Origin of the sequence: Flavobacterium sp. 103 (assembly GCF_003096795.1) — a bacterium.
In the GTDB taxonomy this organism is placed as follows: domain Bacteria; phylum Bacteroidota; class Bacteroidia; order Flavobacteriales; family Flavobacteriaceae; genus Flavobacterium.
The window spans coordinates 1,614,803-2,076,175 of record NZ_QENX01000001.1; the positions used below are offsets into that span (position 1 = coordinate 1,614,803).

348 protein-coding genes, 2 tRNA genes and 1 pseudogene are annotated in these 461,373 nt (G+C 35.4%); 192 read left to right on the top strand and 159 right to left on the bottom strand.

Annotation, left to right across the window (positions count from 1 at the left end; translation table 11 throughout):
• The first annotated feature begins 8 nt into the window (after positions 1 to 8).
• The 8 genes from C8C85_RS06650 to C8C85_RS06685 all read left to right on the top strand — a co-directional run bounded on the left by C8C85_RS06650 (position 9) and on the right by C8C85_RS06685 (position 9,806).
• On the top strand, positions 9 to 518 hold the full coding sequence (locus C8C85_RS06650) for a YceI family protein (RefSeq protein WP_116796366.1): 510 nt from the start codon (positions 9 to 11) through the stop codon (positions 516 to 518).
• Positions 519 to 603: 85 nt separating this feature from the next.
• Positions 604 to 1,200 (top strand): TetR/AcrR family transcriptional regulator, encoded by a 597-nt coding sequence (locus tag C8C85_RS06655; protein ID WP_116796367.1) that lies wholly within the window; start codon positions 604 to 606, stop codon positions 1,198 to 1,200.
• Complete coding sequence (locus C8C85_RS06660) at positions 1,200 to 2,537, top strand: TolC family protein (protein ID WP_116796368.1); 1,338 nt, start codon at positions 1,200 to 1,202, stop codon at positions 2,535 to 2,537. The genes C8C85_RS06655 and C8C85_RS06660 overlap by 1 nt, the downstream gene beginning before the upstream one ends.
• A 25-nt stretch (positions 2,538 to 2,562) precedes the next feature.
• Positions 2,563 to 3,705 (top strand): efflux RND transporter periplasmic adaptor subunit, encoded by a 1,143-nt coding sequence (locus C8C85_RS06665; protein WP_116796369.1) that lies wholly within the window; start codon positions 2,563 to 2,565, stop codon positions 3,703 to 3,705.
• Between the two features lie 77 nt (positions 3,706 to 3,782).
• Positions 3,783 to 7,247 (top strand): efflux RND transporter permease subunit, encoded by a 3,465-nt coding sequence (locus C8C85_RS06670; RefSeq protein WP_116796370.1) that lies wholly within the window; start codon positions 3,783 to 3,785, stop codon positions 7,245 to 7,247.
• 161 nt (positions 7,248 to 7,408) lie between these two features.
• Positions 7,409 to 7,654 carry a type II toxin-antitoxin system ParD family antitoxin gene (locus C8C85_RS06675; RefSeq protein WP_116796371.1) on the top strand — a complete coding sequence of 82 codons (246 nt, stop codon included), beginning with the start codon at positions 7,409 to 7,411 and terminating at the stop codon, positions 7,652 to 7,654.
• A complete protein-coding gene (locus C8C85_RS06680; RefSeq protein WP_116796372.1) occupies positions 7,655 to 7,960 on the top strand; it encodes a type II toxin-antitoxin system RelE/ParE family toxin in 306 nt (101 codons plus the stop codon).
• A 607-nt stretch (positions 7,961 to 8,567) separates the two neighbouring features.
• A complete protein-coding gene (locus C8C85_RS06685) occupies positions 8,568 to 9,806 on the top strand; it encodes a TMEM143 family protein (RefSeq protein ID WP_116796373.1) in 1,239 nt (412 codons plus the stop codon).
• 182 nt (positions 9,807 to 9,988) lie between these two features.
• Here C8C85_RS06685 and C8C85_RS06690 read toward each other — a convergent pair whose 3' ends face one another.
• From C8C85_RS06690 to C8C85_RS06700, 3 genes are all read right to left on the bottom strand, one after another.
• The gene (locus tag C8C85_RS06690) at positions 9,989 to 10,261 is read right to left on the bottom strand and encodes a DUF4242 domain-containing protein (protein ID WP_116796374.1); all 273 of its coding nucleotides are present in this window, start codon (positions 10,259 to 10,261) and stop codon (positions 9,989 to 9,991) included.
• Between the two features lie 421 nt (positions 10,262 to 10,682).
• Positions 10,683 to 11,045: a toxin-antitoxin system YwqK family antitoxin gene (locus C8C85_RS06695; protein ID WP_116796375.1), complete on the bottom strand. Its 363-nt coding sequence runs from the start codon at positions 11,043 to 11,045 to the stop codon at positions 10,683 to 10,685.
• A gap of 211 nt (positions 11,046 to 11,256) precedes the next feature.
• Positions 11,257 to 12,246: a TlpA family protein disulfide reductase gene (locus C8C85_RS06700; protein WP_116796376.1), complete on the bottom strand. Its 990-nt coding sequence runs from the start codon at positions 12,244 to 12,246 to the stop codon at positions 11,257 to 11,259.
• 156 nt (positions 12,247 to 12,402) lie between these two features.
• On the opposite strand from C8C85_RS06700, the gene aspS reads away from it, so the two are divergent.
• The 16 genes from aspS to C8C85_RS06780 all read left to right on the top strand — a co-directional run bounded on the left by aspS (position 12,403) and on the right by C8C85_RS06780 (position 27,965).
• On the top strand, positions 12,403 to 14,157 hold the full coding sequence (gene aspS / locus C8C85_RS06705; RefSeq protein ID WP_116796377.1) for an aspartate--tRNA ligase: 1,755 nt from the start codon (positions 12,403 to 12,405) through the stop codon (positions 14,155 to 14,157).
• Positions 14,158 to 14,266: 109 nt separating this feature from the next.
• Positions 14,267 to 14,461 (top strand): cold-shock protein, encoded by a 195-nt coding sequence (locus C8C85_RS06710; RefSeq protein WP_077378011.1) that lies wholly within the window; start codon positions 14,267 to 14,269, stop codon positions 14,459 to 14,461.
• 235 nt (positions 14,462 to 14,696) lie between these two features.
• The gene (locus C8C85_RS06715; protein WP_116796378.1) at positions 14,697 to 15,062 is read left to right on the top strand and encodes an NADH-quinone oxidoreductase subunit A; all 366 of its coding nucleotides are present in this window, start codon (positions 14,697 to 14,699) and stop codon (positions 15,060 to 15,062) included.
• A gap of 174 nt (positions 15,063 to 15,236) precedes the next feature.
• The gene (locus tag C8C85_RS06720) at positions 15,237 to 15,785 is read left to right on the top strand and encodes an NADH-quinone oxidoreductase subunit B (RefSeq protein ID WP_116796379.1); all 549 of its coding nucleotides are present in this window, start codon (positions 15,237 to 15,239) and stop codon (positions 15,783 to 15,785) included.
• 5 nt (positions 15,786 to 15,790) lie between these two features.
• On the top strand, positions 15,791 to 16,324 hold the full coding sequence (locus tag C8C85_RS06725) for an NADH-quinone oxidoreductase subunit C (protein WP_116796380.1): 534 nt from the start codon (positions 15,791 to 15,793) through the stop codon (positions 16,322 to 16,324).
• Positions 16,325 to 16,347: 23 nt separating this feature from the next.
• A complete protein-coding gene (locus C8C85_RS06730) occupies positions 16,348 to 17,586 on the top strand; it encodes an NADH-quinone oxidoreductase subunit D (protein ID WP_116796381.1) in 1,239 nt (412 codons plus the stop codon).
• 3 nt (positions 17,587 to 17,589) lie between these two features.
• Entirely contained in the window at positions 17,590 to 18,120 is a 531-nt protein-coding gene (locus C8C85_RS06735; protein WP_116796382.1) for a complex I 24 kDa subunit family protein, read from the top strand.
• Position 18,121: 1 nt separating this feature from the next.
• Positions 18,122 to 19,489, top strand: a complete 1,368-nt coding sequence (gene nuoF, locus C8C85_RS06740) for an NADH-quinone oxidoreductase subunit NuoF (protein WP_116796383.1) — start codon at positions 18,122 to 18,124, stop codon at positions 19,487 to 19,489.
• A gap of 75 nt (positions 19,490 to 19,564) precedes the next feature.
• The gene (locus C8C85_RS06745) at positions 19,565 to 20,596 is read left to right on the top strand and encodes a 2Fe-2S iron-sulfur cluster-binding protein (RefSeq protein ID WP_116796384.1); all 1,032 of its coding nucleotides are present in this window, start codon (positions 19,565 to 19,567) and stop codon (positions 20,594 to 20,596) included.
• Positions 20,597 to 20,599: 3 nt separating this feature from the next.
• Positions 20,600 to 21,652, top strand: coding sequence for an NADH-quinone oxidoreductase subunit NuoH (nuoH, locus tag C8C85_RS06750; RefSeq protein WP_116796385.1), 1,053 nt, complete (start codon positions 20,600 to 20,602; stop codon positions 21,650 to 21,652).
• A 124-nt stretch (positions 21,653 to 21,776) separates the two neighbouring features.
• Positions 21,777 to 22,322: a NuoI/complex I 23 kDa subunit family protein gene (locus C8C85_RS06755; RefSeq protein WP_116796386.1), complete on the top strand. Its 546-nt coding sequence runs from the start codon at positions 21,777 to 21,779 to the stop codon at positions 22,320 to 22,322.
• Complete coding sequence (locus C8C85_RS06760; RefSeq protein ID WP_116796387.1) at positions 22,322 to 22,831, top strand: NADH-quinone oxidoreductase subunit J; 510 nt, start codon at positions 22,322 to 22,324, stop codon at positions 22,829 to 22,831. Before C8C85_RS06755 ends, C8C85_RS06760 begins: the two co-directional genes overlap by 1 nt.
• Complete coding sequence (nuoK, locus tag C8C85_RS06765) at positions 22,831 to 23,151, top strand: NADH-quinone oxidoreductase subunit NuoK (protein ID WP_077377981.1); 321 nt, start codon at positions 22,831 to 22,833, stop codon at positions 23,149 to 23,151. Before C8C85_RS06760 ends, nuoK begins: the two co-directional genes overlap by 1 nt.
• A gap of 6 nt (positions 23,152 to 23,157) precedes the next feature.
• Positions 23,158 to 25,041 carry an NADH-quinone oxidoreductase subunit L gene (nuoL, locus tag C8C85_RS06770; RefSeq protein ID WP_116798413.1) on the top strand — a complete coding sequence of 628 codons (1,884 nt, stop codon included), beginning with the start codon at positions 23,158 to 23,160 and terminating at the stop codon, positions 25,039 to 25,041.
• Positions 25,042 to 25,132: 91 nt separating this feature from the next.
• A complete protein-coding gene (locus C8C85_RS06775) occupies positions 25,133 to 26,575 on the top strand; it encodes a NuoM family protein (protein ID WP_116796388.1) in 1,443 nt (480 codons plus the stop codon).
• Positions 26,576 to 26,594: 19 nt separating this feature from the next.
• Positions 26,595 to 27,965: an NADH-quinone oxidoreductase subunit N gene (locus C8C85_RS06780; protein ID WP_116796389.1), complete on the top strand. Its 1,371-nt coding sequence runs from the start codon at positions 26,595 to 26,597 to the stop codon at positions 27,963 to 27,965.
• Positions 27,966 to 28,181: 216 nt separating this feature from the next.
• Here C8C85_RS06780 and C8C85_RS06785 read toward each other — a convergent pair whose 3' ends face one another.
• Positions 28,182 to 29,450: a tetratricopeptide repeat protein gene (locus C8C85_RS06785; protein WP_116796390.1), complete on the bottom strand. Its 1,269-nt coding sequence runs from the start codon at positions 29,448 to 29,450 to the stop codon at positions 28,182 to 28,184.
• 331 nt (positions 29,451 to 29,781) lie between these two features.
• On the opposite strand from C8C85_RS06785, the gene C8C85_RS06790 reads away from it, so the two are divergent.
• The 3 genes from C8C85_RS06790 to C8C85_RS06800 all read left to right on the top strand — a co-directional run bounded on the left by C8C85_RS06790 (position 29,782) and on the right by C8C85_RS06800 (position 32,024).
• Positions 29,782 to 30,210 (top strand): ArsR/SmtB family transcription factor, encoded by a 429-nt coding sequence (locus tag C8C85_RS06790; RefSeq protein ID WP_165818102.1) that lies wholly within the window; start codon positions 29,782 to 29,784, stop codon positions 30,208 to 30,210.
• 106 nt (positions 30,211 to 30,316) lie between these two features.
• Positions 30,317 to 31,033 (top strand): DsbA family protein, encoded by a 717-nt coding sequence (locus C8C85_RS06795; RefSeq protein WP_116796392.1) that lies wholly within the window; start codon positions 30,317 to 30,319, stop codon positions 31,031 to 31,033.
• 10 nt (positions 31,034 to 31,043) lie between these two features.
• Positions 31,044 to 32,024 carry a Gfo/Idh/MocA family protein gene (locus tag C8C85_RS06800; RefSeq protein WP_116796393.1) on the top strand — a complete coding sequence of 327 codons (981 nt, stop codon included), beginning with the start codon at positions 31,044 to 31,046 and terminating at the stop codon, positions 32,022 to 32,024.
• A gap of 169 nt (positions 32,025 to 32,193) precedes the next feature.
• Here C8C85_RS06800 and C8C85_RS06805 read toward each other — a convergent pair whose 3' ends face one another.
• The 14 genes from C8C85_RS06805 to C8C85_RS06870 all read right to left on the bottom strand — a co-directional run bounded on the left by C8C85_RS06805 (position 32,194) and on the right by C8C85_RS06870 (position 60,379).
• The gene (locus C8C85_RS06805) at positions 32,194 to 34,602 is read right to left on the bottom strand and encodes a glycosyl hydrolase family 95 catalytic domain-containing protein (protein WP_116796394.1); all 2,409 of its coding nucleotides are present in this window, start codon (positions 34,600 to 34,602) and stop codon (positions 32,194 to 32,196) included.
• A gap of 162 nt (positions 34,603 to 34,764) precedes the next feature.
• On the bottom strand, positions 34,765 to 36,714 hold the full coding sequence (locus C8C85_RS06810) for a sialate O-acetylesterase (protein ID WP_116796395.1): 1,950 nt from the start codon (positions 36,712 to 36,714) through the stop codon (positions 34,765 to 34,767).
• A 110-nt stretch (positions 36,715 to 36,824) separates the two neighbouring features.
• On the bottom strand, positions 36,825 to 38,327 hold the full coding sequence (locus C8C85_RS06815) for a glycoside hydrolase family 5 protein (protein WP_116796396.1): 1,503 nt from the start codon (positions 38,325 to 38,327) through the stop codon (positions 36,825 to 36,827).
• Positions 38,328 to 38,423: 96 nt separating this feature from the next.
• On the bottom strand, positions 38,424 to 40,658 hold the full coding sequence (locus C8C85_RS06820; protein ID WP_116796397.1) for a glycoside hydrolase family 3 C-terminal domain-containing protein: 2,235 nt from the start codon (positions 40,656 to 40,658) through the stop codon (positions 38,424 to 38,426).
• Positions 40,659 to 40,690: 32 nt separating this feature from the next.
• Positions 40,691 to 42,283, bottom strand: coding sequence for a GH39 family glycosyl hydrolase (locus C8C85_RS06825; protein WP_116796398.1), 1,593 nt, complete (start codon positions 42,281 to 42,283; stop codon positions 40,691 to 40,693).
• Between the two features lie 6 nt (positions 42,284 to 42,289).
• Positions 42,290 to 44,455 (bottom strand): glycoside hydrolase family 3 C-terminal domain-containing protein, encoded by a 2,166-nt coding sequence (locus tag C8C85_RS06830; RefSeq protein WP_116796399.1) that lies wholly within the window; start codon positions 44,453 to 44,455, stop codon positions 42,290 to 42,292.
• Between the two features lie 192 nt (positions 44,456 to 44,647).
• Complete coding sequence (locus C8C85_RS06835; RefSeq protein ID WP_116796400.1) at positions 44,648 to 46,654, bottom strand: glycoside hydrolase family 97 protein; 2,007 nt, start codon at positions 46,652 to 46,654, stop codon at positions 44,648 to 44,650.
• A gap of 92 nt (positions 46,655 to 46,746) precedes the next feature.
• Positions 46,747 to 49,146, bottom strand: coding sequence for an alpha-xylosidase (locus tag C8C85_RS06840; RefSeq protein WP_116796401.1), 2,400 nt, complete (start codon positions 49,144 to 49,146; stop codon positions 46,747 to 46,749).
• A gap of 71 nt (positions 49,147 to 49,217) precedes the next feature.
• The gene (locus C8C85_RS06845; RefSeq protein WP_410501043.1) at positions 49,218 to 51,644 is read right to left on the bottom strand and encodes a glycoside hydrolase family 2 TIM barrel-domain containing protein; all 2,427 of its coding nucleotides are present in this window, start codon (positions 51,642 to 51,644) and stop codon (positions 49,218 to 49,220) included.
• Positions 51,645 to 51,950: 306 nt separating this feature from the next.
• The gene (locus C8C85_RS06850; RefSeq protein ID WP_116796403.1) at positions 51,951 to 52,811 is read right to left on the bottom strand and encodes a hypothetical protein; all 861 of its coding nucleotides are present in this window, start codon (positions 52,809 to 52,811) and stop codon (positions 51,951 to 51,953) included.
• 24 nt (positions 52,812 to 52,835) lie between these two features.
• Positions 52,836 to 54,413 (bottom strand): RagB/SusD family nutrient uptake outer membrane protein, encoded by a 1,578-nt coding sequence (locus tag C8C85_RS06855; protein WP_116798414.1) that lies wholly within the window; start codon positions 54,411 to 54,413, stop codon positions 52,836 to 52,838.
• Between the two features lie 12 nt (positions 54,414 to 54,425).
• Positions 54,426 to 57,512, bottom strand: a complete 3,087-nt coding sequence (locus C8C85_RS06860) for a SusC/RagA family TonB-linked outer membrane protein (RefSeq protein ID WP_116796404.1) — start codon at positions 57,510 to 57,512, stop codon at positions 54,426 to 54,428.
• A gap of 48 nt (positions 57,513 to 57,560) precedes the next feature.
• Positions 57,561 to 58,883, bottom strand: a complete 1,323-nt coding sequence (xylA, locus tag C8C85_RS06865; RefSeq protein WP_116796405.1) for a xylose isomerase — start codon at positions 58,881 to 58,883, stop codon at positions 57,561 to 57,563.
• A 2-nt stretch (positions 58,884 to 58,885) separates the two neighbouring features.
• Positions 58,886 to 60,379: a xylulokinase gene (locus C8C85_RS06870; RefSeq protein ID WP_116796406.1), complete on the bottom strand. Its 1,494-nt coding sequence runs from the start codon at positions 60,377 to 60,379 to the stop codon at positions 58,886 to 58,888.
• A gap of 392 nt (positions 60,380 to 60,771) precedes the next feature.
• On the opposite strand from C8C85_RS06870, the gene C8C85_RS06875 reads away from it, so the two are divergent.
• The 3 genes from C8C85_RS06875 to C8C85_RS06885 all read left to right on the top strand — a co-directional run bounded on the left by C8C85_RS06875 (position 60,772) and on the right by C8C85_RS06885 (position 63,098).
• Positions 60,772 to 61,491 carry an NUDIX hydrolase gene (locus C8C85_RS06875; protein ID WP_116796407.1) on the top strand — a complete coding sequence of 240 codons (720 nt, stop codon included), beginning with the start codon at positions 60,772 to 60,774 and terminating at the stop codon, positions 61,489 to 61,491.
• Positions 61,492 to 61,557: 66 nt separating this feature from the next.
• Positions 61,558 to 62,250, top strand: coding sequence for an NUDIX hydrolase (locus tag C8C85_RS06880; RefSeq protein ID WP_116796408.1), 693 nt, complete (start codon positions 61,558 to 61,560; stop codon positions 62,248 to 62,250).
• 362 nt (positions 62,251 to 62,612) lie between these two features.
• The gene (locus tag C8C85_RS06885) at positions 62,613 to 63,098 is read left to right on the top strand and encodes a DinB family protein (protein WP_116796409.1); all 486 of its coding nucleotides are present in this window, start codon (positions 62,613 to 62,615) and stop codon (positions 63,096 to 63,098) included.
• A gap of 76 nt (positions 63,099 to 63,174) precedes the next feature.
• Here C8C85_RS06885 and C8C85_RS06890 read toward each other — a convergent pair whose 3' ends face one another.
• The 8 genes from C8C85_RS06890 to C8C85_RS06925 form a co-directional block, all read right to left on the bottom strand.
• Positions 63,175 to 64,860 carry a sodium/sugar symporter gene (locus C8C85_RS06890; RefSeq protein ID WP_116796410.1) on the bottom strand — a complete coding sequence of 562 codons (1,686 nt, stop codon included), beginning with the start codon at positions 64,858 to 64,860 and terminating at the stop codon, positions 63,175 to 63,177.
• A 315-nt stretch (positions 64,861 to 65,175) separates the two neighbouring features.
• A complete protein-coding gene (galE, locus tag C8C85_RS06895; RefSeq protein WP_116796411.1) occupies positions 65,176 to 66,210 on the bottom strand; it encodes a UDP-glucose 4-epimerase GalE in 1,035 nt (344 codons plus the stop codon).
• A gap of 1 nt (position 66,211) precedes the next feature.
• A complete protein-coding gene (locus C8C85_RS06900) occupies positions 66,212 to 67,261 on the bottom strand; it encodes a UDP-glucose--hexose-1-phosphate uridylyltransferase (RefSeq protein ID WP_116796412.1) in 1,050 nt (349 codons plus the stop codon).
• A 184-nt stretch (positions 67,262 to 67,445) separates the two neighbouring features.
• A complete protein-coding gene (gene galK / locus C8C85_RS06905; protein WP_116796413.1) occupies positions 67,446 to 68,618 on the bottom strand; it encodes a galactokinase in 1,173 nt (390 codons plus the stop codon).
• 199 nt (positions 68,619 to 68,817) lie between these two features.
• Positions 68,818 to 71,241 carry a DUF4982 domain-containing protein gene (locus C8C85_RS06910; RefSeq protein WP_116796414.1) on the bottom strand — a complete coding sequence of 808 codons (2,424 nt, stop codon included), beginning with the start codon at positions 71,239 to 71,241 and terminating at the stop codon, positions 68,818 to 68,820.
• A 255-nt stretch (positions 71,242 to 71,496) separates the two neighbouring features.
• Complete coding sequence (locus tag C8C85_RS06915) at positions 71,497 to 72,531, bottom strand: arabinogalactan endo-beta-1,4-galactanase (protein WP_116796415.1); 1,035 nt, start codon at positions 72,529 to 72,531, stop codon at positions 71,497 to 71,499.
• Positions 72,532 to 72,537: 6 nt separating this feature from the next.
• Positions 72,538 to 73,632: an arabinogalactan endo-beta-1,4-galactanase gene (locus C8C85_RS06920; protein ID WP_116796416.1), complete on the bottom strand. Its 1,095-nt coding sequence runs from the start codon at positions 73,630 to 73,632 to the stop codon at positions 72,538 to 72,540.
• Between the two features lie 17 nt (positions 73,633 to 73,649).
• Complete coding sequence (locus C8C85_RS06925) at positions 73,650 to 74,705, bottom strand: aldose epimerase family protein (RefSeq protein ID WP_317046335.1); 1,056 nt, start codon at positions 74,703 to 74,705, stop codon at positions 73,650 to 73,652.
• Positions 74,706 to 74,803: 98 nt separating this feature from the next.
• Between C8C85_RS06925 and C8C85_RS06930 the strand changes: the two genes are divergently transcribed.
• The 3 genes from C8C85_RS06930 (at position 74,804) to fsa (ending at position 79,435) form a co-directional block, all read left to right on the top strand.
• Positions 74,804 to 75,802 (top strand): GntR family transcriptional regulator, encoded by a 999-nt coding sequence (locus tag C8C85_RS06930; RefSeq protein WP_116796417.1) that lies wholly within the window; start codon positions 74,804 to 74,806, stop codon positions 75,800 to 75,802.
• 774 nt (positions 75,803 to 76,576) lie between these two features.
• Entirely contained in the window at positions 76,577 to 78,631 is a 2,055-nt protein-coding gene (locus C8C85_RS06935) for a transketolase family protein (protein WP_116796418.1), read from the top strand.
• Between the two features lie 147 nt (positions 78,632 to 78,778).
• The gene (gene fsa, locus C8C85_RS06940; RefSeq protein WP_116796419.1) at positions 78,779 to 79,435 is read left to right on the top strand and encodes a fructose-6-phosphate aldolase; all 657 of its coding nucleotides are present in this window, start codon (positions 78,779 to 78,781) and stop codon (positions 79,433 to 79,435) included.
• Positions 79,436 to 79,616: 181 nt separating this feature from the next.
• On the opposite strand, the gene C8C85_RS06945 is transcribed toward fsa, so the two are convergent.
• A complete protein-coding gene (locus tag C8C85_RS06945) occupies positions 79,617 to 80,306 on the bottom strand; it encodes an NUDIX hydrolase (RefSeq protein ID WP_116796420.1) in 690 nt (229 codons plus the stop codon).
• Positions 80,307 to 80,938: 632 nt separating this feature from the next.
• Here C8C85_RS06945 and C8C85_RS06950 point away from each other — a divergent pair.
• The 13 genes from C8C85_RS06950 to C8C85_RS07010 all read left to right on the top strand — a co-directional run bounded on the left by C8C85_RS06950 (position 80,939) and on the right by C8C85_RS07010 (position 101,959).
• Positions 80,939 to 83,983 (top strand): SusC/RagA family TonB-linked outer membrane protein, encoded by a 3,045-nt coding sequence (locus tag C8C85_RS06950; RefSeq protein ID WP_165818103.1) that lies wholly within the window; start codon positions 80,939 to 80,941, stop codon positions 83,981 to 83,983.
• A gap of 29 nt (positions 83,984 to 84,012) precedes the next feature.
• Positions 84,013 to 85,572 (top strand): RagB/SusD family nutrient uptake outer membrane protein, encoded by a 1,560-nt coding sequence (locus C8C85_RS06955; RefSeq protein ID WP_116796422.1) that lies wholly within the window; start codon positions 84,013 to 84,015, stop codon positions 85,570 to 85,572.
• 90 nt (positions 85,573 to 85,662) lie between these two features.
• Positions 85,663 to 87,210: an alpha-N-arabinofuranosidase gene (locus C8C85_RS06960; RefSeq protein WP_116796423.1), complete on the top strand. Its 1,548-nt coding sequence runs from the start codon at positions 85,663 to 85,665 to the stop codon at positions 87,208 to 87,210.
• A gap of 12 nt (positions 87,211 to 87,222) precedes the next feature.
• On the top strand, positions 87,223 to 88,848 hold the full coding sequence (locus C8C85_RS06965) for an arabinan endo-1,5-alpha-L-arabinosidase (protein WP_116796424.1): 1,626 nt from the start codon (positions 87,223 to 87,225) through the stop codon (positions 88,846 to 88,848).
• Between the two features lie 190 nt (positions 88,849 to 89,038).
• Entirely contained in the window at positions 89,039 to 89,935 is an 897-nt protein-coding gene (locus C8C85_RS06970; RefSeq protein ID WP_410501044.1) for a glycoside hydrolase family 43 protein, read from the top strand.
• 326 nt (positions 89,936 to 90,261) lie between these two features.
• Positions 90,262 to 91,242, top strand: coding sequence for an arabinan endo-1,5-alpha-L-arabinosidase (locus tag C8C85_RS06975; RefSeq protein WP_116796426.1), 981 nt, complete (start codon positions 90,262 to 90,264; stop codon positions 91,240 to 91,242).
• A gap of 277 nt (positions 91,243 to 91,519) precedes the next feature.
• Entirely contained in the window at positions 91,520 to 93,484 is a 1,965-nt protein-coding gene (locus C8C85_RS06980) for a glycoside hydrolase family 127 protein (RefSeq protein ID WP_116796427.1), read from the top strand.
• Between the two features lie 255 nt (positions 93,485 to 93,739).
• Positions 93,740 to 95,725, top strand: coding sequence for an alpha-L-arabinofuranosidase C-terminal domain-containing protein (locus C8C85_RS06985; RefSeq protein ID WP_116796428.1), 1,986 nt, complete (start codon positions 93,740 to 93,742; stop codon positions 95,723 to 95,725).
• Positions 95,726 to 95,889: 164 nt separating this feature from the next.
• Positions 95,890 to 97,581 (top strand): ribulokinase, encoded by a 1,692-nt coding sequence (locus tag C8C85_RS06990; protein ID WP_116796429.1) that lies wholly within the window; start codon positions 95,890 to 95,892, stop codon positions 97,579 to 97,581.
• Positions 97,565 to 98,266, top strand: a complete 702-nt coding sequence (locus tag C8C85_RS06995) for an L-ribulose-5-phosphate 4-epimerase (protein ID WP_116798416.1) — start codon at positions 97,565 to 97,567, stop codon at positions 98,264 to 98,266. Before C8C85_RS06990 ends, C8C85_RS06995 begins: the two co-directional genes overlap by 17 nt.
• A 92-nt stretch (positions 98,267 to 98,358) precedes the next feature.
• Positions 98,359 to 99,867 (top strand): L-arabinose isomerase, encoded by a 1,509-nt coding sequence (gene araA / locus C8C85_RS07000; protein ID WP_116796430.1) that lies wholly within the window; start codon positions 98,359 to 98,361, stop codon positions 99,865 to 99,867.
• A 115-nt stretch (positions 99,868 to 99,982) separates the two neighbouring features.
• Positions 99,983 to 101,173 carry an aldose epimerase family protein gene (locus tag C8C85_RS07005; RefSeq protein WP_116796431.1) on the top strand — a complete coding sequence of 397 codons (1,191 nt, stop codon included), beginning with the start codon at positions 99,983 to 99,985 and terminating at the stop codon, positions 101,171 to 101,173.
• A 327-nt stretch (positions 101,174 to 101,500) separates the two neighbouring features.
• Positions 101,501 to 101,959, top strand: a complete 459-nt coding sequence (locus tag C8C85_RS07010; protein WP_116796432.1) for an OsmC family protein — start codon at positions 101,501 to 101,503, stop codon at positions 101,957 to 101,959.
• 56 nt (positions 101,960 to 102,015) lie between these two features.
• On the opposite strand, the gene C8C85_RS07015 is transcribed toward C8C85_RS07010, so the two are convergent.
• Complete coding sequence (locus tag C8C85_RS07015) at positions 102,016 to 103,935, bottom strand: glycoside hydrolase family 97 protein (protein WP_116796433.1); 1,920 nt, start codon at positions 103,933 to 103,935, stop codon at positions 102,016 to 102,018.
• 249 nt (positions 103,936 to 104,184) lie between these two features.
• Here C8C85_RS07015 and C8C85_RS07020 point away from each other — a divergent pair, with 249 nt between their 5' ends.
• From C8C85_RS07020 to C8C85_RS07045, 6 genes are all read left to right on the top strand, one after another.
• Entirely contained in the window at positions 104,185 to 104,529 is a 345-nt protein-coding gene (locus tag C8C85_RS07020) for a type II toxin-antitoxin system RelE/ParE family toxin (RefSeq protein WP_116796434.1), read from the top strand.
• Positions 104,505 to 104,819 (top strand): helix-turn-helix domain-containing protein, encoded by a 315-nt coding sequence (locus C8C85_RS07025; protein ID WP_116796435.1) that lies wholly within the window; start codon positions 104,505 to 104,507, stop codon positions 104,817 to 104,819. The genes C8C85_RS07020 and C8C85_RS07025 overlap by 25 nt, the downstream gene beginning before the upstream one ends.
• Positions 104,820 to 105,140: 321 nt before the next feature.
• Positions 105,141 to 105,863: a hypothetical protein gene (locus C8C85_RS07030; protein ID WP_116796436.1), complete on the top strand. Its 723-nt coding sequence runs from the start codon at positions 105,141 to 105,143 to the stop codon at positions 105,861 to 105,863.
• Between the two features lie 64 nt (positions 105,864 to 105,927).
• Positions 105,928 to 107,238 carry a tetratricopeptide repeat protein gene (locus C8C85_RS07035; RefSeq protein ID WP_116796437.1) on the top strand — a complete coding sequence of 437 codons (1,311 nt, stop codon included), beginning with the start codon at positions 105,928 to 105,930 and terminating at the stop codon, positions 107,236 to 107,238.
• A gap of 59 nt (positions 107,239 to 107,297) precedes the next feature.
• Positions 107,298 to 107,522, top strand: a complete 225-nt coding sequence (locus C8C85_RS07040; protein WP_243412085.1) for a hypothetical protein — start codon at positions 107,298 to 107,300, stop codon at positions 107,520 to 107,522.
• A gap of 105 nt (positions 107,523 to 107,627) precedes the next feature.
• Complete coding sequence (locus C8C85_RS07045; protein WP_116796438.1) at positions 107,628 to 108,905, top strand: hypothetical protein; 1,278 nt, start codon at positions 107,628 to 107,630, stop codon at positions 108,903 to 108,905.
• 54 nt (positions 108,906 to 108,959) lie between these two features.
• Here the strand turns inward: C8C85_RS07045 and C8C85_RS07050 are convergent.
• Positions 108,960 to 109,039, bottom strand: a tRNA-Leu gene (locus C8C85_RS07050).
• Positions 109,040 to 109,329: 290 nt separating this feature from the next.
• On the opposite strand from C8C85_RS07050, the gene C8C85_RS07055 reads away from it, so the two are divergent.
• Together C8C85_RS07055 and C8C85_RS07060 are read left to right on the top strand one after the other, a co-directional pair.
• A complete protein-coding gene (locus tag C8C85_RS07055; RefSeq protein ID WP_116796439.1) occupies positions 109,330 to 110,271 on the top strand; it encodes a ribose-phosphate pyrophosphokinase in 942 nt (313 codons plus the stop codon).
• A 94-nt stretch (positions 110,272 to 110,365) separates the two neighbouring features.
• On the top strand, positions 110,366 to 110,974 hold the full coding sequence (locus tag C8C85_RS07060) for a 50S ribosomal protein L25/general stress protein Ctc (RefSeq protein ID WP_116796440.1): 609 nt from the start codon (positions 110,366 to 110,368) through the stop codon (positions 110,972 to 110,974).
• A 12-nt stretch (positions 110,975 to 110,986) separates the two neighbouring features.
• On the opposite strand, the gene C8C85_RS18435 is transcribed toward C8C85_RS07060, so the two are convergent.
• A complete protein-coding gene (locus tag C8C85_RS18435; protein ID WP_165818104.1) occupies positions 110,987 to 111,151 on the bottom strand; it encodes a hypothetical protein in 165 nt (54 codons plus the stop codon).
• A 96-nt stretch (positions 111,152 to 111,247) separates the two neighbouring features.
• Between C8C85_RS18435 and pth the strand changes: the two genes are divergently transcribed.
• Complete coding sequence (gene pth / locus C8C85_RS07065; protein WP_116796441.1) at positions 111,248 to 111,919, top strand: aminoacyl-tRNA hydrolase; 672 nt, start codon at positions 111,248 to 111,250, stop codon at positions 111,917 to 111,919.
• Positions 111,920 to 111,977: 58 nt separating this feature from the next.
• Here pth and C8C85_RS07070 read toward each other — a convergent pair whose 3' ends face one another.
• Positions 111,978 to 114,710, bottom strand: coding sequence for a reprolysin-like metallopeptidase (locus tag C8C85_RS07070; RefSeq protein ID WP_116796442.1), 2,733 nt, complete (start codon positions 114,708 to 114,710; stop codon positions 111,978 to 111,980).
• 657 nt (positions 114,711 to 115,367) lie between these two features.
• On the opposite strand from C8C85_RS07070, the gene C8C85_RS07075 reads away from it, so the two are divergent.
• From C8C85_RS07075 to bioB, 3 genes are all read left to right on the top strand, one after another.
• Entirely contained in the window at positions 115,368 to 116,312 is a 945-nt protein-coding gene (locus C8C85_RS07075) for a bifunctional riboflavin kinase/FAD synthetase (protein ID WP_116796443.1), read from the top strand.
• A gap of 392 nt (positions 116,313 to 116,704) precedes the next feature.
• The gene (locus tag C8C85_RS07080; protein ID WP_116796444.1) at positions 116,705 to 117,142 is read left to right on the top strand and encodes a hypothetical protein; all 438 of its coding nucleotides are present in this window, start codon (positions 116,705 to 116,707) and stop codon (positions 117,140 to 117,142) included.
• A gap of 100 nt (positions 117,143 to 117,242) precedes the next feature.
• The gene (bioB, locus tag C8C85_RS07085) at positions 117,243 to 118,328 is read left to right on the top strand and encodes a biotin synthase BioB (protein ID WP_116796445.1); all 1,086 of its coding nucleotides are present in this window, start codon (positions 117,243 to 117,245) and stop codon (positions 118,326 to 118,328) included.
• Between the two features lie 70 nt (positions 118,329 to 118,398).
• Here the strand turns inward: bioB and C8C85_RS18360 are convergent, their stop codons facing one another.
• The 6 genes from C8C85_RS18360 to C8C85_RS07115 all read right to left on the bottom strand — a co-directional run bounded on the left by C8C85_RS18360 (position 118,399) and on the right by C8C85_RS07115 (position 150,427).
• On the bottom strand, positions 118,399 to 121,320 hold the full coding sequence (locus C8C85_RS18360; protein ID WP_133243375.1) for a T9SS sorting signal type C domain-containing protein: 2,922 nt from the start codon (positions 121,318 to 121,320) through the stop codon (positions 118,399 to 118,401).
• 248 nt (positions 121,321 to 121,568) lie between these two features.
• Complete coding sequence (locus C8C85_RS07095) at positions 121,569 to 127,613, bottom strand: fibronectin type III domain-containing protein (RefSeq protein WP_116796446.1); 6,045 nt, start codon at positions 127,611 to 127,613, stop codon at positions 121,569 to 121,571.
• Positions 127,614 to 127,900: 287 nt separating this feature from the next.
• Positions 127,901 to 133,045 carry a T9SS sorting signal type C domain-containing protein gene (locus C8C85_RS07100; RefSeq protein WP_116796447.1) on the bottom strand — a complete coding sequence of 1,715 codons (5,145 nt, stop codon included), beginning with the start codon at positions 133,043 to 133,045 and terminating at the stop codon, positions 127,901 to 127,903.
• A gap of 272 nt (positions 133,046 to 133,317) precedes the next feature.
• Positions 133,318 to 141,999 carry a T9SS sorting signal type C domain-containing protein gene (locus C8C85_RS07105; RefSeq protein WP_116796448.1) on the bottom strand — a complete coding sequence of 2,894 codons (8,682 nt, stop codon included), beginning with the start codon at positions 141,997 to 141,999 and terminating at the stop codon, positions 133,318 to 133,320.
• 378 nt (positions 142,000 to 142,377) lie between these two features.
• On the bottom strand, positions 142,378 to 144,222 hold the full coding sequence (locus C8C85_RS07110) for a T9SS sorting signal type C domain-containing protein (RefSeq protein WP_116796449.1): 1,845 nt from the start codon (positions 144,220 to 144,222) through the stop codon (positions 142,378 to 142,380).
• Positions 144,223 to 145,063: 841 nt separating this feature from the next.
• Complete coding sequence (locus tag C8C85_RS07115; protein WP_116796450.1) at positions 145,064 to 150,427, bottom strand: LamG-like jellyroll fold domain-containing protein; 5,364 nt, start codon at positions 150,425 to 150,427, stop codon at positions 145,064 to 145,066.
• A 731-nt stretch (positions 150,428 to 151,158) separates the two neighbouring features.
• Here C8C85_RS07115 and C8C85_RS07120 point away from each other — a divergent pair.
• Complete coding sequence (locus C8C85_RS07120) at positions 151,159 to 151,638, top strand: regulatory protein RecX (protein ID WP_116796451.1); 480 nt, start codon at positions 151,159 to 151,161, stop codon at positions 151,636 to 151,638.
• A gap of 163 nt (positions 151,639 to 151,801) precedes the next feature.
• Here the strand turns inward: C8C85_RS07120 and C8C85_RS07125 are convergent, their stop codons facing one another.
• The 6 genes from C8C85_RS07125 to C8C85_RS07150 form a co-directional block, all read right to left on the bottom strand.
• Positions 151,802 to 152,956 carry a beta-ketoacyl synthase N-terminal-like domain-containing protein gene (locus tag C8C85_RS07125; RefSeq protein ID WP_116796452.1) on the bottom strand — a complete coding sequence of 385 codons (1,155 nt, stop codon included), beginning with the start codon at positions 152,954 to 152,956 and terminating at the stop codon, positions 151,802 to 151,804.
• 189 nt (positions 152,957 to 153,145) lie between these two features.
• Positions 153,146 to 154,417, bottom strand: a complete 1,272-nt coding sequence (gene bioA, locus C8C85_RS07130; protein WP_116798418.1) for an adenosylmethionine--8-amino-7-oxononanoate transaminase — start codon at positions 154,415 to 154,417, stop codon at positions 153,146 to 153,148.
• A 53-nt stretch (positions 154,418 to 154,470) separates the two neighbouring features.
• A complete protein-coding gene (bioD, locus tag C8C85_RS07135; RefSeq protein WP_116798419.1) occupies positions 154,471 to 155,091 on the bottom strand; it encodes a dethiobiotin synthase in 621 nt (206 codons plus the stop codon).
• A gap of 122 nt (positions 155,092 to 155,213) precedes the next feature.
• On the bottom strand, positions 155,214 to 156,350 hold the full coding sequence (locus C8C85_RS07140) for an aminotransferase class I/II-fold pyridoxal phosphate-dependent enzyme (RefSeq protein WP_116796453.1): 1,137 nt from the start codon (positions 156,348 to 156,350) through the stop codon (positions 155,214 to 155,216).
• A gap of 26 nt (positions 156,351 to 156,376) precedes the next feature.
• A complete protein-coding gene (locus tag C8C85_RS07145; RefSeq protein WP_116796454.1) occupies positions 156,377 to 157,141 on the bottom strand; it encodes a porin family protein in 765 nt (254 codons plus the stop codon).
• A 57-nt stretch (positions 157,142 to 157,198) separates the two neighbouring features.
• A complete protein-coding gene (locus C8C85_RS07150; RefSeq protein ID WP_111408538.1) occupies positions 157,199 to 158,320 on the bottom strand; it encodes a hypothetical protein in 1,122 nt (373 codons plus the stop codon).
• Between the two features lie 838 nt (positions 158,321 to 159,158).
• On the opposite strand from C8C85_RS07150, the gene C8C85_RS07155 reads away from it, so the two are divergent.
• On the top strand, positions 159,159 to 159,740 hold the full coding sequence (locus tag C8C85_RS07155) for a DUF4136 domain-containing protein (protein WP_111408537.1): 582 nt from the start codon (positions 159,159 to 159,161) through the stop codon (positions 159,738 to 159,740).
• Between the two features lie 154 nt (positions 159,741 to 159,894).
• Here C8C85_RS07155 and C8C85_RS07160 read toward each other — a convergent pair whose 3' ends face one another.
• From C8C85_RS07160 to C8C85_RS07190, 7 genes are all read right to left on the bottom strand, one after another.
• Positions 159,895 to 160,176, bottom strand: a complete 282-nt coding sequence (locus C8C85_RS07160; protein WP_116796455.1) for a FoF1 ATP synthase subunit delta/epsilon — start codon at positions 160,174 to 160,176, stop codon at positions 159,895 to 159,897.
• Positions 160,177 to 160,254: 78 nt separating this feature from the next.
• On the bottom strand, positions 160,255 to 161,766 hold the full coding sequence (atpD, locus tag C8C85_RS07165; RefSeq protein ID WP_111408535.1) for a F0F1 ATP synthase subunit beta: 1,512 nt from the start codon (positions 161,764 to 161,766) through the stop codon (positions 160,255 to 160,257).
• A 259-nt stretch (positions 161,767 to 162,025) separates the two neighbouring features.
• Entirely contained in the window at positions 162,026 to 163,495 is a 1,470-nt protein-coding gene (locus C8C85_RS07170; protein ID WP_116796456.1) for an SGNH/GDSL hydrolase family protein, read from the bottom strand.
• Positions 163,496 to 163,531: 36 nt separating this feature from the next.
• A complete protein-coding gene (locus tag C8C85_RS07175) occupies positions 163,532 to 166,369 on the bottom strand; it encodes a TonB-dependent receptor domain-containing protein (RefSeq protein ID WP_116796457.1) in 2,838 nt (945 codons plus the stop codon).
• 301 nt (positions 166,370 to 166,670) lie between these two features.
• Positions 166,671 to 168,518 (bottom strand): glutamine--fructose-6-phosphate transaminase (isomerizing), encoded by a 1,848-nt coding sequence (gene glmS, locus C8C85_RS07180; RefSeq protein ID WP_116796458.1) that lies wholly within the window; start codon positions 168,516 to 168,518, stop codon positions 166,671 to 166,673.
• Positions 168,519 to 168,526: 8 nt separating this feature from the next.
• Positions 168,527 to 170,149: a DUF4270 domain-containing protein gene (locus C8C85_RS07185; protein WP_116796459.1), complete on the bottom strand. Its 1,623-nt coding sequence runs from the start codon at positions 170,147 to 170,149 to the stop codon at positions 168,527 to 168,529.
• A 21-nt stretch (positions 170,150 to 170,170) separates the two neighbouring features.
• Entirely contained in the window at positions 170,171 to 170,977 is an 807-nt protein-coding gene (locus C8C85_RS07190; protein ID WP_116796460.1) for a glycogen/starch synthase, read from the bottom strand.
• A 107-nt stretch (positions 170,978 to 171,084) separates the two neighbouring features.
• On the opposite strand from C8C85_RS07190, the gene panC reads away from it, so the two are divergent.
• The 5 genes from panC (at position 171,085) to C8C85_RS07215 (ending at position 177,004) form a co-directional block, all read left to right on the top strand.
• Positions 171,085 to 171,933 carry a pantoate--beta-alanine ligase gene (panC, locus tag C8C85_RS07195; protein WP_116796461.1) on the top strand — a complete coding sequence of 283 codons (849 nt, stop codon included), beginning with the start codon at positions 171,085 to 171,087 and terminating at the stop codon, positions 171,931 to 171,933.
• 8 nt (positions 171,934 to 171,941) lie between these two features.
• Entirely contained in the window at positions 171,942 to 172,292 is a 351-nt protein-coding gene (gene panD, locus C8C85_RS07200) for an aspartate 1-decarboxylase (protein WP_077378752.1), read from the top strand.
• Positions 172,293 to 172,382: 90 nt separating this feature from the next.
• Complete coding sequence (locus tag C8C85_RS07205; RefSeq protein ID WP_116796462.1) at positions 172,383 to 173,639, top strand: alpha/beta hydrolase; 1,257 nt, start codon at positions 172,383 to 172,385, stop codon at positions 173,637 to 173,639.
• Positions 173,640 to 173,641: 2 nt separating this feature from the next.
• Positions 173,642 to 175,003, top strand: coding sequence for a DNA repair protein RadA (gene radA / locus C8C85_RS07210; protein ID WP_116796463.1), 1,362 nt, complete (start codon positions 173,642 to 173,644; stop codon positions 175,001 to 175,003).
• A gap of 39 nt (positions 175,004 to 175,042) precedes the next feature.
• Positions 175,043 to 177,004 carry a transglycosylase domain-containing protein gene (locus tag C8C85_RS07215; RefSeq protein ID WP_116796464.1) on the top strand — a complete coding sequence of 654 codons (1,962 nt, stop codon included), beginning with the start codon at positions 175,043 to 175,045 and terminating at the stop codon, positions 177,002 to 177,004.
• A 176-nt stretch (positions 177,005 to 177,180) separates the two neighbouring features.
• Here the strand turns inward: C8C85_RS07215 and C8C85_RS07220 are convergent, their stop codons facing one another.
• Together C8C85_RS07220 and C8C85_RS07225 are read right to left on the bottom strand one after the other, a co-directional pair.
• Positions 177,181 to 177,927, bottom strand: a complete 747-nt coding sequence (locus tag C8C85_RS07220) for a LytR/AlgR family response regulator transcription factor (RefSeq protein WP_116796465.1) — start codon at positions 177,925 to 177,927, stop codon at positions 177,181 to 177,183.
• Entirely contained in the window at positions 177,924 to 179,741 is a 1,818-nt protein-coding gene (locus tag C8C85_RS07225) for a histidine kinase (protein WP_116796466.1), read from the bottom strand. Before C8C85_RS07225 ends, C8C85_RS07220 begins: the two co-directional genes overlap by 4 nt.
• 408 nt (positions 179,742 to 180,149) lie before the next feature.
• Here C8C85_RS07225 and C8C85_RS07230 point away from each other — a divergent pair, with 408 nt between their 5' ends.
• Both C8C85_RS07230 and C8C85_RS07235 read left to right on the top strand, forming a co-directional pair.
• Positions 180,150 to 181,304, top strand: coding sequence for a vWA domain-containing protein (locus C8C85_RS07230; RefSeq protein ID WP_116796467.1), 1,155 nt, complete (start codon positions 180,150 to 180,152; stop codon positions 181,302 to 181,304).
• Between the two features lie 123 nt (positions 181,305 to 181,427).
• Positions 181,428 to 183,083 (top strand): DUF4139 domain-containing protein, encoded by a 1,656-nt coding sequence (locus tag C8C85_RS07235; protein ID WP_116796468.1) that lies wholly within the window; start codon positions 181,428 to 181,430, stop codon positions 183,081 to 183,083.
• 61 nt (positions 183,084 to 183,144) lie between these two features.
• Here C8C85_RS07235 and C8C85_RS07240 read toward each other — a convergent pair whose 3' ends face one another.
• From C8C85_RS07240 to C8C85_RS07255, 3 genes are all read right to left on the bottom strand, one after another.
• The gene (locus C8C85_RS07240) at positions 183,145 to 184,182 is read right to left on the bottom strand and encodes an aldo/keto reductase (protein ID WP_116796469.1); all 1,038 of its coding nucleotides are present in this window, start codon (positions 184,180 to 184,182) and stop codon (positions 183,145 to 183,147) included.
• A gap of 181 nt (positions 184,183 to 184,363) precedes the next feature.
• The gene (locus C8C85_RS07245; protein ID WP_116796470.1) at positions 184,364 to 185,302 is read right to left on the bottom strand and encodes a flagellar motor protein MotB; all 939 of its coding nucleotides are present in this window, start codon (positions 185,300 to 185,302) and stop codon (positions 184,364 to 184,366) included.
• Positions 185,303 to 185,570: 268 nt separating this feature from the next.
• Positions 185,571 to 186,332 (bottom strand): exodeoxyribonuclease III, encoded by a 762-nt coding sequence (locus C8C85_RS07255; protein WP_116796472.1) that lies wholly within the window; start codon positions 186,330 to 186,332, stop codon positions 185,571 to 185,573.
• Between the two features lie 197 nt (positions 186,333 to 186,529).
• Here C8C85_RS07255 and C8C85_RS07260 point away from each other — a divergent pair, with 197 nt between their 5' ends.
• Entirely contained in the window at positions 186,530 to 188,347 is a 1,818-nt protein-coding gene (locus tag C8C85_RS07260) for a GNAT family N-acyltransferase (protein WP_116796473.1), read from the top strand.
• 85 nt (positions 188,348 to 188,432) lie between these two features.
• On the opposite strand, the gene C8C85_RS07265 is transcribed toward C8C85_RS07260, so the two are convergent.
• The 6 genes from C8C85_RS07265 to C8C85_RS07290 form a co-directional block, all read right to left on the bottom strand.
• Positions 188,433 to 189,233 carry a M48 family metallopeptidase gene (locus C8C85_RS07265; protein WP_116796474.1) on the bottom strand — a complete coding sequence of 267 codons (801 nt, stop codon included), beginning with the start codon at positions 189,231 to 189,233 and terminating at the stop codon, positions 188,433 to 188,435.
• Positions 189,217 to 189,666, bottom strand: a complete 450-nt coding sequence (locus C8C85_RS07270; RefSeq protein WP_116796475.1) for a DUF4870 domain-containing protein — start codon at positions 189,664 to 189,666, stop codon at positions 189,217 to 189,219. Before C8C85_RS07270 ends, C8C85_RS07265 begins: the two co-directional genes overlap by 17 nt.
• Positions 189,663 to 190,076, bottom strand: coding sequence for a DUF2752 domain-containing protein (locus tag C8C85_RS07275; protein ID WP_116796476.1), 414 nt, complete (start codon positions 190,074 to 190,076; stop codon positions 189,663 to 189,665). Before C8C85_RS07275 ends, C8C85_RS07270 begins: the two co-directional genes overlap by 4 nt.
• A gap of 3 nt (positions 190,077 to 190,079) precedes the next feature.
• Complete coding sequence (locus tag C8C85_RS07280; RefSeq protein WP_116796477.1) at positions 190,080 to 190,418, bottom strand: TM2 domain-containing protein; 339 nt, start codon at positions 190,416 to 190,418, stop codon at positions 190,080 to 190,082.
• A 180-nt stretch (positions 190,419 to 190,598) separates the two neighbouring features.
• Entirely contained in the window at positions 190,599 to 190,877 is a 279-nt protein-coding gene (locus C8C85_RS07285; protein ID WP_116796478.1) for a TM2 domain-containing protein, read from the bottom strand.
• A gap of 92 nt (positions 190,878 to 190,969) precedes the next feature.
• Entirely contained in the window at positions 190,970 to 191,920 is a 951-nt protein-coding gene (locus C8C85_RS07290) for a 2-hydroxyacid dehydrogenase (RefSeq protein ID WP_116796479.1), read from the bottom strand.
• A 123-nt stretch (positions 191,921 to 192,043) separates the two neighbouring features.
• Between C8C85_RS07290 and nhaA the strand changes: the two genes are divergently transcribed.
• The 7 genes from nhaA (at position 192,044) to C8C85_RS07325 (ending at position 202,002) form a co-directional block, all read left to right on the top strand.
• A complete protein-coding gene (nhaA, locus tag C8C85_RS07295; protein ID WP_116796480.1) occupies positions 192,044 to 193,210 on the top strand; it encodes a Na+/H+ antiporter NhaA in 1,167 nt (388 codons plus the stop codon).
• Positions 193,211 to 193,316: 106 nt separating this feature from the next.
• Entirely contained in the window at positions 193,317 to 193,976 is a 660-nt protein-coding gene (locus C8C85_RS07300; protein ID WP_116796481.1) for a hypothetical protein, read from the top strand.
• 8 nt (positions 193,977 to 193,984) lie between these two features.
• Complete coding sequence (locus C8C85_RS07305; protein WP_116796482.1) at positions 193,985 to 196,003, top strand: hypothetical protein; 2,019 nt, start codon at positions 193,985 to 193,987, stop codon at positions 196,001 to 196,003.
• Positions 196,004 to 196,006: 3 nt separating this feature from the next.
• On the top strand, positions 196,007 to 197,404 hold the full coding sequence (locus tag C8C85_RS07310; RefSeq protein WP_133243376.1) for a hypothetical protein: 1,398 nt from the start codon (positions 196,007 to 196,009) through the stop codon (positions 197,402 to 197,404).
• Between the two features lie 154 nt (positions 197,405 to 197,558).
• Entirely contained in the window at positions 197,559 to 199,400 is a 1,842-nt protein-coding gene (locus C8C85_RS07315; protein WP_116796484.1) for a DUF1800 family protein, read from the top strand.
• 236 nt (positions 199,401 to 199,636) lie between these two features.
• Positions 199,637 to 201,244 carry a DUF1501 domain-containing protein gene (locus C8C85_RS07320; RefSeq protein ID WP_116796485.1) on the top strand — a complete coding sequence of 536 codons (1,608 nt, stop codon included), beginning with the start codon at positions 199,637 to 199,639 and terminating at the stop codon, positions 201,242 to 201,244.
• 239 nt (positions 201,245 to 201,483) lie between these two features.
• Entirely contained in the window at positions 201,484 to 202,002 is a 519-nt protein-coding gene (locus C8C85_RS07325; protein WP_116798420.1) for an outer membrane beta-barrel protein, read from the top strand.
• Between the two features lie 72 nt (positions 202,003 to 202,074).
• Here the strand turns inward: C8C85_RS07325 and C8C85_RS07330 are convergent, their stop codons facing one another.
• Positions 202,075 to 202,530: a hypothetical protein gene (locus C8C85_RS07330; protein ID WP_116796486.1), complete on the bottom strand. Its 456-nt coding sequence runs from the start codon at positions 202,528 to 202,530 to the stop codon at positions 202,075 to 202,077.
• 277 nt (positions 202,531 to 202,807) lie between these two features.
• Between C8C85_RS07330 and C8C85_RS07335 the strand changes: the two genes are divergently transcribed.
• Entirely contained in the window at positions 202,808 to 204,724 is a 1,917-nt protein-coding gene (locus C8C85_RS07335; protein WP_116796487.1) for a M1 family aminopeptidase, read from the top strand.
• A gap of 120 nt (positions 204,725 to 204,844) precedes the next feature.
• On the opposite strand, the gene C8C85_RS07340 is transcribed toward C8C85_RS07335, so the two are convergent.
• Positions 204,845 to 205,384, bottom strand: coding sequence for a hypothetical protein (locus C8C85_RS07340; RefSeq protein WP_116796488.1), 540 nt, complete (start codon positions 205,382 to 205,384; stop codon positions 204,845 to 204,847).
• 69 nt (positions 205,385 to 205,453) lie between these two features.
• A complete protein-coding gene (locus C8C85_RS18440) occupies positions 205,454 to 205,624 on the bottom strand; it encodes a hypothetical protein (RefSeq protein ID WP_165818105.1) in 171 nt (56 codons plus the stop codon).
• A gap of 222 nt (positions 205,625 to 205,846) precedes the next feature.
• Between C8C85_RS18440 and C8C85_RS07345 the strand changes: the two genes are divergently transcribed.
• The gene (locus C8C85_RS07345) at positions 205,847 to 206,749 is read left to right on the top strand and encodes a PhzF family phenazine biosynthesis protein (protein WP_116798421.1); all 903 of its coding nucleotides are present in this window, start codon (positions 205,847 to 205,849) and stop codon (positions 206,747 to 206,749) included.
• Positions 206,750 to 206,807: 58 nt separating this feature from the next.
• On the opposite strand, the gene C8C85_RS07350 is transcribed toward C8C85_RS07345, so the two are convergent.
• Positions 206,808 to 207,035 carry a CDGSH iron-sulfur domain-containing protein gene (locus C8C85_RS07350; RefSeq protein WP_111408501.1) on the bottom strand — a complete coding sequence of 76 codons (228 nt, stop codon included), beginning with the start codon at positions 207,033 to 207,035 and terminating at the stop codon, positions 206,808 to 206,810.
• A gap of 249 nt (positions 207,036 to 207,284) precedes the next feature.
• On the opposite strand from C8C85_RS07350, the gene C8C85_RS07355 reads away from it, so the two are divergent.
• Positions 207,285 to 208,169 (top strand): DUF1080 domain-containing protein, encoded by an 885-nt coding sequence (locus C8C85_RS07355; RefSeq protein WP_116796489.1) that lies wholly within the window; start codon positions 207,285 to 207,287, stop codon positions 208,167 to 208,169.
• Between the two features lie 118 nt (positions 208,170 to 208,287).
• Here the strand turns inward: C8C85_RS07355 and C8C85_RS07360 are convergent, their stop codons facing one another.
• Complete coding sequence (locus tag C8C85_RS07360; protein ID WP_116796490.1) at positions 208,288 to 208,707, bottom strand: lipocalin family protein; 420 nt, start codon at positions 208,705 to 208,707, stop codon at positions 208,288 to 208,290.
• 378 nt (positions 208,708 to 209,085) lie between these two features.
• Between C8C85_RS07360 and metG the strand changes: the two genes are divergently transcribed.
• From metG to C8C85_RS07385, 5 genes are all read left to right on the top strand, one after another.
• A complete protein-coding gene (metG, locus tag C8C85_RS07365; RefSeq protein ID WP_116796491.1) occupies positions 209,086 to 211,146 on the top strand; it encodes a methionine--tRNA ligase in 2,061 nt (686 codons plus the stop codon).
• An 83-nt stretch (positions 211,147 to 211,229) separates the two neighbouring features.
• A complete protein-coding gene (locus tag C8C85_RS07370; protein WP_116796492.1) occupies positions 211,230 to 211,916 on the top strand; it encodes an HAD family hydrolase in 687 nt (228 codons plus the stop codon).
• 286 nt (positions 211,917 to 212,202) lie between these two features.
• Positions 212,203 to 213,459 carry an OmpA family protein gene (locus C8C85_RS07375; protein ID WP_116796493.1) on the top strand — a complete coding sequence of 419 codons (1,257 nt, stop codon included), beginning with the start codon at positions 212,203 to 212,205 and terminating at the stop codon, positions 213,457 to 213,459.
• A 166-nt stretch (positions 213,460 to 213,625) separates the two neighbouring features.
• Positions 213,626 to 214,255: a chloramphenicol acetyltransferase gene (locus tag C8C85_RS07380; protein ID WP_116796494.1), complete on the top strand. Its 630-nt coding sequence runs from the start codon at positions 213,626 to 213,628 to the stop codon at positions 214,253 to 214,255.
• Between the two features lie 64 nt (positions 214,256 to 214,319).
• Positions 214,320 to 215,693 carry a hypothetical protein gene (locus C8C85_RS07385; RefSeq protein ID WP_116796495.1) on the top strand — a complete coding sequence of 458 codons (1,374 nt, stop codon included), beginning with the start codon at positions 214,320 to 214,322 and terminating at the stop codon, positions 215,691 to 215,693.
• Between the two features lie 25 nt (positions 215,694 to 215,718).
• Here the strand turns inward: C8C85_RS07385 and C8C85_RS07390 are convergent, their stop codons facing one another.
• From C8C85_RS07390 to C8C85_RS07400, 3 genes are all read right to left on the bottom strand, one after another.
• Positions 215,719 to 217,263: a hypothetical protein gene (locus tag C8C85_RS07390; RefSeq protein WP_116796496.1), complete on the bottom strand. Its 1,545-nt coding sequence runs from the start codon at positions 217,261 to 217,263 to the stop codon at positions 215,719 to 215,721.
• Between the two features lie 505 nt (positions 217,264 to 217,768).
• Positions 217,769 to 218,506 carry a hypothetical protein gene (locus C8C85_RS07395; RefSeq protein ID WP_116796497.1) on the bottom strand — a complete coding sequence of 246 codons (738 nt, stop codon included), beginning with the start codon at positions 218,504 to 218,506 and terminating at the stop codon, positions 217,769 to 217,771.
• A gap of 216 nt (positions 218,507 to 218,722) precedes the next feature.
• Positions 218,723 to 219,304: a TIGR00730 family Rossman fold protein gene (locus tag C8C85_RS07400; RefSeq protein WP_116796498.1), complete on the bottom strand. Its 582-nt coding sequence runs from the start codon at positions 219,302 to 219,304 to the stop codon at positions 218,723 to 218,725.
• A 249-nt stretch (positions 219,305 to 219,553) separates the two neighbouring features.
• Here C8C85_RS07400 and C8C85_RS07405 point away from each other — a divergent pair, with 249 nt between their 5' ends.
• Positions 219,554 to 219,949, top strand: a complete 396-nt coding sequence (locus C8C85_RS07405; RefSeq protein ID WP_116796499.1) for a hypothetical protein — start codon at positions 219,554 to 219,556, stop codon at positions 219,947 to 219,949.
• Between the two features lie 95 nt (positions 219,950 to 220,044).
• Here the strand turns inward: C8C85_RS07405 and C8C85_RS07410 are convergent, their stop codons facing one another.
• The 3 genes from C8C85_RS07410 to C8C85_RS07420 form a co-directional block, all read right to left on the bottom strand.
• Positions 220,045 to 220,698, bottom strand: a complete 654-nt coding sequence (locus tag C8C85_RS07410; RefSeq protein ID WP_116796500.1) for an HD domain-containing protein — start codon at positions 220,696 to 220,698, stop codon at positions 220,045 to 220,047.
• Positions 220,699 to 220,850: 152 nt separating this feature from the next.
• Positions 220,851 to 221,837, bottom strand: coding sequence for an acyl-ACP desaturase (locus C8C85_RS07415; protein WP_116796501.1), 987 nt, complete (start codon positions 221,835 to 221,837; stop codon positions 220,851 to 220,853).
• Between the two features lie 13 nt (positions 221,838 to 221,850).
• Positions 221,851 to 222,585, bottom strand: coding sequence for a lysophospholipid acyltransferase family protein (locus tag C8C85_RS07420; protein ID WP_116796502.1), 735 nt, complete (start codon positions 222,583 to 222,585; stop codon positions 221,851 to 221,853).
• 244 nt (positions 222,586 to 222,829) lie between these two features.
• Here C8C85_RS07420 and C8C85_RS07425 point away from each other — a divergent pair, with 244 nt between their 5' ends.
• The 3 genes from C8C85_RS07425 to C8C85_RS07435 all read left to right on the top strand — a co-directional run bounded on the left by C8C85_RS07425 (position 222,830) and on the right by C8C85_RS07435 (position 225,767).
• The gene (locus C8C85_RS07425; RefSeq protein ID WP_116796503.1) at positions 222,830 to 223,210 is read left to right on the top strand and encodes a ribonuclease P protein component; all 381 of its coding nucleotides are present in this window, start codon (positions 222,830 to 222,832) and stop codon (positions 223,208 to 223,210) included.
• Positions 223,211 to 223,299: 89 nt separating this feature from the next.
• Positions 223,300 to 224,127 carry a DUF4349 domain-containing protein gene (locus C8C85_RS07430; protein ID WP_116796504.1) on the top strand — a complete coding sequence of 276 codons (828 nt, stop codon included), beginning with the start codon at positions 223,300 to 223,302 and terminating at the stop codon, positions 224,125 to 224,127.
• A gap of 2 nt (positions 224,128 to 224,129) precedes the next feature.
• A complete protein-coding gene (locus C8C85_RS07435) occupies positions 224,130 to 225,767 on the top strand; it encodes a S41 family peptidase (RefSeq protein ID WP_116798422.1) in 1,638 nt (545 codons plus the stop codon).
• 104 nt (positions 225,768 to 225,871) lie between these two features.
• On the opposite strand, the gene C8C85_RS07440 is transcribed toward C8C85_RS07435, so the two are convergent.
• From C8C85_RS07440 to C8C85_RS07485, 10 genes are all read right to left on the bottom strand, one after another.
• Positions 225,872 to 226,318: a GNAT family N-acetyltransferase gene (locus C8C85_RS07440; protein WP_116798423.1), complete on the bottom strand. Its 447-nt coding sequence runs from the start codon at positions 226,316 to 226,318 to the stop codon at positions 225,872 to 225,874.
• A 76-nt stretch (positions 226,319 to 226,394) separates the two neighbouring features.
• Complete coding sequence (locus tag C8C85_RS07445) at positions 226,395 to 227,366, bottom strand: DUF4837 family protein (protein WP_116796505.1); 972 nt, start codon at positions 227,364 to 227,366, stop codon at positions 226,395 to 226,397.
• 45 nt (positions 227,367 to 227,411) lie between these two features.
• Complete coding sequence (locus tag C8C85_RS07450) at positions 227,412 to 229,466, bottom strand: LysM peptidoglycan-binding domain-containing protein (protein ID WP_116796506.1); 2,055 nt, start codon at positions 229,464 to 229,466, stop codon at positions 227,412 to 227,414.
• Between the two features lie 472 nt (positions 229,467 to 229,938).
• Positions 229,939 to 231,126, bottom strand: coding sequence for a phosphoglycerate kinase (locus C8C85_RS07455; protein ID WP_116796507.1), 1,188 nt, complete (start codon positions 231,124 to 231,126; stop codon positions 229,939 to 229,941).
• Between the two features lie 288 nt (positions 231,127 to 231,414).
• Positions 231,415 to 232,377: a type IX secretion system membrane protein PorP/SprF gene (locus C8C85_RS07460; protein ID WP_116798424.1), complete on the bottom strand. Its 963-nt coding sequence runs from the start codon at positions 232,375 to 232,377 to the stop codon at positions 231,415 to 231,417.
• A 53-nt stretch (positions 232,378 to 232,430) separates the two neighbouring features.
• The gene (locus C8C85_RS07465) at positions 232,431 to 250,127 is read right to left on the bottom strand and encodes a T9SS type B sorting domain-containing protein (protein WP_116796508.1); all 17,697 of its coding nucleotides are present in this window, start codon (positions 250,125 to 250,127) and stop codon (positions 232,431 to 232,433) included.
• Positions 250,128 to 250,441: 314 nt separating this feature from the next.
• A complete protein-coding gene (locus C8C85_RS07470; protein WP_116796509.1) occupies positions 250,442 to 253,828 on the bottom strand; it encodes a PorP/SprF family type IX secretion system membrane protein in 3,387 nt (1,128 codons plus the stop codon).
• Between the two features lies 1 nt (position 253,829).
• Positions 253,830 to 255,353, bottom strand: coding sequence for a gliding motility-associated C-terminal domain-containing protein (locus C8C85_RS07475; RefSeq protein ID WP_243412087.1), 1,524 nt, complete (start codon positions 255,351 to 255,353; stop codon positions 253,830 to 253,832).
• A 195-nt stretch (positions 255,354 to 255,548) separates the two neighbouring features.
• Positions 255,549 to 256,835 (bottom strand): hypothetical protein, encoded by a 1,287-nt coding sequence (locus C8C85_RS07480; RefSeq protein ID WP_116796510.1) that lies wholly within the window; start codon positions 256,833 to 256,835, stop codon positions 255,549 to 255,551.
• Positions 256,836 to 256,956: 121 nt separating this feature from the next.
• Positions 256,957 to 257,325, bottom strand: a complete 369-nt coding sequence (locus C8C85_RS07485; RefSeq protein WP_410501036.1) for a hypothetical protein — start codon at positions 257,323 to 257,325, stop codon at positions 256,957 to 256,959.
• A gap of 479 nt (positions 257,326 to 257,804) precedes the next feature.
• Here C8C85_RS07485 and C8C85_RS07490 point away from each other — a divergent pair, with 479 nt between their 5' ends.
• The 3 genes from C8C85_RS07490 to C8C85_RS07500 are packed head-to-tail and all read left to right on the top strand — an operon-like array spanning position 257,805 to position 259,892.
• Positions 257,805 to 258,941, top strand: a complete 1,137-nt coding sequence (locus tag C8C85_RS07490) for an ATP-binding protein (protein WP_116796512.1) — start codon at positions 257,805 to 257,807, stop codon at positions 258,939 to 258,941.
• Between the two features lie 6 nt (positions 258,942 to 258,947).
• The gene (locus C8C85_RS07495; RefSeq protein ID WP_116796513.1) at positions 258,948 to 259,331 is read left to right on the top strand and encodes a DoxX family protein; all 384 of its coding nucleotides are present in this window, start codon (positions 258,948 to 258,950) and stop codon (positions 259,329 to 259,331) included.
• Between the two features lie 51 nt (positions 259,332 to 259,382).
• On the top strand, positions 259,383 to 259,892 hold the full coding sequence (locus C8C85_RS07500; RefSeq protein WP_116796514.1) for an acyl-CoA thioesterase: 510 nt from the start codon (positions 259,383 to 259,385) through the stop codon (positions 259,890 to 259,892).
• Between the two features lie 165 nt (positions 259,893 to 260,057).
• Here C8C85_RS07500 and proC read toward each other — a convergent pair whose 3' ends face one another.
• The 6 genes from proC to serS form a co-directional block, all read right to left on the bottom strand.
• On the bottom strand, positions 260,058 to 260,834 hold the full coding sequence (gene proC, locus C8C85_RS07505; RefSeq protein ID WP_116796515.1) for a pyrroline-5-carboxylate reductase: 777 nt from the start codon (positions 260,832 to 260,834) through the stop codon (positions 260,058 to 260,060).
• 254 nt (positions 260,835 to 261,088) lie between these two features.
• The gene (mgtE, locus tag C8C85_RS07510) at positions 261,089 to 262,483 is read right to left on the bottom strand and encodes a magnesium transporter (RefSeq protein WP_116796516.1); all 1,395 of its coding nucleotides are present in this window, start codon (positions 262,481 to 262,483) and stop codon (positions 261,089 to 261,091) included.
• Positions 262,473 to 263,252, bottom strand: a complete 780-nt coding sequence (gene rsmA / locus C8C85_RS07515) for a 16S rRNA (adenine(1518)-N(6)/adenine(1519)-N(6))-dimethyltransferase RsmA (RefSeq protein WP_116798426.1) — start codon at positions 263,250 to 263,252, stop codon at positions 262,473 to 262,475. The genes mgtE and rsmA overlap by 11 nt, the downstream gene beginning before the upstream one ends.
• A gap of 88 nt (positions 263,253 to 263,340) precedes the next feature.
• A complete protein-coding gene (locus C8C85_RS07520; protein WP_116796517.1) occupies positions 263,341 to 263,652 on the bottom strand; it encodes a DUF4286 family protein in 312 nt (103 codons plus the stop codon).
• A 147-nt stretch (positions 263,653 to 263,799) separates the two neighbouring features.
• Complete coding sequence (locus C8C85_RS07525; protein WP_116796518.1) at positions 263,800 to 265,578, bottom strand: tetratricopeptide repeat protein; 1,779 nt, start codon at positions 265,576 to 265,578, stop codon at positions 263,800 to 263,802.
• Between the two features lie 157 nt (positions 265,579 to 265,735).
• On the bottom strand, positions 265,736 to 267,007 hold the full coding sequence (serS, locus tag C8C85_RS07530) for a serine--tRNA ligase (RefSeq protein ID WP_116796519.1): 1,272 nt from the start codon (positions 267,005 to 267,007) through the stop codon (positions 265,736 to 265,738).
• A gap of 251 nt (positions 267,008 to 267,258) precedes the next feature.
• Here serS and C8C85_RS07535 point away from each other — a divergent pair, with 251 nt between their 5' ends.
• Positions 267,259 to 267,774, top strand: a complete 516-nt coding sequence (locus C8C85_RS07535; RefSeq protein ID WP_116796520.1) for a ferritin — start codon at positions 267,259 to 267,261, stop codon at positions 267,772 to 267,774.
• A gap of 606 nt (positions 267,775 to 268,380) precedes the next feature.
• Here the strand turns inward: C8C85_RS07535 and C8C85_RS07540 are convergent.
• Entirely contained in the window at positions 268,381 to 268,704 is a 324-nt protein-coding gene (locus C8C85_RS07540) for a single-stranded DNA-binding protein (RefSeq protein WP_111408463.1), read from the bottom strand.
• A gap of 267 nt (positions 268,705 to 268,971) precedes the next feature.
• Between C8C85_RS07540 and C8C85_RS07545 the strand changes: the two genes are divergently transcribed.
• From C8C85_RS07545 to C8C85_RS07565, 5 genes are all read left to right on the top strand, one after another.
• Positions 268,972 to 270,057 carry a DNA-binding protein gene (locus tag C8C85_RS07545; protein WP_116796521.1) on the top strand — a complete coding sequence of 362 codons (1,086 nt, stop codon included), beginning with the start codon at positions 268,972 to 268,974 and terminating at the stop codon, positions 270,055 to 270,057.
• Position 270,058: 1 nt separating this feature from the next.
• Entirely contained in the window at positions 270,059 to 270,547 is a 489-nt protein-coding gene (locus C8C85_RS07550; protein ID WP_116796522.1) for a type II toxin-antitoxin system death-on-curing family toxin, read from the top strand.
• Positions 270,548 to 270,917: 370 nt separating this feature from the next.
• Complete coding sequence (locus C8C85_RS07555) at positions 270,918 to 272,447, top strand: carbon-nitrogen hydrolase family protein (protein WP_116796523.1); 1,530 nt, start codon at positions 270,918 to 270,920, stop codon at positions 272,445 to 272,447.
• A gap of 169 nt (positions 272,448 to 272,616) precedes the next feature.
• Positions 272,617 to 272,964 (top strand): DUF2116 family Zn-ribbon domain-containing protein, encoded by a 348-nt coding sequence (locus C8C85_RS07560; RefSeq protein ID WP_111408461.1) that lies wholly within the window; start codon positions 272,617 to 272,619, stop codon positions 272,962 to 272,964.
• A gap of 11 nt (positions 272,965 to 272,975) precedes the next feature.
• Positions 272,976 to 275,369 carry a M28 family peptidase gene (locus C8C85_RS07565; protein ID WP_116796524.1) on the top strand — a complete coding sequence of 798 codons (2,394 nt, stop codon included), beginning with the start codon at positions 272,976 to 272,978 and terminating at the stop codon, positions 275,367 to 275,369.
• Between the two features lie 122 nt (positions 275,370 to 275,491).
• Here the strand turns inward: C8C85_RS07565 and C8C85_RS07570 are convergent, their stop codons facing one another.
• Positions 275,492 to 275,887, bottom strand: a complete 396-nt coding sequence (locus C8C85_RS07570) for a rhodanese-like domain-containing protein (RefSeq protein WP_116796525.1) — start codon at positions 275,885 to 275,887, stop codon at positions 275,492 to 275,494.
• A gap of 168 nt (positions 275,888 to 276,055) precedes the next feature.
• On the opposite strand from C8C85_RS07570, the gene C8C85_RS07575 reads away from it, so the two are divergent.
• From C8C85_RS07575 to C8C85_RS07605, 7 genes are all read left to right on the top strand, one after another.
• Positions 276,056 to 276,880: an SDR family NAD(P)-dependent oxidoreductase gene (locus tag C8C85_RS07575; protein WP_116796526.1), complete on the top strand. Its 825-nt coding sequence runs from the start codon at positions 276,056 to 276,058 to the stop codon at positions 276,878 to 276,880.
• Between the two features lies 1 nt (position 276,881).
• Entirely contained in the window at positions 276,882 to 277,823 is a 942-nt protein-coding gene (locus C8C85_RS07580) for a DMT family transporter (protein ID WP_116796527.1), read from the top strand.
• 121 nt (positions 277,824 to 277,944) lie between these two features.
• Entirely contained in the window at positions 277,945 to 278,622 is a 678-nt protein-coding gene (locus tag C8C85_RS07585; protein WP_116796528.1) for an SCO family protein, read from the top strand.
• 71 nt (positions 278,623 to 278,693) lie between these two features.
• Complete coding sequence (locus C8C85_RS07590; protein WP_116796529.1) at positions 278,694 to 278,936, top strand: ferrous iron transport protein A; 243 nt, start codon at positions 278,694 to 278,696, stop codon at positions 278,934 to 278,936.
• The gene (gene feoB, locus C8C85_RS07595) at positions 278,933 to 281,032 is read left to right on the top strand and encodes a ferrous iron transport protein B (RefSeq protein WP_116796530.1); all 2,100 of its coding nucleotides are present in this window, start codon (positions 278,933 to 278,935) and stop codon (positions 281,030 to 281,032) included. Before C8C85_RS07590 ends, feoB begins: the two co-directional genes overlap by 4 nt.
• A gap of 6 nt (positions 281,033 to 281,038) precedes the next feature.
• Entirely contained in the window at positions 281,039 to 281,161 is a 123-nt protein-coding gene (locus C8C85_RS07600) for a FeoB-associated Cys-rich membrane protein (RefSeq protein WP_173503217.1), read from the top strand.
• Between the two features lie 281 nt (positions 281,162 to 281,442).
• Positions 281,443 to 281,928, top strand: a complete 486-nt coding sequence (locus C8C85_RS07605; RefSeq protein WP_116796532.1) for a YybH family protein — start codon at positions 281,443 to 281,445, stop codon at positions 281,926 to 281,928.
• A gap of 340 nt (positions 281,929 to 282,268) precedes the next feature.
• Here C8C85_RS07605 and C8C85_RS07610 read toward each other — a convergent pair whose 3' ends face one another.
• The 3 genes from C8C85_RS07610 to C8C85_RS07620 form a co-directional block, all read right to left on the bottom strand.
• Complete coding sequence (locus C8C85_RS07610; RefSeq protein WP_116796533.1) at positions 282,269 to 283,360, bottom strand: hypothetical protein; 1,092 nt, start codon at positions 283,358 to 283,360, stop codon at positions 282,269 to 282,271.
• Between the two features lie 209 nt (positions 283,361 to 283,569).
• Positions 283,570 to 284,223: a metal-dependent transcriptional regulator gene (locus C8C85_RS07615; RefSeq protein WP_116796534.1), complete on the bottom strand. Its 654-nt coding sequence runs from the start codon at positions 284,221 to 284,223 to the stop codon at positions 283,570 to 283,572.
• Between the two features lie 104 nt (positions 284,224 to 284,327).
• The gene (locus C8C85_RS07620; protein ID WP_116796535.1) at positions 284,328 to 286,199 is read right to left on the bottom strand and encodes an Nramp family divalent metal transporter; all 1,872 of its coding nucleotides are present in this window, start codon (positions 286,197 to 286,199) and stop codon (positions 284,328 to 284,330) included.
• Between the two features lie 93 nt (positions 286,200 to 286,292).
• Here C8C85_RS07620 and C8C85_RS18550 point away from each other — a divergent pair, with 93 nt between their 5' ends.
• Positions 286,293 to 287,045, top strand: a complete 753-nt coding sequence (locus C8C85_RS18550; RefSeq protein WP_243412089.1) for a transporter — start codon at positions 286,293 to 286,295, stop codon at positions 287,043 to 287,045.
• A 96-nt stretch (positions 287,046 to 287,141) separates the two neighbouring features.
• The gene (locus C8C85_RS07630; RefSeq protein WP_077372634.1) at positions 287,142 to 287,552 is read left to right on the top strand and encodes a BrxA/BrxB family bacilliredoxin; all 411 of its coding nucleotides are present in this window, start codon (positions 287,142 to 287,144) and stop codon (positions 287,550 to 287,552) included.
• Positions 287,553 to 287,614: 62 nt separating this feature from the next.
• Here the strand turns inward: C8C85_RS07630 and C8C85_RS07635 are convergent, their stop codons facing one another.
• The 3 genes from C8C85_RS07635 to C8C85_RS07645 are packed head-to-tail and all read right to left on the bottom strand — an operon-like array spanning position 287,615 to position 293,326.
• Positions 287,615 to 288,982 (bottom strand): efflux transporter outer membrane subunit, encoded by a 1,368-nt coding sequence (locus C8C85_RS07635; RefSeq protein WP_116796536.1) that lies wholly within the window; start codon positions 288,980 to 288,982, stop codon positions 287,615 to 287,617.
• Positions 288,972 to 292,145 carry an efflux RND transporter permease subunit gene (locus tag C8C85_RS07640; RefSeq protein WP_116796537.1) on the bottom strand — a complete coding sequence of 1,058 codons (3,174 nt, stop codon included), beginning with the start codon at positions 292,143 to 292,145 and terminating at the stop codon, positions 288,972 to 288,974. Before C8C85_RS07640 ends, C8C85_RS07635 begins: the two co-directional genes overlap by 11 nt.
• A gap of 32 nt (positions 292,146 to 292,177) precedes the next feature.
• A complete protein-coding gene (locus C8C85_RS07645) occupies positions 292,178 to 293,326 on the bottom strand; it encodes an efflux RND transporter periplasmic adaptor subunit (protein ID WP_116796538.1) in 1,149 nt (382 codons plus the stop codon).
• Positions 293,327 to 293,613: 287 nt separating this feature from the next.
• On the opposite strand from C8C85_RS07645, the gene C8C85_RS07650 reads away from it, so the two are divergent.
• From C8C85_RS07650 to C8C85_RS07670, 5 genes are all read left to right on the top strand, one after another.
• Positions 293,614 to 294,585 (top strand): polyphosphate kinase 2 family protein, encoded by a 972-nt coding sequence (locus C8C85_RS07650; RefSeq protein ID WP_116796539.1) that lies wholly within the window; start codon positions 293,614 to 293,616, stop codon positions 294,583 to 294,585.
• Positions 294,586 to 294,705: 120 nt separating this feature from the next.
• On the top strand, positions 294,706 to 296,376 hold the full coding sequence (locus C8C85_RS07655) for a SulP family inorganic anion transporter (protein ID WP_116796540.1): 1,671 nt from the start codon (positions 294,706 to 294,708) through the stop codon (positions 296,374 to 296,376).
• A gap of 174 nt (positions 296,377 to 296,550) precedes the next feature.
• Positions 296,551 to 297,909 (top strand): rhodanese-related sulfurtransferase, encoded by a 1,359-nt coding sequence (locus C8C85_RS07660; protein ID WP_116796541.1) that lies wholly within the window; start codon positions 296,551 to 296,553, stop codon positions 297,907 to 297,909.
• A gap of 6 nt (positions 297,910 to 297,915) precedes the next feature.
• Positions 297,916 to 299,157: a peptidase U32 family protein gene (locus tag C8C85_RS07665; RefSeq protein ID WP_116796542.1), complete on the top strand. Its 1,242-nt coding sequence runs from the start codon at positions 297,916 to 297,918 to the stop codon at positions 299,155 to 299,157.
• Positions 299,157 to 299,387: a ferredoxin gene (locus tag C8C85_RS07670; protein WP_116796543.1), complete on the top strand. Its 231-nt coding sequence runs from the start codon at positions 299,157 to 299,159 to the stop codon at positions 299,385 to 299,387. Before C8C85_RS07665 ends, C8C85_RS07670 begins: the two co-directional genes overlap by 1 nt.
• Positions 299,388 to 299,474: 87 nt before the next feature.
• Here the strand turns inward: C8C85_RS07670 and C8C85_RS07675 are convergent, their stop codons facing one another.
• On the bottom strand, positions 299,475 to 301,862 hold the full coding sequence (locus C8C85_RS07675) for an arylsulfatase (RefSeq protein WP_116796544.1): 2,388 nt from the start codon (positions 301,860 to 301,862) through the stop codon (positions 299,475 to 299,477).
• Between the two features lie 408 nt (positions 301,863 to 302,270).
• Here C8C85_RS07675 and C8C85_RS07680 point away from each other — a divergent pair, with 408 nt between their 5' ends.
• From C8C85_RS07680 to C8C85_RS07730, 10 genes are all read left to right on the top strand, one after another.
• Positions 302,271 to 303,656 carry a stage 0 sporulation family protein gene (locus tag C8C85_RS07680; protein WP_116796545.1) on the top strand — a complete coding sequence of 462 codons (1,386 nt, stop codon included), beginning with the start codon at positions 302,271 to 302,273 and terminating at the stop codon, positions 303,654 to 303,656.
• On the top strand, positions 303,640 to 304,119 hold the full coding sequence (locus C8C85_RS07685) for a gliding motility lipoprotein GldH (RefSeq protein WP_116796546.1): 480 nt from the start codon (positions 303,640 to 303,642) through the stop codon (positions 304,117 to 304,119). The genes C8C85_RS07680 and C8C85_RS07685 overlap by 17 nt, the downstream gene beginning before the upstream one ends.
• A gap of 9 nt (positions 304,120 to 304,128) precedes the next feature.
• Positions 304,129 to 306,447 (top strand): penicillin-binding protein 1A, encoded by a 2,319-nt coding sequence (locus C8C85_RS07690; protein WP_116796547.1) that lies wholly within the window; start codon positions 304,129 to 304,131, stop codon positions 306,445 to 306,447.
• A gap of 395 nt (positions 306,448 to 306,842) precedes the next feature.
• A complete protein-coding gene (locus C8C85_RS07700; RefSeq protein ID WP_116796549.1) occupies positions 306,843 to 307,544 on the top strand; it encodes a CoA transferase subunit A in 702 nt (233 codons plus the stop codon).
• A gap of 133 nt (positions 307,545 to 307,677) precedes the next feature.
• A complete protein-coding gene (locus C8C85_RS07705; protein ID WP_116796550.1) occupies positions 307,678 to 308,337 on the top strand; it encodes a CoA transferase subunit B in 660 nt (219 codons plus the stop codon).
• Positions 308,338 to 308,527: 190 nt separating this feature from the next.
• Positions 308,528 to 309,151: a hypothetical protein gene (locus tag C8C85_RS07710; RefSeq protein WP_116796551.1), complete on the top strand. Its 624-nt coding sequence runs from the start codon at positions 308,528 to 308,530 to the stop codon at positions 309,149 to 309,151.
• Between the two features lie 214 nt (positions 309,152 to 309,365).
• Positions 309,366 to 312,668, top strand: a complete 3,303-nt coding sequence (locus C8C85_RS07715) for a M4 family metallopeptidase (RefSeq protein ID WP_116796552.1) — start codon at positions 309,366 to 309,368, stop codon at positions 312,666 to 312,668.
• Between the two features lie 680 nt (positions 312,669 to 313,348).
• Positions 313,349 to 313,723, top strand: a complete 375-nt coding sequence (locus tag C8C85_RS07720; RefSeq protein ID WP_116796553.1) for a hypothetical protein — start codon at positions 313,349 to 313,351, stop codon at positions 313,721 to 313,723.
• 334 nt (positions 313,724 to 314,057) lie between these two features.
• Positions 314,058 to 314,525, top strand: coding sequence for a GNAT family N-acetyltransferase (locus tag C8C85_RS07725; protein WP_116796554.1), 468 nt, complete (start codon positions 314,058 to 314,060; stop codon positions 314,523 to 314,525).
• A 66-nt stretch (positions 314,526 to 314,591) separates the two neighbouring features.
• On the top strand, positions 314,592 to 315,857 hold the full coding sequence (locus C8C85_RS07730) for an MFS transporter (RefSeq protein WP_165818106.1): 1,266 nt from the start codon (positions 314,592 to 314,594) through the stop codon (positions 315,855 to 315,857).
• A 263-nt stretch (positions 315,858 to 316,120) separates the two neighbouring features.
• On the opposite strand, the gene C8C85_RS07735 is transcribed toward C8C85_RS07730, so the two are convergent.
• The 16 genes from C8C85_RS07735 to hemA all read right to left on the bottom strand — a co-directional run bounded on the left by C8C85_RS07735 (position 316,121) and on the right by hemA (position 330,949).
• Positions 316,121 to 317,722, bottom strand: coding sequence for a fumarate hydratase (locus tag C8C85_RS07735; RefSeq protein WP_116796555.1), 1,602 nt, complete (start codon positions 317,720 to 317,722; stop codon positions 316,121 to 316,123).
• 556 nt (positions 317,723 to 318,278) lie between these two features.
• Positions 318,279 to 319,718, bottom strand: coding sequence for a nucleoside recognition domain-containing protein (locus C8C85_RS07740; RefSeq protein ID WP_116796556.1), 1,440 nt, complete (start codon positions 319,716 to 319,718; stop codon positions 318,279 to 318,281).
• 197 nt (positions 319,719 to 319,915) lie between these two features.
• A complete protein-coding gene (locus tag C8C85_RS07745) occupies positions 319,916 to 320,629 on the bottom strand; it encodes a 3'-5' exonuclease (RefSeq protein ID WP_116796557.1) in 714 nt (237 codons plus the stop codon).
• A 139-nt stretch (positions 320,630 to 320,768) separates the two neighbouring features.
• On the bottom strand, positions 320,769 to 321,239 hold the full coding sequence (locus C8C85_RS07750) for a methylated-DNA--[protein]-cysteine S-methyltransferase (protein ID WP_116796558.1): 471 nt from the start codon (positions 321,237 to 321,239) through the stop codon (positions 320,769 to 320,771).
• Positions 321,240 to 321,432: 193 nt separating this feature from the next.
• Positions 321,433 to 321,810 carry a c-type cytochrome gene (locus C8C85_RS07755; RefSeq protein ID WP_116796559.1) on the bottom strand — a complete coding sequence of 126 codons (378 nt, stop codon included), beginning with the start codon at positions 321,808 to 321,810 and terminating at the stop codon, positions 321,433 to 321,435.
• Between the two features lie 16 nt (positions 321,811 to 321,826).
• Positions 321,827 to 322,750 carry a hypothetical protein gene (locus C8C85_RS07760; protein WP_116796560.1) on the bottom strand — a complete coding sequence of 308 codons (924 nt, stop codon included), beginning with the start codon at positions 322,748 to 322,750 and terminating at the stop codon, positions 321,827 to 321,829.
• Between the two features lie 51 nt (positions 322,751 to 322,801).
• Positions 322,802 to 323,797, bottom strand: coding sequence for a porphobilinogen synthase (gene hemB, locus C8C85_RS07765; RefSeq protein WP_116796561.1), 996 nt, complete (start codon positions 323,795 to 323,797; stop codon positions 322,802 to 322,804).
• Between the two features lie 94 nt (positions 323,798 to 323,891).
• Positions 323,892 to 324,800, bottom strand: a complete 909-nt coding sequence (hemF, locus tag C8C85_RS07770; RefSeq protein WP_116796562.1) for an oxygen-dependent coproporphyrinogen oxidase — start codon at positions 324,798 to 324,800, stop codon at positions 323,892 to 323,894.
• Positions 324,790 to 325,326, bottom strand: coding sequence for a GNAT family N-acetyltransferase (locus C8C85_RS07775; protein ID WP_116796563.1), 537 nt, complete (start codon positions 325,324 to 325,326; stop codon positions 324,790 to 324,792). The genes hemF and C8C85_RS07775 overlap by 11 nt, the downstream gene beginning before the upstream one ends.
• A gap of 5 nt (positions 325,327 to 325,331) precedes the next feature.
• Positions 325,332 to 325,712 carry a hypothetical protein gene (locus tag C8C85_RS07780; protein ID WP_116796564.1) on the bottom strand — a complete coding sequence of 127 codons (381 nt, stop codon included), beginning with the start codon at positions 325,710 to 325,712 and terminating at the stop codon, positions 325,332 to 325,334.
• Positions 325,713 to 325,715: 3 nt separating this feature from the next.
• A complete protein-coding gene (locus C8C85_RS07785; protein WP_116796565.1) occupies positions 325,716 to 326,138 on the bottom strand; it encodes a hypothetical protein in 423 nt (140 codons plus the stop codon).
• Positions 326,139 to 327,164 (bottom strand): uroporphyrinogen decarboxylase, encoded by a 1,026-nt coding sequence (gene hemE, locus C8C85_RS07790; protein ID WP_116796566.1) that lies wholly within the window; start codon positions 327,162 to 327,164, stop codon positions 326,139 to 326,141.
• A gap of 114 nt (positions 327,165 to 327,278) precedes the next feature.
• Positions 327,279 to 327,941: a uroporphyrinogen-III synthase gene (locus C8C85_RS07795; RefSeq protein WP_116796567.1), complete on the bottom strand. Its 663-nt coding sequence runs from the start codon at positions 327,939 to 327,941 to the stop codon at positions 327,279 to 327,281.
• A 148-nt stretch (positions 327,942 to 328,089) separates the two neighbouring features.
• A complete protein-coding gene (gene hemC, locus C8C85_RS07800; protein ID WP_116798429.1) occupies positions 328,090 to 329,016 on the bottom strand; it encodes a hydroxymethylbilane synthase in 927 nt (308 codons plus the stop codon).
• Positions 329,017 to 329,151: 135 nt separating this feature from the next.
• A complete protein-coding gene (locus C8C85_RS07805) occupies positions 329,152 to 329,556 on the bottom strand; it encodes a GxxExxY protein (protein ID WP_116796568.1) in 405 nt (134 codons plus the stop codon).
• Positions 329,557 to 329,689: 133 nt separating this feature from the next.
• Positions 329,690 to 330,949 (bottom strand): glutamyl-tRNA reductase, encoded by a 1,260-nt coding sequence (gene hemA, locus C8C85_RS07810; RefSeq protein WP_116796569.1) that lies wholly within the window; start codon positions 330,947 to 330,949, stop codon positions 329,690 to 329,692.
• 228 nt (positions 330,950 to 331,177) lie between these two features.
• Between hemA and C8C85_RS07815 the strand changes: the two genes are divergently transcribed.
• The 8 genes from C8C85_RS07815 to recA all read left to right on the top strand — a co-directional run bounded on the left by C8C85_RS07815 (position 331,178) and on the right by recA (position 340,601).
• Positions 331,178 to 332,050: an AraC family transcriptional regulator gene (locus tag C8C85_RS07815; protein ID WP_116796570.1), complete on the top strand. Its 873-nt coding sequence runs from the start codon at positions 331,178 to 331,180 to the stop codon at positions 332,048 to 332,050.
• Between the two features lie 125 nt (positions 332,051 to 332,175).
• Complete coding sequence (gene hemH, locus C8C85_RS07820) at positions 332,176 to 333,210, top strand: ferrochelatase (protein WP_116796571.1); 1,035 nt, start codon at positions 332,176 to 332,178, stop codon at positions 333,208 to 333,210.
• A gap of 133 nt (positions 333,211 to 333,343) precedes the next feature.
• Complete coding sequence (locus C8C85_RS07825; protein WP_116796572.1) at positions 333,344 to 334,699, top strand: MATE family efflux transporter; 1,356 nt, start codon at positions 333,344 to 333,346, stop codon at positions 334,697 to 334,699.
• Entirely contained in the window at positions 334,686 to 335,240 is a 555-nt protein-coding gene (locus C8C85_RS07830) for a CopD family protein (RefSeq protein WP_116796573.1), read from the top strand. The genes C8C85_RS07825 and C8C85_RS07830 overlap by 14 nt, the downstream gene beginning before the upstream one ends.
• 59 nt (positions 335,241 to 335,299) lie before the next feature.
• Positions 335,300 to 336,715, top strand: a complete 1,416-nt coding sequence (locus C8C85_RS07835; protein ID WP_116798430.1) for a sensor histidine kinase — start codon at positions 335,300 to 335,302, stop codon at positions 336,713 to 336,715.
• A gap of 10 nt (positions 336,716 to 336,725) precedes the next feature.
• The gene (locus tag C8C85_RS07840; protein WP_116796574.1) at positions 336,726 to 337,508 is read left to right on the top strand and encodes an enoyl-CoA hydratase/isomerase family protein; all 783 of its coding nucleotides are present in this window, start codon (positions 336,726 to 336,728) and stop codon (positions 337,506 to 337,508) included.
• A 24-nt stretch (positions 337,509 to 337,532) separates the two neighbouring features.
• Complete coding sequence (locus C8C85_RS07845) at positions 337,533 to 339,197, top strand: hypothetical protein (RefSeq protein WP_116796575.1); 1,665 nt, start codon at positions 337,533 to 337,535, stop codon at positions 339,195 to 339,197.
• Between the two features lie 384 nt (positions 339,198 to 339,581).
• A complete protein-coding gene (gene recA, locus C8C85_RS07850; RefSeq protein ID WP_116796576.1) occupies positions 339,582 to 340,601 on the top strand; it encodes a recombinase RecA in 1,020 nt (339 codons plus the stop codon).
• A gap of 35 nt (positions 340,602 to 340,636) precedes the next feature.
• Here the strand turns inward: recA and C8C85_RS07855 are convergent, their stop codons facing one another.
• Complete coding sequence (locus C8C85_RS07855) at positions 340,637 to 341,404, bottom strand: lysophospholipid acyltransferase family protein (RefSeq protein ID WP_116798431.1); 768 nt, start codon at positions 341,402 to 341,404, stop codon at positions 340,637 to 340,639.
• Between the two features lie 103 nt (positions 341,405 to 341,507).
• On the opposite strand from C8C85_RS07855, the gene trpS reads away from it, so the two are divergent.
• Entirely contained in the window at positions 341,508 to 342,482 is a 975-nt protein-coding gene (trpS, locus tag C8C85_RS07860) for a tryptophan--tRNA ligase (protein WP_116796577.1), read from the top strand.
• Between the two features lie 58 nt (positions 342,483 to 342,540).
• Positions 342,541 to 343,002 carry a hypothetical protein gene (locus tag C8C85_RS07865; protein WP_116796578.1) on the top strand — a complete coding sequence of 154 codons (462 nt, stop codon included), beginning with the start codon at positions 342,541 to 342,543 and terminating at the stop codon, positions 343,000 to 343,002.
• A gap of 84 nt (positions 343,003 to 343,086) precedes the next feature.
• Here the strand turns inward: C8C85_RS07865 and C8C85_RS07870 are convergent, their stop codons facing one another.
• Positions 343,087 to 343,560 (bottom strand): Lrp/AsnC family transcriptional regulator, encoded by a 474-nt coding sequence (locus tag C8C85_RS07870; protein ID WP_116796579.1) that lies wholly within the window; start codon positions 343,558 to 343,560, stop codon positions 343,087 to 343,089.
• Between the two features lie 189 nt (positions 343,561 to 343,749).
• Between C8C85_RS07870 and C8C85_RS07875 the strand changes: the two genes are divergently transcribed.
• From C8C85_RS07875 to C8C85_RS07890, 4 genes are all read left to right on the top strand, one after another.
• Complete coding sequence (locus C8C85_RS07875; RefSeq protein WP_116796580.1) at positions 343,750 to 344,559, top strand: DUF1338 domain-containing protein; 810 nt, start codon at positions 343,750 to 343,752, stop codon at positions 344,557 to 344,559.
• Between the two features lie 328 nt (positions 344,560 to 344,887).
• Positions 344,888 to 346,783 (top strand): phosphoglycerate dehydrogenase, encoded by a 1,896-nt coding sequence (serA, locus tag C8C85_RS07880; RefSeq protein WP_116796581.1) that lies wholly within the window; start codon positions 344,888 to 344,890, stop codon positions 346,781 to 346,783.
• A gap of 328 nt (positions 346,784 to 347,111) precedes the next feature.
• Positions 347,112 to 350,030: an FAD-binding and (Fe-S)-binding domain-containing protein gene (locus C8C85_RS07885; protein ID WP_116796582.1), complete on the top strand. Its 2,919-nt coding sequence runs from the start codon at positions 347,112 to 347,114 to the stop codon at positions 350,028 to 350,030.
• 271 nt (positions 350,031 to 350,301) lie between these two features.
• Positions 350,302 to 351,147 (top strand): tetratricopeptide repeat protein, encoded by an 846-nt coding sequence (locus tag C8C85_RS07890; protein WP_116796583.1) that lies wholly within the window; start codon positions 350,302 to 350,304, stop codon positions 351,145 to 351,147.
• 39 nt (positions 351,148 to 351,186) lie between these two features.
• Here the strand turns inward: C8C85_RS07890 and dprA are convergent, their stop codons facing one another.
• Complete coding sequence (gene dprA, locus C8C85_RS07895; protein WP_116796584.1) at positions 351,187 to 352,287, bottom strand: DNA-processing protein DprA; 1,101 nt, start codon at positions 352,285 to 352,287, stop codon at positions 351,187 to 351,189.
• A gap of 204 nt (positions 352,288 to 352,491) precedes the next feature.
• Here dprA and C8C85_RS07900 point away from each other — a divergent pair, with 204 nt between their 5' ends.
• Together C8C85_RS07900 and C8C85_RS07905 are read left to right on the top strand one after the other, a co-directional pair.
• Entirely contained in the window at positions 352,492 to 353,490 is a 999-nt protein-coding gene (locus tag C8C85_RS07900) for an SPOR domain-containing protein (protein ID WP_116796585.1), read from the top strand.
• Positions 353,491 to 353,980: 490 nt separating this feature from the next.
• Positions 353,981 to 355,237, top strand: coding sequence for a DcaP family trimeric outer membrane transporter (locus C8C85_RS07905; RefSeq protein WP_116796586.1), 1,257 nt, complete (start codon positions 353,981 to 353,983; stop codon positions 355,235 to 355,237).
• A 45-nt stretch (positions 355,238 to 355,282) separates the two neighbouring features.
• On the opposite strand, the gene C8C85_RS07910 is transcribed toward C8C85_RS07905, so the two are convergent.
• The 4 genes from C8C85_RS07910 to C8C85_RS07925 form a co-directional block, all read right to left on the bottom strand.
• Positions 355,283 to 355,846 (bottom strand): TetR/AcrR family transcriptional regulator, encoded by a 564-nt coding sequence (locus C8C85_RS07910; protein ID WP_116796587.1) that lies wholly within the window; start codon positions 355,844 to 355,846, stop codon positions 355,283 to 355,285.
• An 87-nt stretch (positions 355,847 to 355,933) separates the two neighbouring features.
• On the bottom strand, positions 355,934 to 356,470 hold the full coding sequence (locus C8C85_RS07915; protein ID WP_116796588.1) for an NADPH-dependent FMN reductase: 537 nt from the start codon (positions 356,468 to 356,470) through the stop codon (positions 355,934 to 355,936).
• 60 nt (positions 356,471 to 356,530) lie between these two features.
• Complete coding sequence (locus C8C85_RS07920; RefSeq protein ID WP_116796589.1) at positions 356,531 to 357,325, bottom strand: TIGR00730 family Rossman fold protein; 795 nt, start codon at positions 357,323 to 357,325, stop codon at positions 356,531 to 356,533.
• A 117-nt stretch (positions 357,326 to 357,442) separates the two neighbouring features.
• Positions 357,443 to 360,880, bottom strand: coding sequence for a cache domain-containing protein (locus C8C85_RS07925; protein ID WP_116796590.1), 3,438 nt, complete (start codon positions 360,878 to 360,880; stop codon positions 357,443 to 357,445).
• A 520-nt stretch (positions 360,881 to 361,400) separates the two neighbouring features.
• Here C8C85_RS07925 and C8C85_RS18365 point away from each other — a divergent pair.
• Positions 361,401 to 361,631: a hypothetical protein gene (locus C8C85_RS18365; protein WP_133243377.1), complete on the top strand. Its 231-nt coding sequence runs from the start codon at positions 361,401 to 361,403 to the stop codon at positions 361,629 to 361,631.
• Positions 361,632 to 361,751: 120 nt separating this feature from the next.
• Here C8C85_RS18365 and C8C85_RS07930 read toward each other — a convergent pair whose 3' ends face one another.
• From C8C85_RS07930 to C8C85_RS07975, 9 genes are all read right to left on the bottom strand, one after another.
• Complete coding sequence (locus C8C85_RS07930) at positions 361,752 to 362,081, bottom strand: S41 family peptidase (RefSeq protein ID WP_116796591.1); 330 nt, start codon at positions 362,079 to 362,081, stop codon at positions 361,752 to 361,754.
• 791 nt (positions 362,082 to 362,872) lie between these two features.
• Entirely contained in the window at positions 362,873 to 364,567 is a 1,695-nt protein-coding gene (locus C8C85_RS07940; RefSeq protein WP_116796593.1) for a S41 family peptidase, read from the bottom strand.
• Positions 364,568 to 364,974: 407 nt separating this feature from the next.
• The gene (locus tag C8C85_RS07945) at positions 364,975 to 367,248 is read right to left on the bottom strand and encodes a helix-turn-helix domain-containing protein (RefSeq protein ID WP_116796594.1); all 2,274 of its coding nucleotides are present in this window, start codon (positions 367,246 to 367,248) and stop codon (positions 364,975 to 364,977) included.
• A 102-nt stretch (positions 367,249 to 367,350) separates the two neighbouring features.
• A complete protein-coding gene (locus C8C85_RS07950; protein ID WP_116796595.1) occupies positions 367,351 to 367,911 on the bottom strand; it encodes an OmpH family outer membrane protein in 561 nt (186 codons plus the stop codon).
• Between the two features lie 248 nt (positions 367,912 to 368,159).
• A complete protein-coding gene (locus tag C8C85_RS07955) occupies positions 368,160 to 369,008 on the bottom strand; it encodes a class I SAM-dependent methyltransferase (protein ID WP_116796596.1) in 849 nt (282 codons plus the stop codon).
• 96 nt (positions 369,009 to 369,104) lie between these two features.
• A complete protein-coding gene (locus C8C85_RS07960) occupies positions 369,105 to 369,572 on the bottom strand; it encodes a GNAT family N-acetyltransferase (protein WP_116798432.1) in 468 nt (155 codons plus the stop codon).
• A 291-nt stretch (positions 369,573 to 369,863) separates the two neighbouring features.
• On the bottom strand, positions 369,864 to 371,735 hold the full coding sequence (mnmG, locus tag C8C85_RS07965) for a tRNA uridine-5-carboxymethylaminomethyl(34) synthesis enzyme MnmG (protein ID WP_116796597.1): 1,872 nt from the start codon (positions 371,733 to 371,735) through the stop codon (positions 369,864 to 369,866).
• A gap of 243 nt (positions 371,736 to 371,978) precedes the next feature.
• Positions 371,979 to 372,398 (bottom strand): rRNA maturation RNase YbeY, encoded by a 420-nt coding sequence (gene ybeY / locus C8C85_RS07970; protein ID WP_116796598.1) that lies wholly within the window; start codon positions 372,396 to 372,398, stop codon positions 371,979 to 371,981.
• On the bottom strand, positions 372,395 to 375,715 hold the full coding sequence (locus C8C85_RS07975) for a hypothetical protein (RefSeq protein WP_116796599.1): 3,321 nt from the start codon (positions 375,713 to 375,715) through the stop codon (positions 372,395 to 372,397). The genes ybeY and C8C85_RS07975 overlap by 4 nt, the downstream gene beginning before the upstream one ends.
• Before the next feature lie 151 nt (positions 375,716 to 375,866).
• Between C8C85_RS07975 and gltX the strand changes: the two genes are divergently transcribed.
• Entirely contained in the window at positions 375,867 to 377,378 is a 1,512-nt protein-coding gene (gene gltX / locus C8C85_RS07980) for a glutamate--tRNA ligase (RefSeq protein WP_116796600.1), read from the top strand.
• Between the two features lie 33 nt (positions 377,379 to 377,411).
• Here gltX and C8C85_RS07985 read toward each other — a convergent pair whose 3' ends face one another.
• Complete coding sequence (locus C8C85_RS07985; protein WP_116796601.1) at positions 377,412 to 378,845, bottom strand: hypothetical protein; 1,434 nt, start codon at positions 378,843 to 378,845, stop codon at positions 377,412 to 377,414.
• A 92-nt stretch (positions 378,846 to 378,937) separates the two neighbouring features.
• On the opposite strand from C8C85_RS07985, the pseudogene C8C85_RS07990 reads away from it, so the two are divergent.
• Positions 378,938 to 379,138, top strand: a pseudogene (locus tag C8C85_RS07990) (glutamate--tRNA ligase); the annotation flags it as partial.
• A 28-nt stretch (positions 379,139 to 379,166) separates the two neighbouring features.
• Here C8C85_RS07990 and C8C85_RS07995 read toward each other — a convergent pair.
• The gene (locus C8C85_RS07995; RefSeq protein ID WP_116796602.1) at positions 379,167 to 379,712 is read right to left on the bottom strand and encodes a hypothetical protein; all 546 of its coding nucleotides are present in this window, start codon (positions 379,710 to 379,712) and stop codon (positions 379,167 to 379,169) included.
• A 213-nt stretch (positions 379,713 to 379,925) separates the two neighbouring features.
• Here C8C85_RS07995 and C8C85_RS08000 point away from each other — a divergent pair, with 213 nt between their 5' ends.
• Positions 379,926 to 380,909 carry an SPFH domain-containing protein gene (locus tag C8C85_RS08000; RefSeq protein ID WP_116796603.1) on the top strand — a complete coding sequence of 328 codons (984 nt, stop codon included), beginning with the start codon at positions 379,926 to 379,928 and terminating at the stop codon, positions 380,907 to 380,909.
• 29 nt (positions 380,910 to 380,938) lie between these two features.
• On the opposite strand, the gene C8C85_RS08005 is transcribed toward C8C85_RS08000, so the two are convergent.
• The 4 genes from C8C85_RS08005 to C8C85_RS08020 all read right to left on the bottom strand — a co-directional run bounded on the left by C8C85_RS08005 (position 380,939) and on the right by C8C85_RS08020 (position 384,562).
• Entirely contained in the window at positions 380,939 to 381,193 is a 255-nt protein-coding gene (locus tag C8C85_RS08005) for a DUF6327 family protein (RefSeq protein ID WP_116796604.1), read from the bottom strand.
• A gap of 2 nt (positions 381,194 to 381,195) precedes the next feature.
• Positions 381,196 to 381,546 (bottom strand): phage holin family protein, encoded by a 351-nt coding sequence (locus tag C8C85_RS08010; protein WP_116796605.1) that lies wholly within the window; start codon positions 381,544 to 381,546, stop codon positions 381,196 to 381,198.
• Between the two features lie 12 nt (positions 381,547 to 381,558).
• Positions 381,559 to 381,894 carry a YtxH domain-containing protein gene (locus C8C85_RS08015; protein ID WP_077377526.1) on the bottom strand — a complete coding sequence of 112 codons (336 nt, stop codon included), beginning with the start codon at positions 381,892 to 381,894 and terminating at the stop codon, positions 381,559 to 381,561.
• A gap of 571 nt (positions 381,895 to 382,465) precedes the next feature.
• Positions 382,466 to 384,562 (bottom strand): glutamine--tRNA ligase/YqeY domain fusion protein, encoded by a 2,097-nt coding sequence (locus tag C8C85_RS08020; RefSeq protein WP_116796606.1) that lies wholly within the window; start codon positions 384,560 to 384,562, stop codon positions 382,466 to 382,468.
• Positions 384,563 to 384,668: 106 nt separating this feature from the next.
• Between C8C85_RS08020 and folB the strand changes: the two genes are divergently transcribed.
• Together folB and C8C85_RS18445 are read left to right on the top strand one after the other, a co-directional pair.
• Entirely contained in the window at positions 384,669 to 385,037 is a 369-nt protein-coding gene (gene folB, locus C8C85_RS08025; protein ID WP_116796607.1) for a dihydroneopterin aldolase, read from the top strand.
• A gap of 84 nt (positions 385,038 to 385,121) precedes the next feature.
• Positions 385,122 to 385,192 (top strand) — tRNA-Cys (locus C8C85_RS18445).
• A 932-nt stretch (positions 385,193 to 386,124) separates the two neighbouring features.
• Here the strand turns inward: C8C85_RS18445 and C8C85_RS08030 are convergent.
• Genes C8C85_RS08030 through rnr form a run of 3 tightly spaced genes read right to left on the bottom strand, consistent with a single transcriptional unit; the run spans position 386,125 to position 389,718 of the window.
• Entirely contained in the window at positions 386,125 to 386,802 is a 678-nt protein-coding gene (locus C8C85_RS08030) for a LysE family translocator (protein WP_116796608.1), read from the bottom strand.
• A gap of 26 nt (positions 386,803 to 386,828) precedes the next feature.
• Positions 386,829 to 387,494, bottom strand: a complete 666-nt coding sequence (locus C8C85_RS08035) for a head GIN domain-containing protein (protein ID WP_116796609.1) — start codon at positions 387,492 to 387,494, stop codon at positions 386,829 to 386,831.
• Between the two features lie 43 nt (positions 387,495 to 387,537).
• A complete protein-coding gene (gene rnr / locus C8C85_RS08040) occupies positions 387,538 to 389,718 on the bottom strand; it encodes a ribonuclease R (RefSeq protein ID WP_116796610.1) in 2,181 nt (726 codons plus the stop codon).
• 107 nt (positions 389,719 to 389,825) lie between these two features.
• On the opposite strand from rnr, the gene C8C85_RS08045 reads away from it, so the two are divergent.
• Both C8C85_RS08045 and rpiB read left to right on the top strand, forming a co-directional pair.
• Positions 389,826 to 390,059, top strand: coding sequence for a DUF2007 domain-containing protein (locus C8C85_RS08045; protein WP_111408370.1), 234 nt, complete (start codon positions 389,826 to 389,828; stop codon positions 390,057 to 390,059).
• A 736-nt stretch (positions 390,060 to 390,795) separates the two neighbouring features.
• On the top strand, positions 390,796 to 391,227 hold the full coding sequence (gene rpiB / locus C8C85_RS08055; RefSeq protein ID WP_077374707.1) for a ribose 5-phosphate isomerase B: 432 nt from the start codon (positions 390,796 to 390,798) through the stop codon (positions 391,225 to 391,227).
• A gap of 68 nt (positions 391,228 to 391,295) precedes the next feature.
• Here rpiB and C8C85_RS08060 read toward each other — a convergent pair whose 3' ends face one another.
• Positions 391,296 to 391,574, bottom strand: a complete 279-nt coding sequence (locus tag C8C85_RS08060) for a DUF1294 domain-containing protein (protein WP_116796612.1) — start codon at positions 391,572 to 391,574, stop codon at positions 391,296 to 391,298.
• Between the two features lie 89 nt (positions 391,575 to 391,663).
• Between C8C85_RS08060 and C8C85_RS08065 the strand changes: the two genes are divergently transcribed.
• The 7 genes from C8C85_RS08065 (at position 391,664) to C8C85_RS08095 (ending at position 400,961) form a co-directional block, all read left to right on the top strand.
• On the top strand, positions 391,664 to 392,485 hold the full coding sequence (locus C8C85_RS08065) for a Bro-N domain-containing protein (protein WP_116796613.1): 822 nt from the start codon (positions 391,664 to 391,666) through the stop codon (positions 392,483 to 392,485).
• Positions 392,486 to 392,536: 51 nt separating this feature from the next.
• Positions 392,537 to 394,660, top strand: a complete 2,124-nt coding sequence (locus C8C85_RS08070) for a Tex family protein (protein ID WP_116796614.1) — start codon at positions 392,537 to 392,539, stop codon at positions 394,658 to 394,660.
• A 605-nt stretch (positions 394,661 to 395,265) separates the two neighbouring features.
• The gene (locus C8C85_RS08075) at positions 395,266 to 395,970 is read left to right on the top strand and encodes a Crp/Fnr family transcriptional regulator (RefSeq protein WP_077374719.1); all 705 of its coding nucleotides are present in this window, start codon (positions 395,266 to 395,268) and stop codon (positions 395,968 to 395,970) included.
• Positions 395,971 to 396,287: 317 nt separating this feature from the next.
• Complete coding sequence (locus tag C8C85_RS08080) at positions 396,288 to 397,733, top strand: alginate export family protein (RefSeq protein ID WP_207786925.1); 1,446 nt, start codon at positions 396,288 to 396,290, stop codon at positions 397,731 to 397,733.
• 28 nt (positions 397,734 to 397,761) lie between these two features.
• Positions 397,762 to 399,000 carry a CmpA/NrtA family ABC transporter substrate-binding protein gene (locus tag C8C85_RS08085; protein ID WP_116796615.1) on the top strand — a complete coding sequence of 413 codons (1,239 nt, stop codon included), beginning with the start codon at positions 397,762 to 397,764 and terminating at the stop codon, positions 398,998 to 399,000.
• A gap of 143 nt (positions 399,001 to 399,143) precedes the next feature.
• On the top strand, positions 399,144 to 400,028 hold the full coding sequence (gene ntrB / locus C8C85_RS08090) for a nitrate ABC transporter permease (protein ID WP_116796616.1): 885 nt from the start codon (positions 399,144 to 399,146) through the stop codon (positions 400,026 to 400,028).
• Positions 400,029 to 400,154: 126 nt separating this feature from the next.
• Complete coding sequence (locus C8C85_RS08095; RefSeq protein WP_116796617.1) at positions 400,155 to 400,961, top strand: ABC transporter ATP-binding protein; 807 nt, start codon at positions 400,155 to 400,157, stop codon at positions 400,959 to 400,961.
• Positions 400,962 to 401,092: 131 nt separating this feature from the next.
• Here the strand turns inward: C8C85_RS08095 and tatA are convergent, their stop codons facing one another.
• Entirely contained in the window at positions 401,093 to 401,266 is a 174-nt protein-coding gene (gene tatA / locus C8C85_RS08100; protein WP_111408361.1) for a twin-arginine translocase TatA/TatE family subunit, read from the bottom strand.
• Between the two features lie 328 nt (positions 401,267 to 401,594).
• Between tatA and C8C85_RS08105 the strand changes: the two genes are divergently transcribed.
• Genes C8C85_RS08105 through C8C85_RS08140 form a run of 8 tightly spaced genes read left to right on the top strand, consistent with a single transcriptional unit; the run spans position 401,595 to position 411,041 of the window.
• Entirely contained in the window at positions 401,595 to 401,990 is a 396-nt protein-coding gene (locus tag C8C85_RS08105) for a peptidase (RefSeq protein WP_371811630.1), read from the top strand.
• A gap of 58 nt (positions 401,991 to 402,048) precedes the next feature.
• A complete protein-coding gene (locus tag C8C85_RS08110; protein WP_116796619.1) occupies positions 402,049 to 403,533 on the top strand; it encodes a GH3 auxin-responsive promoter family protein in 1,485 nt (494 codons plus the stop codon).
• A 54-nt stretch (positions 403,534 to 403,587) separates the two neighbouring features.
• On the top strand, positions 403,588 to 405,267 hold the full coding sequence (locus tag C8C85_RS08115; RefSeq protein WP_116796620.1) for a DUF6909 family protein: 1,680 nt from the start codon (positions 403,588 to 403,590) through the stop codon (positions 405,265 to 405,267).
• Positions 405,268 to 405,276: 9 nt separating this feature from the next.
• Complete coding sequence (locus tag C8C85_RS08120) at positions 405,277 to 406,266, top strand: hypothetical protein (RefSeq protein ID WP_116796621.1); 990 nt, start codon at positions 405,277 to 405,279, stop codon at positions 406,264 to 406,266.
• A 23-nt stretch (positions 406,267 to 406,289) separates the two neighbouring features.
• Positions 406,290 to 407,600 (top strand): MATE family efflux transporter, encoded by a 1,311-nt coding sequence (locus C8C85_RS08125; RefSeq protein ID WP_116796622.1) that lies wholly within the window; start codon positions 406,290 to 406,292, stop codon positions 407,598 to 407,600.
• A 9-nt stretch (positions 407,601 to 407,609) separates the two neighbouring features.
• Positions 407,610 to 408,698 carry a glycosyltransferase gene (locus C8C85_RS08130; protein WP_116796623.1) on the top strand — a complete coding sequence of 363 codons (1,089 nt, stop codon included), beginning with the start codon at positions 407,610 to 407,612 and terminating at the stop codon, positions 408,696 to 408,698.
• A 2-nt stretch (positions 408,699 to 408,700) separates the two neighbouring features.
• Complete coding sequence (locus C8C85_RS08135; RefSeq protein WP_116796624.1) at positions 408,701 to 409,765, top strand: hypothetical protein; 1,065 nt, start codon at positions 408,701 to 408,703, stop codon at positions 409,763 to 409,765.
• A complete protein-coding gene (locus tag C8C85_RS08140) occupies positions 409,737 to 411,041 on the top strand; it encodes an O-antigen ligase family protein (protein ID WP_116796625.1) in 1,305 nt (434 codons plus the stop codon). Before C8C85_RS08135 ends, C8C85_RS08140 begins: the two co-directional genes overlap by 29 nt.
• On the opposite strand, the gene C8C85_RS08145 is transcribed toward C8C85_RS08140, so the two are convergent.
• On the bottom strand, positions 411,010 to 412,086 hold the full coding sequence (locus C8C85_RS08145; RefSeq protein ID WP_116796626.1) for a glycosyltransferase: 1,077 nt from the start codon (positions 412,084 to 412,086) through the stop codon (positions 411,010 to 411,012). The genes C8C85_RS08140 and C8C85_RS08145 overlap by 32 nt on opposite strands.
• 205 nt (positions 412,087 to 412,291) lie before the next feature.
• Here C8C85_RS08145 and C8C85_RS08150 point away from each other — a divergent pair, with 205 nt between their 5' ends.
• Positions 412,292 to 413,275, top strand: a complete 984-nt coding sequence (locus tag C8C85_RS08150; RefSeq protein WP_116796627.1) for a UDP-glucuronic acid decarboxylase family protein — start codon at positions 412,292 to 412,294, stop codon at positions 413,273 to 413,275.
• On the top strand, positions 413,275 to 414,627 hold the full coding sequence (locus C8C85_RS08155) for an exopolysaccharide biosynthesis polyprenyl glycosylphosphotransferase (RefSeq protein WP_116796628.1): 1,353 nt from the start codon (positions 413,275 to 413,277) through the stop codon (positions 414,625 to 414,627). The genes C8C85_RS08150 and C8C85_RS08155 overlap by 1 nt, the downstream gene beginning before the upstream one ends.
• On the opposite strand, the gene C8C85_RS08160 is transcribed toward C8C85_RS08155, so the two are convergent.
• The 3 genes from C8C85_RS08160 to C8C85_RS08170 are packed head-to-tail and all read right to left on the bottom strand — an operon-like array spanning position 414,624 to position 418,215.
• Positions 414,624 to 415,808 carry a glycosyltransferase family 4 protein gene (locus C8C85_RS08160; protein ID WP_116796629.1) on the bottom strand — a complete coding sequence of 395 codons (1,185 nt, stop codon included), beginning with the start codon at positions 415,806 to 415,808 and terminating at the stop codon, positions 414,624 to 414,626. The two genes, C8C85_RS08155 and C8C85_RS08160, sit on opposite strands and share 4 nt — an antisense overlap.
• Positions 415,808 to 416,893, bottom strand: coding sequence for a non-hydrolyzing UDP-N-acetylglucosamine 2-epimerase (wecB, locus tag C8C85_RS08165; protein WP_116796630.1), 1,086 nt, complete (start codon positions 416,891 to 416,893; stop codon positions 415,808 to 415,810). The genes C8C85_RS08160 and wecB overlap by 1 nt, the downstream gene beginning before the upstream one ends.
• A complete protein-coding gene (locus C8C85_RS08170) occupies positions 416,893 to 418,215 on the bottom strand; it encodes a phenylacetate--CoA ligase family protein (RefSeq protein ID WP_116796631.1) in 1,323 nt (440 codons plus the stop codon). Before C8C85_RS08170 ends, wecB begins: the two co-directional genes overlap by 1 nt.
• Positions 418,216 to 418,365: 150 nt before the next feature.
• On the opposite strand from C8C85_RS08170, the gene purD reads away from it, so the two are divergent.
• Positions 418,366 to 419,640: a phosphoribosylamine--glycine ligase gene (gene purD, locus C8C85_RS08175; protein WP_116798434.1), complete on the top strand. Its 1,275-nt coding sequence runs from the start codon at positions 418,366 to 418,368 to the stop codon at positions 419,638 to 419,640.
• A gap of 69 nt (positions 419,641 to 419,709) precedes the next feature.
• On the opposite strand, the gene C8C85_RS08180 is transcribed toward purD, so the two are convergent.
• A complete protein-coding gene (locus tag C8C85_RS08180; RefSeq protein WP_116796632.1) occupies positions 419,710 to 419,943 on the bottom strand; it encodes a DUF6341 family protein in 234 nt (77 codons plus the stop codon).
• Between the two features lie 144 nt (positions 419,944 to 420,087).
• Between C8C85_RS08180 and C8C85_RS08185 the strand changes: the two genes are divergently transcribed.
• The gene (locus C8C85_RS08185; RefSeq protein WP_116796633.1) at positions 420,088 to 421,017 is read left to right on the top strand and encodes a DUF6427 family protein; all 930 of its coding nucleotides are present in this window, start codon (positions 420,088 to 420,090) and stop codon (positions 421,015 to 421,017) included.
• On the opposite strand, the gene upp is transcribed toward C8C85_RS08185, so the two are convergent.
• Complete coding sequence (upp, locus tag C8C85_RS08190; RefSeq protein WP_116796634.1) at positions 421,012 to 421,665, bottom strand: uracil phosphoribosyltransferase; 654 nt, start codon at positions 421,663 to 421,665, stop codon at positions 421,012 to 421,014. The genes C8C85_RS08185 and upp overlap by 6 nt on opposite strands.
• 89 nt (positions 421,666 to 421,754) lie before the next feature.
• Between upp and C8C85_RS08195 the strand changes: the two genes are divergently transcribed.
• Positions 421,755 to 422,360 carry a DUF4254 domain-containing protein gene (locus C8C85_RS08195; protein WP_116796635.1) on the top strand — a complete coding sequence of 202 codons (606 nt, stop codon included), beginning with the start codon at positions 421,755 to 421,757 and terminating at the stop codon, positions 422,358 to 422,360.
• Between the two features lie 46 nt (positions 422,361 to 422,406).
• On the top strand, positions 422,407 to 423,417 hold the full coding sequence (locus tag C8C85_RS08200) for a glycosyltransferase family 9 protein (RefSeq protein ID WP_116798435.1): 1,011 nt from the start codon (positions 422,407 to 422,409) through the stop codon (positions 423,415 to 423,417).
• 94 nt (positions 423,418 to 423,511) lie between these two features.
• Here the strand turns inward: C8C85_RS08200 and C8C85_RS08205 are convergent, their stop codons facing one another.
• Together C8C85_RS08205 and C8C85_RS08210 are read right to left on the bottom strand one after the other, a co-directional pair.
• A complete protein-coding gene (locus C8C85_RS08205; protein ID WP_243412090.1) occupies positions 423,512 to 423,823 on the bottom strand; it encodes a hypothetical protein in 312 nt (103 codons plus the stop codon).
• 295 nt (positions 423,824 to 424,118) lie between these two features.
• Entirely contained in the window at positions 424,119 to 425,171 is a 1,053-nt protein-coding gene (locus C8C85_RS08210; RefSeq protein ID WP_116796637.1) for a ferredoxin--NADP reductase, read from the bottom strand.
• Positions 425,172 to 425,323: 152 nt separating this feature from the next.
• Here C8C85_RS08210 and C8C85_RS08215 point away from each other — a divergent pair, with 152 nt between their 5' ends.
• From C8C85_RS08215 to hflX, 26 genes are all read left to right on the top strand, one after another.
• A complete protein-coding gene (locus tag C8C85_RS08215) occupies positions 425,324 to 425,659 on the top strand; it encodes a PadR family transcriptional regulator (protein WP_116796638.1) in 336 nt (111 codons plus the stop codon).
• Positions 425,660 to 425,671: 12 nt separating this feature from the next.
• Positions 425,672 to 426,343, top strand: coding sequence for a hypothetical protein (locus C8C85_RS08220; RefSeq protein WP_116796639.1), 672 nt, complete (start codon positions 425,672 to 425,674; stop codon positions 426,341 to 426,343).
• 4 nt (positions 426,344 to 426,347) lie between these two features.
• Positions 426,348 to 427,049 (top strand): hypothetical protein, encoded by a 702-nt coding sequence (locus C8C85_RS08225; RefSeq protein ID WP_116796640.1) that lies wholly within the window; start codon positions 426,348 to 426,350, stop codon positions 427,047 to 427,049.
• A 47-nt stretch (positions 427,050 to 427,096) separates the two neighbouring features.
• Positions 427,097 to 428,557 carry a DUF5687 family protein gene (locus C8C85_RS08230; protein ID WP_116796641.1) on the top strand — a complete coding sequence of 487 codons (1,461 nt, stop codon included), beginning with the start codon at positions 427,097 to 427,099 and terminating at the stop codon, positions 428,555 to 428,557.
• A gap of 61 nt (positions 428,558 to 428,618) precedes the next feature.
• Positions 428,619 to 429,314 carry an ABC transporter ATP-binding protein gene (locus C8C85_RS08235; protein WP_116796642.1) on the top strand — a complete coding sequence of 232 codons (696 nt, stop codon included), beginning with the start codon at positions 428,619 to 428,621 and terminating at the stop codon, positions 429,312 to 429,314.
• An 87-nt stretch (positions 429,315 to 429,401) separates the two neighbouring features.
• Entirely contained in the window at positions 429,402 to 432,023 is a 2,622-nt protein-coding gene (locus C8C85_RS08240) for a tetratricopeptide repeat protein (protein WP_243412091.1), read from the top strand.
• Positions 432,024 to 432,025: 2 nt separating this feature from the next.
• The gene (locus tag C8C85_RS08245) at positions 432,026 to 432,412 is read left to right on the top strand and encodes a polymer-forming cytoskeletal protein (RefSeq protein WP_116796643.1); all 387 of its coding nucleotides are present in this window, start codon (positions 432,026 to 432,028) and stop codon (positions 432,410 to 432,412) included.
• Entirely contained in the window at positions 432,399 to 432,632 is a 234-nt protein-coding gene (locus tag C8C85_RS08250) for an AtpZ/AtpI family protein (protein WP_116796644.1), read from the top strand. Before C8C85_RS08245 ends, C8C85_RS08250 begins: the two co-directional genes overlap by 14 nt.
• Positions 432,633 to 432,644: 12 nt before the next feature.
• A complete protein-coding gene (locus C8C85_RS18555; protein ID WP_116796645.1) occupies positions 432,645 to 433,037 on the top strand; it encodes a DUF6168 family protein in 393 nt (130 codons plus the stop codon).
• Between the two features lie 119 nt (positions 433,038 to 433,156).
• Positions 433,157 to 434,308 (top strand): F0F1 ATP synthase subunit A, encoded by a 1,152-nt coding sequence (atpB, locus tag C8C85_RS08260; RefSeq protein ID WP_116796646.1) that lies wholly within the window; start codon positions 433,157 to 433,159, stop codon positions 434,306 to 434,308.
• A 115-nt stretch (positions 434,309 to 434,423) separates the two neighbouring features.
• Positions 434,424 to 434,618 (top strand): ATP synthase F0 subunit C, encoded by a 195-nt coding sequence (gene atpE, locus C8C85_RS08265; protein ID WP_007808444.1) that lies wholly within the window; start codon positions 434,424 to 434,426, stop codon positions 434,616 to 434,618.
• A 120-nt stretch (positions 434,619 to 434,738) separates the two neighbouring features.
• Positions 434,739 to 435,239 carry a F0F1 ATP synthase subunit B gene (locus C8C85_RS08270; protein WP_116796647.1) on the top strand — a complete coding sequence of 167 codons (501 nt, stop codon included), beginning with the start codon at positions 434,739 to 434,741 and terminating at the stop codon, positions 435,237 to 435,239.
• 2 nt (positions 435,240 to 435,241) lie between these two features.
• Entirely contained in the window at positions 435,242 to 435,775 is a 534-nt protein-coding gene (atpH, locus tag C8C85_RS08275) for an ATP synthase F1 subunit delta (protein WP_116796648.1), read from the top strand.
• 38 nt (positions 435,776 to 435,813) lie between these two features.
• Positions 435,814 to 437,391 carry a F0F1 ATP synthase subunit alpha gene (atpA, locus tag C8C85_RS08280; protein WP_077374826.1) on the top strand — a complete coding sequence of 526 codons (1,578 nt, stop codon included), beginning with the start codon at positions 435,814 to 435,816 and terminating at the stop codon, positions 437,389 to 437,391.
• Between the two features lie 71 nt (positions 437,392 to 437,462).
• On the top strand, positions 437,463 to 438,323 hold the full coding sequence (atpG, locus tag C8C85_RS08285; protein ID WP_116796649.1) for an ATP synthase F1 subunit gamma: 861 nt from the start codon (positions 437,463 to 437,465) through the stop codon (positions 438,321 to 438,323).
• A 459-nt stretch (positions 438,324 to 438,782) separates the two neighbouring features.
• Positions 438,783 to 439,187, top strand: a complete 405-nt coding sequence (locus C8C85_RS08290) for a GNAT family N-acetyltransferase (protein WP_116798437.1) — start codon at positions 438,783 to 438,785, stop codon at positions 439,185 to 439,187.
• Between the two features lie 99 nt (positions 439,188 to 439,286).
• Complete coding sequence (locus tag C8C85_RS08295) at positions 439,287 to 440,756, top strand: lipopolysaccharide biosynthesis protein (protein WP_116796650.1); 1,470 nt, start codon at positions 439,287 to 439,289, stop codon at positions 440,754 to 440,756.
• A 162-nt stretch (positions 440,757 to 440,918) separates the two neighbouring features.
• The gene (gene dut, locus C8C85_RS08300) at positions 440,919 to 441,353 is read left to right on the top strand and encodes a dUTP diphosphatase (protein WP_116796651.1); all 435 of its coding nucleotides are present in this window, start codon (positions 440,919 to 440,921) and stop codon (positions 441,351 to 441,353) included.
• Between the two features lie 69 nt (positions 441,354 to 441,422).
• Positions 441,423 to 442,367 (top strand): tetratricopeptide repeat protein, encoded by a 945-nt coding sequence (locus C8C85_RS08305; protein ID WP_116796652.1) that lies wholly within the window; start codon positions 441,423 to 441,425, stop codon positions 442,365 to 442,367.
• Between the two features lie 43 nt (positions 442,368 to 442,410).
• Complete coding sequence (locus C8C85_RS08310) at positions 442,411 to 443,421, top strand: sugar phosphate nucleotidyltransferase (protein ID WP_116796653.1); 1,011 nt, start codon at positions 442,411 to 442,413, stop codon at positions 443,419 to 443,421.
• A gap of 130 nt (positions 443,422 to 443,551) precedes the next feature.
• Entirely contained in the window at positions 443,552 to 444,904 is a 1,353-nt protein-coding gene (locus C8C85_RS08315; RefSeq protein WP_116796654.1) for a tetratricopeptide repeat protein, read from the top strand.
• On the top strand, positions 444,904 to 445,707 hold the full coding sequence (locus C8C85_RS08320; RefSeq protein WP_116796655.1) for a DUF4292 domain-containing protein: 804 nt from the start codon (positions 444,904 to 444,906) through the stop codon (positions 445,705 to 445,707). The genes C8C85_RS08315 and C8C85_RS08320 overlap by 1 nt, the downstream gene beginning before the upstream one ends.
• A gap of 23 nt (positions 445,708 to 445,730) precedes the next feature.
• Positions 445,731 to 446,963, top strand: coding sequence for a murein hydrolase activator EnvC family protein (locus tag C8C85_RS08325; protein ID WP_116796656.1), 1,233 nt, complete (start codon positions 445,731 to 445,733; stop codon positions 446,961 to 446,963).
• 101 nt (positions 446,964 to 447,064) lie between these two features.
• Positions 447,065 to 448,546: a murein hydrolase activator EnvC family protein gene (locus C8C85_RS08330; RefSeq protein ID WP_116796657.1), complete on the top strand. Its 1,482-nt coding sequence runs from the start codon at positions 447,065 to 447,067 to the stop codon at positions 448,544 to 448,546.
• A gap of 77 nt (positions 448,547 to 448,623) precedes the next feature.
• A complete protein-coding gene (locus C8C85_RS08335; RefSeq protein ID WP_116796658.1) occupies positions 448,624 to 449,385 on the top strand; it encodes a Bax inhibitor-1/YccA family protein in 762 nt (253 codons plus the stop codon).
• 350 nt (positions 449,386 to 449,735) lie between these two features.
• The gene (gene hflX, locus C8C85_RS08340) at positions 449,736 to 450,980 is read left to right on the top strand and encodes a GTPase HflX (RefSeq protein WP_116796659.1); all 1,245 of its coding nucleotides are present in this window, start codon (positions 449,736 to 449,738) and stop codon (positions 450,978 to 450,980) included.
• A 45-nt stretch (positions 450,981 to 451,025) separates the two neighbouring features.
• Here hflX and C8C85_RS08345 read toward each other — a convergent pair whose 3' ends face one another.
• The 6 genes from C8C85_RS08345 to C8C85_RS08370 form a co-directional block, all read right to left on the bottom strand.
• The gene (locus tag C8C85_RS08345; RefSeq protein WP_116796660.1) at positions 451,026 to 451,955 is read right to left on the bottom strand and encodes a DUF3078 domain-containing protein; all 930 of its coding nucleotides are present in this window, start codon (positions 451,953 to 451,955) and stop codon (positions 451,026 to 451,028) included.
• 75 nt (positions 451,956 to 452,030) lie between these two features.
• On the bottom strand, positions 452,031 to 452,540 hold the full coding sequence (locus C8C85_RS08350) for a DUF2480 family protein (RefSeq protein ID WP_116796661.1): 510 nt from the start codon (positions 452,538 to 452,540) through the stop codon (positions 452,031 to 452,033).
• Positions 452,541 to 452,611: 71 nt separating this feature from the next.
• Entirely contained in the window at positions 452,612 to 452,935 is a 324-nt protein-coding gene (locus C8C85_RS08355) for an SUF system Fe-S cluster assembly protein (protein ID WP_111408563.1), read from the bottom strand.
• A gap of 4 nt (positions 452,936 to 452,939) precedes the next feature.
• Entirely contained in the window at positions 452,940 to 453,365 is a 426-nt protein-coding gene (locus tag C8C85_RS08360) for a SufE family protein (RefSeq protein WP_116796662.1), read from the bottom strand.
• Positions 453,362 to 453,793 carry a hypothetical protein gene (locus C8C85_RS08365; RefSeq protein WP_116796663.1) on the bottom strand — a complete coding sequence of 144 codons (432 nt, stop codon included), beginning with the start codon at positions 453,791 to 453,793 and terminating at the stop codon, positions 453,362 to 453,364. Before C8C85_RS08365 ends, C8C85_RS08360 begins: the two co-directional genes overlap by 4 nt.
• Positions 453,794 to 453,804: 11 nt before the next feature.
• Entirely contained in the window at positions 453,805 to 455,019 is a 1,215-nt protein-coding gene (locus C8C85_RS08370) for an aminotransferase class V-fold PLP-dependent enzyme (RefSeq protein WP_116796664.1), read from the bottom strand.
• Positions 455,020 to 455,203: 184 nt separating this feature from the next.
• Between C8C85_RS08370 and C8C85_RS08375 the strand changes: the two genes are divergently transcribed.
• Complete coding sequence (locus C8C85_RS08375) at positions 455,204 to 456,550, top strand: serine hydrolase domain-containing protein (RefSeq protein ID WP_116796665.1); 1,347 nt, start codon at positions 455,204 to 455,206, stop codon at positions 456,548 to 456,550.
• Positions 456,551 to 456,821: 271 nt separating this feature from the next.
• Here the strand turns inward: C8C85_RS08375 and sufD are convergent, their stop codons facing one another.
• The 5 genes from sufD to C8C85_RS08400 form a co-directional block, all read right to left on the bottom strand.
• A complete protein-coding gene (gene sufD / locus C8C85_RS08380) occupies positions 456,822 to 458,138 on the bottom strand; it encodes a Fe-S cluster assembly protein SufD (protein WP_116796666.1) in 1,317 nt (438 codons plus the stop codon).
• Between the two features lie 83 nt (positions 458,139 to 458,221).
• Positions 458,222 to 458,974, bottom strand: coding sequence for a Fe-S cluster assembly ATPase SufC (gene sufC / locus C8C85_RS08385; protein WP_116796667.1), 753 nt, complete (start codon positions 458,972 to 458,974; stop codon positions 458,222 to 458,224).
• A gap of 40 nt (positions 458,975 to 459,014) precedes the next feature.
• Positions 459,015 to 459,404: a four helix bundle protein gene (locus tag C8C85_RS08390; RefSeq protein ID WP_116796668.1), complete on the bottom strand. Its 390-nt coding sequence runs from the start codon at positions 459,402 to 459,404 to the stop codon at positions 459,015 to 459,017.
• An 81-nt stretch (positions 459,405 to 459,485) separates the two neighbouring features.
• Positions 459,486 to 460,934, bottom strand: coding sequence for a Fe-S cluster assembly protein SufB (sufB, locus tag C8C85_RS08395; RefSeq protein ID WP_116798438.1), 1,449 nt, complete (start codon positions 460,932 to 460,934; stop codon positions 459,486 to 459,488).
• 88 nt (positions 460,935 to 461,022) lie between these two features.
• Positions 461,023 to 461,352, bottom strand: coding sequence for a HesB/IscA family protein (locus C8C85_RS08400; RefSeq protein WP_077374886.1), 330 nt, complete (start codon positions 461,350 to 461,352; stop codon positions 461,023 to 461,025).
• Between the last annotated feature and the right edge of the window lie 21 nt (positions 461,353 to 461,373).

Below are 461,373 nucleotides of genomic sequence, written 5' to 3' on the forward strand. Positions count from 1 at the left end.
CAGAAAACATGAAAAACGAATGGGAAATTGATTCTAACGAATCAGACGTATTGATAAAGACGAGACATTCTTTGATTGACTACATGTCTGGATCCAAAAATAATTTTAAAGGACACGTTGCCATACAAAACAACGAAGTCGAAGATGCCTCCATTGAATTTTCATTGAAAGCGAACGACAAAAGCAGAAACTCTGATTTGAAATTAATCGACTTTTTTGACTATGATGAAACTCCGGTTATTGAGTTCAAATCGACTTCTTTTCAAAAGATAAATAAAAACATCAATTTCCTAAAAGGACATTTGACCATCAAAAACATTACAAAAGAAGTGGAATTGGACACCGAATTCATTGGTTACAACAACTACAATGGAGTTCAAAAAGCATCATTTGAAATTACGGGAAACATCAACCGAAAGGATTTTGGACTGAATCATAATACCTATTTTAATAATGGAGGATACGCCGTTGGTTCTGACATTAAACTTATAGCCAATTTAGAATTCGTTCATCAATAAAATCGATAGAAATCCAATTTGACTGAATATATTTCTTTTATACTTTTACATTAACCAACTAACTTACAACCACATATAGAACAAAATGAAAGAAAAAATCATATCCAAAGCAAGTGATTTATTTTTAAAACTTGGTTTTAAAAGTGTCACTATGGATGATATCGCCGGTGAAATGTGCATTTCCAAAAAAACGATTTATAAATATTTTTGCAACAAAGAAATATTGATCGAAGAAAGCACGGAAATGGTTCACAAAACCGTTCATGAAGTCATAAATACCATTGTTGCCAAAGATTACAATGCGATTGAAGAGAATTTTGAGATTCGGAAAATGTTTAAGGAAATGTTTCAGGCCACAGATACTTCTCCATTATACCAATTGAAAAAACATTATCCCGAAATCTATCAAAAGGTAATGAACAGAGAATTGGACGAATGTAATATGTGTTTCAAACAAAACATAGAAAAAGGGATTCAACAAGATTTATATCGAAATGATTTGGACATTGATGTTTATGTGAAATTTTATTACTCGTTAATTTTTAGTATCAAGGAGAACACTATTTCCGAAAGAGAAGCTACAAAACTCGAACTACAGGCACTGGAATACCACACCAGAGCGATGGCAACACCAAAAGGAATAGCCGAACTTGAAAAACAATTACTTAAAACCAATATATAATGAAGAATATATTCATTCTAACCCTTACCCTTTTGGCTTTGAGCGTCAAGGCACAAGACTCGCCTAAGAGTTACAGCTTTACATTACAGCAAGCCATAGACCATGCTCTCGAAAATAATTACTCGGCTATCAATTCTGGTCGCGATATCGAAGCGGCCAGAGAAAAAAAATGGGAAACTACCGCAATGGGTTTGCCGCAAATTAATGCCGGTGTGGATTTTACCAATAATTTTGTGTTACAAAAATCGGTAATTCCTGCTGAATTCGCTGGAGGAAAACCTGGAGACTATATCGAAGTTGCCTTTGGAACCAAATACAATATGGTAGCTCATTCCACTTTAAGCCAACTTATTTTTGACGGTTCTTACATAGTGGCACTTCAGGCTTCAAAAACCTATTTGGCTTATTATGAAAACGCCAAAAGAAGATCGGATATTGACATCAAAGAAATGGTTATCAACTCTTATGGAAATGTGTTATTGGCCCAAGAAAACATAGCAATCCTAGAAAAAAACATTGCTTCCCTACAAAAAACGTTGAATGACACCAAAGCCATTTACAAAAATGGATTAATCGAAGAAGAAAGTGTTGAGCAACTGGAAATAACATTAGCCTCATTGGAAAGCACCTTAAATTATAACAAGCGCTTACTGGATATCACCTATAAAATGCTAAAAATTAATTTGGGTATTGACATTAATGACCAAATCACATTAACCGACAAATTAGATATTCTGACCATACAAAACATGGACCTTTCTTTTTCCAATACCGAATTTGACGTGAACAGTAATATCAATTATAGAATAGCCACCAATTTTGAAGAACAAAGAACATTAGAATACAAACTTCAAAGAAGCAAAGCTTTACCTTCACTGGAAGCAAAAGTTAATTTTGGTTACACCGCTTTTAAAGATGAGTTTGATTTTTTTAGCCAAAACCAAAACTGGTTTAACTATTCGAATATCGGACTTGGTCTGAATGTTCCTATTTTCAGCAGTTTGGCCAGAAGCTCCAGAACACAACAGGCCAAAATTGCTTTGGATCAAGCAAAAACGGTTTTAAGTGAAACTGAACAAAAATTAAAATTGCAATATGCTACCGCAAAAAGCGAATACGAATACAGCATCGCCGATTATGAAACCGCAAAAAGCAATTTGAATCTGGCAGAAAGAATTGAGAAAAAACAGCAAATTAAATTTACCGAAGGACTTTCAACCAGTTTTGATTTCAATGATGCTCAACGTCAATTGTATAGTGCTCAACAAAAGTACCTGCAAACGATGGTTAACATCATCAACAAAAAAGCCAGTTTAGAAAAAATTACCACTAAATAACGACACTACCATTAAATATAAACATATGAAAAAGATACTAATCTTAACCACCCTTTCAATTGTATTGATTGCCTGTAATTCATCCGAGAAAAACCAATCAGTCGAGAGTATCATTGCATCCAAAGACGCAAAAGCATTAACCGCAAAAAAAGCCGAACTGCAAACGCAACTTACCCAAATTGACGAAGCATTGGCTACTTTGGATGTAAACAAAGAAGTAGAAGCGTTGGTTACTGCCGTAAAATTGAAAGACACTTTATTCAACCATTATCTTGAAGTACAAGGAAATATTAATACCAATGAAAATGTATTGATTCAACCTGAATTTCCAGGAAACTTAGTAGAATTGAATGTAAAAGCAGGACAAAAAGTAAGCAAAGGACAAGTTTTAGGACGCACGGATGATGGAGGTATGAGTCAACAATTGGCCAGTGCCGAAAATCAATATGCTCTTGCCAAAACTACTTTTGAGCGTCAAAAAAATCTATGGAGTCAAAAGATTGGTTCTGAAATCCAATACCTTCAGGCTCAAACCCAAATGATTTCTGCTCAAAAATCAGTAGCCCAAATCAAAGCTCAAATAGCCAAAACAGTAATCAGAGCGCCGTTTTCAGGAACTATTGATGAACTTTTTGTTGAAAAAGGAGAAGTTGTTTCAGCCAGTCCAAAAGGATTAATGCGAATCGTAAATCTAGGCAATATGTATGTTTCCACTTCTATTCCGGAAACGTATATCGGAAAACTAAAAATCGGTACCGAAGTGGATGTATACTTATCTTCATTGGGCAAAACCTACAAAGGAAAAGTGCGTCAAATAGGTAATTTCATCAATCCAAACAACAGAAGTTTCGGAATCGAAGTTAGCGTTCCCAATCCAGAAAATTTATTGCGCCCTAACCAAGTGGCTAAACTGAAAGTGATTGATTATGTTAGCAAAAATGCTGTGGTTGTTCCAACAAATGTGATTCAACAGGATTCAAAGAAAAACAACTTTGTATATACCGTAGCCAACTCAACCGGAAAAACAGGTATTGCCAAAAAAGTGATTGTTACAATAGGACAGTCCTCAGACAATGTAACCGAAATCCTAAGCGGTTTGGATGCAGATGCCATAATAGTTACTGAGGGGATGAACACCATTTCGGATGGGATGAAACTTAACTTCTAAAAAAAGTTGATGGTTGATAGTTTATGGTAATCCAGGAACTATCAACTATCAACTATCAACAATAAACTTTAAAATATATGTCACATCAAAGTAAAGAATTCGGAATATCAAGTTGGGCTGTCGAAAATCGCGTTACAGTATATATCTTGACTTTATTGATTGTAATCACTGGAGTTATTGCCTATGTTACGATGCCTCGAGAGGATTTTCCGGAAATTATAGAAAATAAAGTTTACATCTCATCTGTTTTCCCAGGAAACTCAGCCGAGGATGTAGAGAAATTAATCATCAAACCTCTTGAAAAGGAAATCAAGAACATTAGTGGAGTAGATAAAATTACGTCTAGCTCTTTTCAAGATTATGGAATGATTATCGTTGAATTTGAAGATAAGGTTACCATCTTGGATGCCAAAACCAAAATTAAGGACAAAGTAGATATCGTAAAAGCAGATACGGACTGGCCAAATCTTGACAATGGAAGTAAAGTAGAACCAAGTGTATTTGAATTGAACATTTCGGAGGAAGTGCCAATTCTGAATATCAATTTACAAGGGAACTACACCACTCAACAACTTAAAAAATACGGAGAATTGCTTCAAGATGATATTGAAGAAATTCCTGAAGTAAAAAAAGTAGACATTCTGGGTGTTGATGATAAAGAAGTGGAAATTGCCGTTGACATTTTTAAAATGACAGCTGCACAAGTTTCTTTTGACGACATTCAAAATGCAGTGAAATACGAGAATATGACACTTTCGGGAGGGAATTTAATTTCTCAGGGATCTAGAAACAACATCAGAATTGTAGGTGAAATCAAAGACCCGAAAGAGCTGGAAAACATCATCGTAAAACACAATGGAGGAACGGTTTACCTGAAAGATATTGCAGTTGTTAAGTTCAAAGAAAAAGAAAAAACGACTTATGCCCGTGAGAAAGGATCCGAAGTGGTGATGTTGAACGTGAAGAAACGTTCGAATCAAAATATGATTTCGGCTATTGAACAGGTTAAAGAAAAAATTAAAGAAGCCCAAGCATCCTATTTGCCATCCAACTTAAAAATTGAATTGACAAACGATCAATCTTCACGTGTTGAGCACCAGGTTGACGAATTATCCAATCACATCATCTTCGGGATTGTGTTGGTAATGATCGTATTGATGTTTACAATGGGGCTTAGAAACTCTTTGTTTGTCGGAGCTGCCATTCCATTATCGATGTTAATGGCGTTTAGTATTCTTTCGGCATTTGGACTGACCTTGAATACTATGGTACTTTTCGGCTTGGTTATGGGACTGGGAATGTTGGTGGATGACGGTATCGTGGTGGTTGACAACGTATTTGCCAATATGAAAAAGGGAATGCCTCGTGTTCAGGCTTCCAAAATAGGTATTGGTGAAATCGCCTGGCCAGTTATCGCTTCAACCGCAACTACCTTAATGGCATTCTTGCCTTTCGCCTTGTGGCCAGGAACAATGGGCAAATTTATGAAGTATTTCCCAATGACATTAACCGTAACATTATCAGCTTCGCTGTTTGTTGCGATGGTTGTCAATGCAGCTATGACGGGTGGATCGATGGAAATTGAAGACAAAAATGTGACCAAAAAATCAGCAAAAATATACTCAATCATTTTTACGATTATAGCGGTTATTTTTGTTCTTCTTGGGAATATTTATGATTCTAAATTGGCTAGAGCTATTGGGCATTTAGCGATACTGTCTTTTGTATTTATGTGGTTGTACAAATTAAAATTGTACCAATGGACGCAAGATTTCCAACACAGCTTTTTCCCGAGAATGGAAGATAAGTACAAAACATTTTTGGCCAAAATTTTAACCAAAAAAAGAGCTTGGATTGCCCTACTGGGAATTATCGGAATGTTATTTTTCTCTTTCGTGCTTTTGGGGATATTCCCTAGAAAAGTATTGTTCTTCCCAGACAACATACCGAATCAGGTAATCGCCTATATCGAATACCCGCAAGGAACCGATATTACTAAAACCAATAAGGCTACGCTATTTGTTGAGAAACAGGTGATTTCTATTTTGAGCAAATATGTAGATCCAAAAACAAACAAAAACTACTTGGCCGAATCAATCGTGTCCCAAGTGGGTGTTGGTGCTGGAAATCCAAACGTGGATGCTGGATCGGCTTCTGAAACTCCTTTTAAAGGAAAAGTGACAGTGAATTTCTCCGAATTTAAATTCAGAAGAGGAATTAACACCGCCGATATTCTGGAAGAAATCAGAGGTAAAGTAAAAGGAATTGCAGGAGCTACCGTAACGGTCGAAAAAGATGCCAATGGACCACCGGCCGGTTATCCAATCAGTATTCAGTTGACAGGAATTGATTATGATGAAATGTTGAAAGAAGCTGACAAGATGATCACTTTTATCAATACTAAAAACATTCCCGGAATTGAGCGTTTGAGTATTGATGTTAATAAAGAGAGTCCGGAACTTGAAGTAAAAGTGGATCGTGTAAGTGCTGGAAGTTTGGGCGTTTCGACAGGACAATTGGGATTCAATTTGCGTCGTTCTGTATATGGCCAGGAAATCTCGACTTATAAAGAAGGTGATGACGACTACAACATCACTATGCGTATGCAGGATGATCAACGCAAGAACGAAAACATATTGTTCAATCAGTCCTTGACGTTCCGAAACCAAACCAACGGACAAATGATGCAAGTGCCTATTTCCGCTGTTTCGGAAACAGAGAAAACAACCACTTATAACCAAATCAAAAGAAAAAACCAAAAACGTATTATGACGGTTTATTCCAATGTTTTGACTGGTTACAATGCCGATGAAATTACCAAGCAAATTGCAGCTGATTTAAAAGGCTATCAATTACCAAAAACAATTACCTATTCCTTTTCGGGAGTACAGGAAGAGCAAGGCAAAAACCAAAGCTTCCTGTTCTATGCACTGTTTTTGGCTTTGTCCGGAATCACCATCATCATCGTGTTACAGTTTAATTCGGTTTCCAAAACTATGGTTATCCTCTTTACGGTATTGCTGAGTTTCAGTGGAGTATTTTACGGTTACGTGATTGCTAATATGGATTTCGTGATCCTGATGACGATGATGGGAATCATTTCTCTCGCGGGTATTGTGGTGAAGAACGGAATCGTATTAATGGACTTCTTTGTTTTATTATTGGACAAAAAAGTAGCCGACAATCATTTACAAAGCCACGACGATCTGACCATAGAAGAAATCAAGGAAGTGATCATCGAATCTGGTAAATCAAGGTTGCGTCCTGTATTGTTAACCGCCTTGACGGCAGTATTGGGATTAATTCCACTCGCCATTGGACTGAATTTTGACTTTTTCTCATTGATAACCGACTTGAATCCGCACATTTTTATGGGAGGAGACAACGTGATTTTCTGGGGACCTTTGGCCTGGACGATCATCTTTGGACTGACCTACGCCACGGTATTAACTTTGGTAATGGTACCCGTAATGTTCTATTTGGTTAAAAGAATGAAATATTGGTTGAGAGATCGAAGAAAAGCTGAACCTATCGAAATATAGACTTTGAAATCTTTATAAAAAACCACCTGAAATTTGATTTTGGGTGGTTTTTTGTTTTTTTGTAGGAATGGAATGAGTACGATTAAAAGATATGATGTAAAAAAAAATGTAAAAACACATTGCTAAAATACCAAGACTTGGTATCTTTGACAAAAAAGATTATGGCACGAAATACTTCTATATTATTAGGCGATCATTTTGAAAATTTTATAAATGAGCAAATTTCCTCTGGAAAATATAGTTCTGTAAGTGAGGTTGTAAGAACTGCTTTGAGAGTTTTTGAGCAAGAAGAAAACAAAACAAAATCTTTAATCAACGAACTTAAAATTGGTGAAAAAAGTGCTAAGATTAAAAATTTTGACCGCAAAAAAAATCTTGAGCAACTTAAAGCAAATTTCAGAAAATAGATGCCAAGATATATAATAAGTGAGAAAGCACTTGACGACATTAACAAAATTTGGATTTACACCGCTGAAAACTGGTCTATTGAGCAAGCAGACCGCTACTATAATTTGCTTTTTGACGAAATCGAATATATAGTTGACAATTTTGTAATGGCACGTGATTTTGGGAATGTCAGAAAAAATTATAGATGTTCAAAAGTAAAATCTCATTTAGTCTTTTTTAAGAAAATAGAATCTAATGAAATCGAGGTCATCAGGATTTTACATGAAAGAATGGATATTGATACCCAATTGAGTATTCAACTTTAAAGATTCATATATAAATAGCCCACGCCGCAAAGTCTCTTGACTTTGCGTTTTTTTAAGCTCTTAAAAAATCATAAACGTGATAAAAGTCTCCCTATGTCCCTTCACTGTGTTTTGAGAATCGAGCGCCATAATAATATTAGGGCATACCTCTCGATTTTGTAGGCGTCACCATCATTTTTGATAGGCACACCTGTCTTTTAAATAGGTGCGCCTATCGATTTTATAAGTGTCACCTTTGATTTTGATAGGTGTGCCTATTGGATTGTTTAGGCAAGCCATAGCTTTAGATAGGCTCACCTATGGTTTTGGTAGGCAAGCTACCAAAACCTCGATGGCGCAAATTTCTATCCTCCCAGTTTTTCCAAAAAATCACCTTTGCCAGCCCTTTAGCCCTGATGGAAGCGGCATCCCGTCCCGTCTTTTTTTGACGGGACGAGATATAGCGGACAGCAGGAACGATGCCTCCCGATAAAGCCTATTGTTTCGCTCCTCATTCAGATGATTATTGAAACAGTGGAAGAATTGATATTAAAAAATTAAAGATTTCGGCTTTTGTGTTTTACCTTTGCCGGACTTAAAAAAGTCCCATTAAAGCCTTGAATTCAATATGCAACTAGAGCACTATATCCCATTTGATAAGGAATTCTTACTCGAAGAACAACTGGCGGAATACGCAGGTGATGAAAAGCAGGCTGAGGATTTCAAAAAGCTGTTTGATATCATTGAGCATTATTTCCACTATGAAGCTTTTAACCTAATCCGTAATTTGAAACAAAATTATGCCTTGTTTGATCCGGACATAAATCCAAAAGAACGAGAGTCATTTGTTGGCAAAAGTGACATTTCGCTTTTCAAAGAGACGCTGCTTAAAGTTTTGGATCGAGGCAATTATAGCCGAGTGGATCAGGAAACTCTGGATAAGGCTTTTCAAGATTCGGATTTGATTGGTTTGAAATTGGACATTAACATTGCCGATTATAAAGAATACGGATTGTATGTTAGAGGTCAGCATAAAGCAAAAGAAAAGGTTTCCAAATACTTTTTTTGGAAGAAGGAAATAGAGATCGAATACTATGATCGCGTGATGATTTACCTTAATTACCACGATGCCGATTATTATAAGGAAAAGAAAAACCGTTCGAACAAAATGCCGATTGATCCTGGCACCATCGTCTTGAAAATATTCAAGCGTGTTCCCAAAAACGATATTGAAACAATATTCCCGAATGCAGTCCCGATGATGTCTACTACAGACAAGCTATTATTGTGGGTTCCGGGTCTTGTGGGTGGAATTTCGTTATTGAGTGCCAAAGTAATTCCGGCACTGATTAAAATGCAATCGGCCGTTGAATCTGGCGAAACAATCGATTTGCTAAACAGTAAAACGTCGCTAAATCAAGGTTTGATCGCACTTGGGATATTGGGTGCGTACTTGTTTCGTCAATACAACAACTTTGTGAACAAGAAGATAAAGTATTCGAAAATGCTTTCGGATAGTCTTTATTTCAAAAATATAGGAAATAATAGCGGTGCGTTTTATTCTTTATTAAACTCTTCGGAAGAAGAAGTGCTTAAGGAAACTATCTTGGCCTACTCCTTTTTGAACAGAAGCGAAACTCCGATAACAGAAGAAGAACTCGATCACCAAATTGAATCTTGGTTTAAAACAAAACACAATACAGACCTTGACTTTGATGTTAAAGATGCTTTATTTAAATTAAAAAACACCGGACTTGGTTCTGAAACCAATGGAAAATGGTCAGTTATTCCTTTAGACAAGGCACTCATCAGAATAGACGAAATATGGGATGGGGTTTTTGAGTATAATCAATTGGTTACAAACTAAGGGCAAACGGATGAGTTGGTTTTACCGCAGATTCGCAGATTATTTTCTTTAAAAGCAGAACTTCTAATTATAAAATCTGCGAATCTGCGGTTGATTTTTTACTTATGGATACCTTAGTTAAAAACACAAAAAAAGGAGAAAATCGAACGAATTTCTCCTTTTCCAAAATAAGCCATAACTTGCTACTCCGCAGTAACCGGGTCGATAATTTCCGAAACAAGACTTATTTTATTGGCAGGAAAGCCACCTTGACTCGCGTGTTCCTTAATCATTTCTGCATTTGGCGCAATATAAACACAATAAATTTTGTCATCAGTCACATAACTGTGTTTCCACTGTATTTCTGGCCCCATTTTTCTTAAGACATCACAAGACGTATTTGATATCTCTTTTAATTGTGCTGGTGTCAAATCCCCTGCGTTTGGAATTTCCCTTTCAATAACATACTTTGGCATACTAATCAGATTAAAAAATTAGAATAAAATAATTATATAAAATCTCTTTCAAGTTCCCTTTGAAATAAGCAAAAGGAATAAAGAGTTTTATGCAGAAAGGGGCGATACATACAATTGCTTTTTAGGCTCAATAAACTTTAAAAAGCACTAGAACAGTCAAAATCGGCTAATACAGTAACCCATAAAAGCCGATTTCTTGGCAAACGCAAACTTTATAACCTAGAGTACTGACAAATAGATATTTAAAACTAACTGATTCTCTATTTTACTCTAAACCATATGTTGAATTTCTACAATAAAGGTACAATAAATACAATAAAACGAGTTCGAACTTAACAAAGTTATAACACTGAAAAAGGCAATAAAAAAAGGAGAAAATCAATAGTGGCTTTCTCCTTTTCTTAAAATTAACTACGTATTGCTACTCGTTTGAAGTTGCAAAAGCATCTTGTCTCCAATTTTTAACTTTTTCAACTTTGTTGTTGGAGAAATCCACTTCGCTAAGACTATTTTTTCCATCTATTTGAGACCAGAAAAACCATTTGCCTGTTTTTACACCAGCAACATATTCTCCTGAGGAAGTTTTATCTCCGGATTCATTATAGGAAACCCAGATTCCTTCTAATTTACCATTTTCAAAGTAGCCTTCCTGTTGCACTTGACCATTTTCATAAAAATAGGTGGCTTTGATTTTTTTGCCGAATGGCTCCAAAACGGGTTTCGCATCTTGAGCAAAAATAACCCCTGAGAATAATACCGCTACTAAAATTACAAGCTTTTTCATATCGTTAGTTTTTAATTGTTTACATCTTATATACCAAAATTAGAAACAAAATTTACATTAAAAAAACATTTTGGTAACAATTTCGTAACACAGACAAAAGCTTAACATTGGAAAATTTCATAAAACAAAAAAACCAACGCTCAAGCATTGGTTTTTCTGGTATTTTAGAAGATATTTAAAATTAAACCCAACATTATACTTATGGGGGGAATTATTTCAATAAAGTATCTAATTGTGTCTGTAATTCTGCAGATGAAGGTCTATCAGCATCTGGATTTAAAATATTGCCGTTTGGATCAATTAATATAAATCTCGGGATTCCGTTTACACCATAACTTTTTACAAATTCAGATTCCCAATCATTATCTGCAAATAATTGAACTCCCCCTAATTTTTTATCGGTTACAAATTTTTTCCATTTGTCATTATCTTTTGCCTTGTCAATCGAAATACTCACAAACTCGATATTCTTTCCTTGGTATTTCTCTTCAGTTTTTTGAAGAAAAGGAATTTCAGCTCTACAAGGTCCGCACCATGTTGCCCAAAGATCTATATAAACATATTTACCTTTTAAATCAGAGAGTTTGGTTTTTCCTCCTTTATAATTCTCATATTCAAATTCAGGAGAAGGATTTCCAACCATTTTATTTGCTTTTGCCACTCTTTCATATTCTTGCGAAGCAAATTCATTAAAACGTACAAAATTATTTTTCATAGCAGTTATAAATTCCGGATCAAAAGAACCTTTCTCCAAACTTTCAACATCCGCCTTTTTCTTAGACTCAAATAATGCAGCAAATTCAGCTGGTTCTTTAGTAAAAGCCTCTTCAAGTTTTTCATTTCTTAAAGCTTGTTGTGCTAGAAAATTACTTTCGTTTACACCTTTACCTTCATAAACAATAGTTTCATCAAATTCCTTGGCATTCATTGTTAGCGTAATATCAGAATTTGGTTTTAAATATAATCTTGAAGATTCAGTCCCATCAGAAAACACATAAAATCCTTTTGGAGCATCAAAAGAAGCCACAAAGATTTCCTTTTTGTTAATCGGAATAACTTGTTTAAAATCTTTTCCCTTAATGACTAAAGTGTCACTATTTCTATTTGCAATTTTAGCCGTAAATTTAATTTGATCTTTGGCTTGACCGACAACATTCAAAGCGCCAAAAAGCAATAGGCTACTAACAAAAATTTTCTTCATATCCTTTAAAGTTTGGTTTTAGTTATCAAATCTAAAGAAATAAGAGCAGTGAAATTTAATAATTAACAAAAAGTTTAAAATTAAAACCCCTCAGATTATCACTTTACTATTTTAATTTGAATTTTGTGTTTACTTTTGCAGTCTAAAATTTATATCATGTACAGAAGTCATAATTGTGGCGAATTAAACGCCTCACATATCAATACAGAAGTTACACTTGCCGGTTGGGTTCAAAAATCTAGAGATAAAGGATTTATGAATTGGGTAGATTTACGCGACCGTTATGGAATTACACAATTGATTTTTGACGAAAGTCGTTCTATAAAAGAAGTTTTTGAAGCTGCCAAAACACTGGGTCGTGAATATGTGATTCAAGTAAAAGGAACCGTTATTGAGCGTGAAGCCAAAAACAAAAACATTCCTACTGGTGAAATTGAGATTTTGGTAACTGAACTGAATATTTTAAATGCCGCTTTAACTCCTCCGTTTACTATCGAAGATGAAACTGATGGTGGTGAAGACATCCGAATGAAATACCGTTACTTGGACATTCGTAGAAATCCAGTAAAAAACAGTTTGCTTTTCCGTCACAAAGTGGCAATGGAAGTGCGTAAATATCTTTCGGATTTAGACTTCTGCGAAGTGGAAACTCCTTACTTAATCAAATCAACTCCAGAAGGAGCTAGAGATTTTGTTGTTCCATCCCGTATGAATGAAGGACAATTCTATGCGTTGCCACAATCTCCACAAACTTTCAAACAATTATTGATGGTAGGTGGAATGGATAAATATTTCCAAATCGTGAAATGTTTCCGTGACGAAGATTTGCGTGCAGACAGACAACCAGAGTTTACACAAATTGACTGCGAAATGGCTTTTGTGGAGCAAGAAGACATTTTAAATGTATTTGAAGGTTTGACCCGTCATTTGCTAAAAGAAATAAAAGGTATCGAAGTAGACAAATTCCCAAGAATCACTTACGATTATGCCATGAAAACATACGGAAATGACAAACCGGACATTCGTTTCGGAATGGAATTTGGTGAATTGAACGAATTTGCACAACATAAAGATTTCCCAGTTTTCAATGCAGCCGAATTGGTTGTGGGAATAGCAGTTCCTGGAGCTGGAAATTATACCCGTAAAGAAATTGACGCCTTGATTGACTGGGTAAAACGTCCACAAGTAGGCGCCAGCGGAATGGTTTATGCAAAATGTAACGATGATGGAACTTTCAAATCATCTGTAGATAAATTCTACGATCAGGAAGACTTGACTAATTGGGCAAAAACAACAGGAGCAAAACCTGGTGATATGATTTTTGTGCTTTCTGGACCAGCAGACAAGACAAGAGCACAATTAAGTGCCTTACGTATGGAATTAGCAACTCGTTTGGGATTAAGAAATCCAGCCGAATTTGCACCTCTTTGGGTTGTAGATTTCCCATTATTGGAATTTGATGAAGAAAGCGGTCGCTACCACGCAATGCACCATCCATTTACTTCTCCGAAACCGGAAGATATGCACTTATTGGAAACAGATCCTGGAAAAGTTCGTGCCAATGCTTACGACATGGTTTTGAACGGAAATGAAATTGGAGGAGGTTCAATTCGTATTCATGACAAAGCGACACAACAATTAATGTTTAAATATTTAGGCTTTACAGAAGAAGAAGCAAAAGCACAATTTGGCTTCCTAATGGATGCTTTCCAATTTGGAGCACCTCCTCACGGTGGTTTAGCTTTTGGATTGGACCGTCTAGTCGCTATTTTAGGTGGACAAGAGACTATTCGTGATTTTATTGCATTCCCAAAAAACAACTCGGGAAGAGACGTAATGATTGACGCTCCGTCAGTTATTGATGAATCACAATTAAAGGAATTACATATTAAATTAAATTTAACAAATTAGGCGAAAAGGTTGAATATCAATAATTTTAGAAAAAAATTATTGCGAGAATGATTTTCGTATTAGATTAAAGATTACATTTGCCTCATTATAAATTATTATTACTATTACAATGCGTACAGGTACAGTTAAATTTTTCAATGAATCTAAAGGTTACGGATTCATTACAGACGAAGAAACAGGAAAAGACATTTTTGTTCATGCATCAGGAATCAACGCGGAAGAATTACGCGAAGGTGACAGAGTAAGCTATGAAGAGGAAGAAGGAAGAAAAGGTAAAGTTGCTGCTAAAGTTGCAGTTCTTTAAGCATAAAAATAGTTACATATTTTTTGCAAAAAGCGTCTAAAAAACGTTCCGATTAGTTTCGGAACGTTTTTTTTTTTCGCCTATCCCAAAAAACAGCAGGTATTGTCTTTATTTATAATCATTAAAAATTAGGATTATATTAAGTTAATGTCCTCACTAAATTCGTTGCAAAACTTGTGTTTTAAATACACTAAAGCTATCTTTGTGGCTTAATTTAAAGCAAAATTTGACAATTATGCAATCTGAACAATTAAACTATATCCCTGTCTTCATGCAGCTTGTTTTGGCTGTAGGATTTGTCATAGCTATCATCATAATTTCAGGCAAGCTTGGGCCAAAAAGATCATCGGAAAATAAAGACAAAAACTTCGAATGTGGTATCGAATCTGTAGGAAATGCTAGAATTCCCTTTTCGGTAAAATATTTCTTAGTTGCTATTTTATTTGTTCTTTTTGATGTCGAGGTGATATTTTTATATCCTTGGGCAGTGAACTTCAAAGAGTTAGGAATTGAAGGAATGCTAAAAATGATTATCTTTATGATGCTTCTTTTGGTTGGTTTTTTCTATATCATCAAGAAGAAAGCTTTAGAGTGGGAATAAATTAAGAATGCAGATTTTAGATTTTAGATTTTAGATTTTCAATAATTAAGGAAATTTAAGACTTGAAATTTAAGATTTAGTGTTTTAAAAGAATAAAATTGATTTTTTAAAATGTTGATTTTAATTTACGATTCAAAAGAATCTGAAATCTAAAATCTAAAATCTAAAATTAAAATGAGCGATTCAAAAATAAATATGGTAGCCCCTCCGGAAGGTGTTGTTGGTGAAGGATTCTTTGCTACAAAACTGAATGATGTCGTAGGATTAGCTCGTGCCAATTCGCTTTGGCCTTTACCTTTTGCAACCTCATGTTGCGGAATCGAATTTATGGCAACAATGGCCTCGCATTATGATTTGGCCCGTTTTGGTTCTGAAAGAGTGAGTTTCTCACCTCGTCAAGCCGACATGCTATTGGTAATGGGAACAATTTCAAAAAAAATGGCTCCGATTTTACGTCAAGTGTACGAACAAATGGCAGAACCTAGATGGGTTATTGCTGTTGGAGCTTGTGCTTGTTCAGGAGGAATTTTTGATACTTATTCTGTATTACAAGGAATTGACAAGGTAATTCCAGTAGACGTGTACGTTCCTGGTTGCCCTCCTCGTCCAGAACAAATTGTAGATGGGGTTATGAGGTTACAAGACTTAGTAAAAAGCGAATCTGTAAGAAGAAGAAGTTCACCAGAGTACCAAGAATTATTGGCATCTTATAACATTCAATAAGTAAAATGGCTTTAGAAACAACAGAAATTCAAGATAAATTAGTAGAAACTTTTGGTTCAAAGGTTTTAGGATTCAATCAAGATAGAGACATTTTTGCATTTGAAGCGGATTCAGACATTATAACTGCTGTAATTCTTTATTTAAAAAATGATCCTACTTTGCGTTTTCACTTTTTGACTGATTTATGTGCGGTACATTATCCTGACAATGAAGAAAACAAACAGTTCGCTGTAGTTTATCATTTGCATAATTGGTATGAAAACAAACGCATCCGAATTAAAGCATTCATAAATGGATCAAATCCGGAAATTAAAAGTATTTCAAATATCTTTTTGTGCGCCAATTGGATGGAAAGAGAAACTTATGATTTCTTCGGAATCAATTTTATTGGACATCCACAATTAAAACGCATTTTAAACATGGACGAGATGATTTCTTTCCCAATGCGTAAAGAATTCCCGATGGAAGACAGCGGAAGAACCGACAAAGACGATAGGTATTTTGGAAGAACAACAATCAACCAAGAGCTAAAAAAATAAATATAATTTTTCACATTAGATAAATGTCAGAACTATTATTACCACCAGAGCATCGCTATGCTAAAATAATCAAAGAGAGACACAATGAAGACGGAAGCGAGCTTTCTATTCTGAATTTAGGTCCTACACATCCTGCTACGCACGGTATTTTTCAAAATATCTTGTTGATGGATGGTGAAAAAATTCTTGATGCAGAACCAACCATTGGTTACATCCACAGAGCTTTTGAAAAAATTGCCGAAAATCGTCCTTTTTACCAAATCACTCCACTTACTGACAGAATGAACTATTGTTCATCACCTATCAACAATATGGGATGGTGGATGACCCTTGAAAAACTTCTGGACATCAAAGTTCCTAAAAGAGTTGATTATTTAAGAGTTATTGTAATGGAGTTGGCTCGTATTACAGACCACTTGATCTGTAATTCAATTCTGGGTGTGGACACTGGAGCTTATACAGGTTTCCTTTATGTATTCCAATTTAGAGAAAAAGTATACGAAATCTACGAAGAAATTTGTGGAGCGCGTCTTACTACCAACATGGGAAGAATCGGTGGATTCGAAAGAGATTGGTCACCAGAAGCCTTTAGAAAACTAGACGATTTCCTAAGAGATTTTCCAGTTGCATGGAAAGAATTCGAAAACTTGTTCGAAAGAAATAGAATATTTATTGACCGTACCGTAAATGTAGGTGCCATAACTGCAGAAAAAGCAATGGCTTATGGATTTACAGGTCCAAATTTACGTGCAGCCGGAATTGATTACGATGTACGTGTTGCACAACCATACAGTTCATACGAAGATTTTGATTTCATCGTTCCAGTAGGAAAATCGGGAGATACATATGATCGTTTTTGCGTTCGAAATGCTGAAGTTTGGGAAAGTTTAAGCATTATCCGTCAAGCATTGGATAAAATGCCGGAAGGAAATGAATACCACGCTGATGTTCCTGAATATTACCTTCCTCCAAAAGAAGATGTTTACACCAGTATGGAATCTTTGATATACCATTTCAAAATTGTGATGGGCGAAGTTCCTGTTCCAGTTGCCGAAATTTACCATCCTGTTGAAGGTGGAAATGGAGAAATAGGATTTTATTTGGTTACAGACGGAAGCAGAACTCCTTATAGATTACACTTCAGAAGACCTTGTTTTATTTATTATCAAGCCTATCCAGACATGATTAAAGGTTCAATGTTATCTGATGCCATTGTTATTTTATCAAGTTTAAATGTTATTGCTGGAGAATTAGACGCATAAATTATGGTACACACACATTACAAACAAGAAATAAACATGACAGAAGCATTGATGTCCCGCATCAATGAATTAATCAGTCATTATCCTGAAGACAAAAGAAAATCAGCTTTACTTCCCGTTTTACACGAAGTTCAAGATGCTCACGACAATTGGTTGAGCATTGAATTACAAGATAAAGTTGCCGAAATTCTACAAATCAAACCTATAGAAGTGTATGAAGTAGTTACTTTTTACACCATGTATAATCAAAGACCAATTGGCAAATACATGTTTGAGTTTTGCCAAACTTCGCCTTGTTGCTTAAACGGTGTTGAGGATTTAATGGATTATACTTGTGAAAAATTAGGCGTTCAAGTGGGAGAACCTACAGCTGACGGTCTTTTTGAAGTAAGAGGAGTTGAATGTTTAGGTGCTTGTGGCTATGCTCCGATGATGCAATTGGGAGATTTTTACAAAGAACATTTGACGGCAGCAAAAATCGACCAACTAATTGCCGATTGTAAAGAGGATAAAATAATATTACACGATAAATAAGATGTCACAAAAAATATTATTAGATAAAATCAATATTCCTGGGATTAAAACCTATGAAGTTTACCGTCAAAATGGTGGTTATGCTTCGGTAGAAAAAGCTTTAAAAACCTTAACTCCTGACGAAGTAGTAGAAGAAGTAAAAACTTCAGGATTACGCGGTCGTGGTGGTGCTGGTTTCCCTGCCGGAATGAAATGGAGTTTTATTGATAAAAAATCAGGAAAACCAAGACATTTGGTTTGCAACGCCGATGAGTCTGAGCCAGGGACATTCAAAGATCGTTATTTGATGGAATTTATTCCTCACTTATTGATTGAAGGAATGATTACTTCAAGTTATGCATTGGGTGCAAACCTTTCGTATATCTACATTCGTGGAGAATACATGTGGGTTTTCAAAATATTAGAAAGAGCCATTGCTGAGGCAAAAGCAGCTGGTTTTTTAGGAAAAAATATATTAGGTTCTGGATTTGATTTAGAATTACATGTTCATTGTGGTGCCGGAGCTTATATCTGTGGTGAAGAAACTGCTTTGATCGAATCATTGGAAGGAAAAAGAGGTAATCCTCGTATTAAGCCACCATTTCCAGCCGTATCTGGACTTTGGGCAAATCCAACCGTGGTAAATAACGTAGAAACTATCGCAGCTGTGCCGTGGATTGTAAATAATTCAGGTGCGGATTATGCCAAAATTGGTATTGGTAGATCTACTGGAACCAAATTAATCTCTGCTTCAGGGCATATCAAAAACCCTGGTGTTTATGAAATTGAATTGGGATTAAGTGTTTATGAATTCATGAACTCTGATGAATATCTTGGTGGAATGAGTTCTGACCGTCCATTGAAAGCTTTTGTGCCTGGAGGAAGTTCTGTTCCTGTTTTACCGGCACATTTAATTTATAAAACTGCAGCAGGCGAAGATCGTTTGATGTCTTACGAATCCTTAAGTGATGGTGGTTTTGCCACTGGATCAATGTTGGGTTCAGGAGGATTTATCGTTTACAACGACACCTCTTGTATTGTTCGTAATACTTGGAATTTCTCTCGTTTTTACCACCATGAAAGTTGTGGACAATGTACTCCATGTAGAGAAGGTACAGGTTGGATGGAAAAAGTATTGCATAGAATTGAAAACGGACACGGACGCGAAGAAGATATTGACTTGTTATTGAGTATTCAAAGCAAAATAGAAGGAAACACAATTTGTCCTCTTGGTGATGCAGCAGCTTGGCCAGTAGCAGCAGCGATTCGTCACTTTAGAGATGAGTTTGAATACCATATTCGTTTCCCAGAAAAAATAAAAAACAGAGACCATTTTGTTGCAGAACCTTTTGAAAAAGTGAAGCATTTAGTAAGCAAAGAAACAGTTTAAAAATGTTTAAAGTTTAAAGTTTAAAGTTCTAGCAACTTGAAACTTTAAACCTGAAACTTTCAAACAAAAATAATAATGAAAGTAACCATAGACGGTCAAGAAATTGAAGTAGAAGCAGGAACAACGATCTTGCAGGCTGCGCGTATGATTGGTGGAGATGTTGTTCCGCCAGCGATGTGCTATTATTCTAAACTAAAAGGGAGCGGTGGAAAATGCCGTTGTTGCTTAGTGGATGTAACCAAAGGTAGTGACGCTGACCCAAGACCTATGCCAAAATTGATGGCATCTTGTGTAACAGGCTGTCAAGACGGAATGGAAATCGCCAGTAAAGCATCTCCAAGAGTTCAGGAAGCCAGAAAATCAGTAACAGAATTTTTGTTAATCAATCACCCATTAGATTGCCCAATTTGTGATCAAGCAGGAGAATGTGATTTGCAAAATTTAAGCTTCGAACACGGAAAATCAGCATCCCGTTTTATTGAAGAAAAAAGAACTTTTGAACCAGAAGACATCGGTCCGAACATTCAATTGCACATGAATCGTTGTATTTTATGTCAAAGATGTGTTCAAGTAGCCGATCAATTGACAGACGATCGTGTTCATGGAGTAATGGATCGTGGTGATCATGCTAACATCTCCACTTGTATTTCAAAAGCCATAACTAATGAGTTTTCTGGAAATATGATTGATGTTTGTCCTGTTGGTGCTTTGACTGATAAAACTTTTAGATTCAAATCAAGAGTTTGGTTTAACAAGCCTTATAACGCGCACAGAGAATGTACGACACCAGGATGTTGTGGAAAAACAACTGTTTGGATGTTTGGAAACGAAATCCAACGTGTTACAGGTCGCAAAGATGAGTTTCATGAAGTAGAAGAATTCATTTGTAACACTTGTCGTTTTGACAAAAAAGAAGTTTCTGACTGGGTAATTGAAGGACCACGTGAATTTGAAAAAGATTCGGTTATCAATCAAAATAACTACACTCAAAAATTAGAAAAAGTAGAAATTGCTACTGAGAAAAATATTCTTTTGGGTAGAGATCAAGACAGAAAAAAAATAAGTATGGCCGCCAATCCTTTGGACACTAACACTCAAAAATCTTAAGAAATGGAAAGTACATTTATTATAGAAAAGAGTGTTGTTATTGTAGTGGTTTTTGCTCTTACCATGCTAATGGCCATGTATTCTACATGGGCAGAACGTAAAGTAGCTGCTTGGTTGCAAGACAGAATTGGGCCAAACAGAGCTGGACCATTGGGATTATTCCAACCACTTGCCGATGGTTTGAAATTGTTCTCGAAGGAAGAATTTGAACCAAACACACCTAATAAATTTTTATTTTTTGTAGGACCAGGTATCGCGATGGCTACAGCCTTGATGACAAGTGCCGTTATTCCATGGGGAGACAAATTACACTTATTCGGAAGAGATATTTTATTGCAGGCAACTGATGTAAACGTTGCCATATTGTATGTTTTTGGAGTTGTTTCTCTGGGAGTTTATGGAATTATGATTGGTGGATGGGCTTCTAACAACAAATTCTCTTTGATGAGTGCTATTAGAGCTGCTTCGCAAATGGTTTCTTATGAAGTAGCGATGGGATTGTCCATAATCGCTTTGATTATGATGACAGGAACTTTGAGCCTAAAAGAAATTTCATTACAGCAATCGGAATGGCATTGGAATGTATTGTATCAGCCACTTACTTTTTTAATTTTCTTGATTTGTTCTTTTGCGGAATTAAACAGAACTCCTTTTGATTTGGCGGAATGTGAATCGGAATTAATTGGTGGGTACCACACGGAATATTCCTCTATGAAAATGGGATTCTATTTATTTGCCGAATATGCAAATATGTTTGTTTCCTCTACAATTTTGGCCGTTTTGTTTTTTGGTGGTTACAATTATCCTGGAATGGGATGGGTGTTGGAAAACTGGGGCGTAAATATTGCCAATGTATTAGGAATGGCTGCGCTTTTCATTAAATTATGTGGTTTTATTTTCTTTATCATGTGGGTTCGTTGGACGATACCAAGATTTAGATATGACCAATTGATGCATTTGGGATGGAGAATTTTGATTCCGCTTGCAATTGTAAATATTATGATTACTGGAGTTGTGCTTTTGAGAAGTGAAATAGCTGTTTATTTCGGATTTTAATAGAACCAAAACACGATGTTAACGGGGACTAGCCCTGATAGAAGTGGAAATCCTTTTATGTTTTTCTTTAAAACATAAAAGATTGCAACGGATAGCAGGATTAGCTACAAATAAAAAATATAAAATGTCAATAGAAACTATATCCTTATCAGGAAGAAAAAAAATGGTCTCCAACAAGGAGATGACTTTTTTGGAACGCATGTATCTGGTTGCGATTGTAAAAGGTTTAATCATTACGCTGAAGCATTTATTCAGAAAAAAAGCAACGATTCAATATCCTGAACAAGTTCGTGAGATGAGTCCTGTATATCGTGGACAGCATATGTTGAAACGCGATGAGCAAGGCAGAGAAAACTGTACTGCGTGCGGATTATGCGCTTTGTCTTGCCCTGCTGAAGCCATTACAATGAAAGCAGGAGAGCGCAAGGCGAATGAAATGCATTTGTACAGAGAAGAAAAATATGCCGAGATATATGAAATCAATATGTTGAGATGTATTTTTTGTGGACTTTGTGAAGAAGCTTGTCCAAAAGATGCTATTTACTTGACTATCTCCAAAGAATTGGTTCCTGCTAGTTATGACAGGGAATCTTTCATTTTTGGAAAAGACAAACTGGTTATGCCACTAGAAATGGCTATGAAAAATACTCAACTTAAAAACGCTAACTAATGTCAACAGTACTTATTCTATTTTGCGTATTGTCTGCAATCACATTGCTAACAGCATTTTTAACTATTTTTAGTAGAAATCCAATACACAGTGCTATTTACTTAGTGATTTGTTTTTTCTCTATAGCAGGACATTATTTATTATTGAACGCTCAGTTTTTGGCCATTGTACACATTATTGTCTATTCTGGAGCGATTATGATTTTATTACTGTTTACCATAATGTTGATGAATCTTAATGAAGCAGATGAAGTACACAAACCGAGATTTACGAGGTTAGGTGCTATTGTTTCCTTTTGTTTGGTTTGTTTGGTTTTGATAAAAATCTTCATTAACTCCAAACCTATTGTAGAATATGACTATACGGGCGAGGATTACCAATCGATAAAAGTTCTTGGAAAAGCATTATTGAATGAATACATGGTGCCTTTTGAATTTGCTTCTATCTTGTTATTGGTAGCTATGATTGGATCTGTATTATTGTCTAAAAAAGAAAAATTAGAAAAATAATGAACAATATTTTAACTCAAATTGGTATAGAGAACTATATCTTCCTGTGTGTAACACTATTTTGTATTGGAATTTTTGGGGTTTTATACAGACGAAATGCAATCATTGTGTTTATGTCTATTGAAATCATGTTGAATGCCGTTAACTTATTGTTTGTGGCTTTCTCAACTTACCACCAAGACGCACAAGGACAAGTATTCGTATTTTTCTCCATGGCGGTAGCGGCGGCTGAAGTTGCAGTAGGACTGGCCATATTAGTTTCGATATTTAGAAATATTGGATCAATTAGCATCGATAATTTAAAAAACTTAAAAGGATAAATGGCAATGGATACCAATTTAGCTTTAGTCTTACTATTAACTCCTTTTTTAGGATTTTTAATTAATGTTTTCTTCGGGAAAAATTTAGGAAAATCTGTTTCAGGAATCATCGGAACACTTTCAGTAGTTGTTTCGTTTATTGTTACCATTTCCTTTTTTCTGCAAATCAATCAAACCAAACAAGCTATCACAATTCAATTATTTGATTGGATTCAAATTAGTAACTTCAATGTTAGTTTTGGATTTTTATTGGATCAATTATCTGTTTTATGGTTATTGTTTGTAACTGGAATTGGTTCGTTGATTCATTTATACTCCATCAGCTATATGCATGATGATGAAAAAATGCATTCGTTCTTTGCATATTTGAATCTCTTTATCTTTTTTATGATTACCCTTGTAGTTGGAAGCAACTTATTGGTGATGTTCATTGGTTGGGAAGGAGTTGGACTTTGTTCTTACTTATTAATTGGATTTTGGTATAAAAACCAAGATTACAACGATGCTGCGAAAAAAGCCTTTATCATGAACCGTATTGGGGATTTAGGATTGCTAATCGGTATATTTATCTTAGGTAGTTTATTCTCTACATTAGATTTTGCCACTTTGAAAACAGCTATCGCTGGAGCTTCAAATGTTGATACACTTTGGTTAAGCATTGCTGCTTTGGCATTGTTTATTGGAGCTTGTGGAAAATCAGCACAAATTCCTTTATATACTTGGTTACCTGATGCGATGGCAGGCCCTACACCTGTTTCGGCATTGATACATGCTGCAACAATGGTTACTGCAGGTATTTTTATGGTATCAAGAATGCATTTCTTATTTGACTTAACACCAGAAGTACAAACTATAATTGCCGTAATAGGAGGAGTAACTTCATTGGTTGCCGCAACTATTGGTCTGGTTCAAAATGACATTAAAAAAGTACTCGCCTACTCTACCGTTTCCCAATTGGGATTAATGTTTTTGGCATTAGGTTTCGGTGCTTATGAAGTAGCCATATTTCACGTAATCACTCACGCTTTCTTCAAAGCTTGCTTATTCCTTGGATCTGGATCTGTGATTCACGGATTGCATGGAGAACAGGATATGCGTAAGATGGGTGGTTTGAAAAGCGCCATGCCAATTACATTTTGGACAATGCTTATATCATCTTTAGCGATTTCGGGAGTTCCTTTGTTTTCAGGTTTCTTTTCTAAGGATGAAATCTTGATGACGGCATTCCATCATAACATCCCACTTTGGGTTATTGCTTCTGTTGCTTCTATAATGACTGCTTTCTATATGTTCCGTTTGATGTTCCTAACTTTCTTCAATGATTTTAGAGGAACTGAAGAACAAAAACACCATTTACATGAAAGTCCTGCTTTAATAACATTTCCTTTGATTGTATTGGCAATTTTGGCTACTATTGGAGGTGTGATTAGTTTACCTGGGAATAGTTGGTTGAATGAATATTTAGCTCCACTTTTTGCGAAAGCAACATCAGAAGAGCATGGATTGGGAACAACTGAATACATTCTAATGGCAATTGCCGTTGTTGGTGGATTAGTTGGAATTGGAATTGCTTATGCTAAATACATTAAACAAAATACAGTTCCGAGTGAGGATGCTGAAATTACTGGATTATCAAAAGTACTTTACAACAAATACTATGTTGATGAAATATATGATTCATTATTTGTAGCTCCAGTAAACAGTTTGTCAAAATTCTTTAGAGACTATGTGGAAACAGGAATTTCTTCCCTAGTTTTTGGACTAGGCAAAGTAACTAGTGAACTTAGTTACCAAGGTAAAAAATTGCAGAATGGAAGTGTTGGACTATACCTATTTGCTTTTGTTTTAGGCATGTGTGCCATTGTTTCATTTTTATTTCTAGCTCAATAATTATATACTATGAAATAGGCTTTTAAACTTAAAAACAATTAAAAAAAGTCTATTCCATTTGACATTTAAAAAATAAAATAAAAAATTACAAATGAATGTATCTCTGATATTAATCATCCTTTTAGTTGGCGCATTTGCAACTTATTTAGCTGGTGACAAGCTCGCTTCAAAAGTGGCATTGTTTTTCGGATTAGCGGCTGCAGGTTGCTCAATAGTTTTGTTAAATCATTTTAATTTAGGTGAAAACATTAGCTACATCAGCCAATGGATTACATTACCTAAAGTTTCATTTGCATTAAAAGCGGATGGTTTGTCATTGGCAATGATTTTATTGACAACTGCCTTGACCCCCATTATAATCTTGTCTTCATTTGGCAATAATTTCAAAAATGCAAAAGCGATTTATGCTCTAATTTTGTTTATGTCATTTGCCATGACAGGAACTTTCTTGGCAAGTGATGGCCTACTGTACTATATCTTTTGGGAATTATCTTTGATTCCAATCTACTTTATCGCTTTGATTTGGGGTAATGGTGATGCCGAAGAACGCAGAAAAGCAGTGGTTAAATTCTTTATCTATACTCTTGCGGGTTCTTTATTCATGCTTGTTGCATTTGTTTATATGTATCAAAAAGCGGGAAGCTTCCTGATTGAGGATTTGTATAAATTAGACTTAACGGTAAATGAACAAAAATGGATTTTTACGGCTTTCTTCTTGGCTTATGCTATTAAGATTCCATTGATTCCTTTTCATACTTGGCAAGCGAATGTATACCAAAAAGCTCCAACTCTTGGAACTATGCTTTTATCTGGTATTATGCTAAAAATGGGATTGTACAGCCTTATCCGTTGGCAATTGCCTTTGGCTCCGTTAGCAGCTAAAGAATATATGTTTATATTCATTGGTGTTGGTATTGCAGGAGTTATTTATGGTTCTATTGTTGCTCTAAGACAAAAAGACTTGAAAAAATTATTGGCTTATTCTTCCCTTGCTCACGTTGGATTAATTGCAGCCGGAACTTATACATTAACCCTTGATGGTTTTAGAGGAGCCGTTTTACAAATGATTGCACACGGCTTTGTGGTAGTAGGATTGTTTTTTGCCGCTGAAATCATTTTTAGAAGATACGAAACAAGAACAATTTCAGAAATGGGAGGTATTCGTTACCAATCACCAAAATTCACTTCTATGTTTTTAATTTTGGTATTGGCTTCTGTGGCTTTACCAACAACTTTTAACTTTATTGGAGAATTTACAGTATTGTACAGCCTTTCTCAAATAAATATTTGGTTTGCAATTTTGGGTGGAACAACCATTATTTTGGGAGCTTATTATATGTTGAAAATGTTCCAACACGTAATGCTTGGAGAAACTAACACTAAACTTTTTACCGATATCACTTTCTCTGAAGGTTTGACAATGGTATTAATTATTGCGGTTTTATTTTTCTTTGGAATGTATCCAAAACCAATCAACGATTTGATAACACCAAGTCTAGAGACTATTTTAAACACTATTAATAAATACAATTAAGTAAAAAAGCATAATATAAATGACAACATTAATAGCTATAGTAGGATTAGGTGTTTTATGCCTTATATTTGAAATCTTCGATTTTAGAAAAGCGATTATTCCAATAACAATTATTGGATTATTAGCAATTCTAGGACTTACTGTTTCTGAGTTTAACTCACCTGCGAGTTACTATAATAATATGATTACGGTAAGTAAATTTTCAGTTTCTTTTTCAAGTTTATTTATTGTGCTGACTATTTTTTTGGTAGCATTGAGCCATAATTTCTATGACAATCACCAAAGCAAACTTTCTGATTATATCGCCATTAAAATATTCTTATTGTCTGGGGCTGTTGCCATGGTTTCTTTTGGAAATTTGGCCATGTTCTTTTTAGGAATAGAAATATTATCAATCTCGCTGTATGTTCTTGCAGCAAGCAATAGAATTAATGTAAAAAGTAATGAAGCGGGTATGAAATACTTCTTGATGGGATCTTTTGCCTCAGGAATTATTTTATTTGGAATCTGTATGATTTATGGAGCAATGGGCTCATTCGACATCGTTGAAATTAGCGATATGTCCCAATCAGCTGAGCTTCCTATTTGGTTTCCAATCGGAATTGTTTTGGTTACAATAGGAATGCTATTTAAAATCGCTGCAGTTCCATTTCATTTTTGGGCTCCTGATGTTTATGAAGGTTCTCCAACTTTGACTACAGCATTAATGAGCACTTTGGCAAAAGTTGTGGCAATTGCGACACTTTATAAATTATTGTCAAGTATGCATGCCGATATCAATTACTCGTTCCAAATTGTGGTAGTTGTTGTTTCAATCCTTTCTATGACAGTTGGTAACATCATGGCGTTAAGACAAGTCAATGTGAAGCGTATGCTGGCCTTCTCTGGTGTTTCACACGCCGGATTTATGTTGATGACCTTACTGAGTTTATCTACTTCGGCAGGAAGCTTATTGTATTACACTTCTGCTTATGCATTATCTGGTATTGCTGCTTTCAGCGTTATATTATATGTATGTAAAAACAGAGAAAACGAAGATATTGTAAACTTTCATGGTTTAGGAAAAACAAATCCATTGTTGGCCGCTATTTTAACCGGATCATTGCTTTCTATGGCAGGTATTCCAATTTTTGCAGGTTTCTTTGCCAAATTGGTTTTGTTTAGCCAAACGATTCAAGCTGGATATTTAGTCGTGGTTATATTTGCAGTTATCAACTCAATTATAAGCGTTGGTTACTACTTTAAATTGATTTTAGCAATGTACACCAAAGAACCAAACGAAGCTCGTACAGGACAACCATTCTTGATTTATGCAGTTGCCGTTGTTGCTATTCTTCTAAATATCATTATAGGATTGTTTCCTTCACTAGTTTTAGATCTATTAGCTTAAGCTCTTTAAAAAAAATATATTTTAAGTCACTAATACTACTGTTAGTGACTTTTTTATTTGACATAAAAAAAACCACCAATTGTAATAATTGATGGTTTTTTACCCTAATCTAATTCAACTCAAAACTTAACATTATACTATTGCTAGCTATTTTTAGCTATTATTTTGATATAATCCAGTTGACTATTATACCCTTTTTTCAATATTATAAATCCTTTATTCACCAGATGCCAAAGCACCTCTTGATGAATTATTAATGTTTGTCGCATTCATACTATTCGTTAATTGTTTTACACTACTATTGAAAGGATCAATACTAACTACTTTTTGAAGATTTCTAAACACACTTTTTACAATTTGTTCCTTCTCAGTTTTCAATTCACCAAAAGTCTTTTTATCAGAGTCTGAAGATCCCAAATATTCATTCATTTGGTTTCCTACTTTAATACTTTTCTCCACCAATAACGCTGAAAGGTTTACATATGCCTCAGCGTATTGAGGATTCATTTCTATAGCCTTTTTATAATAGTATTCAGCACCATCATAATATTGTTCATTTTGGCAATTCACACCTAAATTAGTCATCAATTGTGCATTGTTGGGATTTGATTCTATAATAACTGAAACTAGATTGTCAAAATAATCATAATCTTTGGTTTCCAAGTACAAATTGGCTTCAACCAAGGCTAGTGACAAATCTTGACTGTCCAGATTTCGGGCCTGTGAGATTGCTTTCATCGCTTTTTCTTTATAGCCACTTTGGACATAAATCATAGCAATACTTTTATATATCTCGGCCCTTTTGGATTGAAATTCTTGTCTAGGTCTGAAATGGGTTCCATTTTGAATTTGAGTATTTCTCTCTTTTATAGTCCCAAAATACTCATCCTTCAATTTACTTTTGCTGTAAGCGATATAAACCTCAATATTTCCTGAATACTTAATCGCTTTTAATTCTTCGTAACATTTTAGCGCCAAATCATTTTCGTGGGCATTTTTGAAACTAACTGCTGCATTATACAATTGCAGCGTATCTTTTTTATCTATTAAATAAGCTTGATAAAATTTACTGGAAGATTCCGTAAAATTTTCGACTGTTAAATCCTCATTAGCACTATTTACAAGCCCTTCTTTTATCTTATGAAGTGATTCGATTGCCTCAGAAGTATACCTATTTTGGTTTGATTCTTTCTCGACTTCAATCAAATCATTAAATGCTATAACAGCTTGCGAAAGATTTTTGGAAGTATTAATGTTTTTGTTGGCCAAATCCATTAAAGCAGTTCCTTTTATATAGTAAAAATGAATTCTGTCTTCATCTGAAGCGTTGCTAATCAAATATTCCACCGGAGATAAAATTGCAATTACTTGTTCCGAATTACCAGCTTTTGATTCCTTTTGAGCAGCTTTAATTTGATTTTTTTGAGCATAAGTCAATGGAATAAACAACAACAAACTAAAAAGGGTTTTAAAAGTACTTTTCATAAATGGTAGTTTAAATTAATAAAAAAGGTAAATGTTGGGACATTATCTAAATCAAAAAAAAGATTAAAACCACCTAAAAAAACCTAATTGAGCTATTTTAAAATCTTAATACTTTTTTGATATTTTCAAAGCTATCAATTAAAAAATTTTCCTTTACACGTATTTATACCTGAATTTTCATACCAAAATATAATTTGGTTTTTATAAAGTAAGGCCAAACATTTTGAATAAAATTATTAAATAAACAGAAAAATTAAATCAAATAAAACATATACAACACACTGCATATCAAATATAATCGCTAAATTACGATATAAATTAATGGATGCTTATGGGAACAACTAAACACTTAGATTTCGATACAGAAACAAATGCGATAGCTGAAATCTGCAAAGCATTAGGTCATCCAACACGCATGCAGATTATGACTTTACTATGGAAAAAAAACAATAGAACTTGTGGTGAAATTGTAGCGTTAATTCCATTGGCACAATCAACGATATCCAAGCATTTATTAGAATTAAAAAAAGCCAACCTATTAAATGTAAAAAACGAAGGAAAGAAAACCATTTATTCTATTGAAGTAGACAAAATACAAATACTTAAAAAATATTTGACCAATTACCTATCCAACAGAGCAATCTCAAATAAAACAGAACCATTATATAGTACTGTTATCCCTAAAATGAAAAATGAAAAAAAATTGAATTTGAAACAATACAATTATCAATTTCCAAATAAAAAAAACAAAACTGATTAGCATGACACTTAATCAATTCACAATAAAATCCTAAATGCAAAAGCTTCAATATCCAATTTCATAATTTTGCATTTTAAAACCTTTGCCTACGCAGAAAAAAATAAATATGGAAAATCAATTAAAAATACAAATCTGGTCGGATGTAATGTGTCCGTTTTGCTATATAGGGAAAAGAAAAATAGAGGAAGCTCTAAACCAATTTGAAAATAAAAATTCCGTTGCAATTGAATGGAAAAGTTTTCAATTGGATCCGAGTTTTGTAGCAACACCAAATGAAAGCATTGTAGATCATTTGGCAGAAAAATACAGAAAAAATAGCGATTGGGCACAAACAATGATAGATAACATGACTGAAAATGCTAAAAAATCAGGATTGGATTTTCGTTTTGAAAAAGCCATTTTAGCTAATTCATTAAATGCACATCGTTTGTTGCATTTGGCCAAAAAACATAATTTATCCAATGAATTGGAAGAACTTTTATTCAAAGCCTACTTAACAGATGGTAAAGATGTAAATGATTTGAAAACTTTAGAATCTTTGGGTCTCGAAGTAGGATTAGAAAAGGAAGCAATTGAAAACGTATTAAACACTGACCTTTATGCCAATGAAGTGAGACAAGACCAAGAGGAGGCTCAATCGATTGGTGTAACGGGTGTTCCCTTCTTTGTATTTGATAATAAATATGCTATATCTGGAGCCCAAGCAACTGAGGTGTTTTTGAAAACATTGGAAAAATCTTGGGAAGAAGGAAATTTTGATACCAAATTAAAACTCCAAAATACCACTGACGAAAACAGTTGCGGAATTGACGGTTGTGAATAATACAATAAATATGAGTGAAATTACGAAAACAATCCGTTGGGGTATCATTGGCTGCGGAAATGTCACGGAAGTAAAAAGTGGGCCTGCCTATCAAAAAACAGCCGATTTTACTATATCAGCAGTGATGCGCAGAGATGCTGAAAAAGCCGCAGATTACGCCAAAAGACATGGAATAAACAAATATTACACAAACGCCGACGAACTGATTAATGATCCTGAAGTTGATGCTGTATATATTGCCACGCCTCCCGATACCCATAAATTTTATGGATTAAAAGTAGCTGAGGCCGGAAAACCTTGCTGTATCGAAAAACCTTTAGCGCCCAATTACCAAGATTGTTTGGACATTGCCGATGCTTTTGAAACTAAAAACGTTCCGTTGTTTGTTGCTTATTATAGACGAACACTACCAAGATTCGAGCAAATCAAAAAATGGATTGATTCGAAAACTATTGGCGAAGTAAGACACATTCGCTGGCATTTGAGCAAACCCACAAGCGACTTAGATCGTTCCGGCGAATACAATTGGCGAACCGATATAAAAATCGCAACTGGCGGCTATTTTGACGATTTGGCTAGCCACGGACTCGATTTGTTTATTCATTATTTTGGAACCATAAAAGAAGTTCATGGAATTAGTCTCAATCAACAAGGGTTGTACACTTCCAAAGATGCGGCCTCCGCCAACTGGCTTCACGAATCTGGAATTACCGGTAGCGGAAGTTGGAATTTTGGCACATTTGAACGGGAAGATGTAGTTGAAATTTACGGTAGTAAAGGTAAAATCACTTTCTCTGTTTTCGAAAATGAACCATTAATTCTTAAAACGGAAGAAGGAGAATCAACACACATCATTGAACATCCGGAAAACATTCAGTTATATCATGTAGAACAAATGCGGGAACAGCTGCTAGGAAATCAAAAACATCCATCCAACGGATTTACAGCTGCACATACCAGCTGGGTGATGGATCAAATCATTGGAAACTGATATTAAATAGTTAAACACAAATTTCACAAATTTTCACAAATTGTATAATGAAATTAGGCTAAATTTCAATCTGTGTTAATTTGTGACCAGAGTGATAGCGAACTGGCGAAGCAAATCTACGTTTTTATTTTTTTGAGCTGCATCACAAATAGATCCGTGTGACTCTTTTTTACCAAACTATTTCGAATTTCTGTCCTTCTTTCAAAGCAACATCTTTCTTTTTGTCTCCACTGATGAGCGTTGTTTTTCCGCCAACTTTAGAAAAAACTGAAACTGTCTTTAGCTTTTTGGCTTCCCATTTCATTGAGATTTCAAAACCTCCTCGGGCACAAATTCCTTTTACAGATCCGCTTTCCCAAGCATCGGGTAAGGCTGGTAGTAATCGAATTTCGTTTTCATTGGACTGGACCAGCATTTCGGCAACGGCTGCGGCTCCTCCAAAATTACCATCAATTTGAAATGGTGGATGGGCATCGAACAAATTAGGGTACGTACCTCCACCTCTTCTTGGTTTTTCCGTTTTCTTTCCGTCGGGATCTACATAACGAAGCAGTTCCCGGAACATTTTGTAAGCCCGATTACCGTCCCAAAGTCTTGCCCAAAGATTAATACGCCATCCTTTTGACCAACCTGTAGTCTCGTCTCCTTTTATTTCTAAAGTTTGTCTCGAAGCTTTGGCTAAATCAGGTGTTTTTTCTGGTGTGATGTGATCGCCCGGAAAAAGACCGAATAAATGCGACTGATGACGGTGTTTAGGGTCTTCATCACTCCAATCATAGTACCATTCCTGAAGGTTTCCATTCTTTCCTATTTTATAAGGATAGAATTTGGAAAGCGCCGTTTCAAGTTTTGCCCTGAATTCGGCATCAACATTTAAAACTTTAGAGGCTTTAATGGTTTTATCAAAACACTCGCGTATCATAGCCAAATCTGCCGTTCCTCCGTACAATGTTGCGCCTATAAAACCATCTGGGGTCTTGTATTTGTTTTCCGGAGAAGTTGATGGCGCAGTGATTAAGCTTCCGTTTTTGTCCGTAACCATCCATTGCAAAAAAAACTCAGAAGCTCCTTTCATAATCGGATACCCTTCATTTTTTAGATAGTTTTTATCTTGACTAAAAACATAATGCTCCCAAATGTGCGTACTAAGCCAAGCTCCTGCTGTATTCCAACAAGCCCACACAGGATCTTCGTTTCCAAAAACTCCAACTGGATTTGTCATAGCCCAAATATCTGAATTATGTGCAGCGGCCCAACCTTCATTTATTCCATAAAAAGTCTTGGCGGTCACTTTACCCGTCACTGAAAGATTTTTTATAAAACTCAAAAGAGGCATATGCATTTCGGAAAGATTGGTGCTTTCGGCAAGCCAATAATTCTCTTCCAAATTGATATTCATTGTGTAATTACAACTCCATGGAGGGTTTAGATGTGGGTTCCAAAGCCCTTGCAAATTAGCAGGAACACCTTTGGTTCTGGAACTGCTTATCAGCAAATAACGTCCGTACTGAAAATATAATGTTTCCAAATTTTTATCTTCCTTCCCATCGGCGTATCGCAATAAACGTTCGTCTGTTGGCAAATCTGGCGCAGTTGTTTTTCCTAAATTTAAACTAACCCGATTATAGAATTTTTGATAATCAGCAATATGTGATTGTTTTATATTTTCGAATGGCTTTGCAAATGCTTTGTTTAGATTTTCTAATGCAATTGCTTTGTCGTTTAGACCTTCGGTAGCAGGATTTTTGTCAAAACCATTAAAACTGGTTGCAATCGAAACATAAATTATGGCTTCTGTTCCATCTTTTAAACCCAAACTATTGGCTGAACTTACAATTGACCCATCGGTATTTTTTATTTTTATCAAATTTGTAAATCGTGTCCCTCTTTCTTTTCCTGTCAAAAAAGGGAGCGGAACTGTATATTTTGGGTTTTCATGAATTGGCGCAGTGCCATTCATTGCTAGAACTTTGTCCTTTACTTCTGAATTCGAATTCAATAAACTGTTCGAATGAATATCAAAATTCAAAGCTCCTTTTTTACTGCTGGTCAATTTGATAATCATAATTTGGTCCGGAGCCGAAACAAAGTATTCGCGGGTATATTTTACGCCATCTATTTCGTAACTGACTTTGGAAGTTGCATTGGAAATATCCAGTTCTCTGTAATAGTTAGAAACTTTTCCTTCGTGAAAATTATTAATTTCCATAGTTCCCAATGGCGCATACGATTCGGAATTCTTGCCTTGAATCTTTTTGTTTAATTCGTCGGCCAATTTATAATCCTCCTTTTTTAATGCTTCGCGAATGGCGGGAATATTTTTGTAAGCTTCAGGATTCATATTGGCATTTACGGGCTCTCCCGACCAAAGCGTGATGTCGTTCAAATAAATTTTTTCCGTATTGACACCTCCAAAAACCGTCGCTCCCATTTTTCCATTTCCCAAAACCAAGCTTTCTTCAAAATAATCGGCCGGTTGGTTGTACCATAGAATATGATTGGATTGTGCAACAACTTTTCCGCCGAAAGACAAACAGATGAAAACTAGAAACAGTTTTTTTAAAAGATTTGATTTCATGTATTACTTATTTATATGAAAGATCTTATTTGCACTTCACATGCGTGAGGGATAACAGCAAACTACCGAAGTAGTGCGGATAGCCCGACCGCATTTACGAAAGGCGCACAATAAGCGGTTTGCTGAATAGCGCCTTTTGTAAATGTGGTCACGCCCTTATAATTACTTACTAATACTATATTTTTCGTTTGCCGTAATCATTTCCCAATCATCGGTTCTGAAAGGTGATGCAGGGAATTTTTCTTTATTGAAAAGATTGATTTCAGTATCATCATCGGCCCAGCCGTAATGAACGGAAATTGGATTTGGAACCGCTTCGCTAGAAACAATTACTTTGTTGTCTTTAATAGTAGCTTTGGCAGGGTAAAAAACTTTATCGGCACCTGCAACTTCAAAACCTTTCACGTTTACTGAATTATCAGGAGTTGACAATCCACTTCCGATGGATGCAAAACTTAATGTAACCTGATTTCCTTTAATTTCCATTGCTTTGTACATTGGACCGCTGCAAACTTGTTTTTTACCATAAACATCGTTCAGCGCAATAGCTGCTAAACGTTTTGCAACATCTTGTTTGTTTGTTGGGTGAATGTCTTTTGCATTTCCAATATCAGTAGTTACTACCATTCCTGTGTTTGGCACTTTCAAGGTTTCAGTTTGTGCTTCGCGAAGTTCAGCCCAACGGCTTCCTTTTGTACTGTTTCCTCCAAATTCATCAAAGGTTGATAATTGCACAAAATAGAAAGGGAAATTTCCCTGATTCCATTTGGTTCTCCAATCAGTTATCATCAACGGAAATGCTTTTTTGTATTGATTAGCTCGCCAAACATTGGCCTCGCCCTGATACCATAAAACCCCTTGAAAGGCATACGGAATTAATGGATTCACCATTGCATTGTACAATAATGAAGGGTAACTATTGGGTGCCAAAGCTACTTTTACCTGCACTACATTAAACTTCCAAAGTCCTTGAAGCATTATATTAGAATCTTTAAAATCAATTTTCAAATCGGCTGGATCACCATAAATTCCGCCACCGCCTGTATAATCGGAAATGCGAACTGCAATTACATTCGCTCCTTCTTTCAAAACGCCACTAGGAATTTTGTACACTCTTTTGGTTTCCCAAATGTTGTTGGTTCCAACTTGAATACCGTTTACATAAGTTACATCTTCATCGTCCACTTTGGACAAATACAAAACAGCTTCTTTTTTGGCTTGCTCCGCCGATAAAACAATTGTTTTTCGCATCCAAACTATACCATCAATATTGCCGATTTGCTGGTTTTCCCAAAGAGAAGGCAGTTTTATTTCTGGCCAGTTGGCATCATTAAAACTCAATGCTGTAAACTGATTCTCATTGTCCAAAGTCACTTCAAACCCTTGAATTTTTTTGATATTATCCAAAAGCGATTTTTTGTAAGTTTCAAGAATTGCATCCATATTTACCGATGGCACACTGGCAATCATATCCTTGAAGTCATCACTTTTTTCAAATGCTTCTCGGCTAGTCCATGTTTCTACACAAGTTCCCCCCCAAGAAGTATTGATAATCCCGATTGGGATTTTTAATTCGGCATATAATTTTTTGGCGAAAAAGTAACCTACAGCTGTAAAATCTTTTACATTATCTTTATTGCAAACCGCCCATTTCCCAGCTTTTAAATCTTCTTTTGGAGCGCCATTCAAATCCTGGGCAACACCAAAGTGACGAATGATCGGGTAATTGGAATCGTTGATTTCCTTTTCGGAATTCATCGTTTTATACATTTGAAATTCCATATTCGATTGCCCGCTGCAAATCCAGACTTCGCCAACCAAAACATCTTTTATTACAATTTTGTTTTTTCCAGTGATGGTTAATTCAAAAGGTCCGCCTGCTTTTTCTGCATTTAAGCCAATCGTCCACTTCCCATCTTTATCAGCTTGAACAGTTTTGATTTGCTTATTAAAGCGAACTTCAACTTTTTCATTGGCGTCTGCCCAACCCCAAACAGGAATTATTTTATTGCGTTGCAACACCATTCCGTCAGAAAACAACAAAGGCATTCGAACATTGGCGTTTGCCAACATACCTGCCATTAAAAAAAGAAATACAATACTTTTTTTCATTTTTTTATTTTTTTATTTTTAAAAAAGGCTATAAACTACTAAGACTCTAAGATACTGAGTTTTAATAAAACTTAGCATCTTAGAATCCCAGCAACTTAGCAACTCCGAAGTTACTTCAATCCATCCTGTAAAGCAGTTAATGCTTGCTGATCATAAACCGTATTATTAGTTCTATTAAATAAAGACATAGTATTTACTCCCATATTGCCCGCATCCCAATAAAACGGAATTAGACCATTAGCCTTAGCTTGTTTTACAACATATTTTAAGTAATACGCTCTTGAATTGAGATGTAAAGTCAAGTCATCACCAGTTAAATCACGTCTAATCGCTCCAAACTCTCCTAAAATTACAGGAACACCTTTACTTACAAATTGGGTTTTCATAGATACGAAAAATTTATCCAAATCTGCTTCTTCACCCCAAGTGGCATTTCGAGCTGTATCAGTTGTTGAATGATAATTTGCTCCCCAATAGTAGAACATTTTGCCCCAATCAGCATCTTTATCCATAAGACAAAATTGATATGGTGTATAATAATGTACTTCAACCATCATACGATTGGCAACATTATCGGTAGGCAAAGTCAACATTAATTTATTTGTTTTTTCAATATCCGTAGATGGTCCCTGAACGATTAGTGTACGATTTGCATTTTTTCCTCCTGTAGAACGAACCGCATCAATAAATGTTTGGTGATAGGATGTTAAAACTGCCATTTGAGTTGCATTGTCAACGTTAGGTTCATTGGCACTTGCAAAAAGCAAATGTTCGTCAAAACCGCGCAACTGAGTCGCTATTTGTTCCCAAAAAGCTTTTTGTTTGGCGTTATTTTCTATTTTTTTGGCATCGGTACAATTATTTTCAAGCCATCCGCCATCCCAGTGAATATTAACGATGACGTACATATCATTGTCTATACAATACTGAACTACTTCTTTTACTCTAGCTAACCAAGTTGCATTGATCTGTGCTGTTGTAGCATTAGCATTCTGATTCCAAGAACATGGAATTCGAATCGCATTAAAACCATTTGCTTTAACCAAATCAATCAATGCTTTGGTAACTTTTGGATTACCCCAAGCGGTTTCACCACCGGTAGCTTCTAGTGTATTCCCAATATTCCAACCCAGTGTGATTTTGGCGGCAAGCTCCACAGCATTACTAGACATACCAGTAGCATCAGCAGCGATCGGATTAGTATTATAACTTGGATACAAAGTCGTAACTGGAGCAACCCCAACCTGAGAAACAGCAATTTGGACAGATGCAGCTTGATTGGAACTGATAGTAATTATCGCGGTTCTTGTTGCAGTAGTCGTATTCTCCGATGCTGTTATATTAAATGTTGTTGTACCTGTTCCCCCTGTAAGCTGACTCAACTGTATCCAAGAAGCATCTGAAGTAGTCACTGTCCAAGCGGTCGCATTAGTGGTTACTTTTACCGCAGCTGCATTCCCTTTAGTTTGAAAATCAATTTTACTGGTATCTGAGGTAAGCGTTATTGCTGCCGGTTTTTCTTTTGTACCTGAATCGGAGCTACAAGCCCAAATGCCTAGAAAAGCAATACATAAAAGGATGCTAAATAATCGATTGTTTATTGTTTTTTTCATTTTCGCTGTTTTTGGTTTTATGATTAGTTATTTAATCCAGAATCAACACTGAAATCCACCCCAGGTCCTGAATTCAAATTATAAGGAATGCGAATACTACTTAATGGTTACGGTTACTTCTTTTTTGATATCACGAGAAGAACTTCCTAATTTCAAAGTGTAATTACCTGGTTCTACAGTCCACTTCTTAGTTTCTACATTGTAATATGCCAATTCTTTTACAGGAACTTTAATTGTTATTGTTTCAGAATTTCCGGTTTTAACCAATACTTTTTGGAATCCTTTTAATTCTTGTGCAGCACGTTCAATTTTAGAATCCGATTTAGAAGCGTACAATTGAACAACTTCTTTACCATCTACTTTTCCAGTGTTTTTAACTGTTACTGAAACTGAAATTGTTTCATCAGCTGCGTATTCTTTTTTATCTGTTTTAGCATTATCAAAAGCAAAAGTGGTGTATGACAATCCGTACCCAAATGGATAAAGAGGTTCGATTTTTTTGGTATCAAACCAACGGTATCCAACCAAAATCCCTTCGGCATAGTCAACAGTTTTTCCACCAGGGAAGCTGTTTGTAGCGTGTGCTGGTGAATCCATAATATTTTTTGGCATTGTCCAAGGTAATTTACCAGACGGATTAATTTTTCCTAACAACACATCAACCAATGCATTTCCTCCTTCAGACCCATTGAACCAGCTCCAAACCAAAGCATTTGTTTTATTTTTTATTGCTTCAATATCAAAAGGCGCTCCAGCAACCATAACCACAATAGTTCTTGGGTTTACTGCCAATACTTTTTGAATCAATTCTTCTTGTCCAAATGGCAACTTTAGACTTCTACGGTCCGAAGCTTCTGTTTCATAATCACGGTTGGAACCTGCAAAAACAATGGCAACATCAGAATTTTTGGCAGCTTCGATAGCTTCCTCAAATTTAGCAGGGTCCAATTGATCGATGGTTACAGGGCCATTCATGGTAATATCTCCTAATTTACCAACCTTTTTTTCTTCATAACGCTCTAAATAGCCTTCAGCATAGTTGATTTTGATTGAGCTTGGTAATTTACTTTTCAATGCGCCCAAAGGTGTAACCTCCCTTTTGGTTTTTACACCTGCACCAAAACCGCCCAAGGCATTTTTCTTCGTTGCATTATTTCCAATTATTGCAATAGATTTCACACCATCTAGTTTCAAAGGCAATGCGTTGTTATCGTTTTTCAACAAAACCACTGATTCTGTTGCAATTTTATAGGCATCTTGGTAATGTGCTTCGGTAGCAATGCTGCCTTTAACACGGTCTTTACCGCCCATTGCTTTTACTTGGAATAAGACTCCTAATATTCTTTTTACGTGTTTGTTAATTTCGGCTTCTGAAATTTCTCCAGCCTTAACGGCAGTTATTAGTCTATCGGCTAAGAAAAATTCATTGAACTTTGTTGTAGGCGTTCCCATTTCAATATCCAATCCGCTGTTTAGGGATTTTACTGTCGAATGTACCGCAGCCCAATCAGAAACAACGACTCCTTTGAAACCCCATTCATCACGCAAAACTTTATTCAGCATATAATCATTTTCACATAAATATTCACCTCTAAACTTGTTATAGGCTCCCATTATACTATACGCCTTACCTTCTTTTACAGCAGCTTCAAATGCTGGCAAGTAAATTTCACGTAGGGTACGCTCGTCCATTTGAACATCAATAAAATCACGATTGGTTTCTTGGTTATTCGCCGCAAAGTGTTTTACACAAGCCATAACATCGTTATCCTGTAAACCAATAACCATTTGTACCGCCATTTTTTTGTTCAAAAATGGGTCTTCCGTCATATACTCATACGTTCTTCCTCCAAGTGGCGTACGTACGATATTGATTGCCGGCGAAAGCAACATGTCTTTATCTCTAGCACGCAATTCCTGTCCTACACTATTACCAAAAGTGTACCCTAACAAAGGATTCCAAGTAGCAGCCAATGCTCCAGCTGCCGGATAATAAGTCGCAAAATCATTGGTTAGTCCCGCCGGAGCCCAACTATCACGAGAAATTTCTTCACGAACCCCTAATGGTCCATCGGCCATTTTTAATTCTGGAATACCTAAACGTTTTACACCTCCATTAGCAAACATACTGTTACCGTGCAGCATCCCAATTTTTTCTTCCAATGTCATTTTTGAAATCAGTTTGTCGATTTCGGCATCGTATTTTGAAGTTATGGATTTTGCCACAGTAGATTCTTTGGTTTTTATGTTTTTAACCGTTTGTGAATTCGCATTGTATCCTGTAACCAATAACATTGAAAAAAAGGATAATTTTATTATTTGATTTTTCATAACTAGGTATTTTTTGGTCTTATTTTTCTAAACTATTGCTTTACAAAATTCAGCAACAGCACATCGTTTTCATTAATCTTGAAATCCTTTTTATATATTCCATTCGCATCAATTGTTACAGTTTCGGTTGAAATTGGATCTCCATTATTTTTTTCTTTAAGTGTATTTACTTGTTGTTTGGTCAACTGATTTGGTTTATTCATTCCCAAATAATCGGTAAAAACGTCATTCACTTTGTAACCCACTTTGTAAATTTCTAACTTATAGTTACCTTTTTGGAGCCCCGCAACTTCAATTTTCACAGACCCTTTTGGTTTTGATGGTAAATCTTTTATATAATATTGCTGATTATTTGTAGCATCCGGCAAAGTATAGGTAAAATCCCAAAACAAAACTTGTACATTACCTTTTGCATTTTTAGTCACCCAAGAAGATGTGTCCGTATTTTGAAGTTCTGTTTCTCCCAATTTGTTTAAAAAAGAATACGAAAAATAGGCTGGCTTTTTAATTCCTTGTGTATTCAACAATCCGAAACCGCCGTGAAAAGGAGTAAATCTTGGACCTGGCTCTTCAAAAATATCGGTAAAAACCCAATACGACATCGAGTTTGCAGCATTGCCCACTTGTTTCAGTTTTTGAAGAATATAGGCCGCAGAATGATAACTATCGTGAATTGGATCTGCAGGAGTATATGATGAACTCCATTCCGTATAATGCAATTCCAGATTAGGTTTAGCCGAACTAGAAATTTGCTTGCGAGAATTAATTACTTCTCCACTCACACTCGATGCATCTTTACTCAAAACCGTTCCAGAACCTCCAAATTCATCTAAAAAACCTTGACCAACTCCGTAAGCGTGTGTAGAGATAAAATCTAAAGGCACATTGTTTTTAGTAGCAAATTCAATTGTTTCCGGTACCCAAGCCGCTCCGGCAGTTGCAGGACCTCCCACTTTATAAGCTGGATTTACGCTTTTGATAGCTCTAGCCGTATACTCATATAATTTGAAATATTCCTCTTGAGTTCCTGTCCAAAAACCTGGCGACAGATTGGGTTCGTTCCAAACCTCAAAATACCAAGTCTTCACTTCATCGGCACCATAGCGTTCTGTAAAATGCTGCGTTAGATTACGGATTAAGTCTTCCCATTTTTTATAATCTTTTGGAGGAGTTACATTTCCTTTCCACCAAAAAATGGTTTGAGTACCGCTGGCTAAGGCCGAAGGCATAAATCCTAATTCTACAAAAGGTTTTATTTTTATACTCAAAAGAAAATCATACAAGGCATCAATATATTGGTAATTGTATTCAGGATTTCCTTTATTATCTTCTTTGTAAACAGCCATATCATCGGTCAATAAACCGTGCATCCTAATGTACTTGAAATCGCATTCTTTTTTGACCATTGCCAATTGCTGTTGCCAATCGGCGCGCAATCCTTCGTTGGCTCTTCCCGCTCCAATACATTCTTTGAACATGGCATTCATGTCTCCGGCTGATTTGTTATAATCAACTTTTATAGTTCGATCTGCAGCAACTGATTTTTTCCCATTTGTGTCTTGTCCAAACAATGCCACATTGCTTAGTGATAACAGAATAATTGGTATTAATAAATATTTCTTCATTGTAAATTATTTCACAGTTATTTTTTTGGTCAGCAGAATTGCATCCGAAGCGCTTCCAACCTGTATTTCAATTTGTCCTTTTTCGAGTTCAAATTGTTGTTTGTTGGCATTCCAATATTCTAAATTTTTAGCTTTTAAAGTCAGGGCAATTGTTTTGGTTTCTCCTGCTTTTAAGGCTACTCTTTGAAAAGCTTTCAATGCTTTTATCGGTTGTTGAATTGCTGAATCAATTGATTTAACATACAATTGCACAACTTCCTCTCCCTCTCTTTTTCCAGAATTGGTAACCGAAACAGAAACCGTTATCTCTTTATTTTTTTCTAAAGTTTCCTTGTTTGTGGCTATCGAATTGTATTTAAAAATCGTATAACTCAATCCGTGGCCAAAAGCATATAACGGCTTCCCTTGAAAATACATATAGGTTCTTCCGTTGCGGATGTTGTAATCCAATAAATCAGGTAAATCCGTGATGTCTTTTACCCAAGTCTGTGTCAATCTTCCCGCAGGATTGTAATCACCAAATAACACATCGGCCAAAGCTGTTCCCAATTCCTGACTGTTTTGTGTCATATGCACAATCGCCGGAATATGTTCCTGCGTCCAATTAATCGCATACGGAAAACTGCTGATTAAGGCAACCACCGTTTTAGGATTGGCCTGATACGCAATTTTGATTAAATCTTCTTGTTCCAATGTCAAAGACTGGCGGTCAACGGATTCTTTGCCTTCGCTTGGAACTGGACAATCGTTCCAACCGGCATTGCAAACCGGATGATTCCCGACGATTACAATAACTACATCTGCTTTTTTGGCGATAGTGGCTGCTTTTCCGTCCGCATTGTTTTTGGCATATACAACTTCAACATTCGCGCCCAATTTATTTTTGATTCCCTGTAAAGGTGTTACCACATAAGGAGGAGTTCCACTGTACCAATCCAAAAGCACCTCATCGGCGCGAAGACCAATTACGGCAATGGTTTTTAGTTTTTCTTTTTGCAAAGGCAACAACTGTTTGGCTGGATCATTCTTTAATAAAACAATTGATTTCAAGGTTGCTTCCAATGCTAACCTCTTGTGAGCATCAGATTTCCAAGGGTCGATTGTGTCTTTTCCAGTTCCAATTTTCGCATACGGATTAGCATCTGTCACATCCAACATTCCCAGTTTTATCATTACCCGAAAATCACCTCTGATGACTTGGTCTATATCTTTCTCGGTTAAATATCCTTTAGCAATTGCGCCGTCAACACCTTCTTTATAATCATCCAAAAACTGGTTGATCCCTGCTTTTACAGCTGCTGCAGCTCCGAGATATGAATCGGTATAATATTTATGATCCGAAAGCAACAACTTGAAAGCACCACCATCGGTACAAATAATTCCGTTTTGTCCCCACTCTTTTTGAGTGATATCTTTCAACATCGGGTGCACCATTGCCGGGATTCCATTTACTTTATTGTAAGCCGCCATATAGGCACGTGAACCACCTTCAACAACACCCATTCTAAAAGGAACGGAATAATATTCTCTCCAAAGACGTTCATCAAAATCAGATGAAGTGTAGGTTCTGCCATCTTCATTGCTGTTCGCCAAAAAGTGTTTCATCAACGAAGCCGATTGCCAATATTTTGGATTGTTTCCCTGAAGTCCTTTTACAAAAGCGACAGTCATCGTTCCGTTAAAAAAAGCGTCTTCTCCGTAACTTTCTTCGGTGCGTCCCCAACGTGGGTCTCTGGCGATATCGGCATTTGGAGCCCGAATTACCAAACCTCCTCGATGGTATTTCTGAAAAGCAAAACGTGCTTCATAACCTTCCACCTGAGCCACTTTCTGAATCAAATCGACATCCCAAGTTTCGCCCAAACCATAGGCCTGTGGAAAAGTGGTGGTGGTAATTGGTTCTTTGCCTTTTCCTCCCCATTTTGCCGGTCCTCCCAAAGCCAAACCGTGTAATCCCTCGACGTGGCCTGTTCCCACAACTCCTAATCTGGGAACAGAAGGATTCGTGCTTAACACCGCTACTTTTTCCTCCAAAGTCATTAATGACAATAGATTATCAATGCGCTTTTCAACATCCAAACTCGGATTCTGAAAAGGGTATTGCTGCTTTTTTTGCGCCAAAACTGGCACAGCAAACAAGAGAAGAAGAATAACTGGTAAATAATTTTTCATTAATTCTTTGGTCAAAAAAAATTTGATAACAAACGATTGGTTGCGTGAGGGATAGCAGTGGAAATCCTTTTTTTGTCCCGCCTTTTTGCGGGATAAAAAAAGATTGCAACGAATAGCCCGACCCTCGGGGCACGCCCAAATTATTTTATAAACCCTCTCATTCTACTGAGAAAATAAGAGGGTGTTTTTAATTTATAATTTTTTGAATCGGATGGCAGTTCCACCAGCTCCACCTAAATGCAATTTCAATACATCAGAAGCTTTAACGGTTTTTTTAGAAATCGCAACCGCTGATGGATTGTGTGTTTCATCTGTACCTTCGGCATCCGCATAAATCTGAGCTTCGTAAGTCGCTTTGGAATCTAAAAACGTCAATGGAATAGCTAAATCTCTTGCGTTTTCATTGGTGATACTTCCCAAATACCAATTTTCACTATTCCTGTCTTTACGAGCTGTGGTAATGTATTGTCCGATTTCTCCATTTAAGACTTTGGTAGTTTCCCAATCAGTTGGAACGTCTTTTAAAAATTGTAGCGCTGGTTTTCCTTCATAATTTTCAGGAAGATCGGCCATCATTTGAATTGGAGCATAAATGGTTACGTATAATGCCAATTGTTGCGCTGTTGTCCCGTGAACCCTTTTCCCTGGATAACCTTGTTTTACCTCCACATCAAAAATTCCCGGTGTGAAATCCATTGGTCCTGAAAGCAATCTGGTAAACGGAATAATTGTTAAGTGGTTTGGCGGATTTCCCTCGCTCCAAGCGTTGTATTCTTGTCCTCTTGCTGCTTCTCTTGAAACCATATTTGGATACGTACGGCGTTCTCCTGTGTCTTTTATGGACTCATGATACAAAACGGCTAAATCATATTGTGCCGCTTTTTCTAGAATATATCTGAAATAATTCACTCCAAATTGTCCGAAGTGATTTTCTTTCATGTTTAATTTAGAACCTACGTGACCGATCTTAACCGAATGCATTCCGAGTTTTTTGTATAAAGCAAAAGCATCGTCAATTTCTTTCAGATAATTAATCAAATTCGAACCGGTTTCATGGTACCCAATAAGTGCCACGTCGTTTTTCTTACCGTACTCCACTACTTGTTCCAAGTCGAAATTATCGGCACTTTTTGTAAAACTAAACATGTGCATTTTATTTTCGTACCAAGCCGGTGTCCAGCCTTTGTTCCAACCTTCGATTAGCAAATGATGAAATCCTTCTTTGGCGGTAAAATCAATATATTGTTTGGCATGCTCTGTTGTAGCTCCTTGTTTGTCGCTTTCCCAAAATGTGTATTTCCCAATATGCATTCCCCACCAGATTCCGAAATATTTATAAGGCTTAAAATAACTTATTTTACCTAATTTATTGGGTTCGTTCAGATTCAGAATCAAATAAGACGTAATCAAATCTGTAGGTTTTTCAGCAATTTGTAGCGTTCTCCAAGAAGAAGTAAACGTATCTTTTACACGAACTTTTACACCATCAGCCCAAGGCACCAAATCAGATTTAAGTTGTGTACCCGTTGTATTTACCAGAGTCATACTGGCAAAATCCACCAAATTGGCTTCGTGAAAACTCAATGCCAATCCGCTTTTGCTCTCGATAGTAAGCGGTGTCAAAACTGTGTCAAGAGTACTTACTGGTGCATCTTTAAACAAATATTCATCACGATTTTCTCTGTTAGCAGGAATCCACCATGCTTTTCCATCCTCTTTCAGATTGAAAGTCGTTTTTTCATCCATAATGAAAATACTATCCTTTGTTTCTTGTTTTGGATATACATATCTAAAAGCAATTCCGTCATCATAGGCACGGAATTGAATTTCAAGTTTGCGTTTGTTCTTGTCTTTTTGCTGCAATTGAACCACTAACTGATTGTAATGGTTTCTAATGTTTTTCTTTTCACCCCAAACCTGTTCCCAAGTTTCGTCGAAAGTTGAATTTTTTACGTCCGTAATTTCGAAATTAGAACTAAAATTTTCATTGTTTTTTAGCAAAAATCCCATATCCGATGGTGTAATCACTTCGGTTTTTCCGTGGGAAACTGCATATTTTGGTGTGCTGTCTACCAACTGAAATTGAATTTTGTTTTTCCCTTCGGGAGAAGCCAATTCATAGGACTTTGATTTTTTGCCTTGAGCATTACCTATACTTATGGATAGTAATAGAGCGGGAAGTATTAATTTCTTTATCATTGTAATTTATTTTATGGCTTGCTTCATTTTAATTAATCGGGGTTTAGACATTTCTAAAACCCCGATTAAAAAACTAACCTAACTCAACATATTTATTTTATCCACTCCGTTTTGAAAGTGGTTTTTCCAGTCAATGGATTTGAAGTCGGTTCAAAATTGGTTCCTTTTTTAGAAACCGTAATCGTTTGTACTGTGTCAGTTCCTGGCAAGAATACTTTGGCAGTTGCAGTTGTGGTTGCATCTGTAGCATATACTTTTAAAGTTAATTTACTCCAGTCCATATCTTTTGTAGATTGTGCTAATCCAATATGAGGAATCGCTGAACCGTCTCTAACCAAAACTATGATTGGAATATCGCCGGCTTTGATTTTATGCCATCCACCTTGGTATACTTTTTTGGTTTGATAGTCAATCCAAGTTCCTTCTGGAAGATAAACGTCTCTTTCTGTTACCTCTTCGAATAAAGGAGCCACTAACATACTTGATCCAAATAAGTATTCATTGTCTACCAACCAAGCTCCTGGATCGTTTGGATATTCTAGGAATAAAGCACGCATCATTGGTAATCCTTTTTGAGAACTTTCTTTGGCTTGCGCATAGATGTAAGGCATTAATTCGTAACGCATATTATCAGCGTTTCTAAATCCTTCCAAGAAGTCTTTGCTGTATAACCAAGGCTCGCGCGGAGGCTCTCCATGGCTTCTTACGTGTGAAGTAAACATTCCGAATGGTGCCCATCTTCTGTATAAATTCTCAGGAGATTTTGTTGCAAATCCTCCTACGTCATGACTCCAGAAACTGAATCCACTTAATCCTAATGAAAGTCCACCTCTTAATTCGGCTGACATTGCTCCATTACTTGTTTCGGCATCACCGCCCCAATGTAAAGGGTAACGTTGACTTCCTGCCCAAGTGCTTCTTGCCCAGATTAAAGTATATCCTTTTTCTTTTTGAGTAATTTCGGCAACCGCTTTGTTATAACGCAATGGGTATAAATTGTGCTCATAGAAACCAGTGCGTCCAGAATGGTAGATTCCATCTGGTGGCGCAGCTTCTCCAAAATCTACTTTGAAAACAGAAACTCCTTGGTCAAACAAATGTTTCAATTTGGCCTGATACCAAGTCACAGTTTCAGGATTCGAAAAATCCAATACTGCATCTTCGTAAGGAAGATTTCCTTTGCGATCTCTTACCGCTAAATTTTTGTCCATGATCTCATTGAACAGTGTGTTTTTTGGAGAGAAATAAGGTAATTGCCATAAACATACATGGAAACCGTCATCTTTCATATCCGACATCATTTTTACTGCATCCGGGAAACGATCTTTAGAAAATTCGTAATTGTTTCTCCAGTCTACATCAAACCAACCAGTATCAAAGTGAATTACATCGGTTGGGATTTTGTAGGCACGCAAATCTTTAGCAACTTGACGTCCTTCTTTTTCAGAGAAATAAGTGATACGGCTCATCCAGAAACCAAATGACCAAAGTGGTGGCATTGCAGCTTTTCCGGTAAGGTTTGTATATTCATCCAATATCTCTTTTGGTTCTCCAATGAAGAAAAACAAATCGGCTTCATCATCACCAATGTACATTTCATTGGCACTTCCAAAATACTTACCAAAATCACAAGTAATTGGCGTTGAATGGTGCATAAAAACCCCGTAACCACGGCTACTCATATAAAATGGAACTGGTTTGTACATAGTTTCGTTTTGAATACCATTGGCATCATCCGTCCATAAAACCACTTTTTGTCCGCGTTTGTTGAATTGGGTAAATGATTCTCCACACCCAAATATTTTTTCGTCTGGTTCTAAGCTGAAAGCCGCTCCCATACTTCTGGAATAATCGCTGTTTCTACGAACAAACGAGAATGGAAGTGTTGGTGTGTAGGTGTTTTTAAAATCAGAATCATGAAGCGTACTCGTTAGCAGCTTTCCTTTTTCGTCATAAATTTTTATGTGCCACGGTTTTGACAAAATCTCAACAGAACCGTGTTTGCTCGTGTATTTATAACCGCCTTCGATTTTAGAAGATTTCCATAATTCCGGGTGGTTTGGAGCGACTCCATCAACTAACATTAAAGACGTAGCTTCTGGATGAAATTGTGGTCCAGAAGTCGTTTTTATACGAATGGAACGATCCGATACAAACTGAATTTGGAAAGGCAATTCAGGTGAGGCTGCATACTCCGTCGTTGGAAATTCATTGGAAGGAACTACACCCGGTTTCATCATCATATTGTTGAAAGCCTGACGCGTTTGATAATTGTAACGCAAATATTTTATGGTTCCTTTTCCAGTTGCTGGATCGAAACTTGCAAGTTCATCAGCAAAATAAAAGGTGTTTAGATAATTCTGAAAATCCTTACTGATGTCTATCGGTGCATTCAAAACATCGGCATTTTGAATTTGAGCAAATCCTTTTGGAGTTACAAAAAGTCCAAATACCATAAATAAGGATAGTGGTATTAGTTGTCGTTTTTTCATTTTTTGTTAGTTTTCAAAACGTTAACCCTGACAGGGTTTAGAACCCTGTCAGGGTTAGTTTGGTTAAATATTTATTTAGTTGTAATTATTATTTTACTGCTTTTCAAACCATTTGCACTGGCTGTCAATTCCAGTTTTTCTGCTTTATCTCCTGCCTGAATTATAACTAGGCATTTTCCGTTAAGGGCTGTATGTGAAGTTCCTTTGTACGATTCGTGACTTACTGGATCTCCGCTACAAACACCTACAATTTTTCCGTTTCCTTTCAAAGAAAAGTGAATCTCATTATTGGCATTTGGCGAAAGCACACCATTTGCATCTGTAATACCAACCGTTACAAAAGACAAATCATTTCCATCGGCTTTTATGGTTGCTCTGTCTGCAGATAACTTTAAATTTGATGCTACCCCTGCTGTTTTGATTTCGGTTTCTAGAACTGTTTTTCCGTTCTTACGGGAAATTGCTTTCAAGGTTCCTGCCTGAAAAGGTACGCGCCACATAATGTGCAAATCGTCTCCTTCTTTCTTTTTGGTACCCAATGATTTTCCGTTAAGGAAAAGCTCCACCTCATCAGCATTATTATAGTATGCCCAAACGTCTACAGTTTGACCTTCCTTCCAGTTCCAATGTGGAAAAATGTGAAGAACCGTTTTACCAGTCCATTCGCTTTGGTACATATAATAAACGTCTTTTGGGAAACCAGCCAAATCCACAATTCCAAAATACGAACTGATAGATGGCCATTCATAAGGAGTTGGTTCACCAATATAATCGAAACCAGTCCAGATGTACATTCCTGCAAGGAAATCGTGTTTTTTCATCACTTTCCAAGTCGCTTCGTGCGTAGAACCCCAAGGTGCCTGAACTTGATCGTAAGCAGATACTGTATTGCCTGGGTTCCCATCCGTGAATTTAAGATCCCATCTTACCGGCCATTCTTTAACGACATCCGAAACATTATCATAATATCCTCGTGTTTCTAAAGCCGAAGTGGTTTCGGTCGCAATAAACGGGGTGTTTGGAAAGTTTTTTTGATGATGTTCAAAAGTTTGATGGGCATAATTGTAGCCTATAATGTCCAAAGCTCCCGAAGTAGCTAATTTATTGAAATCCGTTTTAGACTTTTCAAATTGTAACGTTACATCATCAATATTCATATTAACGGCAGGATTCATTGCAGCTGTAACCAAACGTGTGGTGTCCAGTTTTTTTACAATTGCTGACAATTCTTTGGCAATTACAACGCCTTCATCACTCCATTGTTCTGGAATTTCGTTTCCGATACTCCACATAAAAATGCTGGGATGATTGCGGTCTCTAAGGATCTGATCCTGTAAATCTTTGGCATGCCATTGCTCCCAATATTGACTGTAATCGTATTTGGTTTTGGCTTTTTTCCACATATCAAATGCTTCGTCCATAACGATGAAACCCATTTTGTCGCAAAGATCCAAAAGCTCTGGAGCAGGTGGATTGTGAGAAGTTCTAATACCATTTACGCCCATTCCCTTTAGAATTTCCAATTGGCGTTCGATGGCTCTGGTGTTGATAGCTGATCCCAACGGGCCTAAATCGTGGTGCATACAAACCCCTTTGATTTTGACCTGTTTTCCATTTAAAATAAATCCTTTATTAAGATCAAATTTGAAACTTCTGATTCCGAAATTGGTTTTGTATTCATCAATAATCTTGTTGCCAACACTAATTGTTGTAACCGAAGTGTATAGTTCCGGTTTTTCATCAGACCATAAAACGGGATTGTTAACAAGGATATCTTGACTTAGAACTTGATTTGCGTTTGCAGCAATTGTAATATTTTGGGTAACTGAAGTTACTTTAGTGTCGTTTTTGAAAATTGTAGTTAGAATGGTTGCGCTTTTAGAAGCTGCATATTGATTTTTGATTGTAGTTTCAAAATGTACCGAAGCACCTTTCGAAGTCACTTTTGGGGTAGTAATATAAGTTCCCCATTGTTCAACATATAATTTATCTGTTGTTTCCAACCATACGTTTCTAAATATCCCTGAACCGGAATACCAACGAGAGTTAGGTTGTTTTGAATTGTCAACTTTGACAATAATTTCATTGTTTTTATCTCCGTAGTTTAAATAAGGAGAAAGGTCATATTGAAAACCAATATACCCATTTGGGCGTTTGCCAAGATAATGTCCGTTGATCCAGACTTGGCTGTTTCTGTAAACACCATCAAAAACTATTGATGTAATTTTTTCTTTATTTTCAAGAGCAATCTTAAATGTTTTTTTGTACCATCCTAAGCCTCCGTTAAGAGCACCTCCGCCATAACCAGCAGGGCTTTTTTCATCAAATTTTCCTTCGATACTCCAATCATGTGGCAAGTTTAATGTTCTCCAAGTAGTAGAGCTGTTGATTGTATCTTTATCTTTTATACTGTCGTTCAAATGAAAATTCCAACCTGAATTGAATGCCACTTTCCTGGAATTGGAAATTGTTTCCTTTTCTTTTCCAGTATAGGACATCACTAGAATTGTAATTCCCAACAGTGCCAACGTTTGTATAAAATTGATTATTTTTTTCATTTTTTCTTAAAATTATAATGGTTTTAAAGTAGTATAAATGTATCGATAAGTGTTTAAATCACACCACTTATCGATACATAATATTATTACTTTCAGTTTTGTACGTTTTTTTAAATTTTAAAACAAATCCCTATTATTTTGGGATTGCGATCAAGAGTAGTTGTATGAATCTAACTCTTGATATTGCATACCCGTTTAAAACCCAAAAAACTGTACTAACCAAAGTCCTTTAACCTAACCAATAATCTAGTTTGCAGCAGGTTTTACTTTATAATTAAAAATAATTTGGCAATTCCCTTCACCGCTTCTACTTTGGTCTCTAACTACTGACAATCTCATCTGAGTATCATTAATCTCAATGACCTTGATAGTTTTCCAGTTACTAACATCTGGATAATAATCACCTCCATAAAGTAATTCAGGTCCACCGCTGAAAACCATTGCATCTTTGGCAATATCATAAGTAAAAACTCCAGTTTTAGTAGTTTGATCCATACTCTTAAGAGCAGTTTGAACCACTTTAACATTATAGCCACCATTAAGGTCAAAAGTCATTTCTCCCCAATTTTTGTTCTCCATAGACCAACTTTGGTATGATCCAGGAATCCACCACCAATCTCCTGAGTAAGGAGCTGGACCAGCAAAATTCAAGGCTCCCCAAGCAATTGGATCATTCATATCTAAAACCCAAGTTTTCCCTGCTGCTCCATTGGTTAATTTTGCCCATTTAGGATCGCTAAAATATGTTGGATCATTCTTGTCAACTTTTACAGTTACAGGATTCGCATAAACTGCCCCCCCTGGAGTGTATGCTGTAAAATTAATTGTATAAGTTCCAGCAAATGGGAAAAACACAGTTTGTACATTTGTATTAAAATGTCCAATTTCTCCTTTTGAGTCAGAATAAGACCAATACGGAATAACCGTAGGGTCTAAATTCGTCAATTTTACTTCGTTGTTTTTCTGCGGATTTTGTACTACCGAAAATTTTAGCGTTTCTGGAGTTAATGATATCTCAGGAAGGCTATTACGATCTTCTATAGGCTCACAGGAAAAAAGTGACCCTAGAGCTATTGCAGCTACAAGTATATATAGTTTACGTTTCATAGTTTCTTTTTTTATTAGTTAAAATTACCAACCAGGGTTTTGTGTCATCGCTCCGTTTGAAAGTACGACTTGAGATTGAGGCAGTGGGAACCAACCCAATGTTTCAGTTCTAAAAGTAATATTAAACTGAGGGTCAGCATCAACATTGTCAATAGCCGCTTTGGCCACTGATGTGCCTTGTCTGATCAAATCAAAATAACGTTGTCCTTCAAGAGCCAACTCTAAACGACGTTCCTCCATAATTGCTGTTTTGGAAACAGTCACACGGTGAGTCGCGTTTTGATAAGCACGGTCACGCACTCGATCAAGACAGGTTTGAGCAAATCCATCATTAGTACCCAAATTAAGTTCTGAAGCCATCAAGAGTACATCAGCAAAACGAATTACCGCTAAATCTTGGTAGTTGTCAATTTGGAAATTTCCTCCATTGGCTTCTACAATAGCTTTTCCTGCAGCATCAGTGATTGGGCAATATTTTTTCCAGGCATAACCTGTATACTGACGTTGTTCTCTTGCTTGAGCATCAAAATTTAAACCTTCCCCAGCGAAATTAATGATAGTCGCATCTCTACGAGTATCACCTACACCATAAGCAGCATACAATTTTGGGTTAACCGTGGCACCACCCCATCCTGTAGCATAACGTCCTATGCTACCTCCACGAGGAGCAATATCTACTTGAAAACGGTTACCTTCATGAAGATTCCAATCTCCTTTACCTGATCCGTTGAAACGAACAGCCCAAACTATTTCGGTATTTCCTTCACCTGCATAATTTTCAAGAGAAGCTGCAAGCCATAAGTGAGAGAAATCACCCAATAGAGCGTGTCCACTATTATTAACAGCATCATTTATATAAGTTACTGCTTGTGCTTTGGAAACTACTCCTGCCAAATCCGGTTTTTTATAATAATCGGTATAGAACAAAAATGCTCTACCTAAGTATGCTTCAGCAGCCCATTTAGTAATACGACCATAATTAGCGTTTCCAGGTTGAGAATAATTATCGCTACCTAAATTATCAGCAGCAAATTTCAAATCGTTAGCAATTAATGCATACGTTACTTCTGGAGTTGCTCTTGGAGAATAAAATTCGGCAGAAGTTATTGTTTTGTCTAATGGCACAATGTCTCCAAACATTTTGGCCAATTGAAAATGAAAGTGAGCTCTTAAGAAACGGGCTTCTGCTTCGTATTTTGTTTTCAGTGCAGTATCTGTTCCCCAATCTATTTTATCTAAATTTTCTAATAGAATATTGGCTCTGTAAATTCCTTGATAAGGTACTTTCCATGCATCTTTATTCATGTCTTTGTCAGACACATATAAAAAACGATCCCATTCCAAATCTCCTTGCGCATCAGCGATTCCATATCCTCCGAAACAATCGTCTGAAGCTTGTTCACTTATCAATAAAGGTCCACCGTAAGCTTCACGCTGTAATATGTCATAAATAGCAACAAGTCCCTCGTAGGCATCTGAAGGCGTTTTATAAAAATTCTCGGTTACTTTTTCGGTATAGGGTTCGTTTTCCAAAAAATCATTGGAACATGCCGCTAATACGAATAAGCTCGAAACTGCAAATAGTTTTATATATTTTTTCATCGGTTTCATTTTTTAAAAGTTAACATTAAGACCCAACATGTATGTTCTTGGCTGCGGATAGAATCCTACATCAATACCTTTGGCCCATGATTGGTTAGTGTTTCCAAATCCAATTTCTGGATCCATTCCTTGGTATTTCGTAAACGTGAATAAGTTATTCGCCGCTACATAAAGTCTAAACTTGCTGAAGAAATTAAGATTGTCTGTTAATTTTGTCAAATCACAACCCAAAGTAGCCGATTTAATTCTGAAGAAATCAGCATTTTGCACATACAAATCAGAGAATTTTGTATAATTCCCATTAGGATCTGTACCATAAGTAGCTCTTGGAATACTGTTTGAAGTACCTTCTGTAGTCCATCTGTCTAAGATGCTAGTAGTGTAATTATTATAAGCACGAGTATAATCATGAACTCCAAAAACATTTTGGCTTCCTGCAACACCATAAGTATAAATAGAAAGATCGAATGCTTTATAAGACACATCCATATTGAAACCATAAGTAAAATCAGGATTTGGATCTCCAATTTTAGTTTTGTCGTTGGCATCAATTTTTCCGTCACCGTTCAAGTCAACAAAACGAACATCTCCAGGCTGTGCATTCGGCTGAACAGAAGTAAGTTCAGATGCATTTTGAAAAATTCCGTCTGTTTTTAATCCGTAGAAATACCCAATTGGTTTTCCAACTTCAACTCTGTTGATTTCATCCATTCCTTGGAACAACAAATTTGAATCCCCGTGAATGATTCCTTCAGCATTAGCAATTCTAAGTACTTCATTTTGGTTGAAAGAAGCATTTGCATTTGCTGAGAATGACCAATCCTTTCCGAAGTTTGTTCTATAACCCAAACCAAATTCCAATCCTTTATTGTTGATATCACCACCATTGATAAAAGGCGCTGTAGCTCCCGCAATATCTGGAACCGAAGCCTGTACTAACCAATCTTTGGTTGTTTTGTCATAATAGTCAAAAGTAAAAGTCAATGAAGAGAATAAAGTAAGATCAAATCCTAAATCCAATTGCTCAGATGTTTCCCATTTCAAATCAGGATTAGAAATCGCATCTGGGCTAGATCCCACTTGCAATGTTTCATCAGTTGTACCAAAGTGATAGTTTTTGTCATAAGAACTTATTGTTGACATATAAGCAAATTGCTTAGCGAATTGATCATTCCCGTTTTGTCCCCAGCTACCTCTAATTTTAAGATTTGTTACCACATTGTTTTCTGGGAAGAAACTTTCTTTATCCACATTCCAACCTGCAGAAAATGCTGGGAATACTGCATATTTGTTATTTGGTCCAAAATTTGACGAACCGTCTCTACGTACAGTAGCCGAGAACAAATATTTGTTGTCATAATCATACAATATACGTCCAAAATAAGATTGCATATTGTAATCATAACGTCCTCCAGAAACTGTATTTGAAGTTTGGTCTGTTGCATTGCTCAAATAAGCATGTTTAAAATCATCAAAATTCAAATCTTTACCCGTAGCACTCATATATTCTGAAGTGTTTTCTTTGGCTGATGTTCCAACTAATACATCAAAATGATGAACATCATTTAAAGACGCTTTGTATTGCAATGTATTTTCGAATAACCACCCCAAACCTTTATTTGAACTCTGAGTAACACTAGATACAGTGGCATTATTGTTAGAAGAAAGTGAATACACTGGAGTAAATGAACGGTAAGCACTATCTGTAATATCTACACCAAAACTAGTTCTATATGTAAAGTTTTTCAAAAATTTCGCTTCCGCAAAAATGTTACCTACGAAACGGTCAATTTTATTTTCATTGAAGTTATTGTAATATAATGACCCAAGTGGATTACTGATATCAGATGCAATAATAGAATGTGCAAAATCTCCATTCGAATCATAAGCTGCATCAATTGGTGCTGCATTCAAGAATCCTCTGATACTGTTGCTATAAATTCCTTGATCAGAAACACCACTACTTTTGATATTTGCATAAGAGAAATTCTCTCCTATTTTCAAATGATTTTCAATAACATCTGAAGTAGAATTTACAGTAAAAGTAGTACGACCGTATTTAGATTGATTATTTTGACTACCAATAAGTCCATCCTGACCATAATAAGACAATCCAGTTGCAATAGTTGATTTTTTATCACCTCCTGTAATCAATAAAGAGTGATTTTGTTTCATCGCCCCTTCATTAAACATATCATCCTGCCAATCGTGATTTGGAAAAGAAGCGATTTGTGCCGGAGTGTACAAAGGAGAGAGTCCTGAGTTTACTCTTGCTTCATTCATGATAGTGGTATATTCTTGAGTATTCAACAAGTCCAGTTTTTTGGCCACATGTTGAAATCCTGTGTATGAACTTAATGCTACATTCATTTTACCGTCTTTTCCTTTTCTGGTTGTTACCAATACTACACCATTGGCCGCTCTAGCTCCATAAATAGAAGCAGCTGCTGCATCTTTTAGGATATCGACTCTTTCAATAGAAGATGGATCCAAATATCCAATACCATTATCTACAACCACTCCATCCACAACATATAGAGGAGAATTGTTTCCTGCTGTTCCTACCCCACGAATGTTGATTACCATACCCGCTCCCGGTTGTCCAGAAGAAGAGGTAACATTAACACCCGAACTTTGTCCTTGCAAAGCATTCACTACGTCCCCAACGGCAACAGCTTGAATATCCTTGGCTGAAACTACTGAAGTCGCAGCTGTAGAAACTTTCTTTTTCTGAGTTCCGTACCCAATAACAACTACCTCTTTAAGGTCTGAAGTTTCAGTTTGCAAAGCAACATTTATCGTCGATTGATTATTTACCGAAATTTTTTGGGATCTATACCCCAAAACAGTAATTTTTAATACGTCATCTGATTTTGCGGTAATTTTATAAGTACCATCGAAATCCGTCGATGTACTTGCGCCTCCTCCTTCTACAGTAATATTTGCGCCGGGAATGCCCACGCCGTCACTTGTAGAGGTTACCTTCCCTGTTACAGAAAGAGTTTTCTGTTGTGCAAAACCTGACTGCAGCATAAACACACTGAACAGGAGTGACATATAAAAGGGAAGCATTGTCGATGTACAATATTTTCTTTTCATAATAATTTAAGAATTGGTTAATTTAAGTTAGTAATGTTAATATTGGTTCTAAAAAGCATTGGCAATAATTTGTTCAAATAGTTCTTGTTTTCCACTTATTGATTGAGGTTCTCCTTTTGCACGGGCAATGGCACTAAGATCTTCCAGAGAGAGTTCCCCTCTTTCAAACTTAGCTCCGTTATCACCGTCAAATGATCCGTAACGCTTTTGGCGTAATTCTTTATAGTTGGTATTTTTTAAAATATGGTCTGCACAGATAAGCCCTCTGGCAAAAACATCCATTCCTGCAATATGGGCAATGAATTTATCTTCGATATCGATTGAATTTCTTCTCACTTTTGCGTCAAAGTTGATCCCTCCTCCTTGAATTCCTCCACCTTCTAAGATCACCAGCATAGATTGGGTAATTTCAAAAACATCGATAGGGAATTGATCAGTATCCCATCCGTTTTGATAATCTCCACGATTGGCATCAATACTTCCCAACATACCAGCATCTACAGCCACTTGTAGCTCATGTTCGAAAGAATGACCTGCAAGAGTTGCATGATTTACTTCTAAATTCAGTTTGAAATCGTTTTGAAGACCGTGTTTGTGAAGAAATCCTAAAGTTGTAGCCGCATCAAAATCATATTGATGTTTCATCGGTTCCATTGGTTTTGGCTCAATAAGGAAAGTTCCTTTGAAACCTTGTTTTCGCGCATAATCTCTACAAATAGTCAAGAATCTCGCCATGTGTTCCAATTCTCTTTTCATATCGGTGTTCAAAAGACTCATATATCCTTCTCTACCACCCCAGAACACATAATTTTCTCCACCTAAAGCAATCGTTGCATCGATCGCAATTTTGGCTTGGGCTGCAGCATAAGCCACTACATCAAAATTTGGATTGGTTGAGGCTCCATTCATATACCGCGGATTGCTAAATAAGTTTGAAGTTCCCCATAACAATTTGATTCCTGTTTCTTCTTGTTTGATTTTAGCGTAAGCGACCAAAGCCTGTACACGTTTTTCAAATTCTTCCAAAGTAGGCGCATCGTCGACCATATCAATGTCATGAAAACAGTAGTACGGTATGCCGAGTTTGTTCATGAATTCAAAAGCTGCGTCCATTTTATCTTTGGCACGTTGAATAACATCTTGGCTTTTATCCCAAGCAAAGGTTTCGGTTCCAGCACCAAAAGGATCACCTCCGGTGTTACATAAAGTATGCCAGTAAGCCATAGAAAAACGCAAATGTTCTTTTAACGTTTTGCCTGCCACCACGCGATTTTCATCATACCATTTGAAAGCTAGCGGATTAGTGCTTTCTCTACCTTCAAATTTTATGGTATCGATGTTTTTAAAATAAGATTGTTTTGTTGTAGCCATTATTATGATTCTAGTTTAATATGATTTTTCCATTCTTGGTATATTTCCTGATACTGTGAAGTCAATATTGTATTTGGTTCTATTCTCTCTATGCATTTTAAACCATCAAAAGCCTGATCCAAAGAAGCATAATAACCAAAACCATAAGCTGCTCCTCGCGCTGCACCTTCAGATCCGGAGGTATTGTATAATTCTAATGTAGTCTGTGTTGTATTGGTAAAGATTTCTCTAAAAACAGGGCTCAAAAAAAGATTGGCATTTCCGGCACGAACTATTTCTCCAGATGCACCCACTGATTTCATAACATCAAAACCATAATTCATGGCAAACACAATTCCTTCACAAGCCGAACGAATAAGGTGCCCGGACTGATGGATATTAAAATTCAAATTTTGAATTCCAGAATTGACCTTTTTATTATTGAAAATGCGTTCTACCCCATTTCCAAAAGGATAAAAACGCAAACCATTACTTCCTGCTGCAACTTTTGCTGCTTCGGCATTAAGAGCTTCATAAGCGATTAAACCAGTCCTGTCAGTCGACATGATTTTACGCAGCCATTGGTATAAAATTCCAGAACCGTTGATACACAACATTACCCCGTTATTTTTTTGAACTTTGGTATTATTGACATGTAAAAAAGTATTGATACGGTTTTCCTTGTCATAAACATCTTGATTACTTACGGCATAAATCACTGCCGAAGTACCTGCTGTTGTGGCAATTTCTCCTGGTTTTAAAACATTCAACGACATCGCATTATTTGGTTGGTCACCACCTCTGTAGGTGATTTTAACATCTGAACTCAATCCCAATTCTGACGCAACATCTGGGTCTACTGTTGCTTGATACCCAAAGTTGGGTACAATTTCAGGAATCATATCTACGGAAAGTCCCATAACCTGTAACACTTCATTTGCCAAAGTTCCTTTTGAGAAGTTCCATAAAGCGGCTTCCGATAAGCCCGAAGTACTTATTTGTGCTTTTCCGGATAGTCTTGCAGCTATGAAATCGCCCGGAAGCATCATGTAAACCGCTTTTTGAAAAATGGCTGGTTCGTTGGTTTGAACCCATTTTAATTTGGATGCCGTAAAATTCCCCGGACTTCCAAGTATTTGTTGCTGACAAGATTCATGTCCGATTCTGTCATAAACTTCATTACCAATGCTAGCTGCTCTACTATCACACCAAATGATAGAAGAACGAACTGGATTCATATTTTCGTCCGTCAATACTAAACCGTGCATTTGATAGGCGATCCCAATTCCAGCAATCTTCTTTAAATCGATATGTTGTTTTGAACCAAGAAATTGGATACCATTTTTCACGTATTCCCACCATTTATTAGGATCTTGTTCTGCCCAGCCAAATTCACGGGCTACAATTTCCATCTCAAATTCAGGAACCGTTACTGCCGCAACAGTAATCCCTTTTTCAGCATCAAATACCGATAATTTTATGGACGAACTTCCTAAATCGATTCCTAAAAAATACATATTCTTAGTAGTATATGATTGAATTCTTATTGCTTTTTGTACTTTTGGTCAAACAAACCATAACGTTATGGTTAATTTGACTACAAGTATATAACGAATTTTTCATATTAACAAAAAATTGTACTGAAATATTTGTAATTGATAAAAAAAGGTTTTTATTTTTACCGATATCTTATGTAAAAAAGTAGTTTTTATAGGGTTATAATAAATTTTTAAGCATTTAAAGCGCTGATTACAAATAAGTTGCATTTGATTCAATTTAAAAATAAAAAATATTTGGAATTTTGAATCCAAAAAGAGGTTTAATCACAATTATTTTACAAAATATATTTCTTTGTGTACGACTGGACTCTTTAAAAAAATATTAATTTAGTCCTAAACTTTGTAAGGCTATGAGCAGAAAAATTATAGATAGGGATCTAATACAAATTGTGGAGCAATCTGCCATGAATGCCATTACTATTGACTGTGTTATATTTGGATTTGACAACGGTATACTAGAAGTACTTTTAGTACAACACGCCGAGGGTATCAGCAAAGGAAAATGGGGATTACCTGGTGGTTGGATAAAAAAGAAAGAGAGTACAGATGACGCCGCCCACCGTTTACTGGCCGAACTTACCGGAATGGACAATATTTACCTTGAACAGCTAAAAGCTTTTGGGGAACCGGACCGTTTCCCTCTTAGAAGGGTTATTACCATTGGTTATTATGCTTTAGTAAAAAGAGAAGATTACAATATTAAAGCAGGTTTTACAGCTTCGGATGCCAAATGGTATAAAATCAATGAAATTCCAGATTTAATTTATGACCATAACGAAATCCTAGCTTACAGTATAAAAAACCTCCGCAATAGAGTGCGCCAAGCTCCATTGGGCTTCAATTTGCTACCCGAAAAATTCACTTTATTGCAACTCATGCATTTGTATGAAGAAATTTTAGGAATCGAAATGGATAAATCCAATTTCCGCAGAAAAATTCTTCACATGAAATTACTGGTTCCTTTGGATGAAAAACAACAAGATGTATCTCATCGTGCCGCTCAATTATATAAATTTGACCCAGAAATTTACGAGAAACTTACCGAAAAAGGATTTAATTTTGAATTTTAACCATCACAGACTAAATCAAGAAATGATATTATCCCCCCTAAAAATAATCCCGAAATTAATAGCAATATGAATAAAGACATTAAGGAACCAGCTATTGAGGGCGTAACTATTGACTGTGTCATTTTTGGATTTAACAAAGAAAGTCTTGAAATACTTTTGGTGCAACATGCAGAGGGAGAGAGCGTAGGGAAATGGGGACTTCTTGGAGGGTGGCTACGAAAAGAAGAAAGTGCCGATGATGCCGCACAACGAATTTTGTATGAACTAACCAGTCTTGACAACATCTATTTAGAGCAATTAAAGGCTTTTACCAATCCAAATCGTGTAAGCGGAAGAAGGGTTCTAACCATTGCCTACTATACATTGGTAAATCGAGAAGACTATAATATAAAAGCCAGTGTTACCTTAAGAGAAGCGAAATGGTTTAAAATTAATGACATACCAAATTTAATTTTTGACCACAACGAAATTTTAGATTTTAGTCTGATGCAATTGCGCAATCGGGTACGCCAAGCTCCTATTGGCTTTAATCTATTACCCGAGAAATTTACATTATTACAATTAATGCATCTTTACGAAGAAATATTAGGGATTGAATTGGACAAATCTAATTTTCGCAGAAAAATTTTACACATGAAATTATTGGTTCCATTGGATGAAAAACAACAAGATGTTTCGCATAGAGCCGCAAAATTGTACAAATTTGATCCAGAAATTTACGAGAAACTTACCGAAAAAGGATTTAATTTCGAATTTTAGTCTCGTGTAAAATTCAATTACTTAGGAGCTATTTAACTTTCGTTGAATCTTCACTATCCAGATCCACAACATAATCTTTTTTTTCTCATATCAAAAAAAAAAGACCCGAAAGCTAATCACACTTTCAGGTCTGGAGATCCAATAACTAATTAAGACTCCTTTTATAACAAATATATGTTTTGAAAAATATCGTCTTATGGTTAATTTGACTACAAGGTAATCATTATTTTTAAATTGACAATATTTAGATCCAAATATTAACTTTCTTTATCAAAAAGCATACATCGGTATTCCGTAATTTTAGCTCATCGATGATTTAACCGATTCTAACAATTTATTTAGCAGTAAAACCAGAAATTAAAATGACTATAAATAAAAGTAAAAATGCTGTAAATGCGCTGCTTTCCGAATACAGAAAAGTAATCGTAGAATTGCAAAATGTCATTCAGAATATCCCTGACGAAAAGTTAATTATGCCGATTACTTCAGCAACTAATGACGAAGATTGTAAATCAATTCAAACCATACTTGCCCATGTAGTGAATTCCGGATATGGATATTGTGTTTATATTCGAAATTTGAGAGAAGGGACTATTGAACGTCCAAAGAAAGAAATTCGAAAATCTACAGAAGAATATAAAACTGATTTAAATAATGTCCTTTTATATACTTATGAGACGTTTGACACTATTTATGACAGTGATCTAGAAAGCTTCAATGACTTAGAAAAAATAAAAACATCTTGGGGACAAGTCTATGATATTGAACAATTATTTGAACATGCAATCGTGCATATTTTAAGACATCGAAGACAAATAGAAAATTTCAAAACAACATTAGAAATTTAGACAAAGTAGCCACATAAAAAAGTGTGAAACCAAACGAATTTAGCTTCACACTTTTTTAACTAACTAACAAACTTTATTACCAGAACTTCACGTACAAAGCACAAATAATCAATAATGTAATTACAATCAATACTGTTGTTTGCGGTTTAACTTTAAACATTTCAGTATCCAATTCGAATGCTTTTGGATTCACTTTTGGTCCAGCAAAACTGATTCCAACCATTAGAAGCATAGTAAACAAGAATGACAATCCCATACAGATATGGAATGGAATCTCAAAACCACCTTTTCCATTAGGCCAAGCCGTATACAACAAAGTTTCGTTTCCAAGTATTGCAGGAGCAAATTCATTGAAAAATACCGATAATAAGAAACCTGAAATTACACCTACGATTGCAGCTGTACCCGTTGTTCTTTTCCAGAACATCCCAAGAATAAACATTGCAAATACCCCTGGACTAATAAATCCTGTATATTTTTGGATGTAAGTGAAACCACCCACACCACCAATTCCTAGCAAGTCATTCCAAGTAAACATAACAGCAAGAACCATCGCTGCAAAAACAGCGTATTTCCCAATATTTACCTGAGCTCTATCGGTAGCATTTTTTTGAATGTATTTTTTGTGTACGTCCAAAGTATAAATAGTAGAGATACTGTTTACTTTACCGGCCAAAGAGGCTACAATAGCTGCTGTCAAAGCTGCCACAGATAATCCTTTCAAACCTGTAGGAAGGAACGTCAACATTGCAGAATAAGCTCCATCTTTTCCACCAACTAAATGTGGTAAATGTCCGTTTTCATACAAAACAAAAGCAGCAATACCAGGCAACATTACGATAAGGGGCATTAATAATTTCAACATACCTGCAAATAAAATACCGGTACGAGCCGTTTGCAAATCAGCTCCCAAAGCTCTTTGAGTGATGTATTGATTACAACCCCAATAGTTAAGATTGATAATCCAAATACCCGCCAAATAAGACATCATTCCTGGGAAAGTAAGATACTTATTGATTTCCAATTGAGAAGATGTAGCCGTAGGTCTTGGAATAATCATTTTGAAATGCTCCGGTGCTTTTTCCATCAATACTTTGAAACCCGCTATTGCATCTTGGCCAAAACCAAAATAGTGTCCAACAGTAGTCAAAGCAATGTAAGAGGTTACCAATCCACCAATGATTAAAACCGCTACCTGAATTACGTCAGTATACGCTACCACTTTCATACCTCCCAAAGAGATAAGCAAAGCAAAAACAGCCAAACCAATCATAATTGCATGCAAATATTCACCACCTGCAAGTCCGTTGATAGCAACAGCTCCCAAGTATAAAATAGAAGTCAAGTTAACAAAAACATATAAAAACAACCAAAAAACAGCCATAATCAGAGCCGTTGATTCGTTATATCTTGTTTTCAAAAATTGAGGCATGGTATAAATCTTGTTTTTCAAATAAACAGGAATAAACCAAATCGCGATGATTATCAAAGCAATAGCAGCAATCCACTCATATGCAGCAACAGCGACTCCCAAAAAGAATCCTTCACCACTCATCCCAATAAATTGTTCAGCCGAAATGTTTGAAGCGATCAATGAAGCTCCGATAGCCCACCAAGTTAATGTTCCTTCTGCAAGGAAGTAAGCTTTGGCATCGTGTTCGTTTTTTTCACGCTTGCGATAAATCATGTATCCATAAGTGGATACCACGACAAAATAAATAATAAATACTGCGTAATCCGCAAAAGCGAGGTTCTGGCTCATGAGTAAATAGTTTTATAGAAATTAATATTAATAAAATGTGGTTATTCTTTTGTTCTTATATTTTGTAATCTGAAATCTACTGCTTTTTGGTATTAAAACACTTCCTTTTTTAGAAAAAACATTGCGATTTGGCAATGTAATCAACTGCAAAATATCATATGTATTTTAATTCCATTCTTTTTTTATGAATTATTGAAGCCAAATGTAAAATAAAAATATTTATTTTTAATGCTTATAAATGTATTTTTTACATTTATTTTAAATTTAGCCATTAACAACCCAAAACAGTACGATTATCCTGTTTAATTATAATTATTATGATGCAAATTCGGGACTGGTTCGAATCTTCTGCTCCCATTTCCAAGCACTGGCCATGGCTTCTTCCAAAGTCGAAACGGTTTTCCAACCCAAAACGTTATTCGCTTTATCTGTATTGGCGTAAGCCGAAGTCACATCACCTTCTCTTCTTTCCACAATTTTGTATGACAATTTTTGTCCACTTACTTTTTCAAAAGCGGCAATCACTTCCAATACAGAACTTCCGGTTCCGGTTCCAAGATTGAAAATCTCTAATGGCTCCACATTCTTTTTATTCAATAATCTTTGTAATGCGATTACGTGGGCTTTCGCCAAATCGACTACATGAATATAATCGCGAACACAAGTTCCGTCAACCGTTGGGTAATCATTTCCGTAAACTGATAACTCGGCACGCAAACCCATTCCAGCTTGAGTAATGAATGGAACTAAATTTTGCGGTACACCAATAGGCAATTCCCCAATTTCACCAGACGGATGTGCACCGATAGGATTGAAATAACGAAGCAAAATAGCATTAATGCCACTTACTTTCACTACATCGGATATAATTTCCTCACCTATCTGTTTTGTATTTCCGTAAGGAGACAATGCCGGTTGAATCGGAGTTGTTTCGGCAATAGGCATCGCTTCGGCTTGCCCGTAAACCGTACATGACGAACTGAAGATAAAATGGGCGCCTTTCTTTTTCTCTAATTCCTGCAAAATATAGACTAAAGCACCCAAGTTGTTTTCATAATACAACAAAGGATTTTTCACGCTTTCGCCAACTGCTTTAGAAGCTGCAAAATGAATAACCCCTGCCACATCATTATGTTCCATAAAGAAACTTTGGACAGCCAATTTCTCTCTTAAATCAATTGTTGATAACGTTGGTTTTTTACCCGTAATGCGTTCGATACCATCCAAAACTTCAATTGAAGAATTAGAAAGATTATCGATCACGACTACTTCAAAACCTTGATTTTGCAATTCGACAACGGTATGCGATCCTATGAAACCCAAACCACCTGTTACTACTATCTTACTCATCTTATTTGTTTTTATAATGTACCTCCGAAAGTGCTTTCAATACTGCAGCACTTTTTTCTGGAGTAATATCTCTTTGTGCTTCGCCCATCATTTCGTAACCTACCATAAATTTCTTTACGGAAGCCGAACGCAACAACGGTGGGTAAAAATGCATATGAAATTGCCATTCCGGGTGTGGTTCTCCATCAGTAGGCGCCTGATGAATTCCTGAAGAATACGGAAAAGAGGTTTCAAAAAGATTATCGTATTTTATCGTTAATGCCTTTAATATAGAAGCATAAGCTAAAACTTCTTCTGAAGTGAACTCCGTTATTTTTGTGATATGGCGTTTGCTGATAATCATCGTTTCAAATGGCCAAATTGCCCAAAAAGGAACCAAAGCCACGAAATGTTCATTCTCAATTACGATGCGTTCTTTAAGTTCTAATTCTTCTTTTAAATAATCCAGCAAAAGATTGCTTTGATTTTTATCGAAATACTCTTTTAGGCTGTTTTGCGTTTTTTCAACCTGAGTTGGCAAAGAAGATTGCGCCCATATTTGTCCGTGCGGATGCGGATTGCTACATCCCATTACACTTCCTTTGTTTTCAAAAATTTGAACGTGGTTAATGTAATCTACACTTCCTAAATCCGTGTATTCTTTTTGCCAAGTTCTAATTATAGTCTCAATTGCCGGAAGCTCCATTTCTGGCAAAGTCAAATCATGTCTTGGCGAAAAACAAACCACTCTGGCAATACCGCGTTCTGGCATTGCTTTGAAGAAAGTTGGTTTTAACTCTTCTTCAAACAAGATTGGCTCTTGCTTTACGGCTGCAAAGTCATTCTCGAAAACAAAACTCGATTCATAGTTTGGGTTACTTTCCCCATTGGCACGAACATTCCCTGGACACAAATAACAAGTTGCATCGTATTCAGGAAGTGCATCGGTATGAATTGTTTCATTTTGCCCTTGCCAAGGTCTTTTTGCCCTGTGCGGAGACACCAAAACCCATTCGTTAATTAATGGATTGTAACGTCTGTGCGGATCTTCATTTATATCAAAATTTTTCATTTTATTTGTTTTATTTTTTTACCAAAAATTAGGCGGAAAATATTTTTCTTGCCACAGATTAAAAAAATTTTCACTGATTTTTTATCATCTTGAAGAGAATCTGTGCTAATCTTTTTAATCTGTGGCTATTTTATCAGTTTACCAATTACCTCCTTATTGTTTTTTTCAAAACAGGACTTTATAACTATAGCACTGGCTCATATAATGATGTACCGTTTCCGATTTTTACATCATAAATTTTTAATTCTATATCAAAAGCCTCTTTGTACAACTTACTAAGTTTTTCCTTGATAGCTTCCTCTTCTCCTTTTTTTATCAAATTGATGGTACAACCACCAAAACCGCCTCCCATTAAGCGAGATCCAATTACTGCTTCCTCCTTTTTTAAAGTATCTACGATAAAGTCCAGTTCATCACAACTTACCAAATACTCTTTAGACAAGCCTTCGTGGGTTTCAAAAAGTAATTTCCCTAATGCTTGGATGTTTCCGTTATCCAAAGCTTCGCAGGCAAGTGCCACACGATGAATTTCTTTAACCACATAATGGCATCTGACAAACACATTTGATGTCATTTTATCTTTTAATTGTAGCACATGGTTTTCATTACAATCCCTGAAACTGGCAATTTCCGGAAAGTTACTTTTTATAATCGAAAGCCCTTCTTCACACTCTTCTCTTCTGGTATTGTAAGCCGAAGAAAACAGAGAATGCTTCACGTTACTGTCAAATAAAATAAGCGAATAATCATTGAAATCGGCGTTGTGGTATTCGTATTCCAATGTTTTGCAATCAATTTTAATCACTTTATTTTCTAAGCCCATCACACTCGAAAACTGATCCATAATCCCACAATTGATTCCAACCCAGTGTTCTGCTTTTTGTCCCATTAGTGCAATATCTACTTTTGGAATTGACAGATTGAAAAGTTCCTTGATTCCGAAAATTGTTCCGCATTCTAAAGCTGCCGACGAAGACAATCCCGAACCAACAGGAATGTTACTACTAAAAACACAGTTGAAACCATCGAACGAAAATCCATTATCTTGTAATTGCTTGATTACGCCCAAAATGTAATTCGTCCAAACCACTTTACTCAATGAAATCGTTTCTGTCAAATCGACTTCAAATTCTTCGTTCAAGTCTATGGCAAAAATTTTGGATTGCTTTGAATTGCTTTTTGCAAAAGCGAAACAAATAATCTTGTCGATTGCAGCAGGCAAAACGTACCCGTCATTATAATCGATATGTTCGCCAATGATGTTAATTCTCCCTGGAGAAAGCACAATTTTCTCTGGAGCGTTGCCAAATTTCTCCTGAAAAAAAGCGGTCGTTTTGTTAATTAATAAATCGTTCATTACTTTGAAATTATTAAAATATTAGATTTTATGACTTTCCTTAAATGCGCAACAAGTCTTTTTTTTTGCCCCAGATTACACAGATTGACTCAGATTCATACAGATTTTACAAGCATCATTAAAAAAATCTGTGAAAATCTTTTTAATCTGTGGCTAATTTTTGTCGCTTTGGTATTAGTCACGCACTGTCATGTTTTATTTATTTCGATACCAAGGTCAATTTACCGCTCTTAAGCCCAGCTCCATTTACCTCCAATTTTACATCGCCGGCAGTTGTTGTCGATTTTACAAGCACTACCAACTTTCCACTAAAAAGTTTCATGGTATCTTTATGAAACATTTCAAGTGAAGTGGCATCTCCATTGCAGGCAGCTCTGTAAGTACCCACTCCAGTAACCTTAAATTTTAACTGGTTGGTCGCCGTAGGACAAGGAATTCCATTTTTATCAACTACAGATACTGTTACAAAAGATATATCTTCGCCATTGGCGGTGATTGTTTTCCTGTCCGCGTCCAAAACTATTTGATAAGGCTTTCCGGCAGTCTTAACTTCTTCCTCAGCAACAGCTTTACCATTGTCGTCAAGAGCCACAACTTTTACCGTTCCTGGCTCATATTTCACATCCATCCACATCAGGCGGTAGCGGTTCTGAGGTGTGTTTTTGTTTTTTTTCTGCACTCCCATGCTCTTGCCATTTATAAAAAGCTCAGCACTATTGTAATTCGTATATACAAAAACTGGAGTTACTTCTCCTTCACGTCCTTCCCAGTTCCAATGTGGTAAGATGTGTAGGGTTGGTTTCTCCGTATTCCAACGGCTTCTATATAAATAGTAACGGTCTTTTGGCAAACCGGCTAAATCGTTAATTCCAAAATAAGAACTTCGAGAAGGCCACATTTCATCATAAGGCGTAGGTTCGCCTAAATAATCAAAACCAGTCCAGACAAACTCGCCAATTACCCAAGGTTTATCATCTTGAAGCACAAAATCTTCATCAGGTACATTGGACCAGCTGCAGGCTTCCAAATCATAAGAGGATGATTGAAAATCAGGATATTGCTTATCTTTTTCTTGAACTATCGGGAATTTATAAATCCCTCTAGAGCTAACAGTTGAAGCTGTTTCGGAACCTAAAATAAACCCTTGCGGAAATTTTGAAAAGGCCTCATCATATAAATGCACACGATAATTCAATCCCGGAATATCGAGCAACGCTCCAAAACCAGATTCCATAGTCGCTTTTACTTGATCCATACCAACAGTTACTGGGCGTGTTGGGTCTTCTCTATGAAATATTTCTTGCAACCATTTAGCTCGTTTAACACCAGCTTCTCCCCATTGATCAGGTACTTCATTTCCAGCACTCCACATTACAATAGAAGGATGATTTCTTGTTGCTTGCACTAAATTCACAATGTCTTTTTCCGCATATTCATCAAAAAAACGATGATAGCCATTTTCTACTTTTGGCTTTGCCCATTCATCAAAACTCTCTGCCAAAAATAGAAACCCCATTTCATCCGCCAATTCCAATTGCTCGAAAGAAGGCATATTATGTGAACTGCGTATCGCATTACAGCCAAGATCTTTTAATATCATCATTTGTCTGCGCAACGCGGCTTTATTTACTGCTGCTCCAAGTGGACCAAGATCATGGTGAAGACAAACTCCTTTAAATTTGGTTACCTTTCCATTAAGACTGAAACCTTTATTAGCTTCGTATTTTATTTCTCGAATTCCAAAACGTGTTGAAACCTCATCTTTCAATTCTTTTCCAACATACAATTGAGAAACCGCTTTATACAAATAAGGGGTTTCGGGGCTCCACAATTTTGGTTTTTCTACTTTTATATTTTGATCGAACTCATTTCCGAATTGTGTAGCCGACTCCTCTGAATTTAGTTTATTCCCTTCGGCATCAAAAATAGTGGTAACTAAACGACTGTTTTCCCCAGAAGCTTTGGTCTTAATGTTGACTTTAGCAACTTCCTCACTGATAAAAGGTGTCGTTACAAACTGCCCCCATTGGTCAATGCTTTCGTTATTTTTTATAATAACACTTACTTTTCGATATAAACCGGCGCCAGGATACCAACGTGAAGCAAATTCTTTATTGGTTAGCTTTACCGACAATGTGTTCTCTCCTTCTTGTATAAATTGGGAAACATCAAAATAAAAATAACTATAGCCATATGCCCATTCGCCAACTTTTTTCCCGTTTAAATACACTTGAGGTTCGCTCATTGCACCTTCAAAAAGCAGAATTATTTTTTTCTCTTTTGAATCTTTCGGTAATTTAAATTTATTGCGGTACCACGCTGTCCCGATATGCGGTAAAGCTCCTGTTCGTCCTGTTTTTTCGGTAGCAACTTTTTCTCCGTTTTGAACAATCGCAACTTTCTGTATATCTACATTTTTATCAAAAGGTCCGTAAATTGCCCAATCATGCGGAACGGTTACCGATTCCCATTTCGAATCATTAAAATTTACTTTACTCGCCTCTTCAAAATCTCCTTTTTGAAATTTCCAATTAGTATCTAACACTTTTACCTCTCTTGTTTGTGACAGAGCTATTTGTGTAAATGCTAAAACTATAAAAAGAATACTTATTAATTTCTTCATTTTTAAACCTATATAATTATTTAATATCTATGCAATTAAAATTTATTCATCTCTATTCTCACGCTTCCGCAAAAGGGAGAATGGTTATCTTATCAAACCTATTCTTTAAACCATCCAATGCTATTGAAGGCTTCCAATCCGCTGAGAAAAATTCTTACCATATAAGAAATATAAGAGAATATAAGTTTTTGCTTTTTACATCCCTTTCTTAAATGAACTTATATTACTTATATGGTTAAAACCAAAACTTTATAACTATTCTTTAAACGCATCCAAAGCCATTGACGGTTTTCCATCGGATCTCCAAGCGCTTAATTCATAGTGGCTCCATGATTTTGCGCCTTCAGGTTCCCAATATATAACACCTAGCCCTTTATTATTTGGCACTGCTTTTACCGCTTTAATCACCGCAGCCAGCATATCGTATGTGTTTTGTTCTTGCGTATCGATGCCGCCGACTTCAACAACCATCACTTCTTTGTCATATCTAGCCGCCATGTCATTTAGATTATTGGCCAAATCGGCAATATTTTCTTTATAATCCGTTTTGATCCAAAATGGGTAATAAGACATTCCGATTACATCATATTTTACATTATTTGCTTTTGCATTATCAAAAAACCATCTGAACTTTTTACTGTTATTTCCTTCGTCTAAGTGAACAATTACTTTGATCTTAGGATCTATGGCCTTAGTCGCATCATACCCTTTATTGAGTAATTGAGCCAATTGACCGAAGTTATCAGTACTTCCTTCCGGCCATAACATTCCGCCCGGAATTTCATTCCCCACTTGAACCCATTCTGGAGTCACTCCTACTGATTTTAATGCTTTTAACACATCTGTGGTATGGAAATAAACATCATTTAATAGTTCTGAAAAAGTATGGTTCTTCCATTCCAAAGGTTTGGTTTGCTTACCTGGATCAGCCCAAGAATCACTATAATGGAAATCAATCATAATGTGCATTCCCATTTTTTGTGCACGAATTGCCATCGTTACCGTTTCTTCCTTGCTGCAATGTCCACTTGCCTTATCATTTGAAGGATTTACCCAAACTCTCAATCTGACGGTATTCATCCCTCTGTCTTTCAACAATTGCAAACAGTCTTTTTGAGTCCCATCGGCATCATAGAATTTATAACCCGTAGCTTCCATTTGTGGCAACCAACCCACATCAGCGCCTTTGGCAAAAGAATTTTCTTTGGGCTGCTGCATTGTTCTATTGGTAGTACAATATGTAAAAACCAATGCTGAAAGAATTATTAATGAACAAAATACCTTTTTCATCTTCTTTTAATTTAAATTAAAGACCCCGAAGACAGGCAATGCTTTATTGCTAAAATCATAAAGCGCTTGATTTTCAAAAGTAGAGCCATCCTTTGCTTGATTTCCTTTGAACGAAATCCATTCCCCTCCCCAATACGAAAATCCAATACCGCTTTGAGAGGTTTTCAAAAGATTTTTTATTGCCAACATATAACTTTTTTGTCCTTCGGGAGTTGCAGGATAACCCGAAACCAATTGAGAATCCAAGCCTACAATATTATCCGTCCAATCATTGTAACCCAACGTAAACGGATAAGCTGTTTCGGCAATAATTACTTTTTTACTGAACTTACTTCCAAGAGCGTCGATAGTACTTTTTACAACTGTCAAATCTTTTCCGTGCCAAACTGGATAATAAGAAAGACCTATATAATCATAATCTACACTTTTTACTTTGGTAAAAAACCAATCCGTATCCGATGCATTAACACCTGCATAATGAATCATGATTTTTGTTTTTGGCGCTTTGCTTCTAATGGTAGCACTAGCCGTTTTTAATAAATCAATACATTGCGCTTCTTGGTTAATCAAATGTCCTTGAGGCCAAAGCAAACCACTGTTGATTTCATTCCCAATCTGAATAATATCAGGATTAATCTCTGTAATGATTGTAGAAGTGTAATTAGCCACTGCTGTTTTCAAATCGATAAAAGACAAACTTGCCCATTCCGCCGGAGTCGCTTGATTTCCAGGATCAGCCCAGGTATCTGAGTAATGAACCGTAAGCCATACTTTCATACCCGCTTGTTTCACTCGAGCGGCAAGCGCTTTTACTTCGGTCAATCCAGAATGTCCATCGGCTGGATTCTTCCATAAACGAATACGGATCGTATTACAACCTGAATTTTTCAAGGTAGTAAGCATGTCTTCAGCTTTACTGTTGTTGTATAAAATAGTTCCGGCACTTTCAATCTGAGGAAGAAATGAAATATCCGCGGCTCTGATAAAGTCATCAGTTACAACAGGTGGAGTAACCGGTGTATCAGGAGTATCGCTACTGGAACAAGCAAACTGCACAGTTAATAAGACAAAAAGCGACAAAAATGTTAGGACTTTCTTCATGATGAGGGTGAGGTATTTTAAAATGATTGAAACTTATATATTGTATTATGAGTGTACTCGTCTCCCTTTTTAAGAACGGCACTTGGAAAATTCGAATTATTTGGGGCATCCGGATAGTTTTGGGTTTCAAAACATATCCCGCTTAATGAATGGTAGTCGGCGTTTTCTTTGCCTTTTATCGTATTAAAACAATTCCCACCCACATAGATATGAACTCCAGGTTGATCCGTATATACGGTCATTTTTAAATTATTTTTTTTATTAAAAAGGGAGGCCGCGAATCCTTCAGTTTGATCTATTACAAAAGTATTGTCTATTTTAGAAGGACATTTTTTAGGAATATAAAAGTCAAAATAGGTATCATATAATTCTAAAAACCTCCCATTGGGTATATATTCATTATTTGTTTCCAACATTCGGTGCGCATTTACTATTAATTCCTGATCTTTTACAGAAGACAAATGGCCGTCCAGATTAAAATAACTATGGTGGGTCAAATTCACAACGGTATCTTCGGTAGACCTGGCGCTGTATTGAATAATCAACTCATTTTCTTTGGATAACGTATAAGTAAGTTCAACAACTAATTCCCCTGGATAATTCTCTTCGCCTGCGGGACTGGAATAGGTCAACGTTATTGATGATTTTTTGCCTACATGCAAATCTTTGACTGTCCAAACCTTTTGGCTAAATCCAATTTTACCGCCATGTAAAGAGTTCTCATTGTTGTTTTTATTCAAAAGAATTTTTTGCTCATTCAAACTAAAAGTACTGTTGCAAATTCTACCGGCATATCTTCCGACTGTAGCTCCCATATAAGGTGGACTTGGTAGATTAAATGACTGCAAATAGGCTTCTAAAGTATCAAAACCCAAAACAACATCGACCACTTGGTCATTTTTCAACGGCATCTTTAATTCGGTTATCGTTGCTCCATATGTAATTACTTTTAATTTCATTCCATTTTTATTGGATAATTCGTAAGAGTATATGGCTGTACCATCCGGCATTAAACCAAACAAATTCATTACAGGAGCGGTTTCAATTTGTGAATTGCATTTTATTTCCATCATATTATTATGAAATTTGAAATTCAAATGTAAAATAAAATTCAAATAATACATACCAGTACCTACCAGTTTTTGTATCTTGCAAAAAAAATGAAAACAAAATGAAAGCAATCCCTATCCAAAACAACATTGGCTTACCCAAATACAAACAAATCATCAATGCAATCGAAAAAGCAATTGAAAGCCAGGATTTAAAAAAAGACGACAAATTACCTTCCATCAACAAAATTTGTCTTCCCTATAATTTATCCAGAGATACCGCACTGCAAGCTTATGATGATCTCAAAAAAAGAGGAATTATTTATGCCATCCCAGGCAAAGGATATTACGTAAAAAGTGTTGAGATCTCTATAAAACAGAAGATATTTTTGCTATTTGACGAGCTTAATATTTTCAAGGAAGATATTTATAATTCGTTTTTAAAAAATATAGGTAAAAATGTACAGGTCGATATTTTCTTTCATCATTTTAATGTTCAGGTTTTTCAAAAACTGATAAATGACAGTAATGGAAATTACACCAAATATATCATTATGCCAACCAACTTAATCAATGTAGCCGCGATCATAAAAACCCTACCAGTAAATGACGTAATCATCCTCGATCAAACTAATGATGAACTAAAATCATTCCCCGCTATATATCAAAATCACAAAAAAGACATCTTCGAGGGATTATACAAAGGGAAAACACGATTGAACAAGTACAAAAAATTCATTATGATATTTCCCGGTTTCAGGGAACCATTGGGCATGAAAACAGGATTTGAAAACTATTGCACTGAATATACTATAGACTATGAAATCATCAGTGAATTCACGGACAACGAAATAACAATAGGAGGCGTTTACATCATTCCAAATGACCGTGATTTGGTTAGTGTAATAGAAAAAGCCCGCCAACAAAACTTGAAATTAGGCACTGATTTTGGAATCATTTCTTATAATGAAACCTCACTAAAAAAAGTCGTTTCTAATGGCATTACCACTATTTCTACCGATTTTACCACAATGGGAAAACTACTGGCTCAAATGGTACTTACCGGCAAAAAAGAACAAATAGAAAACAAAAGCGCTTTGATAATTCGGAATTCATTATAAATAAATATCCTTTGTGCTTTTAAAATAAGAAGGCTAATACTAACCTCCTTATTTCGAACCAAAAACTTAAACTAATTTTTTAAATAATTTCTCTTTTCAATTTGTTTTTATTTATACCCGAAGTGCATCCTACGGGCATAAATAATTCAAACAAGTTTACTTTAATTCTATACTAAATAAAATTTTCGGATTTATGCAGTTTAAAACCGAAGTAAAACCAACATTCCTAGAATCAACGACAACAAACCACTGTATTATTGAATCTACAAGTGCGAAGTAACGCACAATGAAGGCGTCTGACGAGGAGCAAATTGGAAAAAAAGAAGGGTAAATTCGTAATCTTACTCATTTTTCATCACAGAATACAACATTTTTTTTATCATAAAATATAATTGCAACCCATAGCAATTCACAAATTAGCACCTATTAATCAATATACAAATTGATATAGCGAAGAGTTTCAAAATGATATTTTCTTTTTTTGTTTTTGTAAAACAAATTTAGCTATATTTGCAAATGTATTTTTTACACTTATTATTTTATTCTTCCTTATCCTCTCAAAAATAGTCTGTTATTCAAAGCCGATCAATTGATATCAGAACAAAATAATAAACTTTATTATTGGATTAAAACAGCGAAGAAATTAAAACTTAAGTTGTTTTACATGCTAAAATTTGTTTCTATACTATGTTTAAAAAAACATCTTTTTTTAGATTTTTTTACAACAAAAATAGAAACCACAATACTGCTATTACAAACAAATACAAATAAATTATGAACCACAAAATGGACCAATTAGCCGCTGACAATATAAGAGCACTGGCTATTTCTATGGTAGAAAAGGCAAATTCAGGACACCCAGGAGGTGCCATGGGAGGCGCTGATTTTATGCATATTTTATACACCGAATATTTAGATTTTGATCCAACCCAAATGGATTGGCCTTTTAGAGACCGCTTTTTTATGGATGCGGGACACTTATCGGCTTTGATGTATGCACAATACTATTTATTAGGTAACTACAAAAAAGAAGATCTAAAACAATTTAGACAATGGGGCTCGGTAACACCAGGACATCCTGAAGTTGACGTGTTGAGAGGAATTGAAAACACTTCCGGACCTTTGGGACAAGGTCACGCAATGGGTGTTGGAGCAGCAATCGCGGCCAAGTTTCTTGGAGCTAGATTCAAAGGTCTTTTCGATCACAAAATATATGGTTTTATCACCGATGGAGGTGTTCAAGAAGAAATCTCTCAAGGAGCAGGAAGAATCGCAGGGCATTTGGGATTGAATAATTTTATTATGTTTTATGATTCTAATGACGTGCAACTTTCTTCAATGACCGATGAAGTGACCTCTGAAGATACGGCCATGAAATACCAAGCTTGGGGATGGAATGTGATTACCATAAACGGACACGACCACTCGGAAATCCGCAAAGCATTGGATTCAGCGAACCAAGAAACCGAAAGACCAACTTTGATTATTGGAAAAACGATTATGGGGAAAGGTTGCGTTACTGCTGATGGTTCTATGTATGAAGGGGAATGCGAATTGCACGGTAAACCAATTGGCGACACCAAAGCAGATTACGTTAAAACACTGTTGAACCTCAAAGCCAATCCAGAAGATCCTTTTGCTATTTTTGAAGAAGTAGCAACACATTATTCTGATATTTTATCCAAAAAAACAGAAAAAGCTTCTCTGAGAAAACAACAAATAGCCAAATGGGAAGATGAAAATCCTGCTTTAGCTAAAAAAATGCAATTATTTTTATCAGGTGAACTGCCGGAATTGGATTTAAGCAGCGTGGTACAAAAACCAAATGCCGCCACTAGAGATGCTTCGTCTGCAGTGCTGGCCTATTTGGCAGAAAACGTAGAAAACATAATCGTTTCTTCAGCCGATTTATCCAATAGTGATAAAACTGATGGCTTTTTGAAAAAATCATCTGTATTGCAAAAAAACAATTTCAACGGTGCCTTTTTACAAGCTGGAGTTGCCGAACTGACGATGACTTCTATCGCCAACGGTATTGCTTTGCATGGTGGTGTAATTCCAGTTGTGGCAACCTTTTTCGTTTTTTCCGATTACATGAAACCAGCGATTCGATTAGCAGCCATTCAAGAACTTCCGATAAAATATGTCTTGACGCACGACTCTTTCCGCGTTGGAGAAGACGGACCAACACACCAGCCTATCGAGCAGGAAGCACAAATGCGTTTGTTGGAAAAAGTTAAAAACCATTCTGGACACCAAAGTCTTTTGGCACTGCGCCCAGCCGATGCCATCGAAACTTCAGTGGCTTGGGATATGGCTTTGAAAAACACTAAAACACCAACGGCTCTAATCCTTTCGAGACAAAATATAAAAGATATTCCAGCCAGCTATACTACAAGGTATGAAGAAGCAACAGAAGCTAAGAAAGGTGGCTATCTGGTCAAAAAAGTACAAAATCCAGACATCACTTTGATTGCAAATGGATCGGAAGTTTCAACGCTTATCGATGCTGCAGTGATTTTAGAAAAGGAGCATCAATTAAAAATAAACATCACTTCCATTATTTCCGAAGGTTTATTTAAGTCACAATCTAAATCGTACCAAGAAAGTATTATCCCGAAAGAAAAACTTGTTTTCGGACTTACAGCTGGGCTTCCCGTAAACCTTGAAGGCTTGATTGGCGACAGTGGAAAAATAATTGGTTTAGATCATTTTGGTTATTCGGCACCAGCGAGTGTTTTGGATGAAAAATTTGGATTTACAAGCCAACACGTTTGTGCAGAAATATTGAATTATATTGAAGAAAGTGCTCAGATATTGAGCAATTAAGTTACTAAGATGCTAAGACACTAAGCACCTAAGATAAAAACTTAGAATCTTAGTGTCTCTGAAACTTAGCAACTAAAAAAGAAAAAACATTAAAAAAACTTAGAATCTTAGTTACTCAGTAACTTAGAAACTTTAAAAAAAATACACATGAAATTTTTTATCGATACAGCAAATTTAAAAGACATCAAAGAAGCCAATGATTTAGGAATCTTGGATGGAGTAACCACAAACCCTTCGCTAATGGCGAAAGAAGGAATCACCGGAGCCGACAATATCATTGCGCATTATGTGAAAATATGTGAATTGGTTGATGGTGATGTAAGTGCCGAAGTTATTTCGACCGATCTTGCTGGAATGATTGCCGAAGGAGAAAAATTGGCAGCATTACATCCTCAAATCGTGGTAAAAATTCCAATGATTAAAGACGGAATAAAAGCCATTAAATATTTTTCAAACAAAGGAATCAGAACCAACTGTACATTAGTGTTTTCAGCTGGTCAGGCATTACTTGCCGCTAAAGCAGGTGCGACTTACGTGTCCCCATTTATCGGAAGGCTGGACGATATCTCAACTGATGGATTATCTTTAATTGAAGACATCAAATTGGTGTACGATAATTACGGTTATGAAACTCAAATCTTGGCAGCTTCTGTTCGTCACGTCATGCATATTATAAATTGTGCCAAAATTGGCGCCGATGTTATTACAGGTCCAATAAGCGCTATTGAAGGTTTGCTAAAACACCCACTTACAGATAGTGGATTGGCAACATTTTTGGCGGATTACCAAAAAGGGAATAGTTAGGAATCGTATCTTTTGTATCCTGCAAGGTTTTTTTTAACCTTGTAGGTATTTCAATTAATAAAAACATACCTACAAGGTTTTGGAAACCTTGCAGGAGAAGCGATTGATAACAAAAAAAGGAAGCTCCTGCAATAGAAGTTTCCTTTTTTTATTTGCTTTAAAATCAAAGCTGCTTTACTTTTTAAAAATTCAGTGCAAAATTATTCAAAACTTTTGCATCATATTTTTCTTTGTCAAAAGTATAGAGATAAGAACCTTTTCTGGACGAAGTCATGTCTTTCTCATCTAGTTTTATCAAAATATCCAACGAATTGATTTTGCTGATAAAATTTCTTTTGTCGATTTGTTTGTCCAAAATGGATTCATACAGTTTAAGTAACTGACTCATTTTGAATTTTTCTGGTAAAAGTTCAAATCCAACAGGACGCATTGAGGTTCTATAACGCAATCTTCTGATAGCATGCTCCAACATATTGTCGTGGTCAAAAATCAACTTTGGTACTTCAGAAACACTAAACCATTTTGCATGGTAGTTCTGAATCAATTCGGCATTATGATTCTCGATATTAATCAGCGCATAATAAGCCACCGATATGGTTCTTTCCACCGGGTCACGATCAATTTCGCTATAAGTATAAAGTTGTTCCATATAGATATCCTGCAAGCCGGTGTAAGTATTCAAGACTCTTATGGCTGCCGTATCCAATACTTCCTCTTTTTTAAGAAACCCTCCCATTAAAGACCATTTCCCTTTTTCTGGCTCAAAATCCCTTTTAATCAAAAGAATTTTTAACCCATCTTCATCAAAGCCGAAAATGATACAATCTACCGCTAGAAGAACTTTGTCCGCTGTACTATAACTATTTAGCATTTTCTATATATTTTGTGGTAAATATAAGAACTTCCTTAAAACTACCAAATTTATTTAATGTGGTTTTTACACTAATAAAAATAAAACTCAAAAAACTACTTTAAGTCACTGATTCACTAAATCATGCATTTTTATCAGCAATCACAACAGTTCCGCTTAATCCTTGTTAAAATCTAAAAACAAAGATTTATAGTCCATATTTTGACTTATTTTTTAATACAAGCATCTCAATTAAGTGTTAAAATTACATTTACAAGCGTTTTTTTGACATATTAGATACCAAAAATTAATTGAAAATGAGTAGCTAAAGCAAAAATAATGAATTTACAAATGATTATTTTGTACTCTAAATCATTCTTTTTTTGACAAAAAGCAAAAGATTCATAAAAAAATTAAAAATTAATTTAGAAATAGAAAATATTTATAAATTATTGATATTCAGTTATTTATATTTTACGAAAACGTTTTTCAAAGATACAAAATACACAAATACGCTCGTTTATCAGTATATTTTAGGATATCCGTTTTTTTTAACGACTTTTTTTATCAGATTAATTTGTTTTTATGCTTTTTTTTTATTTAAATTTACAAATGTAAAAACTACACTTATGATTAACCAAAATGCAATCAATATGACAACAAACCACAGATTATTTTTTTATTGCAATTTTTTATTGCCTAAAAAAGAATGGCTATTAGCACTATTAGTTATGCTTTTCGCCACTTATAATGTATCGGCACAACAAGCCAATGTCGTTTCAGGAAAGATTACCTCCGAGAAAGACAAAATGCCTCTTTCTGGAGTAAACATTTTAGTAAAAGGAACTTCTATAGCTACTTCTACAGGTTTTGACGGTGATTATTCTATCAATGCAAAACCAACCGATGTATTAATTTTTTCGTACATAGGGTATGAAACTAAAGAACTAACTATTGACAACCGTTCACAAATCAATTATGCCTTAAAAGACGATACTAACAAGTTGAATGAGATAGTAGTTATTGGTTATGGGACACAAAAGAAAGCGGATTTATCTGGAGCTGTAAGCGTAGTAAGTTTAAAAGAAGCAAAAACGATCGTTACTTATGATCCTGCAAAAATGCTACAAGGACAAGTTGCAGGTGTAAGTGTACAATCATCTGGTGAACCTGGTGGCTTTGTTAATATTAAAATTAGAGGGATATCTTCTTTTGCCAATACTAACCCCCTTTTTATTATCGATGGAATGATTGTAGACAATCCTTATGATTTTGCTCCTGGTGATGTTGAATCCATGCAGGTGTTAAAAGATGGAGCTTCTGCTGCCATTTATGGAGTACGTGGAGCCAATGGAGTAGTTATCATTACAACCAAAAAGGGAAAACAAGGAAAAATGAGTGTTGGATTTAAAACCATCACAGGGTTCCAAACCGTACCAAAAAAATGGTCCGTAACAGACAGAGTAGGATACCAAACCATCACTAGTGCAGCTGAGAAAAATGCTGGATTAACAATTGCTCCTGGAAATGATCCAACTAATGCTCTTTATATTAATAATGTAAATACCAATTGGCAAAATGAAGCTTTTGACACTGGTATTATACAAAATCAAGCATTGACACTTAGTGGAGGATCTGACGGTTTAGCCTATAATATGAATTTAGATTACTTTAAAAATAGTAGTTATGTGAAATCTCCACAAGATTATGAAAGATACACTATGAATCTGAATTTATCAGGAAAAAAAGGAAAATTCAGTTATGGTTCTAAAATAGCATATACACAGTCAGGCAAAGAAAAATTCAACAGTTATGTTGGCGAATCGGCTATTTCCAGTTTATTGACTGCTATTCCAACAATGCCTGTATACGATGAAAACAGATTAGGCGGATATGGCGGAACGGACAACTTAACGCAAAGAGCTATATCAATGAACGTTATCGGTTTCAATAATTTACTCGAAAATAAAGACAGAAGAAACCGTTTTATTGGAGACATCTGGGGACAGCTTGAAATCGTTAAAGGGTTAAAATATAAAATTGATGCTAGCTATGACAGGACAGATACTCAAAACAGATTGTTTATACCTCCAAGTGATTTAGGATGGTATTACATTACAACTAATGATGAAGCTTCACTAGATATAGCAAATGCTAACCAAACAAACACATTCCTAAATAACATATTGACATATGAAAAAACTTTAGGTAAACATAAATTTGATGTTTTGGGTGGATGGATTCAAGAAAGAAAAGACTTTTACAATCATTGGTCAAAAGGTGTAGGCTATACTCCAGGAGAAATCAGCAAACTTCAATATGCTGACGATATCAGCGGTGGAGAATTTGAAAACACCATTACAGGTATATCTTATATCAGTAGAATTAATTATTCTTTTGACGATCGTTACTTATTTCAAGCAAACTTCAGACAAGATAAATCATCTCTTTTCGGGGAAAACTACAACAAAGTTAATTCCTACTCGTTTTCTGGAGCTTGGAAAATTAGCAACGAAAAATTCCTTGACTTGCCAGAATATGTAAGTAATATTAAGTTAAGAGGAAGCTGGGGACGTTTAGGAAACAATCCAATCGCTCCTTATTCATTTGCTACAACAGTAAATCGTTTTGCCGGTTATGACTTTAATAACACTTTGGCCAATGGTACAACAGTAGTAAGTGCATTGGACCCAAATTTACGTTGGGAAACGTCAGAAACCAGCGACATTGCACTTGAACTTGGTTTCTTTAACAATGATTTACAATTTACAGCAGAATATTTTAATAAAAAATCGGATGACCTTTTAGTTAATGTTCCTCTACCTTTCTCTACTGGTGCATTTCCAGCCCAAATTTTAACAAATGGTGCTGCCATGAACAACAGTGGTTATGAATTTTCACTAGCATATAACAACTCACATCATGAGTTTAAATATAACATTAGTGCCAACGTAGGAACCTTAAAAAACGAAGTAACCAAAATTGGAGTGAATGGAAATCCAATCTATGGCGCCGCTTCCAAAACAGAGGTAGGCAGAGCTGCAGGAGAAATTTATGCATACCAAACCGATGGGATTTTCCAAAATGCTGCTGAAATCGCAGCTGCTCCGACACAAACAAATGCTGGTATTGGAGACATCCGTTTCAAAGACATAAACGGTGACGGTAAAATTACCGACCAAGACAGAACTTTCCAAGGATCAGCAATTCCTACATACAGTTTTGGTGCTAATTTTGGTGCTTCTTACAAAAATTTTGATTTCACAATGGTATGGCAAGGTGCTGGCGGTAATAAAGTATTTAACGCTATGTACCGTGATTTAATGGTTGGACAATATGGCAATCACAGTACAGATGAACTTAATTATTGGACTCCAACGAATACAAATACTGATGTTCCTCGTCCAATTATTGGAGATCCAAATGGTAACAGCAGAGACTCTAATCGTTTCGTCGAAAAAGGAGATTATGTAAGATTACAAACAATGGAAATTGGATATCAAATCCCTGTCCCTACATCCTTTTTTATCGAAAAAGCTAAAGTATATATAAATGGCCAAAACCTTTGGACAATAACAAGTTACAAAGGATACGATCCAGATTTTAATAGCAATGACGGATTATTCTCAAGAGGATATGATGCAGGTTCTTTCCCAAATCCTAGAACTATTTCGTTGGGACTTGACGTGAAATTTTAAATTAGCTAACCAATTAAAAACGAATCAAAATGAAACATAAAATATTTAATTATGCAGCTGGTTTCTTTACCCTTGCATTAATAACCACAAGTTGCGTTAGTGATGACGCTTTAACCCAATTGGATCCAAATAATGATTCAGTAGATAAATTCTGGAAAACAGATCAAGATGCTCTCGAAGGAATCAATGCCACATATTCAAGCTTATTGACTGATGGAACATACATGAGAAGCACTCCATTACTATTAGACTTAAAAGGAGATGATACGCGCAGTAACAGCCCTTGGGGAGCGATGTACAATGTAGGTCGTTTCAACTCAAATGTAACTGATGCTGCCATTTACGGTTGGTGCTATGAAACTTGTTATCAAGGTATCTTCAGAGCCAATCAAGTTTTGACTAATGTACCAAAAATCAATTTTACTGATGCAGAACTTAAAAACAGAATACTTGGTCAGGCTTATTTCTTAAGAGGATTGTATTTATTTCATATGGTAAACATGTTTAAAAACGTACCAGTTCCAACAGAAATAGCAGTTTATTATCCCCAAAAAACACAAGAAGAAGGATGGGCTCAAGTTATTACTGATTTCAAAGCTGCTGCTGATTTACTACCTACTACTTATGCAAATATTCCAGGTATAGATGCAGGACAAAAAGGACGTGCAACCAAAGGAGCCGCATTAGGATATTTAGGAAAAGCCTATTTATTTACCAAAGATTTTACAAATGCAAAAGCAACTTTCAAACAGGTAATTGATTCAGGTGTTTACTCTTTAGTATCCAATTATCGCGACAACTTCACAGATACAAACGAAAATAATTCAGAATCCTTATTCGAGGTTCAATTTAGTAGAGAAGCAGGTGGCGTCGCATTGGGATGGGGTGGAATACCCGCGTCAAACTGGGGTAAAACTTCAGCAAGAGCAATTACATACGGACCGAGAGCTTTTGGATGGACAGACGTACAACCAACTTGGACTTTATTTAATGAATACCATGATGAATTAACAACTTCAGGTACTGTAGACCCTCGTTTGGATGCTACTATGTTTTATAACAAGCCTGGAACAAAACTTTACGGACAAGATTTTGCTACATTTTATGCTGCTAATCCGGGAGATTTAAATGATTTATTTTGCAGAAAATATGAAAACTCAGATGGTGCCTATGCAAACGAATTCGACTGGCGTTCAGGAATCAACGAGCGTTTGTTACGTTATGCTGATGTATTGTTAATGTATGCTGAATGTTTGAACGAAACTGGAGATACTCCGGGAGCGTATACTTATATTCAAATGGTGAGAGACCGTGTTGGTTTACCTAACTTAAGCACTGCAAAACCAGGACTTAGTCAAGCTGCTATGAGAGACCAAATAGGACACGAAAGATTCTTGGAATTCCCTCTTGAAGGTCACCGTTTTGATGATATTCGTCGTTGGGGATGGTTACAGGATCCGGCAAAATTAGCTTGGTTAAAAACAAGAGATGTAGAGTATGCTTCGTATGCACCAGGAAGAGAATATTTCCCTATTCCACAATTAGACATGGACAACAACCCTGGAATGGTTCAAAATCCAAGTTATTAATATTTATTTGAGTTAGTTTAGTTAGAATTTTTAATATCATGTGGTGAACTTTCAGTAGTTTGCCACGTGATATTATAAAATAAAGCCATTATGAAAAAAATCTTGTTCTTCTTATCCATTCTTGCTTTTTGTAGCCAAATCAGTTTTGCACAAAAAGAGACCACAGTAGTTACCATAAAAAATACTGCAAATGCTCCAACTATTAACAAAAACATCTATGGCCATTTTGCAGAGCATTTAGGAAGGTGTATCTATGGTGGATTTTTTGTGGGTGATACTTCTAAAATACCAAATACAGCAGGTGTTCGTAACGACATTATCGATGCCTTAAAAAAATTAAAAATTCCTAATCTTCGTTGGCCTGGAGGATGTTTCGCAGATACATACCATTGGAAAGACGGTATTGGACCAAAAGAAAACAGACCTACAATAGTAAACAAATGGTGGGGTGGCGTTACCGAAGACAATAGTTTTGGAACTCACGATTTTTTAAATATGTGTGAAGTTTTAGGAGCAGAACCTTATCTTTCAGGGAACGTAGGTAGCGGAACCGTACAAGAACTGGCAGATTGGGTACAATATACCAACTTTGGTGGTAAAAGCCCGATGAGTGATTTGCGTAAAAAAAACGGAAGAACAGAACCTTGGAAAGTTAAATTCTGGGGAGTTGGAAATGAAGCCTGGGGTTGTGGAGGAAATATGACGGCAGATTATTATGTTGGAGAATATCGAAAATTTGCCACTTTCATGTCTGATTGGGAAAACACTGGAGGTTTAACTCGTATTGCTTCGGGATCTAATAGTGCCGATTATAATTGGACCGAAACCTTAATGAAAGAAATCCCTCTAAACATGTTAGGTGGAGTTGGAGTACACCATTATGCAGTGATCGATTGGACAAAAAAAGGAGATGATAGAGATTACACAGAATTTGAATATTTCCAAACGATGAAATCCGCTTTGAAAATGGAAGAATTGGTTACCAAACATTCGGCCATTATGGACAAGTATGATCCAGAAAAAAAAGTGGCAATGATTGTAGACGAATGGGGAGCTTGGTATGAAGTGGAAAAAGGGACAAATCCTGGATTCCTGTACCAACAAAACACCATGAGAGATGCAGTTTTGGCTGGATCGACCCTTAATATTTTCAACAATCATGCAGACAGGGTTCGTATGGCTAACTTAGCACAATGTGTTAATGTTTTGCAGGCAGTTATCCTTACCGATAAAGCCAAAATGATTCTAACGCCAACTTACTATGTAATGCAATTGTACAGCGTGCACCAAGACGCACAACAATTGCCTATTACCATAAAATCACCACTATATACTTATAAAGACGAAACACTTCCTGCCTTGTCAGCTTCGGCTTCGAAAGACAAAAAAGGATTGATTCATATTTCATTGGTAAATATAGATGCAAAAAAAGAAAACACAGTTGAGATTGACCTCAATGAACTTGGAATCAAATCTGTATCTGGTATGATCATTGGTTCATCAAAACTACAAGATTTCAATTCATTTGATAATCCAACAAAAATACAACCTGTTGTTTTCAAAGGTTTTGATGTTAAAAAAGGAAAACTTACAGTTAATGTTCCTCCTTTTTCAGTTATAATGTTAGAAGGCAAATAAAAACAATTTGTTATGAAAAAATCAAATTCCATTGTAAGAGTAGCATGTTATTTAGTCCTTGTACTAACAGTGACAGTCTCATTGGGTAGTTGTTCCAAAGGGGATGATCCTACACCAGAGCCAACTCCTACTCCAACGCCGACACCAACACCTACTCCTACTCCAACGTTCGATGGGCCTACTTATGCCGACAATTATTCCTCGATTTCCTCTTGGGGTAATAATTCGAAATGGAATTTAGCCAACGTACATGATCCATCGGTAGCAAAATGTGGTGATTATTATTATATGTATCAAACAGACGCTTCCTACGGAGGTGCAACAGATGGACATGGACATTTTTTCTACAGACGTTCCAAGGACCTCATTAATTGGGAATTCATGGGATCTACGATGGCCACGGCACCTGCTTGGGTATTAGACTCCGTAAACAACAAGAGATCCAGAATGAATCCAATTTTGCCAGCAATTACAAGTCCTAACTATGGCTTTTGGGCTCCTTGTGTTCGAAAAGTGGGCAACAAATACCGTATGTATTATAGCATTGTGGTCGATAACCCCATAATTGGAACTACTTTCGATAACTCTTGGTCAGAAAGAGCCTTTATTGGTTTGGCCGAAACAGATGATTTAGCTTCAAACGTTTGGACAGACAAAGGAATGGTAGTTTGTTCAGAACCCGATGGTCTAAAACCATATTCATTTACTGGTGCTAGAAATTGGGAAGATGCCTATTTTAAATTTAATGCAATTGACCCGAGTTTTATTGAAACACCAGAGGGAGAGCAATACCTAATTTACGGTTCTTGGCATTCTGGTATTGCAGCTTTAAAACTGAATCCAACAACCGGAAAACCTGATCAACTGAAAACCTTGAGCGATTATGGAACTCGCATCGCAACACGTAGTGCGACCAGCCGTTGGCAAGCATCAGAGGGTCCGGAAATTATATACAATCCAGACACACAATATTATTATCTTTTTATGGCTTATGATGGTTTGGATGTGCCATACAACACTAGAGTCTGTCGTTCGAAAAACATTATGGGACCTTATCTAGGAATTGATGGTGCCAATGTAACAAACGGAGCCGATTGTTGGCCAATGCTAACACATCCGTACGGTTTCAATGGTCATACTGGCTGGGTTGGAATTTCGCATTGCGCCGTTTTCCAAAATCCGGAAACAAAACAGTGGTTTTACTCATCACAAGCTCGTTTACCAAAAGATGTTCCAGGAATCAATGTTTCCAATGCCATAATGATGGGACATGTTCGCGAAATCCAATGGACCGAGGATGGATGGCCAGTAGTTGCTCCTGAGCGTTATGCTGGTGTGCCTGCTACTACCATTTCTGAAGCTTCATTTGTTGGAACATGGGAACAAATTACTATGAATTACCAATATGCCACCATTCAAAAATCAGCTACAATTTACTTAACTGCTGATAAAAAAGTGAGCGGTGGCGTTTCAGGAACTTGGGCGTATGACAGCACTTCCAAAACATTGACCGTAAATGGTATAAAATGTAAAGTAAATGATGCCTGGGATTGGGAAAGTGCCACCCGCAAAGTAACGCTAACCTACTCTGGACTTACCACCGCAGGAATACCTGTTTGGGGCAAGAAAATAAATTAATCTATTACTTAACAAATGCCTTTTTTAATGATTTAGAAAAGGCATTTGTTTTAAACCATATTCTTTAACTTCTTTTTAGAGAAAAATGAAAACAAAAAAAACAATCATAACCTTATCCCTCTTGGCATTTATTTCAATGTCCAAAACTGTTGCTCAAAATTCAGTTTCGGCTTCCGCCAATGAAAAAAAGATGGACCCTAAGACTCTAATCAATAACCCAATTATCAAAGACAAATACACCGGAGATCCAGCAGCTTTGGTTTACAAAGACAAAGTGTATCTCTATGCGGGTCATGATGAAGCGCCAAATGATTTTAACTTTTATAAAATGAATGAATGGCTGGTGTATTCTTCATCGGATATGGTGCATTGGCAGGAACATCCAGTTCCGCTAAAAGTGACCGATTTTGCTTGGGCAAAATCCGATGCTTGGGCAGCTCAAGTCATTGAACGCAACGGAAAATTTTATTGGTATGTTACTGTTGAACACGGAACCATAAATGGGAAAGCGATTGGAGTTGCTGTTTCAGACAGCCCGACAGGGCCTTTCAAAGATGCACTTGGAAAAGCGCTTATCACCAATGATATGACAACCCAAACCAATATTAGCTGGGATGATATCGATCCAACAGTGATGATAGATGACGATGGACAAGCTTACCTGTTTTGGGGAAATAGCGTTTGCCATTATGCCAAATTAAAAGCCAACATGACCGAACTCGATGGCCCAATCCAAACCATCACTTTACCAAATTACACCGAAGCGCCTTGGATTCACAAGCACAACAACTGGTATTACTTATCGTATGCCTATGAGTTTCCTGAGAAAATTGCTTACGCTATGAGCAAATCCATCAACGGCCCTTGGGAATACAAAGGAATTTTGAACGAACTCGCCGGAAATTCAAATACCAATCATCAGGCAATAATTGATTTCAAAGGAAAGTCCTATTTCATATACCATAATGGAAGCATCCAGCCGAATGGCGGTAGCTTTAGAAGATCCGTTTGTGTCGATCGTTTGTTTTACAATAAAGACGGGTCTATGAAAAGGATAATTATGACAACGGAGGGGATAACGGAGTAAGAAGTATTCAGATTGCGGTTGTAAGAATACAATATCAAAGACATTCAACTAGTCCTAGTTGCACAATACCTCCACCCAATATTGTCTTCCCGACGGAGGAGGGATCTCCGCAAGACACGAGCGATAGCGACTGGCGAAGCAAACTCGACAATCTGAGTCCCTTACTTTGCGGTGCTACTTACAGAGATGCTTCCTTCGTCTGCATGACAAGTTTGCGAGTAGTTGGGATGCAAAAAAAACGTCATTGGTAGAGAAAAGAAAGATTAGCTAATGACATAAAACTTGAATTTACAAAATGACTTAAATGTTTTAAAAAAGCAACACATATGAAATTACATAAACACACCTCTCTACTACTCTTCTTCTTGATCCTATTCATTGGCACCTCATCCTTCGCACAGGACATTACCGTTCATGACCCAGTAATGATTAAACAAAAAGACACCTACTATTTGTATTGCACTGGAAAAGGAATCAGCGTATTCAGTTCCAAAGACTTAAAAAACTGGAACCCGGAACCCCAAATATTTAAAGAAAAACCCCTTTGGGTGGACGCCGTGGTTCCTGGTTTTGACAATCACATTTGGGCACCGGACATTTCTTTTCACAACAACACCTATTATTTGTATTATTCAGTTTCCGCTTTCGCAAAAAACACTTCGGCGATTGGAGTAACGACCAATACTACTTTGGATCCAAAAGACCCTGCTTACAAATGGGTCGATCAGGGAATTGTCATTCAGTCGATTCCAAACAGAGATCTTTGGAATGCCATCGATCCTAATTTGACTTTTGACGAAAACAATACGCCTTGGCTGGCTTTCGGTTCTTTCTGGGAAGGATTGAAAATGGTCAAATTGAATCCAGATTTAAAGTCGATTGCTCAACCTCAGGAATGGCATACAATCGCTAAACGCAAAAGAACATTCGAACTTGCGGATTCTGATCCAGGAGATGGCGCGCTTGAAGCTCCTTTTATTTTTAAAAAGAACGGTTACTATTATGAATTCCTATCATGGGATTTGTGTTGCCGAGGCGAAAAAAGCACCTATAAAGTGGTTGTCGGAAGATCCAAAAACATCACAGGGCCTTACGTTGACAAAGAGGGAAAATTATTGACCGAAGGCGGAGGAACTTTAATCATTCAAGGAGATAAAAATTGGTTCGGAGCCGGGCACAACAGCACCTACACTTTTGACGGAAAAGATTATATCATTTACCACGCTTATGATGCCAAGCAAAACGGAAGACCTTTACTGCAAATAAAGGAATTGAAATGGGACGCTGATTTATGGCCAAGGCTTTAGAAAAAGTTTCTAAGTCCCTAAGTTGCTGAGATACTAAGTTAAAAAAATATTACCCCTGTTAAAGTTATCTGCATAATCTTAGCAACTTACTGCCTTAGATTCTTAGAAACTATAAAAACATTTAAAAATGTATTTTATACACTTATTTTATTTATCTTGCAGCTTGCTAATAAAAACCGTTTATGAAATCGCCATTAACAAACAGTTTGCGAAAGCAAACACCAACAAATAAAAAGGCGATACCATATATGACCAATGACAATTAAATTTTACATATATGAAAATTTTTAATTTAAAAAACCACACACTGCTTCTGTTAGTTTCATTATCGCTCTCAAGCGCTATGAATGCACAGAACATTGTGTCCAAAAACTCTGGATATACCATAACGCCAGTTAACATTCAAAACGTAAAACTAACTGATAACTTTTGGTTACCAATTATAAAAAGAGTTCAAGAAAAAACCATCGAATACGCAATTAAGAAATGCGAAGAAGAAGGACGTCTGGACAATTTTCTGATCGCAGGCGGTAAAATGAAAGGCGAAGTAAAAGGGCAAATGCCTTTTGACGATACCGATGTATACAAAATTATAGAAGGAGCTTCGAATACCCTAATAAGCGAACCCAATCCAAAACTGGAAAAACTATTGGATTCCCTTATTGGCATTATCAAAGTGGGACAGGAAAAAGATGGTTACTTAACTACTTGGAGAACCATTAATCCGGCAAAGCCACCAGCACCATGGGTGCCGGTTATTGAAGGAAAACGTTGGGAATCTTTGCAAATCAGCCATGAATTGTACAACTCTGGGCATTTGATAGAAGCCGCTGTTGTACATTTTGAAGCGACTGGAAAAAGAAACTTTCTCGACATTGCCATCAAAAATGCCAATTTGTTGGTGACAACATTTGGCGACGGGAAAGACCAAGTCCATGGCGTTCCAGGTCATCAAATTGTAGAAACTGGTTTGGTTAAATTGTATCAAATCACTAACGATAAGGCTTATCTAAATTTGGCCAAATACTTTCTGGACAATAGAGGAAATCCAAAAAACCATAAACTATACGGCGCTTATGCACAGGACGACATTCCGGTCATTCAACAAAAAGAAGCTGTGGGACATGCCGTGAGAGCCGTTTATATGTACTCCGGAATGACCGATATTGCCGCAATATACAACGACAAAGATTACCTGAATGCAGTGAATAATTTGTGGACAAATATGGTCAACAAAAAAATGTATATCACTGGCGGAATTGGTGCAGTACATGATGGTGAAGCTTTTGGAGCAAACTACGAATTGCCTAACCTGACAGCGTACAACGAAACTTGTGCAGCCATTGGTGATGTGTATTGGAACCGCAGGCTTCATAACTTGACTGGAAACTCTAATTATTTTGATGTAATCGAACGCTCTTTATACAACGGATTAATCTCTGGAATTTCATTGGACGGAAAACAATTTTTCTATCCAAATGCACTGGAATCTGATGGAGTTTACAAAAACAATAGAGGTTCTTGTACCCGTCAATCGTGGTTTGATTGTTCTTGTTGCCCAACGAATTTAATTCGTTTTATTCCTTCGATTCCAGGATTGATATATTCTACAAGCAAAAACGTGCTTTATGTGAATTTATACGCTTCGAATACAGCAAAAATTTCTTTGGACAAAACAGAATTGGAAGTTTCACAACAAACCAATTATCCTTGGGATGGTAAAGTTGCACTTACTGTTTCGCCAAAAAAAGAAAGTGAGTTCACTATCAAATTAAGAATTCCGGGTTGGGCCAGAAACCAAGTTTTACCAGGCGATTTGTATAGTTATAAAAATCTCGCTTCCGCAAAAGTTACGCTGACGATAAACGGAAAACCTTTAGGATATAAAGAAGATAAAGGATACATCAGCATTACCCGAAAATGGAAAAAAGGAGACACCCTAAAACTGGACTTACCAATGGAAGTAAAAGAAGTTGTGACCAATGCAAAAGTAGAAGGCAACATCGGTAAAGTAGCTTTGGAATACGGCCCGATTGTGTATGCTATTGAAGAAATGGACAATGCAACCAACTTTGACAAAATCACTATCGATGCTAATGATACTGTCAAAGTAACAAAAGAAGCAAACCTTTTGGATGGTGTAAATACTATTCAAACTGGGAAACTAAAAGCAATTCCTTATTATTCCTGGTCAAACAGAGGCGTTGGAAAAATGAAAGTTTGGATTGATTTGAAAAAGTAAAAAGAGATGATATAATATGATTATCCGTGACCAATACCAAACCGATAAAAATAGCCACAGATTAAAAAGATTCACACAGATTTCTTTATTAATGCGAATAAAATCAGTGAAAATCAGTGAAATCAGTGGCACAAAAAATACTTGGTACACTTTGCGGACTGTCGAATAATAAAGACTAAAACAGAATAATTATTAAAGTTTAAAAGCCAATCCAAAAGCTTAAAACTTTAAACATGAAACTTTAAACAAAAACATATGAAACCGAATTTAATTACCAAAATAACCCTTTGCGGTCTTTTGCTAAATGGCATTTATGCTAATGCGCAGCAAACAACTCTTGAAGTAAACACCAGCAAAACAATAACCAAAATTCAGCCAACAATGTATGGAATCTTTTTTGAAGATATCAACTTTGCTGCCGATGGAGGTTTGTATGCCGAAATGGTAAAAAACCGCTCATTCGAGTTTGATGATCCTTTAATGGGTTGGATACAACCAAAAAGTGACAAACATAATTTTAATACCGAATCTGGAATTGCTGTTCCTGTTCAATTTTCAAAAAAAGGAAACAATCATAATTATTGCCGAGTTACTGTAAAAGATGCTAAAGGCTATGAAATCATCAATGAAGGTTTCAGAGGAATGGGAATTAAAAGTGGAGCAAAATACAATTTGACTCTAAAAGCATCTAAAGAAGCTGGAAATATATCGAAGATAATTATTCAATTCATTGGAAAAGACAATAAAGTTTTAGGCGAAACAAGCATTGTTCCTACTGCTTCAGATTGGAAAGAATACACCGCTCAGCTTACTCCAACAGCCACAGAAGCAAAAGCAAAACTGCGTTTTACTTTTGAAGGAACAGGAACTATCGATTTGGATATGATTTCATTATTCCCAGAAGATACTTGGAACAATCGAAAAAATGGTCTTCGAAAAGATTTAGTACAATTGTTATATGATATGAAACCTGGCTTTTTACGTTTTCCTGGCGGCTGTATTGTTGAGGGAAGAACTCTGGCACAACGTTACCAATGGAAAAAAACAGTTGGAGAAGTTAATAATAGAGAAAGCTTGGTTAACCGCTGGAATACAGAGTTTGCACACAAACCAACACCTGATTATTTTCAGTCTTTTGGTTTAGGCTTTTTTGAATATTTCCAATTATCAGAAGATATCGGAGCAAGTCCATTACCAATTTTAAGTTGTGGAATGGCTTGTCAGTTCAATACAGGCGAGTTGGTTCCTATGGATCAATTGGATCCTTATGTGCAGGATGCGATTGACTTAATTGAATTTGCCAACGGAAGCGTAGACACTCCGTGGGGAAAAGTTCGTTCGGATATGGGACACCCAAAACCGTTTAATTTGAAATTTATTGGTGTCGGAAACGAACAATGGGGAACCGATTATATTGAGCGTTATAAAGTGTTTGAAAAAGCAATCAAAGCAAAACATCCAGAAATTACAATTGTTTCGGGAAGCGGGCCATTTCCAGAAGGAGATTATTTTGAGTATGCTCAATCAGAACTTAAAAAACTGAATGCAGAAATCATTGATGAGCATTATTATAAAGAGCCAAAATGGTTTAGAGAAAACGCAACTCGTTACGACAATTACGATCGTAAAGGACCAAAAATTTTCGCTGGAGAATATGCAGCGCAAACGGTAGCAATTGCAAGTCCTGACAACAAAAACAGTTGGGAATGTGCTTTTTCTGAAGCCGCTTTTATGACCGGAATGGAACGTAACGCTGAAGTAGTTCATCTTACTTCGTATGCTCCTTTATTCGCTCACGAAGAAGGTTGGCAATGGACACCAGATATGATTTGGTTTAATAATTTAGAGTCCTTTGGAACACCAAATTATTATGTTCAAAAATTATTCGCTAACAATAAAGGAACTGATTTATTATCGATAACCAAAGACGGAAAAGCAGTTACTGGTCAAAACGATTTGTTTGCATCGGCAGTGAAGGATGTTACTACCAAAGAAGTAATCGTGAAACTGGTCAATACTTCTGCAAAAGCGCAGGACATTACAGTTGATTTAAAAGGAAGCAAATTCCAATCAAAAGGAACAGTTATAACACTTACGAGTCCAAATACTAATGACGAAAATTCATTTGCTTCGCCTAAAAAAATCAGCCCGAAAGAAAGCGAATATATCTTGAAAAGTGAGAAAGCATCATTGAGCGTTCCTGCCTATTCTGTTACTGTTTTGAAGTTGAAAATGAAATAATCAGAACATACAAATGTATTTTGAACACTTGTTTTTCATTTCCTTCGTAAACACCAGTAATACTGACGTTTCAAGAAAAATGTCAATACAAAATAAATTAAGTGTTTTTTATACACTTATTAAATAATTATATATATATTTGTACATATTAAAAAAGATTTGTGATGAAAAATTATGTAATAGGATTAGATTACGGCTCAGATTCTGTTCGTGCAGTATTGATAGACACTGAAAATGGACAGGAATTAGCGTCAAGCGTTTGTGATTACAAGCGATGGAAAAATAAAGAATATTGTAATGCCTCAATAAATCAGTTTCGCCAACATCCTTTGGATCATATCGAAGGGTTGGAAACTACCATAAAATATGTAGTTGCAAATAGCAAAGTGGATTCCTCCTTAATTCGAAGCATTTGCATTGACACTACAGGATCTTCACCAGTGCCGGTTGCCGAAGATGGAACTCCATTGGCACTGACCAAAGGTTTTGAACATAATCCAAATGCCATGATGGTTTTATGGAAAGACCACACAGCTATAAATGAAGCGAACGAAATCAATGAATTGGCTGCCAACTGGGGAGGAGAAAATTTCACCAAATACGTAGGTGGTATTTATTCATCCGAATGGTTTTGGGCGAAAATATTACATGTTGCCCGACAAGACGAAGCCGTAAAAAAAGCCGCTCACACTTGGATGGAACACTGCGACTTAATGACGTATTTGTTGATTGACAATAAAGACTTAAAATCATTTAAAAGAAGCCGTTGCGCCGCGGGTCACAAAGCGATGTGGCACGAAGACTGGAACGGCTTGCCTCCTACAGAATTTTTAGAAAAATTGGATCCTTATTTGGCATCGCTTCGCGGAAGATTATATGATGAAACTTATACTTCTGATTTGGTTGCAGGTCATTTAAACCAAGAATGGGCCACCAAATTGGGACTTTCAACCGATACCATTATTGCAGTGGGTACATTCGATGCTCATTCAGGAGCTGTGGGAGCCAAAATAGACGAACACACTTTAGTACGTGTAATGGGAACCTCAACTTGTGATATTATTGTTGATACTAAAGAATCTATTGGAACAAAAACCGTTCGTGGAATTTGCGGACAAGTCGATGGTTCTGTAATTCCAGGTTTCATTGGTCTTGAAGCGGGACAATCTGCTTTTGGTGATTTATTAGCTTGGTACAAAGAATTATTGCTATGGCCAACCGAAAATTTATTGGCTACCTCTACCCTTTTGACCAACGAACAAAAAGAACAATTGAAAGGGGAGATCAGCGACAATCTAATCATACAATTAACTGCCGAGGCAGAAAAAATTCCTTTATCCGAAAGTGTTCCTGTAGCATTGGACTGGATTAACGGAAGAAGAACTCCTGATGCGAATCAAGAACTTAAAAGCGCCATTGCAAATTTATCTTTGGGAACAAAAGCACCGCATGTATTCAAATCATTAGTAAATGCGATTTGTTTTGGTTCTAAAAAAATTGTAGATCGTTTTGAAGAAGAAGGTGTTCGAATTGACACTGTAATTGGCATTGGTGGTGTGGCTCGTAAGTCACCATTCATCATGCAAACTTTGGCCAATGTATTGAACAAACCTATCAAAGTAGCTTTATCAGATCAGGCACCTGCATTGGGAGCCGCAATTTATGCTGCCGTTGCTGCTGGAATTTATCCAAACGTAATTGAAGCTGCTCAAAAAATGGGAAGCCCTTTTGAAAGCGAATATGCTCCACAACTCGACAAAGTAGCCGCTTATAACAAGTTGCTTTTGGCGTACGACCAATTAAGTGCTTATGCAGATCCATCCATTAAAAAACAACAACATGAGCTCTATTTATAAAGACTTAAAGCAAGAATGCTACGAAGCGAATATGCAATTGAACGCATTGAATTTGGTGGTTTACACTTTTGGAAACGTTAGTGCTGTCGATCGCAAAAATGGTGTTTTTGCCATTAAACCAAGCGGTGTTCCTTACGAAGATTTAAAACCAGAAGACATTGTTATTGTCGATTTTGACAACAACATTATCGAAGGCAGTATGCGTCCATCTTCGGATACCAAAACACATGCTTATTTATATAAAAACTGGCCGAACATTGGCGGCGTAGCACATACTCATGCTACTTATTCCGTAGCTTGGGCACAATCACAACAAGACATTCCAATTTTTGGAACCACTCATGCCGATCACTTAACTTCTGATATTCCTTGTGCAGCGCCAATGGCCGATTCACTTATCGAAGGAAACTATGAACACAATACCGGAATTCAAATCTTGGATTGTTTCAAAGAAAAAAACCTTTCGTACGAAGAAACAGAAATGGTACTGATCGGTAATCACGGACCTTTTGCATGGGGGAAAAATGCAGCCAAAGCCGTATATAACTCAAAAGTTCTGGAAGTCGTAGCCGAAATGGCATATCTAACTTTGCAAATAAATCCAAATGCGCCACGATTGAAGGATTCTTTAATCAAAAAGCATTACGAACGCAAACACGGAAAAGATTCCTATTACGGACAATAACCGTTTATTCGGTGAATCGGTAAATCGTTTAATCGATTAGACCGTTCTACGATTAAACAATTAAACAAATAAACGATTAAACGATATAAAAAATGATAGATATCTCTCAAAAAGAAATTTGGTTTGTAGTAGGAAGCCAAGAATTATACGGTGAAGAAACATTAAGAAAAGTAGCCGAACATTCTCAAATTATCGCAAAAGGATTGGATGCATCCTCAAAATTACCAGTGAAATTGGTATACAAAGATGTAGTAAAATCACCTTCGCAAATCTTGAATGTATGTTTGGAAGCGAATTCAAACAAAAACTGTATTGGTATCATAGCCTGGATGCACACATTCTCACCAGCCAAAATGTGGATTGGGGGACTAAGCATTTTGAATAAACCATTATGTCACTTACATACACAATTCAACGCAGAAATTCCTTGGGCTAGTATTGACATGGACTTCATGAACCTAAACCAATCGGCTCACGGGGACAGAGAATTTGGTTTTATCATGTCCAGAATGCGCAAAAAACGCAAAGTGATTGTTGGTCACTGGGAAGACGAACGCGTTCAAACCAAAATAGGAAACTGGACAAGAGTTGCACTAGGTTGGAACGAACTTCAAAACCTAAAAGTAGCTCGTATTGGTGATAACATGCGTGAAGTTGCCGTTACCGAAGGAGATAAAGTAGAAGCTCAAATTCGTTTTGGAATGTCTGTCAATGGATATGACTCATCGGATGTGACCAAACATATTGAAAAAGTAACTGACAAACAATTAGCTGATTTATTAGCTGTTTATGAGGCTTCTTATAACTTGACTCCATCACTTTTAGAAGGAGGAGCGCAAAGACAATCTTTGGCGGATGCCGCAAAAATCGAATTGGGATTGAGAGCTTTCTTGGAAGAAGGAGGTTTTGGAGCTTTTACGGATACTTTTGAGAACTTGGGAGTTTGGAAACAACTACCTGGAATTGCAACCCAACGTTTAATGGCTGACGGTTACGGTTTTGGTGGTGAAGGAGACTGGAAAACTGCCGCAATGGTTAGAGCATTGAAAGTAATGAACGTGGGACTTGAAGGAGGAACTTCGTTCATGGAAGATTACACTTACCACTTTACGCCTCAAAAATCATATGTTTTAGGATCTCATATGTTGGAAATTTGTCCGTCTATCGCTGATGGAAAACCAAATTGCGAAGTGCACCCATTAGGAATTGGAGGAAAAGAAGATCCAGCTCGTTTGGTATTTAATTCTCCTGCTGGTGATGCAATCAACGTATCGTTAGTAGATATGGGAACTCGTTTCAGATTAATCGTAAACGAAGTGACTGCTGTGAAACCAATGGCTGATTTACCAAAACTTCCAGTAGCTCGCGTATTGTGGGACTGCAAACCAAACCTTGATATTGCAGCAACGGCTTGGATTCTTGCGGGAGGTGCTCACCATACAGTTTACAGCCAAGCGGTAACTACTGAATTTATGGAAGATTTTGCCGATATTGCAGGAATCGAATTACTTGTAATCGATGCAAATACCACTATCCGTAATTTCAAAGATACTATCAATGCTAATGAAGCGTATTTTCATTTGTTTCAACACGGTCTATAATAATTTAAGTCTAAATAATAGAGTCTTAAAGTCGGGAGAAATAGAATTAAATTTTTATACTTTTGGCTTTAAGGCTTTAGCCTTTTAAATAACTAAAAAACCAAAAAAATAAAATATGAATCTAGTAAAACGTTGTATTTATGGAATTTCCATTTTAAGTTTAGCAAGTATGAATGTACAGTGTAAAGGAGAGAAAAAAACAGAGGCAGGAGAAGAAACTGCTCTAGAAGCCAATGCTACAGATTCTGTATCTATAGCAAAATCAGTATATGGCAAAACAGACAAAGGAGTCCAAATAGACCAATATACACTGAAAAACCATAACGGAATGGAAGTTGACATTATCACTTTCGGGGGTAGAATATCTACTCTAAAAGTGCCTAATAAAGCGGGTAAATCAGAAGAAGTGGTAATTGGTTTTAATTCATTGGAACAATACATGAAAGACAATCCGTTTTTTGGAGCCCTTATCGGAAGATACGGAAACCGAATTGCCAAAGGTAAATTCACTTTGGACGGAAAAGAATATTCTTTGGCCATCAACAATGCTCCAAATGCGTTGCACGGAGGACCACAAGGTTTCCACAATGTGGTTTGGACTGCTGAAGAAGCCAAAGGCGGAGACTCTGCTTCATTAAAATTGAAGTACGTAAGCAAAGACATGGAAGAAGGATACCCTGGAAACTTAACGGTTTACGTAACCTACACTTTGAACAAAGACAACGCATTGGACGTTTTGTATGAAGCGACTACCGACAAGAAAACAGTGGTAAACTTAACGCAACACGCCTATTTCAATCTGTCAGGTGATTTCTCCAAACCTATTTTGGACCACGAAATTATGATTGATGCAGACAAATTGGTTCCTGTAGATGCAACGCTTATTCCGACAGGCCAATTAACGGATGTTACCAATACTCCATTTGATTTCAGAAAACCAAAATTGGTTGGGGCAGCAATCGAAGCTAAGGATGAACAGTTAAAAAGAGGATTGGGTTACGACCACTGCTGGGTGTTAAACAACCAAGACAAAGGAGAGCGTTTGGTGGCTTCAGCTTATCATGCAGGAAGCGGAAGACTGTTGGAAGTATATAGCGACCAACCTGGAATCCAATTCTACTCTGGTAACTTCCTAGACGGAACTTTACCTATGAAAAACGGCGGAACATACGCACACAGAACTGGTTTTTGCCTAGAAACACAACATTATCCAGATTCACCAAATCAAAAAGACTTTCCTACGACTGTCTTAAGTCCGGGAGAAAACTATAAAACAAAAACTACTTTTAAATTTTCGGTTAAGTAATTTAAAATACTAGAAATCATATAATTTGGTTATTTGTTGGATATCTAGTTTAAAGACTGACACTTGTTGGTTTTAAGTTCCTCGGGAGGTCATACTTCCGAGATTTTTTTGTTTATAAAGTAAAACAGGCTCGAAAAATTTCTAAGATATTCACAGAAAAAGTCGGGAGACTTTTATTAGATTTATTCCCTTAAAGAACATTTAAAAAAAGCTACAAAGTCTGGAGACTTTGCTCAGCTGAGTTTTATTTTTGACTTTACGCCTTTTCGGGATTAATAATTAGCAACATATAAAATCATAACTTCGCCATAGCAAACAAAACAAAAAATGAAACATCTCTTCAAAGCAGAAGCAAAATGGACTTCAAATCAAGAAGATTCAACAAAGCGATTTTACAGTAAAAGTCACAAGATTTTAATTGAAGGAAAACCGGTCTTAAATGTTTCGGCTGCGAAAGCTTTCAAAGGCGATCCGGAATTATACAATCCGGAAGACTTGCTTTTAAGTAGTTTAGTTTCCTGTCACATGATGTCCTATTTATATGTCTGCTCCCAAAATGGAATAGAAGTTTTGGAGTATTCAGACAATGCCGAAGCAACGCTTGAGGTTTCTCCTGACGGAAGCGGGCGTTTTATTGAGGTAAAGTTAAATCCGAAAGTAACAATTGCCAATCCAGATAAAATTCAAATAGCTTTGGATTTACATCAAAAAGCAAATCAATTATGTTTTATTGCTAATTCTTGCAATTTTCCTGTTTTTCATAATGCAACTTGTGAAGTAAAATAAATAAGCCCTATAAGTTTACTAACATGAACTTATAGGGCTTATATGGTTATAAAAAACTATATCTTCACAACAAAACCTCCATTGGGTTTCATTATAACCTTCAGTTTTTTGCTTTTTGATATTGGAAGCTGTTGGAATCCTTTCTCGTTTTCCAAAATAACATAACCGGAGTCATTGGTTACAAACGACAAGTCAATTTCTATTTCTTTGACTTTATTTTCTCCATTAATTCCAACAATGTGCCAAACGTTGTCTTTTTTTCTGGCCATAACAATATACTTTCCTGGGTAGCCGTCTATAAATTTCGAATCATCCCAGTTCGTTGGAATGTCTTTTAGATAATCAACCACATATTTTGGCATTTTGGCCATTCCAACAGGAGTTTCTGCAATGTGTTGAATCCCGGACAAAAATAAAACAGGTAAAGCCAATTCAAAAGCTGGTGTCGTTTTACGCTTGATATTCGGAATAGAATCCAATACCATCGGCGTGAAATCCATTGGATCAAAAACATTTCTGGCAAAAGGAAGCATCGAACAATGGATAGGTTGCAAATCGGCTATATCTTGAAAAAAAGTAATATATTCTTGTCCTTTCACAGCCTCGGTGGTCAGTAAATTGGGAAAAGTGCGTTGTAAACCTCTTGGCAAAGTAGCCCCGTGAAAATTGACCAACAATTGATGTTCTGCAGCATCTTTCAACATCGCATGATAATACGCAATCATCGACTGACCGTCACCACCAAAAAAATCAACTTTGACTCCCGCAATTCCCATTTCTTGTAATCTTGAGAATTCTTTATCTCTATCGGAGTGGGTTAGCAATTTACTTTTCGGATGGTAATCTGTACTATTCCATGACCCTGACGAATTATACCAAACTAATAACTTTACGTTTTTTGTTGCGGCATGAGCCACCAATTCTTTCATTTTGGCATCGCCAATTCGGGTGTCCCAATCAGCATCAATCAAGCAATACGGCCAATTCATGCTGGATGCATAATCGATAAACTGCAAGGTAGTTTCAAAATTAACGGATTCATCTTTCAGTAAAACCCAACTCCAAGAAGACAATCCACTTTTGATAAAAGAAGTATCCATTGGAACAGCAGGATCGGCCAAGTCGGTTCCTAGCGTACTTTCAGTAATGGCTTTCAATGAACCAATCGTTATGATTCTCCAAGGCGTGTACCAAGGCAACTGTGATTCTGGATTAAGAGCTCCGTTTGGAAAAACCTCCTCTTTTTGCGGAAAAGTTACCTGTAATGCTTTTGAGACATCATTATAAACCAATCGGCTACCACAATAATTGTCTTGTAAACCTGTTTCGGTAATCAAAACCCAAGCATCATTGGCATTGAACAAAGCAGGATACACCCATCCTTCACCAATTACAGGTTTTGTATTTACAGGAACACCCATAGAATAATGCTCTTCGTAGGACGGATTGGTTTCTTTCCATCCCGTTTTGGCTTTAGACATTGGCTGTAACCATGCTTTTGCGGAAGCATCAAAATTATAGGTGGTTTTCTCTTCCGTAATTTTCTTGATATCATTCGAAGTTTTAGGAAAATGGTAGCGCAACCCGATTCCGTCATGAGAAAGCTGAAAAATAATTTCCATCGCTTCTCCGGTACTGCTTTGCAAACTGACCGTATATTGATTGGCAGTATACCTGATGTTTTTCCTTTTCCCTTGCAGCATCGAATAATTTGAAGTTACGGCTTTGGCGTCAGAAACTTTTACAATCTTCATATCACTATAAAAATTAGCATCTTCCCGAACAATTCCAAGCTCTGAAGTATTAATTATCAACTTATTTTTGAAGAAAACTTTGTAATAAGGTGTTTTCTTTGGAGTCAGGTTAAATTCAACTTTTATCGTTTTATCGTTATTGACAAACGAATAATCGGTAGTTGTTTTGGCAAATGATGTTAGCGAAACGGCTAACAGAATTATGCAGTATATTTTTCTCATATTTATAAGTGTTTATTTTACACTTACAAGTTTACGACAAAAAATTGATTAAAATCATATTCAAATTAAATTATTATTTTCAAGTGTAAATTTTTAAAATATAATTTATATCTTACATTTTTTTCATCTACAAACCTTTTTTGATTTCATACAATAAACTATAAGATTATTAGAAACATTCCATAAAAAAATCATAAACTTAATTTTATTTGGTAACGAATTAATTACATTTGCAAAATAGTAGCATCAATGAGGACAATATTTAAAACGCGTGAATTTTTAGAATTTTTAAACAATTCAGAAACCAATGTGAAGGACAAAATAGATTACCTATTGGAGATAATAATAAAACAGCCCGTAATTAATATTAAAATAGCCAAGAAATTAATCAACACCGATTTTTATGAAGTGCGAATACAGATCAATAATGAGTATCGAATTATTGTCTTTACGATAGACCACGACAATATAAACCAAAGCAGAAATATAATATTTCTAAATGGATTCATGAAAAAATCGACCAAAGATTACGACAAACAAATAAAAACAGCAATCAAAATTTTAGAAAAATGGCAAGACCAAAACTTGATTTAGAAAAGTTAAAAAGTGAGTTACCTACTGCCAATGACTATTTAGACGACAAATACGGCAAACAAGGCACGCCCGAGAGAGATGAATTTTCAAAAAAAGCATTGTCTTTTTATTATGGTGAATTGATAAAAGAAAAACGCAAAGAAAAACATCTAACTCAACAGCAATTAGCTGACCAAATAGGCAAAGAACGCGCCTACATTGCCAAAATTGAACAAGGCAAAACCGATTTACAAATTTCCAATTTTGTGCAAATAATCAATGCGTTGGGATTGACATTGCAAGTGAAGTGAAGCAAAAAACCCATAAAACCAATAAAACCTCTTCTTTCGAAGAGGTTTTATTGGTTTAAGGTTGAATTGTCAAATTTATTTGTTGAAAATTTAAATCCGTTTTAAAAGCTGAATACTTATTTATCTAAGTTTAAATATTATCAGAAATTAAAATTTCAAAACCCATTTCATTCATTCTTTTTCACCACTTCTCGAATTTGAGTGTATTTTAAATTGTAATATAAAGACTGTTATAATTAAAATTAAGCGCTTTTTAACGTCATAAATTGTCTTTTATCTTCAAATGGCATCATTTTTGTTTCTCGCTTGAAAAATCAAATTATGAAAAAATTTACATTGGTAATTATAACTATTATGTTATTAATGCCTAAACAATCTGATGCACAAAATACAGGTGCTGCTGTTGCTGCTGCCGGCGCAGCTGCATTAGTTATTGGCGCTGCAATTATGGCTCATGACAATATGGAAGAAAGAGCAGAATTAACCGCAACTCAATGGATTATAGCCAATCATCCTGAACTAAAGAGCTTTTCTTTAAAAACTCTAGATTTTGATGGCAAAAAAGCAAAAGACATGTCTTCAGTCTCTGTTATTACTTTCAAAATCCAAGAATTTAATCCATCAGACAATCCAGTTCTTGACGGTAAAAAACAAGTATTATTCTGTTTTACAAGCAATGGTTGGATTAATGATCAAGGAATTGATTTTAGTAGAGTGCAATGGTTTTTGATAGATAGCGATGAATGGATAAATATGATGGTAGCCTATTCAAAAGTTTCTTCCAGTGAAAAAAACGAAACGGTTATCAGAGAAAAATTAACTAATGGAACATTAGTTAATAAAGGAATAAAAGTAAAAGGTAAAACTGAAATTCCATTTTTTAAGATAGAAGGTGATATGTATCTAGTTACCGATTATTCAGATGAAATGAAATTAATTTATAATGAAAAATCGCTATGCTTTTTTTTAAAAAAGACTGGAAATTTAGTGCAGATGGGGAGAGATGATGTAATTAAAACTCATGAATTCTATTTTGCAAAATAACAACTTTTAACGCATTTTGAAATGAGTTAAGGTAATACGAATACACATTATTAAAAATGGAATCATGAAAAAATCAATAATTATAGTTGCTTTTTTGTTTAGCTTCATTACTAACGGTCAAACAGCAGAGGAATATTACAAAAACGGATATTCAAAACATTCTTCAGAAGATTACGATGGAGCAATAATTGATTACACAAAGGCAATTAAACTAAATCCTAATTATACAATTGCATATTTCAACAGGGCTATTGCAAAAGAAGAATTAGAAGACTACAATGGTGGAATAAACGATTTTAACAAAATAATTGAACTTGACCCTAATGATTATGCTGCTTATGGTTTAAGAGGACGTTTAAAAATAAAATTAGAGGATTTTCAAGGTGCAATAGCAGATTGTAACAAATCAATAGAAATTTACATTGGCTTTAGTGAATCTTATTATATCAGAGGGAAAGCAAAGTTTTCATTAAAAAATAACAGAGAGGCTATAGAAGATTATAACAAAGCAATAGAGCTCTTTCCTAAATTCACAATGGCTTATTTAGATCGAGGCAATGCTAAGTGTAATTATGGAGATATAAAAGGTGCGATTTTAGATTATGACCAAACAATTAAGCTTAGTCCACAAAATGCTAGAGCGTATAGCAACAGAGGAGCGATGAAACTTTCCCTAAAAGATTATGAAGGTTCATTTACAGACTATTCAAAGGCCGTCGAATTAGATCCAAAAAATAAAGATGCAAAAGCAGGATTTAAACTTGCTACATTATTATTAAAAAGTAAATATGAGAAAGAGTCTGATTCGCCTGATGAAAATAAAAAACAGAATAAGATAAGGCACTATAACTCTGGAGTCGAAAAAACAAAATCACAAGACTACATAGGAGCAATTGCGGATTACACAAAAGCCATTGAACAAGACCCGAATTTTGGTATTGCTTATCAAGCTAGAGGACTGACAAAAATATATTTAGAAGATTATAGAGGAGTAATTTTAGATTATTCCATGGCAATTGAAATTGACCCAAATAATGCCGATCTCTATTACTTTAGAGCAGGAGCAAAAGACAGATTGGGTGATTATCATGGAGCAATATTAGATTATACAAGGGCAATTGAAATTAACCCAAATAATAGTGATTTATATTCAGACAGGGGAGATTCAAAATCAGATTTGAGTGATTTCCTTGGTGCAATTGAGGATTACAATAAAGCAATAAGTATTAATCCAAAAGATTCACGCGTCTATGCAGGGAGAGGTTTGGCAAAAATAGAATTAAATCAAAAAAATGATGGTTGTTTAGATCTTAGTAAAGCAGGAGAATTAGGATATAATGAAGCATATATTTTGATTAAAGATTTATGCAAATAACCCAAACTGAACCATTTCAATTAGAATAATATTTAATAATTCTAACTTATAATAAAACAATGAAAACATCGATCGTCCTTATTTTCATGATCATTTTACCAATAACATTTGGCTTTGAAACTTTGACAAATGATACAGTATATATCTGCAAAGGGCCTTATTCCAAAAAATATCATTATGATAAAAACTGCAGAGGATTGAGCAATTGTTCGACTGAAATATATAGTGTTTCAAAAAAGGAATCTCAAAATTCAGGAAGGACTTTATGTGGTTTGGAGGACTAAATTTAATTTTCGAAAAAAAAAACCATCAATACAATAATAATTGAGATTCCAGAGTTTTGAATCTTAACCACAAAAGATTATTCATTAAACCCAAAAAACAAAAGTATGCCTAACAAAACCACAATTATCGCTTTTGCATTGATCTCCACAATATTGTTCAGCTCTTGCGAAGGAAAGAAAAAACCAGAACCTCAAATTAGCGAAGCTTCAAGAACTGCAATAATAAAACCTCCAATTCCAAAGTTGGACATCGCCTATCAAAACTTTACAGTTGAACCTGATTCTGCAACCGTTTTAACAACTCCACGAGGCACTAAAATCAGAATACCTTCAAACGCATTTTTGGACAAAGATGGCAATATTGTCAAAGACAAAGTTGACATCACTTTTCGAGAATTCTACTCCCCGCTAGATTTTTATTTAGCAGGAATACCAATGACCTATGACGAAAACGGAATTGAAAAAGTATTTGAATCTGGCGGAATGGTCGAAATAAATGCTACATCCAATAAAAATGAAGTTTTTGTAAATCCGAAAAACAAGATAAAAGTAGATATGCTGAGTTGGACAAAATCTGAGGAATTCAATGCCTACGATTTAGATAAAATTAGCGGAAAGTGGATAGAGAAAGAAAAAGATTCTATAAGTCTTTCAGAAAAGGAAGAAGAATTAAAATCAACACCAACAATTCCACCTATGCCAAGAGTCTCTACTTCAAATTCTTTCAAAATAGAAGTTGATAAAGAATTACACCCAGAAATAGCAATCTATGAAAATGTATTATTTGAACCTGTTGATCCTTTAAAATGTTCAGTAGGAGATGCACAAGATTATAAAATAAACCCATTGAAAAACGGGATTTATGAAGTTATATCTATTTTAAAAATAGGAAACTATAAAGAAGAACATAAATGCGAATGTTATTTGGCATTTGAAAAAGGAAAAGATTATAATAAAGCATTAAAAATATATCAAAAGAAATATGCTTCATTAATAAAAAATCGAGAAGTAGAGTCAAAAATAATCCGGACATTAGAAATAAATAATTTTGGATTTGTAAACTGTGATCGCCCAATAAATTATCCTCAAGGAGGAGAATTTAATCCAATATTTGTTGATGAAAAAGGGAATTCATTACACCTGACCGGAATTGTTTTAGTAGAAAGTAATAATAATGCATTATTCCGATATACCTCAACCGTAAAATACAATCCGAGCAATAAAAACGTACTTTGGGGAATTACTAATAAAGGTAAGATTGCCTATATAAAAGATGATGATTTCAGCACCATTATTAACAAAAGTTCCGGACAAAAAATAAAAATGCACTTGATTGAAAAAACACCAGAAACGTATGAAGACCTTAAAAAGATATTATTTTAGGGGAATTAAAACCCCATAAAACCAAAAAAACCGCTTCTTTCGAAGCGGTTTTTGTACCCGGAGCCGGAGTCGAACCGGCACGGTTTCCCACAGGTGTTTGAGACCAGCGCGTCTACCAATTCCGCCATCCGGGCTTAGCTAGACATGGAATAATAAACAATCATTCCAAACGCAATAAAGAGACAATTAATATTAACAATTATCTTTTCCTTTAACACGGTGCAAATGTAAAAAATATTTTTAAACATTCTAATAAAAATACTTAAATTTTTCCTTTCAGAGTTGATTTTATTTTCTAAATTTGCACCTCGTTAAAAACGATACACACAACTAACTACACTCGAGGCATTTATATTCTTCTGGCTTTAAACAAATGATGAAGCCGAACTGTATGAAGCGCAGCGAAATAAAAACAACAAATTAAATGTCACACCTAGAACCAGAAGCTAAAATTTTTGCTTGTTCAAAAAGTGAATATCTTGCAGAGAAAATTGCAAAGGAATACGGAATCCCTATGGGGAAAGTTACCATGTCTACTTATAGTGATGGTGAATTTCAACCTTCTTACGAAGAATCAATCAGAGGGTTACGTGTTTTTATCGTTTGCTCAACCTTTCCAACTGCAGATAATTTAATGGAATTATTGTTGATGATTGACGCCGCAAAACGCGCATCAGCAAGACACATTACTGCTGTTATACCTTACTTCGGTTGGGCAAGACAAGACAGAAAAGACAAACCAAGAGTACCGATTGGAGCAAAACTAGTTGCAAAACTGTTAGAAACTGCCGGTGCAACCAGAATAATGACTATGGATTTGCATGCTGATCAAATACAAGGATTCTTCGAGAAACCAGTAGATCACCTTTTTGCATCCACTATCTTTTTACCATACGTAGAAAGCTTAGGCCTAGATAATTTAATGATTGCATCTCCAGATATGGGAGGATCGAAAAGAGCTTACGCTTATTCTAAATTCTTAAATTCTGAAGTAGTTATCTGTTACAAACAAAGAAAAGCGGCCAACGTTATCGAAACAATGGAGCTTATCGGAGAAGTAAAAGGCAAAAATGTAATCTTAGTCGATGACATGATTGACACAGGAGGAACTTTGGCGAAAGCTGCCGACTTAATGATCGAAAAAGGAGCCTTGAGCGTTAGAGCTATTTGTACGCACGCCATTTTATCAGGTGGTGCTTACGAAAAAATAGAAAATTCAAAATTGTTGGAACTAATCGTAACCGATTCTATTCCGTTAAAAAAACAATCTAACAAAATAAGAGTAGTGAGTTGTGCGCCTCTTTTTGCCGAAGTAATGCACATGGTGCACCACAACAATTCCATTAGCGGAAAATTCTTAATGTAAGAATTGATTATTAGATTGTTCGAACTGTCAAATAATCAAACAATAGAATAATCCATAAACAAGAGTTTAATTAATAACTATATAAATATTTACAATGAAATCGATTACAATTAAAGGATCAGAAAGAGAAAGCGTGGGCAAAGTAGCTACTAAAGCCTTACGTAATGCTGGATTGGTTCCTTGCGTATTATACGGAGGAAGTCAAGCAGTTCATTTTTCAGCGGAAGTTATAGCTTTCAAGAACTTGGTTTACACTCCAAACGCACACACAGTTGTGATTGAATTAGAAGGAGGAAAAACTTTCAACGCTGTTTTACAAGATATTCAGGTTCACCCGGTATCTGACAAAATTTTACATATTGACTTCTTTCAAATCTTTGATGACAAAGAAATCACTATCGAAGTTCCTGTAAAAATTGTTGGTAACTCTAAAGGAGTTATGGCAGGTGGAGATTTACGTTTGAACAACCGTAAATTAAAAGTTAAAGCTTTACCAAAAAATCTTCCAGATTTCGTTGAAGCTGATATTACACCTCTTGATATGGGTAACAAATTATACGTTACTAAAGTGCCAACACCAAACTTCAAAATCATGCACCCAGACAATACAGTAATTTGTCAAGTGAAGATCTCTCGTGCGGCTATGAAAGCAGCTCAAGAAGCAGCAAAAGCAGCAAAAGCTCCTGCAAAAAAGAAAAAATAATACTTTTTCAATCTATATCAAAAGCATCAGTTTCACAACTGGTGCTTTTTTTTTGAGTTGAAGCGAAAGATTGAGCACTTCAGGAAGCATGGATTCCCGCTGTCCTTCCAATCCTTTTGGGAACTTTGTCAAAGTTTTAAACTTTGACAAAGTTCCCAAAAGAATATTCCCTCCCATCGGGGCTAGTTAGGTTTTATGGTTTTGTTTTTGTGAATAATCTAAAAATCCAACAATCTTTTAGTCCAATAATCGAATAAAACCTATTTTTGCAGCATGATAAAATGGATACAAAACCTGTTTTCATCACCAAAAACAGAAGAGAACACAGATAATAGGAAACCGGAGGTTCACGAACACCAAAAAACAATAAAACCCGTGAGTAAGAAATTTTTAATCGTTGGCCTTGGCAACATTGGCTCCGAATACGTAAACACCCGACACAACATTGGCTTCAAAATTGTGGATTTCCTTGCAAAGAAAGAAGGAATCCCATTCGAAACCGTAAAACTGGGCGCACTCGCCGAATACAAATTCAAAGGAAGAACCTTTCTGCTTTTAAAACCAAATACCTACATGAATTTAAGCGGAAAGGCCGTAAAATATTGGATGGACAAGGAAAATATTCCGCTAGAAAATCTTTTTGTTATTACCGATGATTTAAACCTTTCTTTCGGAACCATTCGCATCCGCAAAAAAGGCAGCGACGGAGGTCACAACGGACTCAAGAACATCAATCTCGTTCTAAACACACAAGAATACACCCGCTTTAGATTTGGCATCAGTGATGAATTCAAAAAAGGGCAACAAGTTGACTACGTTTTAGGAGATTGGGACGATACCGAAAAAGCAAAACTTCCCGAAAGACTGGAACTCGCTTCCGAAATCATAAAATCTTTCGGAACGGCAGGATTGGAAAACACCATGACCACATTCAACGGAAAATAAATATAATAAAAAAGGGAGACATTTGAATGTCTCCCTTTTTTATTATAAGTTTAAAAATCTATTCAACAATAATCTTAGAAACACCTTTTCTATCTCCATCCACAACCGTAACGATATAAGTTCCTGTTGATGCGTTCTTCAATTGAATATTCTGATTGAAATCTCCAGTATTTTCAAACTCTTTCTGGTATATTTTTCGACCTAACATATCGGTTACAAAAACCTTGATAGCTGTCGTATTGGAACTTGAAAAACGAATATTAAAATCTCCTTTATTTGGATTAGGATACAACACAAAATCATTGATTTCAAAACTTGGTATTGCCAAAGTAGTATAAGAACTTGAACAAATCTGTATAGATGCCGAATTAATTGTACCTGTATCATTGGCGTTAGCATCTCTAAAACGTAGCGTCCATGTTCCTCCTGGATTTTCCCCATTAAAAGCAGACAAAACTCCTGCCGGAACGACCGTTTGACTCGCAGTTGAACCACAATTCAAAGCCCCACCCAAATCATCATAAGTCAAAACCAAACTACTATCGGTAGCGCCACAAGACTTATCAAACAATTTCACAATAGTTCCTTTTGGACTCTTCAATTCAATTTGAACATCGGATATATAAGTATGGGTAAAATTAACACTAAAATTAACATCTGTAATTTCCGAAGTCGATGCTGGGACCACAATAGTTTTCTCAGTGTAAGCAGCTACATTGTCGGGTATAGGGTATGATCCTGCAAAAGCATAGGGATTACAAGAAGTCGCCACACTATACCCCAAAGCAAAAGGCTTACCATTTACGGCATAAAAAACATTCCCTGTTGGTTGTATCAAAATTCTACAATTCTTGGCAGCCGTTGTTGGTGCAGTAATCACTTCAGAACCATCATTTGGCGTATTGGTTGCCAAAAAGGTTGGAAAAGTCAAACCTCCATCGGTAGATAATTTAATATTCACATTCGTCGCTCCCAACAATAAGTTACTACTATTTACGCTCCAAGTTATCGTTTGTGACGAGCCCAACACCCAACTGGAATCAGAGATATTTTGCGAAGTTACTGCAAATGGCCCTTTATTTTCATCAACAGTAAGTGTCATCCCGTCCGAATTGGTTTGAGCAGATGCTGAAACTGCATTATCTCGCGCAGTGAATACAAAACTCAAATTTCTTGCCACAGATGGAAGTGCTTCCCAAGTAGTAACCAATTGACCAGCCAACACTTTACTAAGAGTTGGAAAATAACGATTGGTAGCGCTACTAGGCAAAAATGACCTAAAATTAGGGCCATTGGCTTTTGTTGCAGAAGCGATACTATTCGCATCACTTTCACTATTGGTAGCCGAGTCATTTTGTTCCCAACAATAAGTCATTATGTCCCCATTAGGATCTGAAGCCGAACCATTCAAGACAAAAGGAGTACTTTTTGGAATAGTGTAATCAGCTCCAGCATTGGCAGTTGGTGTTTGATTACTCAATGTCGTACTAACTGGACATGATTTAGATGCCAAATTACTCTGAATTTGAGAAATACTGGCATAGGCAAAATAATCATCCGATTGACTTTGAACATCATAATTGGTAATTCCTGCATATCCCATAATAGTTGAGCCACTCCCGGGTTCCACGCTTGTTCCAGTTCCTTCCACACTATACGAAAAAGTATGTGTTGCACCTATTTGATGCCCCATTTCGTGAGCCACAAAATCAATATCAAAAGAATCACCTTCTGGTTTACTGTCTGATGGTGAAGTATAGGCACTACCTTTTCCTGCAGTATAAACTGGTGTTGAGTCTGTATTTGTTAATGCATCACAAACACACCCGATACAACCTGCATCTCCGCCTCCTCCAGAGCCTCCAAATAAATGGCCAATATCATAATTGGTTTCACCTATTTTGGTGGTAATTGTTTTTTGTACTTCTTCATTCCAAGTTCCAGGACAGTTGTTTCCGGTACAACCTGCAACTACCTCTACACCTTGAGCCGCATTCGAGTAAGGATCAGTAAGAGGATCAGTGAAAATTATATCAGTATCATTGGCAATAATTATCAATTTCACAGCCAAGTCTCTATTAAAAACCCCATTTACCCTTGTCATTGTAGCATTCATCCCAGCCAACGCATTAGCAACTGTACCACCAAAATATTGGGCATATTCCCCGGTGCAGGAAAGCGCCAATCGCATGGTTTTAAAAACACCATTACTTGATTTTACTTGACTTGTTTTCTTCGTCAGATCCTTACTCAGTTCGACATCCCTTGTTTTACAGGTTAAAGGCAAAACTCCTTTACTCCTATTTTTTGAAGTAGAAACCGCATACATCGATTTATTTTCTGGCAATGCATCAATAAATTCAGAACCACTGTCACCTCTTAAAATCATCGTTTGAATACCGCTTGGTGAAACACTAAAACTAATGAACGCCTTTGGGTCAGTAATTCCCGTTCCTGAATAGGCACGAATTTCTGGATATTTTGCCTGCAATTCAGGAGCAAAATTAGAAGATTCCACTACAGTAAATTGTTCTATTTTACCGGCACTATTCGGAATTGCAACAGCTATACTTTTGGCCAATGATGCATCCGAATGAAGCGTTTCCAGTGATTGTTTGAATTCGGCCACGTTTAAGGTGTACAAAGGCTGATGCTCCAATCCGATATCTCCCTCCTGTTTTTGAGAAATCCCCCTTTGGGAAGAACCCACTACTGACCAAGATGATCTGGCTTGAGAAAACCCAACAAAACTTACAGTTAATAATCCTAAACAAAATAGAAATCTATTCATATGCTGATATTTATTGTTTTTTATCGGTCATATGTAATTCGCATATCTTCATTGGTGTTTGCGACCAATTTACATTCATGCTCATTTCATATACTGATAATGTGTGTTTTGAAGTATGAAACTTCATTTATATTTATCTCACCTGCCTCTATTTCGTTTTTCGCATTTGATAACCCGAACCAATAGATGAACAAATAAAACATTTTCAATTGAGGTCCATTTTCGATTATATAAATCCAAAATTGATACACAAAATTAATTCATTTACAATAGAATATACAACGATTTGAAAAACGATTTGAAAAACATAACAATTACAGTAGGTTATAATACTTAATTTGAAGATTTATTAACATAATGAACATTACAATTAATAAACCCGTTGGGTGAAATTCAATTAAAAAATGAACCACACAGATACATAGATTTAATATCAAATCATTTAAGAACGAATAGAAATAGCACTATTTTTCACATAGATTGACTATGTAAATAGTAAAACGTCTATCAAGTTCTTTTAAAAACTATAAATTCTATGTCTCTATGTGTTTAAAAATAATTGCACCCAACGGGTTACAATTAATAAAAATAGAAACTTCTTATTCTTCTTTTTAAAATAGATAGTATAAATTTGCAAAATATTTAAAAATAGGTACTTTGAAAATTTTTCATTCTATAAACGATTTCCAAGTTGCATCTGGGGATAATGCAAAAAAAACAATTCTTACGTTAGGAACCTTTGATGGTGTTCATTTTGGACATAAAAAAATACTGGAAAAAGTCACTCAAAACACTGAAAACGAAAAATACGAAAGTTTGGTACTTACTTTTTTCCCTCATCCTCGCATGGTTTTACAAGAGGATTCGGATATTAAAATGCTCAATACAATAGACGAGAAAATAGAACTTTTGGATAAAATAGGCATCCAAAATTTAGTTATTCATCCCTTTGACGAAAGTTTCTCCAGATTGACTGCGGAGGAATTTGTAAAAAATATCCTTGTTGACCAATTTCATATCCATAAAATAATAATTGGTCATGATCATCGATTTGGGCGCAATAGAACTGCCAATATAGATGATTTAAAAGCTTTTGGGAAACAATATGATTTTGAGGTGGAAGAAATTTCAGCTCAGGAAATCAAGGAGGTATCTGTAAGTTCCACAAAAATAAGACAGGCTTTAATCGAGGGTAATGTGGCTTTGGCCAATGAGTTCTTGGGTTACAATTATTCATTAACAGGAATTATAGCCAAAGGAAAACAACTGGGCAGAACTATTGGTTTTCCTACTGCCAATTTAAAACTGGAAGAAAACTTCAAACTCATTCCAAAAAACGGTGTTTACATTGTCAAAAGCATTATAAACTCAAAAATGGTGTTGGGAATGATGAACATAGGTTTTAACCCAACTGTTGATGGCAAAAATCAAACTATCGAAATCAATTATTTTGATTTTAATGAAGATTTATACGATCAAAAAATCACCGTTTCCATATTGGAAAGAATCCGTTCTGAAGAAAAGTTTGATTCGGTTGCGCTTTTAAAAGAGCAATTGGAAAAAGACAGAAATACAGCTTTGGCATATTTTAAAAAACAATAAATTACTATTTACTTTAAGAATAAGTATGCTCGATTTGGGCAAGACCAATCTATAATTATCGTTGAAAAAATAAACCAAACGTCTTGGTCTCGAGTGAGGGATAAGAGCAAGCTACCGAAGTAGCGCGGATAGCCCGACACCATAAAGCAAAGGGACCAAATCATCGGCATGATTTAGTCCCTTTGCTTTATGGTGGCACTCCCACACGAGCTTTAGCGAACTGACGCAGTAAACGATTTTACAAGCTATTAATTCACATTACTTTTCAAAAATGCGGACATAAAACTCTTCTGCAATTAATTACATCGATTTCGTTTATTTTTTGTAAATTTATGTCAACATATCTGATTTCCAAATACATATTGAATTTCTAACTTTTAAAAAACTACGCCATGAAAGTAAAAAAAGAAATTAAAAACGGGTTCTTCATCTTTATATCAATAGGAACCTATTTTCTTTTAATGGAATTTTTGGGTTTATCCAATATTTTCTATTTGAGGTTGATGAATGTGTTCTTCGTTATATATGCCGTAAATGACACGTTGCGCTCAAGGGTTTCCCACGGCAAGACAAAATTTGTACCCAATATATTGGCTGCCTTAACCACTTGCTTAATCGGTGTTGTTTTATCTGTTGTTGGACTACTGGTTTACAGCTATATGAGAGGTGGCGATGCTTATATCCATAATTTATCGGAGAGTTTTTTATTCGGTGGCCATCCTTCCATCAATATGTATTGCTTTTCATTGTTTTTCGAAGGAATTGCCTCGTCAGTAATTGTAACTTTGCTATTAATACTTTACTATAACGACAAATTTATAGCCGATTAAACTCCTTTTTTCAAACTATTCACAGTAAGTCTTTTTAAGCCTTGCACATTGCTTCTTTAGAACAATTTGATTACTTTTGGGGCATCAAAATAAAGGATCGATGAGTATCACAAAACACAACTGGACGAAAGAAGAAATTATTGCTATTTATAATAAACCCATGATGGATTTGCTTTTTGAAGCAGCTACGATCCATCGGGAACACCACGACCCAAACGTGGTTCAGGTTTCTACTTTGGTTTCCATTAAAACTGGTGGCTGTTCTGAAGATTGTGGCTATTGCCCACAAGCAGCGAGATACAACACAGGGGTTGAAGGAAATGATTTAATGTCAGTAAACCAAGTCAAAGCACAGGCTCTTAGAGCCAAATCTGGCGGTTCTTCCCGTGTATGTATGGGAGCCGCTTGGAGAAACGTAAAGGATGGTCCTGAGTTTGACCAAGTTTTGGAAATGGTTCGTACTATTAACAAAATGGATATGGAAGTATGTTGTACCTTGGGTATGATTACCGAAAACCAAGCTCAACGATTGGCAGAAGCTGGTCTTTACGCTTACAATCACAACTTAGACACTTCAGAGGACTACTATAAAGAAGTTATCTCGACTCGTGGATTTGAAGATCGTTTGCAAACTATAGAAAACGTTCGTAAAACCAGTGTTACGGTTTGTAGCGGAGGAATTATTGGAATGGGAGAAAGCATAGAAGACAGAGCAGGAATGCTTGTGGCACTTTCCACTTTAAACCCTCAACCGGAATCGGTTCCGATCAATGCTTTAGTAGCTGTAGAAGGCACTCCGATGGAAGATGAAAAACCGGTGGAAATTTGGGAAATGATTCGAATGGTTGCTACCACGAGAATTGTAATGCCAGAAACTCAAGTCCGTTTATCAGCTGGAAGAATGAATATGAGCCGCGAAGGGCAAGCCATGTGTTTCTTTGCTGGAGCCAACTCTATTTTTGCCGGAGACAAATTACTTACAACACCAAATCCTGATGTTAATGAAGACATGAAAATGTTTGATTTATTAGGCTTAAAACCTCAAAAACCATTTAAAAAAGCAGCACAGCGACCAACTGTTGAAGCAGTAGATTCACAATTTGAATCACTTGGTGAAAAACCAAAATGGACTAGACCAGGTCATACGATTGAAAAAAACTTGGAAGCATCCATAAAAGGAAAATAAATCTTTTTATCAGAATAGTAAAACCTCATTTTCGACATGAAAATGGGGTTTTTTAGTTATTTGACATAAATTAAAAAAGGATTTTATCAATGCGACTGATACTACTGCCAAAAACCGTTTTTACAATTAAAATTTGATGCTTTGGAATTAAATCTGAGATAACAAATTGCTCTTTCTCGATATTACTCTTTTCATAAAGCAATCTTCCTCTCAAATCAAAAACCAATATTTTACCAATATTTCCGTTAAACGAACTGATTTTTATTTGATGGTTATTAACAGACACAATAACTGATTTATCTTTTTTATCAAAAGATGGATTTTCTAATGTTGGATCCAAACCACTTACCGGAGGAATTTCTATCACCGGAGGTGTTACAACAATCAGTGAATCAACCATCACTGGAGGTTCTGCAACTACCTGAGGCACAATCACTACTGGAAGCTCTACAGCTACTGGTGGTGTTACAACAATAGGGGGCTCGACTACCACAGGAGCCGTAACCACAACCGGAGGATCTACAACCACTGGTGGTGTTACAACAACGGGTGGCTCTGTAGCTACTGGTGGTTCAACTACCACTGGAGGTGTTACAACAATGGGGGGCTCGACTACCACAGGAGGCGTAACCACAATAGGAGAATCTACAGCCACTGGAGGTGTTACAATAACAGGTGGATCTACAACAACTAATGGCTCAACTACAACTGGAGGTTCGACAACAACCGGAGGCTCAACTACCACAGGTGGAATTACAACTGGCGTATTGTCTTTGTAACGCAACACAAAACGATCATTAAAAACCCCTACCGCTGTAGTGAATGAATAAGGTCCGTCCTTTAAATTATGAATGACATTAGTCACTTTATCTTCAACAAAAACAGGCTGTGTAGCCAAAAGCCCGTCTACTTCGTCAATGCTTATCGTAAAAGCTCCTTCGATAGTCGTTTTATAACCCAATGGCACTTTATCCGTTTTGTCAAATGGAACCGCACGCCCCTGAATCACAAAATTGGTATTTTCATTGATACTGTAAAAATCAATGAATTTGTTGCTGTCTTGTGATTTTCCATCAAAGACACTATCAAAACCATTGGTTGCCCCTGTGGCATAACCCACTAACATTTGCTTGAAAGCCCCTTCTGTATTGGTTAGATTCAACCAAACTCGATGTTTCTCAATGGCAGCAGTTTTGGAACTAGTCCCTTTAAAAAATTGAGCGTTTTTACCTGAAGTCCCTACACGCATGCCATTGTTAAAAACAACAGGCCCTACTGCAGTAGCACTTTTCACAAAGAAAGATTGTCCCGCCGCTATATATCCTAAAGGCTTATTAAGAATTTGTTCTTCTCCGGCATCCATAACACCGTTCCCGTTTGCATCCACAAAATTACCACTGGTTCCAACTCCTCCTAGATAATTATAAGAAGCATAATCCGTTCCCGAATACTTCAAATTAGTAACAGCTGTATTGTGTGTCCAAAAACGAATCGTTCCCTCTAGTTTGGGATTATTGATACTGTTTTCCAATAAAAAAGCATCTGCACTCATCGCCGATGGATATGGATTTCCGATCAGGTTACTATAACCCGTTGGATCAATTGACAAGGTGTAAGCTCCATTGTTAGGAATCCCTTCAAACTGTACCGGCTGAATATAAGTAGCTGCCACTGGATTTGGCCAAAATTGCGGCTTCGGAACACGAATAATAAATCCTTTTCCTGGAGGATTCATGGTGTTTGCTGCCGGCTCAATCACCCATTTATTCATCGAATAACTCATGTATTTATCCGATAAAGTATTAGGAGATAAAACATTTAGCACTTGATCCTGTACCGGCGACGACCAATACGTATAATCAAAATTCTTCATCGGCGTAGTTTCTCGCTTGTAGACAATTTTTCCGGTATTCACTGCGGCATTATTTATCTGAATAAAACTCGAATTATTCTCGAAAGTTAGTATGCCACTACCCATTACATCCAATCCATTTTCAAGCTTTAAAACTACGCCAGAATCTACATGGACTGCAATACCCGAATCTACTTGACAAGAACAAGCTTCTAGAGTCGTATTTACATTAAAATCACTTAAAAACCGTACGTTCTTGGTCGCATCAGGAATACCATTAGACCATGTCCCATCATAAATAGTTTCTGGTGGAGCTACTTTTATAGTATTGGAAAAACTACTTGTGGCACAACTATTGGCTGAACGCAATCGAACATAATAAGTTTTCCCTGCTGTCAATCCTCCAACAGTTTCGGATAAAGCATTTGCTAAGTCTTTATTTTGATAGCCTGCAAGATTATTCATAAAACCAGAATCAGTAGCCACATCGATAAAATAATTTGAAGCTTGTAAAGAAGCTGACCAATTCAACGCAAAAGAAGTCGATGAACAGCTAAGACTTGTTTCCGGCAATATAGGTATTTGTGGAGCTGCACAAGATATATTACCATTAAATTGAAAATCATTAACACTAAAAGTCCCTGTTCCCATATTGGCTGCCCAACCATATAATCTAAAGGTAATGGAAGAAGCTACATTTTGAAATTCAGTAGCAGACAAAGAAACTGTTGAACCCGTTGCCGTAACAACACCTATATCTGATGTAAAATTATCTAGACTGGAACGAAAAGCAAAAAGAGTGGGGCCATTTATAGACACTTGTCCTGTATATACAAAACTAATAAAATCAATTTTTTTATCTGTATTTGGAATTAGTGTAAACTCAAAATAAGCATTAGGATCTAACACATCCGATTTCCAGCCTCTGCCATTATACCTATTATTTGTATTTATACCATATATTCCAGTACCTCTACCAATACCGCTAACCGTAATATTTGGATCTACAATTTGTCCAATAATGTAAGGATTTGATTCATCAGGATTGACTCCATTGATAGGATTATCAAATATAGATTGTCCAAAAATTAAAATAGGTGAAGAAATAAAAATCAGCAAAACGAAAATTTTTTTTTTCATAAACATAATATTGAATTAATCCCATAAAAACAATAACACAATACTAAAATAAGAATTATATTATAATGTATTTATAATTTTTAATTTAATTTCTTACATGAAAACAAATTACTCCTCGCGTGCCAATGATAAATATCGCCTCGGGTATCTTAATTTATATTAACTATTTTGAAATCATTAAATACTAAAAACAAAAAAATCCCATTCTGAATAACCAGAATGGGATTGCAAATTGTAGTATATATAGATTAATTTTTAAAGATAATTTCTTTCGTCACCCACTTACCGTTTACCAATTGGGTCACAACAATTAAAAATTGATCACTTGAGGTTAAATTCTGAATAATAAACTCATTTTTATTCACATTGTCATTCTTGTAAAGCAACCTTCCTCTCAAGTCATAAACCATCAACGTGGCAATTGTTTCATCGAAAGAGTTAACTTTTATTTGACGATCTTTCACCGATACAATAACCGATTTATCTTTTTTCTCGAAAGATGGATTTCCCAAAGTCGGATCCAAACCACTTACCGGAGGAATTACTATCACTGGAGGTGTTACAACAACTGGTGGATCAACTACTACTGGAGGCGTAACTACAACAGGAGGAACAACCACAACTGGAGAATCTACTACCGGTGGTATTACAACAACTGGTGGTATTACAACAACTGGTGACTCAACCGACACTGGAGGTGTTACTGCAATCGGGGGATCTACAACAACAGGAGGCACAACCACTACTGGAGGTTCTAAAACTACGGGCGGTGTTACAACGACAGGAGGTTCTACAACAACAGGAGGCGTTATGACAACAGGAGGCACAACCACAACCGGAGGTTCTACAACTACTGGAGGTTCAACCACTACTGGAGGAACGACTACAGCCGGCGGTGTTACAACTGGAGTATTATCAGTATAACGCAACACAAAACGATTATCAAAAACTCCCGCAACAGTAGTGAATGAATAGGGTCCATCCTTTAAATTATGAATGACATTGTTCAATTTATCTTCAATAAAAACAGGCTGCGTGGCCAGAACTCCGTCTACTTTATCAATGCTTATCACAAAAGTTCCTTCTAATGTCGATTTATAACCCAACGGCACTTTGTCCGTTTTGTCAAATGGAACAGCACGTCCTTGTATAATATAATTGGCATTATTATTAATACTGTAAAAATCAACGTATTTATAACTGGTACTAGACGCTCCGTCATAAGCATTATCGGCTCCATTGGTAGCACCTGTAGCATATCCTACCAGCAATTCTTTGAAAGCTCCTTCTGTATTGCTTAAACTCAACCAAACGCGATGCTTCTCAATTGAAGTCTTCTTTGATTTTGTTCCTTTAAAAAATTGCGAATTATCTCCTGAATGAATAACTACTCGCATACTATTGTTAAAAACTACGGGGCCGGCTCCAGCACTTTTTACAAAAAAAGATTGGCCTGCCGCTATATTACCGGAAGGTTGTTCACCACCGGTAACCGCCGCCGTGCCCCCTGTCAAATTATAAGAGGCATAATCCGCACCAGCATATTTTTGGTTCGCTATACTCGAACTATGCGTCCATAAACGAATGGTTCCCTCTAGCCTAGTATTATTGACACTATTTTCCATTAAAAAGTCATCGGCACTCATAACCGATGGATATGGATTCCCGATCAGGTTACTATATCCTATTGGATCAATTTGCAAAGTATATACGCCATTATTTGGAACTCCTTCAAACTGTACCGGCTGAATATAAGTAGTTGCCATAGGGTCTGGCCAAAATTGAGGCTTAGGAACACGTATAATAAATCCCTTCCCTGGACCATTCATAGTGCTTGTAGCTGGCTCAACTACCCATTTATTCATCGAGTAACTCATGTACTTATCAAATAAAGTATTCGGAGATAATACATTCAGAACTTGGTCTTTTACCGGTGATGACCAATACGTATAATCAAAATTCTTCATTGGTGTCGTTTCCCTCTTGTAAATAATTTTTCCGGTATTAACAGCACCATCATTCAACTGAATCAAACTTGCATTGTTCTCGAAAATTAAAATACCTCCATTAGTTACCGCATTGGTGATTGTCATTGTATTTCCGCTAGGGATAGTTACGGTAAAGCCAGAATTCACCTGACACGAACAACCCTGAATATCCCCAGTTAAGCTATAATTACCATTAAAAACAAGACTTTGAGATGTTGTAGGTGTTCCTGCAGACCAAGAAGAACCATTCCAAGTATTGGTAGTAGTTGCATTTATTGAAACAGCTGCAGATGACAATGATGAACAAGTGCCATTTGAAACGGTATAATAATATGTCCCTGACGATAAGCCATTCACAGTATAACTCGTTCCAGAATAGGTAATATTTCCAGGATTAAGTGTCCCAGAAACGGGTAATCCCGTTAACAAAACAGAGCCAATATTTACAGTACAGCTGGGTTGCACAATCGGACCGACTGTAGGTGCTGCAGGAATTGCATTTACGACAACCTGAACTTCATTTGAGATTATAGAACTGCCACATGCTGGTGTTGATGTACAAACTACAAACCAGGTACCCGGAGTTAAATCAACTCCTGTTGGAGTATAAGTTGATCCCGTAGCTCCTGATATATTCGTAATAGTTCCGCCTGAAACAGCACGTTTTCCCCATTGATGAGTAATTGCACCGCCGCCTGTATCTGTAATTGTCAAAAGAGTTCCAGATCCATTGGCACAAATAGATTGCCCACTGTTTGGCAGAACACTGGCAGCCGTTAAGGTAGGTGTAACGGTAACCGTACCAATTGTTGAGTTCACGGCACAACTTCCACCATTTTTTACAACTACTCTATATTGAGTAGTACTAGTCAAATTTGCAGCGGTATATGTTGTTGTGGTAATGCCTATAGGTGTAACTATGGACACAAAATTATCGGTAGATGATTCCCAACTTTGAATAGTACCTGTATAGCCAGATAGTGTAAACAAAGTACTATTTGTGCCTGAACAAACCGTTGCGCTACCCCCTAAAGTTCCTCCTACACTTGCGGTAGCAACTACTGTTACAGCAAGATTTCTCACAGCGCTAGTCCCACAACTATTTACAGCCGCAACACCAATATTCCCGCTTTGTCCAGATGTACCTGTAGTCACAGTAATACTTGTGGTACCGGCACCTCCTGTTATAACCCAACCTGTTGGGACTGTCCAGTTATATGTTGAAGCATTGGTAACAGCAGCTATGCTGTAAACTTGTCCCGTCAATGAAGGACATTGAGGAGTTGTACCTGCTATAATACCCGGTTGTGCAGGTGTTGCAGGCAAAGTAGCATATGTTCCTGTAGCTGAATCTACACTGGTACCGCAACCATTTACAGCGCGAATCCTAAAATAATAAGTAATGCCTGCTGTTAGACCCGTTACATTGTAAGCTATCACATTTCCAACGTTCAAATTATTATAACCTGCTACAAAACTCGCAAAAGTATTTGAGGTAGAAACATCTAAACGGTAGCTAGTCACATTACTTGATGCAGTCCAATTGGCTGTTAATTGATTACAAGTAGCTGCAGAACCAACTGGAGATAAAGGTGCTGCCGCTATTCCCGGACTGGTTGTTATCGAAATGACATTACTCGTATAAGTACAACCCGAAGTAGCCGTACTTGAACCAACCACAACTCTTCTATAATAAACAGTGACATTTAAAGTTGTTGTTGTAACAGCAACCGGAGTATAATTTTGTGATGTTGCTCCTGCTATATCTGTCCATGTACTATTATCTGGTGACGATTGCCATTGAAAATTGATAGTTGGATTGGCAGTCGCTCCATTATAAGTAAGTGTTCCTGTGATAGCATTCGGAGTTGTTCCACTACAAAGCAATGCAGGATTTGGAGCCGTTATTGTATTCTGACTTACAACAAAAGGAGTCAAACTAAAACCTACAACATTCCCTCCTCCATTTTCGTAATAATCAAAAACCAAATCACTATTCCCATTCAAATAGATCAAAACGCTGCCGTAAACTGTATTTCCTTGATCTTTCCAAGCATCAAAAACCAATGCACCATCCACATACAAACGAATTCCGTCATCACCATTCATTGTAGCAATATAACAACCAGCAGGTTTAGTCGATTTCATTCTATAACGCACTGCAAATTTATCCGCATAAATATTGGTTCTATTAACCCCATTACTATATGTCTTAAAACATGAGGGATCACCTCCAAAACCTTGAGCTATAGTTTCTGCACCTTCATTATAATAACCTACATAATTCGCATTTACAAAAGGGGAACTTGCTGCTAGTGCCGATGGCGATGCTCCTCCTGGGGGCACCCCTCCCGTCCAATTATAAACATGGCCCACCCATGTATTAGTTCCAACTGCTGTTTGCAAATCTAAAGTATTCCCTACGCTAATTAATTTTAATTGTAAAGATCCTCCTGTTGCTCCACTATTTGAACAATCGTTACTAAACAACACAACATTAATCGATCCAGAAAATGTAGCCTTCCAAGTAATCGACGTTCCTGTTGGCGCCGATGAAAATGCCGTCGGGCTTACATTGTTATTGGTTGAAGCATCCAAAATATTTAAACTTTCATTAAGCCCAGAAAAAACATCCCCTACAGAAAAAGTATACGTAAAACCCTGAACCACATCAAGAGTAACATATTGTCCTGAATTAACAGAGGCCGTTGCAATAGTATTTAAAGTTAGGCTGTCTACGCATATTTGATAAGTTCCTGCCGATGTTGTAGGCACAAAAGCGGATGTTGTAAAAGATATAGTTCCTGAGCTCGCCGTCGTATTACATCCATTCATAGCACGAACTCTATAATAATAAGTAGCAGCCGGAGGTAAATTAGTAATAGTGTAAGTAGTTACATTACCAACATTTAAATTAGAATAAGAAGGCAAAATAATGGTAAAACCAGAATCTGTAGCCACATCTAATAAATAACTCGATGCGTTAGTAGATGCTGACCAATTGGCAACGACTTGAGAACAGGTTACGCCAGAAACTGTATTGGCTACAGGAACTGTCAAAGTTCCCACTGGACTTGTAGTAACAAGAATTGAATTACTATTATAAACACAACTTGAGGCTGTTGCCGCTACTGCCGAAACAACTCGCCTATAATAAACGGGTACATTCAAAGTTGTTGTGGTAGTGGCTGGCGGTGAATAATCTTCTGATGTAGCTCCTGCAATATTGCTCCACGTAACATTATCTGACGAAGATTGCCATTGAAAATTTATTGTTGGGTTAACCGTTGCTCCATTATAAATAAAAGAGCTTCCATCAATTACACCAGGTGCAAAACCGCTACAAACTGAAGAAGGTGTTGGCCCAGTTATTGAATTGGTACTCGCTACAAATGGCACCATTGTAAAATTTACATCATTACTTCCGTTTTTTTCATAATATTCAAGCAACAGATCACTATGACCATTCAAATACACCAAAATATTATCATAAGTAGTGGCCGATTGTTGTACCCATCTATCAAAAACCTTAACACCATCCACTGTCAAACGAACTCCATCATCTCCTCTTACAGTCACCAAATAACATCCTGTTAATGTAGATTGCATTCTATATTTAACCGCAAAAGTATCTGTTCTAAGGGTGGCCGGAACATCATTGGCCGTATATGGAAAACACACATCGTTACCTCCATAATTTTGAATAAAATTTTGTGTTCCTACATTAAAATATCCTAGATAATTGCCAAAAGCATTAGCATCACTAGGAGGTGAAGCTACTGCATTCGAAAAATTATAAAGATGACCTACCCAACTATCGATTCCATAAGTAGCTGGAGAATCGGATATGTCATTTCCGCCGGTATAAGTTATAGTAATCGTATCAGCACTCGAACTTGATGCACAGCTATTACCATTATTATTGAATTGAACATACAAAACGCCCGTAAAACTAGCGGTCCATCCTAGAGAAATGGCTGTATTATTCGCTGTTGAGATAACAGTTGCAAGACTTACTCCTGTTGCACTACTGTCAAATAAAGTTATCCTTTTTATAAATCCCAAATCGGTATTTGTCGTTTTTATAGAATATGTATAGCCTTTCGTAACATTTACAGCAACATAAGAACCCACAGTCACTCCTGTAGTAGCTACTTCACCAACATTTGGAGCAATAACTTCAGTATTATAACAAATGGACTGAACGACACCATTAAAAGGCTGATTTGCAAAAGTACATTGGGCAAAACTGATGTTTTTAGATAATAATACGAAGAAAAATAAAGAAAGTAATTTTAATTTCATAGAGTGGTCTAATATGTTTTTTACTAATAAACCTACTTCCAATCAGTTGGTATTAATATTAGCAATATTGGACAAATATAAAACTAATTAGTAATGATTTATCGACAAAAACAATCTTTATTCGCTAAACAATTGTTAATTCAAAAAATAGTAAGTTTTTATTTCTTTTATAGAAATATTAAAACTCAAACGAAATACTTATTCAATTCATATATAGTTATTTAACTTGATAAAAAAATCCCACTCTGAATAACCAGAATGGGATTTTAAAAAACTTACATTATGAATTAATTTTGAAAAATAATTTCTTTCGTCACCCATTTTCCGTTTGTCAATTGCGTGACAACAATTAAAAACTGATCGCTAGAATTGAGATCTTGCACTATAAATTCATTACTGTTTACATGATCATTTTCATAAAGTAACCTTCCTCTTAGGTCATAAACAATAACCATAACCATCGTTTCATCAAAAGAATTAATTTTTATTTGATGATTTTTCACAGAAACTATAACCGATTTCCCTTTTTTATCAAAAGATGGGTTTTCCAATGTCGGATCCAAACCAGTTACAGGAGGTATTTCTATCACGGGAGGTGTTACAACAACAGGCGGAACTACAACTACCGGTGGCGTTGAAACAATCGGTGGATCTACAACAACTGGAGGCATAACTACTACAGGAGGTTCGACTATCACCGGAGGCGTTACAACAATCGGTGGATCTACAACTACTGGAGGCGTTACAACAATAGGAGGATCTACAACTACAGGAGGAGTTACAACAATAGGAGGCGTAACAACAACTGGTGGATCTATAACAACAGGTGGCGTTACAGCAATAGGGGGATCAATCACTACAGGAGGCGTTACAACAACTGGTGGTTCTACCACTACTGGCGGCACAACTACTACAGGAGGATCAACTACCACTGGGGGTACTACAATAACCGGTGGCTCTACTACCACAGGAGGAGCTACTACCACAGGAGGAGCTACAACTACTGGAGGTTCAACCACTACTGGAGGAACGACTACAACCGGCGGTGTTACAACTGGAGTATTATCAGTATAACGCAACACAAAACGATTATCAAAAACTCCCGCAACAGTAGTGAATGAATAGGGTCCATCCTTCAAATTATGAATAACATTGTTCAATTTATCTTCAATAAAAACAGGCTGCGTGGCCAGAACTCCGTCTACTTTATCAATGCTTATCACAAAAGTTCCTTCTAATGTCGATTTATAACCCAACGGCACTTTGTCCGTTTTGTCAAATGGAACAGCACGTCCTTGTATAATATAATTGGCATTGTTATTAATACTGTAAAAATCAACGTATTTATAACTGGTGCTAGACGCCCCATCATAAGCATTATCGGCCCCATTAGTAGCACCTGTAGCATATCCTACCAGCAATTCTTTGAAAGCTCCTTCCGTATTGCTTAAACTCAACCAAACACGATGTTTCTCAATTGAAGTATTTTTTGATTTTGTTCCTTTAAAAAATTGAGCATTTTCTCCTGAAACGCCAACTCGCATACTATTTTTCAAGACAACAGATCCACCATCAACGCTTTTTACAAAGAAAGATTGACCGGCCGCTATATTACCTGATGGAATTACGATACCATTCCCGGTAGTCACCCCTCCTAAAATATTATAAGATGCATAATCCGCACCAGCATATTTTTGGTTCGTTATGTCGGTAGTGTGCGTCCACAATCGAATCGTTCCCTCAACTCTGGTATTTGTAACCGCGTTTTCAATTAAAAAATCATCAGCACTCATAGCCGACGGATAGGGATTCCCGATCAGGTTGCTATACCCAGTTGGATCAATTGGTAAGGTATATGCACCATTATTTGGAACTCCTTCAAACTGTACCGGTTGAATATAAGTTGTTGCCAGCGGATTTGGCCAGAATTGTGGCTTTGGAACCCGAATAATAAATCCTTTCCCTGGAGGATTCATCATGCTCGCCCCAGACATTTCAACTACCCATTTGTTCATTGAATAACTCATGTATTTATCCAATAATGTATTTGGAGACAAGGTAAACAAAACTTGATCTTCCACCGGTGATGACCAATAGGTATAATCGAAATTCTTCATCGGAGCAGTTTCTCGCTTGTAGATGATTTTTCCGGTATTTAAACCCCTTGTCTCATTTACTTGGATCAAACTTGCATTGTTCTCAAAGGTTAAACTACCTGTTGGATCAACGTGCAATCCGTTTTGAATTTTTAAAATAGCAGCTGCATTCTTACCCGGTAAATATGATGGATCTAAAACTGGAACTCCAACAACCACATTTGCTGCTGGGTCAATTTGGCATGAACAGGCATTTAATTGGGTTGTTATCTTGGCGTTACCTATAAAAACAACTTTTTTGGTGCTATCCGGCATACCATTAGACCAGGTAAGTCCGCCATCTGTGGTTATAGTAATAGGCACCGAAATAGTGGCTGTATTTGAATTAGCACTAGTTCCGCAACTGCCTACAGTACGTGCTCTGACATAATAGGTTACTCCTGGCATTAATCCGTTTACAGTAGCTGAAGGCGTAGCTGATGGTGCAACAGAAACATTTTGATATCCTGTTACAAAAGTCCCAAATGAAGAATCTAGAGAAAGATCAAATCGGTAATCGGTACTATTTAGAACCGCAGCCCAAGCTTCATTAGCAGAAGTATCCGTACAGCCCAAAACCACATTGTTTAGAACTGGAGCTATCGGAGTTGCGTTCACTGTCATTATTATAGTATTCGAAGTTGCCGGACTGCCTGTCAAACAAGGAGTCGCAGTCGATGTCATAACTACGGAAACTGCATCACCATTTGCCAAAGTGGATGTTGTATATGTAGCTGCTGTTTCCCCTGAAATTGGGGTGCCTCCTTTGTACCATTGGTACGTAGGGGCTCCTCCATTGATTGGACTGGCGGTAAAAGTTACTGAGGTCCCCGCACAAATTGTTGTTGCTGTTGAAGCTGCAATAGTCACACTTGCAGGCAAATTCGGATTTACTGTTACAGTTACCGCATTGCCATTTGTTGTACCGCAACCGTTAGTGGCATAATATCTAATCTTTTTACCATTGTCAGCAAAGGCAACCGTATAAGGCATTGTTTGATTTACAAATGATCCATTAGAAACTGCTGTTTCCAGTTGCCAGCCTGATGCCGTAACTGCTGAACCATTAACTATAACCACTGGTGCTGTTGGATTCAACGAACCACTTGAGCACAGTGCAGCTGGTGCTGAAATTGCAACAATTGTTGGCGATGCATTTACTGTAATAGTTCCTGTAGCGTTAACACCTCCACAACCGCCCATTAATGAAATGCTGTAATTAAATGTTCCTAATGCTGTTGGAGTTCCACTAATAGTAATAATATTTGATGCAAAAGATGCACTCACACCAGCTGGCAAATTTGTTGAACTCCCAATTCCTGTAAACCCACTCGTTACATGGGTTATTGGAGTTATTGCTGTATTGAAACAAACCGTTGGAGTTGATGACGCAGCTGAAACGCTTCCGCCATCAATTGTTAATAATTTTGATGTAGAAGATAAACAGCCAGTACCTACCGTATAAACTACGCTAACAACACCAGCCAATGTTCCTGTAACAACCCCAGCACTCGTAATAGTTGCTGCTCCAGATTGATTAAAAATAGACCAAGTACCATTTGAAGGATTACTTCCGCTGTTTGTAAATGTAGTGCTCGCTCCAACACAAATCGATGCTGCTCCAGAAATTGTTCCTGGATTAGAAGAATTATTACCCTTTTCTACAAAGGTAACTACATTAGAATACCCCCCAAACCCACAACTGGTTTTTGATTTTACTCTATAATAATAAGTTCCTCCACGAGCTAAACCAGTTATATTATATGCACTAACGTTCCCCACATCTAAATTTTGATAACCGCTTACATAATTTGTAAATGCATTATCTATTGCAACATCTAAATAATACCCATCTACACTAGCGTTGTTCCATTGAGCCATCCAATCATTACAATTAGCATATCCTGTATTGGCTGTAGGTGTGGGTATGGATAAGGTTGTAAAACTACCTACAGCCGAATTATCACTCAAACCGCAAGATTCTAGGCGTCTAACTCTAAAATAATAAACCGTATTTGGTGTCAATCCAGATAAAGTTAAATTGTTTACGTTTCCGACATCTTTATTACTATAAGCTGAGACCATAGTTCCAACAGAAAATGTATTACTGGTTGCCACGTCCAAATAAAACTTTGTAGCAGAACCATCCCATCTTGCTATATAACTACACCAGCTAGCATTATCTCCTCTAATATTTGTTGGAGTAGCTATTGTCAATGTCGTAAAAGTTCCTGTGGAAGAATTATTACTTAAACAAGAAGAAACAAATGCCCTAACTCTAAAGTAATATGTAGTATTTGAAGTTAATCCAGTTAATGTTACATTATTTACATTACCCACATCTTTATTATCGTAAGCCGAAACAATAGTCCCCACATCGAATGTACTGGTCGTCGACACATCTAAATAAAACTTTGTAGCAGACCCACTCCAACTTACAACATAACCATTACAACTTGGACTCCATCCACCTAAGCTAGTTGGCGCAGCAGGTAATGGGGTTGGCGTAACTTTAACAACATTTGAATTTGAAGATGAACAACCTGACACAGTCACAATACGTCTGTAATAAGTCGTTGTTGTTAATGCTGATGATGTATAATTATTTCCTGTTGCCCCTGAAATATTACTAAATCCTGTTGAAGAAGAAGTTGTACTAGATTGCCATTGATAAGAATAGCCCGTACCCGCATTCCCTGTAAGAGTTGCTGTACTGCCGGAACAAATCGTCTGAGAAGCTGAAATAGTATTGACAGAACAACCATAATTACATCCATTCCCACTGGTACAATCATCTCCAGTTCCAAAAACTGTACCGCCACCCGTAACTGTTCCTGTTGTAGACAAACTTCCTGAACCAGTAATTGTAGAACCATTACCAACTGTAACATTCCCATCTACGCTTACCGCTCCGTCAAACTTAACATTATTACTATTATTGCTGTTATTCAACAAACCATACACTATCATTGACGCTCCTGAATTTACAGTAACTTTAGAACCGTTTTGAAAATCTACCACCTGTGTAGATGCAGAATTACCAATTGATCCAACAGTTAAAACTGCAGGAGAATTAACAATAAGTTCACCATTATTTTTGACAGAGATACTCGCAACATTAACATTCGAATTAATTATAATAATTCCCGAAATAGAAGTCGAAGGAACTCCAGAAGGGGACCAGTTTGAAGCCGTATTCCAATCTGTACCGGGACCTACAAAAGTTTGGCCATTAGTATATAATGTAAAAAATAATAAAAATGAAAAAAGGATTTTCCTAAGTAATATTCTAGTCATATAGGGGGTGGTATTTAGAATCTAATTTATTTTTGCTAATGAACCTGATTTCAATCAGTTGGTATTGCCATTAGTGGATTGCATACATTTGTATAAAGGCATGCAGAAATTTTTGCAAATATAAAACTAAAAACCACTCATTTAGTGACATATAGCATCTTTATCAGCTAAACAAATGTTAAATATGAAATTTGTAAGATTTTGTTTTTAAAAATTAATAACCCCATTCTGAATATTCAGAATGGGGTTATTAATAAAGTAATACTATGAAATTAATTTTGGAAAATAATTTCTTTCGTCACCCATTTTCCGTTTGTCAATTGCGTGACAACAATTAAAAACTGATCGCTAGAATTGAGATCTTGCACTATAAATTCATTACTGTTTACATGATCATTTTCATAAAGTAACCTTCCTCTAAGGTCATAAACAATAACCATAACCATCGTTTCATCAAAAGAATTAATTTTTATTTGATGATTTTTCACAGAAACTATAACCGATTTCCCTTTTTTATCAAAAGATGGGTTTTCCAATGTCGGATCCAAACCAGTTACAGGAGGTATTTCTATCACGGGAGGTGTTACAACAACAGGCGGATCTACAACAACTGGCGGTGTTACAACTACAGGAGGAGTTACAACAATAGGAGGATCTACAACTACCGGAGGCGTTACAACAACTGGTGGATCAATCACTACAGGTGGCGTTACAACAACTGGTGGCTCTACCACTACTGGCGGCACAACTACTACAGGAGGATCAACTACCACTGGGGGTACTACAATAACCGGTGGCTCTACTACCACAGGAGGAGCTACAACTACTGGAGGTTCAACCACTACTGGAGGAACGACTACAACCGGCGGTGTTACAACTGGAGTATTATCAGTATAACGCAACACAAAACGATTATCAAAAACTCCCGCAACAGTAGTGAATGAATAGGGTCCATCCTTTAAATTATGAATGACATTGTTCAATTTATCTTCAATAAAAACAGGCTGCGTGGCCAGAACTCCGTCTACTTTATCAATGCTTATCACAAAAGTTCCTTCTAATGTCGATTTATAACCCAATGGCACTTTGTCCGTTTTGTCAAATGGAACAGCACGTCCTTGTATAATATAATTGGCATTGTTATTAATACTGTAAAAATCAACGTATTTATAACTGCTACTAGCCGCTCCATCATAAGCATTATCAACCCCATTGGTAGCACCTGTAGCATATCCTACCAGCAATTCTTTGAAAGCTCCTTCCGTATTGCTTAAACTCAACCAAACGCGATGCTTCTCAATTGAAGTCTTCTTTGATTTTGTTCCTTTAAAAAATTGAGAATTATCTCCTGAATGAATAGCTACTCGCATACTATTGTTAAAAACTACGGGGCCGGGTCCAGCACTTTTTACAAAAAAAGATTGGCCTGCCGCTATATTACCGGAAGGTTGTTCACCACCGGTAACCGCCGCCGTGCCCCCTGTCAAATTATAAGAGGCATAATCCGCACCAGCATATTTTTGGTTCGCTATACTCGAACTATGCGTCCATAAACGAATGGTTCCCTCTAGCCTAGTATTATTTACACTATTTTCCATTAAAAAGTCATCGGCACTCATAACCGACGGATATGGATTCCCGATTAGATTACTATACCCATTTGGATCAATTGGCAAAGTGTAAGTACCATTATTTGGAACTCCTTCAAATTTCACTTTTTGTACATAAGTAGTTCCTGTCCAATATTCTCCGTTTGGAAACAAAATATCGGGCTTTGGAACACGTATAATAAATCCTTTCCCTGGAGGATTCATCATGCTCGCCCCAGACATTTCAACTACCCATTTGTTCATCGAATAACTCATGTACTTATCCAATAATGTATTTGGAGACAAGGTATATAAAACTTGATCTTCTACCGGTGATGACCAATAGGTATAATCGAAATTCTTCATCGGTGTGGTTTCGCGTTTGTAAATGATTTTTCCAGTATTTAAACCTGTTGTCTCGTTTACTTGAATCAAACTTGCATTGTTCTCAAAGGTTAAGCTTCCCGCAGGATCTACTTTCAATCCGTTTTCAATTTTTAAAATAGCATTTGCATTCTTACCCGGTAAATAAGATGGATCTAAAAATGGAACTCCAACAACCACATTGGCTGCTGGGTCAATTTGGCATGAACAAGCATTTAATTGGGTTGTTATCTTGGCGTTACCTATAAAAATAACTTTTTTGGTACTATCCGGCATACCATTAGACCAAGTAAGTCCGCCATCTGTGGTTATAGTAATAGGCACCGAAATAGTGGCTGTATTTGAATTCGCACTAGTGCCACAACTACTTACAGTACGTACTCTGGCATAATAGGTTACCCCAGGTGTCAATCCGTTTACAGTAACTGATGGCGTAGCTGATGGTGCAACAGATAAATTTTGATACCCTGCGACAAAAGTCCCAAACAAAGGATCTAAAGAAAGATCAAATCGGTAACCGGTAGCGTTTGGAACCGCAGCCCAAGCTTCATTAGCAGAAGTATCCGTACAGCCCAAAACGACATTGTTTAGAACTGGAGCTATCGGTGTTGCATTGACTGTCATTGCTACAACATTTGAACTTGCCGGACTACCCGTTAAACAAGGAGTCGCAGTCGATGTCATAACTACTGAAATGGCATCGCCATTTGCCAATGTTGTAGTAGTATAAGTAACAGCCGTTTCACCTGAAATTGGAGAAGCACCATTGTACCACTGGTATGTTGGGGTTCCACCATTGGTCGGTGTAGCCGTAAAAGTTACCGAAGTACCTGAGCAAATTGTTGTTGATGTTGAAGCTGCAATGGATACGCTGGCGATTAAGTTTGGGTTGACTATGATTGATTGTTGTGAAAAAACTGTACCACCACAACCTCCTGTAACGGTATAAATGATATTACAAGTTCCTGCTCCAACTGCAGTAACAACTCCTGTTGAGGCTACAACTGTTGCTACTGACGTATTACTACTAGTCCATCCGCCTGTTCCGCCTCCTAAGACTTGACCAGCTACTGTATATGTAGTTGTTCCGCCAATACATTGTGGGCTTGTTCCCGCTGTAACCGTTCCTGCACTTGCAGTAGAGGTAACTGTATAAGGCTGCGAAGCTGTTGGTGTTCCGCCACAACCTCCTGTAACGGTATAGATGATATTACAAGTTCCTGCTCCAACTGCAGTAACAACTCCTGTTGAGGCTACAACTGTTGCTACTGACGTATTACTACTAGTCCATCCGCCTGTTCCGCCTCCTAAGACTTGACCAGCTACTGTATATGTAGTTGTTCCGCCAATACATTGTGGGCTTGTTCCCGCTGTAACCGTTCCTGCACTTGCAGTAGGGGTAACTGTATAAGGTTGCGAAGCTGTTGGTGTTCCGCCACAACCTCCTGTAACGGTATAGATGATATTACAAGTTCCAGACCCAACTGCAGTAACAACTCCTGTTGAGGCTACAACTGTTGCTACTGACGTATTACTACTAGTCCATCCGCCTGTTCCGCCTCCTAAGACTTCACCTGCTACTGTATATGTTGTTGTTCCGCCAATACATTGTGGGCTTGTTCCCGCTGTAACCGTTCCTGCACTAGCAGTAGGGGTAACTGTATAAGGTTGCGAAGCTGTTGGTGTTCCGCCACAACCTCCTGTAACGGTATAGATGATATTACAAGTTCCAGACCCAACTGCAGTAACAACTCCTGTTGAGGCTACAACTGTTGCTACTGACGTATTACTACTAGTCCATCCGCCTGTTCCGCCTCCCAAGACTTGGCCAGCTACTGTATATGTTGTTGTTCCGCCAATACATTGTGGGCTTGTTCCCGCTGTAACCGTTCCTGCACTTGCAGTAGGGGTAACTGTATAAGGTTGCGAAGCTGTTGGTGTTCCGCCACAACCTCCTGTAACGGTATAGATGATATTACAAGTTCCTGCTCCAACTGCAGTAACAACTCCTGTTGAGGCTACAACTGTTGCTACTGACGTATTACTACTAGTCCATCCGCCTGTTCCGCCTCCTAAGACTTGACCAGCTACTGTATATGTAGTTGTTCCGCCAATACATTGTGGGCTTGTTCCCGCTGTAACCGTTCCTGCACTTGCAGTAGGGGTAACTGTATAAGGCTGCGAAGCTGTTGGTGTTCCGCCACAACCTCCTGTAACGGTATAAATGATATTACAAGTTCCTGCTCCAACTGCAGTAACAACTCCTGTTGAGGCTACAACTGTTGCTACTGACGTATTACTACTAGTCCATCCGCCGGTTCCGCCTCCTAAGACTTGACCAGCTACTGTATATGTAGTTGTTCCGCCAATACATTGTGGGCTTGTTCCTGCCGTAACGGTTCCTGCACTTGCAGTAGCCGTAACGGTATAAGGTTTTGATGCTGTCGGTGTGCCTCCGCAACCACCAGTCACCGTATAAATGATATTGCATGTTCCAGCTCCTACAGCCGTAACAACTCCTGTTGACGCTATAACGGTTGCAACGGATGTGTCACTGCTTGTCCATCCGCCTGTTCCGCCTCCTAAGACTTGACCAGCTACTGTATATGTTGTTGTTCCGCCAATACATTGTGGGCTTGTTCCCGCTGTAACCGTTCCTGCACTAGCAGTAGGGGTAACTGTATAAGGTTGCGAAGCTGTTGGTGTTCCGCCACAACCTCCTGTAACGGTATAGATGATATTACAAGTTCCAGCCCCAACTGCAGTAACAACTCCTGTTGAGGCTACAACTGTTGCTACTGACGTATTACTACTAGTCCATCCGCCTGTTCCGCCTCCTAAGACTTGACCAGCTACTGTATATGTTGTTGTTCCGCCAATACATTGTGGGCTTGTTCCCGCTGTAACCGTTCCTGCACTAGCAGTAGGGGTAACTGTATAAGGTTGCGAAGCTGTTGGTGTTCCGCCACAACCTCCTGTAACGGTATAGATGATATTACAAGTTCCAGACCCAACTGCAGTAACAACTCCTGTTGAGCCTACAACTGTTGCTACTGACGTATTACTACTAGTCCATCCGCCTGTTCCGCCTCCTAAGACTTGACCTGCTACTGTATATGTTGTTGTTCCGCCAATACACTGTGGACTTGTTCCTGCCGTAACGGTTCCTGCACTACCGGTGGCTGTTACAGTTATAGTTCCAGTAGCATCAACTGATCCCGCACAACCTCCTGTTAATGGAATTGTATAATTAAAAGTACCCGATACTGTAGGTGTACCACTAATAGTAATTGTATTCGCTGCCCAAGCAGCTGTTACTCCAGTAGGCAATCCTGTTGGCGTTCCTATTCCTGTGGCATTAATAGTAGTATGTGTAATACTCGGCATTAAAGTACTGATACATACAGTTGGTGTAGATGATGCGATACTTGCCACTTTACCAATGGTTAATGCAAACGTTTTGCTGGCACTCATACAACCTGTACTTGTTTTTACAGTAATTGTACCTGTATAAGTTCCTGCAGGAGTATTCCAAGGAATATCCAACGTTATTGTTCCGTTTGTGCTGCTAGGCAAATTGTTGTTCAAAATATTAATTAAATAACCCGTTGGATTCCAAGTTATGCTATAGGTAGTAGGAGTTCCACTGGCAGTGTAAGGCAAACTTGCTGTTAAGGTCCCTATACAAATTGGAGAAGGATTAGTAGGGGTAACAATTACAGTATTTGAAGAAAAAGTAATAGCCTTACCACTACTGCAAGGACCAGATCCGCAAACATTTTTATAATGTGCATAATACGTTCCTGTTGCCGGAGGATTATAAGTAACCCCTGTACCTACTACTGCGCTTGCACATGAACCCGAAAACCATTCTACATAAGTACCCGGAGTTGCTGATGCAGGAACAGACAATGTAGTACCAGAACACAAACTTGTAATTGTTGGAGCTGTAGATGGAGCAGCTACAACTGGAACTACAACTATAGTCGCATCCGTATAAATTCCGGAGGTTACTGTTCTTCTATAATAAGTAGTAGTAGAAAGTGTAACAGATGGGGTATAATCTTCAGCAGTACTTGTACCTGTAACAGTTGTATAACCCGACACTGCTGAGGTGGTAGATTGTTCCCATAAATAAGTGTATGTACCATTACCCCCCGTTGGTGTAGAACCATCTATAAGACCAGGGTTAGTTCCCGAACAAATAGGTAAGGCATAAGTAGCAACAATACTATACGATTTTATTGTTCCCGAACAAGGATCTCCAAAAGCAGTATTAAAAGAAGCACCACCCCCTGGTATTGTAGCGGTAGTATTTCCTAATAACCCCGTAGTTACCGAACGGCTATTTATTGCGTGACAACCTCCAATAGTAAAATTAGGCGCTGTTCCGCCTGGAGTTCCGTAGCTTGCAAATTTAGTGTTTATAAAAACATAGCCATCAGGAGCAGTAAGTGTCAAAGGACCATCGTTTTCTCCAACCGAAGCAAACAAACTAGCCGTAGAACTGGCAAATGAGGCATAATTATTATCAATTAAAGAAGCAACATTGATTATACCCGCAGTAGCTATAAAATAAGTGTCATTTTTATTTGCAGCTGCCGATGATGTTGAGCCCCAAGAACCTGAAAGCGGTCCTGTTCCATAGAGCATAAGTACTTTTGCTGCATGCGTAGTAAATGTTCCCAAATTAGCCTTAACAGGTGAAACTATGGACCAAGTGTCGCTTACAGTCGTAACCGCTCCAAAGGTTTTGGTTCCACTGCCCGAAAGGATAAGATTATTATATGTTATTGCTGCCGAACCTAAGTTTTGAGCTGCCCCATTAAACTCAACAGTACCTGTATCAGCTGAAAAAGTTCCGCCAGTACTAACAGCACCCGCTATCTTTAATGTACTAGAGCCACCATATAATGCCCCTTGAGTTAACGCCCATGCTCCAGTGAATGTATGCGTTAAGCCAACACCTAGGCTTAATCGACCTCCTCCACCGTTTATTGATAAGCTACCTCCATTTACGTTTCCTGTAAATGTAGCTAAACCCCCTGTAGTTTTAGTCATAGAAACAGCTCCTGTCGTCGTAAAACCTGCAATGCTTTGTGCATTTACACCAGATATTGTAACACCTCCTGTTGTTCCAGTTATTGTTCCAGAACCACTATTTATAAGGTCTCCATTTAATGTCAATAAAAAAGTTGACATTCCTAAATTCGTATTATTATTAAGAGTCAACGCTCCATTAGTTACTGTAGCAGCTCCTAGTGTTTTAGTTCCTGAATTTGACAGTATAAGATTATCATAAGTTGTTCCAATTATAGTTTGAGTACCCGCACCATTATAATTTACAGTATTTCCAGAGGCAGTAGCTGTAAGCGTTGTAATTGTTGGTACAGTCAAATCACTTATATTAAATACACTTGTAGCTGCTGCGTTATTAAAAGCGGTAATAGTTCCTGAATTAGTAAGATTTACAGTTCCTCCAGCATTATTCGTAATTCCCGCAATTGCTCCTGAACCACCTAGATTAAGCGTACCTGTATTGGTGAAATTTGCTAAGACTGTACTAATTGCTCCATTTCCACTTACAGTTATTGTTCCTGCATTTGTAAGAGTAGTAATTGAAGATGCTGTAGTTGCTCCACTTAAAGTAATCACCCCAGAGGAACTATTAGTAAAAGTACTTGCTCCTGCTAGCGTAGTTGAAACATTAAGTGTCCCATTATTAGTAGTCGCACCACTTATTGTTAAACTTGGTATAGTTATAGAATTAGAGCCACTAATTATTTTTCCAGAACCACTAAAAGTATGAACACCCGTATTAGCAGTATAAGTACCATCATTTTGCAAGTTTCCTGCATGATTTATTGAAGCAACTCCAGTTTCATTCCAAACACCACCAGAATTAATAGTTACATCCCCATTAAAAGTTTTAGTACCTGTACCTCCGAGATTAAGCGTTCCACTAATAGAAGTTGTTCCTATTCCAAGTGTAAAATTCCCAGCTGTTGTAAGTGTAGCACTAGTTACTGTAAGAGTTCCAGTTATCGCTCTGTTTGCTGCTAAAGTAAATGTCTTTGTTCCAGAACCAGAAATCATTAAATGACCAGGATAATTAATATCATTTACTGTTTGATTACCTGCTGCATAATACTCAATTATCCCTGATGCTGGCTGGGTAATTGCACCCGAATAATTACTTGCCCAAGTTGAACCACCAACTCTCAAAGTCCCAGCTGTAAATGTACGTGTTGTAGCCGTTAGTAAGAAAGTACTTGGGTCAAAGGTTCCCGTAGTAAGAGTAAACACACTTGAAGTTGAACCTACAATAGTTATATTACTACCAAGGGTTACTGTACCACTTGATTTATTTACGATAAGAGCTCCATTAGTACCTGCCGTATTAATAACACCTGATAAAGTTTGCCCCCCAGTTCCATTCATTGTTAATGAAATTGAATTAACACTTGTACCATTGAAAGTCCAGTCACCTCCAACAATGAATTCTCTTGCTGTACCTCCAGAGCTAATCGTTCCTCCTCCACTAACATTTCCCGTTACAGTAAGTTCAATACCACCAAGGTTATTAAGAGTAAGTGTTGATCCAGAAGCAATATTAACCGAAGCGCAAGCCGAAACAACATTTACGGTAACATTAAACCCACCTTCAACGTTAACAACATCTCCAGCCACAGGAAAAATTCCTGCTCCAACGGCTGCACCACCACTTGAAAGTGACCAAGTGGTATTAGAATTCCAATTACCAGTAGCTCTTGAATAATAAGTCGCTGCATTCGCAAACGAAACCGTAAACAACAAAACCATCGAAAACACCAAAGCCTTCAATGAAACAGTATTTTTATATACTGCATTATCCGATAAAGCATTTTGGTTATTACCCTGCAAAAAAGACAGAACTATTTGCTTAAGTTTATTAAAAAGTGGGCAAAAAACAGCAGTAAATAAAAGTAAAATTCTATTCATAGTATTTGGGGGTATTTGGGGCATAATACATTTCTTCAAAAAGAGGCCATCCTTTATATATTTTTAATAACGAATGTAGCACTTTTTTAGACGATATTTTTGCATATCAAAGCCAAAACACGTATTTGTACGCGGTAAAATTAAGCATTAAAAATTAGCGGTAAAAAAAGTTGCCGATAAAACTGAAAATATTTAGTTAAAACGCTGTTATTTAACGCTTTTGTAGGTTTTAATCTTACAGTTTTTTTAAGTAAAACTATATTAAATTGAAATAGTTTTAAAAAACAAATAAAGTAAGAATAGTACAACATAAAAAAGCTGCTCGAATAGTACTATTCGAGCAGCTTAAAAATAAAATAATTTTAATTCACTTATTCTTTATAAAACAATCTTTTTAGTAATTCTATTTTTATTAGCCAATTCAGTTACAACAATTAAAAATTGATCACTGGAATTCAATTCTTGTATGATAAACTCATTATCGTTGATATGGCCATTTTCATAAAGCATTCTTCCTTTCAAGTCATAAACCACAACCGTAGACATAGTCTCATTCAAGGAGTTTATTTTAATTTGATGATCGCGTACTGATACTACAACTGATTTTTCTTTTCTATCTAATAATGGATTCTTTGAAGTCGAATCCAAAACAATCACCGGAGGTGCTGCAATTACTGGACGTTGTACAACAACCTCTGGTGCTACAATAACTGGTGAATCAACCACTACTGAAGGTTCAGCAACAATTGGCTCTGTTAAAACAACTACTGGTTCTACAACTACTGGTTCTACAACTACAGGAAGTTCAACAACAACTGGAGACTCAACAACAACCTCTGATGCTACATTAACTGGTGAATCAACTACTACTGTAGACTCAACTGCAATTGGCTCAGCTACAGAAACTACTGGTTCTACAACTACAGGAAGTTCAACTACAACTGGAGATTCAACAACAACCTCTGGTGCTACAATAACTGGTGCATCAACTACTACTGTAGACTCAACTGCAATTGGCTCTGCTACAGCAACAACTGGCTCTACAACTAAAGGAAGTTCAACTACAACTGGAGATTCAACAACAACCTCTGGTGCTACAATAACTGATGAATCAACCACTACTGAAGGCTCGGCAACTATTGGCTCTGTTACAGCAACAACCGGAGACTCAACAACAACCTCTAGTGCTACATTAACTGATGAATCAACCACTACTGAAGGCTCGGCAACTATTGGCTCTGTTACAGCAACAACCGGAGACTCAACAACAACCTCTGGTGCTACATTAACTGGTGAACCAACTACTACTGTAGACTCAACTGCAATTGGCTCAGCTACAGAAACTACTGGTTCTACAACTACAGGAAGTTCAACTACAACTGGAGACTCAACAACAATTGGAAGCTCAGCAACAATAGGAGGTATTACTACCTCAACTGGTTCAACAACTATAGGCGAATCAACCACAACTGGAGGCTCAGTAACAATCGGTGGTGTTACAACAACGGGTGACTCAACTACTGCAGGAGGCATGATAACAGGAGGGTCGACTGTGACTACTGGCAGATCCACTATAACAGGAGGTACTACAACAACAGGTGGCTCAAGCACAACCGGCGGCATTACCGGAGCATCATCTGTATATCGCAACACAAAACGATTATTGAAAACACCTATACCAGTGGTAAATGAAAAAGATCCGTTCTTTAAATTATGTATAATATGAGTCACTTTATCTTCTACAAAAACATTTTGAGTCGCAAAAAGACCATCCACTTTAGCAATGCTTATCTCAAAAGTTCCCTCGATAGCCGTTTTATAACCTAATGGCACTTTATCTGTTTCATTAAATGGCAAGGCACGTCCTTGAATCACATAATTCTGATTATCAATTCTACTATAAAAATCAATATATTTATTACTGTCTATACTCAAACCATCATATGCAGTATCAACACCATTAGTTGCTCCTGTAATGTATCCAACTAATACCTGCTTGAAAGCTCCTTCATCATTTGTTAAATTCAACCAAACGCGATGTCTCTCTATGGCAACAGCATTTGATTTTGTTTCTTTAAAAAAAGAGCCCTCGGCACCGAAATTCCTTGGAAGTGAAATATAACCCCCATGTAGCACTTTAGAATCATCACTACTAGCTGATTTTCCAAATGACATTAACGAAATCAAAAAGAATCCGATAAATAAAAGTAGAGTTTTTTTCATTTTATTATGTTTTATATGTTATTCAATAGTGATGTATCTAATAGAAAATAGGGAGCTTTTTGTTGCGCTTTAATAAACGTTCAAACCTTTATGATCTGCTGACCTTGTCGATTATTAATCTCTTGCAGTCAAATTAGCTATCCCCATTATTAATAAATAAATTAGTCTGATTAGAAATAAATGACAATTAAAAGAGAATTAGCCTTTCAAAAAAATCCTCTTAAATTAATTTACCAAGCCTTTTTTAAATAAAATTAATCGACTGGTTTTGAAGACTAAACTAATTCTTAGTAACTATATCAAAATTAAAAAAAGAAATCAAATAAATCGAATAAATGCATATTTTATCGATTAAATACATCAAATATTAATATATATAGTATTTAACTTACTTAAAACATGAAAACAATTTAAATAAAATAAGATAGATACATAGAAACAATAAAGTCAGAGACGATGCCAGGACAATTCAAGAGCGAGCTGAAAATCTTGCATAACAATTCTGAGATAAAATGCCCTAACAATGGAAAAAGGAGGAGCAGAATTCCAATTACTAATTCAACTGAAATATTTATCGACTGTCACAATTCATTCGTGCTTTTAATATTAAAAAATCATTTGGTCCATATTTGAACATGCCAAAAAAATAGGCTATCAAAAATGCTGAATCGATACGGGCAGAATGAAAAAATTTAAAGAAAAATAAATATTGACAACTACAATAAATGGTGGTAGTCCGTGATAGCCAGAAGATACAAAACTAAATATCGAGAACATAAAAGACTGCTCGAAAATGCTATTCGAGCAGCCTAAAAATAAAATGATCTTACATTAATTCTTCCTAAAAAATAATTCCTTGACTAACCATTTTACCATTTACCAATTGAGTTACAACAATTAAAAATTGATCACTTGAGGTTAAATTCTGAATAATAAACTCGTTTTTATTCACATTACCGTTCTCATAAAGCAATCTTCCTCTCAGGTCATAAACGATCAACTCGGCAATTGCCTCATCAAAAGAGTTGACTTTTATTTGATGATCTTTTACTGATACAATAACTGATTTATCTTTTTTGCCGAAAGATGGATTTTCCAATGTTGGATCCAAACCACTTACCGGAGGAATTACTATCACAGGCGGTGTTACAACAATCGGTGGTTCTACAACTACGGGAGGTATTACAATAATCGGTGGTGCAACCACAACCAGAGGATCTAAAACCACTGGTGGTGTTACAACAACGGGTGACTCTACAACTACTGGTGGCTCAACTACAACAGGAGACACAACCACAACCGGAGGAGCTACAACCACTGGTGGTGTTACAACAACGGCTAGCCCTACAACTACTGGTGGCTCAACTACAACAGGAGGCACAACCACAACCGGAGGATCTACAGCCACTGGTAGTGTTACAACAACGGCTGGCCCTACAACTACTGGTGGCTCAACTACCACAGGAGTCACAACCACAACAGGAGGATCTACAGCCACTGGGGGTTCGACAACAACCGGAGGCTCAACTACCACAGGAGGAATTACAACTGGCGTATTGTCTTTGTAACGCAACACAAAACGATCATTAAAAACCCCTACCGCCGTAGTGAATGAATATGGCCCGTCCTTTAAATTATGAATGACATTAGTCACTTTATCTTCAACAAAAACAGGCTGCGTAGCCAAGACCCCGTCTACTTCGTCAATGCTTATCGTAAAAGTTCCTTCGATAGTCGTTTTATAACCCAATGGCACTTTATCCGTTTTGTCAAATGGAACCGCACGCCCCTGAATCACAAAATTGGTGTTTTCATTGATACTGTAAAAATCAATGAATTTGTTGCTGTCTTGTGATTTTCCATCAAAGACACTATCAAAACCATTCGTTGCCCCTGTGGCATAACCCACTAACATTTGCTTGAAAGCCCCTTCTGTATTGGTTAGATTCAACCAAACTCGATGTTTCTCAATGGCAGCAGTTTTGGAACTAGTCCCTTTAAAAAATTGAGCGTTTTTACCTGAAGTCCCTACACGCATGCCATTGTTAAAAACAACAGGCCCCACTGCAGTAGCACTTTTCACAAAGAAAGATTGTCCTGCAGCTATATATCCTAAAGGCTTATTAACAATTTGTTCTTCTCCGGCATCCATAACACCGTTCCCGTTTGCATCCACAAAATTACCACTGGTTCCAACTCCTCCTAGATAATTATAAGAAGCATAATCCGTTCCCGAATACTTCAAATTAGTAACAGCTGTATTGTGTGTCCAAAAACGAATCGTTCCCTCTAGTTTGGTATTATTGATACTGTTTTCCAATAAAAAAGCATCTGCACTCATCGCTGATGGATATGGATTTCCGATCAGGTTACTATAACCCGTTGGATCAATCGGCAAGGTGTAAGCTCCATTGTTAGGAATCCCTTCAAACTGTACCGGCTGAATATAAGTAGCTGCCACTGGATTTGGCCAAAATTGCGGCTTCGGAACACGAATAATAAATCCTTTTCCTGGAGGATTCATGGTGTTTGCTGCCGGCTCAATCACCCATTTATTCATCGAATAACTCATGTATTTATCCGATAAAGTATTAGGAGATAAAACATTTAGCACTTGATCCTGCACAGGCGACGACCAATACGTATAATCAAAATTCTTCATCGGCGTAGTTTCTCGCTTATAGATAATTTTTCCGGTATTTACTGCAGCATCATCCACTTGAATTAAACTCGCTTTATTTTCAAAAATAAAACTGGCCGAAGCCAAAACATCAAGACTTTCCTGTACAGACAGTACAACTCCCGAACTAACAATGATTGAACCCGAATTAACTTGACAAGAGCACATACTCAAATCGGTTCCAACTGTAAAAACATCACTTACTCCTCCATTAAAAACAACACGTTTTAAAGCTGTTGGAGTCCCATTAGACCATAAAGTTCCATTCCAGGATGTTAAGGAAATTGGAGATGCATTGATAACAATATTAGAAGAATTAGGAGAAAAACATACCCCTTCAGAAACTGCACAAGTATAAGTCCCAGCTGCTAACCCCGGAATGGTTATAGTTGTCCCACTACCTGAATATGATTCTCCAGTATTGAAGTTCAAAATCCAACTCCCTGATGGCAATCCGCTTAAAGCTACACTACCTCCGGGCACAGCACACGAGATTTGTTGTATTAATCCCACGATTGGTGCCGTTGGACCTGTATTAATTATAACTTGAACTACATTTGAAGATGTGGCAACCGTGCCACAAGTTGCGTTTGAAGATCGTACTCTATAGTAATAAGTAAATCCCGACGCTAATGGTGTAACAACAAGAGAGCTAACATTTCCTACACTCAGATTATTATACCCCGCCACAAAAGTACTAAACGACGAATTTGTGGATATATCCAAATAATAAGCTGTAGCTCCTGAAACGGGATTCCAATTGGCAGTAAATCCGTTGCACAAAACGTCACTTGCATCTATAGCAGTTGGCGCATTTATTTGTAAAGTTGCATAAGTAATTACATTAGAATAAGAACTTTCTCCGCAACTACTGTGTTTGTGAACCCTGTAATAAATATTCCCCGGAGGCAATCCTGTTACCACATAACTGGTTACATTGCCAACATTAAAATCATTAAACCCAGAAACAAAAGTTGTAAAACCACTATCTGTGGCAACATCTAAGGAATAACTTATTGTACCAGCAGATGCCGTCCAATTTGCAGTAATGCTATTGCTGCAATTTGCCCCTGTACCAGCCAATGCAACTACTATAGGTGCAGACCCAACCGTAAAACTGGCAGCATTCGGACTACTCACTCCTATTAGCGAAACAGTAACTTTATATTCACCGGGAGATAAATTCGTTAAATTTTTTGTATTAGCCGAAAAACTTACATCACCAGTTTTTTGCCAGTTATAGGTATATGGATCTACCCAATCAGGAGTATTTTGAAAAGTTCCATTGTTTCCAGAAGGATAGGAAAACAAAGTAGTTCCAGATCCTACGAAAAAATTATAACCAGAAATAATGCCCGTTTCAAAACCCGAATAAGTAGTAGGCCCAATAGCCATATAGGTTATACCAATAGCAGAAAGTGCAGTATTATAAAGTCCTAATTTCATTACCTGCCCCGTAAAAGAATCACCCGAAGCATTAAAAACGCCACTTCCTATTTTTGCATTCGAACTTGAGCTACCATAGTTTGCAGTCGTAACTACTCCCCCAGTTACAGCAACACTAGCTCCATTCAAATAAATTTTGACTGTGGATCCGTTTCCTACCGCCGCTATGTGATGCCACGCTCCATCTCCCAAAGAAGGCGGAAGTGCAGCGGTTACTGAACCAGTTGCTGCAGTCCATAATTCTATGGTTGTTGAATTTGCAAAACCAAACTCGATGGCATCATTTTGCCCAAACAAACTCATCCTTCCTGTAACATCAGCTATGTTAAATTTTATCCAACCTTCAATAGTGAAAGCACTTTTATTAGAAAGTAAAGGACTTCCCAAATCTATATAATCATTATCGGCTGCAATAAATTTTACGGCGTTCTTCATATTTGTTATGGTGATGGTGCCATCAGTACCTGTTGAGCAAGAAGCCTCTATCACCGTAGCAGTAGGAATTGGCAACAAAGGAAAAATAGTCATAACCGCAGTTGCATTAGAACAACCACTCACTGTATAAACTATTGTATAAGTTCCTCCAGCACTTGCCGCTAAATTCACTTCTCCTGTTGAAGAATTCAAACTCAATCCGGTAGGCGAGGATGTATAAATACCTCCTGTAGCTCCAGTTTGCGTTACCCCAACTTTCCCAATGGCAATATAAGCGTTACCCGGATAAGCTATTATAGGAGGTGGCGTAAATTGATACACTTGTCCTGAAGCTGGTTTTGTTGTAATAGCCGCCGTAAATATTCCAGTTTGGGCAGTTGGACTTGTTCCCGAATTACTTAATGTCAAATAATTACTATTTGCATCATAAATACCAATAGTAGCCGAAGCATTAGTTACCGCAGCTGCTCCTTGATTATAAATATATTCAATCCTATTAGATCCTTCATAAAGCCATACTTGAAACGATATTACATCTCCTGTATTTTGATAATCCCACTTTTGTTTATACCACTCTAATTTAAAAATTCGATTGGGAGCCACTCCCGTTGTTACATATCTAGGAATTGTTGTACCCCTCAAATCATCCCAAAGAGGCATCAAAATAGGTTTGGATAAAGCTGCATTAGCCGCAGTATTTGTATAATTTTGACTAGCTGAAACTGCAGCCGCTCCAAAACTAAGCCATCCATTACTGGAAACCCTCACGTCTGTATAAACGGCCCCTCCAAAAGTAAATGGAAATTGCAAGGTAACGGCATTGGAAACCGCATCATCTTCTGATGCCGTTATCCCTACAACATCTGTGGTTCCAGTTAAAATCCCATAGGTTACTGTTTTTGTACTAAAGCAATATTTACTGGCTTCAAGACCGGTGACAGGTGGTGGTGTAAATCTATAAATTTGTCCTGTTGCCGGCTTGGTGCTAATGCTTGTTGTAAATGTATTATATTCTGCTGTTGGGGTTGTTCCGGAATTAGTAAGTGTTAAATATTTACCGTTTGCATCACAAATTCCTATTGAAGCACCACTTGAATTATTCGTTACTGCTGTAGCTCCTTGATTATATAAAAACTCTATGACATTTGTAGTCTCAAAAAACCAAATTTGAAAAGAAATTACATCTCCTGGAGATTGAGCATTCCATTTTTGCTGACTCCATTCTACTTTAAATCTTCTATGAGGAAAAATCCCCGTTGTTATGTATCTAGGCTTTGCGGTACACATCAAATCATCCCACAAGGGAAATAAAACAGGCTTAGCAACACCCGCATTCACAAGTGAATTTGTATTGTTTTGAGCATCGGTTACCGTAGCAGCACCAAAGCTAAGCCAGCCATTGGGCGATACTTTTATAGCGGAATAAGCTGTACCTGCAAAAGTAAATGCAAATGGCAAGGTAATACTCGTAGACACTCCCGCATCAGCCGTTGCTCCAAGTGATGTATCAACAACCCCAGAAACTCCAGAAAGCGGAATATAACTCCCTGATACAGCAGTAAAATAATAACTGCTTGCCGCCTGCCCAAAGGATATTTGCGAAATCAAAAAGAGTGTAATAATTAAAAGTAATAGTTTTTTCATTTCAGTTATGGGTGTTAAAATCTACATTCAATATCGAATTGATTTATTAAACAAGAGAATTTTGAGGTAAAAAAGAGAAAGAGGATTGAAATTTATCACTGTTTCTATATAATCCCATTCATTCCAATTTAGCTAAAACGGTTATACATAGAATGCTATCATATATTTAATTTAGTCCCTCTAATAGACAGAACTAATAAAAAATTTGAAACAACCAACTGTATAATAACAAATTGTAACAATCTAAAAAATGGCTAAAAAAACAAGATTATACAACTTCACCAACAAAAGTTAATTGACTGATTTTAAGTATTTAAAATATAAGATTCTTAACCGTACCAAATCTAGTGAACGAAACCGAATAAATCGAATAAAAGCATATTTTATCGATTAAATACATTATTTTTTTAATATTATAGTATTTAACTTTCTAAATATTATAATAAGACACATCAATGACATGAATGAGTTCCAACAATATTCGAAACAAAGGAGTAGAATCCGAAATAGGGTTAATGCAACTACAATAAATTTTCATCGATAATAAAAATTTATTGATTTAGAAGTTATGACTCTCAATCTGTGTGACAGAATACAGTTCTTTGTCAACTACATTAATCGTATTTAATTTTGGATATTGAATCTGAAACACATTAAAAAACAAGTTCTCCATCCAAAAGGAATGTTCTACTTTTGCTTTAGCAAAACCAATGCAAAATTGATATTTTACGATGAAAGAAGTCTATTCCCTCAAAGAAGCCAAATTAAAAATTGAACATTTTTGTGCCTATCAAGAGCGCTGTCACGAAGAAGTGGTATCGAAATTATGGAGTATGAAACTAGATCCAAACGAAATAGATGAAGTCATCGTGCATCTTATTGAGCACAATTTTCTCAACGAGGCTCGGTTTGCTTGTAGTTTTGCCCGAGGAAAACATCGCATCAAGCATTGGGGAAAAATTCGAATTACGAACGAACTGAAAATTAGAAAAATTAATCAAACCTTGATCAATCTTGCCCTAAAAGAAATTGAACCCGAAGAATATATTGCCACGTTTGAGGAACTCGCCGAAAGAAATTGGAAATCCATTACAGAAACCAATGCTCTCAAAAAAAGAAAGAAATTTTGCGATTATATGCTTCGTCGAGGATTTGAAAGCAATTTGATTTATGACAAGGTGAAAGAACTGGAGAACGGAAACACAGATTAAACGAATTATTTATTCCACAAAGATTCCCAAAGAAAACGAAGAATCGCTAAATTAATTTGAATAGAACAATACTCCTTGTACGTTTTTTTGTTATGTTTCAAACGTTAAAACCTTTGTGCCTCTTTGCGAAACCTTCGCGAATCTTGGCGATATAGCCAAACTTTTATAAACTCAAAAGCACACTAACAGCATTCCCTCCAAAACCAACAGCATTAACCAAAACTTTCTTTATGGATTTTGTTTGTTTTTGCGCTTCCGCAAAAGGCACTCCGATGAACTGATTGTGTTGCATCATCAAAATGGCCATTTCCATACTCAAAATACCAGAAGCACCAAAAGTATGCCCGATTTTCCATTTATTAGTAGTTAACAAAGGCAGGCTTTCGCCAAAGACTTTCTCAATTGCTTTGTACTCAGTCAAATCTCCTTTTATCGTTCCGGGAGCATGCATGACAATAGCGTCCACTTCAGAAATATCAATATTTTCCAGTGCCATTTTCATCGATTTCTGAAAACAAGTTGCTTCCGCCGAAATCGAAATATTATGTTCCAAAATCTCGGTCGCATAACCAATACCTTCAATAAATGCGATGGCATTTTCTTTTTTTCCGATTTCAAGACAGCACACTCCAGCACCTTCACCCAAAATCATGGTATTTTGCTTTTTGTCCAAATCGAAAGCTCTATTGGGATATTGTTCTTCGCTCTTGGAGTAAATTTTCAAGGCTCGCATTTGACCAATTGTAAAATCCGTCAAAGGAGCTTCGCTTCCACCAACCAAAAATTTATCGGACATACCCGCCCTTAACCAAGCCACACCGTTGAGTACGGCATGCAAAGCTGTAGAACATGTAATGGAATGCGAAATCTCAGGGCCTTCACTTTGTAAATCGTGTGCCACCCAGGAGGAAATATTTCCCAAAGTGGTCGTTGGCGAAGCCAAAGTTTGAGCTTTTCCTGTTTCTAAATATTCTTGAAAATGCTTTTCAAATAAGTCGGTTGCACCGCGAGAAGATCCAATGTTAATTCCAAATTCAGCTCCTTTTGTCCAGCCTGCTTTTTCCATGGCTTTGCGGGAAGCCACCATCGCAAACAATACCGATTTATCTAAGGATTTGTATTTTATATCCGATTGCCGTAACACTTCGACTTCTGTCTTGGAATCTTCATCTAGTGCAGCAACGGCCGTGTTTTGATGATCCAAAAATTGTGTCGAGAAACAAGGATTGTGCGATAGATAATTTTTCCAAATCGTTTCCGATGAATTTCCTAATGACGAAATGGAAGCTATTGCTGTTATGGAGATAATTTGTGACAAAATATTCTATTCTGATTTAACCGCAAAGGTCGCAAAGTTTTTCTTAAAAATGAGAACTATTTAAACACGAAATCCACTAAGAAGTCACTAAGGACACTATTGTAAATCTATTAGGGTATTGCATTAAATTTATTTCAAATAAAAACTTTATGAGCCTTGTGCCTTCTTAGTAGTCTTAGTGATTAATTTCTAAACTATTTCCAAAGCACTTTCGACCACTTCATACACTTTTTGCAATTGTGAATCTGTAATCACATAAGGTGGCAAAATATAAACGATGTTCCCAACAGGACGAAGAATCACCCCATTTTCAATAAAAAAATCATAGAGCCTATTGCGTAGCGTTCCGTAATAGCTTGCCGAAGTTTCTGTTTTTATTTCCAATGCAAAAATAACGCCCAGCACTCTACTTGCCGTAACCATGGGATGGTTTTCAACCCGCTTTTTGAAATCCAAATGGCTTTTATTGATTCGGATCAAATTTTGTTGCATTTCTACGGTTTCCAACAAAGAAAGACTTGCCAGAGCTGCAGCGCAACCCGTCGGATTTGCGGTAAAAGTATGTCCGTGAAATAATGCCTTGTTGATATCTTCGTCATAAAACGCATCAAAAAGAGCTGAAGTAAAAGTCGTGATTGCCATCGGGATCGTTCCACCCGTCAAGGCTTTAGACAAACACATCATATCGGGTTTTTGGGTCAAATAATCACAGGCAAAAGTTTTTCCTGTTTTCCCGAAACCCGTCATTACCTCATCGGCAATCGTAAGGACATTATTTTCTTGGCAAATTTGAAGCAATTTGTCCAATGCTTCGGGTTCATACATCACCATACCCGCAGCTCCCTGCACCAAGGGTTCAAATATAAATCCTGCACAATCATTATTCTTGATTACTTCATGCAAGGCATCAAAACTGAATTGCTCCTGCCCTTTCACAGGCACGGGAATCCGAACCACATCAATAAACATTCCTTGAAATGCCTGCGTATAAAACGAAATTCCACTAGCGGCCATAGCGGCAAAAGTATCACCATGAAAGGCATTTTCGAAAGCTATAATCGTTTTTCTCTTTTCGCCTTTATTATAAAAATACTGCAAAGCCACTTTGATTGCCACTTCAACAGATGTAGATCCATTATCCGAGAAAAACACTTTCTTTTGATTATTTGGCAAAATAGCCAATAGTTTTTCGGCCAAAATAATTGCAGGCTCATGCGTAAATCCACCAAACAAAACATGTTCCAATGTTGTCAACTGTTTATAAATCGCATCGGCAATGAACTTATTGGAATGCCCATATGGATTCACCCACCACGAAGCGATGGCGTCTATATATTGTTTATTGTTTTCATCCCAAAGTAAAGCGCCTTCGCCTTTGGTGATAGCAATTGGAAGTGCAGCCGTTTTATGTTGTGTATAAGGATGCCAAAGATGTTGGCTGTCTCGTTCGATTAAAGTCATTAGATTCTTGATATTAGATTCCAGATTGAAATTGATTTTTGCTATTGACATTGCTATTGAAGTTTTAACAAATTCTCTCTAAATCGATCAGCGTATTCTTTGATTACATTTTGATCAAAATAAGGCTCTTGCTCTATTCTACCAATACATTTAATTCCAGTCTTTTTCAGAATTATAGATTCGGTTGACGGATTTTCATCACCTGAAAAAATAATTCCTCCAATCGCTATTTTACGATTAAGCAAGGATTCGACCGTAAGCAAGGTATGATTGATACTTCCCAGATAATGCCTTGAAACCACAATCACTTTATAATCGCGTTGGATTAAATCGATAACGCAATCTGTTTCATTCAAAGGCACGAAAACTCCTCCTGCTCCTTCTACAACCAAATGGTTTTGAATTATTGGCTCTTTTATTTGCTTCAAATCAATAGTGATTCCGTCAATTGCAGCTGCAAGGTGCGGACTTGCTGGAGTATTTAGCAAATAGCTATTCGAATGGATTATTGTTTTTTTATTAGATATGAAAGATTTGACTTTATGACTGTCGGAATGGTCAACATCACCCGCTTGAATGGGTTTCCAATAATCCGCTTCTAAAGCTTCGACAATAATGGCAGAGGCAATCGTTTTGCCTACATCGGTAGAAATTCCTGTAATAAATAGTTTCATTTTTTTTAGTTTAGCTAACATTCACAAAGATTTTTGTTTAATAATTTCTTTGTGTGTCTTTGCGCTTTCTCTTTGCGCTTTCTCTTTGTGAACCTTTGTGTAATAATTTCAGACATTCATCTTTAATATACAAAGCTACTCAACAACGTCAATACTTTGGTTATTTCTTCTTTGCTATTAAAGCTGTGCAAACAAAAACGCAGTCTCTCCTGTCCTTCGGGAACAGTTGGCGACAGTATCGCTTTAACATCAAAACCATTTTGTTGCAAAGCAACAGCAATACTTTTTACCTTTTCGTTTCCTGGAATAATAACACTTTGAATCGCCGATTTACTCCGAATAAAAAGCGGACTCAAATACAGCATTTTTTTTACTTGATTAAAAAAAACAATATTATCACGAAGTGATTCAAGAGCATTTTTATCTTTTTCCAAATGGTGATATCCCATTAAAATAGTGGCTACCGAATGGGGAGAAAGCCCTGTAGTGTAAATAAAACTTCGGGCAAAATTAACGAGATATGATTTTAATTTCTCCGAGCCCAAAACCACTGCTCCATGACAGCCCAAGCCTTTGCCAAAAGTCATAATTCGGGCAAATATTTTGTCCCGCAAATGCAAATGCTGAATTAATCCTTCCCCTTTTTCTCCAAAAACACCCAAAGCATGTGCTTCATCAACCACTAAATAGCAGTTGTATTTCCCAGAAACAGCGATCAATTCTTCCATATTTGGGCAGTCACCGTCCATCGAAAAAACAGTTTCTGTTACGATGTAAATTAAGGTGTTAGGATTACGTTGAATCAACAGCTCCAAATCTTCAAAATCATTGTGCTTGAATTTATAGGACTTCGCATTCGACAATTGGATTCCGTCCCTGATGGAAGCGTGACAGAGTTCATCATACAAAATCAAATCGCCTTTTTGGGGAACGGAACTAAAAAAACCAACATTAGCATCATACCCAGAATTAAACAACAAAGCCGATTCCGATTGATGGAATTGAGCAATATAATTTTCGGTTGCGGTATATAAAGTGTGATTGCCGGAAATTAATCGCGATCCAGTGGCGCCATTGCTTTTTATGTTATGATCCAATAAAAATTGATGGGTTGCATTGAAAATCGCTCCCGATTTTGAAAAACCAATATAATCGTTAGAAGCAAAATCAATTAATTCATTAGGTTGCGGAAGAATACGTAATGATTTGTTTTGTCTTCGTGACTCTAGTTTATCGGACAGTTTTTTTGGAAAATTCATAACTGCAAAGTTATAAAAAAACCTACTTAATTTTTAGGAAAAGAGGTTCCTTCTTCCGATGCTTTCTTTTCGGCGGCTGTCTTTTCAGCAGCCCTTTTTCCTGCTTTGCCTTTTCCTATAGGCAATCCCGCAGTTATATAAAGGGAGCGATTGTATTGGGTTGGACTGTCATCCCCTTTTAGAAGCGGAACCAATCCATAATAATACTGCAAACCAACATTCATACCGTACTTGGTTTTTATTCGATACCCAGCGCCAATTACCAAACCGGCATCGACAACATGAATCTTGTCGCGTATATTGTTTTTATACTCGACATCCTCCCCATTATAATTTTGACGGAACAAATCATTAGCCGTGGACAAAAGCCCCAATTGCGTACCTGCCTTTACATAAATGTTATTATCAAACTTATATTTAATCATCAAAGGAACATTAAAATAGTTTATATTTCGTTTGACAGAACCTTCAGCAAATACAGCATCTAATTTCTCGTCATTCAACGAATAAACCGCTATGTCTTTGGCACCCATTGTCGATTTTACGATTACTCCCGTGTTGAACATCCAGGAAGGGTTCTTTAGATTAAAATCGAAATAAAAACCCAAATTGAAATCCCTCCTATAATCCGAATCCAGATTTGAAATAGCCGAAAAATTGGCACCTCCTTCCAAACCAAATTCAATATTAGGAGAATTCAATTTATCTCCAAAGATTAAGGACATTATCACTTGGGATTCAGCAGTATGAAAACTAAAAAATAATGCAATGAAGAAGATACTTTTTTTCATGTGTTGTTATTGATTAATTTTGCTGATTCCCAATTCACTTTTTTGTGAATCGTTAAATTACAACCCAAATCGATATTGAAGGCTTGTCATGAACTGGGTACGACTTGCTAAAAATCCACATTCAGCACGTAGCATAAAATGCCTGTTAAATTGATATTGGGACCCTAAAACAAAGTTCCACATATCTTTTGGCGCTTTTTCAAGAGAATATTGTACCGTAGAAGTTTCGGCCGTGCTTAACGCCCCGTCAATACCGTTCAAAAGGTTTCCGGCTGTCTCTAATGCTCTATTCGCCGTTTCGTATTTTGCTTTGTTGGACGGTTTCGCCTGTTCAGCATTGGATAACCCACTCCACCAATTGTCCACTTGGGCTTGTTTATCATTTACAGTAGCCAAACCTTGATCGACTTTTGCTTGCGCTCCATCGAGTGGCAAAACATCTGACAAAGCCAATGAACCATTTGTTCCGCTTTTTAGATGCACCCTAAATCCACCAGCCCAAACAGCAATGTTACTATCTTGTTTATTAAGTTTAAATGTTTTTCCCAACCTCGGACCAAAAACAAAACTCATAGCAGGTTTATCAAGTGAATTAATATCAGTCCATGCCACATTCATATCCAAGGCAAACCAGCCCCCTCCGACACCAATTGTTGGCGTTATACCTAATCCAAATGTAGTACCTTCGAAATCAGCTTTGGACTTAAAAGAAGTTACTTGTGACCAATTATTGTCGGCATCTGGAACCCAAACACCTGCATCTATCGTAGTAGACATTCTAGTTTTTCCAAAAATACCGTATACATTCAAAAAAGGAAACAACCAAACATCAGGCCTAACATTGACTGCATATCCAGATGCTACAGCACTATTAAAACGTATGATTTGATCCAGATTGTACATAGGCCCATTATTGAACCCAACTTCCAAATTCTTTATCGTTAAATCTGATTCTTGCCAAAAGTAATTAACCGAAAGACCAGCAGAATATGGTAATTGATAACCTTTTTGTGTTGCCTTTTCACCCCATATAGGCAAAGCATACGGATACTCCACTACTTTAAGACTGTCAAGCAGTGCTGCGTTTTTTTTACCCACCACTTTATTGGTGTATACCTGAGAAAAACCTATAGCACTTATTAATAAAAAAAGAAATACTAAAAATTTATTATTTTTCATTTTCTAAAAATTTAAATTACCTGACACTTTAAAAACTCATAACGTAAAGTTAAAAAAATAATTGGTCAAACCTCTACAGACAATACATTTAATTGACTCCTAAACTGTAAGTTGCAAAAAAGCCAGATAAATATACAGCAAACTAATCCTACACCTTTGAAATGTTTTATAAAAAGAGAGGAGACAAACATCTGTTTTAAAAATAATTTTCCTTTTCAGCACTTCACAATTCAAACTAATTTAATAAACCAGAATGATTCTGTTAGAGAATACAGCCATCAGGAAAAGGACACACTTTTTTACGTCCAGCTTCAAAAACCAGACGGCGTATAATTAACATGAAAGAAGACTGGAAAAAGGTAATCTTAGGCAAATAATTTAAGCTTCGTCAGAAATTAAAACAATTCGACTGATACGAATTGAGAGTTAATTCATAAAACTAAGTATTTTTAAATCAAAATCCCTTTTATGGTGTTTTAAATTTTAGTAAATTTAACACTGATAATCAATACATTAGTACGTTTATTTGGATTTTAAAAAGAGAATAAATTTCAATTAAACTGAATCTATGTATGATAAATTCTTAGATAAAAAAGATAATCAATTTGATTGAGCCTTACTCAAAAAGGAGTAAAATTGGATTGTTTGGTTATATGGAAAAATGATGAATTCGCCGATACATTATCGCATTTTTCAGTTTTGGATGCAGATTAAAATGATCCGGATTATGTTAAAATGTAGGACGCAATTAAAGAAAGTCGTCTACCTATTGCAACAGACATCCAAAATAACAATCTATAGACTATTAACAATTAAATCAATTATAAAATTTAATAAAATGAACATTAAAAAAAGAACATTAGGTATAATTCCAATGCTGTTTTTGGGATTATTTTTTAGCTGTGGCCCAACCGTAACCGTTACTCAGGATTATGACCGCGCAGTTAATTTTAGCGAATTCAAAACTTTTGCAACTTTTGATTTGAGTGCACAGAAAGGCCAGGTAAACCAATTAAACGTAGATCGAGTTACAAAAGCAATTCGCGCAGAAATGACTGCCAAAGGTTTTAAAGAAACAAGTGATAATCCTGATTTAAAAGTAAATGCAGTAGCGATTTTAAAAAACAAAACACAGGTTACTGCCAATTCAAATTACTATGGTTATGGTGGTATGTATCGCCCTTACGGATATTGGGGTGGAGGTGCAGTGATGGGAGGAGGCTCGACAACATTTAACACTTATAATTATGTTGACGGCTCTTTGGTTATTGATATTATATCCACAAAAACCGACAAACTAGTTTGGCAGGGTATTGGTAATGCCGAAATTGACAACAAACCAGACAATCCTGAAGAATTTATTAATAGTTCCGTAAAAAGCATTATGGCAGGTTTCCCTCCCGGAGCAGCTAAAAAATAAATCTAATACTTTATTTCTGAAATTATACCATATGGATATAACCCTTGAATGATTTATTCAAAATGATAAATTAAATCAACTGTTTTCAAAAATATTTTAAACAAAAAAATGCCCGACTTTCGTCAGGCATTTTCATTTTAAGAGCTGAATTGTCTTAATCTGCTAAAACAATTACTTTATTATCCTTTAACTCAAGAGTACCTGAGGCAATTTCTAAAGTATAATTTTGATCATTTACTTTGGTAAATAAACTGGCAGTTTCTTCGTTTAAATCAAAGGCAGGAGCAGTAATATTAATTGTTCCTTTCTGCAACAATGAAACTATTGGCGCGTGGTTATTCAACATTTGAAAACGACCATCTACTCCTGGAACAGAAATAGAAGTGATTTCTCCTGAAAATAATTTCGCTTCTGGTGATACTATTTCTAATAACATATTTTTTTAGTTATAAGTTATGAGTTATGAGTTATGAGTAAAACTGAATACTGCTTAACTGTAAACTACAAACTGATTTTAAGCTTCCGCCAACATTTTTTCTCCAGCCTCGATAGCTTCTTCAATAGTACCTTTAAGGTTGAAAGCTGATTCTGGCAAGTGATCTAATTCACCATCAATAATCATGTTAAATCCTTTGATAGTATCTTTGATATCAACTAATACACCTTTTAATCCTGTAAATTGCTCAGCAACGTGGAAAGGTTGAGACAAGAAACGTTGTACACGTCTAGCTCTTGAAACCGCTAATTTATCATCTTCAGATAACTCTTCCATACCTAGAATCGCGATAATATCTTGCAATTGTTTGTATTTTTGAAGAATTTCTTTTACTCTTTGTGCACAGTCATAATGCTCGTTACCGATAATGTGAGGTGCCAAGATTCTTGAAGTAGAATCCAATGGATCCACCGCAGGATAAATACCTAACTCAGCAATTTTACGAGACAATACAGTAGTAGCATCAAGGTGAGCAAACGTTGTTGCTGGCGCCGGGTCAGTTAAGTCATCCGCAGGAACGTAAACCGCTTGTACAGATGTAATAGAACCTTTGTTTGTAGATGTAATACGCTCTTGCATCGCACCCATTTCAGTTGCCAATGTTGGTTGGTAACCTACCGCAGAAGGCATACGACCTAAAAGAGCCGAAACCTCAGAACCTGCTTGTGTAAAACGGAAGATATTATCAACGAAGAACAATACATCTTTTCCTTGATCAGAACCTGCTCCATCACGGAAATATTCAGCGATAGATAATCCAGAAAGTGCCACACGAGCACGAGCTCCTGGAGGTTCATTCATTTGTCCAAAAACGAAAGTAGCTTTAGACTCTCTCATTCCAGGTAAATCTACTTTAGATAAATCCCATCCTCCATTTTCCATAGAGTGCATGAATTCCTCACCGTATTTTATAATTCCTGACTCCAACATCTCACGAAGTAAGTCATTCCCTTCACGTGTTCTTTCTCCTACTCCTGCGAATACAGAAAGTCCACCGTGACCTTTTGCAATATTGTTGATCAACTCCTGAATCAATACTGTTTTACCTACTCCAGCACCACCAAACAATCCAATTTTACCTCCTTTTGAGTAAGGCTCAATCAAATCGATTACTTTAATACCTGTAAATAAAACTTCAGAAGATGTAGATAAATCTTCGAATTTCGGAGCTTGTTTGTGAATTGAAGTTCCGTTTTCACCTGTTTTAGGTAAAGCTGGCAAACCGTCAATAGCGTCACCAATTACGTTAAACAAACGACCGTAAACATCCGCACCGATTGGCATTTGGATAGGATTTCCTGTTCCAACTACTTCATAACCTCTGCTCAAACCATCTGTTGAATCCATCGAAATGGTACGAACAGTGTTTTCACCGATGTGAGATTGTACTTCTAGAACTAATAACGTTCCGTCTTTTTTTGTGATTTCTAATGAATCATAAATTTTTGGAAGTTCAACATCTTTTCCGTTGAAAACTACATCGACTACTGGTCCAATGATTTGGGCAACTTTTCCTATTACTTTTGACATTACTTATGTATTTATTAAATAGCTATTTAGGTTTATGAAATACAGCCCATCGAATCTCATCGAATGGATACTTTTTTCAGAGTGCAAAGATAATTTTTTAAAATATAAAATCAATATTTTTTTTTATAAAAAAAGCTAAATTTTTATCGAATTGATTATTAAGCAGTTTCAAACTATCAAAACATCTCGTTCTTAGCCAAAAAATAAAAAAACCACCACGTTATAAACGGGTGGTTTCGATAACTATTGTAAATTAAAATTATTGTATAGTTGCAGGATACTGAATTTGATATTGAGCCAAATCCACGTTTCTTAAAGTCGCTCCGTATTTAGCATTTATAGCATTCACAAAAAGATTAGCAATATAAGCATATCCTCTTGGACTAGGATGCACACCATCCAATGAAAACGCACCTCCTGTAACATATGCTGCAGTCATGTGATAATTCCCAAAGCGAACCCCTGTAGTGGATAATTGCATCATAGCTGATTTAGCATCCACAAATGCTAATCCTTTTGATTCCGCAATTGCACTTATGGTTTTATTGTAAGCATCAGTAGCAATTTGCACTTCTTTAATTTCATCTTTTGAAAGTACCCATTGATCCGCTAAAGGAACAGAAACTCCATTCACTTTTGTTGGATCACCTCCAACAGCAGTTCCAATGAAAGTTCGAGCAGTTAATACAACCAAATCTTCTTTAGTCACCTGTCTATAAGACGGAAGACCATAAGCCGACAAATTAGTCAAATAACTATCTACTATAACTACCGCATTATTGCCTGCTACAAATTTAATTGTTCTTCTTGTCGCTTCCTCTGCAGTCAACAACTTATTAGTAACCATAGCTTGCAATCCACCATTATATTGCGCATAACCAGCATTCAATTGTGTCGCCGAAGCCGCAGTTAATGGAACTGGATTATAAGGAACCGTAGTAAAATAAGGCAAAGTTGTCACGTATGGCAAATTAGCCACTACCCCTTTTGCTCCTTTTGCTGTCAAATTAGTCGCTAAAGCGTTATACACATTCGCAAAAACATTAGGATCAGTAATATCATTTGAGCCATAAGTAGAAGGATCTATATTCCCAGTTTGATTTACACCAATACCTCCGGATGTAGCATAAGCTAAAACATCATTTCCACCAATAAATAAAGAAAAGAAAGTTGGATTTTGAGCCAAAGCATCTGCTAATACGGTAGTTGTACCCGAAGTGGCAAAACGTGCATAATATGGATTTGCTTTACCCGAGGCCACACCCGCAGTATTTCCATATCCCGCAGCAAGCAAATGATAACTTTTGGCTCCAGGAATACCCAAATTATTAAAAGTCCCCGCTAGGTGATTCGTAACTTCCGTAGTTGGCTTTCCAGATACTGGAACTGGCCCTTTTCCGTTAAAATACAAACGTGGCCCAGCAATTACATTACCCCCCAACAATAACCCTCCAATATTATCAGCCATTAACGGAGTTGTAAAAGCACCACCTCCTGCCGGCACCAACTGTTGAGACAATATATTCACATACGAATTAGATTGCCCCGCTTTAAAAAGAGCCCCATCACTATATCCTGCTGCAAAAGAATCCCCCAAAGCCACATAGCTAGTAAAAGTGGCTGAACCAGGTGTAATTGGAATTTCAACTACTGCATCTTCATCATCATTATTATTACATGCTACAAAGCTTAGAGAAACCAATAGTAGCCATTTGAAATTTTTTATCATACTCTATATTTTTAAGTTTTTGTCTTGTCTTTTTAATTAAGGATTAATCGTCAATGAAGCGAACCATTGTTGACCGATAGATCCTGCTCCAATTACTTGAATATAATCTTTACCTCCAATATTAGTAGCTCCAACTTTGAACAATAATTTACAGGTTGGAACAGCATAATTGATTTGAGCATCAACTACAGTGGTAGAAGGAATCATTCCATCAGCAAAAGAAGATTGCCATAAATATTCAGAATTCCATCTTACGTTTGTGTTAAATCCAAAATTCTTAAACAATCTTGTATTTCCCAACGAAGCTTTTACCCTATGTTTTGGAGTATTAAATCCAGTAACAAATCCTGGATCTTGAGATTGATCGAAATCCAATTGAGAATAATTATAGTTTGCTCCTAATTCAAAGTTTTTATACACTTTTTTAGACAACCCAACACCAAAACCTAAAGAAGCAACATCAGCACTAGTATTAGAATATACTTGATAAATTCTTCGGTCACTTCTTGCCAAAGCATACACAGGACTTAACGGGTCTGATAAGTTTATGGCTGTATTAACATCTCCATAATAAACCCCAGCCACTCTTGATGTATTCAAGAAATGATTGTATTGGTTATAATACCCATTCAAATCAACCGATAAATCATTATTAATTACGGCACGATATCCTAACTCATATGCTTTTACTTCTTCTGGACGAACTAACTGAACATTTGCAGATTTCAATAAAGCAGCAGCTCCAGCAACATCAGAAGGATTAGCAGACAAAGCAGCACCAAAAGCCTGAACAGAAGTTAATGTATAAGAATTGTTATAAGCATTGGTACCGTTCATTGGTACTGTAGCCGCTGCTCCTGCAGCTTGTCCTGCGGCACTCACATTTCTAATTTCAGAATAACGAACTAAATTTTCCGGTGCTGAACCAATTAAAGCAAATGGCCCTAGATCAAGTCCGATATATTGATCTTGTGTAGTAGGATTCCTAAAACCTGTTTGGTAAGAAGCTCTAAAGTTGTGATTTTTTTGTGCTCCAGCAGAATAAACAAATGAAACTCTTGGAGAAACATTTCCGTCAAAATTTTGACTTTTGTCATAACGCACAGAAGCAACCACTTTCAAACGATCTTCCATAAACAGTTTAGACCCTTGAGTATAAACTCCATATTCGTTGTAACGAATTGGCCCATCATAATCGGTAAAAATAGATCCATTAGAATTCATTTCGTATTGACGAGCAGAACCTCCCACTTGAATTTCAGCAAACTTAATTAAGTCTTTAAAGTTATAATTAACATCGGAGTGGTATATTTTAGATCGATCTGTAAATTTAGCTCCTTGCGTAAAATCAGGATTACTTTTAACAGCATTAAGTGCACTTGTAAACTCAGGAGTTCCTGGCTCAAATCTTGCATTTCTTGGTGCAGAAGGATTAGTTGGATCTGTATTAGGCACTAAGTTCAAACCTGGCGAAACGTTGGTATCAGCAAAAGATCTTGCATAATTGGCCGCTTGATCGGCATTAAGCCCTAAAACAGCAGAAGACAATTGAAAAGATGTAGCATAATCTGTAAACCAGTTAGTGTCTGATTTTGCAGCTCTTTGCACATTCCAACCTGCAAAACGCATATCATAAGAGTTACCAGCATCTTCCGAAGATTGATAAGCTCTTGCAAAAAAGTTTTTCCCTTTTATTTCAATTTTCGTTTGACTCATAAAGAAATCGTTCAAAGCATATCTATTCGCTCCTTGGTAAATTGTATTTCCTAAACCTAATTTATACTGAAGCATGATTTCGGTATCATCTGCCCAAGGTCTAATATGCAATGAAAAATCAGCTTTTACACTATTCACTTTATTGTCGTTCAAATCTTTTTCACGGTAACCAGTTCTACTTACTTGTCCAACATTGTTGATAAAAGTAGTTACCTCATCTCCATAAATATTCAAACCATCATAGTTTTGGTTCCCATCATGACCAATTGAACCACCAGTAACACTTCTTCTGTCATCTGCAATCCATTCGGTAGCTTTCATATAATTGAAGTTAGCTTTTACAGCAAAATATTTATTAAAAGCTGTAGCCGCTCTAATTCCCATATCAAAATAATCATTAGTACCGGCAACATCTTGAGAAGTTTGACCATATTTCACATAAGAACTAATCCCTTGATATGTAAAAGGATTTTTACTATTCATAAATAAAATTCCATTGAATGCATTAGCACCATACAAGGCAGAAGAAGCTCCAGGTAAAAGCTCCACACTAGCCACATCAATATCCGAAAGACCAATTAAGTTACCCAGCACAAAGTTCAACGCAGGTGATGAATTATCCATTCCATCTACCAACTGCATAAAACGAGTATTCCCAACAGCAGCAAACCCTCTAGTGTTAACTGTTTTGAATGAGATACTACTGGTATTGAATTGCACTTCTTTTAAATTTTCTAAACCATCATAGAAAGTTGGAGCCGTAGTACTTTTAACTTGCGCAATTCCCATTCTTTCAATCGTAACAGGCGATTGAAGCACTCTTTCCGGTGCTCTAGAAGCAGAAACTACAATTTCATTTAATTTTGTCTCTTCTGAACTTAGTTTTACTTGAATTTTTTGAGATACTGACTCTACATTTACACTGGAAGAAGCATGTCCTACCGCTGTAATATCAATAGAAAAAGGAGGCGCCTGCTTGGTAACCAACACGAAGGAACCATCATAATCCGAAGTCGTCCCTTCATTTGATCCAGACACTTTAATACTAGCTCCTGGAATAGGTTGATTATTTTCATCAGTAACAACACCTTTGATAGAATTTTGCGCAAAAGATATGCTACAAAAGAATAATGTTAAAAAAAGCAAATACAATCTCATATGGTAAAATTTTGTTGGTTAGTGGCGCCAAATTACACATATTTTTTAATTATAAGTAAGAAATATAAAAATATTTATTATTATTATTAACAAAACAGTTCATTATATAACAATTCAATATTTTTACATTTTGCATAATTAATAATAAAATAATGAGTTAATCGCATAACATACTATGCATACATAATAATTTGGTAATTCCATTAAATTTATCACAAAATTTACAACGATTTCGTAAAAAGTCTAAAGCAAAAAAAAGCGAGAAATAAATCTCGCTTTTTTAAAATTCTATAACAATTCGTTATTCAACAGTAACCGATTTTGCTAAATTTCGAGGTTGATCAACATTACAACCCCTCATAACAGCAATGTGATACGATAAAAGTTGCAACGGTATAGTAGTAATCAATGGCGACAATGCATCTGATGTTTCTGGTATCTCAATAACATAATCTGCTAATTCGCGAACTTGCGTATCTCCTTTGGTGACTACCGCAATAATTTTTCCACTTCTGGATTTGATTTCTTGAATATTACTTACAATTTTATCATAATGCCCTTGTTTTGGAGCAATTACGATAACAGGCATCAATTCATCAATTAATGCTATTGGTCCGTGTTTCATCTCAGCCGCAGGATAACCCTCAGCATGTATGTACGAGATTTCTTTTAACTTCAAAGCCCCTTCTAGCGCTACCGGGAAGTTATATCCACGACCTAGATACAAACAATTTGGAGCATCTTTAAATACAGCTGCAATTTCCTTAGTTTTATCATTAGTTTCTAATGCTTCTTTAACTTTTTCAGGGATGAATTCCAATTCTTGTAAATAAGTATGAAAGTCGGACTGCGTCAAAGTTCCTTTAGCTTTAGCCAAACGCAATGCCAACATTGTCAAAACTGTAATTTGAGTTGTAAAAGCTTTTGTGGAAGCAACTCCAATCTCAGGACCGGCATGTGTATAAGCACCGGCATGCGATTCTCTCGAAATAGACGAACCTACTACATTACAAACTCCAAAAACAAATGCTCCGTGTTCTTTTGCTAATTTTATTGCCGCCATAGTATCGGCAGTTTCCCCCGATTGAGAAATAGCAATTACAACATCTTTACTGTTTATGATTGGATTTCTATATCTAAATTCAGAAGCATACTCAACTTCAACAGGGATTCTGGCAAACTCTTCAATAACATATTCAGCTACTAAACCAGCATGCCAAGAGGTACCGCAAGCAACAATTATAATACGGTCCGCATTTAGAAATTTCTCAAGGTTATCTTCAACACCAGCCATTTGAACAATCCCTTCATTTGCATGTAATCTTCCACGGTACGTATCTTTAATTACATTTGGTTGCTCGTAAATTTCTTTCAACATAAAATGATCGTAACCACCTTTTTCAATTTGCTCCAAATTCATCTGAAGTTCTTGAATATAAGGATCAACGATAGAATCATCTTTAATTTTACGGACTTTCATGGGTCTATGTAACCTGATATTAGCCATTTCCCCGTCCTCAAGATACACTGCATTTGAAGTATATTCTATAAATGGCGAAGCATCCGAAGCAATGAAATATTCGCCTTCACCAATCCCAATTGCCAATGGACTTCCTAATCTTGCCGCAACAATTTCATTAGGATTTTTTTTATCAAAAACAGCTATAGCATAAGCACCTACCACTTGATTTAAAGCCACTTGAACTGCTTTTCCTAATTTTAATTTTTCTTTCTTCTGCACCTCTTCTATAAGGTTTATCAAAACCTCAGAATCTGTATCCGAAGTAAAAGTATAACCTCTTTTTATTAGTTCTACCTTTAAAGGAGCATAATTCTCAATGATCCCATTGTGTATAATCACTAAATCTCCAGAGTTAGAAACATGAGGATGCGAATTGACATCATTTGGCACACCATGAGTTGCCCAACGCGTATGTCCAATTCCAATAGTCCCGTTTGTAGTCATTTCTTTTTCAGCTTTCGCCTCAAGATCCGATACTTTTCCTTTTGTTTTAGATAATTTTATAGTCTCACCATCATACAACATCACACCGGCACTGTCATACCCGCGATACTCCAATCTTTTTAACCCCTTTATAACTATAGGATAGGCCTCTCTATAGCCTATATATCCAACAATTCCGCACATAGTTTCTCTTAATTAGGTTTTGTATAATAAATTTCGAATTTCAATCTTTTGTTATAATCCTTATCATCTGTTGGAATATTATTACCAAAGACAATAGTACCTAATGGATTCATGACAGAAGCCATCGGCGCTTTCAAAGGAAAACCGGTTTTATCCCTTAAAGCATAAAAACTGGACTTATTAATATCTTCTGTAACAACTAATCCCAAGTCAACATTAGTTGAATCAGCGTACTTTACAAGATTTCTAATATGATTAGTAATCCTAAATTTATAATAAGAACCACCTTCTACATCTGATTTCTTGGTTAGAATACCCCCAAAAATATATTTATTGTTTTTAATATTACTAACGACAGTCGTAGTCTCTCTATAATCAATCAACACTTGGTTGTTTGTAAAATCGTACAAATAAATTCTTTGCGGCACATAACTTGTACCCATAGCACCCGAATTCAAATGAAAAACTAAGCTTGCCTCATTAATAAGGTATTTATTTCTTCTCATGTCATCCAACTCATCCGGAACTTTGTTCGGACCATCGCTTAATTCAAGACCATGATTGTCAGTTGGGTCAAATAATTTCAAAATAGACATTGAACCTTCCCCTCCTTTAAGATACAAATTAGCATCACCTTTATCAGAGTTAATACTAGCGGGATCCGTCGCATTTGCATAATTAATATTTATATTACTTTGATCCAACAAACTAACAGTGTTACCAGATAAATTTAATACCAATGTTTTATCTGTAGTTACAGAATTTATAGTCTCCGAATAAGTAATCGTTATCTTTCCATACTTAAAATTAAGCATTGCCATGTTTCCTGGATTACCCCCTATAGTTTCGATATTGAAAAACAATCCTCTAAAGTAATTTTTGAACGCATTATTATCTATCAAAGGTCCCGCTGGCGATTTAATTATTTTATTGAGGAAGAAATCCTTATTCAAACTTAACTCCATTCCAGGAGGCGTTCTTGTTGTTACTTCGGTACCATTTGAGTTGGTAGTCTTTGTAACATGCTCTGTCGGATCAAAAAAGAATTCTGTATTTTCGGATGTATTCGACCCGTCATTTAAAGGGACTCCAATTTTTAACTGATTAAAATCCGAATATTGATTGTTATAATATTTTTGAGGCTGTGAAAATTGTTCCTCAGGATCTAAGTCCCTCATAAAATAACCAGATTCATAAACACTGAGTTTCATTTTGGCCTTATCTGGACCATAAATAGAATCCAAAACATAAGTACTACTTCCATCTGGATTTACTACAGTTTTATTTTTATCATAAAAATAAGGTATAGTCAATACCACTTTTTTTATAGTAGCTGAAGCGTCAAAGGCAGGATCTAAAGTCGCTAAAGTTACTTGAGTAACAAAATTTGCATTAGTAGTACCAAAGGAAGGATTGTTATATATCCCTAGAGGATTAACCTCTAAATTATTTGATTGAATAGGCCCTAATTTTTGATTATATGCTACCACAGGATATTCCCTCTTTTGTATATCAAAAGAATTATCGCCTATAATATCTTCACCAACAACATTAAATTCTTTATCACAGGAATTAAAAAGAACAATAAATAAAAGGAAAGGAATTGTTTTAAAAAAAGAATTTTTAAGCATATTTATTCGTAAAAGATTGATTTATAACAACATATTTTTATAGAATTCAGTATAAGCCACCGAAAATTCATCTTTATGTTTCAAAGGTAGAAAAGGTTTATTAGAAGATTCTATAAATTTTGTTAAACTTGGAGAGAGTCCATCTGAGGCAATAATTACAGCATCAGAATTACGAATAGTTGCTTTTATAATATTTTCATAATTTGGAACTTCTAGTTCGGCAATTGCTTCATCAGGAATACCATCAAATCTAACCTTATTGATCATTTCAACATCCAATGTTCCATCAAAAGACTGACTATAAACAGACGTAACAATCTTAGTATCTGAAAACAACGCTTCGTTTTTATAAAAATGCTTCATGTAAACAGGCAACATGGCGGCCATCCAACCGTGTACATGAATAATATCCGGTACCCAATTTAATTTTTTAACAGTCTCTACAACGCCTTTTGCAAAAAAGATCGCACGCTCATCATTATCGGGATACATCACCCCTTCCTCATCGGCAAAAGTTGCTTTTCTTTTAAAATATTCTTCGTTATCTATAAAATAAACCTGTATTCTTTCTTTCGGAATAGAAGCTACTTTAATAATAAGGGGCATATCCAAATCATTCACCACCAAATTCATTCCAGACAACCGAATCACTTCATGCAATTGGTGTCTTCTCTCGTTAATATTTCCATACCTTGGCATAAAAATTCTAATTTGCCCTCCTTGATCATTAATCATTTTTGGTACGTCATAAGACATTAATGAAACCTCATTTTCAGCGAGATAAGGTACAACTTCAGATGATACGTATAATATCCTCTTATCTTTCATAGTATAAATTGATTAATTATTGGCAATAAAAACCACGCAAAATTACAAAATTTTATGCAGTTATGGACTAAAATATTAAGTTTGCACCTAATTTAAACAAAACTGCCATGCAAATTTTCTATGGAAAAGCGGCTTTAATGGACTATTTAATCTCCTTAAAGACTACAAATTCTTCAATTGGATTTGTTCCGACAATGGGTGCTTTGCATGAGGGACATCAGTCGCTAATGCTTCAATCTACTAAGGAAAATGATATAACTGTTGTTAGTATTTTTGTAAATCCGACTCAATTTAACAATCCAGAAGACTTGCAAAAATATCCTCGCACTTTGGATGCTGACATGATAAAAATCTCGAACATCAATCGGGAAATTATCGTTTTTGCTCCAACAGTCGACGACATGTATGAAGGAAAAACCCTATCACAATCTTTCGATTTTGACGGATTGGAAAATAAAATGGAAGGAAAGTTTAGACCGGGGCATTTTGACGGTGTGGGAACCATTGTAAAACGTCTTTTTGAAATCGTAAAACCAACCAGAGCCTATTTTGGCGAAAAAGATTTTCAGCAGGTGCAAATTGTCAAAAAGATGGTTGAAAAAAATCACTTAGATGTAACAATTGTTGTTTGCCCTATTTATAGAGAAATCAACAACTTAGCTATGAGTTCTCGAAATGAACGCTTAACTTTGCACGAAAGAGAAGAAGCTGGAATTATCTATAAAATACTAAACGGAGCCAAAGCAAAATTCTCAAATAATAGCGCAGAAAAAACTACCCAATGGGTTAAAAATGAATTCAATAAAAATAAAATATTTACTTTAGAATACTTTGAAATTGCAGATGAAACAACACTTACGACTTGCAAACGAAAAAGTAAAAACAAAAAATATCGAGCATTCGTAGCGGTATTTGTCAACAACATCCGACTAATAGACACCATTTCATTAAATTAAAAAATACCATGCACATTCAAGTTGTTAAATCAAAAATCCACCGAGTAAGAGTCACAGGAGCCGACTTAAATTACATCGGAAGTATCACTATAGACGAAGCATTATTAGAAGCAGCAAACATAATAGAGGGTGAAAAAGTTTCCATTGTTAACATAAATAATGGAGAACGTTTTGATACTTATGCCATTGTTGGCGAAAAAAATTCCGGAATAATCACCTTAAATGGACCAGCGGCACGTAAAGTTCAAAAGGACGATATCATCATCATCATTTCCTATGCAACTCTAGAATTTGAGGAAGCCAAGACATTTAAACCCTGGATTGTTTTTCCAAATGAAAAAGACAATTCATTGACATAATAGGTTTGTCCATTCCTCCTTTGTAAATACATAAAATAATTGTTTATATTGCTACTCTATTTATCATAAAATAACCAACCCCATTATTATATGAAACATTTATTTATAGTATTACTAGTCTTTTTTTCTGTTTCTGGTTACTCACAAATAAAAATCATTCATTTCGATTCCGGAAAACTTCAAGAAAAAAGAGAGCTTTACGTTTCTCTACCTGCCTCCTATGAAAAAAATCCAACCAAAAGATACCCTCTATTAATTTTAATGGATGGTGACTATCTACTAAACCCGTTTTTAGGGACTTTAAATTATGGGGCTCATTGGGATGATTTACCTGAGGTAATTGTTGTAGGAATAAGCCAAGGTCAAAACAACCAAAGGTCAATTGATTGTGGTTTGGACGAAGTAACAGGAATGCCCGATGGGAAAAGTGTCGATTTCTTTGACTTTATATCTCTGGAACTCCTTCCATTTATACAACATGACTATAGAACTACCAATTTCAAAATCATCGCGGGGCACGATATAACTGCAGCCTTCTCAAATTTCTTCTTATATAAAGAAAACCCATTATTCAATGCTTATATTTGTCTAAGTCCTGAGTTACCGGTGAATATGGAAAATGATATGCCGGATATTTTAGATTCTATCAAACAGCCTATTTTTTATTATCTCTCTTCAGCAGACGGTGATGATAAAAAAATGCAAGAAAGAATTAAAAATTTTGATACCAAAATTCAAACCAAAAAAAATCCAAATCTAAATTACAAGTTTGAAAATTTTAACGATGTATCCCATTTCTCTCTAGTTTTGCATTCTATCCCAACAGCTTTGTATCAAATTTTTGCTGCGGCTCAACCTATTTCCGTACTAGAATATGACACAAAAATAGTAACGCTCAAAGAAGGTTATGTTGATTATTTAAAAAACAAGTATGATATCATTGAAAATTCATTTGGCATAAAAAATCCAATTCGAATTACCGATTTCAAAGCCATTGAAGCTGCGATTATTGAAAATAAAGATTACAACGAGCTAGATGCTTTAGCGATTCTTGCCGACAAAAGTTACCCAAAAAGCATGCTAGGCGATTATGAATTAGCTACCATGTTTGAAAAAAAAGGAGATAATCCAAGAGCCGTACGCTATTATATGTCGGGCTTCAATAAAGAAGAAATTGCCGACCTTACCAAAGACATGATGTTCGCCAAAGCAGAAGAATTGAAAAAAACCTTTGCCAAAAAACCAAAAATAAAAGGAAAAGTAGGCCAAGATGTTGAAGCAAAACAGGAAGTAATTGAAGAAACCCCTGCATCTGAAACTCCTGTTTCCGACGAAAAAAAGCAATAATAATGACCAAAGTAAAAACAACTTTTTTTTGCCAGAATTGTGGTGCGCAATATGCCAGATGGCAAGGACAGTGCAATTCCTGTAAAGAATGGAATACTATTGCCGAGGAAATTATACAAAAGCAGGAAAAAGTAGCTTGGAAAAGTGAATCGTCTACCACAAGTAAGGCACCAAAACCGTTACGAATCAACGAAATTGACAGTGCAGAAGAAATTCGTCTCGATACTACCGATAACGAATTGAATAGAGTTCTGGGTGGAGGAATCGTTCCTGGATCTCTTATCCTTCTGGGAGGTGAGCCTGGAATTGGAAAGAGTACACTTTTATTGCAAATTTCCTTAAAATTACCTTACAAAACTTTATACGTTTCTGGCGAAGAAAGCCAAAAACAAATAAAAATGCGTGCCGAGCGTATCACGCCAAACGGAGATAATTGCTACATTCTTACCGAAACAAAAACACAGAATATCTTCAAACAGATTGAAGCCATTCAGCCGGAAATTGTCATAATCGATTCGATTCAAACTTTGCATACCGATTATATTGAATCTACTGCAGGAAGTATTTCACAAATACGAGAAACAACTGCAGAACTTATCAAATTTGCCAAAGAAACCAATATTCCAGTAATCTTAATTGGACATATTACTAAAGACGGAACTATAGCAGGTCCAAAAATATTGGAACATATGGTCGATACGGTGCTTCAATTTGAAGGAGACCGCAACCATGTCTATCGTATTTTGCGTTCGCTGAAAAACCGTTTTGGATCAACTGCCGAAATTGGGATTTATGAGATGCTAGGCAGCGGATTGCGAGAAGTATCCAATCCATCCGAAATATTGATTTCTCACAAAGACGAAGAATTGTCAGGAACGGCCATTGCAACTACACTCGAGGGCATGAGACCTTTGATGATTGAAATACAATCGTTGGTAAGTACCGCAGTTTACGGAACACCGCAAAGAAGCACTACAGGTTATAACGCCAAAAGACTAAACATGATTTTAGCCGTTTTGGAAAAAAGAGCTGGTTTTAGGCTTGGAGCCAAAGACGTTTTCTTGAATGTAACAGGAGGGATATCTGTGGATGATCCAGCCATAGATTTAGCCGTTGTGGCCGCCATTTTATCATCAAATGAAGACATTCCAGTCAACAAAGATTTTTGTTTTGCTGGCGAAGTTGGGCTTTCGGGTGAAATTCGTCCTGTCAACCGAGTGGATCAGCGTATTCAAGAAGCTGAAAAATTGGGATTTTCGACTATTTTTGTATCCAAATACAATAAAATCGCTTTAAAAAATACGGGAATAAAAATCCAATTGGTGGCCAAAATCGAAGATGTTGCCAGCCAGTTGTTCGGATAAAACATTATTTTAAAAAAGACTTCTTTTCCTTTTACATATATGAGAACTAACAAACAAAAGTTACTACTTGCTTCCAAAATACTTGGGATAGTTATTGCTGTACTCTTAATTGGTTTTCTTGTATTTAGGAACGAACTTTTGGATCAGGCCATCGACAAAGTTTCTACCACAATGAAACTGGAATACAATAGTGAGTTTGCAATCAAAAAAGCTTCTTTTGACGGTATTTCAGGAATAGAATTGAACGAAATCACACTGGCACCAAAAAACCGGGACACTATTTTTAAAATTCAAAAAATAAAAACAAGTGTCAATTTATGGCGTCTGCTAATTGGCGATGTTCAGCTCGGAACTCTTGAAATAAAAAATGGTTATGTTCAGTTAACCAAAAAAGGAAAGATCAAAAACTTTGGTGCTTTCTTGAAAAAAGACAAAAACGAACCCAAAACCAATAAAAAAAGAGATTACGCCGAATTTGCCTATCGAATTATCTCCAAAGTCCTCAATTTGGTTCCAACGGATATGACTCTTGAAAACTTGGTATTCAAACTCGATGACAATGGCAAAAAAGCAACCGTAAACTTCAAAAAACTAACTTTATATCAAACTAAATTAGAATCGTCTATCGAGGTTCAAACCAACACTTTTGCGCAACGTTGGAGAATCAACGGTATTGCAGACCCTAGAAACAAAAAAGGAGATTTACACTTTTTCAATATTGACACCGGCGCTATCAAAGTTCCTTATTTTGATGAGCGTTACAACCTAAAAGCTAGTTTTGATTCCATTCGATTCAATGTTCAAAATATTGACATGAGTGGTGGCGAATTGCACTTGGACGGTTATACTTCGATTACAAATTTGAAAATGAATCATAAACGGATTGCCAACAAAGATGTCATTATCAAAAATGCGAGATTTGATTACCGTTTCTTATTGGGTTCGGATTTTATTTCTATCGACAGCAGTTCGACTTTTCAATTCAACAAAATTAAACTTCATCCTTACCTTTCTTATAACACCGAAGAAGATACGGTTTATAAACTAAAAGTGGCTATTCCGAAAATGAAAGCTCAAGATTTTATCACCTCTCTTCCTGATGGTTTGTTTACCCATTTTCAAGGTATGGAAGCCACCGGAGATTTTGATTATAAATTGGATTTTATGTTCAACAAAAATAGGCCAAATACCATTGTTTTCAAAAGCAACATAACCAAACAAAATTTAAAAATAACCAAATACGGGAATATAGATTTAGCCAAATTAAATGGTGAGTTTACCTATCGAGCCATTGACAAAGGCGTTCCTCAACGACCAGTTTTTGTAGGCGCCAGCAATCCGTATTACACGCCTTTGGACCAAATATCACCTTACTTGCAAAAATGTGTTCTAACCTCCGAAGATCCTTCTTTTATGTCACATCATGGCTTTATAAACGAAGCCTTCAAACAGTCTATTCTAAAAAACATTCGCACCAAAAAATTCTCTCGTGGCGCAAGTACCATAAGCATGCAATTGGTTAAAAATGTATTCCTTACCCGAGAAAAAACCTTGTCGAGAAAACTGGAAGAAATTCTATTGGTGTATATCATTGAAAACAACCGAATCACGAGCAAACAACGTATGCTCGAGGTATATTTCAACATTATCGAATGGGGTCCGAACATATATGGAATTGGCGAAGCAGCCGAGTTTTATTTCCAGAAAAGACCAGCCGATTTGAATGTGCAAGAATGTCTATTCCTGGCTACCATTATCCCAAAACCAAAGAAATTCATGTGGCAATTTGACCAAGAAGGTTTGCAAAAAGCATACGCCACTAAACAGCAAGCTTTCTTGAGAAACTTAATGTTTCGCCGTGGATTATTGGTTCCCGAAGATACTATTGGTTTATCAGCTCCGATAACACTTACGGGTCGTGCTCATTCTTTATTGAACATCAAAGTTCAAGATACTACTGTCATTGATTCAACATCGGTAAAAGAAGAATTTGATTTTTAAACTATCGCTAAAAAAACTAGCCACATAGAGACATAGATTTAATAGCAAATCATTAAAGGACGAATAGAAATAGGCCTATTTTTTCACATAGATCGGCTATGTGAAAAGTGAAACGCTTATCAACTCTTTCCAAATACTACAAATTCTATGTCTCTATGTGGTAAAATTTAATCCAATTACTTAAAATTCCTCAAAAAATCCTCTTTGTACGTTGGGGAAACTTCAATTTCTGTTGCATCGTTTAAAGTAATAATGCCACCCTTGTTATACGATTTCACATAGTTCAAATTGATGATATGGGATTTGTGAACGCGGATAAAAGGCAAAGGCAGGATTTCCGAGAAATGCTTCAAAAAACGACAAGCCATTTTCTTGCTTCCGCTATGGAGATACAAATCGGTGAAATTACCGTTACCGCGAAGGCGGACGATATCTTCCATTTTTACTACTTCAAAACCTTCCAATGTTGGTAAAATTACCTGTTGTTTTTCGGGTTTAGTTTCCTTAAAATTTTCAACGATTATCCTGTTTCTGTTAAAAATTTCGTGATTGAGAATTTGATGATGTACTTTGTTTACCGCCACGATTAATTCTTCAATGCTAATGGGTTTCAGCAAATAATAGGCCGCGCTTTGATTCAACGCTTTCAAAGAATACTCCGAAAAAGCGGTTACAAAAATAGTCTCAAAATGCAAATCCTTGCAAGCTTCGAGAACATCAAAAGCATTGCCAAAAGGCATTTCCACATCCAAAAAAACCAACTGTGGCTGTAATTCGTGCAACAACGGAACAGCCTCTTTTATGTTTTGGGCTTCGCCAATGACCTCCACTTGCGGACAATATTTGCTCAAATAATTCTTGAGCACTTCTCGTGCCGCCAATTCATCTTCGACAATTACGCTTTTTATCTTTTGAAAACTCATCCTATTTTATCAATTAATGGAAAAACAATTTCGATTACGGTTCCTGTTTCCGGCAAGGCTTTCTCAAAAATCTGGAACGCAATATTCTTTTTGTACAACTCATTAAGCAAACCAATGCGCTCTTTCGTATTGCTCATCCCTCGCGATTCATGTGCTTTTTGATTACTCGTTTTCAGCTCTTGGCTTTTAGTCAAGCCAATACCATCATCTTCAATACGAATCACAACTTGGCCGTTGAATAACTGAATATTCAATTGCAACAACCCTTTGGCATCCAAATACCGCAAACCGTGCCAAATAGCATTCTCCAAATGAGGCTGAATAATCATATTGGGAACCATAGTTCTTTCGGGATCCAATTCTGGGTCAACGCTTATCTTGAAATCAAATTTATCCTGAAAGCGCAAATGTTCCAATTCCAAATACTTTTTCAATTGTTCCAACTCGTTATCCAAGGTAATGAAATCCTTGTTGGAATTCTCCATCGTATTTCGCATCAAATTCGAATACGAAGTCAGGTATTTATTGGCTTCCAATTCTTTGTTCTCGGATATAAATTGATTCACACTATTAAGACTGTTGAAAATAAAATGCGGATTCATTTCGCGTCGTAACGACTGCAATGCAATTTCTTTGTTCTTTGTTTTGATAGAAAAAAGCGATTTTACAATCCACAGAAACAACAACAAAAGCAATCCTATCGAACCTAAAAGGAAGTAATTAAAAGTATTTGTCTTGGTAATTAGCTCGTCTTTCAACGATTTTTCTTTTTCCAATTGGCGGATTTTATCTTCGCTAACCTGAAACGCTTTGGTATCCATCAAAGTTGTGTCGGATTGCACTAATTGCTCAAAATTTTGAAGAAATTGACCGTACAAAGCCAAACTTTCCCTGTTCTTTCCTTTTTCATTGTAATACTGCGTTAACGAAATCAAACTCTTTTTTGCCTCGGCAGAATTTCCTTTTTGAAGTGCCAAAGCAAAGGCTTCCTTCAATGCCGTGACCGCTTTATTAGGCTCTTCTTTTTGGAAATACAGATCCGATAGCGATTGCAATTGTTTAATTTGAGTATTGAAATCTTTCTTGGTTTTGGCATCTGCCAATAGTTTTTCATTAATGCCTATTGCCTTGTCAAACTGATTGTCTGACGCATATACTTTGGCAATTTCATTGTTAATTTTGATGATCGTTGCCGGTTTTCCTTTTGCGTAAGCGAGCGCCTGATGGTAACTTTCTATGGCAACTTCCTTATTTTTTTGTTGCAAAGAATTCTCGGCTTTTTGAACATAGGCCGCTGAAACTTCTTCTTCTTTATTTTCCTTTTTTAGCAACTCTATATTCGAATTGAGGTAGCCGACTTGAGCCACCGGACTCGCAACAGCACGCAAACGATTAGCATCATTCGTATTGATTTCTTCAAGGCTTTTATCTGCAGCAATATTCCCTGCCTTATCATAATTTTTAATCGCCGATTCATAGTCTTTCTGGGATTCCTGCACTTTGGCAAGGCTTCTGGTTACGCGGGTTTTGTCATCAACCAACTTCAGTTTGGCGTAGCTCGTGATGGCTTTTTTGAAATACTCTTCGGCTTTGGCATTATCTCCTTTATTAAGAAATTCATTGGCCAATCGTTCATAATTTTGGGCAATTTGAGCTTCGTCATTTACCTCCAAAGATTTTTTCAAATCATTACTTACCCTACTCATCTTAGAAACCGGCATCGATTTGCTTTTATACAAAGAATCCTGAGCCATTGTTCCGATAGGAAACAACAGCGTTAGAAGGAAAATGAAATATAGATTTAGTAAACGCATTTTTTTTAAGTTTTTGAGTCACTAAGATTCTGAGTCACTAAGCAAATTAATAATAATTTGGAGCAGAAAAATTTGGCTTTTTTATCAGCATTAGTCCCGCTTTCCGTTACAAACGAAGTTCACTGAGCTCCTATGAAAATAAAAGTATAGTGAAGTAATCTTATAAGCCGAACCCCGGCTTATAAGGATTTCCACTGCAATCGGGGCTAAGAGACAATAATTTGTTTTTATAAGACACTTAAAATCTTAGCCTCTTCCAAAAAAATTCCACTTTGTAAAGTAAAGTATTTTAAACTCCTTTTACAACTCGTTTCACCAAGTCAAAAGGCCGTTTCACCATTTGTCCAAAAAAGCGCTGTTTTTAGTTTTTAAGTTTGGTCTGTAATCAACCTTTAAAAACGAAAAATCATGAAAACGACTTTATTTATCTCCGCGCTTTTGGCAACCACAATTTCTTTTGCAAGCTGTAATTCTTCGAATGCAAAGCCAATAAAAAACATTGGAACAGAAAAACCAACTGAAAACACCAAAATTCAAGTCGCACTTTTATTAGATACTTCCAACAGTATGGACGGATTAATCGACCAAGCCAAATCCAGACTTTGGAACATCGTAAACACGCTCACAACTCTTAAATATTCCGGTAAAACTCCCGATATCGAAATTGCGTTGTATGAATACGGCAACGACGGATTGGCACAACAATCCAATTATATTAGACAAGTAACACCGCTTACCACCGACTTGGACTTGATCTCCGAAAAATTATTTGCTTTGAAAACCAACGGCGGAAATGAGTATTGCGGTGCGGTAATTCAAGATGCAACCAAAAAATTGCAATGGAAAAAAGAAAATAGCAATATGAAACTCATTTATATTGCAGGAAATGAAGCCTTCAACCAAGGAGGAATAAACTACAAAGAAGCCATCAGCGATGCCTTGAAAAATGATATTTATGTGAACACTATTTTCTGCGGAAGCAGTATGGAAGGAATTAATACCTTTTGGAAAGACGGCGCCGATTATGGAAAAGGGAAATACTTCAACATTGATTCTAACTTATCGGTTCAATACGTATCAACGCCTTATGACGATCAAATATCCAAATGCAATGTAAAAATCAATAACACCTATATTGGCTACGGAGCAAAGGGTTCTTCTAAAAAAATGAACCAAGAAGCACAAGACAAAAATGCACAGGGAGTTTCATCTGCCAATTATGCCGAACGCGCCGTAAGCAAATCCAAAGCAGTCTATAAAAATGAAAGCTGGGACTTAGTTGACCGTGTAAAAGAAGATCCCAAAGCGATTGCAAAAATCAAAAAAGAGGAATTACCCGCGGAGCTTCAAAACAAATCAGAAGCCGAAGTGGAAGTAATTGTTACCCAAAAAGCAAAAGAAAGAGAGATAATCCAAAAAGAAATTGGTGAATTGGCCAAAAAACGCCAACAATATATCGATGCCGAAACCAAAAAAACAAAATCACAAGACGATTTGGGAAATGCCATAAACACTTCTATTGTAGCTTTAGCGAAAGCAAAAGGCTATACGGTCGAACGATAAAAAATATTTTTTACCATGTAAGTCATATTCACTAAGCTGAATACTTTCTTATACTAATATGGCTTACATGGTAAAAAACACTTTATTTGTAATGCTTATCATATAAAAATTAAAAACCTACTTATGTTTAAAAAAACAATACTATCAGTCCTTTTATTGGTTACTGCTTTTGCTTTGGCACAAAAACCAATTTTTACCACCGCCAAAGTAAAAGCCGCAACGGTGTATTTTAATGCTGCCGAGATATCGCAAAACACCACTGTAAATTTACCCTTGGGCACAAGTGAAATTGTCATCAAAAATGTAGCAGTTGACCTAAATGAAAATTCGGTGCAAATAGGTGCGCCAGCATCTGTAACAGTACTTTCTGTTCAATTCACCAATGATTATGTTTCGGAGTATGAAGTAGATTTGAAATCGCCTGCGCTAAAAAAAGTAAAAGACAGTATTGTTTTGGTACAAAAAGAGATTTTAAAATTAGGTAATGCCAAAAATTCTGAAACGAAAACATTGGCACTTTTAGACAAAAACCAACAAGTTTCAGGCGTAAATTCGGGTTTGAACGTGATGGAATTAATGAAAATGGTCGATTATTATAAAGCCAAACAAACTGAAATCGCCAACACCATAAATTCATTAACAGAAAAGGAACAAAAACTGAATGAGATCCTTCAAAAATTGAACAATAAACTCGAAGTAGATACGAGCAAAGAAGAGAAAACCTCGTCCGGTAAATTGATTGTTCAAGTGATGAATAATTTGGCCGGAGCAGTTCCGCTAGATATTACTTATTTGTCGAATAATGCTTCTTGGACTCCTTTCTACGATTTGCGTACCGAAAGTGTGACAGCACCAATAAATATGATGTATAAAGCGCAGGTGATTCAAAACACAGGAATCGATTGGAAAAAAGTAAAACTAACTTTGTCCAGCGGCGTACCAAATCAAAACAATCAAGCGCCTTTGTTAAGTTCCTGGTTCTTGAACTACAGAACGAATGAAAGGTTGCAAGAAGTAGTTGTGATGGGCTATGGCTCGAAGAAAAAAGGAGTAACAAATCAATTGCAGGGAAAAGTTGCGGGTGTTCAAATTGCTAACCAAGAAATGAATGCACAACCTATAATGATGGCAGAATCTTCTGTTTCTGACTACACAACGGTATCCGAAAACCAACTGAACGTCTCTTTTGACATCGATATCCCTTATGATATTTTATCAAATGGAAAAGTACACAGTGTCTCGTTAAAAGAAATCAAACTACCAGCATCTTATAAATATTATACCGTTCCAAAAGCGGACAAAGACGCTTTTTTACTGGCACAAATTGCCGACTACAGCAAATACAATTTGTTGAGAGGTGAAGCCAATATCATTTTTGAAGGTATGTATGTGGGCAAAACTTTTATAGAGCCGAGCCAAACCAGCGACACTTTGAGTTTGAGTATGGGTCGTGATAAAAAAGTGACCATCAAACGAGAAAAAGTAGTCGATCAGTCGGGTACCAAATTTTTGTCTTCCAAAAAAGAGCAAACTTTTACCTTTGACATCACCCTTAGAAACAACAAAAAAGAAGCGATTGAGATGTTGCTAAAAGATCAATATCCGTTGAGTTCTAATAAAGATATTGAAGTTGAATTGTTACAAAGCGACAATGCCAAAGTAAATCCCGAAACAGGAATCCTGACCTGGCAATTGCAGATGAAACCAAATGAAACCAAGAAAATTAGAATTAGTTACAAAGTGAGATATCCAAAAGATGAAGTTATAGAGAATTTGTAAACAGCAAAAAACCTGTCAGATTCAAAAATTGACAGGTTTTTTAATTTATTTCATTTAGTGATTAAGGAGCCGGATCAGGAATAATGGCCTGAACAGCATCTATTTCTTTTAAAATATCATCAGAAAGTGTTACCTGAATTGTGTCAATATTTTCTTTGAGTTGTTCCATTGTAGTGGCTCCAATAATTGAACTCGTCAAAAAAGGCTGTTGTTGTACAAAAGCCAGAGCCAGTTGAGTCAATGTCAATCCATGTTTGTGAGCGATCTCTTGATACAGTTTTGTTGCCTCAGTAGATTTTGCACTACTGTATCTCGAATACTGTGGAAACAAACTCAATCTTGCATTAGGATGGGATTCACCAGTTAGGAACTTTCCAGATAAAACACCAAAAGCCAAAGGTGAATACGCCAATAATCCCACATTCTCACGAAGGCAAACTTCGGCAGATGCATTTTCGAAAAGACGGTTTAACAACGAATACGGATTTTGAATGGTTTTAATTCTTGGCAAATTATTGTATTTGCTTTCTTCCAGAAAACGCATCATTCCCCAAGGATTTTCATTGGAAACTCCAATATGTTTTATTTTTCCAGCTTTGACAAAACCATCCAAAGATTCCAGAACAGCATGGATATTGTCTTCCCAAGCATCATCTTGATCTTTGTAACCACGTTGTCCAAAAAAATTGGTTTTGCGTTCTGGCCAATGCAATTGATAAAGATCTAAATAATCAGTTTGAAGACGCTGCAAACTATTGTCCAAGGCATATTGAATACTAGCAGGAGAAAAATCTAATTTTTCACGCATATAACCAAAAATAGGACTTGGTCCAGCAATCTTAGATGCCAAAACTACTTCTTCTCTTTTTCCGGTTTTCTTGAACCACGTTCCAATTATTTTTTCGGTACTTCCGTAAGTTTCTTTCTTACCTGGGATAGAATACATCTCGGCAGTATCAAAGAAATTGACTCCCTTTTCGAGTGCATAATCCATCTGGGCATGCCCTTCAGATTCGGTGTTTTGTTGCCCAAAAGTCATTGTTCCTAGGCATATTTTACTGACTTTTATATCGGTATTCGGTAAAGTAGTGTATTTCATTTTTTAAGTGGCTAAGATTCTAAGACGCTAAGTTCCTAAATTTTTACTGAAAGCAAAGATAAAAATTAGTTCCTCGTTTTTGGTTTGACTTTGTCTAATATTAACAAAAAAAGGCTCAACGTTTTCACGTGAACCTTTTCAACTTAGAATCTCAGTATCTTAGAGTCTTAGCATCTTCCTCCTAAAACTCATTCAACATTTTTGAAATTTCGTCCAATCTCGGAGTCAAAATAATTTCGATTCTACGGTTTTTAGCTTTTCCTTCAGCAGTGTTATTGGGCGCTAAAGGAGAATATTCACTTCTTCCGGCTGCCGTAAGATTTTGTTTGTTTACTTTTTTGTTTTCACCCAAAATAGTAACAATAGCTGTGGCTCTTTTGGTAGAAAGGTCCCAGTTATCAGCAATTGGTCCGGAACCTTCATACGGATCATTATCGGTATGTCCTTCTATCAATACAGAAATATCCGGGTTGTCACCCAATACTTTCCCTACTTCAACAACCGCTTTTTTACCTTCGGTTCCTACAGCCCAACTTCCCGAATTGAAAAGCAATTTGTTTTCCATAGAAACATATACTTTTCCGTTTTTTTGTTCTACTGTCAAACCTTTGCCTTCAAAACCGTTTAAAGCCTTAGAAAGTGTTTCTTTTAGTTTTTTCATGCTGGCTTCTTTGGCTGCAATTAAATCTTCCAGTTCTTTCAAGCGTTGGCTGCTTGCATTCAATTTTTCTTGTTCCAATGCCAGAGCTTTTGCTTTAGCATCCAGCTGCGCCAATAATTCACGATTCTTTTTCATGTTGGCTTCCAAAGCTTCGTTGCTGTTTTTTTCTAAAGCAGCATACGAATCCTGCATCACTTTCATTTTGTTTTTGACAGCCTCATAATCGGCTTGTACTTTGGCCAAGTTGGCATTGGTGTCATCCAATTTGGATTGCAAAGCGGCTTTTTCTGATTCTAATTGTTTTTTTGATGCCAAAAGAGCAGCATTCTCGTCTGAAATGGATCTGTTTTCCTTTTTTAAATTGGCAAATTGGTTTTCGAGATCATTGTAGATTTTCTTGGAAACACAAGAAGTGGACAATGCCATAATTAAAAGTCCGATGGAAATTTTTTTAATCATTTTGTTAAGTTTTACTATTTATATGTGGTATTTGAGGTCAAAAGTTCTTGTAATACGGAATGCCTTAGCCCAGATAACAGTGGAAATACTTGTTTGTGAAAAATCTATTTTTTTTGTTGCTAGTGCAGAGCGACCAACGGAAGCTCCTGCAATAGCTTACAAAAAATGATTTTTGCAAACAAGATTGCAACGGATAGCTGGATTAGCTCCTTATAACTTTCATTCTTTTTTATTTGCAATTGACATTGCCATTGATATTGAATTTACCCTATTCAATTTCCACCAAAACCGGGCAATGATCGGAATGCATGGCGTCTGGTAATATAACGGCTCTTTTGAGTTTATGTTTTAGGGAGTCGCTCACTAAATTGTAATCGATGCGCCAACCTTTGTTATTCCCACGGGCTCCGGCACGGTAACTCCACCATGAATATTGATGTGGTTCGCTGTTAAAATGACGAAAACTGTCTACGAATCCAGATTTCATGAATTTATCCAACCAAGCTCTTTCCTCGGGTAAAAAACCTGATACATTTTTGTTTCTGATTGGATCGTGTATATCGATTGCCTCGTGACAGATGTTATAATCACCACAAATGATTAGATTCGGAATGTCCTTTTTGAGTCCGTCAACGTAGTTTTGAAAGTCATCCATGTACATAAACTTATGACTTAAACGATCCATGTTAGTTCCCGAAGGCAAGTACAAACTCATCACAGAGCAGTCGTCAAAATCGGCGCGTAGATTTCTACCTTCAAAATCCATATGCTGGATACCAGTTCCATAAACTACATTATTCGGTTTAATTTTTGAAAGAATGGCAACGCCACTATAGCCTTTTTTGGTCGCTGGGTAATAATATTGATACGGATAGCCCGCAGCGGTAATGTCGGAAACGGGAATTTGCTCTTCGGTCGCTTTGATTTCCTGTAGGCAAATAACATCGGGATTGGCATGTTGCAACCATTCTATAAATCCTTTGGTGATAGCGGCTCGAATTCCGTTTACGTTGTACGAGATGATTTTCATTACTATATTTTTTTTTAAATCCGAAGTAAATTTTGACGAAAACTGGTTCTTAAAACCATTTTTTTATCTCAAATCCGGAAGATTATTTTTTCTGTGGAATCCAAAAGTAGTAAAAAGTAGAAAGATTGATTCAAAAAAAACCATAAAAAATGGAGTATTTTGCTATCTTTGTCTCTTGCTCAAAAAAGAAAAAATAAATGGGTTTAGTTACCGCGAAAGAAGTTGCAAAGACAATAAATACGGACAAGTACGGCGTTTTCGGTACTTTTTCGGGCTGGTTGTTGATGAAAGTTTTAAAGATTTCGACATTAAACAAAATATACGACCGCAACAAACATTTGAAAGAGCTACCGTTCTTGAATGCTATATTGGACGAGTTTCAGATTAAATTTGAGATTCCGGAAGAAGATTTTAAACGATTACCCAAAGATGGCGCCTATATCACCATTTCAAATCATCCGCTTGGAGGAATTGACGGTATTTTGTTGTTAAAATTAATGCTCGAAAGAGAACCTAATTTTAAAATCATAGCCAATTTTTTACTGCATCGAATTGACCCCATGAAACCCTATATCATGCCGGTGAATCCTTTTGAAAATCACAAAGACGCTAAGTCAAGTGTGGTGGGAATTAAGGAAACATTGCGCCATCTTAGAGATGGTAAACCATTGGGAATGTTCCCTGCCGGTGAGGTTTCTACTTATAAAGATGGAAAATTGGTAGTTGATAAAGCTTGGGAAGAAGGCGCTATAAAAGTAATTCGAAAAGCACAGGTTCCTGTGGTACCTATTTATTTTCACGCTAAAAACAGTCGCTTATTTTATTTTCTGTCCAGAATAAACGACACACTAAGAACGGCAAAATTGCCATCGGAATTGTTGACTCAGAAAGATCGAATTATAAAGGTACGTGTTGGAAAACCTATTTCGGTTGCCGAACAAAACGAATACGAATCGATTGAGGATTACACGGAGTTCTTGAGAAAGAAAACCTATATGCTAGCCAATCCTTTTGAAAAAGAGAACAATTTTTTGAATACGGCCAATTTAATGCCTTCGAAAGCCCCTAAAAAAATTGTGACTCCGGCCAGTACCGACAAAATGATTGCCGAAGTGGAAGCTTTAAGAGTAGCCGACCTTCGCCTTTTACAAAGTAAAAATTACGAAGTATTTTTTGCCGAGGCCAAACAGATTCCAAATATTCTTCATGAAATTGGACGTTTGCGTGAGATTACTTTTAGAGAAGTTGGTGAAGGGACGAATGAATCCATTGATATTGACAAATACGACAAATACTATCGCCATCTCTTTTTGTGGGATGATGACACCAAACAAATCGCGGGAGCTTACCGCATGGGATTGGGATCTCATATTTACCCTAAATATGGTATTGAAGGATTTTATCTGAACGGTCTTTTCCGTTTTGAACCTGAATTGCACGACATGATGAGCAAATCCATTGATATGGGTAGAGCTTTTATCATCAAAGAATATCAGCAAAAACCAATGCCGCTGTTCTTGTTGTGGAGAGGAATCATACACACCACTTTACATTATCCGGAACATAAATATTTGTTAGGCGGTGTAAGTATCAGTAATCAATTTTCAGATTTTTCGAAATCATTGATGATTGAATTCATGAAATCGCACTATTATGATCCTTATATTGCACAATACATCCATCCTAAAAAGGAATTCAAAGTCAAATTAAAAGATGCCGATAAGGATTTTATTTTTGATGAAGCGGAAGCTGATTTAAATAAATTTGACAAGCTTATTGATGAGTTGGAACCAGGGATTTTAAGACTTCCTGTACTAATTAAAAAATACATCAAACAAAACGCAAAACTAGTAGCTTTTAATGTCGACCCTTTATTCAACAATGCTATCGATGGATTAATGTACATTCGAATTGCAGATATCCCGGAAAGCACTATGAAACCTGTGATGGAAGAGTTCCAGGCTGAATTGGAACGCAAACTAAATGACAAAGAGGAAGAAAGCAGTAGTCACTAAGCAGTATTTAATAAACAGAATATAAAATAAAATCCCGTTTCGCTTAAAAAGACGAAACGGGATTTTTTCATAGACAGACATCTATTTAATTTTCGTATTCTTTAACGGCCTTTTTAAAACCGGTCCATTCTGTTTGTGTCAACAAATGTTTCTGGCTAGCTTTTTTCCCTTTTATATATTCAAGGATGTATTTGGCTCTTTCTTCCGATTCTGGATGAGAATTTACCCATGACAATGCACTTTCTAATTTATTGTCAAAAGACATTTCATATAGAAAATCCGCAAATGGTGCTGGATCAATTTTAGCCTTTAGCATATATTCAACGCTGGCGATATCGGCTTCTTTCTCAAGGGAACGATCATAGGCCGACGATGATAAAGTATGCATAATCTCGCGAACAAGCTTACCATTATTATTCCCAGTAGTTATTGACATCAGTACAGAAAAACCAACCTCTTTTGATAATTTTTTCATCACGTGATTGTTCTCTATGTGATCAATTTCGTGTCCCAAAACACCAATTAAAGCCTGTTCGTTTTTTGACGCTTCAATTAGTCCGGAATACACCACTAAATGTCCATCCGGCAACGCAAAAGCATTAACCTCATCTTTTTGTATAATATGTACTTTTAGGCTGTCACGTTCTATTCCGTTTTCTTTACACAATGGTTTTAATAATTTGTCCAACGATTTGGTAATCGAGTCATTTACTATTATGTCTTCGGTCGTTTTTATTTGATCCCAAATCATATCGCCAACTCCTTTTTCGGTAGCGCTTTTGGCTTTATCTATTTTAAAAAAAGTGATATAATCAATTTGAGACAGCAAAAACCAAATCCCAAAGAAGACAACCACTATTGATAATCCTCTAAATAGTGCTTTCATAATTGGTCTTGCAGATTAAATTAGTAATATCCGAAAAGAAATACATTTCGATATGATTCCCTTTTCTGGTTTGTGTGGCCAAATAAAGCGTGAAAATAAATTCAAGCAGATTAAAACCTACAATGGTAATTATGTAGGCAATATAACGGTTCGTCACTTCAGCACCATCAAATACGATGGAAATAGTCCACCAAAATCCAACGGTATTAAAGAAAAACATACCCAATTGAGACAATAATGCCTGTGTACAATGCCATTTTACAAAAGCTGTGCTTTTTCTGTTTCCTAAATAAAAGAAAACGGATGCCAGCAAATTCATTATGGGCAATGGCAATCCGCAAAGCACTACAACGAGCGACATCAAATAACTGTTGGATGCTCTTTCCAACTCGCTGTCGTAAGGTTTATAATTAAATTTTTGTGTTGCGATCATAAGTGTTTGTATATATTCCAAACCCAATTGAGAATAACCAATACAATCAAGGGAATGGCAATTTCTTTCTTTCTAATTAACTTCTCAGTTTTAATGTAAAAATTGTAAAAAGACTGTTTTTTTGCGACAGTATCCCAAACAATCCAGCCTGGAGAAACAACCATAATACCGGCAACTATGATTCCAAAAGGATTTAGAAACAACGACTTCACAATTTCTCCGTTAAACAAATAGGAGACCGCTCTGGTCGTACCGCATGATGGACATGGAAAACTGGTTACTCTTTTAAACACGCAAACAGTCAAATCCAAACCTGAATTTTTTATGGGTGCTAATTTCAAAAAGAGTAACCAACTATAACCCAAAAAACAAGCAAATAAAATCAGTATATAAAGCTTGTTCTTTGACATATTTTAAAGGAATGCATTATTAAACGCAATTGTGTTTTTTTCTTTTGTAGCACCTTGAATCAAAAACCAATCCACAATAGCCCAAATCATAAAACCTCCACAAGTAAGTAACTTTCCAACACCCATTCCTGTATCGCCAATGTAAAAACGATCAATTCCATAAGCTCCTGCAAAAATCGAAATTAACAATGCTGTAGTGGGGTCTTTAAATTGGGTTAACTGTAATCTTTGCCATTGACTTTCGTCTAAGGTTATTAGTTTTTCGCGGATGATATTTAGATGATGCCCTTCAAAATACTTAGCGTTCATCATCATGAACATGTCAACTTTTTGTGAATCCATTATAATAATTTGGTTTTTGGTTACTTCCCTACTCTATTTTGGATTTTCGGATACTCCATAATTTTGCTAATATATAAATATTAACAGAAATGTCTTGTTATAAAAAATTAATTTTTGCTGATAGATTAAATAAGACATAAAAAAATCCTGAAATTTCAGGATTTTTACTTTCTTTATTTTTTAAAACCAGCCTTTCTTACCGACCTGATAGGTTTGATAAAATTCTTCATCAGTTTTAGTCAAATAAATAATTCCTTCCACAAGGCCAATTATACCTCCAATTCCGCAAGTAACAACACCTAAAATGAGCTGAATTATTCCTTCTTGTGTATATCCTAAAATAAATTTGTGTACCCCTAATCCTCCTAATACGATGGCTAGAACTCCAGCTAAAACTTTTTTATTTTCTTGAGGAATTGGTTGTGGGTTATTCCAATTTTCTTGTTTTGAATTCTCCATAGTTGAAAATTAAATTTGTTAATTAATAGTTGTCTAATTTATAAAAAATATCATAAAATACTATTTTTTAAGACATTAAAAACCTTACAACTTTAACTTTTTCCATAAAACGCTTTAATTTTGTCCACTATCACTTGTGCCAATCGCTCGTGGCTTTCGTAGGTCCAGCCAGCAATGTGTGGGGTTAATATCACTTTTCGTCCATCCAATAAATACTGAAAAGCATCTGGTGTGTTTTTGTTTTGAAAGAGTGTTTCAAAAGATAATTTCTCATATTCCAAAACATCTAATCCTGCCCCAAGAACTTTTCCGGATTGCATGGCGGTAACCAAATCGGCTGTTATGATGTTCTTACCTCTAGAAGTATTGATAATCCAAATATCTTTTGCGAAAGCATTAATAAAATTCAAATCTACCATCTTATCAGTTTCAGGAGTCCACGGAATGTGCAAACTCAACACATCAGTTTTCTTCTGTAATTCTTCAAGTGAAACCTGTCTGGCATTGGCATCACCCACATTTTCCTTGATGTCATAGCACAATACTTCCACATCAAAACCACGGAGTTTTTTGGCAAACGCTTTTCCCATGTTTCCATATCCTATGATTCCAACTGTTTTGCCGTCGAGTTCGTAACCACGATTTTTCTCCCTGTTCCATTCACCGGAACGAATCTCGCTGTCAGCAATATTTAACTTGTTGAACAAGGACAATATCATTCCCAAAGTATGTTCGGCAACCGCATTACAGTTACCTTCCGGCGCGGCAATCAATGCAATATTCTTGGAGGTTGCATAATCACAATCAATGCTTTCCAATCCAGCTCCTACTCGAGCAATGAATTGCAAATTGGTGGCTTTGTCCAGAAACTGCTTGTCAATTTTAAAACGGCTTCGAATAACAATTCCTTGGTAGTCTTGAATTTTGGCTTCGATTTCTTGTTTGGAAGAAGTGAAATCGGCGTGATTAATAAAACCTGCCTGTTCCAATTGTTCCCATAGAATGGGATTATTACTGTCAATATGAAGGATTTTGATGTCCATATAAAAGGATTGCTAAATTAGAGTCTCAAAATTAACTAAAAAATCACGGTTTATGGTTTGAACCTAGAATAATTAACCTACAATGCTTAAATTAGCCATTTACTTTTAAAGCGATATATAAAGATGAAATTAACCAAAACATTTACTGCATTTTTTCAAAGCGAAAAAGCGAGTGGTCTATTGCTTCTTTTTGTAACCGTAGTCTCTTTATTGTTGGCTAATTCATTAATTCAAACGGAATATATCGCTTTTTGGAACACTGAAATTGGACATCATTCCATTACACACTGGATTAATGATGGGTTAATGACGATTTTCTTTCTATTGATTGGTTTAGAACTGGAACGAGAAATCTATCATGGCGAATTGGCTAATATCAAAAATGCTATTCTTCCCATTTTTGGTGCTCTTGGTGGGATGATTGTCCCTGCCGGAATTTTTCTGGTATTGAATTACGGAACGCAAACACAAAACGGAGCCGGAATTCCGATGGCAACCGACATTGCTTTTGCAATTGGAGTCTTATCCTTATTGGGCAACCGAATTCCATCCTCGTTAAAAATATTCCTCACCGCTCTTGCAGTCATTGATGATTTAGGAGCAATTCTGGTCATTGCCATATTTTACACTCAAACCATTGCATTTGACAACTTACTCTACGCTTTTATTATATTAGCCTTTTTATTCATATTGAATCGACGAAAAGTGCATCATTTGGCTCCATACTTAATTGGAGGTGTTCTTATGTGGTATTTTATGCTCAACTCGGGTGTACATGCCACTATCACTGGGGTGCTATTGGCCTTTGTCATTCCGTTTGGAGATGGCGGAAAAAATACTGCTTCCTATAAACTGCAGCATTTTCTGCACGAACCTGTCGCTTTTATTATTCTTCCTTTATTTGCTATCGCCAATACCTGTATTTCCATCAACACAGGCTGGTATGAAGGATTGAGTCATGAAAATTCAATCGGAATTATTCTGGGTCTTGTGATAGGAAAACCACTCGGGATTTTGCTATTTTCTTTCCTTGCCGTAAGTTTAGGCATTAGTAAATTGCCCAGAGATCTAAAATGGAAAAACATTTTAGGCGCTGGAATGCTAGGAGGAATAGGATTTACGATGTCTATTTTCATAACCTTATTAGCTTTTAAAAACGATGGTGAAGAAGTCATAACTTATTCAAAAATAGCCATTCTAATTGCCTCTTTCCTGTCCGGAACATTTGGTTTTTTGTGGCTAAAACTCACTTTTAAAGCTCCCGAAAATCGATTAAAGCCCAATAAATAGGATAAAAAACGTGTTAAATAAATCTCAAAGAGAAATTTTATCCTTTCCTTTGTAGCTCCATTGATTACAGGTAATGATTTAAAAAAACCTTGTAACAAAACATACAATGAAAAAAGTTTATTTTATACCCTTATTGTGTTTTGTCTTTTTGTTCCAAAGTTGCTTTGAAGTGATTGAAGAAGTGAAAATAAAAGACGACGGATCGGGGCATTTTAATTTTGTAATTAATTTTAGCCAAAGCAAAACTAAAATCAATTCGGTTTTAAAAATGCAAAAAATCAACGGCTATACCATTCCTTCCAAAGAGGAAATCAAAAATGAAGCCGCCAAACTGGAAGCACTTGCACAGAATACCTCCGGAATTTCCAATGTAAAAACCAATATCGACTTAACTAATTACATTTTTGCGATTGATTTGGATTTTCAAAAAATAACCAATCTCAATGCAGTCTTTTTAAAACTAAAAAACAGCAAAAAAATAAGTCCGACGATTGCCACGGACTATTTCACTTTCAATGACAAAAAGTTTACTCGAAGCCAAAAAATACCCATAAAAGCCCTTTACGATAAATTGGAAAAGGCCGACAAGGAAGTATTCCAAACCGCCAAATACACTTCGGTTTACAAATTTGATTCGACCATCAAGTCCTTTTCTAATAAAAATGCGGTCACATCCAAAAGCAACAAAGCTATCAAACTTAACGGTTCCGTAATAAATGTGATTAACGGAAACGAAAAAATCGAAAATACAATCACACTCAATTAAATACAGACATGAAAAAATATTTCCTATTCCTTGCTATTTGTTTTTCCACAACAATATATTCTCAGGATTTGGCCAACAAAGTTCCTGACAACGCTCCTTTTGCTTTGTGCTTTAACGGAAAAAACCTTAACGAAAAAGTAGCAATAAAAACCATTCAGGAATATCCTTGGATGCAGGAGTTATTGGAAAAAGAATTAAAATTTTTACCGAAAGATCTAAGTCAAACAGGTATTGACTTAACAAATAAACAGTATCAATATTACATTAACAAAGACTCTGTGATGAGTTATGTGGTGTTGCTTCCGCTAAATAATGCTGCGTTGTTCGAAAAATTGGTTCAAGCCAAATACGGAGATAGTCTCAAAGTAAAAAAACAAGGAACATACAATAGCGTTGCTACTTCAAAAACGCATCATTTGGCTTGGAATGAAAAGTTTGCCGTTTTGGTGAATGCTACATTTTCCAAACCCAATAAAAATAGTTACACTGAAACAGAACCATACTCTGATTTAGCAAGTATGGATACAACAGGAGTTCTGGTAGATACTCTAGCCGTTAACTATGATACGGTTGCACCAGCCTCCATCACTGAAGAAATAAAACCAACTCCTGATCCTGAAAAGAAGGAAAAAGCAAAAACAGGAAAAAGCAAGAAAGGAAAGAAATCCAAAAAAGTAACCGAAGAGCCCAAAATTGTTGAGCCTACCGAAGAAGAAATCTATGCTGCACAAGAAAAAGCCAATGCCGAGTTGGAAGAAACCAACAGAAAATTATTGGAACTCGAATTAAGAAAAACCGATTCTATCGAAAGATTAAAAATCATTCCTGTTGTCGATTTGATTTTCAAAGAAGCTTTCGATTCCAAAACAGAAACGGGAGCAACAAATTCTGTTATTTTTAAAAACAATAACCCTAAATCTGACTTTTATATTTTCGCCGATTTGGATGCATTAACCAATCAACTTTACTCAAGCTTTGCTGGAGGAAATTCTGCTTTGATGGGAATTTACAAAAACGGAATCTTAGACAGTAATTACTACCTCAATGGCTATTTTGAAAAAGACAAAATCCGCTTGAATCAAGTAATGGCTCCTAAAAGCGAAGAGACCAAAAAATCATATCAGGAAATATGTGATTCGAAAATTGATAAAAACCTATTGAATTATATAGGCAACAATGTTTTGGGATATTACTCCATTTCGATGGATACACAAGCCATTATGAACTATGAATACAAAGTTTTAAAAAACACTTTGAATTCTGTTTACCAATCCTACTCTAAAGATGCCAGCGGAAACGAAGCCGACGTTTTGATTGATGCCGTTGCGTTATTTTTGGACGAAAAAGCCATTGCAGACCTCATTCCTGGTAACGCGATTTTTGTGCTTCATGATCTCAAAAAAGTACAGAGAGATTTCGTGAACATCGATTATGATGAAAATTATCAGCAAATAGAAACCAAAGGCATCAAAGATGAAATACAGCCTGACTTTACATTTCTTATGAACACCAGAAATGAATCATTCGTCAACAAATTGCTGCAACTGCCTTTGAATAAAAGCAAATTTACAGCTACCGATTATCAATTGACCAATGGATATTACACCATTCACTTTGAAAAGGACAATCTGCTTGAGAACTTATACATTGGAATGAAAAACGGCGCGGTTATGTTGACTACTTCAAAAGTAAATATAGAAAACTTGATTCAACAAACTCCAATGCCATTACAGGCCGATTTCAAAAAATCCATCTCTAAAAACAATTCTGCTGCTTGGTTTGATATTCAAAAAATAATTACAGCATCCAAAACGGAATTTGGGAATGATGTCAAAAGCAATTACTATGACATTGCATTGAAAAATGCAGGCGAAGTTACAATGGAATCCAAATTCAAAAATGGTGCTATTGTTTCAGATGCATCCTATACCATCAAAGGGGAACACACTAATAGTTTACAGTATTTCTTTGATGTCATCAATGAATTATATGCTGAAAGCAAAAAGGAAACAATCGTTACGGAATAATTCATGAAGAGCCTAAACCGCTATTTTTCTAAAATCGCCATACTTCTTATTGCCATTGGGAGTATGGCTTTTTTGTATTGGTTTGGCTATCATAAAAATTTTAATCAAGGTTGCATTCCCAAAAATGCTGATGGAATAGCAATGATCGACATAAAAAACATCCGAAATTTTTTTATTTTTTCCTGCATAAAAAATCCTTCGGACTGTCAATGGAATTCTACAGACACTGAATTTAGAAAACGCTTTGAACTTTCTAATTATGGAATAAAAACACCTGATTATTTGGCTTTTTTCCACATTGAAAACCAACCAATTTTCCAGTGGTTTGTTTCCGCCGAAATTGAAAATGAAACGGCATTTGAAAAAGTAATGGTCAAATCGCATTTCCGCAAAATCGCACTTCAAAATGGAATGACTTCTTATTATTCAAATTCATTTAATCTTCTGTTTATTAAGTATTCAAATCAAATTCTAGTTTCGAATATTTCTGAGAAGCAAAAAAATATTGCGGTAAAAGTAGCTGACGATTTATTTTTGAAAAAGCTTTTTTTGGATGCCAAAAAAATAGAAAAAACGATTAGTACACAAAATGCAGTAACGTTTTGGATCAAAAAAAACAGTTTTCTGGAAAATGATGGAATTCTAAATCTAAAATTGGAAGACCAAGAAATAACGATTGACGGACAATTACAATTCAGATCGAAATATAAAAAAGAAACGCAATTCCTTCAAAACCCAAACGCTTTATTATCATTGGGCTTCGATTTTGAGATGATTCGAAATCAAAGCATTACCAAGCTAAATTCCGACAAAATCAACAAAATAATCGGGTTTAATCTGGATTCGATTTTTGCTAACAATCCAACCAAAACTGAATTATTGCTAAATGAAATAGTAGAAAAGAAAGATTCGGCAATCAGTTATGATTATGATGATGATTTTAATCCAATAAAAAAAGTGGTTGTGCATACTACTCGTGAACCTTCTTTTTACTTTTCAATACTCACTAAGAATTCTAAAAAAGCATATAATTATCTCAAAACTCAAAATGCCATTGACAATCGTGATGTATTCGTGAATTTTCCTTTGGCGACAACAAAAACTTCCATCCGAAATAATGCCTTAACATTGGAAGCAAATTCATTAAAAAATTCGGACTTCCAACCTTCCATTCCTAAAATTGGATATTTAAAGGTTCGTTTCAACAAACTTCAGCCAAAAGATTGGCCTTACATTATTGCCAAAAATAAAAATTTTGAATTTTTAAAATCATTTGAAAGCTTTGAAGTGGAACTTTCGCAAGAAAACAAGTTTGATCTTTTTAGAGCAAGTTTGAAAACAAGAGATGGAAAAAGCTTGATTATGGTTATAAATAAGTACCCTTTTTTCAAAACATTTTAAAAAGCCTTTAATCACATATTACATTTTTTTCTTACGTCTTACGCAAAACTACGTGTTTTGTCGTATTTTTTATTCCTCTCATATCGATTTCTATATATTTGTCGTTGTATTTTATCATCTACAACAAGACAACTAAAATTTGAAATCATCTTTTATGGGAAACATTACGCTGACTAGAAGAGCTTTATTTACCAAATTACTTAAAAAATTATTGGTAAGTGCCCAAGAAAAAGATCCCTTATTCGAAAAATACTCTCGTAAAATATACAATGGGCGACGTTATTCCTCTCTAACAAACCCCAAAAAAGACCTTACTGGCAAATCGGGTCCAGAAACCGAAAGAGTCACGAATGTCACAAGTGGTCTTGCGCCTTACACAGGAACTTGGTCGACTTCTGAAGCTTTGCACTTATTGAGAAGAACGGGCTATGGTTTCAAAAAATCAGATGTAGATACTTTATTGGGACTTTCAATGCCCCAAGCGGTTAATCTTATATTGACCGTTGACAACACCCCCCCTGCTCCTCCCGTAAATCATTACAACAATGAAAAACCGGATGAAAATGGACTTGCCTATGGAGCAGATTGGACCAATAATGCTTTTGCAACCAATGATGTAGGTGGTGACACTAATGGCAACCGAACTTCGGGTTTAAGTTCATGGTCTTTGGGACTTGCCTTTAATCAGGACATCACTATTCGAGAAAAAATGACCTTGTTTTGGTATCATTTTATCCCGATAGACTTTGAGTTTGTAAAGCAATCCTCTAACGAATTTTGCAATACCAATTCGGCACGAATTTGTTATAAATACATGAAAATGTTTCGCGATAATGCCACAGGAAATTACAAATCCTTGATTCGCAACATGGCTACCCAACCGGCAATGATGTTTTATTTGAACAATCAAGCCAATACCAAGTCGGCACCAGATGAAAATTTTGCCCGTGAAGTGATGGAACTTTTCACTCTGGGAAAAGAAGAAGCCAGCCAATATACTGAAGCCGATGTTATCCAAGCCGCCAAAGTGCTTACAGGGTGGAGAGTTCAAGATTTGAATACCACTGCTGAAGCAACCAATTTTGTTGACAAACTACACGACACAAGCACCAAAAAATTTTCATCGTTTTTTAATAATAACGCCATTGCCAACTCTGGCGCCGGAGAATTGGATTTGTTTATTGACATGATTTTCTCCAAATCGAAAGTAGTGTCCGAATACATTTGTCGTCGTTTGTATCGTTTCTTTGTTTATTATGATATCGATGCCAATATAGAAGCTAACGTAATTGTTCCTTTGGCCCAGCATTTTGTAGCCAACAATTGGAATATTCTGCCGGTTTTGGACAAATTGTTTAAAAGTGAGCACTTCTTTGACATGGCCAATCGTGGGGTTTATATCAAATCGCCATTAGACGTTATTGTGGGAACCATGCGGACTTTCAACCTCAACTATAATGTGTCTGATGCTTCCAATTATGAAGCACAATACAATCTTTGGAATACTTTCAATTATGCCATGTACGACATGCAACAAGCTATGGGATCAATTCCAAATGTAGCGGGCTGGCAAGCTTTTTATCAAAAACCTTCTTTTCATGAATATTGGATCAATTCCAATTCGATTCAAAGACGTTATGGACTGATCGAATATCTTTTTTATGGTTTCGACTTGGAAAAAAATGGTTTAACAACCCGAATGGAAGTCGATGCTATAGCCTTTGTTAAACAATTTCCAAAAGCAACTTGCGAAGACCCAAATCTATTGGTTAGCGAATGCATTAACTATTTATTGCCCATAGATTTGAGTTTAACAGCCAAAAATGCAATTAAAACACAAACGCTTTTAACCGGTCAAGCTTCTGATGGTTATTGGACAGGCGCATGGAAAACCTACCAAAGCAATCCCAACGAGATGACAGAATCAATCGTAAAAACAAGAATACGAAGTTTACTACTGACGATTGTTGAACTTGCCGAATATCAGTTAATGTAGCTCTCTTTAAAAGATACTAAGTTGCTGAGTTTCTAAGATTCTAAGAAAAACTTAGAAACTCAAAAGCTTAGGAACTAAAAAAACAAAATGATTGCTGATTTTTGATTAACGATTTTTGATTTCTGATGTAACAGTCAATCTTCAATCTCAAATCTCTTAACTTAATGACATTGCCACATAGATACTAAGATTCTTAGAAACTCAGAAGCTTAGGAACTTAGAAACTAAATAAAAAAATGGAAAGAAGAAAATTTATAAAGACAACCGCTATTGCATCGACAATACCATTGGTTTTTAATCATATTCCTGTTATGGCTTCGTCCCAAATCGAGAGCGAAAGTTTACAGTTATTGGCTAGTGCCGCGGCCGGTTGCGGAAAAATATTGGTCATAATTCAAATGAATGGTGGAAACGACGGATTAAATACCGTTTTGGCCCGAGACAAATGGAGTGAATTGACCAACGCCCGTCCCAATATTTTAATGAAAGAAACCGAAATTTTGCCTTTGCATTACAATGAGACTACAGGGTTACATCCCGCCATGAAGGAAATGCAGCAGTTGTACAATAACGGTAAAATGTTGATTGTTCAAGGTGTTTCCTATCCCAACCCTAGTTATAGCCACTTTAGAGCCACTGACATTTGGTTTACCGCTTCGGATAGTGACAAATCACTCCAATCGGGCTGGCTTGGGAGAGCACTAGACACAATCTATCCCAATTTCCCAACGGCTTATCCCAACCCCAATATGCCCGATCCATTGGCAATACAAATAGGTTCTACCTTGCCTTTTTCACTGCAGGGACCAAAAATAAACATGGCTTATAGTGTGCCTAAACCCGAAGATTTATTGAATGTAATCAATGAGACCTCGGATCCTGCACCCAACTCCGATTATGGTCACGAGCTGACTTTTTTGAGGTTGATGAAAGACCAGAGCAATGCCTATAGAGAATCGATTCAAAAAGCATATAACGTTCCCAAACCACAATCGCCAACATATCCCAATAAAAATGGATTGGCCGATCAACTGAGAATTGTTGCCAAACTCATTAACGGAGGTTTGCAAACTCCCATTTATGTGGTAAATCATCCCAAAACATTCGATAGTCATGAGAATCAGGTTTTGGACACGGACAGAACATTGGGTAAACAGGCCGAAAATTTAAGCATACTTTCACAAGCTATTGGTGCTTTCCAAGAAGATCTGAAATTGATGGGAAAAGCGGATATTGTTACGGGAATGACCTTTAGCGAATTTGGACGCAGAATCAAAAGCAATGACAGCTCAGGTACCGATCATGGCTCTGCTGCACCTGTTCTCTTTTTTGGCGCAGCCTTAAATACAGGAAGAGGCACAGTCCAAGGAACACCAAACCCTGTTTCGGGAATGATTGGAACTTCTCCAGATTTGCCCCAAACCGCTACAGTCAATGACCAGGTACCTCTTCAGCATGACTTTAGACAAATTTACGCTACCATCATGCAAGATTGGTTGTGTATGACCGAAGCCCAATCGGATGCAGTTTTGGGAGGTTCCTTTGAAAAATTACCCATTTTCAAAACAGACAAATCAATTTATTATCCGAATACCGATTTCGTAAGGATTTTTCCAAATCCAGTGACAACTAGCCAAATCAATCTTCAATTTTATAATTTTATAAATACAACAGTAGAGGTTACTATTTATACATTATTGGGATCTAAAATTTTCGGGAATGCTTATGCTGTTGATGGCGATATTCTGAGTTTCAATACCAATCAGATGTTATCTTCGGGAACTTATATTGTGCAAGTGGTTTATAATGGGACCAAATTCAATGCTAAAATGATTGTGTTGTAACTCCATCTATATTTACGAATCAGTTTTATTAAAAAAATTAATTCTTAAGTTTAAAATTTCGACAATAATCTAATTGTATTTTGAAGCACTCATAACCACTAATTTTTAGATATATAACAAAACCTATTTAGAAGTGCATTTGTAAAATTCACAGAAAAACTCCTTTTTTGACCAAAATTAAAAGGAAAACTATAATAAAATCCTATTTTTACGTTGTATTTAAAAACAAAACAAAACTTATGAAAAAATTTATTCTAATAATTGCCTTTGGTTTTATATCCTCTGGTGTATTTGCACAAGCTCCTCTTGAAGAAGGTGGAGTACAATTAAACGCAGGTGTAGGCCTTTCGGGCTGGGGAGTCCCTGTCTATTTTGGTCTTGATTATGGAATCGCCAAAGATTTTACCCTTGGCGGTCAACTCTCCTTTCAAACGGATAATGACCCATACTATTATGGTGGTAACAATTATGAGTATAATTCTACAGCAATAGGAATTGGAGCAAATGGAAATTACCATTTCAATAGAATATTGGATATGCCAAGCAAATTTGATTTCTATGCTGGTGCAAGCCTTACCTACTACATTTGGAACTATGATGACTACAACAACAATCCACACCCAGACAATACCTCTTTAGGCCTTGGACTTCAAGTGGGTGGTCGTTATTTCTTTACCGATAAATTTGGTATTAATCTAGAGCTAGGTGGAAACACAGGTACTAGCGGTGCCAAATTTGGAGTTACTTTTAAAATCTAAAGTCACAAAATACAAATTATGAAAAGCCATCTGAGAAATCAGGTGGCTTTTTTTGTTGCATTTCAAATGAATTTACTTGCTTCTTTTGAAAGTGACATTGTAAGATTTACTATCCGAACCGTCAACATAAGCACCAATTAGTATATCTTTTTCAGCAAGATACTGTAATGACAAACTATAACCGGGACTATCATCTTGCCTGTATATAACAAATAGCCGCAAAACGTCTGAAGAATTAGTCCAGCCCGCTTTTTCAATGTAAATAAATTTCGAATTCAAATAGTTTACCTGCAACGAACCATTCTCCAAAAGTCTTGAGATATGCAATTCAACCGCTGCATCATCTCTTTGCCAATTCCCTTTGATTAAGTTTTTATCCTGAATTTTTGAATGAAAATCCTTTTGCAAGTGTCTAAAAACAGTCGATGAAGAAAGATTTTTCTCTTTTGCCCGAATCGAAATAGGAAACATAACGGTTCCCAAAAAAAGTAATAAAAACCCGCTAATTAAAATAGTAATTTTTTGCATACACCCATTTTTATGTTGAACAATAAAACTGCATTTAGGGCAAAGAAAAACAACAAGAAAAACTTTAATTTCCTAACTATAAAGATATTCCTTTTTTATTTACATTATTTAAATTTAACACTATCGTATTGATTTACAGCAAAATAAATTTTAAATTTAATATACATATGTAATAAAACATTTTGGTTAAAGCTTTTTTAAAACTCAACAAATCAGAAACTATGACAGATTAAAGTCAAATCATTAACTATATTTGATATACAAATTGAATTTTAAAATGAAAAAAAGGTGTTTGATAGTATTGTTGGCTGTAATGATTTCGGGTTATGCCCAAAAAAAAGAAAGCCAAACACAAGATATTGCTATGCTCGAGCAGAAGATGGCTACTAAGAAAATAAACTTGAGAGTCAATCCCAACACTCAAAACTATGATATTACCTATCATGAACTTCGCTTTACTGTAAATCCTGCCAGTTATTACATTTCCGGGATTGTAACTACGACTTTTACTGCATTATCGGATCTTTCGACAGTCACTTTTGACTTAACCAATCAATTGACGGTAAGCAACGTTACACAAAATGGATTGGCATTAGCATTTACACAAAACACCAACAACGAATTGGTAATTACTTTACCAAGCATGCTCAATTTAGGCACTTCGGCTACCGTTGTAATCTCCTATTCTGGCGCTCCCGCAAATGGTGAACAAGCCTTTACCACCTCAACACATAATGCTTCACCAGTTTTATACACTTTGTCCGAGCCTTATGGTGCTCGCGATTGGTGGCCCTGCAAACAAGATTTGAATGACAAAGCAGACAGTATCGATGTTTATATTACAGCACCATCTCAGTATATTAGCGTTGCAAATGGTATAGAAACCACAACACCAATCATTAGTGGTCCCTACAAAACGACCCATTTTCATCATGGTTATCCTATTCCGGCTTATTTGGTTGCTATTGCAGTAACCAATTACAGCGTTTACAACCAAACAGGTGGTACCGCACCCAACCAATATCCGATAATCAACTACATTTATCCCGAAACATTAGCTTCGGTACAAACACAACTGGATCAAACTCCATTGATTCTGAATTTGTATGAAAGCCTTTTCGAAATTTATCCTTTTCATAACGAAAAGTATGGTCATGCCCAATTTGGCTGGGGTGGCGGAATGGAACACACTACGGTCTCATTTATGGTAAGTTTTGAAAGAGATCTAATTGCCCATGAAATGGCACATCAATGGTTTGGTGACAAAATTACCTGTCGCAGTTGGAAGGACATTTGGCTCAATGAAGGATTTGCTACGTATGTCGCCGCTTTGGTTATCGAAAATTTTGATGGTCAAGCATCTTTTGTAACCGAAAAAACCAAAATGATTAACAATATTACTTCCAAAACTAATGGAGCTGTATATTTGACGGATGCCGAACTTAACAATGTCAACCGAATATTTGACTCCCGATTAACGTATAATAAAGGAGCCATGGTTCTGAATATGCTTCGTTTCAAAATGGGAGATGCGCTATTTTTTCAGGGAATCAAAAATTATTTGAAAGATGTCAATTTAGCCTATAAATACGCCAAAACTCCCGACTTGCAATCGCATTTGGAAGCAGTTTATGGTAGTAGCCTATCGGAATTCTTTAACGACTGGATTTATAATCAAGGTTATCCTATTTATAATATTACGGCCCAAAATTTAGGAGGCGGCCAAGCCAAATTTACTATCAATCAAACGCAATCAGATGCATCGGTTTCCTATTTTGAAATGCCCGTGCCTATCCGTGTTTTTGGAACTGGCGGCCAACAATTGGATCTAGTTTTGAACAACACCATTAATGGAGAAACTTTTACGGAAAATGTTCCTTTTACCATTTCGAGCATCACTTTTGACCCGAAAAAAAACATCATTTCAAAAGGCAACACCGCAACTTTAAGTAAAGAAAAATTTGAATTGACTACAGCACAAATATCGCTAAATCAATCAAACGACACCCTTACTCTTAACCTACTAAGCGGAATAACAGTTGAGAAAATTGTCTTTTACAATGTGGCTGGCCAAAGAATAAAAACAACTCGCTCGGCAACGAATTGGGATATTAGCTCCTGGTCTTCTGGCGTTTATTTTATGAGTGTACAAACGGACGCAGGATCTAAAAAATTGAAATTTGTGAAGAATTAGAAAAACACTGTGACAAAAAAATTTACCATATAAGAAATATAAGTCCATATAAGATTCAGGCTTAAATGGACTTATATTTCTTATATGGTAAAGTAAAAGCTATTTATTTTGGAAAAAATCCTATTCTCTTTTAATCTCGTGACCTACAAATTCTTCCAAAGAAGCAAACATATCGTCAACGGAAAGCACTTCGAAATCAGGGTGTGATTTCAAAAAATTGGCGTTCAAAGTAACCAGATTTTCTTCAATTTCAAAAAAGGTGTCGTTGATAAGTAAATCTCTTATTGGATTTACACCTTCCAATTTTCCTTTTAGAAATTTATTGAGCTTTACACTGCTCATCAGTTTTACTTTTTTGGATTGCTGTTGGAATAATTCCAAATGTTTGTAGGCACCTATCAATGCCAAACCTTCTTCAATAAGCTCATTTAACTCAGCATTCCAACCGGAATGATGCACAAAATGTGCAAAGTTACCCGCAACATACTGGGAATAATAATAGTCCAGATAATAACTCATTAGGGCATCTTCGTGAATCAATTCGTCATTCACGCCTTCCTCACGCATTAAATTGATTACCGAAATATTGGAGTGAATCACATCTTGAAGATTATCACTGTTCATTGCCGTTTCTGAAACTATTATTCTACCGAATTCCATGTTTTTACTATTTAAATACTTTGGTGCAAATTTCAGTTAAATAAAAACAGAAAAGAAATACAAATTGATTTATATGGTATCCGTCTCGTTATTGTTCTTCTTCTCATTCATTTTTGCAACTAAAGCTCTCAAACGCAATGCCTGTGCTTTTTTCTCTTCCTGAAGTTTAGTCTTCTTTCGATTTAGCAATTTGGTATGTAAAGCTTTGTTTTTGGTGTTTTTTTCGGGTCCTTTTGCCATAACCTATTATTTTAAATCAGTTTACAAATATAAAAAAAAGTAATGGTTCATTGAATTATGACTTCTACACAAGAAAAAACTAGAATTTTAAGGCATAAAAAAGCAATATATTTAAGATTTGAACGAAAAATGTTGTGAAAAACTTAAAATTTGGAATATTATAGCTTTGATTCATTGACAAGTAGTAACTTTATTCGTTCAAAAAAAGTAAAAAAACACAAAATGGAAGAAAGAATTACATTAGAATACTACGTTTTGGATGTGTTTTCGAATAAAAGTTACAAAGGAAACCCATTGTCAGTTGTTTTTACAAACGGTAATTTAAAATTAGAGGTATATCAGAATATTGCGAAAGAATTTGGTTACTCTGAGACTTCTTTTGTTTACTATTCCTCAGCGCACAAAGCATTGACCGTACGTTCCTTTACACCTACAGGTATTGAAATAGAGGGAGCGGGACACAATTTGTTGGGCGCTGTTTGTGGTGCTTTATTAAAACAAATACCTATTTTTCATGAACAAAATGAAACCGATCGTTTTGTAATCATGAAGCATTCTCCCATAAAATTAACAGCAAGTTTTGATCCTGTTACGCAATATCCAATTGTACAAATGCATCAAAAACCCGCTATAATTAAACAGGAAATACCAACTTATAAAATAGCAGTGGCACTTGGTTTAAAAATTGAAGATCTGGATGTTAGTGACTTTGTTCCAACCATCGTTAAAACTGAGGTTGCCCACACCATGGTACCAATCAAGAATAGTCAAATACTTAATGACTGTGTACCAGACAACAAACTTTTAATCGAAATTTCAAAAGAATATGGATTTGAAGGATTTTATTGTTTTACAATCTCCAAACAAGATCAAGAAAACATAGCCGAAGCCCGATTTTTCAATCCGCTAATCGGTATAAATGAAGACCCTGCAACAGGAACAGCTGCAGGACCGTTGATTGGTTTTTTGACAAAAAAGAAGTTTACGCAACCCAATAAAGAATACAAAATTCTGCAGGGAGTAAAGTTAAATCAGCCTTCGCTGATTGAAGTCATGAATAGGGAAAATGATATTTTGGTTGGAGGTTCATCCATTATTACAATGCGAGGTGAACTTTATATATAAAAAAAGCCGCATTATGTAATGCAGCTTTCTTTATATCCTAACGAATAAACAGAATCTCTTAGTTCGTTTTCATTGGGGGCAAATCAAATGCTTTTGAATCGTGTTCGAAATTATTGCGGTGTCCTCCATCGCAAAAAGGCTTATTCGCCGATAATCCGCAACGGCAAAGACCTAAAGCAGACCTTCCTTGTAGCCCGTAAACAGTTCCTTCTTGATCCATAATTTCGAAATCACCTTCTATTTTTATAGATCCGTTTTTATTAATGATTAGTTTTGTCTTGCTCATAAAATTGATTTGTTTTTTGAGGAGCAAAGGTTGCAAAATATATTCTGATTTATTACTCAAAACTATTGTTTACATTAATTCTATTTAAATCTAAAGCAATCAATAAAAGGAATCTCAGCTTGACAAATCATTTGACAGAGAGATAAAATGTAGAAATGGTATCTGATTTTGAATAAAAAGCATAACCTGCCTGAGACTTTATTTAGTAGATTTGAGAAATCATCTCTATCCAAATTATCAACCAATTATATGAAAAAATACGCCACACTGATAGCACTTGCACTTCTTATTAGCCTGACCTCTGCAACTAAAATCACGTACTCATCCGAAGATGGCTGGATAAATTTACTGGACAACAACCTTAGCAAATGGGATATGTATCTAAGTTACAAACACCAGAACGGTTATTCCGGCAAAATTCCAACAGATGCTAATGGGAACGAAATCCTACCTATTGGCTACAATAAAAATGTGAACAATATGTTTACAGTGATTCAGGAAAACAACGAACCCGTACTTAAAGTTACTGGGGAATATTATGGTTGTGTTTTTACTAAAGAAAGTTTCAAAAACTACCGTTTGAAGCTAAAAGTCAAATTTGGAACTAAAAAATGGGAGCCCAGAACCGATAAACTTATGGATGCAGGTGTGCTCTATCATTCGCAAGGAAAAGCGGGTGTGGATTACTGGCGCGCTTGGATGTTATCGCAAGAATTTCAAATAATGGAAGGCCATTTTGGTGATTACTGGAACATTGCAAATGCGGCAATTGACATTAAAGCCTATCTTCCAGAAGGTGGAATGAATGCCGTGGCAGATGAAAGTCAGCAATTTATTCCGTTTGGAACACATACTGAAAATACTGGGTTTTGTATGCGAAAAATGAGAGCCGAAACACCAAATAATGGTTGGACAGAAATAGAGTTGGTTTGTTTTGAAGGCAAAAGTCTTCACATCATCAACGGTAAAGTGGTCATGGTTTTGCAGAATTCCCGTTATTTTGATGGTGAAAAATTTCAGCCTTTAACCGAAGGAAAAATACAATTGCAAAGTGAAGCTGGTGAAGTTTACTACAAAGACATCAAAATAAAACCAATAAATAAAATGCCTACTGAATTTGAAAAACTATTTTAGGCAAGCACAAATCGTACTGATCCTTTTTAGCTTTGATTATCATTCATAAAAAAACGGAAACGACTTTTAAAAAATCATTTCCGTTTTATACTAAATCTCAATAAATTAAATAAATAAGTTATCTGATGTAAACTGAGATAGCGTTGCCATTCTTTAACTTTAATTCAGTAAGTGTAAGATTAACGATGTCATAAGTTGTGGTTGTACCATTTACAACCATTGTCACTTTACTATCTCCTTTGGAATAAGTTCCTGACACAGTTGTTAATGCACATGCACTAACAGTAGAATCATAATCTCCTGAAATTAATGTATTATTAATCTTTAGATCAATAAAATCATGGTTGCAGCCTGCTGTGTTTTGTGGCGGATCAGCTAATGTTTCTACCCCATTAACATTGGTACCAACTTTTACAATACTCCATTTCCCTTCTAAGGGAGCTAATGTGTCCCCTTCGTTTGAATCACTAGAATTACAAGACGTTGCAAATAATCCGATACTTAATGCTAATACAAATAATATGTTTTTAGTTTTCATACTTTATTTATTTAAAATTAATAATGGCTAAATTAACTTTAGAGTGCCTGAAAACTGTTATATAATTATTGATAGTATTTTCATTATTCTTAAGTAATTACTAATCTCATCTAGAAAATAAAAATCCTTTTCTTTTTTTTTTAAGCAAAAAAATACTCCAACTGGTTTCTATTCATAGCCGAGTCCAGTGAACATATTTATAATGGATAGTGGGACATCACAGATTCAGCGCAGCTAAATAGCTCCAAATAAAATTCTATTGCTTATTTTTGCACTCAATAAAATTGAGTTATGAAATGAGCGTACCAAAAATTGGTTGTAATCACCAATCTTAATTAGCGAATTACATATGCTCCATAAAAAAATCAATATCAACATATGATACAGAATCCAAAAAGATATACCATTACGGCGGCATTGCCTTATACGAACGGACCTATACACATTGGGCATTTGGCGGGGGTTTACGTGCCTTCGGACATTTATTCCCGTTATTTACGTTTACAGGGAAGAGACGTTTTGTTCGTTTGCGGAAGCGATGAACACGGGGTTGCCATTTCGATGAAAGCCAAAAAAGAAGGCATTACGCCACAGGAAGTAATTGATAAATACGATGGAATTATTAGAAAATCGTTCTCTGATTTCGGAATTTCATTCGACAATTACTCTAGAACTTCGGCAAAAATTCATCACGATACCGCTTCGGAATTTTTTAGAACACTTTATGATAAAGGAGATTTTATTGAAGAAGTAACCGAGCAATTGTATGATGCCAAAGCCGATCAGTTTTTGGCGGACCGTTTTGTGGTGGGAACTTGCCCAAAATGCGGTAATGAAGAAGCTTATGGTGATCAATGCGAAAAATGTGGATCTACACTAAATGCAACCGACTTAATCAACCCAAAATCGACCATTACGGGAGAAACTCCTATTTTGAAATCAACAAAACACTGGTTCTTGCCTTTGGATCGTTATTCAGACTTTTTGAATGAATGGATACTCGTTGGACATAAAAACGACTGGAAACCGAATGTTTACGGACAAGTAAAATCGTGGATCGATGGCGGATTGGAGCCTCGTGCTGTAACCCGTGACTTGGATTGGGGAATTGATGTTCCGGTAGAAGGTGCCGAAGGAAAAAAATTATACGTCTGGTTTGATGCACCAATTGGTTACATTTCTTCTACCAAAGAATGGGCTTTGCGCGAAGGAAAAGAGTGGGAACCGTATTGGAAAGATCAAGACACAAAGTTGGTTCACTTTATTGGGAAAGACAATATTGTTTTTCACTGCGTGATTTTCCCAGCGATGCTAAAAGCCGAAGGAAGCTACATTTTGCCGGACAATGTGCCTGCTAATGAGTTCTTAAATTTGGAAGGGAACAAATTGTCGACTTCTAAAAACTGGGCGGTTTGGTTGCACGAATATTTGGAAGAATTTCCAAACCAACAAGATGTTTTGCGTTATGCATTAACATCAAACGCACCAGAAACTAAGGATAACGATTTTACGTGGAAAGATTTTCAGGCGAGAAATAACAATGAATTGGTAGCGATTTATGGAAATTTCATCAATCGTGTGGTTGTTTTAACCAATAAATATTACAACGGAATTGTACCTCAACCGAATGAATTATCAGAAGTTGACGAACAAACTTTAACTGAATTGAAAGCATATCCTGCCGTGATTTCGAGTTCATTGGAAAGATATAGATTTAGAGAAGCTCTTGGCGAAATGATGAATGTAGCCAGACTTGGAAATAAATACTTGGCAGACGAAGAGCCTTGGAAAATGATCAAAACCGATGAAGCGAGAGTACAAACCCAAATGTACGTTGCCTTGCAAATTGCAGCTGCTTTGAGTTCGCTTTGTGAGCCTTTCTTGCCGTTTACCTCCACAAAATTATCTAGAATCTTAAAGATTGAATCGCCTTTGAAATGGAAAACAATAACGGATACATCTGATTTATTGCCTGCAGGTCACCAAATTGGGGAAGCTGAATTGCTTTTCTCCAAAATTGAAGACGAGGAAATCCAAAAACAAATAGACAAGTTGGAAGCAACCAAAACTGCAAATATTGCTGAGAACAAAAAAGCAGAACCACAGAAAGACTTAATCCAATTTGAGGATTTTGCCAAAATGGATATTCGTGTGGGAACAATCCTTGAAGCTGAAAAAATGCCGAAAGCGAACAAGCTTTTGATTTTGAAAGTTGATACCGGAATTGATGTTCGCACGATAGTTTCTGGAATTGCCGAGAGTTTTAAACCGGAAGATATTATTGGTAAACGAGTTACTGTCTTAGTGAATTTGGCTCCAAGAAACCTTCGTGGTGTAGAAAGTCAAGGAATGATTTTGATGACTACCAATGCTGAAGGAAAATTGGTTTTCATAAATCCAGATGCTGATGGCGTTGGGAATGGAGAGACGATAAATTAGAAAAAGAGCAACACAGATTTCACAAATTCTCACAGATTAATTTGTGAAAATTTGTGAAATCTGTGTTTAAAAAAACAAATACCATGAACCTAAAAGTAATAGCCTTCGATGCCGACGATACCTTATGGATCAACGAAACCTACTTTGATGAAACCGAGAAAAAATTCTGTGGTTTGATGGAAGATTATTTGTCGCATCAGGGAATTTCGAAGGAGTTATTCAAAATTGAAATCGACAATCTCAAATTGTATGGTTATGGAATCAAAGGCTATATTCTTTCGATGATTGAAGCGGCGATGCGAATTTCGAACAACACCATTCCGATTGAAATTATTGAAAAAATCATTCAATACGGGAAAGAATTGCTTGAAAAGCCAGTCGTTTTACTTGATGGTGTCGAGGAAACTTTGCAGGCTTTGCATGGAAAATACAAATTGGTGGTTGCCACCAAAGGCGACTTATTGGACCAACGCCGAAAACTGCACAATTCCGGTTTGGGACATTATTTTCACCATATCGAGGTAATGTCAGACAAGCAAGAGGTGGATTATTCGGATTTGATCAAACGTTTGGAGATACAACCCGAGGAGTTTTTTATGATTGGAAACTCCCTAAAATCGGATGTGTTACCAGTCTTGGCCATTGGCGGATACGCCGTTCACATTCCTTTTCATACCACTTGGGCACATGAGAAAATTGATCATAAAGTAGAGCACAAAAATTTTCAAGCCTTTGAAAAAATAACAGAGGTTTTAAAAAGACTAGATTAACAGATTCTCCAACAAAATCGAAAATTGAAATAAAGATAATTGGGATAACCTAGAAACTATTTGGTCGCAAAAAACTCATATTATATCCTTTTTACCTAGAAATAATTTTGATTTTACAATAAACTGCATTTGTATTTTATGGTTAAAATCTTACGAATAACTATTGAAAAATAGTTTTAAAAGCTGTTTTTTACAGAACTAAAACGAATACTTTCATAATTCACGGGTTAAAATTTCCCAACAAACTTTGTAATGTAGGTTTGTCGGGAATTTAAATTATGAAATTATGAAAAAAATTATATTGACATTGGTTTTTGCTTCTGGTATGACCACATTGAGTGCCCAAACTGCAACAGAAAAAAGTGAAAAGACCGACTTCAACAAATGGTCGATTGAACTAGCCGGTGGTGTTAACAAACCACAAAGACCAATGACTTTAGGTTATTCTACATCAACTCCCAGCCCCTTTGTTGCTGATTTAGGGATTCGATACATGTTCAATAACAAATTCGGTATGAAAGCTGATTTTGGCTATAACAGTTTTAAAGAAAGAGACAATTCCGCTGATTTTGACACTAAATATTACAGAGTAGCATTACAGGGTGTTGCTAATTTAGGGCGAATTATGAGTTTTGAAACTTGGACAAAAACTATTGGCTTATTAGGTCATGCCGGTTTTGGTGTAGCACAATTAGAAGATCAGAATTCTTCATTTAAAGACAGAACAGGTAACTTTTTAGCTGGAGTGACTGGTCAGATCAAATTATCTGATCGCCTAGCACTAACTGGTGATTTCACGACCATTCTTAGTGCTGGTCAAGACGGAACTTTTGATGCGGCAAGTCAAACGGCAAACAGAGGCTTTTCAGGAATTCTTTTCAATGGTACAGTAGGTTTGACCGTGTATTTAGGTTCTAATGCAAAACATGCTGACTGGGTTGTCGATAACGAAAACGAATTTGACATGATCAATAAACGATTGAACGATATTGATACTAAAATGCAAGATACGGACCGTGACGGAGTGGTCGATTATCTTGATGTTGAACCAAACACTATTTCGGGTGTAATGGTAGACAGCAAAGGTAGAGCGGTTGATTTGAACAATAATAATATCCCCGATGAAATAGAACGTTACTTTGACAAAACGTATGGCAAAAAAGCAGATCAAACTGTTATATTGAGCAATAACGAATTGATTCGTAACTTAATCAATGAAGGATATGTTACAACTTATTTTGATTTTGCAAAATCAAAACCTACAAATGTTTCTACGGAAGGAATTGACTTTATTCTAACTTATTTAAGAAACAACCCAACAGCTTCAGTAGACATTATTGGGCACGCCGATGAAATTGGTAGATCTGATTATAACGACAAACTGTCAAACGCACGAGCTAACAGCGTTAAAGATGTTCTTGTAAAAGCTAAAATCGATTCTTCAAGATTAAATATTGTTGGTGCAGGTGAAGATTCCTCTGTTGATAAAGACTCAGATGGAGCTAGAAAACTAGTAAGAAGAGTTACTTTCAAAGTAAAATAAATAAATTGAATTAGTACTAAAAGCCTCAAGGGAAATTTCTTTTGAGGCTTTTTTATTTTACTTAAAATGCTTTTTATTTAGTATTTTAGCTAGGTTTTTAAATTCAAACGTATTCCTTTAAAACCTTCAGACCGCTAAAGAATTGGATCACCCTAAATACTAAAAAATGAAAAAACTTTTAGACCTAGACAATTGGAATCGAAAAGAACATTTCCTTTTCTTTAAACAAATGCAAGAACCTTTTTTTGGAGTTAACGTGACTATTGATTGTACCAAAGCGTATGAAACATCCAAAGCACAGGGCACGTCCTTTTTCATTTATTATTTGCACAAAACTTTGATGGCTATAAATGCTTTTGAAAATTTCAAATACCGAATTGAGAACACCCATATTTACATTCATGACCGCATAGACGGATCGGCAACCATAAGTCGAGCAGATGGTACTTTTGGTTTTTCCCTAATAGAATATCATCCTGATTATGCCATTTTTGAACAAACAGCGACAAAAGAAATCAATCGCATTCAAGGTACAACTGGATTATTCACTCGAGAATTTAAAGAAGATAATGTCATTCACTTTTCGGCAATTCCTTGGCTGAATTTCACTTCGCTTTCCCATGCCCGCAATATGACTTTTCCAGACAGCTGTCCGAAAATTTCTTTTGGAAAAATGACACTCTCCAAAAAAGGAAAGAGAAAAATGTCAATGTCAATCCACGCCCATCACGGATTGATGGACGCCATGCATGTAGGCCAAATGGTAGATTATTTTCAAGAAACAATAAATCAATAAATTCACTAGATATAAGATTTTGGATTCATTTTAAAAAACATCTTATCCCGAAAGTAACGAACTTATGAAAAAATTTATTCTTTTTTTGATTCTAACCCAATGTAACTTTCTTTTTAGTCAGACGGTATTGGCTACATTTCCATTGGAACTAAAAAAATCTAAAGAATATAAGCAAATTGTAAATGCGGAAAATACCGCTACACATGATGTTTTTGTATTTGCCTCCGACAAAGAAACACTCACAATCCTAAAATACAATAGCGCGTTGTTCCTAACCAATCAATATTCTTTGGCTAGACCTGAAATCACCTACAAGGTTTTGGCAGGATATAGTTTTAATGACGAAGGCAACCCCACACTTTATTGGTCCACCCCCGACTTTACTAAAATACTGGCCGTCCAATATGATTTGAATACTAAAGCTACAGTTGCTGTTTTCAATTATGACTTACCTTTTTTCAATCAAACCATTATCACACAATTTCAGGAAAACAATACTTTTTATATTCTTTCGCAAAAACACTTCGAACAAAAATTGATATTGTATGTTTTTAAAAACGGAAAAAAAGAAGAGAAAACATTGGATTTCGGTTCTTTTAATTTTAAAAACAGTAAAAATAAAGCTATAACTTTTAGCCAAATTCTGGAAGTTTGCCCCATTGAAAAAATAGAAACGAACCAGTTCAATCCATTGTTCAAAGGCACTCAAAAAACGAAATTGTATGTCCTAAAAAACAAATTGCTTCTCACTTTCGACCATAACGATAATGAAACCCAAGCTTTCGAAATTGACTTGGCAACTTTTGAAATTTTGGAAAAAAACATTTCTAAAACCACGACGAAAAATTATGTCAGCCTCTCCAATTCCTATTATCACGAGAGCAAAATATACCAACTCAAAGTCAATGAAGAAGAATTACTGTTTGAAATAAAAGATTACAAATCAGGCGAAATCATCAAAAGTATTCCCGTTTCAAAAACGGAAACTATTCCTTTTAAAAGCTCGCCTTTGTGGTTACAATTGGCAGGAGACAGACCAAAAGAGTTAAAAAGCACGGCCAAATTCTTGGATCAATTAGTGTATTTGGAAGTAGGTATAACCGTTTATAAAACGCCAAAATCCATCTTGATTACATTGGGTGGAACAGGTGATATCCAATTTACTGATGTTGGTCAAGACAACACTAATTTAGCTTTCCGTAATGTCCCAACAACTATATATTTTGAAAGTACATTCGATAAAAAACTGGACCATACCAAACAAGAACAGGAACCTCTTGCCGTCGATTTTATTTCCCGTTTCAGAGAGGAACATCCCGAAGTCACGACACCCAGCATTATCCGCTACAAAAACTATTATATTATGGGATATTATGACACGTATGCCAAACAATATACGATGCGTAAATTCATTGATGGATTTGAATCTTCATTTTAATAAACTTAGTCCTATATAAAAAGATCTAATTCTCGCAGAAAGCTCCTATTTGTTGCAAATGTCTTTCGGTTTGGTATTTGTTGAAGTTATCCCATTTTGGAGGAGAACTTGTTTTTTGACCGTACATTGAATCCAAACAAATATTGTTGTCTTTATATTTATCATGCAAAACAGCCAATATTTTAAAGAAAAATTCATCCAGCATCACAATGGCTTCAAATTCCGCTTTTAGTGTGTTATAATCACTGTCTGACGGTTGTACTATTTGCAATAAATCTAGGACTTCATTCTTTTCGACTTCGTTTATTTCGGTTAAATAACCGTTTTTTAAAGTTTTAAAAACCAAGTTATTCCAAACCACACTGTCATGTCCCCACTGAACATCGGGTAAATTCAGAGAATGTTCACATATCAAAATAATAGAAAAAAGAACATCGTTTAAGTATTCAGCCGGAAATTCATCAAAGCTTCTGAACTCAAAACCGCTCTGGTACATTTTTTCCTGATTAAAATCAAGACCCACTTCCGACAGCAATTCATATTCCATGTCGACTTCAATCTGGTCGCGCCACCAAATGTTTTCTTCTTTTTCAAACTTTAGCAGTTTTCTAAAATCATCTACTTTGTAGGTCAGAATTTTTCCTTTTGGCATTGCTTTGTTATAAGTTCCTACGCCTATGTAACGAGACATCGCATTACGCATAGAACCCAAAGTGAAATTCTTGTCCAAACTGTATTTATCACTTATCACTCCCATAATATCTGGGCTTCCAAGAGTTGCTATAAAAAAAGGTTCAAACCATTGCAACAAATAAATAGCGTTGGAGTGCGTTTTATCAAAATCATTGTAATCTACAATTCTGCTGTCTTCCGTTAATGAAGGCAACGTAATATGAAAATGATACGTGCCGTTATTAAACAAAACAAGGTTTTCCTGATTGGTCATAAACATATTAAGACCATTATTGTAATCGGGAAAGCTTAATTTTCCGTTTAATACAGATGACTCATTGATTTTGTCAAGAAATAATTTTTTGGTTGCTTTTAGCTCTTTACAGGAATCGGCTATCGTTCGATTTTCAAAATACTTGGTTACAAATTCGATAGAATCTCCATCAAAATGTACCGAGCCCATCGTTTTATTTCTTTGGGTGATCATACTCTGAATATTGTATGGTTGATCCTCAAGGAAAAGTTCCATGATGGATTTTCCAAGATATTCAGGATTTTCAAGGGGTTGTGGATTTACCTCAGCGGTTTCGGTACTATCAGCTAATGATTTTACTGCCGATAATGTTTTGTGCTGGTAATTTATGTCCAATTTTTCTAGCGAATGACTATTGATCATTCGGCTCACTTTGTAGTTTTCATTCAAGCCAAAAGCTTTTTTCAGCATAGGAGCGATGCTCTCTGGTTTGTAGCATTTTCTATAATCAATACTGTATTTCTCAAAACCAATTTTTTCTTGTATAAACTCACCAGAAACTATTAGGGATTCTTCAAATTGCATGTAGGTTTCGTTTTCTAATCCTATTCCCCAATAATATTTTTTTGTCTGATTTTCTTTCATTTATACTAATTTTCTTTTTATGGTTAATTGATCTTTTAAAGTCTTTTTTTTATTCGGAAATAGGAATCTTTTATCTGTTAAATTAAAGAACAGAGACAATCCTTCTAAGGGATTAAACAAATTGTTAAATCCATTCTATTATTTTTTAAATTATAGGAATTTATTTCTTCTGAAATAATATTCAAAATTTGGTTGTCAGGAACCGCTTTTTATTTTATTGGAAGAAAATTTCTTCATTGCGGTTTCAGTCTCAGAAATTTGCACTTGTATCGACTGAACGATTGATAAAAAGTGAAATTTTATATGGGGGCTATAAAATTACTATTGTCATTAATCACTTTTATATCAATAATTTAAGCAGATGAATAGCCTTATTGTGACTTTTGCTATCCTTGTTTTTTCCAAGTTGCAAAAGTACTTCATTATTATCTTATTTCCAAGTGGTTAATTCGTTGAAAATCAATAATAATGCAAAATGTTTGAGTAGTTAGAGTAATTTTTTAAATTATTCGTGGTAATAAAACACATAAGAGGAATATAATTCATCATTCCACCAGTCTTTTCTGACTTCCGAAAAGTAGTTATAATTCTCCTTACCCGCTTGTGATTGCAATGGATACACTACTTTACCATTCTCTCGGTATGCTCGATGCAAATCAGTTTCGGGAACAACAGGAACGATATGCCCAGAGAGTCCTTTTTCTTTTCTTTTGGCACAAATTATTCCAACACCGCCATTGACATTCACTTTATTTTGAATTTCTTCAGCGGTAAACATCCTTTCCCATCCAAAATTGGCTCCCCATTCCAAAAACCAATCGTGGATGGCACTAGAGTAAATGCGATCAACAGTTTGTTCAAAAACAGCATCAACGACTTCTCCTTCTAATACTTTTTCCAGGGATTCATCCGTCCACCAAACGGTAGGCAGATACACTTTGCAGAAATGGCAATAATCATAAGAATATACATTACAGTAAGTGTCTTCTATTGTTCTTTGATACCTGACATTTGTGGCAACATCCAGTTTATCAATGAGTCGACCAATACTTTCTCGCTTGCTTGCAGCATCAGTCAAATCTCTAAACGGAATACTGGAATCCAAAATAGGTCTTTCTTTCATTTCCATGGAATCCAAACGCGATTCTGAATCGGGTAATAAATCAGCTTCCTTTATTTGTTTATGCGCAATGAAATCCTCAATTGTTGACATTGCATATGTCGAATGGGTATCTTTCTTCATTTTGATTGATTTGAATCAATTGTTGTGAGTCTGCAGTTTCTTAAAACCACTAGTACATCCTTACTCTGAAAATCTATTTCTAAAAATTTAAATGTAATCAAAAAACCCACGATAGGAAATTTAATTTCACTGCAAATCTCCGATAAATATTTCACCTAACTCAATAAAATGCACTGCATTATTTTTTTCGTTTGCTTTAGTTTTCATTAACGGCCTTTAAATATCTTTCTTGTCAATCCATTTCCCCACTGTTGGCGGAACGTAATTTTCCATTTTATCCAAAAGATCATCAATGGTGTCACTTACCAAAAGCATTTGTTGATTTACTTCTTTCAAAAGCCCTTTGTCCACCATTGTTTGAGTAAAAATAATTAAAGCATCAAAATAGCCTCCAACGTTTAAAATGCCAATTGGTTTTTTATGCAGTCCGAGTTGTCCCCAAGTCAGCATTTCGAAAAGTTCGTCTAATGTTCCAAAACCACCCGGCAGTGCAATTACGCCATCGCAAAGGTCATTCATTTTGGTTTTCCGTTCGTGCATGGTATCCACCAAAATCAGTTCCGTGAGCTGCTTGTGGGCAATTTCTTTTGACCTCAAAAAATTGGGCAATACTCCGATTGCTTTTCCGCCATTGTTCAAAACGCCGTCAGCAATGGCTCCCATAAGTCCAACATTGGCTCCGCCATAAACTAATTCTATATTTCGTTTAGCTAATGTTTGCCCAAGCAAAGTCGCTTGTGCAGTATAGATTGCTTCGGTTCCTGAACTGGAACCACAAAATACAGTTATTCTTTTCATTTTTTTAATTTTCTTAACAGTCGCGAGCAGTATAAAAAATCGTATCCATTATTAAAACCAAATATACGCATTTACCATTTTTAAAACATCATTTCGAATTGAGAAACCCAAAGGCCAGGATAATTTTAATGAACGACACTTAATCGAAAAGAACACTAAAAAATACCCTAGATTATCTTAAGACAAAAGTATTTTGTTTGGTTTCAAAAACTTAATTTTGCCTTTCCATAATACTTAAAAATAAAATCTATGTCTTTTCAACCTGTATTTGCCGAGTTTTGGGAAAAAGTAAAAGAAAGTATCGCCAATAAAACTTATGCCAAATTGACTTTGGCCAAAACCATAGGCGACACTGATTTGAAAAATATTTATGTGCGTCCAGTTTTGAATGATGGAGTTTTTAGTCTTTCGGTTACTGCGCGATACAAAACGGAGGAAATAGAAAGTTTTCACACGCTTGACGAAGCTTATATTGTTTTGGCTCCATACATGAACAATCCGTTCTTGACGGCACTTTTGTTCACCACCGAAAATGATATTACCTTCAAACTGAATAAAAAACGTGTGGGAAGTATTATTGAACAAGCACCTACTTTTAAGAATGCATCAGATGTGATTCTGGAAATGAAAGAGAGAGGACTTTGATTTCAGATTTTTGAGTACTGATTTATGATTTCAGATTTGGTTGGAATATTAATTCAAAATCAAAAATCAGCAATCGCTAATCTAAAACCTTAAATCTATAACTCCCCGTCCCATTCGGCATAAAACTGCCCCAAAAATCCCTGCATATAGTGATGTCTTTGTTCAGCTATTTGTTTACCTGTTTCGGTATTCATTTTATCTTTCAACAATAACAATTTTTCATAAAAGTGGTTGATTGTAGGAGCTTGACTGTTTTTGTATTCTTCTTTGCTCATGTGCAAATTTGGCGCGATTTGAGGATCATACATTGTTCTATTCTTGAATCCTCCATAATTAAACGCTCTGGCAATCCCAATGGCACCTATTGCGTCCAATCGGTCGGCATCCTGAACGATATCCAATTCAATAGAAGAGAATCTTTTTTCAGTTTTTCCGCCTTTAAAAGAGATATTGTCAATAATTTGGATAACATGAGAAATAATGCTTTCGGAAACACCTTCGCTTTCCAAAAACTCACGAGCCACTTTTGGCCCCACTGTTTCGTCACCAGCGTGAAATTTACTGTCGGCTATATCGTGTAGCAAAGCACCGAGTTTAACAACAGTTTCGTCACAGTTTTCTCCTCTCGCAATTAATAATGCATTCTTATACACCCTTTGAATATGGAACCAATCGTGACCACCTTCGGCATTGGCTAATTGTTCTTTTACAAAAAGAATGGTTCTATTTATCAAATCCAGATTGCTCATTTGCTGTTTGTTTTTATAAAAAAGCTGATTTTCAAAGTCTAAACCTCAAAAATCAGCAATGTTAATTTCAATGTCAAAAATCAATATCAATTGCAATATCAATGTCAATGTCAATTTTAAAAAATCTTAATTCCGTAATCTTAAATCTTAAATTACAGTCTCGCCGGTTCTACCCATTTGAATTGGAATGACTCACTAGGAATAATTAATCTTTCAGAGATTCTTGCCATTCTAGCCGGCAACTTCATCAAGTAATCACGGGCTTTCTCGGCTTCATCCGTTAAACCACCTATTTTATCAATTTCCCATTTGTCAATTAGTTTTTGCATGATTTCCACATAATCGTTTGCAGTATAAACCCCAATACGTTGCGCTGAATCTGAAAAATGTTCGAAAGCAGAACTAATTTTGTTTCCTGATTCTCTCAGGAAATGAGCTGGCATCACTATTTTTTGTTTCATCATGTATTGGAAAGCAAGCATCATTTCGCTTGGATCCACTTTGAAAATTTCAGTAACAAAATGGCTATAGGCATGATGATGGCGCATTTCGTCACCAGCAATCATTTTACACATTTTTGATAATTTCTTATCTCCATAACTTTTAGCCAATTGCGAAACTCTGTTATGGGAAACATAAGTAGCTAACTCTTGGAAACTCGTGTACACAAAGTTCTTATATGGATCTCTACCCGTTCCGATATCAAAACCATCATTGATCAAATGTTGTGTTGTCATTTCGATTTCGCGCATATTCACACGACCTGACAAATACAAGTATTTATTCAGCAAATCTCCGTGACGATTCTCTTCTCCTGTCCATTGACGAACCCATTGAGCCCAACCGTTTCTCTCCAGATTATCAACACCCTCCACTTCCATCAACCAATTTTCGTAAGTTGGCAAAGCTTCTTCGGTAATCATATCTCCTACCATAGCTACCCAAAAATCATAAGGTAAATCTTTGGAGATTTCTCTAAGTTCTTTTACTTCTTCCAAAAAATTATCACTTTCAGAATTAGGTAAAAAATCAGAAGGCTGCCAAATATTTTCTACAGGAATCAGATACTGTTCCATAAATCCTTCTACCTTGTTTTCTAGAAATTGCATTACTTCTAGACGAATGTTTTTTATAGACATTATTTATAAATTATTAAATTTTTATTCCGTTTACGACTGCTGATTCAGTCTTTTGCATGATATCCTTAAACTCAAAATCCTTCACGGCAAATGCTTCATGCACTACAAAGGTAATATGATTTCCTAAACCATATGGAAAAGTTCCGTATTTTAAGAGTTTCCACGAATTATTGATACTGATGGGAACTATATAAGCCGATGGTGCATTCTTGCATAAAATCTTCAAACCAGTCTGTGCAAATTCTTTTGGTATTCCGTTCCGACTGCGCGTTCCTTCCGGAAAAATCACCGCTGAACGCTTATGCTTTTCTATATAATCTGCCATTTTTTTGATAGCAGGTATGGCTTGTTTTGGATCTTTTCTATCTATAACTACCGATCCACCATGTCTTAAATTATAAGAAACACTTGGAATTCCTTTGGCTAATTCTTTTTTACTGACAAATTTTGGATGAGATCTTCTCAAAAACCATATCATTGCAATAATATCATACAGACTCTGATGGTTCGCAACAAAAATGACCGGCACTCCTTTTGGTATACTTTCTCTATTTTCAAAACTAAAAGTCGTTCCTAAAATAATAACGATTTTCAGCAAAATAAAATTTAGATAATCAACACTTTTTTTATGCGCTTGATATCCAAATACGTGTAAACAAATCCATTGAATGGGGTGAAATACAACCAAAGTCAACAGAACTAGTACTAAAACAATAAAAGATAAGGGATACGAAATTAACTTTTGCATACTATTAAATTTGCCACAAAAGTAAGAAATATATTTTTAGGTCTATTTATAACTCCGGCAATTAATCAAACCCCATCTAATTGTTTGTAAAACATGAATTTACAAAATTTTAATCATAATTTATCAAAATAAAAAAGAAACTTTTGTCCCAATTGTAAATCCTACGGCATCAAAAACGGTCTGTTGTATGACTGCGCATTAATTGTACCTTTGCCTCTATTATAATTCAGCATATCTAATTAAAATGAACTTCACCTATCCCAAAAACGAAAAACTCAAAAGCAAAATAGCCATTGGATTATTGTTCACCGAAGGCAAATCGGTATCAAAATATCCTTTGCGATTGGTTTACAACACGGGAACTTTTGGCGAAGGCGAAAAAATAAAAATAGGGGTTTCCGTTTCCAAAAAGTATTTCAAAAAAGCAGTTGACCGTAATTATTTCAAAAGAGTACTGCGCGAGACTTATAGACTAAATAAACATTTACTAATAGATAATCTGGAACAACCTTACTCTTTTATGTTTTTTTACCAAAGCAAAGACCGCTTGTCCTATGAGGAAATCAATACCAAAACCATACAACTGTTTGAGAAATTCTTGTTGCAAATAAAGAAAGAAGAATAGCCGTCTCATCCATTTTCATTTAAATAGCCACATCAATGCTTAGTTGTAATCTAAATTAATTTTGTATTTTTAAAATAAATTACAGCCCCATGAGATCAAAATTAATAATTGCCCTTCTATTTTTCGCAGTATTAAGTTGTAAAAAAGCGGAAGCAGTTGCATCCGAAGAAATGTCTATCCAAGCGGTGAGATTACCTGCAACAAAAATGATGGAGGAAGCAGAAACAAATTCTGAATCTCCTAAAACTGAAGGCAAAATCATTGAGCAAAAAATAATCAGGAATGGTAATCTTAAGTTTGAAACCGACAATTTAGAAGCCACTTATGAACAAATAAAAATTGCTGTAAAAAAAGGGAAAGCCTTCATACAAAATGATAGTGAAGGAAAAGAATATGCTTCAATTTACAGAAGAATAACTGTTCGCATCCCAAGTGAAAATTTTGATTCTTTCATAAAAGAAATTTCGACCGGGGTTGCTTATTTTGACAATAAAGAGATTAGTTCGCAAGATGTAACAGAACAATACATCGACATTGATGCCAGATTGAAAGCCAAAAAAAAATTGGAAAACAGGTATCTTGAACTTTTGGCAAAAGCAACAAAAATGTCTGAAATGTTAGCTATTGAAGCTCAACTTTCAGCTATTCGAGAAGAAATTGAAGCCAAAGAAGGTCAATTAAGATACATGCAAAACCAAGTCTCTTTGAGTACCATTACAATAGAGTTTTATAAAACAATTGCAGAAGAAAGTGGCGTTACAATTTCCTACGGAGCCAAAGTATGGAATGCCTTTAAATCTGGATTTTATGGTATTTCAAGCTTCTTTTTGGGATTATTAGAAGTTTGGCCATTTATTATTATAGTAACAGTCCTATTTTATTTTATAAGAAAACGTTTCAAGAAAAAAAACATATAATCATGCGTACCTTTTTTCAAAAAAAAATCATTATTCCTGTTGTTGCTTCCGCCTTTTTATTTGTTGGTGTAAGTTTCAAAGACGACTATTTTGAGATTGCCAAACAATTGGAAATTTTCACGACGCTATTCAAAGAATTGAACAAAAACTATGTCGATGAGACCACTCCGGCAGAATTGATGAACAACGCCATCAAAGGAATGCTGAGCTCACTTGATCCGTACACCGTTTATTTTAACGAACAGGAAGTGCTCAAATTTAAAATTAACAATACGGGTGAATACACCGGAATTGGGGCGTTAATAACCCGAAAAGATGACAAACTAATCATAAAGGAGCCATATAAAAATTTCCCTGCCGATAAAGCGGGACTCAAAGCTGGTGATGAAATCATACAAATTGGCGACACCCCTTTGGCCGACTTCAAAGACGATGCTTCCCAATTACTAAAAGGATCCAAAAACACCAAAATCGACATCAAATACATTCGCCAAGGCAAAACCAATTCGACTGTAATTGTATTGGACGAAGTCGAAATCAAATCAGTTCCTTATTTTGCTAAAATTGATGATAAAACCGGTTATATTGTATTGGATCACTTCAACAGAAAAGCCTCTACTGAAACCAAAGAAGCATTGGAACAACTAAAAAAAGAAGGTGCCGAAAGAATTGTATTGGATTTAAGAGGAAATCCTGGTGGATTATTGAACGAAGCAGTAAATATCTGTAATCTTTTTGTTGCAAAAAATGAAATTATTGTAACGACTAAATCTAAAATAGAGAAGCACAACAACACCTACAAAACATCGAAAGACCCTATAGACACAACGATACCTTTGGTGATTTTAGTTAACGGACGAAGTGCTTCCGCCTCCGAAATTGTTTCGGGAGCTTTGCAGGATTTAGATCGTGCGGTAGTTTTGGGAAGTCGCAGTTTCGGAAAAGGTCTGGTTCAAAGACCTGTAGAATTAACTTATGGGACACAGCTTAAAGTAACAATCTCTCGTTACTATACACCTTCGGGAAGATGCATACAAGCATTGGATTATGCACATAAAGACAAAAACGGCGTAGCAATCAGAACCGATGCCAAAAACTACAATGCCTTTAAAACCAGAAAAGGACGAACCGTTTATGATGGTGGTGGAATTTTACCAGACATCGAAATGGAAGAAACCAAGACCAGCCCAATTGCAAGTGCCCTCTTAAAAAACGATGGTATTTTTAATTATGCCACTTACTATTATTATAAAAATCCCAATTTAGGAACAAAAATCCCAGTAATCACAGATGCCGATTACGCCGATTTTAAACAATTCCTAAAAAGCAAAAAGATAACTTTTGACACCGAAACTGAAGTGGCTTTAAAAAACACTTTGGAAACTGCCAAAAAAGAAAAACTGGATGAATCAATTGGTGTAGAGTATCAGCAATTGCTTACAGCGCTTCAGAAATCGGAAAATGCATTATTGGATAAAAACCAAAAAGAAATTAAAGGTTTATTGCTGGACGAAATCATCAAACGTTATCAATATCAAGAAGGTCTTTATGATTATTACATCAAAAACAATCCTGAAATCAAGAAAGCGGTCAACATTTTAAACACTACAACTGAGTATAATTCGATTTTGAAAATTTGATATGAAAACCATCTGAAGATGAAATAAAAACGGGTTGTTTTTGGTCATAAAAGTCCAAAAACAACCCACTTTACTATTTATAAAACTACTAAGAGCAACCCAAATTACTCTCTCACCATTTCAATATGCGGAATATCATCCTCCAGATACATTTCGCTGGATTGAACAAAACCAAGGCTTTCATAGAATTTTTTAAGATATAATTGGGCTCCAATTGTAATTTGGCTTTCGCCAAAGTATTCCAAAATACCCGCAATTGCTTCTTTCATCAATTCCTGCCCCCATTTTCTGTCTCTATAATCGGGATCAACCGTTACCCTTCCAATAGATGCATTAACAAAAGAAATTCCTGATTTAAAAAGTCGGGCGTGTGCCACAATTTTACCGTCAAAAATTCCAAAAAGATGCAAAGCGACTTTATCCTTACCATCAAGATCAAGATAGACGCAGTTTTGCTCCACCACAAAGATCCTGCTTCGCAATTGTAGTATGTCATACAATTCGTTTACTGATAATGCCTCAAAAGGCTTTATTTTCCATTCTATAGTCATTCTTGGAATCTTTATTATTTTCTCTTTTTTAAGTTTACAAATATAAAACTGAAAACGATTAGTATTCAAAACAAAATCAATTTATCCTTACCTCTTTTAAAATCGTTTCTAATTCATGCATAAAATCACGTCTGTCTTTCGAGGGAACATAACAAAATCCTACGAGATATGTAATTCTGTTCTTTTTGGGATCTACGATTAGATAACTTACAAAAGGGCCGAACATAAAACTATCTTTCAATCGCCATGTCCCACGGGTTTCATAGGCCATTTTCCCATCCAAAGCAATTTCTAAAAGATAAAGTGGATAGGATGTGTCAATATACATGTTTGAGGAAGGTTCTTCACCCTTAATATAGGCAGCTCCAATAGAATCATGAATTTTCACAATCTGGTTCAAAATATTGCCCTCCAGATTAAAGTTGCCACTAGGAAACTGGGTAACCAGAATACTGGAACATCCACTGGAAAATTCTCTTTTTAGCCAAACGAAATTTTTATTTTTAATACTGAAAGAATAGCTTTTTGGAACCTTAAGATCAAGCTGAAATTGATTTTGGAGTGTTTTGGGAATCACCACAGAATCTTTTAACAATTCCCAATGAGCAGCTATTTCACCTTTTTTGATACTCTGGATTATATCTGGAGTGTTCCTTTCAATTAATTCCAGAAGTTCAGCAACTGATTTTCCGGTAATATGAAATACACTTTGAGGAGTGGCATATTGGTTTTTTAGTACTTCAAAATGATTCTCAGATCCCATTTTTATAACAATAATCGTTCTGCTTTTGGTTACAAAACCCTCCATTACATTAGCTGGATATTGATTGATGTCAAAAATAGGCTCCTCTTTTGGTAAACCTTCTACAGGACTTGCAAATTTATTCCTGATAGTGTCTCCAACGACACCATTCCACAATTGATTATCAATAACAATTGAAATAGCATTAATTTTGCCGGTAGAGTGTCTGGAACTATTTTCTTTTTTCTTAGAGCAAGAAAAAAGGATCCCGATAGCAAATAAAAACAAGATGGCAGTTTTATTCATTTTGAAAAGTCTGAATAGACTTCAAATATACTGCAGTTTATTTAATTATCCTTTTATTTTCAATCCCATTCCTGGTTTTAAATCATCCCCTGTAATATTGTTCCATTTTTTCAAATCGGATACTGTAACTCCAGGATATTTTTTAGAAATGCTAAACAAAGAATCTCCCTTTTGAACCAGATAATTACTATCGTCATTTTTAGATGAAGCAGTCGCAATGTCTTTTTTCTTAAAAGAATCCACTGTAGCATTGTTAGTGTTAATCGCAATTTCATTTTTAGCCACTACCAATGAATTACCTACAACTATGTTATTTGAATGCAGGTTATTCCATTGCTTCAAATCGGCTAAAGAAGCTCCAAACTTCTTAGCGATACTTCCAAGGTTATCACCTTTTTGCACTTCGTATTGAATATCTTTAAGTTCTGGTGCTGCAACTACGGCAACAGCAGTTTCATTCGCTACAGGTGCGGCTAGATTACCAACTTGTAATGAAGCACCTAGCTTAATATTTTGAGAAGTAAGGTGATTCCATTCTTTTATCTCTGCCACTGTAGTGTTGTATTTTTTGGCAATAGTGTTTAAGTTATCTCCTTTTTGAACGATATAGAAATTCGTTGCATTGGCAACAAGCGTATCTGTTTTATCAACAGTTGCTTTGTTTTCCTTGCTTGCAATACTGGTATTATCTTTTACTATTAAAGCTTTATTTTTAACATTATTTAAGGCCAATTGAACACTGCTTGAATCCGAATCTTTTTCGATAATTATTTTCAATGATTTACCTGTGGCAACAGAATTACCTTTGAGGTGATTCCATTTCTTCAAATCGGACACTGCAACATCATTCCTTTTTGCAATATCACCAAGATTATCGCCGCGCTTCACTTTATAATATCTAATTTTGGTACTGGATGCTAACAGAGTAGCTGTAGAATCTTTGATAAAATTAGACTTTCTGCCCTCATTAATCTTCTCTCTTTTGTCCATTTCATATTGAACATATGCATAAATTTTATCTTCATTGGAAGTAAAAACAGCCACTTTGCTTGAAGGTAAAGTCAAATAATGGCTTTTCCCCTCATAATTTGGAATCACATTTCGTTTGTATGAAGGATTTAGTGCTTGAAGTTGCTCAACTGGAATATCTAATAAATTGGAGATTTGAGCGAATGACATTTCTTTTTTAACCATTACGGTATCGGTAGCAAAATGTCTAACTAAAGCTTTTTTGGGAACAATGCCGTGTTCTTTGTGGTATTCGTAGATGTACATTGTGGCAAGAAAAGCAGGAACATAGCCTTGGGTTTCTTTTGGCAACTTGTCTTTAATATTCCAGAAATTTTGCTGTCCACCTGAACGGCGAATGGCTTTGGTTACATTTCCGGGTCCTGAGTTATAAGAAGCCAAAACCAAATCCCAATCGTTAAAAATGGCGTACATATTAGTCATATACTGAGCTGCAGCTTCTGAAGATTTCAAAGGATCGGAACGTTCATCTACATAAGAATCTATACTCAAGTTGTATTGTTTTCCGGTTTGATACATGAACTGCCACAAACCAGTTGCTCCCACTCTTGAAACTGCTTTTGGATTTAAAGCCGATTCCACAACAGCTAAATATTTAATTTCTAAAGGAACATTTTGTTTGGCTAATGCCTCTTCAAAAAGAGGGAAATAATATTGGGCAACCGCCATTTGATTGGCAAAAGCTTTTCGTCTGTTTTTAAGGAAGGACTTTATTAAATTTTCCAACCCCTGATTGTATTCGATGTTAAAGGGAGACTTAGCATCCATTGCTGCCAAACGCTCTTTCAATAATTCAGTAGGCAACTCTTTATCAATATCTTTATCAATGTTTACGGTATTGATTTCCGTTTCCAAATCATTATAAATATCTAAGGTACTACCTATTTGATTCATCCACAAACTATCAGTTTTGACAGTACGATCGTATTTAACAAAAGAATTTTTGATGGAATCTAAATATGAAACAGGTTTTTCATAGCTAACTATTTCTGTTTTCCCCGCAGAATTCTGTGAGAATGCTGCAAAAGAAAGCAAAAGAAAAAAGGAAAGGGTGGTATTTTTTATTGTCATAACTGTAATTTCAATTCGCTATTATTCAAACGATTACAAATCAATTCCTGCAAACTTAGAATGTATTTTCTAATTCAAACCATAAATAATGTTAAAAATACAAAAATATTCGACATTTAACTTATTTTTTTAAATTTTGTAAGCAAATAATTTCAAAAAAATTAGAAATAGTAACTTAAAAAGCGACAAAGACTTCTCCTTAAAAAATAACCCAAATCAAAAACTTTAAACATATTTTTTAATTAAATACAATTGCAAAATATGTTAATTAAAAAAATGGAGCCTTTAATGCAGTTACAATAGACACTATCACTTGTTAACATAACGCAAACTATTGTATTTTAGTGTATTATAAAAAAAACAAAAACCTTTAGTCACAAATAAAGCGACTAAAGGTTAAATTGATTTTCAAAAAAGTATAACTAACAATTTAAAAATTCAAGGGATAAGCATTAATGCCAATATCAAGACTTTAGTCCAATATTGCAGCAATTCCAGGTAATGTTCTGCCTTCTAACATTTCTAACATTGCGCCACCACCTGTAGAAACATAACTCATTTTATCTTCAAAACCGAATTGTTTTACGGCTGCCACAGAATCACCACCACCAACAAGGGAGAAAGCACCATTTGCAGTAGCAGCAGCAATATAATTTCCTAGTGCAATTGTTCCTTTAGCAAATGTTTCCATTTCAAAAACACCTAATGGACCATTCCAAAGAATAGTTTTAGATTCCATAATCACTTTTTCAAAGTTCTCTAGTGACTTTGGCCCTGCGTCAAGACCTTGCCATCCGTCAGGAATTTCTCTTACATCCACAATTTGCGTATCGGCTGTATTCGAAAAGTCATTGGCAGCAACAACATCAACCGGAATGTGAATTTGAACTCCTTTCTCTTTGGCCAATCTTAAAATTTCAAGTGCCAATTCTTGTTTATCATCTTCACAAATAGAATCTCCAATTTTACCACCCAGTGCTTTTACGAATGTAAATGTCATTCCACCACCAATAATCATGTGATCAACTTTGTCAAGAATATTTTCGATAACTGTAATTTTTGAAGATACTTTCGAACCTCCAAGAACAGCAGTAACCGGTTTTTCACTGTTTTTCAAAACCTTGTTTAAACTTTCAATTTCTTTGGCTAATAATAGTCCAAAACATTTACTTGTTGGAAAAAACTGAGCGATAATAGTTGTTGAAGCGTGTGCTCTGTGTGCTGTACCAAAAGCGTCATTTACATAAATGTCTCCAAGTGAAGCCAATTCTTTAGCGAAAGCAACATCACCAGCCTCCTCTTCGTCATGAAAACGTAAATTTTCTAATAACAATACTTGTCCCGGTTTCAAATTATTGGCAGCTTCTTGCGCTACTGGACCAACACAATTGGCAGCAAATTGAACGGATACTCCTAATATTTCTGAAGTAGTTTTTAGGATATGTCTTAACGAATATTTGTCTTGAACACCTTTTGGTCTTCCAAGGTGTGACATTAAAATTACACTTCCGCCTTGCGCTAAAATAGCATCTATAGTAGGTTTTGCAGCTTCAATACGATTGGCATCAGTTACATTAAAATTTTCGTCCAAGGGAACGTTAAAATCTACTCTTATTATTGCCTTTTTATTATTGAAATCAAAGTTATTCAAAGTCTTCATGGTTCTTTTTTTTAGTTGTTTTTGAAAGAATAACAAAGATATAACTTTTAAATAAGTATTAAATTTGAAAATTCTAAAAAAATTATGAATTTACTAACGAAATCGATGTAAATACAAAATAACCACAAACCATTATGAACTTTGTAAAATTAATATGCATTAATCAATGGTGGCCTAATGATAAAAATATACGCTTCAGATCCATTGGAAATACAACAAAAAAAAGCACAAATTATTTCTGAGAAACCAGAACCAATTTGTGCTTTTTATATTTAAGAAAATCGATATCTAATCGTGTACCGGACTTTGGGTACAAGGACAGTTACTAACGCCTTGCAAGAATCTAAACCCTATTGTTAAGGAATGGGTTCCGGAATTATGAGCCGCCAAATTATTATCTAGTGTAATTTGATAAGAATAGCCCATTGATATATATCCTTTTGTAAAACCAACCATAGGACCTACCCCAAGTGGTTGACCAATTTGGTCATTCAAAAAACGATAAGTGGCTCCAACCCAATAGTAATCTTCGTATCTATTAAACTTTCTATACTTAATATTTAAATCCGTATTAGAACGACCATCACTTTGAAATAATTGATAATAGGCGGACGGTTCCAATTCTGCATTATTTCCTATGTCAAACACATAACCGGAATACAATTGATAGTTGGCTAGCAAATTTGGCTCAAGTTTAGTGGTGGTAAAATCAATGTTTTTTTGCAAAATATTAGTTGCAGTACCACTTACGTAGAAATTTTTATTACGATATAACAATCCTACCTCAAAGTTATTATTGGTAGTAGAACGATTATCCGTAATTCCGGCATCGGGAGGAATATTACCTAAATCTGGAAGATCTATACGAAACGAATTATAAATATACGAAAGCCCAAACGAAAGGTATTGTTTGGAATAATAATCCAAAATAATGTGGTGTGCAAAGGTAAGTTTCCCCCCTGCCTGTTTTGTGTTTCCATTGGAATCATTATACAAACTCAAACCCACACCGGATTGGTCCAATACCCTAAAATCGGCATAAAGAGCCTGACTTCGAGGCGCATCCTGTACCCCAACCCATTGCTGATATCCATTAAGGTTGATTCTAAAGTTATCTCCAATACCAGCATAACTGGGTGAAATCACATAAGGATTATCGGCCAAATATTGTGTCGCTACAGGAACATTAAGCTCTTGACTGTAACTGGCTGTTACAGTCAAGAGGAAAATGCTAATTAAGATCTTTTTCATTTTATTTTTCATTTTGGATAACTAATCACTCTCTAATCTTCTTTCTACAAATGTTATCTATATAAAGTAAAGTGGCCTATAAATTCACGATCATCTTGAGAATGTCTCAATTTCAATACATACCAGTAATCACCCATTGGCAACTCCGTTCCGTTGTACTTACCATCCCAAGATTGTCCTGCACCAAAAGTACCTACTTCGCGTCCATAACGATCATACACAACGAATTTAATATCTGGATAATTTTCCGTATTGGTTGGTTTCCATGTATCATTCGTACCATCACCGGTCGGCGTAAATATAGGTGGTATTTTAATATCTATAAACTCAAAGTTCTTAGTGGCCTTTACCGAACAACCATTGCTATCAGTCACTGTTACAACATATTCTCTAGATCTGAAATAAATATATTTATTATTTGAACCTATTGACTCACCATTTACACTGTATTGATAAACACCTGACCCGCCTGTAACAGTTGCCACAATTTCATTTAATCCACCAAGATCTATTGAAATGGCTAATGGGTCTATTTTATCAACTGTAAAAGTATCCGTTGCATCTACACAACCATTTTTATGGTGTACCATTATAAAGTGATCACCAGGTGTTAGATTAGTAAAGAAATTGCTGTCTTGCTCAATACCTGTACTGTCTAAAGAGTACTTAACATCGGCTACCTTATTACTTGGGTCAATGGTTACTGTAACTTTGTTGGCAGGTAAATCATTTACACAATCATTAGATATTCTTGCAACAGGATTAAGGATAACCGCTGGGTCTAATAAAACATCAAGTTCAAATTCACACAAATTCGAATCTTTAACAATAACTAAATGATTACCTCCCGAAAGTCCAGAGAAAGTATCTCTACCTAGAGTATATGGATCATTATCAATACTAGTACTGTATGGCCCAGTTCCGCCTACAATATTAATCTTAAATGCACCTGTTTTTTCACCAGCACATAATTCTTGTTGAACAGTAGTTTTATCCACTTTAACATCGATTGGCTGTGGTTCTAAAATGGTTACATCTTGAGTTAAATAACAACCGTTTTCATCCTGAATTATTACTGTATATGACCCTGGTTTCAAATTAGTGAATACGCCAGTATCTAAAAACTTATCAGAACGTGGCGTTATTGCATATTTAATGATACCTGTACCATCAAAACCATTTACTGTAATAGTACCATCACCATTACCTGAACACTTCACATCTGTTTTAGAATATGTGAAATTTAAGGACGTCGGTGGTTCTTTAATATCAACTAATATTGAATTAGCAGGACAGTCACCACTATCAACGTGAACAATATAAGAACCCGCTGGTAATTGTGTAAAATTCCCTGGTGTCAGTTGTGTCGCTGTAAATGCAAGTGGTAAACCAGCACCATTCAACAGTGTATAAGTATAATTTCCTAAACCACCTGTAGCAGTAGCAATGATAACACCTGTTGCATCCCCTTTACAATTTACTTTAGAGTTAACAATATCTACTGCAACATTCAATACTGGCAAAGGATCAATAGTAATATCATTAGACACTATACTTGCACAACCATTCGCATCACGAACATAATAATGGTAAGTCCCTACAGCTACCGGGAATGTCACCGTTGACCCAGCCATAGCTATACTTCCAGCGAAATTTGAACTACTACTAAAGCTGTATGGCGGCGTTCCTCCTGACACAGAAAGGGTCAAAGTAGCTTGAGTACCACAAGTTTGTGTACTCGCTTTTACCAAACTAGCCACAATCACATTTGGTTCAGCAATAGTAATAGTTGAAGAGGTCGTTCCACAACCCCAACCATCAGTAACTGTGATTGTATAAGTACCCGCACCTAAATCAGTGAATACATTTGAAATTTGCGGTCCAGAAGAAATCACTGGAGCAACCGAAGTCCTATTCAAAGTGTACAAATAATTGGAACCTTGACCTCCAGTTGGCACTCCTACCGTAATACTAGCACTAGTATCCCCATTACAAGTTAACAACAACGTGCTTGGATTAGCTGTAAATGCAATTGGCGTTGGATTGTTTAGTGTCAATGGAATTGAATCTTCACATCCACTACTGTCTCTAACACTTATAACATAATTTCCAGCGGTTAAGTTCGTGAAGACAGAATTCGCAGAATAGGCAACATTTACCTGACCTGATAATTTGTATTCGTAACCACCAGGCCATCCACCCGTAGCAGTAGCTGAAATAGATCCTGAATTAGGTGCCACACAAGTAATCTCGTTATGAGTTTCACTAACTTTTAAAGCAGCCGTTGGACCAGTAATTGTAAAGCTTCTCGAAACTGTACAGAAAGGAGAATTCTTCAATGTAGCAGTTACTGTATAAGTTCCAGCTCCCAAATTAGTTAAAGTAATTGGACCAGCATTAGCTGATGTACCTCCTGGGTATGCAATTCCTAAAGCATCAACTATCGTGTAATCAAAAGCTCCTGCCTGATCAGGATCAGTAGCCGTAATAATTCTGTCGATAAAAGTCACTTTGGCACCACCATTGGTTCCGTTCAAACAAGTAACATCAACAATGTTATCAATTTTTAAATCAAAAGTATTTGGCTCATTTACATAGTGAACATCTTGGATTTCACAATTGGTGTCTAAATTTTTAACGGTAATTAAATAATCCGCTACCGGTAATCCAGTGAAAATTCCATTACTATTAGTTTGTTGAGGATAAACTCCACCTTTTACACCAGTTGTTGCATTTGTATCAACCAAAGTATATTCAATATTTGCTGGAGTACCACCAATAGTACTAACAGTAACTGTTATATCTTCCAGATTGTTACAGGTAATTGCTTTGTTTACTGCAACATTTACTTTGTCCAAAGCAATATAAGGAGCAATAACGATTGGCACAATTGTGGTTCCTACACAACCATTACTGTCATAAACATTTACTATATAAGATCCTCCAAGGAGATCAGCTTCAGTATAACTGTTACTGGCCCCCAAATAAACAGGAGTTCCATTTTTTACAAATTCATAATTCAGATAACTACCTGAACCTCCCGTTATCGCTAATGGATCAATGCTTATGGTGGCATAATTCGAAGCATTTCCTGTAGCACAACCATATTGAGTGACCGTTGCCGCAGGCAATACAATTGGATTTGGTTGTATTACAGTTATAGGTAAAGAAGCTGTACATCCTCTAGCCGAAACAACATCAACAGTATAAACACCGGCTACAAGACCACTAAATAAATTAGAAGCTTGAGGAGTTCCACCGTTCAAACTATACATATACACAGGATTATCATTTACTCCAGAAGCAGGTGTAGCCATAGTAGCCGTAATAGTACCATCGCCTCCCCCGTTACAACTTACAGGGGTCATAGTCAAAGCAAAACCAGTAATAAGAGTTGCAGGTGTTAAAGTAATTGGCACAAAAACTTCACAACCTGTGGTTACATCGTGTACGCCCATTGTATGAAGGACAGGTGTAATACCATTAAATACAGTTGCACCGCCAAAAGCACCACCATCAATATTGTAGGTATAATTTGCAGAACCACCTGAGGCAACTACTGTAATTACACCGTCATTACCAGCACAACTTGGTGTAGTTGTAATGGTTGGAGTTAAAGCTAATGGGGTTAGTATGTTAACTAATCCATTTACTGTCGTTTGACAGGTATTAGCATCTTTTACCGTAACATTGAATATTCCTGGTGTGTTAACTGTAAAAGTTGCATTCGTTTGGAATCCAGCACCAATGCTATATTCAAAAGGACCAACCCCAGTTGCCACAAGCGTAAAGGTATAATCACCTGTCAAGCTTGGACATTGACTGTATGGATTTACAGTTACCGTTGGTAAAGGATCTTTTGTTATCGCAATTGGTAAAGGAATACCAATTACGCAATTGTTGGCATCTTTTACCCAAACATCCCAATTAGCTGAAGTTGCAGGATCTAAAACAGTGGCATTCGAAGTAGAATAAGCCCCTGCAGGTGCTCCGGCAATTACATAAGAATAACTATATGGAGGAACACCACCAGTTGCCGTAACGCTTACTTGAGCTCCATTATTACAATTGGCATTGATAAATGGATTAGCTGCAAGTGCCAAAGGTGTTGGTTGGGTTACATCGATAAATGTGGTAGCAGTACAACCTGTAACTTCATCAGTTACTACAATAGTTTGTGTGCTTGTTGCAGTAATGCCTGCAATGGTAATCGTTGGACTGTTTTGTGCCAATATAGCAGCTCCACCATTGATTGTATACGAATAAGTTGCTCCAAAATTTGCGACAGTAAATTTCACTTCACCATTTGCTCCCGGATTACACGTTACATCGCTTACCAATTCGCCTGAAACGGTAATCGGCGTTACCGGATCAACAGTATAGGATTCTTGATAGGTACATCCATTGCCATCTGTTACTTGGAATAAATAAGTACCGGGTAATAAGCCATCAAATTCATTCGTCAACGGTTGAGTAACTCCCACTGGTATAGCAGGTAAAATAGTATATGATAAAGCAGCAACACCATTTGTTGGTGTTAAAGTAACATTACTTTTTGTAGCCAAACACGTTACTGCAGTCGAATTAAAATCTAAATCAGTTGGTGGGTTTAATGGCAATACAGTTGCGGTTACTGCTGATGATATCATACAACTATTGGCATCTCTAACCAATGCAGATACTATACCTGGAGTACTGGTAGAATAGGTATTAGTAGTGGTATAATTGGCACCTCCATCAAAACTGTATTCTAAAGTTCCAGTTCCTCCACTAGCAGTCACTGTTACAGTAGCAGCTTGTGTGGCGTTACTTGCTCCACAAGATAATGCAGTGGTTACTGCGGCACTTGCAATAATTGCTGTTGGCTCTGTAATATCAACCAAAGTTGCTGCTGATGGACAATCTTTGCTGTCTTTTACAACAATATTGTAAACACCTGCATCATTCAAACCAGTAAACACGTTTGAAGCTTGATAAGTAACTCCATTGTCTTTACTGTATTGGTAAGGCGCTATTCCGCTTGCGGCCGTAACCACTATACTTCCATCTGTACCACCTATACAAGTCACATTAGTTTGTGTGGTTGTAAATGTAGGGAGTGTTTTTGGCGTTACTGTAACCGTGTTGGATATCGCTGGACAAGCCGGAACTTGATTGTCTGTAACTCTAAAGGTATAGGTTCCTGCAGCTGTTGCTGTATATGAAGAACCCGCTATTGGATTGTATCCTCCTCCGTTAATATCAACTTCATAAGTAACATAGGTCCCTGTACCTCCTGTTGGAGTCAATACAATGTTTGCATCTACAATACACGTTAAATCTTGCGTCATGGCAGCTGCTAATGTCAATTGTGGTTGAACTACATAATCCACAATATTTGACGAACAACCATTGGCATCTATAATACTCAACTGATATGTACCTGGAGCAGTGATTGTATACACAGAACTCGCTTGATTAGAACCGTTTATAGTATAAGTAGCAGGCCCAACAGGAATAGTTGCTCCTACCGAAAGATCAATAGTTAGTGGCGAACCTGTAAAACATTGAGATGTTGGCATAACGATAGTTGGCGAAACATCTTTGACAACAGCAATTGTCAACGGAGTTGTTATGACACAGTTATTAGCATCTTTTACCCAAACATCCCAATTCAATGATGTCCCAGGATCTAAAACAGTTGCATTCGAAGTAGAATAAGCTCCTGCGGGATTGCCAGCCACAACATAAGAATAACTATATGGAGCAACACCACCAGTTGCCGTAACACTCACTTGAGCACCATTATTACAATTGGCATTGATAAATGGATTGGCAGAAAGTGACAATGGTGTTGGTTGTGTTACATCAATAAACGTAGTAGCTATACAACCCGTAACTTCATCGGTTACTACAATTGTTTGTGTGCTTGTTGCCGATATACCTGAAATGGTTATTGTAGAACTATTTTGTGCTAAAATAGCAGCTCCACCATTAATTGTGTAACTGTAAGTCGTCCCAAAATTAGCCACGGTAAATTTCACTTCACCATTTGTTCCCGGATTACAAGTTACATCACTTACCAATTCACCAGAAACCGTAATAGGTGTTACCGGATCAACAGTATAGGATTCTTCATAAGTACATCCATTGCCATCTGTTACTTGGAATAAATAAGTACCGGGTAATAAGCCATCAAATTCATTCGTCAACGGTTGAGTAACTCCCACTGGTATAGCAGGTAAAATAGTATATGATAAAGCAGCAACACCATTTGTTGGTGTTAAAGTAACATTACTTTTTGTAGCCAAACACGTTACTGCAGTCGAATTAAAATCTAAATCAGTTGGTGGGTTTAATGGCAATACAGTTGCGGTTACTGCTGATGATATCATACAACTATTGGCATCTCTAACCAATGCAGATACTATACCTGGAGTACTGGTAGAATAGGTATTAGTAGTGGTATAATTGGCACCTCCATCAAAACTGTATTCTAAAGTTCCAGTTCCTCCACTAGCAGTCACTGTTACAGTAGCAGCTTGTGTGGCGTTACTTGCTCCACAAGATAATGCAGTGGTTACTGCGGCACTTGCTATAATTGCTGTTGGCTCTGTAATATCAACCAAAGTTGCTGCTGATGGACAATCTTTGCTGTCTTTTACAACAATATTGTAAACACCTGCATCATTCAAACCAGTAAACACGTTTGAAGCTTGATAAGTAACTCCATTGTCTTTACTGTATTGGTAAGGCGCTATTCCGCTTGCGGCCGTAACCACTATACTTCCATCTGCACCACCTATACAAGTCACATTAGTTTGTGTGGTTGTAAATGTAGGGAGTGTTTTTGGCGTTACTGTAACCGTGTTGGATATCGCTGGACAAGCCGGAACTTGATTGTCTGTAACTCTAAAGGTATAGGTTCCTGCAGCTGTTGCTGTATATGAAGAACCCGCTATTGGATTGTATCCTCCTCCGTTAATATCAACTTCATAAGTAACATAAGTCCCAGTACCTCCTGTTGGAGTCAATACAATGTTTGCATCTACAATACACGTTAAATCTTGCGTCATGGCAGCTGCTAATGTCAATTGTGGTTTTATTTCGTAAGTAGTTGTAGCCGTACAGCCATTTCCATCTTTTATCGTTAAAGTATAAATTCCAGGTGCATTAACTGAGAAAGTATTGCTCGCCTGGAAAGCACCACCAATGCTATAAGAAGCGGTCCCAATAGTTACACCTCCACCAATTACAATATTCAATGGAGAACCCGTATAACATTGCAAAGCAGGCGCACTTATCGTTGGTAAAGCGTCTTTTGCGATTGTAGTTACTGGTAATACAAATGTACAGCCATTGGCGTCTATAACTGTAATATTCCAATTTGTTCCAATGTTATAGTCAAGAGTCAATACATTTCCAGAAGCAAAACTACTAGGTACAGTAGGCGCTAATTCATAAGCATATTTATAAGGCCCAGTACCACCTGTGGTCGTTAGCGTAACTAAAGCACCCGAATTACAGGTTGCATTTACATTAGATACTACTGTCGCAGTAAGCGGTTGAGCAGGTTGAGTAATACTAAAAGTATAAGCAGCAGAACAAAGTGTCCCTGAAGCCTCCGTAACTCTTAAGACATAATTACCTGCTGGCAATGTTGTTATGCTTTCTGATACAGGCCCTCCTAGTGCACCTGTCAACGTTCCATTGATTGGTGTAGGAAGAGGCATCAATGTAAGTGCATTGACAACTTCATAATTAATGTCTGTGACAGTCCCATCATAATCCTGAACTGTAAATGCTAATTTACCATTGGATGCGCCATTACAAGTAACATCAGAACTAGTAATGCCTGTTATTTTAATTGTTGATGGAGAAGCAATAGGAGGTAGCTCATAAATAGAAATACAATTATTAGCATCTTTAACCTGCAAGAAATATGTTATTCCATGTGACAACCCAACAAAAGTATAACTACTACTTGCCAATGGTCCTGTTTCTGTAAGTGGCTGACCAAAAATAGAATATTTATATGGCCCAATACCTCCAGAAGTTGTAACGGTAACATCTACTCCTGTAGCACAATTATTAGAATCTACAGTAGCTGACATTGTTAAAAATGGAGGAGTTTCAATTCTAAGTTTTCCACTTTTAAATTCACATCCCTTGGCATCAACAACAGTAATGTAATAATCTCCAAAATTCAATCCTGAAAAAGTATGAGCTGGAGAAATTGGAGCAGATCCAGTCTGTCCCGGAAGACTACTAATTACGGTAAAGGCATTATCATATAATATATACTTATAAGGAGCAGTTCCTCCTGAAACAACATTTATGTCAAAACTTCCTGGAGTATTTGTATTACATTGTATTGCATTTCGAACAATGTTTACTACAATTGGTGCAGGATCTATCAATACAATTGGACTTAAAGGAGCATTAAAAATACATCCTTTTGAATCTTTTACAGCATAATCATAACTACTCGAAGTTAAACCCCCAAATACATTCCCATTAACAAAAGTTCCTAAAGCACCCGTAATACTATAAGTAAATGGCGCTACACCAGTAACTGCCGTCAATTTAATAGTTCCGTCTGAAAACCCATTACAAGTTGGATCTACATGAGTTTCTGTTGCAGTAACTACTATTGGAGTATTTGTAACAACTACGTTTGTCAATACGTTACAAGGAGTGCCATTAGCATCGGTTATTTCAAACTCATAAGTTTTCCCAGTTGTAGCAGCAACTTCAGTATAATTGAATGAAGAGCCAACAAAAGAGTTAGGAACTCCAGTATAACCAGCACCATCAATGTTTACTCTATATTTAAACGGAGCTTTTCCTCCTAGAACATCAACCTTAATTGTGGCCTCTTGTGGAATCGAACAAGTGATATCTTTTGTAACAATTGCAGTAGCTGTTAATGCTTGGTTAACGGCAACTGAAACTGTATTTGTACAGCTATTTGCGTCTTTTACTGTAACAGTATAAGTACCTGGAGCAACTGTAAATGTATCAGCTGGACTTGGCGCTAAACCAGTATTGATAGAATAGGTATATGGAGGAACACCACTTGAACCAACAGCTTTAATTTGAAAATTGCTTCCAGTGGCAGTACATTGATTTGTGACTGAGGCAGTAATTGTTGGCGTAGGGTCTGTCGACAATGTTAAAGGAATTGTAACCGTACAGCCTTTCAAATCTTTTACCCATGCATACCAGGTTTGAGATGGATCTAAATTACCCACGTTTGATGCAACATAAGTTCCTGCAGCCATATTACTATTACTAAACGAGTAAGTATACCCTGGTGTTCCATCGGTAGCTGTAACAGTCACTTTTGAAGTTGTTACAATACAATTTGCATTAACAGTAACATATGTAGCTGCTAAGGCTGTTACTGGTTGTATAATGGTAATTACTTTACTATCTGTACAACCCGTTGTAAGGTCAGTAACGCTAAAAGTATAAGTTCCTGCCACGAGTCCTGCTAAAGTATGTACATCGCCAACATTTGATATTGAATACGGTAAACTTGCAGGAACAGAAGTTACTGCAACAGTGTAATTTAAAGAACTACTAAAACCTGTAACTGTAAAACGCGCACTACCAGTAGTGTTACCAAAACAATCTACATCGGTCAATTTTGTAGCAGCGACCGCAATTGGAGTAACTGGCGCAACTACGTACGATTCTGAATAATAACAACCATTGGCGTCCGTTACTTTAAATACATAAGTTCCAGGAGTCAAAGCAGTGAATTTTCCTGAGGAAGCTCCGGAAGCATTAATAACAGGTCCAGATGTTATTACGTAAGCTAATGGTAAAACTCCATTTGTTGTGTTCAATTGAACATCGATATTTGTAGTAGTGCAAGTAACAGATCCACTTGGTGTAAAAGTCAAATCCGTTGGCGGATTTAGTTTTAAAACAGTAATATTTGTACCTGCTTTAATACATCCTTTTCCGTCTTTTATACTATAACTTACAATTTGATCCGTTCCGTTATCGTTTAAAGTCAATGTATTGGTGTTGGTATAACCTCCACCATTAAAACTATATTGATACAATGGCGTTCCAGTGGTAGGCACTGCAATAGTTACCACTGCAGACTGTTTCGTATTTGTGGCACTACAACTAAAAGCAGATGCCGAAGCAGATGCTACCAAAACGGTTGGCTCTGTCAAAGTAATTGTCGCTGCAGCAGATACACAACCTTTACTATCTTTTACTTGATAGGAGTAGGCAATACCTGCTTTTAATCCAGTATATAAAGAAGTTGCTGTAAAGGGACTTCCGTCAAAACTATAAGTATAACCTCCAGAACCTCCGGCGCCTACCAATTGTACTGTACCGTCTGTTAAGCCATTACAGCTTACCTGTGTTGGGGTTGGGGTTACAGTAGGATTGGTTATTGGGTTTACTGTAACTTTAGTAGTAGCACTACAACCATTGGCATCCGTTATTACAAAACTATAGGTGTCAGAATTGGCATTACTTACATTATAAGTAAAACTCAATGCTGCACTTGGAGCGCTTGGAGCGCTTATTGGTCCCGCTCCTTTTTGAACCGTATAAGTATAAGGTGATTTACCACCAGTAATTATTGTCGTGATTTCTGCATCTGGAATACTAGAACAATCCAATGTCTTAGTAACTGATGCAAAGGTTGTTAGCTGCGCATAAACAGTCGTTGGCGTGCTATTTGCAACAATACAACCGTTTTTATCTTTGATAGAAACAGTATAAGTTCCTGCTGCAACGGTAAATACATTGCTAGCTTGAAAAGTAACTCCGTTAATGCTATAACTCAAAGGAGCCAAACCAGATCCTGTAGCGGTTATTGTAAATGAACTTCCAGATGCTGTACATTGATTACTCACCACTACACTCGAAAGCGAAGGCAAACCGTCACTAACAACAGTTACCGTACTTTTACTAACACATCCATTGGCGTCTTTTACATATACATCCCAAACTAAATCGGCTGCTGAGTTGGTGTCAACAGTTAAAACATTACTTCCTCCATAAGTTGAAGTTGGAACTGTAGATGGGCTTTTTGCAAAAGCATAAGTATAATTTGGCGTACCATCGGACGCTACAACTGTAATCTGAGAATTATCGTTATTACAATTTACATTGGTAGCAATAGCACTTGTTATTGACAATGCAAGCGCCGGCTCTGTAATATTCACAGTAGAACTGTTAGTGCAACCAGTAATATCATCAGTAACTTTTACGGTATAGGATATCCCTGCTGGTGAACCAATTAATCCTGTTAGATTAAGTATATTTAACGCAGTAGAAGCTGAGGGAGTTAAAGTTCCTGTTCCCGCAGTCAAAGATGGCGTATAATTTCCAGCATAACCCGAAACAGTAAATTGTATAGCTCCCGTACTACCGCCCTTGCACATAACATCAGTCAATTTCACTCCAGAAATAGCAATTGGAGTAACTGACGCAACTACGTACGATTCTGAATAATAGCAACCATTGGCGTCCGTTACTTTAAATACATAAGTTCCAGGGGTCAAAGTAGTGAATTTTCCTGAGGAAGCTCCGGAAGCATTAATAACAGGTCCAGATGTTATTACGTAAGCTAATGGTAAAACTCCATTTGTTGTATTTAATTGAACATCGATATTTGTAGTAGTGCAAGTAACAGATCCACTTGGTATAAAAGTCAAATCCGTTGGTGGATTTAGTTTAGATACCGTAATAGTTTGAGCAGCAGTTGCACAACCGTTTCCGTCTTTTACACTGTAACTTACCACTTGATCCGTTCCGTTATCGTTTAATGTTAATGTATTGGTATTGGTATAACCTCCTCCATTGAAACTATATTGATATGGTGACGTACCTGTTGTAGGAACGGCAATAGTCACAACAGCCGATTGTTTCGTGTTGGTTGCACTACAACTAAATGCCGTAGCAGATGCTGTTGCCAACAAAGCAGTTGGTTGGGTCAAGGTAATGGTAGCCGCTGTAGAAACGCATCCCTTACTATCTTTTACTTGATAGGAATAGGCAATACCTGCTTTTAATCCAGTATATAAAGAAGTTGCTGTAAAGGGACTTCCGTCAAAACTATAAGTATAACCTCCAGAACCTCCAGCGCCTACCAATTGTACTGTACCGTCTGTTAAGCCATTACAGCTTACCTGTGTTGGGGTTGGGGTTACAGTAGGATTGGTTATTGGGTTTACTGTAGCTTTTGTTGTAGCGCTACAACCTGTAGCATCTGTTACAACAAAAGTGTAAATATCCGCATTGGCATTAGTCACACTTTGAGTAAAACTCAATGCTGCACTAGAGACACTAGCTGCACTTGGTGCTCCAGCTCCTTTTTGAACCGTATAAGTATAAGGTGCAGTTCCTCCAGCAATGTTTACCGTTATTGTAGCATCCGGAGTTCCTGAACAATCTAAAGTTTTTGTTACGCTCGCTACTGGAAGTAATTGAGGCGCAATAATAATATTAGAAATCGTTTTTGGACAATTATTACTATCAGTTACCAATATATTATGGGTACCAGGACCTACATTAGTAAATGTATTACTGCTTTGAGCTGCATTCGAGTCTAATTGATAAGTAAGCGTACCTGTACCGGTTGCAGTTACTACTAATTTGGCTTGATCTATAGTGTCATAACATAAATCAGATGTTGCCGCTAAAACAGCAGTTACTGCAGTTGGTGCAACAACTGTAACTGGGACACCCACAGGATTTGAACAAAGATTCGCATCTCTAACAAAAATCGTATAACTTCCCGCAGGTACGTTTGTAAATTTATTACTTGATTGGTAAGCCTTAACAACTGTAATTCCTGCTGCATTTCTTAACTCATATTCGTAAGCGGGCGTACCACCTGTAGCAGTAGTAGTTATTGTTGCTCCTGTGCTACAAGTAGCCAAAGTTGTAACTGTTGTGCTCGCTCCAATAGCAACTGGAGCAGCAATAATTTGAGTAAATGGTTTGGTACATGCAACTGCAGAAGTAGCATCGGGTCTTATTTTTATGTTGTAAGTTGTAGCTGCTAAATTCGGAATTGTTACAGGAGATGTTGTAGATGTTGTCCAATTTACACCATTATCTATAGAATATTGGAAGCTTGCACCAAAATTTTGTGCTGCAATAGTAATTTCACCATCATTGGCACCATTACATTTAGCGTCTTTAAAACCAGTTATTGACCCTGTAAAAGCTTTTCCTGTCGGCACTACTACGGTGAAATCTTTAGTAGTAATACACGATTTTGGAACTTGGTAAACACTGATATCATCAATAACCACATCATTACCACTATAAACAATACTACCCGAGCGCACTACAAACTTCAAGTTGATATTGCTACCAGGATCCAATGTCAATGAAATAGGTACCCATTTGTTACGATTCGGATCATTTGAAGCATTCGCAATAAGACCAGTATATTGTTGCGCTACAACGGTATTACTTCCGTCAACTAATTGCACCAAAATGTCAGGAGCAGCTCCATTGATTCCGCTTCTAAGCAAATTGGCCACATAAAAATCAACTTTCACCGGTTGGTTAGGTATAACATCAACTATTGGCTTACTATATAATACACCATTAGGTCCTGCTGCTGAACCAATGTTTACCAATAAAAATCTCCCTTTTGGATCAGCTCCCGCCGTTGTATGATCTTTAAAGTGATACCATGCTCCGGAATTAGTTCCGCTTGGGTCGTCACTTCTCCAAAAATCACTTGCCACTGAATATTGATTATCTTCAACAGAACGTGTTGGATTTGGACAAGAATACGGTGCTAAAACATGTTGATCATTAAAACAATAAGCAGCTGCAATTCCCGAAGTGGTTGTTGGAGCTCCACTACCAAAATCCTCTTTCAATAAATTACTGTAAGTAGGTACAGAAGTAACTTTGTATTCAACTCTAACAGCATGAGTACCAACTGGAACATTTATAAATTCGTTGGATGGTACGTTAGTGTTTTTTACATTATCCAAATAATAATCATATGAATACGAAGCTGGCCCTGGATTATTAATTATAACTTTACTGGTGGCCGTACCATCACAATTGAAATCTACAGGTGTATTAACATTTATACTAGGTGCAACAGGTTCCGGATCAATAATAATGCCTGGCATAGCATAAATACAATCATTGGCATCTTTTATATAAACAGTGTAAGTACCTGGTGCCTTGTACGCATCGTTTATTGGCGACCAAGTCACTTGATTGTCAAAACTGTACAAGTATGGTGCAATTCCTCCTTGAGGATTAGTAATACGGATTTTTCCGTTATTTTTAGGAACTGTTACACCATCACCACAACCGGCTAATTCTGACACACCTGCAGACGCAGTCAAGGCCTGTCCGGGCTCAGTCAATACAATCGTTTGTGGCAGATCAAAACAATCTACTCCTCCTAAAGAATATTTAAGCATGGCTGTATAAGTACCGACAGGTAAATTTGAAAAAGTACCATTAGAAGAATAGGTAACACCATTATCGATGCTGTAAGACAAAGTATATCCATTGGCATTGGTTACATTGAATTTAATTTCTCCAGTACTAGAACCATAACATTTAATGTTAGTTGACGGAACTGTGTATATTGGTTTTGGATTATCATTGATTGTGATTGGAGCTAAAGTAACTTCACAATTGTTAAAGTCAACTACTCTAATATTAAAGGTGCCAGCTGCAGTAACCGGAATAATAGGAGACCCTTGAAAATCAGTAGTGCTATTTACAAAATAAGTATAAGGACCTGTTCCACCAACTGGAGTTACAGTAATTTCGCCACTTTCGCAGGTTAATGGTTTGGTAATTGCTGCAGTTGCAGTCAAAACTGCTGGCTCAACCAATGTTGCAGTTCCGTTATAAATACAACCGTCATCAGTTGTGACTTTAACATCATACAGCCCTGGATCGAGATTATTAAAGGTATAATCATTTGGGCTAATTGGTCCAACGCTATTTACTGGTATTCCACCTTTAGAAATACTAAAATAGTATTGGGCACGAACATCATTGGCTGCCAATTTCAAAGACCCTTTTCCTCCATTACACAAAGGATCATTAACTGTAGTGGCAACAGTAAAATCACGCTTTCTAATTTGGATTCCAGGAATTGTAAATACGCAACGATTTGGAACATTTACAACAGAACGAATGTAAACCGTATATATATTAGGAGTATTAATTGGCAAAATATTACTCGCCTGATAAGTCACACCGTCCAAACTATATTCATAACCACTTCCAGCAGCAGGTGTTCCCACAACAATTTCACCATTTGTATTACAAATGATATCTCGTGATGTAGCAGTTGGATTTAATTTATTTTCATATACATTGAAGAAATAACGGCTAAAACAACCATTCACATAATTGAGAGTAACGCGATATTGTCCTTGTCCGCTAACATTAAAATCTGGACCAGTAGCGACTTGTGTCCAAGTGCAAGCATTAGTTTCATCTGCACATACTGTACCACTTACAAGTGCACAACTACTTTTTTCCCAAATGATGGAATTAGTATCAGTTACACCCGATCTAATATAACGCTTGGCATTATCACCACATAAATAAATATTTGGAAGAACTTTACCATTGTTTGGACAAGTAACCACTTCATCCGCAAAAGGAATCACTGGATTAACAGATGTTGTTCCAAAAGGTTCCACAGTAACTGTTTCATCAATAGACACACAAGGGGCTATTGCAGTATTATGAACATAATATGTTCCAATACTTGAAACTGTTATGGATTGCGTTGTTCCAATAACTGGACTTCCCGTAGGACTAGTAGACCAAGAATACTTATCATAACCATTGGCCGCCGAAATAGTAACATTAGCACCACACAATTGGTATTTTCTGGTGTATTTACATCCACTCACTCCCACTAAAAAATTTGTTGCGGAAGGTGTTGCTAAGTTACAATTTCCAAAAACAGAGATACTTGGATCATCTGTAATAACTGCAGGATTTGTTACTCCTTTATAAGTAGCAAAAGCTTGATTTTTAATTTGATCCGAACAGGCATCACTCAAGTCATTACAATTAGGAACTACTTGAACCCCAAATTTAATGATCCATTGGTTACCATTTATTTTTACAAGATTATTAGGTATTGTAAAAATAAGGGTGCGTGTTGCTGCAGTATAGGTATAAGTAATTCCTGAACCACTTGGCACCACTATATTATTAGGGTCAAAAATAATATTGACTGGCAAAATATCCTTTATGGTAAAAGAATCCGCATCATCATTCCCCACGTTTTTGAATCCAATTTCATAATTTAAATAATCCCCCAAAGTTACATTTGAATTTCCGATATTGACCCCTGCTGAATTTTTTACAATTTTAGTTAAAACAATTTCAGGTTCAATAACATCAACGGCAAAAGTAGTCACATAAACCCCATAAGTATCTGAAGTGGAAGTTAAACGGTATGTTGCACCAGTTTCATTATTCGGTATGACTTTATTATTAGGGTTGTTGACATTTAACAAATCCATATCAAATCCTAATGTATTCAAACTATTAGGCACTCTAGTATTTACATTGACCGAAAATGGTGTGGTGGCACTTGGAACAGTTATGGTTGAATTAAAGACATTGTTTAAAGGATTCAAAGAGTTGTTTACATAAGTATAGGCCGCAACGGTATTGGCTTTTATAAGCAAATCATCCCCATAAAGCTTTGATTCCCCTTCTTGAGCTGCTACTCCGATTGTAGCTCTAACAGGAAGTGGAGAGGGTAACGTTTTAAAACCATTAACAGAAAAATCTAGATTTTTTAATGCACTAGTTATCCCAGCAAAACCATCAAAAGTAGAAATGTATCTACTTGGTAATGTAGGGCTTTCATAAACAACAACCAGAGTCCAGCCGGCCATTGAACCAGAACTTTTTTTCCCTTTTGCAGCTCTAATATTTGCCGCAAAATAATTCCCGTTCGGGTCTGCCAATAACTGCAACATACTTGTTACATTTTTATAACAAACGTAAGGTGAATTAGTAAACGAAGTTGCGGGAGGTGCTTTGTACCCATCAAAAATAATCTCATCTTCATCTCCAACAGGATCGGCAGCATTATCAGCAACTAAAGTTGTATAATTTGCAGCCCCTGGAACTTTAAATTTAATCTGATTCCAATCATTTAAACGGGGAGTTCCTTTCGTATCGGAATTTGAAGCTGTACTTCTTTCATAAGGATATATGGCCGTCCAATACAAACCTGCATACACAACACGCTTACAGCTATTATTAATATTCAACTCCGCACTACTGGACGCAAATGTGGTGGGATCAGTATCAATATCAGTATATTCTTGATTGAAACCATTATTGTTTGATGCAGTATTATAGTTTTGATTGGCTTCGGCTGTTAGAGTCGCTAGATTGGTTGGTGTTCCATTTGGATCTGCAGCACTAAAAACGGGCTGAGTTGTTGTACGGCTCATCATGCTATTCCCTACAAAAATAACATCACCCTTGATACGCATATTTCCACCTGGTAATCTAGGCACGAACGCTTTCCCTAACTGTGAAAATGAAAGTCCACTAGTAAACAAAAATGCTATGAGCAGAAATAAAGAAAAATTATACTGTCTCTTAAAACAGTTAATTCCTAGATAACTGCTTTCACTCGAATTATCAAATTCTTTTATTTTAGATGTATAAACAAACGAATTCTTTTGGAAGAAATTTTCAAACAGAAACAATATCCAATGAACAATTTTAGAAAAAGTAGGTTTTTTCATGTTTATTATATTTTTATGATTCAAACTCTAATTTATTCTTTGGGGCGTTTGAATAAATTAGAGGACATTTTAATTTTATCTAAATGCTATTTTTTTAACTTAAATCTTGCAATAAAGTTCTTTTTTATATTAAAAACTAAACTCCAAAATTGAATATTCCAAATTTTCTTTATAATAACACCTTTTTTTAAAGCTGTTTTTTTTGTGATTTATATTACAAAATATAACTTAAAAAGTTAAAATTAAACATTTTAAAACAATATCAAAATGTATGGCAAACTATTTTATGTTAAAATAAATCAAACAGGGTATTGTTATTTCTGAATTTTAACAATAACCATTTTTCCATTATAAGGCTTCTTCCCTTTTTCACCTAATGCCTGTGTGGCTTCATCTAAATTATCGAACATTGCTTCGTAGATAAAATATTTGCTTGAACTGGCATCATAGAAGAAATTTACATCTTTTTGTCCAGCAGCCACAGTTTTAGTAACAAATGCATCACGTTTTTGAGCATCCGTATGAACTGCCAATATCAAATAATAACCACTTTCAACATTTTTATTATTTTTTATGATCTGCATGTTGGACTGATTTTCTCCAAAATCAAAATCTTCGGGTTTTAATGGCGTACTGCTTACTTTTGTCGTTTCTTTTATTCGTTTCAGAGTAGCCAAATCTTGTGCATAACGATCTTGGTCATTCAACGAAGCGGCACGTTTAATTCTACGTTTTTTCTCTATCTCTGTTTCTACTTTAATTTGTTCCAATCTAGTAACTAAAACGGCGTTAGACTGTTCCGCTTTTAACTGTTCCGCTTTTAAATTCTCAATAGTCTTTAAATAATTTTGATTGATTAAATCATTTTTTGGAGTCTTTTTAAGTCTTTCAGCATAAAGTCTATTAAACTCATCCAAAGATTCTGCCTGAGCTCTATTGACCTCGGCAATTTGTGCCTTAATAGATTCAAGTTCGGCATTTTCAGCAGATGTGCTCTTAAATTCTACAGTCGTTTTTACAATACCTTTATCACTTAAATCATTCTCTTCTCTCATTTCCTTCAATGCTTTTTGCTTATTGGCCACAGATGCATCCAAACGAGTTAACAATTGTTGTTGTTTGCGTTTAGAGTCCTCGAGTGTCTTAGTCAAATTATCCATTGATTTACCATACTCATCTTTTGGCATAGCGTCGGCTTTAGCTTTAGCAAGTGCCTCAACAGCCAATTTAGCGGCGGCCGCAGCTTCAATTTTATCTTGCTCAGCCTGAGCAGCAGCAGCAAGTTTTGCAGCAGCATCGGCATCAGCTTTCGCTTTGGCGTCAGCGGCAAGTTTCGCAGCAGCAGCTTCAGCATCGGCTTTCGCTTTGGCGTCAGCCGCAAGTTTCGCGGCGGCAGCATCTGCTTTCGCTTTATTCTCTGCTGCTAATCTAGCGGCAGCTTCGGCATCGGCTTTGGCTTTATTATCTGCAGCCAATTTAGCAGCGACAGCATCGGCATCGGCTTTAGCTTTGGCATCTGCGGCAAGTTTCGCGGCAGCAGCATCAGCTTTCGCTTTATTCTCTGCTGCTAATCTAGCGGCAACTTCGGCATCGGCTTTGGCTTTATTATCTGCAGCCAATTTAGCAGCGACAGCATCGGCATCGGCTTTAGCTTTGGCATCTGCGGCAAGTTTCGCGGCAGCAGCATCAGCATCTGCTTTCGCTTTATTCTCTGCTGCTACTCTAGCGGCAGCTTCGGCATCGGCTTTGGCTTTATTATCTGCAGCCAATTTAGCAGCGACAGCATCGGCATCGGCTTTAGCTTTGGCATCAGCGGCAAGTTTCGCGGCAGCAGCATCAGCTTTCGCTTTATTCTCTGCTGCTAATCTAGAGGCAGCTTCGGCATCGGCTTTGGCTTTATTATCTGCAGCCAATTTAGCAGCGGCAGCATCGGCATCGGCTTTAGCTTTATTATCTGCAGCCAATTTAGCAGCGACTGCATCAGCATCGGCCTTGGCTTTATTATCTGCAGCCAATTTTGCTGCGGCAGTATCAGCATCGGCTTTCGCTTTGCCGTCAGCGGCAAGTTTCGCGGCAGCAGCATCTGCTTTGGCTTTATTCTCTGCTGCTAATCTAGAGGCAGCTTCGGCATCGGCTTTGGCTTTATTATCTGCAGCCAATTTTGCTGCGGTTGCATCGGCATCAGCTTTCGCTTTGGCGTCGGCAGCAAGTTTTGCGGCAGTGCCATCGGCATCAGCATTAACTTTATTAGCAGCGGCAAGTTTAGCAGCGGCCGCATCAGCATCTGCTTTCACTTTGGCTTCAGCAGCAAGTTTAGCAGCTGCTGCGTCAGCATCGGCTTTGGCTTTATTATCAGCAGCCAATTTTGCTGCGGCTGCATCGGCATCAGCTTTCGCTTTTGCATCAGCAGCTAATTTAGCTTTAGCGGCTTCTTTTGCTTTGGCATCTGCGATTAATTTTGCAGACGCATCGGCATCGGCTTTTGCCTTAGCATCAGCAGCCAGTTTAGTTTTAGAAATTGGTTCTTGTTTTTTTGTTAACGCTAATGCGGCTGCATCAGCTTTGGCTTTAGCATCTGCGGCTAATTTCGTTTTTTTAGCCTCTTCTATAGCGTCAGCTTTTGCTTTCGCATCAGCAGCTAATTTAGCTCTGTTTTCAGCAATTTTTTGTTGCTGACCAGCTTTGGCATCAGCAACTGTTTTTGCATCTGCTTTTGGTTTTGTAGTCGATGTTTTTTGTATCGGAGCTGGTTCAATCAAGGCCCCTTCTTCCTCATCATCCCCGTAATCAAAATTATTATTTTTGAACTTATAGGCTAATACAATTATATGCGAAGCTCCCAAATCTGAGATATCACCCAAGCCCATCCCATAAGAATATTCAAGAGCGATTTTCGGAGTAATATTAAGACCAAAACCAGCGGTCATACCCAAAACAGAATGGTATCCCCCTTGTACCCATATTCCTTTTGGAATTGTAAACATAGCAGAACCAGAAAAAATAGTTTTTTCTTTATTAACTTCAGTTTTAATTAAACCTGAGAATTTGCTTTTATCAAAAAAACCATAAGAATCAATAAAACCAGTATACATCACATGACCTTCTATTCCTTTGTTAGGGTCGTCTTTTAAAATTCCAGAATTAAAATTATAGGTAACCAGATTATTGAAAGCCAAACCAAAATCGAAAAAAGCGGTTCCATAATTGATACCTGGATTAATAGTCAAAATTGTATTTGAAGGTATATTTTCTAATGATGGATCAGGATAATTTGAGATAACTTTTCCACTATTCACACCACTTTTATAAGCACTCAAATTCATCCCAAAAGTCAAATTACTGTCTTCCTGCAATAAAATATTATGAGCAAAATTGGCAACCAAACCTGTAGTAGAAAGTACGCCCTGAGTTTGTTGGAAAACACCTAAAGCAACACCCTCATTTTCTCTAAAGCGTCCTGAATAACTTAATAAATAAGTTTTCGGCGCATTTTCAAAACCAGCCCATTGTGTTTTGTTAAACAAAGTAATATAGGCACTTTGTTGTCTTACAAAACTAAATGTAGGATTAATTACAAAAGAATTAAATTTCAAAGAGTTTCCAGGAGGGATAACATAAGATACAACACCATCTTCTTGTTGCGCATAGAAAACATGTATCGAACAGCAAAAAAAGAAAACGCTTAGTAATATTTTTTTCATATTATTTCAGAAGAGTTATCGAACCCTTTTTGGCAGACTCGCCAGTTGGAGTAATTATATAATAATAAACAGGATTGAAGTTATTAAATTCTATAGCTGTCTGTGGCCAACCATTATAATTGTCATAATTATCGGTTTGATAAACAATTTCGCCAAAAGAACTCAAAATCACAATATGAGTATTTGTTCCAGCTAAATATTTGTCAGGAATAATCCAAGTGTCATTAACACCATCACCGTTTGGAGTAACAATATTTGAAATTTTTGGAACATTCAAATTCACTTTAAAAGAAACTTCGAAAGGAAATTCATCGGAAATAATACAACCTGTCGTCTGGGTAACAACTCCCTTATATTTCCCTTCATCTGTAATGTCCAGAGAAGATTTATCAGCACCTGATAAAGCTACACCATTTAAAAACCATTGATAGGACGGAACTGCAGCATCAGAGGTTATGATGGCATTGAGCGTTTCTCCTTCGGTAATATTATTAACTTTAACAACATCAACTCCAGAAATAGTACTATTGGTTTTTAAAACCTTTAAGTCTATTGTACCTGTTGACTTACATCCTCCAAAATCAACATCACAAGTATAGACACCTGCTAAATTCGTTAGATACGTTTGAGATATAGCTCCGTCAATAATGACATTATCTTTTTTCCAAACATAAGAATTACCACCCGTAACAGCTAAAGTAGTATTCCCTAAACTAGCACAAAACGGATTACCAGAACTAGAAGTAATTACCGCGGAAGCTCCACTGGCACTTGTTACAGTTACACCTTGTGAACGATAATTATCATCTGAACAAAGACCATAATCTAATTTAGCGAAATAAACACCTGCAGCGTTAACTTCTAAAGAACTGGAACTTTGACCAGAAATCAAAACATTATCTTTATACCAGGAATATTTTAATTGAGGGTAATTTGCTGGCGAGGAATTAGGAATCGAAGGAGTCGGGTTATATACAGTAAGAATTACTTTTCCACCAATACAGAAACTAACTGTCGGCTGATTATTATTGATTGCAAAAGGCCCTGTGTAGGCTTCATAATAAGCTGAAAATGTTTTGACACCTGCAGTGCCTCCAATAGTAAAAGGTTGACTAGCAATGTTTGTAGAACTTACAACTCTTAATTTATAAGTATTAGAACCTACCAAATTTGTAGGAACTGCAAACACTAATGTCTTATCCGTTGCAGTATCTGGAGGTGTTGTAGGAAGAGGTCCCAAAGCAGTGGTAGCAGTCGGAGTAGCGAAAGAACCCGTTGGGTCAGAAAGTTCCACTCTAAATATTACGTCCGAAGCAAATCCAACAATAGAAAAAGAAGCTTGATACTCATTAAATACTTGACCAGGTTTGTTGGGGTGAGGTCCACCAGCACAAATCTGCGTAAATTCCAATATTTTAGGGTTTATTTGCTGGGCAAACAAAGACAGAGTTGAAGGGGCTACCAACAACATCCAAAAAAACATAAATGCGCCGGAAGAAAAAAAGGAAGTAGGTTTGCTTTTCATATGTTGATATTTATTGCTATTCATAGGGGGCATATGCAATTCGCAAATCATCAATTTATTCTTAACCAATCTTTAGGTTAAGTTCATTCTTATTAAACTGAATATAAAACCATTTTAAATTAATAAAATGAAAGCTAAACCTTATTCATATTAGGTCCAACTTTCATTTTATAAATTTTAAAACAATTATAAATTTTATTTAGTAGCTGCTGTAAATTTTGAAAGTGCCAACCTAAAGTCTGGTCTTCTAGGATTTGCAAAATCATTAAAGGTTTCTAAGTTTGTTGTCTTAGAATACAAAATAAAGAAAGCGCTGTTTCCATAATAACTTTCTAAATCTTCATTTTCAGTAGAGCCTTCACTAAAGATATTACCATTACAGTAATTCAAGTACATGTCTTCGATTCTAATTTTCTTAAGATTTTTGTCGTTGATTTCAATTTTACTATCAAATAAAACTGCAGGACTAAATCCAGAAATCACACTTTTTCTTAAAACTAAAGAACTATTCTCAGCTACATAGACACCTTCTTTAACTAAACCTGCTTTGATATCTTGATCAATATTATCACTATCATTAGCAAGAGTTAAGTTAGTCGCAGTAACTAGAGTTTGTTTTTTGGTAAAGTCTACTTCTTCTTTCTTAGTATAGGAAGAAACATCCAAACAACGAGATCCAGCACTACTTGTCAGATAAGAAGACCTAACAGCCAACGAATTATCAATTTTAGCCTGAGTACCTAAAGTAAATTTGAAATCTATTCCATTAGATTTATATGAAACCATTTTAGTCATTACGGGCTCACCACCTAGAACTTCAAATGAGTCTCCAGCGGCATAACTTACCATAATATTTTCTAAGATTGTTTTATTTCCAATTCCTCCAAGCAAAAGAGCATTAAAACTCTCTGAAGAACCTCTTACCTTTTTACCGGCGTATTCAATTCGCACATACTTCAAAACACCTGAAGAACTCGCAGGATTTAAACCTCCATAAGTAGTTAAACTTGGGTCTAAATCAAAATTTACAGAAGAATAATTTCCAAACTTATTAATCGGAGCATCTCCAAGAATAACAATGCCTCCCCAATCACCAGCTTTCTTTATAGATTTATTAGATGTAAAAACAATAGGATCTGTTTCTAGACCTTCTGCAATTATTTGAGCACCTTTAGTAATAATCAAAGTACCCTTTGATTCACCGTCTCCAATAATAACTGTACCAGGTTCAATACTAAGAACTGCATTATTAGTTACATAAACATTACCTTGTATAATGTAAACATCTTTTTTTACCAGTTTAGTATTTTCACTAATATTACCAGCCAAAATCTGAGTAGCTTCGCCGTAATCAGCTTTGCCAGGTTTAAATTCAGTCCAGTTATTCAACCAATTGCTTGATCCAATTATCCCTTTCTCTTGTTGTGCATTTACGCTGCAAACAGTCGCAAGGAAAACCCATATAATAAATATATTTTTCATAGGTTTGGGGTATTAAATTATTATTCGTAATCTCTGTAGGTCAAGAGTTTATCATCTCATTAAGAGTAAAAGATCGAACTTAGCTTAAGATTATAACATCTTATTCTAAAAACATTATTTCTTATTGTTGCTCAACTTCATGAAGTGATTTCAAAGTTTGCTCATAGAACAAAACCATAGTCACAAGTTGATTTTTGTCTGCGTAAGGAAGCATTTTTCTTAAGAAATTAACAGTAATTTCTATGTAAGTTTGTGTTGCTTCAGTTTCTAAATCCAATGCTTTTCTATTATCTGCATCATCTGGAATACCTAAGTCTGTCATAGTTACTCCTGGCTTAGTAGCCAATGCAATATGAGGTAATATTTTGACAATTACTTTCATACGCTCAATATACAATTCCACTAATTCACCTTTAGACATTGCTCTAAGAGTCTTGTCGTCATAGTAAGTACGTATTGCAGCGCTCGTGCTAACTATACTTTTTGGCATATTTGGTTTTGCTTGTGCGAAGCCTTTAGACGTTAATGCTAACATAACAATACTGAAAAATATAATTTTCCCTTTCATATCTTGGATTTATTAATTAATAAAACAAAAATATACAATTAAATTGAATTTGCAAGTCCCGTAGAAAAAATTAAAGATATTTTTAATTACAAATAGAGCGAAAAAACTGTTTTACACCGAGTAAACTCGACATTTTATCGGGATAAATTGCATTTAAAAAAATTAATAGTTATTTCAAATTTATTAATTTACATCAGTTTTTACTTGTTTATATTTGTAATAAAAAACTTCATAAAACAAAATGAAGAAAAATAATACAGAAGTTATTAACATTTGTTGGTTAAAAAATAAAGAGAAAAATAGCTGTCTTATTCTTTTGAATTTTACTTCCAAAATTCTGCGGAAACTAAACTTTCTAACAGAAAATTTTTGAAACTATCATTTTCTCCTATCTTTGCTTCATGGAATTTTCAAAAATTTTAGGGCAAGACTACATTAAAAATCACTTAATTAAAAGTGCTAATTTAGGCAGAATACCGCATGCTCAATTATTCATCGGCCCTGAAGGTAGCGGAACCTTAGCTATGGCAATCGCATACACTCATCATATCTTATGCCATAGTAATGAAGGTCTAAACGAATCCTGCAGCCTTAAATTTCAAAAATTATCACATCCTGATTTACATTTTATCTATCCAACAGTTACTACCGAAGAAGTTAAGGTCAAACCAAAAAGCATTGATTTTATTGCAGATTGGAGACAATTTGTTTTAGAAAATCCTTACGGCGGATTATTTGATTGGTATGCCAAATTAGGAGTTCAGAATAAACAGGGAGAAATTCGTGTGGATGATGCTCAGGAAATTTTAAAATCTCTTTCCTTAAAATCTTACGAAGGCGGATACAAAATAATGATTATTTGGATGGCAGATAAAATGAACATTGCTGCTTCCAATAAACTTCTTAAACTACTTGAAGAGCCACCCGAAAAAACAGTTTTCATTCTCATCTCCGAAAATGAAGAAGATATCATCCAAACCATTCGGTCACGTTGTCAAATTACCCATTTTAGTGGACTGAGTGAACAAGTTATTGCGGACGGACTTATCGAAAGAGAACAGATAGAACTTAAAGAAGCTCTGAAAATTGCTCATCAATCCCAAGGGAATTATAACAAAGCGCTACACCTATTATATGATGACCATGAGGCGTTGCCTTTTGAACAATGGTTTGTTACCTGGGTACGTGCGGCATTCAAGGCCAAAGGAAACGCGGCAGCAATACAAGATTTAATAGAATGGAGTGAACAGATTGCTGCTTTGGGTAGAGAGACACAAAAGAAATTTCTCCACTTCTGTATCGAAATGTTCAGACAGGCTTTATTGCTTAATTACGAAACCAAAACACTTGTTTACATTGAGCCAAAAGTAGAAAAATTCAAACTTGAAAACTTTGCGCCTTTTGTAAATGGAAATAACATTGCTGAAATTTTCAAAGAATTATCAGATGCTATGTATCATATAGAACGCAACGGTAATGCCAAAATAATATTGACCGATTTATCCATAAAATTGACTCGTTTAATTCATAAAAAATAAAACCCCATGAACAATATTGCATCTATTTTAATCTTAGTTTTTTTAGCTATCACTTTTTTACAGTCTTCACAGGATAAATTATTTCATTGGAAAGACAATATTGACTGGCTTAAAGAACATTTTGCCGAAACTCCTTTACGTAATCAAGTGCCATTGGCTTTAGTGAATGTATTGATTTTAGAATTAATTTCCGGTATTTTGTGTGTGGTAGGTGCTATAGAAATAGCAGTAAATAGCGGCAGAGTATATGGCTTATATGGTGCCATTTTTTCTTGTATCACACTTATAATGTTGCTTTTTGGACAACGCCTGGCCAAAGATTATGATGGTGCCAGAACCATCGTATTGTATTTTATTCCATCGGTAATGGCAGTATATTGGCTTAACTAAAGAGTCATTTTCAATAATAAATTAAATTAAAATTAATACTCATATAAAAGTATGACACCAAAACATCCTTCAGAATCCTTAACTATATTAACCGATTTGGTTTTACCGAGCGAAACCAATCCTTTGAATAACTTATTTGGAGGGGAATTATTGGCAAGAATGGATCGAGCAGCAAGTATTGCGGCCGGAAGACATTCACGTCGTATTGGTGTGACAGCATCAGTAAATCATGTGGCTTTTAACAAATCCATTCCACTTGGCAGTGTTGTCATTATTGAAGCGAAAGTATCCAGAGCTTTTAAAAGTTCGATGGAAATTTATCTGGATGTTTGGGTAGAAGACCGTCAGTCCGGAAACAGAACCAAGGCTAACGAAGCGATTTACACATTTGTCGCGGTAGATGATACCGGAAGACCTGTAGAAGTTCCACTGATTGAACCTCAAACAGAATTGGAAATACAACGTTATGATGCGGCTTTGCGAAGAAAGCAATTAAGCTTGGTATTGGCCGGTAAAATGAATCCTCATGAAGCCACAGAATTAAAAGCTTTATTCACATAAAAGACAAAAACACCTTATAACCCGTTGATTTGTGGAGTGCTGCGTGAAGGATAGAAGCTAGCTACCAAAGTAGCGCGAATAGCCTGACAGCATAAAGGAAAGGGATCGAATCACCGTAATAGTGAGTTGATCCCTTTTCTTTATGGTGGCACGCCCAAGTGATTTTTATCCCTTGATTTGTTTTAATGAGGTTTTGATTCCTTTGATTAAAGAAGAACTGAAACCATGTAATTCCATTTCATTCAATCCAGCAATAGTACAACCTTGAGGTGTTGTTACACGGTCTATCAATTGCTCTGGGTGCCCTTTTTCTTCAAGTAACATTTCTGCTGCTCCTTTTACTGTTTGTGCAGAAATGGCCAAAGCCGTTTGCCAGTCAAACCCTATCTCGATTCCCGCCTGCATCGATGCACGAATGTAACGCAAGGCAAAAGCCGTTCCACTCGCAGCAAGAACAGTTGCAGCGTCCATAAGCTTTTCATCAATGATAGGAGCAGTTCCCAATGCTTGAAAAAGCGCTACTGTCGCTTGAGCCTTTTCTTTATTTTTTTCGTGAAAGGCGATACAAGTTGCCGATGCACCAAATTGTGCTGCAATATTAGGCATGATACGAACTGCACTATGGTTATCCCCTATTTTGTTTTGCAAATTCTCTATAGATAATCCGCTTACGGCAGAAGCGATTACTTTATTTGAAATAGTAGGCAATATCTCGGCCAAAACAGTATCTACTTGATATGGTTTTATGGTCAAGATAATTATATCCGCTTCTTGAATGTTGCTTGTATTGTCTGTAGTAATAGTAATTCCAAGATCTTGCAAATGTGAAATAGGAATTATATTTCGTCTGGTTACGGTAACTTGATTATTTGTAGTGAATTTTGCTATTCCTATTGCGATAGAAGCGCCAAGGTTTCCGCCGCCTATAATGTGTACTTTCATTTCGGTTTGTTTTACTCTTTGTTTAGTTTATAGTATTTGGAACACCAAAAAAGCATTCTATAATGACTTAAGTTTCTCTCTCAAATAGAGTAGAAACATCAGGTTACAAAGTACAAGAAAAATCCCGAATTTATTATTTTTTAATATAAATAAATTCGGGATAATTGTTAAATTCTAAAACTATCGATAGTTAATATCCTAATATTAATCTAGCTATGCAAAAATAAATCATGCCACAAAAAACATCATGATTATTACAATAATTTTCCACTCAAGAAAAACAGGGCAATCGAAAAATAAATAATCAATCCCGTTACATCCACTATCGTTGCCACAAAAGGTGCCGATGCAGTTGCTGGATCAAGACCTACTCTTCGCAACACAAAAGGAATTAAAGAACCCGATAAGGTTCCCCAGAGAACTATTGCTACTAATGAAATAGAAACGCTCAAAGCAACCCAAAACCAGTATGGCCCGTAATCATAAATTCCAGATTCTTGCCATATCAATATCCTAATAAATCCAATGATTCCAAGTATTGTACCGAGTAACAACCCTGATAAAATTTCTTTTTTCATAACATACCACCAATCGCTTAATTGCAATTCTTTCAATGCCATGGCTCTGATGATTAAGGATGCCGCTTGTGATCCTGAATTACCGCCACTGGAAATGATTAATGGAATAAATAAGCCTAAAACAACTGCCTTAGATAATATTATTTCATAATATCCCATAGCCGAAGCAGTGAACATTTCACCTAAAAACAAAATAACCAACCAACCCGCTCTTTTACGAACGAGTTCCATTAATGTTGTTTTTGTATAAGATAAATCCAATCCTTCGGTACCCCCAAATTTCTGGATATCCTCTGTATCACGTTGTTCAATTACGTCTAAAATGTCATCAATGGTAATCCTGCCCACTAAACGGCCTAATTCATCAACAACTGGAATTGCTTCCAAATCGTATTTTTGCATGATTCGAGCTACCTCAACATCTTCGTCATCAACCTTTACAAAGTTTAATTTTTTGATATAAACATCGCTTATTTGAGTTCTTGCCGAAGTAGTTAATAAATCTTTTAACGATAAACGCCCTAGTAATCTGTCATCATCATCAACCACATAAATCGAATGTACTCTTGAAATATCCTTTGCCTGAATGCGCATTTCTTTTATACAAGTAAGTACATTCCAGTTTTCATTAACTTTAACTAACTCTTTATGCATAATACCACCTGCGGAATCTTCTGCATAACGCAACAATTCGACAATATCTTTGGCATGCTCAACATCTTGAAGTTCTAATATTACTTCTTCTTTTTTACTCTGAGAAAGTTCTGCTATAATATCGGCAGCATCATTAGTTTCGAGTTCGTCTAATTCTTCTGCAATTTCTTTTGCTGATAATCTGCTGAGGATTTCTTCTCTTAAATCTTCATTTATTTCTAATAAAATTTCGGCAGTTTTTTCACTATCTAAAACTTTAAAAATATAAGCAGCATCGTTTAAGTCCAATTTGTAAAGCATCTCCGCAATATCGGCATGATGCAAATCATTAAGCAAAATCTCTATTTCATCAATGTTTTTACTTTGAATGAGATTCTCTAATTGTTGTATTAATTCTTTGCTGATTTTAAACTCCATCCGCTTCTATTTTTTGGGTCAATGCAATAAATTCTGTGTAATCCAATTGTTCGGGACGAAGATTAAAAATCGTGTCTTCTCTCAAATTGTCGGACAAATTTAAGGTTTTTAAACTGTTACGCAAGGTCTTTCTTCGCTGTTGAAAAGCCGTTTTTACTACCGTGAAAAATAATTTTTCGCTACAAGGCAAACTGAAATCTTCCTTCCTACGCATACGCATCACTCCCGATTTTACTTTGGGTGGCGGATTAAACACATTTTCATCTACGGTAAATAAATATTCGGTATCATAAAAAGCCTTTACTAATACCGAAAGTATTCCATACGCTTTACTCCCTTTTTTCTCGCAAATGCGTTCTGCTACTTCCTTTTGAAACATTCCTGCAAATTCTGGAATTTGATTGCGTAATTCCAATGTTTTGAAAACAATTTGCGTCGAAATATTATACGGAAAATTACCAATTATGGCAAATTGTTTTCCAGAGAAAACTTCGTTGATATCGTATTTCAGGAAATCCTTTGAGATGATTCTGTCTTTCAATTTATCATAATGAACACCCAAATATTCAACCGATTCAGTATCAATTTCGATAACGTAGGTATTAATTGGTTTGTCTAATAAATACTTGGTCAGCACTCCCATTCCAGGACCTATTTCCAGTACATCTTCATAACCTTCTAAATTCAAAGTATCGGCGATGTCTTTCGCTACGCTTTCGTCTTTTAAAAAATGCTGTCCTAGGTGTTTTTTGGCTGTTACTTTTTCCATTTTGTCATTGCGAGGCACGAAGCAATCTCGCTATTTTAGGGTTATTTTCTCGCAAAGACGCAGAGGCGCAAAGCAATACTTTAATCTATTAGTGCTCACTAATTACTTGTAATTCTGTTCTAAAAGTCAGCATTTTATCGCCAAACAATTTCTCGCCTTCTTCTCTTAGTTTAGGAGCGTCCTCTTGATAATATCTTTCTAATGTTTCCTTACTGTCTGTTGTATATTGAACCGAGTAGGTAACTCCTCCCATTTCTTCTTCTACCAAAACACGTACCAAACGTGCTGAAATAAATTTCCCACTAGCCAACATTTCAGGAATGTGTTTGTGTTGTATCCAAATCATCCATTGGTCGTGAACACTTTCGTGTATGTTTGTGGTAACGTTGTATATAATCATTTTTTAAAAAGTATTAAGATTGGAGAATTAAGTATTAAGACTATAAAAAAATTGTTTAATCAATTCCCATTATTCTCTATGCTTCTGCAATCTGTTTTTTTATGTTCTATTCTCTATATTCTGCTTTCTAAAATCTGCAATCTAAAATCACAAGTTAGTATCTCCTCGCAATTCCCTAAATTTTCTCCTTGCATCAACAAAATAAATACTGTCCTGATGGCTGAAAATGATTTTCTCATACAATGCCTTCGCTTTATCAGGTTGTTGTAATTGCTTGTTGTAAATATCTGCCGAAAAATACAAAGCTTCGTCAATATAAATCCCATCACTATGATGGTCAATTATGTCTTGATATTGTGCCAAAGCTAAAGTATAATCTCCTAACTTTTCATATAATCTTCCCAATCGCAACAAAGTTACACCTTCTATTTCCTGTCCTTTGAAACTTTTTAGAATCGACTGAAATTGGACAATCGCTTCCTGATTTCTATTTTGGTACAAAAGATAATCACCTTTGGCAAACTGTTTCAGAGCGGTTTGAGTTGAATCGGCAACGGTATTGTCATTAATTAACAAAAAATACTCCAAAGCATCATTGGCAATCAACTGCGTACTGGCTGACTTTAACTCTTTGAACTGTTTCAAAGCCCATTCAAAATCGGTTTTGAAATAACTTGTTTTGGCCGATTTCAGACTTGCTTCATGCGACAAAACATTATTTTGTAAATTCTCCTCAATCTGAGAATAATAAAGCAACGCCTGATTGAACTTTTCTTCGGAAAGCAAAATATCGGCCAACTCCATTTTACATAGTGCTTGATCGAACGGATTCAGTTGCATTTCCATGGCTCGCTTTATAATGGCTTTTCCCTCGACAGGATTCTTCATTATGAAACTCACAAAATGTGCCTGTTTCAGCTGCAAAGATAAGGTAACTGGAGTTATTCCGTACTGCTTTAACAAAAGCACAAATTGCGCATCGATAGCTGCAAAATCCTTTTCCTGCGCTTTTTCCATTTTCATTTTCAACAAATAAGTTTGGGCTTGCACAATCAACTCTACGTCAGTAGTGTTTAGCAGCACATAATCCATAACTTCTGTGGCAACCTCATTGTCACCTTCTTCAATGGCCATTTGTCCTAAACTAATTATACTGGAAAGTGATTCCGGATTTCGTTTATAGATGGCTTTTTCTTGAATAAAAGCTTTTCCAAATTCTTTTTGTTGCATATAAAACCAACTCAAGAATTGATTCCAAAAAACATCCTGGCTTTTTTGAACCCTGATAATCAATGCTTTTCGAAGACTATCATTGAACTTAGAATCCCCATCGGTTGACATATAACGCGTCAATTGATTTTGAATCATTAATGCCGATTGTGGATTCTCAACCGCTTCATCCAAAAAATTGGCAATCATCTGGTCTGTATTTCCAAGTTGTCCGTACAACAAAGCCGTTTGGTATTTAAAATCAAAAGTTGGCACCAACTCGCTGGCCAATAAATAGGATTTCAAAGCATATTCCAACAGTACCTTCTTTTCAAAAACATTGGCAACTCCATAAACCTCATTTGGGTTTTTCCTGATTTTCTCTATTGCATCATCATAATACTTTTTGGCTTTCGAATCATTTTTTTGTAATTGAAAATTGTATCCCAATTCAACCAAAAGTGTAGCTTGTTTGTATCTATTCAATCGCTCCTGAATTGCTTTTTCAGCTGGTTCAAATTGCAGTAATTGCTGCATACAGTCTATTTTACGCTGAAAATAAAAAGGATTGGTTGGCAAACCGTCTGATAATTCTTGATAACTAACCAACGCCTTCTCAAAATCTCCTTTATCATAATAATACTGTGCCAATTGCTCGTTCTGAGAAAAGGCAATCAGCGAAAACAAAAGTGAGATATAAAGAAAAAGTTTATTCATAATGTAATCATTTGTAAAAGTGATTATTATTGAATCAGTCGATAATGAAACATTTCAAATAAAAAATCTAAAACCATTAAGAAATTAAGTTGATGAAGCTTAATGCTTCTAAATTTCTTAATGGTTTAAAAGTTTCTACTTTTTAAGTAAAACTAAATTAATCTATAATGTCAAATCCGCAATAAGGACGCAATACTTCTGGGATTACAATTCCTTCTGGAGTTTGGTAGTTTTCCAAAATTCCGGCAAGGACTCTTGGCAAAGCCAATGAACTTCCGTTAAGAGTATGTGCCAATTGGTTTTTTCCGTCTTTGTCTTTGAAACGCAATTTCAAACGATTCGCCTGGAAAGTTTCAAAATTAGATACTGATGAAATTTCCAACCAACGCTCCTGCGCTGTAGAATATACTTCAAAATCATAAGTCAAAGCCGATGTGAAACCCATATCCCCTCCGCAAAGACGTAAAATTCTATAAGGCAATTTCAAATCCTGCAAAATGCTTTTTACGTGTTCTACCATACCATCAAGTGCTGCATATGAATTATCAGGATGCTCCACACGAACGATTTCCACTTTGTCAAATTGGTGCAAACGGTTCAAACCGCGTACATGTGCTCCATAAGAACCTGCTTCACGACGGAAACAAGGTGTATAACCTGTATATTTAACAGGCAATTCATTTTCATTTAAAATGACATCTCTAAAAATATTGGTTACCGGAACCTCAGCTGTTGGAATCAGATACAAGTCATCGGTAGCGTCATGGTACATTTGACCTTCTTTGTCCGGCAATTGTCCAGTTCCATAAGCAGATGCTTCGTTTACCAAATGCGGCACTTGCATTTCTTTATACCCAGCTTCTGTGTTTTTATCCAAGAAATAATTGATCAAAGCACGTTGCAAACGAGCTCCTTTTCCTTTATAAACAGGGAATCCCGCACCAGTTATCTTTACACCTAATTCAAAATCGATGATGTCATATTTCTTAACCAATTCCCAGTGTGGTTGCGCACCTTCGTGCAATACAGGAATTTCACCTTCCTCAAACACGTTTAAGTTATCCTCCGGCGTTTTTCCAACTGGAACAATATCGGCAGGAAGATTTGGCAAAGTATATAATTTCTCTGTCAATTCATTGGCAATGGCAACAGCACTTTCGGCTAATGCTTTGCTTTTCTCTTTTAACAAAACTGTTTTTTCTTTAAGAATAGCCGCTTTTGACTTCTCGCCTGCTTTCATCAAATCTCCAATGTCTTTGGACAATTTATTAGATTCGGATAAAGTGTTGTCTAACTCAACTTGAGTCGCACGACGTTTTTCATCCAGTTGTACCACTTCTTCAACGATCCCTTTGGCATCCATATTTCTTTTGGCCAAAGCGTTGATTACTTTCTCTTGATTCTCTCTAATAAATGCGATTTGTAACATAGTTGTATTTTTATAACTAAATAATGACAGCAAATTTAGGGAAATGTTTGATAACAACGAGACAAAGTTTGTTTTGTGTCTTTATTTTAGTTTACATCGCATTATTTTGACAAAACAATGACTCCTTTAACCATTTTATTGCTGTTTTAAAGCGCTTTTAAAGATTCCAAATTGAAATGAATTCTGTCTTTTTTGGCTTAAAAGAACAACATTATACTATTTTTTTCTAATTTTACTAAAAACTAGAAATCATGTTGTTAAAAAATATCGAAACCGCGCTGAACAAACAAATTCGTATTGAGGCAGAATCTTCTCAAACCTATCTATCAATGGCTTGTTGGGCCGAAGTAAATGGTCTGGAGGGAATTGCACGATTTATGTACGCTCAATCTGATGAGGAGCGTTTACACATGCTCAAGTTAATCAAGTATGTTAACGAACGAGGCGGGCACGCTCAAGTTACTGACTTGAAAGCACCGAAAACGACTTACGAAACTTTCAAAGGGATGTTTGAAGAACTTTACAAACACGAAGTTTTTGTTTCGGAATCGATTAATAAACTGGTTCACATCACATTTGAAGAAAAAGATTATGCTACCCATAATTTCCTGCAATGGTACGTAGCCGAGCAAATAGAAGAAGAAGCAACAGCCAAAAACATTTTGGATAAAATCAATCTTATTGGTGATGACAAAGGCGGATTGTATCTTTTTGACCGTGATATCCAACAGATGGCGATAGCCAGTGCGGCAGCGACAGTCAAATAATTAAGAGAAGCCTTCATAAATAATAACCCCAAAATGCTTGAGTTGCATTTTGGGGATTTTTTTGCTCCAAAAAATGTTAAAGTTTATTTAGAACAGATAAAAATAATATACATTTGCCTTGTTTTTAATTCCTTACACAGTGAGCAAGAAAGAAAAAGAGAAAAAAAGAAAAAAGGACAAAAAAAAAGAAATCCTTAAAAAGATAAAAGTAGCTGAGAACTGCAAGTCTAGTTGTTGCGAAAAATACATGAAAAGTGAAAAAAAACGTTGCAGCCGTTGCCCTATGTTTGATCTGCTAAAAAAAACAGCCTAGTTCTAGTTAGCAGATAGAATTGCATAAATAAACATTTTTAAATTCCCTGTTGGTTTAAAATGAACCGTCGTAATAGTTAATTTATATGTATTGAAAAAGAGTTCCGTGATAGCGGAACTCTTTTTTTGTGGTGTGAATTTTACTTTTACTTTGATTGCTCAGTTGCTTGTGGTGATGCTTCCTCCGTCAGCATGACAATATTGTGACAAAGCGAGACTGAAAGCATTAGTTGTGTCCTTCTTAAAATGTCGACTATTTCAGCCTTCTCAATTCTGAAATCTGCCTTCTCAAAACTACTTCCCAAGCAACATAATTTCGTTTACGACCACTTCGGTGATGTAGCGTTTCTCACCATTCTTGTCGTCGTAACTTCTGTGCGTTAGTTTACCATCTATGGCAATTTGTTTTCCTTTGGTTACGAATTTCTCAATGATCTCAGCTGTTTTTCCCCAGGCAACAACGGTGTGCCATTCGGTTTGGTCCACTCGTTCTCCTTTGTCGTTTTTATAACTGTCGTTAGTCGCGATAGTTAAATTGGCTAATTTTTTTCCTCCCTCAAAAGATTTGATGATTGGGTCATTTCCTGCGTTTCCGATTAATTGTACTCTGTTTTTCATGGCGTGTAAATTTAAATGTTTGTGTGTATAAATTGATTTTAGATTGAAATTGACATTGCTATTGTTATTGCATTTGTTTCATTTCGACAAGGCAAAGATGCGATGGCTACCAAAAGTTATTCGGTTACTAACTACTTACTTTCGGTTGTAATTATTTGTAACCGTTTGTAAATGGATTTTTTTGAGTATATTTGGGAGTTGCAATAAATCTCATCCTAACTAAGGAATTATCAAAATATATTACATTTGTTAATAAACGAAATCAAAATGAGCAAAGATTTAACCAATTCTAGTCTTGACAGAAAAAACATACTGAACAACAATATAGCTATACAGGAAGTATATGAAGAACTCGGTTTCTATGGAATTAAGGTTGATGGAAAATATCGTTTTACTAAACAACAAGTTGCTCAATATTTTGATGTAGATATTAGAACTATTGACCGTATATTAGAAAACAATAAGACTGAATTAGAACTCAGCGGTTATGAGCTATATACAGGTTCAAAACTTAAAACTTACAAAGAGCAAGTTGTTGCATTTGTAAGAACTGCAAAAGAAAAAAACGATGTTCACGACATCAATGTCGTGAACATGCTACAATTAAATGATAATGAACTAGATAGTTTATCAAAAACACCACAACTATCAATTTTCACATATAAAGCGTTTTTAAATGTTGGAATGCTACTTACTGGTTCTGAAAAAGCTCAAAAACTAAGAACATCAATATTAGACATAGTAATTGATGTATTAAATAAAAAACTTGGTGGAAAAACAAAATATATAAACCAACGAGAAGAAGAATTTTTACCAAGTGCTATTAGAGAATATAACTATCGTAAAGAATTTACAAACTCATTAGATTTCTATATTGTTGAAAATAAATTTAAATATAGTCAGCTAACCGATAAAATTTACAAAAGTATATTCCAAGAGAACGCCAAAGAATACAGAAAAATTTTAAATCTAAATTCAAAAGAAAGTGTACGGAGTACAATGTATTCAGAAGTATTGGATTTAGTTTCTGCATACGAAAATGGATTTGCCAACTATTTAAAAAACAAATCTGAAATCCTAAACAAAAAACTTTCGCTTTCAGAAGCACATTTATTATTTTCTGAATTCGAACAAGTAATGGAAGCATTTGTAAACCCTTTACAAGAAAAAGCTGTAAGCTTAATGGCTAGTCGTGATTTAGTTTTTAGAGATGCATTACATGAAAAACTAAAAAATTATATAAACGAAGTAAGTTCTGAAGATTTTGATAAATTTTTAGGTAAAAAAAGCATGGAATTAGAAAAAAGATTAGAAGAGAATAAAGAAGTATTTAAACGATTAAAAGACCGTTAATATGAGATTATTATACTTTAATTCAAACTATGCTATAAAAATACATGACAAAATAATTGATATTTCTGGAGGTCGAGAAGGAATCAAAGATTTTGGCAATATAGATAGTCCTCTTCATCATATTCAAAATGATGATTATTATCCAACATTTGAAGAAAAACTAACACATTTAATCTTTTCTTTTAATAAGTTTCATGCTTTTAATGATGGTAATAAACGTACATCAATTGCAATGGGAGCTTTTTTTTTAGAAGTAAATGGCTTAGATGTATTTGTAAATAAATTCATCATTGAAATGGAGAATATTGCTGTAACTGTAGCAGATAATCTTATTGAAAAAGATTTACTCCAAGAAATTGTCACATCAATCATTAACGAAATAGATTATAGTGACGAGCTGAAGCTAAAAATTATAAATGCCCTTAATCAAGTGAGAGAAGATGCCGACCAAATAAATTTAGGCATAGATTTTTATAGAGATATTTATTAAATAATAATAGTTATTTATTGCTACTTGATTGTTTTACAAAATCCTAAAATAATTAAGAATTCCGTTTAAAATGATTTTAAAGACATAGTAATAACCGATTGTGACACTAAGAAAGTCGAATCTTTAATTTATAACGTGAATTTTAAATTCAAAAACCATAAATCCTAACTAGCCCTGATAGAGCCGATATCCTCGTAACGCAGTGAAGAGATAAAGGCGAAATATTTATATTCACGAATACAAAAATTTAAATATAAACTATAAGTAAAGCAGGAATCAATGCTTACAAATAAAACCTAATCATTCGCTCCAAAAAAATAAAATAATGTTGCTTTAAACTAAATTATTTACATAAAATTCTCCCATTATTATGCAGGCTAAAATAAAGAAAGTAGAATTACGGAATTTAGCTTTTGAGGATTACAAACAACTCAAAAACTCGATGGTGGAATCGTATCCTGAAATGGCCGATTCCTATTGGCGTGCCAATGATATTGAGACATTATTAGGTGTATTTCCTGAGGGGCAATTGGTTATTCTTGTCGATGGAAAAGTAGTGGGTTCTGCCCTATCCTTGATTGTTGATGAAAAGTTGGTCGATAAAAAACACAATTACTCACAAATAATAGCTGACTATTCGTTTTCGACACACAATCCGAATGGAGAAATATTATACGGAATCGATGTTTTTATTCATCCCAATTATCGCGGTTTGCGTTTAGGCAGGCGTCTGTATGATGCCCGAAAAGAATTGTGTGAAAAATTGAACCTTAAAGGAATTGTTTTTGCTGGGCGTATTCCGAGTTACGGTCAGTATTCCGATAAAATGACGCCCAAAAAATACATTGAGAAAGTAAAAAGCAAACAATTGCACGATCCGGTGCTTTCGTTTCAGCTGAGTAATGACTTTCACGTGTTACGAATCATGAAGAACTATTTGGCAGGCGACGAGGACTCCAAGGAATTTGCGGTTTTGCTTGAATGGAACAACATCTATTTTGACGAAAGTCCAAGACTCATAAACACGGAAAAAAATGTTATTCGCTTAGGGTTAATTCAATGGCAAATGCGGTCTTTGGGCAATCTCGAAGCTTTGTTTGAACAATCGGAGTTTTTTATTGACGTGGTTTCGGGCTACAGTTGTGATTTTGCAGTTTTCCCTGAATTGTTCATTGCGCCTTTAATGGCCGATTACAATCATATGACCGAGGCCGAGGCGATTCGGGAATTAGCGAAACATTCAGATCCTATTCGGAAACGGTTTCAGGAATTGGCTATTTCGTATAACATCAATATCATATCGGGCAGTATGCCGTATTTGGAAAACGGAAACTTGTACAATGTTGGATTTCTGTGCAAAAGAGACGGAACTTCGGAGATGTATACCAAAATTCACATAACTCCAAATGAAGCGCAACACTGGGGAATGAAAGGCGGGTCGGAAATCAAGACTTTCGACACCGATTGTGGTAAAATTGGAATTATGATTTGTTATGACGTCGAATTCCCAGAAGTTTCGAGAATTATGGCCGATGAAGGTATGAATATACTATTTGTTCCTTTCTTGACCGATACTCAAAATGCCTACATACGAGTAAAACACTGCGCACAAGCCCGGGCGATAGAAAACGAATGTTATGTTGCCATTGCGGGTTGTGTAGGGAATTTGCCCAAAGTAAATAATATGGATATTCAATATGCACAGGCGGCGGTTTTTACGCCTTCAGATTTTGCTTTCCCGAGTAATGGTATCAAAGCCGAAGCTACTCCCAATACCGAAATGACCTTGATTGTCGATGTCGATTTACGATTGCTGAAAGAATTACACGAACATGGAAGTGTGAGAATCCTAAAAGACCGAAGAACCGATTTGTATCAAATAAAAAAGATTGAGAATTAAAAAAATTCGACACAGATTTCACAAATTTGCACAGATTAAAAACTTAGGACTCTAAATATTTAGGTGTTTTTAGATTAAAAAAATCGCTGCGAATCTGTTGAATCCGTTTCATCTGTGGCCAATCTTACCCTTAAATTGATTTAAAATAATAGACTTTAAAAGTAAAAATATGAAAACCTGCCTCGAATGTGGAGACCCAATTGTAGGTCGAGAAGACAAGAAATTCTGCAGCGATGGTTGCCGAAATGCCTACAACAACAAAATAAATAAGGATAGTACGAATTATATGCGCAATATCAACAACAAATTGCGCAAAAATTACCGAATTTTGTCGGAACTAAATGTTGATGGAAAATCCAAAACAACTCGAGCCAAGCTGATGAGCAAGGGTTTTGATTTTGAGTTTTTTACTAATGTTTTGAATACCAAAACGGGGAATACCTACTATTTCTTGTACGACCAAGGCTACATGGTTTTGGACAATGATTATTATATGCTAGTTAAAAAAGATATTTAATACCCCCAATTATGAAAAAGAACTATTCATCCATTATAACCGTCGTCATCATCATAGGGATTTTGGGATTTTTATTCGCTTTCTTAATGCCTTCCTGGTCACCTAATGAGGACAAAAAAATAACGGAGTTTTCGACGAGCAGAGCTTTGGAACATATTAATGCGATTGCCAAACAACCGCATTACGTTGGCACCAAAAATCATGAGGTTGTTGCCAATTATATCATTAAGGAGCTTCAAAAACTGGGATTGGAGACAACGGTTCAGGAAGGCTTTACGTTGAGTGACTGGGGGAATTTGGTTAAATCCAAAAACATAATGTGTCGCATTGAAGGAACTAAAAATACCAAAGCATTGCTACTACTTTCGCATTATGACAGCGCACCACATTCTTTTTCGCATGGAGCGAGTGATGATGCATCGGGTGTGGCGACGATTCTGGAAGGTGTTCGTGCTTTTTTGAATGCCAGAACCAAGCATCAAAACGACATCATAATTTTGTTTACCGATGCGGAAGAACTGGGATTAAATGGTGCCGCACTTTTTGTTACCCAACACCAATGGGCTAAGGAAGTGGGATTGGTGTTGAATTTTGAGGCACGCGGTTCATCAGGACCGAGTTATATGTTGATGGAAACCAACAAAGGAAATGCTGGTTTGGTTAAGGAATTCGCAAAAGCGGACGCTACTTATCCGGTGTCGAATTCGTTGATGTACAGTATTTACAAAATGTTGCCAAATGATACCGACTTAACGGTTTTTAGAGAACAAGGCGACATTCAAGGATTCAATTTTGCTTTTATCGACGACCATTTTAATTATCATACCCAACAGGATGATATGGCACATTTGGACAAAAGCACTTTGAAACACCAAGGCTCGTATTTGATGCCGTTGCTGAATTATTTCTCGAATGCCGATTTGAATGCGACGGCATCGACGACAGATGATGTTTATTTCACAATTCCGTTTACGTTTATCAGTTATCCTTTTGATTGGGTTGTTCCAATGACACTGATTGCCGCAGGTTTATTAATCATTTTGGTGTTTTTGGGCAAAGCCAAAAGAATGCTGAAACTGAACGACATTATGAAAGGTTTTTTCCCATTTTTGGGTTCTTTGATTTTTACGGGATTAATCACCTATTATGGATGGAAAGGATTGTTGCTTTTAAATCCGCAATACAATGATTTACTCAATGGATTTACCTACAATGGTCACGATTATATTGCAGCCTTTGTATTGATAAGTCTTTCGATTTGTTTCTTCTTTTATCAAATAGCTTCCAAACCAAAAGTGACGATGAACCATTATGTGGTTCCACTATTATTTTGGATTGTGTTGAATGGATTCCTTGCCAATAGTTTGCGTGGTGCCGGATTCTTGATTATTCCAGTATATTTTGGACTGATTGCCTTTGCAGTTTTTGTGTTTAGCCAAAGATCCAATTGGATTGTAAACATCATTTGTGGAATTCCCGCCTTGTTGATTGTTGCTCCGTTTATTCAAATGTTTCCGGTAGGTTTGGGCTTAAAAGTATTATTTGGAAGTGCTATTTTGACTGTTTTGGCATTTGGATTACTGCTACCTGTTTTTGGGGCTTTCGCCAAAAAAGGAAGCTGGTCATTATTATTCTTTTTTACGTCTGTTTTATTTTTGGCGATAGCACAATACCACTCAGGCTATGAACCGGGTGAAGCCAAATCCAATAGTTTGGTATATCTCTATAATGCAAATAACAATAAAGCTTATTGGTTAACTTATGATACCAATCTGGATTCCTGGACGAAAGGTTATTTGGGCGAAAAACCGAAAGGGGCAAAAATCTTCAATTATCTAAAGCTATTCAGTAAATACAACTCAGAGTTCACTTATGCTAATGAAGCTCCAGACAAAGGAATTGCAAAACCAACTATTACTTTTCTTAAAGATAGTGTGGTCGGTTTAAAAAGATACTTGAAAATACAAATCACTCCAAACCGAAAGGTCAATCGCTATGATATTTTTGCAAATGAAATAATGAGGTTTTACAATTTCAAAGCCAATGGTGTGAGTACTTTGGGTCAGGAAGGAACTGAATTGGAAAGAAACGGTAAAAAAATATTGAGTTATTATGTTGTCAACAATGAGCCACTAGTATTGCAATTTACCATAAACCGAGCGACTGTTCTCGATATGGATGTAATGGAAAGTTCCTTTGATTTGATGGTTAATCCACTATTTGAGATGACTCCAAGAGAAAGCTGGATGATGCCAACACCTTTTGTATTGAATGATGCGGTGATCATTACCCAAAAAATAAGACGACATCAAAAATTCGTTGCGCCTGTTATGAAACCTGTTGCCTCACGACCGGTATTGACGGATAGTTCGAAGGTGGTTAAGGATAGTCTACGAATAAAGTAAAATCTAGGCTGTTTCGTAAAGATGCACGAAGAAAAAACACAGAGATACACAAAGAATAATTTATAAACCTTTGCGAATCTCTGTGTCACCTTTGAGGCACTTTGCGAAATAACTTTCTTCTTTCAACAAGCACATTCAAATTTCGCTCCATCTTTATTTCCTTGAGTTCCCTCGGTAGCGTAACCGTCAAATTTCCACCACTCAATTCCACCTATTAATTCTTTTACTTTAAATCCCAATTTGGTCATATTCAGAGCCCCTTTTGTCGAAGCATTACAGCCAATTCCATCGCAATAAGTTACATACAAAAATTCTTTGTCCAAGTGAGCGGTTGTTTCCGGACTCATTTCGCGATGCGGAATATTTATGGCATTTGGAATATGTTCTGCCTCAAATCCAAATGCTTTTCGGGCGTCGAGAGCAATTACTTTTTCACCGTTATTCAAGGCGTCAAACAAATCGGACGGATCCATTTCGAATGCCAATTTGTTTTCATAATGTTTTATTTGTGCTTCCATTTATATTGTTTTTTAGATTGAATACTAATTCAAAATTAAGACAATTGCATTTAAAAAATCATTTATTATTCTATGAATTCATTTGATACAAATCCAAGTATAAATTTTGTTCCTTTGTGAAAATAATTTTCAAAATTCGCTTTTCTGAATTTATAATTAGTTAATAAAATGAGACAAATAAGCATATTGGGCTGTGGCTGGTTGGGTTTGCCTTTGGCAAAAGCCTTACTAACAAATGGGTTTTCCGTGAAAGGCTCGACTACATCTGAAGGAAAACTTTCTACATTAAAATCATTAGGCATTAATCCTTTTTTGATTGCGCTTGACAGCAAAAATATAACAGGTGCAATCGAAGACTTTCTCAATGGAAGTGAAACTTTGATTATTGACATTCCACCACAATTGAGAGGAAAAAACTTAGAAACTTCAGCTTCGAATGAAAAGGTATTTGTCGAAAAAATAAAAACACTGATTCCATATATTGAAAAATCGACGATAAAAAATGTACTTTTTATAAGCTCAACTTCCGTTTACGGCGAAATCAATGGAATGATATCCGAAGAAACTGTTCCAAAACCCAATACTGAAAGTGGCAAACAATTACTGGAAGCGGAATCACTTTTTCAGAATAACAACAACTTCAAAAGTACGATCCTCCGTTTTGGCGGACTCATTGGCGAGGACCGAAATCCGATAAAGTCTTTAGCAGGTAAAGTAAATCTTGAAAATCCAAAAACTCCTATCAACTTTATTCATCAGGAAGATTGCATTGGTATTATTCTTAAAATCATAGCTACTGATTTCTGGAACGAAATTTACAATGGTGTGAGTCCTTTCCATCCCACAAGAGAGACTTATTATACACAAAAAGCAACCGAATTAGCCTTACCTTTGCCGCAATTTGACCATTCAAATCCTTCTATTGGGAAACTGATTTTGAGTGATAAAGTAGAAACTGATTTAGGTTATTCCTTCATTAAAACCAATTTGTAAATTGAGAACAAAAATACAAACCGCTTTTAAATCAAGAGTAAATGCCATTGGGCTACCTATTTTGGCTTTATGTTGGGTAAGCTTTTTTTGGGGCACCACTTGGCTGGCTTCCAAAGAAGGGGTGAAACACATGCCAGCGTTACAGCTTGCGGGGATTAGGCAATTTATTGGAGGTTCTTTGTATCTCGCCTTTTTCTTGTTTAAAGGAACACCTTGGCCAAAAGGAAAACAATGGAAAACCATCATCATTTTAAGTTTACTCAATTTTGTTTTAAGCAACGGACTCAGCACGTGGGGTGTAAAATACATCAGCAGTGGATTGGGCGCAATTATTGGTGCAATGGTTCCTTTATGGATTGTGTTCATTAGTATTTTTAAGGGTGAGAGAGTTACCAGACTGGCTGTTTTGGGAATTTTGGTTTGTTTTGGAGGGGTTTGTGTTATTTTTTATGAGCATCTTCTCGACTTTTTACAACCTGACTTTCAATTTGGAATAATTCTTTCGATAGCGGCAACAATTACTTGGGCTTTTGGCACATTATATACCAAGAAAAAAGCAGCGAGTTTTAACCCTTATTTTAGTTTGGGATTGCAGATGTTTATTTCCAGCATTTTTCTTTTTTCCTTTGTTGGAGCTACGGGTGCTAGCATTCCGCTTTCAGAAATTCCGGCCAATTCCTGGTGGTCAATTCTCTATTTGGTTCTTATTGGTTCGGTTTTAACCTTTATTGCTTTTATTTATGCTCTGCAAAAACTCCCAACTGAATTGAGCAGTGTTTATGCTTATGTGAACCCAATTGTTGCGGTGATTTTGGGCGCTTTTATTTTTGGGGAACCATTAACCACGGCAATTATTTTTGGCGGAAGCATAACTTTAATTGGATTATATCTGATTAATTATGCGATGCGAAAAAAGAAAAATAGCAGCGAAGCTATAATGTAGACTAATTTAATAAAATATTAAAAACCAAACAATTGTAAGTTTTGAATGTATTTGAAATAACTAAATCTCATATCTTTTTATATGGTTGTATTTTTCTTTATTTTTGCACCAAATTAAAATTATGTTTTCTATTTTAAAAAAATACAGAACCTATATTGGTGTCGTATTAATTTTTTCCATCATAACGCTTTACTTGTTTTATTCGGCTTTGAAACCCAGTAAAACATTGCCAATCTATAATCCTTCGGATGTAAACCCAGAATTGGTGGACAGTACCGTACAATACATCCGCAAGTACCACACGATTGCCGATTTTTCTTTTGTGAACCAAAACGGAAAAACCGTTACCCAAAAAGATTATGAAGGCAAAGTATATGTCGCCGACTTTTTCTTTACGACTTGTGGTTCAATTTGCCCAAAAATGACCACCAATTTAGTCGATGTACAAAAAGCAATCAAGAACAATCCAAAAGTAATGTTGCTTTCCCATACCGTTTTCCCTGAGACCGACAGTGTCCCTGCTTTAAAGGCTTATGCCAAAAAGTATGGTGTTATTGATGGAAAATGGAACTTGGTAACGGGCGACAAAAAGGAAATTTATACCATGGCCAGAAAGTCTTACTTGGCTGTAAAACTTGGAAAACCGGAACAATTGTATGACATGGTACACACCGAAAATTTTGTTTTGGTAGACCAAAAAAGACGTGTTCGCGGTTTTTATGACGGAACCAAGAAAGAGGACATACAGCGATTAATTGAAGATATTAATTGGCTTTGTTCCAATGAAAAAAATGAGTAAAACTGATAATTATCAGCTGTAATTATAATAAAAAATGTATTTTTGCAATCTTAATTCAATCTAAATAAGCTTTGCAAACAACGATACATTCACTCAAAAAAGGCCAAAAAGCCATCATACTGGATTTTGATATCGATGTTATCCCATTAAAACTGTTAGAAATGGGTTGTTTGCCGGGCAATGAAGTCGAATTACTTCAAATTGCTCCCTTTGGAGATCCCCTGTATTTGAATATTAACGGTTCTCATCTTGCCATTCGTATTGAAACTGCAAAACAAATCGGAGTGAAACTCATTAAAAATAAACAAAAATGAGTTTAAAAAACATCAATGTTGCTTTAATTGGAAATCCAAACGTAGGGAAAACTTCGGTTTTTAATCAGCTTACGGGCTTGAACCAACAAGTGGGAAACTATCCAGGAATTACCGTGGAGAAAAAAATGGGTTTTTGCAAACTGCCCAACAACATCAAAGCGAATATTCTTGATTTACCCGGAACCTATAGTTTAAATGCCAGCTCCATTGATGAAAGCGTCGTTATTGAACTTTTACTTAACAAAAACGACCGTCTCTATCCAGACGTGGCGCTTGTGGTTACTGATGTGGAGAACCTGAAACGAAATTTACTTCTTTATACCCAAATAAAAGACCTTGAAATTCCAACTATTTTGGTCATTAACATGGCTGATAGAATGGAACACAAAGGCATTACTCTTGATATACCTTATCTAGAAGAACATTTAAAAACCAAGATTGCTCTAATTAGCTCCAGAAAAGGACATGGAATTGAGGAATTGAAGAACTTAATCGTTAGTTATAAAACCATTTCTTCAGAACCGTGCTTGAATGCGTCGGTGATTGACGTCGAGTATTTCAATAGTCTTCGTCACGCATTTCCCAACCAATTACTTTATAAATTATGGTTGGTAATTACCCAAGATGTCAACTTTTTGAATTTGGAGCGTAACGAAATTCGAAGCACTTTTACCAAATCACATTCCGATTTGAAACGTTTGCAACAAAAAGAAACTATCAAACGCTATCAGTTCATCAATGATGTTTTAAAAGAAGGTTTAAAAGTTGACTCAACTGTTGCCAAGGATTTCCGAAGTAAGCTAGACCGCATCCTTACTCACAAAGTATGGGGATATGTAATTTTCTTCATCATATTGTTTGTGATTTTTCAGTCTATTTTTCAGTGGTCCAAGATTCCGATGGATTTTATCGACAGTACTTTTGCCTCTTTAAGTGCATTAGCGAGTGCACATTTGCCTTCAGGAATGCTGACGGATTTGATTTCACAAGGAATAATCCCAGGAATTGGAGGCATTTTAATTTTCATTCCACAAATTGCCTTTTTGTTTTTATTTATTTCCATACTCGAAGAAAGTGGCTACATGAGTCGCGTGGTATTCTTAATGGACAAAATCATGCGTCGATTTGGATTGTCGGGAAAAAGTGTAGTTCCATTGATTTCAGGAACAGCCTGTGCCATTCCGGCAATTATGGCAACCAGAAACATCGAAAACTGGAAAGAAAGGTTAATCACAATTCTAGTAACTCCTTTTACCACATGTTCGGCCAGACTACCTGTTTATGCCATTATTATTGGATTGGTTATCCCGGATACTTATGTTTTAGGGATATTAAATGTACAGGGATTGACTTTAATGCTTTTGTATGTTATTGGTTTTGGAATGGCGATATTATCCGCTTATATCCTAAATATCATTCTAAAGGTAAAAGGCAAAACATTCTTTGTGGTGGAAATGCCCAACTATAAGTTGCCAATGTTCAAGAACGTCGCCATTAACGTAATTGAAAAAACAAAAGCCTTTGTTTTTGGCGCCGGAAAAATTATTTTGGCAATATCTATTATCTTATGGTTTTTGGCCTCTTATGGCCCAGGAAAACAGTTTAAAAACGCCGAACAGATAATATTGGAGAATACCAAAGCACATCCATTATCAACAACCGAGTTCAATAATGCTGTCGCTTCGCAAAAATTAGAGAATTCTTATATTGGTCTAATGGGAAGAGGTATAGAACCCGTTATTTCTCCATTAGGTTATGACTGGAAAATTGGCATTGCCATTATCAGTTCGTTTGCGGCAAGAGAGGTGTTTGTAGGAACCTTGGCAACCATCTATAGTGTGGGCGGAACAGACAATGAAAATACCATAAAAAACAAAATGGCCGAAGAAGTAAATCCTGTAACCGGTGAAAAAATATTCAATTTTGCCTCAGGGATATCATTACTTATGTTTTATGCTTTTGCCATGCAATGTGCCAGTACTCTTGCCATTACAAAAAAAGAAACCAACTCCTGGAAATGGCCTGCCGGTCAGCTTGTTTTTATGAGTTCTTTGGCTTATGTAGTGGCATTAATTGCTTTTCAAATCTTAAAATAGTGTATTATGATTCAAGAAATAATAGCCTTTGTAATCCTTGTACTCGCACTTGCTTTTTTGATTCGAAAATTTTTTTTCAAAAAAAAATCGGATAAAAACTGCGGAAGTGGTGATTGTGGGTGTAGTTAATTTGGTTTTTAATTACCTTAAAAAACGAACTATTTTTGCTTTTGAGTAAAAGTATCTATTGCTTTTAAATCTTATCTTCGAACTTCTTTTTACTAAAAAATAAAATTCTTCCTTTGGGCTTTTTGCTAAAAAAAAATTATAAGTTGCTGATAATCTAGATTTAGACATCATGAAATACGCTAATTTCTTATATAAAAAACATTTCATTTCATTTTTTTATCTTAAATTTATGTCATTAATTTTCAATTCCTTAATGCCTAAATTTAAAAAACCAGAATATTATGAAAAAAACGTTTATTAAAGGATTAGTTGTATCAAGTGTATTGTTATTATTAATTTCCTGTAAAAAAGAGGAACCAGTTGCCGCTGTAATTGACACCAACCAAATCAAAGAAGAAATTCAAGCCAAGGAAAATGAATTTGCTGACACCTACAATGCCGGAATAGTCAAAAACATAGGTTACCATGCCGATGATGCCATAACCTATCCACAAAATAGTGCGCCAGTAGTGGGAAAAGCCGCAATCGTTGAGTTTTTAAAAACGCACAGGGATACCATATCTGTAGGCAAAAAAATCTCATTTAAAACCGACGAAGTATTTGTATCAAATGATGGAAACCAAGTAGTAGAGGTTGGTACTTATAAAGTAGTTGATTCTACAGAGGCCGTTGTAAATTCAGGAAATTACATGAGCTTATTTGTAAAAAGAAACGGTAAATATGTTTGCTTAAGAGACATGAGCACATCAGATTTGCCAAACGAATAAAAACACACCAACACTTTTGTTGCCGAAAAAGGCTCTCTGAAAATTAATCCGGAGAGCCGTTTTCTTTTAAAGCGTATTCCAAAGAAACAGTCACTTAAAAAAAATGTCAAGTAGCGAAAAAATTGGCTTTACCGGGAAACATCGTTCCTGCTGTCCGCTATATCCCATCAAGGCAAAAGAGTCAGCAAAGTCAATTTTTGAAAAACTCAAATAAACTGTAATTTCAAGATTTTGAATCGGTGACAAAACTCCAATTAGAGTTCGATATACCTTTTTTGCAAATAAAAAACCCTGACAACAATTGTTATCAGGGCAATTTTATAATTAAAAACAATATGACTTAGCGTCTTCTTCCGCCGCCGCCGCCGCCTCGGTAACCACCGCCACCGCCGCCGGATCTATAACTGCCGCCGCCACTGCTTCCTCTATTAAAACTACTAGAGCCTGATCCAGAACGGGAAGAACTCATTGAGTTGGAAGCCGATGGTCTCGACGATGAAGATGATCTATTTGCATCACGCGTTGAAGCTGAATTTCTATTACTAGCATCTCGTGTAGAAGCAGAATTTCTATTTGCATCTCTTGTCGAAGCGGTATTTCTATTACTATTATTACTGTTTCTATTACCGTTATTTACATTGTTCCTGTTATTACTATTTATATTATTGTGCGAAACACGATTCGAAGTGTTGCGACTGTTGTTATTATAATTATTGTAATTATTATGATTAACATAAACATTCGTATTATGATAACCATATCCTCCACCATGATAGCCATAGTGATTTGAACGATAAATTCCTACAGCCATAACAGTAGCAAATCCAAACCAAGGGGGATAATACCCATAGTAATATGGAGGATAATATGGCACATAAGCAGGAGAATAAACATATTGAACAATTGGAGCTTGTTCAACAACAACCGTGGTGGTCGAGGCAGGCACATTTACTGTAACCGGATTAGTTCCTGTATAAGCTGGATTTGCCGTTACACCGCCACTCCCTTTTGGAGCTGGCTCTACAATATAGTCCTTCCCATACAAATCTTTGTCTCCGATAATTTGTAAGCTTATCTTTTTGTTTTTATCTTTTGACACCATAATTACGGCCACATCTTGGGTTTCCGTTTTACTTATGGGGTCTCTAAGGATAAATGTAAAGTCGTCACCATCTTTCTTGGTTTCCACTTTGATAAAATCAACTTTTTTATCATCGTTTAAATCCAAATTATTGATTTTAGTCTTCTCGTCATTTAATGACTTTTCGAAGTCCTCAATAGTCTTAGATTTTTGAAAAAGATCCAAAACAGCATAAAGATCTAGATTGTCACCTGGCAAACCTAATTCTCCGGTATCACTTGTTTGAGAAAAAGCATTCAAACTAAACAAGCTCATAGCTATTACTAGAAATGATAAAAATCTTATTTTCATAACATTCTGATTTAAATTTGTAATGTAAATATAGCAAACTAAACTTAATAATTTTATTTCTCTATTGGAATAAATTACAGATAAATCAAATTTTGTGCCAAATAAACATACTCTTTTGCAATGTTTTGTTAACGCCAATAAAATTAAGACAGCCCTCCTAGACTAATTTGTCTATCGCATATTTAAAATTTAGATTTCAAAACGAGATTCTACACTACTTTCACAAACAAATTACTAGCAATCTTATTGGAAATAACAAATTCGGAATCGTTCACTTTTATTTTAAGAGACAAATCAAATGTTTCCTTAGTAACCACTGCGATTTTGGTTCCCAATCCAATTTGTTGTTTGTCAAGATATTTCAAAAAATCGGAAGAATTGTCCTTTACCCCTACACATATTCCGGATTGATTTGCCAACAGTTCAGATAACAATTGTTTTTCTATCGCAATCATTCGTCCTTGCGCATCCGGTATTGGATCGCCATGTGGATCTTCAGTAGGATTCCCAAGAAAATCATCGAGTTTATTGATTAGTTTTTCAGATTTGATATGCTCGAGTTGTTCGGCAATATCATGAACTTCATCCCAAGAAAAATCAAGTTTTTCAACCAAAAATACTTCCCATAAACGATGTTTTCGCACAATCATTTTGGCTGCAAGCTTTCCGTTTTCAGTCAATGAAACCCCTTGGTATTTTTTATAATTCACCAAATCCTTTTCGGCCAATTTTTTAAGCATATCCGTTACAGAGGAAGCTTTGGTTTCCATCATTTCGGCAATAGCATTGGTGCTTACTTCACTATCAAGACTAGTGGTAAGGTGATATATGGATTTCAGGTAATTTTCTTCGGAGAAAGTCATTTGATTGCAGATTTTAGATTGCAGATTTTAGATTAGAGATTTTAAAAAAATCATCATCCCAAAATCTTAGATACTCAGTAACTCAGAATCTCAGCAACTATTTTTTAATTTTTAACAATAAACAAAGGTATTGAAATTTTATGGCGCAGTTTATCAACCGTAGTACCAAAAATTAGATCTTTCAAACCCGTATGACCATGTGTTCCCATGACCAAAATATCAAAACTACCCTTATTTATTATCGTTGGAATAATCTTGGTAGGATTTCCAAACCCTAATTCAGTTTCAATTTTAAAGCCTTTTTGCGAAAGCATTTCTTTATATTCCAACAATAGCTTTTCATCTATAGTGGTTTCGTGATCGTCAACTTCATTTCCATACATCATAGCTCCAACGGTTTCTACCACATGTATTAAAGTATATTTAGCCTCCATTCCTCCCAATTCAAAAGCATGGTTTAAAGCCGCTTCATCTGCAGAAGAAAAATCGACTGAAACAGCAATGTCTTTATTAGAGTAGGTTCCTGTTGAAGAAAATTTCAAACTCAAAAGATGCGGAGAATGGTTTTGAATATCTGGTTTTGATTTTGTCACAAAAGGTTTAATTACGATATAAAGCAATAAAATCAAGAAACTAATTGCCAAGGGCACTACCGTCAACCACAGAATTAATGGATTTTCTGAAGTTTCCAACCATCCTTGTATTTCCGAAAAAACCAATTTGGCGTTGAGTGAAACAATGATCAAAGCCACTATCCAAGATGCAAATTGCGTTGTTCTGCTAATATGAAATCCCTTCATTTTTCTTTTATCACTCACAAAATGAATCAGCGGAATGATAGCAAACCCTAATTGTAAACTTAAAATTACCTGACTAAGGATCAACATTTTTCCAGTAACGCTTTCGCCAAAAATAAAAATAACAATCATGGCAGGTACAATGGCGATTAAACGAGTAATAATTCGACGAACCCAAGGCTGAATTCGCAAATTTAAATAACCCTCCATCACAATTTGCCCAGCCAATGTTCCGGTAACCGTCGAGCTTTGTCCTGCGGCTATTAAGGCTACCGCAAATAAAACAGGAGCCCACTTGGTTCCTAATATCGGTTGCAGAAAACGGTAAGCATCTTGAATTTCGGCCACTTCAAACATTCCATTTTTATAAAATGTCGCTGCCGCCAGAATTAAAATAGCCGCATTTACAAAGAAAGCCAAGTTTAGAGCAATCGTCGAATCGATAAAATTATACTTAATCGCCTGTTTGATTCCTGCAGGACTTCGGTCAAATTTTCTGGTTTGCACCAAAGAAGAATGCAAATACAAATTGTGTGGCATTACCGTGGCTCCAATGATTCCAATGGCAATATAAAGTGCTGATTCATTAGGCAAAGAAGGAATCAAACCGTAAAGCACTTTCCCCATTTCTGGCTGTGCAAATATCATTTCGAATATAAAAGATAATCCAATGATCATAACAAGTACAATGATAAACGCTTCCATTTTACGAATGCCTTTATTGATTAGAAAAAGCAATAAAAATGTATCCAAAACAGTAATCATGACCGCTTCTATCAGCGGAATGCCAAACAATAAATTGATACCAATGGCCATTCCTAAAACCTCGGCAAGATCACAGGCAGCTATGGCAATTTCGGCTAGAAAGTAAAGAATATAATTAATGAATTTCGAATAGGTTTCTCGTGAGGCTTGGGCCAAATCACGTTGTGTAACGATTCCAAGTCGGGCACTTAGGCTTTGCAACAGCAACGCCATCAAATTACTCATCAACAATACCCATAATAATGCATATCCAAACTGACTCCCTCCAGCTATGTCCGTCGCCCAGTTTCCTGGATCCATATACCCAACACTAACCAAATAGGCCGGACCGAAAAAGGCCAATATTTTCCTGAATACAGAAGTTTTATTTTGCGTCGCCACCGATTGGTGAACCTCTTCAAGTGATTTACTCATATTTAAACATTTAAAAAACAAATATATAAAATAATTTTACGATACATAAATAATTTTTTAGTTTTGTCTAAAATTTAATTTAAAACAAACTAAATGAAAAAATTCATATTAATAATATCCTTTCTGTCAATCTCAAATTATGCGATTTCGCAAGACTTGCCAAGCATTCAAACAGACAGACCAGATCAAACGGAATGCCCTTTTATTACTCCAAAAGGTTATTTACAGTTTGAAAATGGATTTTCTTATGAAAAAATCGATGGTGATTCCAAAAGTATTGTTGCTCCTACAATTTTAACCAAATTTGGGATCAACGATCATTTTGAGCTACGATTAATCACGGAATATTCAATCGAAAAAAATAATTCAAGCAAAATATCAGGAATTAATCCAGTTCTGATTGGTTTTAAAACACGCCTTTTTGAAGAAAAAGGGATTATCCCAACAACCTCTTTCATCACTCATCTCGGTCTTCCAAAATTGGCTTCATCAGATTTAAAAGCAACATACTATACTCCTGAATTTCGATTTACAATGCAACACACTATTTCTGATAGACAAACTTTAAGTTATAATTTGGGTGCCGAATGGAGCGGAGTAACTCTGGAACCAACTTTCATTTACACTTTGACAACGGGATACTCTTTTTCTGAAAAAATTGGTGGATACATAGAATTCTTTGGTTTTATACCGCAAATAGAAAAACCAGATCATCGATTTGATGGAGGCTTAACTTATTTATTCAATCCAAACCATCAACTGGATGTTTCTGCAGGTTTTGGACTCTCCAAAATTTCTCCGGAATATTATTTTGCTTTAGGATATTCATTTCGATTCAAAATCTAATATCAAACTATAACAAAACTTTATAATTCAAACTTATATCTTGGTTTGAAACTTTGTAACTTTGCAGTTCTAAAAGTTAAACTTAAAATAAAAAATATGTATCCAGAAGAAATGGTAAAACCAATGCAAGCTGAATTAACGTCTGCTGGTTTTCAAGAATTACATACTGCCGATGCTGTAGAAAGCGCAATAAAATCAGCAGGAACAACACTTGTAGTAGTAAACTCTGTTTGTGGTTGCGCTGCAAGAAATGCACGCCCAGGAGCCAAAATGAGTTTGGATAATGCAAAAAAACCATCTAATCTAGTAACTGTTTTTGCAGGTGTAGATCGCGAAGCTGTAGAAGCTGCAAGAGGTTTTATGTTTCCATTCCCTCCATCTTCTCCAAGTATTGCCCTGTTCAAAGACGGTGAATTGGTTCATATGCTAGAACGTCACCACATTGAAGGTCGTCCAGCAGAAACTATTGCAGAAAACTTAAAAGATGCTTTCAACGAGTACTGTTAAGCTAAAAAGCAAAACAAAAAAACCACGCAAATTGCGTGGTTTTTTGTTTATAAAGATAATGTCTAATTCCAGCCTCCACCCAAAGCTCTGTACAATTGGATGGTTGAACTCAATTGGTTTTGCGTCAACTCCGAAAGACTTAATTCTGCATCAAACAAATCTATTTCTACTTGTATAACTTCCAAGTAAGAAACATAGCCATTATAATACCTTGCATTCGATAATTCCAAGTTTTTTCTAGCCGCAATAACCTGCTTGTTTCTAGCTGCCCATTCTTCCTTATACGTTTTCACGTTTTGCAAAGATTGTTCTACTTCGGCAACGGCAACAAGACAAGTTTTTTGGTAATTAAGTCTTGATTCTTCAGCAATTTGACGGTATATTTCTACTCTCCTTCTGTTTTTACCAAAATTAAAAATTGGACCTGCAACAGTAGCGCTTGCGTTTTGCAAATACGATGAACCATCAAATAAATGACTTACATCACTGTTTGCGAATCCCGCCAATGCAGCAATATTGAAAGAAGGAAAACGCATCGCTTGCGCAACACCTATTCTTTCATTAGCCGCCATATAATTCCTTTCTGCTTGATTTACATCAGGTCTGTTTTTCAATAAAATAGAAGGAATAGAAACGGGTAAATTATTCGCTACTTGAAGCTCTGTGTTGGTTTTACCACGCTCTATCGGTCCTGGAGCTTGACCAATCAATATTGAAATAATATTTTCTTGAATGGTAATCTGTCTCTTAAAAGCAGGAATAGCTGCTTCGGCAATTGCTACTTGTTGTTCGATTTGAACCTTATCTACTTCAGAAACGTAACCAGCCGAAAACCTTTGATTAATAATATCAAATCCTTTTTGTCTAGATTCCAAAGTCTTTTGCGCAACAAGTAGTCGGTTGTCATAATCACGTAGTTGAAAATAAGCAACCGCAATATCACTAACCAAATTAGAAAGAATCACTTTTCGTCCTTCTTCACTAGCTATTAATTCATCTTGAACAGCTCTATTTTCGTGGCGAACTTTACCCCAAAAATCCAATTCCCAAGAAAGATTAGCTGACGCATTGGAAGGCAAAAAGGTCTTCTCATTACTGTTTACAGTAGCGCTATAACCAATTGCAGGCAATAAGTCGGCTTTGGTATATCCTAATTCTGCTCTGGTACGATCAATACGCGCCATAGCAATCTTCAAATCATAGTTATTTTCAAGTCCTTTAGTTATTAGGCCTTTTAAAACATCATCATTAAAAAGATCAAACCATTTTACGTTCACCACAGAAGCGAGTGTATCAGCATTTGCAGGACCATAGTGGAAACTTTCAGCATTCTTTTCTTCTGGCTTTTCGTATTTAGGCCCAACCAAACAACCTACAGGAAGAACTGCAAGGACAACAATAACAACAATAATTTTTAATTTATTCCTCATGATCTGTAGTTTTTGAATCCGTACTATTTTCAGTTGCTACAACCTCATCCTTGTTTTTTCCGATGTTTTCAATCATTACAAATAAACCCGGAACAATTAACACTCCAAGAACTGTGGCTATCAACATTCCGCTGAACACTGCCATACCCATTACGATACGGGCTTGCGACCCAGCACCTGTAGCGGTAAGCAAAGGAACAACACCAAGAATAAAGGCAAAGGCCGTCATTAAGATTGGGCGAAAACGAAGCTTAGCCGCAACCATTGCCGATTCGTATAGTGGTTTCCCTTTTTCATATTCTTCCTTGGCAAACTCAACGATAAGAATTGCATTCTTGGCGACTAGTCCGATTAACAGTACCAATCCAATTTGCGCAAACACATTGTTCACATAAGCATCACTACCAATTCTAGCCAAAAACAATCCTAAAAATGCTCCAAAAACTGCAAAAGGCGCTCCAAGCAATACACTAAAAGGCAATTTCCAACTTTCGTACTGTGCGGCAAGAATTAAGAATACAAAAACTAAGGCCATTAGAAATACAGTACCTCCACTTGGAGAATGTTTTTCTTGATACGACAAGTTGATATAATCGTAACTCATATCAGATGGTAGAGTTTCTTTGGCAACTTCTTCCAATGCATCCAAAGCTTGAGCACTACTGTAGCCGTCATTAGGACTTCCTCCAATCTCAGCTGACCTAAATAAATTAAGACGGTTGGTAAAATCGGGTCCTGCCACTTTTGTTGCTGTAACCAAAGTGGATATAGGCAACATATCGCCATTGTCATTTCTTACGTAAATCTTATTTAAATTTTCAGGTTTTAATCTGTCAACGGCATCACCTTGTAAATACACTTTGTACTGACGTCCAAAACGGTTGAAGTCATTCACGTAACTTCCTCCCAAAAAGGCACCCAATACTTCGGTAACCTTAGAAACTGGCACTCCCAATTTCATGGCTTTTTCGTTGTCGATGTCCAACTTTATCTGAGGTGTACCAGCATTAAAAGTTGTATAAATCCTTTTTATTTCAGGACGTTTTTGAGCTGCTGCAATAAAAGCTTGTGTTTGTTGGGCAAGATATTGTGGAGTGTTACCACCTCTATCCTGCAACATTAAACTAAAACCTGCAGAGGCACCTAAACCTTGAATTGCAGGAGGTCCAAAGGCAAAAGCCGTTGCTGTTGTAATTTGTGTCGATAGTTTTTTATTTAAACGATCCACCAATTGCTTCGCCGTTTCAGCTCTTTCTTCCCATGGTTTTAAGGATATGAAAATAAAAGCGTTATTCGGTTGATAGGAGTTGGTAAGCATACTAAACCCATTGATTGTGGTATAAGACAATATCGATTCCTCTTCTTTTAAAAACCCATCGACTTTCTTTGAAATTTCATCTGTTCGCTGAAGAGAAGATGCTGGGGGCAATGCAATATTAATTAATACATATCCTTGATCTTCCTCTGGAATAAAACCTGCTGGAATTTTTAAACCCAGTAATACTACAGCTCCAATAATTACTCCTAATAAAATGATAATGCGCGTTGCTTTTTTAGCAAAAAAAGTAGCTCCATTTATATAAGTTCCTGTGACTTTTTCAAAAATTCTATTGAAACCAGCAAAAAATTTAGCCAGCCATCCTTTTTGTTCACTAACTGGTTTTGTGGGTTTCAGTAACATGGCACAAAGCGCGGGACTCAGTGACAAGGCACTAAACGCCGAGAAGGCCACCGAGACCGCAATGGTTATCGCAAATTGTTGGTAAAAACGACCTGTAATACCTGGTGTCATCGCAACTGGTACAAATACCGCAATCAAAATAAGTGCAATTGCAATTACTGGCCCAGAAACTTCACGCATCGCTTGTATTGTTGCATCTTTCGGTGATTTTCCGTGTTCAATATGATGCATTACGGCTTCCACAACCACGATGGCATCATCCACAACGATACCAATTGCCAGTACCAATCCCAATAAAGACAAGGTATTTATTGAAAAACCTAGCAATGGAAAAACTGCGATGGTACCAATTAACGATACAGGAACCGTTATTAAAGGAATCAAGGTAGCACGCCAGTTTTGAAGAAATATAAATACAACTAGAATAACCAGTAAAACAGCCTCAAAAAGAGTATGAACGATATCATCAACACCCGCAGTAATAGCAAGTGTAGTATCCAATGACTCTTGGTAAGCTATATCTTTTGGAAACTTTTCAGACATTTTTTTCATAGCCTCTTTGGCAAGTGTAGCCACTTCCAAAGCGTTACTTCCCGGCATCTGAAATACAGTTATTGCCGAAGTGGCACTACCATTTCTGCGAGCGTTTGAACTATAATTCTCTGTTCCTAATTCAATTCTGGAGATATCGCTTAATAGTACTTCGGAACCATCTGATTTGCTTTTTACTACAATTTGGCCAAACTCCTTTTCAGTAACCAAACGGTCTTGAAGTGTAACTCCATAGGTAAAATCAGTCCCCATTGGAGCAGGTTCTGCTCCAAATTTCCCACCGGGACTAATCATATTTTGAGCATTCAAAGCATTCTTTACATCATCGACAGTTATCCCAAGCTTACTCATTACATCGGCCTTGAGCCAAACCCTCATCGAATAGTCACTCCCCCCAAAAAGGGAAACTTCACCAACCCCTTTTATACGTGCCAATTGATCCACTATGTTGATATTGGCATAGTTATTCAAAAATTTAGAATCGTATTTAGGATTTGTAGATGTAAGTGTAAACAGCATCATCGGGAACGATAATGATTTTTTCACCACAACTCCTTGTTGTTTTACACTTGATGGCATAAATGGTGCTGACTGTGCTTGGCGGTTTTGGGTAAGCATATTGGCATTATCCAAATTCGTACCCACATCGAATGTTACTTCAATTGTACAAGCTCCATCAGAGGTGTTTGTGGATTTTATATAAAGCATCTGTTCTACTCCATTTACCTTTTGTTCGATTGGTGTAGCAACAGCTTGCTCAACATTCAAAGCATTTGCTCCTGTAAAAGAAGTAGTGATTTTTACAACAGGTGGATTGATATCCGGATACTGCGATATTGGCGTTTTTTGTAATGCAAGTAATCCGAGTATCACAATAATGATACTGATTACCATGGCTACAATTGGTCTTCTAACAAAAAATTCTCCCATAATGATGTTTCTAAATTATTTATTAGCACTAATTATTTTTCTGCTTTTCCTGGAGCCCAGTCTACAATTTTCGGAGTTATAAGACTACCGCTTTTCAATAGAGAGGTTCCTCCCATAGCAACTTTATCATTAGCCGTTAATCCATCAAGAACCAAATAAGAATCTTTGTATGACGGACCAATTTGTACCATTTTCATATCTACTTTATTACTATTGTCTACAACATAAACCTGATAAATTCCTTGCATTTCAATAACAGAACGTTGCGGAATAACCAATGCATTTTTACGAACATCAGTAACTACATGAATTTTAACATATTGACCTGGTCGAATTAATTGATCAGGATTGGCAAATGCAGCCTCAAAAGTTACTGCCCCGGTAGTTGGATCAATTTGTCTATCGGCAAAACTGATTTTTCCTTTTTCAGGATAAGCTGACCCATCTGACAATTCTAATGAAATTGATTTTCCGGCTCCTTTTAGACTTGAATCTTTTTTAGTTATTTCTCTAAAGATTCGAAGATATTCCTGCTCGCTCATTGTAAATCGAACTCTTACATCCCCTAAATCCGAAACGGTATTCAAAACCGATGCGGCACCTGGACGAACATAATCTCCAACCCTAACTTTTGAAATCCCAATCAATCCTGAAATTGGAGCAAGAATTGAGCAATATCCCAATTCTATTTTTGAATTTTCTAAATTGGCAGTTGCCGCTTTTATGGAGGCAGTTGCTGCACTATACGCTGATTTTGCAGCTATTAATTCTCTTTGACTCACAGCGTTCATTTTGGCAAGTGGAACCATCATGTCATAATCAGATTTGGTTTTGGCCAACCTTGCCTGCATTTCTGCCAAATTTGCTTCTGCCTGATGAACTTTCTCTTGAAACGGCAACGGATCAATAGTGTATAACAATTGACCTTTGTGTACCAAACCTCCTTCTTTAAAATTTAGACTTTCGATTACGCCATCAACTCTAGGGTTAATCTGTATATCCGATTGTCCAAAGGTTTGCCCAGTAAATTCCGATTCGAGTCTTACATCTTGCTGTAGCACTTTTACAACCGAAATTTCGAGCGGTTTGGCCTCTGGTGCCGCTTCTTTTTTACAAGAAGAATAAAATGAAGAGAGAACTATAACAAAAAATAATATTTTAATCTTTTTCAACGTATTCATAAAATTATTATTAAAATTAGTATAAACAAAAATACTGATTTAAATTTATCAGCACGAGGAAATTACAAAAAACAAACGAATAATTCACAGTAACTAATAAAAAAATTAATAGTTGACTATTCTTTCAAGTCATATCTCCGAATTCCACAATCATTCTTTGTTAAAAAAACTCCAGTTACTGTTTTTTTACTAAATTAGTAGATTGTATTCTGTAATTCTCAACATATAAAAAACATTAATTGTTTTTTAATCTACATCATCTTTTACTAACATTAAATTCCAAGAATATGTCTAAGTCCAATAAAAAAGACCACAATGAATTTGAAGAAAACCTTGTTGATCTTTCCTCTTTAAGCAAAAAAGAACTTGTTCAAAGAGCCAAAAAATTCTCAAAACAATATTGTGTTGGAGATGGAGATGACTTCAAGCTTAAAAATTACGAGACAAAAGCCAGTTTCAATTTGGGGGAAGAAGGAAAACCATTGGTGAATCAAACCTTGCAAATGGGAGTTGAAGCCCTGGCCGCTATGCAAGACATTTTATATGCCCAAGACAAATGGTCGTTGCTACTCGTTTTTCAGGCGATGGATGCGGCGGGCAAGGATGGAGCCATCAAACATGTGATGTCGGGCGTAAATCCACAGGGATGCCAGGTTTCTTCTTTCAAAGCACCAAGTTCAGAAGATTTGGATCATGATTTTCTTTGGCGTTGCCAAAAACATTTGCCTGAAAGAGGACGTATTGGAATTTTCAACCGTTCCTATTATGAAGAAGTTCTAGTAGTGCGCGTACACGAGCAAATTTTAAAAGGTCAAAAACTTCCGGAAAAACTGATTACCAAAGACATCTGGGAGGAACGTTTTCAGGACATTCGAAACTTCGAAAAATACCTTACCCGAAACGGAACAATTGTCATCAAATTTTTCCTCAACGTTTCCAAAAAAGAACAAAAAAAGCGATTCATTGAGCGCGTGGACGATCCGGACAAAAACTGGAAATTTAGTGCGGCCGACGCCAAAGAAAGAGGCTACTGGGATGATTATATGAATGCTTACCAGGAATTGATAAAAAACACCTCGACCAAAAAATCTCCTTGGTATGTGATTCCCGCCGATAATAAATCCTATGCGCGTATCGCCATTGCATCGGCAATTATTCACGCATTGGATGAAATGGAATTAGAATATCCAAAAGTAAGTGCCGAAAAAATAGCCGAATTAAATGCTGTTAAAAAAGCATTACTGGACGAAGAAGATTAATTAGTCCCTAGTAATTGGTAAAAAGTGATTAGTCTGGAGCACTATTCCAAAAGACTTATTTTCTAAATCACTACCAAAAAGCTAATCACTAAGGACTACTCACTAATCACTAAATAAACTATGACTTATAAACTTTTTCCACCTTCGGAATGGATTAAAGAGTACAATACCAAAACCTTAAAAAGCGACTTTATAGCCGGAATAACACTGGCTGCTTATGGAATTCCCGTATCCTTGGCCTATGCTACGCTGGCGGGACTGCCTCCGCAATACGGAATTTACGGCTACCTTATTGGCGGCTTATTTTATGCCTTATTGGGAACGAGCAAGCAACTGGCCATAGGTCCAACATCGGCAATTTCGTTACTGATTGGCACCACCATTGCTGATATGGCCAATGGTGATGTTCAACGTTGGGCTGACATTGCCTCACTCACGGCCCTTGTATTTGCGGGTATGGCAATACTCGCTTATCTCTTGCGTTTGAGTGGAATTATCAATTTTATTAGCGAAACCGTTTTGGTAGGATTCAAAGCCGGTGCGGCCATAACTATTGGTTTAACCCAATTACCTAAATTATTTGGCATAAAAGGTGGTGGCGAAAATTTTATTGATCGCATTGTAACCCTTTTTAATCAACTCCCAGACACTAATACTACAGTTTTTGTTTTTGGTATGGCTGCCATTATTATCCTAATTGTTGGCGAAAAAATAGCACCGGGACGACCAGTGGCTCTTATAATTGTAATCCTATCCATACTACTCATTTCGACCACCTCATTAGGGATTCAAGAATTCAAAACCGTCGGAGCTATCCCAACCGGGCTACCTGAATTTCATCTGCCTTCACTTCGCATCCGCGACGTAGACGGAGTAATCCCATTAGCTTTGGCTTGTTTTTTACTCTCTTATATAGAAAGTGTTTCGGCAGGAAGGACATTGGCACAAAAAAACGGATACGTCATTGACCCTCGCCAGGAATTACTGGCCCTTGGCATTGCCAATGCTGCTGTCGCATTCGGGCAAGGATACCCCGTAGCCGGAGGATTATCTCAATCCGCCGTGAATGATACTGCTGGCGCCAAAACACCGTTATCCTTAGTGTTTGCTTCAGCAACAATTGCAATATGTTTGCTGTTTTTAACAGGATACCTTCAAAATTTACCTACTGTAGTCTTGGCATCGATAGTCTTGGTAGCCATCAGAGGTCTTTTTGACCTAAAAGAAATGAAACATTTGTACAAAATCAACAAACAAGAATTTTATGTTGCCATCATAGCCCTTATCGGAGTACTTATTTGGGGAATCCTAACTGGAGTTTTACTGGCAGCCATAGTAACTTTATTGCTATTAATCAAAGCTACTTCCAAGCCGAATGTGGCTTTCTTGGGAAGAATTCCGGGAACCAAACGCTATACGGATATTGAAAGGCATCCTGACAACGAAAGGATTGAAGGACTATTAATTGTTCGTATCGAATCGGCTATTTTGTATTTCAATGTTGAATACATCAAAGAACAGCTTTGGAAAAAAATCAACAACGAATCCGATCCCTTAAAAACAGTAATATTGGATCTTAATTCCTCTCCCAGAATCGATATTGCAGGAGCCCGATTTTTAAAACATCTTTTTGTCGATTTGAAAGCCAAGAACATTTCCTTAAAAATTGCAGAAGCGCGATCCGAAGTTCGGGACAGTCTGCGTGCCGAGGGTCTCGAAATGCTTTTGGGACATATCAGCCGCGCTACTTCGGTGGATGATTTGGTCGTTAGTGCAGTTAAAAATAAATGACAATTTCAATGACAATGGCAAGATTCAATACAATAATTTACATCCAATAGACCGTAAACCCTAAATTTCACCTAATTCGCATTATAAAACCGCAAAAGTTCACTAATTTTGCGCCCGATTTGAGTTCTTCCATTTAGAACTCACCACATATTTTCTCACTTAAACGTTTATAGCATGCAACTGTATAACACCTTAAGCGCAGAAGAAAGAGCCGAGCTTATTGATCAAGCCGGAAAACAACGCCTTACGTTGTCTTTCTATGCGTATGCCAAAATTCAAGATCCAACACAATTTCGTAACGATTTATTTATTGTCTGGAATGCACTCGATGCATTGGGTAGAATTTACGTTGCCCATGAAGGCATCAACGCCCAAATGAACGTTCCTGCCGAAAACTTCGAAGCTTTTAGGGAGACTCTGGAAGTGTATGATTTTATGAAAGGCATTCGTTTGAATGTGGCTGTAGAACATGACGATCACGCCTTTTTGAAACTAACGATCAAAGTGCGTCACAAGATTGTTGCTGACGGTTTGAATGATGATACATTTGATGTAACCAACAAAGGAGTTCACTTAAAAGCCAAAGAATTCAACGACATTCTGGATGATCCAAACACAATTGTTGTGGATTTTAGAAATCACTATGAAAGTGAAGTGGGCCATTTTAAAGGTGCCATAACTCCCGATGTTGAAACTTTTAGAGAGAGTTTACCAATAATCAACGAGCAACTTCAAGACCACAAAGAAGACAAAAACCTGGTAATGTATTGCACAGGTGGAATTCGTTGTGAGAAAGCAAGTGCTTATTTCAAACACCAGGGTTTCAAAAATGTTTTCCAATTGGAAGGCGGAATCATCAATTACGCCAAACAAATTGAAGCAGAAGGTTTGGAAAGTAAGTTCATTGGAAAGAATTTTGTTTTTGATAATCGTTTGGGAGAAAGAATCACGGACGATATCGTTTCTCAATGCCACCAATGCGGAAAACCGTGCGACAATCACACCAATTGTGAGAATGACGGATGCCATTTGTTATTTATTCAATGCGACGAATGCAAAACGGCCATGGAAAACTGCTGTTCTACCGAATGTCTGGAAATTATCCACATGCCTCTAGTCGATCAGGTACGATTGAGAACAGGAAAACAAGTTGGAAATAAAGTTTTTAGAAAAGGAAAATCGGAAAGTTTAAAATTTAAACATTCTGGAGAATTGACAGACACAGCTTTGGCAACTGCCCCAAAAACAACTGATATTCGCAAAAAAATAAAAGTTAAAAAGACTTTACTTGGCAAAGCGGAACATTATTACGTAAAAGCGCAAGTGGGACTTTTCACTATCGAAAACCAAGAATTGAATTCGGGTGACAAAATCTTAATCGTGGGGCCAACAACCGGGAACCAAGAAATGGTTTTGGACAAAATGTTGGTTAACGGAACCGAAAGTACTCAAGCCAAAATAGGCGATAAAGTAACCTTCACAGTGCCTTTCAGAATTCGATTGTCTGATAAATTATATAAACTTTTAGATTAATTTATCATGGCAACAAACAACAAAATAGAACTTATGGCTCCCGCAGGGAACTTTGAGTCGCTTCAGGCTGGACTAGATAATGGTGCGGATTCTGTTTACTTTGGCGTAGAACAATTGAACATGCGCGCCCGTGCCACGGTAAATTTCACAATGGATGATCTGCCAGAAATCGCCCGTCGTTGCGAAGCCAAAAACGTTAGAAGTTATTTGACGTTGAACACCATCATTTACGACCACGATTTATCGGTTGTAAAAACATTGTTGAACAAAGCCAAAGAAGCCAACATCACCGCCGTGATTGCCTCCGATCAAGCCGTAATCTCGATGGCAAGGGGAATTGGGATGGAAGTTCATATTTCGACCCAATTGAACGTTACCAATATCGAAACCATCAAATTCTACAGCTTATTTGCAGATACCATGGTTTTGAGCCGTGAATTGAGTTTACGCCAAGTAAAAAAAATCACGGAACAAATCGAAAAAGAACAAATCAAGGGGCCAAACGGCAAATTGGTGGAAATCGAAATCTTTGGTCACGGTGCTTTGTGCATGGCAGTTTCGGGAAAATGCTATTTGAGTTTACATTCGAATAACTCATCTGCAAATCGTGGTGCGTGCAAACAAAATTGTCGCAAAAAATATACTGTTATCGATCAGGAAACTGGTTTTGAAATCGAATTGGACAACGAATACATGATGTCACCAAAAGATTTATGCACACTTGATTTTCTGGACCAAGTGATTGATTCGGGTATTCAAGTTCTAAAAATCGAAGGCCGAGGCCGTGCTCCTGAATATGTTGCCACCGTAATAAAAACCTATCGTGAAGCCATTGACAGTTATAACGAAGGTACTTTTACCAAAGAAAAAATTGCTGTTTGGATGCAAACATTGAACACCGTTTACAACCGCGGTTTTTGGTCAGGGTATTATCTTGGTCAGGAATTGGGAGAATGGAGCGATGTTTCGGGATCGATGGCAACGCAGAAGAAAGTATATGTTGGGAAAGGAACCCATTTTTTCCCAAAAGCCGAAATTGGTCAATTCAAAATCGAAGCTTACGACATTAAAATCGGAGACAAAATATTGGTCACCGGTCCAAGCACCGGCGCTCAGGAAATGGTTATCGAAGAAATGTACGTGAATGATGTGACGGTAGAAAAAGCAACCAAAGGAGACGATTGTACTTTCAAATTGCCTTTCAGAATCCGTATGTCTGACAAATTATACAAAATAGTCGAAGCCTAATGGTTATCGTAACACTACAAAGGGACAAATGCATTGGGTGCAACTATTGTGTAGAAATGGCACCCGTTCATTTTCAAATGTCCAAAAAAGACGGAAAATCGGTGTTGATTAAAAGCATAAACGCCAAAGGTTTTTATACTTTGAAATCGCCAGACCACACCATAGCAGAAAGTTGCGAATTTGCAGCCAAAGCCTGTCCGGTGAAAATCATTACGGTGAAGGAGACATAGAAATCATTTAGCTATAAAAACAAAAACCTATTCAGTGGTGAGACGGAATAGGTTTTTTTAATTTATAGCAAATTCAAAAATAACCTTTTATTCTTTACTAAAAGCTCTCGCAGCTTCTCTTTCCAGATCAAGATATTGCTCTTTACCTGTATTCACAGTTACAAAGCTAATTTCACCACCTTCAAATTCACCTGGGGATGCATATTGTTTGCTTACTGGGTCTCCACTGTCATAACCTACACAAAGACCATCACCAACAAGAGTAAATTTACCAACTTGAGCAGTCATCTCGCCAGTTGCAACTTCTTTATCATTAATATACAATTTGGCTGTTCCAATAGATTCACCGTGTTCACCCGCTTTTTCTTTTGTAAACTCCATGCCAAAAGTATATTTCCCAGGTTTAAGCGTTTCTGTTGAAACCAATTGTTGCTCTTTTATTCCAAGGAAATTGTACACATAGTATAATTTGTGATCTTTTATGAATAAACTATGACCTCCAAAACGAGAACCGTGAGCAAAAATTACTCCAGAAGCATCAGCTTTAATCTCAACATTGGCAACAATCTTGAACGACTTGCCTCTCACACTTACAGCCACAGCTTCAGGAACTTGACTGGTATGAGGATAATAGGTATAGCTATCTGTTGGTTTTTCTTCTGTCGGTCTTTCAATATTTAAAATTTGCATTGCAGTACGGTCATCTAGTGGTAAAGCTTGATTTTTATTAGCTTCTTCCAACCATAATTTCTTTAAAGCTTCCAATTTTTCAGGATATTTGCTTGCTAAATCCTTTGATTCAGAACGATCTTCTTCAACATTATACAGTTCCCATTTATCTTGATCAAAATGACCTTTATCGGTTAATGGTGCATGCACTGCAACGGCTTTCCAGCCATCTTGCCAAATAGCACGAGTACCTATCATGGTAAAATACTGTACATGTTTTTGGGTTGGATCGTTAGGTTTGGCATCAAATGTATATTTCATTGAAACACCAGATAAAGGATATTGTTCAACTCCTCTATATACCTTTGGCATTTCCAATCCACAAATTTCTAAAATAGTAGGCACAATATCAACTGCATGATGATATTGATTACGTACTTCGCCACGTGCTTTAATTCCTTTTGGCCAAGTAATGGTCAATGGACAATCTGTACCTCCCGCATAATTGGAATAACGCTTGAACATTTTGAAAGGAGTCGACAAAGCCGCTGCCCATCCTGTTGGATAATGTTCATAAGTGTCTGGACCTCCTAACTCATCAATCAATTTCATGTTTTCGGCTAAATTATCAGGGAAACCATTGAAGAATTTATTTTCGTTTACAGAACCGTTTGGTGTACCTTCTCCCGAAGCTCCGTTATCGGATGCATACATAATTACCGTATTTTCATATTGACCTGTCTTTTTCAAATAATCTACAATACGACCAATCTCTACATCGGTATATTCCGAGAAAGCTGCATATACTTCACATAATCGAGAAAACAATTTCTTTTCATCTGCTGTAAGTGACTCCCATGGGCGTACAGCATCAGCAGGATTTGCCATAGCTGCAGGCATCGGATTCCATTCCGTAAGTGTTGTGCCTTTTGGCAAAATGCCTTTTTCAATCATTCGAGGCAAAACCCATTTGCGATACGCATCATAACCATCATCAAATTTACCTTTGTATTTTGCTATATATTCTTTAGGCGCTTGATGAGGTGCATGGTTGGCTCCCGGGCAATACCACATAAACCAAGGTTTAGAAGGATTGCCTGATTTTTGGTCTCCAATCATTTTGATGGCTTGGTCTGCTAAATCTTTAGACAAATGATAGCCTTTTTCAGGGCCATAAGGTGCCTCAATACCATGATTATCTTCTGTTAAATCGGGATAAAACTGATTGGTTTCTCCACCAATAAATCCATAAAAACGGTCATAGCCCTGTTGCAATGGCCATTGACTTTTATTGGCTCCAGCTGAAAGATCTGTTTCTGGAACATTATGGTCTTTTCCTAACCAAAATGTACTCCAACCATTTTCGTTCAGTATCTGTGCCATAGTAGCCGCTTGTGCAGGTAACTGACAACTGTAGCCCGGAAACCCATTGGCTCCTTCTGTAATTGCACCCATACCGTTAAGATTATGGTTACGACCAGTATTGATACAAGAACGGGTTGGAGAACAAAGGGCGACAGTTTGCCATTGGGTATAGGTCAATCCGTCTGCGGCCAGTTTGTCCATAGTAGGCATATTTATTCTTCCTCCATAGGGAGACCAAGCAGCCAAACCCGTATCATCATAAAGAATGAACAGGATATTGGGTGAACCTTCTGGCGCTTTTTTACGGATATATGGAGCCCAATCTGCTTTAGAATCACGAACATCTAATTTGATATCGCCTTTAAAAGTGGGTTGCTGTCCATAGCCATAGTATGAAAGTAAAACTGTCACCAGAGATGATAAAACGATTTTTTTAATCATAACAAAATTTATTAATTTATAAAAGAGGATAAGAGCCTCGAAAAGAATACTATAAAGATAATTTTTTTAATGTTAAAGCATAAAATACACTATGCTTTTTATCGTTATAAATAGCTTATTATCCGTTATTTAGAATGTAAATGAACAACTTATCCTTCAAAATTCTAAAATAAACTTTTATAACTAATTATTACAAATTCTTATAATTTTGCCCCATCAACCTTATAAAAACATCTACATAAAAACCATATTCTTTTTCGTACTATAATTAATTATATCTCTTTAGTATAACTTTATGATTATTTGCAGTTTTCAGCCCTTGTAACATAAACCAAAAAAATACTATCTTTACCCATTAAACGTAATACGAACTTAAATTGCTTTTATAGCAATACTACATATAGCATTATGGCATGTACAAGTTGTTCAACTTCAGATGGTGGTACACCAAAGGGTTGTAAAAATAATGGGACTTGCGGCACCGATAGCTGCAATAAATTAACGGTTTTTGACTGGCTTTCAAACATGAGTTTGCCAAACGGCGAAGCTCCTTTTGACTGTGTGGAAGTTCGTTTTAAAAACGGTAGAAAGGAATTTTACCGCAATACCGAGAATTTGACTTTGAGTATGGGTGATATAGTGGCTACTGTCGCTTCACCAGGACATGATATTGGAATTGTGACACTTACAGGAGAATTAGTAAAAATTCAAATGAAGAAAAAGGGAGTCAACCACTTAAGTAATGAAATTCCAAAAGTATATCGAAAAGCAACTCAAAAAGATATCGATATTTGGACCACAGCCCGAAATAAGGAAGAACCAATGAAAGTGCGTGCTCGCGAATTGGCGATTGCACAAAAACTGGAAATGAAAATTTCAGATATCGAATTTCAAGGTGACGGTTCCAAAGCGACGTTTTATTATACGGCCAATGACAGAGTCGATTTTAGGCTTTTGATCAAAGATTTCGCAAAAGAATTTGCTACAAGAGTGGAGATGAAACAAGTAGGTTTCCGTCAAGAAGCGGCTCGTTTAGGAGGGATTGGTTCTTGCGGAAGGGAATTGTGTTGTTCAACTTGGCTAACGGATTTTAGAAGTGTGAACACTTCGGCAGCGCGTTACCAACAACTGTCTTTAAATCCACAAAAATTAGCAGGTCAATGCGGTAAATTAAAGTGTTGTTTGAACTACGAACTAGACACTTACATGGACGCCTTAAAAGACTTTCCAGAATTTGAAACCAAATTAGTGACCGAAAAAGGAGATGCTATTTGTCAAAAACAAGACATTTTCAAAGGATTGATGTGGTTTGCCTACACCAATAATTTTGCCAACTGGCACATCCTGAAAATTGACCAAGTCAAAGAAATTATTGCCGAAAACAAACTAAAAAACAAAGTTTCTTCTCTAGAAGATTATGCGATTGAAGTAGTAGCAGAACCTGAACAAAATTTCAATAATGCAATGGGTCAAGAAAGTTTAACACGTTTTGACCAACCTAAGAGAAAGAAAAAACCAAACAAAAAACCTAGAGTAGCCGGTGAAAATGTGATTGTTCCTAACAATGCAAACAAACCAACTATTCAAAAAAATAATCCACCAAGCAATGCTAACGCAAATGTTGGCAACAAAGAGAATACTGTTAAGGAAAATCCAAACGGTAATAGCGCCAATAAAAATCGCAATAAAAACAATCGTAAGAAACCTAATAACAATCGTCCCGCTTCTGCCGAAAACAAACCAGAGCAACCTAGAAAACCAATAATTATTAAAAAAAATGAGAATAAAGAATAGTCTTTTGCTGCTTTTTGTGGCGGTACTCCTTTTTTCATGTGATAAAAAAAGGGTTTTTGACGAGTATAAATCTGTGGGAAGTGCTTGGAATAAAGACAGTATAGTCACTTTTGACTTACCCATTTTGGATTCGACAAAAAGATACAATTTGTTTGTAAATTTAAGAGACAACGACAATTACAAATACAACAATCTCTTTCTAATTGTGTCCCTGGAAAGCCCAAATGGTTACACCAAAGTTGATACTTTGGAATACCAGATGGCGGAACCTGACGGAACATTATTGGGAGATGGTTTTACTGATATCAAGGAGAGTAAGCTTTATTATAAAGAGAATGTGCGTTTTAGAGGAAAATACAAAGTACATATCAAACAAGCGGTAAGAGAAAACGGGAAAGTGCCTGGAGTTACTTTTTTAGATGGAATTACCGAAGTAGGTTTTAGAATAGAAAACAAAGATTAAGACACGATTATGGCTATAAAAAAAAGTAACAATCAGACAAAAGGCATCGATAAAGATGTTAAATATTATTCCAGACAGTTTTGGAAAATTTATTTTTATGGATTGGGAATCATTGCTTTATTTTTCCTGTTTGCCTCATGGGGTTTATTTGGATCCATGCCTTCATTTGAAGATTTGGAAAATCCGGATTCAAATCTTGCCACCGAAATTATCTCCTCTGATGGTGTTGTTTTGGGTAAATATTTCAAGCAAAACCGTTCTGCATTAAAATATTCTGATTTACCAAAAAACTTAGTTCAAGCCTTGATAGCTACTGAAGATGCCCGTTTTTACGAGCATTCCGGTATCGACGGAAGAGGAACATTAAGAGCCATTGCCAGTTTGGGAACCAGCGGAGGAGCCAGTACCTTGACCCAACAATTAGCCAAACAATTATTTCACGGTGAAGGATCTAAGTTTTTGCCTTTCCGAATTGTACAAAAAGCTAAAGAATGGATTATCGCCATTCGTTTGGAAAGACAATACACCAAAAATGAAATCATAGCAATGTATTGCAATGTATATGATTTTGGAAACTATTCCGTAGGCGTTAGTTCAGCTGCAAAAACTTATTTTTCAAAAGAACCCAAAGATTTAACCATTGACGAATCGGCTATTTTAGTGGGTATGTTCAAAAACTCAGGACTTTATAATCCTGTAAAAAATCCAGTTGGGGTAAAAAACCGAAGAAATGTAGTGCTTTCACAAATGGAAAAAGCGAACCTCATTACCGAAGACCAAAAACATCAATTGCAAAGTTTACCTATTACTTTACATTTCAAATTGGAAAGCCATAGAGAAGGAACTGCCACTTATTTTAGAGAATATCTTCGTGATTACATGAAGAAATGGGTGGACGAAAACAAAAAACCAGATGGTTCCGATTATGATATTTACAAAGATGGACTTAAAATCTATACGACTATAGATTCCAGAATGCAAGCTTATGCCGAAGAAGCAGTTGCTGCCCATATGGCTAATATGCAAGAAGAGTTTTTCGAACAAGCCAAAGGCAATAAAAATGCTCCTTTTGTAAATATTTCTGAAGCTGAAACCCAACGTATCATTAATCAAGCCATGAAATCGTCTGGTCGATGGGCTGCTTTGAAAGAACAAGACAAAAGCGACGAAGAAATTATCAAAACCTTCAGCGAAAAAACAAAAATGACGGTTTTCACTTGGAAAGGAGAAAGAGATACTATCATGACTCCACTAGATTCCATTCGTTATTACAAACATTTTTTACAAGCGGGTGTGATGTCTATGGAACCACAAACGGGTAATATCAAAGTTTGGGTTGGTGGTATCAATTACAAATATTTCCAATATGACCACGTAGGTCAAGGAGCCAGACAAGTAGGTTCAACTTTCAAACCGTTCGTTTACGCTACAGCAATCGAACAATTGAATATGTCTCCTTGTGATTCCATTCTTGATGGGCCTTTTATAATTCGAAAAGGACGTCACCACGTAACCGAAGATTGGGAACCTAGAAACTCCGACAATAATTACCGCGGAATGGTAACTTTAAAACAGGCGTTGGCTCATTCCATCAATACGGTATCGGCTAAGTTAATCGACAAAGTAGGTCCAGAAGCCGTAATTGAATTAACCCATAAATTAGGGGTTAAATCCGAAATCATCAATCAGCCGTCAATCGCTTTGGGAGCTGTGGAAATTACCGTAGAAGATATGGTGGCTGCCTTCAGTACATTTGCGAACCAAGGAGTTTATACCAAACCACAATTCTTGACAAAAATCGAGAACAAAAGTGGTGAAGTTATCTACGAACCAATCCCGGAATCACATGATGTTTTAAACAAAGACATCGCATTTGCAGTAATTAAATTATTGGAAGGTGTTACCGAAACTGGGTCTGGTGCCAGATTAAGAACTCAAAACGGAGGAAACGGTGACAAACGTTGGACAGGATATCCCTATATGTTTACCAATCCAATCGCGGGAAAAACAGGAACTTCACAAAATCAATCCGATGGTTGGTTTATGGGAATGGTGCCCAACCTAGTAACAGGTGTTTGGGTAGGTTGCGAGGACCGTTCCGCACATTTCAAAACACTAACCTATGGACAAGGAGCTGCGACATCCTTACCTATTTGGGGCTATTTCATGGAAAAATGTTATGCTGACAAAGGCTTAAACATATCCAAAGAAGATTTTGAAAGACCTAAGAATCTTTCTATCAAAGTAGATTGTTACACTCCACGAGCAGCAGTAGTAAAAGACTCTACTGCCACTCCTGAACAAGACACGGAAGAATTTTCATTATAAAAAATAGGCTTTCATCCCAACAATGGATAATTTAAATTCAAATTGGGCGTGCCACCATAAAGAAAAGAGACCAATTCACTATGCCGGTGATTCGGTCCCTTTTCTTTATGGTGTCGGGCCATCCGCGCTACTTCGGTAGCTTGCTTCTGTCCCTCACGCAAATCCTGCAAACCATCCCGTTTTATATTTATCTTGGCCATAAAATATTATCACATTTAATATGTTTTTTGAAACCAAATTAATGCGATTATTTTATTAGATTTGCTTTATAAATTCGTTTTCTTCAATTGAGGTCCATTTTTCAATCCATTAAATAATAATACTTCACAGAAAACCGAAATGTTCTAATTTTTAAAAGCAAAAAACGAAATCGATATAGTTATAAAAGAATTATTATGATTAACAAAAAAGTAAATAACGTCAAAGAAGCACTTCAAGGAATTGAAAACGGAATGACCCTTATGCTCGGTGGCTTCGGATTGTGTGGCATACCCGAAAACTCCATCTCCGAATTGGTTCAAAAAGAAACCACAAACCTAACCTGTATTTCAAATAATGCAGGAGTGGATGATTTTGGACTTGGTTTGCTTTTGCAAAAAAAACAAATCAAAAAAATGATCTCTTCCTATGTAGGAGAAAATGCCGAATTCGAACGCCAAATGCTTTCGGGAGAACTTGAAGTAGACCTCATCCCACAAGGAACATTGGCTGAAAGATGTCGTGCTGCTCAAGCAGGAATTCCTGCGTTTTTTACTCCAGCAGGTTATGGAACCGAAGTGGCCGAGGGAAAAGAAGTTCGTGAATTCAATGGCAAAATGCATATTATGGAACACGCCTTCAAAGCTGACTTTGCCATAGTAAAAGCCTGGAAAGGCGATACCGCCGGAAACCTCATCTTCAAAGGAACTGCCAGAAACTTTAATCCATGCATGTGTGGTGCTGCAAAAATTACCGTAGCCGAAGTAGAGGAATTGGTCGAGGCAGGAACATTAGATCCCAACCAAATTCACATCTCTGGGATTTTAGTGCAACGTATTTTTCAAGGAGAGAAGTATGAGAAAAGGATTGAACAACGTACGACTAGAAAAAGAGATTAGATTTTAGATTGCAGAACGCAGATTGCAGAAATTAGAAAATAGAGTAAAGAATATAGAATCTTTAGAGAGCAGATAATACTTGAATATTAATTTTTAGATTATTTCGCTTTTTAGATTTTAAAACACAAAACACATGGCATTAGATAAAGTAGGAATTGCAAAACGAATTGCACAAGAACTAAAAGACCGTTATTTCGTCAATCTAGGCATCGGAATACCCACTTTGGTGGCAAACTATATCCCGAAAGGAATTGACGTCGAATTTCAAAGCGAAAATGGTGTTCTGGGTATGGGACCTTTCCCTTTCGAGGGCGATGAAGATGCCGATATCATCAATGCGGGAAAACAGACCATCACCACTTTGCCGGGAGCCTCTTTTTTTGACTCAGCAACCAGTTTCGGAATGATCCGCGGACAACACGTCGATTTGACAATTCTAGGAGCTATGGAAGTTTCCGAAAATGGAGATATTGCCAACTGGAAAATCCCTGGAAAAATGGTCAAAGGAATGGGTGGAGCCATGGATCTTGTAGCATCTGCCGAGAATATTATCGTAGCAATGATGCATGTCAACAAGGCTGGAGAATCCAAAATATTAAAAAAATGTACCTTGCCCTTAACCGGTGTAGGCTGCGTTAAAAAAGTAGTGACCGAATTGGCCGTTTTGGAAATCACCCCAAAAGGTTTTAAACTATTGGAGAGAGCACCTGGAGTTACGGTAGAGCATATTATAGCTTCCACAGAAGCCAATTTAATCATAGAAGGTGAAATTCCGGAAATGATAATTTATTAAAACTCCATCTGATTAAAAAAAGCAATTCTTACGAGTTGTTTTTTTTTACTTAAATCTAAAAACACAAAATTAAGATAACTGTCTAGCATCTAAATTGCTTTTTTATTAAACAGCCGTCATTTAACATATAATTTGTAATCCTTTTAATTTTTTATTTATATTTGTTAGAAACAAACAAAACAAACAAATTATGAAAAATTACAGTTTATTACTAATCGCTTTTTTATTTTCAGCAGGCATGATGGCTCAAGATAGAGGATCAGTTGTCCTAGATGTTTATGGAAGCTACGTTTTTTCGGATCGAATTGAGTTTGATTATGGCCATGCTACTATAGATGATGGTTTTGAATACGGAGTAGGTTTTGAGTTTTTCCCTCAAAAATCTTCATCTATCGAATTAAAATACTTAAGATTGGACACTTCAATGCCAGCTTATAGTGATCTTCCTGGTGGAGGTCAAATTAACAACAATGGAGGAGACAGTGGAGCAATAAACTATGTTCTTCTAGGTGGAAATCATTATTTTGATCATGGCGGTAATGCAGTCCCTTATCTAGGTGGTGGAATTGGTATAGGAATTTTAGAAACACCACATTCAGGAAGTGAGACTAATTTTGCATGGGAAATTAAAGGCGGGGTAAAAATCAAAACACCTTCTGTTGTTTCCATAAGTCTACAAGCCTCTCTTCAATCTATGGTTATCAATACCGGTACTGACACTTATTGGGGTTATTGGGGGCCAGTTGCGGTTTCTACTTATACGAATTCTTTCCAATTTGGATTGGGAGCTATAGTAGGATTTAACTTCAAATAAAGAAAAACAAAATAACAATTAAAAAGCAACTCAATCGAGTTGCTTTTTTTATACCTGAAAAATAAAAATTAGATGTAAAAGACTACGTTTATTTACGTAAAAACCTTATAAAGAGCAAAATAACCAAAAACATTCCTTCCAATTTCGAAAATATTCCTAAATTTGATTACCCCATTTTTCACAACGGATTATTCATTATTTAATAATAAATTCCATGAAAAACACATTACTTAAAAAGGGTATCTGCCTAATCATTTTTTCCTTTTCCACACTGACACTATTTTCTCAAGAAGGAGATAAAAATGTTTTAAAAAAAATCACCAACGAAAAAGGCATTCCGACCTTGATAACTTTTACAAGTAAATCAACTTATAAGATAAGTGATTACCAACAACTTTTCAAAGATCAATTGGGATTAAAAGGCAATTCAAATTTTACAAAAATCAAATCTGAAATTGACAAATTGGGCGTTTCCCATGAGAAATTTCAATTGTTTCATAACGGTATCAAAGTAGAATTTTCCACATACACTTTGCATTCGGCAGCCGGAAAATTGAGCTCGATGAACGGTGAATTCTATAAAACCGATTTATTGAACGCCATTCCTACTTTATCGCAAGACCAAGCATTTGCGAAAGCGCTACAACAAATAGGAGCCCAAACCTACCTTTGGGAAATCCCAGAAGACGCCAAAATGTTCAACTACAAAAAACCGATTGGCGAATTAGTTTGGCTTCCAATTTTGGATGGGGACAATTCTAACACGAAAGATACCCCTTTGCGATTAGCCTATAAATTTGACATTTATGCCACAAAACCAGTAAGTCGAGGCGACATTTATATTGATGCCATAACGGGAGAAACCTTATTCTATAATGCGACCATCAAACATCTTGGGGAATACAGCCACGGAAAAGCAGAAACAAATTCTGGAAACCAGAACAAAATGGTTGTTCCTGCCAATGCAGATACTCGTTATTCAGGTTCCCAAACCATACAAACAACCTTAAGCGGAGCCAACTACATATTGGCCGACGCCACAAGAGGAAACGGGATTAACACTTTCAACATGAAAAAAGGCACCAATTATAGCAACGCCGTAAACTTCACCGATGCAGACAACAATTGGACCACAGCCGAATATAACAACACCAACAAAGACAACGGAGCGTTGGATGCGCATTGGGGAGCCGAGAAAACCTACGATTATTGGTCAACCGTACATGGCCGAAATAGTTATGATAATGCAGGTGCCGTAATCAAAAGCTACGTACACTATGACAATGCCTATGATAATGCCTTTTGGGACGGCTCCGTAATGACTTATGGCGACGGTAGCGGAACTAATTTTGATATATTAACGGCATTGGATGTCGCCGGACATGAAATTGGGCATGCCGTCTGCGAGAAAACAGCCAATTTAGCCTATCAAAAAGAATCAGGTGCCATGAACGAAGCACTATCAGATATTTGGGGTGCCTGTATCGAATATTTTGCGGCTCCTACCAAATCGACTTGGCTTATAGGCGAAGATATCGAAAGAAGATCAGGACATTTATCTTTACGATCCATGAGCAATCCAAAAGCAGAAGGCCAGCCCGACACTTATGGCGGAACCAACTGGAAAAACCCTAATTGTGGTTTCCCATTTAGCTATAATGATTATTGCGGAGTTCACACCAATAGCGGGGTTTTAAATCATTGGTTTTATATTTTGTCCGTGGGAAAATCGGGAACAAATGACAAAGGAAAGAGCTATTCGGTAACTGGTATTACTATAGAAAAAGCAGCCAAAATAACCTTTAGACTTGAAAGTGTTTACCTAACGGCCAATTCAACTTATGCCAATGCCAGAACCTACGGAATTCAATCAGCAACCGATTTATACGGAGCTGGATCAGCAGAAGTAATCGCTACAACAAATGCTTTTTATGCAGTAGGTGTTGGCGATGCCTACGCGGGTCCAACTGATACAACCGCACCATCAGCACCAACCGACTTAACCGCTTCGGGAACTACAGATACAACCACAAATTTGTCATGGACAGCAGCTACCGATAATGTAGCCGTAACAGGATATAATGTCTATAATGGTGCTGACTTAATAACAACCATTACAGGAACAACTTACAATGTGACAGGATTGACAGCATCTACCGCTTACACTTTTACCGTAAAAGCAAAAGATGCAGCTGGCAATTTATCTGCTGTTAGCAATGATGCGTCAATAACTACCTTACCTGCTCCCGCAGACACAACAGTTCCAACTGCACCAACCAATTTAACAGCTTCAGGAACTACAGACATAGCAACCAATTTATCATGGACAGCTTCTACAGACAACGTGGCCGTTACGGGTTACAATGTTTATAATGGAGCTACACCTATCACAACAGTTACAGGAACAAGTTATTCAGTAACTGGATTAAGTCCGAGCACAGCCTATACCTTTACGGTTAGAGCCAAAGACGCCGCAACTAATTTATCGGATCCTAGTAATGAAGTCAATATTACCACTTTGGCAACCGACACAACGCCTCCAACTGCACCAACAGCACTCACCGCCAGCGGCACCACATCCACAACCACCAATTTGTCTTGGACAGCAGCAACCGACAATGTAGCCGTAACAGGTTATAATGTCTATAATGGTGCTACTTTGGTAAACACCGTCACCGGAACTAGCTATACTGTAACCGGATTAAGCCCAAATACGGCCTATACTTTTACTATCAAAGCCAAGGATGCGAAAGACAACTTATCGCCTGCAAGCAATGCAGTATCGGTAACAACTGCTGCAAATAACATAACCTATTGTGCGTCTAAAGGAACAAGTGTTGCATATGAATATATCGATTATGTAGGCATAGGAGGAATAGCCAACACTACAACAGGCAACGGAGGTTATGGCAATTTCACAAATCTAACAGGAAATTTGCCTTATGGGTCGAATACAATAGTATTGAGCATTGGATACAAATCATACAAATACAAAGATTATTGGGGGGTGTGGATTGATTTCAATCAAAATGGAACTTTTGAAAATTCCGAAAAAGTAGTTTCAACATCAACAAATAGTGCTACCAATAATTCGTACTCTTTTTCAGTTCCAGCATCTGCTTTAACTGGTGCTACAAGAATGCGGGTTTCCCTAAAAAGAGCATCAGCATCAACAGCTTGTGAATCTTTCTATTATGGCGAAGTGGAAGATTATACAGTAAATATTGGCGCAAGCACTATTTTTGCTTTTGCAAATCCAATTGCAAACACTTCTGAAAGCATTACCAATACAGATCCGTACTATATTTTTCCGAACCCGACCAGTTCTATTTTAAACATTACCAATCCCGAAAATAAAGGATTCACGTATCGAATTATAACATCATCTGGTATCCAAATAGCTACAGGAAAAACAGTTGAGAATAGTATTAATACCAACTATTTAAGCCCAGGAGTTTATATATTGGAACTCAATGATGGAAATCAAAAATTTACCAAAACGTTCATTAAAAAGTAAATTCCCAATAAAACCCTTTTCACGACAGTTTTAAAAACAAAAAAGACCGCCACATTTGGCGGTCTACCTATATAAATTAATATGACTATCCGTGACTAGTAGCACTTCACAGAATAAATTAGTTGTTGAATGTTTTTCACAAAGTTTATCCTTTGTGTTCTTTGTCTATCTGCTCGAAAACAATTTCATGCAAAGTCACTGAGACGCAAAGTATAATTTCAATATTTAGATTCTTGGTATGAGTTACGGACAGTCAGTGATATAAATTAGTTACTCTCTAAAGATTATCTTAAAACAGAAATACCATAAGTAATTTGATGTTTTTTGAATGAATACTTCATTATGTACCATTTATCAAAAAAGTCACTTTATTGTACTTAATTTATCCAAACCAATTTTAAAGAACAATTACTCTGCTTAAACAATATCCCTTTAAATTTCTGAAAAGGTTAAATCATCTAATTAAATTACTGTGTTTTACTTGAAATTATTCTTTTGAAATTGTTCATTAAATAAAAAAAATAAAGCTTTTCCAGGTCTTTGCGCTATATAAACGCACAAATTAACAAATTAATTGGTAATATTTCATTTAACGTTTGTTCAACAATTTGTTTTACTTGTATATACAAATATTCTAATTTGTATAATGTAATTTTGTCAAATAACATAAAACAAATACCATGTCAGATTTTTTAAAACAATTTGGAGAAGAAGTTAAAAAGAACATACCAGGATACATAGCGGTTGCCGTATCTGAAATTAAAAGCGGAATATCCTATTATAGTGATACAGCTATCCCAAGTTTTGATCCTGAATTAGCTTCAGCTTTCAATCTTGAAGTAGTAAAAGCCAAATTAAATGCTATTAGTGCTTTAGGGCTAAACGAGTCTATTGATGATATTATGATCAACCTAACCAATCAAATACACATTATTGATATTTCAGAGAACAATGAATATTTTATTTATTTAGCAGTAGATTCATCTAAAGCAAATTTAGGAATGACTAAAGCTCTTTTGAATAAATACAAAAAAGAAATTTCTGGAAAATTATAAATTTTCTTTCCTCAAATCGTATTTGAAATTTCAAACTTAATTAGTGATGTTAAATAATTTAGACAATCATCAACAATAAATAAAGTATTGCAGATATATCGAATTATTCATTCTAGCCTTTCTTCTTAGCCGTTAATTTTTTATTCGATTTGTGTTTTAATGTAATTTAAGACAGTGATTTATACCTTTTTTCGATTATTTGAAAGAGGTATTTTTTGTTTTTATATAACACTGAGACTTCTTTTATGCAGATAAACACAAGCAAACCTAAAACTATTTAGAAGTAAGCAACTAATATTCAATGATATGAAACTCAACAACCAACATTCTCTTAATGGATATAGATGAAATCGAAGAAATTAAATCCAGGGATTTTCATTTGGTAGCTGATATAATTAATGAGTCGAAATTAATTGACGAACAATTGCTTGATTTAGAAAACGCAATATCATTTTTAAAAAATAAATTAGATAGAAATAAAGCTAAGATTTTTGTCAAAAAAGAAAACGGCATTCCTATAGCTTTCATGGTTCTATATCACAAAGTCAATGTACTTTCCCTAATACACTATAACTGGCATATATCCTATCTATATGTAAAACCTGAGTATAGACGAAAACATATTGGGAAATTAATTATGATAAAATGTATTGAGTATGCAAGAAAAACTAAAGTAGATCATATTTCATTAAATACGGACACCAAAAATTATCCAGCACAGCAGCTTTATGAAGGTTTTGGTTTTACTCGTATGAACTTTATCTCCAATTATTATTATTACGAAATGAAATTAAATCCATAAAAAAGGAATCTCAACCATTTATAATAAAATTAAAATGAGTGTTATTTTTTCAAAATTAAAAATGCAATGATAAAAAAAATATTTAAAAATTATTTTCAACATTTTAGTGAATTTTCTCCAGAGGTCAAAATTTTGGCAATAACTACTTTTATTAATCGATGTGGCGCCATGGTAGTGCCTTTTCTATCTAAATACATGTTAGAGGAACTCCATTTTACGTATAGCCAAATTGGTTGGGTGATGGTTTTTTTCGGAATTGGTTCCTTCATCGGAACATGGATAAGTGGTAAGTTATCAGATAAAATAGGCTTTTACAAAGTGATGCTTTTTAGTTTGTCCACAACAGGAATTCTCTTTATTTTACTGCAGTTTTTAACCACTTTTTATAGCTTTTGCTTTGGCGTTTTACTTTTAACTACCGTTTCAGATATGTATAGGCCAGCGATGTTAGTTTCGTTAGATACCTATGCTCTCAAAGCAGATAGAACTAGGGCATTGTCTTTAGTAAGATCGGCGGTAAATTTAGGATTTATGTTTGGCCCTGTTATAGGAGGCATTATAATCACTGTTTTAGATTACAATTTCCTGTTTTATATTGATGGATTAACCTGTATTTTAAGTATTGTATTATTTGCTATTTATGTCAAGGAAAAGAAATTACCTTATAAATTAAAAGTCTTTAAGCATTTAAAAGAGACTAGTTCCGTTTTTGACGATAAGCCTTTTTTAATTCATCTTCTAGTTACTATGATAACGGGTGTTTTATTTTTTCAAATATTTACCACTTTATCCATTTATTATAAAGAAGTTTTTCATTTTTCAAGTCTAGAAGGGGGTTTGTTTTTGGCATTAAATGGTGTTTTAATATTACTTTTTGAATTACCAATTGTAAAGCATATTGAATCCAAAAAAACAGACAAACTCTTAGTGCTTTCATATGGCGTTCTAGCCATGTCTATTGGATATTTGTTTTTATTGATTGAAAATAACATTTTCACCCTAATATTGATGATGATTCTGATGACCGTTGGAGTAATGCTGACATTCCCTTTTGCTAATTCATTTGTTAAACAGCGATCTTTAAAAAAACACGAAGGTAAATTTATGTCCGTTTTTACTATGAGCTACAGTATGGCACAGATAGTAAGTACTAAAACTGGTATGGAAATTATTGCAAAATATGGCTATAGAGCTAATTGGATTTTCTTGTTTTTTTTAGGCTTTATTGGTTTTATTTTATCTTACCGTTTAGTCTTTATAGTCAAAAAAGAAAAGGAACTCATTAAAGAGAAAATTGTACAATCTATTTTTGTCACCAGTAGTTCCAAATAAATAATCCCTATGCTATTAATAAAAAGTTGATTTTGTAAGTTCCAGCGCACACAAGAACCATTTATACAATTCGATTGCACTCGATGACACGAAAATAGGATTGGTCTATATTGAGTTTGCTATCGGTTTAATAGATGATCAGTAAAGATATTTTTAGGAATATTTTTAAGTAAATAAAAACCGCAGATTCGCAGATTATTTCATTTTTTTGAAATTTAAAATCTGTGAATCTGCGGTTAATTAATAACCTTTTCGGTTAAAATCTACAAATTCTCAAAGAAATCATTTCCTTTATCATCGGTGATAATAAAAGCAGGGAAATCTTTAATGGTGATTTTACGAACGGCTTCCATTCCTAATTCCTCAAAATCGACTACCTCAACAGAAAGAATGTTTTCTTTGGCCAAAATTGCCGCTGGACCTCCGATTGAACCCAAATAGAATCCACCATAGGTTTTACAAGCATTCATCACATCTTTGGTTCTGTTTCCTTTGGCAAGCATTACCATACTTCCACCATTCTTTTGAAACTCTTCTACATAAACATCCATTCTACCGGCTGTCGTTGGTCCAAAACTTCCCGAGGCCATTCCTTCTGGTGTTTTTGCAGGTCCCGCATAATAGATTGGGTGATTTTTAAAATATTCTGGCATTGGCTTACCGGCATCCAATAATTCTTTGATTTTAGCATGAGCAATATCACGAGCCACAATCAAGGTTCCGTTCAATTTCAAACGCGTTTTGATTGGGTATTGCGACAATTTCTTAAGAATATCAGCCATCGGTTGATTCAAATCAATATCAACTGCTGCTTCCAAATGTGGTGGCGTTTCAGGCAATAAACGTTTTGGATTTACTTCCAATTGCTCTACAAAAATACCTTCTTTGGTAATTTTACCTTTGATATTTCTGTCAGCCGAACAGGAAACTCCTAATCCAACCGGACAAGAAGCCGCATGACGTGGCAAACGGATTACTCGAACATCGTGTGTGAAATACTTCCCTCCAAATTGCGCTCCAATATGGCTTTCCTGGCAAATTAACTGCACTCTTTTTTCCCATTCCAAATCACGGAAAGCCTGACCCGCCATATTTCCTGTAGTTGGTAAATTGTCAAAATAACCTGCAGATGCTTTTTTAACTGCGGCTAAATTCGCTTCCGCAGAAGTTCCTCCAATAACTAAAGCCAAGTGATACGGAGGGCAAGCAGAAGTTCCCAAGTCCATTATTTTGGCTCGAATGAAAGCATCCAATGATTTTTCATTCAATAACGATTTTGTTTGTTGGTACAAATAGGTTTTGTTGGCAGAACCTCCACCTTTTGCTAAAAATAAAAACTCGTATGAAGCTCCTTTTTTAGCATAAATATCAATTTGCGCCGGAAGATTCGATCCGGAATTTTTTTCCTCAAACATGCTGATAGGCACAATTTGAGAATAACGAAGATTACGTTCCTGATAGGTGTTAAAAATCCCTTTTGAGAGCCATTCTGCATCATCAACGCCTGTATATACGTTTTCGCCTTTTTTAGCCATTACAATCGCCGTTCCGGTGTCCTGACATGAAGGTAATTCTCCGTCAATAGCGACAACTGCATTCTGCAATAAATTATAAGCAACGAAACGGTCGTTATCCGTTGCTTCTGGATCATCGAGAATGAATCTCAATTTTTCCAAATGTGAAGTTCGTAACATAAAAGAAACATCTTTCAATGCTTCCTGCGCCAATAGTTCCAAGCCTTTCGGATCAACAGTTAAGATTTCTCTTTCGCCTAGTTTTTCTGTTTTTACAAAATCAGAAGTGATTTTGCGGTATTGGGTATCGTCTTTTAAAATTGGATAAGGATCCTGGTATATAAAGTCCATAATTTTTTTATTTTTTTAAGAATGCCAAATATAAGAATTGTTCAAAGATTCCTAACTGATTTATATCACGTTCCTTAAAGAAATTATTAAAAAATTTAAGTTTGATTCTTTATTATTTAGAAGCAGAAACATCGGGCATCTTTGGTTACTCTCGCAATTTATAAAAACAGGGGTCAAGGCAATTGCAGTACTTCTTGCCACTATTTGCACTTACAGTCAAATTTATTTATAAAAACAAAAAGCCTCGCATTAAGCGGGGCTTTTGAGCACTTTGATCAATGATTTATCTTAAGAAACTTGTAATTAAGAATAAAAGAAGCAAACCTATTGCGATGTATTTTGTGTATTTTGACATTTTTTAATTTATTTATTGAGTTGGATCCAAAAGAATGAAAAATAAATTAAAACTCCAAAAATATAATTATAATGTTTTGCATTTCTTCTTGAGCGTTTTGACTTTAACTCAGATTCCACAATCATAAAAAAGTCATGAAGATATTCCCAACTCACAAAAAGACTAGCTTACTGAATAGTCGTTCTATATTTTTATTTGCTTTTAAAAAAACCAACTCGCCACAAAAATTGCTGTAATTACACAAATCACATCAACCAAAAGCATTGTCCCTAAAGCGTAACGGGTATTTTTGATATTTACCGAACCAAAATAAACCGCAATCACATAAAAAGTACTCTCGGCACTGCATTGAAAAATACTGCTCAATCTTCCGGTCATGGAATCGGCACCAAAAGTATTCATGGAATCAATCAAAAATCCTCTTGATCCTGCAGAACTAAACGGTCTAAGGAGTGCTACCGGCAAGGCATCGGTAATTTCTTTGTTTACTCCCATATTCGAAAAAGCAAAAGCAATCCAGTTACTGATAATTTCAAACAGTCCGCTGTTTCTAAATAAAGAAATCGCCACTAACATCCCCAAAACATAAGGAAAAATTGTAACTCCCGTTTTAACTCCATTATTTGCTCCAGATACAAAAGCTTCGAAAACAGTTGTTTTAGCCTCGGTAAATTTCTTCTCTTTAATAAATGAAAATATCAAAGTAAAAGCAATAATCCCCACTAATATCAAAGCCGAAAGATTAGAAGTAAAATAGTTTTTTCCGATTAAATCCAAATGGTTGACATACATCAATAACCCAACAATGGCAGCAATTAATGACATTAAAGCAATAACTAGAGATGCGCTCTTGAAATTAATTTTTTGCCTAATTCCAACAATTAAAAAAGCAGCAATTGTACCAATAAAAGAAGTTATAATACAAGGCAGCATAACATCGGCAGGATTTGTTGCATTAGCGGCAGCGCGATAACCAATAATTGAAGTTGCAATTAATGTTAGTCCTGAGGCATGGAGACACATAAACATAATCTGAGCATCACTCGCTTTGTCTTTTTCGGGGTTTATTTCTTGTAAACTTTCCATAGCTTTTAATCCAAATGGTGTTGCTGCAGAATCCAATCCCAAGAAATTGGCGGCAAAGTTTAAAGTCATGTAGGAGATAGACGGATGATCCTTTGGTATGCTCGGGAACACTTTTACAAATACTGGACTCAGCAATTTAGCCAATTTTCCGGATGCTCCAGAAATGATTAAAAGCTCCATCAATCCGCAGAAAAATGCTAAATAGGCCATAAGCGGCAAAATCAAATCAAGCAAAGTGCTTTTACACGTTGGCAATAAACCATCCGATTTTTGAACACCACTGTAGATTTTTACAGTTTTATTTTTATAAACATAAGTCGTATCGGCATTTAGCGTATCACGATTGATAATCATGGTTTGATCCGTTGCTTTCTTGATGCTGTCTTTGATAAAAGCAGGAACTTGTTCGATATATTTTTCAGAAATTAAAACTGGATCGTCTTTTTTTCCATTCAAAACATAATCAATGGTGTACGTATTGGCAGAAAACAAACTGACAACAATAAAGATAATCGATGAAATAAAAATGACTAACCAGAATCTACTTAATACCATAATTTATAATTTTTGTAAATGTAATAAATCAATGGCAATATCAATGGCAATGGCAAAATTCAATATCATTGCAATGTCAATAAAAGAATTTTTAAATATGAGAAATCAAATTATTGATTTTCAAAAGTTAATCAAAATCGAAAACTTGGATGTTTAAATATTGCTATTGAATTTTGCCATTGCCATTGCCATTGTTTTTACACATGAATAATCTCTTCCTCAATCAATAAATCTTCACGTCTCAATCGAAGAAAAATCTGGGCTACAGCGATAGTGTCTTTTTCGCAATAAGTCACAATGCGGTCAATATCTTTGTCCACATAAAAGACATGTCCTACCTGGCTACCGTCAATATCGCCTTTTGGCGATGGGATTCCGAGTACTTTACACATTAATTTCAAGGAAGTGAAATGTTTGTAATCGCCAAATTTCCACAACTCCAAAGTATCCAAATGGGCAATCTCCCAAGGTTTTTTGCCAAATAAATTGAGTTTATCGGGAATCGGAATTTGATTGATAATCATTCGACGTGCAAGGAAAGGAATGTCAAATTCTTTGGCATTATGCCCACATAAAACGTGTTGCGGTCCATTGAAATGATTATTCAGCAGATTATTGAAATCTTTCAAAAGTTTTGGTTCTTCACCAAAAAAGGAAGTCACCCTAAAATTCCGAATATCTCCTTTGATGACAAAATACCCCACCGAAATACAGACAATTTTTCCGAACTCGGCCCAAATTCCGGCGCGATCATAGAACTCCTCCCCCGAAAACTCGTCTTTACGTTGGTATTGAGTTTTGAGTTCCCAAAGTCCTTTCATTTCATCATCCAGAGAGTTGTAATCGGCTGTTTCAGGGACGGTTTCTATATCAAGGAAGAGTATGTTGTTGAGGTTTATTTTTTCAATCATTTTTAAACACAGATTACACAGATTTGCACAGATTTGCACAGATTTTAAATATACAAAAATGAAGTTGGGAATTTAAAAGTAGTTAAAATTTATTACAAAAAACAATTTGTGAAAATTTGTGTAATCTGAGTAATATCTTTTAAAACAAACTTTGTTGCGTTGTTGGATTTTCGTGTTCGAGTAACCATTTTTTTCGCCACAGTCCTCCTGCGTAACCCGTGAGTGAACCATCTGTCCCGATGACTCTGTGGCAAGGAACAACAATCCAAAGTGGATTTTTCCCATTGGCGGAAGCCACGGCACGAATAGCTTTTACATCACCTAAAACTTTTGACTGTTCGAGATATGTTCTGGTTTTTCCGTACGGAATCTCTAATAATGCTTTCCACACTTTTTGCTGAAATTCAGTTCCTTGTGGATTGAGTTTGAAATCAAAATGGGCTCTCTTCCCCTCAAAATAATCATTGAGTTGCAAAACGGCTTGCTGCAAAACTGCTGGAATTTCTATCGAAACTGTTCCTTCATTGGAAACTGAAATTATCGATACGCCATTTTCATCGCCTATAATTGTTGCGACTCCCAAAGGTGTTTTGATGTAGACTGTTTCCATAATTTTGAATAGATTTGAACACAAAGTTATCGCAAAGTTCGTAAAGAATTTAAAAATGATGAAATAAAAAAACCACTCGTTTACACAAATGGTTCTTATTTTTTTTAGCCCCGATAGCAGTGAAAATCCTTTTACTTTTTTCTTTAAAAAGTAAAAGATTGCAGCGGATAGCGGGATTAGCTCCTAAAAATTATTATTTCAGATTGGAATTTATATACGCTTCAACAGCTTTTTGTTCTTCTTCAGTAAATGCTTTTGTGATTTCTAAATTGGCTTGCATTACTGCAAATTGGCTTGGATCAACAATGGCTTCGCCTTCTCCTTTAAGGAAATTAACCATATTTCCGTTTTTCTCTTTGTAGATTTTAGCGATTTCCTGCAAACTTGGACCAATTACTTTTTGATCTACCTGATGACAGGCTATGCAATTTCCTTTTCCTTCGAAAATTTCTTTTCCTAATACTTCTGGCGATTTTTCGGTTGTCGTTTCAGGTTTTCCGAATGGTTCCTGACTTTCTTTTTTGCAAGATAAGAATGCTAAAACGGCGAATATGATTAATACTTTTTTCATTATTTTTACATTAATGTTATTTCATAGCTTCAAAAGTGTATCCATTAAATAATAATTTTGCTACAATTCTATCTGGAAGTGAATTATCACTACTGTAAAGTTCAAGTTCCCCTTTTTCTAAACCTGCAGAACTTACTTTTTCCATACCTGAAATACCACCTCTTAAATTAAAATATTTATTATCTGAAGTAATTATTGTATTTTGAATGTTTTGGTCCGTATTAGGATTTGTATAGCCTGTTTTTGTATTATACCAAGCAGCAACTAGTCTTGCTCTGTTTTGATCTCTATTGTTGTTATCTTTTTCGCTATACAAAGAGTTTACTTCATAAAATGTGTCCGGAGCAAAACCTGCCATAACGGTTTGACTTTTTTTGGTAATTGATCCGATAATAACACTCGTTTCTATACCGTTAACAACTTGAACTTGGAAAATATCTCCTTTTTTAACTGATACTTTTGCTTTTATCATGGCCTCATTTTCAACGTTTAGTTGATTTTTTGTTTTTAAATTGGCATCTGCAAAAATTTTCTCAATATCTGTTGGTGTTCCATTTATAAATTCGGTTACACCTTTTTCATCAAGTCCTGCTTTACTGATAAACTTATATTTATCATTACAAACACTAGCCACAATCGAATTTTCAAAACTCATGCCATGTAATTTTCCATAGTCAATAATTTCATTTGTTTTATTATTCGTTAAGTCAGTTAGAACCATCCACTTAACCGATGAACCGTCAAGTAATGACGTTAACTTTCTTTCAATTGAAAAGACTGGCCTATTATCTAACGAAAGAATTTTATAAACTCTTTTCTCTTTATCTAAAATTGCGACCTCAGTTTTATCAACACTGATTTTGTGCTTTTCAATATCAATATCTTGTGCAGCTGCTGTTAATGAAACAAACATTGTAAATGCAAATAGTACTTTTTTCATATAAATTTAATGTGTAAAATTTTTACAAACATACATATTATTTGCGAAAAATTACTTTCTTAAAAGCATGGCAGCTTCTTTCGCAAAATAAGTCGAAATCAAACTTGCTCCCGCTCTTTTGATGCACATCAATTGCTCCATCATAATTTTGTCATTGTCCAACCAACCTCTTTCGGCAGCGGCTTTGATCATTGCATATTCACCAGAAACGTGGAAAACGGTAACTGGAACATTCACGGCATTTTTGACTTCACGAACGATATCCAAATAAGCAATTCCGGGTTTTACCATTACCATATCGGCACCTTCTTCAACATCGGATAAAGCTTCTTTGATGGCTTCTATGCGGTTGGCATAGTCCATTTGGTATGTTTTTTTGTCCTTTGGAACGGCAATATCCGCTTCTCTAGGCGCACTGTCCAATGCATCACGAAAAGGCCCGTAAAACGCAGAAGCATACTTTGCCGAATAACTCATAATTCCAACGTTGTGAAATCCTGCGGCGTCCAATCCTTCGCGTAAACGCAACACGCGTCCGTCCATCATATCCGATGGCGCTACAAAATCGGCTCCGGCCTCAGCATGAGAAACAGCCATTTTTACCAAAGCGGCAACGGTAGAGTCATTTTCAACATCACCATTGGTAATAATTCCGTCGTGGCCATAAATAGAATACGGATCCAAAGCCACATCCGGCATCACAATCATCTCCGGACAAGCCGATTTGATGGCACGAATGGCTTGCTGCATTAAGCCGTCTTTATTCCAAGCTTCTTTTCCAGTATTGTCTTTTAAATTCTCGCTTACTTTTACGTAAATATTGACTGCACGTATTCCTAATGCATAAATTTCCTTAACCTCAGCTACCGTTAAATCTATCGAACGACGAAAGATTCCCGGCATGGACGGTATTTCAACCTTTACGTTTTCTCCTTCGGCGATGAACATAGGAAACATAAAATCGGTTGGGCTTAAAGTGGTTTCTCTAACCAAAGAACGAATGGATTCGCTAACTCTTAAACGGCGGTTTCTGTGTAATGGGAACATAATGATTTTAGATTTTAGATTAACGATTGCTGAATTATGATTTTAAACAACTTGGCGACAACAGAAAAAATCTGCAATCACAAATCGTTAATCATCAATCTGCAATCCATTCTTTAGGATTTTCTAATACTTTCAATAACTTTTCTTCTTCGCTTCCCGCCTCCGGATGATGATCGTAAACCCATTGCACATTCGGCGGTAAGCTCATCAGGATACTTTCTATCCTTCCGTTCGTTTTTAATCCAAATAAAGTGCCTTTATCGTGCACCAAGTTGAATTCGACATAACGTCCTCTTCTTATTTCTTGCCATGTTCTGTTCTCAGTAGCATATGGCAGGTTTTTTCTTCTTTCAACTATTGGAACATAGGCTTCAAGAAAACTATTTCCAACTTCTGTAACAAAGTTAAACCAATTTTCCATTGACATTTCGTTTGTTGCTTTGCAATAATCAAAGAATAATCCACCTATTCCGCGGGCTTCGTTGCGATGTGCGTTCCAAAAATAGGCATCACATTGTTTTTTATATTTAGGGTAAAACTCAGGGTTGTGTTTATCACAAGCCGTTTTACAGGTTTGATGAAAATGAATAGCATCTTCCTCAAACAAATAATAAGGCGTTAAATCCTGTCCTCCGCCAAACCATTGCTGAATCACGTTTCCGTTGTCATCATACATTTCGAAATAACGCCAATTAGCGTGAACCGTTGGTACCATTGGATTTTTTGGATGCAAAACCAAACTCAAACCACAGGCAAAAAAATCGGCTTCACCTACATTGAATAGTTTTTGCATTGAATCTGGCAATTTTCCGTGCACTGCCGAAATATTGACACCACCTTTTTCGAAAACTTTTCCGTTTTCGATTACGCGGGTTCTTCCTCCACCGCCTTCCGGGCGTTCCCAAAGATCTTCACGGAATTTAGCTTGCCCGTCAACGGCTTCTAATCCTGCAACGATTGTGTCTTGAAGGTTTTTTATATATGAGAAAAATTTATCTTTCATTTGTTAATTCATATAATTCCATATTCAATGGAAGTTCATTCGTTGGTGTAAACTCATCGATTAATGTTCTTTGCCAAATAAAACCATTATTTTCAGCCACTTTAATGCTTCCAAAATTAGTTTTGTGAGCAATAATTTGGAGCGTTTTTAATTCTAATTCGTTATATGCAAAACTTGAAATGACTTTTACCACTTTACTAATCAAACCTTTTCCTTCAAAATTATTTTCGATGCAATACGCAAGTTCACCAATTCTATTTGTCCAATCAATCTTTTTAATGATAATCAACCCAATGATTTTTTGAGTATCAATTTCTCTAATTGCGAAGGTGAAATTTATTTTCTGTTGAATTTCCCTATCTTTAGTTTCAATATATACTAAGGACTTTTCAAGTGTTACATTATCTGAAAGAGTACGCGGAAAAAATTTAGTAAACCGTTCCGTATTCTGAATCATAAACACATGTAACTGACTTGCATCAATGGGTTTCAGTTTATCAATAATGACATTTTCTGTGATTATCATTTACTTTATAAATTTGCTTTTGCTAAAGCTATTTTATTAATAATCCCAAACGAAAAAGTCTTGCTTTCCTGTTGAATATAATTATAAATGGCAATTGCTTTTTGCGAAAAAACAAACTGGTTTTCCTTGGAAAAAGCAACCAAAAAATCGGCAAATAACTCTAATTGATTCCAATCTAAATGAAGTCGTTGCAAGTGAACTATCAATTCTTCTTCGCCAAATTCATTAAGACTCTCGACATTCATAGCTAAGTCTTTTAATTCATTTTCCAAGAAAAGAAGGTCTTCTAAATTCCAAAACTTAGGCACATAAACCAATGACATCAGCTTTTTGAGCACGTTGTCAATCCGAATACTTTCCTGGTCTCTTAAGCCTTTGTTTAGCATTTTTTAATAATATTTATACTGTTTTCCGCCATTTTGAATCTCAATTTTTTGGATCCTATCAAATTCAACTTTTCCAGCAATTGGAATCATTCTTGATTTTTGACCAATTAAAAAACCATTTTCTAATGCAATAGTATCGAAATAGAAGGTTGTTCTTTTTCCATCCTTTAAGGTAAACCTAGTTTCTAATTTCGGTGAATTATCAAGAATAATACGATGTGTATTTTCATCAACAACTACTATCTTTTTAAGCTGATTAGCTTTATAAACCAATGGTGAATATTCATTCATCGGATTCCTTACTTTCACTTCTCTAAAAGATTCTAGATTGACTCCATCAAATTGTTCTTTAAAACTTTCTGGCGTTATTGTATAAGTTGTTCTTGAGAACAATGACAAAAATCGTTGTAAAATTGTCTTTTCCATTTACTGATTATATTCCTTCACCGCATCAATAAATGCTTTGGCGTGATCTACGGGAATGTTTGGTAAAATTCCGTGTCCTAAGTTCACGATGTATTTGTCTTTTCCGAATTCGTCAATCATTTCGTGAACCATTTTCTTGATAGTCGGAATTGGCGAAAGCAATCTTGAAGGGTCAAAATTTCCTTGTAATGTAATATTTCCACCTGAAAGGTATCTAGCATTTCTTGGAGTACAAGTCCAATCTACTCCAAGTGCAGAAGCTTTACTTTTCCCCATTTCACCTAAAGCAAACCAACATCCTTTTCCGAAAACAATAACTGGAGTAACCTCAGCCAAAGCATCAACAATTTGGTTAATGTAATTCCAAGAGAATTCTTGGTAATCTACTGGTGAAAGCATTCCTCCCCAAGAGTCAAAAATTTGAACAGCATTTACACCCGCTTTTACTTTTTCTTTTAGGTATAAAATAGTGGTATCGGTGATTTTTTGCAATAAAGTGTGCGCAGCCACTGGGTTTGAGAAACAAAATCCTTTGGCAGTATCAAAACTTTTAGAACCTTTTCCTTCAACGGCATAACAGAAAATCGTCCAAGGCGAACCTGCGAAACCAATTAAGGGCACCTCATCATTCAGCATTTCTTTGGTCAATTTTATGGCATCAAAAACATAACCTAAAGTTTCATTTACATCCGGAACATACACCTGATTTACCTGTTCCATCGTACGAATTGGATTTGGGATAATCGGGCCCAAATTGTCTTTCAATTCTACGTGAATTCCCATAGCTCTTGGCACTACCAAAATATCCGAAAACAAAATTGCGGCATCTGGAGCAATTCTGCGGATTGGTTGTACCGTGATTTCGGCAGCTAATTCTGGAGTTTCGCAACGAGTGAAAAAATCGTATTTGTCACGCAAAGCTCTAAATTCCGGTAAATATCTTCCGGCTTGACGCATCATCCAAACTGGTGGGCGTTGTACTGTTTCTCCTTTTAACGCTTTTAAAAATAGGTCGTTCTTTATCATTTTGTTTTTTTTATCCTGCAAGGTTTTTTTTAAACCTTGTAGGTATACATTATTTAATTTTACTTTTCAAATCATACCTACAAGGTTTGAAAAAAACCTTGTAGGAATATATGCTTATTTATACTCAGCTATCACATCCTCAATCACGTCTTCAACACTTGGTTGATCTGCAACGATAATATTTTTTGTTATTTTATCCAATGCCTCTGCGGTTGTTTCGCCTATGCAAAAGCAGTTTTCTTTCTTTATAACATTGTCTTTCAAATAACTTTCAACGGCTGAAGGACTAAAAAACAAAATTGCATCGATTTTCTCCTTAATCTTTATCGGAGTCAATAACGTTTCATAAACCTGAATCTCATTGAATTTTATCCCTGCTGCTGCCAAAGCTTTTGGTAATGTTTCTTTACGCAGATTTCCACTAAAGAAAGTGTAGCTTTCTTGGCTATAAATCAAAGCGATTATCTCGGCTAAATCGGCAGCATAACCCGTGTAAGCAACCACATTGAACCCAGCTTCAGATAATAGAATTTTCGTTTTTAATCCAACGCAAAAAACATTTTTAGTTTTCAAATTGTCAACATCTGAATTTTCTAAAACACTTTGTGCCGCATTTTGACTGGTAAAAATCAAATTGTCGTTGATGGCATTGAGTTCGAATTCTTGCTTCTTAGTCGAAATGAAATCCTCTTCGAATACTTCAAAATCAGCGTTTAGAAGTTCTCGTCGTTGCATATCCGACAGCGTTTTGGTAGATAATATAACTGTTTTACTCATTTTTTGTTTTTTGAATCATTCTGGAAAAGACAATTGTTTCTCTTTTAGCCCCGATCGAAGGGAAAATCCCGTCTCGTCTTTTCGACGAGTAAGGATTGGAATGAGAGCGGGAACCCATCTTCCCAAAAATGTCCCAATCTTTCGCTCCTTATTTTTTCAAAGCTACTTTTATCGTTGCCATCAATTCAGTTCCGCCGTTTCCGAAGATTTCTTGAGCCGAGTTATAACCAAGCTTTTTCCATTCTTCGATGGGAACGACTTTGTTGACTTCAATTTTTTGTTTACCGTCAATCGAAAATAACACTCCGTTGAAATGGATGGTATCTTCGATCTCGTTATATTTTGCCAAAGCTCCAATAGGTGCCGTACAACCGCCTTCGAGGGTTTTCAAGAATTGTCTTTCGATATGAGTACACACTTCGGTTTCGATATCGTTGAGCTGCGCAACGGCATCTCGAGAAAAATCATCGTTCGCCATTGCCACAACAACCATTGCTCCTTGTGCAGGCGCAGGAATCATCCAATCGAGATTGATATAGTTTTCTGGTTTCAGGTTAATGCGCTCCAATCCTGCAGCGGCAAAAACGGCTCCGTTCCAATCGTTTTCCTTTAGTTTTTGCATTCTAGTGTTTACGTTTCCGCGCAAATCGACTACGTTGTGATTCGGATATTTATTCCACCATTGGGCTTGACGGCGTAAGCTTCCTGTGGCGATAGTTCCTTTTCCGTCTAAAAAATCAAGATTTCCTTTGTGAACCAAAATGTCCAAAGTATTGGCTCTTTCGAGAACCGCACCTTGAACGATGCCAATCGGTAAAGCGGTTGGGACGTCTTTCATCGAATGCACAGCAATATCCACTTGGCCATTTATCATAGCAATATCCAATGTTTTGGTAAAAATTCCTGTGATTCCAAGTTCGTACAGCGGTTTGTCAAGAATGATATCTCCTTGTGATTTTACGGCAATGATTTCGGTTTTATAACCTAAATCGTTTAGCTTTTTTTCTACCGTGTGGGCTTGCCATAACGCGAGTTCGCTATCACGGGTTCCAATACGTATTGTTTTTTCTGCCATTTTTAGTTTTTTTACCATTAAGATATTAAGGAACATTAAGCTTTGTGTTGAATGTAAGTTAATTAAGTTTTAAAACGTTTAACTTAATTTTCTTAATCTCTTAATGGTTCAATTTCTTTACGGCAATGTTTATGTTTAATCTATTAATCTTGCAAAATAATCATTTACAAGTAGTTTCATTGATTTTGTTATGTTTAAAGTGTTAAAATTAATTAATAAACCTTGAGGTCTTTGTAACAATTTCATATACGTAAGTAATTGTGCTTCGTGAATTGGCAAAAGGTTTTCTATCGCTTTTAATTCAACTACTACACAATCATTTACCAGTAAATCAATTCTTAGATCAGATTCTAATTCAAGGTCATAATAATCTATTTTAACAACTAATTGTTGTTTAACATCATATCCATTTTGTTCTAATTCATATTTAAGGCATTGCTCATAAATGCTTTCTAAAAGTCCAGGCCCTAATGCTTTATGCACTTTTATAGCAAAACCTGTAATTTCATAAGCTAATTGTGTAACCTCTTTTTTTGTCATAGAACTTTTTTCTTTTTACCATTAAGATATTAAGCTTATTAAGTTTGCTTTTATAAATACAAAACTTAATTTTTCTTAACCCCTTAATGGTTTATTTTTTCGTCAAAGCTTAATTAACTTAATATCTTAATGGTTAAATTTTATTTGTAGCTGCTATTTGAAAAACTTTTTCGATCCAATCGATGCTCTCATCTACCATTGTGTCTTCATTTTTAAGATGGTTGGCAAAATGGGTCGTAATTTTTTGAATGATTCTGGAACTGATGATTTCGGCTTGTTCTTCGTTGAAGTTGGACATCTTTTTGCTTTGAAAGTCTAACTCCGAATTTTTAATCGTATTCAACTTCTCTTTCAAGGCATTTATGGTTGGCGCAAACTTTCTTACTTTGGTCCAGGCGATAAATTCCTCCTTTATTTCTTCAATAATAGCCTCTGCTGCTGGGATATGGGCTTTTCTGTTTTCCAAAGTTTCGTCGGTCATTTGTGACAAATGATCCATATGAATCAAAGTAACTCCTTCAAGGTCTTTGACGTTTTCATTGACATTTTTAGGAATTGATAAATCCAAAATCAACATCGGCTTTTTCAAATTCAAAATAGCTTTGTCGATAGTAGGGTTTTGGGCGCCCGTAGCAACCACCACCACATCCGCTTTTTGCAGTTCAATATGCAGTTCCGAGTAATCCTTAACAATCAGGTTCAACTTTCCTGCCAATTTCTCGGCTTTGTCTTTGGTTCTGTTGATTAAAGTGATGTGTTCGTTTTTGGTGTGTTTTACTAAATTCTCACAGGTATTTCTTCCGATTTTTCCTGTCCCGAAAAGTAAAATATTCTTGTTTCCAATGTCTGGAACGTTCTTGATAATGTATTGAACCGATGCAAAAGACACTGAAGTGGCTCCTGAACTGATTTCGGTCTCATTTTTGATTTTTTTGCTGGATTGTATTACAGCATTAACCAATCGTTCCATAAAAGCATTGGCTAAACCCATTGCTTTGGCTTCGGCAAAACCATTGCGAATTTGACTGATGATTTCAAAATCGCCCAGAATTTGGCTATCCAAACCTGTTCCAACGCGGAATAAGTGCGAAATAGCTTCTTGATTTTTATAAACATAAGCGACTTTTTGAAAATCTTCAACGGTACCGTTGCTGTTCTCACAAAGTAATTTTATTAATTGAAAAGGGTGTTCGGCATAGCCGTAGATTTCAGTTCTATTGCAGGTCGAAGTCACAAATAAACTTTGGATGCCTTCCGTTTTGGCTTGTTCGAGCAAACGTGTTTTAGATAAAGTGTCTAAACTAAATTTACCTCTTATCTCGGCATCGGCTTTTTTGTAGCTAAGACCAACAGAGTAAAAATAGTGATGCTTCGAAACGTTATGATTTTCCATATATACACTTTAACTTAAAGTGCTACAAAAATATTACTAAGGTTTCGATAAAAGTAACGCTAAAAGTTCTTTTTGTGTCGCTGCATGCTTTTTTGGATTTAATTCGTTGTTTTATAATAAAAACTGTTATTTTTGTGGCACTATCAAGGCTCGAATTTCGATTTATTTAGAGCGATTCTAAATAAAAGCTTTCGGAAAAAGTCATTTTTTTATTCAAAAAATATCGCTATGGGTTCACAAGAAATTATAACAATCGAAGAAGATTTTACATTAATTCGGTTTCAAAATGATAGTTTAGAAACTTTTCAAGCCAAACACGAAGTGAGTAATGGCTTGATTCAATTTCATTTCGGATTGAAGGGGAAGGCAAAATTCAACTTTAATCAAGGGAGTTATATATTGGATTTGAACGAGGAGAAATCCTATTTGTTCTACAATCCACAAAAAGAATTACCCCTCAATTTGGAATTGGCACCTAATACTTGGGTAATTTCGATTTTAATTTCGATTCAAAAATTTCACCGATTATTTTCTAATGATGCAGGACACATTCCATTTCTGAGCGACGAGAATAAAGACAAAAAATATTATAAAGAAGGAGACATCAGTCCATCAATGGCGATTGTTTTGAGTCAATTGTTTCATTATAATTTAAATCCTTCGATCAAGAATTTATATTACAAAGGCAAAGGATATGAGCTGTTAAGTTTATATTTCAACCGTTCTGAAGATCCGAATGCCGAACAATGTCCGTTTTTGATTGATGAAGAAAATGTCTATAAAATTAAAAAAGCCAAAGAAATCATCATTGCCAATATGGCCGAACCTCCAGGATTGCAAGAATTGGCAGACGAAATAGGCTTGACTTTAAAGAAACTCAAAATGGGTTTCAAGCAAATTTATGGCGACACCGTTTATGGCTACCTTTTTGATTACAAAATGGATTATGCACGTCAATTGCTGGACAGCGGTTCCTATAATGTCAATGAAGTGGGGTTAAAAATTGGTTACAGCACCGGAAGTCATTTTATAGCGGCTTTCAAAAAGAAATTTGCCACTACCCCAAAGAAATATTTGATGTCTATTAATTCGAATCTTTAAGGATATTTCAAATTAATTGAATAGAATATCAAATTTACATATTCAACAATAATTAAAAAATAGTTAACTCCAATTTATCCAAAAGTATGATTAGCTACTTTTGGAACATCAAAAAAATTTAACAAATGAAAGGCGTATTATTAGTCAATTTAGGTTCACCAGAAAGTCCAACTCCCAAAGATGTAAAACCTTATTTAGATGAATTTTTAATGGACAAATACGTGATTGACGTTCCGTATTTGTTGAGAGCTTTATTGGTACGTGGCATTATCCTTAGAAACAGACCCGAAAAATCGGCTGCCGCTTACGCAAAAATATGGACTGACGAAGGCTCACCATTAGTAGTCATTTCTAAAAGAATGCACGAAAAAGTAAAGCCACAAGTTGATGTTCCTGTTGCTTTGGCGATGCGTTACGGAAATCCTTCAATGTTGGCAGGTCTTCAAGAATTGCACGACAAAGGTGTTACCGAAGTAATGCTTTTCCCATTGTATCCGCAGCACGCGATGGCCTCTACAACCACAATATTAGTTTTAGCTGAAGAATTGCGTAAAAAACATTTTCCAGAAATGAAATTTACCATCGTTCCTGCTTTTTACAACAAGCCCGACTACATCAAAAACTTAGCTGATTCTATCAAAAAAAGCCTAGAGAACTTTGAATACGACCATTTATTATTCTCTTACCATGGTATCCCGGAACGCCACATTCGCAAAACAGATATAACCAAATCACATTGCAAAATTGATGGTACTTGCTGCAACACGCCTTCGCCTGCACATGAATTTTGTTACCGCCATCAATGTTATGAAGTGACAAAGCTGGTTGTAGCCGCACTAGGAATTCCTAAAGACAAATACAGCCAGACTTTTCAGTCTCGACTGGCTGGTGACAAGTGGTTAACACCATATACCGATGTTGAAATCAACAAAATGCCTGAGAAAGGAATTAAGAATCTAGCTGTGGTAACACCCGCTTTTGTTTCGGATTGTTTAGAGACTCTCGAAGAAATCGCCATGGAAGCCAATCACCAATTCAAAGAACACGGAGGCGAAAATTTCTTGGCTATTCCCTGCTTGAATGATAGCGACGAATGGTGCGCTACGGTAAGCAATTGGATTAACGAGTGGGCAAAAGTAGAGTTGATTGCTGATTTATGATTAACGATTTGTGATTGCTGATTTCCGTAACAGCCTAAAAACTTTTACCAATTCAAAATCAACATAATCAAAAAAACATCAAAATCGGAGCAATCTAAAATCATAAATCAGCAGTCTAACATCATAAATCAAAATGGCCGTAACCTCCGAAGAATTAGGAACGCAAGACATAAAGAAACTCTTGATTAAACAAGCGGTTCCTTCTTCTATTGGTATCTTATTCATGTCGGTTAACATCCTTATCGATACCATATTTGTGGGACAGTGGATTGGTTCACTAGCCATTGCTGCGCTCACCGTTGTTTTACCCATAACGTTTCTGATTTCGTCATTAGGAATGGCAATTGGCGTGGGCGGAGGTTCTGTCCTGTCAAGAGCTTTAGGTTCCAACGACAAGGAGAAAGCCAAGCATACTTTTGGTAATCAGATTATGTTGACATTTTTATTGTCGATGCTATTTTCTATTTTGGGATTGATTTTTAGCGAACAGATGTTGTTGCTTTTTGGAGCCAAAGGCGCGATTATGGAACCCGCAAGAGAATTCTTCATCCCCATCATCATTAGTGTACCTTTTTTGGCGCTCTGTATGATGGGAAATAACATTATTCGTGCCGAAGGCAAAGCTAAGTTTGCCATGGTAGCCATGATAATTCCGGCATTTGTAAATATTGTCCTTGATATCATTTTTATCAAATTGATGAACTTGGGTGTATTCGGTGCCGCATTTGCAACTTCCATTTCTTACTTTATGTGTTTTGCGTTTGTCTTTTGGTTTTTTGTGTCCAAAAGTGAACTACAACTGAAAACAAAACATCTAAAATTTCAGATTCCAATTTTAAAAGAAATCACCAAATTGAGTTTTGTTACTTTCTCGAGACAGGGAGTAGTAAGCATACTGGCCATTATATTGAATCACACTTTATACATTTACGGAGGCGAACATTCTATAACTGTTTATGGAATTATAAGTCGAATGTTGATGTTTGCCCTGTTCCCTATTCTGGGAATTACACAAGGGTTTTTACCCATAGCAGGTTTTAATTATGGTGCTAAAAACACTAAAAGAGTTCATGAAAGCGTGGTTATTTCGATCAAATATGCGGCTTTGCTGGCTACTATTATTTTTGTTATGATTTTATTCTTTGCTCAATCAATAGTGACCGTTTTTACAAATGACCCAAAAGTAATTGCCGAAACCCCAAACGCATTACGCTGGGTATTTGCTGCTTCACCCATTATTGCCATTCAGCTTATTGGAGCAGCCTACTTTCAAGCAGCAGGAAAAGCCAAGAAAGCTTTATTTTTGACATTGACCAAACAAGGTTTTTTCTTAATTCCTTTGGTACTTATATTACCACATTTTTTAGGTATTTTTGGAGTATGGATTGCATTTCCTATTGCCGACGTGCTTTCAACCATAATAACAGCCTATTTCCTCAAAAAAGAAATGAATATCAATCCCATAACAGCAACCGATGGATTACTATAATTACCTCAAATCCCTACACCTCATCTTTGTCATCACCTGGTTCGCAGGTTTATTCTATATCGTTCGATTATTTGTTTACCAAATAGAAGCATCCGATAAACCTTCACCCGAAAAAGAAATTCTCCAAAAACAGTATAAAATAATGTCTTACCGATTGTGGTATATCATTACTTGGCCATCTGCCGTATTGGCTAGCTTTTTTGCTTTTTGGATGCTGTTTTTTACCGATTTGGGAAATGCCTGGTTGCAAATGCCATGGATGCATGTAAAACTTGGCTTTGTTTTTGTACTATATTTATATCATTTAAAATGCCAACAAATTTTCAGTCAATTGCAGAGAGACGAAGTAAAATACACTACCAATTTCATGCGTTTGTGGAACGAAGTAGCCACCATAATTTTATTCGCAGTCGTGTTTTTGGTCATATTAAAAAATGCGGTGAACTGGATTTACGGCGTAATTGGTATTTTCTTATTTTCGATTACTATTATGTTTGGTTTTAAATTTTACAAAAGGATCAGGGAGCGAAATAAATCGTAATTATGCTTAGAAATTTTAAGATTCCTATAATTTCATTACGTGTCAGAATCTTTCTTTCAATGGTTGTATTAATCATTGCGACCTCCCTTTTGCTCATAACCATTTCCATCTTTCAATATAAAAGCGTCGCCAAAGAATACAATCAAAAGCGCATTGAAAGCATGGAATATTATGTAAAAAAGCATATCAATTATATGCTTTCCAATACTACATACCCACTAACAGATGACAATATCAAATTAATCTTTAAGGATAAAATCCATGAAATATCCGATATTCAAAATGCTGAAATACAGATATATTCCTTGGATGGAAAACTACTGAAATCCTCCAAAGAATCATTTTCGGTGGTGACACAAACCCCAATAATATCAAAATTCATACTGCGCTTGGTCAATGCTTCCATTGATAAAAGATTTGTCGAAGTCAAAACCATTAATGGTATAAAATATCGTTCTTCTTACAGCCTTATAAAAAACAAAAAATTCAAACCCATTGGAATCCTAAAACTACCCAATGTTCCCGACGATGGCTATTATGAAAAAAAATTAAACAATTTCTTTGTTAGTTTGGTACAGGTGTATGCCCTTATGATTGCCTTGGCTTTTGGATTGGCTTATTTACTTTCTTCCTTTATCACCAAACCTATCTATGATTTTGCCGAAAAATTAAGGGATACCAGTTTGAACCAAAAGAATGAAAAAATACCTTTTTCGGCCAAAATCAAAGAGATCAATATGCTATTGCACGCCTACAACAGGATGATTGAAGAACTCGAAAGAAACGCCATAAAACTAGCTCAAAACGAAAGAGATTTGGCCTGGAGGGAAATGGCCAAGCAGGTGGCTCACGAAATCAAGAATCCGCTAACGCCAATGCGACTCACTATTCAGAGTTTTCAACGAAAATTTCATCCGGAAGATCCAAATATTAAACAAAAACTAAACGATTTCTCTGAATCCTTAATTCAGCAAATAGACACGATGAGTGCCGTTGCATCTGCCTTTTCTGATTTTGCTTCGATGCCTGCCCAACAAAATGAAATGCTGAATGTAGTTGAAGTCGTAGAACTGACCTTGGATATTTTTCATGAAGATTTTATTGTTTTTGAATGTTCCGAAAAAGATATTATTTCCAAAATTGACCGTACGCAGCTCATTAGAGTGATTACGAATTTGGTTAAAAATGCCATACAGGCCATTCCGGAAGATCAAGAAACCAAAATGATATTGGTTACCATCCAAAGAATAAAAAAAGAAGTCATTATCACTATAAAAGACAATGGAACCGGAATAAGTCCTGAACATATCGACAACATCTTTGAACCCAAATTCACTACCAAAAACAGCGGAATGGGTTTAGGTCTTGGAATTATAAAAAACATTATCGAAAACTACAACGGAACAATTACCTTTGAATCTAAATTTGGAAGAGGTACCATCTTTACCGTTACCCTACCCATCATTAACTCATAACTATAACACAATGAACTACGACAATCTTTTAATTACATTGGAAAACAACATTGCAACCGTTGTTATCAACAGACCAAACAAACTAAACGCTTTGAATATTGCAACGATTAATGATTTGCACAAAGCGATAAAAATATTGGGCAAAAACAAAGAAATTCAGGTTATCATACTTACGGGTAGTGGTGAAAAAGCATTTGTAGCCGGTGCAGACATTTCGGAATTTGCTCATTTCACCATCGAAGAAGGCACACAACTGGCTTTTCAGGGGCAAGAATTGCTTTTTAATTATATTGAAAACCTAAAAACTCCGGTTATAGCAGCCGTTAATGGATTTGCATTAGGAGGCGGACTGGAATTGGCGATGGCCTGTCATTTTAGAGTCGCTTCAGACAATGCCAAAATGGGACTTCCTGAAGTTTCCCTTGGCGTGATTCCGGGTTACGGAGGGACACAACGTTTACCGCAATTAATTGGTAAAGGTCGTGCAATGGAAATGATTATGACCGCCGGAATGATTACTGCCGACGAAGCCAAACAATACGGATTGGTAAATCATGTAGTTCCACAAACCGAATTAATCGAATTTTGTACTGGAATTGCCCAAAAAATCATAAAAAACTCTCCTTTTGCGATTGGAAGAGCCATAAAAGCCATCAATGCTAATTTTACCGAAGGGAAAAATGGCTATGAAACCGAAATCAAAAACTTTGGAAAGTGTTTTGGAACCGAAGATTTCAACGAAGGAACCAAAGCGTTTTTGGAGAAAAGAAAAGCTGTTTTTACGGGGAAATAGTATCAAACCATTTTAATAACCTACATGAATAAATTAATTTTAGTGTTGGGAGCTGTATTGATCTCCTTTTCAACTTTTGCTCAAAATATACCTTTTAAAATACAAAAAAGTGAACTTTTTAAAGATGAATTCAAAAATTCTGCAATTGTTTTTACAAAAGAAAACAAAAATGGAGGAGTACTAATTGTTCGTTCTTATAGTAGTTCAGGCTTTTCAAATAATGAAGGTTTTTATATTGAAAATTATGATTCAAATTTAATACAGAACAAAAAATTTGAATTTGAAATGAAACATCCTAACTATCAGAAATTCAATCTTGTTGTGGGAATCTGTTCATTCGAAAATGAAGTTCAAATAATTGAAATGTACTATGATTTAAATCAAAAGGTATATGTATGTCAGTCAAATTGTATTGACGAAGATTTTAAAATAACCAAAAAAGAATTATTTCGAATAACAAATGAAGAAATAAAAAAAATTGGATATTTTACTTTGGAGTCAACATTTTATAATCGGATGCATAAAATATGGACAAATGATAATTCAGGCAAATTTGACGAAGAATCAGAAAATTTTTTCACAATCAGTAATAAGGTAAATCTTTCAGAAAAAGCCAAGTCAGAAATTGTAATGACAGTGAATGAATCAAATAATGCTTTTGCAATTGCAATAGATTATAATGGTAGAAAAGGAGAATATTTAAAATTGTATTTGTTTGACTATAAATTAAATAAAAAAATAGAAACTGAATTCTCAAGAGAAATCAAAGATATAAAATATGCTTTTCAAAACATTCAAGTCGACCCAAATGGAAGTTATATTTATTTATTAGGAAAATCTTACAATGACATCCAACAGAAAAAAAAGGAGGGTGGAAAATATTTATTTGAAGTAACAAAAATTGGTCCTGATGCTCAAAAATCTCAATTAATTGATACCAAAGAAAATTTTATTGGCTCTTTAAAATCTATTTTTCATAATAATCAGCTTATTTGCATTGGATTTTATTCTGAAATTAATGATTATAAATATAAAGGAATTAGCTATTTTAAGTTAGACACCAATTCTCTAGAAATTTTTGGGGCAAAATACAATCCGTTTTCAGAACAATTTATGATTGATAAATATGGTAAAGAAAAAAATAAAGAGTTGAAATATCTAACCTATAAAAACTATTTTTTCACTAAAAATAATGATTTGATATTTAATGCCCAGGAAGAATATTCAACATCTTCAAACATTGGGGCATTTGGCATGAACGGTGTTGGCGGCGGCAATCAGGCTTATTTTTATCATTATGATGATATTGTATCCGCAAAATTAAGTAACGAAGGCGATTTGGTTTGGGCAAGAAATATTAATAAAAAGGAAGGTTTTCAGCATGAATTAGACAAAAGTTATGTTTCTTACACAGCTACTATTGTCGGCAATAGGCCTTATTACTTTACTAATGCAGGCGAAAAAGTAAAAGAATTAAAAAATAATAGAATAGAATTTAAAGGTTCAAACAAATCCAATCTTAATCTTATCAGAATAAATGATGACGGGGATTTTGAATATGAAAAAATCTTGGGCGATGAAGAAAATGAAGTGCCATTTATGGTTGCAAATGGTATATCAATTGGTAACTCCGTATTTTTCTTAGGAAAAAAAGGAAGCACGAAGCAACTCTTAAAAGTAACTTTGTAAAGTATAAGTATAACAGTGATTGTTTCGTATCCTAATTATTAAATTTTTTGCCTCTGCTTAGAAATTACGCATAAATCTAAAAGGCATTTGTGCTTTTAACAGCTTGATCTAATCACAATACAAGTTGTGTGAGGGATAGAAACTAGCTACCGTAGTAGCGTGTATAGCCCGACAGCATAAAGAAAAGGAGGCGAATTACCACAATGATGAGTAAGCCTCCTTTTCTTTATGGTGGCACACCCAAATGATAAAAATGTGCTTATTTATTAAAAAAAACAACTTTTGCTACTTCGAAAAAAAGAAGTATTTTTACGAAAATTATATAAAAACGATCCCTTATTTTGAAGAAAATAAAGGAAAACTGAATAAACAAAAGAAATAGAGATGAAAGAAAAAAGCAGTTCAGAGAAAGAAGCTAAGTTGAAAGCGTTACAGCTTACACTTGACAAATTAGACAAAACCTACGGAAAAGGAACTGTAATGAAAATGGGGGACAAAGCCATTGAGGAAGTGGAAACGATTTCATCTGGGTCTTTGGGAATCGATTTGGCTTTGGGAGTTGGCGGTTATCCAAAAGGAAGAATTATAGAAATATACGGGCCGGAATCGTCTGGTAAAACGACTTTGACACTTCATGCAATTGCAGAAGCTCAAAAAGCGGGAGGAATTGCTGCTTTTATTGATGCTGAGCATGCTTTTGATAGAAATTATGCTGAGAAATTAGGAGTTGATATCGAAAACCTAATCATTTCGCAACCGGATAACGGGGAGCAAGCACTTGAAATTGCCGAAAACCTGATTCGTTCTGGAGCGATTGACATTGTGGTAATTGACTCGGTTGCTGCATTGACGCCTAAAAGTGAAATTGAAGGTGAAATGGGAGATTCCAAAATGGGTCTTCACGCTCGTTTGATGTCTCAAGCATTGAGAAAATTAACCGGAACAATCAGTAAAACGAATTGTACAGTGTTTTTCATCAACCAGTTAAGAGAGAAAATTGGTGTAATGTTTGGAAACCCAGAAACAACTACCGGTGGTAACGCCTTGAAGTTTTACGCTTCGGTACGTTTGGATATTCGTCGTTCTACACAAATTAAAGACGGTGAAAACGTTTTGGGTAACAGAACTAAAGTAAAAGTCGTTAAAAACAAAGTGGCACCACCATTTAAAACAGCCGAATTTGACATTATGTACGGTGAGGGAATCTCTAAAACAGGGGAAATACTTGACCTTGCTGTAGAGTTTGAAATTATAAAAAAAGCGGGTTCTTGGTTCAGTTATGGTGATACCAAACTAGGACAAGGTCGCGATGCAGTTAAAACATTGATTAAAGACAATCCGGAATTGGCCGATGAACTAGAAGTGAAAATTAAAAGTCACATCAAGGAATTAGCCGAAGCATAAAAACAAAAAAGACCGCAAATTGCGGTCTTTTTTATTTACTTATTTTTTGACTCATCCAGCTTTTTGAAGGCCAATAATTCATTGTAAATTAAGTTTCGAACATGTTCACGAACTTCCTTTCTGTCCAATGGTTCTCCATTATCTGAAACCGTTTCAACTAAAGGTAAAATCTTAACGCGCATTAGACCTGGACTACCGCTATAGAACGTGTACGACAATCTCTTCTTATTGTCCGGGAAAACGAGAGGAACAATAGGCAAATGGTGCTCTACCGCCAAACGGAAAGCACCATCTTTGAAATTATCCAAAAAGATAGTCTCATCATGTGGTACACCACCTTCTGGAAAAATGCAGATACTTAATCCTCTATCAATTCTTTTTTGAGCTTCATTAAACACTTCCATTCTGCTTTTGGAACAGCTTCTATCAACTAGTATACTAGTTCTTTTATAGAAAAAACCGAACAGTGGAATTTTGGCCAGCGACATTTTCCCAACAAAAACAAAAGGATTGTCCACTGAAGCAAGCATTAACATAATGTCCGACATGGAAGTATGGTTGGCCACAAACATATAACTTTTCTTGCGATCTAATTTTTGGACTTTCTCTATTTTATAGTAGAAACCCATACCAAAAAGTACACATTTGGCCCAAATACGGGACATTTTAAAGAAATAAGGATAACCTCTTTCAGTCAATATGGAAGCCACCAAAAAAGGAAGCATAATCAGGATGGGTATGAGCATAACCACATAAAACCATACCCGCCAAATGGCCCAAAATATCTTTTTTACACTTTTCATAAAGTCAAAAGTAAGGAAACTTGCGGAAAATTTAGCAAAAGAATTAACTTTGCGGTCAAATATTACATCAGCATACAATCATACGAGATTTAAATAAATAAAAATGGCAAAAATACTTACAGGTGTTCAAAGCACAGGAACTCCACATTTAGGAAACCTATTGGGCGCGATTATACCCGCAATCGAACTGTCAAATAAACCGGAAAACGAATCATTCCTTTTTATAGCCGATTTGCATTCAATTACACAAATAAAAGATGGCGACACATTAAGAGCCAACACTTATAGTACCGCAGCCGCATGGTTGGCTTGTGGTTTGAATATTGAAAAAGTGATTTTTTACCGCCAGTCGGATGTCGCACAAACAGCGGAATTATCTTGGTATTTGAGCTGCTTTTTCCCTTTTCAGCGTTTGACATTGGCGCACTCTTTCAAAGACAAATCCGATCGATTGGACGATGTTAATGCCGGTTTGTTTTCGTATCCAATGCTTATGGCTGCCGATATTTTATTATACGATGCTCAATTTGTTCCCGTTGGAAAAGACCAATTGCAACACTTGGAAATTACCCGTGACGTAGCATCTCGTTTCAACCACCAAATGGGAGAAACGTTTGTGATTCCAGAAGCCAAGATCCAAGAAGACAGTATGCTGATTCCTGGAACAAACGGTGGAAAAATGAGTAAATCAGCTAATAACTTTATCAATATTTTCTTAGATGACAAAGCCTTGCGCAAACAAATCATGAGTATTGAAACCGATAGTACCCCACTTGAAGCTCCAAAAAATCCTGATACCTGCAACTGTTTTACTTTGTATAAATTATTGGCAGACGAAAGTCAAATCGAAGCGATGAGAGCCAATTATTTAGGAGGTAATTACGGATACGGCCATGCCAAACAAGCTTTGTTTGAATTGATCGTTGAAAAATTCAAAACCGAAAGAGAAAAATACAACTACTACATCAACAATCTTCCTGAAGTGGATGCTTTATTGAAAAAAGGAGCCGCAAAAGCCAGTATTGTTGCCAATGGTGTTTTGGCAAGAGTAAGAGAGAAATTAGGGTTTGAGGTTTAAAAAGACTTGAATTCAAATAACAACCAAACTATTAACTACCAAAACTTAAAGTCAAAAAATGGAGTCAGAAAGAATTAAGAGTATAACCATAAATATCAGCTTACTATTGTTCTTTATTTCATTAACTCAAAATGCAGTAAAAATATATTACCATGGAGAATCTCATGATTCATCATCCATAAGTTACTTACTAACAGGAAGCATCGCTTTTTTTGGTGGCGGATTATTGGAGGAGATTATTTGGCTTGCAAATCCTTTATGCTTATGTGCAATAATTATGTTGCAAAGAAATGATCGAAAAGCAATTGTTTTAAGTTGTATAGCTTTACTATTGGCAATTAGTTTTTCATTTTGGACAGAAATACTTGGATCTGAAAGTGGTTCACTAGCAAAAATTTTATCATTAGAATTGGGTTATTTTCTATGGGTTGTGAGTATTTTTATATTGACGATAGGTACTTTTTTCTTTTTTATAATTGAAAAAAGAGAACTTAATGAAGAAGAAAATAGGATTCTTTAGCATCAAAAGATTAAGGGAAACTCGAACTTCACTAATTTACACGAACAGATTCGTGCTAATTAGTGAAATTCGTGTTTATAAACTTTACTGTATCGGCAAGTTTTTCTCGAAAGCAGAACCAAAAGAAATAAAGGAATCCGTTCCTCCCACTCCTTCTATAATGTGAATTTGTTCGTAGATGATTTTACGCAACTCTTCGTTATTGGCCGCAACAATCTTGATAAACAAAGCATATTTGCCCGAAACCCAATGGCATTCCACAATCTCGGGAATCAGTTTTAATTGTTCAGCTATTGAATAAGCAAAACGAGCTTCTTTGGTCGCAATTCCGGTATAGGTAATCGTTTCAAAACCATTGGCTTTCGCATTCAATTTTACTGAAAAACCGGCTATTACACCCGATTCCTGCAATTTCTTTACACGTAAATGCACCAAAGAATTCGATACTTTTAATTCTTTGGCTAATTCAGAATATGGAATTCTCCCGTTCTCACTCAGTTTTCTGATGATTTCTTGGTCTAAATAATCAGTATTTTCGTTGTTTTTGGAGTTTGACATCACTTAACTATTTGGTTAAAAACTATAACATTGACAATTCTAAAGCAAAAACAATGCTTACAACTGTCAAAATTACACAATTATTATACAAATATGTCTATTTATAAATAATCGAATCTACATTATGTTAGTTCAACAGATTTCTATCTAGTTTTGTGTCATTCTTACAATTTAAAAACACAGACAGAAATGGACAAAAATCAACTGCTTTCGAAACTATGGGAACAATATGCTGAAATAACCCCATCTGCAAAAAAAATACACGCTTTATTAGAAGAGAAAGGTGAAACCATTCTAAATGATCACATTGCGATTAGAACATTTAATGACAAAAGAGTCAACATCTCTGTTTTAGAAAAAATTTTCGTAAACGTTGGGTATGAAGCCCGTGGAGAGTATGTTTTTGAATCTAAAAAGTTATTCGCCAAACATTACGAACATACTACAGACAAAGATGCCCCGAGAATTTTTATCTCCGAATTAGAGTTAGAAAAATGTTCCGAATCTTTACAAAACACAATTAAAAAATTATTGGACGATTGCGATCCAAATGAGTTCAATCACCCGCAATTGGCTTTGAACAGTACTTTTTGGAAATCAGATTCACAAGCGATATACAAATCACTCTTGGAAGAATCAGAATACGCTGCTTGGATGTATATCTACGGTTTTAGAGCCAATCATTTTACGATTAGTGTAAATGCGCTTAAGCATTTTAAAAAACTAGAAGAATTAAACGATTTCTTGGAGGAAAACGGTTGGAAATTAAATGCTTCTGGAGGAAAAATAAAAGGAACTCCTGAGCAATTTTTAGAGCAATCTAGTACATTGGCAGATTTGTACACCATAACCTTTGAAGAAGGTTCGATCGAAATTCCATCTTGCTACTATGAATTTGCCTTGCGATACGCTATGCCTGATGGAAACTTATACCAAGGATTTGTGGCTTCATCAGCCGATAAAATTTTTGAAAGCACAGATGTGAAATTGCAAAATTAGAAGCTAAAAACAATTCAATAACTTGTCAAATTCACCGTTTTTTGGATTGGATTACGACAAGTTATTGTCTTTTTTAAGAAATATCACTCTCTTATTGCGAAAACCCTTGATGAAAAACACTTTTCAAAATAAATAAAATAAAATTTAAAATTGATTTTCTAGGTTTAAATGCAACAAAACACAATCAAAAAGACTATTTATAACAATAACCTCAATTATCGTTAAACGGGCTAGTATTATACCAATATATTTTCAGAATAACAATCGAGGGTTTATCTTTGTGCAAAAAATTTACAAATAATTTGTATTTGTGACAAACACAAAAAAGATGACAGAAAATCAGGAAACATTTATATTCGATTTTGACAGTACTTTTATTAAAGTCGAAGCACTAGATGTGTTATGTGAAGTAATTTACCAAGATAGTGCAGCTGGTGAGCAAATATTAAGCGAAATTCAACGATTAACCGACCTAGGAATGGAAGGTAAGTTGTCACTAAAAGAATCTTTGACCAAAAGAATCCAATTATTACAGGCCAATAGAGATCATATTGGAGTTGTAATTGAGGAATTGAAAAAGAAAGTGACTGCGTCTGTGATAAGGAATAGAACTTTTTTTAAACAACATTCCGAAAACATTTATATTATTTCAAACGGTTTTAAGGAAATCATTATCCCAATTGTTCAGGAATACGGTATCAAGCCAGAGCATGTTTTGGCCAATACATTCAAATTTGACCATGACGGTAAAATAATTGGTTTTGACGAAAAAGACGAATTGTGTGAAAACCAAGGAAAAGTAAAAAAAATCAAATCATTAAACCTTAAAGGAGAAGCGATAATGATTGGTGATGGTTATACCGATTATGAAACTCTTGAAGGTGGAGCAGTATCTAAATTTTTTGCTTTTACAGAAAACGTAAGTCGTAAAATTGTGGTAGAAAAAGCCAGCCAAATAGCACCATCATTGGACGAAATTCTTTATGAACTGTCTTATAAAGCTTCGGTTTCTTATCCAAAAAACAGAATTAACGTTTTGTTATTGGAAAATGTTCACCAAGATGCGGTTAAAATCTTTGAACACGAAGGCTATAATGTAGAAACTATCAAAGGTTCTTTGTCTGAAGACGAATTGATCGAAAAAATAAAAGGAGTTTCAATTCTTGGAATCCGTTCAAAAACCCACGTTACGGCTAAGGTTTTGGAACATGCCAATAAACTTCACGCCGTTGGAACATTTTGTATTGGAACCAATCAAGTCGATTTGAACGCTTGTAGCATGAAAGGGATTTCGGTTTTCAACGCGCCATACAGCAACACCAGATCTGTTGTGGAATTGGCTCTGGGACAAATCATAATGTTGGTTCGTAACACTTTCGAAAAAAGCAAATTGATGCACGCAGGTGTTTGGGACAAATCGGCCACCAACAGTGTTGAAATTCGTGGTAAAAAATTAGGTTTGGTTGGATACGGAAGTATTGGATCACAACTTTCTATCGTAGCCGAAGCATTGGGTATGAAAGTATATTTCTATGATGCTGTAGATAGATTGGCCCTTGGAAACGCAAAAAAATGTTCTTCTTTGAAAGAATTATTGGCTCTATCGGATGTTGTTTCTTTACACGTTGACGGACGTGCAAGCAATAAAAATTTAATCGATGCCGATGCTTTTGATTACATGAAACCTGGTGTTATCTTTTTGAATCTTTCAAGAGGCCACGTAGTTGATATTGAAGCATTGGTAGCCAACTTAAAAAGCGGTAAAATTCACGGAGCTGCTGTCGATGTTTTCCCATACGAACCAAAAAACAATGACGAACCATTTGTGTCCGAATTGCAAGGATTACCAAATGTGATATTGACTCCGCATATTGGAGGAAGTACCGAAGAAGCGCAAGAAGACATCGGACATTATGTTGCCAACAAAATAATCAATTACATCAATACAGGTACGACTTACGGAAGCGTTAACCTTCCTGAAATTCAGCTTCCTGAACTTCAAAGTGCCCACAGAATCATGCATATCCATGAAAATGTGAAAGGTATTTTGGCACAAATCAATAATATTCTTTTGGAGTATGATAACAATATTTTGGGTCAATACTTGAAAACCAATGAAACTTTGGGATATGTAATTACTGATATTGATAATTTCCACAATAAAGATTTGGAGAAAAAACTGAAAAAGATTCCAAATACCATTCGATATAGAATTCTATATTAAGATTTTAGATTACTGATTAACGTTTTATTCGTAACTGTTAATTCTACAAATAGTGGCATTTTTATCAAATAAATTATTAACCATATAAGTCATATAAGTTTTTATTTAAAACAGAATTAAGAAAAATCAAAGTTCATTTAAGAAAAAATGTTGAAAACCATTTTTAAATTATATGAACTTTTTTAACTACTAATTTAACTAGATATCAAAAAGCTTATATGACTTATATGGTAAAAAATAAATGCTGTTTTTTTTAGAATTTAGTGATTCGTCTCAACAAAATCAAAAACCGTTAATCAAAAATCGTTAATCCTCAATCATAAATAAAATGAACCTTGAAAGTCTTGAAAAGCAATTAGATGGAAAATTATTGTACGACCACACCATGCGTACACTTTATGCCACTGATGCAAGTGCTTACAAAGAAATGCCATTGGCAGTGGCCATTCCAAAAACTAAAGAAGATATTCAAAAAATCATTGCTTTTGCCAGAGAAAACAAAAGCAGCGTAATTCCTCGTGCCGCTGGAACTTCTCTTGCTGGACAGGTTGTCGGGAATGGTATTGTGGTTGATATTTCACAAGAATTTACCAAAATACTTTCGGTCGATCCAGTTGAAAAATCGGCTTGGGTAGAACCTGGAGTGATTCGTGACGAACTGAATTTACATTTAAAATCCTATAAATTATTCTTTGGCCCGGAAACCTCGACCAGTAACCGTTGTATGATTGGCGGAATGGTGGGTAACAATGCCTGTGGCGCAAGATCTGTGATTTATGGTTCAACGCGTGAGCATTTACTTGAAATTAAAGGATTTTTGGCTGATGGAAATGAAGTTACTTTTGGTGCTTTGACCAATGCCGAGTTTGAAGACAAATGCAACGGAGTAAATGTCGTTAGCCCATTGGAACAAGCTATTTATGTTCAAACCAAAGAATTATTGTCATCTCCGGCTAACAGAGCTTTATTTGACGAAAATTATCCAAAAAAATCAATTCCTAGAAGAAACACGGGATATGCCTTGGATTTATTGGCCGATAGCCAGCCTTTTGGCGATCCTACCGAAAAATTTAATTTTTGCAAATTAATCGCAGGATCAGAAGGGACTTTGTTCTTTTCAACTGCAATTAAATTGAATTTGGTTGATGCACTAAAACCTTTTGCTGGTTTGGTCTGCGTACACCACAATAGCATCAACGAATCGTTGAAAGCCAACTTGGAAGCCTTGAAATTCAAGCCGGACAGTGTTGAGTTAATCGACCATTATATCCTTGAATGTACCAAAGAAAATATCGAGCAAAGCAAAAATAGATTCTTTGTGGAAGGCGATCCACAGGCAATTTTGGTCGTTGAATTTTTAAGGGACTCGAAAGAAGAAATTATTCAAATCGCCCAAGAAATGGAAGAGGTGATGCGTTCCAAAAACCTTGGTTACCACTTCCCAATTGTTTGGGGCGAAGACACCAATAAGGTTTGGAATTTGAGAAAAGCCGGATTGGGATTATTGTCTAATATTCCTGGCGATGCCAAAGCGGTTGCCGTTATTGAAGATACAGCCGTTGACGTAAATGATTTACCTGATTTTATCGAAGATTTTAATGCTATTTTAAAAGAGCGAAATCTAAGTTGTGTGCATTATGCCCACGCAGCGACAGGTGAATTGCACCTTCGCCCTATCATTGACCTAAAAACCAAAGAAGGAGCGGCACTTTTCAGAACTATCGCTACCGATATTGCCCATTTGGTTAAAAAATACAAAGGTTCCTTAAGCGGAGAACACGGCGACGGAAGACTTCGCGGAGAATTTATTCCGCTGATGCTGGGAGAAGAAATCTACCAAATGTTTATCCAAGTAAAAAACACTTGGGATCCTTGGGGAATTTTCAATCCTGGAAAAGTGGTAAATACGCCACCGATGGACACGAGTTTGAGATATACTCCGGGTCAGGACACTCCAATGCCGGAAACCTATTTTGATTTCTCCGAGCACAACGGTATCGTGCGTGCAGCCGAAATGTGCAACGGATCAGGAGATTGTAGAAAAACGGAAAAAAGCGGCGGTACAATGTGCCCAAGTTATATGGCAACGCGCGATGAAAAACACACGACTCGCGCCAGAGCCAACATATTGAGAGAAACCATTAACAACTCTAGTAAAGAAAATAGATTTGACGATGAAGGTTTACTCGAAGTAATGGATTTGTGCTTGAGCTGTAAGGGATGTAAATCCGAATGTCCTTCGAATGTGGATATGGCTAAATTGAAAGCGGAAACTTTACAACAATACCATGATAAAAACGGAGTAAAATTCCGTTCGAAATTAATTGGTAACACACCAAAAATCAATCAATTGTTTGCTTCATTGCCATGGTTGTATAATTTTGGTTCCAAAGGAATCATAGGAAATCTTATGAAACGTTCAACCGGTTTTGCAACCGAAAGATCGTTGCCATTAATGCACAAAATCACCTTTGCCAAGTGGATTAAAAGCTACAGACAAACAGGGAATTTCATTCAGGGAAAAGTCTATTTGTATAATGATGAATTCCTGAATTTCTATGATGTCGAAATCGGTCAAACAGCCGTGAAGCTTTTCAATCGTTTGGGCTATGAAGTAGTAGTTCCTGAAATCGGTATCAGCGGAAGAACCTATCTTTCGAAAGGAATGCTGAAAGAAGCCCGAGAATTAGCAGAAAAAAACACTCAGGCATTCGCCAAAGAAATGCCTGAAAACGCCATTTTGATTGGAATTGAGCCTTCGGCTATATTGTCATTCCGTGATGAATATCCGGATTTGTGCCGTGGCGATTTGAAACAAAAAGCAAAAGCATTCTCGAGCAGAGCGATGCTTATCGAAGAATTTTTGGCCAAAGAATTAGACGAAGGACGCATCACATCAGATTCTTTCACGGAAAACACCGAAAGAGTTCGTATGCACGGTCACTGTTTCCAAAAAGCCTTGTCTTCATTGGTACCTCTAAAGAAAATCTTGATGCTACCAAAAAACTATACGGTACTCAATATCCCAAGCGGATGTTGCGGTATGGCGGGATCTTTTGGATATGAAAAAGAACATTATGACATTTCGATGAAAATAGGAGAATTGGTTTTATTCCCAACGATCCGTTCAGAAGAACAGGCCACGTTGATTTCTGCCTCGGGAACGAGCTGCAGACACCAAATAAGCGATGGAACAAGCCGAAAAGCATTTCATCCTGTTGAGATACTTTTTAAGGCTTTAAAATAAAGATTTTAGATTTATTATTAACGAATTAAGATTGCAGATGTTTTTGGACATCTGCTTTTTTTTGGCTTCCGATTAAACCTAATTATCTTTTTAAAATCATATTAAATATATTTTGATACTATCAAAACATGCAATCACAAACAACTTTTTATTAGGTTTCTTTCAAAATAAATTTTATCTATAAATCGTTTATATTTACCAAACAACTAAAGTCCTGTGAGAACAAAGTATATAATACCATTTTACTATAATCAGATAAAAAAACTACATCATGAAGATCCTTCTTTTCACCTTCTTTTTACTGATTAGCATTACATCATCTGCGCAGTTAACATTTGACCAAAGAATACTTGATTGTGAAAATAAATGGGTTGCATTTCCAGAGGAATATGGTGGATTATATAAATATGGTTTCATTTTCGTGGATTCACGAGCAGGTCTTACATTTGAGTATAGAGGTAATTTAAAAATTGATCCTACAGGAAAGATTAAAGCATATCCAAATGAGGAGAACTCTTCGATAAAAGTCCCTTTATATCCAAGTAAAACCCTTATTGCTATAATACCTGAAGCAAATTTCGAGCAATTAAAAATAAGTAAAGATCCTGATTCGCAAAGCTTAAATAAATTTAAAGAAGGCTCAATTGAACAATTGTACAGCTGGGGTTCTATCTATAATGCTTGGGGAGAATATCAAAAAGCAATGGAGTTATTAGAAAAAGCATCTAAAATCAATAGCGAATATGAAGGATTGTCTGTCCAATTAGCCTACTCTTATAATCGCTTGCAACAATATAAAAAAGCTATTGAAGTACTAAAAAAAGCGCTAGTTGTAAATCCTACAGATGCCTTCATTAATAAAGAATATATTTATGCATTGGTAAATACTCATCAGTTAGATGCAGCTATCGATCGCTACAGAAATTCGTTGGAAGTTTGCCCCGATAAAACATATGTTGCTGAAAATGCCTTTTATATTTTACAAGGCTATTTTTATAAAATTGATAAAAAGAACTTTGATAAGTGGTTAGCCCAAACAGAAAATGTGATGTCTTCCAATGAACAAATAAAAAAAATAGTAGAAGAAATGAAAACTGGAATGAAAAACGAAATGTAAAAAAACAAATAGCAACAAAATTATAAATACGTAATAGCGTTAGATCGCCTCAAACATCTTCCCAGGCAAAGGCCGTATCACACCCTTCAATTCCATATTGAGCAGTAAACCCGAAATACGGTAAATGGGAAAATCACAATTCAAGGCGATGATGTCCATCAATTCTTTACCAGTTTTCAAAAGATAATCGTGCACTTTTTGCTCGTCATCATCAAGCGTGACAAACAATTGCTTTTGAACGGCTTTGGTTTTTTCCTGGATATCCCAATTTAGATTATAAATCAAATCGGCTGCACTGGTTAATACATTGGCCTTTTGGGTTTTGATCAGATTATTGCATCCCTGACTGAATTTATCGGTAATGCGACCCGGAACGGCAAAAACATCGCGGTTGTAATCGTTGGCCATATTCGCAGTAATAAGTGAACCGCCTCTATCTGCAGATTCGATGACGATTGTGGCTTCGGTCATTCCGGCAACAATACGATTTCTACGTACAAAATTCTCCTTATCAGGATTGGAGGTACTCCAGAATTCGGTCATAAAACCGCCGTTCTGTTCCATTTTGGCAACATATTTTTTATGTGGTTTGGGATAAATTTGGTTTAGGCCATGGGCAACAACCCCAATCGTCTGCAAATTATGCTCCATCGCCAGTTGGTGCGCCACGATATCCACACCATAAGCAAAGCCGCTGACAATTATCGGATCCAAGGGTGCCAAATCTTCTATCAGTTTTCTGCAAAATTCAGTTCCATAAGACGTTATTTGGCGCGTACCGACAATGCTGATGATTTTTCGGTTTTTCAAATCAATATTCCCGGAGGAAAAAAGTAAGACAGGGCCATCAATACAGTGTTTTAAACGTTCTGGATATTTTTCATCTTGAAAAAAAAGTACTTCAATATTATTCTTTTGAATGAAATCCAACTCTTGTTTGGCTTTTTCAAAAACAGTCTTGTCCTTAAAATTTTTCAATAAAACACTTCCTACCCCATCAATAGCGGCAAGCTGTGAGACTTTGGCATTCAAAACATTTTCGGCAGTCCCAAAATGGGTGAGCAGCTTTTTGGCCATAATATCCCCAACTCCTTCTACCCGCAATAAAGCCAATTCGTAAAATCTATTTTCTTCTGACATATCTTACAATTATAAGACAATTTTTTGAAAATCAAAAAGGTTAAAAATTAAAATTCGACACTTTTTTTGAAAAATAGGGACATAATAAATTTTCAACGAACAAAAACATAAACATAAAACACTGATAACCTTACACATGCAAATTGTTAATAAAAATTGTGAATAAAATTTTGATAACTATTCCCGTTGTATAACTTTGCTACTATGAAAATAGAACTTTATATCGCGCAACTTTTATACCGTTATCAATGTGTAACTGTTCCTGGTTTTGGAGCGTTCTTGACCGAAATTCAATCGGCTCAACTGCTTGACAATTCCCATTCTTTTTTCCCTCCAAAAAAGGTGATTTCCTTTAATACGCACATCAAAAACAATGATGGGTTATTGGCCAATCATATCGCACAAGCGGAAAAAACTTCATACGATTATGCCGTAAGCGCTATAGAATATGAGGTTTTGAACTGGAAAAAAACACTACAGGAGAATCGTAGTTTTTCGATAAAAAATATCGGTGTTCTGACTTTGACTGCCGAGAACAATATTCTTTTCACACCCAACGAACAGACCAATTATTTGGCTCAATCTTTCGGATTGACTTCTTTTGTTTCGCCTGCGGTGAAAAGAGAAGCAGCTCTTCCTAAACCGGAATTAACATTTGAAAAATCAACATTTGTATCTGCAGCCGCATCAGTGGTAATCGAGGAAGAAAAACCTGTTTTCAATTTCATACCAGAAACCAGAGAAAGAAGCCCTTACCTAAAATATGCCGCTGTTTTCGTTATCGGATTGGCAATTGCTGGATCTATCGGTTATCCGATGTATCAAAATCAAATAGCTTCTGAAACTGTTTTGGTGGAAACAGCCGTTCAAAAACAAGTGCAACATAAAATTCAGGAAGCAACTTTCTTCATACAAACGCCAATTCCTGCCGTTACACTTTCTTTGAAATCCGAGAAAGAAGTAGAAACAAAAATGCCTTATCACATTATGGCCGGCGCTTTTAGAAGCGAAGCCAATGCACAAAAAAGATACAACCAATTAATTGCTAAAGGTTTTAAAGCAAGAGTTTTGGGAATTAACAAAAACGGGCTATACCCAGTTTTATACGGAAGCTACGCTACTTTTGCGGAAGCGGAAAAAGAAAAAGACTCCATAACAGAAACAGATAATCCTGAAGCTTGGATTTTGATTCAATCTTTGTAGAAAAATCTAAATTCTAATACTCAAAATCACGAACAAACCCGAATCAAAACGGTATTGTTCGTGATTTTTTATTTTCTGTCGATATTACTTTTCGATTTAACGGAAAAACTAAAATTAGCGCTTATCCGTTAGTTTTTACCATAAACAAGCAAAGAAGCTGTCTGTGGTTTAAAATTGCCTTAAATCAAACAAAAGCAGTCTTAAAACTTAAACTGAACTCAACTTAATACCGTTCGCTGTCACTTCCAACAGTTCAAAACGCTTTTGCTTTCAAAAAAAACTGGCGTAAATTATTGGTTTCTTCTATTAGCTGCGTTTTAAATAAATCGTCCAATTGAAAAAACAGAATATAAACTATTGTAATTAAAATAGTTATAAAGTTTTTATTAAATTTGATAAGTAAAAACCATCGTTTTTTGTTTCCCCTCTCATTTGACGTTTTTTACAAATCAAACGGCAGTATTTCAATCACTATTTAAAACCAAAAAATATGATAAAAATAAGATACGCTACTCTGATTATTTTATTGTTTTACAGCGGTCTGAACGCCCAAAACGCCGGAACAGACAAAACCATGGAAATTTTTGGTTTTATACAGATGGATTCCGGCTATGATTTTGGAAGAATGAATCCCGATTGGTATGACACTATGCGTCCCACCCAGATTTTGGACAAAGAGGGAAATGAATACCAAAGCCAAGGCGTCTTTTTTATGAGCGTACGGCAGAGTACATTTGGCATAAAAAACTATTTCGATACGCCCTTGGGACAAATCAAAACACATTTTGAATTTGATTTATTCGGAATGGGGAAAGAAGTTGGCAACACCGCTTTCCGCCTTAAACATGCTTATGGCGAATTGGGCAAATTTGGAGCAGGTCAAACCAACAGTCTATTCACCGATACCGATGTCTATCCAAATATCGTTGAGTTTATGGGTCCTAATGCCTTACCTTTCCTTCGAAATGTACAAATACGCTATACCCCAATTTCAAACCAAAATCATTCGTTGGCAATTGCACTTGAACGACCAGGAGCCACGGCAGACCAGGGACAATATGGGGAAGACTTTGTATATGCATCACTGCTTGATGGTGTCAAAGCTAGATTTTCTGTACCCGATTTAACTGCAGAATACCGATACAGCAGCAGTTGGGGATATTTAGAATTGGCGGGTATCGTTCGAAGTATCAAATGGGAAGACCACAATACAGATCAATACGACTTGTCTGGTAGCGCTGTCGGTTGGGGCTTGAGTTTGACCAGCCGCTTAAAACTCGCCAATAATGTAATTTTTCATGGTGCATTGACAACAGGAGCCGGCATCCAAAACTACATGAATGACGCGGATGCAGATATTGGAATCAAAAGACAATATGACAACGCAATTGCGCCGATAAAGGGAGTCGCGATTCCAATGGTGGGAGTGGTAACCTATTTTGACATTTATTGGAACCCAAAATTCAGTACGGCAATTGGGTACTCAATACTAAATAACAATACCACCGAATCTCAGTTATCAACCGCTTATAAAACGGGACAATATGCCAGTTTCAATCTTCTATATTCCCCAGTCAAAAATTGCATTTTAGGACCTGAACTACAATGGGGAATGCGCCACAACAATGACTTTGAAGGCGATCCACAATTTAATCTTCCAGCAGCAAAAGGCAATAGCGGAAACGATGTCAAACTACAGTTTTCGTTTAGATATAGCTTCAACACTGCTTTCTATAAAAACAAATAGCTAACTAAAAATACAAACTGACTAATCAGTCACAATCATATTTACTTAATCTTCAATCATTTTCCACAACATCTCAAAAGCTTCCGAGATAAGTTCCAATTGCTTATCATTACTCAAAACATTCGAAATAATATAATAATGCAAACCGTTGATTTGAGCAGCAAACAAAGAGTAGATAAAAGAAACCGGCATTTGCTTGATAAGAACAATGTCAATTCCGTTTTTAATTAGAACGAAAAGTGGGTGCTCGTCCTGACTGGCAATAGTTTTCTCTATAACATTAAAATAAGGAGAATGATTGAATTGCTGCAAATATTGATAATGAATGGGATTCTCAAGACTCCAAGAAAGAGTTGCAGTAAACAACGATTGAAATGATTCTTTGGAAATCGAATGAGATTCCATTCTTTCGACAATAAAATCATCCATTTCTTTTAAAATTGAATGATATATCACAACAATAAGTTCTTCTTTTGTTCGAAAATAATTGAATAACGTTCCTGTGGCCACATTTGCCTGTTGGGCAATTTTAGCAGTTGCTGTGCCATGAAAACCATTTTCAACAAATAACCTAAGTGCTGTAGCTAAAATTATTTCTTTTTTGTCCATTACATATAGATTGACTAATCAGTCACAAAAATAAATAAAAATTCGTCTTATTCAACTTTAACGAAAACAAAAATAATACATTTAAACTCAATCGCTTAAAAGTTTATTAAAACCGCTAATAAATAAATTGAGTCGACGAATAGTTTCAATATCAATCAATACTCCATGTTCGTTGAACTTTCCTTTAATCCCACTGATGAGTAACGTAGTATCATCATTAAATTTGGTTTCAACCGTTTTCATAATTAATTGCAATTGCTCATGTCCTTTTTCTCCAGAAGCAGACGCCGTAATCAGCCCGATTGGTTTTTGGGAAAAAACAGTAGTAGAAACACACCATTCTATTGCATTCTTCAAACTTCCAGGCAGACTAAAAACGTACTCCGGAGTACAAATAAGTAAACCGTCAGCATTCGAGATAAGCTTCCTAAATTCATCTACCGAACTCGGTGGGTTTTCATTGTCGAGATCTGGATTAAAATGAGGCAATCCACTTAACCCTTCAAAAATGGTAATATCATATAAATCCCTTGTCAATGCACCAAAATGTTGAATAAGCTTAAGATTAGACGAATTGGTTCTGGTGCTTCCAATGATGGCAAGTATTCTTTTATTGTTTTGCATAAATATTTATTAATCAAAAGAAGGGATTTATACTCTTAAAGCAGATTTATTAACAAGCATTTACAATGGTTTTAAAGAGTTCTTGAAATCGGACGGCAAGCTGGATAAAACCATATCAATCGCTTCTTGCGGAGTTTCAACGATACGTGAAAATCCAATTTCCTCAGGAGAAAATACACCTTGTTCCATCATGAATCCCACAAAATCACGTAATCCTTTCCAAAATTTTCCTCCAACCAAAATAAGTGGAAACGGACCAATTTTGTGACACTGAATCAATGTTGCCGCCTCAAATAGTTCATCCAAGGTACCCAAACCTCCTGGCATAACAATAAATGCACAAGAATATTTTACTAACATCACCTTTCGAACGAAAAAATATTTAAACTCAAAACTGTCATTAACATACGGATTTGGCTGTTGTTCTTTGGGTAAAATGATATTGAGTCCATAAGTAGGTCCTCCCGCTTCCTTGGCGCCTCTGTTTGCGGCTTCCATCGCACCGGGGCCACCTCCTGTCAAAACAGTAAAGCCAGCTTTTGCAAACGCATTTCCAGTTTCTCTTGACAATTCGTAGTAAGGATCTCCCGGCTTGAATCTCGCTGATCCAAAAATGGTTACTGCAGGACCTAGCTGACTTAGTTTGGTAAACCCCATTTCAAATTCTGCTGTAATTCTTTCAAGTCGCTCCTTTTCCTTCTCGGCAGTTCTTTGTTCGCTTAAAAACTTATACTCTTCCGACTCTATTATTGGAAGTTCATAGTCCAATTGTGCTTTTTTCCAATGTTTTTGCCAAGCTTCTTCCCATTCCTCCTGACTTAATCTCTTAAAATTTTCTGATTTTTTTGCACACATATTGTTGCTGATTTAAGTGAAATTTTATCTAAGATATAAAAAATAGTAAACTCATCGTCTATGATTAAAGCTTCTATTTTAAAAGCTTTAATCAAAAATTAAAAAAATAAATTTAAACTAACTTTTTCCAAAATCCAGAAACTTATTGACCAAAAGGATTACTGAACCGATGCTGCTTCCCATAATCATCACTCTCTCGTAACTGTCTTTATTGAGATACATTAATAATACCAAAAAGCTTATTGCTATAATCAATATTGGCAATTTTAGTTTGTCGTAAGTGCCGTTTTTACTTTCATCCTCAAATTGTTTAACGAATTCTGTATCCAGCTTGCTTTTTGACATGATATACACCCGAAAGCTATAGCTCATGACCTTTAATCTACCCGTTAGTTTATCGTGATTAATTAGGCCCAAATCCATTAACTGCATAAGAATATCTTTATTTTTATAATTTAAAAAGTGATCTTGGGCAAAATCATAGAGTACATTTTGCATCTCAGTATTTGGAATAGAATCCCAAATTTTTAAGTAAGCCTTGTCAAAATTTTTAAGGTTTGAGTTTAAAATAAATTCCATTTTTAAAAAAGGAAGAACTTCATTGTTATTATCCTTTTCAAAAACTTTTTCAAGTGGTATTATCCTGTCTGCACAATTGGGATCTAACACACTTTCTGCATCTGGGGAACTAGGATTGGTCATGTCTTTCTGAATCATATTGGTTAAATCCTCATCATTGACCATCGGGATAAAAATATATTCATTGGCAAATAGATTCTTTTTGCAGGGATAATAACCTTCATAAGAAGCTTGCATCAGTTCATAGAAGAAAAATCGATTACTGTAATAATTCAATAACGCATTAGTCAATAATAAGATCAGGGTAAAACACAAAATAAAGTAGAATAAATTCGAACCTCCGTTTAAAAGAATAGTGTTTGTTTTGATATAAAAATTTCGGTGCAACTTCTTAAATGTGTATTTATTAACCTCACTCATAGTTGGTTGTTCGAAACCAAAGTTTAATTTATGAATGACACCTTCGTTATTTTTACCCAATTCGAAAACAGTTTGCGGCTTGCAATCGCATCCGTATGCACTAATAATTTTGTGTTTAGCAAATTTACTTTGTGGCTGGGATGGTGAACAATAATATCTTGCGTAATCATTTATTTCATTCGAGTAAAAAGCACAAACAAGTATGAAAGGGAAAACCACAAAATAATTAATCAGACCAGACGTCAGGAATTTTAAATAAACCTTTCGTTGAACCCCTTTGTTTTTAGCAACAGCGTTTGCTATCTCGGCATTACTGTCTATGTCTTTCCAGTTCCTCCAATTTCTATAATACAGAATTAACCCTAAATGAGATCCAACAACAAAAATAAAAGACAAATACAGTTGATCTTTATATAATAACAGCAACGGAAAAACAAAACCTAAAAAGATCACTAACAAATAGAACTTTAAAAGCGAATTTTCGAATTTACTGCACCTAATGTTTAAAACAATTATATTGATGAACGTGATATTAATACCTATCAAAAAACAAAAATATAGCGCTGTGATTGGCGAGGAAAAGAAAAAAACAGCTAAGGCTGTACAAAAACAAATAATGTTGATAACAAATAAATTTTGATATTCTTCTTTCCTACTGTTATCGGGAAACAGATAGTAAAAATGATGTCGTGAAAATAATCCCAATCGCCCACTGTAAAATAGAGACGAGTAAATCAAAGTAAATAAAACTATTAAAAATCCATATAGAACAGTAATTAAGAAGGCATTATTAAATGTAAACAAACTCAAATAATCTAGATACGATAAATTTCGCATTCCCAGAATATAAACAGGAAGATCCGTTGGGACACTTAATTTTTTTGCATATACCTGATATTCATTTCCCTCATAATCCATTCTGAAATTTTCGATATTACAACCTGCCAAAATACTTGCCAATACTAGGTTATTATGCGAACCCGAAAGTACGTTTTGGTACAAGTTTTTATTGGGATTGTTTTGCATTAAAACAAAACCCTCCCTATCGACAAGCAGATAATCAGTATCTGGTGGCAGTTTGATTTCTTTTGAAAAATGTTCGCGAAAAGCAATTCCTTTTATTGCGGACTTTTCAGAACCAAAACCATTGTTTTTCTTAACATCTTTTTCAGCATAAATCCATTGGTATTCATCAGATTCCCTTGAAAAAACACCCGTCAATATCGTGTCTATTTCCTTATTTTGCAGTAATTTAAAATATTTCCTGTCGTTATATTTTCTCGGAAAACTAATATTATCCTTATTCAAACTTGCCGTTAATAGACCTCCTTTATCCATCCAAAAATAGGAATCTAAACATTTTATTTGTTCGAGGCTATCCGCTTTGTTAAAAGATTTGGCATTTAATTTCAGTATTTTATTCTTTGGTGAAAACGAAATACTGTCCACTATTGAATCTCCGTTAATCATACTGACTTTGGAATCTGACACCAAATATAATTTCCTGTAAGGAAATTTAGAGCCATTTATGTCATTCGGAATTTGATTTCCTTTCCAATGTTGTAAGGTATCAATTTGATTTTTAAACGATAGGTCAATATGTTCCACTAATTGTTTTAAATCAGATTTATTTCTGTTGGAAATAGTCGTTTTCCAAAATCCAACCATTCCAAAAATGACAAACAACGCAATTAATGCACCTGTAGAAAAGGCAACAGTAATGAGATCCATTTGTGAAAGCCGCTCTTTGTAACTGCTTACAACAGGCTTAATGAAACAGATACTCAAAAACAAAATAGCTATCAATAACAGACTAAAAATTAAAAGATTGGGTTTTATGAATTGTACATTGGATTGAAAATAGGAAGAACTAATCCCTGCCGCTACAAACAAAGTAAAATTGGTGTCTGGGATTTTTATTTGGCTGGTATAATATCTTTTGTCTGACTTTTTAAAAGTAATATTACCATTGTTCCTGTTATAAAAGCACAAACTGTCTTCATCCTTAAGATTGATATTTTGAGAAATTAAAACATCCTTGGCTAAACATTTACCGTTTTTTTCACTGACACCTGAAAGAGTTACAGGGCAGATAAAAAAAGAGTTAAAATTAGAGGAAGTACTAACTCTTTTGATAAATTCATCCAAATCAAATTGAACAGTATCAGTTACTGTCGCTATTATTTTTAAATCTCCATTTTTTTTAAAATTAATCTTTCTAATCAATTGAAGTTTTTTTCGAATAGAATCAACCCTATCCAAACGAACTATTTCTATTTTATCTATGAAGACTGAATCATTGCCGAGTTTTCGATTTTTGGCTATAATACTATCCCTTATTTCGGGACTTATTTCTTTAACCTTATCATCAAAAAAACCTTTTAACTGTCTTTCAATTCCTTTAAAAACAGCCAAGTTATTTGCATCTTCTTTTATCTCATTATTTGGCACAATAATCAGGAGATATATCCCTGTTATGATGCCAATAATTATGGCTGTTATGATTGAATAATTATGTGATTTTAGCTTATCGAAAAAAGGGGTTAAAAGACTCATATATTTTAAGTTTATTTATAGAGCATTTTGATATCCGAAATAGTATAAGTTGGGTGCAATTCTAAAAACGTTTCCTTTTGCTACATAAAAAAATAGCTAAATCAGAGAATTGGCTTCCTCATAATGTAGCTAAATTAGGAAAAAATATCTTAAATGTTAAAAATTACACTTATAAATAATTCATTTTAAGTGTTTTAAAACAAAAACCGTTTTTAAAAGCCTAGTGGATTTTCATTGTCAATGCCTGTTTGAAATGTCGAATTTGTCATATAATTACAAAATGACACTAAATAAATCTAAAGTAATTCCGAATAAATTATCATCTGTTAATCATAGATTTAATCTCAAAAATAAGATTAAATTGACGTCCTTTTTTTTTTTGTTCTTTTATCGGATTATAAAGCCATTGGTCAGATTTATTTTTAATGCTAATTACATTGGCTTAAATTTATAACAGTCTTATTACTAATAATTTATTGGTTACTATAATGAGTATATAACTAACTTAAAACAAACAAAGATGAAAACAGATCAAATCACTATCAAAGAGTCCCTCTACCTAATCTATGCCTATGTAAGCATCTCTACATTTGTATTGATGTTAATAAGCAAAATAACAGACAGTCTTGAAAAAGCATTAGATTTCAATCCAATTGTGTCACTGCTAATCGTTTCAAATATGATCGTATTTATATCCTTGTATTATTACAAAAAAAGACATAACTCCCATATAAATCATCACAACTTTTAGATTTCTAAATTCCCCATTTCTTATGATTGATATAAACAAAAGTGCTTGGAAAATATAAAAAGAGGTTAAATCAATAATTTAGCCTCTTTTTTTTATGTCTTATCTACCACTTTCAATAATTTAAACAAATTGCAAAGCTCGGTCAAAAACTTCGTCTTTCCCCTGCTGAATGTCCAGAATGGTCGGCTTAACTTCAATATCTGGAACAATACCAATTCTTTGTGCTTCTTTTTTATTAGGATAAAAAACTCCGACTCCTGTAAATCTTGTGAAAACTTCCTTTATTAATCCGAAATTACTAACATTCCCATCTGAGCTTTCGTTTTGACAGCCACTAATGGTTGTATCATCAGCAGTTTGAAAACTCATTGTCATTTCTTCTGATTGGCTTCCAGTTTCCTCATTAAGCAGAAAAACGAATTTACCACTTAAAATTGTTTTTATTTTCATAACCACAAGATTGTGGTTCAATCCTTTGAATCTTCCAATATAAGTTAAACCTGGTTTTGTATAGAACTAAGAGTGGATGCTCTTCTTGCTTAACAATTGTAGGTTTTACAACTTTAAAATAGAATGATAAATAGTAACGATAATATTATTTACGTTTTGAATTTAATCTAAAATAGAGATTTTTTTCATTACTGAAAAAAGAATGTTTTCGTAATTTAATCCGATTTTTATGCTATTTAGCAGATTTATTTTTAATAGCAATACCATTAATTTATGTTTGTAGAAGTCTTAATTTTAAAGCTTTAAAATATTTTTGAAGTAATTATTGAACAAAAAAAACAAAAAAATGAAAACCAATAATTTAACTACCAAACAATCTGTATTCCTACTATATGCTTATGTTAGCATATCCTCATTTTTAGTGATGGCAGTAAGCGAGATTACTAAGAACATTAAAAATGTTGAAAAAACAATAGAATTTAATCCAATCGTGTCACTAGCTATTGTTTTAAACATAGTAACATTCGCGACACTATATTATTATAAAAAATATATCGCTCAAAGAGGATAAAAAACACTTCAATAGATTTAAAATATTGAAAAACAATTAAATAACAAAAATAGGCTGAATATTGATTCAGCCTATTTTTTTGGTCAATTACCTATTATTCCGTAATAACTTTATTTTCCCAAAACTTTATAGGTGCCAGCAAATTTTTGGGTATCACTTATTTTAGTTTTTGCAAAGATGCTTTGTGAAAGAACTATGAGTAATAAAAATGCAATTTTTTTTATTTTAAAAAAGTTTCATTTTTTATGTTTAGAGTTGTTTTTAATTTAGTTTCCTTTCCGCTTTCAATGAATTGTAAAGCGCGATCTAAAACCTCGTCTTTACCTTGCTGGATACCAAGAATAGTGGGTTTTACTTCAATATCTGGAACAATACCAATTCTTTGTGTCTCACGTCCGTCAGGATAATAAACTCCAATTCCTGAAAATCTAGTGAAAACTGCTTTTATAGCCTCGAAATTACTTACATTCCCGTCTGCTCCAGCAGTTTGGCTACCAATGATTGTACAATTATCAGCCGCTTGAAAACACATTGCTGTTTCTTCTGAATGACTTACAGATTCCTCATTAACCAGTACAACAACCTTACCCTTGTAATTATTTTTATTTTCTGAGCCACAAGGTCGTGGTCCATGCCAAATGAATTTTCCAGGATAAAGTGAATCTGGCCTTGTAAACATTATAAAATTTCTTTCTTTAGAATTCAAAAAATTCGCAATATCAATATAAGTTCCGTTTGGATAATTTCTAATGTCAAAAACAATCGCTTTGGCTGATTTCAATTTTTCGATCATCTCAGGAACATCATTAATTTTTAGAGCTCCCATATCTACATAACCAATATTGTTTTCCAGCATTTTAAATTTTTCCTTTTGGATTCCTTTTTTAAATTCATTTTTATGGGCATTATTATAATCATACCAATTTATAGTCTTTGTAATAGTTTTTCCGTCTTTCAGAAAATCCAGTTTTACATTGTCCGAATATCCGTAAACACCAAATTTCATCAAATTACTAAGATATGCAGCTTCATTTGACCCATTAATTAAATTCCTGTTTTCCGCAACAAAATCTTTAATTGTTTTGTCATTGAATTTAGTAATAACATCCCCAACTTTTATATCATCTGCTTTTGCAAGTTCGTCTGCTGTTATTTCTGTAACAACCATTTTTTCATCAATAATTTTGCAGTTGAAAGGCAAGAAATTTGCATTACCAGTGCTATATTTATGAAATACAGCATGGGAATCATTGAGCTTAACCGTTAATTTTTGGAACGCTGTATAAAAAGCGTCATCATTTTTGGCTTCAATGAAAACAGGTAACATTTCTTCTAAAGTTTTATCCCATTTTTGATCCATTCGATATTTATATGGGAAAAAATATTCTATCACATTCCAATATGTAAATAAAGCTAGAATTCTTGAATTTCTATCACTATAATCTAGTTTATCAAAATTTGTGTTTTTAACAAAACTATTATCACGAGAATCAAATCCAACATAATGTTGCTCGCCTTGAAATCGATTGTCTTCAATAAATTTTAACTTCTTTGAAAGAGTTGTAGCAAACAATTTATCGTTGTTAAGCCATGATAAATCGAAGTTTTTATCAAAATATTCAACATCTTTTGGCACAGTGATTGCTGCGATTGCTTTTACTTCTCCCAGAGAATTTATCCAATTTTCGAGAACTAATGAAAACTCATCTTTGGTATTCGCCTTTTCAACTTTAGGCAACACATCAAAAAGTTGATTGTCCCAGTCAGTTTTACCACTGGCTACTTGAGGATGATAATATTTTAAATAGCCCCAAACTTTACAGGTGGCGGCAAGTTTTTGGTTTTCAGTAAGTTTTGTTTGAGCAAATACAATTTGTGTAAGGACTAAGAGCAGTAGTAGGGTGATTTTTTTCATTTTGTAGGTTAGAAGAGTATTAAAATATAAATTGCATTTCGCACTTAGGATTTTCTGTTTGCAATATCCTGAGAAATATTCGCATGGCCGAAAATTCCGCAAAATGTATACAATATTAAAAAATGACTGAATTGTATTTTCAAATATATTTAATAATTCTTACAAAAAACATTTTTTTTACCAATAATAAACCTCACGACTTCCCCAAATACCTTGTGATCGTGCGTAAGGGCTTACTTCACTAATTATTTATCTTCATTGGAGTTCAGTGAATTTCATTTGAACAACGCGCCATAGCGCTTGTGATAGCCCGACCACGTTGAGAAAATGGGCCGAATAAGCGGTTTGAATAGCCGGCCCATTTTTCTCAACGGGAGCACGCCCAAATGATACTGCAAATCTTAGTTCTAATGAAGATTCAAACTGGCCTTAAACATTCGGAGTTCTTCCCAAGAGAATTTATCACCATATTTTTCTTTTAATGGCGAAACCGATTCTTCTTTGTAGCCTTCAAAAGCCTCTGTGAGCGCTGCCAATTTATCTTCCGAAAATACTTCGCTGACAGTAATTCTTTTGCTTTGTATTAGCTTGGTCAGATGTCCTAAAATGGTTTCCTGCGTGAACTTGCGAATGGTGCCAATTTCCTTTACCGTTTTCTTTTGTAACCATAGCTCATAGGTTTCCTCTATTGTCGATTTTTTGGGTTCTTTAGTTGCCGTTTTCTTGGATCCGTATCGTTCTGCATCTTTTTCGTCCTCGATCAGGGTGATGTTGGCTTTCTTGAAATCTTCACTGACGCGCTCGACCTTGATGCTTTTGTATTGCTTGATTTCTGGGGAAGTCAGCTTTTCTTTCGAAATTGTTTCTCCTTTTACCAAAGTGGCTACCATTAATTTAGCTTTCATCAATTGAAGCACAGCCTTAGTTTGTAAATCGTCAAGAACTATTAATTCGTCATAAAAGGCTTTGGCTTTTTTGAGACGTTTTACTTCCTCCAGTTTCCAGAGGATTTCATAGACTAGCTTGTCCATGGGTTCCATGAAATAATTGAAAGCGGCGTTGATGCGATCTGAAATATGATTGAATTCTAAATGTTCGTTGTGGAACAGTTTGTCCAATTGCAACAAAAACTTAGATGATGGGTCAAGCAATTGCCAAATCACCCCGGCCTGGTTATGTGCCCAAGCTTTGTGTTTGAATTTAACTGAGTTTTCGGTATCTTCGTTGTAACTGAACTGGTGGTTACGCCATTCTTGTGCCAACTCATTCCAATCGAAACTGTTTTTCAGATAGTTATGAATAAAATTTTTGGTTTCGCGTTTTAAGGCATTCGCCAAAGCTTCTTCCGAGGCTTTGTTCTCAGCGTAATCCATTACATCCTGATCGTTTGAAATGCCATTCATTCGCAACGGAGAAAGCAAAACAAGCCCATTTAAGGAACGTAAACGCGATAATGCCACATATGCCTGTCCTGGTAGAAAAACTTGCGATACGTCAAGCGCAGCTTTGTCAAAAGTCAATCCTTGGCTTTTGTGTACGGTAATTGCCCAAGCTAATTTGATCGGATAATGTACAAACGAGCCCAAAACCTCCTCCTCTATTTCCTTGGTCATTTCGTTTACGGTGTATCGAATGTTTTGCCATTCGTACTTGTCGACTTCGATGGTTTTGTCTTCATCTGGAAAATGCACCCAGATTTCTTTGGTGGTCATCGTTTTCACGATTCCCATTTTTCCGTTGAAATAATTCTTTTCCATCGACAAATCATTTTTGACAAACATAATCTGCGCTCCCACTTTCAACTGCAAATTGGGATCTACGGGATATATTTTTTCTGGAAAATCACCAGTGATTTCGGGTAGAAAAGTGGTTTGTCTTCCTTCGAGATCTTCGAGCGATTGCGCATTCATCACATCGGCTTTGACATTATGCGTGGTCAGAGTAATGTAACCTTTATTGGCTTTCAGGTCAAAATCGGGTTTCACGAATTCATTAAGCATTTGGATATCGGTGGCCGTAATCTCGTTGTTACGCAAATTATTCAAAACCGAAATGAATCGGTCGTCAGTTTGACGATAAATTTTGGACAATTCTATATACAACGGCGGATACTGCTGGATAACATGCGCATGGAAAAAGAATTTCCCTCTGTAATAATTCCGCAATGTTCGCCATTCTTCGTCACGAATAATAGGCGGTAACTGTAATAAATCTCCTATAAATAATACTTGAACACCGCCAAAAGGTGCAGATTTCTTACGAACCGTTTGCATCATATAATCCATAGCGTCCAGCAAATCGGCCCGTAACATACTCACTTCGTCAATAATAAGCAATTCCATATTCCTGATAACAGCTCTTTTTTGTCCACTCATTTTGAAATGCCTACGCAAAGTGGCTTTCGTTTCAAACTTGGTTGTGTCCGAAAACTGGGGGGCAGAATTGTCTGGAATAAATCCTCCAAAAGGCAACTGAAACATCGAGTGAATCGTAACTCCGCCTGCATTCAAGGCCGCAATTCCCGTAGGTGCCACCACCACCGTATTCTTATGAGTGGATGCAATAATTTCCTTAAGTAATGTGGTTTTTCCCGTTCCTGCTTTTCCGGTCAGAAAAACGGATTGATGCGTTTGATTGATAAAACGGAGAGCATATGCTGCGGCTTCAGATATAGATTGCATTTGGCGTGTAATTTAAAGAGCTAAAATATGAAAATATCGAAAATAAAAAAACCTTCAATCTTGTTCAAGATGAAGGTTTTATAAATTTATGTAAAGTAAAAATTACTTCTTAACTTCTTCTGCTTTAGCAGTCGATTTGTATTTTTCGTTCAAAAGTTTTACTATTTCTTTAGTAATATCGTATTTTTCTTCAGCATACAAAATAGATGCTGCATCACCTGTACCGTAGATATAAGCATAACCTTTCTCTTTTCCGTAATCTTTGATGAATTTTTTTACTCCTTTTACAAGAGAATCCATTTCTTTTCCGCTCTCTTGTTGTAATTGCATTTGCAAACCTTGCTGCGCTTGAGCCAATTGTTGTTCTCTACGTTGCAATTCTTGACCATTCTTTTGAGCCCATTCTTGACCGTTTGCTTGAGCATTACGTTGAAAATTAGCCGCATCTTGTTTGAATCTATTGATCTCAGCTTCCAACTGTCTTCCTTTTTCAGCAGCAACTCCTTTATATTTTGCCTCTAAATCTTTAGTCTCTGTATATTCTTTCATCAACTCAGCGGTATCAACATAAGCCGTTTTGAATTCCTTTCCTTTAACTTCTTCTTTTTTATCACAAGCTACAAGTGATATTGAAATTGCGATAAGTAATAATGCTTTCTTCATTTTGGTGTATTTCAAGTTTTTTTATGTATGGATGACAAAAATATAAAAAAATAGATAGTATTGATAAAAACTTTCAAAAATGCTACTATTTTATTGATATAAATTTAAATTATTAAAAAAAATAAAACGATAATAAATTATTATAAAAAACGAGTCCTATAGAAGCTTTTTGAGGGACAAATTAAAACATTAGACCTGTTTCCTTGTTAAAGCTTTAAAAGTTGTCTTAAAATCATTTAAAATAAATTTTAGTTGTTTTTTAGGATGTAAATGTGCGATGAATATTCCATTTTTTGTTTGGCTTTCCAATTCGACTGCAATCCGATGAAAAAGGCTTTAAAATAATTCATTTTACCTGTTTTGTATTTTTCAGAAAGAAGACTCACATAAAACGAATCAAATTTCATAGGAAGTACTTTTTCCAGGTTCATATTTTCTTTAGCGAACAATTTTTGAATAGCAGCTTTCGAGAAATGCCAAAAATGGATTGGCACATCATAAGCCGCCCAAAAGTTCCCATAATGTTTTGCATCGAAAGATTTGAAATTAGGAACAGCTACAATCAAAGTGCCACTAGGTTTCAATAATCGCTTTAATTCTTTGATTTGTTCATCTAAATTAGGAACGTGTTCCAAAACGTGCCACATCGAAATCACGTCAAAACTATAACTTTCCAATTCGGAAGTATTCTCCACAAAAGAAACGCCTTTATTTTTTGCAATTGCTTTAGCCTTATCACTCGGCTCCACTCCTACCGTTTTCCAACCGTCCTTTTGGGCAACAGATAAAAAATCTCCAGTACCGGCACCAATATCCAAAATCAACCCTTTAGAAGGCTGATAGAAGTTGATTAAATTCAATTTATTTTTTAATGCTATATTTTTTACAAAATGATAAGCCTTTTCAAATATGGATCTTTTCGAGTCAGTATGCGAAATATAATCAGCACTTTCATAATATTTACCCAAAACATCCAAGCTTGGTTGTGGATACGTAATCAACATATCTAATGTTTCATCATAAAAAAGCTCGAAAATCTCCTGAGAGACGGAATAATCCTGTACAGTAAGAAAATGTTTTTTGTTTGTAATGTCCATTTGTGTTTTTAAATAAATAATTTCAACCTTCTTTACGAAAGCTGAAAAGAAATTCTTTTTTAATTAATTCTAATGAGATTGAAATTCACTAGCTAGTTATCTTCTTTCCCATCTTATTTTTACTGCCGAAATTTTATCATTTTCCATTCGTATGTTTTGGTTGACTACAAATCCACATTTGATATAAAAACCCAAGGGAGACAAATAGGGTTCCTTATTCCTTTTTACATCATTTTGATGATCGGTTGCCCATCCATTTAAAACAGAGTAATTCTTTTTTAATTCATCGAGCAAAAGCGTTCCAAATCTTTTTCCTTGCATTTTTAAATCAATTATGATTCCGAACCAATCTTCATCTTCTCGTACAAAAGCAAAAGCCCACCCAGAAATTTGATTCAAATCATTTATAAGCAGAAAATGTTTTACATCTGAAAGTTCATTTAAATAATTCTCCAATTCGAATACATTTTTATAACCGATTCTTTCAGGATATTCTGCGTTCCAAAGTTTAAGCAACGCATATTTATCCTCCAGGGTCAAAACCAATGTTTGAATAATTTTCATCAAAAAAAAATTTAAAATCAATTTATTCAACAAATATAGGGTTTACAGCCGTAGTTTCACGTGGAACAAAAAGATTTTTGATTTAGGATTAACGATTTTTGATTCTAAATACAAAAAGGAAAGACTCAATTCCTGCCTCTTTAAAAAAGTCAACGAAATAAAAATTATTTATTTATCATTTTAAATTAAAATCACTTAAAGTAAAGCTTTATATAATTTGAAACGCTTAAAATTAATAAAAACTCAAAAAAATTAAGATCTTCAATCGTTAATCCTCAATCTAAAAATCCTCTATCTTCCCATGTAAATCAAAAGCACCGAAACATCACTTGGAGAAACGCCACTTATCCTTGAAGCTTGAGAAATGGTCACAGGACGAATCTTGCTCAATTTTTGTTTAGCCTCAATCGACATCGATTTGATTTTATTATAGTCAAAATTTTCCGGAATCTTTACATCTTCCAAACGTGTAAGCTTATCAGCATTATTTCTCTCCTTTTCAATATATCCAGAATATTTAACTTGAATCTCGGCTTGCTCCAAAATTTCTTGATCCAAATTATTTTCAGCAATATATTCCTTAACCTTTTCAAATTTCATAATATCTTCCAAATCAATTTGCGGTCTAGAAAACACTTTAAACATTTTATCTCCTTGAGTAATCAACGCCGTTTCCTTCGCTTCCAAAATAGGATTCGTTTCTGCAACAGAAACGCTTGTCTCTTTGAAAAAAGCAACCATTTTTTCAGATTCCTTTAATTTCAATTCCATTCTTCGTAAACGAGCTTCCGAAGCCAAACCAATTTCATAAGACAGTGGCGTCAATCTAAAATCAGCATTATCCTGACGCAACAAAGTTCTATACTCGGCACGAGAGGTAAACATACGATACGGCTCTTCCGTTCCTTTCGTAATTAAGTCATCGATCAAAACACCAATATATGCTTCATCACGTTTTAAAATTAACGGAGCTTGTTCATACACTTTCAAGTGCGCATTAATCCCCGCCATCAAACCTTGAGAAGCAGCTTCTTCATATCCTGTGGTTCCGTTTATTTGTCCCGCAAAATACAAACCTTCAACTAATTTAGTTTCCAACGTATGTTTCAATTGTGTCGGCGGGAAATAATCATATTCGATTGCATAACCAGGACGAAAGAATTTCACCTTCTCAAAACCCACGACGGTACGCAACGCTTTAAACTGAATATCTTCCGGCAAAGAAGTTGAAAAACCATTTACATAAACCTCACAGGTATTCCACCCTTCCGGCTCAACAAATAATTGATGACGCTCTTTATCTGCAAAACGATTAATCTTATCTTCGATAGAAGGACAATATCTTGGACCGATACTTTTTATTCTTCCATTAAACATAGGAGAACGATCAAAACCTTCTCTCAAAATATTATGCACCTCAATCGAGGTGTACGTCATGTGACACGACTTTTGAACAGACAAAGGTTTTGTCAAATCTGAATAGGAGAACTTATCCGGTTTCGCATCACCTTTCTCCTCATTCATTTTAGAATAATCCAAAGACCTTCCGTCTACTCTCGGAGGCGTCCCTGTTTTCATTCGGCCAGCTTCAAAGCCAGCTTTAATTAAATCTTCCGTTATTCCAAACGCCGCACTTTCTCCTGCACGCCCTCCTCCGAATTGCTTTTCACCAATATGGATTAAACCATTCAAAAAAGTCCCATTTGTCAGAACAACAGACTTAGAACGAATCTCGACTCCCAACGAAGTTCTGATTCCTTTTATCTTTCCGTTTTCAATTATCAATCCTTTTACCATCTCTTGATAAAAATCAAGATTTGGCGTTCCCTCCAACATCATTCTCCATTCTTCAGCAAAACGCATACGATCACTTTGAACTCTTGGCGACCACATTGCAGGACCTTTCGATTTGTTCAGCATCTTGAATTGTATTGCCGTTCTATCGGAAACAATTCCGGAGTATCCACCAAGCGCATCAATCTCGCGAACAATTTGTCCTTTGGCTATTCCGCCCATCGCAGGATTACAAGACATTTGCGCAATGTTCTGCAAACTCATCGTCACCAATAAAGTTTTGGATCCCAAATTTGCTGCCGCTGCTGCGGCCTCTGAACCTGCGTGACCTGCTCCCACCACAATTACATCGTACTCTTCTAAAAACATTTTTTTATATATTAATCCTTTTCAAAGGAATTATGAAATTTTAAAAATTTCGTTCCACGTGAAACATTCTGTCTTTTTAAAAAAACTCAGAACTTTAAAAACAATGTTCCACGTGAAACACATTGTTTAATTTGTAAAAAAAACACAAACTATGTGAAATATCTGATTCGAAAAAAATAAATTTTTTATCGATGTTTCACGTGGAACGTATTCCCTTTTTATGTAATTTTAATAAATTTATAACTACTGTTCCACGTGAAACATGGCTAATTTTTCATCTTCTTTGCTGCGCATTAAAACTTCATCAGCTTCAGATTTGTCTTTATATCCACAATAGTGCAAAACTCCATGAACTAATACGCGTTTCAATTCATCATCAAAACTTGTGTTGTAGTCGTTTGAATTATCTAAAACTCTTTCCACCGATACGAAAATATCACCTCCTATTTCGTTGCCCATTGTATAATCAAAACTTATGATATCTGTTAAGGTATCGTGATTAAGATATTCTACATTAATCTTGTGAAGGTACTCATCGTCACAAAAAATGTAATTAATTTCCCCTTCTGTTTTGTTTTCCGAAACTATTACAGCACTTAACCAAGCAGCAATAGCTTCTTCGTTATCTAGTGTAAAATCGGATTCGTAATTAAAATTGATCATTTGTTGTTAAAATAAACTTGAACTTTTTGATTAAAATTCGAGCGCAAAGGTAACGATTGTCTATTTAATATTTCGATGCTGTTTAAATAATCTGAAAGTGGCTTTGGCAGAGGACTTGCTTGATTAGTAAAGTTCTTAGTATTCGTTTCAGATTGACGCTTTGGATCCTCTCCTTGTAAGCGAATAGCTGTGTCTAATTTTAAAAGTTCCTGCTTAATATTATTAGTTCTTTGAAGCGTTTCATTATTAAAACCTTTGTTTAATAATTGTTTTTCCAACTGTTTCATCTGCTCCAAAGCATTTTGTCCACTGTTACCTACACCTTTTTTATTTAACTCTTCTTGTAATGCTTCACGCAACTGTTTTTGTTCCTTGTAAATATCCATTGTTGCTTTTGCATCACCCTCTCCATCGCCCTCAGACTCCCCACTTTGACCTTGTCCTTTACCCGATTGGGAACCTTTGTTTTGACTGTCGCCAGGTTTGTTTCCTTCTCCGGGTTTATTGCCCGGTTTCATTCCTTGCTTCATTTTCTCGCTTAACTCCCCTTGCTTTTTGATTATATCAGGTAATTGCATTCCTGAACCTTGACCGGGTTTTGGTTTACCTCCACTACTTCCGGACATCTGCATTTGCATACTGTTTAACGAATCGCTCAATAAATCAGCAAGTTTATTCGCAGATGAAATAGCATATTGCTGTTGCGACAAACCTCTTTGCAATTGTGATTCGGTTAAACTTTCAAGTGATTTATCGATATTGTATTGAACACCTGCAACCTCTTTGGTAACAGATTCGGCAATTTTTGGTTGACGTAAAGACAGAGCAAACAGACTGTCGTCAATATGTTTGAATTGCGTTTTTAAATTCTGTTGGTTTCTAATGTACTTGCCGAAAGAAGGAGAGCCCAACTTAGTAGCCTTGAATTGGTTCATCACATCTTCTTGTGAAAATGAATAAGCCAATAGATTATCCAATATCTGACGCAACATCTTAACATCTTCTTCTATCTGATCTTTGCTAGATTCCTCCATTGCCTGTTCCATAGCTTTGGACATTTCTTTCATTTTTTTGGAGGCACTTTTTTGACTCGGTTTAGCCTTAGATTTGTTGTTGTTTTGCAAATCAGAATTAGCTTTATTAAGATCTTCTTTAATACTTTTTTCCTTATCAGAATCAGAAGGAATATCCATAGGAGATTTTAAATCTTCATTATCCTTATCCAACTGTTTCAATTCTTCTTGAATTTTTTCAAACTCATCAGTTAATTTCTTTTGTTCTTGAGCAGAATTCTCCTTTTCGTTCTCTGATAATTTATCTTCTTTTTGAGACAATTTATCAAGTTTGTCAGCTAACTGTTCAGCCTTTTTTTCGACATAATAACGTTTTGTTAGCTCCACTAATTGTGCTAAATTCTTATTTTGGTTTTTACTGTTTTCTTTGAATTTTTCTAATTTCTGAACAAAATCCTCATCCTTAATTTTATTATTTAATTCCTTGAGTTCATCCAATAATTTTTTGTTTTTATCCAATTCCTTCTCGGTATTATCCAAACGCTTTTGCAATAATTCTTTGGTATCGTCCTTCTGTTGAGGATTTGACTTGTCTAAATTATCTTTCATCTTATTGGAAAACTGCTTCATCAATTCATTTTGTTGTTGCTGTTGCTTGATAAAATCATTAATCTTTTGACGATCATTAAAATCTAAACCTTCCTTTTCCTTATTAGTTTGTTGCAGTTTTTCCATTTCAGAAAACTGTTTATCTTGTTTAGATAATGTTTTTTGCAAACTGTTTATAGCATTATTTTGTTCTTTAAGCGCATTGTTTTGCTTTTCTTCATCAGATAAAATTCTGTTAGAAAACACAGTTGAACGAGAACTTTTAAAATGATGAATCGCATCGTTATCAAAAACCTCAAAATAAAAATCATAGTTTACACCTTTTTCTACATCAAGATTACTTGGAAAGTTGAAAACAATTTGATCAAAAGTGTCGTGCTTAACAGCTATTGTTCCACGTTTGGCACTAAGAGGTTTTCCAGACTCATAATAAACAATCTGTAATCTCGACAATCCATAATCATCTGCAATTTGTCCAACGAAATATGAGCTTTCGACATTTAAACTATCGGGTGCTTTAGTAATATTAATAGATGGAAACTGATCTTTGACCACATTAAGCTGATAATTCAACTTTTCGAAATTTTTTACTTGATTATTTGAGGTAATTATTTGATATTCTGTGTTTTGAACTATATTTTTAGTCAAATTAAATGTATTATCAGACTTAGCAAATGGAAAAGCCAGTAAATCGTTTTTCCAGACCACACTTTGTGTAGCATTTGTATTCATAACCCAAGTAACTTGAGTTCCTTCAGGTATAATACCATTCCCTGTTCCTTTTACAATAGTGCTTTTTAAATTGAGATAACTTGGATAAACAAACTTCATTTCAAAATTTGAAATAGTAGGAACGGCAATCACTTTCAATTCATAATCTGGTGAAACAACAGCATTCGCTCCCAAATGGAAAGAAACATTGGTAATTGGTTTGGCAATTTTAAATTGAAATTCTCCTGGATGAATGGTTTCAAGATAATAACTTTCATCACCTATAAAAATCATAACATTTTCGGGAACTACAGCACCGACCGATTTGATTTGTAAAACAAAATCTTTGCCTTGTTCAGTAACCAAATTTGAATTTAAAACTGTGAATTTAAAAGGAGCTGGCGGAGCAAATGTCGAATTAAAGTGCACTACCCTATTCAAACTTTGAGAAATTATTCGACTATTACCAGAAAGAAAAAAGAACAATAAAAACAGAATCGGTAAAATAGCCAAAGGCAAATATTTCCTGTTGGTGCTAAAATCAATTGCCTTTCCAAAAGGAATTGGACGCAAAGAGTTTGCTTTTTGTTCGATAGAAGCCAATAACAATTCTGAATTGTAAGCAGAAATATCCGACTTGGAAAGCTGTAAATAATTCGTTAGCGTATCATTTACTTCCGAAAAATGACTTCCAATGATGACCGAAGCTTGTGTATAATCGATTCCCTTTTGAAATTTTAATATTTTAAATATTGGAAATAAAATAAAACGAAACAATAAAATGGCTTCAACAGTGATAAAAAACCAAAACAAAAAGGTTCTGCCTTGTGGTTTTAACCAAAGGAAATACTCAATAAAGAGTGTAAAAAGGAAATAGATTAATCCAAGACCAATAAAAAATATAATGCCACGAATTAATTCATTTGTATAATACTTCTTTATAAAAGCTTCTAACTTTTGATGTATCGAATATGACTTTTCCAAAATTGCCGTATTAATTTAATAACCAATAAAAGTAATAATTTTAATGCTTACTAAAAGGTAAATAAAACATAATATTAACGTGTTGAAGAAACACTAATTACAGATAACAAACGACAAATTGAAATTGTATATTTGCAAAAAATTTACAATAATGTCTAAACCAGTTCGTGTGCGTTTTGCACCAAGTCCAACAGGACCTTTACATATTGGCGGAGTACGTACCGCTTTATTTAATTATTTATTTGCTAAAAAAAATGGCGGAACTTTCTATTTAAGAATAGAAGATACTGACCAAAACAGGTTTGTTCCAGGAGCAGAAGAATATATATTGGAAGCCTTGGAATGGTTAGGAATTGCACCAGAAGAAACTGTTGGTAAAAATGAAAAGTTTGGTCCCTACAGACAAAGCGAAAGAAAACATTTGTACAAACAATATGCTGATTTGTTAATTGAATCAGGTAATGCCTATTATGCATTTGACACTGCCGAAGCGTTGGACGCTCATAGAAAACAACACGAAGCAGAAGGCAAAACATTCATTTACAACCATCATAATCGTGAAAAATTAGACACTTCATTGGTAATTACTAAAGAAGAAACAGCTAAAAGAATTGCTAATAATGAAGATTATGTTATCCGTTTTAAAACTCCGATAAATGAAACATTGCATTTGCAGGATATCATTCGTGGAGATGTAAAATTTGATACGAATCTTTTGGATGATAAAGTGCTATTCAAAAGTGATGGAATGCCAACCTATCATTTGGCTAATATTGTAGATGATCATTTAATGGAGACTTCACACGTTATTCGTGGGGAAGAATGGTTGCCTTCTATGCCGTTACACGTAATGTTATATCGTGCATTTGGTTGGGATGCCCCAGAATTTGCACATTTACCATTGATTCTAAAACCAATTGGAAACGGTAAATTATCTAAACGTGACGGAGATAAAATGGGATTTCCAGTATTCCCATTAGAATGGAAAACCGAAGAAGGTCTTTCATCAGGGTACAGAGAGAAAGGTTTTTTCCCAGAAACAGTAATAAACTTTTTAGCTTTATTGGGATGGAATGACGGAACCGACAAAGAACTTTTTACTTTGGAAGAATTAACGGAAGCTTTCGATTTAAAAAGAGTCCATAAATCAGGAGCAAAATTTGACCCAGAAAAAAACAAATGGTTCAATCATCAATATTTGATGAAAAAAGAAGATACTGTTTTAGCTGAGGAATTCTCCAAAATTGTTGAATTAAAGAATCTAAACAGATACTTTTCCTTAATCGAAATGACAAAAATTGTTTCGTTGGTTAAAGATAGAGCACACTTTGTTTCAGAATTTTGGGAAATGAGTGATTTCTTTTTTATCGCACCAACAAGTTATGACGAGAAAGCAAGCAAAAATTGGAAAGCTGAAACTCCGGCTTTAATGCAAGAATTGATATCGGTAATCGAAGAAATAAGTGATTTTACTTCTCTAAATATTGAAACAATCGTTAAAGATTGGATGACAAAAAATGAAATTGGAATGGGTAAAGTAATGCAACCGTTTCGATTGAGTTTGGTTGGAGCACTCAAAGGCCCTCACCTATTCGATATTGTTGAAGTCATTGGAAAACAAGAAACGATTTCAAGAATTCAAAAAGCAATAGATAAATTATAAAAAAAAGCTCCCGATTTGGGAGCTTTTTTTATACTACCCTTTAAAAAGGGTTACTTTAAAATATTCTTTTTCATCAGATTCATAAAGCCAAATTCCTAAATCTGAAAATTTAGAAGAAAAAAGCAAATCATTACTTGATTTGACATTTTTTATATAATCCGCAACTTTTGGATTAGAGTTAATAGCAATAATACTATTAAAGTCAAATTTTATATTCTTAAAACCTTTAAAATTAGTATTAATACCATACTCCATATTACCAATGTTATTTGCATGAGCAAATGATTCATTGAATTCAACATTTTGTGCTTTAATCATTTTTCCAGAAGTCTTATCAACAATACTATAATGGAAAAAATCCTTTAAACCACCTGTTCTGATACTGAAACAAACGTTATCATTTAACTGAACCAAATCCACAAAAACTTGAACCATTACAAGCTTGCTATTGAAACCCGAATCATCAATTTTATTTATGGATTCCCAAACTTTATTTCCGGATTTATCAAATTTGAAAATATAAAAACCTTTAGGACTAGCAATATCATTTAATTTTCCTAACTCATCTCCATACAACCCATAAATATAAATATCACCTGTTTTAACATCTTTAATATAATTATTGATAGAAAGATCATCTCCAAAATGAAGAAATTTGTTATCATATCCTCCATCAGTAAATTTACCTCCACCATTCCTTGAATAAAGAAATACATGATTAGGTATTTTTAAATCATATGCAAGCTCATTTACTTTTTTTCCATCAGTTGAAAATTTTACTTTATATAAAATAGTATTGGTGTAATCTTTTGAAATGGATTTCCCATCCAAATCGACTGTTTCATCGTCATTAACAACAAAATTAAACCTGAATTTCTCTTTACTTTTAATAAAATTAGGTCCAATAAAATTGTTTAAATTAGGTTTTTCTATTTTATAAGTATTCTTTTTTCTGGTAACTATATCTTTAACTGACAAATAAAGATCATCTTTTACAAAATCAATATCAAAATCATCTTTTTTGTTTTTTAAATAAAATTCATTCTTTGCAGTAAAAGAACCACTTCCTCCATAAAAACTCCTCATATCTTTTATATCAGATTTTCCAATTTCAGTGTACTTATCATCAATTAAATATTTGGTTTTTGAATTAAACATTCCTGAAGAAATATCAGTAACTAATAAACATTTATCAGAAACAGAAAACATAGTTCCTATAATTTTTTTATCATTAAAAAGAACTTTTTTAGAGCCTTCACTATCATAAGTACTCATACTATTAATTGCATCTGCTTTAACCAAACCACCTATATTATCACCTTTTGAAATCACAAATAGATTACTTTTTGAAAGTACAAAATGATCTATTGGATGATTATTTTTCTCATACTTTTCCTGAATAATAGTATTTTGAGCAGTGACAAAAAAACTAGAAATTAAACAGTAACTAAATAAAATTCTTTTCATAATAGATGTAAGTTAAATAAAGGTTATAAGAGGCTAAAATAAATAAATAATTTAACAAATAAAATCTTTATTAAATAGTTTGGTATTGGAAAATAAAAGATTTTACTTCTGAAAATATTAAAATAATAAAACATTGAATGACAAAAAAAGAAATTGGAATAGGCAAGGAAAGGCAACCGTTCCGATTGAGTTTGGTCGGAGCACTTAAAGGCCCTCACCTATTTGATATTGTTGAAGTCATTGGAAAACAAGAAACGATTTCAAGGTTACAAACTGCAATAACAACATTATAAAACAAAAAGCTCCCAAATGGGAGCTTTTTTATTTAAGACATTCAATATAGACAGGTGAATTAAAAAACTCTAAAATATCCAGATTAGAATTCTCAAAAGATGTATTATCATATGAAGAAATTCTATCCATCAACAAGTTACAATCTTTAAAATAAAATTGAATTTTTGAAAAAATATCACCTCGCACAGAAACAGATTTAGGCTTCTTAAGATTATCAAATCGAAGACTTTCCAATATATTGCCGTTTAAATCTATTATATAAAAAATATAATTCACAAGACTACTTTCCTCATCATCCGATGATGTAGATGAAAGAATGAGTAGTTTAGAAGCACTCTCTGATAACACAAAATAACCATTTATCTCTTTTGAATTATTTAATTTAAACGTTTTAAATTTATTCTTCCCAATAAGAACATAATCAAAATCTTTAAAGCTTATTTTTTTTTCAATTTCAGAGTTTTCAAGTTTATAAAAAACTGTTTTTTCAATATAGTCAATTCGAAAAAAATTTGTTTTGATCGCAATCTTAGATCCACTATTAGTAAGAATAAAACTTTGAAAAGATTCCATAGAAAAGGAATTCACACTAAATAATAATAATAAAAAGTAAAAATGTTTCATTTAAAGTAGGTTATCTATAAGTTACCAAAAATACAGTTATAGTAATTCATAGTTGTTAACAAAATATGAATCATAGATTATTAAATAAAATTGCACAACTTAACTTTTGTAACTTAAAAGATATTCCTACGTATAACATACACATACTTAAAAACTTTAACCATGAACATTACCTTTATTTTTATAATCATCTTCGGCTTGATTATTTTTCTTTCCTCGTTTTTTACAGTGAAACAGCAAACGAGTATTATAATAGAACGTTTTGGTAAATTCCTGAGCGTAAGAAATTCGGGATTGCAATTTAAAATTCCGCTGATAGACAGAATTGCCGGTCGCGTAAATTTGAGAATACAACAATTGGATGTTTTGATTGAAACAAAAACCAAAGACAACGTTTTCATCAAAATGAAAGTTTCTGTACAGTTTAAAGTAATTCAAGAGCACGTCTATAATGCATTTTACAAATTAGAATATCCACACGATCAGATTACAGCTTATGTATTTGACGTTGTCCGTGCCGAAGTTCCAAAACTAATTTTAGATGATGTATTCGAAAGAAAAGATGATATTGCAATAGGTGTAAAACGCGAACTAAATGAGGCTATGTTGACATACGGATATGATATTATCAATACATTGGTTACTGATATAGATCCGGATATTCAAGTGAAAAATGCGATGAACAGAATTAATGCTGCAGATAGAGAAAAAACAGCAGCCATGTTTGAATCTGAAGCTCAGAGAATCAGAATTGTGGCTAAAGCTAAAGCAGAAGCAGAAAGTAAAAAACTGCAAGGTCAAGGTATTGCAGATCAACGACGAGAAATAGCCCGTGGATTAGTGGAAAGTGTAGAAGTTTTAAATAATGTTGGGATTAATTCACAAGAAGCATCTGCCTTAATTGTAATAACTCAACATTATGATACTTTGCAAGCCATTGGTGCTGATACAAATTCAAACTTGATATTATTACCAAACTCTCCACAAGCTGCCAGTGATATGCTAAACAGTATGGTGACAAGTTTTACCGCTTCAAATATTATTGGAGAAGAAATGAAAAAACAACCAAAAAGAGTCAAAAAAACAGATAATACTGCTATTGACTATAACCCATCTGATACTTCAGAGCCAACAGAACCAGCATAAAAGAAAATGTTTTACAATAAAAAAGAGGCTTAATCGCCTCTTTTTCTATTTATAAAATAACTGATAATGTATGGAACCACTGCTTTAATTATTGAAAGCAATTGATTTGGAATCGCTTCTTTGTATGGTGCCAAAAAACCACTAACTATATTTTCTGGTGTTATTTCATCTTTAGTTCTTTGAATGCTTAAAACTAATTTTTGATAACTAATTTCTTTTTCTAATTTTAAGATTTCAAGATCACGATCAATTGCTGCATATGATGAGTATTTTTTTGTCTCCATAATTAATCGTTAAAAAAGATTTCTGAAAATTTTTCTAAAATTGGTCCTTCAATTACTTTTTCCTTAATTAAAAATAAAAGGAAAGTGATAATTAAATAAAATGCTCCAACAATAAGAAATCCAATAGCATAACTGTCAAAATAAGTGCCAATCGCAAGAGCGGCAGCTAAAGAGCCAAATAACAAAACCATACTAAAACACAATAAAATCAAAGTAAACTTCAAAATCATTGTGGTAGATTTCATTGCAACCTTAAAACCCCACAATTTATAATAGGAAGCTGTACTCTCAAAATAAGCCTGCGCTTGTTCCTGAATATTCTCGGAGTTTTCTTTTATTTTATCAAAAGCCATATATGCTTGATTTTATTTCTGAAATTTAGCATTTTTTAATTTAAGTTCTGCTAATTTATTCTCTAAAAATGAAATAACATCCTCAGTCTTATGACTTAATGAAGAAACTATATTTTGATAATTACCATCAATATCATCTTTGCCTATTAATTCCTTTGCCTTTCCAACTAATTTTTCAGATACCTCATGATATTTATCCTGAAGATTGTGTTTGGCATCATCAAAACCATCTTTAAGTTTTTCTCTAGTTTTGGATCCTTTATCTGGTGCAAACAAAATTCCAACACCTGCGCCTATAGCTGCACCAACCAAAATAGCTACAATTGTATTTCCAGTATTATTTGACATTTTAATTAAATTTAAAGATTACTACTCATAAAAATACAACTTTATCAACAAACTTATGTTAACAAGCCGTTAAAGTGCAAATTACTGCTCAAAAATCCAAAATAAAGCCCCTGTTTAAACTAAAAATTAAAAATTATATATTTACATGTAAATAAAATAAAATTGTTTTAAAAAGAAGATATAAAAGTCAATTTCAATAAATATAAACTATAAATATTTATTTATTAATACTTAAAATAAATAATAGTTTAATATTATTACTGTTAAATTTTAATAGTAAAAACTTATACTTTAAAAAAGCTAATTTTTTATAAAACAACGAAGGAAAATATGATTGATGAAGGAAAAAAGAGCTGTTTTTATAAAAAACTAAAATAACAACTTCTAAAGAATAAAAAATATAAAAATATAAATTGATATCCCTAAAATCTAAAACACTCTTAAATTTAATTTATGGATGTTGATTTTTATCAATATTATTTATAAAATCTTTAAAAACAATCAATATATTATATAATAAAAAAGTGCTTTATAAAAAGCACTTTTGATTGATAAAAACTATATGTTAAATTTAAATTGAATTAAGTACTTCTAATACTTTTTCATTTTTTTCAATATTTCTTAATTCAGCAATTTGAGTTTCAAAAACTGAATTATTAACTAAATCCCTTTTTAGATTTAATAATACAAAAATACGTACAGTTGCTAATTGACTTTTCAAAGACATCGTATATAATTTGTGCACGATTTCTAAATCAATATCATTAGCTTTTACTTTATCGGAAAAATGTAAAAGCAAATTGGCAAACAATAAAGAATTATTGTCATTCTTCACATTTTTGACCACCGTTTGACAAAGTAAACTAAAATTGTCAATAGATTTGATGTTATCAACAATTGCATTTAAAAGAACAGAAGCATTATTATCATCCTTTTCTTTTACATATTTATTGATCTCTTTTTGTGTGTTCATCAACAAATTTGCTTCTTTTTTGTCCTTTTCTTCCCAAGCATCTTTAAGCCCAACTGTTTTGTTAAACACTAATTTTGAGTCAGTTGCATCTTTATCAACAACGAAATAACCCAAACGTTGGAACTGAAAATGGTCACCAATTTTAGCATCTGATAAACTTGGTTCAACAAAACCTTTTACGATTTGCAATGAAGAAGTGTTCATAAATTCCAAGAAACTTTTCTCTTTATGACTGTCTGGAGCTTCGTCTATAAACAAACGATCGTACATACGAACTTCAGCTTCTACAGCAGTTTTTACAGCAACCCAATGCAAGGTTCCTGCCACTTTTCTTTGACTAGCTTCGCTCCCACTTCCACTTCTGGAATCTTCATCATAAGTTACTTGAATCTCAGTAATAGTACCGTTTGCATCTTTTGTAACACTTTCTCCTTTAATTATATAACCATTTTTAAGTCGAACTTCATTTCCTAAACTCAAACGGAAAAACTTAGCTGGAGCCACTTCAAGGAAATCATCTCTTTCTATATACAATTCACGAGAAAAAGGAACTTTTCTATAGCCTGCCGATTCATCTTCTTGATTATTTTCTGCTTCAAGCCACTCCTCTACGCCTTCTGGATAATTGGTAATAACTACTTTAACAGGATCTAAAACAGCCATAACTCTTGGAGCCGTTTTGTTTAAATCTTCACGTAAACAGAAATCCAAAAGTGAAACATCAATAATATTTTCACGTTTTGCAACTCCAATCACATCACAAAATTTACGAATTGCAGCAGCAGTATAACCGCGTCTTCTTAGACCAGAAATAGTAGGCATTCTAGGATCATCCCAACCATTTACAATATTTTCCTGTACCAATTGCAAGAGCTTTCGCTTACTCATAACGGTATAGTTCAAGTTCAAACGAGCAAACTCATATTGATGTGGACGAACTTGATTTTTATCATAAATTTGATCCAAAAACCAATCGTATAATTCTCGGTGCATCACAAATTCCAAGGTGCAAATTGAGTGCGAAATTTGCTCGATGTAATCACTTTCACCATGCGCATAATCATACATTGGGTAAATATTCCAATCATTTCCAGTACGGTGATGATGACGATGTAAAATTCTGTACATCAATGGATCACGCATCAGCATATTGGATGATGCCATATCAATTTTGGCTCTCAAAACATGACTTCCTTCAGGGAAATCACCATTTTTCATACCTTCAAAAAGAGTTAAATTTTCTTCAATAGAACGGTTTCTGTAAGGTCCATCAACTCCAGGCTGAGTTGGAGTTCCTTTTTGAATTGCCATATCTTCTGAAGACTGGCTGTCAACATAGGCTTTACCATTTTTGATCATAGCAACAGCCCATTCGTATAATTGTTGGAAATAATCAGAAGAATACAATTCCTCAGACCAATCAAAACCCAACCATTTTAAATCTTCTTTGATAGCATCCACATACTCCTGCTCTTCTTTGGCTGGATTGGTATCATCAAAACGTAAGTTTACTGGTGCATTGTATTTTAGACCTAAACCAAAATTAAGACAGATAGATTTGGCGTGGCCAATATGCAAATATCCATTAGGTTCTGGTGGAAAACGAAAGCGTAATTTATCTTGAGGAAAACCGTTTGTTAAACTGTCTTCTATAATTTGTTCAATAAAATGAAGTGATTTCTCTTCTGATGCCATTTTTTATAATTATTTTAGCAAAGATAAAAAAAAGGTTTAAGGTTTAAGGTTTAAAGTTACTTAACAACCGTTAAACCTGAAACCTGAAACTTTAAACTGAATTAAAATGGGAACAATAAGATTAAAAAACATCCGCACTTTTTCGTACCACGGTTGTTTAATAGAAGAAGGAAAGATAGGTTCAGACTACAGTGTCGATTTGGAAATAAAAACAAATTTGAAGCATTCTTCGGAGTCCGATAACTTGAAAGATACGGTAGATTATGTACATTTAAACAAGATTGTGGTTGAGGAAATGGCTATTCGTTCCAATTTATTGGAGCATGTTGCCAAAAGAATTATCGACAGAGCTTTGGCAGAACTGGAAACCGTTTCAAAAATAAAAGTGGGAGTTTCAAAAATAAATCCTCCTATTGGTGGTGATGTAGAAGCGGTTACCATAGAAATGGAAGAAGAGCGTTATTTCAAATTATAGCAATTAGTATAAAAATAGAAAAAAGTTAACTTTAAACTTTTAAACTTTAAAATTTTAAGTTACTTTTGCCATCCGTTCAAGAATGGCGTCGTGGCCGAGCGGCTAGGCTGGGCTCTGCAAAAGCTCCTACTCCGGTTCGAATCCGGACGATGCCTCTAAAACCTCTAAAGCAATTTAGAGGTTTTTTTTATGCTTAATTTTTAGAAAAAATTAGATAAAGATGTACTTCGAATCCAGACGATGCGTCTAGACTTCTAAAGCAATTTAGAGGTTTTTTTTATGTTTAATTTTTAGAAAAAATTAGATAAAGATGTACTTCGAATCCGGACGATGCCTCTAAAACCTCTAAAGCAATTTAGAGGTTTTTTTTATGTTTAATTTTTAGAAAAAAGAAAAAATTAGATAAAGATATACTTCGAATCCAGACGATGTATCTAGACTTCTAAAGTAATTTTAGCTGTTTTTTTATGTTTAATTTTTAGAAAAAATTAGATAAAGATGTACTTCGAATCCAGACGATGTGTCTAGACTTCTAAAGCAATTTTAGCTGTTTTTTTATGTTTAATTTTTAGAAAAAATTAGATAAAGATGTACTTCGAATCCAGACGATGTGTCTAGACTTCTAAAGCAATTTTAGCTGTTTTTTTATGTTTAATTTTTAGAAAAAATTAGATAAAGATGTACTTCGAATCCAGACGATGTGTCTAGACTTCTAAAGCAATTTTAGCTGTTTTTTTATGTTTAATTTTTAGAAAAAATTAGATAAAGATGTACTTCGAATCCAGACGATGCGTCTAGACTTCTAAAGCAATTTTAGCTGTTTTTTTATGTTTAATTTTTAGAAAAAATTATTTAAAGATATACTTCGAATCCAGACGATGCGTCTAGACTTCTAAAGAAATTTTAGCTGTTTTTTTTATGTTTAATTTTTAGAAAAAATTAGATAAAGATATACTTCGAATCCAGACGATGCGTCTAGACTTCTAAAGAAATTTTAGCTGTTTTTTTTTTTTATCATTTAAAAAAAAATGAAATAAAAAAAAGAGACTAATAATAGTCCCTTTTGCTTAAATATTTTAATAAAAATTTACTTGTCTATTTTTTCAAAAGCATTTTTTACCATTTGCTTTTCTTTTGGAAACCATCCTTGAAAGATTAAAACTATTCCAAAAATCATCAAGACAACACTAATTCCTCTTTTTATTTTGTAAATATTGGTTGGAGTCATTTTGTGTTTCAATTGCTTAGCCAAGGCTATTTTGATGCAATCAATACTTAAATAAGTAATAATTACTGAGATAAAAAATGTAAGTACTCTAGAGGTTTCCATTTCTAATTTTGGTCCAACCGAAATAATAACCGCTAACCAAAAACCTAGTACACCAATGTTAATGATGTTCAGAAAAAAACCTTTAAAAAAAAGACCCAGATAGTTCTTTTTTATAATCTCATTATCAATTGATTTTGTATTCACTTTCTTTTCTTTTTTAGTTCCTAAGAAAGAAATAAAGCCATAAGCCATCATAATAAAACCTCCAAAAATGAACAAGGAAGAATTATCATTTAAACTTTGAATTAATCTATAACTACCTAAATAAGCAATTGTTATAAAAAAAACATCCCCTAAAACAACACCTAAATCAAAAACCAAAGCAGCTCTAAATCCTTTAATTATACTTGTTTCAAGTAAAATAAAAAACACAGGGCCAATCATAAAACTCAAGAGAACTCCCCATGGAATCCCCGTTAAAATATCGTTTATCATTAAAAAATGACTTTAAAAATTATTTATTATTTCTGAACAATAGTTCCACCCATAACTGTTTCTTGCTTTATTTCTTTTGGTTTACCATAAATAAAAATAGTACCTCCAGTTTTTACTTTAGCGTCAACAAGAGTAGTTGCATTTACATCGGCACTTCCACCAGCAAATATACTTATAGTTGTTTGGGAAGTTTCTAAATCTTTGCCATTAAAAACACCTCCAGAATTAACAGAAACCGATTGAGTGACTGCTTTACCCGTTACTGTAACAATTCCTCCTGAAAAGGCTTTAATAGTTGTTTTATCCACATCTAATACAACTGTAATCTTAGCTCCTTCCTGAGTGCCTAAATCAAAGGTTGTTTGTTTAAAAGTATCTGCACAAGTTACAGAACTACCTTCATTAGCATCAATACTTTGAATTTTTTTGAAATATAATGTCACTTTTGCTTCATCTCCTGTCATCAATTTTGTTAATGGCATTCTTATTTTCAAAAGTCCATTTTTATTAACAATTTCCACTTTGCTTTGTTCAGGCCCTGTAATTACAGCCTTAGTTTCATTGGAAGCTATTAAAGTTACGCTTAATTTATCAAACACTTTTACATCATCAAAATCCTTAAGAACTATTGTTGTTTGTGCAAAAGTAAATTGAGCCAGAAATACAAAAACTACTAAAATTATTCTTTTCATTTTTATAAAATTTAATTGTTAATATCACTATCTTAAAATAAGATTATTCATTTCTTCTTATAAAGTTGAAATCCAATTGTTTTTTAACTAAATCAGCATTTTTTACTTTTACATAAATTTCATCACCCAATTGCAATAATCGATCAGAATTGGCGCCCACTAAAGCATATTGCTTTTCGTCGAAAGTATAATAATCCTCTTTTATATCTCGGGTTCTCACCATACCTTCACACTTATTCTCTATAATTTCAACATAAATTCCCCATTCGGTAACTCCAGAAATAACACCCAGGAATTCCTGATCGTTATGGTTTTGCATGTATTTAACCTGCATGTATTTGATGGAATCTCTTTCGGCATTAGTTGCTAAACCTTCCATGGTTGAGGAATGTAAACATTTAGTTTCATACAATTCTTCATCAACCGATTTTCCTCCATCCAAATAGTACTGCAACAATCGGTGCACCATAACATCCGGATAACGACGAATAGGCGATGTAAAATGGGAATAATAATCAAATGCCAACCCGTAATGACCAATATTATCAGTAGAATATTTTGCCTTACTCATGGATCGAATGGCTAGAGTATCAATTAAATTTTGTTCTTTTTTACCGTTCACTTCTTCCATCAAAGCGTTCAATGATTTCGAAATGTCTCCTTTGTTTCTAAAATCAATTTTATAACCAAACTTAGCAATAAGATTTTGCATGGCTATTAATTTATCTTCATTGGGTTCATCGTGTATTCTATAAATAAACGTTTTCTTTTGTTTACCAATGTATTCCGCCACTTTTCTATTTGCTAAAAGCATAAATTCTTCAATCAAATGATTAGCGTCTTTTGAAATTTTAAAATAAACTCCTTCTGGTTCTCCCTCTGCATCCAAATTGAATTTTACTTCTACTTTATCAAACGAAATAGCGCCCTCATTCATTCTATTTCTTCTGAATATCTTGGCTAATTGATCCATTTTAAGCGTAGCTGCAACAATTTCATCTGAAACCACATAAGAACTTCCAGTAATTGAAATATCAACAGGAATGGTATTGTCTTTAGTTTCTATGATGTACTGTGCCTCTTCATAAGCAAAACGTTGATCGGAGAAAATTACAGTTCTACCAAACCATTGATTTACTACTTTACTAGTTTCTGTAATTTCAAAAATAGCCGAGAACGTGTATTTTTCTTCTTGTGGCCTCAATGAACAGGCAAAATTAGAAAGCACTTCAGGTAACATTGGTACTACCCTATCGACTAAATAAACCGATGTAGCTCTTTGAAAAGCTTCATCATCGAGTATGGTCCCTTCTTCCAAATAATAAGAAACATCGGCTATATGAATTCCAATTTCATAATTACCATTTTCTAATTGTTTGAAAGACAAAGCATCATCAAAATCTTTAGCATCTTTTGGATCAATTGTAAAAGTCAGCGTATCACGCATATCACGACGTTTCGCAATTTCACTGGCTTCAATCGAAGTGTCTATTTTTTGGGCAAAGGTTTCCACTTCGATAGGAAATTCAGCAGGTAAACCATATTCAGCTAAAATAGCGTGAATTTCAGTATCGTGTTCTCCTGGTTTTCCAAGAACTTTTACCACTTTTCCAAAAGGACTATCGGCTCTTGAAGGCCAATCTTCGATATGAACCAAAACTACATCACCTTGCTCCGCCTCCCCTATTTTATCTTTTGGAATAAAAATATCCGTGTACATTTTTGGGTTAGCAGTTGAGACAAAAGAGAAATTCTTTTGAATGTCAATAACCCCAACAAAGTCGGTTTTATATCTTTCAATCACTTCAATCACTTCTCCTTCAGCTCTTCGTCCGCTTCTTTTATTATAAACGTAAACTTTTACTTTGTCTTTATCTAAAGCATGATTCAAATTATTACTTGGAATAAAAACGTCTTCTTCAAATTCTGGACAAATAAAATACGCCGTTTTACGACCGGTCATATCAATTGTTCCTTCGTAATACTCTTTACTTGCTGCTTTTATCAAATATTTTCCAGGTTCGGATTCTATAATTTTCTTTGAAGCAGCCAAAATCTTTAAATCTTTTATAATTTGATTACGGCTTTGGGTATCGTCCAATTCTAACTTGGCTCCTATTTGCTTATAATTAAAGGCTTTATTGGCACTTTGCGATAATATTTTTATAATTTTATCTGAGAAATCCTTCTCTTTCTTTATCGGCTTTCTTAATCTTTTACTCATGTATCTTTTCTTAAAAGTCTAAAATTACAAAATTGTATTCACTATTCCTTATTCTACCTAGAGTTTTAAACTAATAATAACTTTACTACATTTATAAAAAATTCAAAATGAAAGACTTTAAAACGATTGCTATTTTTAACTATCCACATGAAATCGTGGTACTTAGACATATTCTGGATCAGGAAGAAATTCATTATTTTTTCGAAAACGAACACATTGTCTCCATTGACCCACTGGCAAGCTTTGCCTACGGTGGAATTCAATTGAAAGTACACCCAAACGATTTTGAACAAGTTCAAGAAATACTAGACAATTTGAATTCCAAACTTTCTATCGTTTAAGAAATTTCAAAAATTCAATTCAATTTTTTTGTTTTCAAATTTTAAAGTTGTCAACATATATTAAATACAACAAAAAGAAAATTTAAATTTAAATTAATTATTTATGGTTATTATAGCTTGTTAATAGTTGCTATAAATTTCTAAAAAAATGTATTGAAATGAAGTTTTAGCTTTTTATCTTGAGTTATTAACATAGTTATTTTAACTTAAATTGCTGTCTTTTAAGATAATTTTTAGATTAGTTAACAACTGTTAACAATTCAAAAAATATACAAATTGTAAATAAGTGAATTTTGTTTTCTTGTTGAAAAACCAATTTTAAGTATTGATAACTTTTCTAAAAATTCATCAAACTTTATTTGGATTTTAAATATAGGTTTTGGATTACTTATTTTTTGTTTACAAACCCAAAAAACTTCTAAAATTCTATCTAAAGTTATAAACATTTTATGTTAATTTAAGGTTAACTGAATATCAAGTAGTTAGCTTTTACTATTAACAATACAAAATATTAACATTTTAATTACATTCTGTACATTGATTTACAGACTATTGTGTATTTATGAAAATGTTAATAACCTTCAAATTTTCTTATAATCAAGGAGTTGTGTTACATTTATATTAAATTGATTTCTCTTTAAATTCTTAATCTATTATTAGAATTGAATAACTGTTTTTTGGCTTATATCTAAAATACTTTGGTTAAATTTGCAGTTCAAAATCTAATACAAAAAAAATGAAAATTTCGATAGGGAATGACCACGCCGGACCAGATTATAAAAAAGCAATTGTTGCAATGCTTGAAGCAAAAGGATATGAAGTAACCAATTACGGTACAGATACTGAAGCAAGTGTTGATTATCCTGATTTTGCGCATCCGGTTGCTGAAGATGTAAGTGAAGGTAGAGCTGATTTTGGAATTGTTATTTGCGGAAGCGGAAATGGAATTGCTATGACTGTTAATAAACATGCTAAAATCCGTGCAGGTTTATGTTGGACTAAGGAAATTGCAGTTTTGACAAGATTACATAATGATGCCAATATTGTTAGTATTCCGGCACGATTTACTTCTATTCCACAAGCAGTAGAAATTGTTGAAACTTTCTTGGCTACTGAATTTGAAGGAGGAAGACATCAAAATAGAGTGAATAAAATCGCTTGTCACTAAAAAAAAATCGCGAGGTGCTTCGCACCAAAATATTTAAAGGCTCAGTTTTAAACTGGGCTTTTTTTGTTTTATAATGGTATTAGATCAAAATAAAACAATGCGATAATGGTTATAATTTGAAGAGTAACTATTCCGAAAAATTTCAGCAAATAACTTGTTTTTGCTGTCTTGTGCCGAAAAATCGACATCGCAAGCGATGATCCAATTGTTCCTCCAATGACCACCCAAGCCAAAAGTGTTTTTTCCGAAATTCTATTTTTGTTTTTAATAGCTAGTTGTTTGTCATAAGCAATTGTAATGAATGCTACAATATTAACAAGAAAAAAGAAATATAAAAATAAATTCATTTGAGTAAAATAAAGGTTCAAAGATAGCAGAAGTTTGTTGTTTTTCTTATATTTAGAGTTCTTATTTAAGCCTTTAAAATGTATAAACTATGAGCCCAATTAAATTATTTGAAGAGAAAAAAGTACGTAGCTATTACGATGCTGAAAAGGAAATTTGGTATTTCTCAGTTATTGATGTGATTCAGATTTTAACTGGAACTGATAGGCCTAGAAAATATTGGGGAGATTTAAAAGCTAAACTTTTAAAAGAGGGAAGTGAAGTGTCCGATAAAATCGGACAGTTGAAAATGGAAGCAACAGATGGGAAACAAAGAACTACAGATGTGGCTGATACCGAACAACTTTTGAGATTAATCCAATCTATACCCTCACCAAAAGCGGAACCGTTCAAACAATGGTTGGCCAAAGTCGGTTACGAACGAATGAAAGAATTGGCAGATCCAGCTCAAAGTTTAGATCGTGCCCGTGAAAATTGGCAAAAACTAGGAAGAAGCGAAAAATGGATTCAGCAACGAATGACGGGGCAAGAAACTAGAAATAAGCTCACAGACTATTGGAAAGAAAGCGGTGTCGAAAAACAAGACGAGTTTGCGTTATTAACCAATATTATTCATCAGGAATGGACGGGATTGTCGGTAAAAAAGCATAAAGAAGTTAAGGGCTTGGAAACCCAAAATTTAAGAGATCATATGAGTGAAGCCGAATTGATTTTTACTGCATTGGCTGAACTTTCCACAAGGCAAATAGCCGAAAGTGACCAAGCCAAAGGACTCGTCGAAAATGCGAAAGCAAGCAAAAAAGGAGGCACCATTGCCAAAAATGCGAGGATTGCACTAGAAGACAAAACCGGAAAAAGTGTAGTGACCGGTGAGAATTTTTTACCTCCAGCAAAAAACAAAGTAAACGAATAGAAATACATTCCTTTTTCTATTTTTACAGGATAATAAAATCACTGCATAAAAATGACCAATTTACAATTCATTTCAAAACACGTTGCAACGGCAACAATCAATATTCAAAACACAGTTCAATTATTACAGGAAGACTGCACGATTCCGTTTATTTCGAGATATCGAAAAGATAAAACCGGAAATTTGGATGAAGTTTTTATTGAACAAATTGCCAAATTTCAAAAAGAATATGAAACGATTGTAAAACGCAAAGAAGCAATTTTAAAATCTATTCAGGAACAAAATGCTTTGACACCTGAATTGGAGAAAAAAATCCAACAAAGTTTCGATTTGCAGGAGTTGGAAGATTTTTATCTGCCGTACAAAAAGAAAAAAAGAACTAAAGCCGATGTTGCAAGAGAGAATGGATTGGAACCTTTGGCGAAGATTATAATGGCGCAAAGCAAGGATGATGTTGATTTCTTGGCGACCCAATATCTGAATGAAAATGTTATTAATGAGGAAGCAGCCCTGCAGGGAGCAAGAGATATTATTGCCGAATGGATTAATGAGAATATCTATGTTAGAAAGCAACTCAGACGATTGTTTGAACGCAAAGCTACAATTACGACTAAAGTGGTTAAGTCTAAAAAAGAGGAGGAAGGAGCACAGAAATTCAATCAGTATTTTGATTGGTCCGAGCCGTTGACCAAAGCACCTTCACATCGTTTATTGGCTATTATGAGAGCCGAAAATGAAGGTTTTATCAAGTTCAAAGTTGATGTGGAGTTGGATGACGCCTACGACATTATTGACGAATTAATCATAAAAGGAGACAACAGCACGACACCGCACATTCAATTGGCGATTGAGGACAGTTATAAACGTTTGTTGAATCCTGCGATTTCGAACGAAACATTGCAGGAAGCCAAAGCAAAAGCAGATGCGAACTCGATTCAGGTGTTTGCGAATAATTTAGGGCAGTTGTTATTGGCTCCCCCATTGGGTGAAAAACGAATTTTGGCAATTGACCCAGGATTTCGTTCGGGATGTAAAGTGGTATGTTTGGATGAGAAAGGAGATTTGTTGTATAACGAAACCATTTATCCGCATGCTCCGCAAAAGGAGGAAGCCATGGCCATGAAAAAAATCCGTTCGATGGTCAACGCCTATAATATTGATGCTATATCGATAGGAAATGGAACGGCTTCGAGAGAAACTGAATTCTTTATCAAGAAAATTGCATTTGACAAACCAGTTCAGGTATTCATCGTATCGGAGGCTGGGGCTTCAGTCTATTCGGCTTCGAAGATTGCGAGAGAGGAGTTTCCTAATTATGATGTTACGGTTCGTGGATCCGTTTCTATTGGGCGTAGATTGTCTGATCCGTTGGCTGAATTGGTAAAAATTGATCCCAAAGCAATTGGAGTTGGGCAATACCAACACGATGTGGATCAAAACAAACTTAAGGAAGAACTGGACAATACGGTGATTCGTTGCGTGAACTCTGTAGGGATAAACATTAATACGGCGAGTAAGCATTTGTTGGGTTACGTGAGTGGAATAGGAGAGAAGCTGGCAGAAAATATAGTAGCGTATCGTTCCGAAAATGGTCCTTTTACCGACAGAAAACAACTCAAAAAGGTCCCTCGTTTGGGTGATAAAGCGTATCAACAGGGAGTTGCTTTTATCCGAATTTCGAATGCGAAGAATCCTTTGGACAATTCGGCGGTGCATCCCGAAGCGTATGCTATTGTTGAAAAAATGGCCAAAGATTTGAAAATAACGGTAAATGATTTGATTGCCAATAAAGAAAAAACGGCTCTAATTAAACCTGAAAATTACATTACTCCCGATATTGGTGTTTTGACCTTGAAAGATATCATTAAAGAGCTGGAAAAACCGGGATTAGATCCAAGGAAAGCAGCTACTGTTTTTGAATTTGACCCGAATGTTAAATCGATAAAAGATGTTAGAACCGGTATGATTCTTCCTGGAATTGTGAATAACATTACCAATTTTGGTTGTTTTGTTGATATTGGGGTGAAAGAAAGCGGATTGGTTCATATTTCCCAACTCAAAGCGGGTTTTGTAAGCGATGTGAACGAAGTAGTTAAATTGCATCAACACGTTACCGTAAAAGTTGTGGAGGTTGATGAGGACAGAAAGAGAATTCAATTGACGATGGTTATTTAAATTCAAATATTTAAGAATCCAAATAGGATCATAATTGTAAAAATCCCAATCCAAACTCTCTTGGATTGGGATTTTTGTTTAAGTAAAAAACTACAAATTATAAAAAACTACGTATTTTTACTTATATGTTAAAAATTATGAATATCCAAAAAGTATCATCCCTAAGTAGATGAAATGATAATTGACGTCATTTTTTCGGGTTCATTTATAAAAAATGCATAAAAAAAGGGTCTTTTTTTATGCTGATTGGGAGTCTTCTCGGCTTGTGTCAAGTATTATTTATTGCGAAAAACCTATACATTTACTTCAAATAAAGACAGTTACAGTATAATTTTTAATGATTTTGTCATTTAACCAAGATTTGTTCATTGGATTAAATATCTCGTTTACTGCTGCGTGAGGGATAGAAACTAGCTACCAAAGTAGCCGGGATAGCCCGACCCCGATGAGTAAAGCGGGCGAATAAGCGGTCTCTAAAGTTGGCCCGCTTTGCTGATTGGGGTCACGCCCAAACGAGTTTTAGCGAACTGACGAAGTAAATGATGAATTAAAGAATTGGTTTTGGATGTATCAAACACTTAAAAACAAATAATAATTAGCTACAGATGAAAGAGAATCAAGCCATTTGCAACAGTTGTAGTAATGAAAATTGTTTTATCAAAAAGCATATTCATTTGCCTAACATGCAAAGTTATATAGAGAAGAAACATAGTTTTACCTGCAAGAAGACACAACAGTTCATTATAGAGGGCGCGCCCATTCAGGGACTTTATTTTGTGCAAAAAGGAAAGGTGAAAACGGTAAAAACAGGAATCAACGGCCGGGAACAAATTGTTCGGTTTACCACAAATGGGGACACGGTTGGTTTTAGGGGTTTTGGTACTAGCAATCGGTATTTGATAGGGGCTTATGCGCTGGAGGATACGGTTTTGTGCAATTTTAACAACGAAGTAATGCTGGACATTCTTAAAAACGTTCCTGAATTCACGTATGACATGATGCTTTTTTATGCTGAGGAATTGAACAAGAGTGAGAACAACATTCGGAAAATTGCCCACATGAACGTAAGAGAGCGCGTGATCGATACCTTATTGTATATCCATAGAAAGTTTGGCCAAACAAATGATTTGATCAATCTCGATTTGTCCCGAAAAGAAATCGCCGATTTTGCAGGAACGACCGAAGAGCAGGTAACACGTGTGATTTCGAGTTTGAAGAGAGAGACATTAATTAAAACCGTTGGGAAGAAAATTGGACTGCAACAAATCAATAAAATGAAATCGGAAATTATGGAGCATAAGTATGTATAAGTAGTTTTAGTTTTGAACTTTGAATATAATAAGCCCTTTTGGGGCTTTTTTTGCGGAAATAAATATACTTTTTGGATTATTGGAGGAAAAATAATTTATTGACGTTGAGCTAAGTACGTATTTTAGATAAAAACTAAGTGATTGTTGGCGTCAATAATTATAAGGCTTAACAATAATTATTTGCGTTAACGCAGTAAATAAGTTGTTATCAGAATAATTTTTGTTGTGTAAAAAAGAGGTTTTAGACTGTAAAAAGCAAATACGTAAGTAGTAATACGTATGTATATTTGCTTCATACTAATCAAAACCAATTTATCATGCAAAAGATTACAACCAAAATACAAAAAATAAAAGCACTTAAAAAAAGAAAAAATTCAAAATCGATACTATTAGGTTTGGCCATAACATTTTTTAGTTATAACGCTGCAAATGCACAGTTAACAGCTTCAGGACAATTCAGACCAAGAACAGAATTTAGAGACGGTTACAGCACTTTGCAATCAAAAGACGCCGAGACTGCTGTTTTTACTTCGCAAAGAACAAGATTGAATGTAGGTTTTACAGGATACAGATTCAAATTTTTTGTTGCCGTTCAAGATGTTCGCGTTTGGGGGCAAGATGCTTCAACCATTAACAGAGTAACGACTGCAGAGAATAATGGAATTCAATTGCACGAAGCCTGGGGCGAAATAATGCTGAACGACACGGTAAGCAGTATTCAAAATTTATCCTTAAAAATAGGACGTCAAGAGATTTCGTATGATGACCAAAAGGTAATAGGAGCATTGGATTGGTTACAACAAGCGCGTTACCATGACGCGATTGTCTTGAAGTACTTTAACAAAGGATGGACAGCCGATTTTGGAGCTGCCTTTAATCAAAACAAAGAATTATTGGCTGGGACAATTTATAACGGTGTTCCGGCAGCAACTTCAGGATATACCGCTGGAACTAACGGTTTGGGGACTAATTACAAATCACTGGAATATGCTTATATCGCTAAGAAGTTTTTCTTTGGAGACATTTCCTTTTTATTCCTAAGCGATAATTTCAATAAATATACCAATGTAACTGCGGGAACTCCTCCAGTGGTGACCAAAGTTAACGAACAAGGAATTTGGACGCGTAACACTACTGGTTTCTACTATAATGTGAATGCTACCAGAAAATTGAAATTTGAAGGAAGTTTGTACCACCAGTTTGGACACGACAAAAACGGTCGCAGTTTGAGCAGTAATTTGGCTTCGATTACAACGACTTTGCAAGTGGGCAGAAAATTATTTGTAGGCCCTGGAATTGATTATTTATCAGGAAATGATGGGACAAAAGCCGTTACTGCGACTTCAGAGAACAATCTATTTGACCCACTTTATGGAACGCCTCACAAATTTTGGGGAACTATGGATTACTTCTACGCATCAAGCGGTTTTGGAGCTCAAGGTTTGCTAAACTACTTTTTGAAAGCCAAATACAACTTGAAAGACAACCTAACTCTTTTTGCTGACTTACACGGTTTCGAATCGGCAAACTCTTTATCCAACGGAGCAGGAGGAAAACAAACCAGCTATTTAGGAACAGAGCTTGATTTGAAAATGTCTTACAATATGACCAAAATGATCAATATTGAAGCGGGCTATTCTTATATGCAAGCAACCAAATCGATGGCATCGGCACAAGTTAAAAATGTTGCGAATGCGAACCTTACTCCGCAATGGGCGTATGTGATGGTGAATATTAAACCAAACTTTTTGAACAAAAAGTAATTGAATTAACGATTTAAAAATTAAAAAAATGATACAGACTAATAAAAACACAAGCACCCTTTTTACCACCTTGATGTTGGTAATGTGCACGGTTTTGTTCTCTTCTTTCAAAACAAGTCCAAAACCTCCAATTGCCGGCGAACCGATCAAATTAGGTTTTATTCCCTTGACCGATTGTTCGCCAATCGTAATGGCCAAAGAACTGGGATTATTCAAAAAATACGGTGTTGAGGTTATCGTAACCAAAGAAACGTCTTGGGCAAATGTTCGTGACAAAATCTTAACAGGTGAATTGGACGGAGCACACTGTTTATACACTATGCCTTTTTCAGTATACACTGGAGTAGGAGGTAAGGCTGGTTCCGAAATGAAAATCGCCATGATGCTGAATGTAAACGGACAAGCAATTACCCTATCGAATGATTTTTGCGGTAAAGTGGGATTCAAACAAATGAATAAAGTAACCCCGGTTGTTGCTGCCAAATTGAAAGCCGAAAAAGAAGTGACTTTTGCCATGACTTTCCCAGGAGGAACCCACGATTTATGGTTGAGAAACTGGATGTCATTGGCAGGATTAAATCAAAAAGCGGTTAAAATCATCACGATTCCGCCTCCGCAAATGGTTGCCAACATGAAAGTGGGTAACATGGATGGATACTGTGTAGGAGAGCCTTGGGGCGGTGTTGCCGTAAAGCAAGGAATTGGATTTACACAGATTGCCTCTCAAGATATTTGGAAAGACCACCCAGAAAAAGCATTGGTTGTCAACAAAGAGTTCAGCGAAACACGCCGTGAAGATTTAAAGAAAGTTATGAAAGCGATTCTAGAAGCCTGCATCTGGCTAGATAATCCTGCTAATCGCAAGAAAGCGGCCGCTATTATCGGGAAAGCGCCTTATGTAAATGCTCCTGCCGATGTTATTGAAGCCAGACTAATGGGAGATTATAACTTAGGTTGTAACCAAGGAACTGAAGTATATGACAAAGATTATATGTTGTTTTACAAAGGTGGAACCGTAAACTACCCTCGTAAATCCTATGCTATCTGGGCTATGGCACAATTTGTACGATTTGGATATTTGAAAGAAGAGCCAAACTATAAAGCAATTGCCGATAAACTAATTCTTCAGGATTTATACGAAGAAGTAGCCAAAAGCATGAAGATCAAAATCCCCACAGATGACATGAAACCTTTTTCCCTTACGATGGATAAAACGGTCTTCAACCCGAATAATCCATCTGCTTATTTAAAAGTGGTGAAAAAATAAGAGGAGTTACTAAGAAACTAAGTAGCTAAGATTCTAAGTCTTTTTTAAAAGTGTTATAACTTCTTTTAAATTGTTTATTAAATCTTAGCTACTTAGATTCTCAGAATCTCAGCAACTAAAAAACAACATTAAATTACAGCATTATGTCAAATTCAACTACAGCAACAATCGAACAAGATGAGGTAGCAGGAAGCTATTCTCTTCTCAACACTTTTGGTAAAGTAATTAAGAAAAAAAGCCTTAAAAAAGCGTCACGTTATATTATAGAAAAAACAAAATCAATTGTATTTGCTTGTATTGGATTGACTATTTTTTGCGGATTTTGGAGCTTATTGAGTTATTATACAAAAGATGCACTTCCTGGACCAAAGGCAACATTAACCGTTTTATTCGAAATGTTGAGCGATCCATTTTATGATTATGGCCCAAACGACAAAGGAATTGGCCTACAATTGTTTGTCTCTATAAAAACCGTTTTATTGGGATTTTCATTGGGTTCTTTATTCGCAATTCCGTTCGGAATCTTGATTGGAGCCAGTTCAATTTTCAAAAAAATATTCTATCCTATTGTTCAGTTCTTGAAACCGGTTTCGCCTTTGGCTTGGTTTCCTATTGGTTTAGTTGTTTTCAAAGACACCGGAATGGCGACCATATTTATAGTGTTTATCACCTCATTGTGGTCCACATTAATCAACACCGCTTTTGGGGTTGGGACTATTCCGCAAGACCATAAAAATGTAGCCAAGGCTTTTGGATTTTCAAAATGGAGATATTTAACCAAAGTTGTTTTTCCATACACCTTGCCACACATTATCACAGGATTGCGATTAAGCATCAGTGTTGCCTGGCTGGTTATTGTTGCCGGTGAAATGTTGTCAGGCGGTGCAGGAATTGGATTTTTTGTATGGGACAGCTGGAACGCATTGAGCTTAGAAAAAGTGATTTCGGCCATCATCATTATCGGATTTGTGGGAATTATTTTTGATGGATTTTTTACAATGATTGAGAAAAAAGTATCTTATTTATAAGATTCTAAGACTCTAAGATTCTGAGTTACTAAGATTTTAAAAGTTGTCTTAGTATTAAAATTTTTTAAAAAAACTTAGAAACTTAGTATCTCAGCATCTTAGTAACTTTAAAAACAAACAAACGTTATGAGCTATTTAGAAATAAAAGATTTGGAAATATCTTTTCCAACTCCAAAAGGAAAATACATTGCAGTAAAAGACATTAACCTTTCTATCAAAAAAGGAGAAATAATATCTATCATTGGACATTCTGGTTGTGGAAAATCAACGATTATGAATGCGATAGGAGGAATGCTAACCCCAACAGGAGGATCGGTAGTATTAGACAATAAAAACATCAAAGGCCCGGGACCAGATCGTGGAATTGTTTTTCAAAACTATTCGCTGCTGCCTTGGTTAACGGTGGAGAACAATATTTTTCAGGCAGTTGATTCGGTTATGGATTGTTCCAAAGCCGAGAAACACGAAATCGTGATCAAAAACCTCAAAATGGTTAATTTGTTCCAACACAAAGATAAACTTCCTGGACAACTTTCGGGTGGAATGAAGCAAAGAGTGGCTATTGCGAGAGCTTTTGCCATTAATCCAGGAGTATTGTTGATGGACGAACCTTTTGGGGCGCTAGACGCTTTAACTAAAGGTTCAATGCAGCTTGAAGTTTTGAAACTGTGGAATCTGAACAACAGAGAAAAAACCATCGTGATGATTACGCATGATATCGAAGAAGCATTGTTCTTGTCCGACCGAATTGTGGTTTTACACAATGGTCCGGCATCAACAATACGCGAAATTGTTACGGTAAATTTGCCAAGACCAAGAAATAAAATCGAAATCGTAAAAACCCCAGAATATATCGAATTAAGAGATCATTTATTGCATCTCTTGACTGATCATTTTTCGATTGAGGATATGGGGGTTACCTATAAAAATTAGTTAAGTTTGTTGCCAAAAAAAGCCTTTTCAACTCCTGAAAAGGCTTTTTTGTATAAAATAAAAAATTCCAAACGCCCTATATAAATATTGGAATTTGGAATTTAAGATTTAGGAATTTTTTATCAAAATTCTTATTTCGTTTCTTCTTCTTTTTTGTCAGCTGGCTGATCGTCTTTGGCTGCGTTTTTAAATTCTTTAACACCGCTTCCTAAACCTTTCATTAATTCTGGAATTTTTTTACCTCCAAAAAGTAATAAAACAACTGCCAATATAACAAGGATTTCTGGTAAACCTAATCTTCCCATGATTGAATATTTAATGCCGTAGCAAATTTGTAATAAATCTAATGTGCAAATGTATATAGAATAACTTAATACGCATTCATTTTGACTGATTTATTTGCTTTTGACAGCGTTAAATATTTTATAAAATTGTGAACTTAAGAATTCAACTACTTAGAGGAGGCTAGTGTTGGCAACGCTTTAAATTATTATATTTGTGACTTAAACAAATATCATGTCCAGAAATCGATTAAAAAAGAAGAAGTTTTTTGACAGATTATTAATCAAAAATCGATTAATAATTTTAAACGAGGATACTTTTGAGGAAATTTTTTCTTTTAAATTGAACATTATGAGCGTCTTTGTTTCGCTTTCATTGGGTGCTATTTTCCTGATTTCGATTACAACCGTTTTGATTGCTTTTACTCCTTTACGAGAATTCATACCCGGCTATTCTTCTTCTCAATTAAAGAGAGACGCAACGGTTTTGGCATTAAAATCGGATTCCCTTTCCATAGCTTTAAAGAAAAATGAAGCCTATATAAAATCGATTCAAAAAGTGCTGAACGGTGATTTGGAATACGCCAAATTCAACAAAGATTCTATCCTTTCAAGTGCTGATGAAGCTTTAGAACCAGTAGATTTATCAGCTTCTGAAAAAGAAAAGGAGTTGAGGGAAAGAGTGAATAAAGAAGAGAACACTCAGCAATCCTCCCCAAAAGGAAAGAACCTAAACACTAAAAAATAATCCGAATAGCTTCGGAATTATAACAGAATATTACAATTTTTAAACAAAGCCCAAAAGAATGTCACTAAAATCGATTGCAGCAAAAATTTTTGCACAAAAAATATATAAAAAGACACAAGCTTGGGCCAATTCTCCAGTTGAAACCCAGAAAGCTGTTTTCCAAAGTTTGATACAGACCGCTAAGCAAACTCAATTTGGAAAAGATCATGATTTTGAGCAGATAAAAAGCTATGAGGATTTTGCAAAACAAGTTCCTGTTCGCGATTACGAAGCTTTGAAACCCTATGTGGATAGAGTAGTAAAGGGGGAAGAAAATATACTTTGGAAAGGGAAACCACTTTATTTTGCAAAAACTTCGGGAACGACATCGGGAGCGAAATACATTCCGTTGACCAAGGAATCAATGCCGTATCATATCGAGGCAGCCCGAAATGCAATTTTGCTTTACATCCATGAAACTAAAAAAGCCGATTTTGTGAACGGAAAAATGATTTTCTTGCAAGGAAGTCCTATTCTGGAAGAAAAATACGGAATTAAACTGGGCAGACTATCTGGGATTGTGGCGCATTTTGTTCCAAAATATTTGCAAAAAAACCGACTGCCTTCTTGGGAAACCAATTGTATTGAAGATTGGGAAACTAAAGTAAATGCTATTGTTGATGAAACGATCAAGGAAGATATGACCGTGATTTCGGGAATTCCGTCTTGGGTTCAGATGTATTTTGAAAAACTGCAGCAAAGAGCTGAAAAGCCAGTTGGGGATATTTTCAAGAATTTCAATTTGTTTATTTATGGTGGTGTCAATTATGAACCTTATAGAGCCAAATTCGAAAATCTCATTGGAAGAAAAGTTGATAGTATCGAATTGTTTCCGGCTTCGGAAGGATTTTTTGCCTATCAGGATTCCCAAAAAGAAAAGGGAATGTTACTGTTGTTGAATGCCGGAATTTTTTATGAATTTATAAAAAGCGAAGACTTTTATACCGAAAACCCAAAACGATATACCATAGGTGAAGTGGAGTTGGGAGTTAATTATGTTTTGATTATTTCGACCAACGCAGGGCTTTGGGCTTATAATATTGGCGACACCGTTCAGTTTACATCTTTGAAACCATATCGAGTTATTGTTTCGGGAAGAATCAAGCATTATATCTCGGCTTTTGGGGAGCATGTTATAGGTAAAGAAGTTGAAAGTGCTTTGCAAGAAGCGATGGAAGGAACAAACGTAAGAGTGAATGAATTTACGGTTGCACCACAAATCAACCCATCAGAAGGCTTGCCATATCATGAATGGTTTATCGAATTTGAAAATGAACCAGATGAAAGCGACACTTTTGCGGAAGCGCTAGACAATGCCATGCGAAAGCAAAACATTTATTATGACGATTTGATTGTGGGTCATGTTTTGAAAAAACTGGTCATTACCAAAGTAGCTAAAAACGGTTTTCAAGACTACATGAAATCCATTGGAAAATTAGGGGGACAGAATAAAATCCCAAGACTTTCTAATGACAGGAGTATTGTTGATTTATTGGCTTTATAAACAATAAATAAAACACAAAATACCTTACATTTGAGATTATAAAAGTAAAACAGAATGAAAGAAACCAAAAATATATCTAGATCAAGAGCACAAGAATCATCGGCTGCCATTGAAAAAATGTACATCACGATGCGCCATCTTTTCAATAGAGGGTTTTACAAACCGATGGGAATTTCTGGTGACACATTAAGAGAAGCATTATTGGCTCTAAGACCTGAAATCTATGGAAATATTGCCGAAGAAAAAGTCGAGTTAAATGGACTTTTATATGTTATAGAACGTCTACCGATTGGAATCGAGGAGTGCCGTTTTATTAATTTAACTTCGGATGAAGGGTATTCCAAATCGCATTTCAAAGCGATAGTTCCTCCAAAAAGACGTCGCAATTGCTATCGTATAGACGAAGAACAAATGAATGTTGAAATCACCAGAGGGCGATCGGACATTTATGATATATTGACCCATTTGACGTTTATTTTCATTGAATCCCATAAAATTAGAAATAGAGTTTTATTGGATGATGCAGGCGAGGTCTCCCGTGATTGGACAAAACTGGAAATTGCAGTATCTCAAAGCAAGAAATTGACTTTGGTCGAAAAAGAGAAAGCTATTTCTCATGCAGCCAATATTCTGGGCAGAACTTTCGAAGAAGTTTTGGATATTTATGATTCTTTTGGAAGTGAAGCTGCGCCGGATCGTTTTTTGCATGTAATTTATTGGCTCGGAAAACTGGCGATAGAAGAAGTTGTTGACAGTAATAAAAGAACCATTACATTTAGTCCTATCCTTCGTGAGCGCTTGGGACATCATATTCACGGAGAAGTTTGGGCAACCAACATAAAAGAAGTTTTGAAAGCCAATCAGTTGTTGGATAGACCAATTCATGTGATTAGTGCCAATATGCACTCGGTGATGAATTCCATTTTTGCCACACCAATTTTGAAAACAAAGTTCAAGGATAAGTCAGACTTCTTTATTTATGAAGAATTGAGCAAGTCGGGAGCAAATGAAGTTCGTAATCAAGTTGAAGCTGTAGCATTGAAACAAGGAATGATTTTCTTGCCGGATACGTCCGGAACCAATATTGATGTACAAATTTTTGATACGGCGCAAATAGATTGGGCAAAAACATCATTTCCAAAGGCAGAATTAGGTGAGAAAAAACCAGTTCTTATTGTAATGGATTATGCTTTTGGAGAACAAGCCTATGAAACGATAGACGAATTATTGAAACCCTATAAAAAAGATACTTTGCTTAACGTAAAATCGGTTTCGATTATGGGAAAAGCAGGAATTCTGGAAGGAGGAAAAGGCGATATTATGATTCCGAATGCCCATATCAATGAAGGAACGGCAGACAATTATTTCTTTAAAAATGAGTTAACCGCTGACATGTTTGAGGGCAATGACATCGCTGTTTTTGCAGGACCAATGGTTACGGTTCTAGGAACATCATTGCAAAATAGGGACTTATTAAAGTTCTTTCATGAATCGACTTGGGGCGTTATTGGTTTAGAAATGGAAGGTTCCTATTACCAAAAAGCTATTCAATCGGCTTCCAAAATCAGAAAAAGTGTTCCTCACGACGTTAAAGTACGTTATGCTTATTATGCTTCTGATAACCCATTGGAAACCGGTAGTACGTTGGCTTCAGGAGGTCTGGGAACCACCGGTGTAAAACCGACCTATCTGATTACGATTAAAATATTGGAACAAATTTTTAATATAAAATAACAATACAGTATGAGTGTACAAAAAGAAAATAATCCAGAGAACCCTGAAATTGACTTACTGACTGTTTTTGGCAGAATAGGGGATTTCTTTGAGTGGATTAATACTTTGTTGTTTAGAATCATTCGGTTTTTTGTAAAAAATGCAATCGCTGTGGCTGTTTTGATTGTTTTGGGTTTTGGGATTGGTTTTTTGCTAGAAAAAGTCAACAGAAACTATGAGCAAAAAATTATAGTCGCTCCAAATTTTAAATCGACAGAATATTTATACTCTAAAATCGAATTTTTAGCTTCAAAAGCGGCATTAAGAGATACTTTATTTTTTAAATCTATTGGCATTCAAAAACCTTCTTCGATAGTTTCAATTGCCATAGAACCAATTGTGGATGTTTACAACTTGATGAATAAGAATGGTGAAAATGTGGATTTGCTTCAATTGATGGCACAAAATGGGGATCTTAAATCAATTATTAAGGAAACAACAACCAATAAAAATTACGATCTCCAAACCATTACCATAAAAACTTTGGGTTCTGTTACTGTAAATCAAACTATAGAACCCCTTTTAAACTATTTGAATACAAGTTCCTATTTTGATACCTATAAAAAGATTAATTCTCAAAATATTTCAAATAATATAAAGACAAAAGAAGCTACAATTCTTCAAATAGATGCAATTTTGGACCAGTTTTCAGGTACTTATGGTAATCATCCCAATAACGAAAAATTGGTTTATTATAATGAAAATTTAAATTTAGGGACCGTTATTAAAACCAAAGATTCTTTGGTCAATCAAATTGATAAATTAAAAATAGAACAATACAACACTGATAAAACCATAAAGGAAAGAGGTGTAGTTTTGAACATAAAAAACAATAAAAGTATAAAAGGAAAACTAATTTTTATCCTGCCTTTAGTGTTTGTTGGTCTTTTTGTTTTATATCATTTTTTCACTTCTTTTTATAAAAAGCAATCTTTGAAAGCAAATCTAAAATTGAAATAAATAATGATTGTGAAGAAGCAAATATGTTAAAAAAAACACGTAATCAACTACTGAAAATCAACAAAAATCCATTTGTTCAACAAAGTTTAATCACTTTGATTTTGAGGTTTTTTGGGGTAATTACGTTATTTGGTTTTACCGTTTTTCTAACCAAAACCTATCCTCCTAAAATTGTTGGGCAATATGATTTTGTTCGTTCTTTTCTGTTGGTAGTTGGCAGTATTTGTTTGTTGGGCTGCGATCAGTCTGTTTTGTATTTTAAAGGAAGGCTCGGAGGCTCAAATACTTTAGAGGGAATTAAAAAAGTATATGCGAAAATGGTCGGATTGTTGTTATTGATGTCAATTCTGCTTTTGTGCATTTTTTGGTTTATTGACGAACAATTTGTAAACAATTATTTCTCCGATCCTGGAGTTTACGGCATTCTTTTAAAATCAATTATGATATTGTTTTTTTATGGTTTGACAACGTTGAATACCGAAGTTTTTAGGGCATTGGACCATTTTTATGTTGCAGAACTTTTTAGAAATACCATTAAATATATCCCGCTGATTGTTGGGGCAATTTTGCTGTCTTATTTTGATAAAAAAGCCTATTTGGTTACCGTTTTCTTGGTTGGTTTTGTTCTTCTTTCGTTAATAACAACAATTATAATTTTCATTTATTTCAGCAAAGCTAAAAATCAAAGTGAAAATGTTGTTTTTACGTATAAAGATATACTTACAAAATCTTATCCCATAGCAATTAGTGGGATGGCTTTGTTTTTATTAACGAGTTTTGATATTTTTTTTTTAAAAAAATATAGAGATGATTCAACCGTTGCATTTTATTCGGTGGCGATAAAATTAATGACCATTCTTTCGATGGTAATTATCACGGTTAATATCACGGTTTCGACTAAAATTTCGGAATATTTCTTTAGTAAAAGCAAAACAGATTTGATCAAAACAATTCAACATGCTTCACGGTTAATATTTCTATTGACTTTTCCCGCAGTGCTTATCATTTGTTTTTTCCCAGAATATATTTTAGGTTTTTTTGGAAAGGGATACGTAGCTGCCAAGGATGCTTTGTTAATTTTAATCATTGGTCAAGGAATTTGTTCAGCCTTTGGAACAGCACCCGTTTATTTGAACATGACTGGGAGACAGCATGTTTTTCAGATCATTTTAATTGTTGCCGTGCTTATAAATTTTATTCTGAATAGGATATTAATACCACAATATGGAATGACGGGGGCTGCAACAGCTTTTGTGGTTAGTTCTATTTTGTGGAATAGTATTGCGGCTGTTGTGATTTATAAAAAGGACAAAGTGAGTGTTTTTTTGAATTAAAATTCAAGAATGAGAGTAGTACATATTATAAATAGTCTAGCATCTGGAGGCGCCGAGAAATTGCTTCTGGATACTATCCCTATTTATAAATCTAAAGGAATAGAAGTTGACCTATTGCTGTTAAACGGAAGTCCAAGTCCTTTTTTGCAGGCATTAAAAGAAACAGGTTGTTGTTCGATTTATTCGCTGGGTTTACAATCAGTATATAATCCGATGCAGATTTTTAAATTAATTCCCTTTTTGAAAAAATATGACATTGCACAGGTACATTTATTTCCTTCACAATATTGGGTTGTCTTGGCAAAGATTTTGTCTTTTTCTAAAATTAAATTAATAGTAACAGAACACAACTCGACAAATCCAAGATTAGAGAATCGTTTCATTGCCGTGTTCGATCGCCTTTTTTATCGATTTTATGATAAAGTAATCTGTGTCTCAAATGAAATTTCAAATACATTTATAAATTATACAGGTTTAAAAGCATCTAAATTTACTGTTATTGAAAATGGGATTGATTTACAAAAAATTTATACAGCACAACCGTATTTTAAAAATGAAATTTCCAATCTTTTTAGTGCTCAAGATTTTGTGATGATACAGGTTGCACGATTCGACAAACAAAAAGACCAAGAAACAATAATTCATTCCTTAAAGTATTTGCCCGAAAATATAAAGCTTATTTTGGTGGGCGATGGAATTTTTAAAATAAAATGCCAAGCGTTAGTTCAAGAGTTGCAATTGCAGGAGCGTGTTGTTTTTTTAGGATTAAGAATGGATGTGCCAAGATTATTAAAATCAGCCGATGTGGTTGTTTTATCTTCAAGACATGAAGGTTTGTCTTTGTCGAGTATTGAAGGAATGGCTTCAGGAAAACCATTTGTGGCTTCAGACGTGCCTGGTTTGCAGAGAATAGTTAGCGATGCAGGTGTTTTATTCAAACAAGGAAACGCGAAGGATTTAGCCAATACAATCGAAAAGCTAATGATTAATGAAACGTATTATCAAGAAATTGTAATTTCATGTTTAAAAAGAGCAGAGCAATATGACATTCAAATTATGGTTGATAAACACCTACATTTGTACCAAACAATAGTATAATTATGCAAGTTTTAATCAAAAGAAGTACGGCGACTTTTATTGTATTATTTGTACTCAATTTATTGGTTACGGTCCTTGCATTCTATGTTTTGCCAAAACGATTTTTTTATGATGCAGTTGTTATTGCGCTTGATAAAGGTAATGAAATCGGATTTTTTGGAAGTTACCCGCTTACTATTTTATTTTATAAAATTACAGGGTTGCGGTATTTGCCTTTTTCAATAGTTGGATTGATTCAATTTCCCATTTTGATGTATGTTCTATGTAAAATTGGGATTCCTACTGACTTCCAAAAATTAAACATAAAAAACATACTTGTTTATCTGGGAATCTTGATGATAGCCATTTTTATGTCAATGCCTTCGAAAGAATTTATCACCTATTTGTTTGTTTCCCTGATTGTTTTTTTATTCTTAAATGAGAAGATTGCGTTTCGAACAGCACTTTTTTCATCTTTATTTTTGTTGGCACTTTTTGGTATTTTGTATCGCCCTTATTTTTTTCTGATTCCAATTATTGCCGTTGTAATGTATGGAACAAGCGGTGTAAATTTTAAGAGTAAGACACTGACGACGGTTTTTTACGGAATAGTAATAGCCATATTTTTATCCTTAATTTATGGACTGGTAACAGGGCATTATTTTTCTGAAATCAGTAGAGAAGTTGTCAATAGTACTAGATTGAGCGGGGTAGATGCCAATTCCAGCATTATATCTCCGGTTAAACCAGACACTTGGTATGGGGAAACTATTGGCATTTTGTATGGTTTTTTCTCCGTAAATATCCCGGTCAACGGATTCAAGTATATTTTTTCTCCTCAGATATTGGTTTTTGTGATCTGGCAGCTTTTTTTGTTTTACATTCTGCTTGTGCGATTTTCCAGATGCATTGCAACGAGAGATACACACAAAAAGGAACTTTGGATTTTACTTATTTTGTTTGCATTTTTTATCGTTCAAGGTGTTTTCGAACCTGATTTAGGGTCGGCAGTTCGACACAAAATAGGTGTTTTTCCTCTAATTTATTATGCATTATATTATGACCATTTCAGAAAAAAACTTCACTAAAATATTAAATGGTTTTCTGGCAGTATTGGCCATTACAATGATTTTTAGGAAACCCTGTACCTTGTTGATTATATTGTTTGCAGTTTTTAATTTATTTTTTATAAAAAAGCTGAATTATTCTAAACAATCCTTGATTTTAGTATTGCTTATTACATGTCCATTACTATTGGAAATAGGAATGTTTTGGAACAATGATTCTTTTTCTAAAGGTTTAAAATCATTAGAAAAATACAGTTCACTTCTTGTTTTTTCCTTATTTATTTTGGGTAACTATCAAAGGATTCAATTTCTAAAAATTCTTCGATTTTATAGTATGGTAACCACGGGAATTATATTTTTTTTCTTCATCCGATTCATTATTTATTATCCGGAATTGATTTATAAATATGTAAGAGGTAACGATTTATGGGAGATGGGATATGAGTTTTCGAACAGCATTGGGATTCATGCACCAGCACTAAATATGCATTTGGCTTTTGTGTCGATTAGCTGTCTTTTTTTTGTTTTTAATTCCTTTCGGTTACGCGAAAAGGGATTACTTAAAATGGGGAGTATTTTAGTTTTTGTACTTTCTTTTTTCTTTGTGCTATTTGTTAATACAAGAATGGCTTTGCTAAATGTATTAGTTGGGTTTGCGTTGGTTTTTTTCGGAGAGGTGATTCGTAAATTTAATTTTAAAAAAGTAATTGGAATTTTAGTAGTTTTAATCTTTGTATTGGGCGGTATACTTTACATTTTTGTTCAAAATAACCCCTATATGAAGGAGAAATATTCGTCGGTAACCTTTGCTTATATGGATAAAGTAGGGAAACTGGACGAAATTGATCATCCAGAATATAGAGTGTTTAATTCTCTTGTAACTCGCGTTTCCATATGGAAATCAGCCTGGGAACTTGCAAAAAAAAATCTTCTTTTTGGTGTTGGTGCTTCGGATGGAAAACCAGAATTAATTAAATATTTCAAACAAACCAATCAGCATTTTTTGGCAAAATATGAATTTCCAACGCACAATCAATTTCTTGATTTTTTAATAAAATTTGGAATATTGGGTCCTTTGATTGTGTTGCTCTATATTTTTACAATTGGCTATTTGGGGTTTAGTTTAAAAAACGCAGTAGTACTTTCTTTCTTCTTCCTTTTCTTCACCTCCAATCTCACCGATGATTTTTTGTTGCGTTTTGACGGTATCGCTTTTAGCGGATTGTGGATGGCTGTTTTTGGCAGCCATTGGTTACAGCAAAAAGTTATTGCTGATAAAGAGCAGCAAGAGCTTTAAAATTTTTGTTTTTATCAAATAAATCATTACATCTTTTTAAGGCATTATCGCCAAATTGATTCCTAATTTTGTCGTCTTTTAACAGTTCCAAATAGTCATCAAGTTCCTCAATTTCATTAAAAAGAAAGCCTGTTTCATTGTGAACAACGATGTCTTTGTTGCCTATAATATTGGTTGCCAAAATCGGTTTTTTCATAGCCATTGCTTCCAAAACGGCGATAGGCATTCCTTCCCAAAGAGAGGTTTGAATATAAATATCTATGACACTGAGTTCTTTCAACGCTTCATTTCTATCCATGAACCAACCTGTAATTTTTATATTGGGTGCTGTTAATGTTGAATTTAATTCACCGTCTCCTATCCAAACAAAATTAAAATCAGGAAAACGCAACGCAATCGTGTTGAATAGTTCTGGGTTTCTGGCAGTAGTAATTCTGGCGACAATCCCAATTGTTAAGGTTTGATTTTTGGGTTTTACGGATTGGCGACTAACTTCATCAATATTGATACCATTGCGAATCAACATTGATTTTCCAATTTTTTTGGCGATTTCATATTCCGTGTCTCCACAGGCAATTGTTATACCGCCAAATAATTGCTGAAAACTTTTTTCAATGAACCAATATGTTTTTTTTGTCAAATTTGAAATGTCTGTTCTAAGGAAAGAGTAACCATGTGGGGTGTAAAATAGTTGCATTCTTTTGAACAGTAAAAAACAAGCAATCCTTCCTAGAACACCAGCTTTTGAAGAGTGAAGATGAATGACATCCGGATTTAATTTCTGAAGTTCTTTTCGTAAATGAAGAATGGATTTAAAATCTTGAATTGGTGAAAAATCGCGAACCATATTTATTTTTATCAACGACACCCCTTTTGAAAATTCATATTCAATTTTTTCAGGATCGATTTCTTTACGATTTCCACTATAGATAATGGTAGTAGATAGGTCTTTTACTACTTCATCATCTCCAAAATAAAAGGACAAGTCTTTGAAATAAGTATAAACGCCTCCTCCTAATGCTTCAATTATATGGACAACTTTCAAAATTGCTAATTTTATTGGAACAAAAATAGTTTAAAGTTGACTAACTATAATTTTTTTGATCGAGAGTGTGGTTTTTGGCATTAATTAAACATGATTTGATGACAAAATGTTTAGTGCTTAATCATGTATCAGTAAATCAAAAGGTAAAATATTTTAGTACATTTGTGCGTATTACAAAAGTTAATTACAGTAGTATATATCAACTATGAAAAGAATACTTATCACCGGAGCGGCAGGATTTTTGGGATCTCATTTATGTGATCGTTTTATCAAAGAAGGTTATCATGTAATAGGAATGGATAATCTCATCACGGGTGATTTAAAAAATATAGAGCATTTGTTCAAATTAGAGCATTTTGAATTTTACCACCATGACATCACCAAGTTTGTACATGTTCCGGGAAAGATAGATTATATCTTGCATTTTGCTTCGCCTGCAAGTCCTATAGACTATCTTAAAATTCCAATTCAAACTTTGAAAGTGGGTTCGTTGGGAACACATAATTTATTAGGCCTGGCAAGAGTAAAAAAAGCAAGGATTCTTATAGCTTCTACATCCGAGGTTTATGGAGATCCTCTAGTTCACCCTCAGACTGAAGAATATTACGGAAACGTAAATACAATTGGGCCAAGAGGGGTGTATGACGAAGCCAAACGTTTTCAGGAATCGATCACGATGGCGTATCATACCTTTCATGGAGTAGAAACCAGAATTGTTCGAATTTTCAATACGTACGGACCAAGAATGCGACTCAATGATGGGCGAGTTATTCCTGCGTTTATTGGACAAGCCATTCGTGGAGAAGATTTAACTATTTTTGGAGACGGAATGCAAACCCGTTCATTTTGTTTTGTGGACGACCAAGTAGAGGGAATTTTTAGACTATTGCATTCAGATTATGTATATCCGGTAAACATTGGTAATCCAGATGAAATCACCATCAAAGATTTTGCAGAGGAGATTATAAAATTAACTGGGACGAATCAAAAAGTAGTTTATCATCCATTGCCAATAAACGATCCTTTGCAACGTCAACCCGATATCACCAAAGCGAAAGAATTACTTGGGTGGGAAGCCAAAGTAAATCGTGCCGAAGGAATGAAAATTACGTATGATTATTTCAAATCATTATCCAAAGAAGAATTATCGAAAGAGGAACATAAAGATTTTTCTAAGTATATCAATTAGTGAAAGCTAAAACAGGAAGATATTCAGGTTACATCAGACCCTTTTCGCGCATTTTGGACTTGATAATTATCAATTTCCTTGCTGCACATTTTTCCGGTATTCCAGTTTTTCAAGATTTTTACGCTCTTTTTATTAGTTGTGCGTGGTTTATTATTGCTGCCAATTTAGGTTTTTACGAGGTCTATAGATACACCAAAGTAATTGCTATTTTGAACTGCACTTTGAAGCAAGCTGTCGCTTTCACAACGTGTTGCCTAGCCCTTGCTTATTTTTACCCAGAAAGATATAGTTTGTCTACAATACTATTATTCACTATAGGATCGGTAGCGCTGGTTCTTGGTTTTAAATTATTTATTTATTTTTTTTTAAGAAAGTACCGAATTATATTTGGTGGTAATTTTAGAACAGTGGTTCTTGTAGGCAAGGAAAAAAGCACTAATCCTTTGCAGCAATTTTTTGAGGAAAATCCAGATTATGGATATAAATTGATAAAAGTTTTTGATTTAGAAAGCCATAAATCAGAATATCTTGAGGAATGTTTCCAATTTATTTTAGACAATAAAATCGACGAAATTTACTGTTCTATGACTGATTTGTTAAGTAAACAAATAGAAGATTTTATATTTTTTGCAGATAATAATTTGAAAACACTTAAGTTTATTCCAAATCAAAAGCAATTACTTTCTTTAAATTCAGTTTTCGAATATTATGATTACATTCCAGTAATTTCGCAAAGAACAATTTCGCTTGACGAATCCTTACATAAAATCATCAAACGCATTTTTGATGTTGTTTTTTCAACGATAATCATATTGGGTATATTATCATGGTTGACACCCATTTTGGCCATTATTATTAAAATAGATTCCAAAGGGCCATTATTTTTTGTTCAAAAAAGAAATGGTTTGAATAGCAGGGAATTTAATTGTTTTAAGTTTCGATCTATGGAAATAAATGAGTTGGCAGATATTGAACAAGTCTCTAAAAATGATGCAAGAATCACAAAAGTTGGTAAGTTTATCCGAAAAACAAGTATGGATGAATTGCCACAATTTTTCAATGTTTTATTGGGAGATATGTCTGTAGTTGGGCCAAGGCCGCACATGGTAAGCCATACCAATATGTATGCAGAGCGTATTGATAAATTTATGGTGCGTCATTTTATAAAACCAGGCATAACGGGCTTGGCACAAACCAAAGGGTTTCGTGGAGAAGTTGAAACAGACAACGATATTATAAACAGGGTGAGGTATGATATTTTTTATATAGAAAAATGGTCCCTTTTGTTGGATTTTAAAATCATTTTCAACACCATTTATAATACTTTAAAAGGTGATAAAAAAGCATATTAAAACACCTCCTTATTGATTAAATTTTTAATTTGAAAATCGAGATTAAAATGATTTTCGGCATAATCAAAAACTTGTTTTTTTAACATTTGAATGGGTTCTTTCCCTGTTTTTGAGATTTCGATTAAAGCAGTATTTAAACTTTCAAAATTTCCAACTTGGGCAACCCAACCTAAATTATTTTCTTTCACGATCGCTTCTCCTTCACCACCACCAAAATAAAGCACAGGAAAGCCCAATGCCCCATATTCGAATATCTTTGAAGGAACAGAGCCATAAATTCTTGTTTTCAACGGAACAATAGCAATATCAAAAGTTTGTAGTTTCTCATGTAGAATATTGCGCTCCAACATTCCATGGAAGAAGATTTTTTTCTCAGGATTTTGTTTGATTAGATCCTCGATTTGCGTTTTTTCTGCACCATCGCCAAAAATGTGCAATTCGATGTTGACATCTTGCAATTCAATTTTTTGGCATAATTCGAAAACACCTTGTGCTAAGCCCAACAGTCCAGCATAAAATATTTTTATGGGCTCATTTTTATTGGTTGTAAAATGCATTTCCGTAGTTTGATGTTCGGGAAAATTGCGGTACAAATGACATTTTTTTTCTGGAAAAAAAGAATGAATGTGAGTGATAATTTCGTTAGATTGACCGAATATTAGAGTTGCTTTTGAATATATAAATCGTTCAAAAAATAAAGAGACTTTATGTGAAAAACTTCCTTTTTTCAGTGCTTTCAATTCAATGGCAGCCAAAGGCCACAAATCTGAAACATTCAATATGATTTTTTTTCGCATTAGCGAAAGTATCAAAACTGAGACAAACGACAATAATAAAGGGGGCGATTGAACGACAACTTTATGTGGTGTTTTTTTGAACAATAAATAGAAAAAAAGCATAGTAGAAAACGACAAAACGGAAAGCGTTCTTTTGAAGATGTTTTTACTAACACTCGGATAGATCCAAAGCCGTTTTACGGTAATATTCTGAAGATTTTCCGTTACCGAAAATTTTCCTTTGTATTCAGGAAATAATTCCCCTTTTGGGTAATTTCCCAGCGGACAAAGAACGGAAACTTTGTAATTGTTTTGATTTAACTTAAGCGCCAATTGCTCAATTCTATTGGCGGCAGCCCCTTTTTCGGGTGGATAATAATTCGATATGATGAGGATTTCTTCCATTATTTTTGAAGCAGGATGTCAATTATTCTTTCAGAGGCTTTTCCGTCCCAAAGTTCTGGAATTCCAGCTTTTTTTCTTCCATTTTCAAGAAATTCTCCAAATAGGTCTTTCAAATTTTCGATTGAAGTCCCTACTAAAGTATTGGTTCCAATGCTTTGTGTTTCGGGTCTTTCGGTGTTGTTTCGCATCGTAAAACACGGAATTCCCATAACGGTAGTTTCTTCCGAAATTCCACCAGAATCAGTAATAACGGCAAAACTATTTTTGATGAGATACATAAAATTTAGATAACCTTGCGGCTCGACAAAAAGAATGTTTTTCAATTTCAAATTTGTTTCTCCCAAAATAGCTTTTGTTCTTGGGTGAATGGGAAAAATTACTTTTTTGTCATCAGCCATTTTATCAATGCCTTGGAGTAATTGAATTAAAGATTGTTCTTCATCCACGTTTGATGGACGATGTAGGGTAAGAATGACATAGTTTCCATTTTCCAATTGGAATTTATCCCAAAAAAGTGGTGCGGAAATTTTGTTTAAATTTTGATATAAAGTATCAATCATCACATTGCCCACAAAATGAATATTGGCTTCATCAACACCATATTTTAACAGGTTTTCGGATGCTGAGGTTGAGGTGGTAAAGAAATAGTCGGTGATGCTGTCGGTTACGATTCGATTGATTTCTTCAGGCATTGTCATATCGCCAGAACGAATTCCGGCTTCGACGTGAGCGACTTTTATGTTTTGTTTTTTGGCTACAATAGCGCAAGCCATTGTCGAATTTACATCGCCAACCACCAAAACCAAATCACAAGGATTTTGCAATAATTCTTTTTCAAAAGCTACCATTATGGCACCGGTTTGTTCTGCTTGCGAACCACTTTTTACCTCTAAATTACTGTTGGGTTTAGGAATATTTAATTCTTCAAAAAAAGTATCGCTTAGGTTTTTATCATAATGTTGACCGGTATGTACCAATCGATAAGAAACGTTTGCCCCTACATTCTGCTTTTTTTCAATTGCTTTGATAATGGGTGCAATTTTGATAAAATTGGGTCTCGCGCCTGCGACTATGGTGATTTTCATTATGCTATTTCTTTAATTAACGAAACAAACTGTTTTAATTTTCCACTTTTGCTTCGCGCCAGTTTTTCTTTTCTAATGAATGTAAAAACGAGCCCTTTTTCCAAATATAAAGCAATTGCGGCTTCAATTTTTTGAATTTGTTCCAAATTCAATTCGGTTCTGCTAACATATTCAATGTCAAAAGTATCGATTTTAGTTTGTTTGATAACAAATTCTTTTACATTGCCGTCGTCTTCTATTATACTTTTGGTTACGTAATAAAAAGTCAATCCAGGCGATTTTTTACCGCTTGGCAGAATAGCAACATCATTGGTTCTGCCAATTAATTTTTTGAGAATGGGTTTTTTCAAAGTGCTTTTTTCGTCCAATATCCCAATGTCGCCAATATCGTATCGGATAAATGGATGTGCTTTGTTGTACAAAGAAGTTATGACGACACGACCTTCTTTTCCGTAAGGCAAAACAGTGTTGTTTTCGTCCAAAATTTCCACAAATAGTGTTTCCGAATTGACTTGCCATTCTCCTTTAGGATTTTGAAAAGCAATCAAATCCAGTTCCGAAGCTCCATATTCATTGACAATTGGAATGCCAAATTGTTTTTCTAACAGGATTTTGTCTTCGTCAAAAAGCATTTCAGAAGTTACTACACAAACTGTCAAAGTCGGACAAATAGCTTTTAAAACAATGTTTTTTTGTTGTAAAAATTTGGCAAATAAAACAATTGAACTCGTATAACCATTGATGTAGTCGATTTTTTTGGTTTTAAAATCATTTAAAAATCGCTCTAAAATTTTATCGGATAAATTGAATATTGGAAATCGATACCGGTGACTTAAAAAATCTTTGAATCTTTCTTTTCGGTTCCCAATAAAATCTAATGGAATTCCGTAAAAACGAGCTTGATAAGATGTATTAAAATCAATCCCGTGCCAACCAAAACGATTGATGATGTTTGCCCAGGTTAAGGCGTGCGAAAATTTGTCTTTGGCAAAAATAAACGGATTACCGCTTGAACCAGATGTTTTATTGATATAGACATTATTTAAAGAAAATCCATTTGAAAGTCTTTCGATTAAGGGTTTTTGAAAGTTTTTCTTGGTCATTATAGGCAAATCATTCCAATTATTGAAAGAGGATTTATCAACAAGTTTTTGATAGGAGGAATTATTTTTTAAATGAAAATTGACAATTTCCAATTTTTTTTGTTCAATGAATTGACCGTATTCTTCCTCTGGAATGGCAATTATTTTTTGCAATTCAGACTTGGCTTCCTTCATTGGAAAACCGTTTATTTGAAGTGTTAAGTCGAATATTTTGAACATCGGAAGAGAAATTTTGTCAAAAATAATGTTTAGCCACAACTATTGATGATTTAGTTACAACTTTTTGACATATAATTATTTTTTACGTTCAAAAGCAATTATTTTTGCACCATCTGTCAAAAGACAGCAATGCAACTAAATAACTACATCATGAATATTTTACTATTAGGATCAGGAGGAAGAGAACATGCTTTTGCTTGGAAAATGATTCAAAGTCCACTTTGTGACACCCTTTTTGTAGCCCCAGGAAACGCTGGAACTGCTCAAATTGCAAAAAACATTGATATCAGTGCTACTGATTTTGACGCCATAAAAGCATTGGTAATCAAGGAAAATATAGAAATGGTAGTTGTTGGGCCCGAAGATCCTTTAGTAAAAGGGATTTATGATTTTTTCCTAAATGATCCAGAGTTAAAGAATATTCCGGTAATTGGGCCTTCAAAAATTGGGGCAACATTAGAAGGAAGCAAAGAGTTTGCCAAAGAATTTTTGATGAAACACAAAATTCCAACAGCAGCTTATGATAGTTTTACTGCCGCAACTGTTGAAAAAGGATGTAAGTTTCTAGAAACATTGCAACCTCCGTATGTATTGAAAGCAGATGGTTTGGCTGCAGGAAAAGGAGTTTTAATCATTCAGGATTTGGCGGAAGCAAAATCTGAATTAAGAAATATGTTGGTAAACCAAAAGTTTGGTGCAGCAAGTTCGAAAGTAGTGATCGAAGAATTTCTTGATGGAATAGAATTGAGCTGTTTTGTGTTGACAGACGGAAAAAGCTATAAAATTTTGCCAACAGCCAAAGATTACAAACGCATAGGCGAAGGTGATACAGGTTTGAACACAGGCGGGATGGGAGCTGTTTCTCCAGTTCCTTATGTTGATGCTGTTTTGATGGAAAAAATAGAAACACGCATAGTAAAACCTACCATCGAAGGTTTTCAAAAAGACGGAATTCCATATAAAGGGTTTGTATTTATTGGATTGATCAATGTCAACAATGAACCAATTGTTATCGAATACAATGTAAGAATGGGAGATCCTGAAACCGAGGTTGTCGTTCCTAGATTAAAATCGGATTTAGTTGAATTGTTTTTGGCTGTAGCTAATGAAAAACTGGATGAATTCAACCTGGAAGTTGACGAAAGAAGTGCGACTACAGTTATGATTGTTTCTGGTGGATATCCTGAAGATTTTGAAAAAGGAAAAATAATTACTGGATTAGAAACAGTTACTGATTCTATTGTTTTTCATGCAGGAACCAAATTGGATAACGGAAATGTGGTAAGTAATGGTGGAAGGGTAATGGCTATTACTTCTTATGGAGATAATTTTCAAGAAGCTTTAGATAAATCGTATAAAAATGTAAATCAATTGCATTTTGACAAAATGAATTTCAGAAAAGACATTGGATTTGATTTAATCTAAAAACAAAAAAACACGAATTGAACTTATAATTATGTTCAATTCGTGTTTTTGTTTTATTTGATAATGAATTTATTTATCCAAGAAAGAATGAGCTGTTGTGTCTTGAAACTCTTCTCCATTTTCTTTATGTAATTTCAATTGTTTAATCCAATAAACTATAGCAACTGAACAAATAATCATAAAGATCCAGTTGATAGTATTGGCACCAAACCATGTTTTTAGCTCTAATGAACGTAAAAAGTCTAAAGGAGCGAATAAAATGTTTACAAATAAGTATTGTATTCCTTCAAAAAATGATGTCATAATGTATCTCTTTTATTTTATTATTTTATGTTTTGGAATTTAGAACGGCAAAAAACAAATTTTCTATTGAATCTTTTTTAATCTTGTCCCATTCCTTTTTAAACAAGTATTATATTTACAGTCACAAAAGTATAAAATATCCTTATGATAACAAGTGTTTTTAAAAAATCTACACCATTAAATTTTTCTTTGGTGATTATTTTAATGCTGGTTTTCTTTTTTCTATATCAAATTCAAGATGTGACTTGGACAAATTCTGTTATTTCTATTCTTCAAAAAACAGGATTAGTGTTGATTTTATTGGGAACTATTTTCCTGAGCAGTTTTATTTCAAAACGCAATGGGCTGAGCAGAGACAGTACTTATACTGCTTTTTTTTATTTTTTATTTTTGCTTTTTTTCCCAGATTTATTAGATAACACAAATCTGATTCTTGCCAATTTTTTTATTTTATTGGCTATTAGGCGACTTGTTTCTTTACAAACTTTAAAAGAAACAAAAGAGAAACTTTTTGATGCGTCATTGTGGATTTTTATAGCGGCTTTATTTCAATTTTGGAGTATTTTGTATATTCTTTTGGTTTTTATATCCGTAATATTCCACGTTTCCAGAGATTATAGAAACTGGGTTATTCCTTTTATTGCCCTTTTTGCAGTATCAATTTTATTTGTTTTATGCTCCTTAATTTTTGAGATACACAGTATTGCATTTTTACTGGAAAAAAGCAAAATCAGTTTAAGTCTTGACTACTTTACCAATAATTATCAAAATGCAGCTTTTTCTATTTACGCCACAATAGCTTTGTTTTTTGTAATATCAATGTTTACTACGTTATCTAGCAGACCTTTAGTATTATTGTCTTCTTATAAAAAAGTAATTGCTTCGTTTTTTATTGGAATTTTAGTTTTTGTTTTATCAGCCAATAAAAGCAATGAATTATTGGTCTTTACTTTTGCGCCATTGGCAATAATGGCGACGTCCCATATCGAGATATCACAACCAAAATTAAAAGAAGAAATTGTTTTGTTTGTCCTTTTGGCTTGTAGTTTTTTTACTTTTTTCTCTCAATTATAGTTTATCTCCATAAGCCAAATCTCCGGCATCTCCAATACCAGGAACAATATAACTTTTGTCATTGAGTTTTTCGTCCAGAGAAGCGATCCAAAGATGGCAGGTGTCAGGTAAATTTTGTTTTAGATGCAAAATTCCTTCTGGAGCAGCAATAATCACGGCAATATGAAGCTCTTTTGGAGTACCTCTTTCCATCAGTTTATTATAAACAGCCACAATAGATTGACCAGTTGCCAGCATAGGGTCTACCAACAAAACATTTTTCCCGTTAATATCAGCAATAGCTTGGTATTCTACCAGAATATCGAAGAAATCATCATGGTTTGGATGGTGCCTATAGGCCGAAATAAAACCATTTTCGGCACTGTCAAAATAGTTCAAAAAGCCTTGGTGCAAAGTTAATCCTGCCCTTAAAATGGAACATACAACTAGTTGATCTGCAATTTCAGTTGTTTTTTTAACGCCAAGAGGAGTTGTTATCTCAATATCTCTGTAATGAAAAGACTGACTCATTTCATAAGCCATAATCTCTCCAATGCGTTCAATATTTCTGCGAAATCGCATACTGTCTTTTTGAACTTCGATATTCCGAATTTGGCTCAAAAAGTGGTTAAGCACACTGTTTTTTTCTGATAAATAATGAATTTCCATGAAGTTGTTATTAGAAATTTAATTTGTGGAGTTTTTTTTATACTATCAAAAGTATAAAAAGTATCTTTGTATTTCTAAAATCATAAGATATGTTTTCAAAATTAGCTTATTCAGTATTTGAGCAAAGTATAAAAGATTATCACCAATTTGATAATGTTGACCAGCCTATAAATAATCCTTTTCCAAAAGATAAATTCGAACATTTGTTGTATCTAAAAAACTGGATAGACACTGTGCAATGGCACTTTGAAGATATTATTCGTGACCCGAACATTGATCCAGTTGCAGCTTTGACTCTAAAAAGAAGAATCGATGCTTCGAATCAGGAGCGCACCGATATGGTTGAATATATCGATAGTTATTTTCTTCAAAAATACAGCCATGTTGCTGTTAAGAATGATGCAAAAATCAACTCAGAAAGTCCAGCTTGGGCTTTTGACAGGTTGTCTATTTTGGCACTAAAAATTTATCATATGAATGAAGAAGCAACTCGTGCAGAAGCTTCACAAGACCATAGAGACAAATGTCAAGCCAAATTAAACATCCTTTTGGAACAAAGATCTGATTTGTCAATGGCAATTGATGATTTATTGAAAGACATCGAAAATGGCGATAAATTCATGAAAGTGTACAAACAAATGAAAATGTACAATGATGATGAATTGAATCCTGTTTTGTATCAAAATAAAAAGTAGTTTTTTGGCAACTAATTTGTCTCCAAAAATTAAACATATAGCCGTCATGAGACTTTCCGCAATGGGGGATGTCGCCATGACAGTTCCTGTTTTACGTGCTTTTGTGAATCAATTTCCAGAAGTAAAAATCACGGTAGTTTCCAGACCTTTTTTCAAACCTTTTTTTGAAGGAATTCCCAATCTCTCTTTTTTTGATTTTGATGAAAAAGAAAGACATAAAGGATTCTTGGGGCTTTGTAAATTGTATCAGGATTTAACAGCGTTGAATATTGATGCTTTTGCTGATTTGCACAATGTGCTTCGTTCAAAAGTAGTACGAACACTTTTTGCTGTAAGCGGAAAAAAAATAGCTTCGGTTGATAAAGGAAGAGACGAGAAAAAAGCCCTGACAAGTGCCGAAAATAAAATTTTCAAACCATTGACCACAATGTTTGAAAGACACGCTAAAGTGTTTGAACAACTTGGATTTTCCTTGGATTTAACCAATCCAATATTTCCTAAAAAAGCCATTTTGGATTCGCAGATTCTGAATTTAATTGGAAATTCGCAACAAAAACTTATCGGGATTGCTCCTTTTGCGCAATACGATTCCAAAGTATATCCTCAGGATTTAATGCAGGAAGTAATTGATGTTTTAGCATTAGATAAAAACAATACCATTTTGCTTTTTGGTGGAGGAAAAAAAGAAGTCGAAGTTTTGAATACGTTAAGTTCTGGCAAAGAAAATGTCATTAATATGGCTGGAAAAATCAAGTTTCCACAAGAATTGCAATTGATATCTAATCTTGACGTGATGCTTTCTATGGATTCTGGGAATGCCCATATTGCCGCTATGCTTGGGGTAAAAGTTATTACGCTTTGGGGCGCTACTCATCCTTATGCCGGATTTTCCCCATTCAATCAACCCTTGGAAAATGCCTTGGTTTCGGATAGAAATTTGTACCCAAAATTACCAACATCTGTTTACGGCAATAAAAAAGTGGAGGGTTATGGAGATGCCATGCGAACTATTCCTGTTGAGAAAGTAGTTTCCAGTATTCAAACAAAGCTTTTATAATAGAATTTTGTTCTGTCCAACAATGCACAAAAAAAAGACAATTTTCGTTGTCTTTTTTATTTCATTTTTTGGCTTGTCTTTGATTAAGTAAAAATTAAGCAACTAAGTTATATTCTCCATTCAAATCAAGAAGAAAATAACCCATTATTTTCTTTTTGCTTCTATCTACAACAATTACAACAAAATTATTATCTTTTTCGGTAGATAGTAGAATGTGTTCAAATTCCCCTGTAGAATTATGATAAATTTTATATATCAGTTCCTGTTCTTTAATTTTTTTCGATAGAATTTTGATCGATTTTAATTTATCTACATAAGGCCAAATATTAAAAATAATCACTTCTGCGGGTGTTATTTCTTCCATTTTCCCAGTCATTGTAGAATTGTATTTTTCTTTTGTAAGCAATTTTGGTACTTTTTTATTTCTCGATTTTTTAATTATTACGATGGCGCACAAAAAAGCTGTTATCGCAAATAGCGAAATAAAATGCAGGTGGATGTGGTGGTGGATTGTCATGGTATTTAGTTTTTTATTAAACTTACTGCAACAATGTAAATTAGAGATTTATCAGACAAACCTATCCAAAATTAGGGATATCAAGATTAGTCTAATTTATTTTACTAATATAACAAAAAAACAACCACTTATAAAATAAAAAACTTCTCTGAAAAGAGAAGTTTTTACTATCATTTATACTATTTTAAACATCATCATAATCAACTCGAATAGTTGGAGTGGTTGGATGCGCTTGACAAGTCAGGATTAAACCTTCTTCAATTTCGCTGTCGGTAAGGATAGAATTTTTCTTCATTAAGGCTGCTCCAGATGTTACACGAGCCAAACAGCTACTACAGATACCTCCTTGACATGAATAAGGTGCATCAATTCCTTGTTTTAGGGATGCCTCAAGTATGGTTTGTTTTTGTGACATTTCGAAAGTTGTCTCATCATCATCGACCATAACGGTAATTTTTGAATGTCCAACTAATGCCTCTTCAATGGTGTTTTCATGTGAAGAGGTTTTGAAAAGTTCGAATTTTATCGCCGAATCTCTCACGTTTTTTTCTTTCAAAATACCTGAAACGGTATTTATCATTTCTTCTGGACCACACAAGTAGAATTTTTCAAAATCCAATGCTGCATGTTTATTGTTCAAGGCAAAGTTTACAACGGATTTGTCAATTCTACCGAACAAAGTATTTTCGACATTTACTTGACTATACACATAATGTACAAAAAGACGACCTACATATTGCAGTTGTAAGTCGTGTAATTCTTGATGAAAAATGGTTTGTTCGGGAGATTTATTTCCATAAACCAAGACAAATGAACTTTTAGGTTCGCCTTTCAAAACCGATTTTATAATTGATAAAACGGGAGTAATTCCACTACCTGCCACAAAAGCAATATAATTTTTTTGACGATCAATTTCGGGTTCAAAAGTGAATTTTCCTTCAGGTTTTCCTACTTCTAGAACATCTCCGGCTTTTAATTTACTATTGGCAAATTGAGAAAAAGCACCATCTTTTACGGCTTTTACAGCAATTCGTAATTCTCCACTTGTAGGAGCAGAACAAATAGAATAGGCACGACGAATCTCAGTATTATCTAATGTCAGGCGTAAGTTTATATATTGACCAGCAATAAATGTATAGTTGGGTTTTAGTTCTTCTGGTACATTAAAAAGTATAGAAACAGCGTCTTTGGTTTCGCGTTTTACTTCTTTTACAATCAATTTTAGGAAGGATGGCATAGGAATGTTTTTTTGCAAAGATACTAAACCAATTAGTTTCCTAAAAGTGATGCAGTTTGAAATTTTTTATACCTAATTTAATTATGTATAAGAATCTTATGTATCTTTGTAAGATAATTAGAGAACAATAAGAACTTCGTAATGATCGATAAATGAAAAATTCACAGTTGTATAAAGGCAGTCTCAATACCATTATTATGAAATTGCTGGAAGAAAACGGTAAGATGTACGGCTATGAAATTACCCAAAAGGTAAAAGCAATTACGCAAGGTGAATTGCAGATTACCGAAGGGGCGTTGTATCCTGCTTTGCACAAATTGGAGGCGGAAGGCATACTGGATGTTGAGATTGAAAAAGTGGATAATAGATTGCGAAAATATTATAAACTCACAGAAAAAGGCACTACCGAAACCGTAAACAGATTATCAGAACTGGAGGATTTTATTCGAAACATGCAGAGTTTAGTCAATCCAAAACTTGAATTTTAATTTTTTTAAAAAATGAAATTAACAGTAAAACAAATCGTAAAAATAGAAGAAACTTTAGTTTTAAACGGTATCCAATATGATGATATTAAATTGGAGTTAACTGATCATATTGCTTCTGAAATTGAGGAAAGAATAAGCATTCAAGGAGTTCCTTTTGAAGTAGCTTTGCATAATGTATTTGAAAACTGGAAGGAACAATTAAGGCCTAGTTCCTCCCATTGGGTTGGACTAATTAATTCTTCTCCAAAAATTGTTTTAGATAAATGGGTTAGAACAACTAAACGATTACAATTAAAAGCACTTTTAATTGCACTTCTACCAACACTTTTTTTTGCTTATTTTTTTAATGGAAAACAAAATAAATTTGATTATACTATTACAATACAGATTTTCAAAATAATGTGTTTGGCTATTTCACTTTCAATAATCATTTTTAAATTTTTGATTTTCAAATCAAATATAAAAACTTCCTTCAGTCTTTATTTCAATAAAAACGCTACTGTTTTCTTTATTTATTTAATTTTTTATGGATTAGGGTTTATCCCAATAAAATTGAGTATTTGGGATTTTGGAACTAGCCTGTTCTTTGTTTTATTGTTGTCTTTTTTATTTGTGTATTCTCTTTTTTGTTTAGGGTTAGCCTACCAACATTTACAATTCGTAAAAAAAATAAAATTCACGTAGCAATATGAAACTCACAGCCCAACAAATAGATCAATTATATGCTTTCACTCGTCGGCATTATGTAGAATGGTATGATTTACAATCGGAATTAGTGGATCATTTGGCAAATGCTATTGAACATGAATCGGAACAAAACCCAAATCGAAACTTTGAAGAAATCCTAAACAAAGAATTCCAGAAATTTGGTGTTTTTGGTTTTATGCATGTGGTAGAGGAAAGACAAAAATTTTTGAATAAGAAATACACCCGTCTTATTTGGAGTTATTACAAAGAATTTTTCGGCTTACCCAAAATCATATTGACTGTGGCTTTAGTTTTTGGAGTTCATACTATAAATCAATTGATTGCTAGTACGGATTTTTTTCCAACTGTTGTTGTCTTTTTTTTATTGGTTTCTGGATTTTTTACTTTTAAAAAACGATACTATTTCAAGAAAAAAGCTAAGGAAACTAGGTTGAAATGGCTTTTTGAAGACATTATGCTCAACCGAGTTAGTCTTATGTTGTTTTTATTACCTTCAATGATAATAAATTTTTTCAATCCTTTTCGAGACAACTTTGTACCCTCAGGATGGAGTGTAATCCTTGCGGAAATTGCTTTTGTTTTAGTGGGGTTGCTTGTTTTTATTCAATTAATAATTATTCCTAAGCGAGTTGCAAGTGACTTAGAAAAAACATATCCAGAATATTCTTTGCATAAAGCGTAACATTTTCCTACTCTAAACTACTTATTTGCAAAACCAAACCAATAACCATGTTTACAAAATTTATTTATCTCGAATGGAAATCCTTTACGAGATCTGCTTCGTTCGCTACGAATTTGGCCTTGAAAATTTTAATGGGATTTCTGGTCCTATATTTTACATTAGTTTTTTTAGCCTTGGGAGTAGGCGCTTTTTATATCCTTAAGGAAATGAAACTGGATCCGTTGGTTACCGTAAACAAATTTTTAGTGTACTACTTCTTGATGGATTTGATTGTTCGACTTTTGCTGCAGGCGATTCCGGTCATGAACATTCGCCCATTGTTGACTATGCCATTCAAACGATCAACTATTGTACATTTCTCTTTAGGAAAAACAGGATTATCGTTTTTTAATATAGTTCATGCTTTTTTCTTTCTGCCTTTTTCGGCAGTTTTAATTTATGAGGGCTATGATGTTATAAGCGTATTACTTTGGTTGACTGCTCTTTATTCAATTGTATTTGTCAATAATTTTTTGAATATTTTATTGAACAATAAAGACAACTTATTGGGAATATTTATCACTATTGTTGTGATTTTAGCGGGTTGTCAATACTACAAACTCTTTGATATAACCAATTACACGTATCCAATTTTTGAAGCATTATTCCATACCAAATGGGCTTTTTCGATTCCTGTTTTGGTTATGTTGGGATTGTATTATTGGACATATACTTATCTAAAAGGGGATTTGTATCTGGATGCCGGATTAACTGTCAAAAATGATGTAGCCAAAACTGAACAGCTCACTTGGTTGAACCAATTTGGAACCTTAGGAACGTTTTTGAAAAACGATATTAAATTGATCAAAAGAAATAAACGATCTAAAACTACCGTTGGGTTAAGTATTATGTTCTTGTTTTATGGTTTGATTTTTTTCAACAGTAATTCACATCAACCGCCGGTGATGCAAATTTTTGCAGGAATATTTGTTTCTGGAGGGTTTTTATTCACTTTCGGGCAGTTTGTTCCAAGTTGGGATAGTTCGTATTACCAATTAATGATGACTCAGAATATTCCGTATCGAGGGTATTTGAATTCAAAGTGGTGGTTAATTGTTATTGGTACAGTTATTTCAACTATTTTGGCCTCTTTTTATTTGTATTTTGGTTGGCATGTTTATTTGATTATTGTAGTTGGTGCCATTTATAATATTGGAGTCAATTCATTATTGGTTCTATTGGGAGGTGCTTTTACAAAAACACCAATCGATTTATCGATGTCAAAAGGTGCTTTTGGCGACAAAAAAGCCTTTAGTACAAACACGATGTTGCTTTCTATTCCTAAATTGGTATTGCCTATAGGATTGTATTGGCTAGGAATTCATTTGATGAGTACCAATTTAGGTTTAGTACTTGTTGCATTTGTTGGTCTTTTGGGGTTAGCCCTAAAAAACCAGGCTTTTAAATTCATCGAAAAGATTTATAAAAAAGAAAAATATGAGACTATAGCGGCTTATAAGCAAAAATAGTCAACTTCGAAATAAGAGAGTTTTTAACGCTCCATTTAAAATCTAAAAATTTACAATTATCATGATACAAGTAAATAACCTTTCCAAAAAATACAATGGAACCTCGGTATTAAATATAGAATCATTAGAAATTCCAAAAGGTCAAAGTTTTGGATTAGTTGGTAATAACGGTGCAGGAAAAACCACTTTTTTCAGTTTGTTATTGGATTTAATTCAGCCTACAACGGGGCATATTTTAAACAATGAAATTCAGGTGAATACCAGTGAGGACTGGAAACCTTTTACGGCTTCTTTTCTGGATGAAAGTTTTCTGATAGGCTACTTAACTCCCGAAGAATACTTCTATTTCATAGGTGATTTAAGAGGCCAAAACAAAGCGGATGTTGATGCACTATTGATTCAATATGAAGAATTCTTCAACGGTGAAATTCTTAAAAACAAAAAATATTTACGCGATTTATCAAAAGGTAATCAAAAGAAAGTGGGAATCATTGCAACTTTGATCGGGAATCCTGAAGTGATTATTTTGGACGAACCTTTTGCCAATTTAGATCCAACAACGGTAAATAGATTAAAAAAAATCATTAAAGAATTGGCCGACAATCCAAACATAACGGTGCTGGTTTCTAGTCATGATTTGCAACATACAGTTGAAGTTTGTGATAGAATTGTCGCATTGAATAAAGGGGAATTGGTTAAGGACATGCCAACTACAAAAGAGACACTCCACGAATTGGAATTGTTTTTTGCGGTTTAAATTTATATATTTCAAAAAGAAACGTATTTTTACAAGTCATTATACTAAATTCCTTTTTTAAAAGTTTAATGACCTAAACGTTTTCCTTTGAATAGCAATACATCAAAATACATTTTAGCTACATTATTAATATCTTTTTTGATAGCCTGTTCTACCAAGAAGGATACTTTTTTGGCTAGAAATTCCCATGCCTTGAGTACAAAATTGAACATATTGTACAATGGGCAAATTGCATTAGATAAAGGAGTGAAAGGAATAAACGACAACACTGTCGAAAATTTTTGGAAACAATTACCTGTTGAGAAAATGCAAGTCAGTGATGATGTTCCCGTTGACGGTAAACCAAAAAATGCCGATTTTGAACTTGCCGAAGCCAAAGCGACCAAAGCGATACAGAAGCATTCCATGAATATTGGCGGTCGAGAAAAGAACTATCAAATTGATGAAGCCTATTTATTGCTTGGAAAAGCAAGGTATTATGATCAAAGATTTATTCCGGCTTTGGATGCATTCAATTACATTCTTTACAAGTATCCCAACAGCAGCAATATCTATGATGCCAAAATGTGGCGCGAGAAAACAAATGTTCGTTTAGGAAACGATGCTTTGGCCATAAAAAACATTTCAAAACTCATTAAAGATAACGATTTAAAAAAGCAAGAATTTGCTAATGCGAATGCTATTTTAACAAGTGCCTTTTTGAATATTGAAGAAAAGGACAGCGCAATCGTTAAGCTAAAATTGGCAAATGCCTATACCAAAATCCATGAGGAAAAAGAACGCTATTCTTTTTTGTTGGGACAATTGTATGAAGAATCAGGCCAAAAAGACAGTGCCATTTATTTTTATCAAACAGTTATTGATATGAATAGAAAGGCCGAAAGGAAATTTGTTATTCAGGCTTACGCCAAAAAAGCAAAACTTAATAATTATCAGGGCGAGGATTATGATTTATTTGTCAAAAAATCCAAAAAGATTATGGAGGACAGAGAAAACAGGCCCTATTTGGATGTGATTTACCATAGCATTGGAATTTTTTACGATAATAATAATGAGAAAGAAAAGGCATTAGAGTATTATAATGCTTCTTTGGATGCCAAATCTACCGATCCATATTTGAATGCTTCCAACTATAGAAATATTGGGAATTTATATTTCAAACACACCGATTATCTTTTTGCGGCCAAGAGCTATGACAAATCTTTGGAATTATTGGATCCAAAAACCAGAGAATATCTTCAGATTTCTAAAATTAGAAAAAACTTGGATGAGGCTATTGTTAACGAGGCTATCGCCAAACGGAATGACAGTATTATCTACGTTGCTTCTTTAAACGGACCGGAACAAGTAGTGTATTATGAGAATTATATTCAAAAACTAAAAAGTAGCGATGAGCTTAAAAAATTGCTTGCCGAGAAACAAAAGAAAATTGATGACAATATTGCATTAAATACTGGGGCAAATATGCCCAATGATGCAATATCAAATCAAAATGGTCAAGTGGCGAGTCCACCATCTTTTGCACCACCAACGAATAGTAATCCAGCTGCAACTTCAAATACATTTTATTTTTATAACCCCAATACAGTTGCTTACGGAAAGATAGAGTTCAAAAAAATATGGGGTAACAGAGCCCAAAATGGTTATTGGAGAGTTTCGTCCGGAACGAATCAAAATCAAAATACACCTGGAAGTAATGCTGTTGATGAGACTACAGATAACCCAATAGTCTCGACAGAAGTAAATGAAAAATATACCACAGACTATTATATAAAGCAGTTGCCAAAATCACAAACTGCGATTGACAGCATTACTAAAGAAAGGAATGCGATTTATTATCAATTAGGAGTTATTTATAAAGAAAAATTCAAAGAATACAATTTGGCGTCGGCTAGATTGGAGCAATTGTTATTGTATCAACCAGAGGAAAAATTAATTCTTCCTACGAAATACAATTTATATAAGATATATGAAATTACCGATCCAGCAAAAGCTGAATCGATCAAAAATGAAATAGTAAGTCAATATCCTAATTCTCGTTACGCTCAAATCATTACCAATTCCAGTCCACAAGAGGGGGTTGGGAATAATACACCTGAGGGAGAATATGACAATCTATACCGATTGTACAAGCAGGAATATTTCGCTTCGGTTTTACAACAAGTAGATGGTTTAATCAATAATTTCACAGGGGAAGCCATTGTCCCAAAATTTGAATTGCTAAAAGCGTATACCATTGGGAAATTATACGGATTGGAAGCTTATAAAAAAGCAATAGAATATGTAGCCGATAATTATGCCAATAGTAATGAAGGAAAGGATGCTATTGAAATTCTTAAAACACAAATTCCGCTTTTGGAAAAAATGAGTTTCAGTACAGTTGATTCTAAAAACTGGAAGGTTATTTTTAGAATTGATAAAAATGATGAGAAAACGGCTTCAGCAATTGAAAGTAAGTTGATTTTGTTTTTTGCCAATGAAAATGTGGAGAAGTTAAAATACACTTGTGATTCTTATACTGAAAAAGAAAGCTTCATTTCTATTCAAGGAATCCATTCCCAATCGTATGCCCAATTTGTAGCTGCTCTTTTTGCAGAAAACGAAAAATACAAAATTAGCCAGCCAGGAATTGTCATTTCAAATGAAAATTATAAAATAATTCAAATTAAGAAAAATTTTGAAGAATATCTTTTACTAAAAAAATCGTAATTATGTTTGATACAAAACCAAAATCGTTAACAGATGTTCTAGGAAAAACTAATAGAATAGTGGAAGGTACTACAATACACGGGGACATAATTTCGCCTGCCGATTTTAGATTAGACGGTGAACTGATAGGGAATTTTACATCTAGTGGAAAATTGGTGATTGGGCCCGCAGGAAGTGTCAAAGGGGATATCATTTGTAATACGGCAGACATAGAAGGAAAATTCGAGGGGAAAATTCAGATTGAGGATACTTTAAACATTAAAGAATCGGCCAGTATTATTGGAGAAGTTATTATAGGTAAATTATCTGTAGAGCCAGGGGCCACTTTCAATGCAACCTGTGTTATGTTATCTAATAGTACTAAAGGAACAAAAAATGCCAACGAATAATGACCCTAAAAAGAACAACTACAATAAATGGTTGGCTCTAATTAATATTCCAATCCAAATGGGGGTTATTATTTTCTTGTTTGCCTATTTTGGAAATTGGTTGGACGAGAATCATCCCAGCACAAAAGTCTATTATGTAAAAGTGATGGCAATGGTAGGTGTTGTTTTGGCAATGTATAATGTCATCCGGCAAGTAAACGAAATCAACAAAAAACAGTAAATTAAAAGCATAATGAATCTTAAAAAAGCACTCCCATTTTTAACTTTAGGGGGTATTGCATTCCTATTATACGTAATTCATAAAATGATTTTCTATGGTTTAAACATCAACCAAACGGCTTTTCACTATTCTCTGGAAACGCTTTATTTGTTTTTCACGGTTTTGTCGATGATTATTTTCAAAGTTTTGTTAACAATTAAAAAAAGAAGTTTTGACAATGTCGGGATGTCTTTCCTTTTGGCCACCAGCATAAAGATGGTTTTTTGTTATTTGATTTTGAGGCCATTATTGCAAGTTCCAAAACCGAGTGATCCTACAGAAAGAATAAATTTTCTTATATTGTTTATTGTCTTTTTAACAATTGAGACCCTTTTTACAATACGCTTAGTAAACGAAAAGCAATAATCGATACCTCTGTGAATCAAATTCTCAAAAAAATACTTTTATATGCTTTTGAGTATTAATAAAAAATGTACCTTTGCACCAAATTTTAGAATCGTTAAAAAATAAGATATTTAAGAGATATGGTGATTTCCAACAAAGCACTTAGATTTATTATAGCGACTTTCGTTATATGTCTTCCTTTTATTAGTATGGCAAATCCTGAAAAGGACACTACAACTGTTCAAACTGTAGTAGCACATGAAGGTGCAGAAGCAAGCCACGAAGCACATGCTGAACCAACAGATGTGAAATCTAAAGTAAAGGCATTTATAAAACATCACGTTTTAGATTCTCACGAATTTTCTTTTTTTCAAGATGATGAAACTGGAGTTCATTACGGTTTTGCATTACCTATTATTATTTATGATAATGGTTTTCAAATTTTCTCTTCTTCAAAATTCGAACATGGTGAAGCTGTTGCCGAATCAAACGGAAATTTTTACAAAATAAATCACCACGACGGAAAAATTTACAAAACTGATGCTGCCGGTACAATTACCGAAGATGAAAAAACAGGATTTGTAACTAATGTACGTCCTCTAGATTTGTCAATTACAAAAACAGTTTTCTCTATACTATTAGCTGCGATTTTGATGTTCGTACTATTTACAAGTTTGGCTAAATCGTATTCTAAAAATGGCGGTATAGCTTCTGGTGTAGGTCGTATTTTTGAGCCAGTTGTATTATATGTACGTGACGAAATTGCAATACCAAATATTGGAGAGAAACATTATAAAAAATACATGAGTTATTTATTGACTATCTTTTTCTTTATATTGTTTTTGAATCTTTTCGGATTGATGCCTTTCGGGATTAACGTTACAGGTAATCTTACAATTACTTTCTCATTGGCTATTCTTACTTTCTTAATTACAAACCTTACTGCGAATAAAAATTATTGGGGACACATTTTCTGGATGCCAGGTGTGCCAAAGGTTATGCGTATTGTTTTGGCTCCAATTGAATTATTGGGTGTTTTCATTAAGCCATTCTCATTAATGATACGTTTGTACGCAAATATTTTTGCTGGGCACATTGTATTGATGAGCATTATTGGTTTGATGTTTATTTTCAAAAGCTGGTTAGGAAGTAGTTTGTCATTTGGATTGTCATTTGCACTTTCTATTCTTGAAATATTAGTTGCGTTTTTACAAGCGTATATATTCACGATGTTGTCTGCTTTGTACTTTGGTGCAGCAGTTGAAGAACATCACCATGAGGAAGCTCATTAAGATTGCAGATTTTAGATTTATGATTTTTGAATGTAGATTTGCATTCTGAAATCTAAAATCGTTAATCTTCATTCTGAAATCAAATTGAATTTTTAATTTTTAATACATATTTATTATGACAACTATTCCAAACATTATTGGTGCAGGTTTAATCGTTATCGGAGCAGGTTTAGGTATTGGTAGAATTGGTGGTTCAGCAATGGACGCTATTGCTCGTCAACCAGAAGCTTCTGGAAAAATCCAAACTGCTATGCTTATCGCTGCTGCACTTATTGAAGGTATTGGTTTTGCTGCGTTATTCGCATCTTAATTAAAACTAAAAAAACAATAGTTACAACGGTTGGTTGTAACTATTGTTTAATTAAATGTTGAAAATTATATTAAACAGATTAAATTTTATTTTTAAAATACAATTTACAATTTATAAAAAATGGAAAAGTTAATAAATCAGTTTGAGTTAGGTTTGTTTTTCTGGCAAGTATTAATATTTATCGGATTAATAATCTTATTGAAAAAATTTGCTTGGAAACCTATTCTTGATGCAGTTAATGATAGAGAAGAAGGAATTAAAAATGCTTTACTTTCTGCTGAAAATGCTAGAAAAGAAATGCAAAATTTACAAGCAGACAACCAACGTATTTTACAAGAAGCAAGATTAGAGCGTGACAACATGCTTAAAGATGCTCGCGAAATGAAAGACAAAATGGTTGATGATGCAAAAACTGAAGCTCAAGCTCAAGGTCAAAAAATGATCGATCAAGCGAAGGCTGCAATTGAAAGCGAAAAAAATGCAGCTATGGCTGAATTGAAATTACATGTTTCTACATTATCTCTTAGCATTGCTGAAAAAATATTGAAAGATGAACTATCTAACAAAGAAGCTCAAACTAAATTGGTTGAGAAATTGTTAGGTGACGTAAAATTGAACTAATCATGGCAAGTACTAGAGCAGCAATTCGTTATGCAACCGCAATTTTAGATTTATCCAATTCAAAAGGGGTAGCTGAAGCTGTGAATAATGACATGAAATCTATTGCTTCAACGATTAAGGGTAATTTGGAGTTGAGTACTTTTATTCAAAATCCAACCATTAAAGTAGAAGTGAAAGAGAAAGCACTTTTAGAAGTTTTTGCTAGCACAGATAATGTAACTAAAGGTTTGCTTCATTTGTTATTTGAAAACAAAAGATTTGAAATTTTAGATGTTATCGCTGCTGAGTATAGCAAATTATTTGATATCATGAATAATGTTGAAGTAGCAAAAGTAACTACAGCCGTTGCTATGGATGCTGCGCTTGAAGCTAAAGTTTTGGCTAAAATAGCAACACTTTCTGATAAAAAAATCACGATTGAAAACATTGTAGATCCTGCTATCATTGGAGGATTTATATTAAGAATAGGTGATCAGCAGTATAATGCTTCTGTTGCCAACAGATTACAAATATTAAAGAGAGAGTTAAGTAATTAGTTTTATTACACATTTAAGTGTCTAAATTATAAATTAAGATGGCGGAAATTAAACCTGCTGAAATATCAGCAATATTAAGAAAGCAAGTAGAAGGTTTTGAATCTGGTGCTACGCTAGAGGAAGTAGGTACAGTGCTTCAAGTTGGAGATGGTATTGCTCTTATTTATGGGCTTTCAAATGTTCAATACGGTGAATTAGTTGAATTCGAAAACGGATTAGAGGCTATCGTTTTGAACCTTGAACAAGACAATGTTGGAGTTGTATTATTAGGACCTTCAACAGGAATCAAAGAAGGATCTACTGCAAAAAGAACACAACGTATTGCTTCCCTTAAAACAGGAGAAGGAATGGTAGGACGTGTAGTGAACACTCTTGGTTTTCCAATTGATGGAAAAGGACCAATTGGTGGTGAATTATTCGAAATGCCTTTGGAAAGAAAAGCTCCTGGAGTTATCTTCCGTCAACCAGTAACTGAGCCTTTGCAAACAGGTGTAAAAGCGGTCGATGCTATGATCCCAGTTGGTCGTGGACAACGTGAGTTGGTTATTGGTGACCGTCAAACAGGAAAATCTACTGTTTGTATTGATACCATCTTAAATCAAAAAGAATTTTACGATGCAGGTAAACCTGTATTCTGTATATATGTTGCAATTGGGCAAAAAGCTTCGACTGTAGCAGGAATTGCAAAAATGTTAGAAGAAAAAGGAGCAATGGCATATACTGTGATTGTAGCTGCAAATGCTTCTGATCCTGCTCCAATGCAAGTTTATGCTCCTTTCGCAGGTGCTGCTATTGGAGAATATTTTAGAGATTCTGGTCGTCCGGCTTTAATTGTTTATGATGATTTATCTAAACAAGCTGTTGCTTACCGTGAGGTTTCTCTTTTATTAAGAAGACCACCGGGACGTGAAGCATATCCTGGAGACGTTTTCTACTTACACTCTCGTTTATTAGAGCGTGCTTGTAAAGTGATTGCTGATGACGGAATTGCAAAAGACATGAATGATTTACCAGATTCTTTAAAAGGAATTGTAAAAGGGGGAGGTTCATTAACAGCTTTACCAATTATCGAAACTCAAGCAGGTGACGTTTCTGCATATATCCCAACAAACGTAATTTCGATTACAGATGGTCAAATTTTCTTGGATGGAGATTTGTTTAACTCTGGGGTTCGTCCAGCGATTAACGTAGGTATTTCTGTATCTCGTGTTGGAGGTAATGCTCAAATTAAATCAATGAAAAAAGTAGCAGGTACTTTGAAATTAGATCAAGCACAATTCCGTGAATTGGAAGCGTTTGCTAAATTTGGTTCTGATCTTGATGCTGTTACATTGAACGTAATTGAAAAAGGAAAAAGAAACGTTGAAATCTTGAAACAAGGTTTGAACGACCCTTATACTGTTGAAGACCAAGTTGCAATTATTTATGCTGGATCTAAAAACTTATTGAGAAATGTTCCTGTGAATAAAGTGAAAGAATTTGAGAAGGATTTCTTGGAATTTTTGAACAACAAACACAGAGCGACTCTTGATGCCTTGAAAGCAGGAAAATTAACAGATGAAATTACAGATGTACTTGAAACTGTTGCAAAAGAAATTTCAGCGAAATATAACTAATCTAGTGAATAGTAATTAGTGATTGGCAAGAGCTTATCACTAGTTACTCTTACTATTTACTTAAACATAAAATGGCAAATTTAAAGGAAATCCGTAATAGAATTACTTCCATTTCATCTACGATGCAAATTACATCAGCAATGAAAATGGTTTCTGCAGCAAAGCTAAAGAAAGCACAAGATGCGATCACTGCAATGCGCCCTTATGCCGAAAAATTAACGGAATTATTACAAAATCTTTCAGCTTCACTTGATGGTGATGTTGGTGGAGAATTTACTACACAACGTGAGGTAAAAAAAGTTTTAATTGTTGCTATCACTTCTAATAGAGGTTTGTGTGGTGCTTTTAATACCAATGTAATTAAGGAAGCTAAAAACCGTTCTGAATATTATGCTGGTAAGCAAGTAGATATTTTTGCTATCGGTAAAAAAGGAAACGATATTTTATCAAAAACATTGACTGTGATTGATAATCAAAGTTCTGTTTTTGATCAGCTGACTTTTGACAATGTTGCGGCTATTGCTGAAACATTAACTCAAAAATTTGTTTCTGGTGAATATGACAGAATAGAATTGGTTTACAATCAATTTAAAAATGCTGCTACTCAAATTGTACAAACTGAACAATTTTTGCCGTTGGCACCTATTCAATCAGACAAACCAGTTTCAACAGGAGATTATATTTTCGAACCTGCAAAGGATGAAATTGTTTTGACCTTGATTCCAAAAGCTTTGAAAACACAATTATACAAAGGTATTCGTGATTCATTCGCTTCAGAGCACGGAGCGCGTATGACTGCAATGCATAAAGCAACAGACAACGCAACTGATTTGAGAGATCAATTGAAATTAACTTATAATAAAGCACGTCAGGCAGCTATTACTAACGAAATCCTAGAGATTGTTGGTGGTGCGGAAGCTTTGAAAGGATAATTCATAAAATGCATAAAATGAAAAAAGAGCCGTTCGGCTCTTTTTTTATGCTTTGTTTTTAAAGGAACAAATAGCTTTATAGTCCTTGGCTCTATGTTTAAGGGTTAATCTAGCTTTTCCCTGGGCTTTTTTTTGAGGGAACAATTAGCTTTATAAACCCCTATGCTCTGTTTTTTTAAAGGTGAATCTTAGCTTTCACCTATGGCTGTTTTTAAAGGGAACAATAGCTTTATAAACCCTTATGCTCTGTTTTGTGGGGGACAAATTAGCTTTATAAACCCTTACTTGTATTTTGTTCTACAAATATCAGTCATTGGAAAGGTTTATGCAATACCCACTTTTAGTGATATTTCAATAAATTTTCTTTACTTTTTTGAATCGTTTCTTTTTGATTATTTTTGTCATATATTTTTAAATACCGATCAATTGAAAATCGTCGAACTTACCACCGTTCCAGAAATGCTCGCCCAAATCGAAGTGATGCAACATTTGTATCCCAAACTTACATTAGAAAAGTATCAATCTTACTTGCAGGAAATGGTTCCGCATAATTATAAACAAGTCGCGGTTTTTGAAAATGACACCTGCGTTGGACTATCTGGTTTTTGGACAGCAATAAAACTTTGGACTGGAAAGTATATAGAAATTGATAATTTTATTGTTCATTCTGAACATCGCTCTAAAGGAATAGGAAAAATGATGACAGATTACATTGACACTAAGGCTCGAGCGGAAGGTTGTACTGCAATTGTTTTGGATGCTTTCACCGGAAATTTCACAGCGCATCGTTTTTATTATAATCAAGGTTATGAACCTCGAGGCTTTCATTTTTTGAAAATGCTAAATGAAGAAGGATTAACATAATTTCATTTTCATTTTTGAAACTTTATTCAACAGCAAAACACAAAAAGTAACCAAAGAATTGGTTATTTTTGTTTTATAATAATTAACAGAAAATTCATTTTGGGATTATATAAAAAGCTTTTTAAACAAACGGCCATATATGGACTTGCCACAGTAATACCAAGGATGTTTAGTTTCCTTTTGGTGCCGCTTTACACTCACTTGCTTCCAAAAGAAGAATATGGTAAAGTATCCATCATTTTTGCTTGGATGATTTTTTTCAATGTCATTCTTGCTTATGGTATGGAAACGGCTTTTTTTAGATTTTATAATTCCGAAAAAAATAAAGAAAGTGTTGTAGAGACGACAACAGTTTCCATTTTCTGGTCCACAATTCTTTTTGTTTTTATAGCCTTATTGTTTCGAAACTCATTAGCGCTTTGGTCAGGAGTGGATACGCAATACATCACCTATTCCATTTGGATTTTAGCGTTGGATGCGTTAGTAATTGTTCCTTTTTCAAAGTTGAGAGCCAATCAAAGACCAAAGTTTTATGCTTTAATCAAAATTGGAAATGTAGTAGTCAATCTATCGTTCAATTTGTTTTTTCTACTCTATTTGCCAAGTATTTCGGTATCACAACCCGACAGTTTTTTGAGCTCCGTTTATATTGATAATTTCCAGATAGGGTATATTTTCCTTGCCAACATCATAGCCAGTTTTCTAACTTTTGTGGTGCTCTTTCCAGACTATTTTACAATAAAATGGAAATTCGATTACGAACTTTGGAAACGAATGATGCGTTATGGATTGCCCATTATGGTTGCCGGAATTGCTTTTGCGATTAACGAGCAGTTTGACAAAATTCTTTTGGGTAAATTATTACCGGCCAATATTGCAGCTGAGCAAGTAGGGGTTTATTCTGCCTGTTATAAATTAGGACTTTTTATGGTTTTGTATAGAACCGCTTATACGTTAGGAATTGAGCCTTTCTTTTTTAGCCATGCCTCCAACGAAAATGCACAACAAACCTACGCAACAGTTACAAAATATTTTGTCATTTTCGGATCTTTTATTTTATTGACCGTAATCGTATTTGCCGATCTTTTAAAACAGATTATGATTCCAAATTCTTCCTATTGGGAGGCAATGAAGGTGGTTCCGCTTATTATTTTGGCTAATTTTTTCTTGGGGATTTATACCAATCTTTCCGTTTGGTACAAGCTCATCGATAAGACTTATGTTGGTGCCTATATTTCCATAGTTGGAGCAGTGGTAACCTTGATATTAAATTATTTATTGATTCCAAAATACAGTTATTATGGTTCGGCTATTGCCACCATTTCGGCTTATGGAAGCATGATGTTCATTTCCTATTATCTCGGAAATAAATATTACCCAATCCCTTACGACAAGAAAAAAATTGTTGGTTACCTTGGTTTATCAACAGGTTTTTCATGTATTTCTTTTTATGGTTTTAGCGGTAATTATTTTATTGGGATATCACTTTTAGCGGTATTTATGGGCTTCATATATTATAACGAAAAAGAAACACTTTTACGAATTTTAAAACGACCGACTAAAAATTAGGAGCTATTCCTGCTATTCGTTGCAAACGAAGTTCACTGAACTCCTATTAAAATAAAAACAAAGTGAAGTAATCTTTTCTTTTTTAAAGAAAAAAAGAAAAGGATTTCCACTGCTATCGGGGCTAGGATATTCTATAATCAACATATTTTATATTAAAAAATAATGACAATAAACATCATCAACAAATCACAGCATGCATTGCCAAATTACGAAACCATTGCTTCAGCAGGAATGGATTTAAGGGCAAATTTAACTCAATCAATAACCTTGCAACCCTTAGAAAGAACCATTGTGAAAACAGGTCTTTTCATTGAATTGCCAATTGGTTATGAAGCTCAGGTTCGTCCAAGAAGCGGATTGGCAGCCAAAAACGGAGTAACCGTTCTTAATGCTCCCGGAACAGTCGATGCCGATTATAGAGGCGAAATAGGAGTAATTTTAGTAAATTTATCCAATGATCCATTTGTTATCGAAAATGGGGAACGAATTGCCCAACTTATTATTGCCAAACACGAACGAGCTGAGTGGATTGAAGTTCAGGAATTAACGGAAACTTCAAGAGGAGCAGGTGGATTTGGAAGCACGGGCGTGAAGTAGTTTGCAGGAGTCAGTAGGTAGTATTCAGAAATCAATTAGTATAAATTATAAACAAACAGCTATCAGCTTATGAAAAAAATCTTCAATGGAATTTTATTTTTAGTTGTACTATCCAGCTTTAATTTTAACTATGCGCAAGATTCAATTGATAAAAAAATACTTGACGAATCTTGTAGTTGTATAAAAAAAATAAAATACAACATTGAAAAAGCTAGTAAAATAGATTCTATTAATAGCTGTATCACTCAGAGTATAATTAATTCTCAAAGTGAAAAACTTATTAAAGATCTATCCAAAATGATGGATACTTTAAAATGGAATAAAAAGGATACCACTTATGTTAGTGGAAAAAATTTAGAAATTATTGCTGACAAGGATTTTGATAAAATTCAAAAAAAATTGTTCCTAGACTGTCCGAATGTGAAAGAATTAATGATGTCAAATGACAAGGAATCTGAAAATTCTATTTCAAATAAGAAAAAAGCAAAAGAATATTACCATGAAGGACAGAAATATGATTTAAATGAGCAATATGATTTGGCAATAGTTCAATATAATAAAGCAGTCAAAAGCGATCCGGATTTTGCTTTTGCTTGGGATAATATGGGATTATGTTATAGAAAGTTAAACCGATATGAGGAAGCTATAAAATGTTATAAAAAATCTTTGGAAGCAGATCCAAAAGGAACTATGCCATTACAGAATATGGCTGTGGCTTATGATTATTTAAAAGATTATAAATCAGCTTCTGAAACGTATTTGAAGATTATAAAAAACAGTCCTGAGGACGCTGAAGGCTATTATGGAGCAGGAAGTGCCTTTTTTTCAAATCAAGATTATGAAAATGGATTGGATTATATGTTTCAAGCTTATATACTTTACAAGAATACAAATTCACCATATATTCATGATTCAGAAACATTGATCGGAAATTATTATAATTTTTTAAAGGAGAAAAACCAAATTGATTTATTTAATAAAGTGGCAAAAAAATATAATATTCAGATAGAATAAGAATATTCGTTTCAATAATTTTTGATTTAAAATAACCAACCATATGAAAATAATAGTACCAATGGCAGGACGTGGATCACGCCTTCGCCCACATACATTAACAATACCTAAACCTTTAATCCCAGTTGCCGGAAAACCTATCGTACACCGTTTGGTCGAAGATATTGCTGGTGTTTTAAATCAGGATATTGAAGAAATTGCTTTCATCATTCATGAAAATTTTGGAAAAAAAGTAGAAGAAGACTTAATTGGAATTGCCCAAAAGTTGGGAGCCAAAGGGACTATTTATTATCAAAATGAGGCACTTGGAACGGGACACGCCATTATGTGTGCCAAAGATTCTTTGAGCGGACCAGCTGTTATCGCTTATGCCGATACTCTAATTCGGGCTAATTTTGACTTGGATAAAGATGCCGACAGCGTTATTTGGGTAAAACAGGTAGATCAACCAGAAGCTTTTGGTGTGGTAAACTTGAATGAGGTAAATGAAATAATTGAATTGGTTGAAAAGCCAAAAGAATTTGTTTCGGATCTTGCCGTTATCGGAATTTACTATTTTAAAGACATTGCCGTTTTAAAAAATGAACTTCAACTAGTCTTGGATAATAACATTATTCACGGAGGAGAATATCAAATTAATGACGGAATAAAACAAATGATGGCCAAAGGCATGAAATTTGTTCCAGGAAAAGTAGATGAGTGGATGGATTGCGGAAACAAAGATGTTACCGTAGAAACAAATTCCAGAATGTTAGGATTTCTTCACAGCGATGGAATTAATTTGGTGGATCCATCAGTTAAGTTAGAAAATTCGACCATTATTCCACCTTGTTATATTGGGGAGAATGTGATTCTAATCAACGCTACAGTTGGTCCAAATGTATCATTGGGTGATGCCTGTCATGTACAAAATAGTACAATACAAAACAGTTTGGTACAAACACATTCACATATAAAAAATGCCAATTTAGACAATGCAATGATTGGAAATCATGCTAGTTTTGATGGAAAATTTACGAATGTAAGCATTGGCGATTATTCGGTTTTAGAATAATTTAAAGCATATATTTAAAAATATCAAGCAGCATTATTTAAGTTTTTATTATGCTGCTTTGTTGTTTTTTTAATTTATTTTGCAAAGGAGAACAATACTGTTGATTTTGTTCTCAAAGAATTCTTTTTCAATGAAAAAAAAATGGACTTTCATATTCGCTTTTTCTGTTTTGCTAAGCAATACTGTTACGGTATTGGCACAAACAGAACCTGAGGAAATTAAGGTGGAAGGAGACAAATTTCAAGATTTTTTCTATGAATCCATTTTTCAAAAAAGTATCGAAAATTATGATAAATCATTGGTCGCATTGGAGCAATGTTTAAAATTGAAACCCAATGATGCGACCATTTATTTCGAAATGGGGAAGAATTACCAATATTCCAAAGATTACAAGAATGCTTATTCCTCTTATGAGCACGCCGCTCAAATAGACCCCAACAATAAATGGTTTTGGGTAGGTTTATACGATGTGTGTTATGAAACCAAAGATTTCAATCAAGCCATAATCTTTGTCAATAAAATAGTCCCTTTCGATGCAGAATACAAAGAAGATTTGGTGTCGCTTTATATGGTAACCAAACAGCACGACAAGGCTTTGGCGTTAATTAATGAGTTGAACGAAAAGGTAGGGAAGACAGAGAGAAGGGAAATGTATAAAATGGAAATCTTGTCTGAAGGGAAATATCAAAATTCGGAGATCGATAATTTAAAAGAGCAAATTGAGAAAAATCCGAAAGAAGAATCCAATTATATTGCTTTGATATTTTTATATTCAAACAATAATGATGAAGATAAAGTACAGGAAGTTGCCAAGAAGTTAGAAAAAGAAATTCCAGAATCGGTTTGGGCTCAAGTGAGTTTATTCAAAAATTATCTCGATAATAACGATGGTGCCAATGCAGTAAAATCAATGAATATGGTTTTGGCAAGTTCTAAAATTGATTCCAAAATAAAGCACCGAATTCTGAACGAGTTTTTGCTTTTCGCCAATGTAAATCCACAATTTGTGCCTGATTTGGATAATGCAATCGGATATTTTAAAAATGATCCATCCGTAAATGTAGCCAAAGAAATAGGCAAGTTTTATCACAATAAAAAACAATGGGAAAAGGCAATTAAATATTATGACCTATCACAGAAAAACAGTTCAGAAGTTGATTTGGAGACCAATTTGCTTTGGCTCCAAGCCAATACCGAACTCAAACAGTTTGAACCCGTAGTCAAAAAAGCCATGGCAATGATTGATAACTATCCTGCAGAACCCCAGTTTTATTATTATGCGGGTATGGCAAATAATCAGTTGCAATTGTTCAAGAAGGCCAAAGATATTCTTGAAATGGGTTTAGATTATGTTGTCGAAAATAAAAATTTAGAAATCAATTTCAATATTCAACTCGGAGAAGCCTATAATGGTTTAGGCGATGCAACCAAAAAGGAATTATATTTCAATAAAGCCAATCAATTATTAAAAGAAAAAAAATAATGAATCGATTTCTAGTAAGAGTACTTTTTGTTTTTATGGTTTGCGTAGGTAGTTCGCTTACGTTGGTGTCCTGTAAGGCAAAGGCAAAAGTGGTGAATGAGAGTAAAAGTACAGATACGAATCGCATGACAGCAGAGCGAATTATAAAAAATTACTATGCCAACAAAAACGATTTTAACACATTATACATAAAATCCAATGTAAAATATAGCGACGATAAGCAAACTCAAAATTTAACTGCCGAAATTAAGATTAAAAAGAACGAACAAATTTTGGTAAGCATTCGTTTTCTAGGGATTACTATGGCCAAAGCCTTAATAACTCCAACTTCAGTAAGTTATTATGAAAAGCTTAATGCCAGTTATTTCGAAGGTGATTTTAGTACATTGAGCAAATGGCTAGGAACGGATTTGGATTTTAATAAAGTGCAAAATATCTTGGTTGGACAAGCAATGGATGATTTAACCAAAGGGAACTACAAAGATTCCTTAGTTGACCAGACATATCGATTGGAAAATATTTTGAATGAGAACACCAAGAAATATTTCTTTTTAGACAAAGATAAATTTCTATTAAACAAGCAAGAGATTACTCAGTCGTCCGAAAACAGAAAGATAGAAGTGTCTTATTCGGATTATAAAATGTATAATGAATCACCAATTCCATCAGATATTGCCATTAATGCCGAACAGGAAAAAGGCAAAACAGAGATTAATTTGGGGTACAGTACTATAACCATAAATGAAGAACTTACTTTTCCATATAGTGTTCCAAATGGTTATAAAAGGATTTTAATTAAGTAAATTTGAACAAATATAATTGTAAGATGCGAAAATTTCTCTTAGGCCTGTTTTTGTTATGCACTACCTCAGTAATGTGGGGACAGGAATCGCAACAAGAAAAACTAGAAAAGCGTAAAGCCGAAATTCAACAAGAAATTTTGGATAATGAAAAGTTACTGCAGACGGTAAAGAAAAAAGAAAAGTCGGCTGTCAATGTGATTATTTTGCAGAGCAATAAAATAAAATTGAAAGAAAAATTGATTCGTACTACTGAGAAACAAACGAAGATTCTTAGTAATGATATGTACATCAATCAAATGAAAATTAACAAGTTGAATAGGGAGCTGGCTATTCTTAAAGAAGACTATGCTAAAATGATTGTGAAATCATATAAAAGCAGATCAGAGCAAAGTAGAGCCATGTTTTTACTGTCATCTGAGAATTTTTTACAGGCTTACAAAAGGGCTCAGTATATGAAACAATATACGAGTTACAGAAAAATGCAAGGGGAGGAAATCAAATCGAAAACCAATGAACTTTTGGGTTACAATGAAAGATTGAATATTCAAAAAGCAGCCAAAAAGAAATTGTTAGTTGAAAACACCAAAGAAAAATTGTCTCTTGAAAAAGAAAAGAGAGAACAGCTGAAGTTGGTGAATTCAATCAAAAAAGACAAGAAAAAAATCACCGCGGAAATTAAAAGAAAGCAACAGGAATCGCGAGCTATCGACCGTCAAATCGATCGTTTAATTCGGGAAGCCATTGCCGCGGCCAATAGAAAAGCAGCGAGCGAAAACCCAAATGCTCCTGTAGCAGCCTACACTTCTTCAAAAATTGTGTTAACGGCCGAATCCAAAATACTGGCAGATAATTTTAGGGCCAATAGGGGAAAATTACCTTGGCCTGTTGAAAAAGGTTTCGTGTCACTTCCATTTGGAGATCAACCACACCCAGTTTATCCAAGTCTTGTGATTCATAATAGCGGAGTGGAAATTACCACGGAACAAGGTGCAAATGCAAGAGCCGTTTTTGGCGGAGAAGTAACTAGTGTTATCGTTTTGTCTCCAGTGAATAAAGCGGTAATGATTCAGCATGGAGATTGCTTCACGGTATATCAAAATTTAAGTTCTGTTTTTGTGAGCAAAGGAGAGAAAGTAAATATCAAACAAAGTTTGGGAAAAATAAGAACCAATAGCGAAGGAAAAACAATCTTGAAGTTCACTATTTCACAAAACACAACCTACAACAACCCTGCATCTTGGTTGTACAATATGTAGTTTTCGTAAGAGCAAAAGCAGCACCAGTTTATTTGCAAAAATAAATTAGTGCTGCTTTTTAATAAAATCATTCATTAAGTTTGCACCTTATATAATTTGCGATGTTAAAATATTTTCTAAGTTTTATTTTTCTAATAACAACAGCTCTAACTTGGAGTCAAGACAATCAAAAAAAGTTAGAAGAGCGTAAAGCCAAAATTCAAAAGGAGATTCTAGAAAACGAAACCAAACTTCAAACGGTAAAGAAGAAAGAAACAACGGCGACCAAAGCGATTGTCTTACAAAGCAACAAAATCAAACTTAAGGAAGAATTGATTGCTACTACCGAAAAACAAACATCACTTCTAGGAAATTCGATAGTTGCCAATCAAGCGCAAATTGCAAAATTGGAAAAGGAACTACAATTGCTCAAAGAGGATTATGCCAAAATGATTGTTCAATCCTATAAAAGTCGTTCCGAAGAAAGTCGTGCTATGTTTTTGTTGTCATCAGAAAGTTTTTTACAAGCTTATAAAAGGGCTCAGTATATGAAACAATATACAAACTATAGACACATGCAAGGACAAGAAATAAAATCCAAAACGAATGTGCTTTATACTTTTAATGCCAAATTGGATGTTCAAAAAAGTGCCAAAGAACAACTCATAGCCGAAAATGATAAAGAACGGTTGTCTTTGGAAAAAGAAAAGCAGGAACAATTAAAACTGGTGGAGTCTTTAAAGAAAGACAAAAAGAAAATTATTGCCGAAATAAAGAAAAAGCAACAAGAGGCTAAAACGATAGACAGAAAAATCGATAAATTAATTCGCGAGGCCATCGCTGAAGCCAATAGAAAAGCAGCTAGGGAAAAAGCGGAAAAACTAGCGAAAGAAAAAGCTAAAGCCGATGCAATAGCAAAAGCTAAAGCCCAAGCAGCCGCTAAAGCTATTGCCTTAGAAAAAGCCAAAGCAATAGAAAAGAAAAAGGAAATCGAGAAAGCCAATGCATTAGCTGCAGCGCAAGCAAAAGCCAATTCGAAACCAAAACCAAAGCCAATTCCGATTCCGAAGGAAGTTGAAAAAGCCATTGCTCAGGAAGTGCCAGTCGTTTCGAAGGAAACATCAGTCACTCAACAAGCTGTAACTGTTTCAACCACAAAAATGGATTTATCTCCTAAAGATAAAGTGGATTCGGATAATTTTAAAGCGAATAAAGGAAAATTGCCTTGGCCGGTCGAAAGAGGATTTATCTCTTTGGGTTATGGTGATCAATTCCATCCGGTGTATAAAGAACTTCAAATCCACAACAGCGGATTGGAATTCACCACCGATTCCGGTTCCAGTGCCAGAGCCGTTTTTTCTGGGGTAGTTACGAGCGTTATTATTATTTCACCCGTAAATAAATTGGTGATGTTACAACATGGTGATTTTTTTACCATATATCAAAACTTGAGTTCGGTTAATGTAACTAAAGGAGATAATGTGAGTATAAGACAAAGTTTGGGGAAAATAAAAACTAATGGTGACGGGAAAACAATTTTAAAATTTGCTATTACCCAAAACACGACTTACACCAATCCGAGGTCATGGCTAGCGGGCAAATAGCAGAAATAAATTAATAAAATTTAAACATTCTTCTAAAAAATATAAATTATATTTGATAAAACTTAAATTTGAAAACTATGAATTCGAATAACCCTTTTTTAAACAACAAAACATTTTCAACTGCTGTTTCAAGAAAAGACGACGTGCATCAGGCCACTGTTATTGATGAGAATCAAGACATGACTTTGGCGGGAACCATCAATAGAAGTTTAATTCTTTTTTTATTGCTTATTGCTTCCGCAACGGTAATTTGGTGGGCCACTTTTAATGGTCTGAATCCAATAGTTCCTGCATTTGGAGGCGCTATAGTTGGATTGATTTTAGTTGTAATCTCAGCATTCAAACCTCAATATTCTCCTTATTTAGCGCCGGGTTATGCCCTTTTTGAAGGATTGTTCATCGGTGGAGTTTCAGCTATTTTTGAAGTTCAGTACCCAGGAATTGTAACACAGGCAGTTGGAGCTACTTTTGTCACTTTTGCTGTTTGTCTAGGTTTGTATAAATACAAAATTGTAAAAGTAACCGAACAATTCAAATCGGTTGTTGTTGCAGCGACATGTGCAATTGCCACTTACTATTTAATTTCTTGGTTGTTCTCCATGTTTACCAGTTTTACGCCTGTACATTATGGAAACTCTATGATGAGTATTGGAATTAGTGTATTTGTGATTGTAATTGCAGCATTAAACTTGTTCTTGGATTTTGACAGAATAGAAAAAGGAGTTGAGCAAAAAATGCCAAAATTCATGGAATGGTACGGAGCAATGGGTTTAATGATAACGCTTGTGTGGTTGTATATTGAATTTTTAAGATTGCTATCCAAACTGTCCAAAAAATAAGATTCAATAATTATTTTATATAACGATACCCTTCAGAGATGAAGGGTATTTTTTTTGGACTGATCTCACAGATTTTATTGACATCCAGATTTCGATTATTAATTTTTGGAGCAGAAAGATTTGGCATTTTTTGCCAGCATTAGTCCCGTTATTCGTTATAATCTCGTAAGCCGAACCCCGGCTTACAAGGATTTCCACTTCTATCGGAGCTAAAGGGAGTTATTCTGTTTTTTTGTCATCATTCAAAAAAGGAAAACAGGAATAATCAAATTGAGTTTTTTATAGATTTATAATGGTATTAAAGGGATTGTAGCCATCAAATCATTAAATTTGTATTCTTATTTAAAGACATGTTAGAAAAAGAAACAATAAATTTCGAAAAAACGGCTATTGTTGGTATTGTTACTCAAAACCAAAGTGAAGAGAAACTCAATGAATATCTTGATGAATTGGAGTTTTTGACATTTACCGCAGGAGGTGAAGTGGTGAAACGTTTTTCGCAAAAAATGGAACGTCCCAATCCTAAAACTTTTGTGGGGACAGGAAAACTGGAAGAAATTTGTCTTTTTGTAAAAGAGAATGATATATCGACTCTCGTATTTGACGATGAATTATCACCTTCTCAACAAAAGAATATTTCCAAAATAATTGACTGTAAAATATTAGATAGAACTCACCTTATCCTTGATATTTTTGCTCAAAGAGCTGAGACCTCTTACGCCAGAACTCAGGTAGAATTGGCACAATGCCAATATTTATTACCGAGGCTTTCTGGAATGTGGACTCACTTGGAACGTCAAAAAGGTGGTATTGGAATGCGTGGACCTGGAGAAACTGAGATAGAAACGGACAGACGTATAGTACGTGATAGAATAGCGTTATTAAAAGAGAAGATTAAAACCATTGATAAACAAATGGGAGTGCAACGCAGCAATCGAGGTGCGATGGTTCGTGTAGCTTTGGTAGGATATACCAATGTTGGAAAATCGACTTTGATGAATGCTGTTGGGAAAAGCGATGTATTTGTAGAAAACAAACTTTTTGCGACATTAGACACTACCGTTCGAAAAGTGGTTATCAAAAACTTACCTTTCTTGTTATCGGATACGGTAGGGTTTATTAGAAAATTGCCAACTCAATTGGTAGATTCGTTCAAGAGTACATTGGACGAAGTTCGTGAAGCCGATTTGTTATTGCATGTTGTCGATATTTCACATCCTGAATTTGAAGATCATATCGAGTCGGTAAACCAAACTTTACTGGATATTAAGGCTCATGATAAGCCAGTAATTATGGTTTTCAATAAAATTGATGCCTACAAACATTTGACGATTGACGAAGATGATTTAATGACTGAAAAGACACCAAGACATTTTACGCTTGAAGAGTGGAAACAGACTTGGATGCACCGATTAGGTGAACAGAATGCCTTGTTTATTTCGGCAACACAAAAAGAAAATTTCGAAGAATTTAGGGAGCGTGTCTACGAAGCTGTTCGTCAAATTCACATTACCCGTTTTCCATACAATAAATTTTTATATCCAGATTATAAAGATGCGGTGGAGAAGGAAGAGAAAGATGAAGATAATGAATAAACAAAAAGACCTTTTAACAATTGTTAAAAGGTCTTTTTGTTTGTGCTAAAAATTATAATTCAGTCCTACACCAAATACTTCTTTGGTTTGGAAACCAGCATAGGCGTCATCATCATAAATGGCTTGAAAATTTAGATTGGCCGACAGTACTTTGTTGATTTTCATCACTATAATTAAGTTGTAATTGATGTCAATATTTTGTGGATCTTTTAGATAATTAGAATATAAATTCAAAAGATTTTCGGCAGTAACGTTTTCCATTATCGTGAATTTATAATAAGCTGTTGCATTAAAACCTAGCTGATAAAGCATACTTTTGTTCGCATCAACTCCAAAATAATCACCATCCACATATCCAGGAATGGAAGTATAGCCACTGTCTACAAATGTAAATTTGGAGGTTAATGGCGCTAAATTTATTTTGAAATTTTCGGTTTTTTTCCAATACATTCCTGGACCAAATAGTAAGTAGCCTGGTGACATAAAATTGGTGTGTTCTTCTCTTATTTCGGCACCATTGACATCATTGGAATATAAGTACCCTTTCGTAAATTGGGTCCTAAAATTTACCAGAAACGAATAATACCAGTAGCTTTTTGTTTTTTTGGCTACTATGGAATTGATTTCGACCTGATCATCCGTTTTCTTTTCAAAATTGGAGTTTTGTGTTTGCAATAAACCATAGGAAGCTAGAATTCTATTTTCCCATGAATAATCGTCTTTTTTATAATCGATTTTATAATCAAGTCCTAGATTTCCCGAAAAGCTATTTTCGCCTCCGGCAACCCAGTTGTTAAAGTTGGCTTGGTTAAAAAGAAATGTAACTTTCCCGGTTGACTTCCAACCGTTCGGGATAGTGTCTTCTATTTTTTTGGCTGCATCTTCTGTTTTTTTGATTAGATCTTTTTCAGAAGATTGTGCACGAAGCAGTGTTGAAAGGGGAAGTAGACAGACTAACAATATGATTTTTTTCATTGTAAGAGTATTAGTTCTAATACAAATATAATAAAAAGAATAAGTCGCTATAATTCAACAAGTTAAAAAAATATGTTATTTTTTTGCCGATTTGTATAAAGGGACAGCCGAACAAGCTTCTCCATACATTATGCTTCTGGCGTAAGGTTGCAGGTATTGTGCCGCCAAGACATAAGCTCGCATAGGAACTGGTTTTCTCGAGCAGCCTTTTATGATAACAGGCTTATCCTGATAAGCGCTGTAATCGATTTTTGGAAGCAACTCATCATACAAAGCGGAGTCTAAATCTTCCATATAACCATTTACAATTTTCTTGGCATAAGGAGCCAAATGCATAGTCACTAAGATTATCGCCCACTTTGGGATAATGGCATCGGTACCACACGAAACAGCAACATATTGATCTTGATATTGTGACCAATCCTGATTGTTGAGCTGTTCCCTAAAGTCTTTTTCTTTTAACAAAAAACCTTCAAAAAGCCATTGTGAAATATCGATTTGCACACGAGTTCCTGCTGGATAATAGTCTTCAAGATCGAAAACTTCCAGAACACTATTCGCTACTTTATTGATTATTTCTTCCATCTGAAAAGTTTCAAGTTTAAGGTTTCAAGTTTGTGGCTGAGTAACCTGAAACTTGAAACCTGAAACAAATTTTACAACATCCCTAATTCTAATTTTGCTTCTTCGCTCATCAAGTCTTTGCTCCATGGCGGGTCAAAAGTGATTTCGACTTCAGCATCTTTTATATGTTCGATTGATTTTACTTTTTCCTCTACTTCTCTAGGTAAACTCTCTGCTACTGGACAGTTTGGTGAAGTAAGGGTCATTAATATTTTTACTTCATAATCGGTATTTACCATTACGTCATAAATCAATCCTAATTCGTAAATATCAACTGGAATTTCTGGATCGTAAATGGTTTTTAATTTTTTTACGATTGATTCTCCTAATTCTGCGGTGTTTATTTCTTGTTCCATAATTTTAGTTTTTTCTCTGTGCATCAAATGCCAATGCGTACATTTTAATATTTTTTATCATCGAAACCAAACCGTTCGCTCTTGTTGGTGAAAGATGTTCTTTCAAACCGATTTCATCAATAAAATCCGTATCTGCGTTTAATATATCAATTGCTTTTTGGTTTGAAAAAGCGCGGATTAAAATGGCGATTATTCCTTTGGTCAAAATAGCGTCACTATCGGCCGTAAAAACAATTTTATCATCGTTTTGTTCACCTTGCAACCATACTTTGGATTGACATCCTTTGATTAAGTTATTGTCAGTTTTGAATTCCTCCTTGATTAAAGGAAGATTTTTGCCTAAATCAATAATGTATTCATAACGTTGCATCCAGTCGTCAAACATGGAGAATTCATCTATAATTTCGTTTTGTATTTCTTTTATTGTCATTCTACTTTTTTTGAAAAGGATAGTATTGTGTTTACTAAGTTCTTTATTTTTTCAGGAGGATATCCATTATCGAAAGTCTGGCTTTCATAGGTTTTTCCTTTATAGGTTATTTTCAAATTAGCCATTGCCGCTCCATCATGAAAACGCTTTTCGGTAGGTGCTTTCAAACTCGGAATTTCCTCCAGATTTACTTTTTGAAATTCATTTATCAAAGCATTCAATTCGGCATCGGTGAGAGAGTTTGAAACAGGTTTTTCATCTCTTGTTTTCGTTACGGACACTTTTTTATTTTCTATAATGGTGCTATTATACAATCCTCTTGAATTGGCCGTGTACTCAATTTTTGCGGAACTAAAATCCATATTATTTTGGCTTTGGCAGTTTTTTCCAAGTATTAGCGTCAAAAACAAGAGTGTTATAATTTTCATACTTTTTTATTTTAAGATAGCATCATTTGGGCTTTTTTCACTGCTTCGACCATTAAATCAATTTCTTCTTTAGTATTGTAAAAAGAAAATGAAGCTCTTATCGTTCCAGGAATACCAAAGAAATTCATAATCGGTTGCGCGCAATGGTGACCTGTTCTTACGGCGATTCCCAATTTGTCAATGATGGTTCCAATGTCATACGGATGAATACCATCGATGTTAAATGAGACTACCGAAGTTTTTGCTTCAGAAGTACCAAAAATTCGCAACCCGTCGATTTCTAATAATCGTTTTGTGGCATGATCCAATAATTCCAGTTCTTGCTTTTGAATGTTTTCAAAACCAATTTCATTCATATAGTCAATCGCTGTTCCCAAAACAATTCCGCCAGCAATATTGGGTGTTCCTGCTTCAAATTTATGTGGTAAATCGGCATAAGTAGTTTTTTCAAAAGTAACCTCTTTGATCATTTCGCCACCACCTTGATAAGGAGGAAGTTTATTCAACCAAGCTTCTTTTCCGTATAAAACTCCTGTTCCTGTTGGCCCACACATTTTATGTCCCGAAAAAACATAGAAATCACAATCTAAAGCCTGAACATCTGGTTTTAAATGTGGTACAGCTTGTGCACCATCAATTAAAATTGCAGCTCCAACTTCGTGTGCTTTGTCAATCATATACTTGATTGGATTGATAGTTCCCAATGCATTCGAAATATGGTTAACCGTTACGATTTTGGTTTTTGGAGAAAGCAGCTTATCGTATTCACTCATTATCAATTCTCCATTTTCATTCATCGGAATGACTTTGAGTGTGGCTCCTGTTTTTTCACACAACATTTGCCAAGGCACAATATTGCTGTGGTGTTCCAATGCTGAAACCAACACTTCATCACCTGGTTTTAGAATCGAAGCAAATCCATTGGCCACTAAGTTAATACCAAAAGTTGTACCCGAGGTAAAAAGTACTTCGTGAGCGAATTTGGCGTTAATATGGTTTTGCACTTTTGCACGGGAAACTTCATAAGCATCAGTCGCCAATTGGCTCAATGTATGAACTCCTCTATGAATATTGGCATTGATTTCTTGATAATAGGTTGAAATTGCATCAATAACCACTTGCGGTTTTTGCGAAGTGGCTCCGTTATCGAAATATACTAAAGGCTTTCCGTTAACTTTTTGTGATAGAATTGGAAAGTCGGCTCTTATTTTCTGAATATCTAGCATTTCTTTATTTAGAATTTTTCTAAATACAAAAGTAATACAATTGATTTAGTTTTCTAAGCAACAATAGTTAATAATTATAAAAATAGTACGAAAGTGAAGGGTGTTGTTACTAAAGTGAGAAGGAATTTAGTTGTTTGAAGTTAGTATTACTTTTTTTACTAAATTGGTAGAATTATCTTTCATTATGAAAAAGTATTTTAAAATAGGTATTCTTATCTTTTCTCTGTTTTTGGTTTATTTTGGTTTTGCCAATTATCCCAAGCTAGAATTGATATCTGGATTTTCGGCTAAAAGCGTCGCTTCTGGACATTTCATTGACAATCGTTCATTGGATGTTATTGAAAAAAGCGACAATGATTTTGATGTGATAGGTTGGGCTACCAATGAAATCAATGAATCAGGAAAATTTGCAACAGCGAATGTGTTAGGTTTAAAAAAGCGAAAAGCAATTTACAGGGAAGGTTTGGGTGCGACATTAATCGATGATGCTTTTGATGTTACGAAACCGTATGAAATTCCGAAAAGAACTAAATTAAATAATAAGCTTCCTTTTCCTTATGGAGATTTAGCACCCAAAGACACGGTTTTTGAAAATGTGAATTATACCAAATTGAATCAGGTTGTTGCCAATGCATTTGATGCCAAAGGAAATAATTATAAAAGAACACGCTCAGTTTTGGTTATTTATAAAGATAAAATCATTGCCGAGAAATACGCTCCCGGTTTTACAAAAAAAAGTGTTATTCTGGGTTGGTCCATGACCAAGAGTATTACGGGGACGCTTTTTGGAATACTTGAAAAACAAGGACGATTTAACATTCATAAACCGGCTCCCATAGCCGAATGGCAAAATGACAATCGAAAATACATTACGACTAATGATTTATTGCATATGAATTCAGGTTTGGCATGGGATGAATATTATGACAGAATCTGTGATGCAACAAAGATGCTTTTCCAAGCCGAAGATATGACTCGGTCACAATTGCTAAAACCATCCGTTTTTAAACCAAACACACATTGGAATTATTCTTCTGGAACAACCAATCTGCTTTCAGGAATTTTGCGGAAGCAGTTCAAGACACACCAAGAATACTTGGATTTTTGGTATTCGGCATTGATTGATAAAATTGGAATGCATTCGATGCTTGTAGAAACAGATATGGCGGGGAATTATGTTGGCTCGTCTTATGGTTGGGCAACAACTCGTGATTGGTCAAAGTTGGGTTTGTTGTATTTGCATAAAGGTAATTGGAATGGAGAACAATTATTTGATCCCAGTTGGGCAAAGTATGTTTCGACTCCCACAGATACTTCACACGGAAGATATGGAGCACAATTTTGGCTTAATGCAGGAAACCATTTTCCAAATGTTCCCAAAGATTTGTATTATTGCAGTGGTTTCCAAGGGCAAATGGTAGCCATCATTCCGTCGATGGATTTAGTCATTGTAAGAATGGGTTTGACAGAAGAGCCTCAATTTGATTTTAATGGGTTGTTGAGTGGAATTGTGTGGAGTGTGAAGAAGTAAAAATATGGGAAGAAAAAATTTTTAATATCATTTCTATTAATGTTTTTTGGCTTTGTTTTTAATGCTTTGGCTTGGTCAACAATTATTAAACATCCATATAATTCGATAAGTCTTACTTTGGGTTTAGGACTATCTTTTTTTGGTTTTATACTATTAATCTATAGTTTAGCAAAAAAATGAATTCTTCCACAAAGTAAAAATAATAAAGGCACAAAGTTTATAAAACTTTGTGCCTTTATGTATAAATATTAGCTAACCTTGCGGTTAAAAATTATAAATCAAATCCAATTTTGACACCCAATTTCATGGCGATGATTTTGGTGATTCGTTGTTTCAATTCTGGTATTTTTATGTTTTCGATTACGGCATTCGAGAAAGCGTACATCAATAATGCTTTGGCCTCTTTTTTAGGGATTCCACGTTGTTGCATATAGAACATAGCAGTTTCGTCTAGTTGACCAATAGTACAACCGTGTGAACATTTTACATCATCGGCAAAAATTTCCAATTGCGGTTTGGCGTTAATTGTTGCTTTATCGCTCAAAAGAATGTTGTTGCTTTTTTGGAAAGCATTTGTTTTTTGAGCTTCTCTTTCCACATATACTTTTCCGTTGAAAACTCCTGTCGAGCGGTCATTGAAAATTCCTTTATAATCTTGGTAACTTTCACAATTTGGTGTTGCGTGGTTCACTAATGTATAGTGATCAACGTGTTGATTATCACCAATAATAGTGATTCCGTTCAAGGTACTAGTCAATCTTTCTCCAAAGTGGTAGAAATTTAAATTGTTTCTCGTTAAGTTTCCTCCAAAAGAGAAAGTGTGAACCGAAACGTGACTTTCTTGTTTTTGGGAAACATAAGTGTTGTCAATCAAATTGGCTTCTAGGTTGTCATTTTGAATTTTATAATAATCCACAATGGCCCTTTTTTGAGCAAAAATCTCGGTAACCGAATTGGTTAAAACTGGATTTTCGTTCAAACTTTGATGACGTTCTATGATTTGTACGTGTGAGTTTTCACCAACAATAACCAAGTTTCTAGGTTGAACTAAAAGTGCATTTTCGCCCCCTGTAGAGAAATACATGATCTCGATAGGTTTGTCTGCAACTTTGCTTTTTGGAATATTAATATAAGCTCCTTCATTTGCGAAAGCAGTATTCAATGAAGTCAAACTCTCCTCTTTGCTGGCAATCTGATTGAAGTAAGTGTCAATAATCATTTTGTATTTTGGCTTGTTTAATGCTGATGACATTAAGCAAACATCGATACCGTCATGAGTTGTTGAAGATAAATGTGAACTAAAAACACCGTCTACAAAAACTACTTTGTAGGTGTCTATTTCGTGTAAAAAGTATTTTTTTACATCGCTATATTGAATGGCATTTTCTGTTTTTGGAAAAACGCTAAAGTCATTTTTTAAGATAGCATTTAGCGAAGTGTATTTCCAACTTTCTTCCTTTTTGGTTGGGAATCCTTTATTTTCGAAGTTTTTTATGGCTGCAGTTCGCACATCGTGAAGTTCGGAATGAACATCAACACGTTCTTCAAAAGCCATAAAAGACGATAGTAATTTTTCTTTTAATTCCATATTCTTTAATTGTTTAAAGTTTAAGGTTTAAAAGTTTAAAGTTAGCTCGAGTCAACTTTAAACTTTAGACTTTAAACAAATTTTTAAGCTTCTAGTTCTTGTTTAATCCAATCGTATCCTTTTTCTTCTAGCTCGTGTGCTAATTCTGCTCCGCCTGATTTTACAATTTTTCCGTTGTGAAGAACGTGAACAAAATCCGGAACGATATAATCCAATAATCTTTGGTAGTGGGTAATTACAATGACAGCATTTTTATCGCTTTTCAATTTATTTACACCATTGGCAACAATTCTTAAAGCATCGATATCAAGACCAGAGTCGGTTTCGTCAAGGATAGCCAGTTTTGGTTCCAGCATTGCCATTTGAAAAATTTCATTTCTTTTTTTCTCACCACCTGAGAAACCTTCGTTAAGAGAACGAGAAAGAAACTTTCTGTCGATTTCCAATAATTCTGATTTTTCACGAATTAATTTCAACATTTCATTTGCTGGCATTTCATCTTGACCTTTAGCTTTACGAGTTTCGTTGATTGCTGATCTCATGAAGTTGGTAACCGAAACCCCTGGAATTTCCACTGGGTATTGGAACGAAAGGAAAACACCTTTGTGCGCTCTTTCTTCTGGAGCTAGATCTGCAAGATCTTCCCCGTCCAAAATTACTTCACCATCAGTTACTTCGTAGTTTTCGTTTCCAGCAATTACAGCCGAAAGTGTACTTTTTCCAGCACCATTTGGTCCCATTATAGCATGAACTTCTCCAGCTTTTACTTCAAGGTTTATCCCTTTTAATATTTCTTTGTCACCTATTGAGGCGTGAAGGTTTTTTATACTAAGCATGTTTTTTTTGTTTAAAGTTTAAAGTTTAAAGTTCTCATGGTTACTGAAACTTTGTACCTTTAAAATCTTTTTTGTTTAAATATGATATAAAATTATTTATTTTTCCACTCAACTTTTCATATTCAAAAATTAAGCTGTCTAATTTTTCTTGATTGATATAATCATTATCAAAAACTCTATAAAGTTGAGATCTTGATTCTCCAGCAGATCCTTTTGCTATCGATAAAAATTGTCGAAATTCTAAATTTCCATTTCTTTCAAATCCTTCGGCTATATTATCCATAACAGAACCCGATGAAGCTTTAATTTGATCTTTTAGCCTAAAGTCTGTTTTTAAATCTGTTTCCTTGGAAATTACAATTACTTCTTTCGATAATCTTCTAGCATCTTGCCAAATTTCTAAATCTTCAAATCTTTTTATTGTAGCCATATATTTGTTTAAAATTATTTTGCTTAAGGTTTTAAAAGTTAAGTGGCTCAACTTTAAACCTTAAACTTTAAACAAATATAATTACCCTACAGAACCTTCCAACGAAATTTCCAATAATTTTTGTGCTTCTACGGCAAACTCCATCGGTAATTTATTCAACACATCTTTACTGAAACCATTTACGATAAGTGCAATTGCTTTTTCGGTTGGGATTCCACGTTGGTTGCAATAGAAAACTTGGTCTTCACCAATTTTACTGGTTGTAGCTTCATGTTCTATTTTTGCTGTCGGATTTTTGCTTTCAATATATGGGAAAGTATGTGCTCCGCAATGATTCCCCATTAACAGTGAATCACATTGTGAAAAGTTTCTGGCGTTCTCTGCTCTGGCCCCAATTTGAACCAAACCTCTATAACTGTTTTGTGATTTTCCAGCAGAAATTCCTTTAGAAATAATAGTCGATTTGGTGTTTTTACCTAAATGAATCATTTTGGTTCCGGTATCGGCCTGTTGGTAATTATTGGTAACGGCAATGGAGTAAAATTCTCCGATTGAGTTGTCACCTTTTAAAATAACAGAAGGATATTTCCAGGTAATTGCAGATCCTGTTTCTACTTGAGTCCAGGATATTTTGGCATTTTTTTCACAAAACCCTCTTTTGGTTACAAAATTGAAAACACCACCTTTACCTTCTTTATTTCCAGGATACCAGTTTTGAACAGTAGAATATTTAATTTCGGCATCGTCCAAAGCAATCAATTCTACTACTGCAGCATGCAATTGATTTTCGTCGCGAGTAGGAGCAGTACATCCTTCTAAATAAGAAACGTAACTACCTTCGTCAGCAACTAACAGGGTTCTTTCGAATTGCCCGGTTCCTGCTTGATTGATTCTAAAATAAGTGGACAGTTCCATTGGGCAACGAACCCCTTTTGGAATATAACAGAACGATCCGTCTGAGAAAACAGCCGAATTTAAGGCTGCATAAAAATTATCTTTTTGAGGAACAACAGTACCCAAATATTTACGAACTAAGTCTGGATATTCACGAATAGCTTCGGAAATACTCATGAAGATAATTCCTTTTTCGGCTAATGTCTTTTTGAATGTTGTTGCTACCGAAACCGAGTCAACTACGATATCCATGGCAACATTATTCATCATTTTTTGCTCATCAACAGAGATACCTAACTTTTTGTACATTTCTAAAAGTTCAGGATCTACGTCGTCAAGCGTTTTGTTTGGGTCTGCTTTTTTGGGAGCTGAGTAATAAGATATGGCTTGAAAGTCTGGTTTTTGATACTTAACGTTTGCCCATTCTGGCTCGATCATTTCTTCCCAAGCACGAAAAGCCTCAATGCGCCAATCGGTCATCCATTGTGGTTCGTCTTTCTTTTTAGAAATAGCTCGAACAATATCTTCATTCAAACCAATAGGAAACGTCTCCGACTCTAATTCAGTATAAAATCCGTATTCGTATTCTTTAGTTTCTAATTCGATTTTTAAATCGTCTTCGGTGTATTTTGACATTTTTTTATTTTTTAAAACCATTAAGAAATTAAGATTTGTTAAGACTTAAACAGCTTAATTTCTTAATGGTTTAAATGTTTTTTTCTTTTTATAGTGAGAAACTTTCCCCACAACCGCAAGTTCTGTTGGCATTTGGATTGTTAAAAACGAATCCTTTCCCGTTTAATCCTCCTGAAAATTCCAATATAGTTCCTGCTAAATAAAGGAATGATTTTTTTTCGACAGCGATTGTGATATCGTTGTCAACAAAAATTTTGTCGTCTTCGCCTTTAGTTTTGTCAAATTTCAAATCATAAGACAAACCAGAGCATCCACCGCTTTTTACGCCGACTCTCACGTAGTCCACAGCGGCATCGAAACCATCGTCTTTCATCAAATCGATGATTTTCTTTTTGGCAGTATCAGAAACTTGTATCATTTGTTAGTAGTATTTGTTTTG

What these genes read in the sequence shown, in the direction of transcription:
- C8C85_RS06825 (WP_116796398.1), bottom strand. Translation starts at nt 42,283, where the DNA reads ATGAAGAAATATTTATTAATACCAATTATTCTGTTATCACTAAGCAAT.
- C8C85_RS07315 (WP_116796484.1), top strand. Translation starts at nt 197,559, where the DNA reads ATGGGAAACATTACGCTGACTAGAAGAGCTTTATTTACCAAATTACTT.
- C8C85_RS07115 (WP_116796450.1), bottom strand. Translation starts at nt 150,427, where the DNA reads ATGAAAAAACTATTACTTTTAATTATTACACTCTTTTTGATTTCGCAA.
- C8C85_RS08135 (WP_116796624.1), top strand. Translation starts at nt 408,701, where the DNA reads ATGCAAGTTTTAATCAAAAGAAGTACGGCGACTTTTATTGTATTATTT.
- C8C85_RS07030 (WP_116796436.1), top strand. Translation starts at nt 105,141, where the DNA reads ATGAAAAAATTTACATTGGTAATTATAACTATTATGTTATTAATGCCT.
- C8C85_RS08370 (WP_116796664.1), bottom strand. Translation starts at nt 455,019, where the DNA reads ATGCTAGATATTCAGAAAATAAGAGCCGACTTTCCAATTCTATCACAA.
- C8C85_RS18555 (WP_116796645.1), top strand. Translation starts at nt 432,645, where the DNA reads ATGAATCTTAAAAAAGCACTCCCATTTTTAACTTTAGGGGGTATTGCA.
- C8C85_RS08005 (WP_116796604.1), bottom strand. Translation starts at nt 381,193, where the DNA reads ATGGAGACAAAAAAATACTCATCATATGCAGCAATTGATCGTGATCTT.
- C8C85_RS07875 (WP_116796580.1), top strand. Translation starts at nt 343,750, where the DNA reads ATGGACAAAAATCAACTGCTTTCGAAACTATGGGAACAATATGCTGAA.
- C8C85_RS07045 (WP_116796438.1), top strand. Translation starts at nt 107,628, where the DNA reads ATGCCTAACAAAACCACAATTATCGCTTTTGCATTGATCTCCACAATA.
- C8C85_RS07605 (WP_116796532.1), top strand. Translation starts at nt 281,443, where the DNA reads ATGAAAAAAACGTTTATTAAAGGATTAGTTGTATCAAGTGTATTGTTA.
- C8C85_RS08105 (WP_371811630.1), top strand. Translation starts at nt 401,595, where the DNA reads ATGAGCGTCTTTGTTTCGCTTTCATTGGGTGCTATTTTCCTGATTTCG.
- C8C85_RS08335 (WP_116796658.1), top strand. Translation starts at nt 448,624, where the DNA reads ATGAATTCGAATAACCCTTTTTTAAACAACAAAACATTTTCAACTGCT.
- C8C85_RS07010 (WP_116796432.1), top strand. Translation starts at nt 101,501, where the DNA reads ATGAAACATCTCTTCAAAGCAGAAGCAAAATGGACTTCAAATCAAGAA.
- C8C85_RS06700 (WP_116796376.1), bottom strand. Translation starts at nt 12,246, where the DNA reads ATGAAGAAAATTTTTGTTAGTAGCCTATTGCTTTTTGGCGCTTTGAAT.
- C8C85_RS07575 (WP_116796526.1), top strand. Translation starts at nt 276,056, where the DNA reads ATGAGACAAATAAGCATATTGGGCTGTGGCTGGTTGGGTTTGCCTTTG.
- C8C85_RS06815 (WP_116796396.1), bottom strand. Translation starts at nt 38,327, where the DNA reads ATGAAAAAAACAATAAACAATCGATTATTTAGCATCCTTTTATGTATT.
- C8C85_RS06745 (WP_116796384.1), top strand. Translation starts at nt 19,565, where the DNA reads ATGAAAGTAACCATAGACGGTCAAGAAATTGAAGTAGAAGCAGGAACA.
- C8C85_RS07960 (WP_116798432.1), bottom strand. Translation starts at nt 369,572, where the DNA reads ATGAAAATTATTCAAACATTGGTTTTGACCCTGGAGGATAAATATGCG.
- hemC (WP_116798429.1), bottom strand. Translation starts at nt 329,016, where the DNA reads ATGGCAGAAAAAACAATACGTATTGGAACCCGTGATAGCGAACTCGCG.
- C8C85_RS08085 (WP_116796615.1), top strand. Translation starts at nt 397,762, where the DNA reads ATGATACAGACTAATAAAAACACAAGCACCCTTTTTACCACCTTGATG.
- bioB (WP_116796445.1), top strand. Translation starts at nt 117,243, where the DNA reads ATGAGTATCACAAAACACAACTGGACGAAAGAAGAAATTATTGCTATT.
- C8C85_RS07385 (WP_116796495.1), top strand. Translation starts at nt 214,320, where the DNA reads ATGAAAAAATTTATTCTTTTTTTGATTCTAACCCAATGTAACTTTCTT.
- C8C85_RS07610 (WP_116796533.1), bottom strand. Translation starts at nt 283,360, where the DNA reads ATGAAAATAAGATTTTTATCATTTCTAGTAATAGCTATGAGCTTGTTT.
- C8C85_RS06930 (WP_116796417.1), top strand. Translation starts at nt 74,804, where the DNA reads ATGAAAGCAATCCCTATCCAAAACAACATTGGCTTACCCAAATACAAA.
- C8C85_RS06790 (WP_165818102.1), top strand. Translation starts at nt 29,782, where the DNA reads ATGGGAACAACTAAACACTTAGATTTCGATACAGAAACAAATGCGATA.
- C8C85_RS07715 (WP_116796552.1), top strand. Translation starts at nt 309,366, where the DNA reads ATGAAAAACACATTACTTAAAAAGGGTATCTGCCTAATCATTTTTTCC.
- sufB (WP_116798438.1), bottom strand. Translation starts at nt 460,934, where the DNA reads ATGTCAAAATACACCGAAGACGATTTAAAAATCGAATTAGAAACTAAA.
- C8C85_RS08315 (WP_116796654.1), top strand. Translation starts at nt 443,552, where the DNA reads ATGAAAAAAAAATGGACTTTCATATTCGCTTTTTCTGTTTTGCTAAGC.
- sufC (WP_116796667.1), bottom strand. Translation starts at nt 458,974, where the DNA reads ATGCTTAGTATAAAAAACCTTCACGCCTCAATAGGTGACAAAGAAATA.
- C8C85_RS06980 (WP_116796427.1), top strand. Translation starts at nt 91,520, where the DNA reads ATGAAAATTTTTAATTTAAAAAACCACACACTGCTTCTGTTAGTTTCA.
- C8C85_RS06855 (WP_116798414.1), bottom strand. Translation starts at nt 54,413, where the DNA reads ATGAAAAAATATATAAAACTATTTGCAGTTTCGAGCTTATTCGTATTA.
- C8C85_RS07995 (WP_116796602.1), bottom strand. Translation starts at nt 379,712, where the DNA reads ATGGAATCTTTTCAAAGTTTTATTCTTACTAATAGTGGATCTAAGATT.
- C8C85_RS06810 (WP_116796395.1), bottom strand. Translation starts at nt 36,714, where the DNA reads ATGAAAAAAAGTATTGTATTTCTTTTTTTAATGGCAGGTATGTTGGCA.
- C8C85_RS06850 (WP_116796403.1), bottom strand. Translation starts at nt 52,811, where the DNA reads ATGAAACGTAAACTATATATACTTGTAGCTGCAATAGCTCTAGGGTCA.
- C8C85_RS08060 (WP_116796612.1), bottom strand. Translation starts at nt 391,574, where the DNA reads ATGAATTTATTTTTATATTTCTTTTTTCTTGTTAATATTGTAGCATTC.
- C8C85_RS18550 (WP_243412089.1), top strand. Translation starts at nt 286,293, where the DNA reads ATGAAAAAATTCATATTAATAATATCCTTTCTGTCAATCTCAAATTAT.
- C8C85_RS07340 (WP_116796488.1), bottom strand. Translation starts at nt 205,384, where the DNA reads ATGGAATTCGGTAGAATAATAGTTTCAGAAACGGCAATGAACAGTGAT.
- C8C85_RS08330 (WP_116796657.1), top strand. Translation starts at nt 447,065, where the DNA reads ATGTTAAAATATTTTCTAAGTTTTATTTTTCTAATAACAACAGCTCTA.
- C8C85_RS07700 (WP_116796549.1), top strand. Translation starts at nt 306,843, where the DNA reads ATGATTAACAAAAAAGTAAATAACGTCAAAGAAGCACTTCAAGGAATT.
- C8C85_RS07335 (WP_116796487.1), top strand. Translation starts at nt 202,808, where the DNA reads ATGAAAAAAAGGTGTTTGATAGTATTGTTGGCTGTAATGATTTCGGGT.
- serS (WP_116796519.1), bottom strand. Translation starts at nt 267,007, where the DNA reads ATGTTACAAATCGCATTTATTAGAGAGAATCAAGAGAAAGTAATCAAC.
- C8C85_RS08075 (WP_077374719.1), top strand. Translation starts at nt 395,266, where the DNA reads ATGAAAGAGAATCAAGCCATTTGCAACAGTTGTAGTAATGAAAATTGT.
- C8C85_RS06795 (WP_116796392.1), top strand. Translation starts at nt 30,317, where the DNA reads ATGGAAAATCAATTAAAAATACAAATCTGGTCGGATGTAATGTGTCCG.
- C8C85_RS06925 (WP_317046335.1), bottom strand. Translation starts at nt 74,705, where the DNA reads ATGATGGAAATAAAATGCAATTCACAAATTGAAACCGCTCCTGTAATG.
- C8C85_RS07270 (WP_116796475.1), bottom strand. Translation starts at nt 189,666, where the DNA reads ATGATCGCAACACAAAAATTTAATTATAAACCTTACGACAGCGAGTTG.
- C8C85_RS07310 (WP_133243376.1), top strand. Translation starts at nt 196,007, where the DNA reads ATGAAGAGCCTAAACCGCTATTTTTCTAAAATCGCCATACTTCTTATT.
- galE (WP_116796411.1), bottom strand. Translation starts at nt 66,210, where the DNA reads ATGAGTAAGATAGTAGTAACAGGTGGTTTGGGTTTCATAGGATCGCAT.
- C8C85_RS07900 (WP_116796585.1), top strand. Translation starts at nt 352,492, where the DNA reads ATGAAAATAGAACTTTATATCGCGCAACTTTTATACCGTTATCAATGT.
- C8C85_RS07260 (WP_116796473.1), top strand. Translation starts at nt 186,530, where the DNA reads ATGGGTTTAGTTACCGCGAAAGAAGTTGCAAAGACAATAAATACGGAC.
- C8C85_RS07740 (WP_116796556.1), bottom strand. Translation starts at nt 319,718, where the DNA reads ATGGTATTAAGTAGATTCTGGTTAGTCATTTTTATTTCATCGATTATC.
- rpiB (WP_077374707.1), top strand. Translation starts at nt 390,796, where the DNA reads ATGAAAATTTCGATAGGGAATGACCACGCCGGACCAGATTATAAAAAA.
- panD (WP_077378752.1), top strand. Translation starts at nt 171,942, where the DNA reads ATGCACATTCAAGTTGTTAAATCAAAAATCCACCGAGTAAGAGTCACA.
- C8C85_RS07150 (WP_111408538.1), bottom strand. Translation starts at nt 158,320, where the DNA reads ATGAAAAATAATAAATTTTTAGTATTTCTTTTTTTATTAATAAGTGCT.
- C8C85_RS06965 (WP_116796424.1), top strand. Translation starts at nt 87,223, where the DNA reads ATGAAAAAATCAAATTCCATTGTAAGAGTAGCATGTTATTTAGTCCTT.
- C8C85_RS08030 (WP_116796608.1), bottom strand. Translation starts at nt 386,802, where the DNA reads ATGATAAACGATATTTTAACGGGGATTCCATGGGGAGTTCTCTTGAGT.
- C8C85_RS08400 (WP_077374886.1), bottom strand. Translation starts at nt 461,352, where the DNA reads ATGATACAAGTTTCTGATACTGCCAAAAAGAAAATCATCGATTTGATG.
- C8C85_RS06775 (WP_116796388.1), top strand. Translation starts at nt 25,133, where the DNA reads ATGAATGTATCTCTGATATTAATCATCCTTTTAGTTGGCGCATTTGCA.
- C8C85_RS07005 (WP_116796431.1), top strand. Translation starts at nt 99,983, where the DNA reads ATGAATCTAGTAAAACGTTGTATTTATGGAATTTCCATTTTAAGTTTA.
- C8C85_RS07440 (WP_116798423.1), bottom strand. Translation starts at nt 226,318, where the DNA reads ATGACTATAGAATGGAAAATAAAGCCTTTTGAGGCATTATCAGTAAAC.
- C8C85_RS06880 (WP_116796408.1), top strand. Translation starts at nt 61,558, where the DNA reads ATGAATAAAGACATTAAGGAACCAGCTATTGAGGGCGTAACTATTGAC.
- C8C85_RS08290 (WP_116798437.1), top strand. Translation starts at nt 438,783, where the DNA reads ATGCTCGCCCAAATCGAAGTGATGCAACATTTGTATCCCAAACTTACA.
- C8C85_RS07110 (WP_116796449.1), bottom strand. Translation starts at nt 144,222, where the DNA reads ATGAAAAAAACTCTACTTTTATTTATCGGATTCTTTTTGATTTCGTTA.
- C8C85_RS08305 (WP_116796652.1), top strand. Translation starts at nt 441,423, where the DNA reads ATGAAAAAAATCTTCAATGGAATTTTATTTTTAGTTGTACTATCCAGC.
- C8C85_RS07650 (WP_116796539.1), top strand. Translation starts at nt 293,614, where the DNA reads ATGTCTAAGTCCAATAAAAAAGACCACAATGAATTTGAAGAAAACCTT.
- C8C85_RS08000 (WP_116796603.1), top strand. Translation starts at nt 379,926, where the DNA reads ATGAACATTACCTTTATTTTTATAATCATCTTCGGCTTGATTATTTTT.
- C8C85_RS06820 (WP_116796397.1), bottom strand. Translation starts at nt 40,658, where the DNA reads ATGAAAAATCAAATAATAAAATTATCCTTTTTTTCAATGTTATTGGTT.
- C8C85_RS07145 (WP_116796454.1), bottom strand. Translation starts at nt 157,141, where the DNA reads ATGAAAAAAAGTATCTTCTTCATTGCATTATTTTTTAGTTTTCATACT.
- atpD (WP_111408535.1), bottom strand. Translation starts at nt 161,766, where the DNA reads ATGTCAAAAGTAATAGGAAAAGTTGCCCAAATCATTGGACCAGTAGTC.
- C8C85_RS07870 (WP_116796579.1), bottom strand. Translation starts at nt 343,560, where the DNA reads ATGTCAAACTCCAAAAACAACGAAAATACTGATTATTTAGACCAAGAA.
- rnr (WP_116796610.1), bottom strand. Translation starts at nt 389,718, where the DNA reads ATGAGTAAAAGATTAAGAAAGCCGATAAAGAAAGAGAAGGATTTCTCA.
- C8C85_RS06990 (WP_116796429.1), top strand. Translation starts at nt 95,890, where the DNA reads ATGAAAAATTATGTAATAGGATTAGATTACGGCTCAGATTCTGTTCGT.
- C8C85_RS08325 (WP_116796656.1), top strand. Translation starts at nt 445,731, where the DNA reads ATGCGAAAATTTCTCTTAGGCCTGTTTTTGTTATGCACTACCTCAGTA.
- C8C85_RS08245 (WP_116796643.1), top strand. Translation starts at nt 432,026, where the DNA reads ATGTTTGATACAAAACCAAAATCGTTAACAGATGTTCTAGGAAAAACT.
- C8C85_RS07445 (WP_116796505.1), bottom strand. Translation starts at nt 227,366, where the DNA reads ATGAATAAAACTGCCATCTTGTTTTTATTTGCTATCGGGATCCTTTTT.
- C8C85_RS07095 (WP_116796446.1), bottom strand. Translation starts at nt 127,613, where the DNA reads ATGAAATTAAAATTACTTTCTTTATTTTTCTTCGTATTATTATCTAAA.
- C8C85_RS08065 (WP_116796613.1), top strand. Translation starts at nt 391,664, where the DNA reads ATGAGCCCAATTAAATTATTTGAAGAGAAAAAAGTACGTAGCTATTAC.
- C8C85_RS07500 (WP_116796514.1), top strand. Translation starts at nt 259,383, where the DNA reads ATGACACCAAAACATCCTTCAGAATCCTTAACTATATTAACCGATTTG.
- C8C85_RS07725 (WP_116796554.1), top strand. Translation starts at nt 314,058, where the DNA reads ATGGATATAGATGAAATCGAAGAAATTAAATCCAGGGATTTTCATTTG.
- C8C85_RS06695 (WP_116796375.1), bottom strand. Translation starts at nt 11,045, where the DNA reads ATGAAAAAGCTTGTAATTTTAGTAGCGGTATTATTCTCAGGGGTTATT.
- C8C85_RS08185 (WP_116796633.1), top strand. Translation starts at nt 420,088, where the DNA reads ATGATAACAAGTGTTTTTAAAAAATCTACACCATTAAATTTTTCTTTG.
- rsmA (WP_116798426.1), bottom strand. Translation starts at nt 263,252, where the DNA reads ATGGAAAAAGTAACAGCCAAAAAACACCTAGGACAGCATTTTTTAAAA.
- galK (WP_116796413.1), bottom strand. Translation starts at nt 68,618, where the DNA reads ATGAACGATTTATTAATTAACAAAACGACCGCTTTTTTTCAGGAGAAA.
- dprA (WP_116796584.1), bottom strand. Translation starts at nt 352,287, where the DNA reads ATGTCAGAAGAAAATAGATTTTACGAATTGGCTTTATTGCGGGTAGAA.
- C8C85_RS06675 (WP_116796371.1), top strand. Translation starts at nt 7,409, where the DNA reads ATGGCACGAAATACTTCTATATTATTAGGCGATCATTTTGAAAATTTT.
- C8C85_RS08215 (WP_116796638.1), top strand. Translation starts at nt 425,324, where the DNA reads ATGAAAAATTCACAGTTGTATAAAGGCAGTCTCAATACCATTATTATG.
- C8C85_RS08350 (WP_116796661.1), bottom strand. Translation starts at nt 452,540, where the DNA reads ATGGAAGAAATAATCAATAAAGTAGCGAATAGTGTTCTGGAAGTTTTC.
- C8C85_RS07925 (WP_116796590.1), bottom strand. Translation starts at nt 360,880, where the DNA reads ATGAGTCTTTTAACCCCTTTTTTCGATAAGCTAAAATCACATAATTAT.
- C8C85_RS07205 (WP_116796462.1), top strand. Translation starts at nt 172,383, where the DNA reads ATGAAACATTTATTTATAGTATTACTAGTCTTTTTTTCTGTTTCTGGT.
- C8C85_RS07345 (WP_116798421.1), top strand. Translation starts at nt 205,847, where the DNA reads ATGGAAGAAAGAATTACATTAGAATACTACGTTTTGGATGTGTTTTCG.
- C8C85_RS07760 (WP_116796560.1), bottom strand. Translation starts at nt 322,750, where the DNA reads ATGAAAAAAGTACTATTTGCATTTACAATGTTTGTTTCATTAACAGCA.
- atpH (WP_116796648.1), top strand. Translation starts at nt 435,242, where the DNA reads ATGGCAAGTACTAGAGCAGCAATTCGTTATGCAACCGCAATTTTAGAT.
- C8C85_RS07915 (WP_116796588.1), bottom strand. Translation starts at nt 356,470, where the DNA reads ATGCAAAACAATAAAAGAATACTTGCCATCATTGGAAGCACCAGAACC.
- C8C85_RS06660 (WP_116796368.1), top strand. Translation starts at nt 1,200, where the DNA reads ATGAAGAATATATTCATTCTAACCCTTACCCTTTTGGCTTTGAGCGTC.
- C8C85_RS07230 (WP_116796467.1), top strand. Translation starts at nt 180,150, where the DNA reads ATGAAAACGACTTTATTTATCTCCGCGCTTTTGGCAACCACAATTTCT.
- C8C85_RS06690 (WP_116796374.1), bottom strand. Translation starts at nt 10,261, where the DNA reads ATGCCAAAGTATGTTATTGAAAGGGAAATTCCAAACGCAGGGGATTTG.
- C8C85_RS08390 (WP_116796668.1), bottom strand. Translation starts at nt 459,404, where the DNA reads ATGGCTACAATAAAAAGATTTGAAGATTTAGAAATTTGGCAAGATGCT.
- C8C85_RS07720 (WP_116796553.1), top strand. Translation starts at nt 313,349, where the DNA reads ATGTCAGATTTTTTAAAACAATTTGGAGAAGAAGTTAAAAAGAACATA.
- C8C85_RS07885 (WP_116796582.1), top strand. Translation starts at nt 347,112, where the DNA reads ATGAACCTTGAAAGTCTTGAAAAGCAATTAGATGGAAAATTATTGTAC.
- C8C85_RS06995 (WP_116798416.1), top strand. Translation starts at nt 97,565, where the DNA reads ATGAGCTCTATTTATAAAGACTTAAAGCAAGAATGCTACGAAGCGAAT.
- C8C85_RS07035 (WP_116796437.1), top strand. Translation starts at nt 105,928, where the DNA reads ATGAAAAAATCAATAATTATAGTTGCTTTTTTGTTTAGCTTCATTACT.
- C8C85_RS07015 (WP_116796433.1), bottom strand. Translation starts at nt 103,935, where the DNA reads ATGAGAAAAATATACTGCATAATTCTGTTAGCCGTTTCGCTAACATCA.
- C8C85_RS06955 (WP_116796422.1), top strand. Translation starts at nt 84,013, where the DNA reads ATGAAACATAAAATATTTAATTATGCAGCTGGTTTCTTTACCCTTGCA.
- C8C85_RS07070 (WP_116796442.1), bottom strand. Translation starts at nt 114,710, where the DNA reads ATGAATAGATTTCTATTTTGTTTAGGATTATTAACTGTAAGTTTTGTT.
- C8C85_RS08365 (WP_116796663.1), bottom strand. Translation starts at nt 453,793, where the DNA reads ATGAAAATTATAACACTCTTGTTTTTGACGCTAATACTTGGAAAAAAC.
- C8C85_RS07175 (WP_116796457.1), bottom strand. Translation starts at nt 166,369, where the DNA reads ATGAGATTGTATTTGCTTTTTTTAACATTATTCTTTTGTAGCATATCT.
- C8C85_RS08045 (WP_111408370.1), top strand. Translation starts at nt 389,826, where the DNA reads ATGAAAGACTTTAAAACGATTGCTATTTTTAACTATCCACATGAAATC.
- nuoH (WP_116796385.1), top strand. Translation starts at nt 20,600, where the DNA reads ATGGAAAGTACATTTATTATAGAAAAGAGTGTTGTTATTGTAGTGGTT.
- C8C85_RS07745 (WP_116796557.1), bottom strand. Translation starts at nt 320,629, where the DNA reads ATGATTGAAAAAATAAACCTCAACAACATACTCTTCCTTGATATAGAA.
- C8C85_RS06975 (WP_116796426.1), top strand. Translation starts at nt 90,262, where the DNA reads ATGAAATTACATAAACACACCTCTCTACTACTCTTCTTCTTGATCCTA.
- hemB (WP_116796561.1), bottom strand. Translation starts at nt 323,797, where the DNA reads ATGTTCCCATTACACAGAAACCGCCGTTTAAGAGTTAGCGAATCCATT.
- C8C85_RS06800 (WP_116796393.1), top strand. Translation starts at nt 31,044, where the DNA reads ATGAGTGAAATTACGAAAACAATCCGTTGGGGTATCATTGGCTGCGGA.
- C8C85_RS06760 (WP_116796387.1), top strand. Translation starts at nt 22,322, where the DNA reads ATGTCAACAGTACTTATTCTATTTTGCGTATTGTCTGCAATCACATTG.
- C8C85_RS07840 (WP_116796574.1), top strand. Translation starts at nt 336,726, where the DNA reads ATGAACTACGACAATCTTTTAATTACATTGGAAAACAACATTGCAACC.
- hemA (WP_116796569.1), bottom strand. Translation starts at nt 330,949, where the DNA reads ATGGAAAATCATAACGTTTCGAAGCATCACTATTTTTACTCTGTTGGT.
- folB (WP_116796607.1), top strand. Translation starts at nt 384,669, where the DNA reads ATGGGAACAATAAGATTAAAAAACATCCGCACTTTTTCGTACCACGGT.
- C8C85_RS07160 (WP_116796455.1), bottom strand. Translation starts at nt 160,176, where the DNA reads ATGTTATTAGAAATAGTATCACCAGAAGCGAAATTATTTTCAGGAGAA.
- C8C85_RS06670 (WP_116796370.1), top strand. Translation starts at nt 3,783, where the DNA reads ATGTCACATCAAAGTAAAGAATTCGGAATATCAAGTTGGGCTGTCGAA.
- C8C85_RS07545 (WP_116796521.1), top strand. Translation starts at nt 268,972, where the DNA reads ATGAGCAAAGATTTAACCAATTCTAGTCTTGACAGAAAAAACATACTG.
- C8C85_RS08070 (WP_116796614.1), top strand. Translation starts at nt 392,537, where the DNA reads ATGACCAATTTACAATTCATTTCAAAACACGTTGCAACGGCAACAATC.
- C8C85_RS06835 (WP_116796400.1), bottom strand. Translation starts at nt 46,654, where the DNA reads ATGATAAAGAAATTAATACTTCCCGCTCTATTACTATCCATAAGTATA.
- mnmG (WP_116796597.1), bottom strand. Translation starts at nt 371,735, where the DNA reads ATGTTTTTAGAAGAGTACGATGTAATTGTGGTGGGAGCAGGTCACGCA.
- C8C85_RS08120 (WP_116796621.1), top strand. Translation starts at nt 405,277, where the DNA reads ATGAGTGTACAAAAAGAAAATAATCCAGAGAACCCTGAAATTGACTTA.
- C8C85_RS07120 (WP_116796451.1), top strand. Translation starts at nt 151,159, where the DNA reads ATGAAAGAAGTCTATTCCCTCAAAGAAGCCAAATTAAAAATTGAACAT.
- C8C85_RS07240 (WP_116796469.1), bottom strand. Translation starts at nt 184,182, where the DNA reads ATGAAATACACTACTTTACCGAATACCGATATAAAAGTCAGTAAAATA.
- C8C85_RS06860 (WP_116796404.1), bottom strand. Translation starts at nt 57,512, where the DNA reads ATGAAAAGAAAATATTGTACATCGACAATGCTTCCCTTTTATATGTCA.
- nuoK (WP_077377981.1), top strand. Translation starts at nt 22,831, where the DNA reads ATGAACAATATTTTAACTCAAATTGGTATAGAGAACTATATCTTCCTG.
- C8C85_RS07430 (WP_116796504.1), top strand. Translation starts at nt 223,300, where the DNA reads ATGAGATCAAAATTAATAATTGCCCTTCTATTTTTCGCAGTATTAAGT.
- wecB (WP_116796630.1), bottom strand. Translation starts at nt 416,893, where the DNA reads ATGAAAATCACCATAGTCGCAGGCGCGAGACCCAATTTTATCAAAATT.
- C8C85_RS07435 (WP_116798422.1), top strand. Translation starts at nt 224,130, where the DNA reads ATGCGTACCTTTTTTCAAAAAAAAATCATTATTCCTGTTGTTGCTTCC.
- nuoF (WP_116796383.1), top strand. Translation starts at nt 18,122, where the DNA reads ATGTCACAAAAAATATTATTAGATAAAATCAATATTCCTGGGATTAAA.
- radA (WP_116796463.1), top strand. Translation starts at nt 173,642, where the DNA reads ATGACCAAAGTAAAAACAACTTTTTTTTGCCAGAATTGTGGTGCGCAA.
- C8C85_RS07690 (WP_116796547.1), top strand. Translation starts at nt 304,129, where the DNA reads ATGGCTATAAAAAAAAGTAACAATCAGACAAAAGGCATCGATAAAGAT.
- C8C85_RS07825 (WP_116796572.1), top strand. Translation starts at nt 333,344, where the DNA reads ATGGCCGTAACCTCCGAAGAATTAGGAACGCAAGACATAAAGAAACTC.
- C8C85_RS07170 (WP_116796456.1), bottom strand. Translation starts at nt 163,495, where the DNA reads ATGATAAAAAATTTCAAATGGCTACTATTGGTTTCTCTAAGCTTTGTA.
- C8C85_RS06830 (WP_116796399.1), bottom strand. Translation starts at nt 44,455, where the DNA reads ATGAAAAATTATTTACCAGTTATTCTTCTTCTCTTGTTTGCTGTGCCA.
- upp (WP_116796634.1), bottom strand. Translation starts at nt 421,665, where the DNA reads ATGGAAATTCATTATTTATCAGAAAAAAACAGTGTGCTTAACCACTTT.
- C8C85_RS07785 (WP_116796565.1), bottom strand. Translation starts at nt 326,138, where the DNA reads ATGGAAAAGACAATTTTACAACGATTTTTGTCATTGTTCTCAAGAACA.
- mgtE (WP_116796516.1), bottom strand. Translation starts at nt 262,483, where the DNA reads ATGGAGTTTAAAATCAGCAAAGAATTAATACAACAATTAGAGAATCTC.
- C8C85_RS08250 (WP_116796644.1), top strand. Translation starts at nt 432,399, where the DNA reads ATGCCAACGAATAATGACCCTAAAAAGAACAACTACAATAAATGGTTG.
- atpA (WP_077374826.1), top strand. Translation starts at nt 435,814, where the DNA reads ATGGCGGAAATTAAACCTGCTGAAATATCAGCAATATTAAGAAAGCAA.
- araA (WP_116796430.1), top strand. Translation starts at nt 98,359, where the DNA reads ATGATAGATATCTCTCAAAAAGAAATTTGGTTTGTAGTAGGAAGCCAA.
- dut (WP_116796651.1), top strand. Translation starts at nt 440,919, where the DNA reads ATGACAATAAACATCATCAACAAATCACAGCATGCATTGCCAAATTAC.
- pth (WP_116796441.1), top strand. Translation starts at nt 111,248, where the DNA reads ATGATAAAATGGATACAAAACCTGTTTTCATCACCAAAAACAGAAGAG.
- C8C85_RS07465 (WP_116796508.1), bottom strand. Translation starts at nt 250,127, where the DNA reads ATGAAAAAACCTACTTTTTCTAAAATTGTTCATTGGATATTGTTTCTG.
- C8C85_RS06890 (WP_116796410.1), bottom strand. Translation starts at nt 64,860, where the DNA reads ATGAGCCAGAACCTCGCTTTTGCGGATTACGCAGTATTTATTATTTAT.
- C8C85_RS07375 (WP_116796493.1), top strand. Translation starts at nt 212,203, where the DNA reads ATGAAAAAAATTATATTGACATTGGTTTTTGCTTCTGGTATGACCACA.
- C8C85_RS07470 (WP_116796509.1), bottom strand. Translation starts at nt 253,828, where the DNA reads ATGAAAAAAATATTACTAAGCGTTTTCTTTTTTTGCTGTTCGATACAT.
- C8C85_RS06920 (WP_116796416.1), bottom strand. Translation starts at nt 73,632, where the DNA reads ATGAAGAAAGTCCTAACATTTTTGTCGCTTTTTGTCTTATTAACTGTG.
- C8C85_RS06665 (WP_116796369.1), top strand. Translation starts at nt 2,563, where the DNA reads ATGAAAAAGATACTAATCTTAACCACCCTTTCAATTGTATTGATTGCC.
- C8C85_RS07355 (WP_116796489.1), top strand. Translation starts at nt 207,285, where the DNA reads ATGAAAAAATACGCCACACTGATAGCACTTGCACTTCTTATTAGCCTG.
- C8C85_RS07525 (WP_116796518.1), bottom strand. Translation starts at nt 265,578, where the DNA reads ATGAATAAACTTTTTCTTTATATCTCACTTTTGTTTTCGCTGATTGCC.
- C8C85_RS07055 (WP_116796439.1), top strand. Translation starts at nt 109,330, where the DNA reads ATGTCACACCTAGAACCAGAAGCTAAAATTTTTGCTTGTTCAAAAAGT.
- C8C85_RS07325 (WP_116798420.1), top strand. Translation starts at nt 201,484, where the DNA reads ATGAAAAAATTTATTCTAATAATTGCCTTTGGTTTTATATCCTCTGGT.
- C8C85_RS07395 (WP_116796497.1), bottom strand. Translation starts at nt 218,506, where the DNA reads ATGAAGAAAGATACCCATTCGACATATGCAATGTCAACAATTGAGGAT.
- C8C85_RS07865 (WP_116796578.1), top strand. Translation starts at nt 342,541, where the DNA reads ATGGAGTCAGAAAGAATTAAGAGTATAACCATAAATATCAGCTTACTA.
- C8C85_RS06805 (WP_116796394.1), bottom strand. Translation starts at nt 34,602, where the DNA reads ATGAAATCAAATCTTTTAAAAAAACTGTTTCTAGTTTTCATCTGTTTG.
- C8C85_RS07360 (WP_116796490.1), bottom strand. Translation starts at nt 208,707, where the DNA reads ATGAAAACTAAAAACATATTATTTGTATTAGCATTAAGTATCGGATTA.
- C8C85_RS07640 (WP_116796537.1), bottom strand. Translation starts at nt 292,145, where the DNA reads ATGGGAGAATTTTTTGTTAGAAGACCAATTGTAGCCATGGTAATCAGT.
- serA (WP_116796581.1), top strand. Translation starts at nt 344,888, where the DNA reads ATGACAGAAAATCAGGAAACATTTATATTCGATTTTGACAGTACTTTT.
- aspS (WP_116796377.1), top strand. Translation starts at nt 12,403, where the DNA reads ATGTACAGAAGTCATAATTGTGGCGAATTAAACGCCTCACATATCAAT.
- C8C85_RS07280 (WP_116796477.1), bottom strand. Translation starts at nt 190,418, where the DNA reads ATGGATTCACAAAAAGTTGACATGTTCATGATGATGAACGCTAAGTAT.
- C8C85_RS07410 (WP_116796500.1), bottom strand. Translation starts at nt 220,698, where the DNA reads ATGAGCAATCTGGATTTGATAAATAGAACCATTCTTTTTGTAAAAGAA.
- C8C85_RS08270 (WP_116796647.1), top strand. Translation starts at nt 434,739, where the DNA reads ATGGAAAAGTTAATAAATCAGTTTGAGTTAGGTTTGTTTTTCTGGCAA.
- C8C85_RS08110 (WP_116796619.1), top strand. Translation starts at nt 402,049, where the DNA reads ATGTCACTAAAATCGATTGCAGCAAAAATTTTTGCACAAAAAATATAT.
- C8C85_RS08130 (WP_116796623.1), top strand. Translation starts at nt 407,610, where the DNA reads ATGAGAGTAGTACATATTATAAATAGTCTAGCATCTGGAGGCGCCGAG.
- tatA (WP_111408361.1), bottom strand. Translation starts at nt 401,266, where the DNA reads ATGGGAAGATTAGGTTTACCAGAAATCCTTGTTATATTGGCAGTTGTT.
- C8C85_RS07255 (WP_116796472.1), bottom strand. Translation starts at nt 186,332, where the DNA reads ATGAAAATCATCTCGTACAACGTAAACGGAATTCGAGCCGCTATCACC.
- ybeY (WP_116796598.1), bottom strand. Translation starts at nt 372,398, where the DNA reads ATGATCAATTTTAATTACGAATCCGATTTTACACTAGATAACGAAGAA.
- C8C85_RS07675 (WP_116796544.1), bottom strand. Translation starts at nt 301,862, where the DNA reads ATGATTAAAAAAATCGTTTTATCATCTCTGGTGACAGTTTTACTTTCA.
- C8C85_RS06755 (WP_116796386.1), top strand. Translation starts at nt 21,777, where the DNA reads ATGTCAATAGAAACTATATCCTTATCAGGAAGAAAAAAAATGGTCTCC.
- C8C85_RS07235 (WP_116796468.1), top strand. Translation starts at nt 181,428, where the DNA reads ATGTTTAAAAAAACAATACTATCAGTCCTTTTATTGGTTACTGCTTTT.
- C8C85_RS07655 (WP_116796540.1), top strand. Translation starts at nt 294,706, where the DNA reads ATGACTTATAAACTTTTTCCACCTTCGGAATGGATTAAAGAGTACAAT.
- C8C85_RS07755 (WP_116796559.1), bottom strand. Translation starts at nt 321,810, where the DNA reads ATGAAAAAAGTATTAATCATATTCGCCGTTTTAGCATTCTTATCTTGC.
- C8C85_RS08160 (WP_116796629.1), bottom strand. Translation starts at nt 415,808, where the DNA reads ATGGAAGAAATCCTCATCATATCGAATTATTATCCACCCGAAAAAGGG.
- C8C85_RS08355 (WP_111408563.1), bottom strand. Translation starts at nt 452,935, where the DNA reads ATGGAACAAGAAATAAACACCGCAGAATTAGGAGAATCAATCGTAAAA.
- C8C85_RS07635 (WP_116796536.1), bottom strand. Translation starts at nt 288,982, where the DNA reads ATGAGGAATAAATTAAAAATTATTGTTGTTATTGTTGTCCTTGCAGTT.
- C8C85_RS07985 (WP_116796601.1), bottom strand. Translation starts at nt 378,845, where the DNA reads ATGAAAAGAATTTTATTTAGTTACTGTTTAATTTCTAGTTTTTTTGTC.
- C8C85_RS06655 (WP_116796367.1), top strand. Translation starts at nt 604, where the DNA reads ATGAAAGAAAAAATCATATCCAAAGCAAGTGATTTATTTTTAAAACTT.
- trpS (WP_116796577.1), top strand. Translation starts at nt 341,508, where the DNA reads ATGGCAAAAATACTTACAGGTGTTCAAAGCACAGGAACTCCACATTTA.
- C8C85_RS08095 (WP_116796617.1), top strand. Translation starts at nt 400,155, where the DNA reads ATGAGCTATTTAGAAATAAAAGATTTGGAAATATCTTTTCCAACTCCA.
- C8C85_RS08115 (WP_116796620.1), top strand. Translation starts at nt 403,588, where the DNA reads ATGAAAGAAACCAAAAATATATCTAGATCAAGAGCACAAGAATCATCG.
- C8C85_RS07040 (WP_243412085.1), top strand. Translation starts at nt 107,298, where the DNA reads ATGAAAACATCGATCGTCCTTATTTTCATGATCATTTTACCAATAACA.
- C8C85_RS07945 (WP_116796594.1), bottom strand. Translation starts at nt 367,248, where the DNA reads ATGCAATCTATATCTGAAGCCGCAGCATATGCTCTCCGTTTTATCAAT.
- nhaA (WP_116796480.1), top strand. Translation starts at nt 192,044, where the DNA reads ATGAAATTAACCAAAACATTTACTGCATTTTTTCAAAGCGAAAAAGCG.
- C8C85_RS06845 (WP_410501043.1), bottom strand. Translation starts at nt 51,644, where the DNA reads ATGTCCTATACTGGAAAAGAAAAGGAAACAATTTCCAATTCCAGGAAA.
- C8C85_RS07735 (WP_116796555.1), bottom strand. Translation starts at nt 317,722, where the DNA reads ATGGACTTTATATACCAGGATCCTTATCCAATTTTAAAAGACGATACC.
- C8C85_RS07265 (WP_116796474.1), bottom strand. Translation starts at nt 189,233, where the DNA reads ATGAAAGCACTATTTAGAGGATTATCAATAGTGGTTGTCTTCTTTGGG.
- C8C85_RS07155 (WP_111408537.1), top strand. Translation starts at nt 159,159, where the DNA reads ATGAACATTAAAAAAAGAACATTAGGTATAATTCCAATGCTGTTTTTG.
- C8C85_RS08080 (WP_207786925.1), top strand. Translation starts at nt 396,288, where the DNA reads ATGCAAAAGATTACAACCAAAATACAAAAAATAAAAGCACTTAAAAAA.
- C8C85_RS07390 (WP_116796496.1), bottom strand. Translation starts at nt 217,263, where the DNA reads ATGAAAGAAAATCAGACAAAAAAATATTATTGGGGAATAGGATTAGAA.
- xylA (WP_116796405.1), bottom strand. Translation starts at nt 58,883, where the DNA reads ATGGCTACAACAAAACAATCTTATTTTAAAAACATCGATACCATAAAA.
- C8C85_RS07905 (WP_116796586.1), top strand. Translation starts at nt 353,981, where the DNA reads ATGATAAAAATAAGATACGCTACTCTGATTATTTTATTGTTTTACAGC.
- hemH (WP_116796571.1), top strand. Translation starts at nt 332,176, where the DNA reads ATGAAAGGCGTATTATTAGTCAATTTAGGTTCACCAGAAAGTCCAACT.
- C8C85_RS07190 (WP_116796460.1), bottom strand. Translation starts at nt 170,977, where the DNA reads ATGAAAGATAAGAGGATATTATACGTATCATCTGAAGTTGTACCTTAT.
- fsa (WP_116796419.1), top strand. Translation starts at nt 78,779, where the DNA reads ATGAAATTTTTTATCGATACAGCAAATTTAAAAGACATCAAAGAAGCC.
- C8C85_RS07660 (WP_116796541.1), top strand. Translation starts at nt 296,551, where the DNA reads ATGCAACTGTATAACACCTTAAGCGCAGAAGAAAGAGCCGAGCTTATT.
- C8C85_RS08020 (WP_116796606.1), bottom strand. Translation starts at nt 384,562, where the DNA reads ATGGCATCAGAAGAGAAATCACTTCATTTTATTGAACAAATTATAGAA.
- C8C85_RS07220 (WP_116796465.1), bottom strand. Translation starts at nt 177,927, where the DNA reads ATGAGTTTTCAAAAGATAAAAAGCGTAATTGTCGAAGATGAATTGGCG.
- C8C85_RS07555 (WP_116796523.1), top strand. Translation starts at nt 270,918, where the DNA reads ATGCAGGCTAAAATAAAGAAAGTAGAATTACGGAATTTAGCTTTTGAG.
- C8C85_RS08150 (WP_116796627.1), top strand. Translation starts at nt 412,292, where the DNA reads ATGAAAAGAATACTTATCACCGGAGCGGCAGGATTTTTGGGATCTCAT.
- C8C85_RS07100 (WP_116796447.1), bottom strand. Translation starts at nt 133,045, where the DNA reads ATGACTAGAATATTACTTAGGAAAATCCTTTTTTCATTTTTATTATTT.
- C8C85_RS07730 (WP_165818106.1), top strand. Translation starts at nt 314,592, where the DNA reads ATGATAAAAAAAATATTTAAAAATTATTTTCAACATTTTAGTGAATTT.
- C8C85_RS07275 (WP_116796476.1), bottom strand. Translation starts at nt 190,076, where the DNA reads ATGTCAAAGAACAAGCTTTATATACTGATTTTATTTGCTTGTTTTTTG.
- C8C85_RS08220 (WP_116796639.1), top strand. Translation starts at nt 425,672, where the DNA reads ATGAAATTAACAGTAAAACAAATCGTAAAAATAGAAGAAACTTTAGTT.
- C8C85_RS07750 (WP_116796558.1), bottom strand. Translation starts at nt 321,239, where the DNA reads ATGGAAACAGTCTACATCAAAACACCTTTGGGAGTCGCAACAATTATA.
- C8C85_RS07940 (WP_116796593.1), bottom strand. Translation starts at nt 364,567, where the DNA reads ATGAAAAAAATCACCCTACTACTGCTCTTAGTCCTTACACAAATTGTA.
- C8C85_RS07550 (WP_116796522.1), top strand. Translation starts at nt 270,059, where the DNA reads ATGAGATTATTATACTTTAATTCAAACTATGCTATAAAAATACATGAC.
- C8C85_RS07920 (WP_116796589.1), bottom strand. Translation starts at nt 357,325, where the DNA reads ATGTGTGCAAAAAAATCAGAAAATTTTAAGAGATTAAGTCAGGAGGAA.
- hemE (WP_116796566.1), bottom strand. Translation starts at nt 327,164, where the DNA reads ATGATAAAGAACGACCTATTTTTAAAAGCGTTAAAAGGAGAAACAGTA.
- C8C85_RS07855 (WP_116798431.1), bottom strand. Translation starts at nt 341,404, where the DNA reads ATGAAAAGTGTAAAAAAGATATTTTGGGCCATTTGGCGGGTATGGTTT.
- C8C85_RS06785 (WP_116796390.1), bottom strand. Translation starts at nt 29,450, where the DNA reads ATGAAAAGTACTTTTAAAACCCTTTTTAGTTTGTTGTTGTTTATTCCA.
- C8C85_RS07330 (WP_116796486.1), bottom strand. Translation starts at nt 202,530, where the DNA reads ATGCAAAAAATTACTATTTTAATTAGCGGGTTTTTATTACTTTTTTTG.
- C8C85_RS07060 (WP_116796440.1), top strand. Translation starts at nt 110,366, where the DNA reads ATGAAATCGATTACAATTAAAGGATCAGAAAGAGAAAGCGTGGGCAAA.
- C8C85_RS07670 (WP_116796543.1), top strand. Translation starts at nt 299,157, where the DNA reads ATGGTTATCGTAACACTACAAAGGGACAAATGCATTGGGTGCAACTAT.
- C8C85_RS07585 (WP_116796528.1), top strand. Translation starts at nt 277,945, where the DNA reads ATGTTTTCTATTTTAAAAAAATACAGAACCTATATTGGTGTCGTATTA.
- hflX (WP_116796659.1), top strand. Translation starts at nt 449,736, where the DNA reads ATGTTAGAAAAAGAAACAATAAATTTCGAAAAAACGGCTATTGTTGGT.
- purD (WP_116798434.1), top strand. Translation starts at nt 418,366, where the DNA reads ATGAATATTTTACTATTAGGATCAGGAGGAAGAGAACATGCTTTTGCT.
- C8C85_RS18435 (WP_165818104.1), bottom strand. Translation starts at nt 111,151, where the DNA reads ATGGGAGGGAATATTCTTTTGGGAACTTTGTCAAAGTTTAAAACTTTG.
- C8C85_RS07320 (WP_116796485.1), top strand. Translation starts at nt 199,637, where the DNA reads ATGGAAAGAAGAAAATTTATAAAGACAACCGCTATTGCATCGACAATA.
- atpG (WP_116796649.1), top strand. Translation starts at nt 437,463, where the DNA reads ATGGCAAATTTAAAGGAAATCCGTAATAGAATTACTTCCATTTCATCT.
- C8C85_RS08180 (WP_116796632.1), bottom strand. Translation starts at nt 419,943, where the DNA reads ATGACATCATTTTTTGAAGGAATACAATACTTATTTGTAAACATTTTA.
- C8C85_RS07485 (WP_410501036.1), bottom strand. Translation starts at nt 257,325, where the DNA reads ATGCCAAAAAGTATAGTTAGCACGAGCGCTGCAATACGTACTTACTAT.
- C8C85_RS07540 (WP_111408463.1), bottom strand. Translation starts at nt 268,704, where the DNA reads ATGAAAAACAGAGTACAATTAATCGGAAACGCAGGAAATGACCCAATC.
- C8C85_RS07080 (WP_116796444.1), top strand. Translation starts at nt 116,705, where the DNA reads ATGAAAGTAAAAAAAGAAATTAAAAACGGGTTCTTCATCTTTATATCA.
- C8C85_RS06900 (WP_116796412.1), bottom strand. Translation starts at nt 67,261, where the DNA reads ATGAAAAATTTTGATATAAATGAAGATCCGCACAGACGTTACAATCCA.
- C8C85_RS07565 (WP_116796524.1), top strand. Translation starts at nt 272,976, where the DNA reads ATGAAAAAGAACTATTCATCCATTATAACCGTCGTCATCATCATAGGG.
- proC (WP_116796515.1), bottom strand. Translation starts at nt 260,834, where the DNA reads ATGAAAGTACACATTATAGGCGGCGGAAACCTTGGCGCTTCTATCGCA.
- C8C85_RS08170 (WP_116796631.1), bottom strand. Translation starts at nt 418,215, where the DNA reads ATGTTCAAAATATTCGACTTAACACTTCAAATAAACGGTTTTCCAATG.
- C8C85_RS07705 (WP_116796550.1), top strand. Translation starts at nt 307,678, where the DNA reads ATGGCATTAGATAAAGTAGGAATTGCAAAACGAATTGCACAAGAACTA.
- C8C85_RS07685 (WP_116796546.1), top strand. Translation starts at nt 303,640, where the DNA reads ATGAGAATAAAGAATAGTCTTTTGCTGCTTTTTGTGGCGGTACTCCTT.
- C8C85_RS08210 (WP_116796637.1), bottom strand. Translation starts at nt 425,171, where the DNA reads ATGCCATCCTTCCTAAAATTGATTGTAAAAGAAGTAAAACGCGAAACC.
- C8C85_RS07020 (WP_116796434.1), top strand. Translation starts at nt 104,185, where the DNA reads ATGAGGACAATATTTAAAACGCGTGAATTTTTAGAATTTTTAAACAAT.
- C8C85_RS06650 (WP_116796366.1), top strand. Translation starts at nt 9, where the DNA reads ATGAAAAACGAATGGGAAATTGATTCTAACGAATCAGACGTATTGATA.
- C8C85_RS07420 (WP_116796502.1), bottom strand. Translation starts at nt 222,585, where the DNA reads ATGCAAAAGTTAATTTCGTATCCCTTATCTTTTATTGTTTTAGTACTA.
- C8C85_RS07535 (WP_116796520.1), top strand. Translation starts at nt 267,259, where the DNA reads ATGTTGTTAAAAAATATCGAAACCGCGCTGAACAAACAAATTCGTATT.
- C8C85_RS08235 (WP_116796642.1), top strand. Translation starts at nt 428,619, where the DNA reads ATGATACAAGTAAATAACCTTTCCAAAAAATACAATGGAACCTCGGTA.
- C8C85_RS06910 (WP_116796414.1), bottom strand. Translation starts at nt 71,241, where the DNA reads ATGAAGAAATTAATAAGTATTCTTTTTATAGTTTTAGCATTTACACAA.
- C8C85_RS07560 (WP_111408461.1), top strand. Translation starts at nt 272,617, where the DNA reads ATGAAAACCTGCCTCGAATGTGGAGACCCAATTGTAGGTCGAGAAGAC.
- bioD (WP_116798419.1), bottom strand. Translation starts at nt 155,091, where the DNA reads ATGAAACTATTTATTACAGGAATTTCTACCGATGTAGGCAAAACGATT.
- C8C85_RS07480 (WP_116796510.1), bottom strand. Translation starts at nt 256,835, where the DNA reads ATGAAAAATATATTTATTATATGGGTTTTCCTTGCGACTGTTTGCAGC.
- atpE (WP_007808444.1), top strand. Translation starts at nt 434,424, where the DNA reads ATGACAACTATTCCAAACATTATTGGTGCAGGTTTAATCGTTATCGGA.
- C8C85_RS07370 (WP_116796492.1), top strand. Translation starts at nt 211,230, where the DNA reads ATGAACCTAAAAGTAATAGCCTTCGATGCCGACGATACCTTATGGATC.
- C8C85_RS07955 (WP_116796596.1), bottom strand. Translation starts at nt 369,008, where the DNA reads ATGGACATTACAAACAAAAAACATTTTCTTACTGTACAGGATTATTCC.
- ntrB (WP_116796616.1), top strand. Translation starts at nt 399,144, where the DNA reads ATGTCAAATTCAACTACAGCAACAATCGAACAAGATGAGGTAGCAGGA.
- C8C85_RS07405 (WP_116796499.1), top strand. Translation starts at nt 219,554, where the DNA reads ATGTCTTTTCAACCTGTATTTGCCGAGTTTTGGGAAAAAGTAAAAGAA.
- C8C85_RS08035 (WP_116796609.1), bottom strand. Translation starts at nt 387,494, where the DNA reads ATGAAAAGAATAATTTTAGTAGTTTTTGTATTTCTGGCTCAATTTACT.
- C8C85_RS07400 (WP_116796498.1), bottom strand. Translation starts at nt 219,304, where the DNA reads ATGAAAAGAATAACTGTATTTTGTGGTTCCAGTTCAGGAACCGAAGCA.
- C8C85_RS07630 (WP_077372634.1), top strand. Translation starts at nt 287,142, where the DNA reads ATGTATCCAGAAGAAATGGTAAAACCAATGCAAGCTGAATTAACGTCT.
- C8C85_RS08360 (WP_116796662.1), bottom strand. Translation starts at nt 453,365, where the DNA reads ATGACAATAAAAGAAATACAAAACGAAATTATAGATGAATTCTCCATG.
- C8C85_RS07520 (WP_116796517.1), bottom strand. Translation starts at nt 263,652, where the DNA reads ATGATTATATACAACGTTACCACAAACATACACGAAAGTGTTCACGAC.
- C8C85_RS07495 (WP_116796513.1), top strand. Translation starts at nt 258,948, where the DNA reads ATGAACAATATTGCATCTATTTTAATCTTAGTTTTTTTAGCTATCACT.
- C8C85_RS08225 (WP_116796640.1), top strand. Translation starts at nt 426,348, where the DNA reads ATGAAACTCACAGCCCAACAAATAGATCAATTATATGCTTTCACTCGT.
- C8C85_RS07890 (WP_116796583.1), top strand. Translation starts at nt 350,302, where the DNA reads ATGAAGATCCTTCTTTTCACCTTCTTTTTACTGATTAGCATTACATCA.
- C8C85_RS07930 (WP_116796591.1), bottom strand. Translation starts at nt 362,081, where the DNA reads ATGAAAATAAAAACAATTTTAAGTGGTAAATTCGTTTTTCTGCTTAAT.
- C8C85_RS06870 (WP_116796406.1), bottom strand. Translation starts at nt 60,379, where the DNA reads ATGTATTTTTTAGGAATCGATTTAGGAAGTTCGTCCATAAAATTATCG.
- sufD (WP_116796666.1), bottom strand. Translation starts at nt 458,138, where the DNA reads ATGGAATTAAAAGAAAAATTACTATCGTCTTTTATGGCTTTTGAAGAA.
- C8C85_RS06885 (WP_116796409.1), top strand. Translation starts at nt 62,613, where the DNA reads ATGACTATAAATAAAAGTAAAAATGCTGTAAATGCGCTGCTTTCCGAA.
- C8C85_RS07710 (WP_116796551.1), top strand. Translation starts at nt 308,528, where the DNA reads ATGAAAAATTACAGTTTATTACTAATCGCTTTTTTATTTTCAGCAGGC.
- C8C85_RS07245 (WP_116796470.1), bottom strand. Translation starts at nt 185,302, where the DNA reads ATGATTAAAAAAATTTCCATCGGACTTTTAATTATGGCATTGTCCACT.
- C8C85_RS07475 (WP_243412087.1), bottom strand. Translation starts at nt 255,353, where the DNA reads ATGAAAAGCAAACCTACTTCCTTTTTTTCTTCCGGCGCATTTATGTTT.
- C8C85_RS07795 (WP_116796567.1), bottom strand. Translation starts at nt 327,941, where the DNA reads ATGAGTAAAACAGTTATATTATCTACCAAAACGCTGTCGGATATGCAA.
- C8C85_RS07490 (WP_116796512.1), top strand. Translation starts at nt 257,805, where the DNA reads ATGGAATTTTCAAAAATTTTAGGGCAAGACTACATTAAAAATCACTTA.
- C8C85_RS08010 (WP_116796605.1), bottom strand. Translation starts at nt 381,546, where the DNA reads ATGGCTTTTGATAAAATAAAAGAAAACTCCGAGAATATTCAGGAACAA.
- glmS (WP_116796458.1), bottom strand. Translation starts at nt 168,518, where the DNA reads ATGTGCGGAATTGTTGGATATATAGGCTATAGAGAGGCCTATCCTATA.
- panC (WP_116796461.1), top strand. Translation starts at nt 171,085, where the DNA reads ATGCAAATTTTCTATGGAAAAGCGGCTTTAATGGACTATTTAATCTCC.
- C8C85_RS06950 (WP_165818103.1), top strand. Translation starts at nt 80,939, where the DNA reads ATGACAACAAACCACAGATTATTTTTTTATTGCAATTTTTTATTGCCT.
- C8C85_RS18365 (WP_133243377.1), top strand. Translation starts at nt 361,401, where the DNA reads ATGAAAACAGATCAAATCACTATCAAAGAGTCCCTCTACCTAATCTAT.
- C8C85_RS07615 (WP_116796534.1), bottom strand. Translation starts at nt 284,223, where the DNA reads ATGACTTTCTCCGAAGAAAATTACCTGAAATCCATATATCACCTTACC.
- C8C85_RS07290 (WP_116796479.1), bottom strand. Translation starts at nt 191,920, where the DNA reads ATGGACATCAAAATCCTTCATATTGACAGTAATAATCCCATTCTATGG.
- C8C85_RS06730 (WP_116796381.1), top strand. Translation starts at nt 16,348, where the DNA reads ATGTCAGAACTATTATTACCACCAGAGCATCGCTATGCTAAAATAATC.
- C8C85_RS07830 (WP_116796573.1), top strand. Translation starts at nt 334,686, where the DNA reads ATGGATTACTATAATTACCTCAAATCCCTACACCTCATCTTTGTCATC.
- C8C85_RS06715 (WP_116796378.1), top strand. Translation starts at nt 14,697, where the DNA reads ATGCAATCTGAACAATTAAACTATATCCCTGTCTTCATGCAGCTTGTT.
- C8C85_RS08125 (WP_116796622.1), top strand. Translation starts at nt 406,290, where the DNA reads ATGTTAAAAAAAACACGTAATCAACTACTGAAAATCAACAAAAATCCA.
- C8C85_RS06685 (WP_116796373.1), top strand. Translation starts at nt 8,568, where the DNA reads ATGCAACTAGAGCACTATATCCCATTTGATAAGGAATTCTTACTCGAA.
- C8C85_RS07140 (WP_116796453.1), bottom strand. Translation starts at nt 156,350, where the DNA reads ATGAATTTTCCAAAAAAACTGTCCGATAAACTAGAGTCACGAAGACAA.
- C8C85_RS07600 (WP_173503217.1), top strand. Translation starts at nt 281,039, where the DNA reads ATGATTCAAGAAATAATAGCCTTTGTAATCCTTGTACTCGCACTTGCT.
- C8C85_RS07415 (WP_116796501.1), bottom strand. Translation starts at nt 221,837, where the DNA reads ATGTCTATAAAAAACATTCGTCTAGAAGTAATGCAATTTCTAGAAAAC.
- C8C85_RS07285 (WP_116796478.1), bottom strand. Translation starts at nt 190,877, where the DNA reads ATGGAGAATTCAAAACAAGAAAATTGGAATAACCCACAACCAATTCCT.
- C8C85_RS07910 (WP_116796587.1), bottom strand. Translation starts at nt 355,846, where the DNA reads ATGGACAAAAAAGAAATAATTTTAGCTACAGCACTTAGGTTATTTGTT.
- atpB (WP_116796646.1), top strand. Translation starts at nt 433,157, where the DNA reads ATGGTGATTTCCAACAAAGCACTTAGATTTATTATAGCGACTTTCGTT.
- C8C85_RS06915 (WP_116796415.1), bottom strand. Translation starts at nt 72,531, where the DNA reads ATGAAAAAGGTATTTTGTTCATTAATAATTCTTTCAGCATTGGTTTTT.
- feoB (WP_116796530.1), top strand. Translation starts at nt 278,933, where the DNA reads ATGAGTTTAAAAAACATCAATGTTGCTTTAATTGGAAATCCAAACGTA.
- C8C85_RS06960 (WP_116796423.1), top strand. Translation starts at nt 85,663, where the DNA reads ATGAAAAAAATCTTGTTCTTCTTATCCATTCTTGCTTTTTGTAGCCAA.
- C8C85_RS07300 (WP_116796481.1), top strand. Translation starts at nt 193,317, where the DNA reads ATGAAAAAAGTTTATTTTATACCCTTATTGTGTTTTGTCTTTTTGTTC.
- C8C85_RS07570 (WP_116796525.1), bottom strand. Translation starts at nt 275,887, where the DNA reads ATGGAAGCACAAATAAAACATTATGAAAACAAATTGGCATTCGAAATG.
- C8C85_RS08310 (WP_116796653.1), top strand. Translation starts at nt 442,411, where the DNA reads ATGAAAATAATAGTACCAATGGCAGGACGTGGATCACGCCTTCGCCCA.
- C8C85_RS07780 (WP_116796564.1), bottom strand. Translation starts at nt 325,712, where the DNA reads ATGCTAAACAAAGGCTTAAGAGACCAGGAAAGTATTCGGATTGACAAC.
- C8C85_RS07455 (WP_116796507.1), bottom strand. Translation starts at nt 231,126, where the DNA reads ATGAAGACTTTGAATAACTTTGATTTCAATAATAAAAAGGCAATAATA.
- hemF (WP_116796562.1), bottom strand. Translation starts at nt 324,800, where the DNA reads ATGAAAGATAAATTTTTCTCATATATAAAAAACCTTCAAGACACAATC.
- C8C85_RS07225 (WP_116796466.1), bottom strand. Translation starts at nt 179,741, where the DNA reads ATGCGTTTACTAAATCTATATTTCATTTTCCTTCTAACGCTGTTGTTT.
- C8C85_RS07185 (WP_116796459.1), bottom strand. Translation starts at nt 170,149, where the DNA reads ATGCTTAAAAATTCTTTTTTTAAAACAATTCCTTTCCTTTTATTTATT.
- C8C85_RS07805 (WP_116796568.1), bottom strand. Translation starts at nt 329,556, where the DNA reads ATGACAAAAAAAGAGGTTACACAATTAGCTTATGAAATTACAGGTTTT.
- gltX (WP_116796600.1), top strand. Translation starts at nt 375,867, where the DNA reads ATGTCTAAACCAGTTCGTGTGCGTTTTGCACCAAGTCCAACAGGACCT.
- C8C85_RS06945 (WP_116796420.1), bottom strand. Translation starts at nt 80,306, where the DNA reads ATGCTAAATAGTTATAGTACAGCGGACAAAGTTCTTCTAGCGGTAGAT.
- C8C85_RS06725 (WP_116796380.1), top strand. Translation starts at nt 15,791, where the DNA reads ATGGCTTTAGAAACAACAGAAATTCAAGATAAATTAGTAGAAACTTTT.
- C8C85_RS07950 (WP_116796595.1), bottom strand. Translation starts at nt 367,911, where the DNA reads ATGAAGAAAGCATTATTACTTATCGCAATTTCAATATCACTTGTAGCT.
- C8C85_RS07450 (WP_116796506.1), bottom strand. Translation starts at nt 229,466, where the DNA reads ATGACAATAAAAAATACCACCCTTTCCTTTTTTCTTTTGCTTTCTTTT.
- C8C85_RS06720 (WP_116796379.1), top strand. Translation starts at nt 15,237, where the DNA reads ATGAGCGATTCAAAAATAAATATGGTAGCCCCTCCGGAAGGTGTTGTT.
- C8C85_RS06710 (WP_077378011.1), top strand. Translation starts at nt 14,267, where the DNA reads ATGCGTACAGGTACAGTTAAATTTTTCAATGAATCTAAAGGTTACGGA.
- C8C85_RS06985 (WP_116796428.1), top strand. Translation starts at nt 93,740, where the DNA reads ATGAAACCGAATTTAATTACCAAAATAACCCTTTGCGGTCTTTTGCTA.
- C8C85_RS08345 (WP_116796660.1), bottom strand. Translation starts at nt 451,955, where the DNA reads ATGAAAAAAATCATATTGTTAGTCTGTCTACTTCCCCTTTCAACACTG.
- C8C85_RS06875 (WP_116796407.1), top strand. Translation starts at nt 60,772, where the DNA reads ATGAGCAGAAAAATTATAGATAGGGATCTAATACAAATTGTGGAGCAA.
- C8C85_RS07775 (WP_116796563.1), bottom strand. Translation starts at nt 325,326, where the DNA reads ATGATAATCACAGAAAATGTCATTATTGATAAACTGAAACCCATTGAT.
- C8C85_RS07025 (WP_116796435.1), top strand. Translation starts at nt 104,505, where the DNA reads ATGGCAAGACCAAAACTTGATTTAGAAAAGTTAAAAAGTGAGTTACCT.
- C8C85_RS08140 (WP_116796625.1), top strand. Translation starts at nt 409,737, where the DNA reads ATGACCATTTCAGAAAAAAACTTCACTAAAATATTAAATGGTTTTCTG.
- nuoL (WP_116798413.1), top strand. Translation starts at nt 23,158, where the DNA reads ATGGATACCAATTTAGCTTTAGTCTTACTATTAACTCCTTTTTTAGGA.
- C8C85_RS06680 (WP_116796372.1), top strand. Translation starts at nt 7,655, where the DNA reads ATGCCAAGATATATAATAAGTGAGAAAGCACTTGACGACATTAACAAA.
- C8C85_RS07680 (WP_116796545.1), top strand. Translation starts at nt 302,271, where the DNA reads ATGGCATGTACAAGTTGTTCAACTTCAGATGGTGGTACACCAAAGGGT.
- C8C85_RS07380 (WP_116796494.1), top strand. Translation starts at nt 213,626, where the DNA reads ATGAAAAAACTTTTAGACCTAGACAATTGGAATCGAAAAGAACATTTC.
- C8C85_RS07845 (WP_116796575.1), top strand. Translation starts at nt 337,533, where the DNA reads ATGAATAAATTAATTTTAGTGTTGGGAGCTGTATTGATCTCCTTTTCA.
- C8C85_RS07215 (WP_116796464.1), top strand. Translation starts at nt 175,043, where the DNA reads ATGAGAACTAACAAACAAAAGTTACTACTTGCTTCCAAAATACTTGGG.
- C8C85_RS07665 (WP_116796542.1), top strand. Translation starts at nt 297,916, where the DNA reads ATGGCAACAAACAACAAAATAGAACTTATGGCTCCCGCAGGGAACTTT.
- C8C85_RS08320 (WP_116796655.1), top strand. Translation starts at nt 444,904, where the DNA reads ATGAATCGATTTCTAGTAAGAGTACTTTTTGTTTTTATGGTTTGCGTA.
- C8C85_RS07460 (WP_116798424.1), bottom strand. Translation starts at nt 232,377, where the DNA reads ATGAAAAAGATCTTAATTAGCATTTTCCTCTTGACTGTAACAGCCAGT.
- C8C85_RS07425 (WP_116796503.1), top strand. Translation starts at nt 222,830, where the DNA reads ATGAACTTCACCTATCCCAAAAACGAAAAACTCAAAAGCAAAATAGCC.
- C8C85_RS06840 (WP_116796401.1), bottom strand. Translation starts at nt 49,146, where the DNA reads ATGAAAAAACGACAACTAATACCACTATCCTTATTTATGGTATTTGGA.
- C8C85_RS07645 (WP_116796538.1), bottom strand. Translation starts at nt 293,326, where the DNA reads ATGAATACGTTGAAAAAGATTAAAATATTATTTTTTGTTATAGTTCTC.
- metG (WP_116796491.1), top strand. Translation starts at nt 209,086, where the DNA reads ATGATACAGAATCCAAAAAGATATACCATTACGGCGGCATTGCCTTAT.
- C8C85_RS08200 (WP_116798435.1), top strand. Translation starts at nt 422,407, where the DNA reads ATGAGACTTTCCGCAATGGGGGATGTCGCCATGACAGTTCCTGTTTTA.
- C8C85_RS18360 (WP_133243375.1), bottom strand. Translation starts at nt 121,320, where the DNA reads ATGAAAAAAAAAATTTTCGTTTTGCTGATTTTTATTTCTTCACCTATT.
- C8C85_RS06735 (WP_116796382.1), top strand. Translation starts at nt 17,590, where the DNA reads ATGGTACACACACATTACAAACAAGAAATAAACATGACAGAAGCATTG.
- C8C85_RS07105 (WP_116796448.1), bottom strand. Translation starts at nt 141,999, where the DNA reads ATGAATAGAATTTTACTTTTATTTACTGCTGTTTTTTGCCCACTTTTT.
- C8C85_RS08195 (WP_116796635.1), top strand. Translation starts at nt 421,755, where the DNA reads ATGTTTTCAAAATTAGCTTATTCAGTATTTGAGCAAAGTATAAAAGAT.
- C8C85_RS08015 (WP_077377526.1), bottom strand. Translation starts at nt 381,894, where the DNA reads ATGTCAAATAATACTGGAAATACAATTGTAGCTATTTTGGTTGGTGCA.
- C8C85_RS07815 (WP_116796570.1), top strand. Translation starts at nt 331,178, where the DNA reads ATGGGTTCACAAGAAATTATAACAATCGAAGAAGATTTTACATTAATT.
- C8C85_RS18440 (WP_165818105.1), bottom strand. Translation starts at nt 205,624, where the DNA reads ATGGCAAAAGGACCCGAAAAAAACACCAAAAACAAAGCTTTACATACC.
- C8C85_RS07350 (WP_111408501.1), bottom strand. Translation starts at nt 207,035, where the DNA reads ATGAGCAAGACAAAACTAATCATTAATAAAAACGGATCTATAAAAATA.
- C8C85_RS08230 (WP_116796641.1), top strand. Translation starts at nt 427,097, where the DNA reads ATGTTTACAAAATTTATTTATCTCGAATGGAAATCCTTTACGAGATCT.
- C8C85_RS06970 (WP_410501044.1), top strand. Translation starts at nt 89,039, where the DNA reads ATGGACCCTAAGACTCTAATCAATAACCCAATTATCAAAGACAAATAC.
- C8C85_RS07835 (WP_116798430.1), top strand. Translation starts at nt 335,300, where the DNA reads ATGGTTGTATTAATCATTGCGACCTCCCTTTTGCTCATAACCATTTCC.
- C8C85_RS08375 (WP_116796665.1), top strand. Translation starts at nt 455,204, where the DNA reads ATGAAAAAGTATTTTAAAATAGGTATTCTTATCTTTTCTCTGTTTTTG.
- recA (WP_116796576.1), top strand. Translation starts at nt 339,582, where the DNA reads ATGAAAGAAAAAAGCAGTTCAGAGAAAGAAGCTAAGTTGAAAGCGTTA.
- C8C85_RS06780 (WP_116796389.1), top strand. Translation starts at nt 26,595, where the DNA reads ATGACAACATTAATAGCTATAGTAGGATTAGGTGTTTTATGCCTTATA.
- bioA (WP_116798418.1), bottom strand. Translation starts at nt 154,417, where the DNA reads ATGACTTTAATCGAACGAGACAGCCAACATCTTTGGCATCCTTATACA.
- C8C85_RS07305 (WP_116796482.1), top strand. Translation starts at nt 193,985, where the DNA reads ATGAAAAAATATTTCCTATTCCTTGCTATTTGTTTTTCCACAACAATA.
- C8C85_RS07620 (WP_116796535.1), bottom strand. Translation starts at nt 286,199, where the DNA reads ATGAGTAAATCACTTGAAGAGGTTCACCAATCGGTGGCGACGCAAAAT.
- C8C85_RS06935 (WP_116796418.1), top strand. Translation starts at nt 76,577, where the DNA reads ATGAACCACAAAATGGACCAATTAGCCGCTGACAATATAAGAGCACTG.